The 445,551-nt window shown below is 66.8% G+C and carries 441 protein-coding genes, 11 tRNA genes, 14 pseudogenes and 1 riboswitch (2 of these 467 running past the window's edge); of the genes and pseudogenes, 271 read left to right on the top strand and 195 right to left on the bottom strand.

The annotated features are described in order from the left end of the window. Positions 1-153, top strand: the 3' portion of a protein-coding gene (locus FGL25_RS17520; protein WP_252970121.1) for a hypothetical protein. Its footprint begins 228 nt before the window's first position; only the last 153 of its 381 coding nucleotides appear in the window; the start codon falls outside the window, past its left edge; the stop codon is at positions 151-153. Beyond that, positions 153-485, top strand: a complete 333-nt coding sequence (locus tag FGL25_RS17515) for a 2OG-Fe(II) oxygenase family protein (RefSeq protein ID WP_252970120.1) — start codon at positions 153-155, stop codon at positions 483-485. Before FGL25_RS17520 ends, FGL25_RS17515 begins: the two co-directional genes overlap by 1 nt. A gap of 52 nt (positions 486-537) precedes the next feature. On the opposite strand, the gene FGL25_RS10255 is transcribed toward FGL25_RS17515, so the two are convergent. Further along, the gene (locus FGL25_RS10255) at positions 538-1,392 is read right to left on the bottom strand and encodes a TerC family protein (protein ID WP_112999353.1); all 855 of its coding nucleotides are present in this window, start codon (positions 1,390-1,392) and stop codon (positions 538-540) included. A 72-nt stretch (positions 1,393-1,464) separates the two neighbouring features. After that, positions 1,465-2,343, bottom strand: a complete 879-nt coding sequence (rlmB, locus tag FGL25_RS10250; RefSeq protein ID WP_076224801.1) for a 23S rRNA (guanosine(2251)-2'-O)-methyltransferase RlmB — start codon at positions 2,341-2,343, stop codon at positions 1,465-1,467. 149 nt (positions 2,344-2,492) lie between these two features. Here rlmB and FGL25_RS10245 point away from each other — a divergent pair. The 3 genes from FGL25_RS10245 to tuf all read left to right on the top strand — a co-directional run bounded on the left by FGL25_RS10245 (position 2,493) and on the right by tuf (position 3,998). Next, positions 2,493-2,576, top strand: a tRNA-Tyr gene (locus FGL25_RS10245). Positions 2,577-2,672: 96 nt separating this feature from the next. Continuing rightward, positions 2,673-2,746, top strand: a tRNA-Gly gene (locus FGL25_RS10240). Between the two features lie 61 nt (positions 2,747-2,807). Continuing rightward, complete coding sequence (gene tuf, locus FGL25_RS10235) at positions 2,808-3,998, top strand: elongation factor Tu (protein ID WP_046654641.1); 1,191 nt, start codon at positions 2,808-2,810, stop codon at positions 3,996-3,998. A 152-nt stretch (positions 3,999-4,150) separates the two neighbouring features. Here tuf and FGL25_RS16870 read toward each other — a convergent pair whose 3' ends face one another. After that, complete coding sequence (locus FGL25_RS16870) at positions 4,151-4,315, bottom strand: hypothetical protein (RefSeq protein WP_003164362.1); 165 nt, start codon at positions 4,313-4,315, stop codon at positions 4,151-4,153. Positions 4,316-4,464: 149 nt separating this feature from the next. Between FGL25_RS16870 and FGL25_RS10230 the strand changes: the two genes are divergently transcribed. The 3 genes from FGL25_RS10230 to FGL25_RS10220 all read left to right on the top strand — a co-directional run bounded on the left by FGL25_RS10230 (position 4,465) and on the right by FGL25_RS10220 (position 7,563). Next, positions 4,465-5,622, top strand: coding sequence for a GNAT family N-acetyltransferase (locus FGL25_RS10230; protein ID WP_138141624.1), 1,158 nt, complete (start codon positions 4,465-4,467; stop codon positions 5,620-5,622). 13 nt (positions 5,623-5,635) lie between these two features. After that, the gene (locus tag FGL25_RS10225; protein ID WP_138141623.1) at positions 5,636-6,565 is read left to right on the top strand and encodes a transcriptional regulator; all 930 of its coding nucleotides are present in this window, start codon (positions 5,636-5,638) and stop codon (positions 6,563-6,565) included. Between the two features lie 101 nt (positions 6,566-6,666). Beyond that, the gene (locus FGL25_RS10220) at positions 6,667-7,563 is read left to right on the top strand and encodes a GIN domain-containing protein (RefSeq protein WP_003164364.1); all 897 of its coding nucleotides are present in this window, start codon (positions 6,667-6,669) and stop codon (positions 7,561-7,563) included. A 155-nt stretch (positions 7,564-7,718) separates the two neighbouring features. On the opposite strand, the gene FGL25_RS10215 is transcribed toward FGL25_RS10220, so the two are convergent. Then, positions 7,719-8,477, bottom strand: coding sequence for an outer membrane protein (locus tag FGL25_RS10215; RefSeq protein ID WP_003164365.1), 759 nt, complete (start codon positions 8,475-8,477; stop codon positions 7,719-7,721). A 585-nt stretch (positions 8,478-9,062) separates the two neighbouring features. Here FGL25_RS10215 and rpsJ point away from each other — a divergent pair. The 29 genes and pseudogenes from rpsJ (at position 9,063) to FGL25_RS10070 (ending at position 24,707) form a co-directional block, all read left to right on the top strand. Further along, positions 9,063-9,368 (top strand): 30S ribosomal protein S10, encoded by a 306-nt coding sequence (rpsJ, locus tag FGL25_RS10210; RefSeq protein ID WP_003164367.1) that lies wholly within the window; start codon positions 9,063-9,065, stop codon positions 9,366-9,368. A 23-nt stretch (positions 9,369-9,391) separates the two neighbouring features. Beyond that, entirely contained in the window at positions 9,392-10,135 is a 744-nt protein-coding gene (gene rplC / locus FGL25_RS10205) for a 50S ribosomal protein L3 (RefSeq protein WP_003164368.1), read from the top strand. Continuing rightward, a complete protein-coding gene (rplD, locus tag FGL25_RS10200) occupies positions 10,135-10,773 on the top strand; it encodes a 50S ribosomal protein L4 (RefSeq protein WP_003164369.1) in 639 nt (212 codons plus the stop codon). The genes rplC and rplD overlap by 1 nt, the downstream gene beginning before the upstream one ends. Next, on the top strand, positions 10,773-11,078 hold the full coding sequence (locus FGL25_RS10195; protein WP_003164370.1) for a 50S ribosomal protein L23: 306 nt from the start codon (positions 10,773-10,775) through the stop codon (positions 11,076-11,078). The genes rplD and FGL25_RS10195 overlap by 1 nt, the downstream gene beginning before the upstream one ends. A 4-nt stretch (positions 11,079-11,082) precedes the next feature. Beyond that, on the top strand, positions 11,083-11,919 hold the full coding sequence (gene rplB / locus FGL25_RS10190) for a 50S ribosomal protein L2 (protein ID WP_003164371.1): 837 nt from the start codon (positions 11,083-11,085) through the stop codon (positions 11,917-11,919). Between the two features lie 2 nt (positions 11,920-11,921). Next, a complete protein-coding gene (rpsS, locus tag FGL25_RS10185) occupies positions 11,922-12,200 on the top strand; it encodes a 30S ribosomal protein S19 (RefSeq protein WP_003164372.1) in 279 nt (92 codons plus the stop codon). A 3-nt stretch (positions 12,201-12,203) separates the two neighbouring features. Beyond that, positions 12,204-12,584: a 50S ribosomal protein L22 gene (rplV, locus tag FGL25_RS10180; RefSeq protein ID WP_003164373.1), complete on the top strand. Its 381-nt coding sequence runs from the start codon at positions 12,204-12,206 to the stop codon at positions 12,582-12,584. Next, entirely contained in the window at positions 12,584-13,330 is a 747-nt protein-coding gene (gene rpsC / locus FGL25_RS10175; RefSeq protein ID WP_003164374.1) for a 30S ribosomal protein S3, read from the top strand. Before rplV ends, rpsC begins: the two co-directional genes overlap by 1 nt. A gap of 6 nt (positions 13,331-13,336) precedes the next feature. Then, positions 13,337-13,774, top strand: coding sequence for a 50S ribosomal protein L16 (rplP, locus tag FGL25_RS10170; protein WP_003164375.1), 438 nt, complete (start codon positions 13,337-13,339; stop codon positions 13,772-13,774). Then, a complete protein-coding gene (gene rpmC, locus FGL25_RS10165) occupies positions 13,774-13,971 on the top strand; it encodes a 50S ribosomal protein L29 (RefSeq protein WP_003164376.1) in 198 nt (65 codons plus the stop codon). Before rplP ends, rpmC begins: the two co-directional genes overlap by 1 nt. 10 nt (positions 13,972-13,981) lie before the next feature. Then, on the top strand, positions 13,982-14,224 hold the full coding sequence (gene rpsQ / locus FGL25_RS10160) for a 30S ribosomal protein S17 (RefSeq protein ID WP_003164377.1): 243 nt from the start codon (positions 13,982-13,984) through the stop codon (positions 14,222-14,224). An 18-nt stretch (positions 14,225-14,242) separates the two neighbouring features. Continuing rightward, positions 14,243-14,612: pseudogene (gene rplN / locus FGL25_RS10155) on the top strand (50S ribosomal protein L14). 2 nt (positions 14,613-14,614) lie between these two features. Continuing rightward, positions 14,615-14,923, top strand: coding sequence for a 50S ribosomal protein L24 (rplX, locus tag FGL25_RS10150; protein ID WP_003164379.1), 309 nt, complete (start codon positions 14,615-14,617; stop codon positions 14,921-14,923). Continuing rightward, positions 14,923-15,481, top strand: a pseudogene (rplE, locus tag FGL25_RS10145) (50S ribosomal protein L5). Before rplX ends, rplE begins: the two are co-directional and overlap by 1 nt. A gap of 19 nt (positions 15,482-15,500) precedes the next feature. After that, complete coding sequence (gene rpsN, locus FGL25_RS10140; protein WP_003164381.1) at positions 15,501-15,806, top strand: 30S ribosomal protein S14; 306 nt, start codon at positions 15,501-15,503, stop codon at positions 15,804-15,806. 15 nt (positions 15,807-15,821) lie between these two features. Beyond that, positions 15,822-16,220 carry a 30S ribosomal protein S8 gene (rpsH, locus tag FGL25_RS10135; protein WP_003170021.1) on the top strand — a complete coding sequence of 133 codons (399 nt, stop codon included), beginning with the start codon at positions 15,822-15,824 and terminating at the stop codon, positions 16,218-16,220. Position 16,221: 1 nt separating this feature from the next. Next, positions 16,222-16,755 carry a 50S ribosomal protein L6 gene (gene rplF / locus FGL25_RS10130; protein WP_040345018.1) on the top strand — a complete coding sequence of 178 codons (534 nt, stop codon included), beginning with the start codon at positions 16,222-16,224 and terminating at the stop codon, positions 16,753-16,755. 3 nt (positions 16,756-16,758) lie between these two features. Then, complete coding sequence (gene rplR, locus FGL25_RS10125) at positions 16,759-17,115, top strand: 50S ribosomal protein L18 (RefSeq protein WP_003164382.1); 357 nt, start codon at positions 16,759-16,761, stop codon at positions 17,113-17,115. Between the two features lie 13 nt (positions 17,116-17,128). Further along, complete coding sequence (rpsE, locus tag FGL25_RS10120) at positions 17,129-17,728, top strand: 30S ribosomal protein S5 (RefSeq protein ID WP_003164383.1); 600 nt, start codon at positions 17,129-17,131, stop codon at positions 17,726-17,728. Positions 17,729-17,731: 3 nt separating this feature from the next. Further along, the gene (gene rpmD, locus FGL25_RS10115; protein WP_003164384.1) at positions 17,732-17,926 is read left to right on the top strand and encodes a 50S ribosomal protein L30; all 195 of its coding nucleotides are present in this window, start codon (positions 17,732-17,734) and stop codon (positions 17,924-17,926) included. Between the two features lie 163 nt (positions 17,927-18,089). Continuing rightward, positions 18,090-18,683, top strand: coding sequence for a 50S ribosomal protein L15 (gene rplO / locus FGL25_RS10110; RefSeq protein ID WP_076224065.1), 594 nt, complete (start codon positions 18,090-18,092; stop codon positions 18,681-18,683). Positions 18,684-18,830: 147 nt separating this feature from the next. Beyond that, positions 18,831-20,207: a preprotein translocase subunit SecY gene (secY, locus tag FGL25_RS10105; protein WP_003164387.1), complete on the top strand. Its 1,377-nt coding sequence runs from the start codon at positions 18,831-18,833 to the stop codon at positions 20,205-20,207. 26 nt (positions 20,208-20,233) lie between these two features. Continuing rightward, complete coding sequence (locus FGL25_RS10100) at positions 20,234-20,797, top strand: adenylate kinase (protein ID WP_003164388.1); 564 nt, start codon at positions 20,234-20,236, stop codon at positions 20,795-20,797. A gap of 387 nt (positions 20,798-21,184) precedes the next feature. After that, complete coding sequence (locus FGL25_RS16955; RefSeq protein ID WP_197733821.1) at positions 21,185-21,577, top strand: TonB family protein; 393 nt, start codon at positions 21,185-21,187, stop codon at positions 21,575-21,577. Positions 21,578-21,718: 141 nt separating this feature from the next. Further along, entirely contained in the window at positions 21,719-22,087 is a 369-nt protein-coding gene (gene rpsM / locus FGL25_RS10090; protein WP_003164389.1) for a 30S ribosomal protein S13, read from the top strand. Between the two features lie 16 nt (positions 22,088-22,103). Continuing rightward, a complete protein-coding gene (gene rpsK / locus FGL25_RS10085) occupies positions 22,104-22,493 on the top strand; it encodes a 30S ribosomal protein S11 (RefSeq protein WP_003164390.1) in 390 nt (129 codons plus the stop codon). Between the two features lie 88 nt (positions 22,494-22,581). Continuing rightward, positions 22,582-23,601 (top strand): DNA-directed RNA polymerase subunit alpha, encoded by a 1,020-nt coding sequence (locus tag FGL25_RS10080; protein ID WP_003164391.1) that lies wholly within the window; start codon positions 22,582-22,584, stop codon positions 23,599-23,601. A gap of 114 nt (positions 23,602-23,715) precedes the next feature. Next, positions 23,716-24,135, top strand: coding sequence for a 50S ribosomal protein L17 (rplQ, locus tag FGL25_RS10075; RefSeq protein ID WP_003164392.1), 420 nt, complete (start codon positions 23,716-23,718; stop codon positions 24,133-24,135). A 98-nt stretch (positions 24,136-24,233) separates the two neighbouring features. After that, positions 24,234-24,707: a GNAT family N-acetyltransferase gene (locus FGL25_RS10070; protein WP_128719792.1), complete on the top strand. Its 474-nt coding sequence runs from the start codon at positions 24,234-24,236 to the stop codon at positions 24,705-24,707. A gap of 7 nt (positions 24,708-24,714) precedes the next feature. Here FGL25_RS10070 and FGL25_RS10065 read toward each other — a convergent pair whose 3' ends face one another. Next, positions 24,715-25,578, bottom strand: coding sequence for a hypothetical protein (locus FGL25_RS10065; RefSeq protein WP_112999346.1), 864 nt, complete (start codon positions 25,576-25,578; stop codon positions 24,715-24,717). Then, positions 25,575-26,474, bottom strand: a complete 900-nt coding sequence (locus FGL25_RS10060; RefSeq protein ID WP_138141622.1) for an ABC transporter ATP-binding protein — start codon at positions 26,472-26,474, stop codon at positions 25,575-25,577. The genes FGL25_RS10065 and FGL25_RS10060 overlap by 4 nt, the downstream gene beginning before the upstream one ends. Positions 26,475-26,577: 103 nt before the next feature. Between FGL25_RS10060 and FGL25_RS10055 the strand changes: the two genes are divergently transcribed. From FGL25_RS10055 to FGL25_RS10045, 3 genes are all read left to right on the top strand, one after another. Then, positions 26,578-27,750, top strand: coding sequence for an alkaline phosphatase family protein (locus FGL25_RS10055; RefSeq protein WP_252970119.1), 1,173 nt, complete (start codon positions 26,578-26,580; stop codon positions 27,748-27,750). A gap of 257 nt (positions 27,751-28,007) precedes the next feature. After that, on the top strand, positions 28,008-29,180 hold the full coding sequence (locus FGL25_RS10050) for an MFS transporter (protein ID WP_252970118.1): 1,173 nt from the start codon (positions 28,008-28,010) through the stop codon (positions 29,178-29,180). A gap of 147 nt (positions 29,181-29,327) precedes the next feature. Next, positions 29,328-30,716 (top strand): Do family serine endopeptidase, encoded by a 1,389-nt coding sequence (locus tag FGL25_RS10045; protein ID WP_003164399.1) that lies wholly within the window; start codon positions 29,328-29,330, stop codon positions 30,714-30,716. 27 nt (positions 30,717-30,743) lie between these two features. On the opposite strand, the gene FGL25_RS10040 is transcribed toward FGL25_RS10045, so the two are convergent. Next, positions 30,744-31,163, bottom strand: coding sequence for a VOC family protein (locus FGL25_RS10040; protein WP_003164400.1), 420 nt, complete (start codon positions 31,161-31,163; stop codon positions 30,744-30,746). Between the two features lie 69 nt (positions 31,164-31,232). Here FGL25_RS10040 and FGL25_RS10035 point away from each other — a divergent pair, with 69 nt between their 5' ends. The 5 genes from FGL25_RS10035 to FGL25_RS10015 all read left to right on the top strand — a co-directional run bounded on the left by FGL25_RS10035 (position 31,233) and on the right by FGL25_RS10015 (position 35,050). Further along, the gene (locus tag FGL25_RS10035) at positions 31,233-32,537 is read left to right on the top strand and encodes a replication-associated recombination protein A (RefSeq protein ID WP_138141621.1); all 1,305 of its coding nucleotides are present in this window, start codon (positions 31,233-31,235) and stop codon (positions 32,535-32,537) included. A 201-nt stretch (positions 32,538-32,738) separates the two neighbouring features. Then, positions 32,739-33,179, top strand: a complete 441-nt coding sequence (locus FGL25_RS10030) for a hypothetical protein (RefSeq protein WP_138141620.1) — start codon at positions 32,739-32,741, stop codon at positions 33,177-33,179. Positions 33,180-33,255: 76 nt separating this feature from the next. Further along, positions 33,256-33,696: a hypothetical protein gene (locus FGL25_RS10025; RefSeq protein ID WP_252970117.1), complete on the top strand. Its 441-nt coding sequence runs from the start codon at positions 33,256-33,258 to the stop codon at positions 33,694-33,696. Positions 33,697-33,751: 55 nt separating this feature from the next. After that, on the top strand, positions 33,752-34,477 hold the full coding sequence (locus FGL25_RS10020; RefSeq protein ID WP_003164404.1) for an RluA family pseudouridine synthase: 726 nt from the start codon (positions 33,752-33,754) through the stop codon (positions 34,475-34,477). Between the two features lie 78 nt (positions 34,478-34,555). Further along, entirely contained in the window at positions 34,556-35,050 is a 495-nt protein-coding gene (locus tag FGL25_RS10015) for a CC0125/CC1285 family lipoprotein (RefSeq protein WP_138141618.1), read from the top strand. Between the two features lie 3 nt (positions 35,051-35,053). On the opposite strand, the gene FGL25_RS10010 is transcribed toward FGL25_RS10015, so the two are convergent. Further along, the gene (locus FGL25_RS10010; RefSeq protein ID WP_252970116.1) at positions 35,054-35,491 is read right to left on the bottom strand and encodes a DUF2214 family protein; all 438 of its coding nucleotides are present in this window, start codon (positions 35,489-35,491) and stop codon (positions 35,054-35,056) included. A 43-nt stretch (positions 35,492-35,534) separates the two neighbouring features. Between FGL25_RS10010 and crcB the strand changes: the two genes are divergently transcribed. The 5 genes from crcB to FGL25_RS09985 are packed head-to-tail and all read left to right on the top strand — an operon-like array spanning position 35,535 to position 39,886. Beyond that, complete coding sequence (crcB, locus tag FGL25_RS10005) at positions 35,535-35,933, top strand: fluoride efflux transporter CrcB (protein WP_003164407.1); 399 nt, start codon at positions 35,535-35,537, stop codon at positions 35,931-35,933. Next, positions 35,930-36,925, top strand: a complete 996-nt coding sequence (locus FGL25_RS10000; protein WP_088411408.1) for an RluA family pseudouridine synthase — start codon at positions 35,930-35,932, stop codon at positions 36,923-36,925. Before crcB ends, FGL25_RS10000 begins: the two co-directional genes overlap by 4 nt. Then, positions 36,922-38,427, top strand: coding sequence for a putative 2OG-Fe(II) oxygenase (locus FGL25_RS09995; RefSeq protein WP_138141616.1), 1,506 nt, complete (start codon positions 36,922-36,924; stop codon positions 38,425-38,427). Before FGL25_RS10000 ends, FGL25_RS09995 begins: the two co-directional genes overlap by 4 nt. 1 nt (position 38,428) lies before the next feature. Then, positions 38,429-39,115: an HAD-IA family hydrolase gene (locus tag FGL25_RS09990; protein ID WP_138141615.1), complete on the top strand. Its 687-nt coding sequence runs from the start codon at positions 38,429-38,431 to the stop codon at positions 39,113-39,115. Positions 39,116-39,124: 9 nt separating this feature from the next. Continuing rightward, complete coding sequence (locus FGL25_RS09985; RefSeq protein ID WP_128116516.1) at positions 39,125-39,886, top strand: ATP12 family chaperone protein; 762 nt, start codon at positions 39,125-39,127, stop codon at positions 39,884-39,886. A gap of 6 nt (positions 39,887-39,892) precedes the next feature. Here FGL25_RS09985 and FGL25_RS09980 read toward each other — a convergent pair. Beyond that, a pseudogene (locus FGL25_RS09980) lies at positions 39,893-40,650 on the bottom strand (pseudouridine synthase). 309 nt (positions 40,651-40,959) lie between these two features. On the opposite strand from FGL25_RS09980, the gene FGL25_RS09975 reads away from it, so the two are divergent. Continuing rightward, positions 40,960-41,451 (top strand): hypothetical protein, encoded by a 492-nt coding sequence (locus tag FGL25_RS09975; protein ID WP_252970115.1) that lies wholly within the window; start codon positions 40,960-40,962, stop codon positions 41,449-41,451. Here FGL25_RS09975 and FGL25_RS09970 read toward each other — a convergent pair. Then, positions 41,448-42,083: a DUF938 domain-containing protein gene (locus tag FGL25_RS09970; RefSeq protein ID WP_138141614.1), complete on the bottom strand. Its 636-nt coding sequence runs from the start codon at positions 42,081-42,083 to the stop codon at positions 41,448-41,450. The two genes, FGL25_RS09975 and FGL25_RS09970, sit on opposite strands and share 4 nt — an antisense overlap. 210 nt (positions 42,084-42,293) lie before the next feature. Between FGL25_RS09970 and FGL25_RS09965 the strand changes: the two genes are divergently transcribed. Together FGL25_RS09965 and FGL25_RS09960 are read left to right on the top strand one after the other, a co-directional pair. Continuing rightward, on the top strand, positions 42,294-44,138 hold the full coding sequence (locus FGL25_RS09965; RefSeq protein WP_138141613.1) for a phosphoenolpyruvate carboxykinase (GTP): 1,845 nt from the start codon (positions 42,294-42,296) through the stop codon (positions 44,136-44,138). Between the two features lie 52 nt (positions 44,139-44,190). Beyond that, positions 44,191-45,213 (top strand): NAD(P)/FAD-dependent oxidoreductase, encoded by a 1,023-nt coding sequence (locus FGL25_RS09960; protein ID WP_252970114.1) that lies wholly within the window; start codon positions 44,191-44,193, stop codon positions 45,211-45,213. Here the strand turns inward: FGL25_RS09960 and FGL25_RS17510 are convergent. Next, complete coding sequence (locus tag FGL25_RS17510; protein WP_252970113.1) at positions 45,210-45,461, bottom strand: TonB family protein; 252 nt, start codon at positions 45,459-45,461, stop codon at positions 45,210-45,212. The genes FGL25_RS09960 and FGL25_RS17510 overlap by 4 nt on opposite strands. A gap of 113 nt (positions 45,462-45,574) precedes the next feature. Further along, positions 45,575-45,940: a hypothetical protein gene (locus FGL25_RS17505; RefSeq protein WP_252970112.1), complete on the bottom strand. Its 366-nt coding sequence runs from the start codon at positions 45,938-45,940 to the stop codon at positions 45,575-45,577. Between the two features lie 149 nt (positions 45,941-46,089). Here FGL25_RS17505 and FGL25_RS09950 point away from each other — a divergent pair, with 149 nt between their 5' ends. Continuing rightward, positions 46,090-46,896: a transglycosylase SLT domain-containing protein gene (locus FGL25_RS09950; protein WP_040345036.1), complete on the top strand. Its 807-nt coding sequence runs from the start codon at positions 46,090-46,092 to the stop codon at positions 46,894-46,896. 89 nt (positions 46,897-46,985) lie between these two features. Further along, positions 46,986-48,128, top strand: coding sequence for a DUF2336 domain-containing protein (locus FGL25_RS09945; protein WP_138141612.1), 1,143 nt, complete (start codon positions 46,986-46,988; stop codon positions 48,126-48,128). A gap of 25 nt (positions 48,129-48,153) precedes the next feature. On the opposite strand, the gene FGL25_RS09940 is transcribed toward FGL25_RS09945, so the two are convergent. Genes FGL25_RS09940 through FGL25_RS09930 form a run of 3 tightly spaced genes read right to left on the bottom strand, consistent with a single transcriptional unit; the run spans position 48,154 to position 50,424 of the window. Further along, entirely contained in the window at positions 48,154-48,651 is a 498-nt protein-coding gene (locus FGL25_RS09940) for a hypothetical protein (RefSeq protein WP_003164422.1), read from the bottom strand. A 53-nt stretch (positions 48,652-48,704) separates the two neighbouring features. Continuing rightward, positions 48,705-49,484, bottom strand: a complete 780-nt coding sequence (locus FGL25_RS09935) for an NAD kinase (RefSeq protein WP_003164423.1) — start codon at positions 49,482-49,484, stop codon at positions 48,705-48,707. 31 nt (positions 49,485-49,515) lie between these two features. Beyond that, positions 49,516-50,424, bottom strand: coding sequence for a DUF2336 domain-containing protein (locus tag FGL25_RS09930; protein ID WP_252970111.1), 909 nt, complete (start codon positions 50,422-50,424; stop codon positions 49,516-49,518). Between FGL25_RS09930 and FGL25_RS17500 the strand changes: the two genes are divergently transcribed. The 5 genes from FGL25_RS17500 (at position 50,423) to FGL25_RS09910 (ending at position 56,829) form a co-directional block, all read left to right on the top strand. Further along, positions 50,423-50,617: a hypothetical protein gene (locus FGL25_RS17500; protein ID WP_252970110.1), complete on the top strand. Its 195-nt coding sequence runs from the start codon at positions 50,423-50,425 to the stop codon at positions 50,615-50,617. The two genes, FGL25_RS09930 and FGL25_RS17500, sit on opposite strands and share 2 nt — an antisense overlap. Before the next feature lie 177 nt (positions 50,618-50,794). Then, positions 50,795-51,556, top strand: coding sequence for a class II aldolase/adducin family protein (locus tag FGL25_RS09925; RefSeq protein ID WP_138141611.1), 762 nt, complete (start codon positions 50,795-50,797; stop codon positions 51,554-51,556). Between the two features lie 16 nt (positions 51,557-51,572). Beyond that, complete coding sequence (locus FGL25_RS09920) at positions 51,573-52,334, top strand: hypothetical protein (RefSeq protein ID WP_252970109.1); 762 nt, start codon at positions 51,573-51,575, stop codon at positions 52,332-52,334. Between the two features lie 110 nt (positions 52,335-52,444). Then, positions 52,445-53,593: an efflux RND transporter periplasmic adaptor subunit gene (locus FGL25_RS09915; RefSeq protein ID WP_138141610.1), complete on the top strand. Its 1,149-nt coding sequence runs from the start codon at positions 52,445-52,447 to the stop codon at positions 53,591-53,593. After that, positions 53,593-56,829, top strand: a complete 3,237-nt coding sequence (locus tag FGL25_RS09910; protein WP_076224078.1) for an efflux RND transporter permease subunit — start codon at positions 53,593-53,595, stop codon at positions 56,827-56,829. The genes FGL25_RS09915 and FGL25_RS09910 overlap by 1 nt, the downstream gene beginning before the upstream one ends. Before the next feature lie 162 nt (positions 56,830-56,991). On the opposite strand, the gene FGL25_RS09905 is transcribed toward FGL25_RS09910, so the two are convergent. From FGL25_RS09905 to FGL25_RS09885, 5 genes are all read right to left on the bottom strand, one after another. After that, entirely contained in the window at positions 56,992-57,531 is a 540-nt protein-coding gene (locus tag FGL25_RS09905) for a c-type cytochrome (RefSeq protein ID WP_050796619.1), read from the bottom strand. A 78-nt stretch (positions 57,532-57,609) separates the two neighbouring features. After that, positions 57,610-58,236: a TetR family transcriptional regulator gene (locus FGL25_RS09900; protein ID WP_003164430.1), complete on the bottom strand. Its 627-nt coding sequence runs from the start codon at positions 58,234-58,236 to the stop codon at positions 57,610-57,612. Positions 58,237-58,343: 107 nt separating this feature from the next. Beyond that, positions 58,344-58,748, bottom strand: a complete 405-nt coding sequence (locus tag FGL25_RS09895) for a GNAT family N-acetyltransferase (protein ID WP_197733819.1) — start codon at positions 58,746-58,748, stop codon at positions 58,344-58,346. Positions 58,749-58,963: 215 nt separating this feature from the next. Then, positions 58,964-59,281, bottom strand: coding sequence for a hypothetical protein (locus FGL25_RS09890; protein ID WP_138141608.1), 318 nt, complete (start codon positions 59,279-59,281; stop codon positions 58,964-58,966). A gap of 166 nt (positions 59,282-59,447) precedes the next feature. Beyond that, positions 59,448-59,523, bottom strand: a tRNA-Thr gene (locus FGL25_RS09885). Positions 59,524-59,574: 51 nt separating this feature from the next. On the opposite strand from FGL25_RS09885, the gene FGL25_RS09880 reads away from it, so the two are divergent. Next, positions 59,575-59,925, top strand: coding sequence for a DMT family protein (locus FGL25_RS09880; RefSeq protein WP_046653721.1), 351 nt, complete (start codon positions 59,575-59,577; stop codon positions 59,923-59,925). A 4-nt stretch (positions 59,926-59,929) separates the two neighbouring features. Here the strand turns inward: FGL25_RS09880 and FGL25_RS09875 are convergent, their stop codons facing one another. Continuing rightward, positions 59,930-60,367: an HIT family protein gene (locus FGL25_RS09875; protein WP_138141607.1), complete on the bottom strand. Its 438-nt coding sequence runs from the start codon at positions 60,365-60,367 to the stop codon at positions 59,930-59,932. Between the two features lie 113 nt (positions 60,368-60,480). On the opposite strand from FGL25_RS09875, the gene FGL25_RS09870 reads away from it, so the two are divergent. Then, positions 60,481-60,837 (top strand): phage holin family protein, encoded by a 357-nt coding sequence (locus FGL25_RS09870; protein ID WP_003164436.1) that lies wholly within the window; start codon positions 60,481-60,483, stop codon positions 60,835-60,837. 73 nt (positions 60,838-60,910) lie between these two features. Next, complete coding sequence (locus FGL25_RS09865) at positions 60,911-61,483, top strand: DUF2239 family protein (protein WP_138141606.1); 573 nt, start codon at positions 60,911-60,913, stop codon at positions 61,481-61,483. Positions 61,484-61,502: 19 nt separating this feature from the next. Here FGL25_RS09865 and FGL25_RS09860 read toward each other — a convergent pair whose 3' ends face one another. Beyond that, positions 61,503-62,906 carry a D-alanyl-D-alanine carboxypeptidase gene (locus FGL25_RS09860; RefSeq protein WP_138141605.1) on the bottom strand — a complete coding sequence of 468 codons (1,404 nt, stop codon included), beginning with the start codon at positions 62,904-62,906 and terminating at the stop codon, positions 61,503-61,505. A gap of 268 nt (positions 62,907-63,174) precedes the next feature. Between FGL25_RS09860 and FGL25_RS09855 the strand changes: the two genes are divergently transcribed. Beyond that, positions 63,175-63,645: a phasin family protein gene (locus tag FGL25_RS09855; RefSeq protein ID WP_003164441.1), complete on the top strand. Its 471-nt coding sequence runs from the start codon at positions 63,175-63,177 to the stop codon at positions 63,643-63,645. A 56-nt stretch (positions 63,646-63,701) separates the two neighbouring features. Here the strand turns inward: FGL25_RS09855 and FGL25_RS09850 are convergent, their stop codons facing one another. Further along, positions 63,702-64,241 (bottom strand): nuclear transport factor 2 family protein, encoded by a 540-nt coding sequence (locus FGL25_RS09850; protein ID WP_138141604.1) that lies wholly within the window; start codon positions 64,239-64,241, stop codon positions 63,702-63,704. A gap of 140 nt (positions 64,242-64,381) precedes the next feature. Between FGL25_RS09850 and clpS the strand changes: the two genes are divergently transcribed. Together clpS and clpA are read left to right on the top strand one after the other, a co-directional pair. Further along, a complete protein-coding gene (clpS, locus tag FGL25_RS09845; RefSeq protein ID WP_003164443.1) occupies positions 64,382-64,711 on the top strand; it encodes an ATP-dependent Clp protease adapter ClpS in 330 nt (109 codons plus the stop codon). Positions 64,712-64,723: 12 nt separating this feature from the next. After that, a complete protein-coding gene (gene clpA / locus FGL25_RS09840) occupies positions 64,724-67,027 on the top strand; it encodes an ATP-dependent Clp protease ATP-binding subunit ClpA (protein ID WP_138141603.1) in 2,304 nt (767 codons plus the stop codon). Positions 67,028-67,182: 155 nt separating this feature from the next. Here the strand turns inward: clpA and FGL25_RS09835 are convergent, their stop codons facing one another. The 4 genes from FGL25_RS09835 to FGL25_RS09820 all read right to left on the bottom strand — a co-directional run bounded on the left by FGL25_RS09835 (position 67,183) and on the right by FGL25_RS09820 (position 70,518). After that, on the bottom strand, positions 67,183-67,488 hold the full coding sequence (locus FGL25_RS09835) for a CsbD family protein (RefSeq protein WP_040346555.1): 306 nt from the start codon (positions 67,486-67,488) through the stop codon (positions 67,183-67,185). A gap of 100 nt (positions 67,489-67,588) precedes the next feature. Beyond that, complete coding sequence (locus FGL25_RS09830) at positions 67,589-68,734, bottom strand: GNAT family N-acetyltransferase (protein ID WP_138141602.1); 1,146 nt, start codon at positions 68,732-68,734, stop codon at positions 67,589-67,591. Next, a complete protein-coding gene (locus FGL25_RS09825; RefSeq protein ID WP_003164447.1) occupies positions 68,731-69,189 on the bottom strand; it encodes a RidA family protein in 459 nt (152 codons plus the stop codon). Before FGL25_RS09825 ends, FGL25_RS09830 begins: the two co-directional genes overlap by 4 nt. A 54-nt stretch (positions 69,190-69,243) precedes the next feature. Then, positions 69,244-70,518 (bottom strand): DNA polymerase IV, encoded by a 1,275-nt coding sequence (locus FGL25_RS09820; RefSeq protein WP_138141601.1) that lies wholly within the window; start codon positions 70,516-70,518, stop codon positions 69,244-69,246. Between the two features lie 124 nt (positions 70,519-70,642). Here FGL25_RS09820 and FGL25_RS09815 point away from each other — a divergent pair, with 124 nt between their 5' ends. Next, a complete protein-coding gene (locus FGL25_RS09815; protein WP_138141600.1) occupies positions 70,643-71,020 on the top strand; it encodes a response regulator in 378 nt (125 codons plus the stop codon). Beyond that, positions 71,017-72,378, top strand: coding sequence for a PleD family two-component system response regulator (locus tag FGL25_RS09810; RefSeq protein ID WP_046653709.1), 1,362 nt, complete (start codon positions 71,017-71,019; stop codon positions 72,376-72,378). Before FGL25_RS09815 ends, FGL25_RS09810 begins: the two co-directional genes overlap by 4 nt. Positions 72,379-72,470: 92 nt before the next feature. Here the strand turns inward: FGL25_RS09810 and rpmG are convergent, their stop codons facing one another. Continuing rightward, a complete protein-coding gene (gene rpmG, locus FGL25_RS09805) occupies positions 72,471-72,638 on the bottom strand; it encodes a 50S ribosomal protein L33 (RefSeq protein WP_003164451.1) in 168 nt (55 codons plus the stop codon). A 126-nt stretch (positions 72,639-72,764) separates the two neighbouring features. On the opposite strand from rpmG, the gene FGL25_RS09800 reads away from it, so the two are divergent. Next, positions 72,765-73,379, top strand: a complete 615-nt coding sequence (locus FGL25_RS09800) for a hypothetical protein (protein WP_138141599.1) — start codon at positions 72,765-72,767, stop codon at positions 73,377-73,379. A 17-nt stretch (positions 73,380-73,396) separates the two neighbouring features. Here FGL25_RS09800 and FGL25_RS09795 read toward each other — a convergent pair whose 3' ends face one another. Together FGL25_RS09795 and rnr are read right to left on the bottom strand one after the other, a co-directional pair. After that, positions 73,397-74,104, bottom strand: a complete 708-nt coding sequence (locus FGL25_RS09795; protein ID WP_088411433.1) for an NUDIX hydrolase — start codon at positions 74,102-74,104, stop codon at positions 73,397-73,399. After that, complete coding sequence (gene rnr / locus FGL25_RS09790) at positions 74,101-76,416, bottom strand: ribonuclease R (RefSeq protein WP_138141598.1); 2,316 nt, start codon at positions 76,414-76,416, stop codon at positions 74,101-74,103. The genes FGL25_RS09795 and rnr overlap by 4 nt, the downstream gene beginning before the upstream one ends. Positions 76,417-76,528: 112 nt before the next feature. On the opposite strand from rnr, the gene FGL25_RS09785 reads away from it, so the two are divergent. From FGL25_RS09785 to FGL25_RS09775, 3 genes are read left to right on the top strand one after another with little or no spacing between them, the layout of a single operon-like run. Continuing rightward, the gene (locus FGL25_RS09785) at positions 76,529-77,932 is read left to right on the top strand and encodes a pyridoxal-phosphate dependent enzyme (RefSeq protein WP_138141597.1); all 1,404 of its coding nucleotides are present in this window, start codon (positions 76,529-76,531) and stop codon (positions 77,930-77,932) included. 4 nt (positions 77,933-77,936) lie between these two features. Next, the gene (locus tag FGL25_RS09780) at positions 77,937-79,100 is read left to right on the top strand and encodes a cystathionine gamma-synthase (RefSeq protein WP_003164455.1); all 1,164 of its coding nucleotides are present in this window, start codon (positions 77,937-77,939) and stop codon (positions 79,098-79,100) included. A gap of 55 nt (positions 79,101-79,155) precedes the next feature. Next, positions 79,156-80,394, top strand: coding sequence for a mechanosensitive ion channel family protein (locus FGL25_RS09775; protein WP_138141596.1), 1,239 nt, complete (start codon positions 79,156-79,158; stop codon positions 80,392-80,394). Between the two features lie 98 nt (positions 80,395-80,492). Here FGL25_RS09775 and FGL25_RS09770 read toward each other — a convergent pair whose 3' ends face one another. The 5 genes from FGL25_RS09770 to FGL25_RS09750 all read right to left on the bottom strand — a co-directional run bounded on the left by FGL25_RS09770 (position 80,493) and on the right by FGL25_RS09750 (position 83,427). Then, positions 80,493-80,705: a cold-shock protein gene (locus tag FGL25_RS09770; RefSeq protein ID WP_003164457.1), complete on the bottom strand. Its 213-nt coding sequence runs from the start codon at positions 80,703-80,705 to the stop codon at positions 80,493-80,495. A 169-nt stretch (positions 80,706-80,874) separates the two neighbouring features. Beyond that, the gene (locus tag FGL25_RS09765; RefSeq protein ID WP_003164458.1) at positions 80,875-81,081 is read right to left on the bottom strand and encodes a hypothetical protein; all 207 of its coding nucleotides are present in this window, start codon (positions 81,079-81,081) and stop codon (positions 80,875-80,877) included. Between the two features lie 65 nt (positions 81,082-81,146). Further along, positions 81,147-81,851, bottom strand: a complete 705-nt coding sequence (locus FGL25_RS09760; RefSeq protein WP_138141595.1) for a TorF family putative porin — start codon at positions 81,849-81,851, stop codon at positions 81,147-81,149. Positions 81,852-81,886: 35 nt separating this feature from the next. Next, entirely contained in the window at positions 81,887-82,813 is a 927-nt protein-coding gene (locus FGL25_RS09755; protein ID WP_138141594.1) for an NAD(P)H-dependent flavin oxidoreductase, read from the bottom strand. A gap of 86 nt (positions 82,814-82,899) precedes the next feature. Next, positions 82,900-83,427, bottom strand: a complete 528-nt coding sequence (locus FGL25_RS09750) for a ClbS/DfsB family four-helix bundle protein (protein WP_138141593.1) — start codon at positions 83,425-83,427, stop codon at positions 82,900-82,902. A gap of 264 nt (positions 83,428-83,691) precedes the next feature. Between FGL25_RS09750 and queF the strand changes: the two genes are divergently transcribed. Together queF and FGL25_RS09740 are read left to right on the top strand one after the other, a co-directional pair. Further along, positions 83,692-84,153: a preQ(1) synthase gene (gene queF / locus FGL25_RS09745; protein WP_138141592.1), complete on the top strand. Its 462-nt coding sequence runs from the start codon at positions 83,692-83,694 to the stop codon at positions 84,151-84,153. Positions 84,154-84,312: 159 nt separating this feature from the next. Beyond that, positions 84,313-85,070 (top strand): IS5 family transposase gene (locus FGL25_RS09740; protein ID WP_099547418.1). Its coding sequence is split into 2 segments (ribosomal slippage): positions 84,313-84,634 and positions 84,634-85,070, totalling 759 coding nucleotides; the frame shifts between segments, so codons are not numbered across the junction. 9 nt (positions 85,071-85,079) lie between these two features. Here the strand turns inward: FGL25_RS09740 and FGL25_RS09735 are convergent. After that, positions 85,080-86,138, bottom strand: coding sequence for a hypothetical protein (locus FGL25_RS09735; RefSeq protein WP_138141591.1), 1,059 nt, complete (start codon positions 86,136-86,138; stop codon positions 85,080-85,082). Positions 86,139-86,402: 264 nt separating this feature from the next. Here FGL25_RS09735 and FGL25_RS09730 point away from each other — a divergent pair. The 3 genes from FGL25_RS09730 (at position 86,403) to FGL25_RS09720 (ending at position 89,049) form a co-directional block, all read left to right on the top strand. Further along, positions 86,403-87,160, top strand: a protein-coding gene (locus tag FGL25_RS09730) for an IS5 family transposase (RefSeq protein ID WP_099547418.1) whose coding sequence is annotated in 2 segments (ribosomal slippage) — positions 86,403-86,724 and positions 86,724-87,160 — 759 coding nt in all. Because the reading frame shifts where the segments join, the coding sequence is not laid out codon by codon here. 630 nt (positions 87,161-87,790) lie between these two features. Then, a complete protein-coding gene (locus FGL25_RS09725; protein ID WP_138141590.1) occupies positions 87,791-88,603 on the top strand; it encodes a DUF817 domain-containing protein in 813 nt (270 codons plus the stop codon). Between the two features lie 56 nt (positions 88,604-88,659). Then, entirely contained in the window at positions 88,660-89,049 is a 390-nt protein-coding gene (locus FGL25_RS09720; RefSeq protein ID WP_138141589.1) for a DUF302 domain-containing protein, read from the top strand. Between the two features lie 6 nt (positions 89,050-89,055). Here FGL25_RS09720 and FGL25_RS09715 read toward each other — a convergent pair whose 3' ends face one another. Next, positions 89,056-89,658 carry a nitroreductase family protein gene (locus FGL25_RS09715; protein WP_138141588.1) on the bottom strand — a complete coding sequence of 201 codons (603 nt, stop codon included), beginning with the start codon at positions 89,656-89,658 and terminating at the stop codon, positions 89,056-89,058. Between the two features lie 45 nt (positions 89,659-89,703). Here FGL25_RS09715 and FGL25_RS09710 point away from each other — a divergent pair, with 45 nt between their 5' ends. The 3 genes from FGL25_RS09710 (at position 89,704) to FGL25_RS09700 (ending at position 91,507) form a co-directional block, all read left to right on the top strand. Beyond that, positions 89,704-90,333: an NUDIX domain-containing protein gene (locus FGL25_RS09710; RefSeq protein ID WP_138141587.1), complete on the top strand. Its 630-nt coding sequence runs from the start codon at positions 89,704-89,706 to the stop codon at positions 90,331-90,333. Between the two features lie 29 nt (positions 90,334-90,362). Further along, positions 90,363-91,184 (top strand): serine O-acetyltransferase, encoded by an 822-nt coding sequence (gene cysE / locus FGL25_RS09705; protein WP_138141586.1) that lies wholly within the window; start codon positions 90,363-90,365, stop codon positions 91,182-91,184. Between the two features lie 116 nt (positions 91,185-91,300). After that, the gene (locus FGL25_RS09700) at positions 91,301-91,507 is read left to right on the top strand and encodes a DUF3126 family protein (protein ID WP_003164469.1); all 207 of its coding nucleotides are present in this window, start codon (positions 91,301-91,303) and stop codon (positions 91,505-91,507) included. 80 nt (positions 91,508-91,587) lie between these two features. Here the strand turns inward: FGL25_RS09700 and FGL25_RS16865 are convergent, their stop codons facing one another. Continuing rightward, entirely contained in the window at positions 91,588-92,043 is a 456-nt protein-coding gene (locus tag FGL25_RS16865) for a hypothetical protein (RefSeq protein ID WP_167493325.1), read from the bottom strand. An 80-nt stretch (positions 92,044-92,123) separates the two neighbouring features. Between FGL25_RS16865 and FGL25_RS09690 the strand changes: the two genes are divergently transcribed. Beyond that, complete coding sequence (locus FGL25_RS09690; RefSeq protein ID WP_046653689.1) at positions 92,124-92,990, top strand: 50S ribosomal protein L11 methyltransferase; 867 nt, start codon at positions 92,124-92,126, stop codon at positions 92,988-92,990. 77 nt (positions 92,991-93,067) lie between these two features. Here FGL25_RS09690 and FGL25_RS09685 read toward each other — a convergent pair whose 3' ends face one another. The 3 genes from FGL25_RS09685 to FGL25_RS09675 are packed head-to-tail and all read right to left on the bottom strand — an operon-like array spanning position 93,068 to position 94,291. Continuing rightward, entirely contained in the window at positions 93,068-93,286 is a 219-nt protein-coding gene (locus tag FGL25_RS09685; RefSeq protein ID WP_003164472.1) for a tautomerase family protein, read from the bottom strand. 13 nt (positions 93,287-93,299) lie between these two features. After that, positions 93,300-93,677: a nuclear transport factor 2 family protein gene (locus FGL25_RS09680; protein ID WP_128115416.1), complete on the bottom strand. Its 378-nt coding sequence runs from the start codon at positions 93,675-93,677 to the stop codon at positions 93,300-93,302. Then, positions 93,674-94,291, bottom strand: coding sequence for a glutathione binding-like protein (locus FGL25_RS09675; protein ID WP_138141585.1), 618 nt, complete (start codon positions 94,289-94,291; stop codon positions 93,674-93,676). The genes FGL25_RS09680 and FGL25_RS09675 overlap by 4 nt, the downstream gene beginning before the upstream one ends. A 117-nt stretch (positions 94,292-94,408) precedes the next feature. On the opposite strand from FGL25_RS09675, the gene FGL25_RS09670 reads away from it, so the two are divergent. From FGL25_RS09670 to FGL25_RS09650, 5 genes are all read left to right on the top strand, one after another. Further along, the gene (locus tag FGL25_RS09670) at positions 94,409-94,777 is read left to right on the top strand and encodes a winged helix-turn-helix transcriptional regulator (protein ID WP_046653684.1); all 369 of its coding nucleotides are present in this window, start codon (positions 94,409-94,411) and stop codon (positions 94,775-94,777) included. A 110-nt stretch (positions 94,778-94,887) separates the two neighbouring features. Beyond that, positions 94,888-96,711, top strand: coding sequence for an aminopeptidase P family protein (locus FGL25_RS09665; protein ID WP_138141584.1), 1,824 nt, complete (start codon positions 94,888-94,890; stop codon positions 96,709-96,711). A 4-nt stretch (positions 96,712-96,715) separates the two neighbouring features. Then, complete coding sequence (locus FGL25_RS09660) at positions 96,716-97,087, top strand: CidA/LrgA family protein (RefSeq protein WP_046653680.1); 372 nt, start codon at positions 96,716-96,718, stop codon at positions 97,085-97,087. Beyond that, the gene (locus FGL25_RS09655) at positions 97,084-97,776 is read left to right on the top strand and encodes an LrgB family protein (RefSeq protein WP_138141583.1); all 693 of its coding nucleotides are present in this window, start codon (positions 97,084-97,086) and stop codon (positions 97,774-97,776) included. Before FGL25_RS09660 ends, FGL25_RS09655 begins: the two co-directional genes overlap by 4 nt. Before the next feature lie 92 nt (positions 97,777-97,868). Next, complete coding sequence (locus FGL25_RS09650) at positions 97,869-98,852, top strand: aldo/keto reductase (RefSeq protein WP_138141582.1); 984 nt, start codon at positions 97,869-97,871, stop codon at positions 98,850-98,852. 63 nt (positions 98,853-98,915) lie between these two features. Here FGL25_RS09650 and FGL25_RS09645 read toward each other — a convergent pair whose 3' ends face one another. The 3 genes from FGL25_RS09645 to ligA form a co-directional block, all read right to left on the bottom strand. Then, positions 98,916-99,338 carry a DUF2147 domain-containing protein gene (locus tag FGL25_RS09645; protein ID WP_003164483.1) on the bottom strand — a complete coding sequence of 141 codons (423 nt, stop codon included), beginning with the start codon at positions 99,336-99,338 and terminating at the stop codon, positions 98,916-98,918. Positions 99,339-99,520: 182 nt separating this feature from the next. Further along, positions 99,521-100,156 (bottom strand): 3'-5' exonuclease, encoded by a 636-nt coding sequence (locus FGL25_RS09640; protein ID WP_138141581.1) that lies wholly within the window; start codon positions 100,154-100,156, stop codon positions 99,521-99,523. Beyond that, positions 100,135-102,459, bottom strand: a complete 2,325-nt coding sequence (gene ligA, locus FGL25_RS09635) for an NAD-dependent DNA ligase LigA (RefSeq protein ID WP_138141580.1) — start codon at positions 102,457-102,459, stop codon at positions 100,135-100,137. The genes FGL25_RS09640 and ligA overlap by 22 nt, the downstream gene beginning before the upstream one ends. 146 nt (positions 102,460-102,605) lie before the next feature. On the opposite strand from ligA, the gene FGL25_RS09630 reads away from it, so the two are divergent. From FGL25_RS09630 to FGL25_RS09620, 3 genes are all read left to right on the top strand, one after another. Next, on the top strand, positions 102,606-103,571 hold the full coding sequence (locus FGL25_RS09630; RefSeq protein ID WP_138141579.1) for a M20/M25/M40 family metallo-hydrolase: 966 nt from the start codon (positions 102,606-102,608) through the stop codon (positions 103,569-103,571). 92 nt (positions 103,572-103,663) lie between these two features. Next, on the top strand, positions 103,664-104,287 hold the full coding sequence (locus FGL25_RS09625; protein ID WP_138141578.1) for a methyltransferase family protein: 624 nt from the start codon (positions 103,664-103,666) through the stop codon (positions 104,285-104,287). Then, entirely contained in the window at positions 104,284-104,799 is a 516-nt protein-coding gene (locus tag FGL25_RS09620) for a hypothetical protein (protein ID WP_167493324.1), read from the top strand. Before FGL25_RS09625 ends, FGL25_RS09620 begins: the two co-directional genes overlap by 4 nt. A gap of 24 nt (positions 104,800-104,823) precedes the next feature. Here the strand turns inward: FGL25_RS09620 and FGL25_RS09615 are convergent, their stop codons facing one another. After that, the gene (locus FGL25_RS09615) at positions 104,824-105,288 is read right to left on the bottom strand and encodes a peptidylprolyl isomerase (RefSeq protein ID WP_138141577.1); all 465 of its coding nucleotides are present in this window, start codon (positions 105,286-105,288) and stop codon (positions 104,824-104,826) included. A gap of 80 nt (positions 105,289-105,368) precedes the next feature. On the opposite strand from FGL25_RS09615, the gene FGL25_RS09610 reads away from it, so the two are divergent. Continuing rightward, entirely contained in the window at positions 105,369-106,091 is a 723-nt protein-coding gene (locus FGL25_RS09610) for an RlmE family RNA methyltransferase (RefSeq protein WP_003164490.1), read from the top strand. A 176-nt stretch (positions 106,092-106,267) separates the two neighbouring features. On the opposite strand, the gene FGL25_RS09605 is transcribed toward FGL25_RS09610, so the two are convergent. Further along, positions 106,268-106,840: a DUF2061 domain-containing protein gene (locus FGL25_RS09605; protein WP_138141576.1), complete on the bottom strand. Its 573-nt coding sequence runs from the start codon at positions 106,838-106,840 to the stop codon at positions 106,268-106,270. 128 nt (positions 106,841-106,968) lie between these two features. On the opposite strand from FGL25_RS09605, the gene guaB reads away from it, so the two are divergent. The 6 genes from guaB to FGL25_RS09575 all read left to right on the top strand — a co-directional run bounded on the left by guaB (position 106,969) and on the right by FGL25_RS09575 (position 113,057). Next, the gene (guaB, locus tag FGL25_RS09600) at positions 106,969-108,429 is read left to right on the top strand and encodes an IMP dehydrogenase (RefSeq protein WP_003164492.1); all 1,461 of its coding nucleotides are present in this window, start codon (positions 106,969-106,971) and stop codon (positions 108,427-108,429) included. Between the two features lie 65 nt (positions 108,430-108,494). Next, positions 108,495-108,893, top strand: a complete 399-nt coding sequence (locus FGL25_RS09595) for an MAPEG family protein (protein WP_138141575.1) — start codon at positions 108,495-108,497, stop codon at positions 108,891-108,893. Between the two features lies 1 nt (position 108,894). Beyond that, positions 108,895-110,190: an RsmB/NOP family class I SAM-dependent RNA methyltransferase gene (locus FGL25_RS09590; protein ID WP_138141574.1), complete on the top strand. Its 1,296-nt coding sequence runs from the start codon at positions 108,895-108,897 to the stop codon at positions 110,188-110,190. After that, positions 110,187-110,879 carry a 5'-methylthioadenosine/S-adenosylhomocysteine nucleosidase gene (locus FGL25_RS09585; protein ID WP_138141573.1) on the top strand — a complete coding sequence of 231 codons (693 nt, stop codon included), beginning with the start codon at positions 110,187-110,189 and terminating at the stop codon, positions 110,877-110,879. Before FGL25_RS09590 ends, FGL25_RS09585 begins: the two co-directional genes overlap by 4 nt. Further along, positions 110,879-112,441 (top strand): glutamine-hydrolyzing GMP synthase, encoded by a 1,563-nt coding sequence (guaA, locus tag FGL25_RS09580; RefSeq protein WP_138141572.1) that lies wholly within the window; start codon positions 110,879-110,881, stop codon positions 112,439-112,441. The genes FGL25_RS09585 and guaA overlap by 1 nt, the downstream gene beginning before the upstream one ends. Before the next feature lie 208 nt (positions 112,442-112,649). Next, positions 112,650-113,057, top strand: coding sequence for a DUF2177 family protein (locus FGL25_RS09575; protein ID WP_138141571.1), 408 nt, complete (start codon positions 112,650-112,652; stop codon positions 113,055-113,057). Here the strand turns inward: FGL25_RS09575 and FGL25_RS09570 are convergent. The 3 genes from FGL25_RS09570 to FGL25_RS09560 are packed head-to-tail and all read right to left on the bottom strand — an operon-like array spanning position 113,054 to position 115,067. Next, positions 113,054-113,860 (bottom strand): DUF1295 domain-containing protein, encoded by an 807-nt coding sequence (locus FGL25_RS09570; protein ID WP_197733818.1) that lies wholly within the window; start codon positions 113,858-113,860, stop codon positions 113,054-113,056. The two genes, FGL25_RS09575 and FGL25_RS09570, sit on opposite strands and share 4 nt — an antisense overlap. Next, positions 113,857-114,498 carry a cadmium/peroxide/UV radiation responsive anti-sigma factor ChrR gene (chrR, locus tag FGL25_RS09565; protein ID WP_003163825.1) on the bottom strand — a complete coding sequence of 214 codons (642 nt, stop codon included), beginning with the start codon at positions 114,496-114,498 and terminating at the stop codon, positions 113,857-113,859. Before chrR ends, FGL25_RS09570 begins: the two co-directional genes overlap by 4 nt. After that, positions 114,495-115,067 carry a sigma-70 family RNA polymerase sigma factor gene (locus FGL25_RS09560; RefSeq protein ID WP_252970108.1) on the bottom strand — a complete coding sequence of 191 codons (573 nt, stop codon included), beginning with the start codon at positions 115,065-115,067 and terminating at the stop codon, positions 114,495-114,497. Before FGL25_RS09560 ends, chrR begins: the two co-directional genes overlap by 4 nt. A 164-nt stretch (positions 115,068-115,231) precedes the next feature. On the opposite strand from FGL25_RS09560, the gene FGL25_RS09555 reads away from it, so the two are divergent. The 6 genes from FGL25_RS09555 to FGL25_RS09530 all read left to right on the top strand — a co-directional run bounded on the left by FGL25_RS09555 (position 115,232) and on the right by FGL25_RS09530 (position 122,555). After that, on the top strand, positions 115,232-116,566 hold the full coding sequence (locus tag FGL25_RS09555; RefSeq protein ID WP_003163823.1) for an NAD(P)/FAD-dependent oxidoreductase: 1,335 nt from the start codon (positions 115,232-115,234) through the stop codon (positions 116,564-116,566). Next, a complete protein-coding gene (locus tag FGL25_RS09550) occupies positions 116,563-117,366 on the top strand; it encodes a DUF1365 domain-containing protein (protein ID WP_138141570.1) in 804 nt (267 codons plus the stop codon). Before FGL25_RS09555 ends, FGL25_RS09550 begins: the two co-directional genes overlap by 4 nt. After that, on the top strand, positions 117,356-118,819 hold the full coding sequence (locus FGL25_RS09545) for a cryptochrome/photolyase family protein (RefSeq protein WP_138141569.1): 1,464 nt from the start codon (positions 117,356-117,358) through the stop codon (positions 118,817-118,819). Before FGL25_RS09550 ends, FGL25_RS09545 begins: the two co-directional genes overlap by 11 nt. 28 nt (positions 118,820-118,847) lie before the next feature. Then, positions 118,848-120,071 (top strand): SAM-dependent methyltransferase, encoded by a 1,224-nt coding sequence (locus FGL25_RS09540; protein WP_138141568.1) that lies wholly within the window; start codon positions 118,848-118,850, stop codon positions 120,069-120,071. A gap of 114 nt (positions 120,072-120,185) precedes the next feature. Beyond that, a riboswitch (cobalamin riboswitch) is annotated at positions 120,186-120,401 on the top strand. A gap of 110 nt (positions 120,402-120,511) precedes the next feature. Next, the gene (locus FGL25_RS09535) at positions 120,512-121,498 is read left to right on the top strand and encodes a DUF1852 domain-containing protein (protein ID WP_138141567.1); all 987 of its coding nucleotides are present in this window, start codon (positions 120,512-120,514) and stop codon (positions 121,496-121,498) included. Positions 121,499-121,526: 28 nt separating this feature from the next. Then, positions 121,527-122,555: a methionine synthase gene (locus FGL25_RS09530; RefSeq protein ID WP_138141566.1), complete on the top strand. Its 1,029-nt coding sequence runs from the start codon at positions 121,527-121,529 to the stop codon at positions 122,553-122,555. A gap of 73 nt (positions 122,556-122,628) precedes the next feature. Here the strand turns inward: FGL25_RS09530 and FGL25_RS09525 are convergent, their stop codons facing one another. Together FGL25_RS09525 and FGL25_RS09520 are read right to left on the bottom strand one after the other, a co-directional pair. Further along, complete coding sequence (locus tag FGL25_RS09525) at positions 122,629-123,006, bottom strand: MerC domain-containing protein (protein ID WP_138141565.1); 378 nt, start codon at positions 123,004-123,006, stop codon at positions 122,629-122,631. Positions 123,007-123,088: 82 nt separating this feature from the next. Continuing rightward, positions 123,089-125,143, bottom strand: coding sequence for a TonB-dependent receptor domain-containing protein (locus FGL25_RS09520; protein ID WP_252970107.1), 2,055 nt, complete (start codon positions 125,141-125,143; stop codon positions 123,089-123,091). A gap of 582 nt (positions 125,144-125,725) precedes the next feature. Here FGL25_RS09520 and FGL25_RS09515 point away from each other — a divergent pair. Both FGL25_RS09515 and FGL25_RS09510 read left to right on the top strand, forming a co-directional pair. Further along, the gene (locus FGL25_RS09515; protein ID WP_167493323.1) at positions 125,726-128,662 is read left to right on the top strand and encodes a TonB-dependent receptor domain-containing protein; all 2,937 of its coding nucleotides are present in this window, start codon (positions 125,726-125,728) and stop codon (positions 128,660-128,662) included. A gap of 190 nt (positions 128,663-128,852) precedes the next feature. After that, on the top strand, positions 128,853-130,097 hold the full coding sequence (locus tag FGL25_RS09510) for a metal-dependent hydrolase family protein (RefSeq protein WP_003164536.1): 1,245 nt from the start codon (positions 128,853-128,855) through the stop codon (positions 130,095-130,097). A 74-nt stretch (positions 130,098-130,171) separates the two neighbouring features. Here the strand turns inward: FGL25_RS09510 and FGL25_RS09505 are convergent, their stop codons facing one another. The 7 genes from FGL25_RS09505 to FGL25_RS09475 form a co-directional block, all read right to left on the bottom strand. After that, the gene (locus tag FGL25_RS09505; protein WP_138141562.1) at positions 130,172-131,503 is read right to left on the bottom strand and encodes an ammonium transporter; all 1,332 of its coding nucleotides are present in this window, start codon (positions 131,501-131,503) and stop codon (positions 130,172-130,174) included. 38 nt (positions 131,504-131,541) lie between these two features. Then, on the bottom strand, positions 131,542-136,068 hold the full coding sequence (gene gltB, locus FGL25_RS09500) for a glutamate synthase large subunit (RefSeq protein WP_138141561.1): 4,527 nt from the start codon (positions 136,066-136,068) through the stop codon (positions 131,542-131,544). Further along, positions 136,065-137,498, bottom strand: a complete 1,434-nt coding sequence (locus tag FGL25_RS09495; protein ID WP_138141560.1) for an NAD(P)-dependent oxidoreductase — start codon at positions 137,496-137,498, stop codon at positions 136,065-136,067. The genes gltB and FGL25_RS09495 overlap by 4 nt, the downstream gene beginning before the upstream one ends. Positions 137,499-137,825: 327 nt before the next feature. Beyond that, complete coding sequence (locus tag FGL25_RS09490; protein ID WP_157678050.1) at positions 137,826-138,650, bottom strand: ankyrin repeat domain-containing protein; 825 nt, start codon at positions 138,648-138,650, stop codon at positions 137,826-137,828. An 87-nt stretch (positions 138,651-138,737) separates the two neighbouring features. Further along, entirely contained in the window at positions 138,738-139,643 is a 906-nt protein-coding gene (locus FGL25_RS09485; protein WP_112999265.1) for a DUF2974 domain-containing protein, read from the bottom strand. 79 nt (positions 139,644-139,722) lie between these two features. Then, complete coding sequence (locus tag FGL25_RS09480; protein WP_138141559.1) at positions 139,723-140,301, bottom strand: hypothetical protein; 579 nt, start codon at positions 140,299-140,301, stop codon at positions 139,723-139,725. Positions 140,302-140,342: 41 nt separating this feature from the next. After that, on the bottom strand, positions 140,343-141,794 hold the full coding sequence (locus FGL25_RS09475) for a hypothetical protein (protein ID WP_138141558.1): 1,452 nt from the start codon (positions 141,792-141,794) through the stop codon (positions 140,343-140,345). A 206-nt stretch (positions 141,795-142,000) separates the two neighbouring features. Between FGL25_RS09475 and FGL25_RS09470 the strand changes: the two genes are divergently transcribed. Beyond that, entirely contained in the window at positions 142,001-143,113 is a 1,113-nt protein-coding gene (locus tag FGL25_RS09470; protein WP_167493322.1) for a LysM peptidoglycan-binding domain-containing protein, read from the top strand. 4 nt (positions 143,114-143,117) lie between these two features. Then, positions 143,118-143,636 (top strand): hypothetical protein, encoded by a 519-nt coding sequence (locus tag FGL25_RS09465; protein ID WP_138141556.1) that lies wholly within the window; start codon positions 143,118-143,120, stop codon positions 143,634-143,636. Positions 143,637-143,711: 75 nt separating this feature from the next. Here the strand turns inward: FGL25_RS09465 and FGL25_RS09460 are convergent, their stop codons facing one another. From FGL25_RS09460 to FGL25_RS09430, 7 genes are all read right to left on the bottom strand, one after another. Continuing rightward, a complete protein-coding gene (locus tag FGL25_RS09460; protein ID WP_138141555.1) occupies positions 143,712-144,530 on the bottom strand; it encodes a DUF1521 domain-containing protein in 819 nt (272 codons plus the stop codon). Between the two features lie 98 nt (positions 144,531-144,628). Further along, complete coding sequence (gene sctT / locus FGL25_RS09455; protein WP_138141554.1) at positions 144,629-145,426, bottom strand: type III secretion system export apparatus subunit SctT; 798 nt, start codon at positions 145,424-145,426, stop codon at positions 144,629-144,631. Further along, complete coding sequence (gene sctS / locus FGL25_RS09450) at positions 145,427-145,699, bottom strand: type III secretion system export apparatus subunit SctS (protein WP_003164547.1); 273 nt, start codon at positions 145,697-145,699, stop codon at positions 145,427-145,429. Positions 145,700-145,710: 11 nt separating this feature from the next. Further along, a complete protein-coding gene (gene sctR / locus FGL25_RS09445; protein ID WP_128719882.1) occupies positions 145,711-146,370 on the bottom strand; it encodes a type III secretion system export apparatus subunit SctR in 660 nt (219 codons plus the stop codon). 1 nt (position 146,371) lies between these two features. After that, positions 146,372-147,349, bottom strand: coding sequence for a FliM/FliN family flagellar motor switch protein (locus tag FGL25_RS09440; RefSeq protein ID WP_167493321.1), 978 nt, complete (start codon positions 147,347-147,349; stop codon positions 146,372-146,374). Then, complete coding sequence (locus FGL25_RS09435) at positions 147,346-148,005, bottom strand: response regulator transcription factor (RefSeq protein ID WP_138141552.1); 660 nt, start codon at positions 148,003-148,005, stop codon at positions 147,346-147,348. Before FGL25_RS09435 ends, FGL25_RS09440 begins: the two co-directional genes overlap by 4 nt. Continuing rightward, complete coding sequence (locus FGL25_RS09430; protein WP_138141551.1) at positions 148,002-149,102, bottom strand: sensor histidine kinase; 1,101 nt, start codon at positions 149,100-149,102, stop codon at positions 148,002-148,004. The genes FGL25_RS09435 and FGL25_RS09430 overlap by 4 nt, the downstream gene beginning before the upstream one ends. A gap of 110 nt (positions 149,103-149,212) precedes the next feature. Between FGL25_RS09430 and FGL25_RS09425 the strand changes: the two genes are divergently transcribed. Both FGL25_RS09425 and FGL25_RS09420 read left to right on the top strand, forming a co-directional pair. Then, the gene (locus FGL25_RS09425; protein ID WP_088491728.1) at positions 149,213-149,455 is read left to right on the top strand and encodes a hypothetical protein; all 243 of its coding nucleotides are present in this window, start codon (positions 149,213-149,215) and stop codon (positions 149,453-149,455) included. 18 nt (positions 149,456-149,473) lie between these two features. After that, positions 149,474-150,136, top strand: coding sequence for a hypothetical protein (locus FGL25_RS09420; protein ID WP_138141550.1), 663 nt, complete (start codon positions 149,474-149,476; stop codon positions 150,134-150,136). Between the two features lie 9 nt (positions 150,137-150,145). Here FGL25_RS09420 and FGL25_RS09415 read toward each other — a convergent pair whose 3' ends face one another. The 12 genes from FGL25_RS09415 to FGL25_RS09360 are packed head-to-tail and all read right to left on the bottom strand — an operon-like array spanning position 150,146 to position 161,014. Further along, positions 150,146-150,790: a hypothetical protein gene (locus FGL25_RS09415; RefSeq protein WP_138141549.1), complete on the bottom strand. Its 645-nt coding sequence runs from the start codon at positions 150,788-150,790 to the stop codon at positions 150,146-150,148. Then, the gene (locus FGL25_RS09410) at positions 150,790-151,287 is read right to left on the bottom strand and encodes a hypothetical protein (protein WP_138141548.1); all 498 of its coding nucleotides are present in this window, start codon (positions 151,285-151,287) and stop codon (positions 150,790-150,792) included. Before FGL25_RS09410 ends, FGL25_RS09415 begins: the two co-directional genes overlap by 1 nt. Next, positions 151,284-152,603: a FliI/YscN family ATPase gene (locus FGL25_RS09405; protein WP_128719888.1), complete on the bottom strand. Its 1,320-nt coding sequence runs from the start codon at positions 152,601-152,603 to the stop codon at positions 151,284-151,286. The genes FGL25_RS09410 and FGL25_RS09405 overlap by 4 nt, the downstream gene beginning before the upstream one ends. Then, positions 152,600-153,211, bottom strand: coding sequence for a FliH/SctL family protein (locus tag FGL25_RS09400; protein WP_138141547.1), 612 nt, complete (start codon positions 153,209-153,211; stop codon positions 152,600-152,602). The genes FGL25_RS09405 and FGL25_RS09400 overlap by 4 nt, the downstream gene beginning before the upstream one ends. Further along, entirely contained in the window at positions 153,208-153,744 is a 537-nt protein-coding gene (locus FGL25_RS09395; protein ID WP_138141546.1) for a hypothetical protein, read from the bottom strand. The genes FGL25_RS09400 and FGL25_RS09395 overlap by 4 nt, the downstream gene beginning before the upstream one ends. Next, entirely contained in the window at positions 153,741-154,463 is a 723-nt protein-coding gene (gene sctJ, locus FGL25_RS09390) for a type III secretion system inner membrane ring lipoprotein SctJ (RefSeq protein ID WP_003164555.1), read from the bottom strand. Before sctJ ends, FGL25_RS09395 begins: the two co-directional genes overlap by 4 nt. Before the next feature lie 11 nt (positions 154,464-154,474). Then, positions 154,475-154,873: a hypothetical protein gene (locus FGL25_RS09385; RefSeq protein WP_003164556.1), complete on the bottom strand. Its 399-nt coding sequence runs from the start codon at positions 154,871-154,873 to the stop codon at positions 154,475-154,477. 26 nt (positions 154,874-154,899) lie between these two features. Beyond that, positions 154,900-155,208: a hypothetical protein gene (locus FGL25_RS09380; protein ID WP_112999251.1), complete on the bottom strand. Its 309-nt coding sequence runs from the start codon at positions 155,206-155,208 to the stop codon at positions 154,900-154,902. Between the two features lie 24 nt (positions 155,209-155,232). Further along, positions 155,233-156,390, bottom strand: a complete 1,158-nt coding sequence (locus FGL25_RS09375; RefSeq protein ID WP_138141545.1) for a SctD/MshK family protein — start codon at positions 156,388-156,390, stop codon at positions 155,233-155,235. Between the two features lie 6 nt (positions 156,391-156,396). Next, the gene (sctC, locus tag FGL25_RS09370) at positions 156,397-158,316 is read right to left on the bottom strand and encodes a type III secretion system outer membrane ring subunit SctC (RefSeq protein WP_138141544.1); all 1,920 of its coding nucleotides are present in this window, start codon (positions 158,314-158,316) and stop codon (positions 156,397-156,399) included. 15 nt (positions 158,317-158,331) lie between these two features. Continuing rightward, positions 158,332-160,356 carry a flagellar biosynthesis protein FlhA gene (locus FGL25_RS09365; RefSeq protein WP_138141543.1) on the bottom strand — a complete coding sequence of 675 codons (2,025 nt, stop codon included), beginning with the start codon at positions 160,354-160,356 and terminating at the stop codon, positions 158,332-158,334. A 52-nt stretch (positions 160,357-160,408) separates the two neighbouring features. After that, the gene (locus FGL25_RS09360) at positions 160,409-161,014 is read right to left on the bottom strand and encodes a lytic transglycosylase domain-containing protein (protein ID WP_138141542.1); all 606 of its coding nucleotides are present in this window, start codon (positions 161,012-161,014) and stop codon (positions 160,409-160,411) included. A 380-nt stretch (positions 161,015-161,394) separates the two neighbouring features. On the opposite strand from FGL25_RS09360, the gene FGL25_RS09355 reads away from it, so the two are divergent. The 9 genes from FGL25_RS09355 (at position 161,395) to FGL25_RS09315 (ending at position 170,145) form a co-directional block, all read left to right on the top strand. Further along, positions 161,395-162,603 carry an EscU/YscU/HrcU family type III secretion system export apparatus switch protein gene (locus tag FGL25_RS09355; protein ID WP_138141541.1) on the top strand — a complete coding sequence of 403 codons (1,209 nt, stop codon included), beginning with the start codon at positions 161,395-161,397 and terminating at the stop codon, positions 162,601-162,603. Beyond that, positions 162,600-162,998, top strand: a complete 399-nt coding sequence (locus tag FGL25_RS09350; protein WP_052748058.1) for a flagellar biosynthetic protein FliO — start codon at positions 162,600-162,602, stop codon at positions 162,996-162,998. The genes FGL25_RS09355 and FGL25_RS09350 overlap by 4 nt, the downstream gene beginning before the upstream one ends. A gap of 88 nt (positions 162,999-163,086) precedes the next feature. Beyond that, positions 163,087-163,758: a hypothetical protein gene (locus tag FGL25_RS09345; protein ID WP_003164562.1), complete on the top strand. Its 672-nt coding sequence runs from the start codon at positions 163,087-163,089 to the stop codon at positions 163,756-163,758. Positions 163,759-163,852: 94 nt separating this feature from the next. Beyond that, positions 163,853-164,587, top strand: a complete 735-nt coding sequence (locus tag FGL25_RS09340; protein ID WP_138141540.1) for a DUF6683 family protein — start codon at positions 163,853-163,855, stop codon at positions 164,585-164,587. Positions 164,588-164,844: 257 nt separating this feature from the next. Next, entirely contained in the window at positions 164,845-165,873 is a 1,029-nt protein-coding gene (locus FGL25_RS09335; protein WP_138141539.1) for an Ldh family oxidoreductase, read from the top strand. A 48-nt stretch (positions 165,874-165,921) separates the two neighbouring features. Next, on the top strand, positions 165,922-167,361 hold the full coding sequence (locus FGL25_RS09330) for an aldehyde dehydrogenase family protein (protein ID WP_138141538.1): 1,440 nt from the start codon (positions 165,922-165,924) through the stop codon (positions 167,359-167,361). 73 nt (positions 167,362-167,434) lie between these two features. Then, entirely contained in the window at positions 167,435-168,364 is a 930-nt protein-coding gene (locus FGL25_RS09325; RefSeq protein ID WP_138141537.1) for a dihydrodipicolinate synthase family protein, read from the top strand. Between the two features lie 12 nt (positions 168,365-168,376). Continuing rightward, positions 168,377-169,375, top strand: coding sequence for a 4-hydroxyproline epimerase (locus FGL25_RS09320; protein ID WP_088411509.1), 999 nt, complete (start codon positions 168,377-168,379; stop codon positions 169,373-169,375). An 83-nt stretch (positions 169,376-169,458) separates the two neighbouring features. Further along, the gene (locus tag FGL25_RS09315; protein WP_088411510.1) at positions 169,459-170,145 is read left to right on the top strand and encodes a GntR family transcriptional regulator; all 687 of its coding nucleotides are present in this window, start codon (positions 169,459-169,461) and stop codon (positions 170,143-170,145) included. A 10-nt stretch (positions 170,146-170,155) separates the two neighbouring features. On the opposite strand, the gene FGL25_RS09310 is transcribed toward FGL25_RS09315, so the two are convergent. Both FGL25_RS09310 and FGL25_RS09305 read right to left on the bottom strand, forming a co-directional pair. After that, positions 170,156-171,043, bottom strand: a complete 888-nt coding sequence (locus tag FGL25_RS09310; protein WP_138141536.1) for a sulfite exporter TauE/SafE family protein — start codon at positions 171,041-171,043, stop codon at positions 170,156-170,158. Positions 171,044-171,238: 195 nt separating this feature from the next. Beyond that, on the bottom strand, positions 171,239-171,886 hold the full coding sequence (locus FGL25_RS09305) for an HAD-IB family hydrolase (RefSeq protein WP_088411512.1): 648 nt from the start codon (positions 171,884-171,886) through the stop codon (positions 171,239-171,241). Between the two features lie 196 nt (positions 171,887-172,082). Between FGL25_RS09305 and clpX the strand changes: the two genes are divergently transcribed. The 4 genes from clpX to FGL25_RS09285 all read left to right on the top strand — a co-directional run bounded on the left by clpX (position 172,083) and on the right by FGL25_RS09285 (position 176,544). Then, on the top strand, positions 172,083-173,351 hold the full coding sequence (clpX, locus tag FGL25_RS09300) for an ATP-dependent Clp protease ATP-binding subunit ClpX (protein ID WP_003164573.1): 1,269 nt from the start codon (positions 172,083-172,085) through the stop codon (positions 173,349-173,351). A 274-nt stretch (positions 173,352-173,625) separates the two neighbouring features. Continuing rightward, positions 173,626-176,025, top strand: a complete 2,400-nt coding sequence (lon, locus tag FGL25_RS09295; RefSeq protein WP_138141535.1) for an endopeptidase La — start codon at positions 173,626-173,628, stop codon at positions 176,023-176,025. 120 nt (positions 176,026-176,145) lie between these two features. Further along, positions 176,146-176,421: an HU family DNA-binding protein gene (locus FGL25_RS09290; protein ID WP_003164575.1), complete on the top strand. Its 276-nt coding sequence runs from the start codon at positions 176,146-176,148 to the stop codon at positions 176,419-176,421. Positions 176,422-176,467: 46 nt separating this feature from the next. Then, a tRNA-Val gene (locus tag FGL25_RS09285) sits at positions 176,468-176,544 on the top strand. Between the two features lie 19 nt (positions 176,545-176,563). Here FGL25_RS09285 and FGL25_RS09280 read toward each other — a convergent pair. The 3 genes from FGL25_RS09280 to gltX form a co-directional block, all read right to left on the bottom strand. Further along, positions 176,564-176,953, bottom strand: a complete 390-nt coding sequence (locus FGL25_RS09280) for a cupin domain-containing protein (RefSeq protein WP_003164576.1) — start codon at positions 176,951-176,953, stop codon at positions 176,564-176,566. A gap of 138 nt (positions 176,954-177,091) precedes the next feature. Then, entirely contained in the window at positions 177,092-178,393 is a 1,302-nt protein-coding gene (gltA, locus tag FGL25_RS09275; RefSeq protein WP_003164577.1) for a citrate synthase, read from the bottom strand. A gap of 67 nt (positions 178,394-178,460) precedes the next feature. Then, a complete protein-coding gene (gltX, locus tag FGL25_RS09270; RefSeq protein ID WP_138141534.1) occupies positions 178,461-179,876 on the bottom strand; it encodes a glutamate--tRNA ligase in 1,416 nt (471 codons plus the stop codon). Positions 179,877-179,994: 118 nt separating this feature from the next. Here gltX and FGL25_RS09265 point away from each other — a divergent pair, with 118 nt between their 5' ends. Next, positions 179,995-182,025, top strand: a complete 2,031-nt coding sequence (locus tag FGL25_RS09265; RefSeq protein ID WP_252970106.1) for a ComEC/Rec2 family competence protein — start codon at positions 179,995-179,997, stop codon at positions 182,023-182,025. 152 nt (positions 182,026-182,177) lie between these two features. On the opposite strand, the gene lexA is transcribed toward FGL25_RS09265, so the two are convergent. The 3 genes from lexA to FGL25_RS09250 all read right to left on the bottom strand — a co-directional run bounded on the left by lexA (position 182,178) and on the right by FGL25_RS09250 (position 188,495). Continuing rightward, positions 182,178-182,882 carry a transcriptional repressor LexA gene (gene lexA, locus FGL25_RS09260; RefSeq protein ID WP_138141532.1) on the bottom strand — a complete coding sequence of 235 codons (705 nt, stop codon included), beginning with the start codon at positions 182,880-182,882 and terminating at the stop codon, positions 182,178-182,180. A gap of 121 nt (positions 182,883-183,003) precedes the next feature. Beyond that, entirely contained in the window at positions 183,004-185,100 is a 2,097-nt protein-coding gene (locus tag FGL25_RS09255; RefSeq protein ID WP_138141531.1) for a S9 family peptidase, read from the bottom strand. Between the two features lie 116 nt (positions 185,101-185,216). After that, positions 185,217-188,495 (bottom strand): autotransporter outer membrane beta-barrel domain-containing protein, encoded by a 3,279-nt coding sequence (locus tag FGL25_RS09250; RefSeq protein ID WP_138141530.1) that lies wholly within the window; start codon positions 188,493-188,495, stop codon positions 185,217-185,219. A 299-nt stretch (positions 188,496-188,794) separates the two neighbouring features. Between FGL25_RS09250 and FGL25_RS09245 the strand changes: the two genes are divergently transcribed. After that, a complete protein-coding gene (locus FGL25_RS09245; protein ID WP_128116331.1) occupies positions 188,795-190,045 on the top strand; it encodes a glycosyltransferase in 1,251 nt (416 codons plus the stop codon). A gap of 153 nt (positions 190,046-190,198) precedes the next feature. Here FGL25_RS09245 and FGL25_RS09240 read toward each other — a convergent pair. Both FGL25_RS09240 and FGL25_RS09235 read right to left on the bottom strand, forming a co-directional pair. Then, positions 190,199-190,275: transfer RNA gene (locus FGL25_RS09240), tRNA-Asp, on the bottom strand. A gap of 93 nt (positions 190,276-190,368) precedes the next feature. Further along, a complete protein-coding gene (locus tag FGL25_RS09235) occupies positions 190,369-191,985 on the bottom strand; it encodes an AbgT family transporter (RefSeq protein WP_138141529.1) in 1,617 nt (538 codons plus the stop codon). Between the two features lie 209 nt (positions 191,986-192,194). Here FGL25_RS09235 and FGL25_RS09230 point away from each other — a divergent pair, with 209 nt between their 5' ends. The 21 genes from FGL25_RS09230 (at position 192,195) to FGL25_RS09130 (ending at position 211,002) form a co-directional block, all read left to right on the top strand. Next, on the top strand, positions 192,195-192,572 hold the full coding sequence (locus FGL25_RS09230) for an NADH-quinone oxidoreductase subunit A (protein ID WP_003164585.1): 378 nt from the start codon (positions 192,195-192,197) through the stop codon (positions 192,570-192,572). Continuing rightward, positions 192,542-193,141, top strand: a complete 600-nt coding sequence (locus tag FGL25_RS09225) for a NuoB/complex I 20 kDa subunit family protein (protein ID WP_087141646.1) — start codon at positions 192,542-192,544, stop codon at positions 193,139-193,141. Before FGL25_RS09230 ends, FGL25_RS09225 begins: the two co-directional genes overlap by 31 nt. Next, positions 193,138-193,761: an NADH-quinone oxidoreductase subunit C gene (locus tag FGL25_RS09220; protein WP_138141528.1), complete on the top strand. Its 624-nt coding sequence runs from the start codon at positions 193,138-193,140 to the stop codon at positions 193,759-193,761. The genes FGL25_RS09225 and FGL25_RS09220 overlap by 4 nt, the downstream gene beginning before the upstream one ends. Positions 193,762-193,778: 17 nt before the next feature. After that, positions 193,779-195,032 (top strand): NADH-quinone oxidoreductase subunit D, encoded by a 1,254-nt coding sequence (locus FGL25_RS09215; RefSeq protein ID WP_040346605.1) that lies wholly within the window; start codon positions 193,779-193,781, stop codon positions 195,030-195,032. Further along, on the top strand, positions 195,029-195,703 hold the full coding sequence (gene nuoE / locus FGL25_RS09210) for an NADH-quinone oxidoreductase subunit NuoE (protein ID WP_040345150.1): 675 nt from the start codon (positions 195,029-195,031) through the stop codon (positions 195,701-195,703). The genes FGL25_RS09215 and nuoE overlap by 4 nt, the downstream gene beginning before the upstream one ends. Further along, positions 195,703-195,972, top strand: a complete 270-nt coding sequence (locus FGL25_RS09205) for a hypothetical protein (protein ID WP_040345153.1) — start codon at positions 195,703-195,705, stop codon at positions 195,970-195,972. Before nuoE ends, FGL25_RS09205 begins: the two co-directional genes overlap by 1 nt. 6 nt (positions 195,973-195,978) lie before the next feature. Next, on the top strand, positions 195,979-197,292 hold the full coding sequence (gene nuoF / locus FGL25_RS09200; protein ID WP_138141527.1) for an NADH-quinone oxidoreductase subunit NuoF: 1,314 nt from the start codon (positions 195,979-195,981) through the stop codon (positions 197,290-197,292). A gap of 5 nt (positions 197,293-197,297) precedes the next feature. Next, complete coding sequence (gene nuoG, locus FGL25_RS09195) at positions 197,298-199,343, top strand: NADH-quinone oxidoreductase subunit NuoG (RefSeq protein ID WP_088411529.1); 2,046 nt, start codon at positions 197,298-197,300, stop codon at positions 199,341-199,343. Between the two features lie 3 nt (positions 199,344-199,346). Continuing rightward, positions 199,347-200,423: an NADH-quinone oxidoreductase subunit NuoH gene (gene nuoH, locus FGL25_RS09190; protein WP_138141526.1), complete on the top strand. Its 1,077-nt coding sequence runs from the start codon at positions 199,347-199,349 to the stop codon at positions 200,421-200,423. Further along, positions 200,423-200,650, top strand: coding sequence for a hypothetical protein (locus FGL25_RS09185; RefSeq protein WP_046653601.1), 228 nt, complete (start codon positions 200,423-200,425; stop codon positions 200,648-200,650). Before nuoH ends, FGL25_RS09185 begins: the two co-directional genes overlap by 1 nt. Beyond that, complete coding sequence (locus FGL25_RS09180) at positions 200,647-200,862, top strand: hypothetical protein (RefSeq protein WP_040345160.1); 216 nt, start codon at positions 200,647-200,649, stop codon at positions 200,860-200,862. The genes FGL25_RS09185 and FGL25_RS09180 overlap by 4 nt, the downstream gene beginning before the upstream one ends. Further along, positions 200,862-201,353: an NADH-quinone oxidoreductase subunit NuoI gene (gene nuoI, locus FGL25_RS09175; protein WP_040345161.1), complete on the top strand. Its 492-nt coding sequence runs from the start codon at positions 200,862-200,864 to the stop codon at positions 201,351-201,353. Before FGL25_RS09180 ends, nuoI begins: the two co-directional genes overlap by 1 nt. 113 nt (positions 201,354-201,466) lie before the next feature. Continuing rightward, complete coding sequence (locus FGL25_RS09170; protein WP_138141525.1) at positions 201,467-202,093, top strand: NADH-quinone oxidoreductase subunit J; 627 nt, start codon at positions 201,467-201,469, stop codon at positions 202,091-202,093. Then, positions 202,093-202,401 (top strand): NADH-quinone oxidoreductase subunit NuoK, encoded by a 309-nt coding sequence (gene nuoK, locus FGL25_RS09165; RefSeq protein ID WP_003164596.1) that lies wholly within the window; start codon positions 202,093-202,095, stop codon positions 202,399-202,401. The genes FGL25_RS09170 and nuoK overlap by 1 nt, the downstream gene beginning before the upstream one ends. 14 nt (positions 202,402-202,415) lie before the next feature. Beyond that, on the top strand, positions 202,416-204,494 hold the full coding sequence (gene nuoL, locus FGL25_RS09160) for an NADH-quinone oxidoreductase subunit L (RefSeq protein WP_197733874.1): 2,079 nt from the start codon (positions 202,416-202,418) through the stop codon (positions 204,492-204,494). 5 nt (positions 204,495-204,499) lie between these two features. After that, positions 204,500-205,987: an NADH-quinone oxidoreductase subunit M gene (locus tag FGL25_RS09155; protein ID WP_088412126.1), complete on the top strand. Its 1,488-nt coding sequence runs from the start codon at positions 204,500-204,502 to the stop codon at positions 205,985-205,987. A gap of 7 nt (positions 205,988-205,994) precedes the next feature. After that, positions 205,995-207,437, top strand: a complete 1,443-nt coding sequence (gene nuoN / locus FGL25_RS09150; RefSeq protein ID WP_046653599.1) for an NADH-quinone oxidoreductase subunit NuoN — start codon at positions 205,995-205,997, stop codon at positions 207,435-207,437. A gap of 6 nt (positions 207,438-207,443) precedes the next feature. Next, complete coding sequence (locus FGL25_RS09145) at positions 207,444-208,190, top strand: biotin--[acetyl-CoA-carboxylase] ligase (protein WP_138141523.1); 747 nt, start codon at positions 207,444-207,446, stop codon at positions 208,188-208,190. Continuing rightward, complete coding sequence (locus FGL25_RS09140; protein ID WP_138141522.1) at positions 208,187-208,981, top strand: type III pantothenate kinase; 795 nt, start codon at positions 208,187-208,189, stop codon at positions 208,979-208,981. The genes FGL25_RS09145 and FGL25_RS09140 overlap by 4 nt, the downstream gene beginning before the upstream one ends. Before the next feature lie 6 nt (positions 208,982-208,987). Further along, entirely contained in the window at positions 208,988-210,664 is a 1,677-nt protein-coding gene (locus tag FGL25_RS09135; RefSeq protein ID WP_128719918.1) for a ribonuclease J, read from the top strand. Further along, positions 210,664-211,002 (top strand): DUF3088 family protein, encoded by a 339-nt coding sequence (locus FGL25_RS09130; RefSeq protein WP_046653594.1) that lies wholly within the window; start codon positions 210,664-210,666, stop codon positions 211,000-211,002. The genes FGL25_RS09135 and FGL25_RS09130 overlap by 1 nt, the downstream gene beginning before the upstream one ends. 45 nt (positions 211,003-211,047) lie before the next feature. On the opposite strand, the gene FGL25_RS09125 is transcribed toward FGL25_RS09130, so the two are convergent. Continuing rightward, positions 211,048-211,407 carry a 5-carboxymethyl-2-hydroxymuconate Delta-isomerase gene (locus tag FGL25_RS09125; protein WP_088411536.1) on the bottom strand — a complete coding sequence of 120 codons (360 nt, stop codon included), beginning with the start codon at positions 211,405-211,407 and terminating at the stop codon, positions 211,048-211,050. Between the two features lie 75 nt (positions 211,408-211,482). On the opposite strand from FGL25_RS09125, the gene FGL25_RS09120 reads away from it, so the two are divergent. From FGL25_RS09120 to FGL25_RS09105, 4 genes and pseudogenes are all read left to right on the top strand, one after another. Next, the gene (locus tag FGL25_RS09120; protein ID WP_087141628.1) at positions 211,483-211,749 is read left to right on the top strand and encodes a DUF1467 family protein; all 267 of its coding nucleotides are present in this window, start codon (positions 211,483-211,485) and stop codon (positions 211,747-211,749) included. Positions 211,750-211,809: 60 nt separating this feature from the next. Continuing rightward, a pseudogene (proS, locus tag FGL25_RS09115) lies at positions 211,810-213,127 on the top strand (proline--tRNA ligase). Continuing rightward, positions 213,124-214,438: pseudogene (locus FGL25_RS09110) on the top strand (lipoprotein-releasing ABC transporter permease subunit). Before proS ends, FGL25_RS09110 begins: the two co-directional pseudogenes overlap by 4 nt. After that, positions 214,431-215,174: an ABC transporter ATP-binding protein gene (locus tag FGL25_RS09105; RefSeq protein ID WP_003164606.1), complete on the top strand. Its 744-nt coding sequence runs from the start codon at positions 214,431-214,433 to the stop codon at positions 215,172-215,174. Before FGL25_RS09110 ends, FGL25_RS09105 begins: the two are co-directional and overlap by 8 nt. Here the strand turns inward: FGL25_RS09105 and FGL25_RS09100 are convergent. Then, entirely contained in the window at positions 215,171-215,620 is a 450-nt protein-coding gene (locus FGL25_RS09100; RefSeq protein WP_252970105.1) for a hypothetical protein, read from the bottom strand. The genes FGL25_RS09105 and FGL25_RS09100 overlap by 4 nt on opposite strands. A gap of 102 nt (positions 215,621-215,722) precedes the next feature. On the opposite strand from FGL25_RS09100, the gene FGL25_RS09095 reads away from it, so the two are divergent. From FGL25_RS09095 to FGL25_RS16860, 3 genes are all read left to right on the top strand, one after another. Next, positions 215,723-216,382, top strand: a complete 660-nt coding sequence (locus FGL25_RS09095; RefSeq protein ID WP_095046100.1) for a response regulator transcription factor — start codon at positions 215,723-215,725, stop codon at positions 216,380-216,382. Between the two features lie 232 nt (positions 216,383-216,614). Beyond that, positions 216,615-220,070 carry a DNA polymerase III subunit alpha gene (gene dnaE / locus FGL25_RS09090; protein WP_138142423.1) on the top strand — a complete coding sequence of 1,152 codons (3,456 nt, stop codon included), beginning with the start codon at positions 216,615-216,617 and terminating at the stop codon, positions 220,068-220,070. Next, positions 220,070-220,261, top strand: coding sequence for a hypothetical protein (locus FGL25_RS16860; RefSeq protein WP_167493255.1), 192 nt, complete (start codon positions 220,070-220,072; stop codon positions 220,259-220,261). Before dnaE ends, FGL25_RS16860 begins: the two co-directional genes overlap by 1 nt. Here FGL25_RS16860 and FGL25_RS09085 read toward each other — a convergent pair. Then, entirely contained in the window at positions 220,242-221,435 is a 1,194-nt protein-coding gene (locus FGL25_RS09085) for a S41 family peptidase (RefSeq protein ID WP_138141521.1), read from the bottom strand. The two genes, FGL25_RS16860 and FGL25_RS09085, sit on opposite strands and share 20 nt — an antisense overlap. Before the next feature lie 217 nt (positions 221,436-221,652). Between FGL25_RS09085 and rpsB the strand changes: the two are divergent. From rpsB to lpxB, 15 genes and pseudogenes are all read left to right on the top strand, one after another. After that, a pseudogene (rpsB, locus tag FGL25_RS09080) lies at positions 221,653-222,496 on the top strand (30S ribosomal protein S2). A gap of 100 nt (positions 222,497-222,596) precedes the next feature. Further along, a pseudogene (gene tsf, locus FGL25_RS09075) lies at positions 222,597-223,534 on the top strand (translation elongation factor Ts). Positions 223,535-223,672: 138 nt separating this feature from the next. After that, the gene (gene pyrH / locus FGL25_RS09070) at positions 223,673-224,410 is read left to right on the top strand and encodes a UMP kinase (RefSeq protein WP_003164613.1); all 738 of its coding nucleotides are present in this window, start codon (positions 223,673-223,675) and stop codon (positions 224,408-224,410) included. 40 nt (positions 224,411-224,450) lie between these two features. Next, positions 224,451-225,008 carry a ribosome recycling factor gene (gene frr / locus FGL25_RS09065; protein ID WP_003164614.1) on the top strand — a complete coding sequence of 186 codons (558 nt, stop codon included), beginning with the start codon at positions 224,451-224,453 and terminating at the stop codon, positions 225,006-225,008. 35 nt (positions 225,009-225,043) lie between these two features. Continuing rightward, complete coding sequence (uppS, locus tag FGL25_RS09060; RefSeq protein ID WP_138141520.1) at positions 225,044-225,802, top strand: polyprenyl diphosphate synthase; 759 nt, start codon at positions 225,044-225,046, stop codon at positions 225,800-225,802. Between the two features lies 1 nt (position 225,803). Further along, positions 225,804-226,622: a phosphatidate cytidylyltransferase gene (locus FGL25_RS09055; RefSeq protein ID WP_138141519.1), complete on the top strand. Its 819-nt coding sequence runs from the start codon at positions 225,804-225,806 to the stop codon at positions 226,620-226,622. After that, positions 226,619-227,815: a 1-deoxy-D-xylulose-5-phosphate reductoisomerase gene (gene dxr, locus FGL25_RS09050; RefSeq protein ID WP_138141518.1), complete on the top strand. Its 1,197-nt coding sequence runs from the start codon at positions 226,619-226,621 to the stop codon at positions 227,813-227,815. Before FGL25_RS09055 ends, dxr begins: the two co-directional genes overlap by 4 nt. Before the next feature lie 23 nt (positions 227,816-227,838). Beyond that, positions 227,839-229,056, top strand: a complete 1,218-nt coding sequence (locus FGL25_RS09045) for a M50 family metallopeptidase (RefSeq protein WP_138141517.1) — start codon at positions 227,839-227,841, stop codon at positions 229,054-229,056. Between the two features lie 53 nt (positions 229,057-229,109). Beyond that, entirely contained in the window at positions 229,110-231,524 is a 2,415-nt protein-coding gene (bamA, locus tag FGL25_RS09040; protein WP_436835251.1) for an outer membrane protein assembly factor BamA, read from the top strand. A 194-nt stretch (positions 231,525-231,718) separates the two neighbouring features. Further along, a pseudogene (locus FGL25_RS17495) lies at positions 231,719-232,021 on the top strand (OmpH family outer membrane protein); the annotation flags it as partial. A 130-nt stretch (positions 232,022-232,151) separates the two neighbouring features. Then, a pseudogene (gene lpxD, locus FGL25_RS09030) lies at positions 232,152-233,170 on the top strand (UDP-3-O-(3-hydroxymyristoyl)glucosamine N-acyltransferase). Further along, positions 233,167-233,607 (top strand): annotated as a pseudogene (fabZ, locus tag FGL25_RS09025) (3-hydroxyacyl-ACP dehydratase FabZ); the annotation flags it as partial. The pseudogenes lpxD and fabZ, both read left to right, overlap by 4 nt. Before the next feature lie 19 nt (positions 233,608-233,626). Continuing rightward, positions 233,627-234,413: pseudogene (lpxA, locus tag FGL25_RS09020) on the top strand (acyl-ACP--UDP-N-acetylglucosamine O-acyltransferase). Further along, the gene (gene lpxI, locus FGL25_RS09015; protein WP_138141515.1) at positions 234,410-235,249 is read left to right on the top strand and encodes a UDP-2,3-diacylglucosamine diphosphatase; all 840 of its coding nucleotides are present in this window, start codon (positions 234,410-234,412) and stop codon (positions 235,247-235,249) included. The pseudogene lpxA and the gene lpxI overlap by 4 nt, the downstream one beginning before the upstream one ends. Then, a complete protein-coding gene (gene lpxB, locus FGL25_RS09010; RefSeq protein WP_138141514.1) occupies positions 235,246-236,412 on the top strand; it encodes a lipid-A-disaccharide synthase in 1,167 nt (388 codons plus the stop codon). Before lpxI ends, lpxB begins: the two co-directional genes overlap by 4 nt. A 39-nt stretch (positions 236,413-236,451) precedes the next feature. On the opposite strand, the gene trpC is transcribed toward lpxB, so the two are convergent. The 3 genes from trpC to FGL25_RS08995 are packed head-to-tail and all read right to left on the bottom strand — an operon-like array spanning position 236,452 to position 238,879. Then, positions 236,452-237,255: an indole-3-glycerol phosphate synthase TrpC gene (gene trpC, locus FGL25_RS09005; protein WP_003164626.1), complete on the bottom strand. Its 804-nt coding sequence runs from the start codon at positions 237,253-237,255 to the stop codon at positions 236,452-236,454. Beyond that, a complete protein-coding gene (gene trpD / locus FGL25_RS09000) occupies positions 237,255-238,292 on the bottom strand; it encodes an anthranilate phosphoribosyltransferase (RefSeq protein ID WP_233126746.1) in 1,038 nt (345 codons plus the stop codon). Before trpD ends, trpC begins: the two co-directional genes overlap by 1 nt. Further along, positions 238,289-238,879 (bottom strand): anthranilate synthase component II, encoded by a 591-nt coding sequence (locus FGL25_RS08995; RefSeq protein ID WP_138141513.1) that lies wholly within the window; start codon positions 238,877-238,879, stop codon positions 238,289-238,291. The genes trpD and FGL25_RS08995 overlap by 4 nt, the downstream gene beginning before the upstream one ends. A 126-nt stretch (positions 238,880-239,005) precedes the next feature. Here FGL25_RS08995 and FGL25_RS08990 point away from each other — a divergent pair, with 126 nt between their 5' ends. Continuing rightward, the gene (locus FGL25_RS08990) at positions 239,006-239,194 is read left to right on the top strand and encodes a hypothetical protein (protein WP_088411552.1); all 189 of its coding nucleotides are present in this window, start codon (positions 239,006-239,008) and stop codon (positions 239,192-239,194) included. Here FGL25_RS08990 and trpE read toward each other — a convergent pair. After that, complete coding sequence (trpE, locus tag FGL25_RS08985) at positions 239,191-240,714, bottom strand: anthranilate synthase component I (protein WP_138141512.1); 1,524 nt, start codon at positions 240,712-240,714, stop codon at positions 239,191-239,193. The genes FGL25_RS08990 and trpE overlap by 4 nt on opposite strands. After that, positions 240,714-242,645 (bottom strand): peptidylprolyl isomerase, encoded by a 1,932-nt coding sequence (locus FGL25_RS08980; RefSeq protein ID WP_138141511.1) that lies wholly within the window; start codon positions 242,643-242,645, stop codon positions 240,714-240,716. Before FGL25_RS08980 ends, trpE begins: the two co-directional genes overlap by 1 nt. Positions 242,646-242,775: 130 nt before the next feature. Here FGL25_RS08980 and tpiA point away from each other — a divergent pair, with 130 nt between their 5' ends. The 5 genes from tpiA (at position 242,776) to FGL25_RS08960 (ending at position 248,165) form a co-directional block, all read left to right on the top strand. Beyond that, the gene (gene tpiA / locus FGL25_RS08975; protein ID WP_003164633.1) at positions 242,776-243,525 is read left to right on the top strand and encodes a triose-phosphate isomerase; all 750 of its coding nucleotides are present in this window, start codon (positions 242,776-242,778) and stop codon (positions 243,523-243,525) included. 89 nt (positions 243,526-243,614) lie between these two features. Next, positions 243,615-244,019 carry a preprotein translocase subunit SecG gene (secG, locus tag FGL25_RS08970; RefSeq protein ID WP_223850708.1) on the top strand — a complete coding sequence of 135 codons (405 nt, stop codon included), beginning with the start codon at positions 243,615-243,617 and terminating at the stop codon, positions 244,017-244,019. Between the two features lie 124 nt (positions 244,020-244,143). After that, positions 244,144-245,796, top strand: coding sequence for a CTP synthase (locus FGL25_RS08965; protein WP_138141510.1), 1,653 nt, complete (start codon positions 244,144-244,146; stop codon positions 245,794-245,796). Between the two features lie 70 nt (positions 245,797-245,866). Continuing rightward, a complete protein-coding gene (locus FGL25_RS16855) occupies positions 245,867-246,016 on the top strand; it encodes a hypothetical protein (protein WP_164918017.1) in 150 nt (49 codons plus the stop codon). A gap of 133 nt (positions 246,017-246,149) precedes the next feature. Next, the gene (locus tag FGL25_RS08960) at positions 246,150-248,165 is read left to right on the top strand and encodes a TonB-dependent receptor (protein ID WP_138141509.1); all 2,016 of its coding nucleotides are present in this window, start codon (positions 246,150-246,152) and stop codon (positions 248,163-248,165) included. 8 nt (positions 248,166-248,173) lie between these two features. On the opposite strand, the gene FGL25_RS08955 is transcribed toward FGL25_RS08960, so the two are convergent. Together FGL25_RS08955 and FGL25_RS08950 are read right to left on the bottom strand one after the other, a co-directional pair. Beyond that, a complete protein-coding gene (locus FGL25_RS08955; protein ID WP_046653560.1) occupies positions 248,174-249,232 on the bottom strand; it encodes a GGDEF domain-containing protein in 1,059 nt (352 codons plus the stop codon). 82 nt (positions 249,233-249,314) lie between these two features. Next, complete coding sequence (locus FGL25_RS08950) at positions 249,315-250,787, bottom strand: DEAD/DEAH box helicase (RefSeq protein WP_138141508.1); 1,473 nt, start codon at positions 250,785-250,787, stop codon at positions 249,315-249,317. A 232-nt stretch (positions 250,788-251,019) separates the two neighbouring features. Here FGL25_RS08950 and FGL25_RS08945 point away from each other — a divergent pair, with 232 nt between their 5' ends. Then, positions 251,020-251,391 (top strand): hypothetical protein, encoded by a 372-nt coding sequence (locus FGL25_RS08945; RefSeq protein ID WP_003164640.1) that lies wholly within the window; start codon positions 251,020-251,022, stop codon positions 251,389-251,391. A 39-nt stretch (positions 251,392-251,430) separates the two neighbouring features. Here FGL25_RS08945 and topA read toward each other — a convergent pair whose 3' ends face one another. Then, positions 251,431-254,067, bottom strand: a complete 2,637-nt coding sequence (topA, locus tag FGL25_RS08940; RefSeq protein WP_138141507.1) for a type I DNA topoisomerase — start codon at positions 254,065-254,067, stop codon at positions 251,431-251,433. Between the two features lie 152 nt (positions 254,068-254,219). Between topA and FGL25_RS08935 the strand changes: the two genes are divergently transcribed. After that, positions 254,220-254,405 (top strand): hypothetical protein, encoded by a 186-nt coding sequence (locus FGL25_RS08935; RefSeq protein ID WP_040345201.1) that lies wholly within the window; start codon positions 254,220-254,222, stop codon positions 254,403-254,405. On the opposite strand, the gene dprA is transcribed toward FGL25_RS08935, so the two are convergent. From dprA to FGL25_RS08900, 7 genes are all read right to left on the bottom strand, one after another. After that, complete coding sequence (gene dprA / locus FGL25_RS08930) at positions 254,402-255,490, bottom strand: DNA-processing protein DprA (protein ID WP_138141506.1); 1,089 nt, start codon at positions 255,488-255,490, stop codon at positions 254,402-254,404. The two genes, FGL25_RS08935 and dprA, sit on opposite strands and share 4 nt — an antisense overlap. After that, positions 255,487-256,125 (bottom strand): glycerol-3-phosphate 1-O-acyltransferase PlsY, encoded by a 639-nt coding sequence (plsY, locus tag FGL25_RS08925; RefSeq protein WP_128719937.1) that lies wholly within the window; start codon positions 256,123-256,125, stop codon positions 255,487-255,489. The genes dprA and plsY overlap by 4 nt, the downstream gene beginning before the upstream one ends. A gap of 14 nt (positions 256,126-256,139) precedes the next feature. Next, complete coding sequence (gene pyrC, locus FGL25_RS08920) at positions 256,140-257,438, bottom strand: dihydroorotase (protein WP_138141505.1); 1,299 nt, start codon at positions 257,436-257,438, stop codon at positions 256,140-256,142. Further along, positions 257,435-258,418 carry an aspartate carbamoyltransferase catalytic subunit gene (locus tag FGL25_RS08915; RefSeq protein ID WP_138141504.1) on the bottom strand — a complete coding sequence of 328 codons (984 nt, stop codon included), beginning with the start codon at positions 258,416-258,418 and terminating at the stop codon, positions 257,435-257,437. Before FGL25_RS08915 ends, pyrC begins: the two co-directional genes overlap by 4 nt. Positions 258,419-258,441: 23 nt before the next feature. Further along, positions 258,442-259,365: an AEC family transporter gene (locus tag FGL25_RS08910; RefSeq protein ID WP_138141503.1), complete on the bottom strand. Its 924-nt coding sequence runs from the start codon at positions 259,363-259,365 to the stop codon at positions 258,442-258,444. 1 nt (position 259,366) lies between these two features. Then, positions 259,367-259,831 carry a Holliday junction resolvase RuvX gene (ruvX, locus tag FGL25_RS08905; protein ID WP_138141502.1) on the bottom strand — a complete coding sequence of 155 codons (465 nt, stop codon included), beginning with the start codon at positions 259,829-259,831 and terminating at the stop codon, positions 259,367-259,369. 84 nt (positions 259,832-259,915) lie between these two features. After that, a complete protein-coding gene (locus tag FGL25_RS08900; RefSeq protein WP_087141170.1) occupies positions 259,916-260,215 on the bottom strand; it encodes a DNA-binding protein in 300 nt (99 codons plus the stop codon). Between the two features lie 171 nt (positions 260,216-260,386). Here FGL25_RS08900 and gatC point away from each other — a divergent pair, with 171 nt between their 5' ends. Genes gatC through gatB form a run of 3 tightly spaced genes read left to right on the top strand, consistent with a single transcriptional unit; the run spans position 260,387 to position 263,652 of the window. Then, positions 260,387-260,674 (top strand): Asp-tRNA(Asn)/Glu-tRNA(Gln) amidotransferase subunit GatC, encoded by a 288-nt coding sequence (gene gatC / locus FGL25_RS08895; RefSeq protein ID WP_076223212.1) that lies wholly within the window; start codon positions 260,387-260,389, stop codon positions 260,672-260,674. A 3-nt stretch (positions 260,675-260,677) separates the two neighbouring features. Further along, the gene (gene gatA / locus FGL25_RS08890) at positions 260,678-262,156 is read left to right on the top strand and encodes an Asp-tRNA(Asn)/Glu-tRNA(Gln) amidotransferase subunit GatA (RefSeq protein WP_138141501.1); all 1,479 of its coding nucleotides are present in this window, start codon (positions 260,678-260,680) and stop codon (positions 262,154-262,156) included. 2 nt (positions 262,157-262,158) lie between these two features. Then, complete coding sequence (gatB, locus tag FGL25_RS08885) at positions 262,159-263,652, top strand: Asp-tRNA(Asn)/Glu-tRNA(Gln) amidotransferase subunit GatB (protein ID WP_088411567.1); 1,494 nt, start codon at positions 262,159-262,161, stop codon at positions 263,650-263,652. Between the two features lie 164 nt (positions 263,653-263,816). Here the strand turns inward: gatB and FGL25_RS17490 are convergent, their stop codons facing one another. Both FGL25_RS17490 and FGL25_RS08875 read right to left on the bottom strand, forming a co-directional pair. Further along, positions 263,817-264,710, bottom strand: coding sequence for an RcnB family protein (locus FGL25_RS17490; protein ID WP_252970104.1), 894 nt, complete (start codon positions 264,708-264,710; stop codon positions 263,817-263,819). A 157-nt stretch (positions 264,711-264,867) separates the two neighbouring features. Beyond that, positions 264,868-265,461: an RcnB family protein gene (locus tag FGL25_RS08875; protein WP_003164658.1), complete on the bottom strand. Its 594-nt coding sequence runs from the start codon at positions 265,459-265,461 to the stop codon at positions 264,868-264,870. A gap of 217 nt (positions 265,462-265,678) precedes the next feature. Between FGL25_RS08875 and FGL25_RS08870 the strand changes: the two genes are divergently transcribed. The 3 genes from FGL25_RS08870 (at position 265,679) to FGL25_RS08860 (ending at position 266,476) form a co-directional block, all read left to right on the top strand. Continuing rightward, positions 265,679-265,981, top strand: a complete 303-nt coding sequence (locus FGL25_RS08870; protein WP_138141500.1) for a sel1 repeat family protein — start codon at positions 265,679-265,681, stop codon at positions 265,979-265,981. A gap of 93 nt (positions 265,982-266,074) precedes the next feature. Next, complete coding sequence (locus FGL25_RS08865) at positions 266,075-266,380, top strand: ETC complex I subunit (RefSeq protein WP_003164660.1); 306 nt, start codon at positions 266,075-266,077, stop codon at positions 266,378-266,380. A 19-nt stretch (positions 266,381-266,399) separates the two neighbouring features. Next, positions 266,400-266,476 (top strand) — tRNA-Arg (locus FGL25_RS08860). On the opposite strand, the gene metC is transcribed toward FGL25_RS08860, so the two are convergent. Further along, on the bottom strand, positions 266,435-267,628 hold the full coding sequence (gene metC, locus FGL25_RS08855; protein ID WP_138142422.1) for a cystathionine beta-lyase: 1,194 nt from the start codon (positions 267,626-267,628) through the stop codon (positions 266,435-266,437). The two genes, FGL25_RS08860 and metC, sit on opposite strands and share 42 nt — an antisense overlap. Before the next feature lie 78 nt (positions 267,629-267,706). On the opposite strand from metC, the gene FGL25_RS08850 reads away from it, so the two are divergent. Beyond that, entirely contained in the window at positions 267,707-268,810 is a 1,104-nt protein-coding gene (locus FGL25_RS08850; RefSeq protein WP_040345212.1) for an amino acid ABC transporter substrate-binding protein, read from the top strand. A gap of 34 nt (positions 268,811-268,844) precedes the next feature. Beyond that, positions 268,845-270,161 carry a dicarboxylate/amino acid:cation symporter gene (locus FGL25_RS08845; RefSeq protein WP_088411570.1) on the top strand — a complete coding sequence of 439 codons (1,317 nt, stop codon included), beginning with the start codon at positions 268,845-268,847 and terminating at the stop codon, positions 270,159-270,161. Positions 270,162-270,217: 56 nt separating this feature from the next. Here the strand turns inward: FGL25_RS08845 and FGL25_RS08840 are convergent, their stop codons facing one another. The 4 genes from FGL25_RS08840 to FGL25_RS08825 all read right to left on the bottom strand — a co-directional run bounded on the left by FGL25_RS08840 (position 270,218) and on the right by FGL25_RS08825 (position 273,600). Continuing rightward, entirely contained in the window at positions 270,218-271,111 is an 894-nt protein-coding gene (locus FGL25_RS08840; RefSeq protein WP_003164669.1) for a pirin family protein, read from the bottom strand. A gap of 80 nt (positions 271,112-271,191) precedes the next feature. Beyond that, entirely contained in the window at positions 271,192-271,833 is a 642-nt protein-coding gene (locus tag FGL25_RS08835) for a hydrolase (protein WP_138141499.1), read from the bottom strand. 101 nt (positions 271,834-271,934) lie between these two features. Further along, positions 271,935-272,624: a hydrolase gene (locus FGL25_RS08830; protein ID WP_197733816.1), complete on the bottom strand. Its 690-nt coding sequence runs from the start codon at positions 272,622-272,624 to the stop codon at positions 271,935-271,937. A 106-nt stretch (positions 272,625-272,730) separates the two neighbouring features. After that, complete coding sequence (locus tag FGL25_RS08825) at positions 272,731-273,600, bottom strand: pirin family protein (RefSeq protein WP_088411573.1); 870 nt, start codon at positions 273,598-273,600, stop codon at positions 272,731-272,733. Positions 273,601-273,727: 127 nt separating this feature from the next. Here FGL25_RS08825 and FGL25_RS08820 point away from each other — a divergent pair, with 127 nt between their 5' ends. Further along, positions 273,728-274,636, top strand: a complete 909-nt coding sequence (locus tag FGL25_RS08820; protein WP_088411574.1) for a LysR substrate-binding domain-containing protein — start codon at positions 273,728-273,730, stop codon at positions 274,634-274,636. Between the two features lie 11 nt (positions 274,637-274,647). Here FGL25_RS08820 and metH read toward each other — a convergent pair. From metH to FGL25_RS08775, 9 genes and pseudogenes are all read right to left on the bottom strand, one after another. After that, a pseudogene (gene metH, locus FGL25_RS08815) lies at positions 274,648-277,315 on the bottom strand (methionine synthase). Beyond that, positions 277,315-278,391, bottom strand: a complete 1,077-nt coding sequence (locus FGL25_RS08810; protein ID WP_138141498.1) for a homocysteine S-methyltransferase family protein — start codon at positions 278,389-278,391, stop codon at positions 277,315-277,317. Before FGL25_RS08810 ends, metH begins: the two are co-directional and overlap by 1 nt. Further along, on the bottom strand, positions 278,392-279,339 hold the full coding sequence (gene metF / locus FGL25_RS08805; protein ID WP_003164676.1) for a methylenetetrahydrofolate reductase [NAD(P)H]: 948 nt from the start codon (positions 279,337-279,339) through the stop codon (positions 278,392-278,394). Then, positions 279,339-280,301, bottom strand: coding sequence for an ArsR/SmtB family transcription factor (locus FGL25_RS08800; RefSeq protein ID WP_088411578.1), 963 nt, complete (start codon positions 280,299-280,301; stop codon positions 279,339-279,341). Before FGL25_RS08800 ends, metF begins: the two co-directional genes overlap by 1 nt. A gap of 136 nt (positions 280,302-280,437) precedes the next feature. Beyond that, positions 280,438-281,367, bottom strand: a complete 930-nt coding sequence (locus FGL25_RS08795; protein ID WP_138141497.1) for a 2-hydroxyacid dehydrogenase — start codon at positions 281,365-281,367, stop codon at positions 280,438-280,440. 94 nt (positions 281,368-281,461) lie between these two features. Beyond that, positions 281,462-283,129, bottom strand: coding sequence for an energy-dependent translational throttle protein EttA (gene ettA, locus FGL25_RS08790; protein WP_076223197.1), 1,668 nt, complete (start codon positions 283,127-283,129; stop codon positions 281,462-281,464). 113 nt (positions 283,130-283,242) lie between these two features. Next, the gene (locus tag FGL25_RS08785) at positions 283,243-284,172 is read right to left on the bottom strand and encodes an alpha/beta hydrolase (protein ID WP_138141496.1); all 930 of its coding nucleotides are present in this window, start codon (positions 284,170-284,172) and stop codon (positions 283,243-283,245) included. A 69-nt stretch (positions 284,173-284,241) separates the two neighbouring features. Continuing rightward, positions 284,242-284,853 carry a TIGR02466 family protein gene (locus FGL25_RS08780; protein ID WP_138141495.1) on the bottom strand — a complete coding sequence of 204 codons (612 nt, stop codon included), beginning with the start codon at positions 284,851-284,853 and terminating at the stop codon, positions 284,242-284,244. A gap of 175 nt (positions 284,854-285,028) precedes the next feature. Further along, the gene (locus FGL25_RS08775) at positions 285,029-285,799 is read right to left on the bottom strand and encodes a tRNA1(Val) (adenine(37)-N6)-methyltransferase (protein WP_138141494.1); all 771 of its coding nucleotides are present in this window, start codon (positions 285,797-285,799) and stop codon (positions 285,029-285,031) included. 142 nt (positions 285,800-285,941) lie between these two features. Between FGL25_RS08775 and FGL25_RS08770 the strand changes: the two genes are divergently transcribed. Further along, positions 285,942-286,916, top strand: coding sequence for a polyprenyl synthetase family protein (locus FGL25_RS08770; protein ID WP_197733873.1), 975 nt, complete (start codon positions 285,942-285,944; stop codon positions 286,914-286,916). Beyond that, entirely contained in the window at positions 286,916-287,329 is a 414-nt protein-coding gene (locus tag FGL25_RS08765; protein WP_128719948.1) for a hypothetical protein, read from the top strand. Before FGL25_RS08770 ends, FGL25_RS08765 begins: the two co-directional genes overlap by 1 nt. Positions 287,330-287,333: 4 nt before the next feature. Here FGL25_RS08765 and FGL25_RS08760 read toward each other — a convergent pair whose 3' ends face one another. Then, positions 287,334-288,539: a pyridoxal phosphate-dependent aminotransferase gene (locus tag FGL25_RS08760; protein ID WP_138141493.1), complete on the bottom strand. Its 1,206-nt coding sequence runs from the start codon at positions 288,537-288,539 to the stop codon at positions 287,334-287,336. A gap of 121 nt (positions 288,540-288,660) precedes the next feature. Here FGL25_RS08760 and FGL25_RS08755 point away from each other — a divergent pair, with 121 nt between their 5' ends. The 8 genes from FGL25_RS08755 to FGL25_RS08720 all read left to right on the top strand — a co-directional run bounded on the left by FGL25_RS08755 (position 288,661) and on the right by FGL25_RS08720 (position 296,743). Further along, positions 288,661-289,383 (top strand): TVP38/TMEM64 family protein, encoded by a 723-nt coding sequence (locus tag FGL25_RS08755; protein WP_040345220.1) that lies wholly within the window; start codon positions 288,661-288,663, stop codon positions 289,381-289,383. Between the two features lie 13 nt (positions 289,384-289,396). Continuing rightward, a complete protein-coding gene (locus FGL25_RS08750; protein ID WP_112999283.1) occupies positions 289,397-290,014 on the top strand; it encodes a glutathione S-transferase family protein in 618 nt (205 codons plus the stop codon). A gap of 252 nt (positions 290,015-290,266) precedes the next feature. Beyond that, the gene (locus FGL25_RS08745) at positions 290,267-291,307 is read left to right on the top strand and encodes a rod shape-determining protein (protein ID WP_003164688.1); all 1,041 of its coding nucleotides are present in this window, start codon (positions 290,267-290,269) and stop codon (positions 291,305-291,307) included. Between the two features lie 119 nt (positions 291,308-291,426). Continuing rightward, positions 291,427-292,578, top strand: a complete 1,152-nt coding sequence (mreC, locus tag FGL25_RS08740) for a rod shape-determining protein MreC (RefSeq protein ID WP_138141492.1) — start codon at positions 291,427-291,429, stop codon at positions 292,576-292,578. Then, positions 292,575-293,093 (top strand): hypothetical protein, encoded by a 519-nt coding sequence (locus FGL25_RS08735; RefSeq protein WP_232463961.1) that lies wholly within the window; start codon positions 292,575-292,577, stop codon positions 293,091-293,093. Before mreC ends, FGL25_RS08735 begins: the two co-directional genes overlap by 4 nt. Further along, complete coding sequence (gene mrdA, locus FGL25_RS08730) at positions 293,090-295,084, top strand: penicillin-binding protein 2 (RefSeq protein WP_128719951.1); 1,995 nt, start codon at positions 293,090-293,092, stop codon at positions 295,082-295,084. The genes FGL25_RS08735 and mrdA overlap by 4 nt, the downstream gene beginning before the upstream one ends. Next, positions 295,081-296,238: a rod shape-determining protein RodA gene (gene rodA, locus FGL25_RS08725; RefSeq protein ID WP_046653517.1), complete on the top strand. Its 1,158-nt coding sequence runs from the start codon at positions 295,081-295,083 to the stop codon at positions 296,236-296,238. Before mrdA ends, rodA begins: the two co-directional genes overlap by 4 nt. A gap of 28 nt (positions 296,239-296,266) precedes the next feature. After that, a complete protein-coding gene (locus FGL25_RS08720; RefSeq protein WP_003164693.1) occupies positions 296,267-296,743 on the top strand; it encodes a DUF6173 family protein in 477 nt (158 codons plus the stop codon). 22 nt (positions 296,744-296,765) lie between these two features. Here FGL25_RS08720 and pip read toward each other — a convergent pair whose 3' ends face one another. Both pip and FGL25_RS08710 read right to left on the bottom strand, forming a co-directional pair. Next, the gene (pip, locus tag FGL25_RS08715) at positions 296,766-297,728 is read right to left on the bottom strand and encodes a prolyl aminopeptidase (protein ID WP_003164694.1); all 963 of its coding nucleotides are present in this window, start codon (positions 297,726-297,728) and stop codon (positions 296,766-296,768) included. Between the two features lie 44 nt (positions 297,729-297,772). Then, positions 297,773-298,141, bottom strand: coding sequence for a DUF423 domain-containing protein (locus FGL25_RS08710; protein ID WP_088411590.1), 369 nt, complete (start codon positions 298,139-298,141; stop codon positions 297,773-297,775). A gap of 48 nt (positions 298,142-298,189) precedes the next feature. Between FGL25_RS08710 and FGL25_RS08705 the strand changes: the two genes are divergently transcribed. Then, positions 298,190-299,359: an MFS transporter gene (locus tag FGL25_RS08705; protein WP_138141491.1), complete on the top strand. Its 1,170-nt coding sequence runs from the start codon at positions 298,190-298,192 to the stop codon at positions 299,357-299,359. Here FGL25_RS08705 and FGL25_RS08700 read toward each other — a convergent pair. The 3 genes from FGL25_RS08700 to FGL25_RS08690 form a co-directional block, all read right to left on the bottom strand. After that, positions 299,345-299,944, bottom strand: coding sequence for a hypothetical protein (locus tag FGL25_RS08700; RefSeq protein WP_138141490.1), 600 nt, complete (start codon positions 299,942-299,944; stop codon positions 299,345-299,347). The genes FGL25_RS08705 and FGL25_RS08700 overlap by 15 nt on opposite strands. Positions 299,945-300,065: 121 nt before the next feature. Beyond that, on the bottom strand, positions 300,066-302,684 hold the full coding sequence (locus tag FGL25_RS08695) for a tipN (RefSeq protein ID WP_138141489.1): 2,619 nt from the start codon (positions 302,682-302,684) through the stop codon (positions 300,066-300,068). A 142-nt stretch (positions 302,685-302,826) separates the two neighbouring features. Beyond that, positions 302,827-303,015, bottom strand: coding sequence for a hypothetical protein (locus tag FGL25_RS08690; protein WP_083673889.1), 189 nt, complete (start codon positions 303,013-303,015; stop codon positions 302,827-302,829). Between the two features lie 158 nt (positions 303,016-303,173). Here FGL25_RS08690 and FGL25_RS08685 point away from each other — a divergent pair, with 158 nt between their 5' ends. Continuing rightward, positions 303,174-304,652: a phospholipase D-like domain-containing protein gene (locus FGL25_RS08685; RefSeq protein WP_003164700.1), complete on the top strand. Its 1,479-nt coding sequence runs from the start codon at positions 303,174-303,176 to the stop codon at positions 304,650-304,652. Here the strand turns inward: FGL25_RS08685 and FGL25_RS08680 are convergent. The 5 genes from FGL25_RS08680 to FGL25_RS08660 all read right to left on the bottom strand — a co-directional run bounded on the left by FGL25_RS08680 (position 304,637) and on the right by FGL25_RS08660 (position 308,756). Beyond that, entirely contained in the window at positions 304,637-305,392 is a 756-nt protein-coding gene (locus FGL25_RS08680; RefSeq protein ID WP_003164701.1) for an endonuclease/exonuclease/phosphatase family protein, read from the bottom strand. The two genes, FGL25_RS08685 and FGL25_RS08680, sit on opposite strands and share 16 nt — an antisense overlap. A gap of 82 nt (positions 305,393-305,474) precedes the next feature. After that, positions 305,475-306,158, bottom strand: coding sequence for a TPM domain-containing protein (locus FGL25_RS08675; RefSeq protein WP_307723783.1), 684 nt, complete (start codon positions 306,156-306,158; stop codon positions 305,475-305,477). Then, complete coding sequence (locus FGL25_RS08670) at positions 306,158-307,030, bottom strand: TPM domain-containing protein (RefSeq protein ID WP_138141488.1); 873 nt, start codon at positions 307,028-307,030, stop codon at positions 306,158-306,160. The genes FGL25_RS08675 and FGL25_RS08670 overlap by 1 nt, the downstream gene beginning before the upstream one ends. Before the next feature lie 7 nt (positions 307,031-307,037). Further along, a complete protein-coding gene (locus tag FGL25_RS08665) occupies positions 307,038-307,736 on the bottom strand; it encodes a LemA family protein (RefSeq protein ID WP_138141487.1) in 699 nt (232 codons plus the stop codon). 96 nt (positions 307,737-307,832) lie between these two features. Further along, on the bottom strand, positions 307,833-308,756 hold the full coding sequence (locus tag FGL25_RS08660) for a bifunctional methylenetetrahydrofolate dehydrogenase/methenyltetrahydrofolate cyclohydrolase (RefSeq protein WP_138141486.1): 924 nt from the start codon (positions 308,754-308,756) through the stop codon (positions 307,833-307,835). Positions 308,757-308,849: 93 nt separating this feature from the next. Between FGL25_RS08660 and FGL25_RS08655 the strand changes: the two genes are divergently transcribed. From FGL25_RS08655 to FGL25_RS08645, 3 genes are read left to right on the top strand one after another with little or no spacing between them, the layout of a single operon-like run. After that, positions 308,850-310,664: a PPC domain-containing protein gene (locus FGL25_RS08655; RefSeq protein WP_138141485.1), complete on the top strand. Its 1,815-nt coding sequence runs from the start codon at positions 308,850-308,852 to the stop codon at positions 310,662-310,664. Then, positions 310,661-311,713, top strand: coding sequence for a type 2 isopentenyl-diphosphate Delta-isomerase (gene fni, locus FGL25_RS08650; RefSeq protein WP_354702822.1), 1,053 nt, complete (start codon positions 310,661-310,663; stop codon positions 311,711-311,713). The genes FGL25_RS08655 and fni overlap by 4 nt, the downstream gene beginning before the upstream one ends. Before the next feature lie 51 nt (positions 311,714-311,764). Further along, positions 311,765-312,526 (top strand): peptidase, encoded by a 762-nt coding sequence (locus FGL25_RS08645; RefSeq protein WP_138141483.1) that lies wholly within the window; start codon positions 311,765-311,767, stop codon positions 312,524-312,526. 34 nt (positions 312,527-312,560) lie between these two features. On the opposite strand, the gene FGL25_RS08640 is transcribed toward FGL25_RS08645, so the two are convergent. From FGL25_RS08640 to hutU, 3 genes are read right to left on the bottom strand one after another with little or no spacing between them, the layout of a single operon-like run. Next, on the bottom strand, positions 312,561-313,058 hold the full coding sequence (locus FGL25_RS08640; protein WP_252970102.1) for a hypothetical protein: 498 nt from the start codon (positions 313,056-313,058) through the stop codon (positions 312,561-312,563). 56 nt (positions 313,059-313,114) lie between these two features. After that, positions 313,115-314,647 carry a histidine ammonia-lyase gene (gene hutH / locus FGL25_RS08635; protein WP_138141481.1) on the bottom strand — a complete coding sequence of 511 codons (1,533 nt, stop codon included), beginning with the start codon at positions 314,645-314,647 and terminating at the stop codon, positions 313,115-313,117. A gap of 4 nt (positions 314,648-314,651) precedes the next feature. Beyond that, on the bottom strand, positions 314,652-316,316 hold the full coding sequence (gene hutU, locus FGL25_RS08630; RefSeq protein ID WP_138141480.1) for a urocanate hydratase: 1,665 nt from the start codon (positions 316,314-316,316) through the stop codon (positions 314,652-314,654). A gap of 89 nt (positions 316,317-316,405) precedes the next feature. Between hutU and FGL25_RS08625 the strand changes: the two genes are divergently transcribed. From FGL25_RS08625 to FGL25_RS08595, 7 genes are all read left to right on the top strand, one after another. After that, complete coding sequence (locus FGL25_RS08625) at positions 316,406-317,107, top strand: UTRA domain-containing protein (protein WP_164918018.1); 702 nt, start codon at positions 316,406-316,408, stop codon at positions 317,105-317,107. Positions 317,108-317,112: 5 nt separating this feature from the next. Next, positions 317,113-318,003, top strand: coding sequence for an agmatinase family protein (locus tag FGL25_RS08620; RefSeq protein WP_252970101.1), 891 nt, complete (start codon positions 317,113-317,115; stop codon positions 318,001-318,003). Beyond that, the gene (gene hutI / locus FGL25_RS08615; RefSeq protein ID WP_436835261.1) at positions 318,003-319,214 is read left to right on the top strand and encodes an imidazolonepropionase; all 1,212 of its coding nucleotides are present in this window, start codon (positions 318,003-318,005) and stop codon (positions 319,212-319,214) included. The genes FGL25_RS08620 and hutI overlap by 1 nt, the downstream gene beginning before the upstream one ends. Positions 319,215-319,250: 36 nt before the next feature. Beyond that, positions 319,251-320,837 carry a phytoene desaturase family protein gene (locus FGL25_RS08610; RefSeq protein ID WP_138141477.1) on the top strand — a complete coding sequence of 529 codons (1,587 nt, stop codon included), beginning with the start codon at positions 319,251-319,253 and terminating at the stop codon, positions 320,835-320,837. A 95-nt stretch (positions 320,838-320,932) separates the two neighbouring features. After that, positions 320,933-324,400 carry a DNA methyltransferase gene (locus tag FGL25_RS08605; RefSeq protein ID WP_138141476.1) on the top strand — a complete coding sequence of 1,156 codons (3,468 nt, stop codon included), beginning with the start codon at positions 320,933-320,935 and terminating at the stop codon, positions 324,398-324,400. A gap of 138 nt (positions 324,401-324,538) precedes the next feature. Then, a complete protein-coding gene (locus FGL25_RS08600; protein WP_138141475.1) occupies positions 324,539-327,283 on the top strand; it encodes a valine--tRNA ligase in 2,745 nt (914 codons plus the stop codon). Beyond that, the gene (locus FGL25_RS08595; protein WP_138141474.1) at positions 327,280-328,014 is read left to right on the top strand and encodes a TlyA family RNA methyltransferase; all 735 of its coding nucleotides are present in this window, start codon (positions 327,280-327,282) and stop codon (positions 328,012-328,014) included. Before FGL25_RS08600 ends, FGL25_RS08595 begins: the two co-directional genes overlap by 4 nt. Before the next feature lie 73 nt (positions 328,015-328,087). Here the strand turns inward: FGL25_RS08595 and FGL25_RS08590 are convergent, their stop codons facing one another. Next, on the bottom strand, positions 328,088-328,744 hold the full coding sequence (locus FGL25_RS08590; RefSeq protein WP_138141473.1) for a glycine zipper 2TM domain-containing protein: 657 nt from the start codon (positions 328,742-328,744) through the stop codon (positions 328,088-328,090). A 154-nt stretch (positions 328,745-328,898) separates the two neighbouring features. On the opposite strand from FGL25_RS08590, the gene FGL25_RS08585 reads away from it, so the two are divergent. Next, a complete protein-coding gene (locus tag FGL25_RS08585) occupies positions 328,899-330,143 on the top strand; it encodes a class I SAM-dependent RNA methyltransferase (protein ID WP_138141472.1) in 1,245 nt (414 codons plus the stop codon). Between the two features lie 20 nt (positions 330,144-330,163). On the opposite strand, the gene FGL25_RS08580 is transcribed toward FGL25_RS08585, so the two are convergent. After that, positions 330,164-330,994 carry an alpha/beta hydrolase gene (locus tag FGL25_RS08580; protein ID WP_252970100.1) on the bottom strand — a complete coding sequence of 277 codons (831 nt, stop codon included), beginning with the start codon at positions 330,992-330,994 and terminating at the stop codon, positions 330,164-330,166. A 109-nt stretch (positions 330,995-331,103) separates the two neighbouring features. On the opposite strand from FGL25_RS08580, the gene FGL25_RS08575 reads away from it, so the two are divergent. Then, positions 331,104-331,861, top strand: a protein-coding gene (locus tag FGL25_RS08575; RefSeq protein ID WP_099547418.1) for an IS5 family transposase whose coding sequence is annotated in 2 segments (ribosomal slippage) — positions 331,104-331,425 and positions 331,425-331,861 — 759 coding nt in all. Because the reading frame shifts where the segments join, the coding sequence is not laid out codon by codon here. A 19-nt stretch (positions 331,862-331,880) separates the two neighbouring features. Here the strand turns inward: FGL25_RS08575 and FGL25_RS08570 are convergent. The 4 genes from FGL25_RS08570 to FGL25_RS08555 all read right to left on the bottom strand — a co-directional run bounded on the left by FGL25_RS08570 (position 331,881) and on the right by FGL25_RS08555 (position 339,381). After that, positions 331,881-332,957 (bottom strand): PA0069 family radical SAM protein, encoded by a 1,077-nt coding sequence (locus FGL25_RS08570; protein ID WP_138141470.1) that lies wholly within the window; start codon positions 332,955-332,957, stop codon positions 331,881-331,883. Between the two features lie 86 nt (positions 332,958-333,043). After that, positions 333,044-337,282, bottom strand: coding sequence for a translocation/assembly module TamB domain-containing protein (locus FGL25_RS08565; protein WP_138141469.1), 4,239 nt, complete (start codon positions 337,280-337,282; stop codon positions 333,044-333,046). Next, positions 337,279-339,066: an autotransporter assembly complex protein TamA gene (locus FGL25_RS08560; RefSeq protein WP_088411613.1), complete on the bottom strand. Its 1,788-nt coding sequence runs from the start codon at positions 339,064-339,066 to the stop codon at positions 337,279-337,281. Before FGL25_RS08560 ends, FGL25_RS08565 begins: the two co-directional genes overlap by 4 nt. Before the next feature lie 57 nt (positions 339,067-339,123). Further along, on the bottom strand, positions 339,124-339,381 hold the full coding sequence (locus FGL25_RS08555) for a hypothetical protein (protein ID WP_232463964.1): 258 nt from the start codon (positions 339,379-339,381) through the stop codon (positions 339,124-339,126). Between the two features lie 245 nt (positions 339,382-339,626). On the opposite strand from FGL25_RS08555, the gene FGL25_RS08550 reads away from it, so the two are divergent. Next, positions 339,627-339,703 (top strand) — tRNA-Lys (locus FGL25_RS08550). A 188-nt stretch (positions 339,704-339,891) separates the two neighbouring features. Here the strand turns inward: FGL25_RS08550 and FGL25_RS08545 are convergent. Both FGL25_RS08545 and FGL25_RS08540 read right to left on the bottom strand, forming a co-directional pair. After that, positions 339,892-340,932 (bottom strand): sensor histidine kinase, encoded by a 1,041-nt coding sequence (locus FGL25_RS08545; protein WP_046653475.1) that lies wholly within the window; start codon positions 340,930-340,932, stop codon positions 339,892-339,894. Next, positions 340,932-341,609 carry a response regulator transcription factor gene (locus FGL25_RS08540; RefSeq protein ID WP_076223171.1) on the bottom strand — a complete coding sequence of 226 codons (678 nt, stop codon included), beginning with the start codon at positions 341,607-341,609 and terminating at the stop codon, positions 340,932-340,934. Before FGL25_RS08540 ends, FGL25_RS08545 begins: the two co-directional genes overlap by 1 nt. Before the next feature lie 234 nt (positions 341,610-341,843). Between FGL25_RS08540 and FGL25_RS08535 the strand changes: the two genes are divergently transcribed. Next, positions 341,844-342,689, top strand: coding sequence for a DUF3313 family protein (locus tag FGL25_RS08535; RefSeq protein ID WP_138141468.1), 846 nt, complete (start codon positions 341,844-341,846; stop codon positions 342,687-342,689). Continuing rightward, positions 342,686-343,054, top strand: coding sequence for a hypothetical protein (locus tag FGL25_RS08530; RefSeq protein ID WP_128719974.1), 369 nt, complete (start codon positions 342,686-342,688; stop codon positions 343,052-343,054). Before FGL25_RS08535 ends, FGL25_RS08530 begins: the two co-directional genes overlap by 4 nt. Positions 343,055-343,056: 2 nt before the next feature. Here FGL25_RS08530 and FGL25_RS08525 read toward each other — a convergent pair whose 3' ends face one another. Then, a complete protein-coding gene (locus FGL25_RS08525; protein WP_197733815.1) occupies positions 343,057-343,395 on the bottom strand; it encodes a winged helix-turn-helix transcriptional regulator in 339 nt (112 codons plus the stop codon). A gap of 153 nt (positions 343,396-343,548) precedes the next feature. On the opposite strand from FGL25_RS08525, the gene FGL25_RS08520 reads away from it, so the two are divergent. Continuing rightward, positions 343,549-344,427, top strand: a complete 879-nt coding sequence (locus FGL25_RS08520) for a quinone oxidoreductase family protein (protein ID WP_128719975.1) — start codon at positions 343,549-343,551, stop codon at positions 344,425-344,427. Positions 344,428-344,599: 172 nt separating this feature from the next. Here the strand turns inward: FGL25_RS08520 and FGL25_RS08515 are convergent. The 7 genes and pseudogenes from FGL25_RS08515 to FGL25_RS08490 form a co-directional block, all read right to left on the bottom strand. Next, positions 344,600-344,674 (bottom strand) — tRNA-Val (locus tag FGL25_RS08515). An 86-nt stretch (positions 344,675-344,760) separates the two neighbouring features. Next, positions 344,761-345,834, bottom strand: coding sequence for a GSCFA domain-containing protein (locus FGL25_RS08510; protein WP_138141467.1), 1,074 nt, complete (start codon positions 345,832-345,834; stop codon positions 344,761-344,763). Further along, complete coding sequence (locus FGL25_RS08505; RefSeq protein ID WP_138141466.1) at positions 345,831-346,205, bottom strand: hypothetical protein; 375 nt, start codon at positions 346,203-346,205, stop codon at positions 345,831-345,833. The genes FGL25_RS08510 and FGL25_RS08505 overlap by 4 nt, the downstream gene beginning before the upstream one ends. Further along, the gene (locus FGL25_RS08500) at positions 346,202-346,759 is read right to left on the bottom strand and encodes a WcbI family polysaccharide biosynthesis putative acetyltransferase (protein WP_167493320.1); all 558 of its coding nucleotides are present in this window, start codon (positions 346,757-346,759) and stop codon (positions 346,202-346,204) included. The genes FGL25_RS08505 and FGL25_RS08500 overlap by 4 nt, the downstream gene beginning before the upstream one ends. A 39-nt stretch (positions 346,760-346,798) precedes the next feature. Then, positions 346,799-347,044: a cation:dicarboxylate symporter family transporter gene (locus FGL25_RS17485; protein ID WP_252970099.1), complete on the bottom strand. Its 246-nt coding sequence runs from the start codon at positions 347,042-347,044 to the stop codon at positions 346,799-346,801. A 100-nt stretch (positions 347,045-347,144) separates the two neighbouring features. Continuing rightward, a pseudogene (locus FGL25_RS08495) lies at positions 347,145-348,089 on the bottom strand (dicarboxylate/amino acid:cation symporter); the annotation flags it as partial. A 256-nt stretch (positions 348,090-348,345) separates the two neighbouring features. Continuing rightward, positions 348,346-349,032, bottom strand: a complete 687-nt coding sequence (locus tag FGL25_RS08490) for an HAD-IA family hydrolase (RefSeq protein WP_138141464.1) — start codon at positions 349,030-349,032, stop codon at positions 348,346-348,348. Positions 349,033-349,107: 75 nt separating this feature from the next. Here FGL25_RS08490 and glmU point away from each other — a divergent pair, with 75 nt between their 5' ends. The 18 genes from glmU to FGL25_RS08400 all read left to right on the top strand — a co-directional run bounded on the left by glmU (position 349,108) and on the right by FGL25_RS08400 (position 365,623). Then, positions 349,108-350,475 carry a bifunctional UDP-N-acetylglucosamine diphosphorylase/glucosamine-1-phosphate N-acetyltransferase GlmU gene (glmU, locus tag FGL25_RS08485; RefSeq protein ID WP_138141463.1) on the top strand — a complete coding sequence of 456 codons (1,368 nt, stop codon included), beginning with the start codon at positions 349,108-349,110 and terminating at the stop codon, positions 350,473-350,475. Continuing rightward, positions 350,472-351,155: a ribose-5-phosphate isomerase RpiA gene (rpiA, locus tag FGL25_RS08480; RefSeq protein WP_138141462.1), complete on the top strand. Its 684-nt coding sequence runs from the start codon at positions 350,472-350,474 to the stop codon at positions 351,153-351,155. The genes glmU and rpiA overlap by 4 nt, the downstream gene beginning before the upstream one ends. A gap of 171 nt (positions 351,156-351,326) precedes the next feature. After that, positions 351,327-352,712 (top strand): glutathione-disulfide reductase, encoded by a 1,386-nt coding sequence (gene gor / locus FGL25_RS08475; protein ID WP_046653465.1) that lies wholly within the window; start codon positions 351,327-351,329, stop codon positions 352,710-352,712. A gap of 94 nt (positions 352,713-352,806) precedes the next feature. Further along, positions 352,807-353,550 (top strand): class I SAM-dependent methyltransferase, encoded by a 744-nt coding sequence (locus tag FGL25_RS08470; protein WP_197733814.1) that lies wholly within the window; start codon positions 352,807-352,809, stop codon positions 353,548-353,550. Between the two features lie 83 nt (positions 353,551-353,633). Continuing rightward, entirely contained in the window at positions 353,634-354,530 is an 897-nt protein-coding gene (gene mmsB / locus FGL25_RS08465; protein ID WP_138141461.1) for a 3-hydroxyisobutyrate dehydrogenase, read from the top strand. Between the two features lie 134 nt (positions 354,531-354,664). Continuing rightward, positions 354,665-355,891 (top strand): 5-aminolevulinate synthase, encoded by a 1,227-nt coding sequence (gene hemA / locus FGL25_RS08460; RefSeq protein WP_128719981.1) that lies wholly within the window; start codon positions 354,665-354,667, stop codon positions 355,889-355,891. Then, entirely contained in the window at positions 355,888-356,073 is a 186-nt protein-coding gene (locus FGL25_RS08455) for a DUF6898 family protein (protein WP_088411627.1), read from the top strand. Before hemA ends, FGL25_RS08455 begins: the two co-directional genes overlap by 4 nt. 63 nt (positions 356,074-356,136) lie before the next feature. Further along, the gene (locus tag FGL25_RS08450) at positions 356,137-356,538 is read left to right on the top strand and encodes a GFA family protein (protein ID WP_138141460.1); all 402 of its coding nucleotides are present in this window, start codon (positions 356,137-356,139) and stop codon (positions 356,536-356,538) included. A 126-nt stretch (positions 356,539-356,664) separates the two neighbouring features. Beyond that, the gene (gene glyA / locus FGL25_RS08445; RefSeq protein WP_128719983.1) at positions 356,665-357,948 is read left to right on the top strand and encodes a serine hydroxymethyltransferase; all 1,284 of its coding nucleotides are present in this window, start codon (positions 356,665-356,667) and stop codon (positions 357,946-357,948) included. A gap of 12 nt (positions 357,949-357,960) precedes the next feature. Beyond that, complete coding sequence (gene nrdR, locus FGL25_RS08440) at positions 357,961-358,434, top strand: transcriptional regulator NrdR (protein WP_003164743.1); 474 nt, start codon at positions 357,961-357,963, stop codon at positions 358,432-358,434. After that, positions 358,434-359,060, top strand: coding sequence for a RibD family protein (locus FGL25_RS08435; protein ID WP_138141459.1), 627 nt, complete (start codon positions 358,434-358,436; stop codon positions 359,058-359,060). Before nrdR ends, FGL25_RS08435 begins: the two co-directional genes overlap by 1 nt. Before the next feature lie 77 nt (positions 359,061-359,137). After that, positions 359,138-359,728, top strand: a complete 591-nt coding sequence (locus FGL25_RS08430; RefSeq protein WP_046653458.1) for a riboflavin synthase — start codon at positions 359,138-359,140, stop codon at positions 359,726-359,728. Then, positions 359,725-360,861 (top strand): 3,4-dihydroxy-2-butanone-4-phosphate synthase, encoded by a 1,137-nt coding sequence (ribB, locus tag FGL25_RS08425; protein ID WP_138141458.1) that lies wholly within the window; start codon positions 359,725-359,727, stop codon positions 360,859-360,861. The genes FGL25_RS08430 and ribB overlap by 4 nt, the downstream gene beginning before the upstream one ends. Continuing rightward, positions 360,858-361,319, top strand: a complete 462-nt coding sequence (ribH, locus tag FGL25_RS08420) for a 6,7-dimethyl-8-ribityllumazine synthase (protein WP_040345280.1) — start codon at positions 360,858-360,860, stop codon at positions 361,317-361,319. Before ribB ends, ribH begins: the two co-directional genes overlap by 4 nt. Positions 361,320-361,360: 41 nt before the next feature. After that, on the top strand, positions 361,361-361,855 hold the full coding sequence (gene nusB / locus FGL25_RS08415; protein WP_083673904.1) for a transcription antitermination factor NusB: 495 nt from the start codon (positions 361,361-361,363) through the stop codon (positions 361,853-361,855). Further along, on the top strand, positions 361,842-362,831 hold the full coding sequence (thiL, locus tag FGL25_RS08410) for a thiamine-phosphate kinase (protein WP_138141457.1): 990 nt from the start codon (positions 361,842-361,844) through the stop codon (positions 362,829-362,831). Before nusB ends, thiL begins: the two co-directional genes overlap by 14 nt. A 40-nt stretch (positions 362,832-362,871) precedes the next feature. Beyond that, the gene (locus FGL25_RS08405; protein ID WP_138141455.1) at positions 362,872-363,297 is read left to right on the top strand and encodes a hypothetical protein; all 426 of its coding nucleotides are present in this window, start codon (positions 362,872-362,874) and stop codon (positions 363,295-363,297) included. Positions 363,298-363,472: 175 nt separating this feature from the next. Continuing rightward, positions 363,473-365,623 (top strand): sodium-translocating pyrophosphatase, encoded by a 2,151-nt coding sequence (locus FGL25_RS08400; RefSeq protein WP_138141453.1) that lies wholly within the window; start codon positions 363,473-363,475, stop codon positions 365,621-365,623. Positions 365,624-365,736: 113 nt separating this feature from the next. Here FGL25_RS08400 and FGL25_RS08395 read toward each other — a convergent pair whose 3' ends face one another. After that, positions 365,737-366,216 (bottom strand): outer membrane protein assembly factor BamE, encoded by a 480-nt coding sequence (locus tag FGL25_RS08395; RefSeq protein ID WP_003164749.1) that lies wholly within the window; start codon positions 366,214-366,216, stop codon positions 365,737-365,739. 89 nt (positions 366,217-366,305) lie between these two features. Between FGL25_RS08395 and FGL25_RS08390 the strand changes: the two genes are divergently transcribed. The 7 genes from FGL25_RS08390 (at position 366,306) to FGL25_RS08360 (ending at position 370,456) form a co-directional block, all read left to right on the top strand. Next, positions 366,306-366,833, top strand: coding sequence for a ubiquinol-cytochrome C chaperone family protein (locus tag FGL25_RS08390; protein WP_040345284.1), 528 nt, complete (start codon positions 366,306-366,308; stop codon positions 366,831-366,833). Beyond that, the gene (locus FGL25_RS08385; RefSeq protein WP_003164750.1) at positions 366,830-367,357 is read left to right on the top strand and encodes a YceD family protein; all 528 of its coding nucleotides are present in this window, start codon (positions 366,830-366,832) and stop codon (positions 367,355-367,357) included. Before FGL25_RS08390 ends, FGL25_RS08385 begins: the two co-directional genes overlap by 4 nt. 115 nt (positions 367,358-367,472) lie before the next feature. Beyond that, complete coding sequence (gene plsX / locus FGL25_RS08380; RefSeq protein WP_003164751.1) at positions 367,473-368,528, top strand: phosphate acyltransferase PlsX; 1,056 nt, start codon at positions 367,473-367,475, stop codon at positions 368,526-368,528. Then, a complete protein-coding gene (locus FGL25_RS08375; RefSeq protein WP_003164752.1) occupies positions 368,525-369,502 on the top strand; it encodes a beta-ketoacyl-ACP synthase III in 978 nt (325 codons plus the stop codon). Before plsX ends, FGL25_RS08375 begins: the two co-directional genes overlap by 4 nt. 74 nt (positions 369,503-369,576) lie before the next feature. Next, positions 369,577-369,885 (top strand): integration host factor subunit alpha, encoded by a 309-nt coding sequence (locus FGL25_RS08370; RefSeq protein WP_369822381.1) that lies wholly within the window; start codon positions 369,577-369,579, stop codon positions 369,883-369,885. Between the two features lie 5 nt (positions 369,886-369,890). Further along, positions 369,891-370,307 carry a MerR family transcriptional regulator gene (locus FGL25_RS08365; RefSeq protein ID WP_138141451.1) on the top strand — a complete coding sequence of 139 codons (417 nt, stop codon included), beginning with the start codon at positions 369,891-369,893 and terminating at the stop codon, positions 370,305-370,307. Between the two features lie 72 nt (positions 370,308-370,379). After that, positions 370,380-370,456 (top strand) — tRNA-Pro (locus tag FGL25_RS08360). Positions 370,457-370,578: 122 nt separating this feature from the next. On the opposite strand, the gene FGL25_RS08355 is transcribed toward FGL25_RS08360, so the two are convergent. From FGL25_RS08355 to FGL25_RS08340, 4 genes are all read right to left on the bottom strand, one after another. Then, the gene (locus FGL25_RS08355) at positions 370,579-371,883 is read right to left on the bottom strand and encodes a serine/threonine protein phosphatase (RefSeq protein WP_138141449.1); all 1,305 of its coding nucleotides are present in this window, start codon (positions 371,881-371,883) and stop codon (positions 370,579-370,581) included. A gap of 69 nt (positions 371,884-371,952) precedes the next feature. After that, a complete protein-coding gene (locus tag FGL25_RS08350) occupies positions 371,953-374,181 on the bottom strand; it encodes a TonB-dependent receptor (protein ID WP_197733813.1) in 2,229 nt (742 codons plus the stop codon). Between the two features lie 228 nt (positions 374,182-374,409). Next, entirely contained in the window at positions 374,410-375,657 is a 1,248-nt protein-coding gene (locus FGL25_RS08345) for a TetR/AcrR family transcriptional regulator (protein WP_252970098.1), read from the bottom strand. A 95-nt stretch (positions 375,658-375,752) separates the two neighbouring features. Further along, positions 375,753-376,892, bottom strand: coding sequence for a metallophosphoesterase (locus FGL25_RS08340; RefSeq protein WP_252970097.1), 1,140 nt, complete (start codon positions 376,890-376,892; stop codon positions 375,753-375,755). Between the two features lie 185 nt (positions 376,893-377,077). Between FGL25_RS08340 and FGL25_RS08335 the strand changes: the two genes are divergently transcribed. From FGL25_RS08335 to FGL25_RS08320, 4 genes are all read left to right on the top strand, one after another. Then, positions 377,078-377,608, top strand: coding sequence for an RNA polymerase sigma factor (locus tag FGL25_RS08335; protein ID WP_252970096.1), 531 nt, complete (start codon positions 377,078-377,080; stop codon positions 377,606-377,608). Further along, positions 377,608-378,615 (top strand): FecR family protein, encoded by a 1,008-nt coding sequence (locus tag FGL25_RS08330; protein ID WP_138141445.1) that lies wholly within the window; start codon positions 377,608-377,610, stop codon positions 378,613-378,615. Before FGL25_RS08335 ends, FGL25_RS08330 begins: the two co-directional genes overlap by 1 nt. 94 nt (positions 378,616-378,709) lie before the next feature. Then, the gene (locus tag FGL25_RS08325) at positions 378,710-381,223 is read left to right on the top strand and encodes a TonB-dependent receptor domain-containing protein (protein ID WP_138141444.1); all 2,514 of its coding nucleotides are present in this window, start codon (positions 378,710-378,712) and stop codon (positions 381,221-381,223) included. Between the two features lie 228 nt (positions 381,224-381,451). Next, positions 381,452-382,000 (top strand): hypothetical protein, encoded by a 549-nt coding sequence (locus FGL25_RS08320; protein WP_046653441.1) that lies wholly within the window; start codon positions 381,452-381,454, stop codon positions 381,998-382,000. Here the strand turns inward: FGL25_RS08320 and tgt are convergent. Genes tgt through queA form a run of 3 tightly spaced genes read right to left on the bottom strand, consistent with a single transcriptional unit; the run spans position 381,997 to position 384,730 of the window. Continuing rightward, the gene (gene tgt, locus FGL25_RS08315) at positions 381,997-383,109 is read right to left on the bottom strand and encodes a tRNA guanosine(34) transglycosylase Tgt (protein WP_138141443.1); all 1,113 of its coding nucleotides are present in this window, start codon (positions 383,107-383,109) and stop codon (positions 381,997-381,999) included. The two genes, FGL25_RS08320 and tgt, sit on opposite strands and share 4 nt — an antisense overlap. Before the next feature lie 53 nt (positions 383,110-383,162). Continuing rightward, positions 383,163-383,639 (bottom strand): hypothetical protein, encoded by a 477-nt coding sequence (locus FGL25_RS08310; protein WP_088411644.1) that lies wholly within the window; start codon positions 383,637-383,639, stop codon positions 383,163-383,165. Next, entirely contained in the window at positions 383,636-384,730 is a 1,095-nt protein-coding gene (gene queA, locus FGL25_RS08305) for a tRNA preQ1(34) S-adenosylmethionine ribosyltransferase-isomerase QueA (protein WP_138142419.1), read from the bottom strand. Before queA ends, FGL25_RS08310 begins: the two co-directional genes overlap by 4 nt. Positions 384,731-384,845: 115 nt before the next feature. Between queA and FGL25_RS08300 the strand changes: the two genes are divergently transcribed. From FGL25_RS08300 to FGL25_RS08290, 3 genes are all read left to right on the top strand, one after another. After that, entirely contained in the window at positions 384,846-385,304 is a 459-nt protein-coding gene (locus tag FGL25_RS08300; RefSeq protein ID WP_138141442.1) for a MaoC family dehydratase, read from the top strand. 49 nt (positions 385,305-385,353) lie between these two features. Continuing rightward, positions 385,354-387,033 (top strand): lysine--tRNA ligase, encoded by a 1,680-nt coding sequence (locus FGL25_RS08295; RefSeq protein ID WP_138141441.1) that lies wholly within the window; start codon positions 385,354-385,356, stop codon positions 387,031-387,033. A 516-nt stretch (positions 387,034-387,549) separates the two neighbouring features. Beyond that, positions 387,550-388,029: an SH3 domain-containing protein gene (locus tag FGL25_RS08290; RefSeq protein ID WP_076223153.1), complete on the top strand. Its 480-nt coding sequence runs from the start codon at positions 387,550-387,552 to the stop codon at positions 388,027-388,029. Positions 388,030-388,095: 66 nt separating this feature from the next. Here the strand turns inward: FGL25_RS08290 and FGL25_RS08285 are convergent, their stop codons facing one another. From FGL25_RS08285 to FGL25_RS08265, 5 genes are all read right to left on the bottom strand, one after another. Further along, positions 388,096-388,554, bottom strand: a complete 459-nt coding sequence (locus tag FGL25_RS08285) for a S24 family peptidase (RefSeq protein ID WP_354702802.1) — start codon at positions 388,552-388,554, stop codon at positions 388,096-388,098. A 237-nt stretch (positions 388,555-388,791) separates the two neighbouring features. Continuing rightward, entirely contained in the window at positions 388,792-389,226 is a 435-nt protein-coding gene (locus FGL25_RS08280; protein WP_040345301.1) for a hypothetical protein, read from the bottom strand. A gap of 92 nt (positions 389,227-389,318) precedes the next feature. After that, positions 389,319-389,666 (bottom strand): hypothetical protein, encoded by a 348-nt coding sequence (locus tag FGL25_RS08275; RefSeq protein WP_003164776.1) that lies wholly within the window; start codon positions 389,664-389,666, stop codon positions 389,319-389,321. Between the two features lie 111 nt (positions 389,667-389,777). Next, entirely contained in the window at positions 389,778-390,185 is a 408-nt protein-coding gene (locus FGL25_RS08270; protein ID WP_003164777.1) for a PaaI family thioesterase, read from the bottom strand. Then, complete coding sequence (locus FGL25_RS08265; protein WP_003164778.1) at positions 390,182-390,652, bottom strand: PaaI family thioesterase; 471 nt, start codon at positions 390,650-390,652, stop codon at positions 390,182-390,184. Before FGL25_RS08265 ends, FGL25_RS08270 begins: the two co-directional genes overlap by 4 nt. 72 nt (positions 390,653-390,724) lie before the next feature. On the opposite strand from FGL25_RS08265, the gene FGL25_RS08260 reads away from it, so the two are divergent. Further along, positions 390,725-391,759 (top strand): ligase-associated DNA damage response exonuclease, encoded by a 1,035-nt coding sequence (locus FGL25_RS08260; RefSeq protein ID WP_138141439.1) that lies wholly within the window; start codon positions 390,725-390,727, stop codon positions 391,757-391,759. Positions 391,760-391,765: 6 nt separating this feature from the next. Here the strand turns inward: FGL25_RS08260 and FGL25_RS08255 are convergent, their stop codons facing one another. Continuing rightward, complete coding sequence (locus tag FGL25_RS08255; RefSeq protein ID WP_138141438.1) at positions 391,766-393,358, bottom strand: response regulator; 1,593 nt, start codon at positions 393,356-393,358, stop codon at positions 391,766-391,768. Positions 393,359-393,563: 205 nt separating this feature from the next. Here FGL25_RS08255 and queC point away from each other — a divergent pair, with 205 nt between their 5' ends. Both queC and queE read left to right on the top strand, forming a co-directional pair. Continuing rightward, on the top strand, positions 393,564-394,271 hold the full coding sequence (gene queC, locus FGL25_RS08250; RefSeq protein ID WP_436835260.1) for a 7-cyano-7-deazaguanine synthase QueC: 708 nt from the start codon (positions 393,564-393,566) through the stop codon (positions 394,269-394,271). Further along, positions 394,268-394,903 carry a 7-carboxy-7-deazaguanine synthase gene (gene queE / locus FGL25_RS08245; protein ID WP_138142418.1) on the top strand — a complete coding sequence of 212 codons (636 nt, stop codon included), beginning with the start codon at positions 394,268-394,270 and terminating at the stop codon, positions 394,901-394,903. The genes queC and queE overlap by 4 nt, the downstream gene beginning before the upstream one ends. Before the next feature lie 37 nt (positions 394,904-394,940). On the opposite strand, the gene FGL25_RS08240 is transcribed toward queE, so the two are convergent. The 5 genes from FGL25_RS08240 to FGL25_RS08220 all read right to left on the bottom strand — a co-directional run bounded on the left by FGL25_RS08240 (position 394,941) and on the right by FGL25_RS08220 (position 398,539). Then, entirely contained in the window at positions 394,941-395,384 is a 444-nt protein-coding gene (locus tag FGL25_RS08240) for a GNAT family N-acetyltransferase (RefSeq protein WP_138141436.1), read from the bottom strand. A 191-nt stretch (positions 395,385-395,575) separates the two neighbouring features. After that, positions 395,576-395,839 carry a hypothetical protein gene (locus tag FGL25_RS08235; protein WP_167493318.1) on the bottom strand — a complete coding sequence of 88 codons (264 nt, stop codon included), beginning with the start codon at positions 395,837-395,839 and terminating at the stop codon, positions 395,576-395,578. A gap of 96 nt (positions 395,840-395,935) precedes the next feature. Beyond that, positions 395,936-396,631 carry a pirin family protein gene (locus tag FGL25_RS08230; RefSeq protein WP_138141435.1) on the bottom strand — a complete coding sequence of 232 codons (696 nt, stop codon included), beginning with the start codon at positions 396,629-396,631 and terminating at the stop codon, positions 395,936-395,938. A gap of 79 nt (positions 396,632-396,710) precedes the next feature. After that, the gene (aroC, locus tag FGL25_RS08225; RefSeq protein WP_138141434.1) at positions 396,711-397,796 is read right to left on the bottom strand and encodes a chorismate synthase; all 1,086 of its coding nucleotides are present in this window, start codon (positions 397,794-397,796) and stop codon (positions 396,711-396,713) included. An 11-nt stretch (positions 397,797-397,807) separates the two neighbouring features. Then, entirely contained in the window at positions 397,808-398,539 is a 732-nt protein-coding gene (locus FGL25_RS08220; protein ID WP_167493317.1) for a J domain-containing protein, read from the bottom strand. Positions 398,540-398,654: 115 nt separating this feature from the next. Between FGL25_RS08220 and pdxH the strand changes: the two genes are divergently transcribed. Continuing rightward, positions 398,655-399,323 carry a pyridoxamine 5'-phosphate oxidase gene (gene pdxH / locus FGL25_RS08215; RefSeq protein WP_138141432.1) on the top strand — a complete coding sequence of 223 codons (669 nt, stop codon included), beginning with the start codon at positions 398,655-398,657 and terminating at the stop codon, positions 399,321-399,323. A 16-nt stretch (positions 399,324-399,339) separates the two neighbouring features. Here pdxH and FGL25_RS08210 read toward each other — a convergent pair whose 3' ends face one another. Next, positions 399,340-399,954, bottom strand: a complete 615-nt coding sequence (locus FGL25_RS08210; RefSeq protein ID WP_138141431.1) for a TetR/AcrR family transcriptional regulator — start codon at positions 399,952-399,954, stop codon at positions 399,340-399,342. An 87-nt stretch (positions 399,955-400,041) separates the two neighbouring features. Continuing rightward, positions 400,042-400,686, bottom strand: coding sequence for a uridine kinase (gene udk / locus FGL25_RS08205; protein ID WP_040345313.1), 645 nt, complete (start codon positions 400,684-400,686; stop codon positions 400,042-400,044). A 173-nt stretch (positions 400,687-400,859) separates the two neighbouring features. Here udk and FGL25_RS08200 point away from each other — a divergent pair, with 173 nt between their 5' ends. Both FGL25_RS08200 and FGL25_RS08195 read left to right on the top strand, forming a co-directional pair. Continuing rightward, positions 400,860-402,491 carry a long-chain-fatty-acid--CoA ligase gene (locus tag FGL25_RS08200; RefSeq protein ID WP_138141430.1) on the top strand — a complete coding sequence of 544 codons (1,632 nt, stop codon included), beginning with the start codon at positions 400,860-400,862 and terminating at the stop codon, positions 402,489-402,491. A gap of 17 nt (positions 402,492-402,508) precedes the next feature. Next, positions 402,509-403,189, top strand: a complete 681-nt coding sequence (locus FGL25_RS08195) for a DUF1499 domain-containing protein (RefSeq protein ID WP_138141429.1) — start codon at positions 402,509-402,511, stop codon at positions 403,187-403,189. On the opposite strand, the gene FGL25_RS08190 is transcribed toward FGL25_RS08195, so the two are convergent. Together FGL25_RS08190 and FGL25_RS08185 are read right to left on the bottom strand one after the other, a co-directional pair. Further along, positions 403,186-404,103, bottom strand: a complete 918-nt coding sequence (locus FGL25_RS08190) for an MBL fold metallo-hydrolase (protein ID WP_138141428.1) — start codon at positions 404,101-404,103, stop codon at positions 403,186-403,188. The two genes, FGL25_RS08195 and FGL25_RS08190, sit on opposite strands and share 4 nt — an antisense overlap. Positions 404,104-404,211: 108 nt before the next feature. Then, a complete protein-coding gene (locus FGL25_RS08185) occupies positions 404,212-404,745 on the bottom strand; it encodes a hypothetical protein (RefSeq protein WP_138141427.1) in 534 nt (177 codons plus the stop codon). 287 nt (positions 404,746-405,032) lie between these two features. Between FGL25_RS08185 and FGL25_RS08180 the strand changes: the two genes are divergently transcribed. Continuing rightward, positions 405,033-408,218: a TonB-dependent receptor domain-containing protein gene (locus tag FGL25_RS08180; protein ID WP_197733812.1), complete on the top strand. Its 3,186-nt coding sequence runs from the start codon at positions 405,033-405,035 to the stop codon at positions 408,216-408,218. 108 nt (positions 408,219-408,326) lie between these two features. Here the strand turns inward: FGL25_RS08180 and FGL25_RS08175 are convergent, their stop codons facing one another. Next, complete coding sequence (locus tag FGL25_RS08175; RefSeq protein WP_138141426.1) at positions 408,327-408,827, bottom strand: hypothetical protein; 501 nt, start codon at positions 408,825-408,827, stop codon at positions 408,327-408,329. Positions 408,828-409,148: 321 nt separating this feature from the next. Between FGL25_RS08175 and FGL25_RS17480 the strand changes: the two genes are divergently transcribed. From FGL25_RS17480 to FGL25_RS17460, 5 genes are read left to right on the top strand one after another with little or no spacing between them, the layout of a single operon-like run. After that, complete coding sequence (locus tag FGL25_RS17480; RefSeq protein ID WP_252970095.1) at positions 409,149-410,318, top strand: TonB-dependent receptor plug domain-containing protein; 1,170 nt, start codon at positions 409,149-409,151, stop codon at positions 410,316-410,318. A gap of 40 nt (positions 410,319-410,358) precedes the next feature. Beyond that, positions 410,359-410,565 (top strand): hypothetical protein, encoded by a 207-nt coding sequence (locus tag FGL25_RS17475; RefSeq protein WP_252970094.1) that lies wholly within the window; start codon positions 410,359-410,361, stop codon positions 410,563-410,565. 55 nt (positions 410,566-410,620) lie between these two features. After that, complete coding sequence (locus FGL25_RS17470; protein WP_252970093.1) at positions 410,621-410,776, top strand: hypothetical protein; 156 nt, start codon at positions 410,621-410,623, stop codon at positions 410,774-410,776. Then, positions 410,757-411,638, top strand: coding sequence for a TonB-dependent receptor domain-containing protein (locus tag FGL25_RS17465; protein WP_252970092.1), 882 nt, complete (start codon positions 410,757-410,759; stop codon positions 411,636-411,638). Before FGL25_RS17470 ends, FGL25_RS17465 begins: the two co-directional genes overlap by 20 nt. Further along, the gene (locus tag FGL25_RS17460) at positions 411,520-412,065 is read left to right on the top strand and encodes a TonB-dependent receptor domain-containing protein (protein WP_252970256.1); all 546 of its coding nucleotides are present in this window, start codon (positions 411,520-411,522) and stop codon (positions 412,063-412,065) included. Before FGL25_RS17465 ends, FGL25_RS17460 begins: the two co-directional genes overlap by 119 nt. Positions 412,066-412,384: 319 nt before the next feature. Here FGL25_RS17460 and FGL25_RS08165 read toward each other — a convergent pair. The 3 genes from FGL25_RS08165 to FGL25_RS08155 form a co-directional block, all read right to left on the bottom strand. Beyond that, positions 412,385-412,461, bottom strand: a tRNA-Asp gene (locus FGL25_RS08165). 103 nt (positions 412,462-412,564) lie between these two features. Continuing rightward, positions 412,565-413,107, bottom strand: coding sequence for a GNAT family N-acetyltransferase (locus FGL25_RS08160; protein ID WP_138141425.1), 543 nt, complete (start codon positions 413,105-413,107; stop codon positions 412,565-412,567). Next, positions 413,104-415,281: a S9 family peptidase gene (locus tag FGL25_RS08155; RefSeq protein WP_138141424.1), complete on the bottom strand. Its 2,178-nt coding sequence runs from the start codon at positions 415,279-415,281 to the stop codon at positions 413,104-413,106. Before FGL25_RS08155 ends, FGL25_RS08160 begins: the two co-directional genes overlap by 4 nt. 175 nt (positions 415,282-415,456) lie before the next feature. Between FGL25_RS08155 and FGL25_RS08150 the strand changes: the two genes are divergently transcribed. Beyond that, a complete protein-coding gene (locus FGL25_RS08150) occupies positions 415,457-416,191 on the top strand; it encodes a trypsin-like serine peptidase (protein ID WP_252970091.1) in 735 nt (244 codons plus the stop codon). Here FGL25_RS08150 and FGL25_RS08145 read toward each other — a convergent pair. From FGL25_RS08145 to FGL25_RS08130, 4 genes are read right to left on the bottom strand one after another with little or no spacing between them, the layout of a single operon-like run. After that, positions 416,146-416,862, bottom strand: coding sequence for an energy transducer TonB (locus FGL25_RS08145; protein WP_138141423.1), 717 nt, complete (start codon positions 416,860-416,862; stop codon positions 416,146-416,148). The two genes, FGL25_RS08150 and FGL25_RS08145, sit on opposite strands and share 46 nt — an antisense overlap. Then, on the bottom strand, positions 416,859-417,647 hold the full coding sequence (locus FGL25_RS08140; RefSeq protein ID WP_138141422.1) for an energy transducer TonB: 789 nt from the start codon (positions 417,645-417,647) through the stop codon (positions 416,859-416,861). The genes FGL25_RS08145 and FGL25_RS08140 overlap by 4 nt, the downstream gene beginning before the upstream one ends. After that, positions 417,644-418,468: an energy transducer TonB gene (locus FGL25_RS08135; RefSeq protein ID WP_138141421.1), complete on the bottom strand. Its 825-nt coding sequence runs from the start codon at positions 418,466-418,468 to the stop codon at positions 417,644-417,646. The genes FGL25_RS08140 and FGL25_RS08135 overlap by 4 nt, the downstream gene beginning before the upstream one ends. A 35-nt stretch (positions 418,469-418,503) precedes the next feature. Beyond that, a complete protein-coding gene (locus FGL25_RS08130; RefSeq protein WP_138141420.1) occupies positions 418,504-420,288 on the bottom strand; it encodes an acyl-CoA dehydrogenase in 1,785 nt (594 codons plus the stop codon). Between the two features lie 137 nt (positions 420,289-420,425). Here FGL25_RS08130 and FGL25_RS08125 point away from each other — a divergent pair, with 137 nt between their 5' ends. Beyond that, positions 420,426-421,364, top strand: coding sequence for an L-threonylcarbamoyladenylate synthase (locus FGL25_RS08125; RefSeq protein WP_138141419.1), 939 nt, complete (start codon positions 420,426-420,428; stop codon positions 421,362-421,364). On the opposite strand, the gene FGL25_RS08120 is transcribed toward FGL25_RS08125, so the two are convergent. The 4 genes from FGL25_RS08120 to FGL25_RS08105 form a co-directional block, all read right to left on the bottom strand. After that, positions 421,361-422,383 carry a patatin-like phospholipase family protein gene (locus FGL25_RS08120; RefSeq protein WP_138141418.1) on the bottom strand — a complete coding sequence of 341 codons (1,023 nt, stop codon included), beginning with the start codon at positions 422,381-422,383 and terminating at the stop codon, positions 421,361-421,363. The genes FGL25_RS08125 and FGL25_RS08120 overlap by 4 nt on opposite strands. Before the next feature lie 40 nt (positions 422,384-422,423). Continuing rightward, a complete protein-coding gene (locus FGL25_RS08115) occupies positions 422,424-423,221 on the bottom strand; it encodes a 3-hydroxybutyrate dehydrogenase (protein ID WP_138141417.1) in 798 nt (265 codons plus the stop codon). A gap of 65 nt (positions 423,222-423,286) precedes the next feature. Next, a complete protein-coding gene (yaaA, locus tag FGL25_RS08110; protein WP_138142416.1) occupies positions 423,287-424,060 on the bottom strand; it encodes a peroxide stress protein YaaA in 774 nt (257 codons plus the stop codon). A 95-nt stretch (positions 424,061-424,155) separates the two neighbouring features. After that, positions 424,156-425,559: an FAD-binding oxidoreductase gene (locus FGL25_RS08105; protein WP_138141416.1), complete on the bottom strand. Its 1,404-nt coding sequence runs from the start codon at positions 425,557-425,559 to the stop codon at positions 424,156-424,158. Between the two features lie 77 nt (positions 425,560-425,636). Here FGL25_RS08105 and FGL25_RS08100 point away from each other — a divergent pair, with 77 nt between their 5' ends. The 3 genes from FGL25_RS08100 (at position 425,637) to FGL25_RS08090 (ending at position 427,572) form a co-directional block, all read left to right on the top strand. Then, complete coding sequence (locus FGL25_RS08100) at positions 425,637-426,071, top strand: NUDIX hydrolase (protein WP_138141415.1); 435 nt, start codon at positions 425,637-425,639, stop codon at positions 426,069-426,071. A 70-nt stretch (positions 426,072-426,141) separates the two neighbouring features. Continuing rightward, the gene (locus FGL25_RS08095; protein ID WP_374558818.1) at positions 426,142-427,110 is read left to right on the top strand and encodes an SPFH domain-containing protein; all 969 of its coding nucleotides are present in this window, start codon (positions 426,142-426,144) and stop codon (positions 427,108-427,110) included. Between the two features lie 3 nt (positions 427,111-427,113). After that, positions 427,114-427,572 carry an NfeD family protein gene (locus FGL25_RS08090; protein WP_003164811.1) on the top strand — a complete coding sequence of 153 codons (459 nt, stop codon included), beginning with the start codon at positions 427,114-427,116 and terminating at the stop codon, positions 427,570-427,572. Here the strand turns inward: FGL25_RS08090 and rnhA are convergent. Further along, positions 427,569-428,020: pseudogene (gene rnhA, locus FGL25_RS08085) on the bottom strand (ribonuclease HI). The gene FGL25_RS08090 and the pseudogene rnhA sit on opposite strands and share 4 nt — an antisense overlap. Before the next feature lie 113 nt (positions 428,021-428,133). On the opposite strand from rnhA, the gene FGL25_RS08080 reads away from it, so the two are divergent. From FGL25_RS08080 to tatC, 3 genes are read left to right on the top strand one after another with little or no spacing between them, the layout of a single operon-like run. Beyond that, positions 428,134-428,349 carry a twin-arginine translocase TatA/TatE family subunit gene (locus FGL25_RS08080; protein ID WP_003164813.1) on the top strand — a complete coding sequence of 72 codons (216 nt, stop codon included), beginning with the start codon at positions 428,134-428,136 and terminating at the stop codon, positions 428,347-428,349. Positions 428,350-428,372: 23 nt separating this feature from the next. Further along, entirely contained in the window at positions 428,373-428,948 is a 576-nt protein-coding gene (tatB, locus tag FGL25_RS08075; RefSeq protein WP_138141414.1) for a Sec-independent protein translocase protein TatB, read from the top strand. Beyond that, positions 428,945-429,832, top strand: a complete 888-nt coding sequence (tatC, locus tag FGL25_RS08070; protein WP_003164815.1) for a twin-arginine translocase subunit TatC — start codon at positions 428,945-428,947, stop codon at positions 429,830-429,832. Before tatB ends, tatC begins: the two co-directional genes overlap by 4 nt. Positions 429,833-429,941: 109 nt before the next feature. Here the strand turns inward: tatC and glnA are convergent, their stop codons facing one another. Further along, positions 429,942-431,351 (bottom strand): type I glutamate--ammonia ligase, encoded by a 1,410-nt coding sequence (gene glnA / locus FGL25_RS08065; RefSeq protein WP_003164816.1) that lies wholly within the window; start codon positions 431,349-431,351, stop codon positions 429,942-429,944. Between the two features lie 59 nt (positions 431,352-431,410). Further along, a complete protein-coding gene (locus FGL25_RS08060) occupies positions 431,411-431,749 on the bottom strand; it encodes a P-II family nitrogen regulator (RefSeq protein ID WP_046653933.1) in 339 nt (112 codons plus the stop codon). Positions 431,750-431,867: 118 nt separating this feature from the next. Here FGL25_RS08060 and FGL25_RS08055 point away from each other — a divergent pair, with 118 nt between their 5' ends. Together FGL25_RS08055 and FGL25_RS08050 are read left to right on the top strand one after the other, a co-directional pair. Then, positions 431,868-432,695 (top strand): NAD(P)H-hydrate dehydratase, encoded by an 828-nt coding sequence (locus tag FGL25_RS08055; RefSeq protein ID WP_138141413.1) that lies wholly within the window; start codon positions 431,868-431,870, stop codon positions 432,693-432,695. Positions 432,696-432,758: 63 nt separating this feature from the next. Continuing rightward, positions 432,759-432,980, top strand: coding sequence for a hypothetical protein (locus tag FGL25_RS08050; protein ID WP_138141412.1), 222 nt, complete (start codon positions 432,759-432,761; stop codon positions 432,978-432,980). A gap of 22 nt (positions 432,981-433,002) precedes the next feature. Here the strand turns inward: FGL25_RS08050 and FGL25_RS08045 are convergent. Both FGL25_RS08045 and FGL25_RS08040 read right to left on the bottom strand, forming a co-directional pair. Beyond that, positions 433,003-433,087 (bottom strand) — tRNA-Leu (locus FGL25_RS08045). A 144-nt stretch (positions 433,088-433,231) separates the two neighbouring features. Beyond that, complete coding sequence (locus FGL25_RS08040) at positions 433,232-434,890, bottom strand: amino acid permease (protein WP_003164820.1); 1,659 nt, start codon at positions 434,888-434,890, stop codon at positions 433,232-433,234. 155 nt (positions 434,891-435,045) lie between these two features. Between FGL25_RS08040 and hrpB the strand changes: the two genes are divergently transcribed. Both hrpB and FGL25_RS08030 read left to right on the top strand, forming a co-directional pair. After that, on the top strand, positions 435,046-437,481 hold the full coding sequence (gene hrpB / locus FGL25_RS08035; protein WP_138141411.1) for an ATP-dependent helicase HrpB: 2,436 nt from the start codon (positions 435,046-435,048) through the stop codon (positions 437,479-437,481). A 67-nt stretch (positions 437,482-437,548) separates the two neighbouring features. Continuing rightward, positions 437,549-438,838: an MFS transporter gene (locus tag FGL25_RS08030; RefSeq protein WP_138141410.1), complete on the top strand. Its 1,290-nt coding sequence runs from the start codon at positions 437,549-437,551 to the stop codon at positions 438,836-438,838. Here the strand turns inward: FGL25_RS08030 and FGL25_RS08025 are convergent. Genes FGL25_RS08025 through FGL25_RS08015 form a run of 3 tightly spaced genes read right to left on the bottom strand, consistent with a single transcriptional unit; the run spans position 438,835 to position 441,879 of the window. Further along, entirely contained in the window at positions 438,835-439,647 is an 813-nt protein-coding gene (locus FGL25_RS08025) for a TrmH family RNA methyltransferase (protein ID WP_138141409.1), read from the bottom strand. The genes FGL25_RS08030 and FGL25_RS08025 overlap by 4 nt on opposite strands. Then, positions 439,644-440,558 (bottom strand): class I SAM-dependent methyltransferase, encoded by a 915-nt coding sequence (locus tag FGL25_RS08020; RefSeq protein ID WP_138141407.1) that lies wholly within the window; start codon positions 440,556-440,558, stop codon positions 439,644-439,646. The genes FGL25_RS08025 and FGL25_RS08020 overlap by 4 nt, the downstream gene beginning before the upstream one ends. Before the next feature lie 16 nt (positions 440,559-440,574). Further along, the gene (locus FGL25_RS08015; RefSeq protein ID WP_252970090.1) at positions 440,575-441,879 is read right to left on the bottom strand and encodes a glycosyltransferase family 2 protein; all 1,305 of its coding nucleotides are present in this window, start codon (positions 441,877-441,879) and stop codon (positions 440,575-440,577) included. Between the two features lie 250 nt (positions 441,880-442,129). Here FGL25_RS08015 and FGL25_RS08010 point away from each other — a divergent pair, with 250 nt between their 5' ends. The 4 genes from FGL25_RS08010 to FGL25_RS07995 are packed head-to-tail and all read left to right on the top strand — an operon-like array spanning position 442,130 to position 445,300. Next, entirely contained in the window at positions 442,130-442,762 is a 633-nt protein-coding gene (locus FGL25_RS08010) for a TetR/AcrR family transcriptional regulator (RefSeq protein ID WP_088411678.1), read from the top strand. Continuing rightward, a complete protein-coding gene (locus FGL25_RS08005) occupies positions 442,759-443,553 on the top strand; it encodes an ABC transporter substrate-binding protein (protein ID WP_138141405.1) in 795 nt (264 codons plus the stop codon). Before FGL25_RS08010 ends, FGL25_RS08005 begins: the two co-directional genes overlap by 4 nt. Continuing rightward, positions 443,550-444,539, top strand: coding sequence for a FecCD family ABC transporter permease (locus tag FGL25_RS08000; RefSeq protein ID WP_138141403.1), 990 nt, complete (start codon positions 443,550-443,552; stop codon positions 444,537-444,539). Before FGL25_RS08005 ends, FGL25_RS08000 begins: the two co-directional genes overlap by 4 nt. After that, positions 444,536-445,300, top strand: coding sequence for an ABC transporter ATP-binding protein (locus tag FGL25_RS07995; protein ID WP_252970089.1), 765 nt, complete (start codon positions 444,536-444,538; stop codon positions 445,298-445,300). Before FGL25_RS08000 ends, FGL25_RS07995 begins: the two co-directional genes overlap by 4 nt. A gap of 4 nt (positions 445,301-445,304) precedes the next feature. Here FGL25_RS07995 and FGL25_RS07990 read toward each other — a convergent pair whose 3' ends face one another. Further along, positions 445,305-445,551: the 3' portion of a lytic transglycosylase domain-containing protein gene (locus FGL25_RS07990; RefSeq protein ID WP_252970088.1), read on the bottom strand. 1,784 nt of this gene lie beyond the right edge of the window; 247 of the gene's 2,031 nt are visible here — the last part of the coding sequence; its start codon lies beyond the right edge, outside the window — the gene reads right to left on this strand; it ends in the stop codon at positions 445,305-445,307.

The raw sequence follows: 445,551 nt of genomic DNA, 5'->3' as shown, positions 1-445,551 counted from the left end.
GGACTGGGAGAGGCGATCCAGAAGTCGGCGGCGGCGGATTTCCAGTATCTGTACGACAACTATCCGGTGTTCGACCGGGTGCAGGACGGTCTTGCCGAGGCGCCTTGGCGAGCCCTGGCGGCCTTCCTGAATGGCGATGACTTTCTGGGCTGATGCGAGAGCTGACGGGAGAAGAGCGCATCGCCATGGCCGACATGCAGGTGACGCGTTATCGCGCGGGGCACTTCCTGACCGAGCATGACGATCACGCCGAAGGGAAGAACCGTTACTTCGCCTATGTGCTGAACCTGACGCCTGGTTGGCGGATCGACTGGGGCGGGCTGCTGGCCTTCCATGGCGAGGACGGCAATGTGGCCGAGGCCTTCACGCCGCGCTTCAACACGCTGAACCTGTTGCGGGTGCCGACGCCGCATTCGGTGACGCAGGTGGCGCTGTCCGCCGGCGGCGATCGGATTTCGATCACGGGTTGGTTGCGTGGTCGCTGAGGCGATGGCCTGAACATGAGAAAGGCCCGGATCGCTCCGGGCCTTTCGTATTTCAGGAGGCGGGTTGAGCAGGCTCGACCGTCTGCGGCGGCGGATCGCGTCGTTCGCGACCGCCGGGTAGGGCGTGAGGCGTGTGCGAATCCGCGCCCTTGCCCGTGTGCTTCATATGCTTGGCCTGCTCCTCTGCGCCGATGGCGAGGAAGGCCGGCGCCGAGGCGTTGAACTGATCGGCATGGCCGGTGCGGACGATCACCGAACGCCCGCCGTCCCAGATCATGTGCAAGGCGACGTAGAGAACGATGGCCAGGCCGACATAGGCGATCCAGCGATAGCGGTTCAGCAGCTTGGCGATGAAGGTGGCCGCCAGACCCATCAGAGCGATCGACAGGATCAGGCCGAACACCATGATCCAGGGATGTTCGTGACTGGCGCCGGCCACGGCCAGGACGTTGTCCAGGCTCATGGTCAGGTCGGCGATCATGATCTGGATCAGGGCGGCGCCGAAGGTCTTGCGCTTCAGGCCCAACTCTTCGGGCGAGGGGCCGCCGCCGTGTTCGATGGCCATGGCGCGCTCGATCTCGGCCTCGGCCTCGGCCTGGTCGTGGGTGGCCTGCTCGCGCAGCTCCCGCCACATCTTCCAGCACACCCACAGCAGCAGGAAGCCCCCGGCCAGCAGCAGGCCGACGATGGCCAGCAGCTGGACGGTGATGAGCGCAAGCCCGATGCGCATGACGACGGCGGCGGCCAGGCCGATCAGGATGGCCTTGCGGCGCTGTTCCTGGGGCAGGGCGGCGGCGGCGAGGCCCACGGCGACGGCGTTGTCGCCGGCCAGGACCAGATCGATCATCAGCACCTTGCCGAGGGCGGAGGCCTGACTGATCAGTTCGGGGTTCGAGAGGAAGTCCATGTCGGACTCTTAGAACTCGACAGCCCCCGCGCCAAGACGCCGCAGGGGCGAGTTGACGCGGGGGATCAGTTCCTAGCTCGCTCTGCCCTGGGCGCGGGCGGCTTCATACAGGGCGATGGCGGCGGCGTTGGAGACGTTCAGACTCTCGAAACCGCCGGGCATGGGGATGCGGGCCATGGCTTCGCAGTGTTCAGCCACCAGGCGGCGCACGCCGTCGCCTTCCGAGCCCATGACGATGACGGTCGGTCGGGCGTCCAGCGCCTGTTCCAGCGTCAGATCCGATTCGCCGTCCATGCCGATGGCGCGCCAGCCGTAGTCGGCCAGCTTCTCCAGCGCGCGGCTGAGATTCGTCACGCGGGCGCACGGCAGGCGTTCGGTCGCGCCGGCCGAGGCCTTGGCCAGGGCGCCGGCCAGGGCGGGGGAGTGGCGGTCCTGCACCACGATGCCGCGCGCGCCGAAGGCCAGGGCCGAGCGGAAGATGGCGCCGACGTTCTGGGGGTCGGTCAGCTGATCCAGCATGACGATGACGCCTTCAGCGGGTTCGGCCAGATCTTCCAGGGCGACGCCTTCCAGCGGCTGGACCTTAAAGGCCATGCCCTGGTGCACCGCCCCGGCGGGCAGCATCCGGCCCAGGGCGACAGAATCAACCACTTCGATTCGGTGGCCGTTCGCCAGATTCTCGCGCTGAATCTCTTCGGCGCGGTCTTCCGTGACCATCAGGCGGCCGCTTCCGCGGCGCGCGGGATTCGCCAAAGCGGCCAAAACCGGATGGCGTCCCCAAAGAAAATTATCGGCGTCCGGGCGCGAACGAGCCGGTTTTCGCTCTGTCTCACCGCCGCCGCGTCCTTGCGTGGCGGGCGTTTGAGGCCGATCCAGACGGCCTTCCCCCCTCTTTTGGAAAGATTGTTTTTTACCGGTTTTCCGGTCGTTGCGTTCTCGAAATGACGACACTATAAGACGGCCTCCGATTTGGGCCCCAGGGCTTTCGGTTCAGGCGCTTCCTCTACTGCAGGCGTCGCCCGACAGCGAAGGCTTTCGTCGCGGAATGATCGAAAGATTGTTTCCGGCGTTTCCAGACCGGCATTGACATAAGGCGCGCTGGGGGAATGTCCCGAGCGGCAAAGGGGGCGGACTGTAAATCCGCTGCGTAAGCTTCGCAGGTTCGAGTCCTGCTTCCCCCACCACGCGCCTTCAATGCCTGACGGGCCGGGAGTCCAGATAGGAATCGGGTGCGGAACCGTCGCTCTTCAATCGAAGGGCGGTGCAACCGCATTCTTCGTGCGGGTATAGCACAATGGTAGTGCAGCAGCCTTCCAAGCTGAGGATGTCGGTTCGATCCCGTCTACCCGCTCCAGGTTTATTGAACTGAGCACAAGCGCCCCTCCGCTCCGGACCCGGGCCACAGGAGTTTGGCCATGGCCAAGGAAAAGTTCGAACGCACGAAGCCGCACGTGAACATCGGCACGATCGGTCACGTTGACCACGGCAAGACGACGCTGACGGCGGCGATCTCGATGACGCTGGCGAAGGCCGGCGGCGGCAAGGCGATGAACTACGCCGACATCGACAACGCGCCGGAAGAAAAAGCGCGCGGCATCACGATCAACACGTCGCACGTCGAGTATGAGACGGCCAACCGTCACTATGCGCACGTCGACTGCCCGGGCCACGCCGACTACGTGAAGAACATGATCACGGGCGCGGCTCAGATGGACGGCGCGATCCTGGTGTGCTCGGCCGCTGACGGCCCGATGCCGCAGACCCGCGAGCACATCCTGCTGTCGCGTCAGGTCGGCGTTCCGGCGCTGGTGGTGTTCCTGAACAAGGTCGACATGGTCGACGACGAGGAGCTGCTGGAGCTGGTCGAGATGGAAGTGCGCGAGCTGCTGAGCTCGTACCAGTTCCCGGGCGACGACATCCCGGTGGTCAAGGGCTCGGCCCTGGCCGCGGTGGAAGATCGCGACCCGCACATCGGCGCCGAGCGCGTTCTGGAGCTGATGGCGGCGGTCGACAGCTACATCCCGCAGCCGGAACGTCCGATCGACATGCCGTTCCTGATGCCGGTGGAAGACGTGTTCTCGATCTCGGGCCGCGGCACCGTGGTGACGGGTCGCGTCGAGCGCGGCGTCGTCAAGGTCGGTGAAGAAGTCGAAATCGTCGGCATCCGTCCGGTTCAGAAGACGACCTGCACGGGCGTCGAAATGTTCCGCAAGCTGCTGGACCAGGGCCAGGCCGGCGACAACGTGGGCGTGCTGCTGCGCGGCACCAAGCGTGAAGACGTCGAGCGCGGCCAGGTGCTGTGCAAGCCGGGTTCGATCACCCCGCACACCAAGTTCGTGGCTGAAGCCTACATCCTGAACAAGGAAGAAGGCGGCCGTCACACGCCGTTCTTCACGAACTACCGCCCGCAGTTCTACTTCCGCACGACGGACGTGACCGGCATCGTGCGCCTGAAGGAAGGCGTCGAGATGATCATGCCGGGCGACAACGCCGAGCTGGACGTCGAGCTGATCACGCCGATCGCGATGGAAGAGAAGCTGCGCTTCGCCATCCGTGAAGGCGGCCGCACCGTCGGCGCCGGCGTCGTGGCCAAGATCGTCGAGTAATCGACGTCAGAATGGGCGAGGGCCTCGGTCCTCGCCAGTTCGACAGTAAGAGTAAGCGTAAGCGTACCGGCCTCAAGCAGCGCGAAAGCGCGGTAGGCCGCAGTAAAGCGTAACAGAGCGGCCCCCGGAGCGATCCGGGGGCCGTTTTGCTTTCAGTCGTTCGGCGCGCCGGTCGCGGGATCGGTTTCCGTGCGGCCGGAGTTGCTGCTGCCCTCGGCGCCCTTGGGCTCCGTAGCTGGGCGAGGCGGACTGCCCTCCTTGTCGGGACGCTGGTTCTCGTTCTCGGTTTCGCGGCTCTTGGGGCGTGGTTTCGTCATATGGACCTCCTGAAGGAGTTCAATGCGGCATGGGCGGCGAAGCTCCGATCTTTTGTGCAAGGCGCCGAACGCTAACCCGGCCTCAAGGGCTTGGCCGTATGAGCGGGCGTTGGAACGGGACTTGCTGGGAACGTTCCGAAGGGAGCGTCATGTCGGGACCACTATCAGTAGAAATCCGCAACCTCGCCGAGCTGTCGGCCGAGGAGGGCGTCCAATGGAACAGGTGGGCGCGTGCGGACCCGGATCTGAGCAGCCCGTATTTCCGTTGGGAGTTCGCACGGACGGCCGGGCCGATCTGTCCCGGTTCGGCTGTCGCCGTCTTCAAACGGGACGGGCGCGTCGTCGGCTATTATCCGCATCAGCGCCGGGGCGGGACGGTTCAGCCTCTGGCCGCGCCCATGAACGACTATCATGGCGTCATTGGTCCGCGTGACGACAAGCCTTCGATGCAGGAGGCGGCGGCCCTGATCGGCGCGCCCCGCTTCGCCGCCGCCGCCTGGATCGGCGAGGCGCCGCAGACGATGCGGCGCAATCACAGCGTGGTCTCCGTGGTGCCTGAGGAGGGCGGATTCGACGCCTGGTACGCCCGGCGTCGGAAGGCCTTCCCGAAATATTTTAAGGACAAGGAGCGCTCTCGTCGTGGTCTGGACGGTGCGTTCAGAGCGGTCGAGATCGAGATCGGGCTGCATGACCACGCCTTGCTCAAACGCCTGATCATCGAGAAGAGCGAACAGTACCGGCGCACGGGACATCATGACATCTTCGCCTGCGGGTGGACGGAACAGGTGCTTCACGCCCTAATGGACTGCCAGGGCGAGGACGGCTTCGGCGCCTCCATGGCTGTGCTGCGCGTGGACGGGCGGGTTGTCGCCATGGAGTATTCCATGCACGCCGGGCGTCATTTCCACCTGTGGTTCCCGGTCTATGAGCAGGAGGTCGCGCGCTGGTCGCCCGGCATCGTGCTGACGCAGGAGACGATCCGGCTGGGCTCGGAACGCGGCTATCGCATCTTCGATTATGGCGTCGGCGTCGGCGGCAACTACAAGAAATACTACGACGACGGGGGCCTTGTGACCGCCGAAGGCGTTGTGGCTCGACCAGGCGTCGGCAACGCGGTGTGCGCGACGGCCAGCGTGGCCCTGGGCGTGCTCGGTCACGCGCGGGCGGGCCGGCTGCGTCTCAGCACGCGGCGGCGTTGGTCCGTGATCGAGGCGTGTGAGACAAGTCTGGCCGGTCAGGCAGCGGGCGCGCTGCGCGCCGCCGCCGACATGGTCCGGAAACAAAAAGCGGCCGGCTCGGCCGATTGATGAGGAGAGCGGTATGACGGCTTCCATGACGCGCTACGCGGGCCCGATCACCCAGGCCGAGGTCCACCCTCATGCCCTGGTCGCCGACGGATTCGCCGAGGATCAGGCCCTGGCCGAGGTGCTGGACCGCTATCCGGCCGACCTGTTCGACATCAACCTGTATGACTACGACGACGAGGGGCAGGTCAGCCTGCGGACCGGCGCGCGCGGACGCCTGAACGGCGCCGAACTGCTGGAGGCGATCCAGCAGGGCCGTCTGTGGGTCAATATGCGCAAGGTCGAACAGGGCTGGCCCGAGTTGTGGCGCGCGGCCATGGTCGACTTCGAGCGCATCCTCGGCGGTTATGGTCTGAAGGCGGCCAGCGCCAGCGGGCAACTGATCCTGTCGTCGCCCAAGGCGCGCGTGCCCTATCATTTCGACGCCGGCGGGGTGGTGCTGTTCCACATGCGCGGGCGCAAACGCCTGTTCGTCTATCCAGGCGACGAAGCCCATCTGCCGGAACGCAGCATGGAGCAGGTCGTCACCCGTCAAACGACCGAAGAGATTCCCTATCGCCGCGCCTTCGAGGACGACGCCCGCATCGTCGACCTTGAGCCGGGACAGGCGCTGACCTGGCCCTTCTATGCGCCGCATCGGGTCGAGAACCTGGATCAGTTCTGCGTCTCCCTGTCGGTGGAGTTACAGAGCTGGCCGTCGCGCATTCGCAACGGCGCCCTCTACACCAACGCCTTCCTGCGTAGCCGGGGAGGGGAGCCGCGCGCCACGGACCGCATGAGCAAGCCCGAGCTGGCCGCACGGTGGGCCGCGTCGGTGGCGCTGAAGCGCACAGGCCTGATGAAGAGCCGCATCGCCACGTTCGAGCGGGATTTCGAACCCGCTGTCGGCGCGACGGATGGCGCTGCGGCCTTGGCTCCCGATCGTGCAGACGGTTCCGCCGCCTGAGGGGGCCTTAGGTTAAAAGGGGTTCATGACCTCGATTTAAACTGACTTTGCGGGGCGCGGCCCTCAGTTTCTCCTGGACACAAAGACAGGGAGACCCGCTGATGAAACCCGCTGCAATCGCCGCCGCCATGGGAAGCGCGTTGGCTGCATCCGCCGTTCTGGCGGCGCCGGCCATGGCTGAGGACGTGACGATCCGCAACGCCGTGGCGCGCGTCATCGTCATCCCGGAAGACCGTTCCGACGTCGGCGTCGAGATCACGCAAGGCTCGGCCGGCCTGCCGGCGCTTCGCATCGAACGCCGAGGCGCGCAGGTCCGCATCGACGGTGGTCTGGGGCGCGGGCGCGGCATGAGCTTCAACGGCGGTCAGATCGGCTCCTGCAACAACGGTCCCGCAGGCGCGCGCCAGCCGGGCGAAGGCGCGACGGTCGAGGTGCGGGGCAAGGGCCGAATCCGCATGGAGGACGCTCCTCTGATCGTCCTGCGCACGCCGCGCGACGTCGAGGTCAGCGGCGGCGGCGCCATCTTCGGTTCGGTCGGCCGCGGCGCCCGGTCCGTCGAGCTGGGCAATGGAGGCTGCGGTTCCTGGACGGTGGCCAATGTCGACGGCGACGTGGATCTGTCGGTCGGCGGTTCGGGCTCGATCAGGGCCGGCACGTCGCGCAATCTGGAGGCCGCCGTGGGCGGGTCCGGCTCGGTCTTCGCCGGCGCCACGGGCAAGCTGGACGCCAGCGTAGGCGGTTCAGGCAGCATTGATGTGGCGCGTGTGGACGGCGAGACCCGCATCGCCATCGGCGGATCCGGCGACGTGCGGGTGCGCGGCGGCCGCGCCTCGACCCTGGAGGTCTCGATCGGCGGCTCCGGCGACGTAAACTTCGGCGGAACGGCGGGCGACGTCTCGGCGGCCATCGCCGGATCGGGCGACGTGCGTGTGGCCCAGGCCACGGGCGCGGTTTCGCGCTCGATCGTGGGATCAGGGGATCTGCGCATCGGCCGCTGACGCCGACAAGCCCCTGAAGGAGAAGGCCCGGGAGCGTGGAACCCCTCGGGCCTTTTTCGTGCCTGGAACCATGAGGGTCCGGCAAACAAAAACCCCGGCGGATCGCTCCGCCGGGGTTTCGTTGATCCGTGCGGTCCGAAGACCGCGAAGATCGATTAGTTGCCGAACAGGGCGGCCACGCCGTTGTGCGTGCGGCCCAGGTTGGCGCCGGCTTGGTCGCGGGCTTGCAGACCGCCGCCGAAGCTGTAGCGCATGCCGATCTTGAAGACGTTGGCGTCGACGTCCAGGTCCGAGGACTTGACGTAGTCGTAGCCGCCGAAGACCGAGTACGGGGTGTCGGCGAACTGGTACTCAGCAGCCACGCCGGCCGACCAGGCGTCCACGTCGCCGGCGCCGATGAAGATGTTGTCGGCGTCGACGTTGGTGTAGGCGGCGCCGCCGCTCAGGCGCAGTTGCGGCGTGGCGTAGAAGGCGGCGTCGCCGGCCACGGTCCAGATGTCGGCGTCAGCCGCGGTGCCGTACGAGACGACGCCCGTCAGGGTGGCGCGGTCCAGGTACTTCTGGCCTTCCAGACCGAAGGTGTTCAGCGTGGTGTTGCCGAATTCCGAAGCGCCGTAGAAGCCGCCGAAGCGCATGTCGTCGATCTTCTTCGACAGGTGCACGGCGCCGGCCAGGGTGGTTTCGTCGCCGGCGTGCTTGACGTCGGTGTAGGCGGCTTCAGCGTTGAAGGTGACGGTCCAGTCGCCGAACACCGACGAAGCGACCGTGCCGTCGATGACGCCGCGGTTGACGTCCGTGCCTTCGACGTCGGCGTAGTTGTAGGCGATGCCGACCGAGCCGATGGCGTCTTGAGCGAAGGCGGGAGCGGCGATCAGGGTCGCGGCGGCGACCGAAGCGAGAAAGACGGTTTTCATTTTTTTGTCCTTATATACTGCCGCCGGGACAGCTTGGCCGCTCCGGCGATGGGCAACACATAGGTCGCCCTTTTGCCTTTTGCCGTTACAAACGTGTCATGAACTCGTCGTCATTGGCTGATGTTGCCCAAAAGAGACGCATTAAGGCATAACTGCGTCAGTATACGGAGCGCATTGCGGCGGCGCCTTTCTGCGGCGTTCATCTGGCCGTTTTCCCGCCTCAGACCCTAACGGTCGGCCCGTGTTATGTTGCATTGCAGCGGGCGAAGAGGCGCGCGGGCGACGTGAGTCGCAAACCCTGACGGGGCGGGGATTTCCGCGCTTGACGGAAACGGAATCGGAAGGCATAAGCACCCCTCTTGTTGGACCGGCTGTGCACTTTCGGGTGCAGACGCGGTCCGCAGGGACGACCTAAGTTACTGTTCTTTGCAGCTTCTTGGGAACTTACGGCCTTCGCGGGGGACTGCGTGGGCCGCTCGTTTTTGCGGATTTGCGTTTCCTGGGGGCGAGTTATCGCTCTGAGGCTTCGGTCTTTGAAATGGTTCACAGGGACGCGGCTCCGGCCGCATGGGAATAACAACCGATATGGATCAAAGCATCCGCATCAGGCTCAAGGCCTTCGATCATCGCGTCCTCGACTTTTCGACGCGCGAAATCGTCAACACCGCCAAGCGCACGGGCGCGACCGTTCGCGGTCCGATCCCGTTGCCGACCCTGATCGAAAAGTTCACCGTGAACCGCTCGCCGCACGTCGACAAGAAGTCGCGCGAGCAGTTTGAAATCCGCACGCACAAGCGCGTGCTCGACATCGTCGACCCCACCCCGCAGACCGTGGACGCGCTCATGAAGCTCGACCTGTCCGCCGGCGTGGACGTCGAGATCAAGATCTAAGAAAGAAAGAGGCGGGATCCGACATGCGCACGGGCGTGATCGCCAAGAAGCTGGGGATGACCCGCGTGTTCGCCGATGACGGCGCACACGTTCCGGTCACTGTGCTCCAGCTCGACGGCTGCCAAGTCGTCGGCCAACGTACCAAGGAGCGCGACGGCTACGTCGCCCTTCAGCTGGGCGCTGGCGTTAAGAAGGCCAAGAACACGGCCAAGGCTCAACGCGAAGTCTTCGCGAAGGCCGAGGTCGAGCCTAAGGCCTATGTAACCGAGTTCCGCGTGGGTGAAGACGCCCTGCTGGACGTGGGCGCCGAGCTGTCGGCCGACCACTTCCTCGCGGGCCAGAAGGTCGACATCCAGGGCCATACCATTGGTAAGGGCTTTGCCGGCGCCATGAAGCGCTGGAACTTCGGTGGTCTGCGCGCCTCGCACGGCGTGTCGATTTCGCACCGTTCGCATGGTTCGACCGGCCAGCGTCAGGATCCGGGCAAGGTCTTCAAGGGCAAGAAGATGGCTGGCCATCTCGGCCAGGAAGTCGTCACGACCCAGAACCTGACCGTCGTCCGCGTCGATGCTGAACGTGGCCTGATCCTGATCAAGGGCGCTGTCCCGGGTCACGACGGCGCCTACGTCAAGATCAGCGACGCCATCAAGAAGGCCCGTCCTGCGGACGCCCCGTTCCCGGGCGCCGTGAAGTCGGCCGCTGCTCAACCCGCTTCGACCCCGGCTGAAGCGCCGGCCGTGGAAGCGACCGAAGGCGGTGAAGCGTAATGAAACTCTCGGTCATCAAACTCGACGGCAAGGCTGCTGGCGACGTTGAGCTGTCGGACGCCGTCTTCGGCATCTCCGACATCCGCGGCGACCTGCTGGCCCGTTACGTCAACTGGCAGCTGGCCAAGCGCCGCGCCGGTACGCACAAGGTTCAAACCCGCAACGAGAACTCTCGTACGGGCAAGAAGATGTACAAGCAGAAGGGCACCGGCGGCGCTCGTCACGGTTCGCGCCGTGCGCCGCAGTTCGTCGGCGGTTCGCGCGCCTTCGGTCCGGTTGTCCGCGACCACGGCTACTCGCTGCCGAAGAAGGTCCGCGCCCTGGCTCTGCGTCACGCCCTGTCGTCCAAGGCCAAGGCCGGCGACCTGGTCGTCGTCGACAGCGTCTCGGTCAAGGAAGCCAAGACGGCCTCGCTGCGCGAGACTTTCGGCAAGCTGGGCTGGACCAAGGCTCTGATCATCGCGGGTCCGGAAGTTGAAACCAACTTCGGCCTGGCCGCGCGCAACATCCCGCACATCGACGTGCTGCCGAACGCCGGCCTGAACGTCTATGACATCCTGCGGGCCGACAAACTGGTGCTGACCAAGGCGGCTGTTGAAGCCATCGAGGCGCGCTTCGCTGAGAAGGAAGCCGCATAATGGCCGCCGCTCAACCCACCGCCAAGCACTACGACACCATCCTGGCTCCGGTGATCACCGAGAAGGCCACGATCCTGTCGGAGCAGAACAAGGTCGTCTTCCGCGTCGCCGGCACGGCGACCAAGGACGAGATCGCTGCTGCGGTCGAAAGCCTGTTCAAAGTCAACGTCCTCAAGGTCAACACCCTGGTTCAAAAGGGCAAGACCAAGCGCTTCCGGGGCATCCTGGGCCGTCGCGTGGACATCAAGAAAGCGATCGTGACGCTGGCCGAAGGCCAGTCGATCGACGTCACGACGGGGCTCTAAGAAGATGGCTCTGAAGCATTACAATCCGACGTCGCCGGGCCGCCGCGCCCTGGTGCTGGTCGACCGTTCCGAGCTGCACAAAGGCCGCCCGGAGAAGTCGCTGACCGAAGGCCTGACCAAGTCGGGCGGTCGTGGTCAGGGCGGTCGCATCGCTGTCCGCTTCCGCGGCGGCGGCGCCAAGAAGCTGTACCGCAAGATCGACTTCAAGCGTCGCAAGTTCGACGTGGTCGGCACGGTCGAGCGTCTGGAATACGACCCCAACCGCACCGCCTTCATCGCCCTGGTGGTCTACCCGGACGGCGAGAAGACCTACATCATCGCGCCTCAGCGCCTTCACGCTGGCGACACCATCGTCGCGGGTGAGAAGGTCGACGTGAAGCCGGGCAACGCCATGCCGCTGCGCTCGATCCCCGTCGGCACCATCATCCACAACGTGGAGATGAAGCCGGGCAAGGGCGCTCAGCTGGCCCGTTCGGCCGGCGCCTACGCTCAACTGGTCGGTCGCGACCAGGGCTACGCTCAGATCCGTCTGGGCTCGGGCGAGCTTCGCATGGTTCTGGACGGCTGCATGGCCGTTGTCGGCGCCGTGTCGAACCCCGAGCACATGAACCAGAACCTGGGCAAGGCGGGCCGCAAGCGTCACATGGGCTGGCGTCCGCACGTCCGCGGCGTCGCCATGAACCCGATCGACCACCCGCATGGTGGTGGTGAAGGCCGGACCTCTGGTGGTCGCACCCCGGTTACGCCGTGGGGCAAGGACACCAAGGGCACCCGTACCCGCAAGAACAAGGCCACGGATAAGTTCATCATCCGTAGCCGTCACGTGAAGAAGGCTCGCTAAGAATGGCCCGCTCCTCCTGGAAAGGCCCGTTTGTCGACGGGTATCTGCTCAAGAAGGCCGACGCCGCTCAATCGTCGGGCCGCAAGGACGTGATCAAGACGTGGTCGCGCCGCTCCACCATCCTGCCGCAGTTCGTCGGTCTGACGTTCGGCGTCCACAACGGCCAGAAGCATGTGCCGGTGTCGGTCTCCGAAGAAATGGTCGGCATGAAGTTCGGCGAGTTCGCCCCGACCCGGAACTTCCCGGGCCACGCGGCGGACAAGAAGGCCAAGAGGAAGTAATCCATGGCCCAGACCAAGAACCCCCGTCGCGTTGAAGCGACCGAGGCCCGCGCCAAGCTGGTCAACGTCCGCATCAGCCCGCAGAAGCTGAACCTGGTGGCCGCGTCGATCCGCGGTCTGCCGGTCCAGAAGGCGCTGAACGAGCTGGAATTCAGCCACAAGCGCATCGCTGGCGATGTCCGCAAGGTTCTGTACTCGGCGATCTCGAACGCCGAGAACAACCACAACCTCGACATCGACAACCTGGTTGTCGCCGAGGCCTTCGTGGGCAAGAACCTGGTGATGAAGCGTTTCGCGAGCCGCGCTCGCGGTCGCTCCTCGCGCATCCTGAAACCCTTTAGCGAGATCACGATCGTGGTCCGTGAAGCCGGCGAGGCTGCCTGATGGGACAGAAAATCAATCCGATCGGTCTGCGCCTCGGCGTGAACCGCACGTGGGACAGCCGCTGGTTCGCCGGCGGCGCTGACTACGCCAAACTGCTCCACCAGGATCTGAAGCTGCGCACGTGGCTGAAGGAACGCCTGTCGGCCGCCGGCGTGTCGCGCATCATCATCGAGCGCCCCCACAAGAAGTGCCGCGTGACGATCTACGCCGCCCGCCCGGGCGTCGTGATCGGCAAGAAGGGCGCTGACATCGAGAAGCTCCGCAAGGACATCTCGGCCCGCACCGAAGGCGAAGTTCACCTGAACATCGTCGAAGTCCGCAAGCCGGAGACCGACGCTCAGCTGATCGCCGAGAACATCGCTCAGCAGCTGGAACGCCGTATCGCGTTCCGCCGCGCCATGAAGCGTTCGATGCAGTCGGCCATGCGCCTGGGCGCCAAGGGCGTCCGCATCAACGTCTCGGGCCGTCTGGGCGGCGCCGAAATCGCTCGTATGGAATGGTACCGCGAAGGTCGCGTGCCGCTTCACACGCTGCGCGCCGACATCGACTACGGCTTCTATGAAGCCAAGACGACCTACGGCATCATCGGCGTGAAGGTCTGGGTGTTTAAGGGTGAAGTGCTCGAGCACGACCCGATGGCCCAGGACAAGCGTTGGGCCCAGGAAGCCTCGGGTCCGTCGTCCAACGAAGGCCGTGAGCGCGGCCCCCGCGGTGATCGCGGTCCGCGCCGTGGTCGTGAGGGCTGATAGGCCATGTTGCAACCGAAAAAGACCAAGTACCGCAAGGCCTTCAAGGGCCGCATCCACGGCTCGTCCAAGGGTGGTTTCTCGCTGAACTTCGGCTCCTACGGTCTGAAGGCCGTCGAGCCGGAGCGCATCACGGCGCGTCAGATCGAAGCGGCTCGCCGCGCGATCACCCGTCAGATGAAGCGTCAGGGCCGCGTCTGGATCCGCATCTTCCCGGACGTGCCGGTCTCCGGCAAGCCGGCTGAAGTGCGGATGGGTAAGGGCAAGGGCGCGGTGGACCACTGGGCCGCTCGCGTGGCCCCGGGCCGCATCATGTTCGAAATCGACGGCGTGCCGGACGACGTGGCTCGTGAAGCGCTGCGCCTCGGCGCCGCCAAGCTGCCGATCCGCACCAAGGTGGTCACTCGCCTGGACGCCGGCATCGTTACGGAGCAAGCCGCCTAATGACCAAGATCGCCGATCTCCGGTCGCAAACCGTCGACCAACTGTCCGACGAGCTGCTGAAGCTCAAGAAGGAACAGTTCAACCTGCGCTTCCAGGCCGCCACCGGCCAGATGGAAAAGACCCACCGGGTCTCGGAAGTGCGCAAGGACATCGCTCGCATCTCGACGCTTCTGCGCGAGAAGCGTGCGGCCTCGTAAGGAAACACCGATGCCCAAACGCATTCTTGAAGGCGTGGTCGTCTCCGACAAGGGCGACAAGACCGTCGTCGTGAAGGTCGAGCGCACCCTGCTGCACCCGCTGCTCCGCAAGACGGTCCGCAAGTCCAAGAACTACCACGCCCACGATGAAGCTAACGCTCTCAAAGTCGGCGATATCGCGCGCATCATCGAATGCGCCCCCAAGTCCAAGCTGAAGCGCTGGGAAATCATTTCCCCGTCTTCGGCTTCGTAAGAAGAAGGATCGGATCCCATGATCCAGATGCAAACTAACCTGGAGGTCGCCGATAACTCGGGCGCCCGCCGGGTCATGTGCATCAAGGTGTTGGGCGGCTCCAAGCGCCGCTACGCCTCGATCGGCGACACCATCGTCGCCTCGGTGAAGGAAGCGATTCCGCGCGGGCCGCGTGAAGAAGGGCGACGTCGTTCGCGCCATCGTCGTGCGCACCGCCAAGGACATCCAGCGCAAAGACGGCTCTGTCATCCGTTTCGACAAGTCTGCCGCCGTCATCGTCAACAAGCAGAACGAGCCTGTCGGCACCCGTATCTTCGGCCCGGTTCCGCGCGAGCTGCGCGCCAAGAACCACATGAAGATCATCTCGCTGGCTCCGGAGGTTCTGTAACCATGGCCGCCAAGATCAAGAAGGGCGACAACGTCGTCGTCCTGACCGGCAAGGACAAGGGCCGCACCGGCAAGGTGATGCAGGTTCTGCCGACGGAAAACCGCGTCGTCGTGCAAGGCGTCAACATGGTTCAGCGCCACACGCGCCCGACCCAGGCTGACCCGCAAGGCGGCATCAAGCACAAGGAAGCCTCGCTTCACCTGTCGAACGTCGCGATCGTCGACGCCAACGGCAAGGCGACCCGCGTGGGCTTCAAGGTCGAAGGGGACAAGAAGGTCCGCTTCGCCAAGTCGACGGGAGACGTCATCTGATGGCCGACACCAAGTACACGCCGCGTCTCAAGACCGACTATCAGGACCGCATCCGCGGCGTCCTGAAGGAAAAGTTCGGCTACACCAATGAGATGCAGATCCCCAAGCTGGACAAGATCGTCCTGAACATGGGTATCGGTGAAGCTGTCGCCGACTCCAAGAAGGCCAACGCGGCCCTCAAGGATCTGACCGCCATCGCCGGTCAGAAGGCTGTGCCGACCAAGGGCTCGTAACTCCATCGCCGGCTTCAAGCTGCGCGAAGGCATGGTCATCGGCGGCAAGGTCACGCTGCGCGGCGCCCAGATGTACGAGTTCCTGGACCGCTTCATCACGATCGCCCTGCCGCGCGTGAAGGACTTCCGGGGCCTGAAGGGCACTTCGTTCGACGGTCGCGGCAACTACGCCACGGGTCTGAAGGAGCACATCGTGTTCCCGGAGATCAACTACGACCAGATCGACCAGATGTGGGGCATGGACATCATTGTCTGCACCACGGCCAAGACCGATGAGGAAGCCAAGGCTCTCCTCACCGAGTTCAAGTTCCCGTTCGTGAACTGATCGGGAAGGGAAGAGAACAATGGCTAAGAAAAGCGCCGTAAACCGCAACGAAGCCGTCAAGGCCCTGGTTGCGAAGTATGCCGCGAAGCGGGAAGCCCTGAAGGCCACCGCCAACGACGAGAGCCTGCCGCTGGAGGAGCGCTTCGACGCGCGCCTGAAGCTGGCGGCCCTGCCGCGTAACTCCGCGCCGACCCGCATTCGCAACCGTTGCGAAGTCACGGGCCGTCCGCGGGCTTACTACCGCAAGCTCAAGATGAGCCGTGTCGCCCTGCGTGAGCTGGGCAACATGGGTCAGATCCCCGGCCTGACGAAGTCGAGCTGGTAAGGGGAGCGAACAGACATGATGATCAACGATCCCCTGAGCGACATGATCGCTCGCATCAAGAACGCGGCCACCCGCAAGCGTTCGTCGGTGCTCACCCCGGCTTCCCGTCTACGTCAGCGCGTCCTCGACGTGCTGCAGGACGAAGGCTACATCCGCGGCTACTCGCTGGTTCAAAACCCCGGTGAGTTTCCGCAGTTCGAGATCGAGCTGAAGTATTTCGACGGCCAGCCGGTGATCGCCGAGATCGCCCGCGTGTCGAAGCCCGGCCGTCGCGTCTATTCGGCCATCGGCGATCTTAAGCCGGTCAAGAACGGCCTCGGCATCTCGATCCTTTCGACTTCGAAGGGCGTCATGTCCGACGCCGCCGCTCGCGACGCCAACGTCGGCGGCGAAGTCCTCTGCAGGGTCTACTGATATGTCTCGTATCGGCAAGAAAACCATCGCTGTGCCGAAGGGCGTGACCGTCACGCTCAACGGTCAGGACATCACCGTGAAGGGTCCGAAGGGCGAACGCTCCTGGACCGTCGCCGAAGAGATCGAAGTCAAGCAGGAAGGCGACGAACTGTCGCTGACCCCGCGTTCGGACACCCAGCGCGCTCGCGCCATGTGGGGTCTGTCGCGCACCCTGGTCGCCAACATGGTGACCGGCGTGACCGACGGCTTCGAGAAGACCCTGGAACTGGTCGGCGTCGGTTACCGCGCCGCCCTGAAGGGCAAGGATCTCTCGCTGCAGCTCGGCTTCTCGCACGACGTGGACATCGTTCCGCCGGAAGGCATCACCTTCGCCGTGCCGAAGCAGACCGAGATCAAGATCTCGGGCAACGACAAGCAGGCTGTGGGCGAAATCGCCGCCGTCATCCGCAAGATGCGTCCGCCGGAACCCTATAAGGGCAAGGGCGTGCGCTACCAGGGCGAGTTCGTCCGGCGCAAGGAAGGCAAGAAGAAGTAAGTCATGGCTCTTTCTCTTCAACAACAAGCCAAGCGCCGCGCCGAGCGCACCCGTCGTCGCCTCAAGGCGGTGGCCAATGGTCGTCTGCGTCTGTCGGTCTTCCGTTCGGACAAGAACATCTCGGCTCAGATCATCGACGATGCCCAGGGCATCACGGTGGCTTCCGCCTCGTCGCTGGAAGGCGGCAAGGGTTCCAAGGGTTCGGACGTCGCAGCCGCCGCCAAGATTGGCAAGCTGATCGCCGAGCGCGCCATCGAGAAGGGCGTCACGGACGTCGTCTTCGACCGTGGCGGCTACATCTATCACGGCCGGGTCAAGGCGCTGGCGGAAGCCGCGCGCGAAGCCGGTCTGAACTTCTAAGGGAACGGCAAGCATGGCTCGTGAACCCCAACGCGGCGGCGGCGATCGCAACCGTCGCGACAACCGCAACGCTCCCGTTGAAGGTCCGGATTCGGACATCATCGAGAAGCTGGTGCACATCAACCGCGTCGCCGCCACCGTCAAAGGCGGCCGCCGGTTCTCGTTCGCGGCCCTGATGGTCGTCGGCGACGGCAAAGGCCGCGTCGGCTTCGGTCACGGCAAGGCGCGCGAAGTGCCGGAAGCCATCCGTAAGGCGACCGAAGAAGCCAAGAAGACCATGATCAAGGTTCCACTGCGCGAGAACCGCACCCTGCACCACGACGGCTCGGGCCGTTGGGGCGCCGGCAAGATCATGATGCGCGCTGCCCCTCCGGGCACGGGCGTCATCGCGGGCGGTCCGATGCGTGCGGTCCTCGAAACCCTCGGCGTCCAGGACGTCGTGGGCAAGTCGACCGGCTCGTCGAACCCCTACAACATGATCCGCGCCACCTTCGAAGCTCTGAAGGTTCAGTCGTCGCCGCGCCAGATCGCCTCCAAGCGGGGCAAGAAGGTGTCCGACCTGATGGGCCGCCGCAATGACGGCGCCTCGGCGCCGGAAGCCGTGGAGGGCTGATAGATGGCCAAGACCGAAAACAAGACTGTGACCGTCCGTCAGACGGCGAGCCCGATCCGCCGCAAGTCGGATCAGCGCGCCACTCTGGTGGGCCTGGGTCTCAACCAGATCGGCCGTGAGTCGACCCTGGAAGACACCCCCTCCGTCCGTGGGATGATCGCCAAGGTCGCCCACATGGTGGAAGTGGTCGAGAAGTAAGACGGTTCGCCCTCTCCCGTTCGCGGGGGAGGGCGTTTCGCTTTATGAAGGAAGCATCTTGCGATGCTGACGCGGGTCGCTTAATCAGCGGCCCTTCAATTTATCCAACGCCGAGTCAGGACCGCCTGGCGGACCTGGCGCTAGAACCCGAAAGGATCAGGCAATGAAGCTGAACGAAATCCGTGACAACGAAGGCGCCGCCAAGAAGCGTATGCGCGTCGGCCGCGGCCCGGGCTCGGGCAAGGGCAAGACCGCCGGTCGCGGCGTCAAGGGTCAGAAGTCGCGTTCGGGCGTCGCCATCGGCGGCTTCGAAGGCGGCCAGATGCCGCTGTACATGCGTATGCCGAAGCGCGGCTTCAACGTGCCGAACGCGCCGAAGCTGGCTGAAGTCAACCTGTGGCGCCTGCAAGAGGCCGTCGACGCCGGCAAGCTGGACGCCAAGGCCGAGATCAACGGCGCGGCCCTGGTCGCCGCCGGCGTGATCCGTCGCGTCAAGGACGGCGTGCGCGTCCTGGGCGAAGGCGAACTGAAGGCCAAGCTGAACCTGGTCGTGTGGTCGGCCTCGTCGGGCGCCGTCAAGGCGATCGAAGCCGCCGGCGGCTCGGTCACCCAGCAGCGCATCGAAGCCGAAGCCAAGGCTGCGGCTCGCCTCGAAAAGCGGAACGCCGCTCGCGGCAAGGCGCCGGAACCCAAGGCTCCGAAGGGCGACGCCAACAAGATCTCGGCTCGCGCCAAGCGCACCGCCGCCAAGGCCTAAAATCCGATATCGTCATCCCGTCGGAGCGCGGCTTTCGCGCCTCCGCCGGGATCGTCCGGACCGGGATGACGATTTTCCGAAAGCGGCCCTCGCAAGAGCGCCGCTTTCCGCCTATCTGACGACGGGCATAGTCGTGGGGACCGCCTGATGGCTTCGGCCGCTGAACAACTTGCTGCCAATATGAACATGGGCTCGTTCGCGAAAGCGACCGAGCTGCACAAGCGCCTGCTGTTCACGCTGGGCGCGCTGCTGGTTTACCGGATCGGCACCTATGTTCCGATCCCTGGGATCAACGGCGAGGCCTTCCTGGCCTTCTTCCAGAACCCGGATGGCCAACGCGGCATCCTGGACATGTTCAACATGTTCTCGGGCGGCGCCGTCGAGCGCATGGCCGTGTTCGCGCTGAACGTCATGCCCTACATCTCGGCGTCGATCATCGTCCAGCTGATGGGCGCGGTGTATCCGCCGTGGGAGAAGCTGAAGAAGGAAGGCGGCGAGTCGGGCCGCAAGCAGCTGAACCAGTACACCCGCTATCTGACGGTGTTCCTGGCCCTGGCCCAGTCCTTCGGCATTGCGGTGGGCCTGAACGCCCAGCCGGGCCTGATCGACCAGCCGGGTCTGTTCTTCATTATTTCGACGGTCACCGTCCTGACCGGCGGCACCATGTTCCTGATGTGGCTGGGCGAGCAGGTGACGGCGCGCGGCGTCGGCAACGGCATCTCCCTGATCATCTTCGCGGGCATCGTGGCGGTTCTGCCGTCGACGGTGGCGCGGATGCTGGGCCTGGCCCAGCAGGGTCAGATGTCGGCCTTCACCCTGCTGTTCATCGCCATCATGGCGGTGGCGGTCATCGTCTTCATCGTCTTCATGGAACGCGCCCAGCGCCGCCTTCTGATCCAGTATCCGAAGCGCCAGGAAGGCAACCGCATGACGGGCGGCGAGCGCAGCTTCCTGCCGCTGAAGGTCAACACCGCGGGCGTGATCCCGGCCATCTTCGCCTCGTCGCTGCTGATGCTGCCGACGACGGTGGCCCAGTTCACGGCCAATGCGAACCTGCCGGACTGGATGAGCTGGCTGCCCCTGGTGACGGCCCAGCTGACGCACGGCCAGCCGGTGTTCATGATCCTGTACGCCGTCCTGATCGTCTTCTTCTGCTTCTTCTACACCTCGATCACCTTCAACCCCGAGGACACGGCCGAGAACCTGCGCAAGTACGGCGGCTTCCTGCCGGGCATCCGTCCGGGCAAGCGCACGGCCGAGTATCTGGACTATGTCCTGACGCGCCTGACGGTGATCGGCGCCGCCTACATCACCGCCGTCTGTCTGCTGCCGGAGTTCCTGGTCAGCAGCCTGGGCAACAGCCTGTACTTTGGCGGAACGTCTATCTTGATCGTGGTCTCGGTGACGATGGACACTGTCGCCCAGATCCAGTCGCACCTGCTGGCGCACCAGTACGAAGGGCTGATCAAGAAGGCCAAGTTGCGCGGCCGTGGCCGGGGCGGTTCCGCTCCTGTCCGTCGCTGAACGGGTAGGGGAGCCCGGAATATAAAATGAACCTGATCCTGTTCGGGCCGCCTGCGGCCGGCAAGGGCACCCAGGCCAAGCGGCTGGTCGAAGAGCGGGGCATGGTCCAGCTTTCGACCGGCGACATGCTGCGCGCGGCGATCGCTTCCGGCTCGGAGCTGGGGTTGAAGGTCAAGGACGTGCTGGCGCGCGGCGACCTCGTCACCGACGAGATCGTCATCGCCCTGATCGAAGCCCGCCTGCCGGAGGCCGAGGCCGCCGGCGGCGCCATCTTCGACGGCTTCCCCCGCACGGTGGCTCAGGCTGAAGCCCTGGACGCCATGCTGGCCAAGCGCGGCGCCCAGATCGACAGCGTCATCCGCCTGAAGGTTGACGACGCCGCCCTGACCGACCGTATCGGCAAGCGTTTCGCCGAGCAGGGCCGGGCGGACGACAACCCCGAGACCTTCAAGGACCGCCTGGCCGTGTACAACCGCCAGACCGCGCCGTTGCTTCCCTACTATACAGACCAGGGCAAGCTGACCGAGGTCGACGGCATGGGCGACATCGCCTCCGTGGCCGCCGCTATCGACGCGGCGCTGGACGCCTGAGCGGACACGCGGTCTGATCCCCTCGACTTCTGAAGCGTTAGCGTTCGGAAGCCTGTGCGGGAGAGACGGTTGCGGCTGAAACGAATGAAGCAATGGCGCTGGGGCGCAGCGGGGCTTGTGGCCCTTCTGCACCTCGGCGCCTTTGTGCTTTTGGGCGTAGGGCGGCCCGAGGCTCCTTTCATTGCGCTGCCGCCGCCCATTATTGTCGACTTGGTTCGGCCGGAGCCGATCTCACCTCCGCCGCCCCCGCCGCCTCCAGAACCTGCATCGTCTCAAGGGGGCGGCGCTCCAGCCGCGCCGTCGGTCGTGCGTCCGGCGCGTCCTCGTCCTGAACCGCCCAAGCCGGAAGTCACGCCGCCGCCACGTCCTGCCCCGGAGCAGCCGCTGGTGATCGGCGTTGCGCCTGAACCTGGCCCGACGCCTGGTCAGGGGCAGGGCGGGCAGGGGACCGGCAGCGGGGGCGGCAGCGGCTCGGGCGTCGGCTCTGGCGTGGGAGACGGCCCGCCGCGCATCATTCGCGGCCCCACGGTGGGCGAGCTGCGGACGCTGCATCCGCGCGAGGCCTTCCGTCAGCGGCGCGGCGGTCAGGCGACGCTGGCCTGCCGGGTTCGCCTCGACACCACGCTCAGTGATTGCCGCCTGGTCGACGAATCGCCGCCGGGGATGGGATTCGGTCAGGCGGCCCTTGCGGCCTCGCGTTATTTCCGCTTTCGTCCTCCGACGCAGAACGGAGCGCCGATTGATGGTCGAGAGGTCCGGGTGGGGGTCGAATGGCCCTGAGCCAGCCTGCTCACGGCGCTTGCCCGTTGACGCATCGGGAATCCCCTGTATAAGGGCGGCCTTCCGCGAAGGGCGTACACGCTCCTGGTCTGTTGACCGGAGCGGTTTCTGCGTCTGATTAACGCGTACTTGGAGAATTTCGTGGCCCGTATCGCAGGCGTCAACATTCCGACCAACAAGCGCGTTGAAATCGCGCTTCAGTACATCCACGGCATTGGCGCGCACAACGCCAAGGAAATCACGGCCAAGATCGGCATCGAGCCGGCTCGCCGCGTGAACCAGCTGACCGACGCGGAGATCCTGCAGATCCGCGAAACCATCGACCGCGACTACACCGTCGAAGGCGACCTGCGCCGCGAGACGTCGATGAACATCAAGCGCCTGATGGACCTGGCCTGCTACCGCGGCCTGCGCCACCGTAAGGGCCTGCCGGTCCGCGGCCAGCGCACCCACACCAACGCTCGCACCCGCAAGGGTCCGGCCAAGCCGATCGCCGGCAAGAAGAAGTAAGAGAGAGGCCTGACCGATGGCTAAGGAACCGGGTCGCGTTAAGCGCCGCGAACGCAAGAACATCACCTCGGGCGTGGCCCACGTGAACGCTTCGTTCAACAACACCATGGTGACCATCACCGACGCTCAAGGGAACGCGATTTCCTGGTCGTCGGCCGGCCACATGGGCTTCAAGGGCTCGCGCAAGTCGACGCCGTACGCCGCTCAGATGGCTGCGGAAGACGCTGGCAAGAAGGCCGCCGAGCACGGCGTCAAGACGCTGGAAGTGAACGTCTCGGGTCCGGGGTCGGGCCGCGAGTCGGCTCTGCGCGCCCTGCAGGCCGTCGGCATGACGATCACGACCATCCGCGACGTGACGCCGATGCCGCACAACGGCTGCCGTCCGCCGAAGCGCCGTCGCGTCTAAGGTTCACGCCGCCTACCCCTTCTCCCGGCGGCTCCTGTTGTTCTGAACGTGAGAACACGGAGCCGTCGAAACCCGTTCGAGGGACTTTATGATCGAAAGAAACTGGCAAGAGCTGATCCGTCCCGAGAAACCGCAAGTCGAGGGCGGGTCTGACCCGCAGCATAAGGCGCGTCTGATCGCCGAGCCTCTCGAGCGCGGTTTCGGTGTGACGCTCGGCAACGCGCTTCGTCGCGTTCTGCTGTCTTCGCTTCAAGGCGCGGCGGTCACGGCCATTCAGATCGACGGCGTTGTTCACGAGTTCTCGTCGCTGGAAGGCGTTCGCGAGGACGTGGTCGACATCGTTCTGAACATCAAGCAACTGGCCCTGCGCATGCACGCGGAAGGCCCGAAGCGGATGACGCTGCGCGCCACGGGTCCCGGCCCGGTGACCGCGGCTCAGATCGACCTGCCGGCCGACATCGAGGTGCTGAACCCGGATCACGTGATCTGCACCCTGGACGATGGCGCTTCGGTCCGCATGGAACTGACGGTCCAGAACGGCAAGGGCTACGTCGCCGCCGAACTGAACCGCCCGGAAGACGCCCCGATCGGCCTGATCGCCGTCGACGCCCTGTATTCGCCGGTGAAGCGCGTCGCCTATCGCGTCGAGCCGACCCGTCAGGGCCAGTCGCTGGACTACGACAAGCTGATCCTGGAAGTCGAAACCAACGGCGCCGTCTCGCCGGTTGACGCTGTGGCTTACGCTGCGCGCATCCTGCAAGACCAGCTGCAGATCTTCATCACCTTCGATGAGCCGACCAAGGCTGTCGAGCAGTCGGACGGCAAGCCCGAACTGCCCTTCAACCCGTCGCTGCTGAAGAAGGTGGACGAGCTGGAGCTGTCGGTCCGTTCGGCCAACTGCCTGAAGAACGACAACATCGTCTACATCGGCGACCTGATCCAGAAGACCGAGGGCGAAATGCTTCGCACCCCGAACTTCGGCCGCAAGTCGCTGAACGAAATCAAGGAAGTTCTGGCGTCCATGGGCCTGAGCCTCGGCATGGACGTGCCGAACTGGCCGCCGGAAAACATCGAAGATCTGGCCAAGAAGTTCGACGACCAGATCTGATCATCAACCCTCCGCCCAGGTCCGTTGGATCGGTTGGGGCGGTTAGAATGAGAGGCCCCAGGTCTCGTCCGGCAAGTAGGGACGGGAAACCAGGGTTGAGTAGGAGAGACCCCGATGCGCCACGGCGCCGCCTATCGTAAGCTCGGCCGCACGGTCAGCCACCGCCAGGCCATGTTCGCCAACATGGCCGCCTCGCTGATCAAGCACGAGCAGATCACGACCACCCTGCCGAAGGCGAAGGAACTGCGTCCCTTCGTCGAGAAGCTGGTCACCCTCGCCAAGAAGGGCGACCTGCACGCTCGTCGTCAGGCCATCAGCGCCGTTCGCGACGTGCCGCAAGTCGGCAAGCTGTTCGACACGCTGGCTCCGCGTTACGCCGAGCGTAACGGCGGCTACATCCGCATCATGAAGGCGGGCTTCCGTCACGGCGACAACGCCGCGATGGCCGTGATCGAGTTCGTCGATCGCGACGTGGCCGCCAAGGGCCAGGACTCCGGTCCGGTCTTCGCCATCGAGGGCGACGACGAGGCCTGATCGGACCTTTCGGTCTGACCAAGATTGAAGGGCGGCTGGAGCGATCCAGCCGCCCTTTGTCTTGCGCGACGTTCGGCAGCGGCGCCATACAACGGCGCATGAGTGAGCTAGCGTTCCGTATCGTTGAGTTTTCGCCCGCCTATGCCGAGGCCTGGCGCACCCTGAACGAGGCCTGGCTGGCCGAGGGCGGCTTCGCCGTGGAGGCCAAGGACCGCAAGGTGCTGGACGACCCGCAGGGGCAGATCCTGACGCAGGGCGGCCGCATCTACTTCATCGAGCGGGCGGGCGAGGCTGTGGGCTGCTGCGCCCTGATGGCCATGGACGACGGCGGCTTCGAGGTCGTCAAAATGACGATTGCGCCTGCCGCGCGCGGGCAGGGTCTGTCGCGGCGCCTGCTGGAAGCGTGCGAGGCGGCGGCGCGCGAGGTGAACGCGCCGCGCCTTTATCTGGAGACCAGCTCGACGCTGGGTCCGGCGCTAGCCCTCTATGACAGCTTCGGCTTTGTGCGCCTGCCGCCGCGCGAGACGCCCTATGTCCGCGCCGATGTCTTCATGGAGAAGACGCTGGGCTGATCTGACCCTATTCCTTCGACAGATCCTGCCGCTGGAACCACCACAGGGCCAGGAAGAAGGGCGCGAAGCTCCACAGCGCCAGTCCTGTGAGGGCGCGCCAGGCGGCGCCTGCTGGGACCAGCGCGGCCTCCATCCCGCCCTGGACTAGAACCTTCAGCAGCTCATAGCCCTCGCCGGGAAACAGCAGCATGGTCGCCCAGTCGCCCATCTGCCAGCCGAACAGAGGGCTCATCTTGGCCAGGAAGAACTGACCGACGCCGATGACCAGGGGGACGAACAGCGCCGCCAGCAGGGAGCGCGTCACCGTGGCCGCCAGCAGGCTGAGCAGCAGGAACTGCACCGCCCGCACATAGGACAGCAGGGCCAGCAGGCCGAAGCTCCGCGCCTCGTCTCCCCCGAAACCGAAGGCGAAGCTGCGCCCGAAGATCAGCCCCTTGGCGACATCGGCGCCCATGCTGGCGACCAGCAGGAGCGCCAGCCCGGCGAGGGTCAGCAGTTTGACGGCGCCCGCCTTGCCCATGATCAGGTTGGGGCGGCTGTTGCGCGCGGTGATCAGGCGCCAGGTCTCCCAGCGATAGTCGCCGGCGAAAACGGTGGCGGCGCCGATCAGCAGAAAGGCCAGCACGGCTGGATGGGCCAAGGCGCCGGCCGCATCGACCAGCGACTGACCCAGGTCGACGGCGCGGGCGTTCAGCTTCAACTCGGGCGGCAGGGTTTGAATCGCTCCGTCCATCTTGGACTGGAGGAACAGAAAGCCCCCGATCGCCAGCACGAGCGAGATCACGGGCACGAAGACGATGCTCCAGAACATGGCCGTGCGGTTCTGCAACAGGCGCCAGGTTTCGGAACGGATGGCGTCGGCCAGCATCATGCGCGGCCTCCTGCAGGCGAAGAGGTTTCGGTCATGAAGACGCTTTCCAGATCGGCGCCGACCCAGCGGGCCTCGTCGATGTCGACGCCCTGTTCGATCAGGGCGCGCAACAGGGCAGGGGCCTCGGCGCGCGGCACGGCGGCCATGACGGCGTCGTCCTGAACGCTGCCGCGCTCGCCCAGAACGGCCATGACCTTGGCCAGGGGCGTGGCCGACAGACGCAGGCGCTCGCCCGAGGCGGTCAGGTCGCTGACCTTGCCCTCGGCCGCCAGCTTGCCTCGATTGAGGATGGCGACGCGGTCGCAGACGCGCTGGACCTCAAGCAACTGGTGGCTGGCCAGGATGATAGTGACGCCGTCGTCGTCGGCCAGGCTGCGGATCAGGGCGCGCATCTCCTGGATGCCGGGCGGGTCCATGCCGCTGGTCGGTTCATCCAGGATGACCAGATCGGGCCTGGTCATCAGGGCGGCGGCGACGCCCAGCCTTTGCATCATGCCGACCGAGAAGCCGCGCACCTTGCGGTCCGCCGCCTCGGTCAGGCCGACGCGCGCCAGCCATCGGTCGGTCTCGGCCTCGGCGCCCATCCCATGCGCCAGCGCCAGCCAGCGCAACGCCTGACGCGCGGTCAGATAGGGCGGATAGCGCGGCGTCTCGATCATCGAGCCCATGCGTCGGGTGACGGCCGGATCGCCGGTGTGCTGGCCCATGACCCGCACCTCGCCCGCCGTGGGCCGGATCAGGCCCAGCAGGATGCGGAACAGGGTCGACTTGCCTGCGCCGTTCGGCCCCAGCACGCCATAGACCCCGCCGCGCGGTATGCTGAGACTGAGGCCGTCCAGGGCGCGCGCCGCGCCATAGGTCTTGGTCAGGCCGTTCGTTTCGATAACGCTGGTCATGAATCACAGCGTGGCCCGACAGTGGAAAACCGGCAAGCCGTCTTCTGTCTGTCGCGGATTAAGCTTAGGCAACATTCCCGAAAGTCGATTTCGGGAGCCTCTCATGTTTGATCGTCTGTTCGGGCTGGCGCGCGTCGCCGTCCTGACGCTGGCCGTCGCCGCCTGCGCTACCACGCCGCCCGCGCCGCCGGTCGAAACGGTCCAGGCGCCGAACGTCATCCTGATCTCCATTGACGGTTTCCGCGCCGACTATCTGGAGCGCGGGGCGACGCCGGTGCTGGCGCAACTGGCGGCCGAGGGCGCATCGGGGCCGATGAAGCCGTCCTTCCCCAGCGTGACCTTCCCCAATCACTACACCCTGGTCACGGGCCTGCATCCCGATCACCACGGCATCGTCGGCAACAACATGGTCGACGCCGAACTGGGCCGCTTCTCCCTGGGCAACAAGCAGGCCGTCGCCGATCGCCGCTGGTGGGACCAGGGCGAGCCGATCTGGGTGTCGGCCGAGCGGCAGGGCGTGAAGACCGCCACCATGTTCTGGCCGGGGTCGGAGGCCGACATCCGCGGCGTGCGGCCCAGCTACTGGACGCCTTTCGACCAGTCGATGCCCGGCGACGCGCGCGTGGATCAGGTGCTGACGTGGCTGGACCTGCCCGCCGCCCAGCGCCCGGCGTTGACCACCCTCTATTTCGACATTGTGGACACCATGGGCCACCACCACGGCCCGGACGGCGCCGAGACGCTGCAGGCCATGCGCTCTGTCGACGCCTCCATCGGCCGCCTGGTCGATGGGCTGAAGGCGCGGGGCCTGTATGAGAACACCGTGCTGGTCGTGGTGTCGGATCACGGCATGGCGGCGACCTCGCCCGACCGCGTGACGGTGCTGGACGACATCGTCGATCCGGAGGCGGTGCAGATCATCTATTCGGGCGCCGTCACCTTCCTGAACCCTGTCGCCGGCCGCGAGGCCGAGGTGGAGCAGGCCCTGCTGGGCTCGCGCCCGCACCTGGACTGCTGGCGCAAGAGCGAGATCCCGGCGCGCCTTGTCCTGGGCTCTAACCCGCGCGTCTCGGCCATCGTCTGCGCCTCCGAGCCCGGCTGGCTGCTGGCGACCCGTGCGCGTCCGGTGACCAAGCCGGGGGCGCCCACGGCTATGACAACGCTGCGCCCGAAATGCAGGCGATCTTCATCGCCCACGGCCCCGGCGTCATCGCCGGGCGGCGGCTGCAGAACCTGGACAGCGTCGACGTCCAGCCCTTCCTGGCCCGCCTGCTAGGCGTGACGGCACCGCGCGGCGACGGTGACCCGAACGACACGCTGCCGGTGACGCAGCGCTGAACCGGTCACTAGCGCTGGTCACTCTCGGGCTGCTCCCGAGGGTGACGCGTTGAGGAAAATGATCGCGCGGCCACTCGGCGCCGTCTAGAACGTCGCTCCACCTTCGCGAGCCTTCATGTCCCTGCATCAGCCCAAGGTCCGCCGCGCGGCGATCGCCTTCATCCTCGTGACTGGCAGTGCTGGACATCGTGCGCCATGGGGATCGTCATTCCGGTCCTGCCGCACCTGATCGAGGAGTTCGTCGGGTCGAACGCGCGCGCGGGCCTGCTGAACGGGGTGTTCGTGGCCCTGTGGGCGGGGATGCAGTTCCTGGCCTCGCCGGTGATCGGCTCGCTGTCGGACCAGTATGGGCGACGCCCGGTCATCCTGCTGAGCTGCGCCGGGCTGGCGGCGGACTATGTGCTGATGGCGCTGGCGCCGAACCTGTGGTGGCTGGCGGTCGGGCGGTTGGTGGCGGGCGTCACCTCGTCCAGCTTCACCACCATCTACGCCTATATGGCCGACATCACCGAGCCCGAGAAACGCGCACGCGCCTATGGCCTGATCGGCGCGGCCTTCTCGGGAGGATTCGTGCTGGGGCCGGTTCTGGGCGGTTTCCTGGGCGAGTTCGGACCGCGCGTGCCCTTCTGGGTGGCGGGCGCCCTGTCGGGCGTGGCCTTCCTGTACGGCCTGTTCATCCTGCCGGAGAGCTTGCCGCTCGAAAAGCGCATGCCCTTCAGCTGGCGCCGCGCCAACCCGGTCGGGGCCATGATCCTGCTGAAACGTCACGCCGAGCTGGCGGGCCTCGCGGTCGTGAACTTCCTGCTCTACTTCGCCCACCACGTGTTTTCGGCGGTCTTCGTTCTCTACGCCGGGCTGCGTTACGGCTGGGGGCCGTGGCAGGTCGGGGCCTTGCTGGCCATGGTCGGGGTGCTGGACATGATCGTTCAGGGCGTTCTGGTCGGACCGGCGTCCAAGCGGTTCGGCGACCGGGCGACCATGATCTTCGGCCTGTGCGGCGGGGCGGTCGGCATCGCCTTGATGGGATGGGCGCCGACGGGCGTCGCCTTTATCGTCGCCATGTTCCCCAACGCCCTGTGGGGCCTGGCCATTGCCGACGCTTCAGTCCCTGATGACCCGCCGCGTCGGCGAGAGCGAGCAGGGCCAGCTTCAGGGCGCGAACATGAGCGTCGCCTCCATCGCCGGCGTGGCTCGCCCCTGTTCTTCGGCTGGATCTATTCGGTTTCGGTGGGCGAGGGCGGGGCTCAGGCCGCCGCCTGGCTGTCCGAGCGGGGGCTGCCCGCGTGTCCGCTGCGGCGGACGCCCTCCTGTCGGAGCCGGGGCTGGCCTTCTACCTGGCCTCCGCCGTGCTGGCGCTGGGCGCCCTGATCGGCTTCTTGACCGCGCGTCGGGCGGAACGGGACGAGGTCACGTCCGTTTGATCGCCGCCGCGCCCGGACTGAAAGACGGCCTTGATCCTGTCGAAAAGCCGAGGCGGAATGGATGCAACGCCCAAGCTTGTAGAACCGGGACGAGATGAAGACTTCCAGACTGGCCATCGCCGCCGCCCTGATCCTATCCGCCTGCGGCCAGCCGCAGCCCTCCAAGGCGCAGGAAGGCGTCTTCGCCGAACAGCCCCGCGTCGCCCCGCGCGACGCCGGTTCGCTGAAGACCAGCTTCGCCCCCGTGGTGCGCGAGGCCGCGCCCGCCGTGGTGAACATCTCGGCGCGGGGCGTTCAGCGCGTACGCGATCCCTTTTTCGAGCTGTTCGGCGGCGGGCCGCAGTCGCGCGTGACCGGCTCCATCGGTTCGGGCGTCATCGTGCGCCCGGACGGCATCGTGGTGACGAACAACCACGTCATCCAGAACATGCAGGAAATCCGCGTCACCCTGAACGACCGGCGTGAATACCCGGCCAAGGTGCTTCTGGCCGATGAGCGGTCCGACATCGCCGTGCTGCAGCTCGAAAACCTGGACGGCGACCTGCCGGTCCTGCGCATCGATGATCAGGAGCAGCAACAGGTCGGCGATCTGGTGCTGGCCATCGGCAATCCGTTCGGCGTCGGCCAGACCGTGACCAACGGCATCATCTCGGCCCTGAACCGGACCGAGACGGGCATCAGCGATTCCGGCTCCTTCATCCAGACCGACGCGCCCATCAATCCCGGCAACTCGGGCGGCGCCCTGGTCGACATGGACGGCGATCTGATCGGCATCAACACGGCCATCTTCTCGCGCACCGGCTCTTCGACGGGCGTGGGGTTCGCCGTGCCGGCCACCATGGTCAAGCGGGTGGTGGATTCCGCCGTCGGCGGCGCCAAGTCGGTCGAGCGCGCCTGGCTGGGCGTCAAGGGCGACACGGTCAGCTCCGACATGGCCCGCAGCCTGGGTCTGGATCGGCCGCAGGGCCTGATGGTCACCGACGTCTACGCCGGGGGCCCCGCCGCCCGCGCAGGCATCGAACAGGGCGACGTCATCACCGCCATCGACGGCGCCGAGGTCAACGATCAGGGCGGCCTGAACTTCCGCGTCGGCACGCGCTCGCCGAACGACACCGTGGCCGTGACTGTCCTGCGCGACGGACGGACGCGGACGCTGAACGCGCGCGTCTCGACCCTGCCGGGCGACGCCGATCCGGGGCAGGGCTCGGTTGTGGGGCAGGGCGCTCTGGCCGGGCTTCAAGGCGTGGCGCTGAACCCGGCGCTGGCCGATCGCCTGGGCGGAGATCCCTTCACCAGCGGCGTGGTGGTCACAGGCCTGCAACGCAACAGCATCCCGGCCCGCATCGGCCTGCGTCCCAACGATCTGGTGGTGCAGATCGACGGCCGCGCCGTCACCACGGTCGCCGCCCTGGGCCGCGCACAACGCGGCTCGGAACTGACCATCGTCCGCAACGGCCGCCGCCTGACGGGGCGCCTGCCCTAAGGCGCGGCGCTCGCTGCAGAGGGGCGATCAGCCCTTCTGCGGTCCGCCGATGCTCCACAGGTGGCCGAACGGGTCGCGGAGCTGGCCGTAGCGGTCGCCCCAGAACTGATTCTCCAGCGGCATGACCGGGATGGCGCCGTTGACCAGGGCGCGGCCCCACCATTCGTCGGCGTCGTCGACCTGAAGATGCAGGCTGACTCCCACTGGCTTGATGTCGGCCTCGCCGGTCCATTCGGGGAATTCGTCGGCCAGCATGACGCTGCCGCCGTTGATGCGCAGATGGGCGTGCAACAGGCGCTCGCCGTCCTCGGCCGGCATCCGCATGACTTCCTCGGCCCCGAAGGCGCGGGCGTAGAATTCGATCGCTGCGGCGGCCCCGCGCGAGGGAATGGTCAGGTGGGGCGTCACCCCGCCGCGCGGTCCCTGGTCAGGCTTGGCTTCAGTCATGCGATTCCTCCTCAACGAGGCGTTGTAGCGGGTGCAGTCGCCCGAACGAACGCCTATCTAGAGCGTTCCATGACTGATTTGTTCGAAGCCTCCGGCATCCATCCTCCCGACGCGCCCCTGGCCGACCGTCTGCGCCCGCAGGCGCTGGATCAGGTGGTGGGCCAGGACCATCTGCTGGGCGAAGGCGGGCCGATCCGCCGGATGATCGAGGCCGGGCGTTTGGGCTCCATGATCCTGTGGGGGCCGCCGGGCACGGGCAAGACGACGATCGCCCGCCTGCTGGCCAAGGCGGCGGGCTATGAATACCAGTCGATCAGCGCCGTCTTCTCGGGCGTCGCCGACCTGAAGAAGGCGTTCGAGGCCGCACGGATGCGCCGGGCGGCGGGTCAGCAGACCCTGCTGTTCGTCGACGAGATCCACCGCTTCAACCGCGCCCAGCAGGACGGCTTCCTGCCCTTCGTGGAGGAGGGGATCGTCACCCTGGTCGGCGCCACGACGGAAAACCCCAGCTTCGAGCTGAACGGCGCCCTGCTGTCGCGGAGCCAAGTCTATGTGCTGAAGCGGCTGGACGACGCCTCGCTGGACCTGTTGCTGGACCGGGCCGAGGCGCTGATGGGCAAGCCTCTGCCGCTGACGCCCGAGGCGCGTCAGGCCATGCTGGCGCTGGCGGATGGCGACGGCCGCTATCTGCTGACCATGTCCGAGGTGCTGTTCGACCTGACGGAGGTCGCGCCGCTGGACGTGCAGGCGCTGGCGGGCGTGCTTCAGAAGCGCGCCCCCGCCTACGACAAGTCGCGGGAAGAGCACTACAACCTCATCTCGGCCCTGCATAAGTCGGTGCGCGGGTCTGACCCGGATGCGGCGCTCTACTGGCTGGCGCGGATGCTGAACGGGGGCGAAGACCCGCTCTATCTGGCGCGCCGCATCGTGCGCATGGCGGTCGAGGACATCGGTCAGGCCGACCCCCTGTCCATTCTGATCGCCAATGCGGCCAAGGACGCCTACGACTTCCTCGGCTCGCCGGAGGGCGAGTTGGCGCTGGCTCAGGCCGTGGTCCATCTGGCCACCGCGCCCAAGTCGGTCGGCGTCTATGAAGCCTTCAAGGCGGCGAAGAAGGCGGCGCACGAGACCGGCTCCCTGATGCCGCCCGCCCATATCCGCAACGCCCCGACCAAGCTGATGAAGCAGCTCGGCTACGGCAAGGGCTATCAATACGACCCCGACACGCCCGAGGGTTTCTCCGGCGCGAACTTCTTCCCCGACGAGATGGAGCGCCGCACCTTCTACAAGCCCAAGGGCGAGGGGCATGAGGAGAAGGTCAAGGCGCGTCTGGAGCGCTGGGCGGCGATGCGGGCGCGGGTGAGCAAGGAATAAAGCGCCTACCGCCGTCATCCTCGGGCTTGACCCGAGGATCCAGCCGTCCGCCTGCGCGACGGTAGAGCGGCCGAGCGCACCCTGCACTCGATCCTCGGGTCAAGCCCGAGGGTGACGGAGAGGTTGGAGGTCGGTGAACGATGTTCATTGTCGTAGCGGCCCGTCGGGCGTAGGCTCAGCCTGCAAACTGCGGAGGCGGCGATGGTCGATGTTCTGCGGCGTATGCCGACGCCCTGGCACCTGTGGCTGGTCGGCGTGTTGTCCTTTCTGTGGAACGCCATTTTCGTCTGGCAGTGGACGCTGCAGGTGACGGGCGATCCGGCCTATTGGAACAGTCTGAGCCCCGCCGAGGCGGCCTATCTGCGCGCCGTGCCCTTATGGACCGATGTCGCGGTCGGCGTCGCCTTCTGGGGCGGGCTGCTGGCGGCGGTGCTGCTGCTGTTTCGGCGGCGTCAGGCGACGATGGCGTTCGCCGGCGCCCTGATCGCCATGTTGGCGGACACGGCCTACATCCACTTCATGAGCAATGGGCGCGAGATCATGGGGCCGGTCGGCGTGGCGTTCGGCCTTGTCATCATCGCCGTCCTGGTCGTTCAGACCGCCTATTGCGCTTGGATGAGCCGACGCGGCGTGATTGTCTGAGGGGCAGGCGGAAGCCCTTGTTGCATCGGTCTATTTCGGCGTAGTTTTCGACGCTCAAGGCCCTGGGGAAAGAATGATGGTCGATATTTCGAAGCGTCCGGCGGCGCCGTGGCACCTGTGGGCCATCGCTGCGGCCTCGGTGGTCTGGAACGGCGTCGGCGTCTGGCAGTGGTATCAGAAGGTGACGGGAGCCGCCGCCTATTGGAGCGCCCTGACGATGGAGCAGGTGGCCTATCTACGCGGCGCGCCGATGTGGACCGATGTGGCCTTCGGCGTAGCGGTGTGGTGCGGCCTGCTGGGCGCGCTGATGCTGCTGCTTCGGCGGAAGTTGGCGTTCAACGCTTTCGTCGCGGGTCTGATCGCCATGCTGGCGCACGCCGTCTATGTGCTGGCGCTCAGCAACGGGCGTGAAGTCATCGGCGCAGGCGGCGTGGCGTTCACCCTGATCGTCACCCTGATCTTCGTCATCCAGATCGCCTATGCCCACTGGGCGCGCCGCAAGGGCCTGATCCGCTAACCGCGAGCCTGATGGGCATGGCGAAGCGGGGCGCGCTCGGTTAAAGGCTCGGCGGGTGAAAACCCGCCAGCCCGTATCCCTGACCGAAGATGAAATCGCCGCCGTCCGTTCGTGGGTGGTGCATGAAGACGCGCATCTGATCGCCTTCAACAAGCCGTCGGGCCTGTCCAGCCAGGGCGGCCGCATCCAGGCCAACACCCTGGACGACCTGCTGTGGGCCTTCGCCCGGTCGAACGGCAAGCGGCCGGAACTGGTGCATCGGCTGGACCGCGACACCTCGGGCGTCATCCTGGCCGCCAAGACCAAGCCCGCCGCCGGTTTCTTCGGCAAGGCGATGCAGATGCGCAAGTTCCAGAAGACCTATCTGGCGCTGGTCGCGGCCGCGCCGGAGCCCAAGTCCGGCCGGATCACCTCGGCCCTGCGGCGCGAAGAGATCGGCCGCGAAAGCTATATGCGCGTCGTGGATTTCGATGCGCCGGGCGCGCAAGGCGCAGCCAGCGGCTATCGCACCCTGGCTTCTAGTGAAGACGGGGCGGTGGTCGAGCTGTCGCCCGAGACGGGACGGATGCACCAGCTTCGGGTCCATATGGCCTCCATCGGTCGCCCGCTGGTCGGCGATGTCCGCTATGGCGGCGCCCTGACCTTCGCCGGGCGCGCCGCGCCGCGACTGATGCTGCACGCGGCTAAGCTGAGCTTTCCTCATCCCGACGGCGGCCGTGTGACGGTCGAGGCGCCGGAACCGGAGGATTTCGCGGCCCTGCGCGCGGCGGCGGGGCTGTAGGGCCTTCATCCCCTGTTCAGCTTCACCGCGGAACAATCCGGCTCGCCCGTGCGCTGTTCGGGCGTGGGAGACACGCGCATGAAACGCCTCGCCATCGTCACGATCGCCGTCTCGGCCCTGGCCCTTACGGCCTGCGCCAGCCTGGCGCCCTACGGCCGTCAGATGGGCCCGAACGGGCAGGGCTACTCCGAACAGCAGATCGAGCGCGACCGTTTCCGCGTCAGCTACAACGGCGTCGGCGCGCCCGGTCCAGTGGCGGATATGGCGCTGTTCCGTGCGGCTCAGCTGACGACCGAGCAGGGCTATGATTGGTTCGAGGTGACGCAGCGCTGGCTCGACGGACGCCCCGACAGCGCGGGCGGCGTGCGTCCCAGCGTCTCCATCGGCGCGGGCACGGGCCGTTACGGCGGCTGGTCGTCATCGGGCGTCGGCGTCGGGTTGGGCTTCGACCTCAGCGGGCCGCAGCCGACCTCGACCACGCTGGAGATCGTCATGGGGCGCGGCCAGCGCCCGGATCGCCCTGGGGCCTATGACGCGCGCGGGGTTCAGGACGCCATCCGCCCGCGCCTGTAGGGTCTAGAACGGCCAACGCGCCATCGCCGCCGCGAAGGCCAGCAGCGGAACCAGCAGCAGAATCTCAAGCCCGACCGCGCGACGCGCCGCGGTCAGCTCGGCCTGAGGCGGAACATAGCCGGGCGCGGCCCGCTCCGCCTTGCGCCACTTCAGGATCGCCAGCGTCGGCCGGATCGAGATCAGGCCGATCAGGGCGAAGGTCGCGATCTTGGCCCAGAAGAAGGGGGTGGCTTCATAGAAGGCACAGCCCTTGCCGCCCACCACCCGTCCGACCCCGACCAGAATGATCAGCAGGGCCGTGACCCCATAGCCCGCGTCCAGCCCGGCCAGTCGCTTCACCGGCGGTTCCGGCGTCCGCAGCAGCGCCAGTTCCGACGCCAGCATGACGATCAGGCCCAGGAACAGCAGGTGATGCAGGATGGCGAGGACAAGGTCGTGCATGGCGGCCTTCGCAAATGAGGTCGGAACAGTATATGCCGCCAGCATGACACGTTTCTTGCTGGTTGCGATCGGCGGCGGCCTGGGGGCGATGGCGCGCTATGGGCTAGGGCTGGCCGTGGGCCGCCTGGCGCCGGGCGCGGCCTGGCCGTGGGCGACCCTGACCGCCAATGTCGCGGGCGGCCTTCTGATGGGGCTGCTGGTCGGCTGGCTGGCGTTGAGGGCGGGCGCGGGGCAGGAGAGCATCCGCCTGTTCGCCGCCGTCGGCGTCCTGGGCGGCTTCACGACCTTTTCGGCCTTTTCACTGGAAGCGGCCCTGATGATCGAACGCCGTGAAATCGTCTCGGCTTTCGTTTATGCGGCGGGTTCGGTGGTTCTCGCCATCGCCGCTCTGTTCGTCGGCCTGATGATCGCGCGCAAACTGTTTACCGGAGTGGGCGCATGAGCCGCGAAGTCCAGACCCTCTATGTCGCCGAGGATGAAGACGACATCCGCCTGGATCGCTGGTTCAAGCGCCGTTGGCCGCACCTGACCCATATCCAAGTCGAGAAGATGGCCCGCAGCGGCCAGATCCGCGTCGACGGCTCGCGCGTCAAGCCGCAGGACCGCCTGACCGCGGGCGCCGCCGTGCGCGTGCCGCCGCTGCCGGACGCCAATCCGCGCAAGCCCGGCGACCTGCACGAACTGAGCGAGCGCGACATCGCCTACGCCAAGTCGCTGGTGCTGTACGAAGACCACATGGTCATCGCCCTGAACAAGCCGCACGGCCTGGCCGTGCAGGGCGGGACTAAGACGACCAAGCACGTCGACCGTCTGCTGTCGGCCTGGGGCGAGGGGATGGACCGGCCGCGTCTGGTTCACCGTCTGGACCGCGACACCTCGGGCGTGCTGCTGCTGGGCAAGGGGCCGGAGGCGGCCAAGCGTCTGGCCGGCGCCTTCGCCCGCCGTCAGGCCAAGAAGACCTATTGGGCCATCGTCATCGGCAACCCCAAGCCTTCGGCCGGTCAGATCGACATGGCGCTGAAGAAGACCGGCATCAACGACTTCGAGATGATGCGCCCGGCCGAGCCCAAGGATCCCAAGGGTGAACCGGCCGAAACCGCCTTCGCCACCATCAGCCGCGCCGCCCACCGCGCTGCCTGGATGGCGCTGCGCCCCTTCACCGGCCGCACGCACCAGCTGCGCGCCCACATGGCCGCCATCGGCCATCCGATCCTGGGCGATCCCAAATACGGCGACGACAAGTCGCGTGAACTGTCCGGCCCGCTGAAGCTGCAGCTTCACGCCCGCCGCATCGAGCTGGACCACCCGGGCGGCGGCAAGCTGATCGTCGAGGCTCCGCTCAGCCCTGAGATGAAGGCCGGTTTCAACCATTTCGGCTTCTCCGAGGACGAGGCCGACGAAGATCCCTTCGAGGGCGTGCGGCGGATGCGATGAACACAGGCGCGGCGGTCCAGATGCGGCTTCAGCGCGCCCAGGCGCTGGCCCAGCAGGGCGACCTGCCGGGCGCCCTGGCCGTGCTGGAGCAGGCGACGCCGGGCGAGCGGGCCGGGGTTCAGTCGTTTCAGGTCGATCTTCTGAAGGCGTTGGACCGCAAGGAGGAGGCCCTGGTCATCCGCCGCGCCCAGGCGGCCGCCACGCCCGGCAGCGTCGTCGCGCAGCATAATCTGGCCAGTTCTCTGGGCGACACAGGCCGCAACCTCGAGGCTGTCGAGGCGGCGCGGCGGGCCTTCGCCAATGGCGGAGATGCGCCTGAGACCTGGTTGGTGCTGGCCCGCGCCCTGTCTGGTTGCGGCCGTCATGACGAGGCGGACGACGCCTATCGCCAGGCCTTGAAGCGTCGGCCCGTTTATGGCGACGCCGTGCGGGAGCTGGCGCAACTGATCTGGATGCGCGGCGGAGGTCGTGAGGCTGCGGCGGCGCCGGTGCTCGACGCGCTGAAGGCCGCGCCTGGCGACGCCGAACTGCTGACCTGTCTGGCGGTGGTCCTGATGTATGGGGGCGCTGATCCGCGCGAGGCCTGGGGCGAGTTGACCCGCCGCGTGCGCGACGGCGGCGTACGGGCCGCCATGGTCGAGATGGCGGCGGGCCAGTTGGCGTTGAAGTTCGATCCGGCGCTGGCTGTGGATCATGCGCGCGCGGCGACGCAGGCGGCGCCGAACACGCTCGAACCGTGGACCAGTCTGGCCGAGGCCATGATCGCCTCTGGCGACCCCGATGGAGCGCTGGAGATCCTGCGCCAATTATTGGCTGCGCCCACCCCGGATCAGAAGGTTCTGGCCCTGCACGCCACGGCCAGCCGCCTGAAGGGGCAGGCCGACGCCCTGGGGTTGGATGACCTGGAGGGTCTGGTCGGCGCCCTGACCATCGATACGCCGCCCGGCTGGAGCGACTTGGCGGCCTATCTGGCCGACCTCAAGGCGGCGCTGCTGGCGCAACACGCCTATCAGAACCACCCGCTGGGCCAGAGCCTGCGGCACGGGACGCAGACGCCGGTGGACCTGACCCTGGTCGACGATCCGGCCATTCGCGCCTTCTTCACCGCCATCGACGGGCCGATCCGCCGTCATCTGGCGCGGCTGGGGCAGGGTGAGGATTCTGTTCGCGTCCGAAACTCTGGAAGCTATCGGCTGAAGGGCTGCTGGTCGGTGCGGCTGGCGCCGGGCGGTTTCCACGAACACCATATTCATCCGAAGGGCTGGTATTCTTCGGCCTGCTACATCGAGGTGCCGCCGGTGGTCGAGGCGGGCGGGCGCGAAGGCTGGCTGGCCCTGGCCCAGCCGCCGTTCCCGACCTCGCCGCCGCTGGAGCCGCTGCGGTACGAGAAGCCGGAGCCGGGCAAGCTGGTGCTTTTCCCGTCCTGCCTGTGGCACGGCACCGTGCCTTTCAGCGGCGACCAGCCGCGCCTGTCCGTCGCCTTTGACATCGTGCCAGCCTGACATGACCGCTTCCGACGCTCCTCTCGCCGTCTTCGACATCGACGGCACCCTGGTCGACAGCCGGGCCTCCATCCATCGTGCGGCCTGCGAGGCGGCGCAGGCGCTGGGCCTGCCCGAGCCGGAATATGATCGGGTGCGTCAGATCGTAGGCCTGAGCCTGCATCACGCCCTGCACGTGCTGGAGCCGTCGCTGACCGACGCCGAACTGGCCGACTTCGTCGCCGCGTTTCAGGCCAGTTTCCGCGCCATGTATGAGGCGGGCCATGAGGAGCCGCTCTATCCCGGCGTGATGCAGACCCTGCGGCGGCTGAAGCGCGACGGCTGGCGGCTGTCGCTGGCGACCGGCCAGAACCGGCGCGGCGTGGCCCGCAATCTGGCGCGGCCCGAATGGAGCGATCTGTTCCTGTCCAGCCACTGCGCTGAGGACGGGCCGGGCAAGCCGGACCCAGCCATGCTGCGCGCCGCCATGACGGCCTGCGGGGCCGACATCGCCTCGACCGTCATGATCGGCGACACCAGCCACGACATCACGATGGCTGTGGCGGCGGGCGTGCATCCTCTGGGCGTCGGCTGGGGCTTCCACACGGTGGAGGAGCAGGCGGCGGCGGGCGCGCTACACATCGCCGATGATTTTCCTGACCTTGAGGCGGCGCTCGATCGTTTCGCCTCGACCAAGCTTTTCGCCTAGAAGTCCGCCATGTCCCATATTCCTTCGCTTGATCCCAACGTCGCCGCCCAGAAGGGCTTTCGCGAGTCCGAGGAACGCATCAAGCGTTTCTGGAAGGCCGCCGAGGTCGAGGCCCGTGACGGCGGCTGGGTCGTCCTGCTGGACGGCCGCGCGCCCAAGACGCCCGCCGGAAACGCCATCGTCCTGCCGACCGAGGCGGCGGCTCGCCTCGTGGCCGACGAGTGGAACGCCCAGGGCGAGCACCTGACGCCCGCGACCATGCCCGCCACCCGTCTGGCCTCGACCGCCATCGACCGGGTCAGCCAGACGCGCGGGCCTGTAGCCGAAGAGATCGCCCGCTACGCCGGATCGGACGTGCTTTGCTATCTGGCCGAGACGCCGTCGGGCCTGATCGAACGACAGCAGGCGGAATGGGGGCCGTGGCGCGACTGGGCCGCGCGCGAGCTGGGCGTCGAACTGCATACCGTTGAGGGCATCATCCATCGGCCGCAGGCGCCGGAAGCTCTGGCGCGGGTCGAGGTGCTGGCGCTGGAGATGGACGACTTCGCCCTGACCGGGCTGGCGACGGCGGTGCCGCTGTTCGGCTCGGCGGTGCTGGGGCTGGCGGTGCAGCGCGGAGCGCTGGCGGGCGAGGCGGCGCTGGACCTGTCGCGTCTGGACGAAGCCTTCACCGAAGAGCGTTGGGGCGTGGACGAGGAGGCGGCTGTCCGCACGGCCGCTCACCGCGCTGAAGCGTTCCTGCTGCAACGGTGGTTTGAGGCGTTGCGCTGAGGCGGCTCAGCCCTTGATCAGCGCAGCGCGCTCGTCCGCCGTCAGCATCCGCCAACGGCCTTCCGGCAGGTCGCCCAATTTCACGGGGCCGATGCGGATGCGATAGAGGTCGACGACCTCCAGCCCGACCAGCTCGCACATGCGGCGAATCTGGCGGTTGCGGCCTTCGCGCAGGATGAAACGCAGGCGCTGCGGCTCCATCTGGGTGACGCGGGCAGGCTTCAACTGGCGACCGTCCAGCTCCAGGCCGTGGCGCAGTTTGGTCAGCTTGGCCTCGGTCACGACGCCAGCGACGCGGACCAGATATTCCTTGTCCAGATCGGACTGTGGGCCGATCACCGCCTTGGCCACCACGCCGTCTGACGACAGCATCAGCAGACCGCGCGAATCCTCGTCCAGTCGCCCGACGGGGGCAGGGAGGCGTCGCGCGCGGGCGTCTCGCCGTCGCCGACCCGGTTGGCCGTGGTCAGCAGGCGCACGGCCGGAATCTTGCCCGGCTCAGGCTGGCCCGAGACATAGCCGACCGGCTTGTGCAGCAGGATGGCGACGCCCGCCGCCAGCGCCGCCTCGCCCGTGTCGTTCAGCGTCAGGGTCTGGCCCGGTTCGATCTTGCGGCCTGCGTCGCGCACGACCTCGCCGTCGATGCTGACCAGCCCCTCGGCGATCAGGCCCTCGGCCTCGCGGCGCGAGCAGACGCCGCTCTGACCCAGCCACTTGTTGATGCGGACGGGGTCTGGGCCGTCATAGGTGCGGGTGAAGGCCATGGCCTGACTTGAGATCTCCAGCGGTGCGACCGGCTGTGTAGGGCCCGCTCGCGCATGGAGGCAAGGGCGCTGCTGTGGCTGGGCGGTTCAGGTGTTCTTAGGTCGGGTTGAGTTCACTTTTGCGTCGTCAAGTTGACCTTGAGCATCATAAGCCTATATCAGCAGTCACCCTGATGTTTTTGCCGCATTCGCTTCCGATTGATTCGGATTGCGACGTTTGCCGTGTTTGATCCGGTTGCGGCGTACAGGGCGGGACGGTTTCTTGTAATCGTCCACGAATATTGATCGATAACCTTCGAAGGAGACGTTTTGTACGCTCAACGCAAGACCACGACCGCCCCTCGTTCCCGCCAATACGGCAATCGCCCCGCGCCCGCCCGCCTGCGCTTCGGCCTGATCATGCGCAAAGGCATGGATTTCGGCGAACTGGGCGACATGGAGACCGCCCTGCGCTTTGAGGGCGTGTCGCTGGCCCCGATCTCGACCGGCGAGGGCAGTCTGGTTTCGGGCGGGCTGACCGTTCTGGCCACGGCGACGGCCGACGACATCAGCGGCGGCCGTGTTCAGGGCGTGGTGGTTCCGGGCGGCGTGTCGGATGAAGCCGGTCTGGTTCAGGTCAAGGCGCTGGTGAACCTGGCCAAGGCGCAGGGCCTGCCGGTTCTGGCCTTCGCTGACGGCGTGGCTGTGGCGGCTGAAAGCTTTGGCGAAGCGGCCGATGCGCCGGGCGCGGCCTTCCGCGACGGCAAGGTGGCCATGCTGAACGACCGCGCCGAACTGACGGCTGTGGTCGCCGCCATCTAAACCCGGCGGAAGATCAGGCTCAGATTGTTGGCGGGCATGGCCCGTCGCAGCGTCAGGGCCAGGCCATGCGACCGGGCGAGCGTTTCGACCTCGCCCCGGTCGCGCAGGCCCCATGCGGGATCGCGCGCCTTCAGGCTGTCGTCGAAGGCGGCGTTGGACGGGGCCAGCGGAACCTCGGCCTCGCGATAGGGGCCATAGAGGTACAGCAGACCGCCGGGGCGGATCAGAGACCGTTCCGCCAGCCGCATCAGGCCCTGGGCCGCCGACCACGGGCTGATGTGGATCATGTTGATACAGATGATGGCGTCCAGCGGCTCCGACGGCCAGCGGGCGTCATCCAGCATGTCGACCGCCTGGGCGGGGCGCAGGTTCGCCGCGCCCGCCTTCATTCGCCACGCCTCGATGCTGGCCCGCGCCTCCGCGCTGGGGTCGCTGGGCGTCCAGTCCAGGCCGGGCAGGGCGGTTGCGAAGAGGGCGGCGTGCTGGCCCGATCCGGCGGCGATCTCAAGCACCCGGCCCTGAACGGGCAGATGGGCGCGCAGCACCTCCAGTATGGCCGCGCTGTTGCGCTCGGCGGCGGGCGAGATCAGGGCGCTCGATAAGGCGTCCCGCGTCGACTTTACAGAATCCATCGTCTTCACGCCGAAGGAGATAGCCCTTGAGACGCGCTCTGACGATTTAAATATGCGTGTGGATGGAGTGAGCCGGATAACGGGGGAATGAAACGTGCAGCGGTTGACCTAACGTCCCTCGGGGTTCATTGGCCCCCGTTACACAGCGTGATCAGCTTATTGCGTGACGGCGACGACAGATCGCTGCGCGCAGCTTCAGGAGAGCAAGACGTGACGCAATCGATTCCCGGACTCCATCCGGCGCCGACTGAACACAAGGGCCTCGTCGCCTGGGTGGAGCAGATCGCCGCCCTGACCAAGCCTGACCGTGTTCACTGGTGCGACGGCTCGGCCGCCGAGAAGTCCGCCATCGTCGCCGATCTGATCGGCAAGGGCACGCTGAAGGAGCTGGATCAAGCCAAGCGCCCCGGCTGCTACTACGCCGCCTCGGACCCCAAGGACGTGGCCCGCGTCGAGAGCCGCACCTTCATCTGCTCGGAAGATGAAGCCGACGCCGGTCCGACCAACAACTGGTCCGACCCGGTTGAAATGCGGGCCCGTCTGGACGGCCTGTTCGACGGCTGCATGAAGGGCCGGACGATGTACGTCGTTCCGTTCTGCATGGGCCCGCTGGGCTCCAAGATCTCCGCCCTGGGCGTTGAGATCACCGACAGCGGCTATGTCGCCGTGTCGATGGGCGTCATGACCCGCATGGGCAAGGGCGCGCTGGACATGCTGGGCGCCGACGGCGTCTTTGTCCCCGCCGTTCACACCCTGGGCGCGCCGCTGGCCGAAGGTCAGGCCGATGTGGCCTGGCCCTGCAACGACGACAAGTGGATCGTCCACTTCCCCGAGACGCGGGAAATCTGGTCCTACGGCTCGGGCTACGGCGGCAACGCCCTGCTGGGCAAGAAGTGCTACGCCCTGCGCATCGCCTCGATCATGGCCCGCGACGAGGGGTGGCTGGCCGAGCACATGCTTATCCTCAAGCTGACCAGCCCCGAAGGCGTGTCGAAGTACGTCGCCGCCGCCTTCCCGTCGGCCTGCGGCAAGACCAACCTGGCCATGCTGCAACCGGCGCTGGACGGCTGGAAGGCCGAGACGGTCGGCGACGACATCGCCTGGATGCGTTTCGGCGACGACGGCCGCCTGTACGCCGTGAACCCGGAAGCGGGCTTCTTCGGCGTGGCGCCGGGCACCAGCCGCAACACCAACAAGAACGCGCTCGAAACCCTGACGCGCGACACCATCTTCACCAACGTGGCCCTGACCGCTGACGGCGACGTCTGGTGGGAAGGCCTGTCGAAGGAAGCGCCGGAAGGCCTGACCAACTGGAAGGGCCAGCCGCACGATCCGGCCTCGGGCGAGCCTGCGGCGCACCCGAACTCGCGCTTCGCCGTCTGGGCTGGTCAGTGCCCGTCCATCGCGCCGGAGTGGGAAGACCCCGCAGGCGTGCCGATCGACGCCATCCTGTTCGGCGGTCGCCGCGCCTCGGCCGTGCCGCTGGTGACGGAAGCCTATGACTGGGAGCACGGCGTCTTCATGGGCTCGACCGTGGCCTCCGAAGGCACCGCCGCCGCCGAGAACAAGGTCGGCGAGCTGCGCCGCGACCCCTTCGCCATGCTGCCGTTCTGCGGCTACAACATGGGCGACTACTTCGGCCACTGGCTGAAGATGGGCGAAAAGGCCGATGCGTCGAAGCTGCCGCGCCTGTTCTTCGTCAACTGGTTCCGCAAGAACGAGGACGGCCAGTTCGTCTGGCCGGGCTTCGGCGACAACGCCCGCGTGCTGAAGTGGATCGTCGAGCGTCTGGAAGGTCAGGCCGAGGCCGTGGACACCCCGGTCGGCCGCGTGCCGTCCAAGGCCGCGCTGGACCTGTCGGGTCTGACGCTGACGGACGCCGATCTGCAGATCCTGCTGGACGTCGACGCCGACGTCTGGACCGAGGAAGCCGCCCTGATCCCCGCCTTCTACGAGAAGTTCGGCGATCGCCTGCCCAAGGCCCTGTGGGACCAGCACGCCGCCCTGACCAAGCGTCTGGAAGAGGCGCGCGCGGCCAAGCTGGCGGCTGAATAAAAGACCGTCCTCAACGGTTGAAATCAGGGCGCGGGAGGTCGAAGGACATCCCGTGCCCCTTTTTAATTCTCCCGAACCTTCCTTCGACGTCGTGGTCATCGGCGCGGGCGCGCTGGGCCTGTGCGCGGCGGCGGAGTTGAGACGACGCGGACGCCGCGTTGCGGTGGTAGACCCCGGCGGCGTCAACGCTTCGGCGGTAGCGGCAGGCATGATCGCGCCGGCCATGGAATGCGCCATCGACGATCTGTCGCCCGAGGCGGCGCAAGTGTTGCGTCGCGCGCGCGACCTGTGGCCCGCCTTCGCAGAGGCGACGGGCGTGCGGCTGTATGGCGATCTGGCGGAATGGCGCGGCGGCGACGTCGCCGAACTGGCGGCGCGGATGAAGGCGCTGGGCTTTCAGCATCAGTATGACGCCGACTCGGCGCGCCTGACGACTCATGAGGATGCGAAGGTCGATCCGCCTCAGGCGCTGAAGGCGCTGGCGCAGGGACTGACGGTGATCAAGGCGCGGGCGCTGCGCATGGCTCCGGACGCGCTCGGCTGGCAGGTCGAGACGACGACGGGCGCCGTGCGCGCGGAGCATCTGATCCTGGCCACGGGCGCCGACCCGTCGCTGGAGGGCTTGCCGCCCGAAGCGCGCACGGCGGTCGCCCGCATCACCCCCATTCGCGGCCAGATCGGTCTGGTGAAGGAGAGGTTGGTCGACCATGTCGTGCGCGGGCCGGGCGCCTATGTCGCGCCGATGGGCGAGGGCAGCGTGATCGGGGCGACGATGGAGCCGGGCGAGCGCTCGGTGACGCCCGACGCCATGCGTTGCGACGCCCTGCTGGCCGCCGCATGGAAGGTGCTGGGCCAGGCGCCGCGTCCCTTGACCATCGACTGGCGTGCGGGGGTGCGCGGCACGACGCCGGACGGCCTGCCGATGGCCGGGCAGGTCGCCTCAGGCCTGTATGTCGCGCTGGGGCCGCGTCGCAACGGCTGGCTGCTGGGGCCGCTGATCGGCGCCGTCGTTGCTGATGCGACAGAGGGCCGGCCCGTCGCCGAGCTGACCCTCCATCCCTCGCGGTTCCTTTAGTCCTTGGGCAGATCGAAGCGGATCGCCATGGTGACGCGCGCGCCGTCGACGGCCTGTCCGTCCACCGTGCGCGGGCTGAGGCGGAAGTAGCGGCTCAGGCTCACCGCCGCCCGGCCGAAGCCCTGATTGCCCGGTGTTTCCGAGGTGACCGAACAGCCGGTCAGGCTGCCGTCCACCCGCACCAGACAGGACAGTTCGGCCACCCCGCCGATCCCGCGCGCCTCGGCAGCGGACGGATAGGCCCGCATCAGCTGATCCGCCGTCGGCTTCCGCACCCAGTCGGGCTGGGTGATGACGGGAACCGGCTTGGGCGGTTCTGGCGTGATCGTCGTTCCGGCTGCGGGCTCGGTCGCGGGTTCGGTCAGGTTGATGACCGGCCCGGCGTCATGGCTGACGACGGGGCGACCGGAACCTCCAACGGGACGACGTCGCTGGGCATGACCTGCGTCGGCCGGTGGATCGGCGGCGTCGGCGCGGGCGAGGCCGTCTTCGGCTCGGGCGGTTTGACCCTGGGCGTCAGCTCCACGATCGTCGTGGGCAGGTCTTCCAAGGACGCGGGGGCGTCGGCCAGTTCGAAGCGTTGCTGATACAGCCAGACGCCGGCGCCGACATGCACCAGAGCCGAGGCGGTGATCATCGCCCATACCCATCGGGGCAGGGGTTTCTTGCGTTGCTGAAAGTCGAGGGGGCTGACCACGCCGTGGCCCCCGGCGATACGCATCATCATGACTTACGCGCCTCCTGTCGCAGGCCCTCCCCAGCACCCACGGAACAGAGTTCGCGCTTCGCTTGCGGCCTTATTGTGGCGCTTGGAATTGTTAACGGCAGGGGCGCTGCGTTAAGCTTTCGTTTACCGAGGTTAGCGACCGTTCACATATGACCGTGAAAGCGATTCCATCATCCGGCGGCGTGGAGGCGGCGATCCGGCGCGCCTCGACCTCGACCGGCGTGGACTTCGATTTCCTGATGAAGACCGCGCGTCGCGAAAGCGCGATGAATCCCAATGCGCGGGCGCCCACGTCCTCGGCCTCGGGCCTGTTCCAGTTCATCGAGCAGACCTGGCTGGGCACGGTGAAGCGGCACGGCGCCAAGCACGGCTACGGCCAGTACGCTGACCTGATCTATCAGGGCGGCGACGGGCGCTGGCAGGTGCGCGGCTCGGCTCGCAACGTCGTGTTGGACCTTCGCTTCGATCCTCAGGCCGCCTCGACCATGGCGGGGGAGCTGACGGCCTCCAACGCGGCCTATCTGCGCGGCCGCACGGGGCGCGAGCCAGGGGCGGGCGACCTGTACGCCGCGCACTTCCTGGGTCCGGCGGGCGCGGCCAAGCTGCTGGAGGCGGTGCAGTCGCGGCCGCAGACCAGCGCGGTGGCCCTGTTCCCCGAAGCGGCTTCGGCCAACCGTTCGATCTTCTATCGCAATGGCCGAGCGGCGACGGCGGCCGAGGTGCACGCCAATCTGCAGCGCACGGCGGGCGAGGCCTTCCCGGCGGTCGGCGTCGGCAGCGGCGGGGCGGCCAAGGCGGCGCCGGAGCTGAGCGAAAAGGACCGAATGCTGGCCGCGCGCATGGACCGCTTGAAGCAGGATCAGAGCCTTCTGGCGCTGTTGCTGGGCCAGGACGGGCAGGGATCAGGCGGCGGATTCGGAGGCGCATTCGCTCCGCCGCCGGATAAGGTGGCGTGACCACGCTTCCGCCTTATTCCTAAGAGGGTGTTAACTATGTAACGCTAGGGGTGACGATTGATTCCTCGCCAACCCTGAGCCTTCGAGCCATGACCGCCTACCGCGCCAGACTGACGGAAAGCGACATACGGCGCCTGATCAAGTCTGATCTGGAGGACGAGCGCGCGGCCGCCGCTCATAAATTGTGCCGCAGCATCGACCGCATGGCGCTGGATGACGTGGAGCGCGAGGCGGCGCAAAAGATTCTGAGCGTGCTGGCGGCCGATGCGGCGGAACTGGTGCGACGGGCCGTGGCGGTGACGCTGAAGGCTTCGGACATCATGCCGCGCGAGGCGGCGCGCAGGCTGGCCGGCGATGTGGACAGCGTGGCCCTGCCTATCATCAACAGCTGCCCGGCCTTCACTGACGACGACCTGATCGAGATCGTGCGCGCCGGGACGGCGCTGCGCCAGGTGGCGGTGGCGTCCCGCCCGCGCGTGCCGCGCGATGTGGCGTCGGTTTTGGTCGCCGAAGGCAGGCAGGAGGCGGTGGCCGCCCTGGCCGCAAACGACAACGCCGATCTGTCCGAGGCTGCGCTTGGCGTCGCCCTGGATCGATTCAGCGATGCGCCGGAGGTGATTTCGGCCCTGGCCTATCGTCAGGTTCTGCCGCTGTCCGTGACCGAGCGGCTGGTGGTTCTGGCCAGCGAGGCTGTGCGCGAACACCTGATCACCCGCCACGCTCTGACGCCTGAGACCGCTATCCAGTTCGCCGACTTCGCGCGGGAGCGGGCCACGATCGACCTGGTGGACCAGGCTCGTGTGACGGATGATCTGCCGACCTTTGTGGCCGGGCTGAACCGCCGCCGGGTGCTGACGCCGTCTCTGTTGCTGCGGTCCTTGGCGCGGGGGCAGATCGGCCTGTTCGAGCACGCCCTGGCCGAGTTGGCGGGTACGCCGCATCATCGCGCCTGGCTGATGGTGCATGACGCCGGGCCTCTGGGACTCAAGGCCATCTACGACCGTGCGGGCATGCCGCCACGTCTGTTCCAAGCCTTCCGCGCCGGGGTCGACACCTGGCGGGCGCTCCAGGCCGAAGGCGGGGACACCGGAAGCGCCGTCTTCCGTCAACGGATGCTGGAGCGGTTCCTGAGTCAGCGTCCCGACGCCGCGCGTGAGGATTTGGCCTATCTGCTGGAGCGGCTGGACCGCCCGGCTGACGACGGCTGGCGCGGCGCCGTCAGCGCGGCCTGAGCCGCGCTCAATCCATCAGTCGGCTTTAGCCCAGGTGCTCCGCCGCACGGGCTTCCAGGGTTTCAACCAGATCGCGTCCGACAGGATGGTCGTCGGTCTGGATCTTGTCGCGGACCACGGCCTTGATGGCGTCGATGTGGGCGTCGACCACGGCCAGGGGGGCCTGCATCCGCTTGTCGGCGTCGTCCAGCATCCGGCAGAGCGAGGCGGCGATGCGCGTGACCAGCGGGTATTCGTATGTGGTCCCCAGCCCCTTGAGGTCGTGGGCGCGGAAATAGAGGGCCTCAGCCGTTTCGGGCGTGTAGCCCTGGCTGCGGATGTCGGACTGAGCCTTGTCCAGCCTGACCACCTCGTCGTTCAACCACTGGCCGAACTGAGCCGACATGGCCTTCAGCGCCTCCTCGGCCCTGGCGATGGCGTTGGCGTCAATGCCGCCGAAGCCGCCGCCGACCTTGGCGCGCAGGGGATTGGGCGGGCGGATGACTTGGTTGGTCACGGGCGGCTCCTCAACAACAGCGGCCATTTTGTCGCGCAGAGGCTTAAAATCCGGTGACGGCGCCTCGATTATTTTACAGTTCAGGCGGCGAATTGTTCGGCCATGACGCGCTCTTCATATGAGCGGCCTGAATCGAACAGCATGGTCAGGGTGATGTCGCGACGCTCCCGCACCTCGACGCGCGAGACGCGGCGCACCTCGAAATTGTCGGCGGTGGCGCTGACCGGCCGCTTGTCCGGCTCTAGTACGTCGAAGCGCACCCGCGCCGTGTGCGACAGCAGGGCGCCGCGCCAGCGCCGGGGGCGGAAGGCGCTGATCGGCGTCAGCGCCAGGCTGGGCGCGTCCAGGGGAATGATCGGCCCGTGCGCCGACAGATTATAGGCGGTCGACCCGGCTGGCGTCGCCACCAGGCAGCCGTCGCAGGTCAGCTCCTCCAGCCGCACCTTGTCGTTGATGCTGATGCGCAGCTTGGCGCTCTGGCGCGTCTGGCGGAGCAGGGAGACTTCATTGATGGCCAGGCCGCTGTGGACCTGGCCGCTTTCGACCCAGGCGTCCATCTGCAACGGATGCAGCACCGTGCGGTCAGCCTGGGCCAGACGATCCAGCAGGTCGTCTTCCTCATAGTCGTTCATCAGGAATCCGACGGAGCCGCGGTTCATCCCATAGACGGGCGTGCGCAGCTGCAGATTGTTGTGCAGGGTCTCCAGCATGAAGCCGTCGCCGCCCAGGGCGACGATGACCTCAGCTTCGGCGGCGGGAACCGAGCCATAGCGTTCGCTCAACCGCTGGCGGGCGGCTTCGGCTTCGGGCCGGTCGCTGGCGACGAAGGTGATGGCGGTGGGATGGAACGACTGAGTCACGGCGCTACGCAAGCGGAGCGGAGGCGCGCTGTCAAACGGTCGACCCGCCTTCAGGCGCCATCAGCAGACGAAATTCATAGGCCGCCTGCGTGGTCGACCGCTGCGCCGGGCGCCAGGCCTCGCCGTCAGGATCATGCGGCAGGCCGTGGTTCAACCGACGAACCTCGCGCAGCAGGGCGGGGAAGGCGGCGCGATCCAGCCCCGCAGCGGTGCAGGCCAGAAACAGCGGTCGGGCGGTGTCGCCGCGCAGGGCGCGCCGTAAAGCTTCGGTCTCCAGACCGCTCAGCATGGTCAGGGCGTGGACGAAGAGGTCGAGTTTCTCTTCCCGCAGCGCCCGCATCAGGGTGGCGGGGCGCAGTTGTCCCGCCGCATGCAGCTTGGCGGCCAACTGGGCGGCGGCGTGATCGGGCGTGGTCTCGGCCGCTTGCTGGGCCGCTGCGGCGACCGCCGTCGCCAGGGCGGCGGCGTCCAGGCTGAAGCGCTGGGAGATGGCCTGCTTCAGGGCCTCGCCGACCCACTGATAGAGACGCAGGGCCAGATCCTCGTTCAACCGGGGGTGTCGCGTCAGCGGCGCGCGCAGGGCGGCGATGGACCGCGCCTGCTCCACCAATCGAGCCATGTCGGCGGCTTCCAGCCGCGCCGTCCCGTTGACGGCCAGGGCGGTCAGGACGGCCGGCTCGCCGCGATCGAGGATGGCGCGGGCGGGCAGGGGGTCGAGGTCAGGGCGAAGGGCCACCTGGACCTGATGGTCCAGCGAGGCTTCTTCCAGCAGGGTCAGTAGGTCGGCGTCGAGCAGCAGGGGGCTGGCGGCGATCACCGGGCGGGCGATCTCTATGGCGTCGGCGGCCAGCAGGCGCACCAGGTCCGCCGGCGCCCAGGCGGCGTCCGCCAGACGTTCGGCCAGGGCGCGGCGGATATCCTGCTCGGCGGCGCGGACCATGGCGACGAAGACCTCGGTCAGGGGCAGGCGGCGCGCCAGCCTGGCCGCCGACCGAGCAGTAGAGGTCCGCCACGCCCAGCAACAGGCGCTGTTGTTCTTCCGGCGGACGTCCGGCGGCCAAATCGATCAGTTGGTGAAGGCTGGCCAGCGGCAGGGGCTCGCTACGCGGGGAGGGCGCGAACGCCTCGATTGAGTCCACGAAACATCCCCCTGACGATGCGGCCGCGCCGCCGGCGGACAGTGTTCGCTCGTGTCGATGAAAACAGGGTTAATGAAGTCTTCCGTTTCGGTTCTTCGGCGGCGGTCGGCGACTTGACGCCGGGCCGGAGCGGAGAGAGGCTCATCTGAACGCTGATAAGGGGGAAGGCCAATGACGGACGCGGCGCGGTCGCTCAAATCCCAGGTTTCCGAGGCGGAGTGGAAGGTGCGGGTCGAACTGGCCGCGCTGTACCGCCTGGTGGCGCTGAACGGGTGGGACGACATGATCTTCACCCATATCTCGGCCCGCGTGCCGGGACCGGAGCATCACTTCCTCATCAATCCATACGGCTGGTATTTCGATGAAATTACAGCCTCTTCCCTGGTGAAGGTCGATCTGGACGGCAATGTCGTTCAGGACACGACCAGCTTCATCAACCCGGCGGGCTTCACCATCCATTCGGCGGTCCATGCGGCGCGCGAAGAGGCGCATTTCGTCATTCATCTGCACACCGTGAACGGCGTGGGCGTCGCGGCGCAGAAGGACGGCCTGCTGCCGATCAGCCAGAACGCCTGCCTGCTGCAGCATCAGGTCGCCTATCACGGCTATGAAGGCCTGGCCCTGAACCACGACGAGCGCGAGCGGCTGGTGGCGGACCTGGGCGACAAGCCGCTGATGCTGCTGCGCAATCACGGCACCCTGGCGGTCGGGAACACGGCGGCGGAGGCCTGGGTTGGGATATTCTTCCTGGAACGCACCTGCGCCCAGCAGGTCGCGGCTCTGTCGGCGGGACGCGACAACGTTCTGATCGCGCCTGACGCCGCCCAGGCCGAAACCAAGGAGCAGGGCCGGGGGATCGGCTTTATCTCCTCCCTGGCCTGGCCCGGCGCCCTGCGCCAGCTGCAGCGAAAATCGCCCGGTTACGACATCTAGAAAAAGGCGGGGGGCCGTGCGGGGGAAGGGAAGCATCGGCCTCTGGGCCGGACTGGGGTTGCTGTCTGGCGCGGGGGCGGCTCACGCCGGCGCCTGGAACCTGCCGAAGGGGCAGGGCGAGATCATCGTCAAATATGAGACTATCCGCGCCGAGGACTATTTCGCCTCCGACGGCGGGCGCGCCGACTTGCCGGGCGGGCGGCGCGACATCGCGGCCAGCGTGTTCGTCGAATATGGCTTGAGCGACCGCTTCACTCTTCAAGCCAAGGGCGAATGGCAGGACGGGCGCGACGAGTTCCTCGACTATCAGGGGCTGGGGCCGATCGAGATGGGCGTGCGCTGGCAGGCCTATCGCGACGATCGCAACGTCGCGGCCGTCTATGTCGGCTACGCCGAGGGCGGGGCGGGACGCAACGCCGGCTACGCTCCGCCGGGCGCGGGAGACAGCGACGTCGAGGTGCGGCTTCTGGCGGGCCGGTCCTTTGATCGCGGGTTTATTGATCTCCAAGCGGCGCGGCGCTGGAGGTCGGGTTTGCCCGACGAGACGCGCGCGGATGTGACGGCCGGGGCGCACCTCAACCAGGACTGGATGGTGATGGCGCAGGCCTTCGGCGGGACGGCGGATGGCGACGGCGCGGCGCGCTGGCTGTCGCTGGAGGCCTCGGCGGTGCGTCGGTTCGGAGACTGGCGGCTGCAGGCTGGCTGGCGACAGGCCGTTTCGGGTCGTGAAATTCCTGCGGGCAGAGGGCCTGTCATCGGAATCTGGCGTCGATTTTAGTCCCGATTTCCGCGACGGAATCCGAGGTTCGCCACGTTACAGATACGTTATTTGCGTAACGGCGGTGACCCGTTAAGCGGGGGCGCTTGTTGTCGGGGAGACTGCGTCGCGTGTTCAAACGCCATTTTTTCATTATCGGCGCAGCCTGCGTATTGGGGCTGATGGTCGTGGCGGCGATCATCAAGATCGCGGCCGGCGGCGGTGACGCAGGCCAGCAGCGCGGTCCGGGGGGACCGGGCGCCGGCCGTGGCCAGATCGTCGCCGAGGTCGTGGCGGGGCGTCGCGAATTCGCTGACCAGATCCGCGTGCTGGGCGTGGCCCGCAGCCGCCGCTCGGTCAACATCACCTCGAACACGACCGAACTGGTGACCCGGGTTATGTTCACCGACGGCCAGGCCGTGGCGGCGGGGGCGCCCCTGGTCGAGTTGCAGGCGCGCGAGGAAGACGCGGATCTGATCCGCGCGCGCGCCCAGCTGGAGAACGCTCAGCGCGAATATGACCGCTATCGCATCCTGGCTGAGCGCGGCGTGGCGCCGCGCGTCATGGCCGAAACGGCCGAGACGGCGCTGAAAACGGCCCAGGCGGCCATGGCGGCGTCGGAAGCGCGTCGCGGAGACCGTATCCTGCGCGCGCCCTTCGCCGGCGTGCTGGGCCTGACGTCGGTCACGCCGGGCACCCTGATCTCGCCGGGCGCGGTCATCACCACCCTGGACGACACCAGCGGCGTTCGCGTCGACTTCCCCATGCCGGAACGCTATCTGGGCGTCCTGCCCGTGGGCGCGCCGATCACGGCGACCACGGACGCCTTCCCCGGCGAAGAGTTCAACGGCCGCATCGCCCTGCTGGATACTCGGGTCAATGAACAGACCCGCGCCGTCATCGCCCGCGCCGAATTCCCCAACCCCGGAAACCGCATCCGCCCGGGCATGATGATGCGCGTCGCCGTCCACCAGGGGCGCCGCCAGAGCCTGGCCGTGCCTGAGGCGGCTGTTCAGTATGAGGGCCAGGGCGCCTTCGTTTATCGCATCGCGCGCGGCGAAACGGGCACGACCGCCCAGCGCGTCGAGGTCCAGACCGGCGCCGTCGAGAGCGGCTTTGTCGAGATCGTTTCGGGTCTGGGCAACAACGACAGCATCGTCGCGTCCGGCTTGAACCGCATCCAACCGGGCGCCCCCGTCACCGTCGAAGGCGCCGAAGGTCAGCAGCGCGGCGCTCCAGCCAAGGGCGGCGCACGCGCGTCGCAGGCGGCCCGCCCATGATGCTGTCCGATGTTTCGGTCCGGCGCCCCGTCTTTGCGGCGGTGGCGGCCATCGTCCTGTGCGTCATCGGCGCCGCGGCCTTCTTCTTCCTGCCCGTGCGCGAGCTGCCGGACGTGGACCCGCCGGTCGTGTCGGTCAGCACCAACTACGCCGGCGCCTCGGCCGAGGTGATCGAGAGCCGGATCACCGAGCCGATCGAGCAGCAGATCGCCGGCATCCAGGGCGTCGAGCGCATCAACTCGACCAGCCGCGACGGCCGCTCCAACGTGAACATCGAGTTCTCGCTGGACCGCAATATCGACGATGCGGCCAATGACGTGCGCGATCGCATCTCGCGCGTGCTGGGCCGCTTGCCGGATCAGGCCGACCCGCCGGAAGTGGCCAAGGCCGATTCCGACAGCCAGCCGATCATGATCATGTTCCTGCGCTCCACGACAATGGACCGAATGGAGCTGACCGACTACGCCCGCCGCTATCTGGTGGATCGCTTCGCCACCGTGCCGGGTGTGGCTCAGGTCAACATCTTCGGCGAGCAACGCTACGCCATGCGCATCTGGCTGGACGCCGGGGCCATGGCGGCGCGGGGGCTGACCGTCACCGACGTCGAGAATGCGCTGAACAGCCAGAACGTCGAACTGCCCGCAGGCGCATTGGAGTCGGCGCAGAAGGACTACACCGTCCGCGTGGCGCGCAACTACGCCGACCCGGCCGATTTCGCCCAACTGCCCATCGGCACGCGCGGCTCGGCCTCGACCGCCACGGGCGCGCAGGCGTCGGGCACCCTGGGCGCGGCCTCGGCGGCCATGACCAACGGCGTCACCGGCGCCCTGATCGGCAACGCCGCCTACGTCACCCGTCTGGGCGACATCGCCCGGATCGAGGAGGCGCCCGCCGAGGCGCGCCGCCTGTTCCGCGGCAACGGCGTCGATCAGATCGGCCTGGCCGTCACCCGTCAGGCCCAGTCCAACGACCTGCAGATCTCCGAAGGCGCGCGCAAGCTGATGGAAGAGATCGCCCCCAGCCTGCCGCCCGGCACGACGCTGGAGGTCGGCTCCGACAACTCGGTCTTCACCTCGCACGCCATTGACGAGGTGTGGATCACCATCGGCATCTCCATGGCCCTGGTGGCCCTGGTCAACTTCATCTTCCTGGGCAGCCTGCGGGCGGCGATCATCCCGTCGGTGGTGGCGCCTATCTGCCTTCTGGCGACCTTCATCGTCCTGGCGCCGCTGGGGTTCTCACTGAACCTGCTGACCCTGCTGGCCCTGGTGCTGGCCATCGGCCTGGTCGTCGACGACGCCATCGTCGTGGTCGAGAACATCCAGCGCCGTCTGGATCACGGCGAGCCGCCGCTGGTGGCCGCCGAGCGCGGCGCGCGTCAGGTCTTCTTCGCCGTCGTGGCGACGACGATCGTGCTGCTGTCCGTGTTCGCGCCTCTGCTGTTCCTGCCGGGTTACGTCGGGCGCCTGTTCGTGGAGCTGGCGGCGGCCATCGCCGCGGCCGTGGCCTTCTCGGCCTTCCTGGCGCTCAGCCTGTCGCCCATGCTGGCGTCCAAGATCCTGAAGCCGGCGCACACCGGCGGCTGGGTTGCGCGGCGCGTGGATGCGGGCATGGACGCCCTGAAGCGGTCCTATGCGGCTTCGCTTGACGCCCTGCTGGGCCGACGCATCGCTGTCGGCGGGGTGGCGGCCGTCATCGTGCTGGTCGCGGCGGGGGCTACAGGCATTTTCCTGCACCTGCCGAACGAGCTGGTGCCGAACGAGGATCGCGGGCGCGTGACCCTTCGGATCGCCGGGCCTGAGGGCACGGGCTTCGACTACACGCGCGAGATCATGCTGGGGTTGGAGCCGATCCTGGCCGAGTATCGTGAGAACGGCGAGGCGGCCAACTTCCTGGTGTCCTCGCCTGGTTTCGGCGGTTCCGGCTTCAGCTCGGGCAGCGCCATCCTGAACCTGTCCGACTGGTCCGAGCGCGACCGCTCGGCCGACCAGATCGCCCAGGAGCTGAACGGCAAGCTGCGCAACCAGACCGGCGCCCAGGTCAACGCCTCGACGCCCGGCGCCTTCCAGCGCGGCGGCGGCAACTCCAACTCGGTCGAGATGGTCGTCACGGGTTCGGAATACGCCGCTATCTACAACTGGCTGCAGCCCATCCTGGCGGCGGCGCAGGAGAACCCCGGCTTCTCGCGGCCGCGCCTGAACTATGAGCCGAACGCGCCGCGTCTGCTGGTCGATGTCGATCCGCAGAAGGCGGCCGCCCTGGGCGTCTCCTCGCAACAGATCGGCCGCACGCTGGAAACCATGTTCGGTTCGCGCCGCGCCACGACCTACATCAAGGGCGGTCAGGAATACGACGTCATCCTGCAGACCGAGCGTGACAATCGCCGCGAAGTGACGGACCTGGAGTCGCTCTATGTCTCGACCGGCACGGCCCAACTGGTGCCGTTGTCCGCCGTGGTCTCGACCAAGACTTCGGGCGATACGCCGGACCGTCGTCGTTTGGATCGTCAGCGGGCGATCACCCTGGCGGCCGACCTTAATCCCGGCATGACCATTGACGACGCGGTGCAGTTCCTGAACGCCGAGGTCGCCAAGCAGCCGCAGGGCGTGACCAATATCCGCTGGGGCGGCGCCGCCCGCGACCAGCAGGAGGCGGGCAGCGCCGTCGGCTGGGCCTTCGCCCTGGCCCTGCTGCTGGTCTTCCTGGTTCTGGCGGCCCAGTTCGAGAGCTGGATCACCCCGGCGGTCATCATGCTGACGGTGCCGCTGGCGGCGGCGGGCGGGCTGTTCGGTCTGTTGATGGCGGGTTCCAGCCTGAACATCTACAGCCAGATCGGCCTGATCATCCTGATCGGCGTGGCCGCCAAGAACGGCATCCTGATCGTCGAGTTCGCCAACCAGCTGCGCGATCAGGGGCGGAGCATCCGCGAGGCGATCATCGAGTCCTCGTCGCTGCGCCTGCGTCCGATCATCATGACCTCGATCGCCACCGCCTTCGGCGCCCTGCCGCTGGTGCTGTGGCAAGGGGCAGGGGCGGGCAGCCGTCAGACCATCGGCGTGGTGATCTTCACCGGCGCCATGTTCGCGACGGTGCTGACCCTGTTCGTGGTGCCGGTGATCTACGGCGTGTTGGCACGCTTCACCAAGTCGCCGGAATACACCGCCCGCAAGATCGAGGAATGGGAAGCGCAGGAGAAGCGCGACGGCCTCGAGCCGGACATGAGCCCGGCGGAGTAGTTTCCTTCTCCCCTTGTGGGAGAAGGTGGCTGCCGAAGGCAGACGGATGAGGGGTTTTGCGACATCAGATGAAGGGACGCGCGTCAGGCGTCCCGCAACCCCTCATCCGACCTCGCTCCGCTCGGCCACCTTCTCCCGCAAGGGGAGAAGGCTAGGCGTTGCTCACTCGCCGGTCGGCTTGAACCCCGTCTCGACCTTCAGGAAGGCGATCACGTCGCGACGGTCCGTGGCGTCGGGCAGGCCGGCGAAGCTCATCTTGTTGCCGGGCAGGAAGGTGCGTGGGTTCTGCAGCCAATGGTCCAGGGTCTCGGCGTCCCAGGTGAAGTCCGCTGTCCGCAGGGCGTGGGAATAGCTGTACTTGTCCCGAGCGCCCGCCTCGCTGCCGAAGACGCCATAGAGGTTGGGGCCCGTCATGTTCGGCCCGCCCGGCGTGATGGTGTGGCACGAACGACAGCGGGCGAAGGCGCGGCGGCCGTTCTCCAGATCCGCCTTGTCATAAGGGGCGGGCAGGGAGGTCAGCAGGGCGGCTTTCTCTGTCTCGGTCAGCGCGGGGGGCTTGGGAGCTTCGGCCGCGCCCGTTCCCGAACCTTCGGCGCCTTGGCCGCAGGCCGTGAGGCCCAGAGAGACTGCTAGCGCGGCGGCCAGCACGACGGCCGGGCCGGACGCGCGGCGGATCGTGGGGAAGGACGAAAGACGGAACATGACGCACTCCTTGGCCGAGGGTCATGCTTTAGCCCATGAGGGCGCCGTCGCAATGGACAGCTTGTCCAAGCGAGGGCGTCAGCGCCCGGTGGTCAGCTTCACCACGATGTGGGCGGTGGTGTCGATGATGGCTTCCGGCGTATCGGCGCGGCGCATCAGTTCGAAGCCCGCCGCAACGGATTCCACCAGGTTCGCCGTCTCATAGGAGGTCAGGCGGGGATTGAGCCCCTCGGGATGCAGGCCGCTGGCGTGGGCCTGGGCGATGCGGCGCTCCAGAGCCAGGTGCAGGCGACGCAGGCGGCGGATGCGGCTCTCGGCGAAGGCGGGCTCGCCCATGTCGGCCAGCATGTGCTCGACCCGCAGCACCGGCCCGTGGTCGCTCCACAGGCCCAGAACCTCCAGCACATAGGCGCGCGCCGCCTCGAAGGCGCGTTCGCCGGACCAGTCGGCGTGGATGTGCGCAGCCAGCCGCTGGAAGTCCTCGCCTGCTTCTTCGCACAGCAGCAGCAGGCCTTCCTCGACCGAAGCGAAGTAGGTGTAGAAGGTCGGCGCCGACACCCCCGCCGCCGCCGCCACGTCGGCGGGACGGATTTCGCCCAGATGCTTGCTGTTCAGCAGTCTGCGCAGAGCGTCCAGCAGGGCGCGCCGGGTGCGGGCGCCCCGTGTGCGGATCCTGTGACCCAGCTTGTTGGTCGTCTCGGACATGTGGGAGGCGGCCGAAGTTGCGATGGAAACGGGCCGAAAAGGGGAGAAGGCGAAGGCCTAGCGGCTTCCGCCCTCTGCGACAAGCGCGACTCGGGCCGCGACGGGCCCTACAGGGTGGCGCAGACCTCGACCTCGTCGCCGAAGAAACCGCCCGTGGGCACGAAGCCCAGACGGCGATAGAAGCCCTCGGGGCTGCCTTCGCCCAGGCCGTAGCTGGTGAAGAGCGTGGCGTAGCCGCGACGACGCAGGCGCTGCTTCACCATCTCGACGACCCGGCGGCCGACGCCCGCGCCCTGGTGCGGGCCTGCGATCATCAGGCGCCACAGATAGGGGCCGTCGCAGTCGATGCCGTCGTCCCACTCGTCGCCGTCGTTGACCATGACCAGGCCGACGAGTGTTTCGTCCAGGTAGATCGCTCGAAGCCATGTCGCTTCGGAACAGAAACCCTCGGCGATGGACACGCCGTTATCGGCGACGACAGCGCGTTGCGCCGGCGACAGAGTTTCGCTCAACTCGCAGACTTCGCTGACATTTTCAGAGGTGATGCGGCGGAAAGAGATTTCATTTTCAGGAGACATGGACGGCATATTGCAAAGCCTCTCCATGCTTCGCCCTGCGACGTATGGACGCCGAACGCCTGAGGCGCGGGAGAGGAGGCGAGGGCCCTCGTCTCGCGGACGCCGTGACGGGCTGTTCGCCGTCCTGCCGGTTTGAAATCGGCGTTCTGCTAGTTCAGAGCGCGGCATTTAGAGGTGGAGTTGTTCATGACCGGGTCGTCGATCATACAGAGGACGTATCGGTCGCCGTTCGTGAGAATGAAGGAGAACGACTCTGTATTGGGGTTGTACATCTCGGTCCGATAGTTGGTATGCGAGATGATCTTCCAGCCTGTATTCAGCAATTCGGTCATTGATTGAGAAAGCGGAACCCAATCCGTAGCGCGGTGCTGGGGATCGGGGTCCGGAACCCTCTGCCGCCGTGCTTGGGCCTCGACAGCCGTCGGAATCATCACGAGCAGAGCGAGCAGCAGGGTGAATTTTCGCATTTTCATCCTTTAGGGCGGCCAAACGACGGGCGGGCGAGCGAAGGCCCTGGGCGTCGAACGTCGTCGGCGGATGGTAGCGTGAGGAATCGCGATCCGTCGATACGGATAACCGCGTCGCATCTCGCGACGTGCGGGCCTGATCATTCCCGGTCTGATCGGGAGAGGGTGGTGCCGGTTGCAGGGATCGAACCCGCGACCTTCGGTTTACAAAACCGCTGCTCTACCAGCTGAGCTAAACCGGCGTGGCCCGCCTTATGCTGGCGGAATCTCTTTGACGCAAGCACACTGATCGAATGCCTTCGCTGCCCTATCTCGCGCCCATCGTCATGCTGGCGCTGTCCAACGTCTTCATGACCTTCGCCTGGTACGGCCACCTGAAATTCGGGGCCAAGCCGCTGTGGATCGTGGTCCTGATCAGCTGGGGGATCGCCTTCTTCGAATACTGGCTGGCCGTGCCCGCCAATCGCATCGGCCATCAGGTCTATTCGGCGGCCGAGTTGAAGACCATGCAGGAGGTGATCACCCTGCTGGTCTTCGCGATCTTCTCGGTGATGTATCTGGGGGAGAAGCTGACGGTGAACCACCTGATCGGCTTCGCCCTGATCGCCGGCGGCGCCTTCTTCATCTTCAAGGGACCGCTGTAGGCGGTCAGTCCAGGGCGGCCGCGATCTTCTGGGCCAGGGCTTTCAGCTGTTCGGCGTCGGCCATGGGGGCGTGGCCATGGCCCTTCATCGGGCGATCGGTCCAGCGCGGCACGATGTGGAAATGCAGGTGGAAGACCGTCTGGCCGCCTGCGTCGCCGTTGAACTGCATCAGGCTGAGGCCTTCGGGCTTCAGCGCCTTTTCGACCGCGCGGGCCGTGCGCTGGACGGCGGAGGTCAGCTTGGCCAGGGGCTCGGGCTCGATCTCCAGGATGTTGCGGGCGGTCGACGTCTTGGACACGACCAGGACGTGCCCTTCAGACTGGGGAAACACGTCCATGAAGGCCAGGACGTCGTCGTCCTCCCACACCTTCACGCTGGGCATGTCGCCGCGCAGGATCTTGGCGAAGATGTTGTCCGGGTCGTAGGCGCCGTGAAGGCTCATGGGGGTCTCCTTCGGGGTAGGGCGCTCAGCCTAGCAGGCGATCTCGTGCGGCGCACGGAGCGGAACGCCGCGATATGCGCTTATACGGTCAAGGTTCTTCAGTTGGAGGCGTCATGCTGGGTTTCATCGTTCAGGCCGTGGTCACGGCGATCGGCCTGTGGGCCTCGGCCAAGCTAGTGCCGGGGGTGGAGTTCACCTCGACCGGCTCGCTGATCGCGGCGGCGGTCATCCTGGGCGTGGTCAACGCCTTCGTGCGGCCGCTGATGGTGATCCTGACGCTGCCTTTGACCATCGTCACCTTCGGCCTGTTTCTACTGGTGGTGAACGCCGCCATGATCGGGCTGACGGCCATGTTCCTGGGCGGCTTCGTCGTCGATGGCCTGTGGGCCGGGATCGGCGCGGCCATCGTCACCGGCGTGGTCAGCTGGATCGCCGGCGCCCTGTTCGGGGGCGTGGACGAGCGGAGATAATAAATTACCCGGGCAATATTGACGCGATAATATCATCCGGGTAATTCCGTCCTCAACAAAGCGAGGACGGATTATGACTCTGTGCACGGCCTTCGACGGCCATACGATGATCGCGACCGGGCCGTTGGCTCAGGTCGCGGGTGCGGTGAAGGCCGCGCACGACTCCGGACGGGCGGTTCTGGTCTTTCGGGATGAGGATGCGCAGCCGGTGGACCTGGATTTGCGCGGCGATCTTGCGGCGGTGCTGGCGAGACTACCGCCCGAGCCGTCGCAGCCTGAACCTGAGAAGCGCGGGCCGGGGCGGCCGAAGCTGGGCGTGACCGCGCGCGAAGTCACCTTGCTGCCCCGCCATTGGGACTGGCTGGCGTCCCAGCCGGGCGGGGCGTCGGTCGCCTTGCGCAAACTGGTCGAAACCGCCCTTCGCGAGGCGGAGGCGCCGGATCGGATGCGTCGCAGCCGTGAGGCGGCCTATCGCTTCATGACCGCCGTGGCGGGCGATCTGCCGGACTATGAAGAGGCCGTGCGGATGCTGTTCGCGGGCGACTGGACGGCGTTCGACGCCTGGACGGAGGCCTGGCCCGTGGACGTGCGTGATTACACGCGGCGTCTGGCGGAGCCGGGCTGGCGCAACGGCCAGGGCCGCTAATAAGCCCGGGACGCTGAGGTCAGCTGGGGCGGATCACCATGCAGGTGACGCGACGCTCGGACAGGGCCTCGCACGCCGCCTCGGCCGACTGCTGGGTCATGCCGGTGAAGCGCGACCGATACCAGCCGTTCGCCGTCTGCACGTCGCGCTGAGCGCTCGAGAATTGGGTGCGGAAGCGGCGGCTGACGTCGTTCAGCCAGTCGCGCGCGACGGCTTCCTCGCGGAAGGCGCCGACCTGGACGGTCCAGCGGCCGGCCGGAGCCGGGGCGGCGGCGCGCGCAGAGGTGTTGCGGGTCGCGCGGGCCGGCGCCGCCGGCGCGGCGGCCGAACCACCGTTCAGCGCGGCGGTCAGGCTTTCGGGCGGGCGGTTCTCGGCGCGGCGCGCCGACGGCGGCGGCGTCACCTCCGTCGGCAGGTTGCGCGGCGGCGGACCGGCGACATAGGCCACCTCGGTCGAGGAGCCGACGCCTTCGCCGTCCTCATCCGACAGGGAGGCGTAGGCGATGGGCGGCGAGGGATCAGCGCTGATCCCAAAGCCGCGCTGTTCGAAGAAGGCCTGGGCCAGTTGGATGCGCTCGCCCTGGCCGCGGCGACGCTGAACCTCGAAGCCGGTGTCCATCAGTTCGGCGACGTGGTCGTTGCGGCTCTTGGTCGAGCGGCCGCCCATGACGATGGTGATGATCCGCTTGCCGTCGCGCACCGAGGACGCCGCGAGATTGTAGCCCGAGGCGTTGGTGAAGCCGGTCTTGATGCCGTCATAGCCGCGCCCGGTGGCCAGCAGGCCGTTGGTGTTGCGGTAGTCGCGGCCCTTGTAGAACCAGTCGTGCAGGCCAAGGTAGCGATAGTATTGCGGATAGTCGCGCATGACCGCGCGGCTCAGGATCGACAGGTCGCGCGCCGTGGTCGCCTGTCGCGTGTCGGGCAGGCCGTTGGCGGTGGTGAAGCGGGTATGCTCCATCCCCAGCTCGCGCGCCTTTTCCGTCATCATCTGGGTGAAGCGGCCTTCGGAGCCGCCGATGTGTTCGGCGATGACCACGGCCATGTCGTTGGCGCTGCGGACGGCCGTGGCGCGCATGGCGTCGTCCAGGCTGATCGTCTGACCGGCGGCCAGGCCCAGCTTGGACGGCGGCTGCGACGCCGCGCGCGGCGAGACGGTCAGGTTGTCGTTCAGGTTGACCTTGCCCGACTCCAGCGCCTCGAACGCCAGGTACAGGGTCATGACCTTGGTGATGGAGGCCGGATAGCGTCGCGCGTCGGCGAAACGCGAGAACAGGACTTCACCCGAGGCGGCGTCGACCACGATGGCCGCATACCGGCTGTCGGACGACTGGGCTTCCGGCGGCGCGACGCCGATCGTCGGCGTCAGGACGATTCCGCCCAGGACCAGGGCGGCCAGGAAACGTCGGCGGAATAGGGCGTTCATGGGCAAGCTACTAGCCTCGTCACTGTGGCGCGAAGACGGCTGCGATCACGCACGTTACAAAGGCTAACATCCGCTTCCCCGGTTTCGAGAGGGTTAACGGCGCGTCAACAGACTTGTGATCGCTCTCCGCATCCAGAGGGCAGGTTATCAGCGATCATATTGTGCGTCGCACAAATTTCACTTGAAGTTTCTTCGCAGGTGCACCATATCGCCGTTGTCGCGATGGGCCCGCCTGTCGCCAGAACTCTTTTGCTTCAGGAGACTCCCCATGGCTGACGCCGCTGAGACCGTGAAGAAGACCGTCGAACAAACCACCGCCAAGGCCAAGGCCCAGGCTGAATCCATTCAGGCCGCCGGCGCCAAGGCGTTCCGTGAAGGCGTCGACAAGTCCGTCGCCTCGCTGAGCGAACTGAACGCGCACGGCAAGAAGAACCTGGAAGCCGTGGTCGAATCCGCCGCCGCCGCCCAGAAGGGCGCCGAGGCCCTGTCGCAACAGGCCGTGGCCTACAGCAAGAAGTCCTGGGAAGACGGCGTCGCCGCCGCCCAGTCCTTCTCGCAGGCCCGCTCGGTGCAGGAACTGTTCGAGCTGCAGACCAACTGGGCCAAGTCGGCCGCCGAGGCCTATCTGGCCGAGTTCGGCAAGGCGACCGAGACCATGACCGCCTCGGTCAAGGACAGCTTCAAGCCGATCAACGAGCGCGTTTCGGCCGCCGTCGAGCAGTTCCAGGCCGCCCGCTAAGGCGCGACTGCACGCTTAATGCGAACGAGGCCCCGGCGGAGACGCCGGGGCCTTTTTCATGGCTTCGCTTCGGCGCTCATGGGCGCGTGGTCGATGCTGAAGGCGCGGGCCAGCCGCCAGCGCCCGTCCGGCTCCAGCCGCCACAGGACGGAGAAGCGGGCGCGCCCGACCAGGGTTTCCGGCCCGTCGCCCTGCCGTTCGTAGAACAGGTGGCTGCCTTCTTGGACGGCGCCGACGCCGGGGATGGCGTAGACCCGCATCGTGCCGGGCACGAGTTCGCGCCGTGAGCGCCAGGCGTCAGGGGCGGTCCGCGCCGCGCAGCCCTGGCGATAGTCGTCGATGAAGCGCGCCCGCGTCGCCGTCAGTCCGCCCCGATCGTGATAGAATTCCAGGTCGTCTGTCACCAGATCGGCCAGGGCCTCGGGATCGCATCGGTCGAACATGACCGAAAACAGGGCCGCGTCCTGTTCAGCGATGATGGGGGCGAGGGCGGCGTCATCGGTAGGGGCGGCGGGCGTTTGGGCCAGCGTCAGGGCGACGAACAGTCCGGCGATCAGGGGCATGGCGGCGGTCCGGGGCAGGGAACGGAAGCGCATTGGTGCGGTTCCTGAGCCGAGATGTCCCGTGAATCTTTGGTCAGGCGGCCGGGGTCACGCAGGCTGTGACTGGACGCATCTACAAATCAGGCCATCATTCCCTATCTGATCTTTTGACACTCCCCGATTACGGACCACGAATGCCTAACAGACGGCCAGGTGAGCAGGGCGGAGGCGCAGGCGCTGCCGTCGTCACCGAGACAAAGCCGAAACTTCAGCGGCCCTCGCTCTATCGGGTGCTGATCCTGAATGACGACTACACCCCCATGGAGTTCGTCATCTACGTGCTGGAGCGGTTCTTCCAGAAGAGCCGCGAGGACGCGACCCGCATCATGCTGCACGTGCACCAGCATGGCGTCGGGGTCTGCGGCGTCTTTACCTACGAAGTGGCCGAAACCAAGGTCGCCCAGGTGGTCGAGACGGCGCGACGCCACCAGCACCCCCTGCAATGCACGATGGAAAAGGACTGAGAGGAACCTGCCATGCCTTCGTTTTCCCGTCCTCTCGAAGAGACCCTGCACCGCGCGGTCCACTACGCCAACGAGCGCCGGCATGAATACGCCACGCTCGAACACCTGCTGCTGGCCCTGATCGACGATCCGGACGCCTCGGCCGTGATGACGGCCTGCAACGTCGATCTGGGCGCGCTGAAGGCGGCGCTCGGCTCCTATGTCGACACCGACCTGGCTGCCCTGGCCACGGCGGACGGCGACGACGCCAAGCCCACCGCCGGTTTCCAGCGCGTGATCCAGCGCGCGGTCATCCATGTCCAGTCGTCCGGCCGCGAGGAAGTGACCGGCGCCAACGTCCTGGTCGCCATCTTCTCCGAACGCGAAAGCCACGCCGCCTATTTCCTGCAGGAGCAGGACATGACGCGCTACGACGCGGTCAACTTCATCGCCCACGGCATCGCCAAGAAGGCCGGGGCGGCCGAAGCCCGCTCGGTGCGCGGCGCCAGCCCCGAAGAGGCCGAGGACGGCTCGGTCGTCAAACAGGGCGGCGAGGCGCTGGAAGCCTATTGCATCGACCTGAACGAGAAGGCCCGCAACGGCAAGATCGACCCCCTGATCGGGCGTCAGGCCGAGGTGGAGCGCTCGATCCAGATCCTGTGCCGCCGCACCAAGAACAACCCCCTGCTGGTCGGCGATCCCGGCGTCGGCAAGACCGCCATCGCCGAAGGTCTGGCCCGCAAGATCGTCAACGGCGAGGTGCCGGAAGTCCTGAAGGACGCGACGATCTACAGCCTCGATATGGGTTCGCTGCTGGCGGGCACCCGCTATCGCGGCGACTTCGAGGAGCGGCTGAAGCAGGTCGTCAAGGAGCTGGAGAGCCACGAGAACGCGGTCCTCTTCATCGACGAGATCCACACCGTGATCGGCGCGGGCGCGACCAGCGGCGGTGCGATGGACGCCTCCAACCTGCTGAAGCCGGCTCTGGCGTCCGGCAGCCTGCGCTGCATGGGCTCGACCACCTACAAGGAGTATCGCCAGCACTTCGAGAAGGATCGCGCCTTGGTGCGTCGCTTCCAGAAGATCGACGTCAACGAGCCGACGATCGAGGACACGGTGAAGATCCTCAAGGGTCTGAAGACGACCTATGAGACGCACCACAAGCTGCGCTACACGGACTCGGCCATCCGCACGGCGGTCGATCTGTCGGCGCGCTACATCACCGACCGCAAGCTGCCGGACAAGGCCATCGACGTGATCGACGAGGCGGGGGCGTCGCAGATGCTTTTGCCGGAATCCAAGCGCAAGAAGGTCATCGGTCAGAAGGAGGTCGAGGCCGTCATCGCCAAGATGGCCCGCATCCCGCCCAAGTCGGTGTCGAAGTCGGATACGGAATCCCTGCGCGAGCTGGAGACCGATCTGAAGCGCGTCGTCTTCGGTCAGGAACAGGCCATCGACCAGGTCTCGGCGGCGATGAAGCTGGCGCGGGCGGGTCTGCGCGATCCGAACAAGCCGATCGGCGCCTTCCTGTTCAGCGGCCCCACCGGCGTCGGCAAGACCGAGGTGGCCAAGCAGCTCGCCGCCACCCTGGGCATCGAGATGCAGCGCTTCGACATGTCCGAATACATGGAGCGCCACACGGTCAGCCGCCTGATCGGCGCGCCTCCGGGCTATGTCGGCCATGATCAGGGCGGCCTGCTGACCGACGCCGTCGACCAGCATCCGCACTCCGTCGTGCTGCTGGACGAGATCGAGAAGGCGCACCCCGACGTCTACAACATCCTGCTACAGGTGATGGACAACGGGACGCTGACCGACGCGGTGGGCAAGAAGGTCGATTTCAGGAACGTCATCCTGATCATGACCACCAACGCCGGCGCCGCCGACAATGCGCGCGCGGCCATCGGCTTCGGCCGGGGCAAGGTCGAGGGCGAGGACGACAAGGCCATCCAGCGCCTGTTCGCGCCGGAGTTCCGCAACCGTCTGGACGCCATCGTGGCCTTCAAGCCGCTGGGCGCCGAGACGATCCGCTCGGTCGTGACCAAGTTCGTGCTGCAGCTGGAAGCCCAGTTGGCGGACCGCAACATCACTATCGAGCTTACCGACGAGGCGACCGACTGGCTGGCCAAGAACGGCTTTGACGAACTGTATGGCGCACGGCCCCTGGCCCGCGTCATCCAGGAGCATATCAAGAAGCCGCTGGCCGACGACATCCTGTTCGGCCGCCTGACCCGTGGCGGCCACGTCAAGGTCGAGTTGAAGGACGGCAAGATCGCCTTCGACATCACCCCGACCAAGGGCGCGGCGGTGAAGGAAGAGGAAGAAGAGACGGCCTGATCTTATCCTTCTCCCCTTGTGGGAGAAGGTGGCCCGTCAGGGCCGGATGAGGGATCTTGCGACGTGAAAAAGGGGTTGCGGGATTTGTCGTCCCGCAACCCCTCGTCCGTCTCGCTTCACGAGCCACCTTCTCCCACAAGGGGAGAAGGCCTTGATCAGCGTTTGCGGCCCAAGGCGCCGAGCAGCACCGCCGCGCCGGCGATGATGCCGGTGGTCAGCAAGGGCTTGCGGCGGGCGAAATCCAGACCCTTGCGGGCGGGATCGCGCAGGTCGGCGGGGGCCTTGTCCACCATGCCGTCCAGGCCGTCGATGACGCGGCCATAGGCGTTCTGCGCCTTGCCCTTGAATTCATTCAGCTTGCCTTCGACCTGAAGCTTGCTGTCGCCGGTCAGGCGGCCGAGGCCGTTCTGCAGCTTGCCGCCCGCTTCGGTCACGGCGCCTTCGATGCGTTGGTCAGTCATGATCAGTTCCTGATGCGAGTGAGGAGGAGACTCCGGGAAAAAGCGCATCTGGACGGCGACGGTTCCTGATGTTCTGCCGCTCGCGACGAAATGTCAGGGGTCAGTCCTGACGGTAGGGCGAAAGCTCCGCCGTCATGGCGTGCATCTCCGCCTCCACCGCCGGGCGTTCCTGCTCCAGATAGCGGGCGACCGGATCGCGCAGAGCGGGATCGGCGATGAAATGGGCCGAATAGACGGGGGAGGGCAGGTAGCCGCGCGCGATCTTGTGATCCCCTTGCGCGCCCGCCTCGACTCGCGACAGGCCGCGCGCGATGGCGAAGTCGATGGCCTGATAATAGCACAGCTCGAAATGCAGGAAGGGCCGGTCGACCAGCGTCCCCCACTGGCGACCGTAAAGGGCGTCACGTCCGATGAAATTCAGCGCGCCCGCCACCGGCGTCTCGCCGTCGAACGCCATGACCAGGGCGATGCGGTCGGCCATGCCGGCTCCGACGCGGGCGAAGAAGTCGCGCGTCAGATAGGGCCGCCCCCATTTGCGGTCGCCGGTGTCCATGTAGAAGGCGAAGAAGGCGTCCCAGTGCGCCTGGGTGATCTCCGCCCCGGTCAGGATGCGGATGTCGAGACCGGCCTGCGCCTCGCGCCGCTCGCGTCGGATGGTCTTGCGCCGGTTGGACGACAGGGCGGCCAGGAAGTCGTCGAAGCTCCGATAATCGTCGTTGCGCCAGATGAACTGGATGTCCCGGCGCGGCAGCAGACCCGCCTCGGTCATGGCGCGCCATTCGACCTCAAGCGGGAAGTTGACGTGCAGGGACGAGATGCCCAGTCGCTGGGTCAGCGTCAGCGCGCCTTGCAGCAGGGCCTCGCGCACCGCGGCGGCGTCGCTTCCCGGCGCGTTCAGAAAGCGCGGGCCGGTCGCTGGCGTGAAGGGCACAGCGCCCAGAAGCTTGGGGTAGTAGCGGCCGTCGGCGCGTTGATAGGCGTCGGCCCAACTGTGATCGAAGACGTATTCGCCCTGACTGTGGCCCTTCAGATAGAGGGGCATGACGCCGATCACGGCGCCGTCTTCATCATGCAGGGACAGGTGGCGCGCCGCCCAGCCCTCGGACGGGACGGCGCTGCCGGACGCCTCGCAGGCGTCAAGGAAGTCGTAGGAGACGAAGGGATCGCCGCTCGGGGTCGCACAGGCGTCCCATGCGTCCCGGCCTATGGCGGAGATCCGGTCGTTGACCTGGAGGGTGAAGCTCACTTCACCTCGATGACGGCGTCCACTTCGACGGCGAAGCCGAGCGGCAGCTTGTAGACGCCGACGGCCGAGCGCGAGTGCTTGCCCGCGTCGCCGAAGACCTGGACCATCAGGTCCGAGCAGCCGTTGATCACGCCGGGGATGGCCTCGAAGTCCGGCCCGGCCTGGACGAAGCCGCCCAGCTTGACGATGCGGACCACGCGATCCAGGTCGCCGTCGACGGCGGCGTTGATCTGGGCCAGCAGGTTGATGCCGCACAGGCGGGCGGCCTCGGCGGCCTGCTCCGGGGTCACGTCCACGCCGACGGTGCCCTTGATGCCGCCGTTGGCGTCGTTCGACAGCTGGCCCGAGATGAAGATCTGCTCGCCCGAGCGGACGTAGGAGACATAGCTGGCGACCGGCTTGGCGGGCTCGGGCAGGGTGATGCCGAGTTCAGCGATGCGGGCGTGAATGCTCATGGGGCGACTCCGTATGAAAGTGTGGAGGGGGTTTAGCGCGGCGCGGCGGCCGCGTCATCCGGGGCGTTCATTTGGTCGCTTCAACGCGCGTCCGGCCACCACGGCGGCGGCCCCGAACTTGTCGCGCAGAGCGTCGATGGCGGTCTCGGTCTTCAGGGCGCGGGTCTCGGCCGTGGCGAACAGGCCGGCGGGCGCGTCCTGAGCATCGGCGATGTCGGCCATGCCGATGCCGATCAGTCGATAGGGCACGCCCAGTTCCGGTTTCAGCAGGTCGCGCCCAGCGGCGAACAGGGCGCGCGCCGTCTGCACCGGCTCGGCCAGGGTGATGCGGCGGGTGACGATCTTGAAGTCGGTCTTGCGCAGCTTCAGCACCACCACGCGGCTGGCCACGCCGTCGCGGCGGGCCTTGGAGGCCAGCTTCTCGCACAGGGGCCACAGCTCGGCCTCCAGCGCCTCGGCCGTGGTCAGGTCGTCGTTGAAGGTGGTCTCGGCGCTCATGCCGCGACGGTCGTGGTCGGGGTTCACCGGGCGGCTGTCGCGCGCGTGGCTGAGGTCGTGCAGGCGCAGGCCCGTCTCGCCATAGCGCCGGACCAGGTCCTTCACATCGGCGGCGGCCAGATCGCCGATCGTTGCGAAACCGTCCGAGCGCAGGGTGCGGCCGAACACCGGCCCGACGCCGGGCAGGGTGGTCACGGGGCGCGGCGCCAACAGCCCTTGCGCCTCGGCCGCGCCGATGACGGAGAAGCCGCGCGGCTTGTCCAGCTCTGACGCGATCTTGGCCAGGAAGCGGTTGGGCGCCAGGCCGATGGAGACGCTGAGGCCCGTCTCGTCCTCGATCCATTTCTGCAGCCGCGCCAACTGAAAGGCGGGCGGGCCGCCGTTCAACCGCTCCGTGCCCTTCAGATCGATCCACGCCTCGTCCAGCGACAGGGTCTGGACCAGCGGCGTCAGGCGGTGGACGGCGCCGAAGATGCGCTCGCTCTCGGCCACATATTTGCGGAAGTCCGGCTTGATCACCACGGCGTCGGGACAGGCCTTGAGCGCCTTGAACATCGGCATGGCGGAGCCGACGCCATACAGCCGCGCCACATAGCAGGCGGTGGAGACCACCCCGCGCTTGCCGCCGCCGACGATGACCGGCCTGTCGCGCAGTTCGGGTCGGTCCCGCTTCTCGACCGAGGCGTAGAAGGCGTCGCAGTCCAGGTGGGCGATGTGCAGATCGCTCAGCTCGTCATGGGCGATGATCCGGCGCGAGGCGCACGACGGACACCGCCCGACCTTGCGGTCGCCGGTCCACAGGCAGTCGCGACAGAGGGCCGTGATGGCCAAGCAAGAACTCCGTTTGTCTCGGCTTCACGTCAACTTAAGACTGCTGCGGTCACAGTGCATCCAAGAAGGCGCAACAGCCCACCGCAAAAGCGGATGAACAAGAGGCGCAACAGCCGGGTGGCGGATGTCCAAGAAAATCCTCATCGTCGAGGATAATGAGCTGAACATGAAGCTTTTTCATGATCTGCTCGATTCTCAGGGGTATGAAGTGCTGCAGACCCGCGAAGGGCTGCAGGCGCTGGCCATTGCGCGCGAGCACCGCCCCGATCTGATCCTGATGGATATCCAGTTGCCGGAAATCTCGGGCCTTGAAGTCACCAAATGGCTCAAGGACGACGAAGAGCTGAACCATATCCCCGTCATCGCCGTTACAGCCTTCGCCATGAAGGGTGATGAAGAACGGATTCGCCAGGGGGGCTGTGAAGCCTACATCTCCAAGCCGATCTCGGTCATTTCCTTCCTGGAGACGGTGCGCAGGCACCTGGGTCAGGGGGCGGCATGAGTGCGCGAATCCTGGTGGTCGACGACGTCGAGGCGAACGTCCGGCTGCTCGAAGCCAAGCTGACCCTCGAATACTACGACGTGCTCACCTGCCATGACGGCGCGACCGCCATCGCCCTGGCCGGCGCCGAGCAGCCGGACCTGATCCTGCTGGACGTGATGATGCCGGGCATGGACGGCTTCGAGACCTGTCGCCGGATCAAGGCGGCGGCGGACACGCGCCATATCCCGGTGGTGCTGGTGACGGCGCTGGACGGACGGCATGATCGGATCAAGGGCCTGGAGGCCGGGGCCGACGACTTCCTGTCCAAGCCGCTGGACGATGTGATCCTGATGGCGCGTGTCCGCAGCCTGACCCGGCTGAAGATGGTCATGGACGAACTGCGCGAGCGCGAGGAGAGCGGGCGCCGGGTCGGCGTCGACACCGGCGGCGTGGCGCGTCTCAAGGGGTCTGGCGGGCGCGTGCTGATCGTCGACGACAACACGCTTCAGGCCCAGGTGATGGCGCAGGAGCTGTCGCGAGAACACCGCCCCCTGATCGAGCCCTCGGCTGAGGCGGGGCTGGAGACGGCCCGCGGTCCGGTCGATCTGGTGATCGTTAACATCACGTCCGAACGGTTCGACGGCCTGCGGCTGATCGCCCAGCTTCGCTCCAAGGAGCCGACGCGGCGTCTGCCTATCCTAGCGGTGGTGGACACCCAGGACCGGCCGCGCCTGCTCAAGGCGCTGGAGCTGGGCGCGCACGACCTCCTGATCCGTCCCATCGATCCCGAGGAACTGGCGGCGCGGGTGCGGACCCAGGTGCGCCGCAAGCGTTACGGCGACTTCCTGCGCGAGAAGCTGGACCACAATCTGGAGATGGCGGTCACAGACCCCCTGACCGGCCTGCACAACCGGCGCTACATGAACGGCCAGTTGGACGCCCTGGTGGCGCGCGCCAATCGCGGCGGCGACCCGGTGGCGGTGCTGGTGCTGGACATCGACCACTTCAAGGCGGTCAACGACAGCCTGGGCCACGACGCGGGCGATGAGGTGCTGCGCGAGTTCTCGGTGCGGCTGGCGACCAATGTGCGGGCCGTGGACCTGCCGTGCCGGTTCGGCGGCGAAGAGTTCGTGGTGGTCATGCCCGGCACGACGCTGGAGGACGCCCATCGCATCGCCGAGCGAATCCGCCGCGACGTCGGCGCTTCGGCCTTCCGCATCCTGGGCGGCGAGCCGTTGAGCATCACCGTCTCGGTCGGCGTGGCGGCGACTATGGGGGCGGACGACACGCCGGCCTCCCTGCTGAAGCGCGCCGACGAAGGCGTCTATGAGGCCAAGAAAGCCGGCCGTAATCGGGTGGTGGCCCGCGCCGCCTGACGCGCCTGTGGTCGCATGACGGACAACGAAAAACGCCCGGTCCTGCGACCGGGCGTTTCGATTCTTGCAGATTCAAGCGGAGGGCTAAGCCCTTACTTGATCTTGCCTTCCTTGAACTCGACGTGCTTGCGGACGACCGGGTCGTACTTCTTGACGACCATTTTCTCGGTCATCGTACGGGCGTTCTTCTTGGTGACGTAGAAGAAGCCGGTGTCAGCGGTGGAGTTCAGACGGATCTTGATGGAAGCCGGTTTGGCCATCGGAATTACCTCTGCGACGGCGAAAGCCGCTTGAAATAAGAGGCGCGGAACATACTCAGGACGGGCTCAAAGTCAACGGTTTCGATGTCGCGTTGAGCGGCGCCGCAGAAGCGTTAGTGTTTCGACATGAAAACGCCCTACTTCAAGCCCGCCCACGCCCTGTCCGTCGCCGTCATTGCGGCCGCATTGACGTTGTCCGCCTGCTCGTCCGAACCGGCGACGCCCGCCGCAAAGCCCGATGCGGCCTCGGCCACGGCGCAGGACGCCTTCTTCGCCAATCTGACCGCCCTTTGCGGCCAGCGCTTCGAGGGCAAGGTCGTCACGACCGAAGCCGCCGACTCGGATTTCGTCGGCAAGCGTCTGCTGATGCATGTGCGCGACTGCTCGAAGGATGAGATTCGCATTCCCTTCTGGGTCGGCGAAGACCGCTCGCGCACCTGGGTCGTGACCCGCACCGAATCGGGCCTGCGGCTGAAGCACGATCACCGCCAGCCGGACGGCAAGACGGATCCGCTGCACTGGTACGGCGGCGATACGAAGAACGAAGGCACGGCCGAGCGTCAGGAATTCCCGGTGGATCAGGAATCCATCGATCTGTTCAACGCTCAGGACGCCTCGGTCTCGACGACCAACGTCTGGGCAATGGAGGTCCATCCCGGCAAGACGTTTACCTATGAACTGCGCCGGCCGAACCGCCATTTCCAGGTTGATTTCGACTTGACCAAGCCGGTCGCCGAATAAGACGCGAGGCCGCTGCGTCAGTCCTGATGGTCGATGACGTGGCGACCGCGCACCATGTGCACGAAGGGCAGGGGGCGTTGCGGCGTCTCCAGCCGCTCGGCGACCTCGCCCAGCACGAAGCGGGTGATGGCGGGCAGGTCCAGGCTTCGCGCTTCGTCCAGCGGAATCCAGGCGATCTCGTCCAGTTCGCCTGAGCCTTCGATCCGATCGGGATCGCGCAGGGCCTCGACCGGGGCCATGAAGAAGCGGGCGTCGAAACGTCGGGTGCGGCCCGGCGGCGTGATGGCGCGCGCCACATAGGACAGGACCGACAGATCGGGCAGGGCGCCGGCTTGGCGATAGTCCCGCCACGGTCCGGCGACCGAGGCGGCCGGCGCGGCGCGGCCCAGGATCAGCCCGGTTTCCTCAAAGGTCTCGCGCACGGCGGCCAGGGCCAGGGCGCGGGCGCGGCGGGCGGGCATCTCCGCCTGCAATCGTCGCGCGGCGTCATGCGACAGGGCGCCGTCGTCGGCGGCGTTGAAGTCCGCCCGCTCGATACGTCCGCCCGGAAACACCCACTTCGACGCCATGAAGACGTGGCCCGGCGCCCGGCGGCCCATCAGCACCTCAGGACGCCTGGCGTCGCGGGTCAGGATCAGGGTCGCCGCGTCCTTGGGACGTTGAGCGCCGCCGACACGCGGCGCGTCGGCCAGGTCTTGGGCTGCGTCGAAGGGGAGGGGCTTCACCGCCGCTTGCCCTTTCGGACGCCTTTCAGGCCGCCAGAGGGCTTGGCGCCGTTGCGGGGCTTGGGACCGCCGGGGCGGCCTTTGCCGCGCTTGGGCGGGCCGTCTCCCCCGCGTCCGCGCATGCCGTAGCGCGGGGCCGGAGCGTTGGGATCGCGCGGATCGGGTTCCGACAGCATTTCCAGCACCAGACCGCCGGTGACGGGCGTGGCCTCCATCAGCCGCACCTCGACGCGGCGGCCCAGCGGGAACCGCTTGCCGGTGCGCTCGCCGACCAGGGCGTGGGCGCGGTCGTCGTGGGTGAAATATTCGTCGCCCAGCGTTGAAACCGGCACCAGGCCGTCAGCGCCCGTCTCGTCCAGTCGGATGAACAGGCCGAAGCGGGTGACGCCGGTGATGCGGCCGGTGAAGGTCGCGCCGACGTGCTCCTCAAGGAAGGCGGCGATGTAGCGATCCATTGCATCGCGCTCGGCGGCCATGGAGCGGCGCTCGGTCTCGGTGACGTGTTCGGCGATGCCGCCCAGTTCGGCGATCTCGCGGTCGGTCAGGCCGTCCGATCCCAGCTTCAGCCCCCGGATCAGCCCGCGATGGACGATCAGGTCGGAATAGCGCCGGATGGGCGAGGTGAAGTGGGCGTAGCGGTCCAGATGCAGACCGAAGTGGCCGACGTTCTCGGGGCTGTAGATGGCCTGCATCTGGGTGCGCAGGACGACTTCGTTGACGACCTCGGCGTGCGGAGTGTCGCGGGTCTCTTCCAGCAGCTTGTTGAAGCGCTTGGTGTTCGGCGCCTCGCCCTTGTTCCAGGGCTTGCCGATGGTGTGCAGGAAGTCGGCCAGGTTGAAGATCTTCTCCTGGCTGGGCGTATCGTGGACGCGATAGATCAGCGGCGTGTGCGTCTTCTCCAGCGTCTCGGCGGCGCAGACGTTGGCCTGGATCATCATCTCTTCGATCAGGCGGTGGGCCTCCAGCGACTTGCGCGGCTCGATGCCGGCGATGCCGCCGTCGGGCGACATGATGATGCGGCGCTCAGGGCTTTCGATGGCCAGGGGGCTGCGGCGTTCGCGGCCCTTCAGCATCGTGCGATAGGCGTTCCACAGCGGATAGAGGATCGCCTCCATGATCGGCCCGGTGGCGTCGTCCAGCAGGCCGTCGATGGCCGACTGCGCCTGCTCGTAGGACAGCTTGGCGTGGCTGCGCATCAGCCCGCGCGTGAACTTGTGCCCGGTCTTGCGGCCGTCCTTGTCGAAGACCATGCGCACGGCCATGCAGGCGCGGTTCTCGCCCTGCTTCAGGCTGCACAGGCCGTTGGACAGGACTTCCGGCAACATGGGCTCGACCCGGTCGGGGAAGTAGGTCGAGTTGCCCTTGGCCCGCGCCTCGCGGTCCAGCGCCGTATTGGGGCGCACATAGGCGGCGACGTCGGCGATGGCGACCCAGACGATCCAGCCGCCGTCGTTCTTGGGGTCTTCATCACGCTCGGCGTAGACGGCGTCGTCGTGGTCGCGCGCATCGGCGGGGTCGATGGTGATGAAGGGGACGTGGCGCAGGTCTTCGCGCCCCTTCAGCGTCGGGACGGCCTGATCCTCGGCCTCGCGCTCGACGGCCTCGGAGAAGCCGGTCGGCACCCCGTGGGCGTGGATGGCGATGATGGAGGCGGCGCGCGGGTCGTCCTCGCGCCCGATGTTCTCGAGAATCTTGCCGCGCTTGGGACCGTAGCGATGCTCGCCCTTCTCGACGGCGGCCAGCACCAAGTCGCCGTCGCGCAGGTCCGTCGCCTGGGCGGCGGGCACCAGCAGCACGTCCTTGGAGCGCTTGTCGACCGGCTCGACCCGCGTCTCGCGCCCGCCCTTGCGGATGACGCCCAACACGCGGTTGGTTCCGGCGTCCAGCCGCTTGACCAGGCGCGCCTCCCAGCCTTCGACGCCCCGGCTGAACTTGACCAGCAGGCGGTCGCCCATGCCGGGCGCCGGGCCGCGACCCTCGCGGTCGGGCATCAGGACGGCGCGCGGCGCGTCCTCGCTGCTCTTGACCAGTTCGACGTATAGTTCGCCGTCGGCGTCGCGATCCACGACATCGACCACCCCGACGGGGGGCAGGGCGCCGGCTTCGGAAAAGCCCTTGCGGCCGCGCTTGCCCAGGCGGCCCTCGGCCTCAAGCTCCTTCAGCATGTCGCGCAGGGCGCGGCGCTCGGCGCCCTTCAGGCCGAAGGCGCGCGCGATGTCGGCCTTTTCGGCTTCTCCGGCCTCGCGCAGGAAGGCGACGAGGGATTCTTTGTCGGGCAGGCCCGCGACGGGGCGTTTCGGTGTCTTGACCATTGCGCCCTTTCTAACGCGCTTCGCGGCGAAAGGGTGAAAACTTGCATGAGTTGACCGCGAGGGGCGCGACGCCCAGCTTCCCCCTGAAACCCGTGCAACGGAGCCTGCCTTCATGTCGATGACCGACACCCCTGTTCTCAGCCGTCCGGCGAAGACCCTGCTGGACCTGATCGGCAAGACGCCGATGGTCGAGGTGACGCGGATCGACACCGGCCCCTGCCGTCTGTTCCTGAAGCTAGAGAGCCAGAACCCCGGCGGCTCCATCAAGGACCGCATCGCCCTGTCGATGATCGAGGCGGCGGAAAAGCAGGGCTGGCTGAAGCCGGGCGGCACCATCGTGGAAGCCACAGCGGGCAACACCGGCCTGGCCCTGACCCTGGTCGGCAAGCAGAAGGGCTACAACGTCCTGCTGGTCATCCCCGACAAGATGTCGAAGGAGAAGATCCAGCACCTGCGCGCCATGGGCGCCGATGTGCGCCTGACCCGCTCGGACGTGCCGCACGGCCACCCGGAATACTACACCGACATGGCCGAGCGCCTGGCCCAGCAGATTCCGGGCGGCTATTTCGTCAACCAGTTCGCCAACGACGCCAACTCCGAGGCCCACTTCAAGACGACCGGCCCGGAAATCTTCGAACAGATGGACGGCGACATCGACGCCTTCGTCGCCGGGATCGGCTCGGGCGGGACGATCACGGGCAACGCCCGCTATTTCAAATCGCAAGGCTCCAAGGCCCAGATCATTCTGGCCGACCCGGTCGGCTCGGCGCTGGCGGGCCTGATCAACGAGGGCGTGGCCGGGCCGGACGGCAGCTATACCGTCGAAGGCATCGGCCAGAACTTCATGCCCGAGACGACCGATCCCGACCTGATCGACGTCGCCTATTCCATCCCCGACGCTGAGGCGATCGCCACTGTGCGCGAACTGCTGCTGAAGGAAGGCATTCTGGCGGGGTCGTCGTCTGGCACCCTGATCGCCACGGCCCTGCGCTGGTGCCGCGAGCAGACGGAGCCGAAGCGGGTCGTGACCTTCGTCTGCGACACCGGCGCCAAATACCTGTCCAAGGTCTACAACGACGCCTGGCTGGCCGATCAGGGCCTGGCCGAGCGCGAACTGCACGGCGACCTGTCGGACCTGATCAACCGCAAATACGCCGCCGGCGACGTGGTGGTGATCGGGCCGGAGGACACCCTGGACACCGCGTTCAAGCGGATGCGCGGCGACGGCCTGTCGCAACTGCCGGTCATCCAGGACGGCCGCCTGGTCGGCATTCTGGATGAAAGCGACATCGTCCACATCATGAACACCGACGAGATCACCCGTAAGGAGCGTTTCGCCAAGCCGGTCGCCTCGGCCATGACGCGCGATCTGGACACGCTTCAGGTGACGGAGTCGCTGGACGCCCTGATCCCGGTCTTCGATCGCGACCGCGTCGCCATCGTGCTGGACGGCGAGACCTTCGTCGGCCTGATCACCCGCACCGACCTGATCAACCACCTCAGCCTGAACCGGTAAGCCTATGTCTGAACTGAAGAACCGCCAGGGCTTTTCGACGCGCGCCATCCATGCGGGCCAGCAGCCGGACCCGACGACGGGCGCGGTGATGACGCCGATCTACGCCACCTCGACCTACGCCCAGGAAAGCCCCGGCGTGAACAAGGGCTATGAATACGCCCGCGGCAAGAACCCGACGCGCGAGGCGTTCGAGGCCTGCATCGCCGATCTGGAGGGTGGGGTTCAGGCCTTTGGCTTCGGCTCGGGCATGGCGGCGACCTCGACGGCGCTGGAACTGCTGGACGCCGGCTCGCACATCATCACCGGCGACGACCTGTACGGCGGTTCGTGGCGGCTGTTCGAGCGGGTGCGCCGTCGCTCGATGGGGCTGGACTTCAGCTACATCGACCTGACCGACCTGGCGGCGGTCGAGGCGGCGATCACCGACAAGACGCGGATGCTGTGGGTCGAGACCCCGACCAATCCGCTGATGAAGCTGGCCGACATCGAGGCCCTGTCGAAGATCGCCAAGGCGCACAAGCTGATCCTGGTCGTCGACAACACCTTCGCCACGCCCTGGAGCCAGCAGCCGCTGGCCTTGGGCGCCGATGTGGTCATGCACTCGGCGACCAAATATCTGAACGGCCACTCCGACATCGTCGGCGGGGTTCTGGTCGCCAAGGACGCCGAGATGGCGGCCCAGCTGAAGTTCCTGCAGAACTCGATCGGCGGCGTCATGGGGCCGTTCGACGCCTTCCTGGCCAACCGGGGGCTGAAGACCCTGGGCCTGCGCATGAAGGCGCACAATGAGAACGCCCTGGCGGTGGCCCGTTGGCTGGAAGACCGGGCAGGGGTCGCCAAGGTCATCTATCCGGGTCTGGTCAGCCACCCGCAGCACGAGCTGGCCGCGCGCCAGATGAACGGCCGCTTCGGCGGTATGGTCACGGTGCTGATCGACGGCGATCTGGAGCGCACCAAGCGTGTGCTGGAGCGGGTGCAGGTCTTCACCCTGGCGGAGTCGCTGGGCGGCGTCGAAAGCCTGGTGAACCACCCGGCTATCATGACCCACGCATCCGTGCCCAAAGAGGTGCGTGAGGCGGGCGGCGTCACCGACAACCTGATCCGCCTGTCGGTCGGGGTCGAGGACATCGACGACCTGATCGCCGATCTGGATCAGGCCATCGGCTGAGGCTGATTGAGGCGCCGGGGTTCAAATCCCCGGCAGCCCTGCCTAGGCTGGGCCCATGTTTGATTTCATCGCCATGCGTGATCGCCTGGCGGAGTTCCCGACAGCGGAGATGCTGATCGGGCTCTGTCTTCTCGTCATAGTCGCCTTTATCGCGGACTTTGTGGTCCGCCGCATCCTGACCCGGTTGATCCTGCGGATCGTCGGGCGGGCGGTGCATGATCTCGACGTGCTGCTGCGCCCTGTGGTGCGCAGCTTCACCCGCGTCGTTCCGGCTGTCATCATCCATCAGGGCATAGGCGGCGTGCCGCATTTGGCGCCCGGCTTCGTCACCCTGGTCCAGAACGTGGCCGGGGCCTTCATGATCGTGGCCGTGGCCATCGGCATCGGCGCGGGTCTGGACATGGCTAACGCCCTCTACGCCCGCTCGCCGCGCGCGCATCGCCGCAGCATCAAGGGCTATCTGCAGGTTCTGAAGATCGTCATCTACGCCATCGCCACCATTCTGGTGATCGCGGCCCTGATCGACCGATCGCCCTTGCTGTTGCTGTCAGGCCTGGGCGCGCTGGCGGCGGTGCTGATGCTGGTGTTCAAGGACACCATCCTGTCGCTGGTGGCGTCGGTTCAGCTGAACTCCAACGACATGCTGCGCGTGGGCGACTGGATCGAGATGCCCCAGGTCAACGCCGACGGCGACGTCATCGACATCGCCCTGCACACGGTGAAGGTCCAGAACTGGGACAAGACTATCACCACCATCCCAACCTGGCGCCTGATCAGCGAATCCTACCGCAACTGGCGCGGGATGCAGGACAGCGGCGGGCGCCGCATCAAGCGGTCCCTGCTGATCGACCAGACCAGCGCGCGCTTCCTGACCGACGCCGAGCGTGAAAGGATGCGGCGCTTCCTGCTGATCGACGACTACCTGGCCGACAAGAGCGCCGAGATGGCCGACTGGAACGCCAAGCTGGTCGAGGCCGGACGCGACCCGGTCAATATGCGGCGCTCGACCAACATCGGCGCCTTCCGCGCCTATGTTCAGAACTATCTGGAGAACCATCCGCGCATCCGTCAGGACATGACGCTGCTGGTGCGCCAGATGCAGCCGACGGACACAGGGCTGCCGCTGGAGATCTACGCCTTCACCGCCACTGTGGCCTGGGCCGAGTATGAGGCGATCCAGGCGGACATCTTCGATCACCTGCTGGCGATCCTGCCGGAGTTCGATCTGCGCCTGTTCCAGTCGCCCAGCGGGGCGGACTTCGTCCAGCTGCGGCGGCCCTCGCTGGCGGCCTAGGGCGCAAAAAGAAAAGCGCGCAGAGGGCGACCCCTGCGCGCTTTAAATCCTGTCATCGTCGGCCCGTCATTGCTGACGTAGCCGGCGATGGAGCCGGATCAGCCTTCGGTCTTCAGTTGACCAGCCGATTCCTTGCCCGAGCGACGGTCGCGCTCGATTTCGTAGGAAACCTTTTGGTTTTCGTCCAGGCCGCGCAGGCCGGCTTGCTCGACAGCCGAGATGTGGACGAAGACGTCCTTGCCGCCGTCATCCGGCTGGATGAAGCCGTAGCCCTTGGTGGAGTTGAACCATTTAACAGTGCCGGTAGCCATTTTCAGGACCTCCGCTAGAAGTTGGCCTCAGAGAACGTCCCTGAAGACCTGTCGGGTCTGTATGGATCGGCTTAGACCTCGGTGCGCGGGGCAGAAGGCAGAGCGTGACGCAGAGAGATCGACCCCTCTAAGGTGGACGCTCCGGTGTCCTAATGCAAGAGCCGGGGCGTCAGGGCTCGGCCGTTTCCGGCGGGGAGACCCAGTTCTCCTGACACAGCTTGCGCAGGGCCGAGGTGATGGTCGAGCCGTAGAGCGCATCCTGAATCCGCTCATAGCCCTCCATCTTCAGGGCCTGTTTGACGTCGCCCACCGTCCGGCAGCCGCCGCTTTCGGCCAGTTGATACGCACGTTCCAAAGTCGTCGGTCGAAAAGTCATGACCGTAGCCTAGGCCCTTTCGGGCCAAAGGTGAAACCGGGCGCCCGAAACGCGCCGCGCCCGGATCAGAAGGAAACGCTGATCCCGGCGACCAGGGCGTCGGCGTACTGTTCGCCAGGAACCTTGGCGTTGGTGCCGTGCCAGCGCAGATCGGCCTCCAGATTGCGGGTCAGGGCGTAGGATGCGCCGATGTTGTAGCCGGTGTAGTCGACGCTGTTGTCCTGCTCGCGGCGGCCGATCTCGGCCGAGACGTTCAGCTTGTCGGTGAAGTCCCAGCCGCCGCGCACCGCGACCCAGGTCCAGGCTTTCACCGAACCGGCGCCGTCGGGCGAGTGCTGCAGCCGCAGGCGCGCGCTGGCCGGGCCGATCGACCGCTTCATGTCGGCGGTGAACTCCCAGGCGTTGGCGTCATAGCCGGGGTTGGCGTCCACCCGCCACTTGTGCGCGACGTTCAGGTCGAAGTCGAAGCCGGCCCATTGGGGACGCACGCCGCCGGCCAGTTCGACCTCCAGCTCCGAGCCGCCGCTCTTGATCGTTTCGGCGGCGGGGCTGACGTAGAAGAGGCCGCTGTCGCTTTCCCATTCCGCCGCGCCCCAGACGAAGGGATCGCCGTCCGACTTGGAGGCGTCCTTGGAGCGGTTGTCGCTGGCGGCGCCGGCGCTGAAGCTCCAGCGGCCGGGCATGTCCTGCGCCTGAGCGGCCGAGGCCATGATCAGGAGCGGGGCGGTCGCCAGGACGGTCGTCTTCAGGGCGGTCGTCAGGATGCGCATGGTCGGCCTCGATAGGGGAGTGTCGAGGTCGCTTCCTAGAGGCGCTTCTTGTCGAATTTATCACAAGCTTGCGAAAACTCGTCCGTCAGCCGAGCGACAAGCTGAGCCGTTGTCGGCACGTCGTGGACGGCGCCTGACCCCTGGCCCGCCGACCAGATGGTCTTCCAGGCCTTGGCCTCCTCGCCCATGTCCAGCTTGTGCTCGGGCAGGGATTTGGGGTCGATCTTGTTCTCGACCAGGGAGGGGGTCAGGAAGTTGGCCGGAATGCCCGACACGGCGGGCGTATAGGTGATGTCGGCCGAACCCGACTGGACGATCAGCTCCTTGTAGTGGGGCTGGGCCGCGCTCTCGGTCGTGGCGATGAAGCGGGTGCCCATATAGGCGAAGTCCGCGCCCATCATCAGCGCCGCCGCCACGTCCTGGCCGGTCGAGATGCAGCCCGCCAGGATGATGGTCCCGTCAAAGAAGCCGCGCACCTCATTGATCAGGGCGAAGGGGTTCACCACGCCCGCGTGCCCGCCCGCGCCGTTGGCGACCAGGATCAGCCCATCGACGCCCGCCTCGGCCGCCTTGCGCGCATGACGCACATTGGCGATGTCGTGGAAGACCACGCCGCCATAGCCGTGCACCGCATCCACCACGTCGCGCACGGCGCCGAGCGAGGTGATGATCAGCGGCACCTTCTCCTCGACCGAAACCATTATGTCGGCCATCAGGCGCGAGTTGGTCGGGTGGATGATGTGGTTGACGCCGAAGGGGGCGGCGTCGGGCTTCAGCCGCGACTTGATCTCGTGCAGCCACTCCCGATAGCCCTCGGTCGTGCGCTGGTTCAGCGAGGGGAAGGTGCCGATCACGCCCGCATTGCAGGCCTCGACTACCAGATCCGGCCCGGACACCAGGAACATGGGCGAGGCGATCACCGGCAGCTTCAGGCCGGACTGCAGGGAAGCGGGAATGGCCACGGGTCGTCTCTCCTGAAGGGATAGGTTGTTTTAGGCCACGCTAACCGGGTGTCGTCGGGGAAGGCAATGCGGTTCGGCTCCCCCCGTCAGGCGCAGGCCGCCGAGGCCTGTATCGCCCTGAGCCGCTTTCTGAGCCGGGCGCGCGCATTAGCGTAGGGAGAGGACGTGTTGAACTGGATCATCCGCCCCATGGTCCATTTCCCGTCGACCCAGCAGCGCCCGTACAAGGTGTCGTCCGAACGGCTTTCGATCTCTGATACGATGCGGCTCTTGGCGGCCTCCAGCCGCTGGAGGAGGGCCGGATAGGGCAGGGCCTCATAGTCGCGATAGAATTTCTGGGCGAGGCGACCCAGTTCGCTCCACTTGAACCCGGTTTCCGGGAAGTCGACGGGCAGACCGGCCTTGTCGCGGTCCAGCCATTTGAGAACCAGCTCGTTCCATCCGATCAGATAGGAGACGAGGTTGGCGATGCTCATGCGCGTTCCGGCAGCGTGACCGTCCAGGCCGCAGTCGTCCGCCAGGTCGAGCGGAACCGCACGCAGGTCAGTCATCAGCTTGTCGAAGCTGACCTCGATCGCGCTCAACAACTCGGTCTTGCTCTGTGGGACGGCCATGATCCCGATCCTTTCCGCTTGACGTCGAGCGATCGACCGATCCGGCGACGCGCGCATTGATCTTCAGCAATCGAGGTCCGCGACGGCGCGCCGGTCTCGAGAAAAAACAGAGTCCAATTCGTCTGAATCGTCTGAAATCCCCCGGCGCCGGACGGCCGCTCTCCCCTCGGCCGCAGGGCAGTCTAGCACAGGTGCGACAGGCGGATGGCCGATTGCGGCGGGGGCGGCGTTTTCTTTGGCGGGCCGAACGCCTAAATGGCGGGCATGACGCATTATACCGACAGCCTCAGCCAACTCGGCGTCCAGACCGCCGCCCCGACCAACCCGGAAGAGGCGGTGCTGGAGCGCGTGTCCAATCCGCACGCCGACACCCTCTATGTGGCGCGCTTCACCGCGCCGGAGTTCACCAGCCTGTGCCCGGTGACGGGCCAGCCCGACTTCGCCCACATCGTCATCGACTATGTGCCCGGCGACTGGCTGGTCGAGAGCAAGAGCCTGAAGCTGTACCTGACCAGTTTCCGCAACCACGGCGCCTTCCACGAGGACTGCACCGTCGCCATCGGCAAGCGCCTGGCCGAGCTGCTGCAACCGAAATGGCTGCGCATCGGCGGCTATTGGTATCCGCGCGGCGGCATCCCCATCGACGTCTTCTGGCAGACAGGCGCGCCGCTGGAGGGCGTGTGGCTGCCGGATCAGGGCGTGGCGACGTATCGCGGGCGGGGGTGAGGGGGCTTGTCTCCCATGTTTTTATAATGTCGCTGCAGCGCCCTGACTAAAGGCGCTCAGACCGCTTGATCGGGCTCGAGCCAAGTTCTCTGGTCGTAGGCTCAGGACCCATTGAATTGCGGCGTGCGATCTGATTCAGGCTCCTGAGGAGTCTGGATTATGAGCGATCTTTATTGGCTGACGGACGAGCAGATGGCTCGGCTGGAGCCCTATTTCCCTAAGAGCCACGGCAAACCTCGGGTGGATGATAGACGGGTGTTGAGCGGGATCATCTTCGTCAACCGCAACGGCCTGCGCTGGCGCGATGCGCCGCCAGCCTACGGGCCTCACAAGACGCTCTACAATCGCTGGAAGCGGTGGAGCGAGGCTGGCGTCTTCGTTCGGATGATGGAGGGCCTGTCTGGCGCACAGGCCGAGCGCCGGACCGTCATGATCGATGCCACCTATCTAAAGGCGCACCGTACGGCTTCGAGCCTGCGGGTAAAAAAGGGGGCCTCGGGCGACTGATCGGACGGACCAAAGGCGGGATGAATACCAAGCTGCACGCCGTCACCGATGCGAATGGACGCCCCATTAGCCTGTTTGTGACGGCTGGTCAGGTCAGCGACTACACCGGCGCGGCGGCTCTTCTGGATAGTCTACCCCGAGCCCAGTGGCTGCTGGGCGATAGGGGCTATGACGCGGATTGGTTCAGGGACGCCTTGGAAGCCAAGGGGATCACACCTTGCATCCCCGGACGTAAAACCCGCACCGAGCCCATCCGGTATGACAAGCGCAGATACAAACGACGCAACCGCATCGAAATCATGTTCGGTCGTCTGAAAGACTGGCGACGCGTTGCCACGCGTTATGATCGGTGCCCGAACGTCTTCCTCTCCGCCATAGCCCTCGCCGCTACAGTGCTCTTTTGGCTATGAGTCCTGAGCCTAGAGATCGACCAATCCAATCTGCAGGGCGTTCAGGTCAGTTTGGCGCTGATTTCCTCGGATATAGGTCCGAGTCAAAGTGTTGCTTGCCAAATCGTACGTGACTGAAGGCGGCAGATAGTCGCTCAGCTTGTCGGGCATATCCTTCGCAAGCTTGGGTAAGCCGGTGCGGAGTTGGTCGTAGAATAGATCGCCGAGAATCACGTAGGCGCTGCGTCGCTCGATAATCGGCGGTCCGCCGTGCGGTCCCTGAACAGCCAGAATCAAGCGGGTTATGGCCGGGTACCAGCCCTGCATGTTGTCCGTCACTTTGGCTTTGAGGTGCAGTGCGAGCCTTTGTTGGAAGGGGTCGAGCCCTGCGGCCTCGTTCTGATGGAAGGGGAACGTGTCGTGCCAAAGGCCGATGGCGAAGGACCAGAATCTGTCGTCGATACCTTGGAAATCGTTGGCAATGGACTCGAGAAGATCATTCACCATGTTTGCGTAAACTTCGATGATGTTGTCTCTCCATCGATGCTGATCATTTTCCTTGTACAGCTTTCGACGATATTTTGATGGCAATCTTTCCAATGTGGTTCGAATTTGTTGGGCGCGTTCATTTGCTCCACTCGTAAGTGCAATGAGAACGTCGATTTGTATGCCGTCGACAGGAGTCGATCGTAGACTTGTGAACATGCGCTTGTATATGTCAGCTACATCATAGTGGACTGACGGCTGCCAGAAGTTTCGCTGGTTCAGACTGGTATTAAGCAGCATTTTTGCTGCCATATTGAAGCGCTTGACAAGCGGCTGCGTAATCGGCTCGTCGAAACCTATGGAGAGCCAATGAAGTGGGCGATAATTTTCTGCTAGGAAGGCGCTGCTGAAGAGCGCTTCGGCCAATACTGGAGCAGTACTGAATCCGCCAAAGCCGGCTTCCCGTGCTAACATGCTGTCGTTGGATACAATGGCTTGGAGTGCAATTTCCTGGATCAGCCGTTCTGCGGCTGGACACTGGATTTTTTCTTGGTCGATCAATCGTATCAGATGGGCCGCAAGCCACGGAGTGCGTTCGACCATGGTCCGGCATAAGCGATGATCGGACGTAATCATCAACAGGGATTGAGCATATTCGCCATCCTCAACCTGACTCCGGTGAGTGAAGTCGAAGAAGGCAGAAGGCTCCTCGAACCTATCGACGAAGTTGGCGAACTTCGTTAGCCGCACGAAGTTGGCGGCGAGTTCATGCTCCGCGAATTCTACGTGATCGGCTGGCTGGGCTAGGCTCAGGACCCATTGAATTGCGGCGTGCGATCTGATTCAGGCTCCTGAGGAGTCTGGATTATGAGCGATCTTTATTGGCTGACGGACGAGCAGATGGCTCGGCTGGAGCCCTATTTCCCTAAGAGCCACGGCAAACCTCGGGTGGATGATAGACGGGTGTTGAGCGGGATCATCTTCGTCAACCGCAACGGCCTGCGCTGGCGCGATGCGCCGCCAGCCTACGGGCCTCACAAGACGCTCTACAATCGCTGGAAGCGGTGGAGCGAGGCTGGCGTCTTCGTTCGGATGATGGAGGGCCTGTCTGGCGCACAGGCCGAGCGCCGGACCGTCATGATCGATGCCACCTATCTAAAGGCGCACCGTACGGCTTCGAGCCTGCGGGTAAAAAAGGGGGCCTCGGGCGACTGATCGGACGGACCAAAGGCGGGATGAATACCAAGCTGCACGCCGTCACCGATGCGAATGGACGCCCCATTAGCCTGTTTGTGACGGCTGGTCAGGTCAGCGACTACACCGGCGCGGCGGCTCTTCTGGATAGTCTACCCCGAGCCCAGTGGCTGCTGGGCGATAGGGGCTATGACGCGGATTGGTTCAGGGACGCCTTGGAAGCCAAGGGGATCACACCTTGCATCCCCGGACGTAAAACCCGCACCGAGCCCATCCGGTATGACAAGCGCAGATACAAACGACGCAACCGCATCGAAATCATGTTCGGTCGTCTGAAAGACTGGCGACGCGTTGCCACGCGTTATGATCGGTGCCCGAACGTCTTCCTCTCCGCCATAGCCCTCGCCGCTACAGTGCTCTTTTGGCTATGAGTCCTGAGCCTAGGGTAAGGAAATGCGCCACGGCTTGGGCGAAGTTGCGTACCCGACCCGGCCGAGCCCTCAGCGGTAAAACTGAGCCGAAGGCCAGTAACCCATAGGCGACTGCAAACAGGGCTCCGCCCAGCAATTCCCACACGACAGGATAGGCCAGCAGGAAGTCGCGCTGTATCGGTAAGTGCGGCAGTAGGGCTCCTATGAGTACAAATCCCGCACCAACAAATGCCAACGTGAAAATGTACAGGATGCGGATTCGTCGCGCGACAAGGCGCATCCGATAGATGGGTTTGATGAACTGCGGGACTGCGAGCGTAAAGGCGAGCGCAGCCGCTGCTTCACCGATCCCGAAATAGCTGAAAGCTGGATTTGCGGGATCATACGCGCAGAGGCCTAGAGCGGCCATTCCAAGGCAAGCACTACTCACCGATTTTCTCCCGATTTGAGCATGGCTTGCCACACGTTGTAGGGGCCGCTTAGCGTCGTCGTGCTCGTTTCCGACAACCGGCGAAGGCGACGAACATATCTGCAAGCTTAACCACACGTTGCCCAAATTTTTCTGCTTAGTTTTTCCTCATGATCTCATCGTCCTCTCGCCTCCCGCTCGAATCCTGGGGCCGTCGCCTGATGACCCGCGCGGAGGCGTGGGCCGACCGCTCGCGGCTTCGTCGCTACGCCTATGAGTTCCTGTGGTTCGGGCTGAAGCAGGGGTGGGCGTGTCTGTTCGGCGGGGCGATGCTGGCGCTGATCCTGGGGACGTTTCTGTTCTGGCCCGAGGAAGCGCCGCTGGCGCGCTATGACTTTCTGGTGCTGGGGGCGCTGGGGATACAGGCGGCGATGCTGGCCCTGAAGCTGGAGAGCTGGGAGGAGGCGCGGGTCATCTTCCTGTTCCATGTCGCCGGGACGATCATGGAGCTGTTCAAGACCTATCATGGGTCGTGGATCTATCCGGAAGAGTCGGTGCTGAGGATCGGCGCCGTGCCGCTGTTCTCGGGCTTCATGTATGCGGCGGTGGGCAGCTACATCGCGCGGGTGCAGCGCATCTTCCATATCCGGGTGCGGAACTATCCGCCGCTGTGGACGACGTGGGTGCTGGCGGCGGCGATCTACGTCAACTTCTTCGCCCATCACTGGCTGCCGGACGTGCGGCTGGCGCTGTTCGCGGCGACGGGGCTGCTGTTCATGCGGGGGTGGTTCTACTTCACCGCCGACCGGACGCGGCGGTCGATGCCGCTGCTGCTGGGCTATGGGCTGGTGGCGCTGTTCATCTGGTTCGCGGAGAACCTGGGGACGTTCGCGCGGGCCTGGGTCTATCCGGGGCAGGAGGGCGGATGGGAGATGGTCAGCCTGAACAAGCTGGGGGCGTGGTTCCTGCTGATGATCATCTCGGTGGTGCTGGTGACGATCGTGCACCGGCCGGAGGAGGAGCCGCAGGACTGAGGCAACGCCTGCGCTGTCCGGGCGTTTGCTGGGCCTTGGCGACGAAGGAGAGGACCATGGCGACCTATCATTTCAGCAAGACGCTGGACCTGCCGTTCGAGGCGGCGGTGGACGCGACGCGCGAGGCCCTGGGCCAGGAGGGGTTCGGCGTCATCACCGAGATCGACCTGCGCGCCACCTTCAAGGCCAAGCTGGGCGAGGATTTCCGTGCCTATACGATACTGGGGGCCTGCAATCCCAAGCTGGCCTTCGAGGCGCTGGGGCTGGAGGACAAGGTCGGCGCCATGCTGCCGTGCAATGTGGTGGTGCAGGACGCGGGCGGCGGCCGCACCGAGGTCTCGGCCATCGATCCCGTGGCCTCGATGCAGGCGATCGACAATTCCGCGCTCAAGGACAAGGCCGCCGTGGTCGCCGGGAAGCTGAAAGCCGCCGTCGATCGACTTTGACCCGCCTCAGGGCCGCGCCGTCACCTTGTGCTCCAGGTTCGGGCGGGGGCGTTCCAGCGGGGGCTCGGACAGGGAGCCGACGTGGATGAAGCCGGCGATGCTCTCGCCGTCCTCGACGCCGAACAGGGCGACGGCGGCGGGGTCGTAGGAATACCAGTCGGTGATCCAGCTGGCCGAATAGCCCAGGGCGTTGGCCGCGTGCTCCAGGTTCATGCAGACGGCGCCGGCGGACAGCTGCTGCTCCCAGACCGGCACCTTGTGGCCCTGGATCGGGGTCGAGACGACCATGACGGTCAGCGGCGGGTTGGCCAGCTTGGCCAGGGCGGCGATCTCCTTGCCGGTGCGGTTCTGGGTTTCGCCCAGGGCGGCGAGGGCTTCCGACAGGTCGGCGCGGCTGCGCGGGCCCAGGATGACGAAGCGCCAGGGAAACAGCTTGCCGTGGTCCGGCGTGCGGGCGCCCAGCAGCAGCATCTGCTCGATCTCGGCGTCCGAGGGGCCGGGCAGGGCCAGCGACTGGGCCGGGGCCGAGCGGCGCACGGCCAGGCGCGACAGCAGCTCGTCCGAACGGACGGGCAGGGGCAGGGCGGAAGCGAGGTCTGACTGGCTCATGGCCGATAGCTAGGCTTTCGGGGCGCGCTGCGCCATAGCAGGGGCATGAGTCAGATCCGCGACACCAAGCCTCGCTGGGCCGAGGGCCTGCCGGACACGCCGCCGTGGCGCAGTCTGGGGACCAGCGTCCTGGTCGACACGCCGTGGATGCGGGTGACGCGCCACCCGGCGATCGCGCCGACGGGGGCTGACGCCGACTATGTGGTCATGCGGCCGAAGAATGTGGGGACGGGCGTGCTGCCGCTGCATGACGACGGGACGGTCAGCCTGGTCGGGCAGCACCGCTTCGCCCTGATGCGCTATTCGTGGGAGATGCCCGAGGGCGGGGCGCCGGAAGGGGAAGACCCGTTCGAGGCCGTGAAGCGCGAACTGGCAGAGGAGGCGGGACTGACGGCGCAGCACTGGCGCGCGGCGCTGGACGTGGACCTGTCCAACTCCATCACCGACGAGCGGGCGATGACCTGGGTGGCCTGGGGGCTGGAGGCGACCGAGACGGCGCCGGACGAGACCGAGGTCTTTCTGACGGCGCGCGTGCCGTTCCGCGATCTGATGGCCGAGATCGCGCGCGGGGCGGTGCGCGACGGGCTGACGGTGGCGACGGCCTACCGCGCCTACCATATGGCGCGGGAGGGCGAACTGCCGGCCGCGCTGGCGCGCGCCATGTTGGGCGCGTAGGATCGCCGCCTGAAGTCGAAGGAAGCCTGATGGCCAAGCTGGAAGTCGTGCCGAAGCAGCCGGACCTGTGGACGCAACTGCGCGCCGCCGCCGAAGACGCTGCGCGCGAGGAGCCGCGCCTGGCGTCGCAGCTGAACGCCGTCGTCCTGGCGCATGAGGATTTCGCCGGGGCGCTGAGCTTCCAGATCGCGCGCAAGCTGGGCGATGCGGAGCTGGGCGCCATGACGGTGCGTGAGGTGGCGCTGTCGGCCTTCGCCGCCGATCCGGGCATCGTGGCCGCCGCCGAGGCGGACCTGAAGGCGGTGCAGGAGCGCGATCCGGCGATCCGGTCGCTATTGCAGCCCTTCATGTACTTCAAGGGGTTCCAAGCGCTGCAGGCCTGGCGCGTGGCCCACTGGCTGTGGGAACAGGACCGCGACACCCTGGCCTTCCATTTCCAGAGCCGGATTTCGGAGCTGTTCCAGCTGGACATCCACCCGGCGGCGCGGATCGGCTCGGGCGTCTTCCTGGATCACGGCACGGGCATCGTCATCGGCGAGACGGCGGTGATCGGGGACGAGGTGTCCATGCTGCACGCCGTGACCCTGGGCGGGACCGGGGCCGAGCGCGGCGACCGCCATCCGAAGATCGGGCGCGGCGTCCTGCTGGGCGCGGGGGCCAAGGTTCTGGGCAACATCACGGTCGGCGACTACGCCAAGGTGGCGTCCGGCTCGGTGGTGCTGAAGCCGGTGCCGGCGGGCTGCACCGTGGCGGGGGTGCCGGCAAGGCTGGTCAACTGCCCGACCGACGCCACGCCTGCGCGGACCATGGACCATACGCTGTCCGACATCGTCTATGACTTCGTGATCTGAGGGCGGTCGCTGCGCCTGTGGACGCCTGACGCGCGGGCTTCCCAAGGCGGGGCGGCTTCTCTAGGGTCCGCGGCCAACGACATGCGCCTCACCGGCGCCAAAACGAGGCTGACCCCGTGACCGAGAACGACCTGAAGCGCGTCGAGACGCACCTGAAGCGCACCTTCAACCACGGCGGCATCAAGGTGAAGGCCCGCAAGGTCGCCGACTCCGCCGAAGTCTATGTCGATGACGAGTTCATCGGCGTGGTGTTCGAAGATGAGGACGAAGCCGGCTCCTTCATGTTCGAAATGGCCATCCTGGCGGAAGACCTGCCGGAATAAGCCGTCTCAGCCATGAGAATTGAAGAAGGCCGGAGAGGGCGTCCTCTCCGGCCTTCTTTGCGTTTGCGATCAGCCTCTGATCACCAGCCGAACAGACGGGCGAAGAAGCCCTTCTTCTGCGGGGCGGGGGCCTCGACCGGCTTGACCGGCTCGGCGGCGGGCTTGGGCGTCGTCGCCTGAACGGGCGGCTCGACCGGAGCGGGGGCCGCAGCGACGACCGGCTCGGGCTTCGGCGCAGGCTTGGTCTCGGCGATGGGCGCGGGGGCGAGGGAGGCGGCGACCGGCGTCTCGACCGGGGCCGGAGCGGCGGCCTTGGGCGCGGCGGGCTTCTTGGGAGCCGCAGCCTTCTTCGGCGCGGCGGCCTTGGCCGTCTTGGGAGCAGCCGCCTTGGCCGGAGCCTTGGCGGCGGCCTTTCCGGCCTTGGGCTTGGCGTCAGCTTTTGTCGCTGTCGCGCTCGACTTTGCCGCCGGTTTCGGCTTGGAAGCGGCGGAAGCCGCTTTCGCGGCAGGTTTCGTTTCAGACGGTGCTTTGGCCATAAACTCCCCGACCCCTCGTTGGACACGGGCGTAAGGACAAGCCCGCACTGGCGATTCGTCATTATAACGGTGTTTGAGAAATGTCCGAATCCGCAGTTCAGGTGATCGCGCGCGGCGATCGCGCCCCGGCCGAAGCCGCCGCCGCCGCCATCGACGCCAACCCCCTGTTGGAGAACGCGACCTATTCCATCCTGGAAGAGGATGAGGACAAGGAAATCTGGCGCATCGACGCCTTCCCCACGACCGATGAAGAGGCCGAGGGCATCGCCGAAATCCTGCGCGCCACGCCGGGGCTGGAGGTCGTGGTCGAGAAGCTGGCTGACGCCGACTGGCTGGCCATGAGCCTGTCGGGTCTGCCGCCGGTCGAGGCCGGGCGCTTCTTCGTCTACGGCGCGCACGATCAGGGCAAGGTGCCTGAGGGACGGGTCACGCTGAAGATCGACGCGGGCGCCGCCTTCGGCACCGGCCACCACGGCACGACGGTCGGTTGCCTGGAGGCGTTCGACAATCTGCTGAAGACTGAAAGCTTCGAGAAGGTGCTGGACGTGGGCTGCGGCACGGGCGTTCTGGCCATCGCGGCGGCCAGGACAGGGTCGCCTATCGCCGTCGGCACCGACATCGACGAGCCCTCGGCCCGCATCGCCAATGAGAACGCCCAGATCAACGACGCCAAGTGCGAGTTCTATTTCGCCGACGGCCTGAGCGATGCGCGCATCGCCCAACACGCGCCCTACGATCTGGTGTTCGCCAACATCCTGGCCGCGCCGCTGGTGTTCCTGGCGCCCGAGATCGGGGCGGCGCTGAAGTCGGGCGGGGTCGCCATCCTGTCGGGCCTGCTGCGCACCCAGGAGGAGCGGATTCTGGAGGCCTATCTGCCGCTGGGCTTCGTGGTCGAGCAGACGATCCATCATGATGCGTGGAGCGCCCTGCAGCTGCGTAAGAAGTAGGGCGCAACGGCGGTTGTTCGCAAACAAGCGCAGCCCGGCAAAAAAGCCGGGCTGCTTTGTCGCGCGGGCCGGGCGTTCTAGCTCTTCGGCGCGGCGGCGAGGGACTGGCGGTATTCATCGACGGGCAGGCCGCCGACGCCCCAATCCTCCAGCGGCACCTCGTCTATGACCACGAAAGTCACGGCGGGCGGCTTGTCGAGCACCTCGTAAAGAAGGTCGGTGACGCCGGCGATCAACTGCGCCTTCTGTTCTCGTGTGGCGCCTTCGCGGGTGATCCGGATGTTGACGTAAGGCATTGCTGCGGCCCTCCTAGGCTTTGCGTTCGATGATCTGGAAGACCTTGGCGATGATCCGCCACTGGCCGTCGGTGCGCACGAGAGACAGGAAGTCTACGAAGTCCCGGTCGCCGATCGAGCAGCGAACCCGCGCAAGGGCCGTATTGTCGCCGGCCAGCTGAATCTCGTCGATATGATCCCGCCTCGGCTCCTGGCGCGAGGCGGGCGATTGCCGGGCTGCGACGATGGGGAGGTATTCCTCCATGGTGCGGAACAGCAGGGGCGTCTCGTCGGCGGTGGCGTAGATAGCCTGCGGGTGGAAGACCGACGTCAGCTTTTCGACATCGCAGTCGTAGAGGCCGTCGAAGTAGTCCGTGAGCAGGCGCGTGATCTGGGGGAAGGGGGCGGTCATGCGGCGTCCTTCAGCAGGCCTTCCTGCAGCAGGGCGGCCCTTATGGACGCATGGGCGCCCATGCGCGACATGAAGTCGTACAGGCGCGGCCAGCCCTGAAGGCTGAAGCCGATGAAGCCCGTCCAGTTCAGCACGACGAACAGATAGATGTCCGCCACGCTCATTCGATCCCCGAGCAGGTAGGGGCTTTCCTGTCCAAGCATCTGTTCGACCTCGCCGAGGCGTCGTTTGAGCAGGGCCTCGGCCGGCGCCCGGCGTTCGCCCTGCGCCTCGCCATGGAAGAAGGGCGAGAAGGCCTTGTGCAGCTCGGAAGAGATGAAGCTCAGGGCCTCTTGCAGGCGCACGCGATCCCAGCTTCCGGCTGCGGGCGCCAGACGATCGGGCTGCAGGTCGGCCAGATACTGAAGCACAGCCGGGTTCTCGGTGACGACCCGGCCGTCCTTGAGCTCCAGAGCCGGCACATAGCCGCGGGGATTGACGGCGCGATAGTCGCGACCGTCCTCGGTCAGGCCCGCGTCGGTATCGACCCTGATCGCCTCGAACGCCTGGCCGAGTTCGATGAGGACGATCCGGGAGGCGAGCGAACACGCTCCCGGCTTGAAGTAGAGGCGCATGGAAAAGCTCCTGTCTGAAGAGAGGGCAGACCTAGGCGTCGAGGTTTCCATTGCCAATGAAGTTTCCAATGGTTATCGCATTATGGAGTTTCTTCCCGGTAACCGGCGGCTTTCGACATGACCCTCAAGATGCGCAAGAACCGCAGCGCGCCGCCGCCGGAACGATGCGACCTGACCGAATGCATGGCGGTGATCTCGGGAGCCTGGGCGGCGAATGTGATCTGGCATCTGCGCGAAGGCCCGCGGCGGTTCAGCGAGCTTCGCGCCGACATTCCGCCCGTATCCGCCAAGGTGCTGTCCCAGCGTCTGCGCGAGTTGCAGGCGCGGGGCGTTCTGGATCGACGGGTCGTGCCGACCTCGCCGCCTTCGGTCGAATACGCCTTGACGGCGCTGGGCGGCGAACTGATCCCGGCGCTGACGGCCATCGTCGAGGTGGGCCATCGCCTGAAGGCGGCGGCGAAGGATGCGCGGAAAGACGCCGACTGAAGCGCGGACGCCCTGCTTGTTCTGAAGGTCGGGGCGAAAAATCGCGAACGCGGCGGATGGGCCGGAAAGCCGCCTTCTCGCGCCGGACGAGAAGGGTATAAGAGCGACCCATGCGCCAGACATTCGACGAAACCACCGATCCGTCCTTCGGGGCCAAGCACCTGCCTCTGCTCCGCGCCGAAATGGCCAAGCAGGGCCTCGACGGCCTGCTGGTCCCGCACGAGGACGAGCACCAGAACGAATACCTGCCCGACGCCAATGAGCGGCTGGCGTGGGTCAGCGGCTTCACCGGCTCGGCCGGGGCGGGCGTGGTGCTGAAGGACCGGGCGGCGGTCTTCGTCGACGGCCGCTATACGGTGCAGGCCAAGGCCCAGACGGACGAGGCACTGTTCGAGCGTCAGCCGCTGAACAAACTGGCCGACTGGCTGGCGGCCGTGCCGTCGGGCTGGGTGATCGGCTATGATCCGCGCCTGCACAGCCCGGATGCGCTGGCGAGCCTGAAACAGGCCGTCGAGAAGGCCGGGGCGACGCTGAAGGCGGTCGAGGCCAATCCGATTGATCTGGCCTGGGGCGACGCCCGTCCGGCCCAGCCGCAGGCGCCGGTGGTCCCGCATGAGGACCGCTATTCCGGCGAGGACGCCGCGTCCAAGCGCGCCCGCATCGGCAAGGCTATCGCCGACGCCGGGGCCGAAGCCGCCGTGCTGACGGCGCCGTCGTCGCTGGCCTGGCTGTTCAACATTCGCGGCGGCGATGTGATCCGCACGCCGCTGCCGCTGGGGCAGGCGGTGGTGAAGGCCGACGGGACGGCGCGCGTCTTCCTCGACCCGGCTAAGGTGACGAACGAACTGCCCGGCTGGCTGGGCGACGCCGTGACGCTGGAGGCGCCCGAGGCGCTGCCGGGCGCGCTGGACGCCCTGTCGGGGCGCAAGGTTATGATCGACCCGGCCGTGTCCTCGGCCTGGTATTTCGACCGGCTGGAAGCGGCGGACGCCGACATCGTGCGCGGCATGGACCCCTGCGCCCTGCCACGCGCCCAGAAGAACGCCGTCGAGATCGAAGGCAGCCGTCAGGCGCATATCCGCGACGGCGCGGCCCTGACGCGGTTCCTGCACTGGGTGGATACGGTCGCGCAGGAGGATCTGCCGGACGAGCGGGCGGTGGTCGAGGCGCTGGAAGGCTTCCGCGAGGCGACCGGGATGCTGAAGGACCTGTCCTTCGACACCATCGCCGGGGTCGGGCCGAACGGCGCCCTGCCGCACTACAAGCCGGTCGGGGCCAAGATCCGGCCGATGGAGGCGGGCTCGCTGCTGCTGGTGGACGGCGGCGGCCAGTATCTGGACGGGACCACGGACGTGACCCGCACCATGGCGATCGGTCAGGGCACGGCCGATCAGCGCCGGATGTTCACCCTGGTCCTGAAGGGCCACATCGCCATGGCGGTGATCCGCTTTCCCGCCGGGACCAGCGGGCGCCAGCTGGACGCCATTGCGCGCCAGCCGTTGTGGAACGCGGGCTTCGACTTCGACCACGGCACGGGCCACGGCGTCGGGTCGTATCTGGGCGTGCACGAGGGGCCGCAGCGCATCGCGGGCTGGGGCACGGACCAGCCGCTGCTGACCGGCATGATCCTGTCGAACGAGCCGGGCTATTACCGCGAAGGCGAGTGGGGCATCCGCATCGAGACGCTGCAGGTCGTTACGGCGCCGGCCCAGGTTCCGGGCGGCGAGCGGCCGATGCACGGGTTCGAGCAACTGACGCTGGCGCCGCTGGATCGCCGCCTGATCGATACGGCGCTGCTGACGGCGGACGAGCGGGCTTACGTGGACGCCTATCATGCCGAGGTTCTGACCAAGGTCGGGCCTCTGTTGGCGGACGGCGTGCAGAAGGACGAGGCGGCGCTGGAATGGCTGAAGGCGCAGACGGCGCCGCTCTGATCCGATGATCGGCGCCATCGCCCTGCTGCTCGTCTGCCAACTGGCGGGCGAGGTCATCCACCGGCTGACGGGCCTGCCCCTGCCGGGGTCGGTGATCGGCATGGTGCTGCTGCTGGCGTGGCTGGCCCTTGTTCCGCGGGAGCGGCTGACCCTGACCCAGGTGACGGGCTGGCTGACGGCGCACCTGTCAATCATGTTCGTGCCCGCCGCCGTCGGGGTGATGGAGGAAGGGGCGATCCTGTCGCGCTATGGCGTCGGCATCGTCGTGGCAGTTGTGGTCTCGACCCTGCTGACGCTGGCGGTGACGGCGCTGGCGTTCCGCGCCGTGGCCGGACGTGAGCCCGAACCTGATGATAGCGGGGAGGGCGCGTCGTGAGCGGTCCGATCGCGACGCCCCTTTTGTGGCTGGCGGTGACGCTGGCGGTGTTTGAGGCGGCCGACATCCTGTCGCGGCGCAGCGGGCGTCATCCGCTGTGCCATCCGGTGCTGCTGGCGACGCCGGTGCTGATCGGGGTGCTGCTGGCGACCAAGACGCCCTATGCGACATACGCCGAGGCGACGCAGGTGCTGGGCTTTCTGCTGGGACCGGCGGTGGTGGGGCTGGCCGTGCCGATCTGGGCGCAGCGGGCGACGATCCGGCGGTTGGCCAAACCGCTGACCTGCGCCCTGCTGGCGGGGGCCGCGACGGCCATCGTCAGCGCCGTGGGCATCGTCTGGCTGTTCGGCGCGCCCGCAGAGATCATCGCCTCCATCGCCCCGCGCGCCACGACGACGCCGGTGGGGATGGCTGTGGCCTCTCAGTTGGGGGGCATACCGGCTCTGGCGGCGGTGATCGTGCTGATGTCCGGAGTGATCGGGGCGATGACGGCGACGCCGCTGTTGAACCTGCTGAAGATCAGGGACTATCGGGCGCGGGGCTTTGCGGTCGGGGTGTCGGCGCACGGATTCGGCGCGGCGCGGGCGTTTCAGGTGGATCAGACGGCGGGCGCCTTCGCCAGTCTGGGCATGGCGCTGAACGCCGTGGCGACGGCGACCATCCTGTCCATCTTGGCCAGCCTGATCTGAGGCCGCTCCCTTGAAATAAGGCTTTACGGCGCCCATCTGAAGCGCGTCGGCGGATGCGCCGCCGACCCCCTCACATCAGAAGGAATGCGCGGATGAAGATGCGCAAGCTGGGCCGTAACGGCCCTGAGGTCTCGGCCGTCGGTCTGGGCTGTATGGGCATAAGCGCTTTTTACGGCGCAGCGGACGAGGCCCAATCCATCTCGGTGATCCACCGCGCGCTCGACCTGGGCGTCACCCTGTTCGACACGGCCGAGATGTACGGCCCCCACACCAATGAAGTCCTGCTGGGCAAGGCGCTGAAGGGGCGCAGGGACGAGGCCTTCATCGCCACCAAGTTCGGCATCAACCGCCAGTCGGACGGTTCGGCCGTGACCGACGGCTCGCCCGCCAATGTACGCCGTGCGGTCGAGGGCAGCCTGAGCCGCCTGGGCGTCGACCATATCGACCTCTATTACCAGCACCGCATCGACCCCAATACGCCGATCGAGGAGACGGTCGGGGCGATGGCCGAACTGGTGAAGGAGGGGAAGGTCCGCTTCATCGGCCTGTCCGAGGCGGCGCCCGCCACCCTGCGCCGCGCCCACGCCGAGCATCCGATCACGGCTTTGCAGACCGAATATTCGCTGTGGAGCCGCGACCCGGAGGATGAACTGCTGGGCGTGGTGCGCGAATTGGGCATCGGCTTCGTGCCTTACAGCCCGCTGGGCCGGGGCTTCCTGTCGGGGGACATCAAGTCGATCGACGACCTGGCGCCCGACGATTTCCGTCGGACCAACCCGCGCTTCGCGGGCGACAACTTCCAGAAGAACCTCGATCTGGTCGATGCGGTCGGCGCCATCGCGGCGGACAAGGGCGTGACGGCGGCGCAACTGGCCCTGGCCTGGGTGCTGTCGCAGGGAGAGGACTTGGTCCCCATCCCCGGCACGCGCCGGATCACGACGCTGGAGCAGAACGCGGCGGCGGCGGACATCGTGCTGACGCCGGATGATCTGGCGCGGATCGAGGCCGTCTTCCCGCGCGGGGCGGCGGCGGGCGAGCGCTATGCGCCCGGCGGCATGAGCTCGCTGAACCGCTGATGTGAAAACGCCTCCCTCGCGATCGCGGGGGAGGCGTCTTTCATTGAGGCTTGTGCGAGAGGCTTACTGGACGCGGGTCCAGGTCTGGGTCTTGCACAGGGGGGCGACGATGCAGCCGCGCAGGCGCAGGGTGTTGTCGTTGGTCAGGGTGATGGTGCCGCGATAGGTGCCGCCGTCCTCGGGATTATAGACGGAACCGCCGCGCCATTCGGTCGGGCCGCCGGTGAAGCCCGACAGCATCCGCAGGCCGCGCAGGGGGCGGGTCCGCAAGGACTCGTCCTTGTTGCGGGCGTCGCGCACGTTCGGGTCGGCGCGGATATGGCTGGAGGTGACGAGGACGCCGCACAGGGCCTGGCCGCAACGCTCAATGCGGACCTGGCCGCCGTTGGTCGGCGTCTGCCACAGGCCGGTCGGGTCGCTGGCGAGGGCCGGAGAAGCGAGGGCGGCGGCTGCGACGGCGAGCGCCGTCAGGACGGAGGTCTTCATCGGCGTTTTCCTTCTGACGGATCGTTGAGGCGATCCCTTGGACGAAGGATGATCCGGGGTTCGGTCCGAAACAAGGCCGAAATTGTGAACTTCACTCAATGATTACATGACCTTAGGTCAAGTTGACCGCGCTGCGGGCGCCTAAGGCGATGGATTCGGGCGTCTTTTGCGGGAGGAGTCGATCAGCCGCCGCGCGGACGGCGGGGGCGGGTTACGGCATTGGAGCAGGCCGAATAGCCGTCGCGCCAGACGCGGCCCATGGTCAGGCGGCTGGCGTCGGCCAGGGCGCGGCAGTCGGCCGTCTGATGCACCTGCGCCGCCGCCAGGGCCACGGAGGCGCAGGCGAAGGCGTCTTCGGCCGCGTCGTGGTGGCGGAAGGCGACGCCCAGTTCAGCGCAGACGTTGTTCAGCTTGTGCGAGGGAAACTCGGGCCAGCTGATCTGGGCCAGCTTGACGGTGCAGAGGTAGTCGAACTCGGGATAGGTCAGGCCGTAGTGGTCGCAGGTGTTGCGGATGACGCTGACGTCGAAGGCGGCGTTGTGAGCCAGCACGGTGCGGCCTTCGAGACGCGGGGCGATGGCGGCCAGGACGGCGGGGAACTCCTCGGCGTCTTCGACCTGTTCGGGGCCGATGCCGTGGAAGGCGATGTTGAAACTGGCGAAGCGCATCCCCGGCGGGCGGATATAGTGGTGCTCAACGGATTCGATGACGCCGTCGCTGATCCAGGCCAGGCCGATGGAGCAGGGGCTGGCCCGCTGCTCATTGGCGGTTTCGAAGTCGATGGCGACGGCGTGCATCAGGAAATAAGCGCCAGCCACTCGTCCTCGGTCAGGACGGTCACGCCGTGCTTTTCGGCGTCTTTCAGCTTGGAGCCGGCGCCGGGACCGGCGACGACGTAGTCGGTCTTCTTCGACACCGAGCCCGAGACCTTGGCGCCGAGGCTTTCGGCGCGGGCCTTGGCTTCGTCGCGGGTGAAGCGTTCCAGCGAGCCGGTGAAGACGACGGTTTTGCCCGCCACCGGGCTGTCGGTCACGGGGGCGGCCACGTCCTCGACGCGCTCGAGTTCGGCCAGCAGGGCGTCGACGACCTGAAGGTTGTGCGGCTCGTGGAAGAAGTGGGCCAGGGCCTCGGCGGCGACCGGGCCGACGCCGGAGACGCCCGCGATTTGGTTCAGCATGTCGGACGGGCCTTCATCGCGCGCGACGGCGGCCCAGCGGGTCAGGTCGGACCAGCCTTCGGAGATTTCCGCCAGCGAGCGGCGGGCGGGCGCGGCCATGCCGGGGAAGGCGAGGGCGATCTTCTGATCCATCGGCGCTTCCGGCCACGGATCGTCGGCGGGAGGCTGCGCCTCGGCCATCAGGCCCAAGACGCGGGTCGAGATGGCGTGGGTCGCGGCCAGGGTCTTCCAGTCGTCGCTGGCGAGGCCGCTGGCGGCGGCCATGCAGGCGTCGCGGAAGGCGGTCCAGCTGCCGAAGGCGCGCGACAGCACCAGCGAGGTCTGTTCGCCGATCTCGCGCACGCCCAGGCCGAAGATCAGGCGGTCGAGGCTGATGACGCGGCGCGCGTCGATGCCGGCGATCAGGTTGCCGACGCTGGTCTCGCCATAGCCGTCCTCGGCGCGCAGCAGGGCCAGCTTCTCCTCGTCGCGGGCCAGGCGGAAGATATCGGCGGGCTCCTTGATCCAGCCGCGGGCGTGGAAGGCGATCAGCTGCTTTTCGCCGAGGCCCTCGATGTCGAAGGCGCGGCGGCTGACGAAATGCTTGAGGCGCTCGACGATCTGAGCGTCGCAGATCAGGCCGCCGGTGCAGCGGCGCTTGACCTCGTCCCCCTCGCGCACGGCTTCGGAGCCGCAGACGGGGCAGACGGTGGGGAAGACGTAAGGGGCGGCGCCGTCGGGGCGCAGGGTTTCGACCACGCCGACGATCTGGGGGATGACGTCGCCGGCGCGTTGCAGGACGACAGTGTCGCCGATGCGGACGTCCTTGCGGGCGATCTCGTCCTCGTTGTGCAGGGTGGCGTTGCGGACCACGACGCCGCCGACGGTGACGGGATGCAGGCGCGCGACAGGGGTCAGGGAGCCGGTGCGGCCGACCTGAATGTCGATGCCTTCCAGCACGGTCGTGGCTTGTTGCGCCGGGAACTTGTGGGCGATGGCCCATCTAGGGCTGCGGGCGATGAAGCCGAGGCGCTGCTGCCAGTCCAGACGGTCGACCTTATAGACCACGCCGTCGATGTCGTAGCCGAGGCGGCTGCGGTCGGCCTCCAGCGTCTGGTAGACGCCGATCAGGCCCTCGGCGCCCTCTACGCGGGCCGAACGGTCGTTGACCTGAAAGCCCCAGTTGCGGAAGGCCTCCAGCGCGCCTGCCTGCGTCTCGGCGAAGGGGGCGGAGGTCTCGCCCCAGGCGTAGGCGAAGAAGGTCAGGGGGCGCTGGGCCGTGATCTTCGGGTCTTTCTGGCGCAGCGACCCGGCGGCGAAGTTGCGCGGGTTGGCGTAGGTGCGCTTGCCTTCGGCTTCGGCCGCTGCGTTGAAGGCGTCGAAGGCGGCGTTGGGGGCGTAGACCTCGCCCCGGATCTCGATGACGTCGGGCCAGCCGGAGCCCGCCAACGTCTCGGGGATGCTGTCCAGCGTGCGCAGATTGGCGGTCACGTCCTCGCCCGTCTTGCCGTCGCCGCGCGTGGCGCCCTGGACCAGGACGCCCTTTTCGTAGCGCAGGCTGGCCGAGAGGCCGTCGATCTTGGGCTCGGCGACGAAGGCGATCGGTTCGTCGCCCGGCAGCTTGAGGAAGCGGGCGATGCGGGCGACGAAGTCGCGCACCTCGCCGTCGTCGAAGGCGTTGTCCAGCGACAGCATGGGCACGCCGTGGCGGACCTCGGCGAACTGGGTCGAGGCCGGGGCGCCGACGCGCTGGGACGGCGAGATTGGGCCGGACAGGGTCGGGAAGGCGGCTTCCAGGGCCAGGGCGCGGCGTTTCAGCTCGTCATAGTCGGCGTCGGAAATCTCGGGCGCGGCGTCGGCGTAATAGAGGGCGTCGTGACGCGCCAGTTCGGCCGACAGGCGATCCAGCTCTTCGCGCGCCTGGGCTTCGGTCAGGGTTTCGACGGGCGTGAAGAGGTCGGACATGAGAATCGCAGGAAGTCGGCAAAGGCGGAACGGTTCCTTATCATCCCCCGACCTTGATGGCAGACGCGCCATGACAGAAACGTAATCTGACGCGGCGGCCGGGGGCCGCTAGCGTCGCGCCTCAAAGTGTCCTGCCGGAGTCCTCCATGCGTCCTGTCCTTGTCAGCTTGTCCGTGATCGCCGCCGCCCTGACGCTGGCCGCCTGTGAGACGACGACCGTCCCGGCCGCGCCGGAAACGCCCGCCGTCGCCGCCGCCTCGGCCGATTACGCTCAGTTGATGGAGGATCTGCGCATCCTGTCGGCCGACGACATGCAGGGCCGAGACACCGGCTCTGAAGGCGGAGCCAAGGCGCGCGAATACATCGTCGGGCGGTTGGAGGCGCTGGGCGTCCAGCCCTCGCCGATGGGGCGTCTGCAGCCGTGGGAGATGCAGGGCCGCACGCGCGAGGGGACAAAGACCTACAGCGGGACCAACATCATCGGCGTGATCCCTGGCACGCGCGTGGCCGACAAATACATCGTGGTGACGGCCCACTATGACCATGTCGGCGTCAACGACGGCCAGATCTACAACGGCGCGGACGACAACGCCTCGGGCGTGGCGACCATGCTGGAGCTGGCCAGGCGGCTGAAGGCCAACCCGCCCGAGCACAGCGTGCTGATCGTAGCGTTGGACGGCGAGGAGCGGGGCCTGCTGGGCGCCAAGCATTTCGTCGAGGCGCCGCCGGTGCCGCTGCACGCGATCGCGATGAACCTGAACTTCGACATGACGGCGCGGGCCGACAGCGACGGCAAGCTGTGGGTGACGGGGACCTATCAGCACCCCTATTTCCGTCCGGTGCTGGATCAGGTTCCGGCGCGTCGGGCCGTGGCCCTGGCCTTCGGCAAGGACACGCCCGAGGACAAGGGCGCCGACAACTGGGTCGAGGCGTCGGACCACGCCGCCTTCCACCGCGCGGGCCTGCCATTCCTGTATTTCGGCGTGAACTATCACACGGACTATCACCGCCCGAGCGACGATTTCGAGAAGGTCAATCCGGCCGTGTTCCAGGACGCGACCGAACTGGCTATCGACGGGTTCCGCGCCCTGGATCAGTGGCTGGACCAGTGATTTTTGCGACCGCGAAACGCTCGCAAAGATAAGCCTTGAAAGCGCCGTAAGAGCGGCGTTCTGTCGCAGTCACATCAGTCAAGGAAACACAGATGTCGGCGACGCAGGACTTTGATCTTCAGCGGGTGCAGAAGCTGCGGAAGGCGGCGCTGCTGGTCGGACTGATCGGCGTGGTCGGGCTGGCCTTCGTCAGCCGGTCCATCGGCGGCGAGACCATGCTGCATGAGGGACTGGAGGCGTTCGGCCTGGGTCTGATCGTCGTCTGCATCGTCGGGCGGGCCTGGTGCTCCCTCTATATCGGCGGGCGCAAGAAGGCCGAGATCGTGGATCGCGGACCCTATTCGATCAGCCGCAACCCGCTGTATGTCTTCAGCTTCATGGGAGCGTTCGGCGTGGGGGCGCAGACGGGCAGCGTGACGCTGGCGACCGTCTTCCTGCTGCTGACGATCGCCGTCTTCTACGCCACGGTGAAGCGCGAAGAGGCGTGGCTGGCGGGCGCGTTCGGTCAGACCTATGCGGACTATTGCGCACGGACGCCGCGTTTCGGGCCGGACTTCTCCAAATGGCGCGACGCCGACAGTCTGGAGGTGCGGCCGCAGTTCTTCCTGACGACGCTGCGCGACGGGCTGGTCTTCCTGCTGGCCGTGCCGCTGTTCGAGTCGGTTGAGCATCTGCAGGACATGGGCTGGCTGTCCGCCCTGATCCAACTGCCGTGAGGGCGGTTCCGGTTGTGCTGGCGGCGACGCTGGCGCTGATGCTGGCCGCCTGCGAGCGCGGCGCTGCGCCCGATAAAGCGGCGCAGGCGTCAGCCTTCACCCATGATCTGCCGGAGGATGTGTCCGGCTACTACATCCCCACGACGGCGGTGCAGGTCGGCGAATGGCGGCTGCATCACCTGTTCATGGGGCAGGTGCCCGACTTCATGAGCTGGCGCGACGGGACGCGGACGGCGGGCTTTGCGCCGATCATGCTGGAGTTCGCGGCGGGTGATGAGGCCCGGCGAACGCGGTTGATTCCGACGGCCTATGACGTGACCGAGGACCATGTGCGCTTTGAGGCGCGGTCGCGCGATCTGGGCGCGGTGTCGTTCGAGGGAAGACTCGACCAGGATGCGTTGGCGAAGGCGCGGCGCAATCTGGGAGATCAGGGCGTCGTCCTGAAAGGGACGCTGAAGGTCGGGGACCGGACCTTCGACGGGGTGTCGATGCGCTGGTGGGCGGGGGACTGATCCCCCGCCGCTGAACCTTCGTCCTTAGGCGACGGTCGCCTTGACGATCTTGCCCGGCGCGCGCGGGGGCTCGCCCTTCGGCAGGGCGTCGACGTGTTCCATGCCTTCGATCACCTCGCCCCAGACGGTGTACTGGCCGTCCAGGAAGCGGGCGTCGTCGAAGCAGATGAAGAACTGCGAGTTGGCGCTGTCCGGATTGGCGGTGCGGGCCATGGAGCAGACGCCGCGGACGTGCGGCTCCTTCGAGAATTCCTGCTTCAGGTTCGGCTTCTTCGAGCCCGAGGTGCCGGTGCCCGTCGGGTCGCCGCCCTGGGCCATGAAGCCTGGAATCACGCGGTGGAAGACCACGCCGTCATAGAAGCCTTCCTTGGCCAGATCGGTGATCTGCTTGACGTGGTTGGGGGCCAGGTCGTCGCGCAGCTTGATGACGACGTTGCGTTCGGCACCGTCGCCGGTGTCCAGGGTGAAGGTCAGGGTTTGGTCGGCCATCGGGCGCTCCTTGAGGTTATGCGAGCCGGAATTGTGCGCGGGTCATAGCGGCTGAACGCCGTCAGGGCTATGTGGGAAGCATGAGTGAAGACGAAAAGCCCGCCGACAAGCCGCAGGAACGCCGCCGCATGGTGCGCCTGCCCACGGGCGGCACCGCAGCCGGGCGCAAGGTCGGCCAGAAAATCAAGACGGCCGACAAGAAGACCCTGTCCAGCCAGGCGTGGATCAAGCGCCAGCTGTCGGACGAATGGTCCGATCGCGCGCGCGCCGAGGGCTGGCGCAGCCGCGCGGCCTTCAAGCTGATGGAGATCGACGACAAGTTTCGCCTGATCAAGCGCGGCTCGCGGGTCATCGACCTGGGCGCGGCGCCGGGCGGCTGGGTGCAGGTGGCGCTGGATCGCGGCGCGGCGGCGGTGGCGGGCGTGGACCTGCTGATGATCGAGCCGATTCCGGGCGCTACGTTGATTCAGGCCGACTTCACCGATCCGGGCGTGGATCAGCAGATGCTGGACGCCATCGGCGGGCCGCCGGACCTGGTGCTGTCGGACATGGCGCACAATACGGTCGGTCATCGCCAGACGGACCACCTGAAGATCATCGCCTTGATCGAGATCGCGGCCGATTTCGCCATCCGCACCCTGCGGCCGGGCGGGAATTTCGTGTCGAAGAACTTCCAGGGCGGCGACGCGGGCGGGGTGCTGACGCGCCTGCGCGAAGAGTTCGAGACGGTGAAATACGTGAAGCCCGAATCGAGCCGCAAGGGCAGCGCCGAGGTCTTCCTCGTGGCGCTGAACAAGCGGTAGGGCGCCGGCTCGCTGTCTTCCCACCCATAGGCAACCGCCGTCAGCTCTCCCACACGCCGTCATCCTCGGGCTTGACCCGAGGATCCAGCGCGGCGACGCGCTCATCCTTGCCGACTTCACGCAGACGGACGACGGCGTCTGTGAGGGCGCGGCGCGGGCGTGGCGGAGGGCGTCGGCTAGGCCGACGCGCCCTCGGCCGCCGCGGCGGCACGGCGGGCGGCCTTCTTGGCCTCGACCTGCGTCCAGATGCGGTCGTGCAGGGTGAAGAAGACCGTCTGCACCAGAGGCTCGATTGTGCCGATGGCCAGGGCGATGCGGATGTCGCGCGTCAGGGCGAAGGCCACCAGCACCGCCACGGTGAAGTGCATGACGCCGTAGGTGACGGTCTTCAGCGCGATCTGCTTCAGGTTGCGGGGCAGGGCGTGGCTGTGTCCGTGGCCCTGGCCATGATGGTTGTGCGCGCGATTCTGCTCGTGCGCGTTCATGACCTCCAGACGGGCGGTGAAGGCCTCGGCCGTCTCCTCGACGCCAGACAGCATCTTGCGGCGTTCGACCCGGTGCCAGACGCGGTCGTGGATGGAATAGGCGATGGTCTGGAAGATCGGCTCGACCACGCCGACCGCCAGCGCCAGCCGCCAGTCGCGCGTCAGGGCGAAGGCCACCAGGATCGCGACGATCAGGTGCATGGCGCCGTAGCTCGCAATCTTGAGAGCGAGCTGTCGCGCCGTGTTGATCAAGATGCGAACCATTATCGGGAAATGCGGCCTCTCGCCGTCCGTTTCAAGGCAATTCCTCTTATATGCACGATAGCGCGGGCTTGGGGTTGCGGTTCCCCGCAAACGGGGGCTATACGCGGCCCGCAAAATGGAGGCTCCAAATGGAGATACGCGAAGGCCTAACCTTCGATGACGTTTTGCTCGAACCCGGTCCGTCCGAGGTCATGCCCGCTGATGTCGACGTCTCGACCCAGCTGACACGCGAAATCAAACTGAACATCCCGCTGCTGTCGTCCGCCATGGACACGGTGACGGAAAGCCGCCTGGCCATCGCCATGGCGCAGGCGGGCGGCATGGGCGTGCTGCACCGGAACATGACCATCGACGAGCAGGCCGAAGAGGTCCGCGCCGTCAAACGCTATGAAAGCGGCATGGTGGTGAACCCGGTCACGGTCGCCCCCGACACGACGCTGGGCGAAGTCCTTCAGATCGTCGAGCGCAAGAAGATCACCGGCTTCCCCGTGGTCGATCCCAAGAGCGGCAAGCTGGTCGGCATGCTGACCAATCGCGACATGCGCTTCGAGACGGACCTGAACCTCAAGGCCGCCGATCTGATGACGACCGGCGAGCTGATCACCCTGCGCGAAGGCTCGGCCGGACGCGAGGCGGCGCGCGAGCTGCTGCGCACGCGCAAGATCGAGCGGGTCATCGTGGTGGACGACGCCTATCGCGCCGTCGGCCTGATCACCATGAAGGACATCCAGAAGGCCCAGGCCTTCCCCAACGCCTGCAAGGACGAGCAGGGCCGCCTGCGCGTCGGCGCCGCCTCGACCGTCGGCGACGCCGGGTTCGAGCGCGCCATGGCGCTGGCCGATGCGGGCGCGGATGTGGTGGTGATCGATACCGCCCACGGCCACTCGGCCTCGGTCGCCCAGGTGGTCGAGCGCATTAAGCGCGAGAACAACCGCGTCCAGATCATCGCCGGCAACGTCGCCACCTATGACGCGACCCGCGCCCTGATCGACGCGGGCGCCGATGCGGTGAAGGTCGGCATCGGGCCGGGCTCCATCTGCACCACCCGCATCGTCGCGGGCGTGGGCGTGCCGCAGCTGACGGCCATCGTCGACGCCGCCCGCGCGGCGGAAGGCACGGGCGCCTCGGTCATCGCCGACGGCGGCATCAAGTTCTCGGGCGATCTGGCCAAGGCCATCGCGGCGGGCGCCAATGTCGCCATGATGGGCTCGATGTTCGCAGGCACGGATGAAAGCCCCGGCGAGGTCTTCCTGTACCAGGGCCGGTCCTACAAGTCGTATCGCGGCATGGGCTCGGTGGGCGCCATGGCGCGCGGCTCGGCCGACCGCTACTTCCAGAAGGAAGTCTCGTCCGAGAAGCTGGTCCCCGAAGGCATCGAGGGCCAGACCGCCTATAAGGGGCCGATCGCCCCGGTGGTGCACCAACTGGTCGGGGGCCTGCGCGCCTCCATGGGCTATGTCGGCGGCGCCACCATTCCGGACTTCCAGGAGCGCGCGCGCTTCGTCCGCATCACCAATGCGGGCCTTCGTGAGAGCCACGTCCACGACGTGATGATCACGCGCGAGGCGCCCAACTATCGTCAGGGCTGACCTGATCCGCTCCCGGCCCCGGTCGGGAGCGGTTTTGTTTTGGGCGAGTAGAACAGGAGACGGGCGTGACGACTGAACTGACCTATCTGGCGGCGACGCTGGTGCTGGCCCTGATCCAGATCATGCTGCCGGCGGCCGCGCGCGACCTGAAGTTCGGTCTGAAGTGGGGGTTCGGATCGCGGGACCATACGCCCGGAACGACCGGCCCCATCGTTGCTCGCCTGGACCGCGCTCAGGCCAATCTGTTCGAGACCCTGCCGCTGTTCATCGGCGCCGTGCTGATCGCCCAGGTCGCTGACCGGACCGGCGCGCTGACGGCGTGGGGCGCGGCCCTCTACTTCTGGGCGCGCGTCGCCTATATCCCGCTTTACGCCCTGGGCGTTCCCTATATCCGGTCGCTGGTGTGGCTGGTCTCGTTCGCGGGACTGGCGCTGTGCCTTCTGGCCCTTTTCATCCGAGTCTGATTTGACCCCAGCCGCCCGTCTGGCCGCCGCCGCTGCCATCATCGACAGCATTTCCCAAGGCCGCCAGCCCGCCGACGCCGTGCTCAAGGCCTGGAGCCAGCAGAACCGCTATGCCGGTTCGGGCGACCGCCGCGCCATCGCCGAACGCGTCTATCAGGTGCTGCGCGCGCGCGGCCGCCTGTCGGCCTTCATGGGCGGGCGTCAGGACGGACGCGCCCTGATCGTCGGCGCCCTGTCGGTGCTGGACGGCGCGACGCTGGAGGAGATCGAAGGCCTCTACAACGGCGAAGGCTACGGCCCGCGTCCCCTGTCCAAGCACGAGCGCGGCCGCGTCATGGCGGGCGAGGACGCGGTCGATCTGGCCGAGGTCGCCCTGCCGGACTTCGTGACGGCGGACCTGAAGGCGGTCCACGGCGACCGCTGGCGCGAAGAGGTCGAGGCCCTGAGCGGTCGCGCGCCCGTGGACCTGCGCGTCAACTCGCTTCGCGCCACGATGGAGGAGGTCGAGGTCGAACTGCGCGACGCAGGCCTGTCGCCCCAGCGCACGGAACTGTCGGGCTGGGGCCTGCGTCTGGACGCCGAGCCTGCGCCGAACGTGCAGCCGCTGGACGGCTTCCAGAACGGCCATTTCGAGATTCAGGACGAGGCCAGCCAGGTGGTCGGCTGGCTGTCCGGCGCCTTCCCCGGCGCGACGGTGGTGGATTACTGCGCGGGCGGCGGCGGCAAGACGCTGGGCCTGGTGCAGGCCATGCAGGGGCAGGGCGCGCTGATCGCCTGCGACGTCTCGGCCAAGCGTCTGGACAATGTGAAGCCGCGCCTGGCCCGCGCGGGCGTCGAGGCCGACCTGCGCCTGCTGGGTACGAACGGCGGCGGGGTCGAGGATCTGAACGGTCAGGCCGATGTGGTGCTGGTCGACGCGCCGTGCTCGGGCTCGGGCGCCTGGCGGCGTCGGCCGGAGGACAGCTGGCGCCTGACGGCTGAGGAAGTGACCCGTCTGCACGCGCTGCAACTGCGCATTCTGGGGCAGGCGGCCAAGCTGGTGCGGCCGGGCGGGCGTCTGGCCTATGTCACCTGCTCGGTGCTGGGCGCCGAGAACGAGGCCACGGCCGCCGCCTTCGAAGCCGCGCACCCGGACTTCAAGCCCGTTCCGATCGCCGATGCGGCGCACAGCGCGGACCTGACCGAGGCGGGGCGCGAACGCCTGACCGCCCTGGCGCAAGGAAACCAGCTGCGCCTGTCGCCCGCCGCGACCGGCACGGACGGCTTCTTCATCGCCCTGTTCGAGCGCGCTTCATGAGGCTGGAGCGCTACGGCGTCGTCACGGTCCTGCCGGTGATGGCGGCGCCCGCTGAATACGGCGAGCATCTGCGCGCCCGCATCGACCCGTTGATGACCGGCATCGGGCCGGTCGAGGGAGCGGTGGCGCTGACGGCGGCTCTGGCGCGTCTGGAGGCGAGGGGCGAGGCGCCGGACCTGATCCTGTCGCTGGGCTCGTGCGGGTCGCGCGTGCTGGATCACGCGGCGGTCTATCAGGCGTCGTCCGTGGCCTATCGCGACATGGACGCCAGCGCCCTGGGGTTCGAGAAGGGGGTGACGCCGCTGCTGGACATGCCCGCCGTTCTGCCGCTGCCGTGCCCCATCCCCGGCGTGCCGAGCGCGCGCCTGTCGACCGGCGGGAACGTCGTCTCGGGCGCCGCCTATGACGCTATCGACGCCGAGATGGTGGACATGGAGACCTGGGCCCTGGTCCGCGCGGCCCAGACCTTCGGCCTGCCGCTGTTGGCGCTGCGCGGCGTGTCGGACGGCAAGGCCGAACTGACGGGCCTGCATGACTGGACCTCGACCCTGCATCTGGTGGACGAGAACCTGGCCCAGGCCGTGGACGGCTTGATCGCGGTGCTGACGAACTCAGGCCTCTCCGCCCTTGAAATTCCGGCCCTTCAGGGCCAAACCCTCGCCCAATCGCTCGCCCCGGATTCGACCTAATGACCCAGCCGACCCAACACCAGAAGGTGCTCATCATCGATTTCGGCAGCCAGGTGACGCAACTGATCGCGCGCCGCCTGCGCGAGGCCGGCGTCTATTGCGAAATCCACCCCTACAACAAGGCGGGTGAAGCTCTGAAGGCGATGCAGCCCCAGGCCATCATCCTGTCGGGCGGCCCCAACTCGACGACCGACGCCGACAGCCCGCGCGTCGATCACGCCGTCTTCGACTACGGCGCGCCGATCCTGGGCATCTGCTACGGCGAGCAACTGATCTGCGCCGAGCTGGGCGGCAAGGTGGAGAGCGGCCACCACGCCGAGTTCGGCCGCGCCGAGATCGTCATCACCAAGGACAGCCCCCTGTTCGCCGGCATCGGCGCCCTTGATCACCGCGAGCCGGTGTGGATGAGCCACGGCGACCGCGTGACGGCCCTGCCGGAAGGCTTCCACGTCATCGCCACCTCGGAAGGCGCGCCCTTCGCCGCCATCGCCGACGAGACGCGCAAGATCTACGGCGTGCAGTTCCACCCCGAGGTGGTGCACACGCCGCGCGGCGCCCAACTGCTGAAGAACTTCACCCACGGCGTGGCGGGCCTGACCGGCGACTGGACCATGGCCGCCTATCGCGACGAGCAGATCGCCAAGATTCGCGAACAGGTCGGCGACGCCAAGGTCATCTGCGGCCTGTCGGGCGGGGTCGACAGCTCGGTCGCCGCCGTGCTGATCCACGAGGCCATCGGCGACCAGCTGACCTGCGTCTTCGTCGACACCGGCCTGCTGCGCAAGGACGAGGCCAAACAGGTCACGGAACTGTTCCGCGAGCACTACAACATCCCGCTGGTGCACGTTGACGCCTCGAAGGAATTCCTCAGCGAGCTGGCCGGGATTTCGGACCCGGAGACCAAGCGCAAGACCATCGGCCGCGTCTTCATCGAGGTGTTCGACCGTGAGGCCGCCAAGATCGAAGGCGCCGCCTTCCTGGCCCAGGGCACCCTCTATCCCGATGTGATCGAGAGCGTGTCCCCGACCGGCGGCCCCTCGCACGTCATCAAGAGCCACCACAACGTCGGCGGCCTGCCGGACTTCATGAAGCTGAAGCTGGTCGAGCCCCTGCGCGAACTGTTCAAGGACGAGGTGCGGGCGCTTGGTCGCGAACTGGGTCTGACCGACGCCTTCGTCGGCCGCCACCCGTTCCCCGGACCGGGCCTGGCCATTCGCATCCCCGGCGAGATCACGCCTGAGGCCGTCGCCACCCTGCAGGACGCGGACGCCATCTATCTGGACGAGATCCGCAAGGCGGGCCTCTACGACGACATCTGGCAGGCTTTCGCCGTGCTGCTGCCGGTCAAGACGGTCGGCGTCCAGGGCGACGCCCGCACCTATGAGAAGGTGCTGGCCCTGCGCGCCGTCACCTCGACCGACGGCATGACGGCCGACTTCTACCAGTTCCCCTGGGACGTCCTGGCCAAGACCGCCACGCGCATCATCAACGAAGTCCGCGGCGTCAACCGCGTCGTCTACGACGTGACGTCGAAGCCGCCGGGCACCATCGAGTGGGAATGATTCAGGCTCTGTGAAAGTCTCTTGGCGCTGCTTCCAGCGGCGTCGATAGATTGCCGACATAAAGTGATGTTGCGAGACCCTTCGAAGTTTTCGGGGGGTCTCTTTTTTGGTGGCGTCTTTTCTGACGGTCTCCAGAAAGGTCTATTTTCAGAAACTGATCCACGCCATGTCGGCGAGCGTATGGACATCGACGCTTCGGGAGAGCCAGATGAATATCGCCATCGCCTATATTCTCACCCTCGCCACCTTCGCGGTGATCGACACGGCCTGGTTGGGTAGCATGGGGGATCGGCTCTATCGACCTTTCATCGGCTCTATGCTGGCTGATAATTTCAGGCTCGCGCCCGCAATCGCCTTCTACGCCCTGTACGCGGCCGGTCTGACGATCTTCGCCGTCTTGCCGGGGCTGGCCGAGGGCGGGTGGAAAAAGGCCTTGTTGTGGGGCGGGTTGTTCGGCCTGTTCGCCTACGGAACCTACGACCTGACCAATCTGGCCACGCTGAAGACCTGGAGCCTGAAGCTCTCGCTCATCGACATGACGTGGGGCGTGATCGTCAGCGGCGGTTCGTCTGCGATCGCCTGCGCCCTGGCCGCCAAGGCGTTGCGTCTTCTCTAGTCGCGCGGCGGACGAGGGAAGAAGACGCTGGTGCGGGCGGCGTAGGCGGCGAAGGCCTGGGGCCGTGAGCGACGCATATGAGCCTCCAGCAGGGGCACGCCCGATACGCGGGTGAGCAGCCAGTAGATGTAGGCGGGCCCGCTCAGCGCCAGCCAGCCCCAGGGCCAGCCGCCGCTCAGGTCGACGGCGAAGATCGGCCAGGCGCACCAGCCCAGCCATTCGAAGAAGTAGTTGGGATGGCGCGACCAGGCCCAGAGGCCCGCGTCGCAGACCTTGCCCCGGTTGGCGGGGTCGGCCTTGAAGCGTTTCAGCTGATGATCGGCCAGTCCTTCGCCGATCAAGGCGACCCCGAACACCAGAGTCGCAAGGGCGTCCTGAACCGTCAGGCCCGGCGCCGGATTGCGGGCGGCGACGAGTATGCTGAGCGCCAAGAAGGCGGCGGCGCCCGCCTGCAGCATCAGAAAGCCGAACATCCGCGACTGGAAACGCGGCCCCCACTCCTGTCGCAGGCGGGCGTAGCGCGGATCTTCTTCTGATGAGCGGGCGCGCGCGGCGATGTGCAGCCCAAGGCGCAGCCCCCAGGCGCCGATCAGGCAGGCCGCCAGCGTCTGGCGGGCCGACGGCGCGCCGTCGTCAAGCGGAAAGAGGGCGACGAAGACGCCCGCGGCGCCCAGGCCCAGCGACCAGAAGGCGTCCGCCCAACCGCCCTGTCCCGTGCGACGCTGCGCCAGCCAGGCGGCGGTCATGACGAGGACGAGGAACAGCGCCGCCCCGGCCCACAGCGCCAGGACGGGGCCGATCACAGCCGCACGAAAGGCTGCATCAGCCGGCCCAGCCAGCCGTCGAGCTGAATCTGGCCGTCCAGGGCGACGACGCACAGGCACGGCTCGTCGGAGACGACGCGCGGTCGGTGCAGCACATCCTCGTCGGCTTCTTCCAGATCGCCGACCCCGAACCGCTCGGTCTCGGTGGCGTAGGCGCCGGACAGGACGCAGGTCAGTTCCACGCCGCCGTGGGTGTGGCGAGGCGTCTCCCGGCCGGGTTCGATCTTCAACAGGATGACCCGGCAGTCGCCGTCGCGCGGGGCGTGCACGTCGCGCACCCGCATCCCCGGCCCGATCCAGCGCCAGGGGCCGAGGGCGTAGCGGCGCAAGGGCTCGGGCAGTTCCGCCATGTCGTTCAGCGGCGGCGGAACGCGCGCCTCGCCGGCGTCGGTCTCGATCCGCGCCATGGCTCGGGCCAGGGCGCCGTCTGACAGGTCTGCGGGACGGGTGGTCTCCAGAAACTCGCCGCCGACGGACTGCAACCGACGGACCCAGGCGTCGTTGGCGGGCCGCAGCGCCAGGTGGGCGGCGACGACCACGGCTTCGGGCGGGCTCAGCGTCCCTGCGGCGTAGGCGAGCAGGCGTTCTTCGGAAGGATTGCGGGCGGCGACGGTCATCGCGACGCCTCCTCTGACGGTTCAAGGATCGTGCGCAGCTTGATCATGGCGTTGCGGATACGGGATTTGACCGTGCCCAGCGGCAGGTCGAGCCGCTGGGCGATTTCGGAATGGGGGCTGTCCATGAAGAAGGCCAGGCGCAGGACTTCGACCTGGTCGGGCTTCAGCCGGGACAGGGCTTCGCGCACGCGCCGGGCGTCGTCCGCCATGGCCAGGATGGCGTCGGGCCGCATCGCCTCGTCCTCGGTCGGTTCGATCTCGGGCGTGGGCAGGGCGCGGGCGTCGCGTCGCAGCATGTCCAGGCGGCGGTTGCGAGCGATGGTGAATATCCAGGTCGCAGCCCGCGCCTTGCGGGCGTCGAACAGGTCCGCCTTGCGCCAGACGGTCAGCATGGCGTCCTGGGCGAAGTCTTCGGCTGCGGCGGCCGTCGCGCCCGACTTCATCAGCCAGGCCTTCAGGCGCGGGGCGAAATGTTCGAACAAGCGGGCGAACGCTTCGCGATCGCGGCGAAGGGCCACCGCCTCGATCAGCCGATCATGCTCAAGCGCGTCTTCAGCCTCGTCGCTCATTACGCCGACGCGCTGTTCAGGGGATGCGAAAGACGGAGCCTCGACATGCATGGAGCCTAATACGCTTCGCGCAAAAGTCTGGATCAATCGTCATCCGTTCGACCGCTCCGGTCGTATCAGCCGGACCTGCATCGCCTTTGATCGCGGGTTTCGCCGGAGCTCCCATGTCGTCATCCTTCGCCGCCCCGTCCAAAGCGCCCCTGAAGGTCGCCGTCGTGGGGTCGGGCGTGGCCGCCCTGTCCTCGGCCTGGCTGCTGTCCCAGAGGCACAGGGTCACGCTCTATGAAAAGGCCGAACGGCTGGGCGGCCATTCCAATACGGTGACGGCCGGAACGCCGCAGGGCGAGGTTCCTGTCGATACGGGCTTCATCTGTTTCAACGACGCCACCTATCCCAATCTGATCGCCCTGTTCGAGCATCTCGGGATTGCGACACGGGCGACCGACATGTCCTTCGCCGTGTCCTTGGATCAGGGGCGGTTCGAATACGCCGCGCCGGGCCTGTTCGCTCAACGGCGCAATCTGCTGCGGCCGCGCTTCTGGTCCATGCTGAGCGAGATCCTGCGGTTCTATCGGCAGGCGCCGGAGGATCTGTCCGAGCTGACCGATCCCCAACTGACGCTGGGCGACTATCTGAAGCGACAGGGGTTCAGCGAAGCCTTCCGCGACGATCACCTGCTGCCGATGGCGGCGGCCATCTGGTCCTCGCCCGCGCACGCCTTGATGGACTATCCGGCCGAGGCCTTCATCCGCTTCTGCGGCAACCACGGTCTGCTGAAGCTGGTCGGTCGCCCCCTTTGGCGTACGGTGGAGGGCGGCAGCCGGGTCTATGTCGAGAGGCTGGCGCGGGCGATCCCTGACATTCGTCTGGATCGCGGCGTGACGGCGGTGCGGCGCTCCGGCGAGGGCGTCGTCGTCCATGACAGCCAGGGCGGCGTCGAACGGTTCGACCATGTGGTCATCGGCGCCCATGCGGACCAGGCCCTGGCCATGCTGGCCGAGCCGACGCCGCGCGAACGAGAGGTGCTGGGGGTTTTCCGCTACAGCCGCAACTTGACCGTGCTGCATACGGACCAGAGCCTGATGCCGCGTCGTCGTCGCGCCTGGGCCAGTTGGAACTACATCGGCGCCGACGACGGCCTGTGCGTCACCTATTGGATGAACCGTCTCCAGGGGCTTGGAGGCCAAGACCTGTTCGTCACCCTGAATCCGCCGCGTCCGCCGCGTCCGGACACCCTGCTGCGCAGCGAACTGTACGAGCACCCCATCTTCAACCCCGCCGCCATTCAGGCCCAGAAGCAGCTGTGGAGCCTGCAGGGGCAGGGCGGGGTCTGGTTCTGCGGCGCTCATTTCGGCGCGGGCTTTCACGAGGACGGCCTGCAGTCCGGGCTCGCCGTGGCCGAACAGTTGGGCGGGGTGCGGCGGCCCTGGACGGTCCGGAACGAGAGCGGGCGCATCCATCTGCCGCCCGTGCCCAACCTATTGGAGGCGGCGGCGTGACCCAGGCCTCGGCCCTGTATCGCGGCGGCGTCACGCACAGGCGGCTGCGGCCGCGCGATCACCGCCTGAGCTATCGCGTCTTCTGGCTGCTGCTGGACCTGGCTGAGATCGACGGCCTGGATCGGCGGCTGCGCCTGTTCTCGCGCAATCGCTTCAACCTGGTGTCCTTTCACGATCGGGACCACGGCGACGGTTCGGGCGCGGCCCTGCGGCCTCAGATCGAGGCCTGGCTGGAGCGGGCTGGCGTCGCGCTGGAGGGCGGGCCGATACGCCTGCTGACCATGCCGCGCGTGCTGGGCTATGTCTTCAATCCCATCAGCCTCTATTATTGCCATCGGGCCGACGGCCGTCTGGCGGCGGTGGTCTATGAAGTGACCAGCACCTTCGGCGTGCGCCACGCCTATGTCATCCCTGTTCCGGTCGAGGACCAGGCGGCGGGCTTGATCCGGCAGGGCGCGGCCAAGGCCCTGTATGTCTCGCCCTTCATGGGGATGGAGATGGACTATGAGTTTCGCGGCCATGCGCCGGGCGAGCGTCTGGACCTGACCATCGACGGCGTCGACTCGGGCGGCGTGCTGATCACGGCCGCCATGTCGGGCGAGCGTCATGACCTGACCGACGCCGATCTGCTGTCGGCGGCGGTCGCCCTGCCGTTCCTGACGCTCAAGGTCGTGGCTGCGATTCATTGGGAGGCGCTGAAACTCTGGCTGAAGCGGGTTCCTCTGACCCGTCAGCCGTCGCCCGCCTGGGAGCCTGTGACGATTCAAAAACAAGCGCGGGAGAGCCGTCTTGGCCGGTGAGTTCTCGCGTCCCGTCATCCTGTGGTTTCGGCGCGATCTCCGGCTGACGGACAATCCGGCGTTGACGGCCGCGATCGCGACCGGACGGCCGATCCTGCCGGTCTACATCCTGGACGAGAGCGGAGAGGGGCGTCGTCTCGGCGCCGCCTCCCTGTGGTGGCTGGACAAGTCGCTGCGGGCGCTCGATGCGGCGCTGAGCGGACGCGGGGGGCGGCTCATCCTGCGGCGCGGCGACAGCGAGGCCGAACTGCGCCGTCTGATCGACGAGACGGGCGTGGACCGGGTGTTCATGAACCGGCGCTTCGAACCGGACGCCTTCGCCCGGGACGCCGACATCGCCCATGCCCTGAAGGCCGAAGGCGTCGACAGCCACGGCTTCAACGGCGGTCTGCTGGTGCGTCCCGGCGCCGTGCTGACGGGTGAAGGGAAGCCCTATCGGGTTTTCACCCCCTTCCTGAAGGCGCTGTTGCAAGTCGTGCCTGAAAAGCCGGCGACGCCCGCGCCCGAGAGTTTGACCACGCCCGAGGGACCGGCCGGCGACGATCTCGACGCATGGGGGCTGCACCCCTCGGCGCCCGACTGGTCAGGCGGCTTCGACTGGACGCCAGGCGAGGCGGGGGCCGCGGCAGCCCTGTCCGCCTTCATCGACGGCGGCCTGGCGGACTATGCCGCGGGGCGGGACGTGCCGGGGCGTCACGGAACGTCGCGCCTGTCGCCGCACCTGCACTGGGGCGAGATCAGTCCGCGCGGCGTGGTTCGGGCCGTTCGCGCCGCCGCCGTCGAAGGGCGTGTCGCCTCCGTCCAGGCTGACAAGTTCGTCGCCGAGATAGGCTGGCGAGAGTTCTCGGCCCATTTGCTGCATCACTTCCCCTACGTGACCGAGCGGGCCTTCCGGTCCGAGTTCGACGCCATGCCCTGGCGCACCGATCCCGAGCGGCTGCAGGCGTGGAAGAGAGGGCGGACCGGCTATCCCCTGGTCGATGCGGGGATGCGGGAGCTGTGGGCGACTGGCTGGATGCACAACCGCGTGCGGATGGTGGTCGCCTCCTTCCTGATCAAGCATCTGCTGATCGACTGGCGCGAGGGCGAGGCCTGGTTCTGGGACACGCTGGTGGACGCGGACCTGGCCAGCAATGTGCAGAATTGGCAGTGGGTCGCCGGTTCCGGCGCCGACGCCGCTCCCTATTTCCGCATCTTCAACCCTGTGGCCCAGGGCGAGAAGTTCGATCCTGTCGGCCGTTATGTCCGTCGCTGGGTTCCTGAACTTCGCGCCTTGCCGGACCGCTGGCTGCACGCGCCATGGACGGCGCCGGGCGCAGTTCTGGCCGAGGCCAGCATCAGTCTTGGGCGCGACTATCCACGTCCGATCGTGGATCATGGCGACGCGCGGACGCGGGCCCTGGAGGCGCTGAAGGCGGTCTCGGGACGACGCGTGGATGACGAGGCGCTATGACGCCGTTACGCAAGAGGCTTGTGACGCCATGACCACGACCTTCTACGGCGACCGGCGGGAAAAGACATCGGCCCCTGTGCTCGACCTGCTGCTGCGGCTGTTGTCCTCGAACTGGACCTGGGGGAGGCTGACCCTGGTGCTGCCCGACGGCGCGAGCCGACAGCTGACCGGCCGATCGCCGGGGCATTCGGCCGTTCTGGTCATCCGCGATCCGCGCTTCGCCGCCCGGGTGCTGAAGAGCGGCGACATCGGTTTCGCCGAGGGCTATATGGCGGGGGAGTGGGATACGCCGGACCTGGCGGTTCTGCTGGAGACCCTGGTCAACAACTATGACCACATCAGGCGCCTGTTCGACGGCAATCCCCTGATGAACGCGGTCAACTGGCTGGGCCATAGGCTGAACCGCAACAGTCGTCGCGGATCGCGCCGCAACATCCACGCCCACTATGATCTGGGCAACGCCTTCTATTCGGCGTGGCTGGACCCTTCCATGACCTATTCCGCGGCGCGGTTTGAGCGGCCGGGTCAGTCGCTGCAGGAGGCCCAGCGGGCGAAATACGCCGCCCTGGCGCGCCTCATGGATCTGCAGCCGGGTCACAGCGTGCTGGAGATCGGCTGCGGCTGGGGCGGTTTCGCCGAGTTCGCGGCGCGCGAGGTCGGCGCCGTCGTCACCGGCGTGACCATCTCGCGCGAGCAGCACGACTACGCCCGCCGTCGGATGTTCGAGGCGGGTCTGGCCGAGCGCGCGGACATTCGCCTGATCGACTATCGCGACGTTCAGGGGCGCTTCGATCGCGTCGCCTCCATCGAGATGTTCGAGGCCGTGGGGCGTGAATACTGGCCGACCTACTTCCAGAAAGTTCATGACGTCCTGAAGCCCGGCGGACGCGCCGGACTGCAGATCATCACCATTCAGGACGATCTGTTCGACGAGTATGACGCCCGCACCGACTTCATCCAGAAGTACGTGTTCCCCGGCGGTTCGCTGCCCTCGGAGGCCAGGATGGCGCCCGTGGTCGAGAGCGCCGGACTGAACCGGACGGCCGTGGAACGCTTCGGCGGGGACTACGCCGACACCCTGGCCGAATGGATGCGCCGGTTCGACGCCGCATGGAAGGAGATCCGCCAGGACGGCCAAGCGTTCGACGACCGGTTTCGCCGTCTCTGGCGCTTCTACCTGGCCTATTGCGAGGCGGGTTTTCGTTCAGGGCGCACGGACGTGATTCAGATCGCCCTGGATCGGACTTTCTGATCCGCCATGGGTCATGGGAGCTTACGAGAGCCTCGAATGACCTTTCCTGCCTTTTTGGTTTCATAATGATATAAACATATCTTTATATTGATATTGACTCTGGCCTAGGGCGTGTCATCTTCACCGCGTCGTGGTTCTGCGCGTCGCCTGCGGGCGAGGCGGAGCTAAGAGGGAAGCCGGTGAGACCCTGGTCGAGGCCGGCGCTGCCCCCGCAACTGTGAGCGGCGAGCCGATAGTCAATTTCGTGTCACTGAGGGTTCGCTCTCGGGAAGGCCGGACCGGAGGCGATGACCCGTGAGCCAGGAGACCTGCCCCGACAGATAACGTCCTCCGGCGGGGTGTCCGGTCAGGCCGCATGAGCGCCGCGACGGGACGATTCCGAGCGCAGGCGGTCGCGCGTCCCTGTCCGCTGTCTCGCCACAGCATCAACGGCAGAGACCATGGCGAGCAGCGAATTCACCTTCAGCATCAAGCGCACCGCGCTCGACGAAAATTACGTTCCCGCTGAAAACACGCGGATCACGACCAACTTCGCCAACCTGGCCAGGGGCGAGAGCCGCCAGGAGAACCTGCGCAACACCTTGAGGATGATCGACAACCGGTTCAACTCCCTGGCGCACTGGGGCAACCCCAGGGGGGATCGCTACGCCGTCGAACTCACGATCATCTCCGTCGAAATGAGCGTCTCGCCAAGCGAGGGCGCCGACGCCTTCCCGCTGATTGAAATCCTTCAGACGACGGTCATCGACAGAAACACCGGTGAGCGGATCGACGGGATCATCGGCAACAACTTTTCCTCCTACGTCCGCGACTACGACTTCAGCGTGGTTCTGCCGGAGCACATGAAGAACCACCCCGGCGCCGGCGCGCCGGACGGGTTCGGCGACCTGCATGGAAAGCTGTTCAAGCATTTCCTGAATTCGGGCGCCTATCGGGATAATTTCGGCAAACCGCCTGTCATTTGTCTGAGCGTGTCGAGCAACAAGACCTACCATCGGGCCGGCGATGAGCACGTCGTGCTGGGTCTTGAGTACGAGAATGACGCGTTCTCGCCGACCGATCAGTATTTCGCGAAAATGGGGATGAAGGTGCGCTACTTCATGCCCAAGGGCAGCGTGGCGCCCTTCGCCTTCTACCACGTGGGCGATCTGACGGCGGACTACACCGACCTGGAGCTAGTCAGCACGATCAGCACCATGGAGACCTTCCAGAAGATCTATCGTCCCGAGATCTACAACGCCAATTCGCCGGCGACCGAGCAGTACCAGCCCAGCCTGAAGTGTCAGGACTATTCGCTGACCCGCATCGTCTACGATCGCGAGGAGCGCAGCCGCCTGGCCGTCGAGCAGGGCAGGTTCGTCGAAGAGCGTTTCATCAAGCCGTACCGCGACGTCCTCGACCAGTGGTCCGCCAGCTTCGTCGCCTGATCAGCCTCTCCATACAAAGTCATCCGTCATGAAAACCCTGTTGCCCACCTCGACCGCCGGCAGCCTGCCCAAACCCGTCTGGCTTGCCCAGCCCGAGACCCTATGGTCGCCCTGGAAGCTGGAGGGCGAGGAACTGGTCGAGGCCAAGCGGGACGCCCTGCGTCTGTCGCTGGACGATCAGCGCCGGGCCGGCATCGACATCGTCAGCGACGGCGAACAGACCCGCCAGCATTTCGTCACCACCTTCATCGAACATCTGGACGGCGTGGACTTCGAGACGCGCAAGACCATGCGCATCCGTAACCGCTATGACGCCAGCGTGCCGGTGATCGTGGGCGCCGTCAGCCGTCAGAAGCCGGTCTTCGTCGAAGACGCCGAATACCTGCGCCAGCAGACAGATCAGCCGATCAAATGGGCCCTGCCGGGGCCGATGACGATGATCGACACCCTCTATGACGACCACTACGGCAGCCGCGAGAAACTGGCCTGGGAATTCGCGAAAATCCTCAATGAAGAGGCGCGGGAGCTGGAAGCCGCAGGCGTCGACATCATCCAGTTCGACGAGCCCGCCTTCAACGTCTTCTTCGATGAGGTGAACGACTGGGGCGTGGCGATGCTGGAGAAGGCGGTCGAAGGGCTGAAGTGCGAGACGGCCGTCCACATCTGTTACGGCTACGGCATCAAGGCCAACACCGACTGGAAGAAGACCCTGGGGTCGGAATGGCGGCAGTATGAGGAGGCCTTCCCCAAGCTGCAGACATCCAGCATCGACATCATTTCACTGGAGGCCCAGAATTCGCGCGTGCCGATGGACCTGATCGAGCTGATCCGGGGCAAGAAGGTGATGGTCGGCACCATCGACGTGGCGACCGACATGATCGAGACGCCGGATGAGGTCGCAGACACCCTGCGCAAGGCGCTTCAGTTCGTGGACGCCGACAAGCTTTATCCCGCCACCAACTGCGGCATGGCCCCTCTGTCTCGCCGGGTCGCCAACGGCAAGCTGAAGGCCCTTGGCGCCGGCGCCGAGATCATCCGGAAAGAGCTTTCGGCCTGAACGACATCAGCGAAGCGGCCGAGGTGCGTCAGCTCTTCGGTCGCGCGACGGCGGTTAATGGTCTTGCCGGGTATCAGTGGGCGTGGGGCCTGCGTCGCCAGTTCATCAGGTGGGTGGCGCTCAGCAGCAGGCCGCCGGCGACGGTGATCGGCGTCTCGGCCTCGTGTGTCGGCCATTCGGCGGCGGCCAGGAACAGCAGGGCGACGCCGACGGCGCCAAGGCCGATCAGGGGCCAGGCGCGACGGCCGTCCGGCGCAGGGCGAGTCAGCGTCCAGGCGGCGATGGGCGCGGCGGTCAGGGCGAAGGCCCAGTGCACCCAGGGGGCCTCGGCGAACAACCCCAGAACCGGCAACAGGCCCGCGATCAGGGGAAGGGCCAGGCAATGGATCATGCAGAGGCCGGACAGGCCGATAGCGGCGGCGTCTCCCCAGGTCTGGGCGCGGGTGGTCATGGGCGGTCCTTTCGGGGGAGGGGCGGCCGCGGCGTCGCGATGACGCCGCGGCCAGGCGGGGGAGGAGGAGAGGGAAGGGCGGTCAGAAGCGGGCGCGGAATCCCAGAACGAGATTGCGGCCGCGCAAGGGGGCCAGATTGCTGATGAAGGAGGCGTGGTTCAGCGCCTTATCGTCCAGCAGATTGGTCCCGCGCAGGAAGACCTGGCCGTTGATGTCGGCGATCGTCGGGACATCATAGGCCAAGGTGGCGTTGACCATGTGGTAGCCGGGCGTCTTGCGCTCGAAGGCGGCGATGCGGTCCTGCGTGAAGACGTGGACGTATTCCAGGTTGCCGGACCAGGCCCCCTGATAGAAGTCGCCGCGCGCGCCCAGTCGGCCAGCGGGAATGCGCGGCAGGTCGCCCCCGTCGCCCTTCAGCTCGGCGCGGACGTAGTCGCCGAACACCGTGGCTGACAGGCCGGGCCGGAAGTCGTGGGTGATCTGGCCCTCGATCCCGGCGAAGCGGGCGTCGGCCTGGGTGTAGCGGATCAGGCGGAAGTCCTCGAACTGATCCAGCGTCCGCGCATAGACGTAGCCGTCGTAATCATAGCGATACAGGCTCGCGGCGAAGGTCGTGGCCCCCTCGATCTTCTTCAGGCCCAGTTCGATCGAGACGGCCGTTTCGACGTCCAGATCGGGATCGCCGATCTCATAGGTGTTGGTGGCCAGGTGGACGCCGCGCGCATACAGCTCCTGCGCCGTCGGCGCACGCTGCGACCGGGCCAGGCTTACGCTGGCGACATAGCCGGGCGTGAAGGTCCAACTGGCCGCGCCGGAGATGGAGAAGGGCTTGTGCTCGGCGTCGGGTCGTCCGCGCGCACGGGCGTCCTGCCATTCCTGGCGCAGGGCGCCTTCGAAGCGCCAGTCGCCGGCGACGTATTCCTCGACCAGGAACAGGGCGTGGTTCTCGGTCCGGCTTTCAGGGATGAAGGACTCGGCGCCGACGGCGGCGAAGTCGCTGCGCGATGTCTGGGCGCCGATCACGCCGCGCACTCCGCCGATGGCGGCGTGCTGCACCTCGATGCGGGCGTCATAGCCTTCGTTGGTGAAGGTGGTGGCGATCTCGCCGTCGTCGATCTCGTCGTGGCGATAATCGGTGAAGCCGCCGCGGAAGCGGATGCGCTCGATCCCGGCGAACGGATCCTGAATCTCGCCGCGCACGTCCACACGCTTGCTGATCAGGTCGACGATCGGGACATGGTCGTGATCGTGGTCATGGTCATGATCGTGGCCATGGTCGCCGTCGCCGTGGTCTTGGCCGCCGCAATGCAGCTTGGAGCCGTGCGGGTGGCAGGACTCGTACTCGTGGCTGTGGCCGGGCAGGCCGTATTCGCTGCGCTGCTCCGTATAGGCGGCGCCCAGATGGCCGCGCGAACCGATCCATGACAGGCCCAGAGTCGCGGTCGAACTGCGGTTGAACGATCCGTCCAGCGTGGCCTCGTCGAAGTTCGGAACCTCGTAGTCGTCGGTGCGGCGACCGGCGGCCTCGACGCGGATGGCGAAGGAGCCGGCCCCGGCGGTCAGGCCGATCACGCCCGCCTCTTCATTGTCCGCCGTGCCCAGGCGGAACTCGGCGACGCCTTCGCCGCCGTTTTCGGGTACGCGCGTAGGGATCTTCCTGTCGATTAGATTGACCGCCCCGCCGATGGCGCCGCCGCCGTAGAGCAGGGCGGATGGGCCGCGCAGGATCTCGACGCCCTCCAACAGCAGAGGCTCGCCGCCGACCGCGTGGTCGGGCGAGACTTCCGAGGCGTCCATCAGGGCCGAGCCGTCGCTGAGAACCTTGATGCGGGGCGCGGTCTGGCCGCGGATCACCGGACGGCTGGCCCCGCCGCCGAAGGTGTCGGAGTTGACGCCCGGCAGGCCGTTCAGCGTTTCGCCCAGCGTCGATTGTCGGCGCTGGATCAGTTCGTCGCCGCGCAGCACCGCCACATTGGACACCACATCCTTGCCGGATCGACCCAGTGCGTCGGCCGTCACCACCACATCCTCGACGCGCGTCGAGGCCGGGCCCGATTGCGGCAGGGCGTTCGCCCAGGCCGCCGTCGATACGGCTGAAAAACTCGCGGCCGCGAGCAGGATCGATCGTGTGTGCATGACATCCCCGTTCATGAAGAAGGTTGCTATTATGTTATATCATAACACTACACAAGTGAGTGCGGGCGGAGATCGAAACGAGGGCGGCGGCCCCCTCGCAGAGGCGGGCGGCCGTCTGCGTCGGGATGCACGCTCGGCGAAGCGCGCGCCCCTCGGCCGTGCCGGGCGATCATGACCCTGTCTCTTGGGCTGGCGTTCGCTTGGGCGCCGTCGACAAGGAATCGACGACTGGAACGAAACGTGATGAGCCGCGCCGATCCTCGCGTCTCAATCGCCCCCTGGAATTGAGTTCTCCCTCAAAGCGTCATCACATCCGCCTTGAAATGGGCAGAGATTTTGCAATCAGCCCCCAAATTCGAAAATGATTTCGAATTTCAAATATCAATGCGGGCCGTGTGGAGAAATTTTTCGCTTAAAATAAAGTGGCGAAAAGGGGGCCTTTTGGGGGATCAGCCCGCGCTGAGGGGCGCTGGTGAGAACGTCAGCAATAGAGGGGATTTCATGTTTTCTAGTGGTTCTCGGGGCCGTGGCCCCGCGATGTATCGCGTCCTGTTGGCCGGAGGGTGCGCGTCAGTCGCCCTGATGAGCGCGGCGAACGCCGCCGTCGCTCAGGAAGCGTCCGAAGATCCGGGCGCAGCCGTCGAAGTCAGTGAAATCGTCGTCACGGGGTCGCGCATCGCCCGCCGCGACTACGCTTCCAACAGCCCGCTGGTCTCCGTCACCACCGAGGCCATCGAGAACACCGGACAGGTCACGGTTGAAAAGGCCCTGACCCAGATGCCTCAGTTCTCGGGCGCCATGGGGCAGAGCACGGCCGGGTCTTCCTCCACCTCTCTGAACGGCGGCCAGGCCTACGCCAGCCTGCGCGGCCTGGGGGCCAAGCGCACCTTGCTGCTGCTGGACGGCAAACGTCTGCAGCCGTCCAACCCGGACGGCTCGGTCGACCTGAACATCATCCCCGAAGCCCTGATCGGCAATGTCGAGGTCATCACCGGCGGCGCTTCGACCGCCTATGGTTCGGACGCCACTGCGGGCGTGGTCAACTTCATCCTGAAGCGCAACTTCAGCGGGGTTACGGTCGCGTCCCAGTACGGCGTCAGCGACTACGGCGACGGCGAGACCTTCCGCACGTCGATCACGGCCGGCGACGCCTTCGCCGAGGGGCGCGGCCGGGCGGTGATCTCGCTCGACTACTCCATGCGCGACGTGGCCTATCAGTCCAAGCGCGACTACTATTTCGTGCGCAACCGCCAGTCGAACACGGCCATCATCTCCCAGGGGGCGGCCTGGTTCGGCAGCAACCGTCCGACGCTGAGCGCCGTGAACGACGTCTTCGTGGGGCAGTACGGCGTCAATCCCGTGCTGGGCGCGGGCGACTTCTATAACGGCCAGATCGGCTTCAACACCGGCGACCAGAGCCTGTTCAACCTGGGCGGCGCCTCGCCCGTGATGAACCTGAAGGATCCCGAGACCGACAACCACTTCCTGAACGCCGCCGGCACCAACATGCTGTGGGGCTGGAACCGCGGGCGCATCCAGAATGAGAACGAACGCTATTCGCTGTTCAGCCGCGTCGATTATCAGATCACGCCCGAGATCGACTTCTTCCTGCAAGGTTCGCTGACCAGTTATGAATCTGAGGGCACCTTCAACCCGACGCTGGCGGGCCTGGCCTATGCCCTGTCGGCGCCGGTGACCAACCCCTACATCGGGGCCGACTTCGCCCACATCCTGGCCTCGCGGCCGAACCCCACGGCGGATTTCGCCCTATGGAAGGATCTGGATTTCGCGGGCGAGCGCCTGCAATCCTACGCCTACAACGTCTATCAGTTCATCGGCGGGCTGTCGGGCCAGGTGGGCTACAAGGACTGGACCTGGGAAGCCTACGCCAGCGCGTCCAAAGCTGATTTCGAGAATGTGCAGACCGGCGGCGTCAGCCGCTCGGCCATCACGCGCCTGCTCTACAGCCCCACCGGCGGGTCGGAATTCTGCGCCGGGGGCTTCAACCCCTTCGGCAACCATGATCCGTCGGCCGAGTGCGTGGACTATGTGCGCCGCAACACCACCAACACCAATGAGCTGACCCAGCGCATGGCCGAGGCCTCGATGCAGGGCGGCCTGTTCAATCTGCCCGCAGGCGAGGTGCGCTTCGCAGCCGGCCTGGGCTATCGCTACAACCACTTCGACTTCCGCCCCGACAGCGCCCTGGACCAGCCGGACGGCACCAGCGACATCCTGGGCTACAGCGAGTTGCGGGCCTCTTCCGGCGATGTGGATACGACCGAGGTCTTCGCCGAGTTCCTGGTGCCGTTGCTGCGCGACCTGCCGTTCGTCAAGTCGCTGGAGATGGATCTAGGCTATCGCTTTTCCGACTACAGCTCGGTCGGCGGCGTCCACGCCTATAAGGCGGACCTGAACTGGCAGGTGAACGACGTGCTGCGCCTGCGCGGCGGCTACAACCGCGCCGTGCGCGCGCCCAGCGTGGGCGAGCTGTATTCCCCCGTCTCTTCGGCGACGGTCGACATCGGCACCCCCTCCGCCAGCAACACCAACGGCGACCCCTGCGACTACCGCAGCTCGTTCCGCAACGGCCCCGACGCCGAAAAGGTCAAGGCGCTGTGCGTGTCCCTGGGCGTGCCTTCGGCCCTGATCAACGACTTCCAGTTCGGCGCCGCCCAGGTGTTCGCCCTGACCGGCGGCAACCCCGACCTGCAGGAGGAAACGGCCGACACCTATTCGTTCGGCACGGTGCTGCAGCCGGCCTTCCAGTCGCCCTGGCTGAGCAACATCAGCGCCTCGATCGACTGGTATCAGATCAAGGTGGCCGATGCGGTCGGCGTCCTGGGCGTCGGCAACGGCATCCGCTACTGCTTCAACGACGGGGGCAACAACCCGACGTTCGATCCCAACAACTACTACTGCACCTTGCAGGATCGCGGGACCAACGACGGCTATATGATCAACCCGCGTCAGCCTCTGCTGAACCTGGGCCAGTTCAACGTCACCGGCATCGACCTGCAGCTGGACTGGCGACTGCACCTGGGCGATGTCGGCCTGCCGGACGAGGGGCAGCTCAGCGTCAGTTCGGCGATCAGCTATCTGAACAGCTTCGAGATCCAGGCCCTGCCGGGCGCGCCGACGTACGACTACGCCGGCACCTGGGGGACGGCGATCGAGGCCAACGCCGGTCAGGCGCACCCCGAGTGGAAGGCGTCGACCAGCGTCACCTATTCGCGTGATAGCTGGAACGTCGGCCTGCGCTGGCGCCACATGTCGGAGATGATCAACAGCGCCCGCGTTACCTCGCCGACCAGCACGGCGCGCGGGGTGGACGCCTATGACGTGTTCGACCTCAACGCCCGGGTGACGCTGCCTTACGACACGTCCTTGCGCTTCACCGTGACCAACCTGTTCAATGAAGCGCCGCCGCAGGTGGGGGACGTTCGCGGCACCTACGATCCGCAGAACTACGACACCATCGGCCGCTATTACACGGTCGCGGTCACCAAGACCTTCTAGAGCTCCGCAAGGAGATCTGAAGTCATAGCGGCGGGGCGACCGTCCCGCCGCACCTGATCCCGGCCTCGCGCCGGTAGTATTTCAAATGGGGCGGCGACCTATCGCCGCGTGGAGGAGGACAGTGCAGTTGTCATCTAAGAAATCATGGGTCGTCGGCCTTGCGGCCGCTCTTCTCGCTTCAACCCCGGCCGTGGCGCAACAGGCCGCCGCCGCTCCGACCGTCTCCTATATTCACGCCGGGCGCCTGCTGGCTGATCCGGCCACCGGCCGCGTGACCCAGAACCAGACCCTGGTGATCGAGAACGGTCGCGTGCGCGAGATCGTCAACGGCTTCGTCGGCCAGGGCGACGTGGTCGATCTGTCGGATAAGTTCGTGCTGCCGGGCCTGATCGACAGCCACGTCCACATCACCAACCAGCAGGGCGAGGGCAACCGCGTCGCCCGCTTCACCAACACCGCCGCCGACTCCGCCGTTCAGGGCGCGGCCTACGCCCTGGTGACGCTGCGCGCCGGCTTCACCACCGTCGCCGATCTGGGCGGCGCGAGCGACGCCGTCGTGGCCCTGCGCAACGGCATTGCGGCGGGCAAGATTCCCGGCCCGCGTCTGCTGGTCTCGGCCGGTACGGTGACGCCGCACGGCGGCCACGGCGACGCCAACGGCGTGAACAGCGCCCTGGTGCCCGTGTTGCGTCAGAACGGCGTCTGCTCGGGCGCTGACGACTGCCGCCGCTCGGTGCGCGAACGCGTGCGCGCGGGCGCCGACATCATCAAGATCACGGCCACGGGCGGCGTGCTGTCCGACACCGGCGCGGGCCTGAACCAGCAGTTCTCCAATGAGGAGCTGCAGGCCATCGTCGAGACCGCGCACTTCATGGGCCGTACGGTGACCGCCCACGCCCACGGCACGGACGGCATCAACAGCTTCCTGCGCGCCGGCGGCGACTCGATCGAGCACGGCACCTTCCTGGACGACGAATCCATCCGCATCTTCAAGGCCAACAACGGCTGGCTGGTGCCGACCTTGCTGGCCGGGGACTTTGTCGCTCGCGAAGCCGCCCGTCCCGAAACCTTCTTCACGCCGAACCAGCGCAAGAAGTCGCTGGAAGCCGGTCCGCAGATGCTGGACATGGCGCGCCGAGCGCACCGCGCCGGCATCCAGATCGCCTTCGGCACCGACACCGGCGTGTCGCCGCATGGTGAAAACGCCAAGGAGTTCGCCCTGCTGGTCCAGGCTGGCCTGACGCCGCTGGAAGCCGTCCGCGCCGCCACCGTCGGCGCTGCGACCCACTTCCGCCTGCAAAACGAGATCGGTCGCCTGGCGCCCGGCTACGCCGCCGACGTGATCGCCGTCTCGGGCGATCCGCTGACCGACGTGACGACGCTGGAGCACGTCAAATACGTCATGAAGGGCGGCGTGACCTATCGGAACGACTGAGGTCGGCAAACGACGTCAATCGAGGGGGGCGGCGAGAGCCGCCCCCTTTTTTTGGCGTGTCTTCAGGCCGCCGGCTAATGCAGGGCCTCGCCGTGCTGACTGAAGTCGAGGCCCTCGATCTCGGCCTCGGTCTGGACGCGCAAGCCGACCATGTATTTGCAGATCATCAGCACGACGAAGGTGCCGACGGCGCTCCAGACCATGGCGCCCCCTAGGCCGACGGCCTGTTTCCACAGCGTGGCGCCTTCGGCCAGAGGATTGACGGCGGCGTTGGCGAAGACCCCGGTCAGCAGGGCGCCCGCGATGCCGGCGACGCCGTGCACGCCGAAGGCGTCGAGGCTGTCGTCGTACTTGAGTCTGTGTTTCAGCCAGACCGCGCCGACATAAGCGATCGGGCCCGAGATGAGGCCGATCAGGAAGGCGCCCGTGGGATCCACGAAACCGGCGGCCGGGGTGATGGCGACTAGGCCCGCGACCACGCCGGTCAGCAGGCCCAGCAGGGTCGGCTTCTTCTTCAGCGTCCACTCCACCGCGATCCAGCCGACGGCGGCGGCCGCGGGGGCCAGCAGGGTGTTGAAGACGGCGACGGCGGCGATCTCATTGGCGCCCGCGGCCGAGCCGCCGTTGAAGCCCATCCAGCCGACGAACAGCAGGCCTGTGCCGATGGCGGTGAAGGCCAGGTTGTGCGGGGCCATGTTGTCGCGACCCCAGCCGTGACGCGGGCCTAGAACGATGGCGCAGACCAGACCGGCCACGCCCGCATTGACGTGGACTACGGCGCCGCCGGCGAAGTCGAGCACGCCCAGCTCGCCCATCCAGCCGCCGCCCCAGACCTGATGGCAGATCGGCGCATAGACGATCAGGTGCCACAGGGTGAAGAAGAGGACGCTGGCCGAGAACTTGATCCGCTCGGCGAAGGCGCCGGCGATCAGGGCCGGGGTGATGATGGCGAAGGTCAGCTGATAGCCGATCCACAGGAACTCGGGCAGGCCGGGGGTCAGGGCGTGGGCCGTCTTCACCCCGACGCCGTTCAGGAACAGGGCTTGCAGACTGCCGATGAAGCCGTTGGCCGGTCCATCGCTGGTCCCAAAGGACAGGGTGTAGCCGGCGATGAACCACAGGACGGTGACGATGGCCATGGCCGCTGTCGAATGGGCGATGGTGGCGATCAGGTTCTTCTTGCGCACCATGCCGCCGTAGAAGAGCGCCAGACCCGGCAGGGTCATCATCAGGACCAGGGCCGTCGAGGTCAGAATCCATGCCGTGCCGGGACCGTCCAGCGCCAGCGGAACCTGATGCGCCAGAAGGGCAGGTGTGGGCGCTGCGGCTAGGGCGGGCGCGGCAAGCGCAACGGCGAAAAGGCCGCAACAGAATGCTGCGGCCTTGGAAATCGTCGGTGATGTCATGAGGGTCTCGGGGAGAAGACGCTGCGGAAGGGATGACGTCAGGCGGGTTGGGCCAGCATGACGTCGGTGTTTGCGGCCTCGGCGGCGAGGACGGTCTTGGGCGCGATGCGGACGAAGCGCGGCGCGAACGCCGACCAGTCGGCCAGGACGCGTTTGGCCAGAGGCGAGGCGGTGGCGGAGGCGTGGGCCTCGATCAGGGCCTTCAGTCGGGTTTCCGCTTCGGCGTTGATGCGACCGACCCCGGCCATGTCGCCGTTAAGGGCCTGAACCGCGCGACCGTCGGCGTCGAGGACGAACAGCTCGCCGCCGCTCATGCCCGCCGCCAGGTTCCAGCCGACCGAGCCCAGCACGACCACACGACCGCCGGTCATGTATTCGCAGCCGTGCGCGCCCAGCCCCTCGACCACGGCCTCGGCGCCCGAGTTGCGGACGGCGAAGCGTTCGCCCGCCGCGCCCGCCACGAACAGACGGCCGGAGGTGGCGCCATAGAGGGTGGTGTTGCCGCAGATCTGCTGGTCGGCGCGCCACTCATGGGGACGGACGTGGATGTCGGCGCCCGACAGACCCTTGCCGACGTAGTCGTTGACCTCGCCGGTGACGTCGAGGATCAGGCCGCGCGCGCCAAAGGCGCCAAAGCTCTGACCGGCGATGCCTTCCAGCTTCAGCTTCAGACGGCCTTGCGGGCCCTGCGGGCCGAACTTGCGGACGATGGCCGAGGACACCCCGGCGCCGGCGGTGCGCTGGGTGTTGTTCAGCGGATAGGACAGCTCCAGCGTCTGGCCGCGCTCGAGGAAGGCGCTCGCGTCCTTCAAGACCTGGGCGTCCAGGCTTTCGGGGACGGGCTGGCGCGCCTTGTCGGCCCAGCGGCCGGGCCGGTCGACGTCGACCTTCATCAGCAGGGGGTTGAGGTCCAGATCGTCCAGATGCGATCCGCCGCGCCGCGTCTGACGCAACAGATCGGTGCGGCCGACGATCTCGTCGATCGTGCGCGCGCCGATGGAGGCCAGGATCTCGCGGACCTCCTCGGCGATGAAGGTGAAGAGGTTGACCACCTTCTCCGGCGTGCCGGTGAACTTGGCGCGCAGGCGCTCGTCCTGCGAGCAGACGCCGACCGGGCAGGTGTTGGAGTGGCACTGGCGTACCATTAGGCAGCCCATGGCGATCAGGCCCGAGGTGCCGATGCCGTATTCCTCGGCGCCCAGCAGGGCGGCCAGGACCACGTCGCGACCGGTGCGGATGCCGCCGTCGGCGCGCAGGCTGACGGAGGAGCGCAGATGGTTCAGGCTTAGCACCTGATGCGCTTCGGCCAGACCGATCTCCCACGGCATGCCCGCATGCTTGACCGAGGTCTGGGGCGAGGCGCCCGTGCCGCCGTTGTGGCCGGCGATCAGGATGGCGTCGGCCTTGGCCTTGGCCACGCCGGACGCAATGGCGCCGATGCCGGTGGCCGAGACCAGCTTGACCGTGACCTTGGCGTCGGGGTTGATCGCCTTCAGGTCGTAGATCAGCTGGGCCAGATCCTCGATCGAATAGATGTCGTGGTGCGGCGGCGGGCTGATCAGGGTCGTGCCCGGCACGGCGTGACGCATACGGCCGATAAATTCAGTGACCTTGAAGCCGGGCAGCTGGCCGCCCTCGCCGGGCTTGGCGCCCTGGGCGACCTTGATCTCGATCTCGCGGCACTGGTTCAGATATTCGGCGGTGACGCCGAAGCGGCCCGAGGCCACCTGCTTGACCGCCGAGTTGGCGTTGTCGCCGTTGGGGCGCGGGACGTAGCGCGCCGGATCCTCGCCGCCCTCGCCGGAGACGGCGCGCGCCCCCATCCGGTTCATGGCGATGTTCAGGGTCTCGTGCGCCTCGGGCGACAGGGCGCCCAGGGACATGGCCTGAGACAGGAAGCGGCGGCGGATGTCCGAGACGCTCTCGACCTCGTGCAGCTGGACCGGGGTCAGGCCGTCCTTGAAGTCCAGCAGGTCGCGCAGGGCCAGATCCGGCTGCTCGCGAACGGCGGCGGAGTATTGCTTGAAGCGCTTGTAGTCGCCGCGGTTCACCGCGTCCTGCAACAGGTGGATGGTCTTCGCGTCATGGGCGTGGGCCTCGCCGCCCGCACGGATGCGGAAGAAGCCGCCCATCGACGGAGAGGGGATCGCCGCGCCGAAGGCCACGGCATGACGCTTGAGCGCCGCCTGCTCCAGACCGGCCAGACCGATGCCGGAGATGCGCGACGGGGCGCCGGGGAAGAACTCGGCGGCCAGAGCCCGCGACAGTCCCAGAACCTCGAACTCACAGCCGCCGCGATAGGCGGAGATGATGCTGATGCCCTTGCGCGCCAGCACCTTGAGCAGGCCGGCCTCTATGCCGTGCTTATAGTTGAGGCAGGCGTCGTGGAGCGTCAGGCCCGGATAGGCGCCGCGGTCCAGACGCTCCTGGAACAACTCCTGCGCCAGCCACGGGTTGACGGCGGTGGCCCCCACCCCGACCAGAACGGCGAAGGCGTGGGGGTCCAGGGTCTCGGCGGAGCGCACGACCAGCGAGCAATAGGTGCGCAGACCCGCCGCGATCAGGCGGCCGTGCGTTCCGGCGGTGGCCAGGATCATGGGCGCGGCCAGACGCTCGGCCGAGGCGTGCTCGTCGGTCAGGACGATCAGGGTGGCGCCCTCGCGCGCGGCGGCCTCGGCCTCGTCGCGGATGCGGTCCAGCGCCTGACGCAGGCCCGCGCCGGAACGGTCGCCTTCAGCCGGGACCGGATAGGTGCAGTCGATTACCGTGGTCGAGCCGTCGGCGACGACGCCCAGCAGGCGCTGGTACATGCCGGTGGTCAGGACCGGGCTGTCCAGCACGAAGACTTCGGTCTGGGCCTCGTCCTGGGCCAGGATGTTTCCCAGGTTCTTGAAGCGGGTCTTCAGGCTCATGGCCCCGGCTTCACGCAGGGGATCGATGGGCGGGTTGGTGACCTGGGAGAAGTTCTGGCGGAAGTAGTGAGCCAGGGGGCGCGGCAGGCTGGACAGGACGGCGGGCGGGGCGTCGTCGCCCATGGAGCCCACGGCCTCCTTGCCGTCGCGAACCAGGGCGTCCAGCAGCAGGTCCAGATCTTCGCGGCTGAAGCCGGCGGCGATCTGGCGACGGATCAGGGCCTCGCCGACAGCGGCGCGCGGTTCTGGTCCGGGGCCGATGATGGGCTCCAGATCGACCATGTTCTCCAGCCACTGTTCGTAGGGCTGGGCGGCGGCCAGGGCGTCGACGGCCTCATGCTCGTCATAGATGCGGCCGTGCTTCAGATCGACGGCGATCAGCTTGCCGGGGCCGATGTGCAGGCGGCGCTTGATGCGGCCCTCGGGCAGGGGGACCAGACCGGCTTCGGAGCCGGCCAGCAGCAGGCCGTCCACGGTCTCGACCGCGCGCAGAGGGCGCAGGCCGTTGCGGTCCTTGCCGGCCACGACCCAGCGACCGTCGACGGCGCATAGGGCGGCGGGGCCGTCCCACGGCTCCATGACCGCATTGCAATAGGCATAGAGGGCGCGGTGTTCGGGCTTCATCACCACGTCGTCCGAAGACCAGGCCTCGGGGACCAACAGGGCCTTGGCCAGGGGGGCGGGGCGACCGGCGCGGACCAGAACCTCGAAGACATTGTCCAGGGCCGCCGAGTCCGAGCCGCCCGGCTGGACCACCGGCTTGACCTCCTGGTCGCGGTCGCCGAAGGCCGAGGCCGCCATGCGGATCTCGTGGGCGCGCATCCAGTTCAGGTTGCCCTGAAGCGTGTTGATCTCGCCGTTGTGGGCCAGCATGCGGAAGGGCTGGGCCAGCTTCCACTCGGGGAAGGTGTTGGTTGAGTAGCGCTGGTGGAAGACGGCGTAGCCGGCGACGACCGTGGAGTCGTTCAGGTCGTGATACAGCTGACCCAGCAGCTCGGCGCGGACCATGCCCTTGTAGACGATGGAGCGGGCCGATAGCGAACACAGGTAGAAGCCGTTCAGGCCCGACGCCTGCACCGCCTTTTCGATGCGGCGGCGACACAGGAAGAGCTCGCGCTCCAGTTCCTCGATCTCCATGCCTTCCGGTGCGGCCAGCATGATCTGCTCGATCTCGGGCCGGGTGGCGTCGGCGCGCACGCCGACGACCGACAGATCCAGCGGCGTCTGGCGCCAGCCGTAGATGTAGAAGCCCGAGCGGATGGCCTCGGCCTCGACGATGGCGCGGGCGTGGTCCTGGGCACCCAGGTCGGTGCGCGGCAGGAAGACCTGGCCCACGGCGATGGGGCCGGGGCGCAGGGTCTGGCCGACGGCGCGCACCTGGGCCGCGAAGAAGGCCTGGGGCAGTTCGATCATGACGCCCGCGCCGTCGCCGGACAGGCCGTCGGCGTCTACCGCGCCGCGGTGGGCCACTGCCTTCAGCGACTTGATGGCCATCTCGACGATTTCACGACGCGGCTTGCCGTCGATGGCGCAGACCAGACCCACGCCGCAGGCGTCACGCTCCGACGACGGGTCATAGGCGCCGCCTTCGATCAGACGGGCGCGGTTCTCTTCGTACTGGGCCAACCAGTTCTGTTGAATTGCGTCGGTCATGCTGCGGCTTCCTCGGTACGCGCGCGCAGGTAACGGTCGATTTCGGCCGCGGCGTCCTGGCCGTCGCGCACGGCCCAGACGACGAGGGAGGCGCCGCGCACGGCGTCTCCTGCGGCGAACACGCCGGGCAGGGTGGTGGCGAAACCGCCGCGCGCCACCTGCAGGGTGTTCCATTTGGTCAGGCCGAGGCCGGCGTCGAGCTGTTCGGCAAAGGCTTCAGGCTCGAAGCCCAGGGCCTCGATCACCAGATCGGCGGGCAGGTCGAAGTCGGAGCCGGCCACGGGGGCGATGTCGCGGCGACCGCCGGCCGAGGCCTCGGTCAGGGCCATGCGCTGGGCGCGGACGGCCGTCACTGTATCACCCTTGGACATCAGGGCCTTGGGGGCGCCCAGCCATTCGAAGCGGACGCCTTCCTCCTCGGCGTTCTGCACCTCGCGGGCCGAGCCAGGCATGTTGTCGCGGTCGCGGCGATACAGGCAGACGACGCTGTTCGCGCCCTGGCGGATAGCCGTGCGGACGCAGTCCATGGCCGTGTCGCCGCCGCCGACGACGACGACATCGCGACCGGCGGCGTGGGGCGCGGAGGCGTCGGCGGCGTCGCCGCAGTCGACGCGGTTCTGGGCGATCAGGAAGTCGAGCGCGGCGACGGTGTCGTTCGGACCGCGACCGGGAACGCCCAGGGTGCGGGCCTGATAGACGCCCATGGCCAAAAGCACCGCGTCATGGCGCGACCGCAGCTCATCCATCGTCACATCGACGCCGACATTGGTGTTGAGCACGAACTCGACCCCGCCCTCGACCAGGCGGTCGATGCGGCGCTGGACGATGCGCTTCTCCAGCTTGAAGCCGGGGATGCCGTAGGTCAGCAGGCCGCCGGCGCGGTCGTGGCGGTCATAGACGGTGACGGCGTAGCCTTCGCTGCGCAGGCGATCGGCGGCGGCCAGACCGGCGGGGCCGGAGCCGACGATGGCGACGCTCTGGCCGCGCTCGGCCAGGGGGCGGATGGGCTCGACCCAGCCGTTGTCGAAGGCGGTGTCGGCGATCCAGGCCTCGACCGAGCCGATGGTGACGCCGTCCCAGCCGGACTGCTGCAGGGTGCAGGCGCCTTCGCACAGGCGGTCCTGCGGACAGATGCGGCCGCAGATTTCCGGCATGGTCGAGGTGGCCGAGGCGACGCGCCAGGCCTCGCGCAGGTCGCCGTCCGCCGACAGGGCCAGCCAGTCGGGGATGTTGTTCTGCAGCGGGCAGGCGTTCTGGCAGAAGGGCACGCCGCAGTCGGTGCAACGCGACGCCTGGGCCGTCCCGCCAGCGGCGGTCGGTTTGAGCGTGATCTCCGTGAAGGCGCCTACGCGCAGATCAGCGGGCTGTTTCTCCAGCCGACGCTGCTCGATCAGAAAACCGCCAGGGTTGGAACGACCGCTTTTTTGCATTTGCGTATTAAGCGGGCTGCCGGCTCGCGGTGCAAAATATTTTTTCTTATTAGCTCTCGAAAAATATGAATTTGAAATATTATTGTCGAATATTTTGCATTATATCGCAAAAATGACCTGTTTTTTTAGTGTGCGCCGCAACCTTCGTCAGGCGCGTGTCGCGTCGGGCGGCGTGGGCGGCGGGCGAAGGGGCCTGATTGTGAGCGCCGCCTGATCAGTGCGCGTCGTCCTCGGGCCAATGCGCCAGAAGCTGGAGGCGGATTCGGCTCAGCACGATTGACCTGGGGGTATTGATTTTCGGGCTGAGCGGACCGCGAGGGCGGCGTACTACTGCGGCCACAACTCTCGCATCCGCCGCACCAGTTCGGGCGAGGGCGGGCGGCCGCCCTGGGCGTCGGCGGGAGGCCAGCGGCCGGCCAGGACTTCGGCGCGCACGACCTGGGCCGAGGGCGGGGGGAAGCGCCAGCCGGCGGCGGTCATGCGGGCTTTGACGCGCGTTTCCGCCTGAGCCTCGGCGGGCTCGGCAGGGCGGACGGGGGCGTCCAGGGCGGCGGCGATGGTGTCGCCGTTGACGCCGACCGCCCAGGCATCGGCGCCGCGTTCCAGCAGAAGTTCGGCGATGCGGTAGTTGCGCATGGCGACGGCGGCTTCCAACGGCGTGCCCCCGGTGCGGTCGGCCCGGTTCACGTCGGCCCCGTGATCCAGCAGCAGACGCACGGCGCCGAGCGAGTTCAAGGCGATGGCCTCGTCCAGCGGCCAGAAGGCGTCAGGCGCGACCGGGTCAGGCGAGGCGCCTGCCTGAAGCAGGGCCTGGGCGTGCCAGGGCTCGCGGGCGCGCAGGGCCAAGCTGAGCGAAGTCTCGCCGTTCGGGCCGTCGGGCGGGGCGCCCTTTTCTAGCAGCAGGCTGACCATAGCCCGGTCGTCGCGCGCGACGGCCAGGGTCAGAAGATCCAGATTCCGGCCGTCGCCGATGCGGGCCAGGGCGGGATCGGCGTCCAGCAGGCGGCGAGCCTTCGCCAGGTCGCCGTCGCGGACCGCCTCGACCATGTCGCGGGTGGAATGTCCGTCCCGGCCCAACGCGGCCACGCTGGCCGGGGAGGGCAGGACGGTGCCGACGACAAAACCGTCGGCGCGGGCGTCGCAACCGCTCATCAGAACTCCGGCGAGAAGGATTGGCGTAAAGAGGCGTCCGGGCATCTTGGCGCTGAACGGTCGGCGGGTCGAGGCCGTTCCGCCTCCTTATCGCATGGCGTCCAGGCTGGACTGGAACCATTCGACGCCGTGCAGGGCGCCGGGCGTCCAATTCCACCAGGACTGGTCCTCGGGCGGGGTGGGGGACACGGGGATGCGGTCGCCGACAGCCCCGGGCGCGTCGCCCGCCCATCCGGCGGCCACGCCGCCGAGCGGGCCGAGCAGAACCGCTCCCAGGCCGCCGAGGATGATGCGGTCGCCGCCGTCCTGCAGCAGGCTGAGCGGGTCGCCCTTGAGGTAGAAGGCGTCGATGTCGGGCGTCGGGCGCCCGCCCGCCTGGGCGGCCTCGATCGTCGAGGCGTGCAGGCCGGAGGCGTTGAAGGTGTCCGCGTCGTGGCCCGACGCCAGGGACGCGGCCGAGGCCATGCCGCCGCCCAGCGAATGGCCGGTCAGGGTGACGTCCGCCTCGACGGCGGCCAGTCGCTGGCCGATGCGCAGGGCCTTGTCATAGTGCTCTGAGGACAGGCCCAGCGCCTGCTGACCGTTGTTGAGCCAGTCCTCGCCCGCCTGGGAGCCGCGGAAGGCGACGACGTGGCGGGTCTGGCCGCCCTCGTCGCTGACATAGACGCGGGCGCGGAACTCGGAATCGGCGCGCTCCAGCAGGTCGGGAGTCAGGCGCAGCCGGTCCAGGTCGTCCGGTCCGGCCACGCGCCAGCCGTCGGGCGGCGAAGGGGTGTCGTTGTAGACATCGGCCGACAGCGCCAGATGCGTGCGCGCTGTGTCCAGGTCGACGACATTGTCCGAACGGGCCGGGGCGGCCGCAGCCTGAGCCGAAACCGGCGCGGCGGGCGGCGGCGCCCAGTCCAGGGCGACGCGCGGATCGTCGTCGAAGCGCGCCGTCGCGGGCGTCGTCTGAGGTTGGAACGATGTCGCGCCGATCCGGTCGATCTGCATGGTCGCCTCCCGATCCTATGCAGTCACCCTATCGCTGCTCGCCGAACCGCGCTGCTAGGGTCTTCCCTAGACTGGAGGCCTAGCGCACCGCGCCTGCGCGCAGAGCCTGGTCGAAGGCGTCGCGGGCGGGGCGAGGCAGGGCGCGGACGCGTTGTGACAGCCATTCGGCGACGTCCTGGCCGGGAGCGGGCGGGGCGACGCCTGCGCCTTGAGCGAAGTCGGGCAGGGCCTTGGGGTTTTGCGACAGCGCGGCGGCGACCCCGCCAGTGAAGAAGCCGGCGTCCTCGGCGCGAGGGCGCCAGACGCCTCCGTCCTTCTGTTCGGAGGCGGACAGGGCAGGGACATCGGCCGTCAGCGTCGCCCATTGCCGTCCCAGGCGCGCCGCCTCGCCGTTCTCCAGCATGGCGGCGGCGTAGGCCTGCAAGGCGCGGCGGCCGCCCAGACCGCTCTGAAGCTGGTTCGCCACGCCTGCAGGGTCGGCGTCCACGGCGGCGGCCAGGGCGGACAGGGACTCTGCATCGATCCGGGCGGCTGCCGCGATGAAGCTTTCGCTCGTGACGGCGGCCGAGGGCGTGGTTTTTGGCGTCTCGGGGGAGGAGTCGCACGCGGTCAGCATGGTCAGGGTCGCCAGGATTGGAAGCCAACGGGGGGCAGGCAAGGCCGCGTCCTTTCCGTCCGGGCGCGGCCAGACTCTGAGGATCAGTTCAGCGGGATCCGCGTCACGGACTCCCAGCCCTCGTTGTAGCTGACTTCGGCCGGGCCGTCATAGGGGCGGCGGCCGTCCGCGCCGGTCGGGGTGGTCAGGGCCACGATGCTCTCGAACAGGTCCGCCTGGCCGCTCTGATACTGGCTCAGGGCCGTGTCGAAGACCTTGTCGCTCAGCCAGCCGGTCGCATCGCCGACGCTCGGTCCGGGCAGTTTGCCGGTGGCGAAGCCGAAGATGGTCTTCAGCGTCTCGACGTTCTCGGCCGCGCCCTTGTTCACGCCTTCGAAGGCCTGGTGCAGGGCGCCGGAGAAGTAACCCATGCGCTCGGCGGCCGGATAGAAGACGCCGCCGTCCTGTTGCGTCGGGGCGGTGAAGCGTTGCAGCATGTCGCCCTTCAGATCATTGCCGCGCGCCAGCTGGTCGACCAGGCCGCGGATGGTGTCGGCGCCGCCGTCCTGACCCAGGGTCTCCTGCAGGAAGGCGGTCATGCCCTTGCCGGCCTGATAATCCTGCTCCAGCGCCTCGACGACGCCGTTGACGTCGGATTTCAGCAGGCCCTCCATGCCGGCGCGGATTTCGTCGGCGGCGTCGCCGGTCCCGACCGAAGGCGTCAGCACGCCGTTGGCGCTCGAGACGCTGGCCATCTGGCGCCCCGCCAGTTCGAACACCCGCGCCTTCAGCTCGGCGTCGGGGCTGGTGGCGGCGGCGTCGACGGCTGCGGCCAGCGGTCCGGCGTCATAGCTGTAGGTCGGCGCGCCCCCTTGCATGTTCGCGTACATGGTCTGCTGGGTTCCGGCCTCGAAAACGGCCGACAGCTGGGTGTCGTTCAACGATGCATAGGCTGTGCTGAGCGCCGAGGCGTTGCCGCCCAGGCTGCCCAGCACATGGGCCACGGCCAGGCCCTCGGCGTCGCCCATGTCGGAGATCATCACGCCGCCTATGCTGTCGGCCTCGGTCGTCTGGGGCGCCAGGGCGGCGATGAAGCCGGTCTTCACGTCGGACGTCGCGTGGGCGGCGACGCCCTGCGCCAGCTCGATCTTCTGCTCGCGGTTGTCATAGGCGTTGTAGACGCGCTCCAACTGGGCGGCGTCCAGCGAGCCGCCCAGCGTCGCGTGCAGGTCGCGGCGCTCGTCCACGTTCAGCCCGCCGCCCATGCCGAGGAAGCCGGAGTTGTCGAGCTCGTCCGTCCACTTGTTCAGCTCGGCGTCGGACAGTTCGGAGACGACGGCGTTGCGCTCCTGCGCCGTCAGGCCGTTCAGCGTGGTGCTGATGTCCCGAAGGTCGCCTTGGGAGACGTCGTTGAAGAAGCCTTCGTTCAGACGGTCGCGGATCGTGTCCAGCGCCTGATCGACCCGGCTGGTCGAAGGCGATCCGGCGACGGGGCCGCTGACGGGCGAGGCCAGGACGCGGGTGTCGACGGACGGCGAAAGAGGCGTGACGGTCATGACCGGCTCCTGCACGATGCGAGCGAATACTGGGGCGAGGCTATGGCCGGGATGGCGGCGGCATAAGCTGGGGGCGTCCTTAGCTAGGGACATCCCCTATGCCGGGCCGCCTGCGAACGACGTCGCTAGGGAAAGCCCCAGATTTCAGACGCGCGAAGAGACGCCAAACTGGCCTGACGGATCACCGCGTCTCTTGGAGCCGACCCATGTCTCTCGCCGCTTCCTCCGCCACCAGCCTGTCCGCCGCCGCCGCCGGGGCGCGCGACGCCGCGCCCGCCCACACGGTCCGGGCGGGCGAGACCCTGTCCGGGATCGCCGAACGCTATGGCGTCAGCGTAGGCGACCTGTTGGCGGCGAACCGCCAGATCACCAATCCGAACGTGATCCATCCCGGCCAGACCGTGACGCTGCCGGTCGGCGCGGGGGAGGGGCGAGACGCGACGCCGGCCGAGGCGACGGTCTTTCATACGGTGCGCGGCGGCGACACCCTGTCGGGCATCGCCCAGCAATACGGGATGAGCTGGCGCGAGCTGGCGGCCGACAACGGCATCGCCAATCCATCGCTGATTCAGGTCGGCCAGCAGATCCGTCTGAATGGCGCGGCGCCCGAGACGGCGACGCCGGTCCAGTCGACGCCCGTTTCCGAACCCGCCGCTGAAGCGACGCCCGCGACGGAGCAGGAAGGCGTCAGTCCGGACCTGGGCGCCCTGTCGGCGCGCTATGAAACGGGCGGGCGCGGTCCCGGCACGGTGTCGTCCGGTTCGGGCGATCCGGGCGGCGTATCCTACGGCTCCTATCAGCTGGCGGTGAACCGCAACCGACCGCAGGAGTTCCTGGCCGCCGACGGGGCGCGCTGGGCCGATGAGTTCGGCGGGGCGGCGGCGGGCACGCGCGCCTTCTCCGACACCTGGCGCGCCATCGCCGCGCGCGAGCCGGAAGCCTTCCAGGCCGCGCAGCACGCCTTCATCGAACGCACCCACTATGACGTGCAGTCCGCCCGGATCGAGAATGCGGGCCTGGACATCTCCAACCGCTCGCACGCGCTTCAGGACGTGGTGTGGTCGACCTCGGTCCATCACGGCCCGAACACGGCGGTCGTCACCCGCGCCATGGCGGCGGTCGAGCGCCAGGGGATCGACGCCTCCAGCGCCGACTATGATCGCGCGCTGATCAACGCCGTCTATGACGAGCGCGGCCGCCGCGACGGCAACGGCGAACTGGCCTATTTCTCCAGCTCGCGCGCCGATGTTCAGGCGGGGGTCGCCCAGCGGTTCGAGGACGAGCGCCGCGACGCCCTGAACATGCTGGACGGCCGCTGAGCGCATGACTGAATCCAGCGCCATCTCCGGCGCGAACGGCGCCTCGGCGGTCTCCGCCGGGGCGTCGTTTGTCGAGAGCCGCGCATTGGCCGTCGGCGCCGCCGTTCAGGCGATGGCCGAGCTGGCTGGCGCGGTCCTGCCCGATCCGGCGGACAGTCTGGACCGAGGCGTGGCGCTTTCCCAGGTCTGGGCCGAGCTGGGCCAGCAGGGCGGGGCGGTGGTCGGCGGCGACATGCGCGTGCTGGCCGCCCAGACCGGCCAGGCGGTCGCGGCGCGGCTGAGCGCCGTCTCTCCGATCGAGACGGGCCGCATCGACCGCGCCCTGACCGACTTCGTGCGCGCGGTTCAGGATCACGCCCGCGCGACGCCGCACCTGACCGCGCCCGCCGTGGTCGAGCCCATGCTGCGCGCCCTGGCGGCGGGCCTGGCGCGCGAGGACGGCCCCGTCGCCGCCCGCGACAGCGCCGTCGAACAGTTCGCCCGCATGGTGGACGCCGCGACCGACGCCCTGAACCGACGCTGAGCTCAAAGCTGTTCTGACGAAGAAAAACCCCGCGGACCGAAGTCCGCGGGGTTCCGCGCTGAACCGCAGGTAAGTTCAGCGCGTCGGCGTTGGGCCGAGGGCGACGCGCGGGCTGCCGGGCTCGCTGGTTTCAGAGGCGCCGCCCAGGGCTTCGGCCAATCCGCTCAACACGCCGGTCAGCAGCCAGGCGCCCAGCACGCCGCGCAAGGCGTCGCTGAAAGCCTGAAGCGCCTCGGGCAGGCCGGCGTTGCCGATCTTGGTCAGGTTGAAGTCTTCCTGGCTGACGGCGTCGCCGGTGATGCCGCTGGTCCAGCCCGATCCGGCGGCGTCGTTCTCGCGGATGGTCAGGCCGTCGCGATAGGCGGCGTCGATGGCGTAGCCGTTGTTGCTCATGCTGATGTTCAGGTCGCCCAGCCGGTTCTGGCTGACGCCGTCGATGATCATGGCCTGGTCGCCGCGCGTGATGACCAACTGGCTGGTGACGGTGGCGTTGGGATTGTTGCCGAAGGGCTCGGTGTTGACGGTGATCTTGGTGCCGTTCTCGAGCTCCAGGGTCATGGTGTCCCAGAAGTCGCCGACGTGCTGGCCGTTGTAGTTGAAGTGCGGGTCGCCCCAGATCTGGGTGACGTTGCCGTCGGCGTCGCGCACCACGAACTCGGAGTTGGCCTCGTTGATCTCCAGCGTATAGCCGTCGCCCAGGTCCACCGTGGCCTTGCCGTCCTGGGGCATGGAGGCCGAAAAGGCGGGGGCGGCGGGCTGGAAGGCGCCGTTGAGCATCACGCCCAGCTGGAAGCCCATCTGGGCGAAGTTGGCCGCCGTGGCCATGCGGTCGGCGACCGCGCCGAGCACGAGAGTCCCGACGGCGTTGGAGAAGGCGGTGTTGATGCTGGTCATCGTGTAGCCCCGAGGTTGATCTTGCTGACCGGCATCGGACCATGCGCGGGCGGGGCTTCACAGTCGGGACGGTCCCCATCAGGGACGACCCTAGCTTCCTAGCTTGAGCGCCGTCCCATCGCCTTCAACACCTCCAGAACCGTGTCGTGGCGGCCCATGATCTCGTTCAGCAGGGTCTGCACCAGGCCAGTCATCATGATCAGGATGATCAGGGTCGCCAGCCACGCCTTGATCGACAGCGACAGGGAGAAGACGTTTAGCTGCGGCGCATAGCGGTTGACCAGGCCCAGGGCGCCGTCGGTGACGAACAGCACCACCAGAACCGGCGAGGCGAACAGCACGGCCAGGGTCATCAGCCGTGTGAACTCGCCCTCGAACAGGCTGAGGCTGCTCATGGTCAGCACCGGCGTCAGGCTGCCGATGGGCCAGATGACGAAACTGTCCAGTATGGTGCCGACCAACAGCAGCAGGCCGCCCGAGAACATGAAGACGAAGTTGGCCAGCCGTCCCAGAAACTCGCCGTTCAGCGAGGTCTGATGGCCGCTGAGCGGGTCCACCACCTGAGCCATGGTGGCGCCGACCTTGGTGTCGATGATCTGGCCGGCGGCCTCGAACGCCCACAGCATGGTGGCGAAGAAGAAGCCGATGACCACTCCGACCAGGGCCTCCTTGCCGAACAGCAGAATCCACTGGACCGTCGGCATGGTCATCTGGGCCACCTGCGGCTGCATGGTCAGCACCGCCAAGCCGAACACCAGGAAGATGGAGTTACGGACCATCGCCGGAACCGTCTGCGGCGACAGCAGCGGCATCAGCAGGAAGGTCGTCGCCACCCGCGTGGTCGACACCGCCACCAGGATGGCGTTGTCGAACAGACTGTCCAGACCTTCGAACACCTAGCGGCGCACCAGGGCCGGAAACTCGGTGAAGATGCGGTCGCTGAACTGATACAGCGAGCCGCCGATCAGCGCCGCCGTGGCGAACAGGGTCAGCACGATGGCGAAGAATTTGGCCGTGTACTGCAGGGTTTGTTCCTGAAGCTGCGTCGCCGACTGGATCACCGCCACGATCAGGCCGACGATGGAGGCGGCGATGATCGGCGGGGCCGACAGGAACAGGACGAGCCAGAGCGCCTGATTGACGAGCTCGATAGCCTGGGCGTTCATCATGGGGCGCTCTCCTAGACGTAACTGAGCACAAGGCCGTGGGACAACTTCACCCACCCGTCGATCAGCACGAACAACAGCAGCTTGAACGGCAGGGAGACGGTGGTCGGCGACAGCATCATCATCCCCATCGCCAGCAATATGTTGGACACCACAAGGTCTATGATCAGGAAGGGCAGGAAGATCAGGAAGCCGATCTGGAACGCCGTCGCCAGCTCCGACACGGTGAAGGCGGGCACGACGACCAGGAAGTCCCGCGCGGTGATCTCGGCGCGTTTTTCAGGGGTGGAGATGCGCTGGGCGGTGCGCAGGAAGAAGGCGCGCTCGCGTTCCGACGAGTGCTTGATCAGGAAGTCGCGCAGCGGCTCCTTGGCGTTGTCGGCATAGGCGAACAATTGCTGGGTGTCGCTGAGGGCGGCGGTGGGCGGCATGTGGTTGGTGGCCTCGGCCATGCGCTGGCCGACCGGGAACATGACGTAGAGCGTCAGGATCAGCGCCATGCCGTTCAGCACGATGTTCGGCGGCACCTGCTGCAGGCCCAGGGCGTTGCGCAGCAGGGACAGCACCACCACGATCTTGGTGAAGGACGTCACCATCACCGCCACGAAGGGCGCGAGCGCCAGCAGGATGACGGTGACGAGCGCCGATCCCGGCGAGAACTGGGACAGGTCCATGTCAGACGGCCTCCTTCGGGTCGGCGACGGCGTCGATCAGCACGGCGTAGGCCTCGCCCAGGGACACCAGGCGGCCGCGCGCGAAGGCCTGGCCAGCGCTGCGCAGGGTGACGCGCATTTCGGCGTCCAGTCCGGTCAGGGGCAGGACGGCGCCGGGGCGCAGCTCGGTCAGGGTCTTCAACGGCGCGGCGGTCTCGCCCAGGTCGACCGTCACGGCGATCGGCGTGTCGGCCCCTGGCGTCAGTCCGTGCTCGTCTTCGGCAGGCGGGGCGGCGGCCTCGGTCATGCGGCTTTCCTTGCGTTGATGGGTGAAGTTTCGGGATGCGGGGGCGAACAGGCCGACGGCTGTCCCGCCGGGAATCGACAGGCGCGCGGTCCAGGCCCCGGCCAGAGCGGGGATCAGCAGCAGGTCGCCCGTGTGCAGGCTCGACAGATCGTCGGGCGACAGGCGCGGCCCCTCGATGAGCAGGCGGATCGGCAGGGGCAGGTTCAACCCCGACGCCTGATCGCCGACACGGCGCAGGCGCAGGGCCAATGCGGGCGGCAGGGACAGGCGCGCCTCATGCAAAGTGCGCTCGCCGTCGCTGAGGCGGACCTCGACGTGCGCCGCATCGAACGTGTCGGAACGCACGCCGACGGGCGTCAGCGCCTCGGCGCCTGCGTCTTCCAGCGCCGCCAGCAGCGGCTCCAGCGTCGAGACGGCGGCCAGCAGGGCGGCGTGGTCGCCATTCTCGAAGGCCGCGCCGTCGATCGTCAGGGGCGCGACGCGGACGGGGCCGTGCGGCGTGGCGAAGGCGACCTGCTCTCCGACGAAGGTCTCGTCGTGATCGGGGATCAGAACGCTGACGCGCAGCCCGTCCAGCGTCAGGCCGTCCAGGGCGGCGACGACGGCGGCGCGGGCGCGCACGGTCGGCTCGTCCAGCCGGGGCGGTCGCGCGGGCGCGAGCGAGGAGGGCAGGGCGTCCAGGGCCACGCTCACGCCTCCTCGACCTGGCCGGACACCGCCATGCGTACCAGATGGGTCAGGGTCGGCGCCTCCATCTTGGTCATGATGCGGGCGCGGTGCAGTTCGACCGTCTTGGGGCTGATGCCCAGGTCATAGGCGATGACCTTGTTGTAGGAACCGGCCACGACCAGATTCATGACCTCGCGCTCGCGCGCGGTCAGGCGAGACAATCTTTCCTGATAGGCGAGAGACAGCGGAGAAGCGTTTGTTTCGTCTTCTGTTTCCGGTTGTGTAGTGCGGAAGGCCAGGGCGATGGCCTCTTCCAGCGCCTTCTCCTGAAAGGGCTTCTCCAGGAAGGTGACGGCGCCGCGCCGCATGGCCTCGACCGCCAGGGGCACGTCGCCGTGCCCGGTCATGAAGATCACCGGCTGATCCAGCCCGCGCTCGCGCGCCGCCTCCATCAGCTCCAGCCCCGACATCCCCGGCATTCGCACGTCCAGCAGGAAGCAGGCGGGTTCGGCCGGGCGCTCAGTCATGGCCTCTAAGAAGGCGGCGGGCTCTTCCCAGCACTCGACCTCATAGCCCAGGCTTTCCAGCCACCAGGCGGCGGACTGGCGGAACTCGGCGTGGTCGTCGACCAGGCAGATGCGGCCGGACGGCCCGTCAGCCGGTGTTGCGACGGCGCTCATGGGCGGGCCTCCTCGGTCGGGGTTTCGGCCGCGGCCAGCGGCAGGGCGATGTGAAAGACGCTGCCGCCCGTCTCGCCGGGCGTGAACCACAGGCGGCCGCGGTGCAGTTCGATGATCGAGCGGCAGATGCCCAGGCCGACGCCCATGCCGCCGCTGCGGGTGCTGAAGAAGGGCGAGAAGACGCGGGCGCTCGCCTCTTCCGGCACGCCCGGCCCGGTGTCGGTCAGGGTCAGTTCGATCTGGCGCGCGTCCAGGCTGTGGCGCGCCTCTATGGTCAGTTCGCGCCGGGGCAGGTCGACGCCGCGCATGGCGTCCAGGGCGTTGCGCGCCAGGTTGACCAGCACCTGCTGGATCATGACCGGATCGCCCAGAACGGCGGGCAGGTCCGGCGGCGTGGCGGCGCGCGCCGTCACCCGGTCGCGGGTGATCTCCCAGTCCAGCAGGTCCAGGGTGTTACGGGCCAGCCGCGCCAGATCCAGCCGCTGCACCTGGGGCTGGCGCTGATCGACGAAGGTGCGGACGCGCTGGATCACGCCCGAGGCGTAGAGGGCCTGCTCGGTCGCGCGGTCCAGGGCTTCGGCGCCGGTCTCGAGCGTCAGGGCACCGCGTTGCAGCCGCGCCTTCAGCCCGCGCAGGATGTTGGCGATGGAGCCGATCGGCTGGTTCAGCTCATGGGCGATCATGGTGGCCATCTCGCCGACCGACAGCACGCGCGAGGTGGTCAGCAGCTCCTCGCGGTCGGCCAGGTGACGCTGCTGGGCCTCCTGACGCTCGGCGGCGTCGGACAGCTCCAGGAAAACCAGGCCGTCGGACAGGGCCAGACGGACGTCATGCACCCGGCGGCCGCCCGGCTGGACGATCAGGGCGTCCGAGGCGCCCTCGCGCCGCGCCGCCGCGATCGCCTCGGACAGGCCGGGCAGGCGGGCTTCGACGGCCGACAGGGCCTCGCCCTCGCGCCATTCGGGAAAGGCGGCGAGGAAGGCGGGGGAGCGCCACGTCAGGCCGCGCGCGTCAAAGGCGGCAGCGCAGATGTTCAGCGCCGACAGGGCGGCGTCGGTCCATTGCGGCGCGTCGAGCGGGCGAAGGGCGGCGGTCATTGGCGCGCCTCCGGGCCGCAGGCGGCTAGGGAAGTCCCGAATGGCGGGGGCGCGCCGATGCGCCTAGATTGACGGTCTAGCGTGGAGCGTTCCACGTCGAGGAGACCGCCATGACCACGATCCGCACCGACAACGCGCCCCTGTCCGGCGTCTGGTCGCGCGATCTGTCGGCCTCGACGCCGCTGGGCGCCGAGGCGCGGGCTCACGATCGCGGCGGCCAGGCTTTCGGCGATTTCACCGCCTTCGCGGGCGACGATGTGCGCGTGCGGGTGTCGGATCGACTGGACATGGACGCGGCCGCTCGCGCCATCGCCGATCATCTGACCGAAACCCGCGACAACGGCTTCGGCTGAGGCTATGCCTCGGTCATCGTGACCGATCTCGTTCTCAAGGCTGAACCCGACTGGGCCGGCGCGGCCCAGGCTCTGATCGACGGCCTGCATGGCCAGTCGACGCCCGATGCGCGCGTCACCGTACTGCAGCGCGTCTGCGACGGTCTGGGCGAGGCCCTCTATCCCGGCTTCGTCAAGCTGCTGGCCGCCGTAGCACGCTTCGGCGACGAGGAGGCGCGGAGGCTGGCCGCCGACGCCCTGGCACGGGCCCTGACGACTGATCGTCTGCCCGCCACGCGCCTGCCGGCCTGGGGCGCGGCGGCCTTTTCGAGCCTGTCCGGTCCCGGCGGGGGGTTGATGACCAACGCCCGCAGCGTGGGGCCGCTGGAATTCCTGTGCGTCTGGCTGACCCGCGACGTGGTGGGCCAGCCGCTGGAGGATGAGGCGTTCGAGCGCGCGGCCGCCCTGGTCCTGACCCTGATCCAGACCTCGCCCGAGGCGGCGCGCCTCTATGCCGGAAAGCTGGCGGCCGACGCCGACAACCCGACCGAGGGGCTGCACAATCGCCAGAGCCGCCGCCTGGTGCGGCTGACCGCCGAGGGGCTGGCGGCGGGTCGTGCTCCCGCTGAGACGGCGCGCGCCGTGCTGGACGCCGCCCGCGCCGATCGCGACCAGGGCCGCTGGGATTTCACGCCGCGCTGAGATCATGGCTCACCGCACCCCGTCCGGCGGGCGATGCTCGCTGTCGGGATCGGCGGGGGCGACGCGCACCTCGGACACGGCCACGCCGCGCGCCTCCAGCCGACGGCGCATCAGCTCCAGCGCGCGCTCCAGCTCGGGCGTCGGCCGCTGGTGGGCGGCCAGTTGCAGCGTCAGGCCGCCGTCGGCCAGCCGCATGACCCCGAACCCGGCCAGGGCCAGGGTCCGGTCGGTGAACTGCACCTGCATGCCCTTGGCGGCGTCGGCCTGGGCCGCCAGCCACGCCTTCTCCATCATCGACGCCATGGCTTCGACGTCGCCGGTGAAGCCCGCCGCTGCGGCGGGACCGCCCTGGACGGCGTTCAGGCCGGTCGCCCCCGCAATGTTCAACTGACCCTCGGCCTTGTCCGCCTTGTCGTCGGCCTTGGCCTCTTCGCGCCGCGCGTCGTCGGGGCGGTCGCGGACGGGTTCGGCGTCTTCGTCGCGGCGGGCGAAGCGGGGCTGGCGCTCGCCGGCTTCGAGCGCATGGCGGCGCGCAGCGGCCTGGTCCAGGGCCGCCTCGAAGGCGCCGCCGCTCCAGGCCGAGGGGGCGGGGCTGGCCGACCGCGCGGAAGGCGCGGGCCGGGCGGGGGCGGAGTTGTTCACGGCGTCGGCCATCAGGCGCGGCCTCCCATAAGCAGTTGCAGGCGCGGGCGGCCCCGTTCCTCGAAATCGAGCTGTTCCTGATCCTCGCGACGCCCGGCTCGCTGGGCCACGGCGCGGCGCAGTTGGCCGTCGACGGCGTCGTGGCGGGCCGTGGCGCGCATCAGGGCGCGAAGAGCCTGGTCCCGTTCAGCCTGGGCGGTCTCGACCGCCCGCTGGTCCTCGGCGCGGGCCTCTGTCTCGGCTTCACGACGGTCGACGATCAGGCCGCGTCGCGACAGGGCGCCTTCGATCAGGCGCGCGTCGCCGCCCGCGCCCGAGGCGAACCATTCATCCAGAGTCTCGATGTGGCGGCCCAGGGCGGCGATGGACTCCTCGCGCGCCTGCAACGCCGCCTGCGTCCGCGCCAGGGCGTCCTGGGCGACGGCGACCAGGCGGCGCGCGGCCTCGACCCTCTGCGCCCGCAGTGGGGCCAGGCGCCGCAGCAGGGTGATGCGGTCGCGCCCGCTCATGACGCCGCCTCGGTCAGCTGAGCCAGGGCCGCTTCGGCCGCGACGCCTTCATGCGCGCCCTGCTGCAATAGGGCGCGAAGGGCGGGCATCCGCTGCACGGCTTCGTCGGCCAGGGGATCGCCGCCGGGCTTGTACTCGCCGATCTGCAGCAGGAACTCGATCTCGGCGTATTTGGCCAGCCAGGCGCGGACCTTGCCTGCCGCCGCCTGATGCTCGGGCGAGGTCACGCGGGGGAAGACGCGGCTCAGGCTCGTCAGCGGGTCGATGGCCGGATAGTGGTTCGCCTGCGCCAGCTTGCGCGACAGATAGACGTGGCCGTCCAGGATGGAGCGGACCTCCTCGCCGATCGGGTCGCCGCCTTCCTCGTCCTCGATCAGCACGGTGTAGAAGGCGGTGATGGAGCCGCCCTCGATCGCGCCCGCCCGCTCGAACAGCCGGGGCAGTTCGGCGAAGACCGACGGCGGAAAGCCGCGCCGCACGGCCGGTTCGCCGACCGACAGGCCGATCTCGCGCAGCGCGCGCGCGAAGCGGGTGACGGAGTCCATCTGCAGCATGACGCGCAGGCCCTGGGCGCGGAACCCCTCGGCGATGGCGGTGGCGGCGTGGGCGGCGCGGACGCGCTCCATCGCCGGGCGGTCGGAAGTGGCGACCACCACGACCGAGCGGGCCAGGCCTTCCGGCCCCAGGCTGTCGTCGAGAAACTCGCGCACCTCGCGTCCCCGCTCGCCGATCAGGGCGATGACGTTGACGTCGGCGGCGCAGTGGCGGGCGAACATTCCCATCAGCGTCGACTTGCCGCCGCCCGCCATGGCGAAGACGCCGACCCTCTGTCCCACGCCGACGCTCAGCAGCGTATCGACCGCGCGCACGCCGGTCGGGAACAGGGCGCTGATCGGCGGTCGGGCCAGCGGATTGGGCGCGTCGGCATAGACGTCGCGCCGGGCAATCGGCCCGGCGATGGGGCCCAGGCCGTCCAGCGGGCGGCCGAAGGCGTCGATGACCCGGCCCAGCAGGCCGGGGCCGCTGGGGACTTCGGTCCGGTCGTCGGCGGCGATGACTTCGGCTTCGGGACCGAGGCCGTTCAGGCTGGTCAGGGGTGTCAATATGGCTGCGCCGTCGCTCAGGCCCACGACCTCGGCCTTGACCACGGGGCCGCCGGCGGGGTCGCGGATCTCGACCTGCTGGCCGATGCGGGCGTTCAGTCCCGTGGCGCGCACCGTGGTGCCGAAGGCCTGAACGACCCGCCCGCGCCGGTCCAGGGTGCGGGCGCGGCGCAGGGCGTCGTGCAGGCGCAGTTCGACGGCGTCGTGGCTCATGCGGCGCGCCCCCTCTCAAAGGCGCGCTCCAGGGCGGCGAGCTGGACTTCAAGTCCGGCGTGGCTGCGTCCGGCGGCGGTTTCGATGACGCAGTCGCCGGGGGCCAGGGCGTCGTCAGGGCGCACCTCGATCGCCGCGCCGATGGGCCACAGCCGGGTCGAGACGGCGCCGACGCCGTCGGGCGCGACGTGAACCACGACCGGCGCCTCGGGCAGGACGTCCTTCACCGCCCGCTCGGCCAGGGCCGCCAGCACGGCCTCGGGCGCCAGTTCGGCGGCGATGCGGCGCACCACGTCCAGCGCGAGGCGGCCGGCGGTTTCACGCAGGCGCTCGCGTTCGGCCTCCATCTCGCGGTGCAGGCGGGCGGCGCGTTCGGCCACGTCGCGCGCGGCGGCGGTCAGCCCGGCGTCATAGCCGGCGGCGTAGCCGTCGGCGCGACCCGCCTCGCCCTCGGCGGCGCGATGGGCTTCGACCTCGGCCAGCCGCGCCTGGGCCTGGGCCAGAAGGTCGATGGCCGTTTCGACGACGACGCGTTCCTTGCGGCGAATGACGGGGCGGTCGGTCAGCAGGGCCGCGTCGGGTGCGGCGGCGATCAAGTGAAAACTCATGCGGCGATCCCGCGGATTGTCAGGGCCAGACGGCGCGCGGCCTGGGCCTGGTCGGCGTCGAGGCGCAGCAGGGGCGGGGCCAGGCCGTCGGCCAGCCGCCGGGCCGTCTCGCCTGACAGACCGGCCAGCAGGGCGGCGGCGCCCAGACCTTCCAGCGCCTCGGCGTCCAGCGAGCCGACCGGCGGCGTCTCGGGCCGCTGGGCGGGCGGCAGGGCCAGGACGGCGTCCAGCGCGCTCTCGCCGATGCTGCGTCCGACGACGCCGAGCATCCGTCCGTCGATGCTGGCCGCCAGCCGCTCGGCCAGCAGCACGGCGCCGCAGGTCGCGGCCAGGCGGCGGCGCTCGTTCAGGGGCAGGGCCGACCAGGCGGGCGCCTTCAGGATGGCGGCGTAGTCCATCGGCCCGCGCGGCGGCGTCAGGCGGCGTGCCAAGGCGCGAGCGCGCGGCGAGCGCGCGGCGTCATCCGCGCCGTCGAGGGCGCGGGCTCGGCGCCACAGGGCGGCGCGTTCGGTCCTGGCGGCGTCCGGCGTCAAGCCTCGCCTCGCTTGGCGTCTGCCTTGGCGCGCGGCTTGGGTCGCCGATAGAGGCCGTAGATGCCCAGTCCCGCCGCGCCCAGGATCAGCACGCCCAGCGGCAGGCTGAGCTGGGTGACGGCCGGCGCCTGCGGCTGGGTCAGGACTTCGGACGCTGGGAAGGCGACGACCGTGACCTTGTCGTAGGGCAGGCCCTCGATCGAGTTGACCACCAGGGCCTTGATCGAGCCGGTCTGGGCCGAGATGTCGTAGTCGGGACGATGCTTGATGAAGACCGAGGCGGAGGAGGGCGGCTTCTCCTGCGCCAGGGGATCGCTTTCCGGCACGGCGATGTGGACGCGCGCCTGCACCACGCCGTCGATGGAGGAGATGGTCTGACCCAGCTCCTGCTGCAGCGCGTACATCATGCGCATGCGCTGCTCCATCGGCGAGGAGACGAAGCCCTCCTTCTGGAAGACCTCGCCCATGCTGGCGAAGTTCTGGCGCGGATAGCCCCGGTCGTGCAGCAGGGCGACCGCGCGGGAGAAGTCGCCGCGATCCGCCTTCAGCACCCAGTTGTCGCCGTCGCGGGTCTTGGAAGCGTCCAGCCCCTGAGCCTTGAGCACGGCGACCATCTCATTGGCGTCGCGTTCCGTCAGGCCGCCGTAAAGCTCCTGCTGGCCGCAGGCGGCGAGCAGGAGGGCCGCGCCCGCGAGGGCGGCGAGCGATCGGATTCGCATGACCGCCTCCCTCAGGACTGTTGCCGGAACAGCTGCTGCAGGCCGTCCGAGGTGCGGTTGGCCATGTTGGAGGTGAGCTGGCAGTTGAACATGAACTCGTGCGCGCGGACGGTCATCATGACCATTTCGCCCGGCGTCATGCCGCCGGCCTTGCCCTCGGCGGCCTGGGCCAGGGCGGCGAGGTCCGAGGCCTGACCGTTCACCTGCTCCAGGGCGCCCATCATGGTCTTCATGACGCCGTTGGGCTCGGTCGGGGCGGCCGGAGCCGACAGGGGCGTGACGTGCAGCAGGTTCTGGAACTGCACCGCCTGGCTGAGGGTGGCGTTGTAGGCGACGTCGATCTGCTGTGTCTGGGGTTGCAGCATTTCGGGCGGTATGGCCGCTGCGGCGGCCGAGGCTTCGAAGGACATGGGCCCCTCCTGTTGAAATGAAGGGCTCAGTTCTTGCGAGCCATGGTCTCCAGCGCCTTGCCGACGGAGTCGGTCGAGGTGGAGGAGGAGTTGGCCATGAAGTTCATGCGCATCGACTCGGCGGTCAGCATGGCCATGGTCGAGGGCTTGTCCTCGCCGCCCGGTCCGATCTGCTCGGACAGTTCGACGATGCGGCCGGCCTGGGCGTCCAGGGTTTGACCCCACGAATGGGCCATGGCCTCGAACCAGGAGCCGGGGCGGGCCTTGTCGCGCTCGCTGTTCAGGCCGGGCGAGACGGCCAGCATGCCGAGGCCGTTCAGACTTTGGGATGACATGGGTATTCTCCTTTTGGGCTGGGGTCAGAAGTTGAGTTCGGAACGGGAGCCGTTGCGTTCGACCAGGACGCGGGTGTCCTCGATCGAGACGATGCGGTGGCCGGTCGGCAGGACGGCGCCGGGGAAGTAGCGGGCGCCGTCGGCGGTGGTGACGTGGCCGCGCTCGCCGCCGATCACCGACACCACCCGCTTGCCGCCGCCCTGCTGAATGTCTTCGAAGCGACCGCCCTCGTCGGCGCCGGGCAGCATGCTGACGTCGATGCGGCGCAGGCCCTTGATCTCGCCCATGGCTAGACGCTCCAGGCGGGCGGCTTCGTCCGGGTCGCTGCCGGTGACGTCCAGCCGCACCATGCCTGCGCCGACCGAGCGCGCGGCTGCCTTCACGCCGTTGGCGAGATAGAGCTCCTCGACCTGACGGGCGATGCCGTCGTGGGTCTGAAGCTCCAGGCGCGGGCGCCATTCGCGGACGGCCAGGATGCGTTGCAGGCGCACGCGCTCGGCGTCCGAGGCCAGCATTCCCTCGATGCGCAGATCGCCCGCCTCGGTCTTGGTGACGACCAGCTTGTCGAAGCCTTCCTCCGACAGGACGGCCTGGACCTTGGCGGGCTTGGGCTGCGACTTGGGCCAGGCCGGGACGCCCGTGCTGATGGCGAACAGGGCTGAGACGGTGATGACGGCGATCAGCAGAACCGGAACGAACTTGGCCGAGCGCGACACCAGGGCGTTGGTGTTGTTCAGCAGATATTGCCAGTTGCGGCCGTCGTCGGCCGGGGCGTCGTCCTCATCGCTGTCGTCGTCCGGCAAGGGGCGGGCGGCGGCTAGGATGCGCTCAGCCTCGTTCCAGCGCGGGCTCTCGGCCTCGCCGATGGCGACGGCGTTGTCGCCGATCAGCAGCGGCAGATAGAGGGGCAGGATGGCCTGGGCTGGGGCGGCCAGCTCATGCCCCAACAAAGTCACGGAACCGGACGTCAGGTCCAGGTCGGCGGCGTCCGCTCGCGCCTTCAACGTCAGCCGCACCCCCTCGGCGCTGGCGTCGCGCAGGACGATGTCGGCGTCGAGGTCATGGCCGACGGCGATGACGCGGCCGCGCTCCAACGGCGCCGAGGCGCCGCGCACGCGCCCGGCCAGGACGCGAAGGACCAGGCTTTCGGTCTCGGGTGCGGCGACGGCGTCGGCAGGCATGGCGGATCAGTCCTTGGCCGGTTCATAGGGGGTGAAGCCGGGCGGCGGCGCTTCGCGCACGGCGACGACCGGCGTGGCGGCCGGGGCGGGCAGAGGGTCGTTCGGCGCCGACCCCTGATTGAAGCCCATGCGCGATCCGCCCTTGGGCAGGGCCGGGGCGGCGGGCAGGGGCTGGGTCTCGGGCGAGCCGGGAATGGCGCCGAAGTCCAGACGCGGCGCGGGCGCTTCCTCGCCGATGGACGCCAGGCGGGGCGTGATCAGGAACAGGCGCTCGATCCGGCCCGTCGAACGCTCCGAACGACGGAACAGCAGGCCCACCGCCGGGATGTCGCCCAGCACCGGCACCTTGGTCACGGCGTTGACGTCCTGCTGCACCACCATGCCGCCCAGCAGCAGGCTCTGCCCTTCCAGGATCATGGCCTGGGTGTTCAGGGCCGCGCGCTGGACGACCGGGATGTCGTCGACGTCGGCGTCGGTCAGGGAGCCGTCCTCGATCTGGATCTGCATCCGGATACGGGTCTGGTTCTGGTCGCGCAGGACGTGCGGCGTGACCTTCAGCGTGGTCCCGGCGGTGACGTTGTAGAGGTCGACGTCCCGCTCGCCTTCCAGGCCGACGTAGAAGCTGCGGGTGTTCTCGAACAGGGCCTGGACGTTCGACAGGGTGACGATCTGCGGCCGCGAGACGATGCGGGCGACGCCTTCATCCTCCATCGCCGTGATGCGCGAGACGAAGTAGTCGCCGTTGCCGATGATGGTGGAGATGGCCAGGCCGTTGTTGCGCGGGGTTATGTCCTGGCCCCGGCGCAGGCGTTCGTCGTTGCGCGTGCCGTCGCCGAACAGGATGCCGCCGCGACCGTCGTCGAAGCGCCAGCTGATGCCCAGCTGACGCGCGCGGGTCGTGTCGATGTCGATGATGGTGGCCTGGATTTCGAGAAGCTGCGGCTCCTTGTCCAGGGCGGCGATCAGCGCCTCATAGGCCCCCATGCGCTCGGCCGTATCGCGCACGATGACGGCGTTCAGGCGCGTGTCGGCCTGGATGCGCGCATGCTGGACCGGCGCGCCGCCCGCCATCTGTTCGTCTGCCAGCGCCAGACCCAGCGTGTCCGGCGTCGGGGTGAAGCCGCCGTCGACATAGCTGGCGTCCATCAGGCCGTTCTGCGCCGCGCCTTGCGAGGCCAGACCCTGACCGCGCAGGCCCCCGACGCGCGGCGAGCGGCGGGTCTCGATGCGCCGGGCGACGGCGCCTTTCGGGTCGTTGCTGACCATGGCGCGCAGGATGGAGGCGACGCCCGGAATGGTGACTTCGCTCTGGGCCGTCTCGAAGGTCACGTCATCGGCCCAGGCGTAGCGCAGGGTGAAGACGCGGTATTCGTAGGTCGGCTGGGCGGCTTCGGCCCGAGCGCCGGGGCCGGCCCGGGCGATCTCGTCGATCTGCTGGATGAAGCGGCGGGTGCCGTTGGCGACCAACATCTGCCCGGCGGGCTGCAGGGTGTTGCGGCTGTCCAGCAGGCCCATTTCCTGCGCCGTGGCGCGCACGCGGCGCAGCATCTGCGGCGAGGCGGGGATCGACTGGCTGGTCAGTTCGGAGGTCTGATAGATGTAGACCGCCCCGCCGTCATAATAGGCCACCAGGTCGAAGGCGTCCGCCACCTGGCTGAAGATGGTCGAAGCCGGGCCGCTGAAGGCGCCGTTCACCGTGCCGCGCAGGTTGGGGCTGATGATGACCGGCACGCCCAACTGGCCGAAGAAGCTCTGCAGGAACTGACCCACCGGCTGCTCGCGCGGGGCGATCTGCAGCGTCTGGTTGCCGATCGGCGGATCGCCCGCCGCAGCGGGCGCGGACAGGCCGAGCAGCGTGGCCGCGGAGGCCATGGCCAGGAGGGCGGTCTTGAAGCCTTTGCGGGCGGTCGGCGTCTTGATCGTCATGCAGGGTCCGTCGTTTCAGGCCGCAGCGGCCGTGGAGGCGGGAGGATTGGAGGGGGCGGGAACAGCCGCCGGCGTCGCCGCGTCGAGGTCGGGCAGGGCGACCCGGCCGACGATCTCGAGCTTCAGGCTGGGCAGCAGCTCGTGGAACGACAGGGCGGGCGTGTCGAACAGCTCGGGCTCGACCAGCTTGCGGATGTGACGGCGCAGGTCGATGGCGGCCAGCACGGCGTCGGCCTCCGTGTCGCGCACCGTCTTCTGAACGGCCTCGATGATCTGGCGGGCCATGTCCGGTTCCAGCGCCAACTGCTGACCGGCGCCGCCGACGCGGATGGATTCGCGCAGGTGCTTCTCCAGCGCGGGCTCCAGCACGGCGGCCTTCAGTACGCCGTCGGGGGCGTAGCGGTGGCTGATCTGACGACGCAGGGCCACGCGGGCGAACTCGGTCAGGGCCAGCGGATCCTTCTCGCGCTGACCGGCGTCGGCCAGGGATTCCAGGATGTCGCGCAGGTTGCGCAGCGGCACCTCTTCCTCGGCCAGGCGACGCATGATCTCGGCGATACGGGCCAGGGGCAGGGCGCGCGCGACCTCCTTGACCACCTCGGGATAGCTCTCGCCGGCGCGGTTCAGCAGGGTCGAGGCCTCCTGGATGCCGATGAACATTCCCGCATTGCGCCGCAGCAGGCCGCGCACGCCGGCCAGGGTCGCATCCAGCGCGTCCTCGGCCGGGCCAGGATCGCCCGCGCCCAGGGGCGCCTCGAACGCCATCAGCCGCCAACGGTCCGCCGCCTCGGCCGGGCCGTAGCGCACCGTCACGCGCGGCAGGGCCACGCCCAGCGAGGCCTCGAACTCGTCCAGCAGGGTCTCCAGGGCGGCGGTCAGACGCTCGGGATCGGTCGCGCGCAAGGCGCGGCCGTCGATCTCGAGCAACAGGGGCGTCATGGCGGCGCCTTCGGTCGGGCGCGTCTGGGTCGAGGCGATGGGGCCGTCGGCTTCGGCGGCGGCGCGGCCGGTCAGGGCCTTGACCTTGCGCCCGGCGGATTTGCGCCAGCGCGGCTCGATCATGATGGAGGCGGTCATGGCCGCCGCGCCCAGCAGCAAGAAGACCACGGTCGGAAAGCCTGGCACCAGGGCCAGAAGCCAGCACATCCCGCCCGCGACCAGGAAGACCTTGGGCTGGGCCGACAACTGGCGGTGCATCGAGGCGCCCAGGTGGGCGTCGGTCTCGGAATCGCCGCCGCGCGTCACCAGCAGGCCCGCCGACATAGCCGCCAGCAGGGCCGGGATCTGCATCACCATGCCGTCGCCGATGGTCAGGATGGAGTATTTCTGGACCGCCGCGCCGAAATCCATGCCGTTCTGCAACATGCCCACGGCCAGGCCGCCCAGCAGGTTAATCACGACGATGATGATCCCGGCGATGGCGTCGCCCTTCACGAACTTCATCGCGCCGTCGAGATTGCCGTTCAGCTTGCTCTCCATCTCGAGCAGGCGGCGGCGGCGCTTGGCCTCGTCCTTGTCGATCAGGCCCGAGCGCAGGTCGGAATCGATCGACAGCTGCTTGCCCGGCATGGCGTCCAGGCTGAAGCGGGCGGCGACCTCGGCCACCCGTTCGGCGCCCTTGGCGATGACGATGAACTGCACGACGGTGATGATCAGGAAGACCACCAGGCCGACGACCAGATTGCCGCCCGCCACCATGTTGCCGAAGGTGTTGATGATCGCCCCGGCATGGCCTTCCAGCAGGATCATCCGCGTCGTCGCGATCGACAGCGCTAGCCGGAACAGGGTCGTGATCAGCAGCAGGCTGGGGAAGACCGAGATGTCGACGATCGAGGCGATGTAGATCGACACCAGCAGCATCACCACGCCCGCGCTGATGTTGATGGCCACCAGGGCGTCGATCGCCAGCGACGGCAGGGGCATGATCATCATGGCGATGATGGCCGCCACACCCGCCACCAGGAACAGGTCCGAATAGCGGCCTACGCCTCCGCCGTTGTGGCGCAGGCCCAGCAGTTTCAGCGGGCTGGCGAAGGACATGGACGCGCCTTGTGGCTGCCGGCGGATCAGGCCGAACGGAGATCGTTGAGAGCTATCGGAAGGAGGAACGGCGGGCGGTGAGGAGCTGGTCGTAGCGAGCCATGACCTTGCGGACGTAGTCCTGGGTCTCGCGGTAGGGCGGGATGTTGCGGCCGTAACGCTGCACGGCGCCTTCGCCCGCGTTGTAGGCGGCCAGCACCAGGCGCAGGTCATTGCCGAACAGGCCCTGAAGCGTCTTCAGGTAGCGCGACGCGGCGCGGATATTGGTTTCGGGTTCGTGCAGCCGCATCTCGTCGGCGACGCCGAAGCGGCGGCCGGTGGCGGGCATCACCTGCATCAGACCGCGCGCGCCTACGGGTGAGCGGGCGTTGGGATTGTCGGCGGATTCGACGCTGATGATCGCCTGCAGCAGGGCCGGATCGATGTCGTGCTCGCGCGCCGCCGCGACGATCAGATCGCCGTGCGGCGTCCGGCTGCGATGCGCGCCCGTGCTGATCGTCGGGGAGCGGCGCGTGTAAAAAACAACGGTTTCTGAGGAACCGATCACCTCGGTCGGCGACTGATTGTCATAGATCAGCAGTTGCTGGGCCGCCTGCGCCTCCCGCGGCGCGTGTGTCGAGCAAGGCTCTGATCTGAACGCTCCGCTTCCCAGCGCCATTGAAAACTGGCTGACGGAAGCGGCTGAAGCGACCAGCTGCGATGAGGTAGCGCTGCAGTCTTCCGCAATTGCGGAATGATTCCATACAGTAATTATAAGTATTACTGTGCCTGTTACCGAGCAAAATTGTCTCACTTCGTATTTCGCCCGAAGCTATGTGAATTTCGATCTTGTGTGACAGCGATATTATTGCTCATGAATGTTGTCAACGAAATCGGTAATGAAAATTTTTGCCAGTAGGGTTAACCCTAGCTTGCTTTTTATCTGAAGCGATCAGAGTTCGGATAAAGAATAAGCTTGACCATAAGCTGTGCTGTTTCTGTATTCAGCAAGGCTTGTTTCTCGTGTTTTTTCTAGTTGTTCGATGAGGCGGATCGCAGGTGGCGGAGAAGAACGACGGCGGCGACAAGACAGAGCGGCCGACGCCGAAACGGCTTCAGGACGCGCGCAAGAAGGGCGACGTCGCCAAGAGCAAGGACGTCGGCTCTACCGCCGTGCTGCTGGCCTGGCTGCTGGTCGGCTTGATGCTGGCGGGGGCGGTGTTCGAGAATTTCGCCGCCCTGTTCGACGACGTGTTCCGCGTGATGGATCAGCCGTTCGGCGACGCTTTCGAGCAGGTCGCCTGGTCGGCGGCGCGACGGTTCGTCTATCTGACGGCTCTGTTGCTGCTTCCGGTGGCCCTGTTCGCGTCGCTGATGGAGTTCCTGCAGACCGGGCCGGTCTTCACGCTCGAAAAGATGACGCCCAAGCTGGATCACCTGAACCCCGGCGAGGGGTTGAAGCGGATGTTCAACACCGACAACCTGTTCGAGGTGGCGAAATCGCTGGTGAAGACGGCTCTGCTGCTGGGGCTGGCGGGGCTGATCCTGTTCGGCCAGTTCGATCGCATCCTGCGCCTGTCGGCGGCCCAGCCGGGCGAGGTGCTGGGCGCGTTCGGCGCGGCGGGGTTTCACCTGCTGGGCTGGACCCTGGTGGTCTTCGTCTTCGTCGCCATCCTGGATTCGGCCTATCAGCGCTTCAGCTTCATGAAGCGGCTGCGGATGAGCCGCCGCGACATCCGTCAGGAAGCCAAGGACATGGAGGGCGATCCCACGGTCAAGGCGCGGCGCCGCGAACTGGCCCAGGAATGGGCCCAGTCCAGCGCCGTCGGGTCCGTGCGCGGGGCCGCTGCACTGGTGGTCAATCCGACCCACATCGCCGTGTCCCTGGCCTATGATCCCGGCGAGCACGTGGTGCCGGTGGTGGCGGGCAAGGGCGACGGCCTGATCGCGCGCGCCATGCGCGGCATGGCCGAGCGCGAAGGGGTGCCGATCATCCGCAACGTCCCCCTGGCCCGCGCCCTGCACGAACAGGTGCCGGTCGAGGCCGTGGTGCCCGAGGACATGTTCGCCGCCGTCGCCGAAGTGATCCTGACCGCGCGCCGCCTGCGCGATGAAGCGGCGCGCGGCGAGACGCTCGACCCGGTCGACCTGTCGGACGAAGGCGAAGGACTGGGCGACGCCGCCGGGTCCGAGGACGCTTTCCGCCGCGCGCCCCTCTTTCCCGCCATGCCGGACGACGGCGTGGCTTCCGCCTCGGAGACCCGATGACGCCGCTCGCCTTGCTGATGGACTTCCTGACCGTTCTGGTCGCCCTGGCCCTGGTGCTGGGGCTGGCCTTCTTCTCGATCCGCATGTTGAAGAAGGTTCAGAGCGGCGCTCCCAGCGGCGATGAGATCCGCTTCATTCGCTCGCTGCCGCTGGGAACGCGCGAGCGGGCGACGGTGGTGGTCTGGCGCGACGAGGTGCTGCTGCTGGGCGTCACGGCGGGCGGGATCACCGTTCTGGACCGCCGCGCCCGCACGCCCGAAGAAATCGCTGAGGACGCCGCTCGCGCTGAGGCTGCGCGGGCCCAGACGGCGGCCGTCGCCGCCCGCGTTCCGCCGCGCCTGCGCCGCTGGCTAGGGAAGTCCCTAGCTGGGGAACGGCCTGACTACCGAGGATAGGGGACGGGTGGTTTCGTGAGGTCGTCGGGTTTCCGGGCGAGGCGCCTGGCCGGCGAACCGGAAACGCACACTTATTCGGAGAAAGATCATGTTCGGCATCGGCGGCGGCGGTTTTAACATCGGCAGCCTGGTCAGCACGGCGGCCCTGGCGGTCGCCACGGGCGGCACTTCTGTCGCGCTTCAGGCGGCTCTTTCGACTGTTATGCAAACGGTGGGCAGCCAGATCCTGCAGCAGGTCGGCCAGCAACTGGGGTTGCCGCAGTCGGTTATTGATCTTGCTCAGGCTGCTTTCGCGGGCGCTACGGGTAATCCAGCTGGCGTTGCTTCAAATCTTCAGGAAGCGACTCAGGGCGTATCTGATCTGTTTGGCGCCACACCGTATCAGGCTGGCGAATTCCATCGTGCGAGCGAAGACTTCGTCCAGAAGATGTCGAACATGATCATCGACGGCATGAAGAATGAGAATGAAAAGGCGGCTTCGGCAGGCGGTGTAGGCAACGCCAACGGCCAGTCATTCCTGGTCCGCCTCGGCATCGCTCTAGGTTCGGTGCTTGATCAGAAGATGGATCGAATGATGGCGATCTCGCGCGAAATCGCCGGTCTCGGTAAGATTGATCAGAACAATCAATCCAAGCTGGCTGGGTTGACGGGTGAAATGCAAGGTATTGGTCAAGAGTATGGCTTGGTTTCCAACGCCCTGAACAATACGCAGAAGGCGATTGGTGAAGGAAATAAAACCCTGGCTAGCAAGAACGGTTAAGACCGATCGCGCTGATTGGGACAGATTGTCGGCTAAATTCGCAGCCACTCTCAGGAGTGGCTGCGTTGGCGATTTAGAGCAGAGGCTGTGTAGGATGAAGTTTGAACGTTTCTGTAAGTCATTGATTCCGATGATCGGTGTCATGAGTTTGGGGCTGACTTATCCTGTGATCGCTCAATCCTATATGCCGATGGGCAGCTTTGAAGCGGTCGCCTATCCGGTCGCTATAACGCCTCTTCCGCTGAACACCTCCGGGGCTCGTTCGGGCGCAACTGGCGCTGCTGCCGCGCCGCGCCGCGCTGAGCCTGTCGTGCAGACGACGTATCGTGCTCAGTCCGCAGTTACTCAGCGAGTGAAACGCCAATTTACTGAATTCGTTGGACGCAATGGCGGGGACGCGGCCGGACTGGCGGTGGCCATGGAGCGTGAGGACTTTTTTGCACGTTGGGGGCGTCACGTATCGTCATATGGCTTACGTCGCGGGGATGCCGCCGACGCCATGACCGCTTACTGGATGATCAACTGGCAGATAGCCAATGATGTGACCGATGTGAGCCGCAGTCAGGTGCTGGCGGTCAAGCGTCAGGTTCTTGCAGGCATGGAGGCGGACGCTGGATTCAGCCGTTTGAACGATGCTGAAAAGCAGGAAATGGCAGAGGCTCTGATCCTCAATTTCATCATTCAGAGCGTTGCCTATGAAGACGCTATGAAGGCGAATGACGCGGCGATGAAGGGTCGACTTCAAAGCGCTGCCGTCGCGCGATTCAGAAATGAGACGGGGGTCGATTTGCGACGTATCCGACTGACGGAGACGGGCTTTTCCTCTTGAAAGGGGCAGGGCGACAGCCCGAAGGCCAATCCTTCAACTGAACCGCCAGCGACGTCTATGGGCGCGCGAGTTTTCGGCGTCGCAGGTTTGGCGGGCGCCGGTCTGATCGCTTTGGCGCTGTGGGCCATGGGACGGCGGCGAGGCCGGCAATAACATGAGCGAACTCTCCTAGGCGTCGGTCGACGTGAACTGATCGGCCTTGATGTTTTCCGCGTATCCCGGCAACTTCGTATACGATTTTGCGTCGGGAGAGTGATGTGAGCGTGTTTGAGGCTCAGGAGACGGTGGCCCTGTCGATTGACGAGGTGTTCGCCCTGTCGCGGCGGGTGCTGACGGGGGCGGGGCTGTCGGTTCCGCACGCCGAGGCGGTGGCCCGCGCCATCACGGCGGGCGAGCGGGACGAGTGCGCCTCGCACGGGCTTTATCGGCTGCCGGGATGCGTCATGACGATCCGCTCGGGCAAGCTGTCGCTGGATGCGGAGCCTGTGGTCGAGGATGCGTCGCCGGCTCTGGTGCGGGCCGATGCGCGTCATGGCTATTCCCTGTTGGCGTTCGAGCGGGCGGCGCCGTTGTTGGCGCAGAAGGCCAAGGCCGTCGGGGTGGCGGCGCTGGTCATCAACAACTGCTTCCATTTTTCCGCCCTGTGGCCCGAGATCGAGCAACTGACGGAAATGGGCGTGGCGGCGCTGGCCATGACGCCCAGCCATTCATGGGTGGCGCCGGCGGGCGGCAGGAAAGGGCTGCTGGGCACCAATCCGATCGCCTTCGGCTGGCCGCGTCCGGGGCCGTATCCTTACGTCTTCGACTTCGCCACCAGCGCCATCGCGCGCGGGGATATGGCGCTGCACGATATCGCCGGAAAGCCGATCCCCGAGGGCTGGGGCGTGGACGCCGAAGGGCGGCCGACGACGAATGCGCGTGCGGCGCTGGACGGGGCCATGCTGACCTTCGGCGGGCACAAGGGCTCGGCTCTATCGACCATGATCGAGCTGATGGCGGGGCCGCTGATCGGCGATCTGACCAGCCGCGAGTCGATGGCCTTTGACGACGGCGCCAAGGCGGCGCCCATGCATGGCGAGCTGATCCTGGCCTTTGATCCTGCCATCATGGGGGGCGGCGACGCCGAGGCGAACGCTGCGCGGGCCGAGGCCCTGTTCGCCGCCTTCGCCGATCAGGGCGCGCGGTTGCCGTCGCAGCGTCGCTATGAAGCGCGGGCGCGCAGCCTCAAGCATGGGGTGCGCACGCCCAAGGTGCTCTATGATCAGATTCAGGCCTTGGGCTTCTGAACTCTTCCTTCCTTCTGACGACACCGACGCACGGACGAAAGACACGCCATGACTGCGACCATCGAACTGAGCCACTGGATCAACGGCGAGCGCCGGGGGGCGGGAACGGTCGAGAGCCTGAACCCGTCCGACACGCGTGAGGTCGTGGCCCTGGCGCCCGAAGGCAGGGCGGCCGAGGTCGATGAGGCGGTGGCGGCGGCCTCGGCCGCGTTTGACGGCTGGGCGGGCGCCTCGCCCGAGGCGCGGTCGGACGTGCTGGACCGGGCCGGGACGCTGCTGATGGAGCGGCGCGAGGCGGTCGGCCGTCTGCTGTCTCGCGAAGAGGGCAAGACCCTGGCCGAGGGCATCGGCGAGGCGGCGCGCGCCGCCCGTATCCTGAAATACTTCGCCGGCGAGGCCCTGCGCCTGCACGGCCAGAACCTGGCCTCGACCCGGCCGGGGGTGGAGGTGCAGACCTATCGCCAGCCGGTCGGGGTGTTCGGCCTGATCACGCCGTGGAACTTCCCCATCGCCATTCCGGCGTGGAAGGCGGCGCCGGCGCTGGCCTTCGGCAATACGGTGGTGATCAAGCCCGCCAGCCATACGCCTGCGACGGCTGAAGCCCTGGTCGCCATCCTGCATGAGGCGGGTCTGCCCAAGGGCGTGCTGAATCTGGTCATCGGCGGCGGCCCGGTGGGGCAGGCCATCGTCGACCACAAGGATGTGGCGGGCGTCAGCTTCACCGGCTCGCAAGGGGTCGGGGCGGGCGTCGCCGCCGGGGCGGCAGCGCGTCAGGCGCGGGTGCAGTTGGAGATGGGCGGCAAGAACCCGCTGATCGTGCTGGACGACGCCGACCTGGACCGGGCGGTGAACATCGCGCTGGACGGCAGCTTCTTCGCGACGGGGCAGCGCTGCACGGCCTCCAGCCGTCTGATCGTACAGGACGGAATCCACGACCGCTTCGTGTCGGCGCTGGCCGAGAAGGTCGCCGCATTGCGCGTCGGCAACGCCCTTGATCCCGACACCCAGGTCGGTCCGGCGGTCAGCGAGGCCCAGCGCGAGACCTCCTATCGCTATATCGACATCGCCGCGTCGGAGGGCGGGCGCGTCGTCGCGGGCGGCGGCCGCCTGAACCGCCAGGCGCCCGGCTGGTACGTCGAACCGACCCTGATCGCCGACACCGACCCTGCCATGCGCATCAACAATGAAGAGGTGTTCGGCCCGGTCGCCTCGACCATCCGCGTCAAGGATTACGAAGAGGCGCTGGCCGTCGCCAACGGCGTCGAATTCGGCCTGTCGGCGGGCATCGTCACCCAGTCGCTGAAGCACGCGCGCGATTTCCAGCGCCGCGCCAAGGCCGGCATGACCATGGTCAATCTGGCCACGGCGGGCGTCGACTATCACGTGCCGTTCGGCGGCACGAAGGCCTCGTCCTACGGCCCGCGCGAGCAGGGCTTTGCGGCGGCCGATTTCTTCACCCTGACCAAGACCAGTTACAGCGCCGGATAGGCGAACTTCGCTTGACTTCGTTCCAGATCAGATATCGTATACGAAACTAAATCTGTTTGAGGAGGCGTATCTTATGGCTGGGGCGAAGTTGGACTGGACCGGGGTGATCCCGGCGGCGACCACGCAATTCGATGAGGGGCTGGCGGTCGATCTGGACGCCACCCAGACGGTGCTGGACGGCCTGATCAAGGACGGCGTCGACGCCATCATCGTCATGGGCACGGTCGGCGAGAACAACTCGCTTGAGCCCGAGGAAAAGCGCGCCGTGCTGAAGGCGGCGGTCGAGGTCGCCGACGGCCGCGTGCCGATCATCACCGGGGTCAGCGAACTGACCACGGCGCGGGCCGAACGCTACGCCAGGGACGCCGAGGGTATCGGCGTGGACGCCCTGATGGTGCTGCCCGCCATGGTCTATGTGCCGACGCAGGCGGAGCTTGAGGCCCACTTCCGCGCCGTGGCGGCGGCCAGCGGCCTGCCCAACATGCTCTACAACAACCCGCTGATGTATCGTCAGACGCTGAACAACGACGACCTGCGTCGTCTGTCGGACGTGCCGAACATCGTGGCCCTGAAGGAAAGCGCCCCGGACTCGCGGCGCATCACCGACATCTTCAACGAACTGGGCGACCGTTACGCGGTCATGGTCGGTCTGGACGATGTGGCGCTGGAGGGCATGATCCTGGGCGCCAAGGGCTGGGTCTCGGGCCTGACCAACGCCTTCCCTGAAGAGTCGGTAGCCCTGGTCCGGGCGGTCAAGGACGGCGACATCGCCCGCGCTCTGGAGATCTATCGCTGGTTCATGCCGTTGCTACATCTGGATTCGGTTTCGGATCTGGTGCAGTCGATCAAGCTGTCCGAAATGATCATGGGCCGGGGCAGCGAGCGGGTCCGCATGCCGCGCATGCCGCTGGCGGGCGCGCGCCGGGCCGAGGTCATCGCCATGGTCGAGAAGGCGGCGGAAACGCGCCCGATCGGCTCGGGCAAGGCCGTGAAGATCGTCTGATCGGGATACTGAATGCGCGACGTCTTCTTCTGCATTGACGGTCATACCGCCGGCAACCCGGTTCGCCTGGTCGCTGGCGGCGCGCCCCTGTTGTCAGGGGGCAGCATGGCCGAGCGGCGGCTCGACTTCCTGAGTCGCTACGACTGGATCCGCACCTCCCTGTGTTTCGAGCCTCGCGGGCACGACATGATGAGCGGCGGCTTCCTGTATCCGCCCACCCTGCCGGACGCGGACGCGGGCATACTGTTCATCGAGACCAGCGGCTGCCTGCCCATGTGCGGCCACGGGACGATCGGCATGATCACCTTCGGCATCGAGCACGGCCTGATCCGGCCGCGCACGCCGGGGCGGCTGAAGGTCGAGGTTCCGGCGGGCGTTCTGGACATCGCCTATGAGACCGAGGGCGACCGCGTGACCTCGGTGCGCATCCGCAATGTCCCGGCCTATCTGGCGGCGGAAGGGATCGAGATCGAGGTTCCGGGCCTTGGTCCGCTGAGCGTCGATGTCTCCTACGGCGGCAACTATTACGCCATCGTCGAGCCGCAGGGCGCTTACGCCGGGCTGGATGATCTGGGCGCCAGCCGCATCATCGAACTGAGCGGCCTGGTGCGCGAACGGGTGCGGGCGGCCTTCCATCCGGTCCACCCGGACGAGCCGTCGATCAACGGCGTCAGCCACGTCCTGTGGGCCGACAGGCCGAAAGGGCAGGGCGCCGACGGCCGCAACGCCGTCTTCTATGGCGACAAGGCCATCGACCGCAGTCCGTGCGGCACCGGCACCTCGGCGCGGCTGGCCCATCTGCACGCCAAGGGGCGGCTGAAGGTCGGCGACGCCTTCGTCCACGAAAGCTATATCGGCAGCCGCTTCATCGGCCGGGTCGAGGCGGAGACGACGGTGGGCGAGCACAAGGCGATCGTGCCTTCCATCGAGGGATCGGCGATCGCCACAGGCTTCAACACCATCTGGGTGGATCGCCGCGATCCCTTCTGGGCCGGCTTCCAGGTGGTGTGACGTATTCCACATCGTAATTGCGGACTTTGCGGGTTATGGCTGGGCTGGGCGACCGGCCCAGCCTTTTCCATTTGATGAACCGCATGGCCGCAGCTCCGCTTGAAGTCCGCACCCTGTCCGACCGCCTGACGGAGGTGGTGCGCGACATGATCCTGTCCGGCGCGATCGCGCCGGAGGTGCCGATCCGACAGGATTCGCTGGCGGCTGAACTGAACGTATCCAAGATTCCCCTGCGCGAAGCCCTGGTGCGGCTGGAGCAGGACGGTCTGGTGGTGTCGCACGCCAACCGGGGCTTCTTTGTGCGCGGCATGAGCGCGGCTGAGGCCGAGGAAATCTATGAACTGCGCCTACAACTGGAGCCGGACGCGGCGGCCCAGGCCTGTCTCGTCGCCGACGACGCCCAGCGCGCGACGGCCCAGCGCGTGCTGGCCGAACTGGATGCGGCGGCGGCCGCTCATCTGCCTAGCGTCGGGCCGTTGAACCGCGCCTTCCACATGGCGCTGGTGCAGCCGGGCCAGCGAGTGTTGACGGCCGAGATCACGGCGCGCCTGCACGTCATGGCGGACCGCTACGTCCGCAAGCACCTGGAGCACAAGGGCCGCCACCTGACGGCCGAGGTCGAACACCGCGAGATTCTGCAGGCGTGGCTGGATCGGGACGCCGACGCCGTGCGTCGCCTGGCGAACGCGCACCTTGCGCACACCTTGCGTGACCTGCGCGAGGAGTTCGAGCTGGACGCGGCCGAAGCCGTCGAACGCAAGGCTTCCTGACCGAGGGGGCTCAGCTCTCCTTGATATCTGCGGGGGCGGCGACGGGTTGCGCTGATTTCAGGGCGGTCGTCAGCAGGCTGGCGGCGGCGTAGAGGACCACCACCACCACGCCCCAGCGCAGCACCGTCAGCGGCAGGGAGGTGATGACGAAGGCGGCCAGCAGCACGGCTGGTATGCCGCCGATCGCCATGCCCAGCACCAGGCGCAGGTCGATGCGCTCGCTCTTGATGAAGCGCAGGCTCGACACAGGCATCAGGAAGGCGCAGGCGCCCATCATGATCGGGAAGGCCGCCGTCGGGTTCATCCCCATCAGGCTGAGCATGATCAGGGACGGCGCATAGAGGCCGATGCCGAAGCTCATCAACGCGCCCATGACCAGGTGGGCGAGGATGGCGACGATGAACAGGTTTCCCTCCAGCGACACCGCCTCGCCGCCCGCCGGCATCAGGTTCAGATTGGTCATGGCGTAGAGGGCGGCGGCGATCAGCAGGGCCGCGCCGACCACCATCTGCACCGCGCGCGCCGGCAGACGCAGCACGATGGGCGCGCCGATCACGGCGCCCAGGATCGAGGCGCCGATACAGGCGATCAGCAGCACCGGATCGACCTGGATCAGCTTCATGAAGACCAGACCCTGCATCACCGTGGGCAGGCAGTGGCCCGCGTTCAGCACGGCGGGCAGGAAGCTGTCAGGCACCAGCTTGCGGAACCGCAGCCAGGCCGTCGTCGGCGCGAAAGAGCCGATGCCCAGGGCGTCGAAGAAGTTGGCGACGGCGCCGATGGCCACGCCTTCGGCCTTGGGCCTGAGCTCGCCGCGCGCCCTAGCCGTGCGGACTAGTTGAACGGCGTAATAGCCGGCCAGCAGCGCCAGCGCCGTCAGCAGAACGGCTACGATCATGTTTTCCCTCCCCCGAGGTTTCGCCGTCCTTGCCGGACGGTCTGAACCGAAGAAAAACACGGCTAAAAATCAGATACAATATACGTAAATATTTTTGGCGCTGCTTGGCCCGGCCCCCGGCGCGCCGAGCATTCTGACGGTCGGGCTGGGGCCGAGGTTGGGCGCTGCGCGCGCGCTAGCTTCGTTAAGCTGTGGTCAGGGGCGGGCGTTGAAGACGCGGTAGCCCTTCTCCTCGGCCGCCGCGATCATCTGGGCGTCGCCCGAGGTGTCGCCATAGGCGGCGGCCAGCTCCATGTCCGACCCGTAGACGGCGCGCAGGCGGTGCATCTTCTCTTCGCCCCGGCAATTGCCGCCGACGAAGGTTCCCAGCACGCGATTCTGCTCGTCAAAGGCCAGGCGGGTGCCGATCAGGTTCTCGGCGCCCAGCCTGCGGGCGAAGGGAGCGACGGTGGTTTCGGGCGAGGCGGTGACGATGACGCGGTGAGCGCCGCGACGGCCCCAGTCTTCCCATGTCGCCAGGGCGTCGGGGCGCATGAAGCGCGGCCAGATCTCGGCGGCGAAGCGTTCGGCCTCGGCCTCCAGGGCCTTGCGGTCTGCGTCCATCAGGAACTCGCGCACCGAGGCTACCTTGATCCGGCCCCGGTCGCGGTCGCCCAGATAGGCGAAGACGGCGGGGATCAGGCGCGTCAGGCCCTGGACCCAGCGCAGGGGCCCGGCGCGCCATTTCAGGAAGCTGGTGAAACTGTCGCGAATCGTCAGGGTGCCGTCGAAGTCGAAGGCGACGATGGCCTGGCCGGGGGCGGGGGACTGGTGAAAGGCTTTTTCGCTTCCCATGTCAGACATTAGCCGTGATCCCCATATTATCTGTCCTGTCCGTTCCCCGAAGCGCGCTGCGGCGCCGCAACGGGGTTGTGGCGGAACGTGTGATGGGTGATTGTCATTTTTTGAAGACCTTCGATGATAGATTCCCTGGATCGATCGTGAAGGAAGCGCTTTTCGTCCCAATGTCGGGGCGGATTGCGGATAGTGAGAAGGGTCTATGACCAAAGCCGCCGGCACAGACGCCAAAAGCACGCTCTACTGCTCGTTCTGCGGCAAGAGCCAGCACGAAGTCCGCAAACTGATCGCCGGACCGACCGTCTTCATCTGCGATGAATGCGTCGAACTGTGCATGGACATCATCCGCGAAGAGCACAAGATCGCCTTCAAGACCTCCAAGGACGGCGTGCCCACGCCCAAGGAGATCCGTGACGTCCTCGACGATTATGTGATCGGCCAGAGCCACGCCAAGAAGGTGCTGAGCGTCGCCGTCCACAACCACTACAAGCGCCTGAACCACGCGACGAAGAACAACGACGTCGAGCTGGCCAAGTCGAACATCATGCTGATCGGGCCGACCGGCTCGGGCAAGACGCTGCTGGCCCAGACGCTGGCGCGCATCATCGACGTGCCGTTCACCATGGCTGACGCCACGACCCTGACCGAGGCCGGTTATGTGGGCGAGGACGTCGAGAACATCATCCTGAAGCTGCTTCAGGCCTCGGACTACAACGTCGAGCGGGCCCAGCGCGGCATCGTCTACATCGACGAAATCGACAAGATCTCGCGCAAGTCGGACAACCCGTCGATCACCCGCGACGTGTCGGGCGAGGGCGTGCAGCAGGCCCTGCTGAAGATCATGGAAGGCACCGTCGCCTCCGTGCCTCCGCAAGGCGGCCGCAAGCATCCGCAGCAGGAGTTCCTGCAGGTCGACACCGCCAACATCCTGTTCATCGTCGGCGGCGCCTTCGCCGGCCTGGAGAAGGTGATCTCGGCGCGCGGCGAGGGGGCCTCGATCGGCTTCGGCGCCAAGGTCAAGGAGATCGACGAGCGTCGCACCGGCGAAATCCTCAAGCAGGTCGAACCTGACGACCTGATGCGCTTCGGCCTGATCCCTGAGTTTATCGGTCGTCTGCCTGTCCTGGCGACGCTGGAGGATCTGGACGAGGTCGCTCTGATCAAGATCCTGACCGAGCCGAAGAACGCCCTGGTCAAGCAGTACAAGCGCCTGTTCGAGATGGAGAACGTGACGCTGACCTTCACTGACGACGCCCTGTCGGCGGTGGCCAAGAAGGCGATCACCCGCAAGACCGGCGCCCGCGGCCTGCGCTCCATTCTGGAAGGCGTGCTGCTGGAGACCATGTTCGAACTGCCCACCTATGAGGGCGTCGAGGAAGTCGTGGTCAACGCCGAGGTGATCGATGGCAAGGCCCAGCCGCTGCTGATCTATTCGGAAACCAAGAAGAAGACGGCCGACGGCGCCGCCTGACGCTGAGGTCCGATCCAAACGAAAAGGGGCGGCTCGCCACGGGCCGCCCCTTCATCGTTTCAGAGACGCCCTAGGCGTCGGCTGAAATCACACGCTTTTTCACGCTTCTGTGGGCCGCCGCCCCGTTACGCTTGAACCGCGTCCAGACAGAACCACATACTCACACGAAAGCCGCTCAAAAATAGCGGGTCGAGTCGAGACGAGGCGGCAGTCACGCCAAGTCGGATCGGTTCGGCGGGTCTGAGATTCACGAAGGCCCCGGAAAGTACGCATCATGACCGAGAGCAAAATCCTCCCTGTCCTGCCGCTGAGAGACATCGTCGTCTTTCCGCACATGGTCGTGCCCCTGTTCGTCGGGCGCGAGAAGTCCGTGCGCGCCCTCGACGAGATCATGAAGGGCGAGAAGCAGATCCTGCTCGCCACCCAGAAGAACTCTGTCGACGACGACCCGGCGACGGACGCCATCTATTCGACGGGCGTGCTGGCGACGGTGCTGCAACTGCTGAAGCTGCCGGACGGCACCGTGAAGGTGCTGGTCGAAGGCAAGTCGCGCGCGCGCCTGACCCGCTTCACCGACCGTGAGGACTATTACGAAGCCGAAGCCGTCGAGATCGACGACGAGGCTGGCGATCCGTCGCAGAGCGAAGCCCTGCTGCGCGCTGTGATCGAGCAATTCGAAAACTATGTGAAGCTGAACAAGAAGGTTCCGCCCGAAGCCCTCAGCGCCATCCCCCAGATCACCGATCCGTCCAAGCTGGCGGACTCCGTCGCCGCCCATCTGTCGGTCAAGATCGCCGACAAGCAGGCCCTGCTCGAAACCGTGGTCATCCCGACTCGGCTGGAGAAGGTCTATGGCCTGATGGAAGGCGAGATCAGCGTCCTGCAGGTCGAGAAGAAGATCCGCAGCCGCGTGAAGCGGCAGATGGAGAAGACCCAGCGCGAATATTATCTGAACGAGCAGATGAAGGCGATCCAGCGCGAGCTGGGCGAGACCGACGACGCGCGCGACGAACTGCTGGAGCTGGAAAAGCGCATCAAGAAGACGCGCCTGTCCAAGGAGGCCCGCATCAAGGCCGAGGCGGAGCTGAAGAAGCTGCGCAACATGTCGCCGATGTCGGCGGAATCGACCGTGGTGCGCAACTATCTCGACTGGCTGCTGTCGATCCCGTGGTCCAAGACCAAGCCCAAGCCCATCGACCTGCAGAAGGCCGAGGACATCCTCGAAGAGGATCACTACGGCCTGGAGAAGGTCAAGGAACGGATCATCGAGTATCTGGCCGTGCAGGCGCGCACCGGCAGCCTGAAGGGGCCGATCCTGTGCCTGGTCGGCCCTCCGGGCGTCGGCAAGACCTCGCTGGCTCAGTCCATCGCCAAGGCGACGGGGCGTGAATACGTCCGCATGTCGCTGGGCGGCGTGCGCGATGAGGCTGAGATCCGCGGCCACCGCCGGACCTATATCGGCTCCATGCCCGGCAAGATCATCCAGTCGATGAAGAAGGCGAAGACGACCAACGCCTTCGTCCTGCTGGACGAGATCGACAAGTTGGGCGCCGACTGGCGCGGCGACCCGTCTTCGGCCCTGCTGGAGGTGCTGGACCCGGCCCAGAACTCGACCTTCGGCGACCACTATCTGGAGGTCGACTACGACCTGTCGCCGGTGATGTTCGTCACCACGGCCAACAGCCTGAACATGCCCCAGCCCCTGCTGGACCGCATGGAGATCATCCGCGTCTCTGGCTACACCGAGGACGAGAAGGTCGAGATCGCCAAGCGCCACGTCCTGCCCAAGCAGCTCAAGGACCACGGCCTGAAGGAAGATGAGCTGATCGTCCCCGATGAGACGATCCGCGACCTGATCCGCTACTACACGCGTGAAGCGGGCGTGCGTTCGCTGGAGCGCGCCCTGGGCGGTCTGGCACGTAAGGCGGTGCGCGAGATGGCCAAGACCAAGGCGGCCTCGATCACCGTGGATGCGGCCAAGCTGGCCGAATACGCGGGCGTGAAGAAGTTCCGCTATGGCGAAACGGACGCGGAAGATCAGGTCGGCATCGTCACCGGCCTGGCCTGGACCGAGTTCGGCGGCGACATCCTGACCATCGAGGCCCTGAAGATGCCGGGCCGCGGCCGCATGACCGTGACCGGCAACCTGAAGGAGGTCATGAAGGAGTCGATCTCGGCGGCGGCGTCCTACGTCCGCAGCCGCGCGCTCAGCATCGGCGTCAAGCCGCCGGTGTTCGAGAAGACCGACATCCACGTCCACGTTCCCGACGGCGCCACGCCCAAGGACGGCCCCTCGGCCGGCGTGGCCATGACGGTGGCCATGGTGTCGGTCCTGACCGGCATCCCGATCCGCAAGGACATCGCCATGACCGGCGAGATCACCCTGCGCGGCCGGGTGACGGCTATCGGCGGCCTGAAGGAGAAGCTGCTGGCGGCCCTGCGCGCGGGCGTGAAGACCGTGCTGATCCCGCAGGAGAACGAGAAGGATCTGGAGGACGTGCCCGAAAACGTGAAGGCCGCCCTTGAGATCGTGCCGATCTCCACCGCCGACGAGGCGCTGAAGTGGGCCCTGACGGGCACGCCGACCCCTGTCGAGTGGGACGAGGCGGCCGAGCCGATGACGCCGACTCCGCCCGCCCCGACGGCGGGCGAGGGGGCCAGCGTCAGCCACTGACGCCGGGTCTCTGATCTCATGAAGGAAGGCGGTTCGGGGCGACCCGGACCGCCTTCTTTTTGACCCGCCCGCCGACAGAGGCTTAAGTGCGCGCTTCGTTTCGCGAGGGGAGCCGCAGACATGACCAAGACGGAACTGATCGGCCGCATGGCCGAGGCGGCGGGCATCAGCCGCGACCAGGCCAAGCTGGCGCTGGAAGCCTTCACCGACCAGGTGACAGGCTCGCTGGTTCAGGGGCGCGACGTGCGCCTGGTCGGCTTCGGCAGCTTCGTCGCCGTGGACCGCAAGGCGGGGGTGGCCCGCAATCCTCAGACCGGCGAAGAGATCGCTCGTCCGGCCTCGCGCACCGCGCGCTTTCGCCCCGGCGAAGGCTTGAAAAGCGCCTTGAACGGCTGACCGTCACAGGGCATGAAGCCTGTCCCGATGATGAGTCGGATGATGTGGGCGGCTAGCTCAGCTGGTCAGAGCATCTCGTTTACACCGAGAGGGTCGGCGGTTCGAACCCGTCGCCGCCTACCACTCCCTTTATCTTGAAATCCTATTCCGACGTCGTGCCGTCGAAATGCTCTTCGGCTTCGTCGGCCTTGGTCGGGTGGATCACGTCGTGGCGGTGCTCGGGCGGGCCGTACAGGGTGTAGAGCTTCAGCGGCTCGGTCCCGGTGTTGATCAGGTTGTGACGGGCGCCGGCGGGCACGATGATGCCGGACTCGGCTTCTGCCGGGCGTGACAGGCCGTCGATCACGATCTGGCCCTGGCCCTGTTCGATGCGGAAGAACTGGTCGTGGCCCTCATGGACCTCTTCGCCGATCTCCTCGCCGGGCTGGAGCGTCATCAACACCAGCTGCAGGTGACGGCCGGTGTAGAGCACCCGGCGATAGTCCTCATTGTCGAGCGTCGCGCGTTCGATGTCGTCCAGATAGCCTTGCATGTCGCCTTCCTTGTCTATGGGGCAGGGGGATACCTTAGCCAGGGTTCATGGCTGCCGCGCGTTGATCTTGCGCAAGAGCCAAGAAAAAACGCCGGAGCTTTCGCCCCGGCGTTTCTGCATTCTGCGCTGGGCGACGTCTTAGCCGCGCTGGGCCAGCGGCACGTAATCGCGCTCGGTCGGGCCGGTGTACAGCTGACGCGGGCGACCGATCTTCTGCGACGGATCGGCCATCATTTCCTGCCACTGGGCGATCCAGCCCACGGTGCGCGCTAGGGCGAACAGCACGGTGAACATGGTGGTCGGGAAGCCCATGGCCGACAGGGTGATGCCCGAATAGAAGTCGACGTTCGGGAACAGCTTGCGCGAGGTGAAGTACTCGTCCTGCAGGGCGACGCGTTCCAGTTCCTTGGCGACCTGGAACAGCGGGTCGTTTTCACGGCCCGTGGCGGCCAGCACTTCATAGGCCGACTGCTGCATGACCTTCGCGCGCGGATCGTAGTTCTTGTACACGCGGTGGCCGAAGCCCATCAGCTTGTACTTACGGTCCTTCACGCCCTGAATGAATTCGGGGATGCGGTCCGGGGTGCCGATTTCCTTCAGCATGTTCAGCGCCTCTTCGTTGGCGCCGCCGTGCGACGGGCCCCACAGGCAGGCGATGCCCGCGGCGATACAGGCGAAGGGGTTGGCGCCCGACGAACCGGCCAGGCGGACGGTCGAGGTCGAGGCGTTCTGCTCGTGGTCGGCGTGCAGGATGAAGATGCGGTCCATGGCGCGCACCAGGGCCGGGTCGACGTGATAGTCCTCGGCCGGCACGGCGAAGCACATGCGCAGGAAGTTCTCGGCGTACGACAGGTCGTTGCGCGGCGAGATGAAGGGCTGGCCGATGTGGTACTTGTACGCACGGGCCGCGATCGTCGGCATCTTGGCGATCAGGCGGATGGCCGAGATGTTGCGCTGGACCGGATCATGGATGTCCAGGCTGTCGTGATAGAAGGCCGACAGGGCGCCGACCGTGCCGACCATGATCGCCATAGGGTGGGCGTCGCGGCGGAAGCCTTCGAAGAAGCGGTCGAACTGGGCGTGCAGCATGGTGTGGCGCGTGACGCTCTGCTCGAACTCTTCGAACTCGGCGGCGTTCGGCAGTTCGCCGTGCAGCAGCAGGTGGCAGACTTCCAGGAAGTTGGACTTGGAGGCCAGCTGGTCGATGGGATAGCCGCGGTGCAGCAGGACGCCTTCATCGCCGTCGATATAGGTCAGGCCCGATTCGCAGGCCGCCGTGGAGGTGAAGCCGGGATCGAAGGTGAAGGCGCCGGTGCCGCCGTACAGCTTGCGGATGTCGATGACGTCCGGGCCGGTCGAGCCGGAGAGGACGGGAAGCTCAATGGACTTGTCCTGGTAGGACAGGGTCGCCGAGCCGGCGGGTTTCGCTTGTTCAGTCATCTAGGCCCCTTGTTCTTCTTTCGACCGGCGCGCGGGGAGGCGGACGGCCTGAGTTGGTTATGGGTGATCACTTAGTCTGTTGCAGCGCATCATCCAAGCGTCCGAGACTTTCGTCGCGCCCGAGCGCGCAAAGAGTGCGTGCGATATCTGGCGACGCGGAGCCGCCCGTCAAGGCGGCGCGCATGGAAGGCCCGATTTTTCCGAAGCCTACGCCCTCTTCTTCGGCAAAAACCTTAAGTTCGGCTTCCAGGGCGAAGACGTCCCAGCTCTGGAAAAGACCTAGCCGTTCACGCAGTCGTGAAATTCGCTGACCGCTTTCGCCCTGCAGCAAACCGGCTGATTTCTCGTTCAACGCGAGCGGACGCGCCTGCAACACGAATGCCGTTTGATCGGCCAGTTCGGGGATGGTCTTGGCGCGATCCTTGACGAAAGGCATGGCCCGCAGAAGCCGTTCCTCGTCGTCCGGCTGCAACGCGCGGCCGCGCCCCAGATGGGCGTCCAGGGTCAGTTTGGCCAGGCGATCGTCGTCGGCCAGGCGCAGCCAGTGGGCGTTGACGTGGGCCAGCTTGTCGAAGTCCAGGCGGGCAGGGGCCTTGTTGACGCCGGTCAGGTCGAACCAGGCCAGCGCCTGCTCGTCGCTGAACAGTTCGTCATCGCCGTGCGCCCAACCCAGGCGGGCCAGATAGTTGCGCATGGCCTCGGGCAGATAGCCCATGTCTGCGTATTCGTGCACCGCCTGGGCGCCGTGGCGCTTGGACAGCTTGGCGCCGTCCGGGCCGTGGATCAGCGGGATGTGGGCGAAGGTCGGTCGCGTCCAGCCAAGCGCGTCGTAGATCAGGCTCTGGCGGGCGGCGTTGTTCAGGTGATCGTCGCCGCGGATGACGTGGGTCACGCCCATGTCGTGGTCGTCCACCACCACGGCCAGATTGTAGGTCGGCGCCCCGTCCGAGCGCAGGATGACCAGGTCGTCCAGCGACGCCGATTCCCAGCGCACGGTTCCCTGCACGGCGTCATCGACCGCGACGGCCTGATCCAGCGGACGGCGGAAGCGCACCGTGTGCGGCTTGGTCAGATCGTCGACGCTCGGCTCCCGGTCGCGCCAGGGCGAGACGAAGTCGCGGCCTTCAGCCTTGGCCTGGTCGCGCAGGGCCGTGGTCTCGTCGGCAGTCAGGAAGTCGCGATAGGCGTGGCCGGTCGCCAGCAGTTCATTGACCACGTCGCGGTGGCGGTCGGCGCGGGCGAACTGGAAGACCGGCTCTTCGTCGCCGAACAGTTCGAGCCAGGACAGGCCGTCGAAGATGGCCTTCACCGCCTCGTCGGTCGAACGCTCGCGGTCGGTGTCCTCGATGCGGATCAGGAATTTGCCGCCGCGTCCCTTGGCGTACAGCCAGTTGAATAACGCGGTTCTCGCCCCGCCGATATGCAGGTAGCCTGTGGGCGAGGGGGCGAAGCGGGTGACGACGGTCGAGGAAGGGGAGGTCATAGAGGCAGGGTCCATAGGGCAGGGTCTTATACGCCCGCCCGTGGGGAAGCGAACCCTTGCGGCCCGGTTAATTGACAGTCTTTGCGATGACGTGCGGGCGCAGGCGGATCGCTGGCCCTTGTGGTCGTCCGTCTGTTTCGGCGCAGGGTGCGCCGCCTATTTCATGCTGAAGGATGAGCCGGCGACGTGGCCGCTGGCGGCGGCGGCCTTCGTGCTGCTCTGCATATGGATCGTCGGGCGGGCGCGGGGCTTGCCGCGTTGGGGGACTTTGCTTCTGTTGATGCTGGCCTGCTTCGGCGGCGGGCTGGCGGTCGCCAAGCTAAGGGCCGAGGCCGTGGCGGCGCCGATCGCGCCTGCGGACATGAAGCCTACGCAGCTTGAAGGCTGGGTCATGGATGTGGACTCGCCGGGCCAGAACGGCGCCCGCGTCGTCGTGGCGCCGGTGAAGGTGCGCGGACTGGCGCCTGAGGCGACGCCCGAGCGATTGCGGGTCACGGTGAAGGGGACGCCGCCGCCGCCCGGCGCGGCCATCCGCGTCTTCGGCATCCTGAATCCGCCGCCGCCCCCCGCTAGCCCCGGCGCCTATGACTTCGGCCGCAACGCCTATTTTCAGGGCATGGGCGGGACGCTGTTCGCCTTGGGGCCGACGCGCGCCGCCGATTTGGCGCCGCCGCCCTGGCGGGTGCGGATGGCGATGAAGATCAACGCCGTGCGCTACGCCCTGGCCGAGCGGATCGTGGCGCGGCTGGGCGAGCGGACCGGCGGGGTGGCGGCGGCCATGACCACGGGGCACGAGACCTGGATCCAGAGCCCGGACCTGGACGCCATGCGGGATTCGGGACTGGCGCATATCCTGTCGATCTCGGGCCTGCACATGGCGGTCGTGGGGGGCTTCGTCTTCTTCGCGGCGCGCCTGCTGGTCGCGGCCTGGCCGTGGCTGGCGTTGCGCGTTTCAGGCAAGAAGGTTGCGGCGATCGCGGGCCTGATCGCCGTTGGGACGTATCTGGTGATCTCAGGCGCGCCGCCCCCGGCCGAGCGGGCGGCGGTCACGGCCTCCATCGCCTTTCTGGCCGTCTTGACGGACCGGCAGGCGGTGACGATGCGGGCGCTGGCGGCGGCGGCCTTCGTCGTGCTGTTGCTGCGGCCCGAGGCCGTGGTGACGCCGGGGTTCCAGATGTCCTTCGCAGCGACGGCGGCCCTGGTGGCGCTGGTCGAGGTCTGGCCGCGCCGCATCCGAGAGTTCGCCGCGCCCTGGCCCATCGTCGCGGTGCAGCGGTTCGGCAGTTGGCTGCTGGCCGCCTGCGCCGCCAGCCTGGTGGCGGGTATGGCGACGGGGCCGTTCGCCATGCAGCATTTCAACCGCACGGCCGTCTATGGGCTGATCGCCAATCTGGCGACGGCGCCGCTGGCGGACTTCATCATGATGCCCGCGCTTGCGCTGGGCGCGGCGCTGGAGCCGTTGGGCCTGGGCGCGCCCTTCCTGTGGCTGGCGGGCAAGTCGGTGGATGTCATGCTGGCGATCGGCCATTGGGCGGCGGGGCTGCCCGGCGCGGTTCAGGCGATCCCCAGCGCCCCGGCGGCGGCCCTGCCGGTCGCCTTCCTGGGCATACTGTTCATGTGCCTGTGGCGCGGACGGTGGCGCTGGCTGGGCCTGCCGTTCGCGGCGGCGGTGCTGATCTGGCCGCGCCCGGCGCCGCCGGACGTCTGGATCGGCGACGGCGGAGCGAATGCGGCGTATCGGCAGGGGGAGCAGGCGGTCGTGATGCGGCCCGCGGTGCGCCAGTTCGCCAGCGACCTGTGGTCCCGGCGGCGGGGGCTGGAGGCGGTGGGGCGGCCGGGCGAAGGCTGGACCTGCAAACGCTCCTTCTGCGCGCCGGAGGGCGAGGAAGGCGTGCTGGCCCTGTGGTGGGGCAAGGCGTCGCCTAGCGAGGCGCAGATGGATCAGATGTGCCGCAGCGCCGGGGTGGTCAGCGTACGGGCCGTGGTCGCGGTCCTGCCGTCGTCATGCGAGGGGCGGCTGGTGCTGGACGGCGCGGATCATGCGCGCGGCGGCTCGGTGGAGTTGTGGCGCGATGAGGCCGGCGGCTGGCGCGCTCTGTGGGCGGCGGAAGTGCGGGGACGGCGGCCGTGGAGCGGGGCTCATCCCTAGCCGATCATCCCGGCGGACGCCGGGATCCAGTCAGAGCCGCACGTGCTGTCGTTGGCCAGATGAGGCTAGATTACAGGCAAACTTCCAGACGACCCGCTTGAAGCCAAAGCACTGGATCCCGGCGTCCGGCGGGACGAGCGGGGATGGGGGCCTCAGTGATAGCGGCGCAGCAGGCCGACCAACTTGCCCTGAACCTCGACCTGATCAGGGCCGAAGATGCGGGTCTCATAGGCGCTGTTGGCGGGCTCCAGCGCGATGGACTGGCCCTTCTTGCGCAGGCGTTTCAGCGTGGCTTCCTCGCCCTCGACCAGGGCGACGACGATCTCGCCGGAAGAGGCGTTCTCCATCCGCTTGATGATGACCGTGTCGCCGTCGAGGATGCCGGCCTCGATCATGGAGTCGCCCTCGATTTCGAGCAGGTAGTGCTCGCCTGCGCCCAGCATGGCTTCGGGGACGGGCAGGCGCTCGCGTTCGTGCTGGATGGCGGCGATGGGGGTGCCGGCGGCGATCTTGCCCAGCAGGGGCAGGTCACGCACGTCGTTGGCGGCCTCGGCGAAGGCGGGGCGAGGGTTCAGGCCGCCGCCCTGGATCACGTCAGGCTTGAAGGGCGCGCGTCCCTTGGCCGGGGCGGCGGTCGTCGCCTGTTCGGGCAGTTTGACCACTTCCAGCGCGCGGGCGCGGTGGGCGAGGCGACGGATGAAGCCGCGTTCCTCCAGCGCCGTGATCAGGCGGTGGATGCCGGACTTGGACGCCAGGTCCAGCGCCTCCTTCATCTCGTCGAAGGACGGCGAAACGCCCGTCTCCCGGATGCGCTCGTGAATGAACATCAGGAGTTCGTGCTGTTTCTTCGTGAGCATGGCGCAGAATCCAGAACAAGGCGTGAACCGTTGATGATGTTCTGTAAGTGTTCTGGTTAAAAGTCAACTAACGCCACGCTGAACCCCCGCGCCCGCCGCATGACGGGCGCGGGGCCGGGTCTTATTGCGCCGGAGCGGCCGGTGCGCCGTCCTTGTAGCGCGCGAACCATTCGATCATGGCGTTCATGCGGGCGGCGTTCTGGGACGGGCGGACGGCCAGGCTGTGGCCGACGCCGGGGATCTTCACCAGGGCCGTTGGCACGCCGCGCAGCTGCAGGGCGGTGTAGTACTGCTCCGACTCGCTGACGGGTGTGCGATAGTCCTCGTCGCCGACGACGACCATGGTCGGAGTCTTGACGTTGCCGACCAGCGATAGGGGGGACCGGCGCCAGTAGGCCTCCGGGTTCTCCCAAGGATATTCGCCGAACCAGTAGCGGGCGAAGAAGGCCGGGTTGTCGGCCGTCAGCACGAAGCTGGCCCAGTCGATGACCGGCTTCTGGACGACGGCCGCCTTGAAGCGGTCGGTCTTGCCGACGATCCAACTGGTCAGCACGCCGCCGCCCGAACCGCCGGTGACGAACAGCCTGTTCGGGTCGGCGATCCCCTGAGCGATGACGGCGTCGACGCTGCTGATCAGGTCGTCATAGTCGTTCGACGGATAGTTGTGGTGGATCAGGTTGGCGAACTCGTCCCCATAGGAGGTCGAGCCGCGCGGGTTGACCGACAGCACCGCATAGCCCGCAGCGGCGAACAACTGGTTGTCGGTGGCGAAGTGGGGGCCGTAGGCGGCGAACGGGCCGCCGTGGATTTCCAGCACCAGCGGATAGCGCTGGCCCTCGACATAGTCGGCCGGCAGGGTCAGCCAGCTTTCGACCGCGCGTTGATCGTGGGAGGAGGCGACCTGGATGCGGCGCACCTCGCCCAGCCGGCGGGCGCTGAGGAAGTCGGCGTTCAGGCGGGTCAGCTGGGTGCTGCGGCCGCCCTTCAGGACGTGGACGTCGGCCGGACGCGCAGGCGTGCCGCGCGTATAGGCGATGGCGCCGTCGTCGGCCACGGTGAAGCCGCCGCCGGTGTAGGGGCGGCCGAAGTCGTCGCCGGTCAGATCCTCGATCAGGGTGGTGACGGCGCCGTCCATCGACACGCGGGCGACCTTGGTGCGGCCCTGATCGTCATAGGCGACGTAGACTGAGCGGCCGTCGCGGCTCCACACCGGAGACTGGACCGAGCGGTCGAGGCTCTCGGTCAGGGCGCGGCTGTTCGAGCCGTCGGCGTCCATCACATAGAGGCGGGTGTTGTGATAGCCCATCCGCTTGTCGTCATAGCCCAGGTAGGCGATGCGGCGGCCGTCGGGCGAGGCGACGGGCGCATTGTCAGGCCCGGCGCGGCTGGTCAGGGCGGTCAGGCCGCCGGTCTGGACATCCAGGGCGAAGACTTCGCTGTCGGCGGCTTCGCGCTGCCAGTCGGGGCGACGGTTGGCGCTGAGGTAGAGGGTGCGGGAATCGGCCGACCAGGACAGGCCGCCGCCGTGGTGGAAGTCGCCGTGCGTCAGCTGGCGCGCGCCGCCGCCCTGAGACCCGACGACGAAGACGTGGCGGAAGCCGGGCTTCAGATAGCCCTGGCCGTCGGAGCGGTAGGAGACGCTGTCGATGATCTCCAGCGGCGGCGCCCACTGGGCGCCCTCGGGCTTGGCCAGGGGCGAGCCGATCTTGGGTTTCTCGCCGGGGACCAGGACGGAATAGGCCAACTGCTCGCCGTTGGGCGACCAGCTGACGCTGGACGGGGTGTTGGGCAGGTTGGTGACGCGGACCGATTCACCCGACGCCATCCAGCGCACGAACAACTGGGGCGCGCCGCCCTCGGCGCTGGAGATGTAGGACAGGCGCGTACCATCCGGCGACCAGCGCGGCTGGCGATGTGAACCGACCGAGGCGACCAGGGGCGAATGACGGCCGGTCTTCACGTCGATCAGCCAGATGGTCGGGCGCATCCGGTCGGTCATGATGTCGGCCGTCTGGCGGACATAGGCGATCTGCCCGCCGTCTGGACTGATCTGGGCGTCGGAGGCGACCTCCATGCCGAACAGGTCTTGCGCGGTGAACAGGCCGCGGTCGGCGGTCGGCAGGCTGGGCGCGGCGGCTGGCTGGACGGCGGTTTGCGCCATCGCGGGCGCGTGGGCGCTGAGGATCAGGGCGCAGGCCGCCCAGGCGAACTTGTTCATATGAAACCCCCTCTGGTTTGGAGGGATCATAGAAAGGCGCGAGGGGGCGGCAAGATAGGGAAAGGGCCGCCGGAACGAATCCGGCGGCCCTTTTTCATTCGTGTTCCGAAGAAAAGTCAGAACTTGAAGCTGGCCCGCAGCAGCAGGGTGTAGCGGACGTAGTCTTCCAGCAGTTCGGCGTCGCCCGTGACGGCCAGCATGCCCAGATCGTTGCCGACGTTCAGACGGAAGCCCAGGATCGGACCGCCGCCCTCGATGCTGGCGGGCGTCAGGGTGAAGGCGTCGCCGCCCGAAGCCAGGCGGGCGATGGTGGTCCCGGCGTCGACCGAGAAGTTCTGACGCCAGCCCAGACGGACCTCGGGGCGGATCCAGCCGTCCTTGCCGAAGCCGTAGCCGATGTTCACCGCAGCCACGCCCGAGAAGATGTGGCCGTCGCGTTCGTCGATCTTCAGATCGAAGCCGTCGCCGCCGCCCTTTTCGGTACGAGCGTCCTCGCTCAGCGAGAAGTATTCGACATAGGCCTCGGGGCGGATGTTCAGGCGGCCGAAGTGACGCTCGTACGACGCGCCCCCGGCGGCGGCCAAGGTCAGGCCGTGCCAGTCGGACTCGTTCTTCAGATTGATGCCGTCGGCGACCAGTTTGCGCGTGGCGCTGAAGGAGGCGTAGCCGCCGGCCGCGCGCGCCCAGGTCGTCCAGTACTGGCCTTGAGCGCGCCAGTAGAGGCCCAGCTCCAGCAGGTTGGCCGACAGGACTTCTTCAGCTGCCGCTTCGGGGTCTTCCAGATCTGACGAGGTGAAGGCCGCCGTCAGGCCGAAGGCGCCCATGTCGGTGCCGCGCTCGACACCGCCCGCCAGGCCGAAGCCTTCCGAACGGAAGCCGTATGTGTCGGTCTTGTCCTTGTCGGCGTAGAAGTTGATCTCCTGCACCCAGGCGCTGGTTTCGCCCGGCGTCGCGGCGGCGTTGCGGCCGGTCAGGGCGCGGGTCACGGCGTCGACGCCGCTGGCCAGCGACAGCAGCGGACCGCCCGAGTGGTCGGGCAGCAGTTGCTGATAGATGTTGAAGAAGCCGTCGCGGTCGGTCTGGTTCAGCATGGCCGCGCGGATCAGCTCATTGTCGGCCAGGCCGGCGTAGAGCACGTCATAGGCGGCGGCCTCGGCCTTGATCATGCCGGCTTCTTCCGCCGTGCGGCGACGGGCGTCGACCGTCAGCTTGCCGGCGGCGTCATCGACGTTGGCCTTGACCACGAAGGCGTAGGGCGAGTTGGACTGAAGCAGGTCCTGGTCGATGGCGCCGACGTTCAGGTCGCCCGCCTCGATGATGGTGAAGGACGTCGGATCCTGGATCAGGGAGTTGAAGCGAACGCCCAGGCCCGCGCCGTCGGCCAGGTCGGCGCTGCCGCTGACTTTGAAGCCGCCGTTGGCGTTGTTGGCGGGGTCCAGGGTGACGATCAGATTACCGTCGGCGCCGACGTTCAGGTCGCTGACCTGAAGCTGACCCGTATGACGCGCATCCAGCGTGCCCTTAGAGACGTCGATGTCCAGTTGGCCGTCGCCGTTGGACAGCTTGCCGGTCACCACGGCGCCGCCGCTGATGGACAGGCGGTCGGCGCCGGTTCCGAAGGAGATGTCGCCGGTCACCGTGCCGTTGCGGATGTCCAGCACATCGGCGCCCGAACCCAGGCGGATGTCGCCGCGGATGGCGGGTTCATTGGCGTCGGGCACGCCGTCCTTGTCGGCGTCCGGCAGCTTGTGGTCGGGAATGACCACGCCATCCTGCACCAGGGTGACGCCCGTGCTGTTGGCGCTGACGTCCACGGCGATGGCCGAGCCGGTCTGGGCCACGTCCTTTTCAGGGTTGGCGACCGCCAGAATCCTGCCGGTGTTGTTGATCGAAGTCAGCGTGCCGGATTGATCGCGCACGGCGACGGCGTCGCTCTTGGAGCCGTTCACGCCCGCCGACAGGGTGCCGGAGTTGCTGAGCGAAGAGACGTTGGCGCCTTGAGTGATCAGCACGCCCGCGGCCACATTGGCCTCGGAACCCGCCGAGACGCTCTGAATCGTGCCGGAGTTGACGATGCTGGGAACCGTCGCGCCCGCGCCGACCAGCACGCCGGTGCTGTCGCCCGTGTTCGCCGTGGCGGTGATCGTGCCCTGGTTCTTCAGGCCGCCGGCCACGCTGACCGTCTGGCCCGTGCCGCCGATCTGAACGGCGGCGGCGTCGACGTTCTTGTAAACGCCGGCGGCCTCGATGGCGCCGCGGTTGATCAGCCCATAGGCGTTGTCGCCGGTTCCGACCGCGCCCAGTGTGATGGCCTTGTCGGCCGAGCCGACCAACAACGCCGGCGCGCCGCCGAAGGAGCGGATGGAGGCCGTCGTTTCCTGAGCGTCGGGAATGCCGTCGCCGTCGCGGTCGTCGTCCTCGCGGTTCTTCTTGCCGTCGCCGTCGTCGTCCTCGTCGCCGTTCTTGACGCCGTCGCCGTCGTCGTCTCCCTCGATTCCGCCGGCCCCATAGGACGGCGCAGTGTCGAACAGAACGCCCTTGGCGACGTCGCCCGCGATGCGGACAGCCGGGCCGCCTTGCAGCAGGTCGTCGGCGTCCAGGTTCTCGAGATAGGTCGCGCCTTCACGGGGTTGGCCCGTGGTCGGCTTAGATGGGGGCGCCGTGGTGTAGCGATAGCCGGTGCTGGTGACGGCCCCTTGAATCTTGACCGCGCCGTCGACGGCTCCGTCAATGGCGACGCCGACCGCGTTTTCGCCGACGGCGGCGACGCTGCCCAGGAGGGTGACGTCGCCCGTGATGTCGCCGGTCGTATGGATGCCGTAGGTGTCATTGCCGACGACGCTGATCTGGCCCTGGCTGAAGAGGTTGCCGGTCAGCGGGGCCTCGACGGTCAGGCCCGACGAATTGTTGCCCTCGACCTTGATCGAGCCGGACGATTCGATGCGGATGTTTCCGACCAGCGGGGCCGAGCCCGTGACGCGGACGCCGTGACGGTTCGTGCCGTCGGCGAACGGGCCGTCCAGGTCGCCGTCCTTGTCGTCGTCCTTATACTCCTCGATGGAGTCGGTGATGTTGATGGCGCCGCCGATGGTGACGTCGCCGGTATTGCCGCCGTTGACCAGGACGCCCGTGGCGCCGTCGGCGGACTTGAGCATGTCGATCTTGGAGCCGGCGTCCAGCTTCACGTCATTGCTGGAATTCAGCGTCACGGCGGCGCCCGAGGTCACGGTGATCGAACCGCCGTTGGCGAGCCGAACGTCGTCGGGAGCGCCGTTGTTGGCGGTCGCGGTGCTGATGGGCGTCGTCCGCCCGTTGGAGATGACCTGTTCAGCCTGAACGCCGGAAGCGACCAGCAGGGGAGCGATCGCAACAGCGCTCGCGAGCAAGATACGCATTCGTAAGAAACCCCTCGTGGTCGCACGCGCAAGGATTGAAGGCGACCCTCCTATCAGGGTCCACGCCCGCACGCCCCAAGTTTCTCGAATTTGAGGCGAATGCAAGACCGGCCGTAGGGAGATCAACCTGAACGGCAGATGAAAAGCGGCGGCGGGCGAGTGGAAAGCAGCGGCCTCTTGAGCGTGACGGTTGCAAGCGGTAGGGGCCGAAAAGCACGGTGAAGATTAACCGGGCCCGTCGCATCCAAAGCCGGAGCTTTAGCGTTAACGTGAAGAACGACAGGCAGAAGGTCCACCGCATGAGCGCGAGCCATATCGACGTCCAGGAAAGCGAGCTGAGGCTGTTTCCCGGCCTGGATGAAGAGGTGGCCGACACCTTGCGAGCGATGAAGGCGGCGGCTGCTGATTCCCGCCCGCGCATGGTCGACACCACCATGCTGTTCGCGCCGCGCTCCGGCGGGGTGAAGCGCTATCTGCTGTCGAAGAAGGCCTGGCTGGAGGCCAATCGGCCGGGCGTGGCGCACAACCTGGTGGTTCCCGGCGCAGGATACCGGGCGGAGCCGGACGGCGTCGTCCGTCTGCATGCGCCCAAGCTGCCGTTCGGCGACGGCTATCGTTGGCCCAGTTCCGTGCGCCGCTGGGGCGCCTGGGTGTCGTCGCTCAACCCTACGCTGATTGAGGCGGGCGATCCCTATACGCCGGGCCAGGGCGCGCTGGAGGCGGGCCAGAGAGTCGGCTGTCCGGTCGTCGGCTTCTGCCACTCGGATCCGGCGGCGCTGGCGGCGCTGCATTTCGGCGAATGGGCCAAGAAGCCGGTTGAGAAGCGCTGGGCCAAGCTGTTCTCGCAATTCGATCGGGTCGTCTCGCCCAGCCGATTCATCGCTCAGCGTCTGGAAGAAGCGGGCGTGGGCGGCATTGCGATTCGTCCGCTGGGCGTCGAGGTCGACACCTTCCACCCGGATCGCCGGGATCGCGATTGGCTGTTGAAGCGGCTGGGACTGGGCGCCGACGCCCGACTGCTGTGCTTCGCCGGGCGTCCGGCCAAGGAAAAGAACGTCGGCGTCCTGATCGACGCGGTGCAGCGCCTGGGCGCGCCCTATCATCTGGTGCTGGTCGGCGCGGGGGCGGGGATGCCGCCTGAGGAACGGGTCATCTCCCTGCCGTATGAGAAGGATCCGCGCGCCGTGGCCCGCATCATCGCCAGCTGCGACGCCTTCGTGCACGCCAACGACAAGGAGCCGTTCGGCCTGATCGTGCTGGAGGCGATGGCCTGCGGCCGGGCCGTGGTCGGCGTTAATGCGGGCGGCGTCGCCGAGACGGTGGATGAGAGCGTGGGACAACTGGCCGCCTCGGCTGATCCGGTCGATTACGCCGAGGCCATCGAGGCCCTGTTCGCGCGCGACGTGGAGGCTCTGGGCCAGGCGGCGAGGGTCAAGGCGGTCGAGCAGTTCGCCTGGAACCGCGTGTTCGAGGATCTGACCATGCTTTACGGCGAACTGACCGGGAAGGCCGAGTTCGTCACGCCGCAAGAGGCGCTGCCGATCAACTAGCCGTCTGCTGTGGTCGCCCTCGGGCTCGTCCCGAGGGCTTGAGGCCGGACATGGCGGAACAGACGCGCGAAAGCTGCGTCTGCGATCAATCTCGATTTTCTGAGAGGGGAGAGGGAAGGGCGGTGCGCCACTCCCTCAGATCCCTGAGAGGAGTGGCGCGAGTGACGGGGCTCGAACCCGCGACCTCCGGCGTGACAGGCCGGCACTCTAACCAACTGAGCTACACCCGCGTTCCCATCCGAAGCGCTGTGCGCCGCGGCGAGGCGCGTCGTTTAGGCGGGGCCGCGCCGCACGTCAAGCGACGCGGCTGTGGATAAATCAAATCATCTCGCCGAGGGGGCTGCGGCGGCCTGCGGCGGGGCTACGGGACCGGCGATTCCGCCGTCTGCGGGCAGTTGCGAGGCCGTGGCGGGCGGCGGCGGTTCGTAGTGGACGCCCACGCCCGGCCCCAGCGGCAGATCCAGCGCCACCCAGGACGCCACCATGATCAGGCCTGCGATCAGGAAGGCCCCGGCGTAGGGCAGCATGGTCGCCATCAGCGAGCCCAGGCCGAACTTCGGATCCCAGCGCTGGGCGAAGGTCAGGATCAGCGGGAAGTAGCTCATCAGCGGCGTGGCGATGTTGGTGACGGAATCGCCCATGCGATAGGCGGCGGTCGTCATCTCGGGGCTGATGCCCAGCAGCATGAACATGGGCACCACGATGGGCGCCAGGGCCGACCACTTGGCCGAAGCCGAACCGATGAACAGGTCGAAGACGCAGGACACCAGCACCACCACGATCAGCAGCAGCGGCGTGGGCAGGGCCAGTTCGCGCAGGGAGGCCGCCGCGTTGACCGCCAGGATCGGCCCCAGGCCCGACCAGTTGAACATGGCGACGAAGTGAGCGGCGAAGAAGGCCAGGACGATGTAGGGGGCCAGTTGGCTGATCCCCTCGCGCATCATGCGAACCAGATCGTGGTGGGTCTTGATCGAGCCTGAGCCTGCGCCGAAGGCCGCGCCCGCCATGAAGAAGGTCAGGGCGAAGAAGGCGACCAGAGAGCGGTACAGGGGATTGAAGCGCTGTTCCGGCTCGGCGTCGGCGTCGACGAAGGGCGAGCCGGGCAGGAAGGTCACGACCGTCCAGACGGCGATCATGGCCAGGATGGTCAGGCCCGCCCAGGCCAGGCCGCGTTTTTCGGCAGCGGTGAGGGGCGTCTTCTCCTCGGCGGCGACCGGGGCGGCGCTATGCGGAAGCCAGGGGCCCAGGCGCGGCTCGATCACCCGGTCGGTCAGGAACCAGACGATGGGGGTGAAGACGATCACCACCCCGACGATGAAGAACCAGTTGCCGGCGATGCTGACGGCGTAGGACGGATCGATCAGGTGGGCGGCTGGCTCGGTGATGCCCAGGATCAGGGCGTCGCTGGCGCCGGGGAACAGATTGCCTGCATAGCCGCCCGAGACGGCGGCGAAGCCGGCGGCCAGACCGGCCAGCGGGTGACGGCCCGCTGCGGCGAAGATGACGGCGGCCAGCGGAATCACCACGACATAGGAGGCGTCCGAGGCGTGGTGCGACACCATGCCGGTGATCACCACGATCGGCGTCAGGATGAAGCGCGGCGCGTTCAGCAGCGCGCCTCGGATCGCCGTGGAGAACAGGCCCGTCCGTTCGGCCACCGAGGCGCCGTAGATGATGGTGATGACGATCCCCAGCGGCGGAAAATCGGCCAGGGTGCGCGGCATGCCGATGAACAGCCGCTCCAGATTGGCGGGCGACAGCAGGCTTTGCGCCTGAAGCACCTCGCCCGTCACCGGATTGACCGCGGACCAGCCCAGGCCCGCGCCGACCAGGCTCAAGGCCACCAGGCCCAGGATCAGCCATAGGAATAGGAAAACAGGATCTGGCAGCCGATTGCCGATGCGTTCGATTGAGTTCAGCAGGCGGGCGGCCAGGTTCATGCGCAAGCTCTCGGCTGTGTTGAAGGCGATGACGCATTTCGCGGATCAACGGCATAAGAGGCAATCACGCGGCCTGCGGCAAATCGCCCAAAAAACTGCGAACTGTTCGCAACAAAAAACCTTTGCCGACATGGGTTTGAACCCTGGCGAGGTTGGGTCTAAGAAGCCCCGAATCCGCCCCCTACCTCCCGGCGGGCGAGGCAGCTCGAATGAACGAATTTCTTCTAGAATATCTTCCGATCGTCGTTTTCCTGGGCATCGCCATCGTGCTCGGCGCCGGCTTCATGCTGGCGGCCTGGGTGCTGGCCCCCAAGAACCCCGACACCGAGAAGCTCTCGGCTTATGAGTGCGGCTTCAACGCCTTTGACGACGCGCGCATGAAGTTCGACGTGCGGTTCTATCTGGTGTCGATCCTCTTCATCATCTTCGACCTGGAAATCGCCTTCCTGTTCCCGTGGGCTGTGTCGATGTTCGACCTGTCGCACGGCGGCATGGTCTTCGCCTTCTGGTCGATGATGGTCTTCCTGGGCGTCCTGACGGTCGGCTTCATCTACGAATGGAAGAAGGGAGCCCTGGAATGGCAGTGATCGCCCCCTCCAGTCCTCTGGTCCCCGCCGGCTCGGCTGCGCGTTCGACCGTCGAGGGCTATGATCCCAAGATCCACGACAAGTTCTTTGAGTCCGTCAATACGGAGCTGGGCGAGCGCGGCTTCCTGACGACCTCGCTGGACGATGTCATCACCTGGGCGCGCACGGGCTCGCTGATGTGGATGTCGTTCGGTTTGGCCTGCTGCGCCGTCGAGATGATTCACCTGTCGATGCCGCGCTTCGACCTGGAGCGTTTCGGCACCGCGCCGCGCGGTTCGCCGCGCCAGTCGGACCTGATGATCGTCGCCGGGACGCTGACCAACAAGATGGCTCCGGCCCTGCGCAAGGTCTACGACCAGATGCCGGACCCGCGCTACGTCATCTCGATGGGCAGCTGCGCCAACGGCGGCGGCTACTATCATTATAGCTACAGCGTCGTGCGCGGCTGCGATCGCGTGGTGCCGGTGGACGTTTACGTTCCGGGCTGCCCGCCGACCGCCGAAGCCCTGCTGTACGGCATCCTGCAGCTGCAGAAGAAGATCCGCCGCACGGGGACCATCGAGCGATGAGCGAACTGGTGCGCGTTGCGGAGCGCGAATCCGCCCTGACGCCCCTGGGCACGGAAATGGTCGCGGCGCTCGGCGTCGAGGCTGTGGTGGCCTATGGCGAACTGACCCTGATCGCCCAGCGCGAGAAGATCGTCGAGGTCATGACGGCCCTGCGCGATCAGTTCGGCTTCCAGCAGTGCATGGATGTCTGCGGCGCCGACTACCCCGACCGCGCCGAGCGGTTCGAGGTCGTCTATCACCTGCTGTCGCTGACGCGCGCCGCGCGCGTTCGCGTCAAGGTGTCGACCGATGACGTCAAGCCGGTCCCCAGCGTATCGTCGGTCTATCCGTCGGCCGGCTGGTTCGAGCGTGAAGCCTTCGACATGTACGGCATGATCTTCTCGGATCACCCGGACATGCGCCGCATCCTGACCGACTACGGCTTCCAGGGGCACCCGCTGCGCAAGGACTTCCCGATGACGGGCTATGTCGAGGTCCGCTACGACGAAGAGCAGAAGCGCATCGTCTATGAGCCGGTGAAGCTGACGCAGGAATTCCGCAACTTCGACTTCCTGTCTCCGTGGGAAGGCGCCGACTATCCGACCGTCCTGCCGGGCGATGAAAAGGCGGGAGCGCAGTAATGGCCGACGTCAAGAACATGCCCGCGCCGCTGGGCGCCGCCATCGACCCGTTCGAGGACTATGAAGACGGCCTGACCCCGCACGCGCGGGCGATGGACGACCGCAAGTTCACCATCAACTTCGGCCCGCAGCACCCGGCCGCGCACGGCGTGCTGCGCCTGGTGCTGGAGCTGGACGGCGAGCTGGTCACGCGCGTCGATCCGCATATCGGTCTGCTGCACCGCGGCACCGAGAAGCTGATGGAGGCGCGCACCTACCTCCAGAACATCCCCTACCTGGACCGGCTGGACTACGTCTCGCCGATGAACCAGGAGCACGCCTTCTGCCTGGCCATCGAGCGGTTGCTGGGTCTGGACGTGCCGTATCGCGGCCAGCTGATCCGGGTTCTGTATTCGGAGATGGGCCGCATCTTGAACCACCTTCTGAACGCGACCATGCAGGCCATGGACGTGGGCGCCCTGACCCCGCCGCTGTGGGGCCACGAAGAGCGCGAGAAGCTGATGGTCTTCTACGAGCGGGCCTGCGGCGCCCGTCTGCACGCCAACTACTTCCGCCCGGGCGGCGTCCACCAGGATCTGACGCCTGAGCTGATCGACGACATCGGCCGCTGGTGCGCCGAGTTCCCGGCCAAGCTGGCGGACATCGAAAGCCTGGTCACCGAAAACCGCATCTTCAAGCAGCGCAACGTCGACATCGGCGTGGTGTCCAAGGAGAACGCCCTGGCGTGGGGCTTCTCGGGCGTCATGCTGCGCGGCTCGGACATCGCCTGGGATCTGCGCAAGGCCCAGCCGTACGACTGCTACGCCGACATGGAATTCGACATCGCCGTCGGCAAGAACGGCGACTGCTGGGACCGCTACCTTGTCCGCGTCGAAGAGATGCGCCAGTCGGTGCGCATCATGGAGCAGTGCATCCACAAGCTGCGCAACTGCCCCGGCGAGCCGGTCTTGTCGGAAGACCACAAGGTCACGCCGCCGCGTCGCGGTGAGATGAAGCGTTCGATGGAAGCGCTGATCCACCACTTCAAGCTCTACACCGAGGGCTTCAAGACGCCGGAAGGCGAGGTCTATGCGGCCGTCGAAGCGCCCAAGGGCGAGTTCGGCGTCTATCTGGTGTCGGACGGCACCAACAAACCCTACCGCGTCAAGCTGTCGGCCCCCGGCTTCCGTCACCTGCAGGCGATGGACTGGATGAACCGCGGCCACATGCTGGCGGACGTGTCCGCCATCCTCGGCTCGCTCGACATGGTGTTCGGAGAAGTGGACCGATGAGCGTTCGTCGTCTGGCCAAGGAGCAACCAGCCTCTTTCGAGTTTTCGAAGGAGACGATGGACAAGGCTCAGTGGTGGATCAAGAAATACCCGGAATCGCGTCGCCAGTCGGCCGTGATCCCGATCCTGTGGCTGGTCCAGAAGCAGGAAGGCTGGGTGTCCGAGCCGTCGCTGCGCGCTGTCGGCGAGCTGCTGGGCATGGCCTATATCCGGGTGCTGGAGGTCGCGACCTTCTACACCATGTTCCAGCTGACGCCGGTCGGCACGGCCGCGCTGATCCAGGTGTGCGGCACCACGCAGTGCATGCTGCGCGGCTCCAACGATCTGATGCGCGTCTGTCGCGAGAAGATCGGCCCCAAGGACGAGCTGTCCGCCGACGGCCGCTTCACCTGGCAGGAGATCGAGTGCATCGGCGCCTGCTCGAACGCGCCGGTGGCCCAGATCAACGACCTCTATTACGAAGACCTGACGCCTGAAAACATGGCTCAGATCATCGACGACTTCGCCGCGGGCAAGACGCCCAAGCCGGGCAGCTATGTCGGCCGTCACACGTCCGAGCCGCAGGGCGGCGCGCGGACGCTGACCGACCCGGCATTGTACGACGGTTCGGCCGCCAAGAAGATCAAGAAGCTGCCGAACTCGGAGCCCGTCGCTGAAAAGGCGCCGGTCTGATGGGGCGGCCGAATCTCGAGACAGAAGCGGGCAGGGCGGCCTATCGGGCCGAGCTGCGTCGCGTCGGCTGGCGCCCGCGGTGGGCGGGGCTGGCCTGTATCGTGGTTGCGGCCGCATTGGTTTTGTTCGCACGTGAAGGCCGTTTCGGCCTGACAGACAACGCGGTGATGGCGGCCTATGGCCTGTTGGCCGTCGGATGGGTGCTGGTGATCTACGCCGTCTTCCAGCGCACCCGCCATCATAAACGCCGCATGGCGGAAGGACTTTAAGGGATCATGGTCGGCATCCTCCAAGACAGGGATCGGATCTTCACCAACCTCTATGGCTTCCACGACTGGGGCCTTGAGGGTGCGAAGAAGCGCGGCGCGTGGAACGCCACCAAGGACATGCTGGACCTTGGCCGCGATTGGATCATCACCAACGTCAAGAACTCGGGGCTGCGCGGACGCGGCGGCGCCGGTTTCTCGACCGGCCTGAAGTGGTCCTTCATGCCCAAGGAAGTGAAGGATCGCCCTCACTACCTGGTCATCAACGCCGACGAGTCCGAGCCCGCGACGTGTAAAGACCGCGAGATCATGCGTCATGATCCGCAACTGCTGATCGAAGGCGCCCTGATCGCCTCCTTCGCCATGCAGGCCCACGCCTGCTACATCTACCTGCGCGGCGAATACATCCTCGAGCGCGAGCGCATGGAAGCCGCCGTCAAGCAGGCCTATGAGGCCAAGCTGATCGGTGACGACAACGTCCACGGCTGGGACTTCCACGTCTATATCCACCACGGCGCCGGGGCCTATATCTGCGGCGAAGAGACGGCCCTGCTGGAAAGCCTGGAAGGCAAGAAGGGCCAGCCGCGTCTGAAGCCGCCGTTCCCGGCGGGCGCAGGTCTGTACGGCTGCCCGACGACCGTGAACAACGTGGAATCGATCGCCGTGGTCGGCACCATCCTGCGTCGCGGCGCGGACTGGTTCGCCGGCTTCGGTCGCCCGAACAACACCGGCACCAAGCTGATGTCGCTGTCGGGCCACGTGAACACGCCCTGCGTGGTCGAAGAGGCCATGTCGATCCCGCTGCGCCAGTTGATCGAGGATCACGGCGGCGGCGTGCGCGGCGGCTGGGAAAACCTGAAAGCCATCATTCCGGGCGGCGCGTCCTGCCCGGTCATCACGCGCGAACAGGCTGAAGTCGCGCTGATGGACTTCGATTCCATGCGCGAAATGCGCTCGTCGCTGGGCACCGCCGGCGTCACGGTCATGGATCAGTCCACCGACATCGTGAAGGCGATCGCCCGCATCAGCTACTTCTTCAAGCACGAGAGCTGCGGCCAGTGCACGCCGTGCCGTGAAGGCACCGGCTGGATGTGGCGCGTGCTGGAGCGTATGGCGATCGGCGACGCCGATCCGTCGGAGATCGACCTGCTGCTCGACGTGGCCGGTCAGGTCGAAGGTCACACCATCTGCGCCCTCGGCGACGCCGCCGCCTGGCCCGTTCAGGGCCTGATCCGGCACTTCCGTCACGAGATTGAAGAGCGCATCCACACCTACCGCAGCCGCCGCGCGAACTTCGCCGGCCACGCGATCGCGGCGGAGTAATCGTAATGCCTATCGCCAAGGTCAACGGCGTTGAAGTCGAGTTCGAACCGGGCATGACCGTGCTGCAGGTCGCCGAGCGCGCCGGGCAGGAAATCCCGCGGTTCTGCTACCACGAGCGCCTGTCCATCGCCGGCAACTGCCGCATGTGCCTGGTCGAGGTGAAGCCTGGACCGCCGAAGCCGCAGGCTTCGTGCGCGCTGCCGGCCGCTGACGGTCAGGAGATCTTCACCGACACGCCGATGGTGAAGAAGGCCCGCGAAGGGGTGATGGAGTTCCTGCTCATCAACCACCCGCTGGACTGCCCGATCTGCGACCAAGGCGGCGAGTGCGACCTGCAGGATCAGGCCGTCGGCTACGGCCGTGACGGTTCGCGCTACGGCGAGAACAAGCGCGCGGTCGAAGAAAAGAACATGGGCCCGACGGTCAAGACGTTCATGACGCGCTGCATCCAGTGCACGCGTTGCGTCCGCTTCATCACCGAAGTGGCGGGCGTGCCGGACATCGGCATGATCTCGCGCGGCGAAAGCGCCGAGATCACGACCTATCTGGAAAAGAACATCGACAGCGAACTGTCGGGCAACGTCAACGACCTGTGCCCGGTGGGCGCCCTGACGCACCGCCCGTGGCAGTATCACTACCGCCCGTGGGAGTTGAAGAAGACCGAGACCATCGACGTGATGGACGCGCTCGGCTCGAACATCCGCGCCGACTCGCGCGGCGCCGAGGTCATGCGCGTCCTGCCGCGCGTGAACGAGGGCATCAACGAGGAGTGGCTGTCGGACAAGAGCCGCTACGCCGTCGACGGCCTGCAGGCGCGTCGTCTGGACCGTCCGTGGGTGCGTGAGAACGGCAAGCTGCGTCCGGCGTCTTGGGACGAGGCCCTGTCGGTCGTGGCGGACAAGCTGAAGGCGGCCCCGGCCGACCGCATCGGCGCCATCGCAGGCGACCTTCAGGACGCCGAGTCGATGAAGGCGACGCTGGACCTGTTCCGCGCACTGGGCTCCGCCAACACGGACTGCCGTCAGGACGGCGCCGCGCTGGGCGGCGAGGCTCGCGAGGGCTGGTTGTTCAACTCCGGCCTGCAAGGCATTGAAAACGCTGACGCCATTCTGATCGTCGGCGCCAATCCGCGCACGGAAGCACCGCTGCTGAACGCGCGCATCCGCAAGACCTGGCTGAAGGGCGGCGTCGAAGTCGGCGTCATCGGCCCGCAAGCTGACCTGACCTATGACTACGCCTGGCTGGGCGCCGGTTCGAAGACCCTGGGCAAGCTGCCCAAGGCTGCGACCGACTTCCTGACCAAGGCTGAACGTCCGGCGATCATCGTCGGCGCGGGCGCCCTGACGGGCGAAACCGGTCCGGCCGTGCTGAACGCCCTGGGCGCGCTGGCCAAGAAGGTCGGCGTGGTCAAGGACGGCTGGAACGGCTTCAACGTCCTGCACAGCGCCGCCGCGCGCGTCGGCGGTCTGGACATGGGCTTCTTGCCGGGCGAGGGCGGTCTGGATGTCGCCGGCATGCTGAAGCCGGGCGCGCTGGACGTTCTGTTCCTGCTGGGCGCCGATGAGGTGAATGCCGATGCGTCGGGCGCCTTCCGCGTCTATCTGGGTTCGCACGGCGACCGCGGCGCGCACGGCGCGGACGTGATCCTGCCGGGCGCGGCCTACACCGAGAAGTCGGGCCTGTACGTCAACACCGAGGGCCGGGTGCAGATGGCCGAGCGCGTGGTCTTCCCGAAGGGCGAGGCCAAGGACGACTGGGCCATCATCCGCGCCCTGTCGGAGCGTGTCGGCTGCAAGCTGCCGTTCGACACCCTGGAGCAACTGCGTACGAAGCTGATGGGCGACCATCCGACCTTCGGCCGCATCGACTATCTGGCCCCCGCCGCGACGTTCGACGTCGCCAAGCTGGGCGCCAAGGGAGACCTGGGCGACGTCGCCTTCGTCTCCGTCATCGCCGATCCCTACCTGACCAACCCGATCGCGCGCGCCAGTGAAACCATGGCCCAACTGTCCGCTGAGCGGACGGCGCCGGTCGCCCTGGCGGCGGAGTAAGACATGGACGCTGCGACTTCCTTCTGGGCCACCCCCGTCGGCTGGACCCTCGCCACTCTGGGCGGGATCCTGCTGGTCGTGGTCGGCATTCTGATCTCCCTGGCCTTCCTGCTGCTGGCCGACCGCAAGATCTGGGCGGGCGTTCAGCTGCGCAAGGGTCCGAACGTGGTCGGCCCCTTCGGCCTGCTGCAGTCCTTCGCCGACTTCTTCAAGTTCGTGCTGAAGGAGATCGTCATCCCGGCCGGGTCGGACAAGGTGGTCTTCATCCTGGCCCCGCTGATCAGCTTCGTCCTGGCCTTCATCGCCTGGGCGGTGATCCCGTTCGCGCCGGGCTGGGTGGTGTCGGACCTGAACGTCGGCATCCTGTACATCCTCGCGATCAGCTCGCTGGGCGTCTACGGCATCATCATGGGCGGCTGGGCTTCGAACTCGAAGTATCCGTTCCTGGGCTCGCTGCGTTCGGCGGCGCAGATGGTGTCCTATGAGGTCTCGATGGGCCTCATCATCATCAACGTCATCCTGCTGGCCGGGACGATGAACCTGACCGAGATCGTGACCCAGCAACAGGGTTGGATCTGGAACTGGAACGCCTTCGGCGGCGGCCTCGAGACCCTGCCGACGATCATCGTCATGCTGCCGATGACCATCGTCTTCTTCATCTCGGCCCTGGCCGAGACCAACCGCCCGCCGTTCGACCTGCCCGAAGCGGAATCGGAACTGGTGGCCGGTTATCAGGTCGAATATTCCTCGACCCCCTACCTGCTGTTCATGATCGGCGAATACGCCAACATCGTCTTCATGTGCGCCATGATCACCCTGCTGTTCTGCGGCGGGTGGAATCCGGGCTTCCCGACCGACTTCCTGAACAGCGTCCCGGCCTTCGTCGCCAACCTGTTTTACCTGGCGGTCTTTGCCATGAAGGTGGTCTTCTGGTTCTTCATGATCGCCCTGGTGAAGGCTTTCGTGCCCCGCTACCGCTATGACCAGCTGATGCGCCTGGGCTGGAAGATCTTCCTGCCGGCCTCGTTGGTCGCCGTGGTCTTCGTGGCGGCGTGGCGCGTGTTCGCGGTGGGCGGCTGATGGGCGGTTACGCCACATTCCTGATCGCGCTGGCGCTCGCCGCCGGCCTGTCGGCCTGCACCTTCAAGCCGATGGATCCGGCTGCGCCCGAGACCGCGTCCGCGCGTCTCGAGCGGCTGGACCGCGAGCGGGGAGAGGAGGCGGACAAGCGCGCCTATTGCCAACGTCTGTCGCGGGACGATCCGCGCTTCAGCAGGGACGGCTGCGAACGCCGGATCGGCGGATGAAGACGAAAGCAGCAGCCCTGATGTTCGCCCTGGCCGCACCCATGCTGGCGTCGGCCTGCGCGCCCTATGAGGCCGACCCGGTGTCGGTCTATCAGTGGGAGCGCAAGGTGCAGGAAATCGAACGGCGCGAGGCGGAACGCCAGCGCCTTTGCCAGACCCTCGACAAGGAAAGCGCCCGCTATGAACGCGAGTGCGCCGGAGTGAAATCGTAATGCTGACCCGTATCGTTCAGGCGGCCAAGGGCGCGATGCTGACCGACGTGTTCGGCGCCGTCGGCCTGTCGATGAAGTACATGATGAAGCCGAAGGCGACGGTGAACTATCCGTTCGAGCGCAACCCGCAGTCGCCGCGCTTCCGTGGCGAACATGCGCTGCGCCGCTATCCGAACGGCGAAGAGCGCTGCATCGCCTGCAAGCTGTGCGAGGCCATCTGCCCCGCCCAGGCCATCACCATCGAGGCCGAACCGCGCGCCGACGGCAGCCGCCGCACGACGCGCTACGACATCGACATGGTCAAATGCATCTACTGCGGCCTGTGCCAGGAGGCCTGCCCGGTGGACGCCATCGTCGAGGGGCCGAACAGCGAGTTCGCCACCGAGACCCGAGAAGAACTGCTCTATGACAAGGCGCGCCTGCTGGACAACGGCGACCGCTGGGAGCGTCTGATCGCGAAGAATCTGGAACTCGACGCTCCGTATCGCTAAACGGAGCGGCGATTCCGCCACGCTGACCCTGACCTTCGGGCCGGGGCCGATTTTGGAAGGGTCCGGGGTTTCCCCTCGGGCCATTGGTTTTGAAGAGGGGCGTCGTCCCGCACATGTTGCAAGGCCTGGCCTTCTATCTTCTGGCGACGGTCGCCGTGGTTTCCGCCCTTCTGGTGGTGACCGCGCGCAATCCCGTGCACTCCGTTCTCTGGCTGATCCTGACCTTCTTCTCGGCGGCCGGTCTGTTCGTTCTGTTGAGCGCCGAGTTCCTGGCGATGCTGCTGGTCGTCGTCTACGTCGGCGCCGTGGCGGTGCTGTTCCTGTTCGTCGTCATGATGCTGGACGTCGACTTCGTGAAGCTGCGCGAAGGATATGCGCGCTACCTGCCGCTGGCGGGCATCGTGGCGGGCGTGCTGCTGGCCGAGATGATCATGGTGTCGATCACCGTCGTTCAGGGCGGCGCCGCCAGGGACGCGACCTCGCCGGTTCCGGCCGGGCCTGACGTCACCAATATCGAGACGATCGGCCGCGTGCTCTACACGGACTACGTCTACTTCTTCCAGGCGGCGGGCGTGGTCCTGCTGATCGCCATGATCGGCGCCATCGTCCTGACCCTGCGTCACCGTCCGGGCGTGCATCGCCAGGATTTGGCGGCCCAGGCCAACCGCGAGCGCGCCAAGGCCGTCGAGGTCAAGTCCGTGACCACGGGCCAGGGCGTCACCCCCGAGGAGCTTCTGTAATGGATATCTCGCTCCAGCATTATCTGGCGGTCGCCGCCATGCTGTTCACCATCGGCGTCTTCGGCATCTTCGTGAACCGCAAGAACGTCATCATCATCCTGATGTCGGTCGAGATGATCCTGCTCGCGGTGAACATCAACTTCGTGGCCTTCTCGACCCACCTGAACGACGTGTCGGGTCAGCTGATGGCCATGTTCGTCCTGACCGTCGCCGCGGCCGAGGCCGCCGTCGGCCTGGCCATTCTCGTGACCTTCTTCCGTAACCGCGGCGACATCGCGGTCGACGACGCCTCCGTGATGAAGGGCTGATCGGAACCGTGACTATCCAGACTCTCGTCACTCTCGGCGTCTTCGCCCCCCTGCTGGGGGCCATGATCGCCGGCTTCTTCGGTCGCCGGATCGGCGACGTCGCCTCGCAGGCCGTCACCACGGGCCTGCTGTTCTTCTCGTGCGCGGTCTCCTGGATCGTGTTCAGCCAGTGGACCTGGGGCGGGCTGGAAGCCTTCACCGTGCACCTGGCGCCGTTCATCCATGTCGGCGAGTTCCAGTCGAACTGGTCGATCCGCGTTGACGCCATGTCGGCGGTCATGCTGATCGTGGTGACGTCGGTGTCGTCGCTGGTTCACCTCTATTCCTGGGGCTACATGAAGGAGGACGACAGCCGTCCTCGCTTCTTCGCTTATCTGTCGCTGTTCACCTTCATGATGCTGGCGCTGGTGACGGCGGCCGACTTCCTGCAGATGTTCTTCGGCTGGGAAGGCGTGGGCCTGGCGTCCTATCTGCTGATCGGTTTCTGGTACAAGAAGCCCTCGGCCACCGCCGCCTCGATCAAGGCCTTCGTGGTCAACCGCGTCGGCGACTTCGGCTTCCTGCTCGGCATGATGACCGTGTTCTGGATGTTCGGCACGATCGAGTTCGCCAAGCTGTTCCCGCTGATCGCCGGCAAGGCCGGGACGGGCTGGGAATTCCTGGGCCACACCTGGTCGGCGCTGGATCTGGCCGGTCTGCTGCTGTTCATCGGCGCCATGGGCAAGTCGGCGCAGTTCTTCCTGCACACCTGGCTGCCGGACGCGATGGAAGGTCCGACGCCCGTGTCGGCCCTGATCCACGCGGCCACCATGGTTACGGCCGGCGTCTACATGGTCTGCCTGCTGTCGCCCCTGTATGAGCACGCGCCCGTCGCGTCGCAGTTCATCGCCATCATCGGCGGCGTCACGGCCATCTTCGCCGCGACCGTCGGCATGATGCAGAACGACATCAAGCGGGTGATCGCCTATTCGACCTGTTCGCAGCTGGGCTACATGTTCTTTGCGGCGGGCGTCGGCGCCTATCAGCCCGCCATGTTCCACCTTTTCACGCACGCCTTCTTCAAGGCCCTGCTGTTCCTGGGCGCCGGTTCGGTGATCCACGGCATGCACCATGAGCAGGACATGCGGAAGATGGGCGGCCTGGTGAAGCTTCTGCCTTGGACCTACGGGACCATGATGATCGGCACCATCGCCATCACGGGTCTCGGTATTCCGGGCATTGGCGGCTTCGCGGGCTTCTACTCCAAGGACTCCATCCTCGAGAGCGCCTATGCGGCGGCGACGACAGGCCATTCGGCTGCGGGCATGTTCGCTTTTGTCATCGGCATCTCGGCGGCTCTGCTGACGGCCTATTATTCGTGGCGTCTGGTGTTCATGACCTTCCACAACAAGCCGGTCTGGAAGGAAGAGGAGGGCGCGCACGCCCATCACGGGGACGATCACGCCTCGCACGCTCAGATCGAAACCCATTCGGAGCCGCTGGACGGCGACGATCACGCGCACGACGACCATCACCACGGTCCGCTGAAGCCGCACGAGAGCCCGTTGGTCATGGTGCTGCCGCTGCTGCTGCTTTCGGTCGGCGCGGTGGCCGCGGGCATGATCTTCGCCCCGCACTTCATCGGCCATCATGAGGCCGAGTTCTGGCGCGGCGCCATCTTCGTCGGCGGCGACAACCACGTCCTGCACGAGAGCCACAACGTCCCGACGTGGGTGAAGTGGGCGCCGCTGATCGTGACGCTGCTGGGCACGGCCATCGCCTACTGGCTGTATGTCGTGAAGGAAGGCGCGGCCAAGGAAATGGCCGACCGCAAGGGCCCGCTGTGGACCTTCCTCTACAACAAGTGGTTCTTCGATGAGCTGTATGACGCTGTCTTCGTGAAGGGAGCCAAGGCGATCGGCGACTTCTTCTGGAAGATCGGCGACGTGAAGATCATCGACGGCCTCGGTCCGAACGGCGCGGCCTGGGCTTCGCTGAAGTCGGGCGGCTGGTTGTCCCGGTTCCAGTCCGGTTTCGTCTACTTCTATGCATTCGTGATGCTGATCGGCGTGGCTGCGTTCCTTGCCTTCGCCATCTTCACGTGGGGAGCCTGAGCCTCGTGCCTCACATTCTGAGCATCGTCACCTTCCTGCCGCTTCTCGGCGCGGCCGCGATCCTGGTCGCGCGCCTGCTGAACAAGGGCGGTCAGGACGCCGCGGCCCCGGCCGCCCGCTGGATCGCCCTGATCACCACCATGGTGGTGCTGGCCGTGTCCGTCCTGCTGGTCGCACAGTTCGATCCGTCGAACCCGGCCTATCAGTTCGTCGAGAACTACGCCTGGTTCGCGGGCGCCGGCTATCACCTGGGCGTGGACGGGATTTCGATCCTGTTCGTCCTGCTGACGGCCTTCCTGCTGCCGATCTGCATCGTGGCCAGCTGGAAGTCGATCGAGACGCGCGTCGTCGAATACATGATCGCCTTCCTGATCCTGGAGACCATGGTCATCGGGGTGTTCACCTCGCTGGACCTGTTCCTCTTCTACATCTTCTTCGAAGGCACCCTGGTGCCGATGTATCTGATCATCGGCATCTGGGGCGGCGCCAACCGCATCTACGCAGCGTACAAGTTCTTCCTGTACACTCTGCTGGGATCGGTCCTGATGCTGCTGGCCATGCTGTGGATGGCCCACACGACGGGCACCACCAGCATTCCGGAACTGAAGCAGTACGCCTTCGACCCGGCGGTGCAGCCGCTGTTGTGGCTGGCCTTCTTCGCCTCCTTCGCGGTGAAGATGCCGATGTGGCCGGTGCACACCTGGCTGCCCGACGCCCACGTTCAGGCGCCGACGGCCGGTTCGGTCATCCTGGCCGGCATCCTGCTGAAGCTCGGCGGCTACGGCTTCATCTTGTTCAATATCCCGATGTTCCCGCTGGCGTCGCAGATGTTCACGCCGCTGGTGCTGACGCTGTCGGTCATCGCCGTGGTCTACACCTCGCTGGTCGCCTTCCGTCAGACGGACATCAAGAAGCTGATCGCCTATTCGTCGGTGGCCCACATGGGCTTCGTGACCATGGGCATCTTCGCGGGCAACGACACCGGCGTTCAAGGCGCCGTCTTCCAGATGCTGAGCCACGGCCTGATCTCGGGCGCGCTCTTCCTCTGCGTCGGCGTGGTCTATGACCGGATGCACACCCGTGAGATCGCCTTCTACGGCGGCCTGACGGCGCGGATGCCCTGGTATGCGGCCATCTTCCTGATGTTCACCATGGCCAACGTCGGCCTGCCGGGCACCTCGGGCTTCATCGGCGAAGTGCTGACGATGACGGGCGCCTATCAGGTCTCGACCTGGGCGGCCCTGATCGCGGCCTCGGGCGTGATCTTCTCGGCGGTCTATGCGCTGACGCTGTTCCGCAACGTCATGTATGGCCCGATCACCAATCCGGCGCTGGAAAACATCACCGACATCGACAAGCGCGAACTGCTGATCTTCGTGCCCCTGATCGTCGGCACCATCTGGCTGGGCCTCTATCCCAACGCCGTTCTCGACTACACCGGGCCGACTGTTGAAGCCCTGACCAGCGCCTATCGCGCCGCGATCGGCGGGTGAGACCATAATGCCTGATCTGTCCTCCGCTCTCCAACTCGCCGCCCCGGAGCTGACCCTTGCGGTCGGCGGGCTGGTGCTGCTCATGCTCGGCGCCTTCGCCGGCGAGAAGTCGACGCGCCTGGTCTCGGGCCTGTCGGTGCTGCTGCTGCTGGCGGCGACGGCTCTGGCCGTCGTCGGCCCGCTGGGGTCCGCCTTCAACGGGGCCTATGTGGCCGATCCGCTGGCCGTCTTCGGCAAGGCGGTGATCTTCCTGTCCGCCGCCGTGGCCGTGGTGCTGGGCGACGGCTGGATGCATCGCAACAACATCGCCAAGTTCGAATATCCGATCCTGATCGTGCTGGCTTCGGTCGGCATGGGCATGATGGCGTCGTCGGGCGACCTGATCTCGCTCTACATCGGTATCGAGATGCACTCGCTGGCCCTCTACGTCCTGGCCGCCTATCGCCGCGACGACCTGAAGGCCTCGGAAGCAGGCCTGAAGTATTTCGTCCTGGGCGCCCTGTCGTCGGGTCTGCTGCTGTACGGCGCCAGCCTGATCTACGGTTTCGCCGGTTCGATGCGGTTCGAGGACATCGCCGCCTTCGCCACCGCCAACCCCGGTCCGGGCTTGATCTTCGGCCTGGTCTTCCTGATCTGCGGTCTGGCGTTCAAGGTTTCGGCCGCGCCGTTCCACATGTGGACGCCCGACGTCTACGAAGGCGCCCCGACCCCGGTCGTGGCCCTGTTCTCGACGGCGCCCAAGGTGGCGGCCATGGTGCTGATCATCCGCGTGCTGGTCGAAGGCTTCGGCCTGGCCCATGCGCAGTGGGCGCAGGTGCTGATCCTGATCTCGTTGATCAGCTTCGCTGTCGGCGCCTTCGGCGGTCTGATGCAGAAGGACATCCAGCGCCTGCTGGCCTATTCGTCCATCATCAACATCGGCTACGCCCTGCTGGGCGTGGCGGCGGGCACCCAGGTCGGCGTTCAGGCGACCCTGATGTTCATGACCCTGTATGTCGTGGATCAGATCGGCTTCTTCGCCATCCTGCTGTCGCTGAGCCGCAACGGCCGTCCGATCCGCAAGATCGCCGATCTGGCCGGTCTGAAGAAGGACCGTCCGGTGACGGCCGTCGCCCTGACGATCCTGTCGCTGTCGGCTGTCGGCATTCCGCCGATGTCGGGCTTCTGGGGCAAGTTCTACGTCTTCGGCGCCGCCGCCGATGCGGGCTACTGGATGGCGGGCGCTGCGGGTCTGGTGGCCTCGGTCGTCGCGGCCTTCTACTATCTGCGCATCATCAAGGTGATCTGGTTCGACACGCCTGAGTTCGACGTGACGACGGACAAGGCGCCGGCCGGCGCGCAATGGATCGGCTGGGCGGCTGCGGCCTTCAGCTTCCCCGTGCTGCTGATCGCCCTGACCTGGCTGGAGCCGCTGACGCGCGCGGCTGCTGCGGGCGTCGGGATCGGATAAGGGGCCTTGGCGGCTCCGGTCCTGATCCTCGAAGAGACCGACTCCACCAACGCCGAGGCGCGTCGTCGCGCCGAGGCGGGCGAGGCCGGGCCGCTGTGGATCGCGGCCCGGCGTCAAACCGCCGGGCGGGGCCGTCGCGGCCGCGCCTGGGACAGCCGGGACGGCAATCTGGCCACGACCCTGTTGCTGACGCTGAACCGCACCCCGGCCGAGGCGGCGCAACTGACTTTCGCCGCCGCACTGGCGGTGGCCGACCTGCTGGACCGCTATGTTCCGCCCGCGCTGGTCAGCATCAAATGGCCCAATGACGTCCTGCTGGACGGGCGCAAGTCGTCCGGCATCCTGATCGAATCCGGTCCTGCGCCCTCTGGCGGTCTGTGGCTGGCCGTGGGCGTCGGCGTGAACCTGTCCCACGCGCCCGAAGGGACCGAACGCCCGACCACCTGCATCGCCGAGCATCTGCATCATGACGTGGCCGCCGCGCCGTCGATGGAAGAGGGGGCGAGGGCGCTGGCCGAAACCTTCGACGCCTGGCTGGAACGCTGGACGCGTCTGGGCTTTCAGCCCGTGCTGGACGCCTGGGTTGCGCGCACGCCCGGCCTGTTCGGCCCATGCACGGCGCGGCTAAGTCATGAAACCCTGAGCGGGATCGCCGACGGCGTCGAGGCCGACGGCGCCCTGCGCCTGAAACTGCCGGACGGAAGCCTGCGGGTCATCTCCGCCGGCGACGTCTTCTTCGGAGAGGCCGCCTGATGCTGCTGGCGATCGAGCAAGGCAACACCAACACCCTGTTCGCCGTTCACGATGGCGAAGAGTGGATATTCCAGTGGCGCACCGCCACCGATCCCATGCGCACGGCCGACGAATACGCCGTCTGGCTGCACCAGCTGTTCGAGATGCGCGGGCATGGTCTGACCATGGCCGACATGGACGGCTGCATCATCTCCAGCGTGGTGCCGCAGTCGATCTTCAACCTGCGCAATCTGGCGCGGCGCTATCTGAACGTCGAACCCCTGGTGATCGGCGAGAACGTCGAACTGGGCATCGAGGTGCGCATCCATAAGCCCAGCGAGGCCGGGGCCGACCGTCTGGTCAACGCCATCGGCGCGCTTCAGGTCTATGAGGGCGACCTGTTGCTGATCGACAGCGGCACGGCCACGACCTTCGACGTCGTGTCCGGCGCGAACGGGCAGGGGGCGGGGGCCTTTGAAGGCGGGCTGATCGCGCCCGGCATCAACCTGTCGCTTCAGGCCCTGCACGAGGCGGCGGCCAAGCTGCCGCGCATCGCTATCCAGCGCCCCGACACCGTGATCGGGCGCGACACCGTCACCTCCATGCAATCGGGCGTCTTCTGGGGCTATATCGCCCTGATCGAAGGGCTGGTGGACCGTATCAAGGCGGAGTGGGGGAAGCCCATGACGGTCATCGGCACCGGCGGCGTCGCCTCCCTGTTCGAGGGCGCAACCGACTCTATCGACCGGTTTGATCCGGACCTGACCATCCGCGGCCTACTCGAAATCTGGCGGCGGAACTCCCATCTGTAAGGCCGCATGACTAAGAAAACTCAAAACGACGAACTCGTCTTCCTGCCGCTGGGCGGCTCGAACGAGGTCGGCATGAACCTGAACGCCTATGGTTTCGGCCCGGCGCATGACCGCAAATGGATCATCGTCGATGTCGGCGTGACCTTCGGCGACCAGTCCACGCCCGGCGTGGACGTCATCGTGCCCGATCCGACCTTCCTGGAAGGCGAGAACATCCTGGGCATCGTGCTGACGCACGCGCACGAGGATCACATCGGCGCCCTGGGCTGGCTGTGGCCGCGCATCCAGGCGCCGCTGTACGCCACCCCTTTCACCGCCTTCCTGATCCGCGAGAAGCTGCGCGACGCCGGCATCTATGAAGATGTCGAGCTGCACGAGGCGCCGCTGGGCTCGACGGTGAACCTGGGCCCGTTCGAGGTGACCTACGTCACCATCACCCACTCGATCGCCGAACCGAACGGCCTGGCCATCAAGACGCCGCTGGGCACGGTGCTGCATACCGGCGACTGGAAGATCGACAATGATCCGGTCGTGGGCGAGCGCACCGACGTCGACTTCATCCAGAAGCTGGGCGACGAGGGCGTCCTGGCCATGGTGTGCGACTCCACCAACGTCTTCGTGGACGGCGTCGCCGGGTCCGAGGGCGATGTGAAGGTCAAGCTGGCCGAGCTGATTCAGGGCCTGAAGGGCCGAGTCGCCGTTGGCTGCTTCGCCTCCAACGTCGCGCGGATGCATAGCGTCATCAGCGCCGCCGAGGCGGCCGGGCGTCGCGTGGCCCTGGCCGGGCGCTCGATGCACCGCATCACCGCCGCCGCCAAGTCGGTCGGCATGTTGAACGACATCAAGCCCTTCCTGTCCGAACAGGAGGCCAAGGTCTGGCCGGCGGACGAGATCCTGTACCTGTGCACCGGCAGCCAGGGCGAGGCGCGCGCCGCCCTGTCTCGCGTGGCCGAAGGGACGCATCCCTTCATCAAGCTGGGCGAGGGCGACCACTGCATCTTCTCGTCGCGCGTCATCCCCGGCAACGAACTGTCCATCGGCCGTCTGCAGGATAAGATGGCCGAGCGCGGAATCCGCATCTACACCGAGAAGGATCACCCCGGCATCCACGTCTCGGGCCACCCGTGCCGTGACGAACTGCGCCAGATGTATCAGTGGGCGCGACCGCAGATCGCCGTGCCGACCCACGGCATGCGCCGCCACCTGATCGAGCACGGCAATCTGGCCAAGGACATGCAGGTGCCCGAGACGGTGACGCCGCGCAACGGCGACATGGTGCGCCTAGCGCCCGGACCCGCCGCCATCATCGACGAAGTGCCTTCGGGCCGTCTGTTCGTCGACGGAGGCATGCTGGTGGAAGAGGCCGGCGAGGCCCTGCGCGAGCGTAAGCACGCCGCCAGCAACGGCATCCTGATCGTCAGCTTCGCCCTGGATCGTCGCGGCCGCATCGCCAGCGACATCGACGTGCGCGGCATCGGCCTGCCGGGCGACGCCGACCGTCCGCTGGGCGATGTGCTGGACGACATGGCCGAGCGCGTCGAAAACACGGTGCGCGGCCTGAAGGGCGAGGCGCTGGAGGACGAAGCCGTCATCGAACAGGCTGTCAGCCGGACCCTGAAGAAGGCCAGCCAGCAGATCTGGGATCGTCGTCCGATCGTGGAAACCGTGGTGCTGAGACTCTGATGGCGGATCGTCTTTATCTTCTGAACGCCGACTGGTTCGACGATCAGGGCGGGCCGTGGTTCTGCCCGCCCGGCGCGCGGATCGAGGGGGTGCTGGGCCTGTATCCGCGCCTGCGCGAGCATCTGACGGTGACCCGTCTGGATCACCCGCGCCCGCGCTCGGCCGTGATCGCCGAGGTAGGAGAGGCGAACCAGAGCTGCCCCCTGTTGGTGCTGGACGGCGAGTTCGACTGGCCCGACGCCCAGGTCAGCGCAGAGACCGGCGCGCGCTTCCTGCAGGATGACGACATCCTGCCGTACTGGGCTGCGCGCTACGGGATTGGGCGACCGCACCCGTAAGCGCGCGTGGCTTCTCCCTCCCCACGAAAAGGGGAGGGATAGTCATCAGCTTTCGAGCGTCGCCTTCCGATAGTCGTCGCGCTCCACCTGTCCGACCTCGACCGAGATCTGGCGCGGGCCGTCATAGGGGGCGACGCCGGCCAGCAGGGCCGCCAGCACCGCTTCGCCCAGAGCGGTTCTCTGCTCCTGGGTGCGGCCGCTGAGAATGCGCAGGTCGCAATGGACCATGGCCTGGTCCGGGTCGCCGTCGGCGATGATCAGGCGGTCGCAGCGTACGATGCGCGTCTTGCACGCGGGAAGGCCGGCGCCGATCATCTCGACACAGAGGCGATGAATCTCCAGCGCCAGGGCGCGCCAGTCGGTCGCGTCGAAATGGGTGGAGTGTTCCAGCGTAATCTGTGGCATTCAGGGCGTCCTTGTTGCGGAGCCTCTCCTTATCGCGCCGCGACGATGATTGCGATGAACGGACTTTTAGAGACGATGCCCCTTGGCCCCTTCACCTTGGTCGCCACCTTTCTGACGGTGTGGTGGATCGTGTTGTTCGCGATTCTGCCGCTGGGCATGTCGGACCAGATCAAGGATCCGCCGACGGACGGGACCCAGTGGGGCGCGCCGAAGAACCCGAACCTCAAGAAGAAGTTCATCACCACGACCTGGGTGTCGATCATCGTCTGGCTCATCATCGTCGCCATCGTCTGGATCGGCTGGACCCCCGTGCCCGATATCACCCACGCGAACGCGCTCTAGCTTTCGCCCCCTTCGCCCGGTTAAACCTCGGGCCTGACTGAATTTGCCGAGAATCCTCCCATGCGCCTGTCGCGCTACTTCCTGCCGATCCTGAAAGAAGCCCCCTCCGACGCCCAAATCGTGTCGCATCAGCTGATGCTGCGCGCGGGCATGATCAAGCAGGAGGCCGCCGGCATCTACGCCTGGCTGCCATTGGGTCTGCGGGTGTTGCGCAAGATCGAAGGCATCGTTCGCGACGAGCAGGTCAAGGCCGGCGCCGTCGAACTGCTGATGCCGACGCTGCAGCTGGCCGATCTGTGGCGCGAGAGCGGCCGCTACGACGCCTATGGCCCGGAGATGCTGCGCATCACCGACCGTCATGAGCGTGAACTGCTGTACGGGCCGACCAATGAGGAAATGGTCACGGATATCTTCCGGGCCTATGTGAAGAGCTACAAGGCCCTGCCGCTGAACCTCTTCCACATCCAGTGGAAGTTCCGCGATGAGCGCCGTCCGCGCTTCGGCGTCATGCGCGGCCGCGAGTTCCTGATGAAGGACGCCTATTCCTTCGACCTGGACGAGGCCTCGGCCCGCATCGCCTACAAGCGGATGTTCGCCGCCTATCTGAACACCTTCGCTCGCCTGGGCCTGAAGGCCGTGCCGATGCGCGCCGACACCGGCCCGATCGGCGGCGACCTGAGCCACGAGTTCATCGTCCTGGCCGAGACTGGCGAGAGCGAGGTCTTCTGCGACCGCAAGCTGGTCGAGATGGCCGCGCCCGGCCACAACCTCAGCGTCGAGCAACTGGAGAGCGTGTTCAACGAGCGCACGGCCCTCTACGCCGCGACCGAGGAAATGCACGACGCCGCCCAGTTCGAGACCCAGACCGCCGAGGGCGACCGCCTGTCGGCGCGCGGCATCGAGGTCGGCCACATCTTCTACTTCGGCACCAAATACTCGGCCGCCATGAAGGCCAAGGTCGCCGGGGCCGAACGGTCAGGACACCGAGGTCCACATGGGCAGCTACGGCGTCGGCGTGTCGCGCCTGCTGGGCGCCATCATCGAGGCCAGCCATGACGAGGGCGGCATCATCTGGCCGGACTCGGTCGCGCCGTTCGACGTGGTGGTGATCAACCTGCGCGCCAGCGACGAGGCCGTCTCGGTCGCCTGTGAAGACGCCGTGGCCAAGCTGGAAGCCCTGGGCAAGGACGTCCTCTACGACGACACCGACGAGCGGCCGGGCGGCAAGTTCGCTACCGCCGATCTGATCGGCGTGCCGTGGCAGCTGACCATCGGGCCCAAGGGCCTGGCTGACGGCGTGGTCGAACTGAAGCGCCGCGCCACCGGCGAGAAGCAGAGCCTGTCGCTGGACGCCGCCCTGGAGCTGCTGACGAAATGACCGACGCCGCGACGGCTTCCGCTCCGCCGCCCGCACCCAAAGGGTCAGGCCCGTTCTCCAGCTGGGAGATCGGGCTGGCGCTCCGCTATCTGCGCGCCAAGCGCAAGCAGGGCGGGGTGGCGCTGATCGCCATGATCAGCTTCATCGGCATCATGCTGGCCGTCGCAGTGCTGATCAGCGTGATGAGCATCATGGCGGGCTTCCGCGGCACGCTGATGGACCGGATCCTGTCGTTCAACGGTCATATGTATGTGCAGGGGCCGGTGCTCTATGCGCCCGATCGCGACGCCGCGCTGAAGCGGATCGCCGACGTGCCGGGCGTGGTGGCGGTGACGCCCCTGATCGAAAGCCCGGCCATGTTCCGCGCGGGCGGGGCGGCCACGGGCGGTGTCGTGCGCGGCGTGCGGCCGCAGGATCTGACCTCGACCAAGTTCGTCTATGACAGCCTGACCCCCGAGGCGCGCGAGCGTTTCGGCAAGGGTCAGTACGGCGGCGATCACGTCCTGATCGGCAAGAGCCTCGCCGAGCAGATGGGCCTGCGTGAAGGCGATCCCATTTCCCTCTATTCTCCGACTGGAGCCGACAGCGCATTCGGCAATCTGGGCGGGCTGGAGAAGACTTATATCGTCGGCGGAATCTATACGTCGGGCGCGGCGGACTATGATCGCGCCTTCATCTTCATGCCGCTGGAGCAGGCGCAACTGTTCTTCGGCAAGGACGGCGGTCTGGGACGTGATCGAGATGAAGGTGTCGGAACCGGATCTGGTCGAGAATCTGCTGACGCCGGTTCAGCGCGCGGCCGGACCGGGCAGCGTCGTCACCGACTGGCGCAACCGCCAAGCCGCCATCTGGGGCGCGCTGAAGGTCGAGCGCGTGGCCATGAGCATTATCCTGGGCATGGTGGTCGCCATCGCCGCCATGAACATCATCAGCGGCATCGTCATGCTGGTGAAGAACAAGACGCGCGACATCGCCATCCTGCGCACCGTCGGCGCCAGCCAGTCGTCCATCCTGCGCATCTTCTTCATGTCGGGCGCGGCCATCGGCATCGGCGGCACCATCGCGGGCCTAGTTCTGGGCCTGCTGTTCTGCTGGAACATCGGCGCGATCCAGCATTTCCTCGAGGGCCTGCTGGGCGTCCAGCTGTTCAACGCCGAGGTCTATATGCTGGATTCTGTTCCGGCCAAGGTGGACCCGTGGGACGTGACCTGGGTCGCGGTCTTCTCCTTCTTCATGAGCTGCCTGGCCAGCCTGCCGCCGTCGTGGAACGCGTCGCGCATCGATCCGGTGGAGGCCCTGCGCTTTGAATAAGCTGCTGAAGAAGAAGCCCGCCGTCGCGACGGAAGCGAACGGCGCCATCCTGTCGCTGCGCGGTGTGACGCGCACCTATCCGACGGCCCAGGGCGGGCTGACGGTGCTGAAGGGCGTCGACCTGGAGGTCATGCCAGGCGAGGTCGTCGGCCTGATCGGTCCGTCCGGCTCGGGAAAGTCCAGCCTGCTGCACGCGGCGGGCCTGCTGGAGCGGCCGACCAGCGGCCAGGTGCTGATCGACGGCGAGGACGTCGGCGGTCTGGACGAACGCGCGCGCACGCGCCTGCGTCTGCACCGCATCGGCTTCGTCTATCAGTTCCATCACCTGCTGCCGGAGTTCGACGCTCTGGACAATGTAGCCCTGCCCATGCGGATCGCAGGCGTGCGGGAAGGAGAGGCGCGTCGTCGCGCGACCGAAACCCTGACCTCGCTGGGTCTTGGACAGCGGGTCACGCACCAACCCGCGCAACTATCTGGGGGCGAGCAACAGCGTGTCGCCATCGCGCGCGCCCTGGCCAACAGCCCGCGTCTGCTGTTGGCCGACGAACCGACCGGCAACCTGGACCCCGTCACCAGCCAGGCGGTGTTCGAGGCCCTGCGCGAACTGGCCAAGACCACGGGCGTCGCCGCCCTGATCGCCACGCACAACATGGAGCTGGCCGGTCACATGGACCGCGTCTTCGCCTTGAAGGACGGCCACCTGGAGCAGCGCGCGGCCGAAAGCCACGCCTACTAGGAGACGATGAGCCGCGTCGTCGCCTGCAGCGGCGTGCGATAGGGCATCATGGCCCAGTGCAGCGCAGCCGCGCCTAGCAGCGGCGGGATGTCGGCATATCGGGGATGACCCGGGTCGATCGCGCGTTGCAGGACCGCTGTCTCATCCGGTCTGAGCAGGGGGTGAGACAGCGCCAGGACGCGGTGGATGCGAAATTGCACCGTCTGTCGCCAGGCCTGCATCGGCGCTGTTTCACAGGGACTGGCGCCGAGCAGCTGAAGGAAGCCGTCAAGAGCGCCGGGCGATCCTTCCATGGCGTAGATGATGACATCGTCTACGCTTGCCGCCACGCCGGCGAGGCCCAACGACCGGGCTTGGTCGCGCCGCATGTCGATCAGGGCCGGCCACCGTGCGCTTTGCGCGAATCCTGACGGAGACCGGGTCAGGAATACGGCGCTTTGCAACACAGCGAGCCTCCATGTTCGCCTCAGCGTAACCGAAATATCGTTCTGCGTATGCCCGCACGGGATCAACTGCGTGGGACTACGAGGTTTTTCCCGCGTCAGGCCTTGCGTAGTTTCAACGACATGATGCGTGATGGCGTGGACGGCGGTCGACATGGACAGGATGCAGATAGGATTGGGCGCGCCATCGGTGAAATCGCCATCATTGACGATGATCGGGCGCTGCTGGAGCTGACCCTTCTGGCGGTGCGCGACGCGGGGTTCTCCGCCGTCGGTTTCCACGACCCGCTCGACGCGCTGATGTGGGCGTCAGACGCGGATTCGACCTGCCTCGTCGCTGATCTGAAGATGCCGGGCGTCGAGGGGCTGGATCTCGTGGCCGCCTTCTGCGCCCTGAACCGCCACGCCGTCATCGTCGTCAGCGCCTTCGTCGACGTGCGGACGACGGTCGACGCCATGCGCCTGGGCGTGGATGATGTTCTGCCCAAACCCGTCACAATCGATGAACTGGTGCGCGCCCTGCGTCGGGGCGCAGAGGCCCTCGCGTCCGCCCCGGCCCGTGAAGAGCTGACCTTCACCCGCCGCGAGCGACAGGTGGCCGAAATGCTGGTCGAGGGTCTGACCACCAAACAGATCGCCCAGAACCTGGAACTGAGCCCGCGCACGGTGGAGTTCTTCCGTGCAAGCCTGCTGCGCAAGACTCAGTCCCCGAACTCGGCGGCTCTAGCCTCGGCGCTGACCCGGCTCGGCTTCCTCGCGAATTGAGGTTGACGAGAACAAAGAGGCAACCTAGAACAAATGAGCAACATTTGATCTGGGGATAAATCCGATGACGCGTTGGGTGAGGGATCTGCTGTCGCTTGCGTCCTGCGGCGGCTTCGTCTGGATGGTCTGGCAGGCGGCCTTTCTGGTGACATGACCGCGCCCACTGAGGCGCGACTCCCTGCATGATGACGATGCGCCCGTATGATCGGGCGCTGCGATGCGGAGTTTTCGATTGGCGGATGCGGTGAACAGTCAGGGCTTTGTCCACCTGCGGGTCCGCAGCGCCTATTCGCTGCTGGAAGGCGCCATCAAGGCCGGCAAGATCGGCAAGATGGCCGCCGATGCCGGAATGCCGGCCGTGGCCGTGGCTGACCGCGCCAACCTGTTCGGGGCCCTTGAGTTCAGCCAGACGACCAAGGATGCGGGCGTCCAGCCTATCGTCGCCTGCGCCTTGCCGGTGCTCGATATCGGCGGGCAGGTCGCCCAACGCTGGGCCAAGACGCCGACGGTCGTGCTGATCGCCCAGAACGAGCAGGGGTGGCTCAACCTGTGCGCCCTGTCGTCCGCCGCCTATCTGGACGCGGGCGAAATGGCCGAGCCGGGCGTGCCCTGGGGGCAGGTTGTGGATAAGTCCGAGGGGCTGATCCTGCTGTCCGGCGGGCCGGACGGCCCTATTGATCCTCTGTTCGTGCAGAAGAAGCCGGCCGAGGCCGCCGAAGCCCTGGCGGAGATGAAGCGGGTGTTCGGCGACCGCTTCTATGTCGAACTGCAACGCCACGGACTGTCCAGCGAGACGTTGGCCGAGGGCGGGCTGGTTGAATGGGCCTACGCCAATGACACGCCGCTGGTCGCGACCAATGACGTCTATTACGCCAAGGCGGCCCAGGCGAAGTCGCATGACGCCTTGCTGTGCATTTCCGACGGCGCCTTCACGGGTCAGGAGGATCGCCGTCGCGTCACCGGCGAGCACTGGTTCAAGTCGGCCGAGGCGATGCGCGAACTGTTCGCCGATCTGCCGGAGGCCTGCGACAACACCATTCAGATCGCGCGCCGCTGCGCCTTCCTGGTCAAGACGCACAAGCCGATCTTGCCGCGCTTCGACACCGGCGCAGGTCGTTCGGAAGACGACGAACTGGCGCACCAGGCGCGCGAAGGCCTGAAGGCGCGGCTGGAGAAGAACCAGGCCTATGCGCCCGAGGAAGACTACTGGTCCCGCCTGGAATGGGAGGTCGGGATCATCCAGCAGATGGGGTTCCCCGGCTACTTCCTGATCGTGGCGGACTTCATCAAATGGGCCAAGCTGCATGACATCCCGGTGGGGCCGGGGCGGGGCTCTGGGGCCGGGTCGTTGGTCGCCTGGTCGCTGACCATCACCGACCTGGACCCTCTGCGGTTCGGCCTGCTGTTCGAGCGCTTCCTCAACCCCGAACGGGTCTCCATGCCCGACTTCGACATCGACTTCTGTCAGGAGCGGCGCGAAGAGGTCATCGACTACGTTCAGGACCACTACGGCAAGGACCGGGTGGCTCAGATCATCACTTTCGGCACCCTGCAGGCGCGCGCCGTGCTGCGCGACGTGGGGCGCGTGCTGCAGATGCCGCTGGGCCAGGTGGACCGCCTAGCCAAGATGGTTCCGGCCAACCCCGCGAACCCCGTGACCCTGGCCCAGGCCATCGACCTGGAGCCGCGCCTGCGCGAGGCGCGTGACGCCGAGCCTGCCGTCAAGGCGCTGCTGGAGACGGCGCTGGAGCTTGAAGGCCTCTACCGCAACGCCTCGACCCACGCGGCGGGCATCGTCATCGGCGATCGGCCGCTGACGGAACTGGTGCCGCTGTATCAGGATCCGCGCTCCACCATTCCGGCCAGCCAGTTCAACATGAAGTGGGTCGAGCCGGCGGGCCTGGTGAAGTTCGACTTCCTGGGCCTGAAGACGCTGACGGTGCTGGACCGCGCCAAGAGCTATCTGGAACGGCGCGGCGCGGCTCAGGATTGGGGTCTGCTGCCGCTGGATGATCCCAAGACCTATGAGCTCATGGCCTCGGGTCAGACGGTCGGGGTGTTCCAGCTGGAATCCCAGGGCATGCGCGACACCCTGCGCAAGATGCGCTGCGGCTCGATCGAGGAGATCACCGCCCTGATCTCCCTCTACCGGCCGGGGCCGATGGAGATGATCGACACCTACATCGACCGGAAGTTCGGCCGGGCCGAGGTCGACTATCTGCACCCCAGCCTGAAGGAGGTGCTGACCGAGACTTACGGCGTCATCATCTACCAGGAACAGGTGATGAAGATCGCTCAGATCCTGGCGGGCTACAGCCTGGGCGAGGCCGACCTGCTGCGTCGCGCCATGGGCAAGAAGAAGAAGGAGGAGATGGACTTCCAGCGGGCCCGCTTCGTCAAGGGCGCGTCCGAGAAGTCCGTGCCGGAGAGCCAGTCCGGCTCCATCTTCGACCTGGTGGCCAAGTTCGCGGGCTACGGCTTCAACAAGTCGCACGCGGCGGCCTATGCGCTGATCTCCTTCCAGACGGGCTGGCTGAAGGCCAATCATCCGGTCGAGTTCTTCGCCGCCTCGATGAGCCTCGATCTGTCGAACACGGACAAGCTGGCGGTCTTCTATCAGGATTGCCGCCGATTCGAGGTTCCGGTGCTGGCGCCGGACATCAACCGCTCGTCCGCCGACTTCGACGTGTCGTGGAAGGACGGGCAGGGCAGCGTGCTCTATGCGCTCGGCGCCATCCGCAACGTGGGCCTGGAGGCGATGAAACACGTCATCGAGGTGCGCGAGACGGGCGGGCCGTTCGCCGACATCTTCGACTTCCTGGAACGGGTCGACCCCAAGGCGGTGAACAAGCGCGCGCTGGAAGGCCTGGCGCGGGCCGGAGCCTTCGACAGCATCCACCCGAACCGCCGTCAGCTGTTCGAACAGGCCGATGTGCTGATGGCCTATTGTCAGAGCGTGGCGGCCGAGCGCGCTTCGTCCCAGGTCAGCCTGTTCGGCGCCGATCAGGCCGCCGCCGCGCGACCGCGTCTGAAGAGCATGGAGCCGTGGGCCGGGCCGGACAAGCTGGATCAGGAACTCTACGCCGTCGGCTTCTATCTGTCGGGTCACCCGCTGGAAGAGCTGACGCCCGCCCTGAAACGCAAGCGCGTGACCTTCGTGGCCGAGGCGCAAGGGCTGGCCGAGGCGGGGCATGAAGCCTTCCAGATGGCAGGGGTGGTGCGTCGCCGTCAGGAACGGGCCAGCGCCCGCACCGGCGAGAAATTCGCTTTCGTCACCTTCTCGGACCCGACCGGCGAGTTCGAATGCCTGTTCCCGCCCGAACAACTTCGGCGGTGCCGCGAGGTTCTGGAGGTCGGGACGTCGGTTCTGGTCAAGGTTCGGGCCAAGGCGGCGGATGGCGAGGTGCGCTTCTTCGGCGATGACGCCAGCCGCATGGACGTGCTGCTGGACGACGCCCAGATCGGGTTGCGCGTCATCCTGTCGGCTCAGTCAGCGGACGCCGAGGCGCTGAAGGCGCGGCTGGACCGGGCGCGAGCGCAGGGCAAGGGCGGCGAGGTCTGGCTGCAGGCGACGCTGGGCGGCCGCACCGAGGTCGAGATCAAGCTGCCGGGACGATACCGACTGGACGCGGCGCTGCGCGGCGCGCTGAAGTCGGCGCCGGGGGTGGTGATGCTGGAGGACGCCTGATGAGCGAGACGAGTGCGAAGACCCATGCCGGGTCGTGCCACTGCGGAGCGGTGGCCTATGAGGTGGATGTCGGGCTGGACGGCCTGATGGAATGCAACCAACATCCGCACCCTGACCGACGTGGAGCCGTGGGACTGGACCGCACAGCGCGTGGACGGACGCAGTTTCTGATCAATCCGGCTGAGGCTTGAACTGTTCGCGCGGAGTTCCGTCGACGGCGTAGAGGCGTTCGACGGGGATTTTGATGACCAATCCGCTGTTCGGAAGGCGCAGGTCGTAGACGGCGCCGAGCAGGCCCGCCATCGGCCGGCCGACGACGAGCGCGCCCTGGGCGTGGAGGCCGATGGCCAGGCCTTCGCCCATGCTGCCGGTCCAGCGCCCGACGCGGACGACGACAGGGCCGCTATGGCGTTTGCCTGGGCGCGGCAGGACTTGTTCGATCCAGCGCCGCTCGATCCCGGTTTCGCGCGCTTCGGCGGGCAGGCTGTGGATCTGATAGGCGGACGGCGCATCGACGAACCATCCCATGATGGCGCGGGCGACGACGGTGTTGCCGCCGCTGGGCGTCTCCGTCAGGTCGAGGACGAGGGTTTGACCGGGCGGCGCCGTTGTCATCTCCTGGTCGAAGGCGGCGATGGTCGCGCGGTCGCCGAGCGCGTCATTGATGCGGATGACCAGGGCGCCGTCGACCTGTCGGCTCTCCACCGGGGGGCGGTCGCGCCGCGTCGTGTAGAGGTTGGGCAGGGTCAGGCGACGCCGAGACCCGTCGGGGGTCTCGATCATCAGGTCGCGAGGGCGGTCGCGTCGCCCGGCGACCAGGACGCGGGCGGCATAGGCGGCGCGCTCGCCTTCGGACGTCAGTCCGATCTCGCTCCAGAAGGCGGCGACGGCGTCGTCGATGGGCTGATCGCCGACGGCCAGCAGGCGGCTGCCGGGGCGAATGCCGGCTTCGGCTGCAGGCGATCCGTCGCGGACGTCGGTGATGATCCAGTACAGTGCGACTCGCTCGATCCAGAGATCCGCATAGCTGGGAACCACGGCCCAGCTGTCGGCGAAGGACGAGCCGGTGATGGCGTGATGGTCGGCCAGCGCCGTGAGGGCGTTCTCGGCGTACTTCAGCAGGGAGGCGGCGTCACGCACCGCCTCGCCCTGGGCCGTCAGCTGCGGTGACGAAGGAAACCGGCCGCCTGGCAGGCGCTCCGGATAGGCGTACTGGGCTTCGATCAGCCCAGGCAGGGTCAGGGCGTCCTTTCTATAGGCCTCTGCGGAAACCGGCGCAGGCGTCTGGGCACTGGCGAACGGAGCCGGAGCGGCGGCGAGCGGCGCGAAAGCCAGGGCGGACAGCAGGCGAAGGGAAGGAGGCATGGCGTCATCTGGCCGTGGCCGCCTGAAGGCGACAAGTTAAAAGCCCATCATCTTCACAGCCTTGCGTTTTGCGGCCGTTTCGCCTACATGCGCGGCGCACTTCGCACGTGGGCGTGGCGCGGTCCGGGGAGACATCCCGGCCTGCACCGTTCCGAGGGATCAGCCGATCCTTTTAACCGCCCGCGCTAGGTTTGATCGGAAAAAGGAAAAGACGATCATGGCTCTGCCTGAATTCTCGATGCGTACGCTGCTGGAAGCCGGCGCTCACTTCGGCCACCAGACGCACCGCTGGAACCCGAAGATGGACCGCTACATCTTCGGCTCGCGCTCGAACATCCACATCATCGACCTGTCGCAGACGATGCCGCTGCTGCACCAGGCCCTGGTCGCCGTGCGCGACGTGGCCGCCAAGGGCGGTCGAGTGCTGTTCGTCGGCACCAAGCGTCAAGCCGCCGACCCGGTCGCACAGGCCGCCACGCGCTGCGCCCAGTACTACATGAACAACCGCTGGCTGGGCGGCACCCTGACCAACTGGCGCACCGTCTCCAACTCGATCCAGCGCCTGCGCGAACTGGAAGGCATCGTTGAAGGCGGCGGCGAAGGCCGCAACAAGAAAGAGCTGCTGACCCTGCAGCGCGAAAAGGACCGTCTGGAGCTGTCGCTGGGCGGCATCAAGGACATGGGTTCGGTGCCGGACATCATGTTCGTGATCGACACCAACAAGGAAGCCGATCGCGATCCAGGAAGCCCGCAAGCTGAACATCCCGATCATCGCCATCCTGGACACCAACTCGGACCCGGACGGCATCACCTATCCGGTGCCGGGCAACGATGACGCCGCGCGCGCCATCCAGACCTACTGCGACCTGATCGCCGACGCCGTCCTGGACGGCCTGGCCGCTGGCGCCGCCGCTCAGGGCATCGACCTGGGCGCTTCGGAAGCTCCGGTCGAGCCGGCCCTGCGCGAAGCCGTCGTGGTTGAGGCCGAGGCCGCTCCGGCGGGCGCTGAAGGCGCGGCTGAAGAGCTGGTCGCCGCCGAGGCCGAGAAGGTCGAAGGCTGAGACTGACGTTCCGGCGCCGCCGCGCGCCGGACCGACGTCAACTTGACATGCGGCCGGGCTAAACAGTCCGGCCGCCCATTTTGAATTTCAGGAGAAAGACATGGCCGAGATCACTGCCGCCCTCGTGAAGGAGCTTCGCGAGCGTTCGGGCGTCGGCATGATGGACTGCAAGAAGGCGCTGGTTGAGACCAACGGCGACATCGAAGCGGCCATCGACTGGCTGCGCGCCAAGGGTCTGTCCAAGGCCGCCAAGAAGGCCGACCGCGTCGCCGCCGAGGGCCTGGTGGCCGTCGCCGTGCGCGAAGACGGCAAGGGCGAAGTCGCCTCGGCCATCGAGTTCAACGCCGAAACCGACTTCGTGGCCCGCAACGACCTGTTCCAGTCGGCGGCGAAGGAATTCGCTCAGCTGGGTCTGCACCACGACGGCGTGGAAGCCATCCACGGCGCGACCCTGGAGAACGGCAAGACGGTTCAGGACGAAGTCACCAACCTGATCGCCACCATCGGCGAGAACATGCAACTGCGTCGCGCGGCTCGCCTGTCGGTCGGTGAAGGCGTGGTTTCGAGCTACGTCCACAACGCCGTCTCGCCGGGCGTCGGCCGCATCGGCGTGCTGGTCGCCCTGGAAGGCGCCGGCGACAAGGAAGCCCTGCGTGAAGTGGGCCGCAAGATCGCCATGCACGTGGCGGCCACGGCTCCGCTGGCGCTGGACACCTCGGACCTGGACCCGGCCGCGATCGAAAAAGAACGCGCCGTCCTGATCGAGAAGGCCAAGGAAGAAGGCCGTCCGGAAAACATGATCGAAAAGATCGTGGTAGGTCAGATCAACAAGTTCCAGAAGGACGTGGTGCTGACCAAGCAGCCGTTCGTCATGGACCCGGACGTGACCATCGAAAACTGGTCGCCAACACCGGCAAGGAGCTGGGCTCCGAGCTGAAACTGGCCGGCTTCGTCCGCATGGCGCTGGGTGAAGGCGTTGAGAAGGTCGAAACCCCCGACTTCGCGTCGGAAGTCGCCTCGATGACGGGCGGCAACTAACTCGAAACGTCTTCCCGAAAGGGAAGAATTTTCAAAAGGGCGCGTTCGGCTTTGAAGGCTGACGCGCCCTTCGTCTATGATGAGCCGCCGATTCACTTCGCGCGGATGCTAACCCCCTGTATCCACGGACCCCTGATCATGCCCGACGCCCCCTCTGAGTTTCGTTACAAGCGCGTCCTGCTGAAGGTCTCGGGCGAGGTGCTGATGGGCGACCAGCCCTATGGCATCGACATGCCGACCGTGGATGTGGTCGCCGCCGCCGTCGCCGCGGTGGCGCGTCAGGGCGTCGAGATCTGCCTGGTCATCGGCGGGGGCAACATCTTCCGGGGCCTGTCCAAGGCGGCGGCGGGCATGGATCGCGCCAACGCCGACTACATGGGCATGCTGGCGACCATCATGAACGCTCTGGCCATGCAGGGCGCGCTCGAGAAGATCGGCGTCGATACGCGGGTCCAGAGCGCCATCCCCATGGCCGCCATCGCCGAGCCCTATATTCGCCGCCGCGCCCTGCGCCATCTCGAGAAGGGCCGCGTGGTGATCTTCGCCGCGGGCGTCGGCGCTCCCTTCTTCACCACGGACTCGGGCGCGGCCCTGCGTGCAGCCGAAATGGGCTGCGACGCCCTGCTGAAAGGCACCAGCGTGGACGGCGTCTACACCGCCGACCCGAAGAAGGACGCCACGGCCACCCGCTATGAGACGCTGACCTATCAGGAAGTGCTGGCCAAGGACTTGCGCGTCATGGACGCCTCGGCCATCGCCTTGATGCGCGACAGCGGCATTCCGATCGTGGTCTTCTCGATCCGCGAGGAAGGATCGATTCAGAAGGCGCTGACGGGAGAAGGCACCTTCACCGTCATCACCAACAAGGCCGCCTGAGCGGCTTCGCCATCAAACGACAGGACCAAGGACACACGTCATGGCCAAACCCGATCTCAAGACGTTCCGCGACCGGATGGACAAGTCCGTCGCCGCCCTGAAGGACGATTACGCCGGCCTTCGTACCGGCCGGGCCAACGCCGGTCTGCTGGAGCCGGTCGTGGTTGAAGCCTATGGCGCAACCTCGCCGCTGACCGCTGTGGCCGCGATCAGCGTGCCGGAGCCGCGTATGATCTCGGTCAACGTCTGGGACAAGGGGATGGTGGTTTCGGTCGAGAAGGCCATCCGCTCCGCTGGCCTGGGCCTGAACCCGGTCGTCGACGGCCAGACGCTGCGCATCCCGATCCCGCCGCTGACCGAAGAGCGCCGCAAGGATCTGGCCAAGCTGGCCGGCAAATACGCCGAGGACAAGAAGATCGCCGTGCGCAACGTGCGCCGGGACGCCAACGACGAGCTGAAGAAGGCTGAAAAGGCCGGCGAGATCAGCCAGGATGAACAGAAGAAGATGGAGGCCGAGGTCCAGAAGGACACCGATGCGGCCATCAAGCGCATCGACGAGACCTTGAAGGCCAAGGAAGTCGAGATCATGCAGGTCTGACGCGGTCAGGCCTGTTCAGGAAGGACGCCCCCATCATGTCGGCCGAGCCCGTCGCCACGGCGCCTGCAAAGGGGCCACGTCACGTCGCCCTGATCATGGACGGCAACGGCCGCTGGGCGCAGCGCCGGGGTCTTCCACGCGCCGTGGGCCACCGCGAGGGGGTCCAGGCCCTGCGCCGGACGATCAAGGCGGCGCCGGAGCTGGGCGTGCGATGCCTGACGGTGTTCGGCTTCTCGACCGAGAACTGGAGCCGTCCGGCCGACGAGGTGTCCGATCTGATGGGCCTGGTGCGCGCCTTCGTCGGCAGCGACCTGAAACGGCTGGCGGCGGCGGGCGTGCGGGTGAAGGTGCTGGGCCGTCGCAAGGGGCTGCCGGACGACATCGCCGCCATCGTCGCACGGGCCGAGGCCGAGACGGCGGACAATGAAAAATTCCTGCTGCAGGTGGCCTTCAACTATGGCGGCCGGGCGGATCTGGTCGACGCCGCCCAGCGGCTGGTCGATCGCGCCCGTGCGGGCGAAGACGTGGTTGTCGATGAAGAGGCGCTGGGCGCCGGTCTGTCGACGGCGGGCGCGCCGCCGGTCGATCTGATCGTGCGAACCTCGGGCGAGCAGCGCCTGTCCAACTTCCTGCTGTGGGAGGCGGCCTACGCCGAGATGGTGTTCCAGGAGATCCTATGGCCCGACTACGGCGCCGAAGCCCTGGCCGAGGCCATCGCCCAGTTCGGCTGTCGTGAGCGCCGCTACGGCGGGCGTGAGGTCATGGTTGAAGCCTATGGCGAGGTCGCGGGCTGACATGGCGTTGAAGCCTCGAGATATCGCCTTGCGCGCCGCTTCGGCGGTCGTGCTGGCGCCGGCGGCGGTCCTGGCGACGTGGGCGGGCGGCGATTGGTTCTGCGCCCTGGTGGTCGCGGGGGCGGTGCTGCTGGCTTTCGAGTGGGCGCGGATGTGCGCGCCGAACCTGTGGCGTTCGGTCGGGATCAGCGTGGCCCTGGCGCTGGTCGTGGCGGTGATCGCGGCCCATGTCGGGCAGATTTCCCTGGCCCTGGTGCTGATGGTGTTCGGCGCCCTGGCGGCGGGCCTGTTCGCCCGCACGCGCGGCGAGTCCGTGCTGGATACGGCCTATGGGGTGCTCTATCTCGGCTGGCCCTGCATCCTGCTGATCTGGCTGCGCGACCTGCATGAGGTGCAGGGGCTGTACTGGACCGTGCTGGTCTTCGCCGTGGCTTGGTCGGCGGACATCCTGGCCTATCTGGTCGGCAGCTTCGTCGGCGGGCCCAAGCTGTGGCCGCGCTTTTCGCCCAATAAGACCTGGTCGGGCTTCATCGGCGGCTTGACCGCCGGGATGATCGCCGGCGCCGCCATGGCGGGCTGGCTGGACATGGGCCTGCTGAACGCCTTCTGGGGCGGGGTTCTGGGTCTGGCGGCGGCCTTGGCCACCATGGGCGGCGACCTGTGGGAATCGGCGCTGAAGCGGCGTTTCGGGGTCAAGGACGCGGGCAATCTGATCCCGGGCCACGGCGGTCTGCTGGACCGCGTCGACGGGCTGATGTTCGCCGTCGTCGTGGTGTCGGCCGGGCGTCTGATCGTCCTGATGCTGGAGCGGGCGGCATGATCGCGCGGCGCGTCTCTGTCCTGGGCTCGACCGGATCGGTCGGCTCCTCGACCCTGGACCTGATGGAGCAGGCGCAAGCGGCTGGCTCGGCCGCGTTCGAGGTCGAGGCCCTGACCGGCGGCGCCAACATTGCTCGCCTGGCCGAACAGGCGCGCCGCTGGCGGCCGCGCATCGCCGTGACAGCCGATCCGGCGCGCTTGAACGAACTGCGCGACGCCCTGGCGGGAACCGGGGTCGAGGCGGCGGCGGGGCCGGACGCCATCGTCGAGGCGGCCGTGCGGCCCGCCGACTGGATCATGGCCTCCATCGTCGGGGCGGCGGGCCTGCGCTCGGCCTGGGCGGCGGCGGGGACGGGGGCGACCCTGGCTCTGGCCAACAAGGAAAGCCTGGTCTGCTGCGGTCCGGCGCTGATCGAGCGGGTCAAGCGCAGCGGCGGGCGACTGATCCCCGTCGATTCCGAACATTCCGCCATTTTCCAGGTCTTTCCGGCCGGGGCGCCCGAGCGCGTATCCAAACTGGTGCTGACCGCTTCTGGCGGGCCGTTCCGCACCTTGCCGCGCGCGGCCATGACGCGGATCACGCCGGAACAGGCCGTGGCCCATCCGAACTGGAGCATGGGCGCCAAGATTTCGGTCGACAGCGCCACCATGGCCAACAAGGGGCTGGAGCTGATCGAAGCCGCCTATCTGTTCGATATGCCGGGCGAGCGGGTCGATGTAGTGGTGCACCCGGAATCGATCATCCACAGCCTTGTGGAATATGTGGATGGTTCGACCCTGGCCCAAATGGGCGCGCCGGACATGCGGACGCCCATCGCCTGCGCCCTGTCCTGGCCCGATCGTCTGGCCTGGCCGGCGCCCAAGCTGGACCTGGCGGCCCTGGGGCGGTTGACGTTTGAGGCCCCGAACGAGGATCGGTTCCCGGCCTTGCGTCTGGCGCGCGAAGCTCTGGCGGCGGGCGGAATCGCCCCCATCGTCTTCAATGCGGCCAATGAGGTGGCGGCTCTGGCTTTCCTTGACCGGCGGCTGGGCTTTCTCAATATTGCCGCAGTCGTCGCCGACACCCTTGAGAAGGCGACGGGCGCGGGCGCGTCTTGCGGTTCCGACGATGCCTGCGAGGCGGCCCTGGCCGTTGATGCGCAGGCGCGGCGGATCGCGGGCGACGTCATCGCCTCGCTGAACATCGCGGCCTGAGGGGAACGGGAGATACGAACGGCATGATAGGCGTGATCAGCCAGGCTCTGACCTATGTCGTGCCGTTCCTGCTCGTGCTGACGCTTGTCGTGACGGTGCATGAGCTGGGCCACTTCCTGACGGCGCGCGCCTTCGGCGTGAAGATGGACCGCTTTTCCATCGGTTTCGGGCGCGCGATCTTCCGCCGGACCGACAAGCACGGCGTCGAGTGGCGGATCGGCTGGCTGCCGCTGGGCGGCTATGTGAAATTCTCCGGCGATCTGGATGCGACCGGCGTGCCGGATCGTGCGGGTCTTGAGGCCCTGCGTCAGGCCGTGACGGCCAAGCATGGGCCGGGCGCCGAGCGCGACTACCTCTATTTCAAGCCTCTGTGGCAGCGCGCCCTGGTCGTGGCGGGCGGGCCGATCGCCAACTTCATCCTGGCCATTTTCATCTTCACCCTGCTGTTCAGCCTGGTGGGCGTCGAGCTGCGTCCCGCGCGGGTGATGGAGGTCCAGCCCCAGTCGCCGGCGGCGCAGGCGGGCTTCCTGCCGGGCGATCTGATCACCCATGTGAACGGCAAGCTGATCTCCGACGGGGGCGAGGTGACGCGCGTCGTGGCCCTGAGCAGCGGCGATCCGGTGCGCTTCACCGTCGAGCGCGGCGATCAGGCGGTGCAGCTTACGGCCACGCCCGAACGTCGGACCGAGACGGATCGCATCGCCGGTCGTGTCAGCGTCGGCCGCATCGGCCTGGCCCTGGGCTCCAACCGCGATGAAATTCGCCACGTCCGCTATGGTCCCATCGCCGCCGTGGGGCAGGGGGTGCGCGAAACCGGCGCCATCCTGAACACCACCCTGACCTATATCGGCCGCATCTTCACCGGCCGAGAGTCGGGCGATCAGTTCAGCGGGCCGCTGGGAATCGCCAAGGCGTCCGGCGCCCTGACCAACGCCGCGGTCGCGGCCAATCCCGAGCCCTGGGCCATCGTTCGCAATCTGTTGCTGACGCTGACCAGCTTCGCGGCCATACTTTCGGTCGGAATCGGCTTTTTAAATCTGATGCCTATTCCCGTTCTGGATGGGGGGCACCTGCTGTTCTACGCTTATGAAGCCGTGGCGCGCCGCCCGATGGCCGCCCGTGTTCAGGAAGCGGGATATCGGGTCGGTCTTGCTTTGCTGGCGGGTTTGATGTTGTTCGCGACCTGGAACGATCTGCAGAAGCTCAATCTCTTCAAATTCCTCGGCGGGCTCGTCTCGTGAGCCGACGCCAGCCCCCGATGGTATTCCGCATGAACCAAAACGACAGTCGCCTCATGATCCAGACCCCTGGCCGCATTCTCGGGGTCAGCGCCCTGGCCCTGACCTTCGCCGCCGGACTGGCGCAACCGGCCCGGGCCCAGCAGGCGGCGCCCGCGCCAGCCCCAGCGCCCGCTGCAGCGGCCCAGACGCCTCAGGTGCAGATGGCGCAGCCGCAGGCCGAGCGCGCCGTGGTCAACCGCATCGTGGTGCGCGGCAACCAGCGTATCGATCAGACGACGGTGCTGTCCTACCTGCCGATCCAGCCCGGCGACACCATCGACGCCGTGACCATCGACGTTGCGGTGCGCACTCTGTCGCGCACAGGTCTCTTCGCGGACGTGCAGATCGGCCTTCAGGCCAACGGCGACCTGATCGTCGAGATCGCCGAGAACCCGATCATCAACCAGGTGACCTTCGAGGGTAACAAGGCCCTGGCCGAGAAGAAGCTGCGCGATGAAGTGACCATTCGTCCGCGCGGCATCTACACTCGCGCGCGGGTTCAGGAAGACGTCGGCAAGATCGTTGAACTGTACCGTCTGTCGGGCCGCATCTCGGCGACCGTCACGCCCAAGCTGGTTCAGCTGGAGCAGAACCGCGTCGACGTCGTGTTCGAGATCGACGAAGGCCCTGAAACCGGCATCGCCGCCGTCACCTTCCTGGGCAACACTGCGTTTTCGGACAGCGACCTGCGTCAGGTCATGGTCACAAAGCAGTCGGCCTGGTGGCGTCTGTTCAGCTCGAACGACAACTACGATCCGAACCGGATCGACTACGATCGCGAGCAGCTGCGGAAATTCTACACGAACCGCGGCTATTACGACTTCCGCATCCTGTCGTCCGTGGCCGAGCTGAAGCCGGACAACAGCGCCTTCGGCGTGACGGTCACGGTGGACGAGGGCGACCGCTACAACTTCGGCGAGATCAAGGTCGTCACCGAGAACGACCGCCTGAACGCCGACTTCCTGCAGATGCTGCTGCCGATCCGTTCGGGCGATCTGTATGAGAGCGATCGCATCCAGGCGGCGGTCGACACCCTGACCTTCGCCGCCGGTTCGGCCGGTTACGCCTTCGTCGAGATCAATCCGACCTATCGCGCGGATCCTGAGACGGACACGGTCAACGTGACCTTCAACGTGCGCGAGGGCCAGCGCGTCTACATCGACCGCATCAATGTGGTCGGCAACACCCGTACTCTGGACAGCGTCATCCGCCGTGAACTGATGGTGGGCGAGGGCGACGCCTTCAACCGTTCGCTGGTCGAGCGTTCGCGCAACAATCTGCGCGCCCTGGGCTTCTTTAAGGACGTCAAGATCGAGGAGACGCGCGGCAGCGCGCCGGACCGTTCGGTCGTCAACGTCACCGTGGAAGAACAGCCCACCGGCGAACTGTCGGTCGGCGCGGGCTTCAGCTCGGTCGACTCCTTCGTGCTGAACCTGGGCATCACCGAACGCAACTTCCGCGGTCGAGGCCAGAACGTCGTGGCGCGCGCCGAATGGGGCTCGCTGCGTCAGCAGATCGACTTCCGCTTCACCGAGCCCAAATTCCTGGGGCGCGACGTGCGGGCGGGCTTCGACCTGTTCCACATGCGCTATGACCTGAGCAAATACTCGTCCTACGACTATCGCTCGACCGGGGGCGGGGTGCGCGTCACCTATCCGCTGAACGGCTACGCTTCGTTCAGCGCGCGCTACTTCCTGAAGGACGACGAGGTCGTCATTCCGTTCGGCTATTGCGGCGGCGTAGGCGCTGGTTCGTCGGCCCTGTGCGACCAGGCGGGCTCCTACATCAACTCCTCGGCGGGCTACACCCTTGTGGTGAACCGCCTGAACGACCCGGTCCGACCGACGCGCGGCTGGTCCGCCTCGCTGCGCCAGGACTTCGCCGGCATCGGCGGCGACGTGAACTACATCAAGACCGAGGCCGACGCGTCCTGGTACTACGGCATCCGCCCGAACTGGGTGGTCAGCGTCCAGGGCCAGACGGGCTATGTCAGCGGCTGGAACGGCGATCCCATCCGCATCAACGACCGCTTCTTCAAGGGCGGCAACACCTTCCGCGGCTTCGAGACGGCGGGTATGGGCGCACGCGACCTGACCACGACCGACGCCTTGGGCGGCAACTTCTACGCCATCGGCACGGTTGAACTGACGGTGCCGAACTATCTGCCCGACGAATACGGCATCAAGACCTCGCTGTTCGCCGACTTCGGCACCATCGGCAAGCTGGACGACCGCTATCTGGTCGATCCGGCGACGGGACTGCGCAACCCGAACATCGTCGATGAGCTGTCGCTGCGTGCGGCGGCCGGCGTCAGCATTCACTGGCGTTCGCCGATGGGGCCGATCCGTTTCGACCTGTCGAAGGTTCTGTCCAAGGAAGACTACGACAAGACCGAGACCTTCCGCTTCTCGACCTCTACCCAGTTCTAACCGCGGTCTGACCGCCGCCACCAAGGCTTAGATTATGAAACTCATCGCTATCGGCGCCTTCGCCCTCGCTTCGCTGACCGCTTCGGCCGCCCCTGGCCCAGACGCAAGGCCCGGCCAACCCCGGTCCGGCCATCCCCGGCGTCTGCGTCTATTTCAACCAGCGTGTTCTGGCCCAGTCGACGGTCGGTCAGGCCGTGCAGACCCGCATGGAGCAGCTGGCGCAGGAAGTTCAGGGCGAGCTCCAGCCCTACGCCACCGCCATCCAGACCGAAGCTCAGGCTCTGCAACAGGGCGCGGCGACGATTCCGGCTGACCAGATGAACCAGCGTCGCCAGCAACTGCAGACCCGCATCCAGGAAGCTCAGCAACTGGAAGGCACCCGCGACAACGAGCTGCGCTACACCCTGGCTCAGCAGCGCCAGAAGATCTCGGAAGCCATCGAGCCCCTGCTGGTCGCCGTCTATCAGGAGAAGGGCTGCGGCATCATGATCGACCGCGAGAGCGTCTTCATCATGAACCCTGCCATGGACGTGACGGACACCGTCATCCAGCGCCTGAACGCCCAACTGCCGACCCTGAGCTTCAACCGCATGCCGGTTCCGGCCAGCCGCAATCCTAAGGCGGGCCATGCCCGATCCGAGGTTCTTCCAGACCCTGTCGTCCCTGACGGTCGCCGCCCTCGCCGAGCACATCGGCGGGGAGGTGGTCCGGGGCGGCGAGGTCATCGTCTCGGCCGTCGCGCCCCTGTCCAGTGCGGACCGGGGCGCGATTGCGTTTCTGGGCGACCGCAAGTTCGCCGCTGCTCTGGCAGAGACGAAGGCCGGGTGCGTGATCGTGCCGCCGTCGGCCGTGGATGCGGCGCCGGCTGAGGCCGCCGTCATCGTCTCGGGCGAGGCGCAGGCCGCCTGGGCGCGGGCTTCGGCCCTGCTGCACCGACCGATCCGCCTGGATCGCGCCATCAGCGCCGCCGAGGCTGCCGAGGACGACACGGTCGTGGTCGAGCCGGGCGTCATCCTGGCGAGGGCGTCCGCATCGGGCGCGGCAGCCGCATCGGCGCCAACACCGTCCTCGGGCCAGGCGTCCAGATCGGCCGTGACTGCCTGATCAGCCCCGGCGTCACCGTCGGCTTCGCCCTGCTGGGTGATCGGGTGAAGCTGCTGGCGGGCGCGCGGATCGGCGAGGCGGGCTTCGGCGCCGCCGGATCGAAGGCCGGGCCTGTGGATATTCCGCAACTGGGCCGCGTCATCCTGCAGGACGGGGTGACGGTCGGCGCCAACTCCTGCATCGACCGGGGCGCCTATGACGACACCGTCATCGGCGAGAACACCAAGATCGATAATCTGGTAATGATCGGCCACAACTGCGTCATCGGCCGGAACAATCTGATGGCGGCCCACACCGGCATCTCGGGCTCGGTCACCAGCGGCGACAACTGCATCTTCGGCGGTCGGGCGGGCGTGGGCGACCACATCACCATCGGCGAGGGCGCGCGCGTCGCGGCTGGCGGCGGCGTCCTGGCCGACATTCCGCCGGGCGAGATCTGGTCCGGCTATCCCGCCAAACCCCTGCGCCAATTCTTGCGCGAGACGGTGTGGCTGTCCAAACAGGCGTCCCAGAAGAAGGGCGCAAAGGAATCGAAAGAATGAGCGAAGACAACAACATCGACTATGCCGAGGTGATGCGTCGCCTGCCGCACCGCTATCCCTTCCTGCTGGTCGACAAGGCGCAGGACTTCGTGGCGGCGACCTCGATAGTCGGCATCAAGAACGTCACGCACAACGAGCCCTTCTTCCCCGGCCACTTCCCGATCGATCCGGTCATGCCGGGCGTGCTGATCGTCGAGGCCATGGCCCAGACGGGCGCCCTGCTGATGTCCAAGTCGCTGGACGTGGCGGTGGCCGACAAGGTCATCATGTTCATGTCGATCGACGGCGTGCGCTTCCGCAAGCCCGCGCGTCCGGGCGACCAGCTGCGCATGGAGGTCAAGGTGATCAAGGCGCGCGGCGACGCCTACAAGTTCCGCGGCGAGACCTTCATCGACGGCAAGCTGGCGGCTGAGGCCGAGTTCATGGCCATGGTCGTGACTGTGCGGAGCCTGCCCAGTGACCATCCACCCGACCGCCGTCGTCGACGCCTCGGCGACCCTGGCGGACGGGGTCGAGATCGGCCCGTTCTGCACCGTCGGCCAGGCGTGGCGCTGGCCTCCGGCGTGCGTCTGGTCAGCCATGTGGTGATCCAGCAGGACACCAGCATCGGCGCCAACACGACGATCCACCCCTTCGCCGTCATCGGCGGCGATCCGCAGCACGGCGGCTACAAGGGCGAGCCGGTGCGGCTGGAGATCGGGGAGAACAACCTATCCGCGAGCACTGCACCTTCAACCGGGGCACGCCTCAGGGAACGGGCGTCACCCGCGTCGGCTCGAACAACCTGTTCATGACCGGCGCTCACGTCGGCCATGACTGCGTGGTCGGCGACAGCGTCACCATGGCCAACAACGCCACCCTGGGCGGTCACGTCCATGTCGGCGACAGGGTGTTCCTCGGCGGCCTGTGCGCCGTGCACCAGAACGGCCGGGTGGGGCAGGGCGCCATCGTCGGCGGTCTGGCCGCCGTGACGCGCGACGTCATTCCCTACGGCTCGGTCTGGGGCAATCACGCCAGCCTGCACGGCCTCAACCTGATCGGGCTGAAGCGTAAGGGCTACGGCAAGGATGCGGTGCGCCGCCTGCTGGCCGCCTATCGCGACCTGTTCGAGGGCGAAGGCGTCTTTGCTGAGCGTCTGGATCGGGTCGAACAGGCCTATGCCGACCTGCCTGAGATCATGGAGATCACCGCCTTCATCCGTGACGGCGGCAAGCGCCCGCTGTGCCTGCCGGGCGCGGAATGACAACCGCGCCCAAGCTGGCCCTGATCGCGGGTTCCGGCGACCTGCCCATCCGCGTCGCCCAGCGCTGCGAGGCCGAGGGGCGCGAGGTCTTCATCATCCGCCTGAAGGGCTTCGCCGACGCTCACCTGCACCGTTGGCCGGGGCAGGACTTCGGCATGGCTGAGATCGGCAAGATCGTGAAGGCCATGCGCGCCGAGGGCTGTCGCGCGGTCTGTCTGGCGGGCTACGTCAACCGACCGGATTTCAAGACGTTGAAGCCCGATCTGAAGGGCGCGTCCCTGCTGCCCGGCATTATCGCGGCGGCTTCCAAGGGCGACGACGCCCTGCTGCGCAAGATCCTGTCGGTGTTCGAGGATGAAGGCTTCGCCGTCGAAGGCGCGGACGACATCTTGGGCGGCGAGATGCTGGCGGCGGGCGCCCTGGGCCGGGTGACGCCGACGGCCGAGCAGTTGGCGGACCTGAAGAAGGCGCTGCACGTCGCTGAAAAATCAGGCGAACTGGATATCGGTCAGGGCGCGGTCGTCTGCGACGGGCTGGTGCTGGCGGTTGAGGCGCAGGAAGGCACGGACGAAATGCTGCGCCGTGTGGCGAGCCTGCCTGTCGACCTGCGCGGCTCGCCGGGCTTTGTGCGCGGCGCTCTGGGTAAGGCGCCCAAGCCGATCCAGGATCTGCGCGTCGACATGCCCGTTATCGGACCGACGACGGTCGAACTGGCCGCCGCTGCGGGCCTGGCCGGGATCGGCGGGTTCGAGGGGCGGCTGATCGTCATCGACCACGAAGGTCTGGTCGAGGCGGCCGACCGTCTGGGCCTGTTCGTCTGGGGAGAGCCGCGATGAGCCGTCCGTTGAAGGTCATGCTGGTGGCGGCCGAGGCCTCGGGCGATGCGCTGGGCGCCGGGCTGGCGCGGGCGTTGAAGGCGCGGCTGGGCAAGGACGTGGTCTTCGTCGGCGTGGGCGGCCCCAAGATGGCGGCCGAGGGCGTCGCCAGCCCCTTCGACATCGCCGAGCTGTCGATCCTCGGCTGGATCGAGGGGCTGAAGGCCTATGGCAAGGTCAAGAAGCGGGTGGCCGAGACGGCGGCCCTGGCGGCGGCGGAAAAGCCGGACGCCGTGGTTCTGATCGACAGCTGGGGCTTTACCATCCGCGTGGCTCAGGCGATCCGCGCGGCCTCGCCGAAGACGCCGCTGATCAAATACGTCGGACCGCAGGTCTGGGCCTCGCGGCCGGGGCGGGCGAAGACGCTGGCGGGGGCGGTCGATCACCTGCTGGCCCTCTATGCGTTGGACGCGCCCTGGTTCGAGAAGGCGGGTCTGCCGACGACGGTCGTCGGTTCGCAGGCGCTGCACGTCGACATGGCGGGGGCCGACGGCCCCCGCTTTCGCGCTGCGCGGGGCATAGCGGCGGATGCGCCGCTGCTGCTGGTCCTGCCAGGCAGCCGACCCAGCGAGATCACGCGCATGACGCCCGTCTATGAGCAGGCGGTGAAGCAGTTGAAGACCCAGATTCCGGGGCTCGAGGTGGCCGTCGTCGCAGCGGGCACGGTGGCGGTCGATGTGGCGGGCCGGGTCGCCGCTTGGCCGTTCCGCGCCCATGTGGTGCAGGAAGCCGACAAGTACGACGCCATGAAGGCCGCCAACGCCGCCCTGGCGACCAGCGGCACGGTTTCGACCGAACTCGCACTGGCGGGCGCGCCGATGGTCATCGCCTATAAGATCGATGGGTTGAGCTACGTCCTGATGAAGCGGCTGGTGACGGCCAAGCACATCACCCTGTTCAATATCGCCGCCGATGAAGCCATCGCGCCGGAGTTCATCCAGAATGAGGCGACGCCGCAGGCCCTGGCCAAGGCGGTCGGGCTGCTGCTGACCGATCCTGAGGCGGCGGCCGATCAGGCGCGTCGCCAGACCGAGGCGCTGGACCTGATGGGACGCGGCGGGCCGGACCCGTCGGAACTGGCGGCGGATGCCGTGTTGCGGGTGATTGCGGCGAAGGCGGGCTGATTCTCCACACCCCGCGGGGATGAGCGGTAAGTGGGAAGCTTAGGCCAGCAAGGCTCGCGTGGCCGCTTCGACATCCGCCTGACGCATCAGGCTTTCGCCGACCAGCAGGGCGCGGGCGCCGGCGTCGGCCACGCGCGCTACATCCTGCGGCGTAAACAGGCCGCTTTCGGCGACCAGCAGCGCGCCGTCAGGGCTCAACGCCGCCAATTGCTCGGTCGTCGCCAGATCGACCTCGAAGGTGCGCAGCGAGCGGTTGTTGACGCCGATCAGGGCGTCGTCGCGGCCTTGAACCAGCTTGGCGGCGCGGGCCATTTCATCGGCGTCGTGCGTCTCGATCAGGGCGTCCATGCCCCAGCGAGTCGCCTCGGCCAGCAGGTCTGCGGCCAGGGCGTCGTCCACCATGTCCATGATGATCAGGATGCAGTCGGCGCCCAGAGCCCGGCTCTCGGCCACCTGCCACGGATCGACCAGGAAGTCCTTGCGCAGGCAGGGCAGGGCGACTGCCGCGCGCGCGGCCGTCAGATAGGCGTCGTCGCCCTGAAAACTGGGGCCGTCGGTCAGGACGGAGAGGCAGGAGGCCCCGCCGCGCTCATAGGCTTGAGCGAGGGCGGGCGGGTCGAAGTCGGCGCGGATCAGGCCCTTGGACGGGCTGGCCTTCTTGATCTCGGCGATCAGGGCCGGGCGGCCGGTTTCGGAGAAACGGTCAGCCAGGGCGGCGCGGAAACCGCGCGGAGGCGAGGCCTCGCGGGCGCGGGCCTCGATGGCGTCCTGTGATACGGCGGCCTTGCGGGCGGCGACATCCTCGCGCTTGTAGGCGGCGATGCGGTCCAGAACGTCGCTCATCAGGCGTCCTCGTCTTCGATCGGCGCGTGGGAGACGCGCACCAGTTCAGCCAGGGCGGCGGCGGCGCGGCCGTCGTCGATGACGGCGGCGGCCAGTTCGGCGCCCGATTTCAGGTCTTCGGCCCGCCCGGCCACCACCAGGGCGGCGGCGGCGTTCAGCAGGACGATGTCGCGATAGGGGCCGCGTTCGCCCGCCAGCAGGGCGGTCAGGGCGGCGGCGTTATGCTCGGCGTCGCCGCCACGCAGATCATCCATCGTCGCCAGCGGCAGTCCGGCGTCGGCGGGCGTGACGGTGAAGCGACGCACGGCGCCGTCCTTCCATTCGGCCACCTCGGTCGGGCCTGTGGTGGTCAGTTCGTCCAGGCCCTGGCCGTTGACGGTCCAGGCTCGCTTGGCGCCGAGTCGGCCCAGCACCTCGGCCAATGGCTCCAGCAGGGCGGGATCATAGACGCCCATCACCTGATGCGTGGCGCCCGCCGGATTGCACAGCGGACCCAGTAGATTGAACACGGTGCGGAAGCCGATCTCGCCGCGCACCGGCCCGACGTGGCGCATGGCCCCGTGGTAGGTCGGCGCGAACAGGAAGGCGATGCCCGCCTGGTCCAGCGCCCGCGCCTGCTGGGCGGGCGTGGCGTCCAGGTTGACGCCCAGGGCGGCCAGAACGTCGGACGAGCCGGACTTGGAGCTGATGGCGCGGTTGCCGTGCTTGGCGACCTTCAGCCCCGCGCCCGCCAGTACGAAGGCGGCCGCCGTCGAGACGTTGTAGGTGTGCTGGCCGTCGCCGCCGGTGCCGCAGGTGTCGATCACCTGATCGAACGGGTGCTCCAGCGACAGGGCGGCCTCGCGCATGGCGCTGGCGAAGGCGACGATCTCGTCCACCGTCTCGCCGCGGATGCGCAGGGCGGTGACGGCGGCGGCGACCTGTGACGGGGTGGGTTCGCCGCGCAGGCAGGCGGCGAAGAAGCTCTTGGCCTCATCCAGGTTCAGCACCTGTCCGTCGACCAGCTTGGCCAGCAGAGGCTTGATGCTGTCCATCAGACGTTCGCCGATCGTTTGACGCCCGCCAGATCGAGGAAGTTGGCGATCATCGCATGGCCGTGCTGGGTGGCGATGGATTCCGGGTGGAACTGGACGCCGTGAATCGGCCGCGAGCGGTGCGACAGGCCCATGATCTCGCCGTCCTCTGTCCAGGCGGTGACCTCCAGCGCGTCGGGCAGGGTCTCGCGGCGCACGGCCAGCGAATGATAGCGCGTCGCCGTGAAGGGCGAGGGCAGGCCGCCGAAGACGCCGCGTCCCTCATGCAGGATGGGCGAGGTCTTGCCGTGCATCAGGGTCTTGGCGCGCACCACCTCGCCGCCGAAGGCCTGGCCGATCGACTGGTGGCCCAGGCAGACGCCGAGGATGGGCATGGTCTCTGCGGCCGTTTCGATCAGCGACAGGCAGATGCCCGCCTGATCGGGGGCGCAGGGGCCGGGCGACAGCAGGACGGCCTCGGGCTTCAGCGCCCAGGCTTCTTCGACGGTCAGTTCGTCGTTGCGGATGACGTGCGTCTGGGCGCCCAACTCCGCGAGGTAGTGGACGAGGTTGTAGGTGAAGCTGTCGTAGTTATCGACGACGAGGATCATGGCGAAGGCTTCTTGAAGACGGGGGAGGCAAGGCGGCCCCAAACATGGAAGACAGTCGGGCCGATTGAAAGCGGACGTTAAGCTGTCCGGGCGATACAGGAGCATCGCCATCGGAAGAAATCCGTCTTGACCCCTGTAGAATGCATCCGTGACGCCCGCGCCCTGTTGAACGAGGCTCCGGCGGAACAACCGAAACCCCTGCGCCTGCTTGCTGCAGCCGCCTTCGCCGCCACAGCGGCGGTCCTTCTGGCCGGAACCATGGTCGTGGGCCCCGGCGTGTCGTTTGACCAGGGTTCCACGGTTTCCAATCCTTAGACTGATCCGCCGGCGCCCTGGCCGCGAGTGGTCGCGGTGAATCGCCACGCTTCGGCGGCGGCCTTCATCGGCGCGCGGGCCTTGGCCAGTGTCTCGGCGTATTCGGCCGCCGGGTCGCTGTCGGCGACGACGCCGGCGCCGGCCTGGACGAAGATCTGGCCCTTCGCGAACATGGCGGTGCGCAGGACGATGCAGATGTCCGCTTCGCCATTGGCCGAGATGTAGCCGACGCCGCCGCCGTAGCCGACGCCGCGCTTTTCGGACTCCAGTTCGTCGATGACCTCCATCGCCCGCACCTTGGGCGCGCCCGAGAGCGTGCCTGCGGGCAGGGCGGCCAGCAGGGTGTCCACCGCGTCCAGCTTGGGATCAGCCGCGCCGTTCACGTTGGAGACGATGTGCATGACCTGGCTGTAGCGCTCGACCACGAAGCTTTCCGTGACCTCGACCGAGCCGGGCTTGGAGACGCGGCCCACGTCGTTGCGGCCCAGGTCCAGCAGCATCAGATGCTCGGCCCGTTCCTTGGGATCGGCCAGCAGTTCGACCTCCAGCGCCTTGTCCTGTTCGGCCGTGGCGCCGCGCGGGCGGGTGCCCGCCAGCGGGCGGATGGTGACGCGGCCATTCTTCAGCCGGACCAGGATTTCCGGGCTGGACCCCGCCAGTTGGAAATCGACGTAGTCGAGGAAGAACAGATAGGGCGACGGGTTGCCGCGACGCAGCGACCGGTAGAAGGCGAACGGGTCCTGGCTCCACGGGGCCGAGAAACGGTGCGCCAGCACGACCTGGAAGATGTCGCCGGCGGCGATGTAGTCCTTGGCCCGCGCTACCATGCGGCCGAAGGCGGCCTCATCGACGTCGGAGTGGAAGTCAGGCGCCGGGACCGGCTCGACTTCGCGCTGGATCGGCAGGGGGCCGCGCAGACGGTCCTCGAAGTCCTCAAGACGGGCCTCGGCGGCGGCGTAGGCCTGGACTGGATCGCTTGCGGTGTCCGGATAGGCGGCGGCGATCAGGACGATCTCGTGCTTCACCGAATCGAAGATGGCGACCAGCGCCGGGCGCGCCATGACGGCGTCGGACAGGTCCAGCGGGTCCGGGTTGGCCGGGCCCAGCGGCTCCAGCAGGCGCACCATGTCGTAGCCGAACACGCCGAACAGTCCGGCGGCCATCGGGGGCAGGTCGGCGGGCAACTCGAACTTGGTCGCCGCGATCAAGGCGCGCAGGGATTCCAGCGCGGGCCGGTCTTCGGGTGTGAAGACGTCGGACAGAACGTCGGCGCCGCGCGCGATCTCGGCCTTGCCGTCCCGGCAGCGCCAGACCACGTCCGGCGACAGGGTGACGAAGGAGTAGCGGCCGTTGACGGCGCCGCCCTCGACCGACTCGAACAGGCTGGCGTAACGCCGCCCGTGCCCGACCTTCAGAAAGGCCGAGACGGGGGTCTCCAGATCATCGACCAGGCGGCGGACCAGAACCTGAGGGCGGCCCGCCGTCAGACCGGCGATGAAGGCGTCGCGTTCTTCAAGCATTACTTCTTGGCGGATGCGGGAGCAGCCGGAGCCGCAGGCGCAGCGGCCGGAGCCTCCACGCCCAGGGCTTGCAGGGCCAGGGCCGGGTCGTTGCGCGACTTGGTGCGTGCAGCGGCGGCGGCGATGGTGCGGTCGGCCAGGGTGTTGGCCAGCTCTTCGGTCAGACGCGGGCGGGCCTGTTCGGCCAGCGGCGCGGCCAGGGCCGGGTTGGCGGCGTGGATGGCGTCCACGCGGCCGACGACGAAGGCGGTCTGCGACTGGGCGTCGGAGAAGACCTGACCCTTGCTCTGACCGAACAGGCCGCGCAGCACGCCGTCGCCGACCTGGGCCTGCGACTCGCGGCTCTGTTGCACGCCGGTGCGGACCGTCAGCGTGGCGCCGGCTTCGGCGGCCACCTTGGCGATGTCCTCGCCGGCGCGGACGCGACCGGCCAGCTGCTCAGCCTTGGCCGACAGCAGGCGCGCGTTTTCACGCAGGGTCCATTGCTGGCCCAGCGGGGCGCGCACTTCGTCCAGCGTCGGCAGGGCCGACGGGCGGATGTCGTCCAGGCGGACAGCGAAATACTGGCCGTCGCCGGCGTCGATCACATCGCTCTCGCCGCCCTTGGTCAGGGTGTAGGCGCTTTCCAGAACCTGACGCGGGGCGTTCATCGGCTGGCCGTCCGGCAGTTGGCCCTGCTGGGTGAAGGGCGGCAGCTGGATGACGCGGGCCTTGGCGGCCGTGGCGGCGTCGGCCAGGTTCTTGCCTTCCTGACGGGCCTTCTCGAACTGCTCGACCTTGGCGTAGGTCGCGGCCTTGACGGCCTCGGCCTGCAGTTCCTGGGTCAAGGCGGGACGGGCGCTTTCCAGCGTCACGGCCTGACCGGCCTGAATGGCGGCCAGCTTGGCGACGGTGAAACCCAGGCGACCCTGGATCGGGGCCGAAACCTGGTCGACGGCCAGACCGAACACGGCGGCGCCGACGGCGGGGTCGCCCACGGCGGCCTGCGGCGTGGCCTTGTAGTCGCCCAGCTGGATGTTGTTGGCCTTGGCCACCTCGGCCGGAGCCTTGCCGGCGCGCAGGTCGGCGGCGATCTTGTCGGCGGCTTGCTTGGTCGGAACGGTAAGGGTGACGAAGGTGCGCTTTTCCGGGTCAGCCAGGGCGGCCTTGCGGAACTCATAGCGCTCTTGAATCTGTTCTTCGGTGACGGTCGGGCGCGGGTCGTTCGGACCCGGCGTGAACAGCACCAGGGAGATCATGCGGAACTCGGGGCTGCGCAGACGCGCCTCGTTTTCCTTCATGAAGGCGGTCAGTTGGGCGTCGGTCGGGGCGCCCGCGCGGCCGGCCATGTCCTGAGTGACCGAGAACCAGCGGCCGTCGCGCGTTTCCAGCGCCTGACCCGCCAGCAGGGCGGCGTAGACGCGCGGCGCCTGAAGACCGGCGAACACGGCCGAACCGACGTGCGAGGTGACATACTGGTCGCGCAGATCCTGCTCGAGCATTTCCGAGGTCAGGTTCTGCTGGGCCAGGGCCTGGGCGTAGAGGTCTTTGTCGAACTGGCCGGTGATCTGGTTGAAGAAGGCCGGAATCTTGCGGATTTCCGCCAGCACCAGCTCCTTGCCCGGACGGATGCCCGCCTTATAGGCCCAGTCCAGGAAGCCCAGGCGCTGAGTCTGGCTGTCCAGATACTGCTGGTGCAGGTTTTCCTTGACCATGTCGTCATAGCTGACTGGACGACCGGCCTGTTCCTGCAGATTGGCGCGCACGCGTTCGAAGTTGCCGCGGAACTGGTTGGAATCGACGCTGCGGTCCCCGGCGCTGATGATATGGCGCGGCCCCAGATTGGCGAAGATGTCGGATTGCGCCCCGACGATCAGGAAGCTGAGGATGATCAGGGCGAACAGGCCGGCGGCCCATTTCGACTTGGCGAAGTTTCGGAAGTACGTGATCATCGAAAAGAACCTGACGAGGGCCGGCGTCGAAAGGGCGCCAAGGGTCGCGTATAGGGGGTGCGGGGCCGCCGCCGCAAGTGAGGCTTGACGACATCTTGGCTTCCGCCGCCGTCGCCACTAGACAGGCCGCATGAAACAATCTGTGAAGCTGGTCGCCGGCAACTGGAAAATGAACGGCCTGGGCGCGAGCCTGGCCGAGGCTGAAACCCTCGAGAAGGCGCTGAAGGAACAGGCTGCGGCCTGTCGCGTGGCCCTGTGCCCGCCCGCCACCTTGATCGACCGCATGGCCCAGGCGTTGAAGGGCGGCGCCGTCGAGATCGGCGGGCAGGACTGCCACGCTGAAACCTCGGGCGCCTACACCGGATCGGTCTCGGCCGAGATGGTCCGTGATGCGGGCGCCCGCCTGGTGATTCTCGGCCACTCGGAGCGCCGCGCCGGATTCGGCGAGACCGACGCCGACGTCGCCGCCAAGGTCGAGGCCGCCCTGGCCGCCGATCTGGAGCCGATCATCTGCATCGGCGAGACGCTGCAGGAACGCGAAGCCGGGCAGGCGGTCGAGGTCGTCAGCCGTCAAGTCGCCGGCTCGCTGCCGGCCTCGCTGGCGGGCAAGGCGTTCGCCGTCGCCTATGAGCCGGTCTGGGCCATCGGCACCGGCCTGACGCCGACGCTGGAGCAGATCGAGGAAGTCCACGCCGCCGTGCGCGCCGCCATGGTCGCCAAGCTGGGCGACGGCGGCCGCGTCGCCCCGATCCTGTACGGCGGCTCGGTCAAGCCGTCGAACGCCAGGGAGATCCTGGCGGTGGCCGAGGTCGGCGGCGCCCTGGTCGGCGGCGCTTCTCTGAAGGCCGAAGATTTCCTGGGCATCATCCGCGCGGTTTGAACGCGCGCCTGAGCGTTTGCCCGAAACCTCCATCAATGTTAGAGGCGGCCGCTTGATCGGCGCGCTTCTGCGCCCACATGAATGACGCCATGCTCCAGACCATTCTGCTCGTCGCCATGATCCTGATCTCGGTCGCCCTGTCGGCCGTGATCCTGCTGCAACGTTCCGAGGGCGGCGCCCTGGGCATGGGCGGCGGTCCTTCGGGCTTCATGACGGCGCGCGGGGCGGGCAATCTGCTGACCCGCACCACGTCGATCCTGGCGATCGCCTTCTTTGTCTGCGCCATCGGCCTGACGATCGCGGGCAACTATGCGCGCGGCTCGCGCTCGGTGATCGACGCCGACGCCGTCGGCTCCATCGCTGTGGACCAGCCGCAACAGACGGCTCCGGCTACGCCTGAAGCCGCACCGGCGACCCCGGCCGCTCCGGCCGCTCCGTCGCTGGACGATCTGGAAGCCAGCTTGCCGGCCGGCCAGGGCGCGCCCGCCCAATAAGGGCGTCGCCGCCATCGAGTTTTGGGGAAGCGCGCCGCAAGGCGCGCTTTCTTCTTTTGATCAACAGTTGGATTTTTCCTGAGCCCCTGCGCGCAGGACGAATCATGGAGTAAGGTGTCCGCCCATGGCTCGCTATGTGTTCATCACCGGCGGCGTGGTTTCCTCTCTTGGAAAAGGCCTCGCCTCCGCCGCTCTCGGCGCTCTTCTGCAAGCGCGGGGCTACAAGGTCCGCCTGCGCAAGCTGGACCCCTATCTCAACGTCGATCCGGGCACGATGAGCCCCTATCAGCACGGCGAGGTCTTCGTGACCGACGACGGCGCCGAGACGGATCTCGACCTGGGCCACTATGAGCGCTTCACCGGCGTCTCGGCGGCCAAGTCGGACAACATCACGACCGGTCGCATTTATCAGACGATCATCGAGAAGGAGCGTCGCGGCGACTATCTGGGCGCGACCGTCCAGGTGATTCCGCACGTCACCGACCAGATCAAGCAGTTCTGCCTGAACCCGGCGAAGACGGACGGCGGCGAGGATGTGGACTTCGTCCTGGTCGAGATCGGCGGCACGGTCGGCGACATCGAAGGGCTGCCCTTCTTCGAGGCGATCCGTCAGCTGGAGCAGGATCTGCCGCGCGGCCAGTCGTGCTTCGTCCACCTGACCCTGCTGCCCTTCATCAAGACCGCCGGCGAGATGAAGACAAAGCCGACGCAGCACTCGGTCAAGGAGCTGCGCTCCATCGGCATCCAGCCCGACATCCTGCTGTGCCGTTGCGAGGCGCCGATCCCGGCCGACGAGAAGCGCAAGATCGCCCAGTTCTGCAACGTCCGTCCCGACAGCGTCATCCAGGCGATGGACTCGGCCGACATCTACGCCGTGCCGCTGGACTATCACCGCGAGGGTCTGGACACCCAGGTGCTGGCCCATTTCGGCATGACCGAAGCGCCCGAGCCGGAGCTGTCCGGCTGGAACGAGATCGTGCGCCGCCGCCTGCACCCGGACGGCGAAGTCACCATCGCCGTGGTCGGCAAATACACCGTCCTGAAGGACGCCTATAAGTCGCTGATCGAGGCCTTGCAGCACGGCGGCGTGGCCAACAACGCCAAGGTCAACATCGACTGGGTCGAGGCCGACACCTTCGCCGGCGACCCGCAGGCCTGCGCCGAGCGGCTGGAAGGCGCCCACGCCATCCTGGTGCCCGGCGGCTTCGGCGAACGCGGGGCCGAGGGCAAGATCGAGGCGGCGCGCTACGCCCGCGAGCGCAAGATTCCGTACTTCGGCATCTGCTTCGGCATGCAGATGGCGGTGATCGAGGCGGCGCGTAACCTGGCGGGCTATCCCAAGGCGACCTCGACCGAGTTCGGCCCGGCGGAAGAGCCCGTCGTCGGCCTGATGACCGAATGGGTCCAGGGCAATGAGCGCGTGAAGCGCGAGCAGGGCGGCGATCTGGGCGGCACCATGCGTCTGGGCGCCTATGCCTCCACCCTGGCGCCTGGCTCGAAGATCGCCGAGATCTACGGCCAGACCGACATCAACGAGCGCCATCGTCACCGCTATGAGGTGAACATCAACTACCGGCAGGCGGTGGAGGAGAAGGGCGGCCTGTTCTTCGCCGGTCTGTCGCCGGACGGCGTGCTGCCCGAGACGGTGGAGCGCAAGGATCACCCTTGGTTCATCGGCGTGCAGTATCACCCTGAATACCGCAGCCGCCCCTTCGCTCCGCACCCGCTGTTCGCTAGCTTCATCGAAGCCGCGCTGGTGCAGAGCCGCTTGGTCTGATCACGAACGGTTGTTGCGGTTTTCGCCGAACCGTGTGTCATCATGCTGTTAACCTTTAGGGTCGACGCAGATGGCAGGCGACATTCTCTACTTCCTGCACCGGCATTTTCGCGCGGTGTTTCTGATCGGCGCCACGGTCGGCGTGATGACGCTCGGTCTGATGGTTCGCGGCGTTCTGGGGTTGCTGTTCAGCGTGTCGACCGGCGGCGGCGCCGGTTGAGGGCGTTCCCGAGCTGAGGTTGTCTCAAGCGGCGGTCATTTGACGCGCAGACTCTGTGGCTCGGCCGACGACAAGCCTGACCGCATCGACTATCCCTGACCTGATCGCCGAGGGATTGGCAGGGAGTTCAGTGTTGATCGAGTTTCAGGCGCACGTCGTTGACGAGGTCGTGGTGACGGCGGCGCGGTTGCCGCCTGCGGCGGGCGAGGCGGCCTTTTCGGTCATTCGGCTGGACGAAGCGGCGCTGGCGCGCGCTGATCGGCTGGACGAGGCCCTGAGCGCTGTTCCGGCTGTGTCCCTGTTCCGGCGCACCTCCAGCCTGGCGGCCAACCCCACGACACAGGGCATTTCCTTGCGCGCCATCGCCCCGTCAGGCGCGGGGCGGACCCTGGTGACGTTGGACGGCGTGCCCATGAACGATCCCTTCGGCGGCTGGGTGATCTGGTCGCAGACGCTGACGGAGAGCCTGGAGAGCCTCGACATCGTGCGGGGAGCCGGGGCTGGCCCCTATGGCGCGGGTGCTCTGACGGGCGTGATCCAACTGCGCGAGCGGGAGCGCGGCGGCGTGCTGTCCGTCTCGGTCGCTGAACGGGGAGGGGCGCGGCTGGCCGGGGCGGGCGGATTCGATCTCGGGCCGGCGCGGCTGACGGCGTCCACCCTGTATGAGACCAGCGACGGCTATACGCCTGTGCGCGGCGCGGCGGCGGGGGCGGCGGATACGCCGCTGGATCTGGAAGCGCGCGCGGCGGCCCTGCGGCTGGACGCGCCGCTGGGACAGATCAGCGTGTCGCTGCGGGCTTCGGCCTATGACGAAGAGCGCGGTTCAGGCCTCGCGGGGGCGCGATCCAGCGCCAGCGGGCGCCTGCTGTCCGCCACGGCGGCGCGACGACCGGACGAGGGCCGCTACGGCTGGCGCTTGCAGGCGTGGCGGCGCGAAAGCGACTTCGCCAACACCTCCGTCGCCGTGGCGGCGGATCGCAACGCGACCACGCCCGCCAACGACCAATATGAGACGCCGGCGACCGGCTGGGGCGTCAACGCCGCCTTGCGTCGCGCGACGCGCGACGTCGCCGGAGGGCGGCTGGAATGGGAGCTGGGCGCCGACGCCCGCTTCAACGAGGGCGAAACGCGCGAGCGTTTCCGCTTCATGCAGGGGGCCTTCACCCGCGACCGCGTGGCGGGCGGCGAGACCTCGGTGGCGGGTATCTATGGCGAAGGGTCGTGGAGCGACGACCTGTGGCTGGTGGCTGGCGGGCTGCGGCTGGACGGCTGGCGCAATGAGAATGGTCGGCGGCGAGAGTGGGACCGCGCCACGGGCTCGCCGACCTTGGATGAGAGCGATCCGGATCGTTCGGGCGAGGTGGTCAGCGCCCGCCTGGCGGCGCGCCGTTTCATCGGCGGCGGTTGGGCGGCGCGGGCGGCGGCCTATTCCGGCTTCCGCCCGGCGAGTCTGAATGAGCTGCACCGGCCGTTCCGCGTCGGCAACGACCTGACCGAGGCCAATGCGGCTCTGGTTCCCGAGACGCTGCAAGGGATCGAGGCGGGAATGGCGTTCGAGGGGCCGATTTCGGCTTTCGGCGTCAATCTGTTCTGGAACCGGATCGAGGACGCCATCGTCAACGTCACCATCGCCGAGGGGCCGGGAACGTTTCCGCGGGCGGGTTTCGTTCCGGCGGGCGGCGTTCTGCGCCAGCGTCAGAACGCCGGGACCATTGAGGCCAAGGGCGTGGAGCTGACGGCGCGTCAGGCGCTGCGAGGCGGGTTGACCCTGAACGGTGCCCTGTCGATCACCGACGCGCGGATGGACGGCGGATCAGCCGCGCCTCAGCTGACGGGGCTGCGTCCCGCGCAGGCGCCGATCTGGAGCGCGACGGGCGGGCTGGACTGGCAGGCGTCTGACCGGCTCGGCCTGTCGCTGCAGGCCCGCTACGAAAGCAAGCGGTTCGAGGACGATCTCAACAGCCGCGTTCTGGAGGCCGCCGTCACTGTCGACGCGCGTGCGGAATGGCGCGCCGGACCGCGAACCCTGCTGTGGCTGGCGGCGGACAACCTGTTCGACGCCGAAGTCGAGGTCTCGGAAACGGCGGGCGGCGTTGCCGGCTACGCTCCGCCGCGCACCCTGTCGCTGGGTCTGCGCCTGTCCTACTGAGGCGTGGCTCAGGCGGCGGCTGAGGCCGCCAGCTCGGCGTTGGTGACGCGGTTCCTGCCCGTCCGTTTGGAGGCGTAGAGCGCTTCGTCGGCGCGTTCCAAGAACTGCGAAGCCGCCTCGCCGGAATGGCGAAGGGCGAAGCCGATGGAAATGGTCACGGCCCCCAGGTCGTCATTGGTCGAACGACGACGCAGGCTGCGCGAGGCGATCTCTTCCCTGGCGGCGTTGAGGGCGGCTTCGATCGCGCCCCCCGTCTCGCGCGGGAAGATGACCGCGAACTCTTCACCGCCATAGCGGGCGGCGATGCGCGGCGTGCGCGCGATGCGAGCCAAGACGCTGGCGACATAGCGCAGCACCTGGTCGCCCGTCTGATGGCCCCAGGTGTCGTTGAAGCGTTTGAAGTGGTCGATATCGATCAGCGCCAGTCCGATGGGCGTGCCGTCGCTCTCGGCTTCGTCGCACATACGCTGCAGCTGTTCGTCGAACGCCTTGCGGTTGGCCAGATTGGTCAGGGCGTCGGTCATGGCGTCGCGACGGACCTGCTCCAGGTGGTCGCGCAGCTTGACGACTTCGCGGTTGGAGGATTCCAGACGACGCTCCAGCGCCGAGGTGTGGCGTCGGATCCGCCGCGTGGCGTCGCTGAGGGAGGAAACGATGACGCCCAGGCTGTCGGTGTCAGGCGCCGAGGCCATGCGGTCGACCGCCTGTGACAGGGTGTCGCCGTAGTCGGCCTGGCTTTCGCGCGCCTTGTCGATGGCGGCGGCGACGGCGGCCAGTTCGCGGTTCAGCACGGCGCCCGCGTCGCGAATCTCTTCGGACAGCCGGCTGCGGGGCAGGAATTCGGCGGCCAGCATCTCGGCTGTGGTGTCAGTGAAGGGCGCGCCGCTGGCCAGCAGCCGCGCCATCTCCTGGCTCAACGGGCTGTCCGGCGCGCTGAGATAGTGCAGCCAGAGCTCGAAGTTCAGCGGAGTCGGCCAGACGCTCGCCTCTTGCATCGCATCAACTGCGCGGTGCGCCAAGGCATAGGCTTCCGGACTACGAACCGTGGTTTCGACCTGAGTGGTCATGCCTTGAAGCGCCCCTGGAAAGTTCAGGCCAGGAGGTTAGCCCGGCCTTCCGTAACGCAGGGTTAAATCAAGAATCGCGACGTCAATCAGCAAAAATAACCGGGCGACGCAGGAAAGCCGGCACATCATCACCGAAAGCGCTGCCCCGGATATCGCCGGACGATTTGGCGACGGCAGGAGCGGCGGCGGGAGCCGCAGTCGAGGCGCGATCCTCGGACTTCTTGCGGCTGCGCGAACGACGCGGCGCTTCATCAGCCTTGTGGGGCGCGACGACTTCAGCGGCGACGGGCGCGTCGGACTCGATGTCGACCGGGGCGGCTTCAACCGTCTTGCGTGAACGGCTGCGTTCGCTGCGCTCGCCGCGTCCACGGCCGCGCGAAGAGCGGCTGTCGTCGCGCGGGCGATCCTTGATCGAGGCGAAGTCGATGTCGTCCAGCGGCAGTTCGACCGGCACCTTCTTGATCAGCTTCAGCACCTTGTCTAACGACTTGTCGTCGGCGGGCGTCACGATCATGAAGGCCTCGCCCAGACGCCCGGCGCGGCCGGTGCGGCCGATGCGGTGGACGTAGTCGTCGGCGTGGTGCGGAACGTCATAGTTGAAGACGTGGCTGACCGCCGGGATGTCCAGACCGCGCGCGGCGACGTCGGACGCCACCAGCAGTTTCAGCTCGCCGCTGCGGAAGTCGGCCAGGGTCTTCATCCGCAGGGACTGGTCCAGATCGCCGTGGATCGGCGCGGCGTTGAAGCCGTGGACCTGAAGCGACTTGGCGACGATGTCGACTTCCGACTTGCGGTTGCAGAAGACGATGCCGTTCTGAACCTCGCCGCGCTCGACCAGGGCGCGCAGGGCGGTGCGTTTGGCCTTGGGGTCCGAAGTCGGCAGGCGGGTGATATGCTGGGTGATGGTGTCGGCGGTCGTGGCCGGACGCGCCACCTCGATCCGGGTCGGATCCTTGAGGAACTGCTGCGTCAGGCGCGTGATCTCCGGCGGCATGGTGGCCGAGAAGAACAGGGTCTGGCGACGCGGCGGCGTCAGCTTGAAGATGCGCTCGATGTCCGGGATGAAGCCCATGTCCAGCATCCGGTCGGCCTCGTCGACCACCATCAGCTCGACGCCGGTCAGCAGCATCTTGCCGCGATCGAACAGGTCCAGCAGGCGCCCCGGCGTGGCGATCAGCACGTCCACGCCCTTGTTCAGGGCGGCGACCTGGTCGCCCATGGAGACGCCGCCGATCAGCAGCACCCAGTTCAGGCGGGTGCCCTTGGCGTATTTGGCGAAGCTTTCGGCGACCTGATCGGCCAGTTCGCGGGTAGGGGCCAGCACCACGGCGCGCGGCATCCGGGCGCGGGCGCGGCCCGAGGCCAGGCGGTCGACCATGGGCAGGGTGAAGGCGGCCGTCTTGCCTGTGCCGGTCTGGGCGATGCCGAGCACGTCGCGTCCGGCGAGGGCCACCGGGATGGCCTGTTCCTGAATGGGGGTGGCGGTCGTGTAGCCGGTATCGGCGACCGCTTGCAGGGTCGTGGGCGAAAGGCCCAGCTTGGAAAACTCAGTCATGCAGTCCTGAAGGGACGGAGGATAGCGTTCGCAAACGCCTTCAGCTGACGGAACCGCCCCTCTTGGGCGAGCGGGCGGCGCGCATCGCCAGTCCTGTTCCGAGCCTGCGGCCGTATAGAGAAAGCCCTACGCCTCAGTCAAGTATTTCCGTTCGGAACGGGCCGCTTGGCAACGGCGTTTCGGCCTGTATGGTCCGCCTGGGGACTGGAAAGACGATTGGGAGAGGGACCGGATGCGCGCAGCCGTGCTGATCACGCTGATGTTGGCCGCGCCTGCGAGCGCGTCAGCCTCAGGCAGCGGCGGAAACGTCGACGCCATGCAGGCGGCCTTCGGCAATACGGTCGTTTCCCATTATCCGGACGGCGATTGGGTCAAGCACTGGTTCGACCGTGACGGCCGTTACCGCGCCCTGTTCTCGGATGGACGGCGCCTGACCGCGCGCTGGGCGCGTGAGGGGGATCGCGTCTGTCTGAACGAAATCCGTCCGCGCATGATCATCTCGCGCTTCTGCACGCCCTATGTCGAGGCTTCCGTGGGGGAGAGCTGGCCGGGCCGCGATCCCCTGGGCCGTCGCGTCCGCAATGAGTTGGTCGCCGGACGGTAGAAAAAACGCCCCCGTTCGTGAGACCGAGGGCGCTTTGTCTTATTCGGCTTCCGCAGCCTTGGCCGCCTTCTTGGCGGGGGCCTTTTTCGCGGCCGGTTTCTTGGCGGCAGACTCCTTCTTCGCCGCAGGCTTTTTCGCAGCCGCCTTCTTGGCGGGCGCCTTCTTCTTGGGCGCGGCGCCGGCTTTGGCGGCCAGCAGGGGCAGGGCGGCCTCCATCGTCATGTCCTCAGGCGCCGTGCCCTTGGGCAAGGTGGCGTTGATCTTGCCCGACTTGACGTAGGGGCCGTAGCGGCCGGCCATGACCTGAACGGCCTCGCCCGTTTCCGGGTGGGCGCCCAGTTCCTTCAGCGGCGCGGCGGCCGAGGCGCGGCCCGCACGACCTGCGCGCTTCTCAGCCAGCAGGGCCACGGCGCGATTCAGGCCGACGTCGAACACTTCCTCGATGTCCGCCACGTTGGCGTAGGTGCCCGCGTGCGCCACGAACGGACCGTAGCGGCCCAGGCTGGCGGTGATCATCTTGCCGTCTTCGGGGTGCGGACCCACGTCGCGCGGCAGGCTGAGCAGGCGCAGCGCCTTCTCCAGATCGATCGATGCCGGGGACCAGCCCTTGGGCAGGGACGAGCGCTTGGGCTTGTCCGCATCCGGGGGCGTGGTTTCGACATATGGGCCGAAGCGACCGATCTTCAGATGCACCGGCTGGCCGGTCGCCGGATCGACGCCCAGTTCGCGATCGCCGCTCTCGGCGCCGCCGTCGGCCGCGTCGGGAGAGGCCACCGGGCGGGTGTATTTGCACTCCGGATAGCGCGAACAGCCGATGAAGGCGCCGAAACGGCTGGTCTTCAGGCTCAGCTGGCCTTCATGGCAGACCGGGCATTCGCGGGGATTGGATCCGTCGCCCTTGTCCGGGAAGATGTGCGGACCCAGCGCCTCGTTCAGGTGATCGAGGATCGCCGTGGTGCGCAGTTCGCCTGCGGCCTGCGTGGCGGCGTGGAAGTCCTGCCAGAAGCGGCGCAGCAGGGTCTTCCAGTCCAGATCGCCCGCCGACACCTCGTCCAGCTGGGTCTCCAGCGCCGCGGTGAAGTCGTATTCGACCCATTTGGCGAAGAACTGCTCGAGGAAGGCCGTGACCAGCCGTCCCTTGTCCTCGGGATAGAAGCGGTTCTTGTCCATGCGGACGTATTCGCGGTCGCGCAGGGTCGTCAGGATGGAGGCGTAGGTCGACGGGCGACCGATGCCCAGCTCTTCCAGCTTCTTGACCAGGGTGGCTTCCGAGAAACGCGGCGGCGGCTCGGTGAAGTGCTGGTCGGTGCGGATCGCCTCGACCTTGGCCTTGGCGCCTTCCTTCAGCGCGGGCAGGCGGCCGCCTTCGTCTTCCTCGTCTTCAGCGCCCTTCTGCTTCTCGTCGCGGCCTTCTTCATAGGCGGCGATGAAACCGTCGAAGACCACGACCTGGCCGGTGGCGCGCAGGCCGGTCTGGCCGTCGGGCGTCTCGATCTCGACCGTGGTGCGGTCCAGGCGCGCCGACTCCATCTGCGAGGCGATCATTCGCTTCCAGATCAGCTCGTACAGGCGCTGCAGGTCGTTCTCGAGCCGCAGGGTGTCGGGGCTGCGCAGGATGTTGGTCGGACGAATGGCTTCGTGCGCTTCCTGGGCGTTCTTGGCCTTGGTCTTGTAGTAGCGCGGCTCGGCCGGGACATAGGCGGGGCCGAAACGCTGGCCGATGGCCTCGCGCGCCTGGGCGATGCCCTCGGGCGTCACATAGACGCCGTCGGTACGCATGTAGGTGATCAGGCCGCCGGTGTCGTCGACGCCCTCATACAGCTTCTGCGCCGCCTGCATGGTGCGCTGGGCGGTGAAGCCCAGCTTGCGTGCGGCTTCCTGTTGCAGGGTCGAGGTGGTGAAGGGCGGGGCGGGAGACCGCTTGGCCGGCTTCTTCTCGACCGACTTGATGGTGAAGTCGCCGCTGTGAACGGCCTCGCGCGCCGCCATGGCCATGGCCTCGGACACGATGTCCAGGCGCTGGACGCGCTTGCCGTCATGCTTGACCAGACGGGCGGTGAAGGGCGGGCTGTCGGCGATCAGGTCGGCCTCGACCGACCAGTATTCCTGCGCCTTGAACTTCTCGATCTCCATCTCGCGATCGACGACGATGCGCAGGGCGACCGACTGGACGCGACCGGCCGAACGGGCGCCCGGCAGCTTGCGCCACAGCACCGGCGACAGGTTGAAGCCCACCAGATAGTCCAGCGCCCGGCGCGCCAGATAGGCGTCCACCAGCTCCATATCCAGCTGGCGCGGATTGGCCATCGCTTCCAGCACGGCGGACTTGGTGATGGCGTTGAAGGTGACGCGCTGGACGTCCGTGTCCTTCAGCGCCTTCTTCTTGTTCAGGATCTCCAGAACGTGCCAGCTGATCGCCTCACCCTCGCGGTCGGGGTCGGTCGCCAGGATGACGCGGTCGGCGGCCTTGGCGGCCTCGGCGATCTCGGACAGGCGCTTGGACGCCTTGGCGTCGACCTCCCAGTGCATGGCGAAGTCGTCGTCAGGCAGCACCGAGCCGTCCTTCGACGGCAGGTCGCGGACGTGGCCGTAGGAAGCCAGAACCTTATAGTCCGAGCCCAGGTATTTATTGATGGTCTTGGCCTTGGCGGGGCTCTCGACGATAACGAGATTCATGGCGCTCTATCGGGGAAAACGGGGCGCGAACGTGGTTGCGGCGGACGCGGAAGTCAATCGGCCCGTTTTATATGAGCAACCTTTCCGGGTAACGTGAGTTTACAAACCTCCTTGAGTTGTGTTCCTCTCAGGCGTTCTCGGGAGGGTTGACGATGAACAAGCCAGTGCAACGACGTCGCAAGGCGACAGGCCCTGACCTGACGGACTATCCGGTCCGTGAATATGTGGCCGCCATGGCCACGGAACTGGCCGGAATGGCCCGCTGGGACGGGGACGAGCGGTTGGCCGGACTTCTGGAAAGCGCGGCGGATATGGCCCGCCGCACCGCGCCCGCCTAGGTCGAGGCCAGTCCGCCGGGCAGCAAGGTCGCTCGCCCTGCGAGGTGAAGCTCCAGCAGGGCGGCGGCCGTTTCCGCAATTGACAATCCGGCGGCGCGCGCCAGTTCGTCGCGACCGATGGGCGTCGGCGACAGCAGGGCTTCGATACGATCCAGCACCGCATCGTCGATCTGATCCGGCGAACCGGCGGCGAACGGCGAATCAGCGGGCGGTTCGCGCAGCGTCTTCAGAGCGGCGTAGGCCCGCTCGATGTCCTCGATCCCTTCGCACAGGATGGCGCCCTGACGCAGCAGCTCGTTCGGCCCTTTGGAGCGCGGGTCCAGCGGCGAGCCCGGCACGGCGAAGACGTCGCGGCCCTGTTCGCCCGCCAGCCGCGCGGTGATCAGGGAGCCGGAACGGATTTCCGCCTCGACCACCACCACGCCGCGCGACAGGCCCGAGATGATGCGGTTGCGACGCGGGAAGTCGCGCGCCTGCGCCCGCGCGCCGACGGGGCTTTCCGATACGATGCAGCCGCGCTCGGCGATCTGGCGATACAGGTCGGCGTTGTCAGAGGGGTAGACGTCATCCACGCCGCCGCCCAGCACGGCGACCGTGCCGGTCTCCAGCGCGCCCAGATGCGCCGCCGCATCGACGCCGCGCGCTAGACCCGAGACGACGACCTGGCCGCCTTCGCCCAACTGCTGGGCCAGGCCGCGCGCGATGCGCTGGCCGCCCGCCGAGGCGATGCGCGCCCCGACGATGGCCATGCAGGGCCGCTGCATCAGGGCCGGATCGCCCAGCGTCCACAATAGGGGCGGCGGCGGATCGACGGCGGCCAGGGCCTCAGGATAGGCGGTCTCGCCCCACAGGATCAGCCGCGCGCCGATACGGGCGCCGGCCTCCAGTTCGGCCTCGACGGTTTCGGGCGCCGGGATGGAATAGCCGTTGCGTCCCCGGCTGCGGATCAGGTCGGGCAGGGCGTTCAGCGCGCGCTCGGCCGAACCGAACCGCTGCAACAGCTGGGAAAAGGCCACGGGGCCGACGCGGTCGGTCCGGGCGAGCCGGAGGCGGGCGAAGCGCTCGGCCTCCGACAGGAGCGTCACGCCTTCTTCGCCCCGATCTTGGGCTCGGCGCCTTTCAGCAGGCGGCCGATGTTCTCATGGTGGCGGATGAAGATCAGGACGGCGGTGAAGACCGCCATGATGAAGATAGGCTGCGGCGCAGGCAGACCCAGCGCAGGCAGGGGCAGCAGGGCGTATAACGGCGTCAGCGCCGCCGCCACCAGGGCCGACAGGGAGGAATAGCGCAAGGCGAAGGCCATGATCAGCCAGGTCGCCGCCGCCAGCAGGCCCAGCGGCCAGCACGCGGCCAGGATCAGGCCGAAAAAGGTCGCCACCCCCTTGCCGCCCTTGAACCCCAGCCAGATGGGGAACAGGTGGCCCAGGAAGGCCGCGCCGCCGGCGATGGCGCCCGCGACGTCGGTCCCCAGAAGATGCCGCGCGATCAGCAGGGCGACCGCGCCCTTGCCCGCGTCCAGGATCAGGGTGGCGATGGCCAGATCCTTGCGCCCGGTGCGCAGGACGTTGGTCGCGCCGATATTGCCCGAGCCGATGTTGCGCACGTCGCCCGCGCCCGCCGCGCGGGTCAGGACCACGCCGAACGGGATGGAGCCCAGCAGGTATCCGCCAATAGCCACAAGCCCGAGCGTAAGGAGCGCCGGCCCCGCCAGATCCTGCAAGTGATTCGCTCCCCTTAACGTGCGTCGTGGACGATGCGGCCCGAAACGACGGTGAGCAAGACCTTCCCTTGCAGTCGCCGCCCGTCAAAGGGCGAATTCTTCGACTTGGAGCGCAGGGTCGCGGCGTCGATCACCACCGGCGCCCCGGCGTCGAACAGCACCAGATCGGCGGGCGCGCCTTGCGACAGCTCTCCGGCCTCCAGGCCCAGCAGGGCGGCCGGGCCCTGCGTCAGCGGCCGCAGCACGTCCAGCAGGTCGACGCCGTACTCGTGGTGCAGCGTCAGGGCGGCGGGCAGCAGGGTCTCCAGACCCACGGCGCCCGGCTCGGCCTCGGCGAAGGGGCGGCGCTTGTTCTCGGCCGGTTCGGGACAGTGGGCCGAGGTGATGACGTCAATCAGGCCGTCGCGCACCGCCTCGACCAGGGCCTGCCGGTCGCTCTCGGCGCGCAGGGGCGGGTCCAGTCGATAGAAGGTCCGGTAGTCGCCGATGTCGATCTCGTTGAAGCACAGGTGGTTGATCGAGGCCGAGGCCGCGACCTCCAGCCCTCGCGCACGGGCGCGGGCCAGCGTCTCCAGCGCGCCCTCGGTCGAGATCTGGTCGATCAGGAAGCGCGCGCCGGTCTGCTCGACCAGGGCCAGATCGCGCTCCAGCTGGATGCGCTCGGCGATGGCGGGGGCGCCCGACAGGCCCAGCCGCGTCGCCAGTTCGCCCGAGGTCGCGACCGCGCCCTCCGACAGCCACGGCTCGGTCGGACGACAGGCGATCAGGGCGTTGAAGGAGGCGGCGTAGCTCATGACCCGTTGCAGGGTGCGGGTGTTGCGGATCACCCGGTCGCCGTCGGTGAAATACAGGGCGCCCGCCTCGTGCATCAGACCGATCTCGGCCATACGCTCGCCGTCGCGCGCCTGCGTCGCCGCGCCCGCCGCGCGGACGTGGACCAGACCGAGCGCTGCGCCGCGCCGCTGAATGTGGTCGATCAGGGCCGGGTCGTCGATGGCCGGGTCGGTGTCGGGCTGGACGACGATGGTGGTGACGCCGCCCGCCGCCGCCGACAGGCTGGCCGACTTCAGCGTCTCCTTGGGTTCGTTGCCCGGCTCGCCGGTCTTGACCCGGATATCGATCAGACCGGGCGCCAGGCAGCGGCCCTCGGCGTCGATGATCTGCAAGCCCTCGGGGCGTTGGGTTGCTTGCCCGTGGATGACCTCGACGATGCGGCCGTTCTCGATCAAGACGGCGCCGGGGCCGTCATAGTCGCTGGCTGGATCCAGCAGGCGGGCGTTGATGATGGCGATCGGCTGTTGAGCGGCGGTCATGCGGCGCCTCCCGCGCGGCGGTGGGCGAGGGCGGCCAGGACGGCCATGCGGGCGGCGACGCCCATCTCGACCTGATCCTGGATCAGGGAGACGCTCAGGTCGTCGGCCACGTCGGAATCGATCTCCACGCCCCGGTTCATCGGGCCGGGGTGCATGACCTTGGCGTTGGGGGCGGCCCAGGCCAGCTTTTCGCGGTCCAGACCCCAGAAGCGGAAATACTCGCGCGTCGAGGGGATCAGGGCGCCCGCCATCCGCTCGAGCTGAAGGCGCAGCATCATCACCACGTCACAACCGGCCAGACCCTCCTTCATGTCGTGGAAGACCTCGCAGCCCCAGCGGTCGGCGTCGCCGGGCACCAGCGTCGGCGGCCCGATCAGCCGTACCCGCGCGCCCATCATCTGCAGCAGGGCGACGTTCGAGCGCGCCACGCGGCTGTGGGCGATGTCGCCGCAGATGGCGACGCTCAGCCCGCCTACGTCGCCGAAGGCGCGCCGCATGGACAGCAGGTCCAGCAGGGCCTGCGTCGGGTGCTCATGGCGCCCATCGCCCGCGTTGACGACGGCGCATCCGACCTTCTGCGACAGCAGGTCCACCGCGCCCGAGGAGGCGTGGCGCACCACCAGAATCTCCGGCTTCATGGCGTTCAGCGTCACGGCGGTGTCGATCAGCGTCTCGCCCTTCTTCACCGAGGAAGAGGCGACAGGCATGGTCACCACGTCGGCGCCCAGACGCTTGGCCGCAATCTCGAAGGAAGAGCTGGTCCGCGTCGAGTTCTCGAAGAACAGGTTCACGACCGTCTGACCGCGCAGCAGGTCCACGCCCTTGGCGGATTGCCGGTTGAAGTCGACGAAGGCGTCGGCCAGGTCCAGCAAGGCCAGGGCGGCGGGCGGGTTCAGATCGCCTGCGGCCAGGAAGTGATCGCGGGGGAACGGGGTCAGCCGTTCCTGAATGAGTTCGGTGACGGGAGCGGCTTGGGTCATCGAGACGCCGCTATAGGCGGGACTCAGGCCAGATGGAATAGCAGCAGCGCCATTGGAATGCCGATCACGGAGAATACTGTCGTCGCCGCGATGATCCCGGCCATCAGCGGCGCGTCTCCGCCCATCTGACGCGCCAGCACATAGGCCGAGGCGGCGCCGGGCGCCGCGCCGCACAGCAGGGCGATTCCCTGCGCCAGCTCATCGCCGCCATAGAGGCGCGCCAGTTGCCACATGGCCAGCGGCGTCACGATCATCTTGACCACGACCACGGCGCCGACCGTCACCCGCGTGCGCGCCAGTTCGCGGAAGCTCAGCCCTGCGCCCGCCACGATCAGGCCCAGCGGCAGGGCGGCTGAGCCCAGCAGCTGCAGCGTCTCGGCCACGCCGGGCGGCTGCGGCGCGCCCGAGAAGTTCAGCGCCAGCCCCAGCAGACAGGCCAGCAGGATCGGGTTGGACATCATCGCCCGGAACAGGGCTCTGGGCGAGGCGCCGTGCTGGCCCGCGCCCCATTTGGCCAGGACGACGACGCTCAGGATGTTGCTGACCGGGATCATGGCGGCGATGACCACGGCGGCCAGACCCACGCCCGCCGGCCCGAAGGTCGCCTGCACGACCGGCAGGAAGACGAAGCTGTTCCAGCGGATCATGCCCTGAAAGACGCTGGTGTAGGCCGGGCCGCTGAGGGGCAGCAGCGGCTTGGACAGCAGAGTCAGGGCCGAGATGATGATGGACACGGTCACGGCGGCGGCGCCCGCCGCGCCTGCGGCAGAGCCCGACAGGACCGCGTTCCAGATCGCCGGGATCAGGAAGCCGGGATAGAGGACATTGATGGCCAGCTTCTCGATCGGCCGCCAGGCGGCGTCGGGCAGGTAGTCCGACTTCTTCAGGCCATAGCCGAGCGCCAGCAGCAGGAAGACCGGCAGGACGCCCGCGAGAATGGCCGCCATCTCAGCCGCGCAGCCGGTCCAGCGCGCCTTGCAGGATCCATGCGGCGGCGGTGCGGTCCACCACATCGGCGCGGCGCTTGCGGGTCAGGTCCAGTTCGTCGATCAGGAAGCGCTCGACGGCGGTGGTCGACAGCCGTTCGTCCTGAAAGGCGACGTTGACCGGCCGGAACCGCTCCAGATTGCGGGCGAAGGCGCGGCACGACTGGGCGCGCGGCCCCTCGGTCCCGTCCATGTTCAGCGGCAGGCCGATGACCAGGGCCGAGACCTTGCGGCCGTCCATGATCTTGAACAGCTGTTCGGCGTCCTGGCTGAACTTGGTCTTGCGGATCAGCTCCAGCGGGCTGGCGATGATGCGGCCGGTGTCAGAGACGCTGACGCCGATGGTGTTCTCGCCCAGGTCCAGGCCCAGCCACGGGGTGTTGGGCGGGCAGGCGGCGGGCAGTTCGGAGAGATCAAGGACAGGCACGAGGGCGCGTTAGGCTCAGACGGGGCGCGTGTCAAAGCGTGGGGCCCTTTCCCTCCGCCGGGATGAGCGGTGAGGGGGAGGGACTCACACGTCGTCGTCCCCGACCGGCCCGCCTTCGTTCTCTAGGTTGCGGATCGAGCGCACTTCCTTGCGCGTGAATTTCAGCCGTACGCCCAGGCCGCCGTCTTCTTCATGCAGGAAGACGGCGCCGCCTTCCTCCAGCGCGGCCTGAAGGCGGCTGCGGGCCTCGTCGCCGGGATCGACGTTTTCGCGCTCGAAGTCGGCCAGGGCGTCCACCGTCAGGCCAGACAGGCGGGCCACATGGTCGCGCGGCCATTGCACCAGGGCGCGCGCGGCGCGGACTTGGGGGCCGGTGATCTTCATGGTCGCGTCTCCTGTGATCTGCGCCTCATACTTAGGCGCCGCTCGGGCCTTCGATAGGGGGCGTTTGGCCGCAACGGCCAAGCTCATTTCGCGCCTGCACCCAAATCCTTGTCGAAGCGGCGTCGAGACGCTAATCCCGACCCCTTAGACTCTCATGCTTTGGAGGGCCGCATGGCCATCGACGCCGCGACGGTGCGCAAGGTTGCGCATCTCGCCCGCATCAAGACCCCCGAGGACCGCCTGGAGCCCCTGGCCCAGGAGCTGAACGGCATCCTGAAGTGGATCGAACAGCTGGACGAGGTGGACGTGCAGGGCGTCGAACCGATGACCTCCAACGTGTCCCAGCCGCTGCGCATGCGCGACGACGTGGTTACGGACGGCGACAAGGTCGCTGATGTCCTGTCCAACGCGCCCAAGTCCGCCGACGGCTTCTTCGTCGTGCCCAAGGTCGTGGAGTAAGTCATGACCGATCTGACCAAGCTGACGCTGGCCGACGCCGTCGACGGCCTGAAGGCTAAGACCTTCTCGTCCGAAGAACTGACCAAGGCCTTCCTGACCAACATCGAGGCCTCGAACCCGACGCTGAACGCCTATGTCGAGGTGACGGCGGACAAGGCGATGGAACAGGCGCGCGCGTCCGACGCCCGTCTGGCCAAGGGCGAGGGCGGGGCGCTGGAAGGCGCGCCGCTGGGCATCAAGGATCTGTTCTGCACGCAGGGCGTGCAGACGACCGCCGGCTCCAACATGCTGCGCGGCTTCGTGCCGCCGTATGAATCGACCGTCACCGCCAATCTGTGGCGCGACGGGGCGGTCATGCTGGGCAAGCTGAACATGGACGAATTCGCCATGGGCTCGTCCAACGAGACCTCGGCCTTCGGCCCGGTGAAGAACCCGTGGAAGTCCAAGGGCTCGAACGCCGACCTGACGCCGGGCGGCTCGTCCGGCGGTTCGGCTTCGGCCGTGGCGGCGGACCTGTGCCTGGCTGCGACCGCTTCGGACACCGGCGGCTCGATCCGCCAGCCCGCCGCCTTCACCGGCACCGTGGGCATCAAGCCGACCTACGGCCGCGCCAGCCGCTACGGCATGGTCGCCTTCGCCAGCTCGCTGGATCAGGCCGGGCCGATCGCCAAGACGGTCAAGGATTCGGCCCTGCTGCTGAATTCCATGTGCTCGTTCGACGCCAAGGATTCGACCAGCCTCGACATCCCGACCCCCGACTGGACCCAGTCGGTCGGCCAGTCGGTCAAGGGCCTGCGCATCGGCGTGCCCAAGGAATATGTCCTCGACGGCATGCCCGCCGAGATCCAGAAGCTGTGGGAGCAGGGCGTCGCGTGGCTGAAGGCCGCCGGTTGCGAGATCGTCGAGATCAGCCTGCCGCACACCAAATACGCCCTGCCGACCTATTACATCGTGGCCCCGGCCGAGGCGTCGTCGAACCTGGCGCGCTATGACGGCATGCGCTTCGGCCACCGCGCCGAGCAGTTCACCTCTCTGGACGACCTCTATGCGACCTCGCGCGCCGAGGGCTTCGGCAAGGAGGTCCAGCGCCGCCTGACCATCGGCGCCTATGTGCTGTCGGCGGGCTTCTATGACGCCTATTACGTCAAGGCGCTGAAGGTGCGTCGCCGCATCGCCCAGGACTTCGACAACGTCTGGGGCCAGGTGGACGCCATCCTGACGCCGTCCACCCCGTCGGCCGCCTTCGCCATCGGCGACAAGCAGATCGACCCCCTGACCATGTATCTGAACGACGTCTTCACGGTGACGACCAACCTGGCCGGTCTGCCGGGCATCTCGGTCCCCGCCGGCCTCAGCGCCGACGGCCTGCCGCTGGGCCTGCAGGTCATCGGCAAGGCCCTGGATGAAGCGACCGTCTTCCAGGTCGCGGGCGCCCTCGAAGACGCGGCGGGCTTCGTCGCCAAGCCGGACCGTTGGTGGTGAGCATGACTGAGAACTCCAAACTGATCCAAGGCCGCACGGGCGCTTGGGAAATCGTCATGGGTCTGGAGATCCACGCCCAGGTCGCCTCGAACGCCAAGCTGTTCTCGGGCGCGGCGGTCGGCTTCGGCGCCGGGCCGAACGAGCAGGTGTCGCTGGTCGACGCGGGCTTCCCCGGCATGCTGCCGACCCTGAACAAATACTGCGTCGAGCAGGCGGTGAAGTCGGGCCTGGGCCTGCGCGCCCAGATCAATCTGAAGAGCCAGTTCGACCGCAAGAACTACTTCTATCCCGACCTGCCGACCGGCTATCAGATCAGCCAGCTGTATCACCCCATCGTGGGCGAGGGCGTGGTCGAGGTGGAGGCCGAGGACGGCAGCTTCTTCAACGTCGGCATCGAACGCCTGCACCTGGAACAGGACGCGGGCAAGCTGATCCACGACCTGTCGCCGACCGAATCCTACGTCGACCTGAACCGTGCGGGCACGGCGCTGATGGAGATCGTCTCGCGCCCCGACATCCGCACGCCGGAAGAGGCGGTCGCCTACGTCAAGAAGATCCGCACCATCCTGATCTACCTCGGCACCTGCGACGGCGACATGGAGAAGGGCAATCTGCGCGCCGACGTGAACGTGTCAGTCTGCCGCGCCGGGAACTACGACAAGTTCAAGGAAACGGGCGACTTCAGCTTCCTGGGGACGCGCTGCGAGATCAAGAACGTCAACAGCTTCCGCTTCATTTCCCAAGCGATTCAATATGAAGCGCGTCGCCAGATCGAGATTCTCGAAGACGGCGGTTCGATCACGCAGGAGACGCGCCTGTATGATCCGACAGCGGGCGAGACGCGCTCCATGCGCTCCAAGGAAGAGGCGCAGGACTATCGCTACTTCCCCGATCCCGACCTGTTGCCGCTGGTGCTGGAGCAGGCCTGGATCGACGCCATCAAGGCCGACCTGCCGGAGCTGCCGGACGACAAGCGCCGCCGCTTCATGAGCGAATACGGCCTGTCGCAATACGACGCAGGCGTGCTGATCTCGGAGCAGGCCAAGGCCCTGTATTTCGAGGCCGCCGCGAAGGGCCGCGACGCCAAGCTGGTGTCCAACTGGGTGACGAACGAGGTCTCGGCCCGTCTGGCTGCCGACGGCAAGGACTTCAGCGACAACCCGTTGCCGGCCGCCCACGTGGCCCAGCTGGTCGAGCTGATCGAGACCAACGTCATCTCGTCCAAGATCGCCAAGGAAGTCTTCGACTATGTGTGGAACGGCGAAGGCTCGCCCGCCGAGGTGGTCGAGAAGCACGGCCTGAAGCAGGTCACCGACACCGGCGCCATCGAGAAGGCGGTGGACGAGATCATCGCCGCCAACCCCGACAAGGCCGCCGCCGTCGCCGAGAAGCCCCAGGCCATCGGCTGGTTCGTCGGTCAGGTCATGAAGGCCACCGGCGGCAAGGCCAATCCGGCCGCCGTGAACGACATCCTGAAGGCTAAGCTAGGGCTTTGATGCTTGGGGGCTGCGGCCCCCAAACCCCCCAGCTGGTCGCTAACGCTCGCGACGCGGTCGCTCGCTGCTTGAGCGACAGGGCGCGTTAAGGGTTAGGCTAGAGCCTTCTTGCAGACCACAAAAAGGCCCCGGAGAGCTCTCTCCGGGGCCTTTCTGTTGCAGTGCTACCAGCGCCAGGCGTCGCGGACGACTTCGATGATGTAGCCGTCGTAGTCGTCGATCAGATAGATCGCATTGTCGACATAGACCCATCGCGTGCCTGGAGGCGGATAGCCCAGGCCGTAGGTGCGCCAGTCGTTCACCTGATAGCGCCAGAAGACGTCCGGCAGATACTGGCCGACATAGTACTGCCGGTTCCAATAGGTGCGCGGCACGCTGTAGTAGCCGTAGCCGGGCGCGAAATAGAAGCCGATGCGCACGCCGTTCCAACTGCGGAAGCGCTGGTCATGGCGCCACCAGTCGCTGCGATGACGGCGATCCCAGTCGCGGCGCCATTGGTCGCGATTCCAGCGGTTGTGGAATTCGCGATAGTCGCGGTCACGGTTCCATTGGCTGGGACGATCCGGCCTGTTCGGACGCTGGGCGTCCGGGCGGCCAGGGCGGTTCCAATCTGGGCGTTCGGGACGGTCTGGGCGAGGGGAATCCGGTCGATTTGGGCGCTGGGGACGGTCCGGTCGATTCCAATCGGGACGGTCCGGACGATTGGGTCTGTCAGGCCGCGGTTGATCGGGTCTCTGGGGACGGTCCGGCCGATCCGGGCGTTGTGGCCGGTCCGGTCGGCTAGGGCGATCGGGGCGATCGGGGCGGTTCCAGTCGGGTCGCTGTTCCGGCCTTTGTTCCGGCCGCTGTTCTGGTCTGCGCTCCGGTCGTTGAGGGCGCGGGCCTTCCTGACGCGGGCGGTCGGCGTCGCGGTGATGGCGCTGAGGTTGGCCGCGATCAGGACGACGCGGACCGTCCTCGCGCGCCTGCGGCCGATCCTGGGCCAGAACAGCCATGGGGGCTGCGGCGGGCACGAGGAAGCTGGCGGCCGCCGCGAACATGAGAAGCGAGCGTTTCATGGTCGAAGTCCTCGCACGTCCGAACTGGACGGCTTGCGGACAGAATGGGCCCGGGGCCATGAACTGCTGCTGAACGTCGATCGCAGAGCGGCGTCATGAAAAAAGCCCCGCAAGACAGAGCCTTGCGGGGCGAAGCGATGCCTTGATCCAGCGTGCTTTAATAGACGTCGCTCAACACGCTGGCGATCAGGCCTGTGGCGACGGCGATCAGCAGGATGTCGTTGCCGGCATGGACGTAGCGATAGCCGCGCGGAGCGGGTCTCAGATTATAGAAATAGGGGTCGTTGACGTAGTAGGAGCGATAGGCGGGCGGCAGGTAGGCGCCCGTGCGCCAGCGATAGCCGTAGTAGCGAGGTTCGACCCGATAATAGCCGTGTCCCGGCGCATACCAGTAGCCGTTGCGGGCGCCGCGATAATCGCGGAACTCGGGCCGCCCGCGCCACCAGTTGTGGTTGTCACGGCTCCAGCGGTCGTATCGGCGCTGGTCCTGACGCCATTCTCGACGATCGTCGCGACGGTCTTGACGCCACTCACGACGGTCCTGGCGCCACTCACGGCGGTCCTCGCGTCGGTCCTGGCGCCATTCACGACGGTCGTCGCGTCGATCCTGACGCCGCTCACGGTGGTCGTCTCGGCGATCATGGCTCCATTCGCGGCGGTCCCCGCGATGATCCTGCGCCTGGGCCATCATGGGGGCGGCTGTGGTCGCCAGAGCGAGCGCGACGACGGCGGCCTTGGTCAGGCGGTTCATTTGGCAACTCCATTCAAGAAGCGAAATCCCTGTCTGGCGTCGACTTTCACGCTGGTCGAATGAACCGTCGCTGAACCGGCCTGTCAGCTTGCGTCCGCATGCGGACAAGGGCCGCGCTGCGTGGGGTTTGAGCGCGTTAACGCTAATTTCAAACCAACGATACTTGAATGCGTATCCGATAGCGGGGTCAGAACGACGCCGCGGGGGAGGATTGCTGATGAATCCGCTGCATGACGATCAAGCGCCCCAGGCGCGCGACACCTTGCCCTTGCCCACGCTCGACATGGACGGCGACGCCTTGTTCCGTCTGGGCCTGGCCTATTCGGCGGGACTGGACGGATGCCCGATCGACCGGGTGTCGGCTCATATGATCTTTAACCTGGCCTCCATGAAGGGCTCGATTGAGGCGCGGGAATACCGACGCGACATCAGCCAGGAGATGGAGCACGACGAGATCGCCGAAGCCCAGCGCGCCGCACGCCGCTGGATTGACGCCGGTTCTTCTACGCTCGCCGCCTGATCCAGGCGGTCTGATGAAGTCTTGCGGCGTCTGGACCGGGCGGCGGCGGCGGGGTATGCACCCCGCGAGTTCCCCGTCCGAAGGATTCCGTCCATGCTCGCTCGCATCTATCGCCCGGCCAAGACCGCGATGCAGTCCGGCAAGGCCAAGACGCGCGACTGGCGTCTGGAGTTCGAGCCGGCCTCGGCCCGCACCATCGATCCGCTGATGGGCTGGACCAGCTCGACCGACATGAACGGCCAGGTCCGCCTGTCCTTCGACACCAAGGAAGAGGCGGTCGAGTACGCCGAACGCCACGGCATCGCCTTCCGTCTGCACGAGCCGAACGAGGCACCGGTCATCATCAAGGCCTACGCCGACAACTTCGCCACCAACCGCAAGCAGTCCTGGACGCACTAAGTCCGAACTGCGGCCTTCCGCGCCCTTAGCTCAACCGGATAGAGCACCCGCCTTCTAAGCGGACGGTTGCAGGTTCGAGTCCTGCAGGGCGCGCCATGCCTTCAATCCCTTCTCAAGATCGCCGATCAGGTCGGCGGGATCTTCCAGCCCGATATGCAGACGCAGCAACTGACCGGACAGGTCGGGCGCATGCTGCCGATGGGCCAGTTGCGGCGTTTCGTGGGTGATCAAGCTCTCGAAGCCGCCCCAGGAATACCCCATGCCGAACAGGCTGAGCGCGCGCATGAAGGCGTGGGCCGCCGCTGTGTCGCCGCCCTTCATGACCACGCCCATCAGGGAGGCCGCGCCGTCGAAGTCGCGCCGCCACAGGTCGTGTCCGACTGAACCGGGCAGGGGCGGATAAAGGACGTCGGCGACTTCCGGCTGAGCTTTCAGCCACTGCGCCACCGTCAGGGCCGAGCGGGCCTGGGCCTCGTAGCGCAGGGGCAGGGTGCGGACGCCGCGCAGCGCCAGCCAGGCGTCGTCGGGCGAGACGTGCCAGCCCATGTCCTCGATGGTGTTTGCGATGGCGCGTAGGACGGACGGCTCGCCGGCGGCGATCCCGCCCATTAGCAGATCAGAATGGCCGCCGACGTATTTGGTCAGGGCCTGGACGCTGACGTCGACGCCATGCGCCAGGGGACGGAAGGCCAGCCCCGCCGCCCAGGTGTTGTCCATGACCGTCAGAACGCCGCGTTCGCGACAGGCGGCGGCCAGAGCGGGGGCGTCTGCGATCTCGAAGGTCAGAGAGGCGGGCGCTTCGATCAGCAGAAGTCGGGTGCGCGGGGTGATGGCGGTCAGAACGGCCTCGGTCGAGGCGTCGGCGGGGTGGAAGCGGGCGGTGATCCCGCGCGCGGCGAGGTGGCGGGTTAGGAAGCGGCGCGTGGGTCCATAGACGGCGTCGGTGGTCAGCACCTCGTCGCCGGGACGCAGCAGGGCGGTCAGGGGCACGGTCACGGCCGCCAGGCCCGAGGGGACCAGGAAGGCGTCGGTCCCGCCTTCCATCTGGGCCAGCAGGGCGCGCAGCTCGCGCGCCGCGCTCGTGCCGTCGAGGCCATAGACGGGGCCGTCCGACGCATCCTGCATCCGGGCCGGATCGTCGCTGAGCATGGTGGAGGCGCGCTCCACAGGAGGATTGACCGGGCGACGCCCGTGGCCGCGCCGGGTGGCGCCGGCGATCAGCCGGGTTCGGTCGGAAATGGGCGGCATGAAGGCTCCGGCGGGTTGCGGTTCGGGGCCTAGAGGGCTCTAAACTGTTCCGGGGCGCAAGACGGAGCGGTGGATCGGATGCGGAGATGGCGAGCGACAGCAGGCGTGGCGGCGATGCTGACCCTGGCGACAGGCGCCTGTCAGAGATCGGCTGAACCGCAGGCGCCGGAGCCGCGCGAACCTTCACGCCAGGCGCCGACCGCCGCGACCGAGGCGAAGTCCAGCCCGACCCTGGCGGCGGTGCGCCAGCGCGGTCGGCTGAATTGCGGCGTGCACGAGGGGCTGGTCGGTTTCGCCTATACCGACAATCGCGGCGCCTGGCGGGGCTTTGACGTCGACTTCTGCCGCGCTACGGCGGCCGCCATCTTCGGCGATCCTGACGCCGTGCGCTTCGTGCCGTTGACGACGGAACAGCGGTTCGAGGCCCTGCGCGACGGGCGCGTGGACGTGCTGTGGCGCAACACCTCCTGGACCATGAGCCGGGATACGGGCGCGCAGCTCAGTTTCGCCGGGATCAACTACTACGACGGCCAGGGCTTCATGGTGCGCCGCGCGCTCAATCTGAGCAGCGCGGCCGAACTGAACGGCGCTCGCATCTGCGTTCAGTCCGGCTCGACCACTGAGCTGAATGTCGAGGACTATTTCCGCCGCAGGGGCATCGAGTATCGCCCCGTCGTGGTCGCCACCGAAGGCGAGGCGCGCCAGGCCTATGCGCGCGAGGAATGCGACGCCTTCACCGCCGACATCTCGGCCCTGGCGGCGGCGCGCACGACCCTGCCGAACCCGCAGCAGCACGTCATTCTGCCGGACGTTATCTCCAAGGAGCCGCTGGGGCCCGTGGTGCGCAGCGGCGACGACCGCTGGACGGCGGTTATTCGCTGGACGCTCAACGCTCTGATTTTGGCCGAGGAATTGGGCGTGACGCGTGCAAATGCCGCAGACATGGATAAGAATTCCGCGGACCCTAGAGTCCGTCGTCTGCTCGGCGACGAAGGTGACTTCGGCCCGAGCCTCGATTTGTCGAGAACATGGGCGAAAGACGCTGTTTCTGCTGGCGGAAATTACGGCGAGATATTCAATCGGAACCTGGGCTCACAGTCGTCTCTGGATCTGGAGCGCGGATTGAATGCTCAATGGTCGTCACGGCCCAGTGGGTTGATCTATGGCCTTCCTGTCCGTTAGTCCAAGGGGGTGAGGGAATAGGGGAACGGATCGGATGGAGATCAAAGCCAAGCGCGGACTGCCGCTCCATATGTTGATGCTGATCGGGTTTCTGGTCGGTCTCACGGGCGGACTCATCGTCAATCTGACCGTCGGAGGGGACGTCGGTTGGGTGCAGTGGCTGACCTCCAACATCACAGGACCGGCCGGGCAGATCTTCCTGCGTCTGCTGTTCATGCTGGTTCTGCCGCTGCTGTTCTCGGCCCTGGTCATCGGGGTGGCCGAGATGGGCGACCTGAAGGCTCTGGGTCGGGCGGGCTCCAAGAGCCTGGGCTTCACCGTCTTCATTTCCGCCGTGGCCGTGCTGATCGGCATGGTCATGGTCAACGTCTTCCGGCCCGGCGACGGGGTTGATCCGGCCCTGGCGCAACAACTGCTGGATCAGGGGCGCGCGGGCGCGGCCTCCATCGTCGGCAATGCGCCCAAGTCGGTGCAGGCGGGCGACTTCTTTCTGGAGCTGATCCCGTCCAACGTCTTCACGGCGGCGGCCGAGAACCAGATTTTGCCGGTGATGGTCTTCGCCCTGTTCTTCGGCGTCGGCCTGGTCATGACCAAGAGCCCTGCCACGGACCGGCTGCAACAGACCATCGAGGGGCTGTTCGAGGTGATGATGAAGCTCATCAACCTCGTCATCCGCATCGCCCCGATCGCCATCGCCTGCCTGATGTTCAACCTGGCGGCCCTGTTCGGCTGGGAGCTGCTGATCCGTCTGGGCGCCTTCGTCGCCGTGGCCGTGGGGGCCATGGCGATCCATATGTTCGTGGTCTATCCGCTGGTGATCTGGCTGATGGGGGGCATGTCGCCGCTGAAGTTCTTTCGCGACATCCGCGAGGCCATGGTGGTGTCCTTCTCCACCGCCTCGTCCAACGCCAGCCTGCCCGTGTCGCTGCGCGTGGCCGAGCAGAATCTGGGTCTGCCGCGCAAGATCGCCCGTTTCGTCCTGACCGTCGGCGCCACCGCCAACCAGAACGGCACGGCCCTGTTCGAGGGGGTGACGGTGCTGTTCCTGGCCCAGTTCTTCGGCGTCGACCTGACGTTGGGCCAGCAGGTGATCGTCATGCTGGTCTGTATCCTGGGCGGGGTCGGCACGGCGGGCGTGCCCGCCGGCTCCTTGCCGGTCATCGCCATGATCCTGGCCATGGTGGGGGTGCCGCCGGAAGGGATCGGCCTGATCCTGGGCGTCGACCGCTTCCTGGACATGTGCCGGACCTCGCTGAACGTCACCGGCGACCTGGTCGTCGCCGCCGTGGTGTCGCGCGGAGAAGAGGATGCGGACGCCGACGAGCCGCCTGCTGCGCCGGCCGTCACATAGGAAAAAGCCGACGCAGGGGATCCTGCGTCGGCCTTGTCCCTAGCGCCCAGTTCCGGTCAGGACATGGGCGGGGGCGGCGTCCGATCGGGGGGCAGGGGGATGAACTCCTGATCGTCCATGTCGGGCAGTTTCATGCGACCGGCGCGCCAGTCGGCCTTGGCCTGCTCGATTCGCTCCTTCGAAGACGAGACGAAGTTCCATTCGATGAAGCGCTCGCCCACCGGCTCGCCGCCCAGCACCATCAGGGTGGTCGGCTGCTGCGCCACGATGATCGAGGGCAGGCCCTTTTCAAGCACGGCCATCTGACCGGGGCCGACAGGGCGGCCGTCGTCGATCTCGACCATGCCCTGGACCACATAGACGGCGCTTTCGGCGTGATCCGTCGGCGTCTGGAACCGGGCGCCCGGCTCCATCTCAAGGTGCATGTAGTGCAGGGGCGAGAAGGTGCTGACTCCGGCCTTCATGCCCATGGTCTCGCCCGCCACCAGACGGCCCTTCACGCCGCTTTCGATCCAGGTCGGCAGGTCGCTGGAGCCGACGTGCTGGAAGGACGGGTCGACCTCTTCCTGACCGTCAGGCAGGGCCAGCCAGGCCTGAATGCCCTCCAGACGCAGCCCCTCCATGCGGGCGCGCTCGAACCGCTCGGAGTGGGTGACGCCGCTGCCCGCGGTCATCCAGTTGACCTCGGCTGGGCGGATGTCCTGCTGGACGCCCAGGCTGTCGCGGTGGGTGATCTCGCCGTCGAACAGATAGGTCAGGGTCGAGATGCCGATGTGCGGGTGCGGGCGCACGTCGACCGTCTTGGGGATGCCGGCGGGCATGTCCACCGGGCCCATGTGGTCGAAGAAGACGAAGGGACCGACCGCGCGACGCTTGGCGAAGGGCAGGACGCGGCCGACCTCAAAGCCGCCGAGATCCTTGCGGCGCTGGTCGATGATGAGTTCGATCATGGTTGGGGTTTCCTGAAGGCTGAACGCTGCGACGACGAAAGGGGCGATCCCCGCACTATGACGCGGATCGCCCTCAAGGGTCACTCTTCCCTGTCGTAGGAGAACTGGATTCCGGCCGTGCCGCCGGTTTCGATGAACAGGTTCATGAAGGCGGGGACAGTTTCCGACCGTTTCCAGTCACGCTGCAGTTCACAGAACAGCTGAGGCGCGGAAATCAGCTTTCCGCCCGCCTGTTCGATGCGGCGTAGGCCCATTTCGTGCGCCGTGACCGAGGTGCCGCCGACGGCGTCGGCCACGACATAGACCTCATAGCCGTCACGCAGGGCGTCCAGAGCCGGGAAGGTCAGGCAGGCTTCGGTCCACAGGGCCGTCATGATCAGTTTCTTGCGGCCGGTCGCCTCGACCGCCTTGCGGAATTCCACGTCTTCCCAGGAGTTGATCGTGGTGCGGTCATAGGTCGGATAGTCTTTCAGCACCTTGCGCAGTTGCGGGATCGGCGGCCGGTTCAGCCCCGTCTCGACGTTGACGGTCGAGTGGACGATCGGCAGGCCATAGGCGACGGCCGCCTTGGCCGTGCCGACGATGTTGTTCACCAGCAGCTGGCGGTCCATCGAGGCGATGGAGTTCACCTGAACCGGCTGATAGTCGATGATGACGAAGGCCGAGTTCTCGGGGGTTAGAAGATGATCCGACTTCGGATCGCGGATCGGTTCGCTGGCCATTGAGTGGTTCCTTTCCGGGGAAGTTGCGCCTTGGCGAGGCGCGCGCATGACGCCGGTTTCGCTTCATCGATGAGGGGCGAGGCGGAACCGGCGCGTCTTCGTCAGTCGCGTTGCGAGTCGAGGGTCTCGTGGTCCGTCGCGACCTGCTGAGCCTTGCCGTAGCTTTCGATCAGCAGTTGGTACGGCGGGAAGATCTGGGTGTAGATCTCGGCCCACTGCTGGGCGTCGTCGCGATGCCAGGTCTTCTGAAGTTCCGAGGCGACAGCGGCCATATCCATCGGCACCACGCCAGCCTGGACCACGCGGGCCAGGGTGATCTCCTGGGCCATCTTGGAATAGGTGCCCGAGGCGTCGACCACCACGAAGACCTTGTAGCCTTCATAGGCGGCGCTGATGGCGGGGAAGGCCATGCAGACGCTGGTGATGGTGCCGGCGATGATCAGGGTCTTGCGGCCCGTGGCCTTCACGGCGGCGACGAAGTCGGGATTGTCCCAGGCGTTGATCTCGCCCTTGCGCGCCACATACTGGGCGTGGGGGGCGTTGGCGTGGATTTCCGGGATCAGCGGGCCGTTCGGGCCCTGGGGCACCGAGGCGGTGGTGATGACCGGCAGCTTGGCCAGGGTCGCCATCGAAGCCAGGGCGGCGGCGTGGCGGCGCAGGGTGGTCATCGGCATGTCGGCCACGGTCTGGAATAGGCCGCTCTGGTGATCGATCAGCAGCATGACGGCGTCGTTCGGGTCGATGACCGGACGCTGGCCGTTGAAGTTTGCGGGCAGGGCGGAAGCGGACACGGGCGTCTTTCCTTTCAGGCAGGGGGCCGCGCTCGGACGAATGTCCGGTCAAGGCGGGGGTTGCGGCCCGGTCCGAAGACCGGGCCTTACGTTTTCGTGAGGGCGTTCAGGCGGCGGGGATGTCGCCGAAGCGGCCGCTGTTGAAGTCCGTGACGGCGGTGCGGATCTCGTCCTCGCTGTTCATCACGAAGGGGCCGTAGCCGACGATGGGCTCGTCGATCGGCTCTCCGGTCAGGATCAGCAGGGTCGTGTCCGCATCGGCGCTCAGGGTGACGCTGTCGCCCTTACGATCCAGCAACAGGGCCTCGGCGGCGCCGGCCGGCTGGTCGCCGTTGACGGTGACGTGACCCGACAGAACCACCACCATGGCCGTGTGGCCTTCGGGTAGATCCAGCGTCGTCTCGGCGTCCCGGTTCAACCGCACGTCCCACACATTGATTGGGGTGAAGGTCGTGGCCGGGCCTTTCGCGCCGTCTATCGCGCCGGCGATGATCCGGGCCGTGCCTGCGTCGTCTGGCAGGGAAACGGTCGGAATGTCGGCGTTCAGGATCGACTGGTAGCCGGGACGGGTCATCTTGTCCTTGGCGGGCAGGTTGACCCACAGCTGAACCATGCGGAACGGGCCGCCGGTGCGCGAGAAGGCCGGGGAGTGGAACTCCTCGTGCAGGATGCCGCCGCCCGCCGTCATCCACTGGACGTCGCCGGGGCCGATGATGCCGCCCTGGCCGGTCGAGTCGCGATGCTCGACCTCGCCGTCGTAGACGATGGTCACGGTCTCGAAGCCGCGGTGCGGATGCTGGCCCACGCCGCGCCGCTCGGTCGTCGGCTCGAAGTTGTACGGACCGGCGTAGTCGAGCAGCAGGAAGGGGCTGACCTGTTTGCCTGCGGCGTTGTAGGAAAACAGCGAACGGACGGGGAAACCGTCGCCGACCCAATGGCCGCGGTCGTTGCCGTAACGGCCCAGAACCTTCTTCATGGTCTTGTCTCCATTCGATGGACCGGCCGTCAGAAGAAGAGGCCGATCGCGTTGAAGACCTTATGCCTGCGAAACGATGAGGCGGGCAGATTGCGAAATCGCTTCGCTGCGTTCTATCAATAGAACGATGAGAGACCTCAACGACCTCTATTATTTCGTGCAGGTGGTGGATCACCACGGCTTCGCCCCGGCGGCGCGGGCGCTGGGTATGCAGAAGTCCAAGCTCAGCCGCCGCATCGCCGCGCTGGAAGACCAGTTGGGCACGCGGCTGATCCAGCGCTCATCACGCAAATTCTCGGTCACAGAGATCGGGCTGGCCTATTATCAACACTGTCTCGCCATGCTGATCGAGGCCGAGGCGGCGCAGGCCTTGATCGACGGCGCCCGGTCCGAGCCGTGCGGCACGATCCGCGTCGCCTGCGCGCCGGGCCTGCTGACCTATCAGATGAGCAGTCTGATCGTCCGCTTCATGGCCCTGTATCCCGATCTGGACGTGCAGTTGCACAGCACCAGTCGCCGGGTGGACGTCATCGGCGAGGGCTTCGACCTGGCGATCCGCGTCCGCGAGCCGCCGCTGGAACAAACCGATCTGGTCATGCGCAAGCTGGACGAGAGCGTGCATCGTCTGGTCGCCAGTCCGGACCTGATCGCCCGCATGGGACGGCCGACCGGCCCGGCCGATCTGGCGAACTGGCCCAGCCTCGACTTCGGCCCGGCGCATCGCGACCACGTCTGGGCGCTGCATCACACGGAAGGCATGACGGCCTCGGTGCGACACGCGCCGCGTCTTGTGACCGACGATCTGCACATGCTGCACGAAGGCGCAGTTCATGGTCTGGGCGTCGCCCTGCTGCCGACGGTGGCCGTCGCCCGCGATCTGGACGCCGGGAAACTGGTCGACCTGCTGCCGGACTGGCGACCGAAGAAGTGGATCGTCCACGCCGTCTTCCCGTCGCGACGCGGCCTTCTGCCGTCCGTGCGCATGCTGCTGGACTTCCTCGTCGCAGGCTGCGCCGAACAGCAGGCGCACGGCTAAAGGCCTGCCGCCTAGGCCGCGTCGTTCCGCGCGACAGCGTCGGGGTCGTAGTTCAGGATCGGCGCCAGCCAGCGCTCGGCCGTCTCCACGTCCCAGCCCTTTCGGGCGGCGTAGTCCTCGACCTGATCGCGGTCGATCTTGCCGACGCCGAAATAGTGGCTGCCCGGATGGCCGAAGTAGAGGCCGCTGACTGAGGCGGGCGGCGACATGGCGAAGGATTCCGTCAACTCCATCCCGGCGTTGGCGCCTGCGTCCAGCAGACGGAACAGGGTGGCCTTCTCTGTGTGGTCGGGCTGGGCCGGATAGCCGGGTGCGGGGCGGATGCCCTGATATTTCTCCTCGATCAGATCCTGCACTGAGGTCTGTTCGTCGGGGACGTAGCCCCACAGCTGGGTGCGGACTTCCTTGTGCAGCCGCTCGGCGAAGGCTTCAGCCAGACGGTCGGCCAGGGCCGTGGCCATGATGGCGGAGTAGTCGTCGCCCGCCGCCTTGAACTCAGCCGCCTTTTCCAGCTCGCCATGACCGGCGGTGACGGCGAAGGCGCCCAGATAGTCGGCGCCGTCCTCGGCCACGAAGTCGGACAGGCACAGGTTCGGCTTGCCGTTGGATTTCTTGATCTGCTGGCGCAGGCCGTGGAAGCGGGCGGCTTCGGTCGCCCGGGTTTCGTCGGTCCAGACGATCACGTCGTCGCCGCGCGCATTGGCGGGCCAGAAGCCGATGACGCCCTTGGCGGTGAACCACTTCTCTTCGACGATGCGTTTCAGCATGGCCTGTGCGTCGCGGAACAGGTCGCGGGCGGCCTCGCCGACGATTTCGTCTTCGAGGATCAGCGGATAACGCCCGATCAGCTCCCAGCTGGCGAAGAAGGGCGTCCAGTCGATGTGGTCGGCCAGATCCTGAAGATCCCAGGCCTCATAGGCGCGCACGCCGAGGAAGGACGGCGCCGGGGCAGGGGTCTGCGCCTCATCGGGTCGCCAACGGTTGTCGCGCGCCTGCTGCAGCGAGGCGCGGGCCTTCACCTCCTGGCCGCGGGCGTATTGCTCGCGGATGCGGATGTATTCGTCGCGGGTGGCCGCCTCGTTCTTGGCCTTGTCGGTCGGGGACAGCAGGCCAGACACCACGCCGACGGCGCGGCTGGCGTCGATGACATAGGTGGTCGAGCCCTTGCGATAGGCCGGTTCGATCTTCACGGCCGTATGGGTGCGGCTGGTCGTGGCGCCCCCGATCAGCAGGGGAATGTCGAAGCCGCGCCGCTCCATCTCGGCGGCGACGAAGGTCATTTCGTCCAGCGACGGCGTGATCAGGCCCGACAGGCCGACGATATCGACCTTATGCTCGATCGCCGCGTCCAGGATGCGGTCGGCTGGGACCATGACGCCCAGATCGACGACCTCGTAGTTGTTGCACTGGAGCACGACGCCGACGATGTTCTTGCCGATGTCGTGGACGTCGCCCTTGACCGTGGCCATCAGGATCTTGCCTGCGGCCTGACGCTCCTGACCGGCCTTTTCGGCCTCCATGAAGGGTTCTAGGTGGGCCACGGCCTGCTTCATCACCCGCGCCGACTTCACCACCTGCGGCAGGAACATCCGGCCCGAGCCGAACAGGTCGCCGACCACGTTCATGCCGTCCATCAGGGGGCCTTCGATGACATGCAGCGGGCGCTCGGACGCCTGACGGGCTTCCTCCGTGTCCTCGACGATGTAGTCGGTGATGCCGTGAACTAGGGCGTGTTCGATGCGCTTGGCGACCGTGGCGTCGCGCCATTTCAGGTCCACGACCTTGGCCGCGCCCTTCTCGCCCTTGTAGCGAGGCGCCATGTCCACCAGCCGCTCGGTGTTGGACACGTTCGTCCGCTGCGGCCGGTTCAGGATCACGTCCTCGACGGCTTCGCGCAGTTCGGCGTCGATGTCGTCATAGACGGGCAGGTCGCCCGCATTGACCGATGCCCATGTCCAGACCGGCGTTAATGGCGTGGTACAGGAAGACGCTGTGGATCGCCCGGCGCACCGGCTCATTGCCGCGGAAGCTGAACGAGACGTTTGACACCCCGCCCGAGACGCGGGCGTGGGGCAGGGTCTGTTTGATGGCCCGGACCGCCTCGATGAAGTCGACGGCGTAGTTGTCGTGCTCCTCGATCCCTGTCGCCACGGCGAAGATGTTGGGGTCGAAGATAATGTCCTCGGGCGGGAAGCCGACCTCGTTGACCAGGATATTATAGGCGCGGGTGCAGATCTCGATCTTGCGCGCGGCGGTGTCGGCCTGACCCACTTCGTCAAAGGCCATGACCACCACGGCGGCGCCGTAGCGCAGGCACTGGACGGCGTGGTGGCGGAAGGCGTCCTCGCCCTCCTTCATCGAGATCGAGTTGACGATCGGCTTGCCCTGAACGCATTTCAGGCCTGCCTCGATCACCTCCCATTTGGAGCTGTCGATCATGACCGGCACGCGGGCGATGTCGGGCTCGGCCGCGATCAGGTTCAGGAAGGTCCGCATGGCGACGGGTCCGTCCAGCAGGCCCTCGTCCATGTTGACGTCGATGACCTGGGCGCCCGCCTCGACCTGCTGGCGCGCGACCGACAGGGCGGCGGTGTAGTCGCCGTCGACGATCAGCTTCCTGAACTTGGCCGAACCCGTGACGTTGGTCCGCTCGCCGACGTTGATGAAGACAGGACGCATCACGACACCAGTTCGAAGGGTTCCAAGCCCGACAGACGCAGGGCTGTGGGGCGCTCCGGCACGGCGCGCGGGGTCACGTCCGCGACTTCCTCAGCGACGTGGCGGATGTGGTCGGGGGTGGTGCCGCAGCAGCCGCCGACGATGTTGACCAGACCCGACTGCGCCCATTCCTCGAGGAAGTGGGCCGTCTCGTGCGGCTGTTCGTCATACTGGCCCATGGCGTTGGGCAGACCCGCGTTGGGATAGGCGCTGACCAGGGTGTCGGCGACGCGGCTCAGCTCAGCGATGTGCGGCCGCATCAGCTCGGCGCCCAGGGCGCAGTTGAAGCCGACGGCGAAGGGCCGGGCGTGGCGGATCGAGTTCCAGAAGGCTTCGGCCGTCTGGCCGCTCAGCGTGCGGCCCGAGCGGTCGGTGATGGTCCCCGAGATCCACAGGGGCAGGGGCTCCAGCCCTTCGTCCTCCAGATCCTTGATCGCCTTGATCGCGGCCTTGCAGTTCAGGGTGTCGAACACCGTCTCGATCAGGAAGATGTCGACGCCGCCGTGGTGCAGGGCGCGCGCCTGCTGCTTATAGGCCTCATAGACCTCGTCATAGGTGACGGCGCGATAGCCGGGATCGTTGACATCGGGGCTCAGCGACAGGGTGCGGTTGGTCGGGCCGATGGCGCCGGCGACGAAGCGGGGTTTGTGCGGCTCCTTCTCCGTCCAGCGGTCGGCGACCTCGCGCGCGATGCGGGCGCCTTCATAGTTCAGGTCATAGACCGCGTCTTCCAGACCGTAATCCGCCTGCGCGATGGTGGTCGAGGAGAAGGTGTTGGTCTCCGAAATATCGGCCCCGGCCGCGTAATAGACATCGTGCAGATCGGCCACGATGTCGGGCCGGGTCAGGATCAACAGGTCGTTGTTGCCCTTCTGCGGGTGGTTGTGGTCGCGAAAGCGCTCGCCGCGGAAGTCTTCTTCCGTCAGATCGCGGCGCTGGATCATCACGCCCCAACTGCCGTCCAGCACCAGAATGCGCTCTTTCGCCGCCGCGTGCAGGGCGGCGATCCGTTCAGCGCGGGTCAGGGGGGAAGTCATCTACGCAACAGCCTTGGTTTCACGCACGCCCAGCACCCGGCAGATCGCATAGACCAGCTCGGCGCGGTTCAGGGTGTAGAAGTGGAAGTCCGAAAAGCCCTCTTCCTGGAGACGGGCGCAGGTCTCGGCGGCGATGGAGGCGGCCAGCAGCTTGCGCGTCTCCGGGTCGTCGTCCAGCCCGTCGAAGTGTCCCGCCAGCCAGTCGGGCAGGGCTGCGCCGCACGCCGCCGTCATCCGCTTCAGCCCTGCGAAGTTGGACACCGGCATGACGCCGGGGATCAGGGGAATGGTCACGCCCGCCGCCCGCACGCGATCACGAAAGCGCAGGAAGGCTTCGATATCGAAGAAGAACTGCGTCACGGCGCGCGTGGCGCCTGCGTCCACCTTGGCTTTCAACACCTCGATATCGTGGTCGATGGACGGGCTTTCCGGGTGCTTTTCCGGATAGGCGCCGACCGTGACCTCGAACCCGCCGATGCTGGCGATGGCGGCGGTCAATTCGGTGGCGTTGGCGTAGCCGTCGGCGCGCGGCGTATAGGCGCCGCCGATTCCGGCAGAACCAGGCGGGTCGCCGCGCAAAGCGACGATGTGATCGACGCCGATGGCCTTATAGCCCTCGATGACCTCGTCGACCTCGGCGCGGCTGGCCTCGACGCAGGTCAGGTGGGCGGCGGGGCGCAGGGTCGTCTCGCTGATGATGCGCTGGACGGTGCGGTGGGTCCGCTCGCGCGTCGAGCCGCCCGCGCCATAGGTGACGGAGACGAAGGCCGGGTTCAGCGGCTCCAGCCGCCGAATCGCCTTCCACAGATTGGCCTCTGCCTCGTCAGACTTGGGCGGGAAGAATTCGAAGGAGACGTTGACGGCGCTGCGGTTCGAACCGGCGCGGGCCACCGGGCCCAGCGGCGACAGCAGCAGGGCGCGGGCTTCGGCGAGAGAGGAGGGGGCCATCAGGCGGTCTTTCGGGCAGGGTTCGCGGCGCGTTCGCCGGTCCAGATGTGAACGGTCAGGCCTTCCGTGTCCGGCGGCAGGGCGATGGGCGCCGAGGGCGTCAGGCCCGCCTTGGTCAGCCATTCGCGGATCTCGGAGTCGGCGAAGCCCAGGCGGCGGTGCTGGTGCGCCTCGCGCAGATGTTCGAACTTGTGGGGCGCGAAGTCGACGATCAGCAGCTTGCCGCCCGGCATGACCAGACGCGCGGCCTCGGCCACGGCGGCGGCGGGATCGGCCAGGTAGTGCAGCACCTGATGCACGATCACCAGGTCGGCGCTTTCGTGCGGCAGGCGGGTCGAGAAGATGTCGCCATGACGCAGTTCGACCTTGTCCAGCCCGGCCTTGGAGACATTGGCGCGGGCGATGTTTAGCATGTTCTGCGACAGGTCGAGGCCGACCGACATCTTCGCCTGCTTGCCGAACAGAGTCAGCATCCGGCCCGAGCCGGTGCCCAGATCGACCACGCGCTCGAACGGGCCGGATCCGGCCGCGCGTGCGACCGCCGCCTCGACCGCGCTTTCGCAGACATAGAGGCTGCGCATCTGATCCCACTGGGGCGCGATCTGTTCGAAATAGCGGGCGGCGTCGATGGCGCGCTCCTTGCGCACTTCGTCCAGACGGCGATGGTCGGCCTCGCCCTCGCCGTCGTCCAGCAGGTCCAGAACGGTGTCGATCAACCGCCGCGACAGGGCGTCGTGCGACAGGCGGTAGAAGACGCGCGCGCCGTCGGGGAATCGCTCGATCAGACCGGCGTCCGCCATCAGCTTCAGATGGCGCGAGACGCGCGGCTGGCTCTGGTCCAGAACCCGCGACAGCTCCATCACCGACAGCTCTTCCGCAGCCAGCAGGGACAGGACGCGCAGGCGGGTCGGTTCGCCGGCGGCGCGCAGGGCTTCTACAGTCTGGTCAGCGGTCAGTGTCATGTGTCGTATAAAGATATCCTTATACGCTTATGCAAGCAAAATCTGGTCGCACGCGTCTTCTATCCGCGTAATGCAGGCACGGATCGTTCTTTGCTTGTCTGGAATGGGGGGCGAGACGGCCCCGAGGGGCGGAATTTCAGTCTGCGACAGGCGTCTTCAATGGCTCATCGGCAAAGTGGGCCGAGAGATTCTGTAGAAGCAGCATCAGCATCCCCTGCACCGCTTCGGTCGTGGCGCCGCCGGTATGGGGCGTCAGGACGGTGTTGGGCACGCCCACCCAACGCGCAGCTTCGGTCGGCTCCTGGGCGAAGACGTCCAGCGCGGCGCCGCCCAGTCGGCCGTCCTTCAGCGCGGCGATGACGGCGTCCTCATCGACCAATTGCCCGCGCGCGACGTTGACCAGCAGGCCCGACGGGCCAAGCGCCTCGATCACTTCGGCCGAGATGAGCCCCCGATTGTTCTCATCCGCCCGACAGGCGACGACGAGAATGTCGGAACCTTGGGCGAGGTCGATCAAGGTGTCGGTGCGAGGCCAGCTTGCGTCCTTCTCGCGCGGGCCCCACCAGCGGACGTTCATCCGCATGACGTCGGCGCGTCTCGCCACGGCCTCGCCGATATGGCCCAGACCGACGATCCCCAGTCTCTGACCGCTCAAGGAGGTGGTGATGCTGCGTGTGGAGAGGCTCCACCCGCCCGCGCGGAGCGTGCGGTCGCCCTCGGCGATCTGGCGGCGCGCGGCCAGGATCAGGCCGATGGCGTGGTCGGCCACGTCTTCGTGGTTCACGCCGGGGGCATGGGTGACGGGCAGACCGCGCGCGCGGCACCATTCGACGTCGATGCCGTCATAACCCGCCGTGAAGCAGGCGATCAGCGACAGATTGGGCAGGCGTTCGATCAGGCTCTTGTCCAGTTCGAACTCGCCCGCGACGATCAGAGCGCGGATATCATGGGCGGCCTCGATCGGCGGGCCTTCCCAGAAGCGATAGACGTCGTAGGCGCCTTCCAGGAAGGCGCTCAGCGGGGCCAGATGCCGCTGCATGATCAGGACGGCGGGACGCTGGGTCATGGGGACAGACTATCCCGCTTTCGCTGGAGCGCCAGTCCAAAGCAGAACGGCCCCCCGATCGCTCGGAGGGCCGCTTGTCATCTGGTCAGTTCGATCAGCGACCGAACTTCTGGTGCTGGATGCGCTTGGGAATGATGCTGTCCGCGCCCAGGCGGCGCATCTTGTCCTGTTCATAGGCTTCGAAGTTGCCCTCGAACCATTCCACGTGGCCGTCGCCTTCGAAGGCCAGGATGTGGGTGGCCAGACGGTCCAGGAACCAGCGGTCGTGGCTGATGACCACGGCGCAGCCGGCGAACTCTTCCAGAGCCTCTTCGAGGTTCTGCAGGGTTTCGATGTCCAGGTCGTTGGTCGGTTCGTCGAGCAGGATCAGGTTGCCGCCGGTGGCCAGGGTCTTGGCCAGGTGGACGCGGTTACGCTCACCGCCCGACAGTTGGCCGACCTTCTTCTGCTGGTCGCCGCCCTTGAAGTTGAACGAGCCGACATAGGCGCGGGTGTTAATCTCGCGCTTGCCGACCATCATGATGTCGGTGCCGCCCGAGATAGCCTGCCAGATGGTGTCGTCCGGCTTCAGGTCGTCGCGCGACTGATCGACGTAGGCTAGCTTGACCGTTTCGCCGACCTTGATGGTGCCGCCGTCCGGGGTTTCCTGGCCGGTGATCAGCTTGAACATGGTCGACTTGCCGGCGCCGTTGGGGCCGATGACGCCGACGATCCCGTTGGGCGGCAGCTTGAAGGTCAGGTTGTCGAATAGAACCTTGTCGCCATAGGACTTCTTCAGGCCGTCGACTTCCAGCACGACGTTGCCCAGGCGCGGGCCGGGCGGGATCTGGATGACGGCGAAGGATTGGGCCTGACGCGAATTTTCCTGCTCGGCGACCATCTTCTCATAGGCGGCCAGACGGGCCTTAGACTTGGCCTGACGGGCCTTGGCGCCCGAACGGACCCATTCCAGTTCGCGGGTGAGGGCGCGCTGACGGGCTTCGGATTCCGACTGCTCCTGCACGACGCGCTTCTGCTTGGCTTCCAGCCACGAGGAGTAGTTGCCCTCGTGCGGGTGGCCCTTGCCGCGGTCCAGCTCCAGCGTCCACTTCGTGACCTGATCCAGGAAGTAGCGGTCGTGGGTCACCAGGATGACGCAGCCGGGGAAGTTCTCCAGGTGGTGCTGCAGCCAGGCGACGGATTCGGCGTCCAGGTGGTTGGTCGGTTCGTCCATCAGCAGCATGTCGGGTTTCGACAGCAGCAGGCGGGCTAGCGCCACGCGGCGCTTTTCACCACCGGACAGGTTGGTGACTTCCCAGTCGTCGGGCGGGCAGCGCAGGGCGCCCATGGCCTGATCGATGCGGCTATCGATGTCCCAGACGTCGCCGGCGTCGATCTTCTCCTGGAGGGCGGTCATCTCCTCCATCAGTTCGTCGGTGTAGTTCTCGCCCAGTTCGGCGGCGACTTCGTTGAAGCGGTTGACCCACTGCTTCTCTTCGCACCAGGCCTCGACGTTCTGGCGCACGTTCAGCGCCGGATCGAGGTGGGGTTCCTGTTCCAGGTAGCCGCGCTTGACGCCGTCGGCGGCGCGGGCCTCGCCCTGAAACTCGCTGTCCAGGCCGGCCATGATCTTCAGCAGGGTGGATTTACCCGAGCCGTTGACCCCGACAACGCCGATCTTGGCGTCGTTGTAGAAGCTCAGCCAGATGTTCTCGAAGATCTTTTTGCCGCCGGGGAAGGTCTTGGTCAGACCCTGCATCTGGAAGATATATTGCTGCGCCATGCGTCGCGTCGCGCCCTTGATTCAGTGCGGATGGGGAAGTTGACGGGGGATGTAGCGATCCCGACGCCTTTGGGCAAATCTTCGGATAGGCGCGCGGCTTTTCGGAGGCGCTCTCAGCGGGCGGGAAGCACGGCCTCAAGAGCGCGCGTGAAGCCGACGGGGGCGACGGTCAGGTGATCCTCGTCCTCCAGCACCACGGAGCTGACTTTCAGGCCGGGATAGCCGCGCGATTCCAGGTTGCGGTGCAGAGCCTGCATGTCGCCGACCATGTCGGCCTCGCTGTTGCGGCGCGTCGGGCCGGGTTTCTCGTGACCGCCCACATACATGAAGACCTGGGCGTTCAGATCGCGATGGCTGCGGGCGTAGTCGGCCTCGACCCCCATCATGTAGCCCTTGTCGTACCAGAGCGACGGACTGCCCAGGACGTAGGACTGGAACATCGCCGGGTCGCTGAACAGGATCTGGGCGCCCAGCAAGCCGCCGTAGGAATGGCCCAGCAGGACGCGGTGGGCCGGGTCGGCGCGGAACGTCTTCTCGATGAAGGGCAGGGCCTGGGTCTTCAGATAGGTCTGATAGGCCGCGCCGCCGCCATGCACGGCGGCGCCTGAGCTGCGCGGGCCGTTGGGCGTCGGCGTGTAGTCGCGGCGGCGGCTGTCGGCGCCCTTGTCGCCGTCGGCGTAGGACAGGCCGACCAGGATGAACTCCTGCACGACCGGTCCCTCCAGATTCACCCGCCTGGCGATCTGGCGGATGATGGGGAAGGCGTAGTCCGCGTCGGTGACATAGAGCGTGGGGTAGCGGCGGCCGGGGTTGGCTTCATAGCCGGCGGGCAGGCTGACGAAGACCTGATAGTTCCGCCCGGACACGGGATCGGGCACGCTCCAGACCTGGGTGCCGGTCAGCACATAGGGCGCGCCTTCGGTCGCGACGGCGGGATCAGGGGCAGGGGCCGTTCGCGCATCCGCCTTTTCGCCGCATGCGCCCAGAAGCAGGGCGCCTGTCGTGAACATGGCGATCGTCGCCGCCGCGCTGAAAACCCGCATCCATTCCCTCCAAAGCTTCGCCGTTGACGCAAGGTTCGGGGCAAATGCGGCGAGGGAAGGGCGAGGACGTCAGGCGTAGTTGAAACTGATTGAGATGCGTTGTTCTTCGGCGCGATTGGCGGGCACCTCGTGGCGCAGCCAGCTTTCCCACATCAGCACCGTGCCCGGCGCGGGCTTCAGATAGACGAAGGGCTGCTCGGCCTCGCCGGCGGCGGCGGTCAGGCCGGGGCGGGCCATCATCATGACCAGGCGCGGGTCTTCGATCTTCAGCGAAGAGGCGCCGTCGGGCACGTGGATGTAGAGGGTGCCGGACAGAACGGCGTGCGGGTGGATGTGGCCGGTGTGCCCGCCGCCGGGCATCAGGACGTTGACCCACAGATTGTCGAGCTTCAGCTTCTTGGCCAGATCGAAATGCAGGCTCTCGGCGAAGCTCGCCGCGTGCTTGTCCAGCAGCTTCTTCAGCTCGGCGAACTCGGGGAACCGCTGCGGCAGATCGTTGATCGAGCCGTAGGATGTGTAGCCCGGATAGTGGTTGGCCCGGCACCACTCGATCCCAGCCTCGTCCTCCTCGGCCATGACCAGGCAAAGGTCGAGCAGTTCCTCATGCAGTTCCGCCCAGCCGCGCGACGAGGCGAGGTTGGCGTCATAGACCTGGGTGGCGAAGAGGGATCGCAAGGACATGAGAGGTGCAATAGCCCTTCTCCCCTTGTGGGAGAAGGTGGCCGAGCGGAGCGAGGTCGGATGAGGGGTTTCGCCGCCCCCATGCAGGCATCGATTTAAGGTCGCGCAACCCCTCATCCGTCATGCTTCGCATGCCACCTTCTCCCACAAGGGGAGAAGGGTGAGAAAGCCGGTTCTAGAAGCCCAGACCCGCCTCGCCGCGCAGGATCGCTTCGGCCTGCGGGCTGTGCTTGGCGCCGTCGCGGTCATGCAGGATCAGGGGCGGCAGCAACCGCAAGGGCGCCTTGCCGGTCTTGATGGCCTGGACCAGCACGCGCTTGGCGGGTTGGTCGGCGTAGGGGTGAATCGGGCGGATGGCGAAGGAGCCCGCCTTGGGCGCCAGCAGGCTCAGGATGTCGGCGAGACGGTCGGCGCGGTGGATGATGACGATGCGTCCACCCTCGCGCACCGCCTTCAGCAGGAAGCCCGCCCAGGCGGTCAGGCCGTCGTCGGCCATCCAGGCGCCGAGCTTGCCCTCGGCGGGCGCGCGCAGGGCGCCGGGGTCGTCGAAGAAGGGCGGATTGCTGACCGCCCAGTCGAACGGCGGCAGGTCCAGGGCGCGAAACCCCCGCGCCACATCGCCCTCCACGATGGCGGTGCGCGCTTCGGCGTTGTTCAGTTCGGCATTCTGGCGCGCGAGGGCGGCGGCGGCTGTGTCGCGCTCCAGCCCGGTCAGCAGGACGCCGGGGCGTCGGGCGGCGATCTGCATCAGGACGGCGCCCGCGCCGCAGCCCGCCTCGATCAGTCGTTCGCCAGGGCGCGCCTCGACGGCGGCGGCCAGTAGGGCGGCGTCCATGCCCGCGCGATAACCCTTCGTCGGTTGGCGCAAGCGGATGCGTCCGCCCAGAAAGGCGGATTCGGCCACATCTGCGGCGGCAGTAAGGGATGACTCGGCTTGACCCATCATAACGCCGCCACCATTGTGCGCCGCATCGCGTCCGGGCAAGCGGATGCGTGTGAATTTCGGGCGAATCTCCCCCTTCGCCCCTGTGCTGAAAGAGATTTCCGTGGACGCAGCTCTCGCCGTCGCTCCCCGTCCCAAGGGCGATGTGGACGCCCTGGTTCATCTGGCCAAGGACGACATGGCGGCGGTCGACGCCCTGATCATCGCGCGGATGCAGTCCGACGTGCCGGTGATCCCCCTGCTGGCCGAGCATCTGGTGTCGGCGGGCGGCAAGCGTCTGCGCCCGCTGCTGACCGTGGCCGCCGCGCGCGCGATCGGTCAGACGGGCGCCATCGAAGGCCCGAAGAAGCTGGCCGCTTCGGTCGAGTTCATCCACACCGCCACCCTGCTGCACGACGACATCGTCGACGGCTCGGAAATGCGCCGGGGCAAGGTCGCGGCGCACCTGATCTGGGGCTCGGCCTCTTCGGTGCTGGTCGGCGACTTCCTGTTCGCGCGCGCGTTCGAGTTGATGGTCGAGACCGATTCCCTGCGTGCTCTGGGCATTCTGGCGCGAGCCTCGGCCGTGATCGCCGAGGGCGAGGTGCTGCAACTGACGCGCGCTCACGATCTGAACCTGGACCTCGACACCTATCTGCAGATCATCCGCGCCAAGACGGCCGAGCTGTTCGCCGCCGCCGCCGAATCCGGCGCGGTCGGGGCGGGTGCGACGGACGAGCAGGTCGCGGCTCTGCGCGACTACGGCATGGCGCTGGGCATCGCCTTCCAGCTGGCGGACGACGCCCTGGATTACGGCGGCGCGACCGAGACCCTGGGCAAGAACGCGGGCGACGACTTCAACGAGGGCAAGGCCACCCTGCCGCTGCTGCTGGCCGTTCAGCGCACCAAGGGGACCGAAGACCTGTTCTGGGATCGGGTCATCACCAAGGGCGACCGCAAGCCCGAGGATTTCGACCGCGCGCGGCAGTTGATCGTCGCCAGCGGCGCGGTCGAGGCCACGCTCGATACGGCGTCGGAATACGCCGACCGGGCCAAGACGGCCTTGCAGGTTCTGCCCGCCGGGCCGTGGCGCTCGGCGCTGGAAGCCCTGGCCGACTTCGCCGTCAGCCGGGCGATGTGATGCTGGCGGCGCTGCTCGTCGCGGGGCAACTGGCCGCGCAGGAGCCGCCGCGCTTCCTCATGCCGCAAAGGCCGGGGGACGGGTTGAAAGCCGAGCTGTTTCGTCTGGAGCCGGGCGATCCCGGCGGTCAGGCGCGCGCCCTGCTGGGCGAGGCGATGACGCGGGACGACGCCGAACTGGTGGTGCGCCCCGTGCCGCCGATCATCATGCTGTATCGCGAGGGCAGTCTGCCGGACGGCCCGATCGTGCTCTACGCCGGGCCTGAGGTGGAGGGCGAGCCGGACGCCGCCTGCCGTCTGTCACGCCTTCCCGACGGAGAGATGGACAACTCGGAGCGCGCGCTGGCGTGGTGCGCGGGGTTCATCCTGAAAACGGCGCCGACGTTGAACATTCCGCCGGCGCCGGTTCACTGAAGGCTTATTTCAGGCTGGCGCAGAAGCGCTGGATGCGGGTGCAGCCTTCTTCCAGCACGGCTTCCGAGGTGGCGTAGCTGATGCGGAAGTAGGGGCTGAGGCCGAAGGCCGCGCCCTGGACCACGGCCACGCCCTCGGCGTTCAGCAGTTCGGCGGTGAAGGTTTCATCGTCGGTGATGACCACGCCCGACGGCGCCGTCTTGCCGATCAGGCCCTCGATCGACGGATAGACGTAGAAGGCGCCTTCCGGCTTCGGGCAACGGATGCCGTCGGCTTGGTTCAGCATGGAGACGACCAGGTCGCGGCGCTTCTCGAAGGCGGCGGCGCGCGGGGCCAGGAAGTCCTGCGGGCCGTTCAGCGCCTCGACCGCGGCCCACTGGCTGATGGACGAGGGGTTGGAGGTCGTCTGGCTGGCCACCTTGCGCATCAGGTCGATCAGCGGCTTGGGGCCGCCCGCATAGCCGATGCGCCAGCCGGTCATGGCGTAGGCCTTGGACACCCCGTTGCACGTCAGGGTGCGGTCGTACAGGTCCGGCGCGACCTGCGCCATGGTGACATAGTCGAAGTCGCCATAGACGAGGTGCTCATACATGTCGTCGGTCAGGATCCAGACGTGAGGGTGCTTGCGCAGCACCGCGGCCAGGGCTTCCAGCTCGGCGCGGGTATAGGCGGCGCCGGTCGGGTTCGACGGCGAGTTCAGGATGATCCACTTGGTCTTGGGCGTGATGGCGGCGTCCAGCACCTCGGGACGCAGTTTGAAGCCGTCGGCTTCCTCACCGACCACGGTGACGGGCTCGCCGCCCGCCAGCAGCACCATGTCGGGATAGGAGACCCAGTAGGGCGCCGGCACGATCACTTCGTCGCCGGGGTTCAGCGTGGCGACCAGGGCGTTGTAGATCACCGGCTTGCCGCCCGAGGCGACGTGGATCTGGTTGGTTTCGTAGGTCAGGCCGTTTTCGCGGGCGAACTTGGCGACGATGGCCGCCTTCAGCTCAGGCATGCCGTCGGCTTCGGTGTATTTCGTTTCACCGCGATTGATGGCTTCGATGGCGGCGGCCTTGATGTTGTCAGGCGTATCGAAGTCCGGCTCGCCGGCGCCCAGACCGATGACGTCGCGGCCCTGGCGTTTCAGTTCGCGCGCTTGGGCGGTCACGGCCAGGGTGGCCGACGGCTTGACGCGAGCGAGGGAGGCGGACTGAAGGCTGGACATGTCTATCCCGTCTGGTGGAAGTGATGGGGCCGGGGAGGCTGAGGCTTGATACGCAACCCCGCAGGGGCGCACAACGTTTGTGCGCGTCCTGGACGATCAAAAGGCGATTTGGGCGAAATTTATGCGGCGGGTCGTCGATTTTCTGCTGAATATGGAGGCCAAGCGGTGGCGCACCCTGGCCGTGACCCTGCTGCTGCTGGCGGGAATCATCGCCCTGTTCGCCTTGGGCAAGACGCAACTGGCGTTGGGGGCGGAGGACCGGCTGGAGCATTGGCTGGCCGGATACCGCATTGGGCCGTGGGGGCTGGCGGCGGCGGTGCTGGTGTTCACCCTGTCCGCCTTCATCGGCGTGCCGCAGTTCCTGTTGATCGCCGCCTGCGTCGTGGCCTTCGGGCCGTGGTTCGGTTTTCTCTATAGCTGGATCGCCACCATCGCCTCGGCGGCCGTCACCTATTGGCTGGGGCGCGGGCCGACCGCGCGGACACTGGAGCGCTACGGCGGCGGGACGGTCGAGCGCATCCGCAAATTCGTGGGCCGCAACGCCTTTTCGGCCAGCTTCATCATCCGCAACGTGCCCTCGGCGCCCTTCATCGTCGTGAACATGGCGTTCGGCGCGGTGCGGGCGTCGTTTCCGGCCTATCTGGCGGGGTGCGCCCTGGGGGTGCTGCCCAAGACGGCGCTGGTCGCCTTTTTCGGCGGGTCGTTCATGGCGGCGGTCAGCGGAGACGGCATCTGGACCTCGGTGATCCTGGCGGCCGTCGCGGGCGTTTGGCTTGTATTGATGCTGGCGGTGCGCGAGTGGGTGAAGCGCCGTGAGGCTGCGCGCAGCCTGCAAGTGGATTGATCGGAGAACGACGATGCTGAAGCTCTATTATTCGCCGGGCGCCTGCGCCGTCGCTTCGCACATCGGCCTGGAAGAGGCGGGCGCAGACTATGTGATCGAGAAGATCGACCTGCGCGCCGGCCAGCAGCGCACGCCGGAATATCTGGCCATCAACCCGGCGGGCGTGACCCCGGCCCTGCAGACGCCCAAGGGGGTGCTGACCCAGAACACGGCGATCCTGGCCTATGTCGCCCAGACCCATCCGCACGCCCAGTTGGCCGATCTGAACGATCCGTTCGAGTTTGCGCGGATGCAGGCCTTCAACGGCTGGCTGGCGTCGTCGCTGCACCCGGCGATCGGCAAGGCGCTGTTCTCCAAGCCGCCGCTGGAAGGCGAGGCGAAGGACGAGGCCGTGCGGATCGCGCTGGAAAAATACGACCTGGCCGAGAATCATCTGCTGACCGGTCCGTGGGTCATGGGCGAAGATCATTCGCTGGCGGACGGCTATCTGCTGGTCTTCACGCGCTGGGCGCGTCAGGCGGGCCTGCTGGACAAGGCGCGCTTTCCGAAGCTGAACGCCCATCTGGACCTGGTGCAATCGCGCCCGGCCGTGCAGCGCGTGCTCCATGCCGAGGGCATCACGGCGGTCTGAGCCGCGAACCCGCAAGCGGGGCTGGAAAGCTTGAGCGGAAAGGCTTTCAAGCCTTGCCGTGACAAGCCTGTGATCGAGGAGTCATAGGCGCTTGCAATCCCTGCGGCATGAGGGCAAACGGGCCTGTAGTCGGCTCGGCGAAGACGGTCAGGACAGCTTTGCGATCAACGTGAAGCGGGGGTAGGGCGTCGCCACAGCGGACGAATGAAATTCACGCCCTTGCAGGCCCGAACTAAAGCGGTACCGACGCCCATGCTTTCACCCCTCTTCGGCATGATTTCCAATGACATCGCTATGGATCTGGGGACGGCCAACACCCTGATCTACATGCGCGGCAAGGGGATCGTCCTGAACGAGCCGTCGGTCGTCGCCCTGCGTAACGTCGGCGGCCGCAAGATCGTCCACGCCGTCGGCCTGGAAGCCAAGCAGATGCTGGGCCGCACCCCCGGTCACATGGAAGCCATCCGTCCGATGCGCGACGGGGTCATCGCCGACTTCGAAGTCGCCGAGGAGATGATCAAGCACTTCATCCGCAAGGTTCACAACCGCAAGGGCTTCGTGAACCCCAAGATGATCGTCTGCGTCCCGTCGGGCGCCACGGCCGTCGAACGCCGCGCCATCAATGATTCCTGCCTGAACGCCTCGGCTCGCCGCGTCGGCCTGATCGACGAGCCGATGGCCGCCGCGATCGGCGCCGGCCTGCCGATCCACGAGCCGACCGGCTCGATGGTCGTCGACATCGGCGGCGGCACGACCGAAGTGGCCGTGCTGTCGCTGTCGGGCATCGTCTATTCGCGTTCGGTCCGCGTCGGCGGCGACATGATGGACGACGCTCTGATCGCCTACATGCGCCGCAACCATAACCTGCTGATCGGCGAAACGACCGCCGAGCGCATCAAGAAGGACATCGGCACGGCCCGCATCCCGGCCGACGGCGAAGGCCTGTCGATCGAGGTCAAGGGCCGCGACCTGATGCAGGGCGTGCCGCGCGAAGTGAAGATGAGCGAGCGTCAGGCGGCCGAAGCCCTGGCCGAGCCGGTCTCGCAGATCGTGGAAGCCGTGAAAGTCGCGCTGGAAGCGACGCCGCCGGAACTGGCCGCCGACATCGCCGACAAGGGCATCATGCTGACGGGCGGCGGCGCTCTGCTGCGCGGCCTGGACGCCGAGATCCGCGACCACACGGGCCTGCCGGTGCAGGTGGCGGACGATCCGCTGTCGTGCGTCGCCATCGGCTGCGGCAAGGTGCTGGAGCACCCGTCGTGGATGAAGGGCGTCCTCGAGTCGTCGCTCTGAGACTGATCGGCCTGCCGCAGGCGCCGCATTCCTGAAAAGGGGCGGATTTCTGTGACAGGCTCACGCTTTCGGCGGGCTTTGAGCCCGCCGATTCCTAAGCTCTAGCAGGAAGGCTGGCCGTGGCGTTTCGCGACGGACCGTTCGAGAATCTGAAGGTGCCGCTGGCCTGGACGGCCGCGGTCATGGTCGTCGGCGGAATCGTCGCTGCGGTCATGCTTCTGCTCGCCGATCGGCCGCAACCGGCGGCTGACGACCTGGAGCCCGCGCGCGCCGCATTCGACAGCGCCGCCGGAACCACGGGCGGGGTTCTCGCCGCGCCGGTCCGCTGGGGCGGCGACGCCGTGGATTACGTCAAAGGCTATTTCTTCGCCGTGTCGGAGAACCGCCGCCTGCGCCGCGAACTGGCGGAGATGAGCGCCTGGCGCGACGACGCCCTGGCGCTGAAGAACCTCAACGCCCGCTACGAACAACTGCTGGGCCTGCAGACCGAGCCGCCCATCGCCATGACGGCCGGACGCGCCATCACCGACGCGCGTGGCCCGTTCGCCCGGTCGCGCCTGCTGAACGTCGGCGCCGGCAAGGGCGTGCGCGTGGGCAATCCGGTGCTGAGCGAGCACGGCCTGGTCGGCCGCATCTCGGGCGTTTCTGGCGCACACAGCCGCATGGTGCTGCTGACCGACGTGGCATCGCGAATTCCGGTCATGGTGGAGCGCACAGACGCTCGCGCCATGCTGACCGGCGACGGCAGCCGCAGTCCGCGCCTCGACTATGTGCGCGGGCAGGGCTCTGTGCAGGAAGGCGACCGCATCCTGACCTCGGGCGACGGGGGCGGTTTCCCGCGCGGCCTGCCGGTCGGCGTGGTGGCCAAGGGCGTGGACGGCTCCTGGCGGGTCAAGCTGTACAGCGACCGCACGGCCATCGACTATGTGCGCGTCCTGCTGTTCCAGGATTTTAGCCAGCTGGCGGACCAGAACGCCCTGAACGCAGCCCCGTTGGCCAGTCTGAACACCGCGCCGCCGCCGAACGCCGCCCAGGCCGCCGCCATTCAGGACGTGGCCACGCGCCGCGCCGCCGCTGCACAGGCCGCCGCAGAGCGCGTCCGCGCCGCCAACGCCGCTCCGCCTCCGGCGCCGGTGGCGCCCGCGACTGCGACGCCGCCTCAGGCCCAGCCGACGCCGCGTCCCGCCGCGCCCCGGCCGACCGCCGCCACGCCGCCGCAACCTTCGGCGCAGGCCCAGACGCCGACCGCGCCTGACGGAGGCCGCGAGTGAGACGGACGATCACCGTGCGGATGGTCGGTCCGATGCAGTGGATCGGCTACCCGGCGCTGATCGCCGCGGCCGCCACCATCCTGTTCGCCATTCCGCTGCGCCTGTTCGGCCTGACCCTGCCCGAACCGGTCTGGCCCATGGTTCTGGCCTTCGCCTGGCCGCTGATCCGTCCATCCATGTTGGCGCCGGCGGTGCTATTTGGTCTGGGCGTATTCCTCGACTTCTTCTGGGGCGGCCAGACGGGCATGTGGGCGCTCAGCCTGTTGCTGATCTATGGCGCTATGCTGTTGGCGTCGAAGTATCTGGCGGGACAGGCGACCATCGTCCTGTTCGCTCTCTATGTCGCCTCGACGGGCTTGGCCTTCGCGGTCGCCTATTTCGTGACGCGCGGCAGCCTTGGGAATGCTCCCAATCTGTTGGCTGTTATGGGGCAGATGATCCCGACGCTTCTGCTCTTCCCCCTGGCTGATTGGTTGATCGAGCGCTTCGACGACGCGGACGTGCGATTCCGATGAGCAGCGAACCGCATATCTTCTTCTCCGACGTGAACGAGCGGCAGGGCTCCTTCCTGCGGCGCACCATGCTGCTGGGCGGGGCGACGGTCGTGGGCGGGCTGGCCCTGGTCGGACGCCTGGCGCATCTGCAGCTCTTCAAGTCGGAAGAGTTCGCCACCCTGGCGACGCGCAACCAGTTCAATTTCCGCCAGGTGCCGCCGCCGCGCGGCCTGATCAAGGACCGCAACGGCGTGGTCATCGCCGGGAACCGACCCAGCTTCCGCGTCCTGGTCGTTCGCGACGAGACCAAGGATCTGGACCAGACGCTGGACCTGCTGGGTCAACTGTTGCCGGACACCCTGGAGCGCCGTCGCACCATCATCCGCGAGGTCAACGCCGCGCCGCGTTTCTCGCCGGTCCCGGTCAAGAGCGACCTGACCTGGGAGGAGTTCTCCAAGGTCAATCTGCACGCGGCAGAGCTGCCCGGCGTCATGGCTGACATGAACGAGGCCCGCTATTACCCGCACGGCGGCGCCTACGCCCATGTGGTCGGCTATGTGGCCAAGGTGTCGGACCGCGACGTGCAAGCGATCCGCGACAAGGGCGAACAGCCGCCGTCCATCCTGTTCAACCCCGGTTTCCGCATCGGCCGACAAGGCATTGAACAATCGCTGGATCAGGATTTGCGCGGCGTCGAAGGCGGCAAGCGGGTCGAGGTCAATGCGCGCGGCCGCGTCGTGGCCGAGGACATCGCCGGATCGCGTCCAGCGGTTCAGGGGGCCGAGGTGGTGCTTACGCTGGACAACGACGTCCAGCAGCGCGCGCTGGAGGTGTTCGGCGAGGAGGCGGGCAGCATCGTCGTCATGGACGTCCGCAACGGCGACATCCTGGCCATGGTGTCGTCGCCCTCGTTCGATCCCAACCTGTTCGTGTCGGGCGTTCCGACCAAGATCTATCGCGCCCTGGCCGACTATGAGCGCCGACCGCTGACCGACAAGGCGTTGAGCGGCACCTTCGCGCCGGGGTCGACGTTCAAGCCGATCGTCGGGCTGGCGGCGATGAAGCGGGGGCTGGACCCCAGCCGCCGCATCTTCTGCAACGGCAGCTTCTATCTGGGGCGCCGGTTCGCCTGCCTGGGGCGGCATGGGGCGTTGGATCTGCGCGGAGCCATCAAGGCGTCCTGCAACGTCTACTTCATGACCCTGGCGACGGAGATGGGGCCGGACGCCATCGCCGAGACCGCGCGGGATATGGGCTTCGGCCAAACCTTCGACATCGGCATTCCCGGTCAGAAGGCGGGCCTGGTGCCGGACCGCGAATGGCGTCGCAAGAACCCGGTGCGCGGCGATGCGAAATGGTATCCGGGCGAGAATCCCAGCTACGGCATCGGTCAGGGCGCCCTGACGGTGAACGCCTTGCAACTGGCGGTCTATACGGCGCGTGTCGCTAACGGCCGCAAGGCGGTCTCGCCGCGCCTGATCAAGTCGATCGGCGGGGTGGAGCAGGGCGGCAGCGCCTTCGCCGACCTGCCCTATGACCCTCAGATGCTGCAGGTTCTGCGCGACGGGATGGAGGCGGTGACGGCCGCCGGGGGCACGGGCTTCCGCAACAGCCAGCTAGGTCTTGGTACGGTCAAGATGGCGGGCAAGACCGGCACGGCCCAGGCTCGCAACTACGGCTCCGGCTCACGCAAGGGCGCAGGGCGGCCCTGGAATCAGAAGGACCACAACCTGTTCGTGGCCTATGCGCCGACGGATAATCCGCGCTACGCCGTCTCGGTCATCGTTCAGCACGGCGGCCTGGGCGGCGGCACGGCCGGGGCGCCGCGCGCGCGCGAGGTGATGAAGGTCGCCTTGCTGAAGGATCCCGAAATCCGCGCTCGCATCGAATCGGCAGGCTTTGAGGCGCAGGAGGACGCCGGCGCGCGCGAGGCCGAGGCGCGAGGCGAGCCGGTCGACGGCGCCGGCGTCGACGGCGTCGCGCCGCCGCCCCTGACGGAGCCCGGACAATGACCGCATCCGCCCTGACGCGTCCCGGCGAACGCGACCGCCTGTCCAGCAAGTTCGCTGAGCTGGATTGGCGCGTCATCGGCCTGTTGTGCATCCTGGCCGGGATCGGCACGGCCATGCTGTATTCCATCGCGGGCGGCCACTGGCAGCCCTGGGCGGCCAAGCATCTGATCCGTTTCGGCGTCTTGCTGGTCGCCATGATCGGCATGGCCATGGTTCACCCCAAGTGGTGGTTCCATGCGGCCTATCCGCTGTACGGCGTGCTGCTGGTGCTGGTGCTGATGATCGAGTTCACGCCGCTGGGCTATACGGCGGGCGGGGCCAAGAACTGGCTGAACCTGGGATTCACCCGCATCCAACCGGCCGAGTTCGTCAAGATCGGCTTGGTGCTGGCCCTGGCGCGTTGGTATCACGGCCATTCGGCGCAGGAGGCGCGCTGGTCGTGGAAGCTGCTGATCCCCGTGGGGATGATCGGCGTGCCCTTCCTCCTGGTCGCCAAGCAGCCAGACCTCGGCTCGGCCATGATCATCGGCCTGACCGGGGCCGCCGTCATGTTCATGGCGGGACTGAGCTGGCGCGTCATCGCCGCCGCCGTGGCCGCCGCCGTGGCCGTCATTCCGCCCTTCGTCATGTTCGTGATGCATGACTATCAGCGCAACCGCGTGCTGACCTTCCTGAACCCGGAGGCCGATCCCTCCGGCACCGGCTACAACATCATCCAGTCGAAGATCGCCCTGGGCTCCGGCGGGCTGATGGGCAAGGGCTACGGCCTGGGCAGTCAGAGCCAGCTGGAGTTCCTGCCGGAACGCCATACGGACTTCATCTTCTCGACCGTGTCCGAAGAGTTCGGCTTCCTGGGCTCCTTCACCGTACTGGCCTGTTATGTCGCGCTGATCCTGATTTCGTTGCGGATCGCGGCCTTGTCGCACAGCCATTTCGGCCGGATCAGCGCGGCGGGCATGACGGCCTTCCTGGCGTTGTTCGTGCTGATCAACGGGGCGATGGTGATGGGGCTGGCGCCGGTCGTGGGCGTGCCCATGCCGCTGCTGTCCTATGGCGGATCGACCATGATGACGGTGATGATCGGCTTCGGCCTGATCCTGTCGATGCGGGTGCATCGCTATGTCGAACTGCCGAAGGGGCAGGGGCTGTTCTAATCGCCTGTACGAGCGTTAGGCTGTCGTCATGACTGTTCAGACGCCCGACACCGAAGCCGCCGACATCCCAAAGGCCGATCCGGCCATGTTCTCCGACTGCGGCGACACGCCTTGTCCGCAACCCGTTCTGGCTGATCCGAAGAATGAGGCGGCGGTCCAGGCCGAGGGGTTGCGGATGCGCGACAACCCGGCCGAGTGGGCCTTCGTGCGCCTGTCCAAGCTGATCGAGGAGTTCGAGGCCAACCTAGACAAGGACGAGGAGATCGGCGCGCGGGTCGTCGGTCTGCCGGGCGATGGGGCCATGCAGGTCATGGACGTGGGCTTCTGGGGCCCGGACCTGATCATGTTCTTCGGCCGGAACGCCGACGGCAAGCCGGTGCGCCTGATCCAGCACTACAGCCAGATCAATGTGGTGCTCAGCGCCATGAAGAAGCCGGAGGAGCGCGAGGCGCGCCGCATCGGCTTCCAGCTCAGCGAAATGGTTGAAAAGACCAATCCGAAATAGCCCCTGAACGCCCCTGTGACGCTTAGAGCGTCGCCGCCCAATCGGTGGCGCGGATCAGGCTGTCGATGATGCCGGGCTCGCTGGAGGCGTGGCCGGCGTCGCCGATGATGTCCAGCTTGGCCTCGGGCCAGGCGCGGTGCAGGGACCAGGCGCCCGAGATCGGCGTCACCACGTCGAAGCGCCCTTGCGCGATCCAGCAGGGGATGTGGCGGATGGTCTCGATGTTCTCGAGGATCCAGTGCTCGCTGTCGAAGAAGCCGCCGTTGGTGAAGTACCAGTTCTCGATGCGGGCGAAGGCCACGGCGAAGTCGGGATCGGCGAACTTGTCCGGCTTGCCTGACGGGCCCTGGATGCTGACGGTCTCGCCTTCCCAAGTCGCCCAGGCCACGGCGCAGCGGTTGCGCTCCTCGACGTCGTCGCCGGTCAGGCGCTTGTAGTAGGCGGCCATAAGGTCGCCGCGCTCGGCCTCGGGGATGGGGGCCAGGAAACGCTCCCAGGCGTCGGGGAAGATCATCGAGGCGCCGTCCTGATAGAACCAGTGCAACTCCTTCTTCGTCAGCAGGAAGATGCCGCGCAGCAGCAGGGCCAGGCACCGTTCCGGGTGCTTGATGGCGTAGGTCAGCGATAGAGTCGAACCCCAGGAGCCGCCGAAGACCACCCATTTGTCGATGCCCAGCATCTCGCGCAGGCGCTCGATATCGGCGACCAGATCCCAGGTGGTGTTGTTCTCAAGCGAGGCGTTCGGCCGCGACAGACCGCAACCGCGCTGGTCGAACATGACGATGCGGTATTTGGCCGGATCGAAATAGCGCCGCATCCCCGGATTGACCGCCCCGCCGGGCCCGCCGTGCAGGACGATGACCGGCACGCCGTGGGGATTGCCGCTTTCCTCGTAGTAGATCTCGTGGACGCTGTCGGTCGCCATCCAGCCCGAGGCGTAGGCTTCGATTTCCGGGTAGAGGTCGCGGCGCGCAGTGTTGGTCACGAGAGATGCCCTTCTGAGAAAAGGATCGGTCAGGTCTGAAGCGGTCAGGCCTTGGGGGGATTGGACTGGAAGGCGGCGAAGATCAGCAGGGCCCATCCGGCGATCATCAGCGCGCCGCCGACCGGCGCCACCGCGCCCATGACCGGCAGGCTCAACAGCCCAATCATGGCCAGGGCCAGGCAGAAGATCAGTCCGCCCGTGCTAGCCAGCCATCCGGCCAGGCTCAACAAGCGGTTCGTACCGAACAACGCCAGGGCGGCGGCCAGGACGGCGTGCACCATCTGATAGTGACCGCCCGTGGTCAGCAGGGTTTTGACGGCGGGTGCGGCGCCGTGAGCGGCGAAGGCGCCCAAAGCGACAGCCATGGCGCCGTTGAAACCGGCGAAAGCGAGCAGTTTGCGGTCAGGGCTCATGTCTAATGTCTAGACCACAAAAACCCCGAAGTCTGCTATCGCCCGCCGATGAAAGCCGCATCGCGCATGGCGCTGCAATATGTCCTGCTGTTCAGCGCCAGCGGCGTGACCCTGCCGTTCGCCGGCCTATGGTTCCGTGATCAGGGGCTGAGCGGCGCCCAGATCGGCGCCCTGCTGGCCATCCCCATGCTGGCGCGGGCGGTGACAGGGCCGCTGCTGGCGGTCTGGGCCGACGGTTTCGTGCTGCGGCGAACGCCCATCGCCCTTCTGGGGCTGGTCATGGCGGTCGGCTACGGAGGGGCGAGTCTGGTCGAGGGCTTTGTCCTCTGGGCGCTGTTCTGGCTGCTGGGCGCGACGGCGGCGGCGGCCCTGATTCCGCTCAGCGACGTGATGACCCTGCGCGTCGCGGGGCGGGAAGGATTCGCCTTCTCGCTGCCGCGCGGGTGCGGCTCGGCGGCCTTCGTCGTCGCCAATCTGGTCATGGGGGCGCTGCTGACGCGCGTGTCTTCAGACGCCGTCATTTTCTGGGCGGTCGCCGCCTCCTTGCTGATCGCGGTCACGGCCTGGCGCGTCCTGCCGGCCGAGCCTGTGTCTGAAGGCGGTCCTGTATCGAAGCTGGAGCGATTTCAGGGGCTGGGGCGGCTGTTGCGCCGCCCGGTCTTCATGGCGGCGATCTTCTCGATCGGCGCTGTGCAGGCGACGCACGCCTTCTACTACGGCTTCTCGGCCATCAGCTGGCGGGCGCAGGGCTTGGCCGAGAGCGTGACGGGGATGCTGTGGGCCTTTTCCGTCGTGGTCGAGATCGGCTTCATGTGGTGGATCGAGCCGTGGCGTCGCCGCATCGGCATCGGCCCGTGGACCATGCTGTTCATCGGCGCTGGGGCGGCGGTCTTGCGCTGGAGCTTGATGGCCTTCGCCCCGCCGCTGTGGATGCTGATCCCGTTGCAGATGCTGCACGCCCTGACCTTCGCCGCCACCTATCTGGCCGGGGTGCAGATCGTCGAACGCCTGTGCCCGCCGGACAGCCACACCGCCGCCCAGACCTTGAGCTCGGCTCTGTCGGCCGGGGTGTTGATCGGTCTGGCGACCCTGGCCAGCGGGCCGCTGTATGACGCCGTCGGGCTGAAGGCTTACCTGGCCATGGCGGCGCTGGCGTTGACCGGGGGGCTGGTCGGCCTGTGGGTGCGGTCGAAGGAAGCGGCCTCAGGCCACGTTTGAACGGGGCAGGGGCGCCAGTCGACGCGCCATCGCCGAAGCGGCCGTCTTGACCGCCGTCCGGACCGTGTTTTCGCTCTCGCCGTCAGGAATGCGCAGCAGGCCGATGGACGGAGACTCCAGGCTGTCGGGCAGGTCCGCCAGAATGCGATACAGAATATAGCTTCCCGCATCCTCTTCGGCGTCAGAGTCGGCGATGGCCGAGATCCCGGCCTCCGTTAGCTCGCGCAGGATGTCGGCGACCGGCGCTGTCACGCGCGCGATGCTGGGGGCGGTGCTGTCCAGCCGTCCCGGCTCGCCCAGACGGCGGTTTTCGGCGCGCATCTGCACCCGGATCGGACCGGCGTGAACGGTGCGTCCGACCAGCAGCAAGGCGGAACACTCGCCTCGCGACAGCAAGCCCGTCAGGGTTTCAGCCAGGGCTTCGGCCGAGGCGTCGCCGGGAGTCGCCAGAGTACGCGCGCCGGGCGGGTTCCAGGGCTCGCCGGACAGATCCTCGACGGGATCCCAGGCCCGATACGACGGCGACCAGGCGCAGATGGAGATGACAGGGCGTCGATCAGGACGGCCGTTGGAATCCAGACCCATCAAAGGAAATAGACCCCCTCTAGCGCCGTCGTGGCGCGCCGCAGCGTGAACGGTGCTTTGAAATGCGGCGTCAGGTCAAGCCTGACCGGCGCCGCGATGGCGTGATGAAAGGGCGAGGCGGTCAGCTCAGGTCGCCTACGGCTGCGTCCAGCAACATGAAGGCGCGGCCTTCGTCGGTCGCCAGCCGCATCTGCACATCCTCGGCGTCGCCGCGTTCCGCCTGGAGCTTCAGCCCATGGGCGAAGGCGCGGACATAGGCCTCGGCGTCGACGCGCAGGGCGTCGTCGCTCAGCACCCGGCGAGAGACGCTGCGGACGGCGGCCGGCGCCACGCGGCGGACGATCTGACGCGCCCGCGCCGGGTCGTGACCGGCGAAGGCCTGCGCGGCCTCCTCTACGCGGGGGCGGGGCAGCAGGGCGTTGGGGTCGACGCCCATACGCCGGATGGCCGAGGTGACGCGTCCAGCCAGGGCGTCGATCTCTTCAGGCGTGCCGATGGCGGCGTTCAGCTCCAATGGAGCGGCCGGCGCGGCGGGCGCCGGTTCCGGTTGAACCAGATCGCGCCAGCTGAGCGCGTCTCCGATGCGGGTCGGCTCGGCGTGGGGCGTCTCAGGCGTGTGCGGCGGCGTCGGGGCCGTGGGGATCGGCTCGATCTCGGATTCGACCGGGTGTTCCGGGCGCATGCGGCCCCGCAGGCCAAGACCTGAAGCCAGGCCGGACGCGAGACCCGGCGACGTTGTCGGCCGGGGCTCAGGCGCGGGCACGACCTCGCGCGGGGCGGGGATGGTCGTCGGGCGGCGGCGCGGCTGGCCGCCCTCGGCGGAGACGGCGCCCATCAGGCGCACAGCCTCGGTCAACATTTCATAGTTGCGACGCACGCGATCCTGGAACCCGGCGTCCAGGGCCTCGGTGTCCTGGGCCGCCTTGCGCGAGGCGGCGGTCAGGGCGTTCAGGCCCTCTTCGACGCTAAGGCGCACGGATTCGACGCGGGCGCGGGCCTCGTCGGGCAGGCGGGCGGCGCGTTGATCCATTTCGGCGACGGCCTGTTCGACCGAAGCCAGGGCGTCCGTGACCTGGGCCAGGGTCGCCTGAAGGCTGTCGACCAGCTTCTGTCCGGTCAGATCGACCATGTCGGCGGTCTGGGCGACGATGCGGCGGGCGCCGTCGATCCGCGCCTCGGCCGCCTCATCGGCCTTCTGGGCGGCGTCGAACAGGGATTCGCCCAGGCGATCGGCGCGGATCTGAGCCTGTTCGATCGCGGCCTGAGCGGCGGCGCGCTGTTCGTCGGCCGTGGCTTGAAGCGCCTCCAGCGAACGGCGGGTCTCCTCGACCAGCAGGTCGCGGGACTCAGCGGCCAGGCTTTCAAAGCGATCCAGCGACAGCTTGGTGGCGTGGTCGAAGCCGTCGGCCTCGCGCTGGGACATCTCCACCAGGGCCTTGAACTGGTCGACCACGGCCTCGACCTGGGCCTTGATGGCGGCGGCGGCCTCATCGCCGCGCTGGTTCAGGTCGTCGGCGGCGGTGCGGGTCTGGGACAGGTGGTCCAGAAGCTGGGCGCGCTGGCTCTCGATCTGGGCCGAGAAGTCTTCCTGATCGGTACGCAGGGCGTAGGCGGCCGTGACCAGGGCGGCGCGTTGCTGGCCCAGGCCTTCCTCGACGGATTGAATCTGTTCGGCGACGCCGGAGCCGGCCGTCTCCAGCCGCAGGGTCTGGCGGGCCAGATCGTCAGAGGCGGCGCGAGCGGCTTCCTGGGCTTCGTTGGCGGCGGCGGCCAGGTCGGCGGCGCGAGCGGCCAGGGCGGCCTCGGCCTCACGCAGCTGGGTCTGGGCCAGGTCGGAGGCGTCGGCCACCATGCGCGACTGACGTTCAACCGTTTCGACAACCGCTGAAGCCTGGCCTTCCAGCTTGCCGCCCAGAACGCCCATCTGCTCGCGTTCGTGCGACAGTTGTTCGGCAAGGCGCCGCGCCGTGCCTCCGGCCAGTTCGGCGGCCTCGTTCAGCAGGTTGGATTCCTTGACCAGGGCCTCGCGCAGGGAGGCCAGGTCGCCGCGAGCGCGCTCGGCCGATTGCGCGGCGCGGTCGATGTCTTCGCGCAGGGTGTTCAGCACATGCCCGGCCTGATTGGCGGCCAGGGCGGTCGGTCCCACCAGGGCGTCAGCCATTTCCCGCGCGCGCTTCGTCTCCTGGGCGAGACCTGCACCCTGGCGCACGGCATGGGCCAGAAGGACGGACAGACCCACCGGCGCCAGCAGGATCAGGGCGTAGACCGCCAGGCGCAGTGGATCGATCTCCATCATCCCCGAGCCCAGTTCATAGGCGAACCAGGAGGCCAAGCCGCCGACCCATAGGGCGGAGGCCAAGCCCGCGATCAGATAGGCGTTGGCGGCGCCGTTTGAACTCGCGCTCTTGCCCTTGCGCTTGGCCGAGGTCTTGGCCGGCGGCGAGATGGGCGCGACCGTAGCGGGCGGGGCGTCGGCGGACTCAGCGAACGGCGACAGGGCGCGCGCGGCCTTTTCGGCTTCGGCGGCGCGTTCTTCGGCCAGCGCCTGCTGTTCCGCCAGGCGTCGACGCTGGCGCTCGGACATGGGGCGCTGGGGTGCGTCAGGCAGCGGCTCCAAGCCGGCCTCTGGCGTCGCTTCGTCAGGGGTCTCGGCCGCTTCGGGCATGAGCGAGGCCTCCGTCTCAGTGGAGACAGGCTCGGGGTCGGTCAGATTGAGCGGCGGCCGATGGCGGGATTTCATGGGCGTCGGTCTCGATCACTGATCGCCAGGATAGGCGGCGAAGGGCGCAAGGCATGGACCCTAACGGCTGGATCGTAAGGCGAAAAGGCTCGAGCGCGGATTAGATCGCCGTTTGCCGACGCGGATCAAGGTGATCTGTGGATCAGCAGGACGAGGGAGCGGTCAGGTGGACGGTGGTTGCGGGCTTTGTATCGCCGCAATCCTGCACCCGTTGAATCTCGCGGTCCGACTTTTGCGGCGCTTTCATATCGACGCCGAATTGCGACAACGCCGCTGCGGCGAGCAGGGCGATCAAACCAGCCAGCATCTCGATCAAAGCTTGCATATTCATAGTATGCCAGAAACATCTTCGGGCGACAATGCGGCGAACAGATGAAGCGGCGCCATTGACCCGATTGATGCGAAAATGGAACGATCCGACCTCATCGGCGTCTGAGTGAGATCAGGAGGCCCGTCCGGCCGTCACGCGAATCAGCCATTGCGGGGGGTATGCGAGCAGACCAGTTCTATGAGGGCAGCCTGCTGGAGACGGCCACCGCAGTGTGGCGGTCCGCAAAGGCGCATCGGTTCGCCCCCTTGATGGAAAACAAGGCCTATTTCGACGCCCTGGCGTCGGCGCTGCACAAGGCCGAACGCTCCATCCTGATTCTCGGCTGGCAGTTCGATCCGCGCACGCGCCTGGACCCCGAGGGGCCATTGACCGATCGGCGCGCCGAGATCGGCCATCAGTTGAAGGCTCTGGTGCGCCAGAAGCCCGATTTGGACGTACGCCTGCTGATCTGGCGTTCGCCGTTGCTGATCGCCGCATCGCAGGGCTTCTATCCGCACAAGGCCCAGAGGTGGTTTCGGCGACGGATCGTGGAGTTTCGACTGGACGGGCCGGGCATACTGGGCGCTTGCCACCATCAGAAGGTGGTGGTGATCGACAACCAGATCGCCTTCTGCGGCGGCGGCGACATCTCGACCGACCGCTGGGACACTGAAGAGCATTTCTCGGGCGACCCGCGCCGGTGCGAGCCGACGGGCGTCATTCCGGCGCCGAGGCACGAAGTCATGTGCGTGATGGACGGCCCGGCGGCGCAGGCTCTGGGCGAACTGGCGCGTGAGCGGTGGAGGCGGGCCACCGGCGAGGTGATCGCGCCGATCACGGCTGAATGCGCGGATTCGTGGCCGGAGCGCGTGGCGCCCGCGCTGACGCAGGTGTCGGTCGGAATCTCCCGCACAGAACCTCAGGTGCGCGGCCGGCCCGAGGTTCGCGAAAACGAGGCTCTGCATCTGGAGGCCATCCGGCGGGCGCGCTCGCTCATCTATATGGAGAACCAGTACTTCACCTCGCCCCTGCTGGCGGCGGCGCTGGCCGAGCGCCTGGCCGAGCCGGACGGGCCGGAGGTGGTGTTGGTCTCGACCGGGCGCAGCCCCAGCTGGTTCGACGGCATGACCATGGATACGGCGCGGGCCGAGGTTCTGTATCGGCTGGAGCAGGCGGACCGGCATGATCGCTTCACCGCCTTCTACCCAGTGACGGACGAGGGCGAGCGGATCATCGTTCACGCCAAGATGACTATCATCGACGACAAGCTGCTGCGGATCGGGTCCAGCAATCTGAACAACCGCTCGATGGGGCTGGATACGGAGTGCGACGTTTCGGTCGAGGCTGAGACGGAAGAGCAGAGCGAGGTGATCCAGCGTTTCCGCCGTCACTCTCTCGGCCATTTCATCGGCGTGTCCGGCGACGCCTTTGCTGAGGCTGAGACGCTGCTGGGTTCAGTCGGTCAGGCGATTCAGACCTTCGGTCATGAGCGCATGAAGCCGCTGGGCGCGACCGAGCCGACGCGGGTGGAGCGGATGTTCGCCGAGTGGCAGTTCGGCGATCCGATGTCTTCCACCGACGCCTGGCGGCCGTGGAAACGGCTGAACCGCTCGCACCGCACTCGGCCTAAGTCAGAGGGCGGTCAGGCGCCGGGTTGACCCTTGGGCTGATCGATCTCGAAGTCGATGATCAGCGGCAGGTGGTCCGAAGCGGCTCGCGCCAGAGGCGATGACGGCGTGCGGGCACCGGTCACGCGGATTTCGCGGCTGACGAAGCAGTGGTCGATGCGGATGGCTGGGAAGCTGGACGGGAAGGTCTTGATCGAGGGCTTCAGCCCCAGCCGCCGCTGGGCGTCGTCCAGCCGCCGGGTCAGGGCCTGATAGGGGCGGGTGATAGAGGTGGCGTTGAAGTCGCCGGTCAGGATGGTCGGTCCGTCGCACATCGGATCACCTAGCCAGTCCCGGCCGACCAGAGCCGCGACCTGAAGCCGCTGTTCACGAGGGACCAAACCCAGGTGGGTGTTCAGGATATTGACGACCACGCCGTCGAAATCGACCGCCGACCACAGGGCGCCGCGCGGCTCCAGCCCCTTGAGGCCGGGCAGGGTGGGCAGGGCGGCGGCGCGCACCAGGCGCTCGGGGCGATGGGTCAGGATGGCGTCGCCGTAAAGTTCGGCCTCGACCTTCATGGCGGGATGGAACTGCACGCTCATGGCCAGGCGCTGGGCGATGGCGTCGGCCTGGTCGACCCAGCCGGTGCGGGCGCGGCCGACATCCAGCTCCTGCAGGCAGACGACGTCCGGCTCGTGTTCGGCGATGACGTCGGCGATGCGATGCACGTCCAGCTTGCGGTCGACGCCGACGCAGCGATGGACGTTGTAGGTCAGAAGTCTCGGCATGAATTCCTTGCCTGCGATCGCAGCGACTGTCGCGCCTCAATGCGGCGGTCGCGAGGCCCCGATAGCGATCCTGATAGCCGGACTAGATGACAACCAGCTTGTCGGGGATCTCGTTTTTGTCAGCGGGCTTGGGCGGAAAGCGTTCCGCCAGAACCTGACCGCACAGGGTGATGGCTTGTTCAAAGCCTTCGACTGGCCGGTCACGCCGCAGGGCGCCGGTCAGGGCGGCCACTGCGTCGGCCCAGACTTCGGGACTGACGCAGGAGTGGATGCCCTCGTCGGCCACGACCTCGACCTGATGATCGGCCAGAGCGGCGAAGATCAGGACGCCGGTGCGCGCCTCGGTGACGTGCAGGCCGTGCGCCAGGAACTGCTGCATGGCGGCGCGACGTACGCGCGTGCGGCGCAGGGCGGCGGGCGTCAGCAGCCTGCGCACGACCGGGATCAGCGACAACAGGAAGACGGCCAGGAAGACGCCGGCCTGCACCAGGCCATAGGCCGTCAGGGCGCGCCCGATCTCGGCCGAGGCGGCGGGGGCGTGGGCGGCCTCCCAACCTCCGCCGAAGGTCAGCCAGTCGCCGTTGAAGCCGAGCGGGATCAGGCCCAGCGGCAGCAGCAAGGCCGCCGCCGCCGCCCAACCCAGGCTGACGTCGCGATAGGACGACACCTGCCGCGCCACGACGCAGAAAATCTCGCCGGAGGTGTCCGCCTCGGCCTGGGCGATGGCTTGGGCCACCCGTGCGTGGTCGTCGTTCGTGAACTGCATCACCATCCCCCCGAGGCGCCGCCGCCGCCGAAGCCGCCGCCTCCGCCGAAACCACCGCCGCCGAAGCCGCCTCCGCCGCCGCCGCCCCAGCCTCCGCCGCCGCCCCAGCCGCCGCGATCATCGTCGTCGCGGTTGCGCAGAGCCTCGCTGGCGGCCCAGATCAGGATGGGCGACAGGCCGTCGCCGCGCCCGCGCCGCTTGCGGCCGCCCGCCGCCGCGCCGACCATGCTGAAGAAGATGAAGGCGAACACCAACAGGATGACGATGGCGGGCAGGACCGGCTTGGTCGTCGCGGTCGCCGCGCTCTTGGCCTCTTCGGCGCGCGCCTGGGCCTCGGCCGGATCGGCGGTCAGCTGGGCGATGATGGCGTCAGTCCCGGTGATGATGCCGGCGGCGTAGTCGCCCTGACGAAACGCCGGCAGGATGTCGTTGCGGATGATGAGCGAGGAATAGGCGTCGGTCAGCACGCCCTCCAGCCCATAGCCGACCTCGATCCGCACCTTGCGCTCGTTCGGCGCGACGATCAGCAGGGCGCCGCCGTCGTTTTCCTTCTGCCCGATGCCCCAGTGACGACCCAACTGATAGCCGAAGTCCTCGATCTCCTGATCCTGAAGCGAGGGCAGGGTGACGACGACCAACTGGTCGCCGGTCTGCTGCTCCAGCGTCGCCAGCTTGCCGGTCAGGGCCTGTTCCTGTTCGGGCGTCAACAGTTGTGCGTCGTCGACCACGCGGCCGGTGAGCGCCGGAAACTTGATTTCGGCGGCCAGGCCGGCGCCGGGCAGGGCGGCCAGCCATAGGACGAGGCCCAGCAACAGCGCGGGGAGCAGGCCCCGCGCCGCGCCTTCCCTCGGGGAGAGGGCGGAAGGGTTCATTTCAGGCTTACTGCGCCGCCGGGGCCGGCGCAGCCGCAGGCGGCGTCGATCCGGGCGCGGCGCCGGGCGTGGTCGCAGGCGCGCCGCCGCCGGGCTGGGCGCCCAGGTCGAAGTTCACGCTGGGCGCGGACTGACCCTCGGCCGTGGCGGTGAACAACTGCATGGGTTTGGAGCCGCCGTGCAGGGTCTTGGCCCAGATCACGTTCGGGAAGGTGCGCAGGGTGGTGTTGTAGTCGCGCACGGCCTCATTGTAGTCGCGGCGCGCCACGGCGATGCGGTTTTCGGTGCCTTCCAGCTGCGACTGCAGGGTCAGGAAGTTCTGGTTGGCCTGAAGCTGGGGATAGGCCTCGACCGTCACCAGCAGCCGCGACAGGGCGCTGGAAAGCTCGCCCTGCGCCTGCTGATACTGCTGGAAGGCGGCGGCGTCATCGAGGTTGGAGGCGTCGATGTTGACGCTGGTGGCCTTGGCGCGGGCCTCGATCACCTGGGTCAGGGTGGTGCGTTCCTGAATGGCCGCGCCCTGGACGGTGGCGACCAGGTTCGGCACCAGGTCGGCGCGGCGCTGATATTGGCTCTGAACGTCGGCCCAGGCGGCCTCGGCGCGTTCCTGCTTGGTCGGAATGGTGTTGTAGCCGCAGGCGCCCACGGCGGGGGCCAGGACGACGACAGCGGCGACGGCCGCGATGCGAGGCGAAAATCCAGCCATGAAGAAGCTCCTGCGGGCGGTCGTCAGGACCGCTGATCGCTAAAGACTATCGGGCCCGAAAGGCTCCGCTTCAAGGCTGGATTTTTGACGCAGTTCTCAGCCGTTCAGGTCTTCCGGCGCCACACCCGCCGCGCGGCAGGCGGCGGTGTAGGTGTTGGCCAGCAGACAGGCGATGGTCATGGGGCCGACGCCGCCGGGAACGGGGGTGATGCGGCCGGCGACCTCGACCGCCTCGTTGAAGTCCACGTCGCCGACCACGCGGGTCTTGCCCTCGGCCGCCTTGACCGGATCGCGCGATGGGACGCGGTTGATGCCGACGTCGATGACGGTCGCGCCGGGCTTGATCCAGTCGCCCTTGATCATTTCCGGGCGGCCGACGGCGGCCACCAGAATGTCGGCCGTGCGGCACAGGGCGGGCAGGTCGCGGGTGCGCGAGTGGGCGATGGTGACGGTGCAGCTCTCGCCCAGCAGCAGCTGCGCCATCGGTTTGCCGACGATGTTGGAGCGGCCCACGATGACAGCGTTCAGGCCCGACAGGTCGCCCAACTGATCCTTCAGCAGCATCAGGCTGCCCAGCGGAGTGCAGGGGATCATGCCCGGCAGGCCGACCGCCAGGCGTCCGGCGTTGACGACGTGGAAGCCGTCAACGTCCTTGTCCGGCGAGATGGCGTCCAGCACGGCGGCCGAATCGATGTGCTTGGGCAGGGGCAGCTGCACCAGAATGCCGTGGATGCCTGCATCGGCGTTCAGCGACGCGATCAGGGCCAGCAGTTCGTGTTGAGTCGTCTCGGCGGGCAGGCGGTGGGTGTCGGACCGCATCCCGGCCTTCAGCGTCGTCTCGCCCTTGTTGCGGACATAGAGCTGGCTGGCGGGGTCTTCGCCGACGATGACGACGGCCAGGCCCGGCTTGACGCGGTGGGCGGATTCCAGCCGTGCGGCGGCCGCTGCGACGCGCTCCACCAGGGTCTGCGAGAAGGCCTTGCCGTCGATCAGCGAGGCGCGGGCGGGTTCGACAGCCATAATTGGCTCCATCTGCCGGGAACTGGAAAGCGTTGCCGCGATTTACAGGCGCTGCGGTTCGGCGTCTATGATGACGCCAGCAAAGAGGTTTTTATGCGTTATTCCCTGCTCGCGGCGGTCAGTGCTGTCGCTCTTCTGTCCACCGGCGCCGCCTGGGCCCAATCGGCGGCTGACGCCCGGCTGGGGGATGACATCCGCGGTCGGCTGGAACACGGCGACGCCCGCACGCGCGGAAGCGACGGCTATCGCTATGACGACTACCGCGTGAACCTGCGCGCCGGTCAGCGGCTGGAGGCCCAGATGACGTCGGACGATTTCGACGCCTATCTGGAGGTCTATGCTGAAGACTCCCTGCGGCAGTCGCTGGCCAGCGACGACGACAGCGCGGGCGACCTGAACGCGCGCCTTCGGTTCACCGCGCCCGAGGCCGGGGTCTATATCGTGCGAGCCCGCACCTTCTCCGGCATCGAGACCGGCGATTATCAGCTGTCGCTGAAGGAGCGCGCCGCGCCGCGGATGCCGCGGCCGGGCCGCATCGCCGTCGGTCGCGACGAGACGGGCAGCCTGGGGGGCAACAGCGCCGAGGATGACGACGGCAAGCGTTACGACGCCTACGCCTTCCGCGCCTCGGCGGGCGAACGGGTGAAGATCGACCTGGAGTCCGACGACTTCGACAGCTTCCTGCGCGTCGGCCGCATCGTGAACGGCGCCTTCGTCCAGATGGCCGAGAACGACGACGGCGGCTCCAGCCTCAATGCGCGCCTGGTGTTCACGGCGCCGCAGGCGGGCGAGTATCTGATCCGCGTCACCTCCTATAACGGCTCGGCCGAGGGCGATTACCGCCTGTCGATGGAGCAGGGGCCGCCCGCGCCCACCGCCGCGCCGGTGACGATCGGCGAAGAGACGCGGGGCCGCTTGAATTCAGACAGCGCGACCAGCGATTCCGGCGCTCCGGCCGACCTGTACCGCTTCAGCGGTCGCGCCGGTCAGCGCGTGGCCATCACCATGAAAGCCGACGGATTCGACACCTACCTCGAACTGTTCGACGCCAACCACAACAGCCTGGCGACTGACGACGACAGCGCCGGCGACCTGAACGCCCGGCTGACCCACACCCTGGCCGAGGACGGCGATTACCTGATCGAGGCGCGCGCCTTCTCCAGCGGCGAGGGCCCCTATACGCTGAACATCGAAGAGATCGCGCCGCCGCCGCCGCCTTCGGCCATCGCATTCGGCCAGACGGTCGAGGGCGAACTGACCAACAGCGACGCCACCGATGATGACGGACGCCTGTATGACGCCTTCGTCTTCAGCGGAACCGAGGGGCAGCGCATCCAGGCCGTGATGCGGTCCGGCGATTTCGACGCCTATCTGCAGCTGAGCGAAAACGGCGAGGAGTTCAGCGAAATCGCCAGCGACGACGACGGTCTGGGTCAGGGAACGGACGCGCGTCTGATCTTCACCCTGCCGGAAACCGGCGAGTATGTGCTGCGTGCACGGTCATGGTCGCGCGACGCCAAGGGCCTTTATGCGCTGGAGCTGCAGGATCTGGGCGACGAACCTTCGCCGGGCAGCCTGCTGATCGGCTCGACGGTGCGCGGGCGGTTGAGCGAGCGGGCCAGCCTCACCGACGACGGCGTCTACTACGACGCCTATCACTTCAAGGCCAAGGCGGACGAGAAGCTGCGCTTCACCCTGATCGCCAGCAGCTTCGACGCCGTGGTCGAGGTCGGGGAGGACAAGGACGGCGACTACTTCAAGCTGGAGGAGGACGACGACAGCCTGTCGGACACCCACGCCCGCCTGAACTGGACGGCCCCGCGCGACGGTTCCTATGTGCTGCGCGCCCGTAGCTTCGGCTCCAACTCGACCGGCGACTATGTGCTGATCACGGAGCGGCAGCCCTGAGCGAACCTGACGACGCCGCCGCCTCGGCCCTGATCCTGGGCCGGAAAGACCAGCACCTGGACGTGGTGCTGGCCGGCGGCGGGCGTCACGCCCTGTCGGCGGGGTTCGACGACTGGCGTTTCGTGCACGAGGCGCTGCCGGACCTGGACCATGCACGCATTGATCTGGGCGTCGACTTCCTGGGGCGGCGGCTGAAGGCGCCTTTTCTGATCAGCGCCATGACCGGAGGCCCGGCGCGCGCCGAGGCGATCAATGCCCGCCTGGCCGAGGCGGCCCAGCACCTGGGCATCGCCCTGGCCGTCGGCTCGCAGCGCGCGGCGCTGGAAGGCGGCGCGGCGGGCGGGCTGGACTTCTCGTTGCGGCTGAAGGCGCCGGATACGCCCATCCTGGCCAATATCGGCGCGGCCCAGCTGACGCGCGGCTTCGGCCGGGACGAGGCGCGCCGGGCGCTGGATATGATCGGCGCGGACGCCCTGGTCGTTCACCTGAACCCGCTTCAAGAGGCCTGCCAGCCTGAGGGAGATCGCGACTGGTGGGGCGTGGGCGCGGCGCTTCAGGCGCTGATCCGCGACCTGGACGCGCCGGTCATCGTCAAGGAGACGGGGGCCGGGATTTCCGCTGTCACCGCTCAGCGCCTGATCGCCATGGGCGCGGCGGGGGTCGATGTCGCGGGGGCGGGCGGCGCCAACTGGGGCCTGATCGAGGGCGAGCGCGCGACCGAACCGGCGGACAAGGCGCACGCCCTGGCCTTCGCCGACTGGGGCATACCGACTGCGCGCGCCCTGGCCGAAACGCGCAACGCCTTGCCGGACGCCCTGCTGATCGGATCGGGCGGCGTGCGCGACGGAGTGGATGCGGCCAAGGCGATCCGTCTGGGCGCCGACGTCGTCGGCATGGCTTCGGGCGTCATCCAGGCGGCGACCGTCTCGACCGAGGCGGTCATCGATCAGTTCCAGCTCGCCATTCGGCAACTGCGAACTGTCTGTTTTTGCGTAAACGCTTCAAATTTAGCGGCGTTGAAACGAGTTCCATTGCTTCCTGTCAAATAAGCTGGGCATTTTCGCCCCCTGCGTTTTTGCGTCGCACCCAAGGAGATTCCCATGCGCGCCCTGTTGATGACGTCGGTCCTCGCGTCCTCCCTGATTTTGGCCGGCGCCGCCGCGGCCCAGAGCTCCATCCGGCCTGGGCAGACCGTGACCGGCAATTTCAGCAGCAAGGACGCCCGTATGGACGACGGGTCGCACTACCGCTGCTATGTGGTGCAGACCCAGGCGGGGCAGGCCTATACGGTGACCATGCAGTCTGAGGACTTTGACACCTTCCTGATGGCGGGCGCCGGCACGGATTGCGACGAGACCTCGGTGACGAACGACGACGGCCCGGACATGGGCACGGACTCGCAACTGCGTTTTGTCTCCAACGGCGGAAACTGGATCATCCGGGCCAACACTCTGAGCGAGGGGCAGACCGGCGCCTTCCGTCTCAGCGTCTCGGAAGGTCAGCGCCTGCGCCCGACCACTCAGATCGTGCCGATCTCTGTCGGTGAAAGCCGCCAGGGCCGTCTGGAGTTCAGCGACCGTCAGGCCGACGACGGCTCCTTCTACGACTGCTACGTGCTGAACGTCAGCCGCGGGGGCAATGTCTCGGTTCGCATGGATTCGGCGCAGTTCGACGCCTACCTCTCGCTGCATGAGGGGCCGCAGTGCGACGGCGACAGCCTGGCCTCCGACGATGACAGCGGCGGCGGCACCAGCGCCATGGTCACTCAGAATCTGCGTCCCGGCTCCTATTCCTTCCGCGCCAACAGCCTCAGCTCGGCGCAAGAAGGCGACTACACCGTCTCCGTCACGACGATGCGCTGACAAGGAAAAGGCCCCGGTTTCGCCGGGGCCTTTTTCAATAGAAGACGCTGTCTGATGTAGCGCGCGTTTCCGATGGCGGGTCATTGAGCGCCGACTGACGCGCCTCGCGTTCGGCGGCGTAGTCGGGCTGAGGCGCATCGAACCCGAAGCCGTAGTCGTCTCGTTCCAGCTGTGGCGCAGCCTGAGGCGGCGAGGGGCGGACGATGGTCGGCGGCGCTTCCTGTTCGGGCAAAGGCGGCAGGTCGGGCGTCAGCTCCAGCCAGGCGCTTTCGACATAGGGTTCGTCCTCGCCGGGCAGGGCGGCGAGCCGTTCGGGATCGTGCTCGTATCCGTCCCGCAACTCCCCAACAGCCATGATGGAGCCGGCCGGCAGGTCCGGTTCGACGGGCGGCACGACGTCGATGGCGACGGCCGGGCCGGACGCTCGCCCGCCATGCGCCGCCGAAGTCGAGTTCCAGGCGGCCCAGCCCGCCGCGCCCAGTCCGGTCAGGACCAGGGCGGCGGAGGCCAGAATGACGGCGCTTTTATTCATGGTCGGCGGCGTCCTGCGTTCGCTCTGGATACGAAAGCGCTCAACCGCCGTCCGGTTCAAGCCGAAGGCAGAAGATCGCCGGCGAAGGCGCGGTAGCGACCCGCGCGTACGCCTTCCGTCGCACGGGCGATGTCCGGCGCGAAATAGCGGTCTTCCGTATAGGCGCCGCAGGCCTCGCGCACGATGGCGTAGGTCTGCTCCAGTTCCGGCGACGAGGTCAGCGGACGACGGAACTCGATGCCCTGGGCGGCGGCCAGCAGTTCAATGCCGACCACGGTCGCCGTGTTGGCGGCCATGTCCAACAGGCGGCGGGCGCCGTGGGTAGCCATGGAGACGTGGTCTTCCTGGTTGGCGCTGGTCGGCACGGTGTCGATGACGCAGGGGTGGGCCACCATGCGGTTCTCGGCCACCAGGGCCGCCGCCGTCACCTGGGCGATCATGAAGCCTGAGTTCACGCCGCTGTCCTTGACCAGGAAGGCGGGCAGGTCGGTCATCTTGGGGTCGACCAGGATCGAGGTGCGACGCTCACTGATATTGCCGATTTCGCACAGGACCATGGCGATCTGATCGGCTGCATAAGCAACGGGTTCTGCGTGGAAGTTGCCGCCCGAGATGACGTCGCCGTCTTCGATGAAGACCAGCGGATTGTCGGTCACGGCGTTGGCTTCACGCTCCAGCATGGCGGCGGCGTTGCGCAGAACGTCCAGCGTCGCGCCCATGACCTGCGGCTGACAGCGCAGGGAGTAGGGATCCTGCACCTTGGCGCAGTCGTGACGATGGCTCTCGCGGATGGCGCTGCCGCTCAGCAGTTCGCGCAGGCGGCGGGCCACGTCGATCTGGCCGGGTTGGCCGCGCAGAGCGTGGATGCGCGGGTCGAACGGCGCGTCCGAGCCCAGCAGGGCGTCGATCGACAGGCCGCCCGCGGCGATGGCGGCGGCGAAGACGTCTTCGGCCGCGAACAGGCCGGTCAAGGCCAGGGCCGTCGAGCACTGGGTGCCGTTCAGCAGGGCCAGGCCTTCCTTGGGGCCCAGGACGACCGGCTTCAGCCCGGCCTTGGCCAGGGCCGACACGGCGTCCAGCGTCTGACCCTGATAGCGGGCTTCGCTGACGCCGATCAGAACGCACGACATATGGGCCAGCGGCGCCAGGTCGCCCGAGGCGCCGACCGACCCCTTGGACGGGATCAGCGGCAGGATCTCGGCGTTGACCATGCCGATCAGCGTCTCCAGCGTGTGACGACGCACGCCCGAAGCGCCCTTCGACAGGCTGGCGATCTTCAGCACCATCAGCATGCGGGTGGTGTCCGCGCTCAGCGGCTCGCCGACGCCGCAGGCATGGCTGAGCACCAGGTTCTTCTGAAGAGTTTCAAGGTCTTCCGCCGCGATGCTGGTGTTGGCCAGCAGGCCGAAGCCGGTGTTGATGCCATAGACCGTGCGGCCTTCGTCCAGGATGGCGGCGACGGTCGCCGCGCCCTTTTCGACATTGGCCCAGGCGGCGTCGGTCAGGCTGACCGTGACCGGGCCGTTCAGGGCGGCGCGAAGCTGGGCGAGGGTGAGCGGCGCGGCGCCGATTTCAATGGTGGTGGTCATAAACTTACAGGTCCAGCGAGGGCAGGTTCAGGCCATGTTCGCGCGCGGCGTCCTTGGCGATGTCGTATCCGGCGTCGGCGTGGCGCATGACGCCGGTGGCCGGGTCGTTCCACAGCACGCGCTCCAGCCGCTTGGCGGCTTCATCCGTTCCGTCGGCGACGATGACGACGCCCGAGTGCTGGCTATAGCCCATGCCGACCCCGCCGCCGTGGTGCAGCGACACCCACGACGCGCCCGACGCGGTGTTCAGCAGGGCGTTCAGCAGGGGCCAGTCGGACACGGCGTCCGAGCCGTCCATCATGGCTTCGGTCTCGCGGTTTGGGCTGGCGACGGAGCCGCTGTCCAGATGGTCGCGGCCGATGACGATGGGGGCGCTCAGTTCGCCCGAAGCCACCATCTCGTTAAACATCAGGCCGGCGCGGTGGCGGTCACCCAGACCGATCCAGCAGATGCGCGCCGGCAGGCCTTGGAAGGCGATGCGCTCGCCCGCCATGTCCAGCCAGCGGTGCAGGCCGGCGTTGTCCGGGAACAGCTTCTTCATCGCCTCATCCGTCTTGCGGATGTCCTCGGGATCGCCCGACAGGGCGGCCCAGCGGAACGGGCCGATGCCGCGGCAGAACAGCGGGCGGATATAGGCGGGCACGAAGCCGGGGAAGTCGAAGGCGTTCTCGACGCCCTCGTCAAAGGCGACCTGGCGGATGTTGTTGCCGTAGTCGGTCGTGGGGACGCCCATCTTCTGGAAGTCCAGCATGGCCCTGACGTGTGTGGCCATCGACGCGCGGGCGGCGGTCTCGACGGCCGCCGGGTCGCTGACGCGCTTTTCTTCCCACTCGGCGACGGTCCAGCCCGAGGGCAGGTAGCCGTTGACCGGGTCGTGGGCGCTGGTCTGATCCGTCACCAGATCGGGGCGGACGCCGCGCTTGACCATTTCAGGCAGAAGATCAGCCGCATTGCCCAACAGGCCGATCGACAAGGGTTTCTTGTCCTTGAACGATTGCTCCAGCAGGGCCAGCGCCTCGTCCAGCGTCTCGGCCATGACGTCGACGTAACGGGTGCGCAGGCGGAACTCGATGCGGCTGCGCTGGCACTCGATGGTGATGCACGACGCGCCGGCCATGGTCGCGGCCAGGGGTTGGGCGCCGCCCATGCCGCCCAGGCCCGCGGTCAGGATCCACTTGCCCGCCCAGTCGCCGCCGTAGTGCTGGCGACCCGCCTCCATGAAGGTCTCATAGGTGCCCTGAACGATGCCTTGGGTGCCGATGTAGATCCACGAGCCGGCGGTCATCTGGCCGTACATGGCCAGGCCCTTCTTATCGAGCTCGTTGAAGTGGTCCCAGGTCGCCCATTTGGGCACCAGGTTGGAGTTGGCGATCAGCACGCGCGGAGCGTCGACATGGGTGCGGAACACGCCGACCGGCTTGCCCGACTGGACCATCAGGGTCTCGTCGGCTTCCAGCTTCTGCAACTGATCCACGATGGTGTCGAAGGCCTGCCAGTTGCGCGCGGCCTTGCCGATGCCGCCATAGACGACCAGGTCTTCGGGACGTTCGGCCACCTCGGGGTCGAGGTTGTTCATCAGCATGCGCATGGCGGCTTCGGCCGCCCAGGTCTTTGCGGTCTTTTCCGGCCCACGCGGGCTACGAATGATACGGGTATTGGGCGTGGCCATCGAATCCTCCATGCGGCGTCAGCCGCCGTCGTGTGTTGGTCGTACTGTTATGTCTAGACAATATCGCGTGCAAGAGGCATTTTCGTTTCATGGATCAGGAGCCGCTTCATCGTCGCATCGCGGGCGACATCGAACGCCGCATCGCCTCGGGCGAGTGGCGGCCGGGGTTCCGCATCCCGACCGAGGCGGAACTGACGGCGGAATACGGCTGCGCGCGCATGACGGTGTCGCGCGCCATGTCCGACCTGGCGGCGCGCGGGCTGGTGGTGCGACGTCGCCGCGCGGGGACAGTGGTGGCCCACCCGCCGCTGCATTCCTCGGCCCTGGTGTCCATCCCTGACATTCAAGGCGAGATCGAGAGCCGGGGCCTGGCCTATTCTCATCGCCTGCTGGGCCGAATCGTCCGCCCGGCGAGCGGGGAGGAGGACGGGCTGGGCGAGCGGGTGATCGAACTGCAGACCCTGCACCTGGCCGATGGCCTGCCGTTTGTCTTTGAGCGCCGCCTGATCTCCCTGTCCGCCGCGCCCGAGGCGGAAGCCGCCGACTTCACGACGCAGCCGCCGGGCGGCTGGCTGCTGGCCCACATGCCCTGGACCGAGGCCGAGCATCGCATCTCGGCCGTCGGCGCCGATCGCGAGACGGCGGCGGGCCTGGGTCTGGCCGACGGCGCGCCCTGCCTGCGGTTGGAGCGCCGCACCTGGCGCGACGGCCAGGGCGTGACATGGGCCTCACAGATTTTCCCCGGCGCGGCCTATGATCTGGTCGCGCGCTTTTCTCCGACCAAAGGATGACGCCTATGAGCCAACCGTCTGAAGCCCTGGGGTGGCGTTCTGTCGGCGATCTGGTGGGGCGTCATCCCGACGCCCGCGTCGCCCTGATCGGCGCGCCATTGAACGAGCGGTCGTTGACGCCGGGCCGCTGTGACCTGGGGCCGAAGGTGCTGCGTGGGGTTCTGCCGCGTCTGTCGACCTATGACGTCGAGACGGGTCTGGAGCTAGATATCAAGGTCCACGACGCCGGGGACGTGGCGTTGAAGGCCGTCTCGCCTTTCGACGCCTTTGAGCCGGTGCGTGACGCGGTGGCGGCGCAGGCCCATCGCGACCTGACCATCTTGGTCGGCGGCAACAACGCCATCACCCGGCCGGGCGTTCATGCCCTGGGGCTGGACCGCGTCGGCGTCTTGACGCTGGACGCGCATTTCGACCTGCGCGACACGGACCAGGGCCTGACCAACGGCAATCCGATCCAGGCGCTGCTGGATGACGGCATGGACGGGCGTCGGATCAGCCAGGTCGGCCTCGCACCCTTCGCCAACACCCGTCGCGCTCATGAAAAGGCCGAAGCCGCAGGGATCAGCGTTCGCACCGCCCGCGAGTGCCGCCAGCGCGGTCTGGTCAATGTCGTGGTCGAGGAGCTGGAGCGCCTGTCGTCCCTGTGCGAGGTCGTCTACGTCGATTTCGACATCGACGTGATCGACCGCAGCCAGTGGCCCGCCAGCCCCGGCGCGCGGCCGGGCGGGGTGTCGGTACATGACTTCTTCGACGCCGCCCGCGCCATCGGCGCCCATGCCAAGGTGCGCGCCGTCGACCTGACAGAATACGACCCGTCGCTGGAAATCGGCGACCTCGGCTCCCTGACGGCGGGGCGCTGGTTCTGTGAAATTCTGGCTGGAGTCGCCGCGCGATGATCGACGCCGATCTGCTGATCACCGACTGCCACGTCGCCGCCATGACCGAAGGCGGCGAGCCCTATGGCGCGATTGAGGACGCCGCCATCCTGATCAAGGATGGGCGCATCGCCTGGGTCGGGCCGCGCGCCGACCTGCCTGTGCACAAGGCTGTGGAAACCGACAGTCTGGGCGGGCGCTGGGTCACGCCGGGACTGGTGGACTGCCACACTCATCTGGTCTTCGGCGGCGATCGCTCTGGCGAGTTCGAGCGGCGGCTGGAGGGCGCGACCTATGAAGAGATCGCCCGCGCCGGCGGCGGCATCGTCTCGTCCGTGCGCGCCACGCGCGAGGAGAGCGAGGATCAGCTCTACGCCTCGGCTCTGGCGCGGCTGGAGGGGCTGAAGGCCACCGGCGTCACCACGGTCGAGATCAAGTCTGGATACGGCCTGGATCACGACAGCGAACTGAAGATGCTGCGCGTCGCCCGTCGCATTGGGCGCGAGGCCGGGGTGCGGGTGCGCACCTCCTATCTGGGCCTGCACGCCGTCCCGCCGGAGCATAAGGCCGATCGCGCCGTCTATGTGGACAAGGCTGTGGACGAAATCCTGCCCGCAGCCCACGCCGAAGGTCTGGTCGACGCGGTCGACGCCTATTGCGAACCCATCGCCTTCTCGGTGGAGGAGGTCAGCCGCCTGTTCGACAAGGCCGAGGAATTGGGTTTGCCGGTCAAGCTGCACGCGGACCAACTGTCGGATGGCGGCGGCGCGGCGCTGGCCGCCCGCTATCAGGCGCTGTCGGCCGACCATATCGAGCACACGACCGAGGCGGGCGTGAAGGCGATGGCCGAGGCGGGCGTGGTGGCGGTGCTGCTGCCGGGCGCCTTCTTGATGCTGCGCGAGACGCAGGCGCCGCCGATCGCCCTGTTGCGCCAGCACGGCGCGCGCATGGCGGTGGCGACGGACTGCAACCCCGGCACCTCGCCGGTCGCCTCCATGACGGCGGCGATCAACCTGGCCTGCGTCCAGTTCCGCCTGACGCCGGAAGAGGCTCTGGTGGGCGCCACGCGGAACGCGGCCCGCGCGCTGGGGCTGCAGGACGAGATCGGCACGCTTGAGGCGGGCAAGACCGCCGATCTGGCCGTCTGGGACATCAGCCGCCCGGCGGAGCTGGCCTATTGGCTGGGCAAGCCGCTGCTGCATCGCCGCTATCTGGCGGGACGCGCGGCCTAGGATTAGCGTCGCTCCCTCAAGCGGGAGGGAGCGCGCATGGCGCAGACGGAAACGGACGTCGTCATCCTGGGCGGCGGGCACAACGGATTGGTCTGCGCCTTCTATCTGGCGCGGGCCGGTCTGAAGGTGACGGTGCTGGAACGGCGCGGCGTCGTCGGCGGTGCGGCGGTGACGGAGGAATTCCATCCCGGTTTTCGCAACTCGACCGCCAGCTACACTGTCAGCTTGCTGAACCCGCGCGTCATCGCCGACCTGGAGTTGCCCCGCCATGGCTTGCGGGTGGTGGAGCGTCGCGCGGCGAACTTCCTGCCTTTTGACGACGGACGCTATCTGCTGACCGGCGAGGGACGGACTCAGGCCGAGGTCGCCAAGTTCTCGGTGCGCGATTCTGAGCGTCTGCCCGATTATGAGGCGCGGCTGGAGACGGTCGCCGCCATCCTACGCGACCTGATCCTGACCACCCCGCCGAACGTTGTCGAGGGTGGTTGGCTGGCCGCCCTGCCGGAGATGCTGAAGGCGGCGTCTCTGGGGCGGCGAATCTCGGGCCTGGGTCTGGCGGCGCAACGCGACCTGCTGGACCTGTTCGCCAAGTCGGCGGGCGACTGGCTGGACGGCTGGTTCGAGAGCGATCCGATCAAGGCCCTGTTCGGTTTCGACAGCGTCGTCGGCAACTACGCCAGTCCCTATACGCCCGGTTCGGCCTATGTCCTGCTGCACCACGTCTTTGGCGAGGTGAACGGCAAGAAGGGCGCCTGGGGCCATGCCATCGGCGGCATGGGCGCCATCACGCAGGCCATGGCCGCCGCCTGCGCCGAGCAGGGCGTCGACATCCGGTTGGACGCGCCGGTCGCCGAGGTGCTGACGGAAAAGGGCAGGGCGGTCGGCGCCGTGACCGAGGCAGGCGACGCAGTCCGCGCCCGGGCCGTGGTCTCCAACCTGCACCCGCGTCTGCTGTTCGACCGGCTGGTCGATCCGGCCGTGGTTCCGGCGGACTTCACCGAGCGGATGAGCCGCTACTCCTCCGGCTCGGGCACCTTCCGCATGAATGTGGCCCTGTCCGAACTGCCGCGCTTCACCGCTTTGCCGGGGGCGGGCGATCACCTGACGGCGGGCATCATCATCGCCCCGACGCTGGCCTATATGGACCGCGCCCACGCCGAGGCGCGGCTGAACGGCTGGTCGTCCAAGCCGATCGTTGAGATGCTGATCCCCTCGACCCTGGACGACAGTCTGGCGCCGGGGGGACAACACGTCGCCAGCCTGTTCTGCCAGCACGTTTCACCGGATCTGGCGGACGCGCATCGCGATACGGTGGCTGACCTGATGATCGAGACGGTCGAGGCTCATGCGCCGGGATTCAAGGCCTCCGTTGTCGGGCGGCTGGCGCTGGGACCGCGCGATCTGGAGCGGCGCTTCGGCCTGATCGGGGGCGATATCTTCCATGGGCGACTGACGCTGGATCAGTTGTTCAGCGCGCGGCCGGTGCTGGGCCACGCCGATCATCGGATGCCCGTGCCTGGGCTCTATCTGTGCGGATCGGGCGCTCATCCGGGGGGCGGAGTGACGGGGGCTCCGGGACATAATGCGGCGCGGGCAGTGTTGAAGGATTTCGGCAGGCGTTGAGGCTTGTCGCGTCCAGGTTGTTTGCGATAATGTAAGGTTGTGCTTCTTCTGAAATTCAACCTAATATTGTTCTCTCAGGGGTGGGAGAACAATCCATGGATGTCGAAGCGTTCATCACGCGCTGGAGCGGCGCGACGATCAGCGAGCGTTCGCACTACCAGACATTCATCAGCCAGTTGTGCGCCCTGATCGGAGCGCCGGCCCCGGATCAGGAGATCGCTGGAGATCGCGGCTACTGCTTCGAGCGGCGGGTGGAGTTCCGCTTTCACGACGGCGGCGCGCACCGGGGATTCATCGACTGCTATCGGCGCGGCGCCTTCGTGCTGGAGGCCAAGCAGTCGCAGAAGCGGGCGCCCGGCGGCGAATTGGACCCGCAGCGGCATCTGGCCCTGTTCAACGGGCGCGGGCGCAAACCGCCGAAGGGCGACGCGGGCGCGATCGAGCGGCTGATGCTGGACGCCAAGCGTCAGGCCGAGACCTACGCAAAGGCGCTGGACGAATGGCCGCCCTTCATCGTCGTCGTGGACGTTGGGCGCTCCATCCACCTGTGGGCGGACTTTGACCGACAGGGGAAGGGCTATGTGCCGTTTCCCGATCTGGCGCGCTGCCGCATCTCCATGGACGACTTGCGTGATCCGACGGTGCGGGAGCGTCTGCGCCGGGTGTGGGAAGAGCCGATGAGTCTGGACCCGGCGAACCATGTGGCGGCCGTGACCAGCGACATCGCCGAGCGGCTGGCCTGGTTGGTGCGCTCGATCCGCAAGCGGGCGCCGACCGATTCCAGCGGTTGCGTCGATGTCGTGACGCGGGCGGCATGGGACAAGCGCACTTCGCTGTTCGTCATGCAGTGCATTTTCGCCATGTTCGCCGACAGCGTGGGACTGATCGACGACCGGGGATTTCTGCGCCTGCTGGAAAGCTATCGCGGAATGGCGGATCGCTTTCATGTCAGCGCGGCGGACTTCTTTCGCCGCATGGACAGCGGCGGACATTGCTCAGCGGTTCGCCAGGATCTGCGCCGTTTTAACGGGGGCCTGTTCAAGGAAGAGGCGGCCGTGCCGGTGACGGAGGCGGAGCTGGAGGCTCTGATCGCCGCCGCCCAGCGCGACTGGGCTTCGGTCGAGCCGGCGATTTTCGGCGCCTTGCTGGAACAGGCGCTGGACCCGACGGAGCGCGGCGAGCTGGGCGCTCACTATACGCCAAAGGCCTATGTGCGGCGACTGGTCGAGGCGACGATCATGGAGCCGCTGCGCGCCGAGTGGGAGGCGGTCGCGGGGCTGGCGGTCGGCCATTACGCCAGCGGCGACGTCGTGCGGGCGCGCCGCGCCATGCGCGAATTCCACCATGCGCTGTGCACGACACGGGTGCTGGATCCCGCCTGCGGCACCGGCAACTTCCTCTATGTGGCCATGGACATGATGAAGGATCTCGAGAGCGAGGTTCTGACCGCCCTGACCGATCTGGGGGACGCCCAAACGGCGCTCGGCCTGGAGGGGCATACCGTCAGCCCTGAACAGTTCTGGGGGTTGGAGAAGAATGTCCACGCTGTCTGGATCGCCGAGATGGTGATGTGGATCGGCTATCTGCAATGGCACTTCAGAAACGCCGGCGACGCCAAGCCGACCGAACCGATCCTGCGAAACTTCAACTGCATCAAGCATATGGACGCGCTGCTGACGTGGACGCGCGAAGAACTGGTGCGCGACGAACAGGGGCGGCCGCTTACCCACGCGCGGGTATTGAGCCGAGGCGGCGGTCTCTCGGCGGTTGTGGCGCACGAGGAGAGAGAAGTTACGCGATATATTGATCCGCGCCCTACGGTCTGGCCGACGGCGCACTTCATCATCGGCAATCCGCCCTTCATCGGGGGCAAGGACGTGCGCGGCGAACTGGGCGACGGCTATGTCGACGCCCTGTGGCGGGTGCGGCAGGGGCGGTTCCGCTCGGCGGACCTGGTCACAGCCTGGTGGGACCGTGCGGCGGAGATCCTGACGGCTAAGAACAGCACGCTGAGACGGTTCGGCTTCATCACCACTAACTCGATCACCCAGACCTTTTCCCGGCGCGTGCTGGAGCATCATCTGAACGGCGCGCCGTCGATGCGTCTGACCTTCGCCATCCCAGACCATCCGTGGATCAAGGGCTCCGACCGCGCCGACGTGCGCATCGCCATGACCGTGGCTGAGCGCGGCGAGCCGAATGGTCAGGGCCGCCTGCTGACGGTGGTCGATGAGTCGATGGGCGAAGGCGAGACGCCGGAGATCCTCTTTTGCGAACAGCGCGGCGATATCGGGCCGGGCCTGAGCATCGGTCTTCCCATCACCGAGGCGCAGCCGCTCAAGGCCAATGCCCTGCTGTGCTCGCCGGGGGTGAAGCTGCATGGTGCGGGCTTCATGGTGTCGCCGGAACGGGCGGAGCAGTTGCTGGCGGCGTCCAATGACGAGGCGGAAAATCCGATCCGCGCGTACCGCAACGGACGCGATCTGGCGTCACGACCGCGCGGCGTGAAGGTGATCGACCTGTTCGGCTGGAGCGAGGAAGAGGCGCGTCGCAGTCACCCCGCCGTCTTCCAGCATCTGTTGGAGGCGGTGAAGCCCGAGCGTGACCGCAACAATCGCGCCGCCTATCGCGACAACTGGTGGATGTTCGGCGAGCCGCGCAGCGAGTTCCGCCCGGCGTTGGAGGGGCTGTCCCGCTATATCGCCACGGTGGAGACGGCCAAGCACCGGTGGTTCCGTTTTCTGGACGCGGACATCCTGCCGGACAACGCCCTGATCGCCGTCGCCTCGGACAATCCGCGCATCCTGGGCGTGCTGTCGTCGCATGTGCATGGGGTTTGGGCCCTGGCGCGCGGCGGGCGGCTGGAGGATCGGCCCGTCTATAACAAGAAGGCCTGCTTCGACGCCTTTCCCTTTCCGGATCTGAACAGCGCCGCAGGAGAGGAGATCGGCGTTCTGGCCGAAGAGATCGATGACCGTCGCCGTCAGGTTCTTAGCCAGCACGAGGATCTGACGATGACCGGGCTCTACAATGTCCGGCGTCGCCTTCAGGAAGGCGGCGAACTGACCGGGAACGAACGCGATCTCTATGATCGTGGTCAGATCGGCTTGCTGCATCATCTGCACGAGCGGCTGGATCAGCAGGTCGCGTCGGCTTACGGCTGGCGCGACGGCATGACGGATCAAGCGACGCTCAGCGCCCTGCTGGAACTGAACCGTGCGCGGCGAGTGCAGGAGGAGAAGGGCGAGATCCGTTTCCTGCGACCGAGCTATCAAGCGGGACGGATCAAGTCGTCCGCACGCGCCGTGCAGATCGAGGCGCCGTTGGACAGGATGAGAACACGAGCGCCATTGCCTGATGCGCCTGCGGTCCTGGCGGGCGTGTTGCTGGAAGAGCTGCGTCGCGAAGGGCGGCCGCTGCAGCCGCTGGAGCTGGCGCGTCGCTTCGACGGGCGGATCGGTCGCCGCAAGACGGACCGGATCGAACAGACCTTGGCGGTTCTGGCGGTGGCGGGGTCGGTCCAGCACACGGACGAGGGCTGGTTCTCGCCGCGACGACACTGATTTGGCCTAGCCGTGGGACGCGGCGATCATTAAGTCGTCTAAGGGCGGTTCCGGCGGGACCGCCCTTTGCTTTACCGAAGAATTCCAGCCTCGATCGGCGGCGCTTTCGCGCGACGCCCTCGGGGAAACGAGATGACCATGCTTGAGAAGACGTTCGAACCCAAGGCCGCCGAGCCGCGCATCTACGCCCAGTGGGAGGACAGCGGCCTGTTCGCCCCGCGCGCGGCCAAGCCGACTGACGGCGCCGCCGACGCCTATTCGATCGTCATTCCGCCGCCGAACGTAACGGGCAGCCTGCACATCGGCCACGCCCTGAACAACACGCTTCAGGACATCCTGGCCCGCTATCACCGCATGAAGGGCAAGGCCGTCCTGTGGCTGCCGGGCACCGACCACGCGGGCATCGCCACCCAGATGGTCGTCGAGCGCAAGCTGGCCGCCGAGGGCAACATCGGCCGCCGCGACATGGGCCGCGACGCCTTCATCGAGAAGGTGTGGGAGTGGAAGGCCGAGTCCGGCGGGACCATCGTGCGCCAACTGCGCCGTCTGGGTTCGTCCTGCGACTGGTCGCGCGAGCGCTTCACCCTGGACGAGGGGCTGAACGCCGCCGTCCGCAAGGTCTTCGTGCAACTGCACAAGGACGGCCTGATCTATCGCGACAAGCGGCTGGTGAACTGGGATCCGCATTTCCAGACCGCCATCAGCGACCTTGAGGTCGAGCAGAAGGAGGTCGACGGCGCCTATTGGCACTTCGCCTATCCGCTGGCCGACGGCGTGACCTATCAGCATCCGATCGCCTTTGATGATGCCGGCAAGGCGACCGAGTTCGAGACGCGCGACTTCATCGTTGTCGCCACGACGCGGCCCGAGACCATGCTGGGCGACACCGGCGTGGCGGTTCACCCGGAGGATGAGCGCTATACGGGTCTGGTCGGCAAGTTCGTGACCCTGCCGATCACCGGCCGCCGCGTGCCGATCGTCGCTGACGACTATGCCGATCCGACCAAGGGTTCGGGCGCGGTCAAAATCACGCCTGCCCATGATTTCAACGATTTCGGCGTCGGAAAGCGTGCAGGACTTGAAGCGCTGAACGTCATGGACGCCTTCGGCCGCATCACCGCCGCCGACACGCCCGACGTGCCCGCGGAATACGAGGGCATGGACCGCTTCGCCGCGCGCAAGGCCATCGTCGCCCGCGCCGAGGAAGAGGGCTGGCTGCGCGAGATCGAGAAGACCAAGCACATGGTCCCGCACGGCGACCGTTCGGGCGTCGTCATCGAGCCGTGGATGACGGATCAGTGGTACGTCGACGCCAAGGTCATGGCCCAGCCCGCCCTGAAGGCGGTCGAGGACGGCGCCACCGTCTTCGAGCCGAAGTCCTACGAGAAGATCTACTTCGAATGGCTGCGCAACATCGAACCCTGGTGCATTTCGCGCCAACTGTGGTGGGGCCATCGCATCCCGGCCTGGTACGGCCCGAACGGCGAGATCTACGTCGCCGAGACGGAAGAGGACGCTCGCGAACAGGCGATGTCGGACTATGATTCCGAGGTCGTGCTGACCCAGGACGAGGACGTTCTGGACACCTGGTTCAGCTCGGCCCTGTGGCCCTTCTCGACCATGGGCTGGCCGGAAAAGACCGAGGATCTGGAGCGCTTCTATCCGACCAGCGATCTGGTCACAGCGGCGGACATCATCTTCTTCTGGGTCGCCCGGATGATGATGATGGGCATCCACTTCATGGACGGCGAAGTCCCCTTCAAGCGGGTCATCATCAACGGTCTGGTCCGCGACGAGAAGGGCCAGAAGATGTCGAAATCCAAGGGCAACGTCATCGACCCCCTGGGCATCATCGACGAACTGGGCGCGGATCCCTTGCGCTTCACCATGGCGATCCTGTCGGGCACGCGCGACATCAAGCTGTCGAAACAGCGCATTGAAGGTTATCGCAATTTCGGCACCAAGCTGTGGAACGCCGCACGCTTCAGCCAGATGAACGAGGCGCGCCGCGTCGAGGGCTTCGACCCCGCTGGCGTGCAGCAGACGATCAACCGTTGGATCCGCGGCGAACTGACCAAGGCCGAGCGCCAGGTGTCGGACGCCATCGAGGGCGGCCGTTTCGACGATGCGGCGGGCGCCCTGTACCGCTTCATCTGGAACGTCTTCTGCGACTGGTATCTGGAACTGGCCAAGCCGGTGTTCAACGGCGCCGACGAAGCCGCCAAGGCCGAGACCCGCGCCATGACGGCCTGGACGATCGACCAGACGCTGAAGCTGCTGCACCCGGTCATGCCCTACATCACCGAGGAGCTGTGGGCCGAACTGGGCAGGGAAGGCCCTGCTCGCGACGGCCTGCTGATGGGCGAGGCCTGGCCGGTGCTGCCGGACGCCTTTGTCGATGTCGGCGCTGAGGCCGAGATCGGCTGGCTGGTCGATCTGATTGGTGAAATCCGCGCCTTGCGGGCCGAGATGAACGTGCCGCCGTCGGCCAAGCCGCCGCTGGCCTTCGTTGCGCCGGACGCAGCCACGGCTGAGCGCATCGCGCGCCACCGCGATTTGATCCTGACGCTGGGCCGCGTGTCCGAGGTCGCCGTGGCCGAGGCCGCGCCGGCCGGGGCTGTGACCTTCGTCTCAGGCGGGGCGACGGTCGCCCTGTCGCTGGCCGGAATCATCGACCTGGCCGCCGAGCGCGCGCGTCTGGAGAAGGAGATCGCCGTTTTCGACAGCGACATCGGCCATGTGAACAAGAAGCTGGGCAACCCCAACTTCGTCGCCCGCGCGGCCGCCGAGGTGGTCGAGGAACAGCGCGCCAAGCTGGCCGAGGCCGAAGAGGGCAAGGCCAGGCTGCAGGCTGCTCTCGCCCGTCTGGACGCCATGGTTTGAGCCGGCTCCGGCTGGATCAGCTCCTGGTCGCGCGCGGCCTGGCCGAAAGCCGGGCCAAGGCCAAGGCGGCGATCGAGGCGGGCGGCGTCACCGTGGACGGCGCGCCTGCCAGGGCGGCGTCTCAGACCGTTAATGAAGACGCGGTCGTCACCTATGTCGACGCCTTTCGCTGGGTGGGACGCGGCGCCTTGAAGCTGGAACGGGCGCTGGATCTGTGGCCTGTGGCGGTCGATGGACGCGTCGTGCTGGATGTCGGCGCCTCGACGGGCGGATTCACCGAGGTCTGCCTGGATCGCGGCGCGGCGCAGGTGTTCGCTGTGGATGTGGGCACGGGGCAACTTCACCCGAAGGTTGCGGCCGATCCGCGCGTGGCGAACCTGGAGAAGACCGATGCTCGCGATCTGACGCCTGACGTCATCACCGAGGCGCCGTCCCTGATTGTTTGCGACGTCAGCTTCATCAGCCTGTCGAAGGTGCTGCCGACGGCGCTCGATCTGGCGACGCCGGGGGCGGACCTGATCACCCTGGTCAAGCCGCAGTTCGAGGCGGACGGCCCCAAGGCGGTCGGCAAGAAGGGCGTGGTCAAGGATCCGGCGGCGCACGCCGCCGCTGTGGCCAAGGTGCGCGACTGGCTGGACGAGAGCGGCTGGGCCGTGCGCGAGGTCGCCGACAGCCCGATCACGGGCGGCGACGGCAACGTCGAGTTTTTGCTCTGGGCGCAGAAAGCCTGAGCTCAAACGATTTGAGGGCCGCCGGATATCCGGCGGCCCTCTTCACATCGTCGATTGACAGGGGGGCTGAAACTTAATCGACGACGCGATAGCGGCCCGATTGGTCACGGCAGGAGCGGACATAGCGCGTCTCCATGCGACCGTCGGGAAGACGGATGTTGCTTTCGGCCAGGCGGCATTCGTCGCCGTAGCCCTGATAGCCGCTGGGCTGGGGGCTGAAGCCCGGATCGATGGCTTGCGGATAGTCGCGGTAGTAGTCGTAGCCGTCGCGGCGATCGTCATAGCGGCGATCGTAGCTGCGGTTGTCGTAGCCGTAGGCGGGCGGGACGTAGGTTCCGGAATAGCCGGAGTTCGAATAGCGCGTGTCGCGGCGATAGTTGCTGTCGCAGGCGGCCGAGCTGTTGCCCACGCCCGCGCCGATCGCGGCGCCCAGGACGCCGCCCAGGGCGCTGCCTTCGGTGCGGCGGCCGCGTGCGGCCAGTTGAGAGCCTGCGACGGCGCCGATGGCCGCGCCCAGCAGGCCGCCGGTCGTGGCGCGTTGGCGTTGATCACGCGCGCAGGGATCGTAGTAGGTGCCCTGGCTGTAGCCGCCGTTCCCGTAGCCATAGGCGGGCGGATAGTCGTAGCCGTAGCTCTGGGCCGAAGCGACGCCGGGCAGGGCGACAGCGGAGGCGCAGGCCAGGACGGCGATGGCGGCGGCCGAGGCTTTTTTCGAGATGAGAGCGATCATCGTTTTTGTTCCTTCGACGGATGCCGCACCTGAACGGATCAGGCCGCCGTCTGTTGCAGCCATTGATAGGGTCGCGAAGCTGAACGGCTTTTGATCGCGTCGTTCATCTTCGTTCATGTTTCGATTTTTGCGCGGAAACCGCTAGAAGCCGCGCATGACGCAGACGCTGACCATCGCCCGCATGGGCCATCAGGGCGACGGGATCGCCGACACCGCCAACGGCTCGGTCTTCGTGCCGGGCGCCCTGCCGGGCGAGGTGATCGCCGCTGAGGTCAAGGACGGACGGGCCGAGCGGTTCGATCTGATCGAGGCGAGCCCCGACCGCCGGCCGATCCATTCGCGGACCTATGCCGAATGCGGGGTCGCGCCGTTGCAGCACTGGGCCGATGAGCCCTATCTGGCCTGGAAGCGCGAGGTGGTGATCCAGACCCTGGCGCGTGAGGGGCTGGAGACCGAGGTCGAGGCGACCGTGGCGACGCCGCTGGCCAGTCGTCGCCGCCTGGCGCTGCATGCGCGGGAGGGCGCGGACGGCCGCGTCATGCTGGGTTTCAAGGCGCGCAAGTCGTGGCGGGTGGTCGAACTGACGGACTGCCCGCTGTCGGACCCGCATCTGACGGCGGCTCTGCCCGCCCTGGCCAAGGTGGCGGCGCCCTTCTTGGGGCATCCGAAATCGGCGCCGACCCTGCACGTCACCCTGACCGACACCGGTCTGGACGTCGATGTGACCGGGGTCGAGAAGCGTTCGGGCGGCCTGAATGGAGACCAGTTGGCGCTGGCCATTGCGGCGGCCGCCGAGGCCGATCTGGCGCGTCTCAGCCTGGATGGCGATACGCTGGTCATGGCGCGTCAGCCGCGCGTGCGGTTCGGGCGCGCGTCCGTGCCCTTGGCGGCGGGCGGTTTCCTGCAGGCGTCGCCCGCCGCTGAGGCCGCCATGGTCGAACGCGCGGTCGAGGCGGTGAGGGGGGCCAAGAAGGTGGCGGACCTGTTCTGCGGGGCGGGGACGTTCACCTTCCCTCTGGCCGAGATCGCCAGCGTGACAGCCGCCGATTCCGCCGCCGCCTCCATCGCCGCCCTGAAGGCGGGTCTGAGTACCGCTCAGGGCCTGAAGGGGATCGAAGCCCAGGCGCGAGATTTGTTCCGCCGTCCGCTGTCGCCCTATGACCTGAAGGGCTGCGACGCCGTCGTCCTGGACCCGCCGCGTGCGGGCGCTCTGGAACAGACGCAGCAACTGCCGGGGACCAAGGCGTCGGTCGTCGTCGGGGTGTCCTGCAATCCCCAGACCTTCGCCCGCGACGCGCGGGTGCTGGTCGACGCCGGTTTCCGACTGGAGAAGGTCACGCCGATCGACCAGTTCATCTGGTCGACGCACATTGAACTGGTTGGCGTCTTCCGGCGCTAGGCGAGATCAGGTCGAACCGATCACGGACGGGCGAGAGCTTCGGCCATTCGGGACGTGAAGTCGGGTTGGCTGTGCACGTCGTTGTGGCCCGCCTCGGCGAAGACCAGGTGGTCGACAGATCGTCCCTTTGCCGTCAGCGCCTGGGCCAGGCGGCGGCTCAGGACGGGAGGCAGCACCGTGTCGCGCCCGGCCTCAAGCACGATGATCCGGCCGGGATAGTCGGCGAGGGTCGAAGGAATATCGACTTCGGCCAGGGGCGGGGCCAGGCGCACGCGGATCAGAAACCGCTTCCAGCCCAGGGCCTCCTGCATGACGGCGTTGGCTGACGGCGTCGTCGTTTCCAGCACCAGAACGTCGGCCTTGGCGTTCACCGCCCCCTCTGCGCAGACGGTTCCGCCGAGGGAGTGCCCCCACAGGATGAGCCGCCGTTCCTCCTGATCGGCTATCGCACGTGCACGAGCGGCCATGGCGGCGACAGCCGCCTTCATGCTGGCGATGTCGGACGCGCCGGTCGATGCGCCGTAGCCGGGATAGTCGAACAGCAGGACGTCGCCGAAAGCCGCGAGTTGTCCGCCCACCAGTCCGCCATAGGCCGATTGCCGGAACATGTTGCCGCCGCAGAACAGGATCAGCGGCGCCTGATCGTCCTTCGTGGAGGACAGTCGGGTCGTGGCCAACTGGCCGCCGGCATAGGGCAGTGTCAGGGTCTGCGCCGACCGCGGCATAGCGGGGCCGGGGGTGAGCTCGATCTTCTCGGCTGCGATACGCGCATCGGGGTAGAGGAAGGCGTTCTCCGGCACGTTGACGGAACAGCCGCCGACGCTGATGGCCGCGGCTGCGACGATGATCATCCGGGTTCCGTGCATGGTTCTCACCTTGCCTGCTGAACGGTCATCCTAGGCTCAGGACCCATTGAATTGCGGCGTGCGATCTGATTCAGGCTCCTGAGGAGTCTGGATTATGAGCGATCTTTATTGGCTGACGGACGAGCAGATGGCTCGGCTGGAGCCCTATTTCCCTAAGAGCCACGGCAAACCTCGGGTGGATGATAGACGGGTGTTGAGCGGGATCATCTTCGTCAACCGCAACGGCCTGCGCTGGCGCGATGCGCCGCCAGCCTACGGGCCTCACAAGACGCTCTACAATCGCTGGAAGCGGTGGAGCGAGGCTGGCGTCTTCGTTCGGATGATGGAGGGCCTGTCTGGCGCACAGGCCGAGCGCCGGACCGTCATGATCGATGCCACCTATCTAAAGGCGCACCGTACGGCTTCGAGCCTGCGGGTAAAAAAGGGGGCCTCGGGCGACTGATCGGACGGACCAAAGGCGGGATGAATACCAAGCTGCACGCCGTCACCGATGCGAATGGACGCCCCATTAGCCTGTTTGTGACGGCTGGTCAGGTCAGCGACTACACCGGCGCGGCGGCTCTTCTGGATAGTCTACCCCGAGCCCAGTGGCTGCTGGGCGATAGGGGCTATGACGCGGATTGGTTCAGGGACGCCTTGGAAGCCAAGGGGATCACACCTTGCATCCCCGGACGTAAAACCCGCACCGAGCCCATCCGGTATGACAAGCGCAGATACAAACGACGCAACCGCATCGAAATCATGTTCGGTCGTCTGAAAGACTGGCGACGCGTTGCCACGCGTTATGATCGGTGCCCGAACGTCTTCCTCTCCGCCATAGCCCTCGCCGCTACAGTGCTCTTTTGGCTATGAGTCCTGAGCCTAGGCGGCGTCAGGCGGGAATGTCGAACAGATCAAGCTGCGGTCGGGCGTCGGCGGGAACGCGGAACTGGGTGAGGTCCAACGCCTGACGCGGCGCGTCCAGACCATAGCGCCTGGCCGCCGTTCTGAAGCGCGTGGCGATCAGTTCGGCGACCGGGCCGGTTCCCTTCATGCGCTGGGACCAGTCGGGGTCGTAATCCTTGCCGCCGCGCGTCTGGCGGATCAGGGACATGACGCGCGCGGCGCGGTCGGGACGGGCGTCGGCCAGCCATTCTCGGAACAGATCCTTGATCTCCATCGGCAGGCGCAGGGTCACATACATGGCCGAGGTCGCGCACGCCTTCTGCGCCGCTTCCAGCACGGCTTCCAGTTCATGGTCGTTGAGGCCGGGAATGACGGGGGCGAAGCCGACGCCGACCGGGCATCCTGCGTCAGCCAGGCGGCTGATCGCCTCCAGCCGCTTGGCGGGCGTGGAGGCGCGAGGCTCCATCGCCTGCGCCAGCTTACGGTCCAGCGTGGTGATGGAGACGAAGGCCGAGGCCAGACCGCGCCGCCCCATGTCGCCCAGGATGTCGGCGTCGCGCGCGATCAGCACCGACTTGGTGATGATGCTGAACGGGTGGTTGAAGCGCTGCATGACCTCCAGGATCGAACGAGTCGAATTCGTTTCGCGCTCGACCGGCTGATAGGGGTCGGTGTTGCCGCCTATGTGGATGCGCCGGCAGACGTATCGGGGCTTTGAGAGTTCCTGTTCCAGCAGACGCGCGGCGTCCGGCTTGAAGAAGATCCGGCTCTCGAAATCCAGGCCCGGGGATAGGCCCATCCAGGCATGGGACGGACGGGCGTAGCAGTAGATGCAGCCATGTTCGCAGCCCTTGTAGGGGTTGATGGAGCGATCGAAGCCGACGTCGGGACTCGTGTTCTTGGCGATGATGGTGCGCGCGTGTTCCGGGGACAGGGTGGTGCGAAGCGGGGTCGCCGCCTCGTCCTGATCCGTCCAGCCGTCGTCGTAGGCCTCGCGCCGATCGGCTTCATACCGACCCGAGGCGTTGGAGCGTGCGCCGCGTCCGTTGATCGCCTTACTCATGCCCGCAGGATGGGGAACGAATAAGAACAAATCAAGAACAAAATGGACGATAGAACGAGACTGGCTTCTAGCCGGCCTCGCTCGGGTTAGCGTCGGGCGGCGGCGTTGGGACGGCGGTCGCGACGATCGCCGCCGGGGCGGGGGCCTTCGCGGCGCCAGCGGACCGACAGGGCGGTGTCGCCTTCGCCGCCGAACTTGGAGGTGATGGCCAGGTTGCGTCGCACCTGCCACTCCACATTGACGGCTGCGCCGCGCTCAGCCCCGCCGATGACCTCCAGATAGATGTCGTCGGTGATGTAGCGTCCGCCCGCGACGGTCAGGCTGGAAGCCTCGCCGCTGAAGGACAGGCGATCCAGACCCGCCAGCTCGCGCAGGTTGCCGACCACGTCGAAGCCGCCGCCGCCCGCCAGGGACGCCACGGCCGAGGCCAGCTGCGCCGCCTCGAACGGCGACAGCTGGGCCGCCGAACGTCCGAACAGCACCTGCGACAGGATCTCGTCCTGGGGCAGGTCCGGGGTGGAGGTCAGCTCGATCTTGGGCGAGACGGCGGTGCCCGTGACCTTGATGACGGCGGTCAGGGCCGGGTCTTCGCGCACGGCTTCCAGGTTCAATCGGATGCGCGCCGGATCGGTGGACAGGATGACCGAGCCGCGATCGTCGAAGACGAAGCGCTTGCCTGCGAACTCATAGTCGCCGCGCACGACGTTGGCCGTGCCGCTCAACTCGGGCTGGGTGATGGTGCCGCGCACGCGGGCGTTGGCGCGCAGCTCGACGTTCAGGCCCCGGCCGCGAAGGTAGATTTCGCGCCCGGTCAGCGTCAGGTCCAGACCGATCTGCGGACCGGCGGCGGCCTTCTTCTCGGTCTCGACGGTGTCGCCGCCGGGGCGGTTGATCTCGACCACGTCCATTTTGACGATGCCGGTGGAGCCGGGCAGGTCGGGCGAAATCTCGGCCTCGTCGATGTTCACATTGCCGGTCAGGCGGATATTGCCGTCGGCGCCGCGCACGGCGGTCAGGCGACCGTTGGCCCGCGCCTTGGCGATGTCGTTGTCGATGATCTGGAAGCGGGCCAACTCCAGACGCAGGGTCGAGGGCGAGCCCTGACGCAGGCCCAGGTCGCCGCTGCCGGACACCTCGCCCTTCACGCCGTCGGTGGCCTGGAAGCGTTCGATTACGGCCTGGCTGTCGTTGAAGCGGCTGGCCAGGGTCATGTTCTCGAGACGCAGGCCCGTCGTTCCGTCACGGAAGGCGCCTTCGTTCAGGTCCAGCCGTCCATTCAGGCGCGGCGCATTCAGGGTGCCAGCCAGGGTCGCCTGGCCGTTCACCTGACCCGACAGCGACTGGGCGCCGCCCAGGAACAAATCCCAGATGGGCTGGATCTGGCCGCGGATGGCGACCTGACCCGACAGGTTCTCGGTCCGGGCGATGGCCAGGCGCAGAGGCGCGGCCGAGGTCTCGACCGGCAGGGTGACGTCGGCGGTGGCCTGAACGGTCGTGCCGTTGTGGGCCTCGGCGCGCAGGCGCAGGGCGTCGCCGGTCAGGTCGGCGTTCAGCGTGCCGTCGACGGCCAGGCCGCGCGGCGCATCCAGGCTGCGCAGCTGCCTGAGGTCGACATTGGCGGAGCCGCGAAGGCTATCGCCTTGCCCCTGCATCGAGACGCGACCCGTCACCTGACCGCGCAGGTCGGGGACCAGCGAGCCCATTTCGACATTGGTCATGTCGGCCTGGATGACGCTGCCCTGGCTGTCCTGTTTCAACTCGCCGGTCAGGACGCCGCCGCCGACGCCCAGGTCCAGGCGGGCGACGCGGCCGTCGCCGTTGAGGGCGAAGACGGCGGGGGCGCGTGTGGTGAAGGCGATATCGCGCACGCGGCCGCCGCCGCGCAGGGTCAGGCTGTGCGCCTGATCCTGGCGGGCGTACTCGCCCGAGCCGTTGAACTGCACCGGATTGGCGCCGCCCACGTCGGCCGCCAGGGTGAAGGGCAGGCGATCCAGCGTGCCCTGACCCTTCAGCGACAGGTTGCGCAGGGTCCAGTCCTGGCCGGTCAGGCGCACATTGCGCCCGGTGACGTCCAGCACGGCGGTCTGGTCGCCGGCGCCCTCGGTCAGGCGGATGCGGCCGTTGGCCTCGCCCGAGGCCAGGAAGGCGCCCTGACGCGCGGTGAAGGTCAGGTCGGCGCTGGAGGGGAAGTTGTTCGACAGGGCGATGTCGCCCTGGGCCGCCACGCCGCCGGCGTTCACATCGACGTCCGACAGCCGCAGGCGCGGCCCGCCCAGGTAGAAGTTGCCCGAGGCGTGGGCGGGTCCGTAGTTGGAGCCGGAGTTCAGCACCACGCGACCGTCCGAGGCGTCGGCGCCCTTGCGGAAACTGAGGATCAGGTCGGCGTTGGTCAGCGTCAGGCCGCCCGCGGCCACCTTGTCGAAGGCGGCGCGCAGATCGGCGCGCGGCTGGGCCAGGGTGCCGGTCAGGGCGCCGTCGCCCGACATGGCGCCGTCGATGGCGATCGGGCCGACGCCGAAGGGGCCATGGGCGTTCCAGTCCAGCGCCAGCCGCAGCTTGGCGCCCTCGATCAGGCCCTTGGCGCCTGCGCGCCCGGCGGCGCCGGTCAGTTCGCCGCGATCAATGGAGACGACGCCGCCGTTCAGCGAACCGGCCAGTTGCAGGCGCGGCGCGGCGCCCAGCAGGCGATCCAGTTCTTCCATGCCGACAGCCATGCGCGAGCCGCGTCCGTCGAAGCTCAATGTCCAGGGCGCGCCCGTCTTGGCCGAGGCCGCCCGGATCGGGCCGCCGAACGCGCCGCGCGCGCCGGGTTGAATGCGCGACAGATCGGTCAGGTCGGCGCGGCCGCTGAAGTTCAGGCCGCCGTTCAGGCTGCGCCCGCCCGAGCCGGTCAGGGTCAGCCCCTGGCCGCGCGCGTCGATCTTCTTCAGCAGCATGGCGCCGTCGGCCATGCGCGCGCCTTCCATCTGGATGCGCGGCGCAGAGCCCAGCAGGCCGCCGATGATGCCCGCCGAGGAGCCGCCGACGGCGCGCACGTCGGTCGTCACGTCGATACGGCCCTTGTTGGCGGCGATGTTGACCGGGCCCGAGATGCGCGTGGCGCGATAGGAGGCGATGTCGGCGTTCAGCAGACTGGCCGAGCCTTGCAGACTCCACACCTGGGCGTCGCCCTTGAACACGCCCGTATAGGCGGCGGGACCGGCGATCGGACTGCCGACCAGGCGGCTGAGCGAGGGGGTGTTCACCTCCAGGCTGATGCCGTCGGGCGAGGTGTTGTCCGTGGTGCGGATCAGGCCGCGCGCGCTGGATTCGATGTTGTCGGCGTACAGGCGCCAGGCCACGCCCTGATAGCCTTCGCGCTTGGCGTCCGGCGTCATGGCGAAGCCGAAGCGGGCGGTGCGGCCGATGCGTTCGACGAAGGGCTCCAGCAGGTCGGAGCCGGAGAAGTCGGCGTAACCCGACACCTTGGCGCCGTTGTTGCCATAGGTTCCCTTGACCAACAGGGGCCGGAACTGGCCCGTCTGGACGGCCACATCGATGACCTCGCCGTTGACCACGGCCACGGCCGAGAAGGGCTGATCGGGCGAATAGCCCAGCGAGCCGGCGATCGGGCCGCCCTGGGCTTCATTGGCGCGCAGATTGACGCGCAGGTCTTCGGGCTTGTCGCCGAAGGCGGCGGCCAGACGCAGATAGTCGCCCTTGCGGTTCAGGCTGTAGGCGTTGACGTTGGCGGTCTTGACGCCCTTGCGCGGAATGGCGGCGTCGCCGCTGAGGGTCCAGCGGCCGTACTCCTTGGAGAAGCCTTCCAGCAGTTCGACATTGGCGCTGAAGCGGTCGATGTCGATGGAGATGGCCTGCGGCCCGCCCGGCTCGCTCGGCGGCTCAAGCTCGGGACGGCGCAACAGGCGGATCTGGCCCGCGCTGATTTCCGTCGCATGGAAGCGCCGCGCCAGCAGAGGCCAGTAGGACCAGTCGACGCGGACGTCGGTCGCTTCCAGCCAGACGCCCTTTTCGTCGGTCACGGTGACGCGCTTCAGACGGAAGTCGTCGAACAGATCGCCTTGAAGTCCCTCGACGTTGATCCGGCCGTAGCGGCTGATCTTCTTACCCGCGACGAAGCTGGTGATCAGTTCGCGCCCCGCGTCGGACACCAGATACATCCGTCCGCCCACCAGGGCGACGACGATAAGCGCCAGCAGACCGGCGAAGGTCATGCCCGCGACGAAGGCCGCCAGTTGCAGACGCGTGCGCTTGCGCTTGGCCTTCTCGGCCGGCGTATCGGCGACGTCTGCGCCCGTTTCGTGAGGCGGAGGTGTGTCGGTCAAAACGCCTGGCCGATGCTGAGATAGAGCTGGAATCCGGAGTCGCCCTCTCGCTTGTTCAGCGGGAAGGCGATGTCGGCGCGAACAGGACCGAAGGGCAGCTTGTAGCGTACGCCGACGCCCGCGCCGTAACGCATATTGGTCAGGTTGGGCGTTTCCTGAAAGCCGACAGCGCCGCCGTCGACGAAGGCCACGGCCTGGAATTTCTCGCCGATGTCGCGTCGCACCTCGATCGAGGTCTCGAACAGCGACAGGCCGCCGCGCGGTCGGTTGTTGGGCAGGCGAGGGTTGATGCTCTGATAGGAATAGCCGCGCACAGAACCGCCGCCGCCGGAATAGAACAGTCGGTCCGACGGCACGGTCAGTTCCTGGCCGCCGATGATGGACCCGATGCGGACGCGACCGGCCAGCACGGTCTTGGCGTCATCCTGGATCGGCAGATAGGCGCTCGCCTGACCTTCGGTGCGCAGGAACAGCACCGTATCCTCGCCGGTCACGGCCGTGGGCTGGGTCGACAGCGACAGGCGATAGCCCGAGGTCGGGTTCAGCGGATCGTTCGAGCGATCCATGAAGGCGCCGCCGCGCAGGGTGACGATCGCCAGGTCGCGATCGAAGGTGATCGGCGCCTGGGTCACCGGATCGAAACGATATTCCGTGTAGCGGCCCGCATCGACGCCCACGCCGTAGCTGAACCACGACGTCTTGCCGAGGCGCTGCGACAGGTCCGCAGCCAGGGTGATGGCGCTACGGTCGTAGGCGTCGGTCTGTTCGTTGACGATATAGGACGACAGTTTCAGCGTTCGCCCCGCTTTGCGCCAGTGCGGTTGCGACCACTCGCCGCCGATGCGGCTGTCGATGCTGGCGATACGCGCGCCGTAGCGCAGGGTGTCGGCCCGGCCGAAGCGATTGTAGCGGGTCCGGAAAACGTCGGCGCCCACGCCTTCATAAGTCGAATAGCTGGCGCCGGCTTCCAGCAGGCTGACCGGCCGATCGGCCAGGGTGACGACGACAGGTCGTAAGCCGTCCGGTCGAATGTCGTCGAGCGGCGACAGGGCCACGCCCACGCCGTCATAGACGCCGGTGTCCAGCAGGCGTCGTTCCAGTTCGGCCACGTCCTCGGGATCGTAGCGGTCGCCTTCCTCCCAGGGGACCAGGCTCTGAAGCCAGCTTTCCTTGGTCGGCCCCTGGGTCCGCAGTTGAATCCCGTTCAGCCGCACCAGCTCGCCGGAGTTGATGTTGAAGCCCGGCTGAACCAGGAAGGTGGCGTGATCCACGACTACGCGACGGGGCAGGGCGGCGGCGTCTGCATAGCCCCGCCGGGTCAGGTCGGCGACGACGCGGCCTTCGGCTTCCAGGATGCCGGCGGCCCGGCCCGGCTCGCCCGGCTTGAGACGGATGTCTTCGATGACCGCGGCGCTGGTCTCTGCGTCCGGCGCGGGAGCGGTCCAGTTTATCGTGGTTTCGCCCAGGACGAAGCGACGACCCGGCGCAATCTGGACTATCGCGACGGGCTTGTCGTCGCCCTCGACCTGATCCTCGACCGTGGCTTGATAATAGCCTTCCGAACGCAACAAGGCCTGAGCCGAGGTCACGGCCGCACGGGCGCGACGACGGGCCTCGAACCGGCTGGACGGCGCGCCGTCGACATCGCCGATCGCCTGTTCCAGCTGGCGTTTGAGGTCGCCGTCTATTTCACCGCGAATCTGGGCGCGAGGTTCGGCGACGGCTTGGCTTGCGAGCGCGCATACAGCTGCGCCGGCAAGAAGGAGGGGGAGCCTCGACGTCAAATCCGAACCCTGGTTACGAGACGATCAAAGGGCGCTTAGCCCCGTTCGCCGGAGGAATCAGTAAAACAGCGTATCGCTTTCGGGTTGAACTGTCTCTTCAGACGAACGCTGGTCCGGCGGAAGGGCTTCCACAGGCGTAGCCGTTTCGGGCGTGGCGGGAGCCTCGGCGACCGCGGGCGCAGCGGCTTCTTCTGCGGCGGGCGCCTCGACAGGCGCCGGCGCTTCGACGGGGGGCGGTTCGCTGTAAGGTTGTTCACAAGCGGCCAGCAAGCCGGTGGCGGCCAGCGCCGCGCCGATCATCAGACGATTCAACATGGATCGATTCATTCTTGATCCCCCTCTAGGGGCTGAAAACGTGGAGGGGCGGAGCCGGTTCCTCTGGTCGCGCCATTAAAGGGTCCAAGTGAACCTGGAATGAATCGCGTGCTGCGAAGCGTCTTGATTTCGCGATGGATGCGGTCCTCAGAGCCTTGTTTGTGCAGTGAAAAATTTCCTGAAATTTCCACTTGCCCGTCGCGAAGCTCATCCGTATGTTCCGCGCCTCTTCGCAAACGCGATGTGCGCCCCTAGCTCAGTTGGTTAGAGCATCTGACTTTTAATCAGAGGGTCCTCGGTTCGAGCCCGAGGGGGCGTACCATTTTCCCTAAAAACACGGCCTTATAGGCCAGCTGATTCACCTTCCAGATCGCAACTGGTGTTTTGGCGGCGAATGGGGCGGATAGCTATCGCCTTTGAGGCTGCTTCTTCGAGCAAGAATTCGATCGACCGTGTCCACCGGGAGAAGCTTGAGCTTCAGGCCAGATAAGACCATGGGCTAGCAGGGCTTCAGACGGATCGGGACCGTTCCGTATCATGGGCGAGAGGAAGCTGTAGACAGAAGCAGGCGCCGCTGGATCGATCAGCCAGCCAAGCTCGTCCGCCGTGGGCCAGAGCGATGCGGGATACGATCGATAGGCCCAAGCCTGCACCTTCGCCGTGGGGGTCGCCTCGCGAGAAGGGTTCGAACGCGCGAGCGGCGAATTCGGGCGCCACGCCATCGCCGTCGTCCAACACGTGTAAAACGTCTTGATCGTCGAACATGACGGTCGTCGTGGATCCGACGGGGGTATGCCGCAAGGTGTTTTCCAGCAGGTTGCGGATCGCAAGACCCACCAGGACATGGTCGCCCAAACAGGGAATGACTCGTTCGGGACGGATCATTTCGATTCGCCGTCCGCTTTGGACAAACTCCGCTGCCGTCTGGCTCGCCGTGGCCAGCGCGAGAGCCGCCAGATCGAATGGGTCGCTGCGCCGCTGCGGGTTGTGCTCGCCATCGGCCAGGATCAATAGCTGATTGATCGTCCGTGACAGCCGGTCGAACTCCGCAACCGCCTGTTTGCGCTCTTCCGGTCCCAATAGACTTTCGACCTGCGCTCTCAGCGCGGCGAGGGGAGTGCGGAGTTCATGAGCGGCGTTGGCGGAAAAGGAACGTTGGGATTTCCAAGCCTCTTCGAGCCGGTCCAGGGAGGCGTTGAAGGCGTGCACGAGGGGGGCGAGTTCGACAGGCGCCCGGGCCAAAGGCAGCCGTTCATTGAGATTGGCGGGGCCGATCCGCCTCGCCTGAAGAGACAGTTCTTTGATTGGAGCCAAAACTTTGCGGAGGACCAACCAGATGCCGGCCATCGAAATTAGAACAAAGACAGCTAAGGGGCGCCAAGCATCGTTGAGGCGAGCGAGCAAATAATCGGAGGCTAGCCGGTCCCGCAGGCTGAGCCCGTAGGCGGCGTTCTCGGGTATCAGAAGGCGTGTCACCAAATAGGCGAGCAGGGCGGCTCCAGCGATCGAGACCAGCAAGGTCTGCAGGATCGACCGTCTTTTCCAGAGCATCAGGGACGTTCCACCGTTGCGATGTAGCCGATGCCGCGCAACGAATCGATCGTCACGCCGCCCCCTATGGCGACGAGCCGCCGGCGAACACGGTGGATCAAGATGTGAAGCGAGTTTTCGCTGTAATGGCCCTCAAGCGGATGAAGCGCGTCGCCGAGTTGCTCCTTGGAAAACACACGCTCGGGCCGCCGGAAGAACCGCTCAACCACTATGCTTTCAGCCCGAGACAGCTTTAGCTGGCCCGTGCGGCCGGAAAGCGTCTGGGCTCCGGGGACGTAAGTCACAGGTCCGAGTGTCAGGATGGGGTCGAGCAGGGTTTCCGGACGTCGGCCAAGCGCGCGAAGTCGTGCGATCAACTCATTGATCGCGAAAGGTTTGACGAGGTAATCGTCAGCTCCACGGTCCAGTCCGCGTACACGCTCGTCTATTTCGCCCAGGGCCGTCAGCACGAGAACTGCAGTCGTCAGCCCGCTTTGGCGCGCACGCGACAAGAGATCCAGTCCATTGTCCTGGCCGAGCATCAGATCAAGGACGACGACATCATGTTCGGTTGAGCGCCACGCGATCCATCCATCGTCCGCATTGTGGAAGACATCGACCGTGAAGCCGGAAGCAGTCAGTGACCGCGCCGTGCTGCGAGCAAGAAGCACGTTGTCTTCAATAAGGAGAATACGCATTGAACGCCTGTGTGTCTGGCGCGAAACGCCGACTTCGCGTCGTGTCGCCGCGGGCCAAGTCGAGCCTATCCGGCTTTTCCTTGCTGGTCTCCATTCTCACGACCAAGGCTTTCACCAGTCTTTCATGGCGATGGCCTCGTTGCGATTTGCGAGTCCGCCGTGCCCATCATCCTGAAAGCTTGGCGGAAGAAACGCTCAGCAGGGTGGCGATCTCGCTAGACGGAGACGCCAGCCATGTTTTCCCCGATCCCCGCACGTACCGCCCGTCGGGCAGGTTCAATAACGGCCAAATTGCTGACTGCGGTCCTTCCACTTGCCGCCGCCGCCTGCCAGTCGTCTCCCATAGGTCACTCAGGGTTCCTATCCAGCTACGAGGGACTGGCGGATAGGACGGCGGGCATAGACGGCCCCCAGTCAATTCGAGACGACGTTCTTTCTGATGAAATTTCAATCGTCTATATACTTCCTAGCGTTCTTGATCTGGAGGAAGAGAGTGGGATTGCGCTCGAAGACTTGACGCGGGTGCGCAATGAGGTGGATCGCCAGATCTGCTATGAAGTCAGCGAGCGGTTTGACCTGGCGCCTGAACCTGTAGCCGGCGTCGGCCTGATCCGCAGCGTAATTACCAGGGTGGAACCGACGAGCCGGGTGGGATCGGCAGTCAGCGCCGTAGCCGGCTTCTTTATCCCAGTGCCTGTCGTGCAATTTCGAGTGCCGTCGGCGACCGGTGGGCTTGCCGTCGAAGCGGAATTAATGACGTCGGACGGTCAGCAGGCCGCCGCGATAATCTGGTCGCGTTCGGTCGAAGTCGTCAGCAGAACGGATCCCTCGCTTTCACCTGTAGGTGATGCGCTTCAACTCGCGGAGCCTTTGGGCGACGCTGTGGGGGACGCCTTTGCATCAGATGCGAGGAAGGTGAGGTCGATCCCGGAGCCGGATCCCTGCGCCCGTTTCGGCCCCCGCCGCGATGTCCAGCGGTTCATCGGCAGCCGTCTGGTCGGGGCGGCCACCGGTCTCTACGTTCCATCGGTGGCGGGGAGCGGAAGGCCGGTGAAGGGCGATGAGCAGTCGCCGCGATGAAGCGGACCGATCAGGCTGGTGACTTGGCCGTCTTCGTGAATCCGCCTTGGAAGACTTCATTGATTCTCAATGTCAGGCGGACGGCGGATTTCTCCGTTATCCGCCTGTTGGTCGAAGCCGGGGTAGGGGTGGCTGCTCATTTCAGATGCTGCCCGGCGCAAATGAATGGGTTGGTTGAAGAGCTTTGGGACAGCGGAGGACGTATCGTAGCGCTTCGGCAGGACGCCGAGGGGCGAGGCGCACACGCGTGGTTGTTGCATAGCGCCGAACAGATGCTTGGTCCTATCGATATTGTGCTCGATCTATGTGCTCATCCAGATGAAGGGCGCGACGGCCTTTCTTCTCTGGGCGGCGATGATGCCTGAAATCACTGTCGATGAAATTCGCGTTGGCTTGCAGTGCAGGCGTCGTACCGCGCCTGCGCTCGCTCGATTTCCTCGAAATTGGTCGAGGCCCATTGCGCCAATGCCCTAATGGCTGGCGCAAGCGCGAAACCTAGGTCTGTGCCGCGATATTCGACTCCGGGCGGCGAGCCGGGGATAATTTGCCGTGAGACAAGTCCGCTTCGTTCCAGCCGGCGCAGGGTCTGGGCCAGAGCCTTGGGCGTTACTGAGCCGACGCATCGTCGTAAAGCGTTGAACCGCAGAGGGCCATGGCAAAGCTGCACGAGGATCAGCAGGGTCCATTTTTCCGACAGATGCGCCATCAGGCTCCTTGCACCTTCCGATAGTTCCGGCGGAGGGCCCTCGTAGGGCGGCGGTATCGTCATGGCTACTATATGATCCATGGGTGCGTTCTTGTACGCTTAGTATACTGAATATAGCTGGTATCTCGTGTGTCGCTCAAAGGAAAAGCAAACATGAGAGCCATCGTTTCCAAAGGGGCGCAGGCCGAACTCATAGCCATGGACATCGCGCCGCCGACTGCCGGTTCCGGCGAGGTAGTCGTCGATGTGCGCGCGATTGGCGTTGGGCGCGTCGACCTGATCATGCGGCAGCTCATGCCTGCAGATTTTATCCCTGGGATCGAGGTTGCGGGTATCGTCACGTCTGTAGGGGCGGATGTGGATCCGCGATGGGGCGATCGACGCGTGTTCGCCCGGATGCAAGCGGGCGGCTATACTGAGCAGGTAGTCGTCAGCGAAGATGACATAGTCGCTTTGCCGGACGGCGTGGCCTTTGAATCCGCTGTGGCTTCGGGCGTTAATGCGCTGGTCGCTCGCTTTTGCATTGCGAAGGCGCAGTTGATTGCAGGCGAGACTGTTCTTGTGCGTGGAGCGCAGGGCGGCATCGGGCATCTGGTCGTTCAGATGGCGAGAATCCTTGGAGCTCAGGTAATTGAGGGCCGCAAAAATAGCCCGCCAGTTCCCGCTGATGTGGTGATAGATCTCGTCGCGGGTTCAGGCGCTCGCGCCTGCATTGAACAACTGAATGCAAATGGCCGCTATGTCATTGCCGGAATTTCCGCCGGCATGCCGCCTGCGGATTTCGCGGGTCCGCTCCTTACGGACTTCAGGCGCTCTCGGTCGCTCATGACCCTCAGCCTGGATAGCTATCCTCCTAGCGTTGTGAGCTACGCCGCAAAGGAGGTTTTCACCGATGTTGCGGCAGGAAAAATCATCCCGATCGTTGCTGAGACCATGTCGCTTAGCCAAGCCAATGCGGCGCATCGCTTGCTCGAAGCGGGCGGGATCGTCGGCAAGGTTGTCTTGTTGCCGGATCCACGCATGGTTCGATAATCTGTGAGTATCTGATGAGCGCTTGATGACGAGCTTTTCAGATCGACTGACTACCGACGTGGGCGTCGCCTTGACGTTGATTTCGGCCTGTTCGGCGACACTGGCGCCCCGCTAGCACCCCCTAAACGGGAACTAATGATCGCCATGACGCTTCGAATTTTAGTTGGAAAAATGGTGGACGCGACAGGGATTGAACCTGTGACCCCCTCGGTGTGAACGAGGTGCTCTCCCGCTGAGCTACGCGTCCGCCTGGAACGGGGCGGTCAGTGACTGCGCCGTCGGGAGGCGGGGACATAGCCCGGCGTTTGGGGCCATGCAAGCCCAAATGGACGATCAGGAAGAGAAACCGCCCGCGCGCAGGGCGCGCTCGATAACCTCTTCATCGCAAACGACATCGGCGTCGGTCGGCGGCGGCGCTGGGGTGGTCGGCGCTGCGTTGGCCGGTTCGTCGCCGCTCTCCAGGAAATGCTGCGAGAAGACGCGCATGACGTGGGCGACGCCGACCTCTCGGACGGATCGCAGGTCGGGTTCGAAATAGCTCCCGCGACTATGGGCGGACGTGATGATTTCGAAGGAGGGGAAATAGCTGACCGAAGGATTGCCCTGGGCGACCTCGCCGGCCGCGACGCGCAGCACCGCCTTGGAATAGGTGGTGGCGCTCAAGACGTGCTGGTCATCCTGGTGTGTGGCGATCAGGGGGACGGGTGAGACCGTCAGCACGATCCGGGCGTTTGGATTCACTCTGGTGATGCGGTCGCAGAAGGCCTGGAGATCCTCGCTGACGTCTCGGCATGTGAAGTTCACCTTCTCGTGCCGCCCAGGGTCAAAGCCGCCGCCGGCGGCGCCGGGCGCGGCGGCGAAGACGGCGCCGTCCTCAAGGCTGCGCCATGCTTCGGTGAGCCCCAAGGTGAAGACAATGACGTCCGCCTCGCTGAACATCCGGCGGACATGAGCGAGGTGGGCCTGCGCCGCATCCCGCACGGCTTGTGGCGAGACGAAGCCTGCGGGCTCGATCAGGGGGCGGAAGGGGTCCACGAAGGCCTCATCGCGCGTCCAGACGTCTTCGCTGGGTTGAAAGGCGTCGAAGGCCCGGTCGAACAACTGGACCGCCTGTCGGACCGTGTAGATGTTGCCGTATCTGGCGGAGAACACTCCATAGTGCCTGGCGGCGGCCTCTTCGGCCGACAGTTCGCGCGGCGCCGTTTCCGAGACGAAGTAGTGCAGGCCTGAGCGTTGCAGATGGCGGGCGATATGTTGAGCGAAGCAACTGCCCAGCGTCGCGACCTTCATGTCAGGCGTGATGCTGAACGGGCTTTCGACCATGGGATCGAGTTGCCCCGGTGGGGCCCAGGACACGGCGCGTGACCAGAAGCAGTGATCGGGCAGGCTGCGATAAGGATTGGTCATTGGAGGCTGACTCGTTCAGGCAGAACGCGATCGAACAACGCCCTGTCCATCCGAGAAACCTCCCACTCGGCGCTGTCGGCGCCCTTATAGGCCGCGTAGCTGGCGTCAACGAAGTCTGCGGGCGTGCGGAAAAACAGTCCGGCGCCGATTTTCCATAGATAGGCGCCACGCAAGCCGTAATGATCAGCAACGCCGGGATAGATCGGCCAGATGGTGTCCAGCGCCAGCGTGTCCTGGATGCTTCGCTCAATCGGCAGAGACAGTAGGCCCCTGTCGCCGGTGATCTTGCACGCGACCAGCTTGGCGAGGCGGGTCACGGCCGGGGCGGTCGGGTGATTGAACGCGTGCATGAAGGGCGACAGCTCCATCATGGCTGGAAAGAAGTCGTCAAACGCCAGGTCGCCGACGTCGAAAAGGGCCCTGAGGTTCGTGACGGCCTGCGCCAGCGGTCGACATAGCCGATCCGCGCAAAGGTTTCGGGCGTGAACAACTGGGTGCATTGCTGAGGGTTGACGCCGTTCTGATAGCACCAAAGAACGATGGCGGAGTGGTATTCAGAATCTCCGACGCCCTTGATGAGCGTTCCGGCGGCGTCTCGCGCATAGGCGATATCCGGGTGATAGGCGTCGAAGATGAGTCTCGGGATGCGGATCGTCTGGATATGGGCGCCCAAGTCGACGACGCTCTGATCGGTCACGCCCGTCACCCATATGTCGACATGGGCCAGGCGCTGACCGACCTCATGCGATGACATGTCGAGGAACGAGCGCATATGCGCGGTCTCGATCTCATAGTCGGGCAGAAGCGCCTTGAGAGAAAGAGCGATCCCCGCCGTCATACAGTTGCTGGAGACGAGGATGACGCCCGAATTCTTCATTACGACCAGTCTGCTAGAGGCAAGCGACGAACGCTGAGACGGCCGCAACCTAGCGACCGTCGCGTCGTCCGTCTAACTCCGGTCTGATCAGATTCCCGCCGCCCGCGCGCCTTCCGGAGTTTCATCCTCCGGATCGCCGGGCAGCCAGGCGACGTGGCCGTTGTAGATGTCCTCGTTCAAGAGGCCTTCCTCTTTGGCGACCAGGACGGGCACGACCATCTGGCCGGTGACGTTGGTGGCGGTGCGCATCATGTCGATGATGCGGTCGATGGCGATGATGTAGCCCACGCCTTCCAGCGGCAGGCCCGCCGTCGACAGCGTCAGGGTCAGCATGACGATGCTGGTCCCCGGCACGCCCGCCGTGCCCAGCGACCCCCAGCACGGCCGTCAGGCCGATCAGGATGTACTGCGTCAGCGTCAGGTCGATCTGGAAATACTGGGCGATGAAGATCGAGGCGATGGCCGGATAGATGGCGCCGCACCCGTCCATCTTCACATTGGCGCCCAGCGGCACGGCGAAGGCGGCGTAGGCCTGGGGCACGCCCAGCCGCTCGACTGTCTGGCGCAGGGTGACGGGCAGGGCGCCCAGCGACGACGAGGTGGCGAAGGCCGTCTGCATGGCTGCAGCTCCGCCTCGGAAGAAGCTGACGACCTTCAGCCCGTGCAGCTTCAGCAGGCCCGAATAGACGACGAAGATGTGGAACAGGCAGGCCGCATAAATGGCGAAGATGAACTTGCCCAACGGCAGCAGCGCCTCCCAGCCATAGCCCCCGACGACCGAGCCGATCAGGCCGAACACCCCGAAAGGCGTCAGTTGGATCACCCAGCGGGTGATGCGGAACACCAGGGCCGCGCCTTCATCCACCAGCCTGCGCGCATTTTGCGCCCGGTCGCCCAGCGCCACCAGGGCCGCTCCCAGCAAGGCCGAGAAGAAGATAATCTGCAGCACCTTGCCTTCGGCCAGGGAGGCGAAGGGGTTGGTCGGCACGACGCCTAGCAGAACCTGCAGGGGCGAAGGAATCTCGCGCGCCTTCACCTCGCCCAGCGGCAGGTCGGACAGGCCGACGCCCGGATTGATGATGTGGCCGAACGCGAAACCCACCAGCACGGCCAGCAGGGAGGTGATGGCGAACCAGACGATCGTTCGCACCCCCAGCCGCACCGCGCCGACCCCTTCGCCCAGCTTGGCGATAGAACTGGCGATGGTGAACAGCACCAGCGGCGCCACCACCATGCGGATCAGGTTCAGATAGACGTCGCCGATCGGCTGCAGCCAGACCGGCGCCTGCTCGCGCAGGATCAGACCGGCGATGATGCCCAGGACGAACCCGGCGGCGGTGCGCTGCCACAAGGGAATGGCGAAGAAGCGACGAAGCATGACGACCCTGGGAGGAGGAACGGGTCGATCTATGTGTTTCGCAGGCGCAAAGACCGCAACAGCCGCAGGGGCGGTTGAGGGGTAGAAGTTCTAATGCCGCCTTTAGTTTTCCTTCTCCCCTTGTGGGGGAAGGCGGCCCGTCAGGGCCGGATGAGGGGCCTCTCGGCATAGACTGACGAGCGATGATTTGCGGGTCGGCGCAACCCCTCATCCGTCAGGCTCCGCCTGCCACCTTTTCCCACAAGGGGAGAAGGATTCAGCGCATCACCTCGGCCAGCGCCTCTTCAAACCCGTCGTAGTGGTTGATCATCACGTCGCCGCCCAGTTCCGCGTGCGGCACGTCGTTGTAGCCGAAGCTGACGGCGATGCAGGGCACGCCCGCATCCTTGGCCGCCTTGGTGTCCGTGGTGCTGTCGCCGACCATGACGCAGCGCGCCGGGTCGCCGCCCGCCTTCTGCACCGCTTCGATGATGTGGGCGCCGCTGGGCTTGCGGGCCGAGACCGCATCCGGTCCGGCGATGAAGGCGAAATGGCGCGTCAGCTCCAGCGCCTCGATCAGCGCCACCGACAGGTCGGTGCGCTTGTTGGTCGCCACGCACAGGGTCGCGCCTCGCGCGCTCAGCCGGTCCAGCGCGGCGACGCAGCCGTCGAACGGGCGGCTCTCATCGGCGATGTGGGCCAGGTAGTGTTCGATGAAGCGCTCGAACAGGCCGGGGGCGTGGGCCTCGTCCCAGGCGGCGCCCGCTTCCATGAAACCGTGGCGCAGCATGGCCATGGCGCCGTGCCCCACGAGATGCCGGGTCGAGGACATGGGCACGGGCGGCAGCTCATACTCCGCCAGCATCCGGTTCAGCGTGCCGATCAGATCCGGCGCCGAATCCACCAGGGTGCCGTCCAGGTCGAAGGCGATGGTCCAGCCTTCCAGGTCGCGCTCAATGCTCACTCATCTGTCTCCCGGCTCGCGAAGACCCCGGCAATGGGCTAGATCGCAGGCAACGACAAGCCGCCGGATCGATTCATGACCGCACCTCATCCCCAGACTCATCCGAGGGCCGCCATCATCCTCGCCGCCGGCCAGGGCACGCGCATGAAGTCGCCCCTGCCCAAGGTGCTGCACCCGGTCGGCGCGCGCGCCATGCTGGACCACGCCATCGATGCGGCCGAGGCTCTGGGCTGCGAACGCATCGTCGTCGTGGTCGGCGCCCACTCGCCGGAAGTCCGCGCTCACGTTGAAAAGCGCCTCGGCGCCGACAGCATCGCCGTTCAGGATCCGCCGCTGGGCACCGGCCACGCCGTGCGCGCCGCCGAGGCCGTGCTGGGCGACTTCGTCGGCCATGTGGTCGTCACCTATGGCGACGTGCCGTTGCTGAAGGCCGCCGACATCGAGCCGGTCTTCGCTGACGCCCATGAAGGCGTCACCGTCATCGGCTTCGAGGCCCGCGATCCCGGCGCCTACGGCCGCCTGATCCTTGACGGCGACAGTCTGCTGGCCATCACCGAGGCCAAGGAGGCGTCAGCGGACGTGCTGGCGATCACCGCCTGCAACTCGGGCGTCATGGCGGCCCCGGTCGGCCTGCTGTTCGAGCTGTTGTCCGAGGTGACGAACGACAACGCCAAGGGCGAATACTATCTGACCGACGTGGTCGAGCTGGCGCGCAAGCGCGGCGCCCCGACCCGCGCCGTCTTCGCCGCCGAAGACTCTGTCATGGGCGTCAACGCGCAAGGCGAATTGGCCCAGGCCGAGGCCCTGTTCCAGAAGACCCAGCGCGAGCATTTCCTGGCGCAGGGCGTGACCATGAGCGCCCCCGACACCGTCCACTTCGCTTGGGACACCGACATCGGCGCGGGCACGACCATCGAACCCTTCGTCGTCTTCGGCCCCGGCGCCAAGGTGGCTGAGGGCGCGCGCATCCGCAGCTTCAGCCATATCGAGGGCGCCAAGGTCGCGACGGGCGCCGAGGTCGGCCCCTACGCCCGCCTGCGCCCCGGCGCGGACCTGGGCGAAGGCGTCAAGATCGGCAACTTCGTCGAGGTCAAGAACGTCCGCATGGACGCCGGCGCCAAGGCCAACCATCTGGCCTATCTCGGCGACGGCGAGGTGGGGGCGAAGGCCAACATCGGCGCGGGCACGATCTTCTGCAACTACGACGGCTTCTTCAAACACCGCACCACGGTGGGCGAGGGGGCCTTCGTCGGCTCGAACTCCTCGCTGGTCGCTCCCGTGACCATCGGCGCGGGCGCCATGGTCGGCTCCGGCTCGGTGGTGACGAAGGATGTCGCGCCCGGCGATCTGGCGCTCGGCCGCGCGGAACAGACAATGAAATCCGGTTGGGCGGCCCGGTTTATGGCTGCCATGCGCGCAAAGAAGGCGGCGAAATCCCAATGAGCGACCTGCAGAAAAAGAACGCCGGCGAAGCCGCCGCCGCCTACGTCGAGGCCGGGATGGTCGTCGGCCTGGGCACCGGCTCCACCGCCGCCTGGTTCGTCAAGGCGCTGGCCGCCCGCAACCTGCCGGACCTGCGCTGCGTCCCGACGTCCGAGCGCACCGCCGATCTGGCGCGCGAACTGGGCCTGACCCTGTCGACGCTGGAAGACACGCCGCGCATCGACCTGACCGTCGACGGCGCTGACGAGATCGGCCCTGGCCTCGCCCTCATCAAGGGCGGCGGCGCGGCCCTGCTGCGCGAAAAGCTGGTGTGGGAGGCGTCCGCCCGCTGCATCTGCATCGCCGACGCGGCCAAGGTGGTTCCGGCGCTGGGAACCTTCCCCCTGCCGATCGAGGTCGTCGCCTTCGGCCACAAGACGACCGCCAACCGCATCGCCGACGTCCTGGCCGATCATGACATCGGCTCGCCCGCCCGCGTGCGCGAGGCCGAGCGCGGCCTGATCCGCACCGACGGCGGCAACCTGATCTACGACGCGGCCTGCAAGCTGATCGCGGACCCGGCCCGCCTCGCCGCCGATTTGAAAAGCCTGACCGGCGTGGTCGAGCATGGCCTGTTCCTCGACCTGACCGACCTGGCCGTCATCGGCACGGACGAAGGGTTCGAGACGATCAATCCCTGATCCAGCCCCCTTCATCCCGGCGAAGGCCGGGGTGAGCGAAGAGTGGGGCGTCGCCTTGCCCCCTCGCGCCCCGGCGCCTAAGTCGGGTCAGCGCTGCGGTTCGGCCGCGCGGATTTCAGACGATTCAGACGAATTGGACTCATCTTTTCGGGTCCATTCCCGGAGAGCCCGATGGCCCAATACGACTACGACCTCTTTGTCATCGGCGCCGGTTCGGGCGGGGTGCGGGCGGCGCGGCTGACGGCGCTGGGCGGCAAGAAGGTCGCCATCGCGGAAGAGTATCGCGTCGGCGGCACCTGCGTCGTGCGCGGCTGCGTGCCCAAGAAGTTCATGGTCATGGCCTCCGAGGTCAGCCACGCGCTGGAGATCGCCGAGGGCTACGGCTGGTCCTTCGACAATGCGAAGTTCGACTGGCCGACCTTCCTGCAGGCCAAGGACGTCGAGATCGCCCGCCTGTCGGGCATCTACGCCGCCAACCTGGCCAAGGCGGGCGTCGATCTGGTCCATGGCCGCGCCATCCTGAAGGACGCCCATACCGTCGAGATCGTCGGAAAAGGCCAGACCATCACCGCCGAGAAAATCCTGATCGCCACCGGCGGCCGCCCGTGGAAGCCGGAAGGCCTGACGGGCGTCGAACACGCCATCACCTCGGAAGAGGCCTTCCACCTGCCGGAACTGCCTAAGCGCATCCTGATCGCAGGCGGCGGCTATATCGCGGTGGAGTTCGCGGGCATCTTTGCAGGCCTCGGCGTCGAAACGACCCTGATCTATCGCGGCCCTAACATCCTGCGCGGCTTCGACGACGACGTGCGCGCCCATCTGGCGGGCGAGATCCAGAAGCGCGGCGTCAAGGTCATCCTGGGCTGCCAGCATTCCTCCATCGAGAAGACCGAGACCGGCCTGGTCAACCACCTCGAAAACGGCATGAAGATCGAAACCGATGTGGTCATGTTCGCCACCGGCCGCGTTCCTCACGTCAAGGATCTGGGCCTCGAGACCGCCGGGGTCGAACTGAACGACGACGGCGCCGTCAAGGTCGACCAGTATTCCCAGACCACGGCCGCCAACATCTGGGCCATCGGCGACGTCACCGACCGGATGAACCTGACCCCCGTCGCCATCCGCGAGGGCGTGGCCTTCCACGAGACGGTCTACCGGAACAATCCGCAGAGCTTCGACTATGAAGCCGTCGCCACCGCCGTCTTCAGCCAGCCGCCGGTCGGCACCGTCGGCCTGACCGAGGCCGAGGCCCGCCACGCCTGTCCGGGTGAGGTGGACGTCTACGTCACCCGCTTCCGGCCGATGAAATACGCCTTCACCGGCTCGGACGAACGGGTGCTGATGAAGCTGGTGGTGGATGGGGAGACCCAGCGCGTCGTTGGCTGCCACATCGTCGGCCCCGACAGCCCCGAGATGATCCAGTTGGCCGCCATCGCCGTGAAGGCGGGCCTGACCAAGGCCCAGTGGGACGCGACCTGCGCCGTCCACCCGACCATGGCCGAGGAGCTTGTCACCCTGAAAGAGAAGCAGACCCCGGCCTCCATGTCCGCCGGTTGATCGCACGCCGGGGCGGCTTGCCAGCCGTCCCGTCTGCGCGCCTTATGCCGCCCGAAGGCCCCGACCGGGGCAGCAAGAGATCAAGGAGTTCATCATGAAGCCGCATCTGCTCGCCGCCGCCGTCGTCGCCGCCATCCTCAGCGCCGCGCCCGCCCTGGCCCAGAACGCCGCCGCGCCCGCCTATCGGGCCGCCGTCGCCGACACCTTGCGCCCGGCCGATGAAGTGGCCCGCGACCCCTTGCGTCATCCGGCCGAGATGCTGGCCTTCGCCCAGGTCAAGCCGGGCTGGCGCATCGCCGACATCCGTCCCGGCGCGGGCTATTTCAGCCGCCTGTTTTCGCGGGTCGTAGGCGAGGGCGGCCATGTCTACGCCTTCGTGCCCAACCGCACGGCCGAGCGCGAGAACCCGCGCGCCGACGCCCTGGTCGCCGCCTATCCCAACATCAGCCGCGTCAACGGCGACCTGGACGCCATGAGCTTCGATGCGCCGCTGGACCTGGTCTTCATGAGCCAGGAATATCACGACTTCCACATTCCCCGTTTCGGCGTGGACGTGGCCAAGATGAACGCGGACATCTTCAAGGCGCTGAAGCCCGGCGGCCTCTATGTCGTCATCGACCACCAGGCCGCGCCCGGCGCCGCCAACACCGTGGTCGAAAGCCTGCACCGCATCGAGGGCGCCCAGCTCCGCAAGGAGGTCGAGGCCGCCGGTTTCGTCTTCGACGGAGAGAGCACAGCCGTCGCCAACCCGGCCGACGACCACAGCCTGAACGTCTTCGACGAGGCGATCCGGGGCAAGACGGATCAGTTCGTCTACCGCTTCCGCAAACCGAACTGAGGCGTCTCGTCTCAAATTGGTGACTGGCGAAGCGGGACGGGCGGCGCTAACCCTCGGCCAAAATCCATAAGGGAAACGCACAGATGACTCGCATCGCCTTCATCGGCCTGGGCAACATGGGCGGCGGCATGGCCGCCAATCAGGCCAAGGCCGGGCATGACGTGGCCGCCTTCGACCTGTCGCCTGCCGCGCTGGAGCGCGCCGCCGAGGCCGGGTGCCGCACCGTCGCCTCGGTCGCCGAGGCCGTGAAGGACGCCGAGGTGGTCATCACCATGCTGCCCGCCGGCCCGCATGTCCTCGGCGTCTATTCGGAGCAGATCATCGGCGTGGCCCCGGCCAGCGCCCTGCTGCTGGACTGCTCGACCATCGACGTGGAGACGGCGCGCAAGGTCGCGGGCCTGGCCAAGGAGGCGGGCTACGCCTTCGCCGACGCTCCCGTTTCGGGCGGCACCGCCGCCGCTGACGCCGGCACCCTGGCCTTCATGGTCGGCTGCGACGAGGCCGACTTCGCCCGCGTCGAACCGGCGCTGGACCCCATGAGCCGCATCACCATCCGCGCGGGCGACCACGGCGCGGGTCAGGCGGCCAAGATCTGCAACAACATGCTGCTGGGCATTTCGATGATCGGCACGTGCGAGGCCATCGCCCTGGCCGAGAAGCTGGGTCTGGAGCCGGAACGCTTCTTCGAGATCGCCTCCAAGTCCTCGGGCCAGTGCTGGAGCGTTAGCAACTACTACCCCTGGCCGGGGCCAGTGCCGACCGCCCCGTCGAACCGCGAGTATGAAGGCGGTTTCGCGAGCGCCATGATGCTGAAGGATCTGAAACTGGCCCAGGACGCCGCCGCCAAGGCGGGCGCCACGACGCCGCTGGGCGCCCAGGCCGAGGCCCTCTACGCCCTGTTCAACGGCCTCGGCTACGGCGGCAAGGACTTCTCCGCCATGGTGCAGATGCTGCGCGGCCGCATCGACACCCTGGCTTGATGCAGGCGTTGATGAAGCTGAGAACCGTTATCAATTAAGGGGTTGGGACGTTTTGTCCGGCTCCTGACATGGACAAGACAGGGCGGCGCGCGCAATTAGGCCGCGAAAGCTGCATAAGCGAAAGAAGCGCCGCCTTGTTCGACTATAAGTCCGCCTTTCAGAACTCTGTGGATCAGGTCCGCAGTGAAGGTCGCTATCGCGTCTTCGCCGATCTGAAGCGGGTGCGCGGCCAGTTTCCTCGTGCGGTTCGTCGTCGCGAGGACGGCGCCCAGCAGGACGTCGTCGTCTGGTGCTCCAACGACTACCTGGGCATGGGCCAGCACCCGGTGGTGATCGACGCCATGCAGGCCGAGATCGAAAAGACCGGCGCCGGGGCAGGGGGAACGCGCAACATCTCGGGCACCACGCGTTCGGCCGTGGATCTGGAAGCCGAGCTGGCCAGCTGGCACCAGAAGGAAGCGGCCCTGCTGTTCACCTCGGGCTATGTGGCCAATGAGGCGACGCTGTCGACCCTGCAGAAGATCCTGCCGGGTCTGATCATCTTCTCCGACGCCCTGAACCACGCCTCCATGATCGCGGGCATCCGCAACGGCGGCGGCGAGCGTCATATCTTCCGCCACAACGATCTCGAACACCTCGAGGAACTGCTGGCGGCGGCGCCTGCCGCTGCGCCCAAGCTGGTCGCTTTTGAGAGCGTCTATTCGATGGACGGCGACATCGCCGACATCGCCGGCACCATCGCCCTGGCCAAGAAATACGGCGCCCTGACCTATCTGGACGAGGTTCACGCCGTGGGCCTGTACGGCGAAACCGGCGCGGGCGTGGCCGAGCGTGACGGCGTGCTGGACGGCATCGACATCGTTGAATGCACCTTGGGCAAGGCCATCGGCGTCATGGGCGGCTACATCGCCGCCGATGCGGTGATCGTGGACGCCGTGCGCAGCTGGGCCTCGGGCTTCATCTTCACCACCAGCCTGCCGCCCGCTCTGACCGCCGGGGCTCTGGCCTCGGTGCGCCATCTGAAAGCGCACCCTGAACTGCGCGACGCCCATCAGGAGCGCGCCGCCACCCTGAAGCGCCGTCTGTCTGAGGCGGGCATTCCCGTCCTGCCCAGCGTCAGCCATATCGTGCCGGTTCACGTCGGCAACCCGGTGCACTGCAAGCTGATCTCGGACATGCTGCTGGAAGAGCACGGGATCTACGTCCAGCCGATCAACTATCCGACCGTGCCCAAGGGGACCGAGCGTCTGCGCTTCACCCCTTCGCCCGACCATGACGACGCCATGATCGACAAGCTGGTCGAGGCGATGGACAAGCTCTGGTCTCACTGCAACGTGGCGCGTCAACCGGCCGCCGCATGACGCACGACGCTGAACTCGGCGAAGTCATCGTCGAGTTCGTCCGCAACGGCCCCTATGTGAAATGCTCGGCGATCCACGTGGCCACTGGCCGCGAGGTCAGCGCCATGGGGCCGGTCAACGAGCCGAAGTCCGTCGAACGGGTCGCCCTGGCCAAGTTGAAGCGCGCCTTGACCCGGATGTGAGCGTTGCTGCCGTTTTCTGACAGCAGGAAGCGGTATCCTCTTGATATGAAGGAGGAGCCCCACATGACCCTGACCGCCGTCTGCCACTGCGGAGCCGTGAAGATCGAGGCGCCGGACCTGCCCAAGCAGGCCGCATCCTGCAACTGCACGTGGTGCCATCGGACCGGTGCGGTCTGGGGCTACTACAGTCCGGATGAACTGACGATCACCGCGACAGGGCCGGTGGGCGACTATGCTCCCAACGGCATGAACCACCATCACTTCTGTGCGACCTGCGGCGGCAACACCCACGGCTTCTCGCCGGACTGGGGTTCTGTCTACAACGCCGACGGGACGCCGAAAGAGGGGCATCAGCCCGGCTCCATGCCCTCGACGCGCATCGCGGCGGTCAATCTGCGCATGGCGCCCGACCTGGACTTGTCCTCGATCAAGATCGAGCAGATGGACGGCCGCAACAACTGGTAGGCGATTTTCGCCGCCGTCCGCGATGACGTGGGCGGCGGCCTCGCATCCCCCTAGATGTTGTGGTGTTCGGCGGCGCGGCCTAGAAGGGAGCGCCGTTTCCGCCTTCAGCCTTCGGGATGCCTGCCTGTGACCGCCTTCACCCACGACTCCTACTTCTCCAAGAGCCTCGCCGACGCCGATCCGGCGATCTTCAAGGGCATCCAGGGCGAGCTTGGCCGCCAGAAGGAGCAGATCGAGCTGATCGCTTCCGAGAACATCGTCTCCCAGGCGGTGCTGGACGCGCAGGGCTCGGTCCTGACCAACAAATACGCCGAGGGCTATCCGGGTCGTCGCTACTACGGCGGCTGCGAGTTCGTCGACATCACCGAAGACCTGGCCCGTGAGCGCGCCAAGGAGCTGTTCGGCGCCGCCTTCGTCAACGTCCAGCCCCACTCGGGCGCCCAGGCCAACCAGGCGGTCTTCTTCTCCCTGCTGCAGCCGGGCGACACCTTCCTGGGCATGGATCTGGCCTGCGGCGGACACCTGACCCACGGCTCGCCCGCCAACCAGTCGGGCAAGTGGTTCCGTCCCGTCACCTACAAGGTGAACGAAGACGACCATCTGATTGATTACGATCACGTCGCTGAGATGGCCCAGAAGGAGAAGCCCAAGCTGATCCTGGCCGGCGCCTCGGCCTACAGCCGCCACATCGACTTCAAGCGCTTCCGCGAGATCGCTGACAGCGTCGGCGCCTATCTGATGGTCGACATGGCCCACTACGCCGGTCTGATCGCCGGCGGCGTTTATCCCGACCCGATCCCGCACGCTCACGTCGTCACCACCACGACGCACAAGACCCTGCGCGGTCCGCGCGGCGGCATGATCCTGTCCAACGACCTGGATCTGGGCAAGAAGATCAACTCGGCGGTCTTCCCCGGCCTGCAGGGCGGCCCGCTGGAGCACGTTATCGCCGCCAAGGCTGTGGCCTTCGGCGAGGCGCTGAAGCCCGAGTTCAAGCTCTACGCCCAGCAGGTCGTCAAGAACGCCCAGGCCCTGGCCGCCGTTCTGGTCGATCGCGGCCTGGCCATCGTCTCGGGCGGCACCGACAGCCACCTGATGCTGGTCGATCTGCGTCCCAAGGGCGTGACCGGCAAGGCGACCGAGCATGAGCTCGAGAAGGCCCTGATGACCTGCAACAAGAACGGCGTGCCGTTCGACACCGCGCCCTTCACCGTCACCTCGGGCGTTCGCCTGGGCACGCCGGCGGGCACCACGCGCGGCTTCGGCGAGGAAGAGTTCAAGCAGATCGGTCACTGGATCGCCGATGTCGTCTCGTCGATGAACGGCGGCGATGAAGCCGATCCGGCCGTCGTCGCGGGCGTGGCGGCTCAGGTGCGCGAACTGACCGCGCGCTTCCCGATCTATCGCTAAGAGGCCCCTCGGATGAAGTGCCCCTTCTGCGGAAACGCCGACACCCAGGTGAAGGACAGCCGCCCGTCTGACGACGGCGCGGCCATCCGGCGCCGTCGGTCCTGCCCGCAGTGCAACGGGCGCTTCACCACCTTCGAGCGGGTGCAGCTGCGCGAACTGGTCATCCTGAAACGGAACGGCCGCCGCACCCCCTTCGACCGCGACAAGCTGGAACGCTCGCTGGGCATCGCGCTTCGCAAGCGCCCGGTCCAGCCCGATCAGGTCGAGCTGCTGGTCAGCCGCATCGTGCGCCAGCTGGAAAGCCTGGGCGAGACCGAGATTCCGTCGCACATCGTCGGCGACTTCATCATGAAGGCGCTGAAGTCGGTCGATGAAGTGGCCTATGTCCGCTACGCCTCGGTCTACAAGGACTTCCGCCACACCAGCGACTTCGCCAAATTCCTCGGCGACGAGGGCTTCGACGAGACCAAGTCCGGCCAGGACTGATGCGCCCGCGCGTCACCCTGAAGCTGGCCACGTCGCTGGACGCCCGCATCGCCACGGCCACGGGCGAAAGCCAGTGGATCACCGGGCCGGAGGCGCGCCTTCAGGGCCACCGCCTGCGCGCGACGCATGACGCCATCCTGGTCGGCGTCGAGACGGTGCTGGCCGACGATCCCGAACTGACCGTCCGTCTTCCTGACTTCGCCGGGACGCATCCGCTGCGCGTGGTTCTCGACAGCCGCCTGCGGACCCCCGCGACGGCCAAGGTCGCATCCGGCAACACCCTGATCTTCACAACAGCCCAACCCCATCCCATCGGCCAGGCCGAGGTCGTCGCCGTCGCCCCCAATGACGGCCGTCCCGCTATTTCCGCCGTCCTCGACGCGCTCGCCACCCGCAATATCGGCTCCATCCTGATCGAAGGCGGGGGCCGCGTCGCCGCCTCCTTCATCCAGGCGGGGGCGGTCGACGCTATCGAGTGGTTCCGCGCCCCAATCCTGCTGGGCGGGGAAGGGCGGCCCTGCATCGCCTCCCTGGCGCTTGCAAAGCTGGCCCACGCCCCCAAGTTCCGTCGTCTGGGCGTCGAGCCTGTCGGAGACGATCAGTGGGAGCGCTACGCCCGCGCCTGACGCCTCCTCAGGCGCGATTTCAGACGAATTAGACTAATTAGACTCTGTTTTTTGGGTCCGAAGGGACCGGAGCTTTCATGTTCACCGGCATCGTCACCGACATCGGCCGCGTCCGCAGCGTCCGTGAAACCAACCGCGACCGTCGCTATGAGGTCGAGACCGTGTGGGACACGGCGACCATCGACCTGGGCGCCTCCATCAGCCACGCGGGCTGCTGCCTGACCGTTACGGAGAAGGGGGAGGGCTGGTTCGCCGTCGAGGTCTCGGGCGAGACCCTGTCCAAGACCAAGCTGGGCGACTGGACCGAGAACACCCGCGTCAACCTGGAGCGCGCGGCGAAACTCGGCGACGAACTGGGCGGTCACATCGTCTCGGGTCACGTCGACGGTCTGGGCGAGGTCGTGTCCATCACCCCCGAGGGCGGATCGCACCGCATCGTTATCGAGGCGCCGGCGCCCCTGCACAGATTCATCGCCCCAAAGGGCTCAATCACGGTCGATGGGGTTTCCCTGACGGTGAATGGGGTGCATGAGCGCCGCTTCGACGTGAACATCATCCCGCACACGTGGGATGCGACCACCCTCGGCGGCCTGAAGGTCGGCGAAAAGGTCAATCTGGAGATCGACATGCTGGCGCGTTACCTCGCGCGGTGGCAGGAGACCGCATGATGAAACTGGCCGTCCACAACACCGACAGCCCGATCAGCTCGATCGAGGACATTATCGAGGACGCCCGCAACGGCCGCCCCTACATCCTGGTGGACGCCGAGGACCGCGAGAACGAGGGCGACATCGTCATTCCGGCCCAGTTCGCCACGCCGGACCAGATCAACTTCATGATCCGCTATGCGCGCGGCCTGGTCTGCCTGGCCATGACGGCCGAGCGCGCCAAGCAACTGCGCCTGCCGCCGATGGCCGCCGAGAACCGCGAGAGCATGGGTACGGCCTTCACCATCTCGATTGAGGCCAAGGAAGGCGTCACGACCGGCATCTCGGCCGCCGATCGCGCCCATACGGTCCAGGTGGCGGCCGATCCGTCGCGCACCGCCGACGACATTGTTTCGCCGGGCCACATCTTCCCCCTGGTCGCGCGCGACGGCGGCGTCCTGGTTCGCACCGGCCACACCGAGGCGGCCGTCGACATCAGCCGCATGGCCGGCCTGATCCCGGCCGGGGTGATCTGCGAGATCATCAAGGACGACGGCGAGATGGCGCGGATGCCCGACCTGATCGCCTTCGCTCAGCTTCACGGGCTGAAGATCGGCACCATCGCCGACCTGATCGCCTATCGCCGCCGCACCGAGCGCTTTGTCGAGCGCGTGATGGAGACGCCGTTCGAAAGCGTCCACGGCGGCGCGTTCAAGCTGATCCTGTACCGCAACACCATCGAGGGCGCGGAGCATGTCGCCCTGGTGCGCGGCGACATCGATCCGACCAAGCCGACCGTCGTGCGGATGCACCAGGTCGACTTCGCCGCCGATCTGCTGGGCCATGTCGAGGCCCGCCAGGACTATATTCCGAAGGCGATGCAGGCGCTGGCGGCCCAGGACGGGCCGGGCGTCGTCGTCTTCCTGCGCGATCCCGACCTGCATGGTCTGGCCGAGCGGCTGGGCGGCGTCGCCAAGCCCGCCGCCGTGGATCGTTCGCTGAAAGCCTATGGCGTCGGGGCGCAGATTCTGCTCGACCTCGGCATCAAAGACATGATCGTGATGAGTTCGACGCGACCCAATCCGACGGCGCTGGAAGGCTACGGCCTGCGCATCGTCGGCTGGCGCGACATGGACGGAGAAGACCAATCTTGAACGACCCCACTCGCGTCCTCATCGTCGAGGCGCGCTTCTACGACGAACTGGCCGACGCCCTTCTGGAAGGGGCGAAGGACGCCCTGCGCGCGCAAGGCGTTCAGTATGACGTCGTGACCGTGCCCGGCGCCCTGGAAGTGCCGACCGTGATCGCCATGGCCGAAGAGGCCGGACGCTATCCGACCGCGCCGCGCTATGACGGCTATGTCGCCCTGGGCTGCATCATCCGCGGCGAGACCTATCATTTCGAGATCGTCTCGGATCAGTCGGCGGCGGGCATCACCCAACTGGGCCTCAAGGGCCTGGCCATCGGCAACGGCATCCTGACGACCGAGGACGAGGACCAGGCCTGGGCCCGAGCCCGTCTCAGCGAAGGCGACAAGGGCGGCTTTGCGGCCCGCGCCTGCCTGGACCTGATTGCCATCCGCAAGCGTCTGCGCGGAGGACTGGCTTCGTGAGCGAACCGACCAACACCACCCCGGCCACCGTCGCCGAAGTCATGGCTCAACTGGCCGAGGCTGACAAAGCCCGCGCTGAGCCCCAGCTGACCAGCCGCCAGCGCCGCGCCCGCACGGTCGCCCGCCTGGCCGCCGTTCAGGCCCTGTACCAGATGGAGCTGGCGGGCGAGGGCGTCGACAGCGTCGTGCGCGAGTTCCGCAATCACCGTTTTGACGCCGATATCGACGGCGCCCCCCTGGCCGAGGCGGACGAGGACTGGTTCGCCGCCGTCGTGCACGGCGTGGTCGAGGACCAGCGCGCGGTGGACGAGGCGGTCAAGGCGCGTCTGGCCTCCAACTGGCGGTTGGAGCGTCTGGACGCGACCCTGCGCGCCCTGCTGCGCAGCGGCGCCTGGGAGCTGAAGCACAAGCCCGACGTGCCGCGTGAAATCGTGATCGACGAATATGTCGAGCTGGCCAAGGCCTTCTTCGACGATGCGGAGGCGAAGTTCGTGAACGCGGCGCTCGACGGCGTGGCGCGTGATGCCCGCGATTGACGTCGCAGGCGAATTCGAGACCATCCAGCGGCTGCTGAAGCCGCTGGCGCACCCGGAATGGGCGCGGGGGCTGGCCGACGACGTGGCCGCGCTGCCCTCGCGTCCGGGACACGACCTCATCCTTACCAAGGATGCGATCGTCGAGGGCGTCCACTTCCTGCCCGACGACCCGCTGGACACGGTGGCGCAGAAGCTGTTGCGCGTGAACCTGTCCGACCTGGCCGCCAAGGGGGCCGAGCCGTTCGGCTATCTGCTGGCCTGCCACTGGTCCCCACGCTGCGGCTGGCCCGAGCGCGAGGCCTTCGTCGCCGGGCTGCGGCGCGATCAGGCCATCTTCGACATTTCCCTGCTGGGCGGCGACACGGTGAAGACGCCGGGGCCGGCCAGCTTCTCGGCCACCCTGCTGGGCTGGGCGCCGTCGGGCGCGGCGGTCAGCCGAGCCGGGGCGCAACCGGGCGATCTGGTCTTCGTCACCGGCACCATCGGCGACGGCTGGCTGGGCCTTCAGGCCGCCCAGGCGACCCTGAGCCTGGAGCCCGAACGCATGGACGCGCTGGAGGCCGCCTATCGCACCCCCATGCCGCGCGTGGAGTTCGCACCCGTCGTTCTGGGCCTGGCGACCGCCAGCGCCGACGTGTCCGACGGTCTTCTGGCCGACGCCGCCCATATCGCCGAGGCCAGCGGCGTCAGCCTTGAGATCGACCTGGAGCGGCTGCCGCTGTCCGCCGCTGCTCAAGCCTGGTTCGAGGGGCGCGTCGATCCGCAGGCGGCGCTGGAGCTGCTGGCCGGCGGCGGCGACGACTATGAGATCCTGCTGACCGTCCCGGCGGGCGCCGAAAACGCCCTGCGCCGTGAGGCCGAGCGGCGACATCTGCGTTTGACCTGCGTCGGGCGGGTGGTCGAGGGCAGGGGGCTGTCGCCACGCTATCTGGGCCAGGTCATCACCCCGACGCGCACGGGCTGGACCCACGGCTGAGGGCAACGGAATCCTAACGGGACTGGCCCACACTGCCGCCATGAACCGCCGCGCCCTTATCCTCGCCGTCGCCGGCTCCGCCTTGTCGGGGGCGGCCGCAGCAGCCTCGCCATCGGCGGAGACGCCCGCTCAGCCGGCGAGCATCAACCTGACCGGGGTGGGCCTGCCGATCATCGTGGGCGGCCGGGTTCGGAATTACATCTTCGTAGTGCTGAAACTGCATCTGGGTGAAGGCCATGCCCTGGACGCGGTGAAGGCCAAGGAGCCCTATCTGCGCGACGCCCTGGTCCGCGCCGGGCATCGCACGCCCTTCGTCCTGGCCGACGACTGGAACCAGTTGGACGCCCAGGCCCTGAGCGCCAGCCTGATCCGCTCGGCTGATGTGCTGATCGGCAAGGGCGCGATCGCCCGCGTCGAGGTCGTCAGCCAGGCCGCGCGCCGCCGCACGACCGTTCGCGCCGTCTAAAAAGAGCGCTGTTGCGCCACGGCTCTGCTTTTGGCACGATTTAGCCGCAATTCCCGAGGGGCGTGAATTTGCGTCCGTAAGCGCACGGGGGGACCGGAAGGCGGCCGAGAGGCGAAAACGCCCGTAGCGCAGCCCATGGATCCGCGCGTCTAGTTGCATAGGGCTTGGAAACGCCATGACGTCATATCTTTGGCTGGTCATCGCGGCCGGCGCCTTGGGGGTGCTTTACGGCGCCGTCCAGACCGCCGCCCTGATGAAGGCCGACAGTGGTAATGAACGGATGCGTGAGATCGCCGCGGCGATCCAGGAAGGGGCATCCGCCTATCTGAAGCGTCAGTACACAACGATTGGCATTGTAGGGGTCGTGATCTTGGTCGCGGCCTTTTTTCTTATCGGGATCTGGGCCGCGCTTGGCTTCCTGATCGGCGCGGTCCTGTCGGGCGCGGCGGGCTATGCGGGGATGCTGATCTCCGTGCGCGCCAACGTCCGTACGGCCCAGGCCGCGTCGCAGAGCCTGTCCAGGGGTCTGGACCTGGCCTTCCGCTCGGGCGCCATCACCGGCATGTTCGTGGCGGGCGGCGCGCTTCTGGGCGTGTCCGGCTACTACGCCTTCATGACCCAGGGACTGGGCCATGCCTCGACCAGCCGCGAGGTCATCGACGGCTTGGTGGCCCTGGGCTTCGGCGCCTCTCTGATCTCCATCTTCGCGCGACTGGGCGGCGGCATCTTCACCAAGGGGGCCGACGTCGGCGGCGACATGGTGGGCAAGGTCGAGGCGGGGATCCCCGAGGACGACCCCCGCAACGCCGCCACCATCGCGGACAATGTGGGCGACAACGTCGGCGACTGCGCCGGCATGGCCGCCGACCTGTTCGAGACCTATGCGGTGACGACGGTGGCGACCATGGTGCTGGCGGCCATCTTCTTCCGCAACCAGCCCTATGTCGACGTGCTGATGCTGCTGCCGCTGGCGATCTGCGGCGTCTGCATCGTGACCTCCATCATCGGGACGTTCTTCGTCCGTCTGGGCAAGAGCGGCAACATCATGGGCGCCCTGTACCAGGGGCTGATCGTCACCGGCGTCCTGTCGTTGGGCGCGGTCTGGTGGGTGATCAACCAGCTTCTGCCGGGGGCGGTCGAAACCTCGGGCGGGCTGCTGATCCAGCCGATGAACCTGTTCTGGGCGGGCGTCGTCGGCCTGCTGGTCACGGCGGCCATCGTGGTCATCACCGAATACTACACCGGCACGGGCTTCCGCCCGGTGAAGTCGGTGGCCAACGCCTCCGTCTCAGGGCACGGCACCAACGTGATCCAGGGGTTGGCCATGTCGTTGGAGGCCACGGCGCTGCCGGCTCTGACCATCATCGTCGGCATCGTCGCGGCCTATCAACTGGCGGGCCTGTTCGGCATCGCCATCGCCACCACCACCATGCTGGGCGTGGCGGGGATGATCGTGGCGCTGGACGCCTTCGGTCCGGTCACGGACAACGCGGGCGGCATCGCCGAGATGGCTGGCCTGCCGCCGGAAGTCCGCGTCTCGACCGACGCTCTGGACGCTGTGGGCAACACCACCAAGGCCGTGACCAAGGGCTACGCCATCGGTTCGGCGGGCCTGGGGGCGCTGGTCCTGTTCGCCGCCTATGTGGAGGACTTGAAGTTCTTCGCGGCCGAGGCGGCGCCGGGCAGCTTCTTCCACGGCCTGGGCACGGTCGCCTTTGACCTGTCCAACCCCTATGTCGTGGTCGGCCTGTTGTTCGGGGGGCTGCTGCCCTTCCTGTTCGGCGGCTTGTCGATGACGGCCGTGGGGCGCGCTGCTGAGGCGGTCGTGGCCGAGGTGCGGCGTCAGTTCCGCGAGAACCCGGGCATCATGACCTTCCAGACCAAGCCGGAATACGGCCGAGCCGTCGATATCCTGACCAGCGCGGCCATCCGCGAGATGATCGTGCCGTCGTTGCTGCCGGTGCTGTCGCCGATCATCCTGTTCGTCGTCATCCTGTTCATCCAGCCGGACAAGGCCAACGCCTTCGCCGCCCTGGGGGCCATGCTGATGGGGGTGATCGTGACGGGTCTGTTCGTCGCCATCTCGATGACCTCGGGCGGCGGCGCCTGGGACAACGCCAAGAAGGTGATCGAGGAAGGCTTCACCGACAAGAACGGCGTGGTTCACGGCAAGGGGTCGGAAGCTCACAAGGCCGCCGTCACCGGCGACACCGTGGGCGATCCCTACAAGGACACCTCCGGCCCGGCGGTGAACCCGATGATCAAGATCACCAACATCGTGGCGCTGTTGCTGCTGGCGGTGCTGGCGGGCGGTAAGATCGTCTGACAGCGCTTCGCTGAACCTAAAAACGCCCCGGAGAGCGATCTCCGGGGCGTTGTCTTTTTTTTGCGCCCTACGTTCGCGACGCAGGCGGCTTGAGGGCGCCTATCTTCTGGAGCTTAGTCTGGGCGGCGCTGGCCGGGCACGTCGTCCTCGGTGCGGGGCAGTTGGCCGCGGCCGACGTTGCCGAGCAGTTGTTCGAGAATGGTCAGCTGACGGCCGCGAGTCGGGGTCTCGCGGCGCTCCATGGCGATCTGGCGGCCGTCTTCCAGGCCCAGGGTGCGGACGTTGGCGACCTTTTCACCGCCGTCGGCGAAGGTGATTTCGGTGACCGTGCGCTGCGACACTTCAGGCTTGTTGTAGGTGTAGCGCTGGGTCGTCTGGGTCAGGTAGTACCAGACGTTGTCGGTCTCGAAGGTCGAGGTGGTCGAGGGCGTGCCCAGCTTGGCCAGGACGGTCTCGCGGGTGTCGACGCCCGCCTCGATGTCCTGGGGCTTGGCGTCCACGGCCTGGAAGCCCTGGGTGGCGACGACCGGGGCGCAGGCGCCTGCAGCGGCGGCGAGCGAGGCGGCGATGATGAGCGACGTAAAACGGGGCATCGGCGATGGGCCTCTAGAAACAAGGTCTTTGACCTAACCGTCGCTGCGTCCTAGTGCAACGGCGCGGCGGAAAAGGGGCCGTAAAACCTATGTTCAAGACACTCTTCAGACGACAGACGCAAGAGCGCCAGGCGCAGGGCCTATACGCCCTGGCGGTGGAACAGGCGCGTCAGCCCGATTTTTACGCCCGCCTCGGCGTGGCGGATCGAATCGATGCGCGGTTCGAGCTCTACACCCTGCACGTCCTTCTGCTGTTCGTGCGGACCAAGGCTGAGGGCGAGCGCGGGGCCGATCTGGCCCAGAAGATGTTCGACACCTATGTCTCGGCTCTGGACAACGTTCTGCGTGAACTGGGCGTCGGCGACGTGTCTGTCGGCAAGAAGATGCGCAAGTTGGGCGAGGCCCTTTATGGCCGTATGAGCGCCTATGAGAAGGCGCTGCGCGAAGGCGACCGCGACGGCTTTCAGGCTTCGATCGCGCGCAATGTGTTCGAGAGCGACGATCCCGCTGCTGGCGCTGAACTGACCCGTTATGCGCTGGAATCGCACGAACGTCTGGCGCGTCAGCCTATTTCCGCCGTGGAAAAGGCGCCTGACTGGGCCATGATCGTCGCATGACGATTCCCGCCCTGCCTTACAGCGACCCCGTCCGCCTGCATCAGATCGGGGCGAGCCTGTCCCGGCGCCTGGAGCCGGACGCCGAGGCGCGTCAGCGCATTGCGCGCGCGCTGAACCTGAAGTCGCTGGACCGTTTCGAGGCGGATCTGGAGGTGACGGCGACGGTTTCGGGCTGGCGTCTGACCGGACGTGTCGTAGCCGATGCGGTCCAGTCCTGTGTGCTGACGCTGGAGCCTCTGCCCGTTCATGTCGACGATCGATTCGAGATCAATCTGGTCGAGGCCGTGGATACGGCGCCTTCGGACGAAGGGGAGATCGACCTGGAGCTGGACGACGATTCGCCCGACGTGGTGGAAAACGGTCAGATCGACCTGGGCCAGTATGCGGTCGAGCAACTAGCGCTGCATCTTGACCCCTATCCCCGCAAAGACGGCGCGGTGTTCGAGCAACCGCCTGAGCCGGGCGAGATCTCGCCTTTCGGCGTGTTGCGGGCCTTGAAGCCGAACGACGGCGACAAGAGTTGACCTAAGGGCGCCTCGGTTGCATCCACAGGGTGCGACATTTGCGTCTGCACGCCCTAACATTGAAGCGCCGCGACAAGACGGCGACGGAGTCGATTTCCACTTGGCATCATCCACATTGATCTCGCTCGACGCCATGGGGGGCGACCACGGTCCTGCCGTCGTGGTCGGCGGCGTGAAGGCTTATTATTCGCTGTATGGCGGCGACGGCGTGCGCTTCCTGCTGCACGGAGACGAGGCGGCGATCCGCGCCGAGATGGCGCGCCTGCACGTATCGGACGACCTTTGCCAGGTCCGGCACACCGACAAGGTCGTCGCCATGGACGAAAAGCCTGCCCAGGCCATGCGTCGAGGCAAGGGCTCCAGCCTCTGGAACGCGATCGAGGCGGTCAAGACGGGAGAGGCCCAGGCCGCCGTCTCGGCGGGCAACACCGGCGCCTTGATGGCGATCTCCAAGCTGGTTCTGCGGATGGCGGTCGACGGGCTGGAGCGCCCGGCCATCGTCGCCAGCTGGCCGACCAAGCGCGGTTTCACCGCCGTGCTGGACGTCGGCGCCAACATCGGCAGCGATGCGCGCCAGTTGGTCGAGTTCGCCATCATGGGCGAGGCCTTCCAGTCCGCCGTGCATGGCGTGGCGCGGCCGACGGTCGGCCTGCTGAACGTCGGCTCCGAAGAGATGAAGGGCCACGAAGAGGTGCGCGAGGCCCACGCTGTGCTGCGCACCGACGCCGTGCCTGTGAACTACACCGGCTTCGTCGAGGGACATGACATCGCCGCCGGAACCGTGGACGTGGTGGTGACGGACGGATTCACCGGCAATATCGCGCTGAAGACGGCCGAAGGCACGGCCCGCTTCATCTCGGGCCTGCTGAAGGAAGCGCTGACCTCCGGGCCGCTGGCCAAGCTGGGCGCTCTGATCGCCATGCCTGCCCTGAAGAAGATGGCGCGCCGCATCGACCCCAGCAGCGTCAACGGCGGCCCCTTGCTGGGTCTGAACGGCATCGTCGTAAAAAGCCACGGCGGCGCCACGGCCGAGGGTTACGCCAACGCCATCCGCGTGGCTGTCGAACTGGCCCGCAGTGACTATCTGACCAAGGTCAGCGCCAATTTCGCGCGTTTGGCGGCCGCGATGGACGAACCCGCGCCCGTCGTCATGGGAGAGACCGAACAGTGAGCGTCATCCGCAGCGTCGTTACCGGGGTCGGCTCCTTCCTGCCCGAGCAGGTCGTCACCAACGCCGACCTGACCAAGATCGTCGACACCTCCGACGAATGGATCATCGAGCGCACCGGCATCCGCCAACGCCACAAGGCCCGCGACGACGAGCCGACCAGCGATCTGGCGCTCAAGGCGGCCGAGCGCGCCCTGGCCGACGCGGGCAAGACGGCGGCGGACGTCGATCTGATCATCGTCGCCACGACCACGCCGGACCAGACCTTCCCGGCGACGGCGGCCATCGTGCAGCGCAAGCTGGGCGCGCCGGTGGGCATCGCCTTCGATGTTCAGGCGGTCTGTTCGGGCTTCGTCTACGCCATGAGCGTGGCTGACGGCTTTGTCGCGCGCGGTCAGGCCAAATGCGCCCTGGTCATCGGCGCCGAGGAAATGACCAAGCTGATGGACTGGACGGATCGCACCACCTGCGTCCTGTTCGGCGACGGCGCCGGAGCCTTCGTGCTGGAGCCGGGCGAGGGGCAGGGGACCAAGGATGATCGCGGCGTGCTGGGCTTCGCCCTGCGCTGCGAGGGCGCCAAGGCTGACATGCTCTATGTCGACGGGGGCCCGGCCACGACGGGTACGGTCGGCCATCTGCGGATGCTGGGCAATCAGGTCTTCCGCCACGCCGTCGTGAACATCGCCGAGGCCATCACGGCCGCCGCCGAGGTTGCGGGCGTCGACATTCCCGAGATCGACTGGTTCGTGCCTCACCAGGCCAACCAGCGCATCATCAAGGGCGTGGGCGATCGCCTGGGCCTGGACGAGGACAAGGTCATCTCGACCGTGGCCATGCACGCCAACACCTCGGCCGCCTCCATCCCGCTGGCGATGGACGTCGCCATCAAGGATGGGCGAATCAAGAAGGGCGATCTGGTCCTGGTCGAAGCCATGGGCGGCGGCCTGACATGGGGCGCGTGCGCCTTCCGATTCTAGATTTGCATTGAGGACTTTGATTTCCGGCCGTTTTGCCCTTCAATGCCCCGCCAATTGATTGCGGGGAGATGCAAGTGGCCGGACATCAGACGCTTACCCGTGCGGATTTGTGCGAAGCGGTCCACGAAGAGGTCGGGTTGTCCCGGCAGGAATGCTCCGGACTGGTCGAGCGCACGCTGGACCTGATTGTCGACTCTCTTGAGCAGGGCGAGACGGTCAAGCTGTCGGGCTTCGGCGTCTTCCAGGTCCGTGAGAAACGCGCCCGCATGGGCCGCAACCCCAAGACCGGCGAACCGGCCGCCATCAACCCCCGCCGCGTCATCAGCTTCCGCGCCTCACAGATCATGAAGAGCCGGGTGCACGACGCCGTCGTCGAGACCTGAGACCCTTGGCCAAAAGCCCCAAAGCCTTCCGCACCATTTCTGAAGCGGCCGATGAAGTCGGCGCCCCCCAGCATGTGCTGAGGTTCTGGGAGACGAAGTTCGAGTTCGTCGCCCCGGTGAAGCGTGCGGGCGGCCGCCGTTTCTATCGCCCCGACGACGTCATGGTGCTGAAGGCTGTGCGGCGGCTGCTGCACGACGAGGGGCTGACGATTCGCGGGGTGCAACGCCTGGTGCAGGATCAGGGTCTTGCGCGCCTGACGGCCTATGCCGACCCGGCCGCGACGCTGGAGATCGATTCGGGTGATCGGGCTGAAACGGTATCGCAGACGGCGGCGATTCCGGCGGCTCCGGCGCGCCTTGAGACTCTGTTGAGCGAACTGGAAGCGGCCAAGGCCCGGTTGGAGGGCGTTCTGCGCCGCTAAGACGGAAGTTGTTGTCGATAGAGCGTTTTAGGGTTTGCGGAGCACCGAACCGCCGTCTATACGGAGCGCCTTCGGAGCGTGGCGCAGCCTGGTAGCGCACTTGACTGGGGGTCAAGGGGTCGCAGGTTCGAATCCTGTCGCTCCGACCATCTAAATCTTTGATTTGGAATGGTTTTGAAGGGGGCGCCGTAAGGCGACCCCTTTGCAATTGGGCGCTAGCGCGCTTCGCGTAAAAGACGAGACTTTCAGTCAGAACTGTGAACAGGGCAGCCTACTGCTGAACGGCGCTGCGGCCGGGACCGAAGCGGGCGCGGAAGTCCTCCAGGCGGATGGTGAACTCGTCCTGCGCCAGAAATTCCTCGTCGGTCATCTGAGGCTGCTCGTTCGGCTTGTACCAGAGTGCGTAGTTCGGCTCGTCCAAGGCGTAGCGTTTGAAGTGAGTTGAATAGGTGCGGACGCGCAGGGTCGGAACCTCGCCCGTCATGTCGAAGGCCATCAAACGCAGCCAGCCGTCGCCCAGGCCCGGCGCCTTGGCCGCATCCAGCCCGGCGTCGACGGCGGCGCGGTTGCGGTCCTGATAGTCGGACAGCAGCTGATAGACGGCGCCGCCCTGGCGGTTCGGGTCGGTGCGGAAGGCCTGGCCGTTGTGATGCCCGCTCAGGACCATGAAGATCTGCGGGTTGCGGCTGATCAGCTTGTCCCACACGCCCTGGGCGCTGTTGTCGAAGGGGTCGAGGGCGTTGATGTCCACGACCGGATGGGCGTGGCGCTGTCCGGTCTTGTCCAGGAAGTCGTGGGTGCTGATCAGGGTCGGCAGGCCCGGGTGGGCGTGGATGATGGTCTCGGCCCATTTCAGACTTGCGTCGGAAGGGGCGAACTGCAGGCCGATGTGCAGGAAGCGGTAGCCGCCGGCCTCGAACACCTGGGCGCTGTCCGCGCCGCCGTCGTGCGATCCGACGTACCAGGGGCGGTCCTTGAAGAAGGGCGAGGCGGCGCCGAAGACGCGGACCCATTCGGTCAGTCCGCCGACATGGATCATGCCCAGGCGACGCAGGTCGCCCTCGGGCGCGGTCAGGTCGCGCGGCCAGGACTCTTCCCACCACTGGGCGTCATAGTCGTGATTGCCGGGCACGGCCGAGAAGGGCAGGGCGCCGTCCAGAAGGCGATAGGCGGCGATGGAGGCGGGGATCTCCACCTCGCGCACGCCCGGCGCCCATTTCGCCGGTCCGACGTCGGAGGGCAGGGCGCGGGGACTGAAGCCGCGCGCGGCGTGATCCGGGTCGATGTCGATGATGGGGTGCTGCCATACGTCGCCCACGCCGGTGGCGAAAACGATGTCGCCACCGCGCGAGGCGGCGTTGTCGGCGATGAAGCGGAACTGCTCGGTCATCATGTCCCGCGCGTCGAACGGAAAGCCGGCCGCGCGCTGACGCGTGTGATCGACATAGTTCTGGGTGTCGGGGATCACGGCGATGGTGAAACGGGCGTCAGTCGCCTGTTGGGCCAGGCTGGGGGCGGCCGCCAGAAGGCCGAGGGCCAGGACGGCTGAACGGAACAGCTTACGCATCATCGACATGGGCGCATCTTTCTTCGCGAGGAAAAGCGCGAGGCTTCGGAGCCAAGTCCGAAGCCTCGCAGGCAGAGATCAGTAGCGATAGCTAACTCGGGCGCCCCAGGTGCGCGGGGCGTTGGGCGAGCCGGTGGACGCCGAGATGAAGCGGTTGCGCGACTCTTCCGAATAGGCGTTCGTCAGGTTGTTGACGAAGAAGCCGAAGGCATAGCTGCCGTTCATCGGACGGAACGTCAGGTTGGCGTTCATCAGCCAGTAGTCGCCGATGACCGAGTTGGACGAGGTGCTGAATTTCTCGCTGCGGTAGGCGTAGTTGGTTTCCGCCTCGACGCCCCAGTCGCCGATCTGGTGCTCATAGGCGATCGAGCCCTTGTAGTCGAAGCGCGGGAAGGGCAGGCGCTCGCCTGCGCGATCGCTGTAGATGATGGTGTTGTATTCGCCCGTCACCGGATCCTTGGCGGCTTCGGTGGCCGAGGCGTTGACGAAGAAGAACTCGTCATATTCCCCGTATTTGTAGCCGACCGCCTGGGTGATGGTCAGGTTGTCCAGGGGCTGCCAGCGCAGCTCCAGCTCGGCGCCCTGGATGTGGGACTTCGGCACGTTGATCATGCGGCCGACGCGCCCCGTCTGGGTGTAGAGCACGCCCTGAAGCTGCTGGTCGCGGTAGTCGTAATAGTAGATTGCCGCGTTCGTCTGGAGGCGGTTGTCGAACAGGCTGGCCTTCACGCCGGTCTCATAGGCGATCAGCTCCTCGAACTTGAAGGGCTCCAGCTGATCGGGCAGGCCGCTGTTGTAGGTGGTGAAGCCGCCAGATTTCACCCCGCGCGAGATGTTGGCGTAGGCCAGAACGCTGTCGCTGAAGGCGTATTCAGCGCCGATCTTGCCAGTCCATTCGCCCATGCTCTGAGACTTGGAGGCGGTGGCGTTGACGCGCGGGACCGGGGCCAGAACCTCGGTCTTGAAGTCGTTCAGCTCGCGGGTCTCATCCTCGTAGCGTAAGCCGCCGATCAGGGTCAGGCGATCCGTCAGGCGGTAGTCGACATTGGCGAAGGCGCCCGTCGTCTGGACCTTCTGGCCGTAGGTGGTGCTCATCCAGAAGCGGAGGCTCTTCGCTTCCGAGAAGTCGGAGTAGAAGCCGCCGTCGATGTCCTCGGTCGCGTGGTAGAGACCGGCCAGCCATTGCAGACGACCGTCGCCGTTCGAGGCTAGGCGCACTTCCTGCGAGATCGTCTCGATGTCGTTGAAGAAGTAGGTGCCGGCTTCGTTTGAGGCCGTGGCGTCCCAGTCGTTGAACTCCTTGCGGTCGAAGGACTCATAGGCGGCGACGGCGGTCAGGGTGGCCCAGCCGAGGTCGTGGTTCAGGCGCAGGCTGACGCCCTTGCCCTCGTTGTCGCGGAACGGCTTGGCGTTGGGCGAGACGCCGATCAGCTGGGCGAAATAGGGGGAGATGCCCCAGCCGGTGATCCGGTGGGCCGTGTCGATCGGATAGACCTTGCCGCCGCCCGAGGTGAAGGGGGTGGTGATCAGGCGCAGGCCCCGACCGTCCGACTTGTCCTGGCTGTAGTGGACGTTCAGGTCGAGGTCGGTCAGGTCGCTGGGGCGCCAGTTCAGGCGCAGGCGCAGGGCCTTGGTGTCCTTGTCGCCCAGGGTTTTGCCCGTGTCGCGGTGGTATTGCCAGCCGCCGCCCGTCTCGGCCGCGACGGCCAGGCGGGCGCTCAGGGTTCCGGCGACCGGACCCGAAACAAAGCCCTCGAACTTGGCGGCGTCATAGCTGCCGTAGCTGGCGTTGAAGCCGGCCGCGACATAGTCCGTCGGCGCTCCGGTGACGACGCTGACCGCGCCGCCGGTGGTGTTGCGGCCGTACAGCGTGCCCTGCGGCCCGCGCAGAACCTCGATGCGGGCGATGTCGAACAACTGGCCCTGGGTCATCACGCCATAGGGATAGGCGACTTCATCGATATAGACGCCGACGGTCGAGGTGTTGTTGGCGGCGTAGTCCGTCAGGCCGACGCCGCGGATGCGGAACTGGGGCTGGCCGCCGCCCAGCTGGCTGTCGACCTCCATGCTGGGGACGGCGTTTTCCAGGTCGTTGACCGTCTGGATGTTGCGCTTGTCCAGGTCTTCGCCCGATACGACCGTCAGTGCCAGGCCGACCTTCTGCGCGGATTCCTCGCGGCGCTGCGCGGTGACGATGATGTCCTGAACGGAGGTGGCCTGAGGCTCGGTCGCGACCTCGGCCGCCGCGGGCGCGGCCGCCGCAAGGAGCAGGGCGGCGCTCGAGGCGCCGAAAAGAAGACGGTTCATGTGTCGATCCATCGGGCAGCGCGGGCGATCCAGTCGCTCAGGCTGGAAAGTTGGGGAATGTCGCGAGCAGCCGTAGTTCTCACGCCGTGTGACCGGCTTTAAAAAAACAACTGTTCGACAACATTTCCGCTGTAGGAGATGGTCGTGATGCTTTGGTGAAGCTTATTTGAAGTGTTGCTGTCGCGCTGCCTGTCGATGACTGTTCCGAATAAGGAACGATTGTTCGATTCAGTCGCGCTGGGTAACCAAGGTCTTGGCGACGGCTTGCAGGCGCGCGGCATCGGGCGCATCGCCCGTCGCCGCCGCCATGATGGCCGCGCCCTTGATCCATAAGGCGAAACGGGTGGCGGCGCGGCGCGTCAGGTCGAACTGAGGCGGCCAGAGTTCGCCGCGGTTGGTGTAGTTGCCGCCGCCTTCGGGCCCGCGCAGAATCATCGCCAGTTCCTGGAAGGACGGATCGCGACGCGCCTGCAGGCAGACCTGGGCGATCAGACGGGCGTACTTGACGTAGAAGCCGCGCTCGCCGCCCGCAGGCGTCTCCAGGGTAAGGGCCATCATCTCGCCCCACCGCTGCATATCCGGAGGACCGGCGCCTTGCGGATGTCGGTAGTCGAGGTAGCGGGGCATCTCGCGGAAGACCGCGTGCCAGACGGCGTCGATCACGAACCGCCGCATATCCGCCCAATGGTAGGCGATGGTGGAGGTCGAAGTGCCGACCTCCGTGCTGACCGAGCGGTTGGTGACGATCCCGACGCCTCCGCTCAGGATCTGGTCTGCGGCGACGTCGAGCAGACGCCGCTTGATGGAATCCGGTTCCAGTCCGTCGCTCGGCGCCTTGGGGATCACCATCCGATCGATATAGCTTTCGGTCGCTGAGGCCGGATCGTCGGGGCGGCCGAAGGCCCGATCGATCAGGCCGCCCAATCCCTCGGCCGCAATCGCCTCATAGTCCGAGCGACCGCCCAGGGCGCCGACGTAAAACTGCTCGATGATCAGGTAGGTGGAGATCGCCTCGCCGAACGCTTCCAGGCCGGGGCGACGCGACAGGAAGGCCGTCCAGGCGTCGCGCCGCATGAGATCCCAGCGTCGCAGCAGGGGAGGCAGGAAGGCCGCCGGGTCGGGGCTGACCAGCAGTTCTTCCCACACTCGGGCGAAGTCGGCAGAGGACGCGGCGCGTTCTCGTAAATAGCGGGCTGTCAGGGCCAGCAGGCTGTCGCGGCTGAGGGCCAGGTCGTCGACGGCGGCGAAGAAGGCCTCGTGGTAGGCCTCGTCCTGCTCGAACGCCCTGAAGGCGATGGCTTCGATCAGCCCCGCCTTGGCGCCGAACAGATTGACGATGACGGTGGTGCTCTTGCCGACGGCCTGGGCCAGGTCGCGTATGGTCAGGCCGCCCAGGCCGACGTCCGTGACCAGGGTCATGGCCGCGGCGACGACGCGGTCGGCCTCGAGCGAGCGTGATGAAGCGATCGTCGTCATCGCAGCGTGCATGGCCGGCTGAAGCGGTCGTGTCGAGACCTGATCGCTTTCTTGGGCAAGGCCTGCGACGAAAGACGGCGGACCCCGTCGCGGACTCAATCCTGAAGTTGGGGCGGGAAGGGCAGCACGAACTCGGACCGTTCGGGCGAGACGCCGAAGGTCGCTTCGCCGTCGCGACCGGCATACCGGCCCAGCAGGCTCGAATAGGTATAGAAGCGGATGGTGCGGGCCTCGGTGTCGAAGGCCATGAAACGCAGCCAGCCTGCGCCGCCGTTGGCCGAACCGGCCTGTCCGTCCGGGCCGACGGTGTTGCCCTGATAGTCTTGGATCAGTTGATAGACGGGACGCCCGGCGTCATTGTGGTCGATGCGCAGGTTCTCGCCGTTGGATACGCCCTCGATCGGGCGGGTGTAGTTGTGGCCGCTCAGGACCATAAAGATCATCGCGTTCTTGCGGATGAAACGGTCCCAGACCTGATCGGGCGGCAGGTTGTCTGCGCCCGCGAAATAGCTGTCATAGCCGTTGGAGCGTTCCTGCACGTCAGGTTTCAGCCATTCATGGGTGGTGACGATGACGGGCGTGTCGGGATGGGCGTCGATCACGCCCTGGGCCCAGTCCAGCGCGGTCTGGGGCGGCTGCATCTCCAGCGACAGGTGCAGGAAGGACAGGCCGCCGGCCGTGAAGGTCTGGAAGCTGTTCAGACCGTTCGCCGAGGCGCCGCCGTACCAGGCCTTATCCGTGAAGTGGCGCGACTGGGGGCCGAAATAGAAGTTCCAGGCGCGGCCGCCCGACAGGGGTTCGGAGACGCCGTCGTAGCCGCGCCATGCATAGTTGTCGTAGTCGTGGTTGCCGGGAACCATGCCGAACGGCAGGCCGCTGTCGGTCAGGATCGAGAGGGCGCGGTTGGCGATGTCCCATTCCTCGCGCGTGTCGAAGAGCTGGTATTCGCCCTCTGCGTCCGGAATGGCGCGTCGGAACTGGCCGTCGCCATGCTGGACGATGTCGCCGACGAAGGTGACGAAGGCCAGGTTCTTGTCCTGGCGGGTCTCGACCAGATAGCGCATCTGCTGGTCGAAGGTGTCGGCGCCGTGCGGCTGGGGCAGGGTTATGTCGGCGTAGTTCTGGGTGTCGGAGACGACGGCGATGGTGAAGACCTCGGCCCAGGCCGGAACCGCTGCGCTCAGCAGCGCCGCGCTGAAGGCGACCGCCGCGCCCAGGTGTTTGAACATCGTCATATGCGTCATCCTGAAACCGATATGCAGCCGCCCTTAGCGACGCTGTGTGACGCTTTGGCTGCGATGACGCGCCTGAACGCATCGGGGATGCGCTGATACGGAAATGTCGTGCGACCGACATGAGGCGGTGACGATGCGGCGTCATTGGGCGCGCGGTGAACCGACAGCCAAGCCAGCCTTTCGACATGGACGACGCGACGTCCGCCCTGACGCGCGACGAGGGATTCGCGGCGTTGACGCGGCGGTTGCGGGCGCCGTTGACGCATTTCTTCCTGCGGCGGTCGAAATCGTCGGCGGATGCGGAGGAGATGGTTCAGGATTTGTTCCTGCGCCTAATGCGCCGCGCGGACTTGATGAGCCTGCAGAACATCGACGGTTATGTCTTTGAGGCGGCGGCCAACATTGCGCGGGATCGGGGGCGCTATGAGCAGGCGCGGGGTCGAGGCCTGCATGTCGAGATCAACGACGCCGTGGCCGAGTATGACGCGCCTGACGCCGAACAGATCATCGCGGGGAGGCAGCGTTTGAAACGGATGCTGGCGGCGCTGGACGCCCTGCCGCCGCGTGCGCGGGCCGTGGTGATCCTGCGTCGGTTCGAGAACCTGACCTATCCGCAGATCGCTCAGCGTCTGGGCATTTCGGTCAGCGCGGTCGAGAAGCACATGGGGCGAGCGATGTCCGCGTTGAGGGTCGATCTGGTCGAGGGGGATCGCTGATGTTTCCGGTTCACCCCCGATCAAACGACGAGGAAGCGATCGATCCAGCCGCCTTCTGGTTCGCGCGAATGAACGGCGGCGATACGCCCTGCCCTCAAGACGAGATCGCCTTCCGGCGGTGGTTGGATGAAGATCCTGGCCATATCCGCGACTATCGAGCCTGTCAGCAGGCGTGGAGAATGCTGGATCTTGAGGCGGGGCAGCCCGAGGTGTTGGCCCTGAGGGCGGCGGCGCTGGGGCGTGCCGATTCAGGCGCGACGCGACGGCGGGCTCTGCTCGGCCTGACCGGCGGGGCCATTGCGGCGTCCTGCGGCGGGCTGTGGGTGATGACGGCGTCGTCACCGGCGCGGGCGCTGATCGCGACCGAGGCGGGGCAGCGACTGACCGCGCCCCTGCCGGACGGGTCGGAGGTGACGTTGGCGCCGTCTTCTCGACTGCGCCTCGATTACGGCGCCGAACGTCGCGCGGCGGTGCTGGAAGCCGGTCAGGCCTATTTCCACATTCAGCCCGACGCCGAGCCCTTCGTCCTGCGCGTCGGCGATCGCTTGATGGCGACCGCGCAGGGGCGCTTCCAGGCGACCCACGCAGACCGAGGGCCGGAGGCGCTGGTCGAACAGGGACGGCTGAGGATGGTTCAAAGAGGCGGCGCTGGCGCGCCTCTGATCCTGACGGCGGGGCAGGGCGGGCTGGCGCGCGGCGATGAACTGCGGGCCGCGCCGGCAGACGTCGAGGCCGAGACGGCCTGGCGGATGGGGCGTCTGGTCGTGCGCGACCGTCCGCTGAGCGAGGTGGTCGAACGCTTCAATCGCTATTCGGCGGAGCGGTTGACGCTGACGGATGCGGCGGCGGGGGAGGTCCGCATCTCAGGCTCGTTCCGCTATGACGGCGGGCAGGAGTTCGCCCTGGCTCTGGCGCGCGGGTTCGGCCTGTCGGTGCGGCGCACGACGGACGGGGACTGGCGCATCGGATCGCCCGAAAAAACGTCTGACGAAACGGCTGCGCTTTGATGAAATTTCCACGACGGGGTGGGGGTCTGCGCAGGCGCTTCCGTTTCTGAGGGGGAGCCGCCGACGAGCGGCGGACCAGATCTCAGGGGCTACCATGTTCATTTCCAAGCCGCGCGCCGGCGCCTTCAAGCGCATGCTGCTGGCCTGCTCAGCCGTCGCTGCGGTCGCAGCGGCGACGCCGGCTCTGGCCCAGTCGCCGAGCGGCGGCGCGGCCGTCTCCTTCGCCATTGAAAGCCAGTCGATGGAAGAGGCGCTGACGACGCTGGCGCGCACCGCCGACGTGCAGGTGCTGTTCGCGCCGGAAGCCGTGCGCGGTCGCCGCGCCAATCGCGTGGTCGGCGTTCTGGCGCCCGCCGAGGCGCTGCGCCGCATGGTGGAGGGCACGGGCCTGACCGTGACGCCGGTCGGCGCGCGCACCTTTTCTGTTGCAGTCGCTCATGCCGATCTCGGATCCGACGGCGTCACCGCGATCGAGGACGTGATCGTCACGGCCCAGAAGCGCGCACAGCGCATCCAGGACGTGCCGCTGGCCGTCACCATGCTGAACGGCGAAGACGCCCTTCGTCGCGGCATCGACAGCGTGACCGACCTGGTGGACGAAGTTCCAGGCGTGTCGGTCAACTACGCCTTCGGCGGCACCAACTACGGCCTGATTAGCATCCGCGGCATCGGCGGCGCCGATGACTACAAGCCTAACGGCAATCCCTCGGTCGCCCTGCACGTCGACGGCGTCTATCAGACCTCGAACGCCTATCTGGGCATGCCTCTGTTCGACCTGGACCGGGTCGAGATCCTGAAAGGACCGCAAGGCACCCTGTACGGCCGCAACACCACGGCGGGCGTCATCAACGCCATCACCAAGGGGCCGGGCGAGGCGGTCGAAGGTTCGGGCCGTCTCGAGTTCGGCAGCTATGACTATCTGGCGATGGAGGCGGCCGTCGGCGGTCCCCTGAGCGACACGGTCGGCGTGCGGCTGGCCGTGCTGGCCGAGCAGGGCGGCGGCTTCATGACCGGGGCGGGCGCGGGCGACCTGGCGGGCTTCCAGCCGGTCATCGCCGGCGTGACCCAGACCCAGGTTCCGCCCATCGTCGATCCGGGCCGCCGTGAAGGTTTCGGCGACAAGGATCTGTTCGCCGGCCGGGCCACGGTCGCCTTTGACTTTACGCCGGACACCAACCTGACCGTGAAGCTGTTCGGCAGCCGCGACCGGGGCGACACGCGCCAGTACGACCGTATCTCGGCGACGCTGGACAGCAATATCGCCAATGCGGGCGAGAACGACGACCCGTACGAGTTCTATTCGTCGGAGTATCCGACCCACAGCATCGACATCTATGGCGTGTCGGCGGCGTTGCAGCATCGTCTGGGCGATGACCTGAATCTGGCGGTGATCGGCAACGTCCAGGGCACGACCCGCTCGGTGCAGGGCAACGGCGACGGCTCGCCCTATCCGGCCTCGCGCTTCGATGCCGATGAGACGCTGAACCAGACCTCGCTGGAAATGCGCTTGAGCGACGACAACGACGGTCGTCTGGACTGGATCGTGGGGGCCTTCTACGTCTCGGACGACATCGACTTCGACACGCACTGGACCAGCTATACGGCCCGGACCCAGTATGACAACCTGCACAAGCAGACACGCAACAGCTTCGCCGTGTTCGGCCAGGTCGACTACGATCTGACCGACAAGCTGACCCTGTCGGGCGGTCTGCGTTACACCCGCGATGAGGCGACCTTCAGCGGGCGCAACGACGACCTGGACCCGTGGGGCATCTCGACCTTCACCAAGACCTTCGCCACGACCGATCCCTTCATCTGGGACCGTGCCTTCGAGGATGACAACGTGTCGGGTCGGGTCACGGCCAAATACGCCTTTACCCCGAACCTGAACGTCTTCGTTTCGGCGGGCACCGGCTATCGCGGCGGCGGCTTCGACGGCACCTCGATCTTCACCCAGGCCGAGACCCTGCCGTTCGATTCCGAAACCGTCACCGCCTATGAGGCCGGCCTGCGTTGGACGACGAACCGTCTTCGCCTGTCGGTGGACGTCTTCTCCTATGAGTTCAAGGAGTTGCAGGCGACGACCCGTTTGGCCAATGACACCAACGGCCGCGCCAACGTCGGCGAAGCCGAGAGCAAGGGGATCGAGTTCGCGCTCAACGCCGTCCTGTTCGAAAGCGCGAACCAGAGCCTGGATCTCGACGTCGCCGCCGCCTTCCTGGACACGGAGATCATCTCGTTCAGCTCGGCGCGCGTGGCCGAGGTGCTGTCGACCGTCGGCGACCCCCTGCCGGGCGCGCCGGACGTGACGGCGACGGTTTCGCTGAACCACGGCCTGGTGCTGGCCAACGGCTGGCGTCTGGACAGCCGCCTGTCGGTCTCCCACCACGGCGAGGAGAGCAACCGCCTGAACGCGGCTCCGGGCAATACGGCGGACGCCTATACCCTGCTGAACGCCCGCGTGGAGCTGCAGACGGCGGCCGACTGGGCGGTCTACGCCTATGGCCGCAACATCACCGACGAGGTGTATTTCCCTGAAAAGAACGGCGCTTCGCGTCTGGTCGGGGCGCCTGCGACCTATGGCGTGGGCCTTCGCTACAGGTTCTGACGACACTGAGGTCGCGCCGTCTCTCGCGTGTTGGAGCGGCGGCGCAACCTCACCAGCGCGTGCCGGCTAGCGGGCAGCGGGGTTTGCCTACGACAGCGAGCAGGAAGGTTTGTAGGTTGGCAGCCGGACGTGGCTATGGAAGGCCGCAAGCCTAGGTCAGCTTCGGCCCTGATGTCCGTCGAGGGAGGTTGATTGGCTTTGACGCGCGAGGCGTGATTAAACCAACTCATGCGCCAGATTTCATTGACCGTCATCGCCGTGTCCTTGTTGCTCGCCGGTTGCAACGCCGGCGCTTCCGCTCGAGACGGCGTGGATCAGGTGGGCACAGGATTAGGCGACGCCGTTACCGCGCCGCTTGAGGATCTGAATCTCAAGCGTCAGGAAATCCCGACCATTCTGCTGCAAGCGGAATCCAATCCGTATGACCTACGCAACATGACGCGATGTTCGGTGATCGCTGCCGAAATCGGGCGATTGGATGAGGCTCTGGGGCCGGATACGGACGCTGCGCCCACCGACGATGGAACCTTCATGAGCGAGCGCGCTGCCGACGCTGCGGCAGGCGCGACGCTGGACGCCGTGCGCGGCACGGTGACGGACTTCATTCCGGCTCGCAGCTGGGTGCGCCGTCTGACCGGCGCCGACGCGCACAGCAAGCACGTTCAGTCAGCCATTCAGGCGGGCCTGCGCCGCCGCTCCTTCCTGAAGGGCGTGGGAATGCAGCGGAACTGTGCGCCTCCGGCGGCTCCGGCGGGCTTCGTTCCGCGTAGAGGCTAGGCCTTCAGGTGCCGCGCGCGGAAGTCGCGGCGGAACTGCTCGAACCGCCCCTCGGCGATGGCCGCGCGCATGGCGGCCGTCAGGGCCTGGAAGAAGGCGATATTGTGCCAGCTCAGCAGGATCTTGCCGAGAATCTCATCAGCGCGGATCAGGTGGTGCAGGTAAGCCTTTGAATAATCTTGCGAGGCCGGGCAGGGAACTTCGGGGTCCAGAAGATCCTGATCCTCGGCGAAGCGGGCGTTCTTGAGATTCAGCGGGCCGTCCCATGTCCAGGCCTGACCATGGCGCCCCGCGCGCGTCGGCAGGACGCAGTCGAACATGTCGACGCCGCGATAGACCGCCTCGACCAGGTCGATCGGCTTGCCGACGCCCATCAGATAGCGGGGGCGGTCCTTGGGCAGGAACTCCGGCGCGAAGTCCAACACCTCGCACATGGCCTCATGGCCCTCGCCGACGGCCAGGCCGCCGATAGCGTAGCCGTCGAAACCGATCTCCTGCAGGCGTTCTGAGGATTCACGGCGCAGGTTCTCATAGGTCGAACCCTGCTGAATGCCGAACAGGGCCTGCGCATCGCGCGTGCCGAAGGCGTTCTTGGAGCGCTGGGCCCAACGCGCCGACAACTCCATGCCTTCGCGCGCGCGCTTTTCCTCGGCGGGCCAGGCGACGCATTCGTCCAGCTGCATGACGATGTCGGAGCCGAGGCGGTCGGCCTGGATCTGAATCGAGCGCTCCGGCGTCAGGACGTGTTTGGAGCCGTCGATGTGGCTGGAGAAGGTCACGGCCTCCTCGGACAGCTTGGAGATGCCCGACAGGCTCATGACCTGGAAGCCGCCTGAGTCCGTCAGGATCGGCTTGTCCCAGCGCATGAAGTTATGGAGGCCGCCCAGGCGCTCCATCCGCTCGGGACCGGGCCGCAGCATCAAATGATAGGTGTTGCCCAGAATGATGTCCGCGCCGGTCTGCTTGACCTGATCCACCGTTATCGCCTTGACCGTTGCGGCGGTGCCGACGGGCATGAAGGCGGGGGTGCGGATATCGCCGCGCGTGGTTTTCAGCACGCCGGTGCGGGCGCGGCCTTCGACAGCGGAGATCTCAAATGGAAAAGGCATGGGCGTTCCTTGCAGGGAGGCGCGTCTTAGGCCGTCTGCTCCGTAACCGCCAGTCAGCGCAGTAGCGTCTCGAGGCGCTCCGCGCGCTGCAGATCCTTCGGGCGACCGAACAGACGGCATTTCTCGATCTGTTCGGAGACGGTGGGGATGTAAATCGTCCCCCCGTCCAGTTCGATCGCCTGGCGCGTGGTGAAGATGACCGGAGTCCAGTCCGCGCCTGCGCGGACGTCCATCATCGCCATGACCTCGATTGGAACCGGCGTGGTCAGGATTTCGCCGAACACCTGCGACCGGAACAGGCCTTCGCCGGGGTCTTCGATGGCTTCGCCGTGCAAGGCCTCGATCAGGCGCCGCGCGTCGCGCGGACTGGTCATGACGTCGACGTCAGGCACGTGCCACTCCGACAGGCCCGACAGGGCCATGCCGGCGCCGCCGAACACCCACCAGGGATCCTGAAGCTCACTCGCCGCCGAGGCCAGGATGTCGAAGGTCGCGGCCAGATTTTCGGGCAGGTCGTCGATGTGGCTCATTGGGCGTCTTCCCGGAACAGCAGGCTTCCGTCGCCATAAGAATAGAAGCGATAGCCGCTGTCGATGGCGTGGGCGTAGGCGGCGCGCATCGTCTCCAGCCCCGCGAAGGCGCTGACCAGCATGAACAGCGTCGATTTCGGCAGGTGGAAGTTGGTCATCAGCACGTCGCAGGCGCGGAAGCGATAGCCCGGCGTGATGAAGATGGCGGTGTCGCCGTGGAAGGGCTGAACCACGCCATCCTCGCCGGTGGCGCTTTCCAGTAGGCGCAGGCTCGTGGTGCCGACGCAGACGATGCGCCCGCCCGCCGCGCGCACGGCGTTCAGGGCGGCGGCGGTCTCGGCCGAGACCTCGCCCCACTCGGAATGCATCTTGTGATCGGCCGTGTCGTCGGCCTTGACCGGCAGGAAGGTGCCCGCCCCGACGTGCAGGGTCACGGCGTGGGTCGTCACGCCGCGCGCCCGGATGGCGTCCAGCAAGGCCGGGGTGAAGTGCAGACCCGCCGTCGGCGCCGCGACCGAGCCGTCATGCTCGGCGAAGACGGTTTGGTAATCCTTCAGATCCTGATCGTCCTCGGCCCGCTTGGCTGCGATATAGGGGGGCAGGGGCATGACCCCGACCTCGCGGATGGCGTCGTCCAGCGCCGGGCCCGCTAGATCGAAGCGCAGGGTGACGAGGCCATCCTCGCCCTTGGCGGTGATCTCGGCGTCGACCTGGCCCAGGAAGCAGGCGTTGTCCTCCTCGCGCCCGAAACGAACGCGGTCGCCGACCTTCAGCCGCTTGCCGGGCTTCATGAAGGCGCTCCAGACATCCGGCGCGTCGCGGTGGTGCAGGGTGGCCTCGACCGGGACTGACAGCAGCTCGCCTTCCGGCCCGGTGCGGTGGCGGACGCCCGATAGGCGGGCGGGGATCACGCGGGTGTCGTTGAACACCAAGGCGTCGCCCGGTTGCAGAAAACCCGGCAGGTCGCGGATGATCTGGTGCTGAAGATCGCGGCCCTTCACGACCAGAAGGCGGGCCGAGTCGCGCGGGTCGGCGGGGCGCAGGGCGATGCACGCCTCGGGCAGGTCGAAGTCGAAATCGGATGTCCGCATGGAGCGGGGAATGCTCACGCCCCGCCTTTGCGGTCAAGCGAGACCCGGCGGAAAGTCGACTGGCGAAAACCGCTCCAGCCGCTATGTCAGACGCAGCCCATGGGAGTTTGAGTGCATGACCGACCGCTATCTGGACGACCTGACCGTCGGCGAAAGCTGGGACAGCGAACCCTTCACCATGACCGAAGCCGAGATCATCGCCTTCGCGACCGAGTTCGACCCCCAGCCCATGCATATCGACAAGGCGGCCGCCGAGGCGGGGCGGTTCGGCGGCCTGATCGCCAGCGGCTGGCACGTCTGTTCGCGCGTGATGCGCCAGTTCGTGGATGAAGCCTATTTCGGCCAGACGCCTCTGCTGGGCATGAACGTCGACGCACTGTGGTGGGTGCGGCCCGTGCGCCCCGGCGACACCCTGACCGTGCGCCGCGAGATCATCGACATCCGCCCGTCGCGGAGCCAGCCCGATCGCGGCGTCGTCCGCACCAAGACGACCGTCACCAATCAGGACGGCGATCTGGCCATGAGCTTCGAGAACCAGATGCAACTGCCAAGAAACGCCGAAGCGCGGCTGTAGAACGCGGCCGCTGTTGACCCCGGGCCTTCAAGGCGTCAAAGCCCGGTACATGCTACAGAACCTCGAAACCCTGTCCCGTGAGGCCCGTTCGTGGCCGTTTGAGCAAGCGCGCAACCTGCTGGCCCACGTGCTCAAAAAACGGCTGTCGGATGTGGAACGCGATGCGGCGAAACTGCTGATCGACGCGGGCAAGGCGGATGAGGCTCTGGCGACCTTCGAGGCGCTGAACCGGCCGGTGATCCTGGAGACGGGTTACGGCCCGTCGGGCCTGCCGCACATGGGCACCTTTGGCGAAGTGGCGCGCACCACCATGGTGCGCAACGCGTTTCGCGCCCTGACCGGCGACCACTGGCGCACACGCCTGATCGCCTTCAGCGACGACATGGACGGCCTGCGCAAGGTGCCGGAGGGCGTGCCGAACCCCGAGATGCTGCGCGAAGACTTGCACCTGCCGCTGACCAAGGTGCGCGATCCGTTCGGCACGCATGACAGCTTCGGCGCGCACAACAACGCCCGCTTGCGCGCCTTCCTCGACAGCTTCGGCTTCGACTACGAGTTCATGTCCTCGACCGAGACCTATCGGTCGGGCCGGTTCGACGCGACCCTGCTGACCCTGCTGGAACGCTTCGACAAGGTCATGGGCATCATGCTGCCGACACTGGGCGAGGAGCGCCGCGCCACCTATTCGCCCTTCCTGCCGATCAGCCCGATCACCGGCCATGTGCTGCAGGTGCCGACGCTGGAGCGCAACGTCGAGCGTGGGACCATCGTTTTCGACGATCCGGCCGGCGGCCGCACCGAGGTTCCCGTCACCGGCGGCCATGTGAAGCTGCAATGGAAGCCCGACTGGGCCATGCGCTGGACCGCGCTGGACGTCGACTACGAGATGTCGGGCAAGGATCTGATCGAGAGCGTGCGCGAGAGCGGCAAGATCTGTCGCGCCCTGGGCGGCACGCCGCCGGAAGGCTTCAACTACGAGCTCTTCCTCGACGTCGAGGGCAAGAAGATCTCCAAGTCCAAGGGCAACGGCCTGACTATGGACGAGTGGCTGCGCTACGGCACGCCCGAGAGCCTGAGCTGGTACATGTTCCAGTCGCCGAAGTCGGCCAAGAGCCTGCACTTCAACGTCATTCCGCGCGCGACGGACGACTATCTGTCCTTCATCGAGCAGTACAAGACGCAGGAACCGGCCAAGCAGATCGACAACGCCGTCTGGCATATCCACTCAGGGACTCCGCCCGAGAGCGTCTCGCCGGTGTCCTTCGCCCTGCTGCTGAACCTGGTGGGCGTGGCCAACGCCTCGACCAAGGAACAGTTGTGGGCTTATTTCGCCAAATACCTGCCGGACGCCACGCCCGAGAATGAGCCGGTTCTGGACCGGTTGATGGGCTATGCGCTGAACTACTACGAGGACTTCGTGAAGCCCTCGAAGACCTATCGTCTGCCCGACGACAAGGAGAAGGCGGCGCTGCTGGATCTGGCGGAACGTCTGAAGGCTCTTCCGGCCGACACGACCGACGGAGAGATCATCCAGGGCGAGGTTTACGCCGTGGGCAAGGCGCATGAGTTCGAGCCGCTACGGGCTTGGTTCCAGGCGCTGTATGAAGTGCTTTTGGGCGCCTCGCAGGGGCCGCGTTTCGGATCGTTCGCGGCCATCTACGGCCTGTCCCAGACAATCGAACTGCTCGAGAAGGGCGCTGCAGGCGGCTTGGTCGAGGGTAGGGATTGAAAGTTTCGGGCCGCTGATCTCATCAGCGGCCCGTCTTCGTTCTGGATCTGATCAGGAGACGAAGACGGCGCCGGCCAGGGAGGCTAGAGCCAGCATCAAGAGCAGACTCTCAAACGGGGACGGCAACCAGATTGATCGGCGATGGCGTCGGCGGGTGCTGGGGACCATGATTTTCGCTCACATTCCATAATGACCTGCAGGGCGAGCTCAGCAGAGCCGGAGATCGGCAGCGGCTGGCCGTAAAGGCTGCGCCACAGCACATCCAGAGCCACGTCTGCTTTTCCAAGTGCGCCCATGGATGCCATAGCGCACGACAATGCGGCCTCTGCCCATCCCCCGTATGGGGAGGAAATGAACAATATCTGTTTTTTCATACGAACTTGGGCGGGGCCGGAGCGTCAGGCGACTCTGCGTTCGACAAGAAAGATGAACGGCACATAACGACAAGGCTGGGGGAGCCTTCAGCTTGGGCGAGGCATTCTCACTCCATCGACAACTCGATGACAGGAGAGCCATATGTCGAAGACCTTCAAGGCGGGTTTGGCCGCCACCGCTATGTTCACCGCGCTGGCCGCCGCCGCTGCGCCCATGACCGCCAGCGCCATGCCTCAGGCCAACGGCATCACCAACTGTGACGCGCCGGGCGGCCGTCAGCAGGCGGGCGCCGCAATCGGCGCCGTGCTGGGCGGTCTGGCTGGCAGCCAGGTGTCGAAGAATGAGCGCGCCCTGGGCGCCGTGGTCGGCGCGGGCGCTGGCGCTGCGGCCGGCTCCTATATCGGCTGCAACCAGCAGCGCACGCGCGCTGCGGCCCAGTCTAACGCCAACATGTACCGCGCCACGTCCAACCTGCGCATCCGTTCGGGCCCCGGCACGCAATATCGCCAAGCCGGCAGTCTGTCGGCCGGTCAGCCCTTCACGGCCACGGGCTCGCAGGGCGAGTGGGTGCAGATCGCCGGCGGCGGCTGGGTCAACGCTCGCTACGTGGCGCCGAACTGATCGGCGGATTTCTCCCCCGCGTCGATCACATGCGAGGGCCGTCCCGAAAGGGGCGGCCTTCTGCTGTTATTGGCTGACCCACAGGATGCGGGCCATCCACCGGATCTGGCCGCGCGGCAGGATGCGCGGCTCATAGTGCGGATTGACCGAAGCTAGAACGACTTCGCGACCATTCAGGGCGGCGATTTCCTTGGCCAGGGTCTCGCCCTCCGCCGTGCGAACCACCACCCGGTCGCCGCGCCGGACCTCTGTAGCGTCCCGGTCGACGATGACCCGGTCGCCTGGCCGATATACCGGCTCCATGGAGTCGCCGTCGATAGTCAGACTGAAAAGACTGTCTTTGTGGGCAGGCAGTTCGGTCTGATCCCAGCCTTCCGCCATAGGCAGGCCGGCGTCGTCGAAGAAGCCTTCGTCACCCGCGCGAGCGAGGCCCAGAAGCGGTATGGCGCGAGGGTGCGGCGCGGCGTCATCCGCAAGGGCGGCGAACTCGCCCAAACTTAAACCGCTCGCCTGAAGCACGCGCATCAGGCTTTCTGTCGAAGGCCAGCGAGGGCGAGGAGGCTGGCCGGGCCCTAGCCGCTTGGAGGGATTGAAGCTGGTGGCGTCCAAGCCAGCGCGTCGCGCCAGACCCGAGGCCGAAACGCCCTCTCGTCGCGCCAGAGCGTCGATGGCCTTCCAAATTTGGGCGTGGGACAAAGGCAATGGCGCACGTTCCAAGAAACTCGAGGCGTCAGTCTACTTGGATGAAATAGGAATATCTACCTATGAAATTTCTACGCCCGCCGCACGACGCTCTTGCCAGGCGAAAAAGGTTCCAACGCCCAAGGCGATGATGATGCCGTATCCCGCCATGTTGACGACTGTGTAGAAGGCGGAAATCTCAGGCCGTAATTTCATGAGAACCATGACATGGCTGGCGACGGATAGGAGTTGGAAAGCGCTGGCCCACACGGGCCAAGTTCGGGGAGCTTTCCAAGCTAGAGCCACAAAAGCCGCCAAGGCGATCAGGTCGATCAGCAGTACCGGCCATTGGGTGGCGACATAACCCAAATAGCGTTGAGCCAATATCGAAAGGAACCACCCGCATAGAACGACGATCGCGCCTATCCGCTCTGGATGGCCTCCCTTTGTCAGCGCAAAGAAGCACACGAGCAGGACGCTCGCGGCGCCTATGTAGCCTGCGATGAAATCAAACAACGAAAGGCCCCCATCGCCTCTAAAACGATGGGGGCCAAGCTACACCAAGCTAGTTTGAAGCCGGATAGCTGATACGTAATATTACGCCGAATTCACGCCACGCGCAGGTGACGCTCCTGGCTGCCCATGGGGCGGCTATCCCATTCATTGGGCTTGTCGAGCGGACCCAGGGCGTAGGTGCCGTAGCCGAGACGACGATGGTCCTTCTCGAGTTCGGCGTGGCACGCGATCAGGGCTTCACGAGCGGTGCTGAGAGCGGCGATGGCTTCCATGGCCTTGGTCTGGGAGCCTGCTGCGGCGACGGCTGAGAGCGACAGAGCCGAGCGTGCGCCGATCATGGTCTGAACCAGGGTCGCGGCGTGGGCGATGGCGTCATCCAGCGCTTTTTCGGTGGCGTGCAGTTCGCCGGCGACACCGGCGATGACTTCGTTGCGATCCATGACTTAACCCCTCGTTGAAAAGAACAACGAGAAAAGGTTAACGCGTATTAACTAATTTGAACAGGGCTTTCTTTACAAAATTTACAATTGACGTTGTGGCTCCATCGCTCGTCAGGAGCCTTCACTTTCGGGGTCCAGCAGGAAGTGGGCGGTAAGAGAGGCTATCGGGTCTTGCCGGGCGTCCTGCCACGCTTCGGCGACCACATGGGCGACGCGGCGTCCGGCCTTGTTGATTCTGGCGCGTGCGTAGACGTCGATCGGGCGACCCGAACGAAGATAGGCCACGGTGACGTTGATCGGGCGCGGCAATCGCAACCTTGGATAGGTCAGAGAGACCTGGGCCATGGCCGTCATCTCCAGCAGGGCCGCGGTTGAGCCGCCGTGCAGAGCCGGCAGCATCGGGTTGCCGATCAATTTGTCGGCGAACGGCATGACGACGGTGATCTCGTCGCCGTTCATCTGAGTTTGAAGGCCCAGGAAGCGGGCGTAGGGCAGGCTGTCGAGCAGGGAGGCGGTCATGCGACGGTCCTGGATTTCAGGTTTGCGCCGGGGCGGTGATCGCCTTCCGCGCTGACCATATAGGCGGATTGGGCGGCGGCGACGGGATCGGTCGGATCATCTTCGAAGGCCCAGGCGCGCACGAAGGCGAGATTGCGCGTCAGGCGATAGCACCGCGCCTCGGCCAGCAGATCGCGACCGGGCGCTGCGGCGCGCATATAGTCGACGCGAAGATCGAGCGTCGCCACGGGCCGAAACGTTCCCAGCCCCACCCAGACGGCCAGACCGCCGACGTGGTCCAGCAGGGTGGTGACGAGGCCGCCGGCCAGGACGCCGGTCTCGGGATCGCCGATCAGATCATCCCGATAGGGAACGCGAATGCGGACGCGATCTCCGTCCAGGCCTTCGAAAGCGAAGCCCAGGGCGTGGGTGTGCGCCGCGCCGGATGCGAGTTGCGGCAATAGAGTCTCTAGGAACGAATCCGTCATCGAGGCGTCCTGTGTTGCGTCTCGTCTTGGTCGCCCGTCAGGGGCGTCCTTGTCCAGCGAGCGGATAGATTGATGATCCGACCTCAAGATCTTCTGAGGCCCGCGCCAGCCGGTCTCTACTGCCCGATTGGCGATTTCTATGTGGATCCCGTGCGTCCGGTGGATCGGGCGGTGATCACGCACGGCCATTCTGATCACGCGCGGCCGGGGCACGGCGCCGTATTGGCGACGCCCGAGACCCTGGCCATCATGGCTGAACGATACGGACCCGACTTCGCCGGACGGGCTCAGCCCGCCGCTTGCGGAGAGACGACGACGATCAACGGCGTGGCGGTGCGCTTTGCCCCCGCCGGGCATGTGCTGGGCTCGGCCCAGGCCGTCATCGAGCGAGACGGCCTGATCATGGTGGTGTCCGGCGACTACAAACGGCGACGCGATCCGACCTGCCTGCCGTTCGAGCCGGTTCGCTGTCATGTGTTCATTTCTGAGGCGACGTTCGGTCTGCCGGTCTTTGTTCACCCGTCGGACGAGGAGGAGATTGCGCGCCTGGTTCATTCTCTGACTCAGTTTCCTGAGCGCGCCCACCTAGTCGGCGCCTACGCCTTGGGCAAGGCGCAGCGGGTGATCCGCCTGCTACGCGAGGCGGGCTGGGATCGGACCATCCATGTTCACGGCGCGCTTGAGCGTCTGAACCGCCTTTATCAGAACGAAGGGATCGACCTGGGATCGCTGGCTCCCGCCACAGGGCTGAAGGCGGGTGCCTTGGGCGGCGAGGTGGTGATTGCGCCGCCTTCGGCCATTCAGGACCGCTGGGCGCGCCGGTTCGCTGATCCGGTGACCGCCTTCGCCTCCGGGTGGATGGGCGTGAGGGCGCGAGCGCGTCAAAGGGGCGTGGAGCTGCCCCTGGTCATTTCGGATCATGCGGACTGGCCCGAACTGATCCAGACCTTTGAAGAGCTGGCGCCGGAAGAAATCTGGATCACGCACGGGCGCGAGGAAGGCCTGCTGCGCTGGGCGGAGCTGAAGGGGGTGAAGGCGCGCGCCTTGCGTCTTGTCGGCTATGATGAGGACGATGAAGAAACGCTGGGCGAGCCGGCGACGGCTTGACCGCCTTCAGGCGACGTCTCGCGCCCGCGGAGGGGCGGCGTTCGCCGGTTCTAGCGCTGTGTTCATGGCCAGGCGCAGGCGTTCCGGCTTGATGGGCTTCTCCACCACGGCGGCCATGCCGGCGGCCAGGTAGGCCTTGGCGTCGTCCGGGTCGGCATTGGCGGTCAGGGCGATGATCGGAATGTCGCGCTGAGGGCCGTCCAGGGCGCGAATGGCGCGTGTCGCGCCGACGCCGTCGAGACGCGGCATCTTGATGTCCATCAGGATCAGGTCGAAGGGGCGCGACTGGACGGCTTCGACCGCTTCCTGACCATCTTCGACGGTCTCGGAGGTGCAGCCGAACATCTCGCACAGGGCCTGGGCCACCACGCGGTTGGTGGCGTTGTCGTCTGCGATCAGCACATGCGGACGCGCCTGAAGATGAAGGCTGTCCAGATCGGCGACGTTGGTCGGTTCGTCACGCTCGATGAAGGCGATCGGCGCGGACAGGTCGAAGGCGAAGGTAGCGCCGCGCCCCGTATTGTTCTCGGCCCAGATGCGACCGTCCATGCATTCGATCAGGCGTCGGCTGATCGCCAGGCCCAGTCCGGCGTCTGGCGCCGAAAGATTTAGCAGGCCGCTGGTGCGGCTTTCGTCAGCGGGACCGTCATCGCGGATGCGAGCCTCGATCTGCACGCGGTCGCCATAGGCGTGGGCCTTGAGGCTGGCCTCGACCATGCCGTGGCGGGCAAAGCTCAGGGCGTTGCCGATCAGGTTGTTGAACACCTGGCGCAGGCGGTCTGCGTCGACCATGGCCGCCAGTTCCGTGTCGCCTTCATAGCCGACCATCAGGGTGACGCCGTCCTGAGCCGCGCGCGGCGACCAATGGCTCTGCAACTCATCCATCAGGGTGCGCAGAGGGGTGGCGGTTGCGCTGATCTGCAGTTCGCCCGCCTCGGCGCGCGCCAGGTCGAGGGCGTCGCGCAGGCTGTCCAGCATGTCCTCGGCGGAATCCATGATGGTCCGGGCATGGGCCTTGGCGGCCTCGTTCAGCGGCTGACGGTGCAGCAGCTCGGCCACGGCCAGCACCCCGTTCATCGAGGTGCTGAGTTCGCGGTTCAGCAGGCTCATGAAGCGGCTTTTGTCCCGCGCCGCGGTCTGGAGCGCGCGCTCGGCCGCGTCGGAGGAGCGGAGCTGCTCGACCAGGCGCTGGTTCTCGTGACGCTGGTCTTCATTGATGGCGCGCAGCAGGGCCACGGCCGTGCCGACGCCGCGATAGGCTCCGCCATGCGTGACGATGAAGCCGCGCATCAAGGCGCCGGGACCGCTCTTCAGGATGATGGAGGAAAAGGCGTCCACCCGAACGCCGGATTCGATCACGGCCGGTTCCGGGTCCATCACATGGACGACCTCGCGGGCGCCGTACAGGCTCTGGCCCAGCGGGCCGGCCAGCTTCAGCAGGAAGTCTCCGCGCTCAATCAGGCCGATAGGGCGATCGCCGTCGACGACCGGTATCACCAAGGTGTCCGGTTCGCGCTGGAACCGCGCGAGAATGTCGCCGGTCATGGCGGTTTTCGCCACCGGCTCCACGCGGTCAGTCAGCACTTCAATCGTCGGCATTCGGCCGGCTCCTACTGAGGTTCTTTTACAATCTCAGAGAATCTTTTGCAGAAGGGTTAAGCCGCCTTGTTTATTGTCAATCTCGCGTCCTTTGCCGAGCCCGTCGCTCTGGCGTATAGGGGGCGACGTCCCATCTATCCGACCCTGGTTCCTTTTTTCGAATGCGCGCGGCCTGCGGGCCGACCGCAGGCTTGTCATGAGCGCAATCGTGCAACACTCTGAAAAAACAGCTCTTGTTCTCTTTTCCGGCGGGCAGGACAGCGCTACCTGCCTGGCCTGGGCGCTGGAGCGTTTCGATCGGGTGGAGACCGTTGGCTTCGACTACGGCCAGCGTCATGCGGTCGAGATGCAGGCGCGCCAGTCCGTTCGCGAGGAACTGGTTAAGGCCTTGCCGCAGTGGGCCGACCGCCTGGGCGACGATCACGTGGTCGATCTGACAGGCTTCGGCGCCATCGGCGAGACGGCGATGACGACCGAGCGCGCCATCGAGGCGGACGCGCGCGGCCTGCCGAACACCTTCGTGCCGGGGCGCAATCTGATCTTCCTGGTCGCGGCGGCGGCCCTGGCCGACAGGCGCGGGCTGGAAGTCCTGATCGGCGGCATGTGCGAGACCGACTACTCCGGCTATCCCGACTGTCGCAACGACACGATCCAGGCCACGGCCCGCGCCCTGTCCCTGGGTCTGGACAAGTCCGTGCCGGTCGAGACGCCGCTGATGTTCCTGACCAAGGCCCAGACCTGGGAGTTGGCGGACCAGATCGGCGGCCGGGTTCTGGTCGAGGCCATCATCGAGTTCAGCCACACCTGCTATCTGGGCGACCGGACGCATCGCCATGTCTGGGGTTATGGCTGCGGGGCCTGTCCGGCCTGCGAACTGCGCGCGGCGGGCTATGCGCAATGGGCGGCCGCATGACCTATTCGGCCAAGGAAGTCTTCCTGACGGTGCAGGGCGAGGGCGGACAGGCGGGCCGTCCCGCCGTTTTCCTGCGCTTCGCCGGATGCAATCTGTGGAGCGGGCTGGAGCGGGACCGTGCAACGGCGATCTGCACCTTCTGCGACACGGATTTCGTCGGGGTGAACGGCGACGGCGGCGGCAAGTTCAAGACGGCCGACCTGATGGCTGACCATGTCGCGGGGATGTGGCGCGGTCGCGAAGGCGATCCGAAGCTGGTGGTCTGCACGGGCGGCGAGCCGCTGATGCAACTGGATACGTCGCTGATCGACGCCCTGCATGCGCGCGGGTTCGAGATCGCGATCGAATCCAACGGCACCTTGGTCGCGCCCGAGGGAATCGACTGGATCTGCATCAGCCCCAAGGCCGACGCCCCCGTGGTTCAGACCTCAGGACAGGAGCTGAAGCTGGTCTATCCGCAGCCCCTGGCTATGCCGGAGCGGTTCGAGAGCCTCGACTTCCAGCATTTCTGGCTGCAGCCGATGGACGGCCCCGACCAGGCCGCCAACACCGCCGCCGCCATTGAATATTGTCTGACCCGCCCGCAATGGCGGCTCAGCGTTCAGACGCACAAGTACATCGGGGTGCGGTAGGGCGAGGGCAGGGCGGCGAACCGCCCTGCCGGATGCCTTAGGCCGCCAGAAGCATCTGGGCGTTCTCAAAAGGCAGACCTGAATCGTCCGTCGCTCGCCGCGATTGCTCGCGGAAGCCGAGGGCTTCGTAGAAGCGCATCGCCTGATCGTTGTCCGTATAGACTTCCAGCATCAGCGTCCCTTTCAGTGAAAGGGCGTGCGCGACCAGGGCGCGTCCGATTCCGTGGCCCTGCTGGTCGGGGGCGACGAACAGGCCGCCGATGAAGCTGTCGATCAGGCTGATGAAGCCGACGGGACGGCCTCCACGGCAAGCGACCCAGGTTTCTGCGCTGGGCAGGTATTGGCTCTCGATCAGGCTCTGCTGTTCGAGAAGGCGGTCCTCGCCGATGAAGGCGTGCGCGAGGATCGAGGCTTGCAGCCAGATGTCCGACAGCGAGGCCGTGTCGGTCGAAGGGCTATAGGCACGAATGATCGTGTCCATGTGTGGCATGAGTTTTCCGCAGATAGATATGCAAACAGAGACTGCGCCCGATCAGGCGCAGGAAAATCCCGCGTGGGCGGGCCTAGTTGAGGGCTCTGCGCATAAATCTCCTTCTGCGAGCCGAGGCGGTTAGCAGGCGGCGGAGAGAGATTCAATGGAGTGTCGGCGAAACGCCTTGAAGCGAAGGGGACTTAGCAGGCCTTGCCCTGCCGCTGCCTTTGTTCGCAGCGGCGCTGTTCGCGTTCATACTCGCGTTGTTCGCGCTCGCGCTTGGCCTTGGTTTCCTCGTCCGAGGTGGTGACCGCGTCGAACCCTGCACCGACGGCGGCGCCCGTCACCTTGGCCGCGCCGCCGACGACGGCGGCTCCTGCGCCGACGACGGCGCCTGCGACACAGCCCTGAAGCATCAAGGCGCCGGACAGACAGAAGGCGAGGGCGGTAAGGCGCTGGATCATGACGACAGTCTGCCGCGCCGCCTGCCTTCTGTCAGCGCGCAAAAGAAAGGGGGCGCTCTTTCGAACGCCCCCTGTGATCTTTCGATCAGCGTAGGCTTACAGGCTGTCGACCATGACCAGTTCGGCGTCCTGCTTGGCCACGATGGTGATGGTCAACTCGTCGACGATGCCGGCGCCGTCGCGAGCGTTCAGCGTGGTCCCGTTGACCTCGACTTGCCCCACGGCGGGAACCAGATAGGCGCGGCGACCGGCGGCCAGGTCATAGGAAAGGCTTTCGCCCGCCTTCAGCGTGGCGGCCAGGATCTTGGCGTCGGCGTTGATCGACAAGGCTTCGTCCGCCGGATCGCCCGAGGCGACGACGGTGAAGCGGCCCGAGCGATCGTTCTTGGGAAACTCACGCTGGCCCCAGGACGGTTGAGCGCCCGGTTTGTCGGTCTCGATCCAGATCTGGAAAAGGGTGGTCGTTTCATTTTCGAGATTGAACTCGGAATGACGCACGCCTGTACCCGCGCTCATCACCTGAACGTCGCCCGCGCCCGTACGGCCCTTGTTGCCCATGGAGTCCTCGTGGGTGATGGCCCCGGTGCGGACGTAGGTGATGATCTCCATGTCGGCGTGGGGGTGAGGCGGAAAGCCCGACCGGGCGCCGATTTCATCATCGTTCCAGACGCGCAGGCGGCCCCAGCCCATCCGCTTGGGATCATAGTAGTTGGCGAACGAGAAGTGGTGTTTGGCGTTCAGCCAGCCGTGGTTGGCGCCGCCGAGGGTGTTGAAAGGTCTGACGTCGATCATGGTTCGGTCTCCGAGAAATGCTTGAAACCTAGATAGGATCGCGCGCCCTTATTCGCAACTGTTATTGTTCCTGATGGCCTCAGCCCATCTGAGCTCGGTGGCGCAGCATGGCGTCGGCCAAGACGATGGCGGCCATGGCCTCGACCACCGGGACGCCGCGCAGGGCGACGCAGGGGTCATGACGTCCCTTGGTGCGCAGGTCGACCTCATCGCCGTCGCGGTTGATCGTCTGGCGCAGAGTCAGGATCGAGGAGGTCGGCTTGAACGCCACGCGCGCCGTCAGCGGCTGGCCGGTGGAGATGCCCCCAAGGACGCCGCCCGCCTTGTTCGACAGGAAGACGGGCTGGCCGTCGTCGCCCAGCCGCATTTCGTCAGCGTTGTCCTCGCCCGACAGTTCGGCGGCGCCGAAGCCCGCGCCGATCTCGACGCCCTTCACGGCGTTGATGGACATCAGGCCCGCGGCGAGTTCCGCATCCAGCTTGGCGTAGAGGGGCGCGCCCCATCCGGCCGGGACGCCCGTGACTTCCAGCGCGACGACGGCTCCGATGGACGAGCCCGCCTTGCGCACGCCGTCCAGATACCGCTCCCACTCAGGCACGACCTCGGTCGAGGCGGCGAACAGGGCGTTGTCGTAGACGGCGTCGAAGTCGACCGCCTCATCTGGGATTCTGTGCGGGCCTAGTTGGACCACGCCTGCGCGAATCCGCACAGCCGGGCCAAGGACTTTGCGGGCCACCGCGCCCGCCGCCACGCGACTGGCCGTCTCGCGCGCCGATGACCGGCCGCCGCCGCGAGGGTCGCGCACGCCGTATTTGGCCTGATAGGCGTAATCGGCGTGGCCTGGACGGAAGGCGCGGGCGATCTCGCCGTAGTCCTTGGATCGCTGGTCGGTGTTCTCGATCATCAGGCTGATCGGGGTTCCGGTCGTGACCGGGCCTTCGCCGTCATCATACACGCCTGACAGGATACGGACCTGATCGGCCTCCTGTCGCTGAGTGACGAAGCGGCTGCCGCCGGGCTTGCGCAAATCCAGCCAGGGCTGGATATCGGCTTCAGTCAGCGGGATCAGCGGCGGACAGCCATCGACGACGCAGCCGATGGCGGGGCCGTGGCTTTCGCCCCAGGTGGTGACGCGGAACAGGTGGCCGAAGGTGTTGTGCGACATGATGGCGAGGCTTAAGCCGCCATCCGCTCCGGCGTCCAGACCCGAGTGAAGCGAAGCAACATATCCTCGGCGGCCGAAGGCAGGTCGTCAGAAGGAACCAGCTTGACGAACAGGTCGCCGGCGACCCGCTTGCCCCAGGCGGGCAGGCCGAGGCCGGGAAGGCGCAGTCGCACCGGTTCGACCATGTCCGGCACCAGCCAGGCGGCTTGTGGTCCGGCGTGCGTGTCGATCTCGATCCGTCCGCCGTCCCGCATCAGACGCGGCGCGATGGGCCAATCCATGAAGAGATCCGCTCCCAGAACGGACAAGCCGTCGGCCGGTCGGATCAAGACGCGCAGCAGGGCAGGGCAGCCTTTCAGGCGGATGCGGTCGGCGGTCCTCACGCCTGGAGGAACGTGGATCAGCAGGCGCCGCCCCCAGGCATTGACGATCACGCTGCCTCCGGTGAGCGCCTGCATCGGCGTCAGCACGATCAGAGGCGGCGGAGGAGAGGCGGTGCGCGCAGTGTGGACGCCTGGAGCCTCGGAATCTCTGCGTGGTGCGGGCAGGGCGCGCGTTTCGGTTTGCAACAGGCGATAGGCGGCGATCACGCGCCGGAACCGTTCGGCGTCGCCGCCGGGCTGATCCGGGCGAGAGGCCTTGATCGCGATGCGGAAGGCGGCCGCCAGAGCCTGCGGCCCTGCGGGGCCGTTCAGGCCGAGCAGGCGCCGAGCGTCCATGAAGGAGAGGCTGTCTGCGCGCATGGCGGCCACTGTGCGGGCCGTATGGTCAAGACAGGGTTAACCTTATTTGCAAAGCTGACGCAGGATTGAACGAACGCCATGTGACGCGAACCGCGAGCGGGACTATAGGTCCAACATGACTCAGTCAGTGATCCCCCCCAGCCCGTCTCGCGAAGACTATGCCGCCCAGCTCGAGGCGAACGCGGATGAAAGCCTGTTCGACCGGGACGAGCCTATCGCCCTATTCGTGGAGTGGCTGGAGGATGCGCGAGCATCAGAACCCAACGACCCCAACGCGATGGCCCTGGCTACGGTCGATGTCGACGGTCATCCTGACGTGCGGATGGTGTTGCTGAAGGATGTCGATACGCGGGGATTCACCTTCTTCTCCAATCAGGAAAGCGCCAAGGGCGGTCAATTGTGGTCCAGCCCCAGCGCCGCCCTGCTGTTCCACTGGAAGAGCCTGCGCCGCCAGGTGCGTGTTCGCGGTTCGGTAGAGCCGGTCAGCGTGGAAGAAGCCGACGCCTATTTCGCCAGCCGGGCGCGCGAAAGCCGAATCGGCGCCTGGGCGTCGGATCAGTCGCGCCCTCTGGCGGACCGGGCGACGCTGGAACGGCGGGTGACGGAACAGACCGCGCGCTTTGACGGTCAGGAGGTGCCTCGTCCCGATCGCTGGACCGGCTGGCGGGTCAAGCCCGTACAGATCGAGTTCTGGCGCGATCGTCCTTTCCGTCTGCACGACCGCCTGCGCTTTGATCGGGCGACGGAAGGTCAGCCCTGGCGCCGCAGTCGTCTGTGGCCCTAGGCGTTTTTGAAGCGGCTCAGGCGGCGTAGCGGGCCAGAAAGGTCTTCACGGCGTCCTCGGCGATGGCGGCGGGAGATCGGGTAGGCAGAACCTGGTCCCCGGTCACTGTCGGCACAAAGAACAGTGGGTGCTCCACCATGCCCATCAACTGGCTGGCGGCCCACGAAGGCTTGTGGAGATTCAACTCGCCCTTGGCGGCCATTTCGGCCAGGGCCGAGACCAGCACTGTGCCGAAGTCGTGCTTCGCTTGCTCATAGAAGGTGGTCGCCAAGCTCTCGAAGCGGCGTCGCTCGGTCATGACCAGGCGAAAGATGGCCCTGACGAACGGGTCGCTGATGAAGTCGGCGTAAGCGGTCAGGAAGCTGTTCAATCTCGGCTGCGCCGGGCCGCTGCAGGTTTTCACCTTGGCCATGCGTTCAGCGAAATCTGCGGATGCTTCATCGATCACCGCCGCGAACAGCGCCGCCTTGTTTTCGAACATGGCGTAGAGGGTCGCCGTCGATACGCCCGCTTCGCGAGCGATCGGCTCCATCTTGGTGCCGGCGTAGCCTTCTTCGACAAAGTGCAAACGAGCCTGGCGCACAAGGGCGTCGCGTCGAGGGTCGTCGAGGACATGGACCGAGACGGTCATCGGATTGTCACCAGCCGTTAGACGGTGATATTGCCTTTAATTTGCCACGATTGCAACGATCACGGTTAATACGCTCAACGAGGTCCGTTACTTCAGCCAGGGCTCGAGCAGAGGGTGGGCCAGCACGGGCGCGGCCAGACGCACGACGGCCTGAGGGTCTTCCAGGCGTACGGCGGCGGTGGCGTCTGCGACAATGAAATCGGCATGAACCCGCGAGGGTTCCGTCAGGCGTTCGTGACCGGGGCGGACGGTGGCGAGGTACTGATGGATGACCGATTCCGCCGTTCGTCCACGCTCCGTCTGGTCGCGCAGCAGCCGGCGAATGAAGCGGATATCCGCCGGGGTGTCGACGAAAACGCGAATGTCGAACAGGGCGGTCAGAGCCGGCGTGCACAGCAGGTGCGTGCCTTCGACGACGACGACCTGGGCGGCCGGCACCGGTTCGCCGCCCGGTTCGCGTCCATGATGGATGAAGGAGTAGAGGGGGGCGGTCACGCTGCGCCCGGCCTTGAGGTCGGTCAGATCGGAAATCAGCAGATCGTGATCGCGAGCGGCGACATCGTCAAAGTCATGCGTCGCGGCGTCGAAGCCCGGCACGGACGCCGCGTCCAGATAGTAGGAATCCTCGCGCAACAGCGCGGCGACGCCCTCCGGCAGCGAGGAAATCAGGGCTTCGGCCAGGGTGCTCTTGCCGGAGCCCGAGCCGCCGGTAATGGCGATCAGTATGGTCATGGGCGGCTCATTCACCCGGATGCAGCCGGATGCAAGCCTTGATCGCGCGCTGAAACGGCGATCTGTCGCGGCCTGCCTTCCCTTGCGTCACGTTGCTTGTCGCTGTTCACCTGTCTTAGCGTGGGCGCAAGCGCCGCTTTCAACCAAGGCGCATAGACGAGGGAAGACGCCGAATGCTGGGTATGATGCAGGACTGGCCGTTGACGGTCGACAAGATCCTCGATCACGCGAAGAACTGGCACGGGGAGCGTGAGGTCGTCACGCGTTCGGTCGAGGGGCCGATCGTCCGCACCACCTACGCCGCCATCCATGAACGGGCGCGTCGCGTGTCGAACGCCCTTCTGGCCTGGGGAATCAAGCCAGGCGACCGCGTCGCGACACTGGCCTGGAACACCGGCAACCATATCGAGACCTGGTACGGAATCATGGGGATCGGGGCCGTATGCCACACCCTGAACCCGCGCCTGTTCCCGGAACAGTTGGCCTACATCATCAACCACGCCGAAGACCGGATCATCTTCACCGATCTGACCTTCGTGCCGTTGCTGGAAGCCATTCTGCCGCATTGCCCGTCGGTCGAGCGCGTCATTGTCATGACCGACGCCGCTCACATGCCTCAGGCCAAGCTGCCGAAGGCCGAAGCCTATGAGACGGTGCTGGAGCAGTCTTCGAGCGACGTGACCTGGGGCGGGTTCGACGAGCAGACGGCTTGCGGCCTCTGCTACACCTCGGGCACGACGGGCAACCCGAAGGGCGTGCTGTATTCGCACCGTTCCAACTTCATCCATACGCTGCTGGGGATGCAGGCGACGGTCGTCGGGGGCACGCCCAGCGAAGTCATTCTGCCCGTGGTGCCGATGTTCCACGCCAACGCCTGGGGAATCGCCTTCGTCGGCCCGGCTGCGGGCTCCAAGCTGGTCATGCCGGGCGCCAAGATGGACGGCGCTTCCATTTATGAGTTGATCGAGACCGAGGGCGTCACCTTCTCGGCCGCCGTGCCCACGGTCTGGCAGGGGCTGTTCGGTCACATGGTGGAGAACAATCTGAAGTTCTCGACTCTGCGAAAGGTGCTGATCGGCGGTTCGGCTTGCCCCGAGGCTCTGATCCGCGGGTTCCAGGACAAGTTCGGCGTCGAGGTAGTTCACGCCTGGGGCATGACCGAGACCTCGCCCATCGGCACCATCGCCAATCTGACGCCGGAGCTGAAGGCGCTGCCTTATGATCAGCAGATGGCCTGGCGCATGAAGCAGGGCACGCCCCCGCTGGGCGTCGAGCTGAAGATCAAGAACTACGGCGGCCAGGACATGCCGCATGACGGCAAGACCTATGGTCGGGTCATGGTCAAGGGACCGACCATCGCCGGCGCCTATTTCAAGGGCGAGGGCGGCGATATCCTGGATCACGAAGGCTTCTTCGACACGGGCGATATCGCCAGCGTCGATTCCCACGGCTTCATGCAGATCACCGACCGCGCCAAGGACGTCATCAAGTCGGGCGGGGAGTGGATCAGCTCGATCGACATCGAGAACATCGCCGTCGGCCATCCCAAGGTCGCGCTGGCCGCCGTCATCGGCGCGGCCCATCCCAAGTGGGACGAACGGCCGGTGCTGCTGGTCAAGCTCAAGGAGGGCGAGGCCGAGGACAAGCAAGAGCACCTCGACTTCCTGCAGGGCAAGATCGCCAAATGGTGGATGCCGGACGATGTGGTCTTCGTCGATGACATTCCTCTGGGCGCCACCGGCAAGATCGATAAGAAGACGCTGCGCGAGCGGATGAAGGATTACCAACTGCCCGCCGCCGGCTGACAGCGACGGAGGACGCCATGTCGACCACACGCCCCAAGGGCCAGTCTCTGGCCGTGATGTTGCTGCTCGTTGCGCTTTTGGCGCCGACGTTGTTGCTGGTCGCGGTCTGCGGCGCGCGGGTGGGCGTGTGGAGCGCTGATTTCAGTTTGGGCGTGCTGGCCCTGAAAGCGGGGCGGGTGCTGGCCTATCTGGGCGTGGCGGCCGCCCTGATCGCTTGCCTGATGGCGTTTCGCGAGCGTCGACTGTTGGGGATTGGGGGAGCGGCCCTGGCGATTGCAGGCGTGACCCTGGGCGGCTATCTGGTTCAGGAGCGCCGTTTCACCGATGCTCCGCGCGACGTGGCGACCGATCCATCGGAGCCGCCGGCCTTCGCGCGTATTCTGGCGGCGGAACGGCGCCTTGCGGGCGTGCCCGAAACTCGGCCTCAGGCGTGTGAAGGATTGAGTCCCGCGCCGACCCAGGTCGCGCCGGAGACCGCCGCCTGGGCGCTCGAAAAGGCGGGGTTTACGGTTCTGGGCACGGCGCCTTTCCGTGTGGACGGGCGCAAGGAAGGCGCGTGGTTCGGCCTGACCCATGATGTCACTGTCCGGATTCGTCCTGGCCGCACCGACGTTCGCGTCGCCGGGCGCGACAGCCTTCAGGTCGGGGATGAGGCGTGTCGTCTCGCCAAGGCCGTCGTCGCAGAGCTGACGCCTTAGAGGGCTGGATCGGTCAGTCGCCAGTTCGCGGCCATCTCTGGCTGAGGGGATGCCTGGACGCGTCCCTCTTTCGCCAGCTTGATCAGATGGGCGAGCGCAGAAAGGCTGGCGGCGGGCCACAGTCGCGGATCGACGGCGGCGTATAGCGTGGGCACCATGTCCGCGATCATCTGGTCGCCTGACGCGAGCCGAGCCATGATCTGGGCCTCACGCTCCAGCCTGTGGTCGCGATAGGCCTTCAGGAAGGGGGCGACCTGGGTGATCGCCGGGCCGTGCGTCGGCCATATCGTCGAAAAACCACGCGCTAGGACGGCGTCCAGGCTGTTCATGTAGTCGGCCATATCGCCGTCCGGCGGAGCCACCACTGTGGTCGACCAACCCATCACATGATCGCCGCTGAACAGGGCGTTCTCCTGTCGCAGCACGAAGGCCATATGGTTGGAGGCGTGCCCAGGCGTGGCCATGGCTTCCAGCGTCCACCCGTCGCCCTCGATCCATTCGCCTCCGGCTAGGAGCACGTCAGGGTGGAAGTCGGCGTCATCATCCTCATCCAGTGCGGCTGAGACGTGCAGGGGCCGCTCAGGCGGTCGAGCCGCCAGGATCGGTGCGCCGCCGACGGCCTCGGCCAGCGAGCGGGCGAGGGGGGCGTGGTCGCGATGGGTGTGCGTCACAAGGATGTGGCTGACCACGCGGCCTTCAATTGCGCGCAGTAGGGCCGACAGATGAGCGTCATCGTCCGGTCCGGGATCAATCACTGCCACTTCGGCGCCCGGCAGGCTGCGTCCGACGATATAGGTTCCTGTACCTGTGAAGGTGAATGGCCCCGGATTGTCGGCGATCACGCGTTGAATCAACGGGGAGACCTGATCGCGCCGCCCGTAGGCGAAGTCGAACTGACGGAGATAGGGGATCATGGCCAGCCTCCCTGCGTGTGCGAATCCAGCAGTCGCTTCTCCACAAAGGAGAGCGGCTCGCACCATAGCTGGACTTGAGAGTGAGTGCGTGCCGTTTGCTTTTTTAGACTACTGCCGCTTGACGCGAACTGCCCGGCTTTTGCCGGCGGTTAGCAGGTAACTGCCCAGAGCTGCACGGCGCACCCTGACTTCCATGCCGCTCCGATTCTGGAAACGGACAGGCGCCGAATCGATCTGCCGCCATTCGCCGCCGTCAGCCAGACGGAAGGTCCATTTGCCCTCATGATCCTGACCGGCGCTCACCAAGGTCGTTTCAAGGGAGTCGACCTCCGGCTCAGCATCCGTCCCGCCGCCGCCTCGGCTGAAGAGCGCAGGAAGGGCTGGAGCGCTGAAGCCGAAGAGCTGGCGTCGTGCTTCGCGAATCTGTTGGCGCTCCATCACCACCAGCTCGCCTTGGCGTTCCGCCGTATCCAAGGCGTCTGCCGTTCGGTCGAAGCAGGCCAGGCGAACGGCGGCGTCCGGCATGGCGCGGCATTCGGAAAGATCGCTCAGGAGCGTCGAACGTTCAGAGGATTGAACTTGCGCCAATGTGTCGCAGCTGAGGCCAAATGTGCCGATCGCGGCGACGCAGAAGGTCAACATCGTTCGCATTTTTGGCGGATTCCGAAATCATGGTTTTGAATGTCTCGGGCCATATTATGAGATTTTGCGGCTGGTCGCCAGAGTCATTCCGTGGCGAAATTGCGACATACTGGAGGCTCAATCATGAAGTTCATGTAATTTGCGTGGTCTGTAGTCACGTGTCGTGCCTACCCTTTCGATCGGGTAATCGGGCGCGCCTTCGAAACGGGCGACGGTCGAGACTATCCCGTGGTCGACGGATGAAGGCGGACTTCGTCAGAGTCGTCCACAACTTAGGAGGATAAGCATTGAATTTTCAGATCAAACGTGAGCGTCTTCTGGCGTCGACGATGATCGCGGGCCTTGCGCTGGTCGGCTTCGCCGCGCCGGCTGCAGCCCAGACCACGCCGAGTCCCGAGGCCGATCAACCGAGTCAGGTGAGCGACATCGTCGTTACCGGCTCGCGCCTACGTCAGCCGAACCTGACCACCACCAGCCCTGTGACCCAAGTCACGGGCGAAGACATCGACGTTCAGGGCGTGACCCGCGTTGAAGATCTGGTCACCCAACTGCCTCAAGCCTTCGCTGCCCAGAACTCAACAGTCTCCAACGGCGCCTCGGGTACTGCGACTGTGTCGCTGCGGAACCTCGGAGCGTCGCGCACCCTGGTGCTGATCGACGGCAAGCGGATGGGCTACGGCTCGCCGCAGGACGACGCGGCTGATCTGAACCAGATTCCTGGCCAAATGGTCGAGCGCGTCGAAGTGCTGACCGGCGGCGCCTCGGCCGTCTATGGTTCGGACGCTATCGCAGGCGTTGTGAACTTCATTATGCGTCGTAATTTTGAAGGCATCGAGATCGACGCCCAGTACGGATTCAATCAGCACAACAACGACTACGACGGTCCGGGCAATGTCCGTAGCGTTATAGAGCGGCGCGCCGCCACCAACCCGTCCAACTTCAAGATGCCGGACGATAACGTCTACACAGGCTTCAGCCGTGAAGTGAACATCCTGATGGGTGTGAACGCGCCGGACGATCGCGGCAATATCACCCTGTATGCCGGCTACCGTAAGAATAACAAAGTTCTCGGCCGTGACTACGACTATTCCGCCTGCTCTTTCGGCGCACCCGCAGCGGCAACGCCGAACGAATTCACCTGTGGCGGGTCGGGAACGTCCTATCCGGGCCTGTTCTCTGATTTTGGCGGCAATGAGTTCAAAGTCGGCGGTGTTGACATCAATCCGATGCCTGGATTCGATCTCACGGTTGGAGGTAATGGGTTCCGTAATTACAGCGGAGCTACGGATGCATATAATTTTGGGCCTCTGAATTATTATCAACGTCCGGATGAGCGTTATACGTTAGGAGCCTTCGGTCACTATCAGGTCCATGATAAGGTCGAGCTTTATACGCAACTGATGTTCAGCGACTATTCGACAGTCGCTCAGATTGCGCCGTCTGGAAACTTCTTCGGTGAGTTCAGGGGCGGATTCCGCACGACGGACGGTTCATCGTTCGTGAATTGTAATAATCCTCTTCTGAATGCTCAGCAGTCTGCTGCGATCGGTTGTGGAGCGCCGGCCCTGGCGGCTTACAATACCTTTGTGTGGATGAATCCGGCCACCGAGGAGTTTGAACTGTCAGACGCCTCCAATCCGGATGCTGTACGTCTTCTTGATGATCCGAACTATGTTCCGATGTTCATTGGTCGACGGAACATCGAAGGCGGCGGACGTCAGTCGGACATGCGCTTTGAATCGTACCGCGGCGTGATTGGCGCTCGAGGCGATCTGAACGACGCGTGGAGCTATGATCTGGCGATCCAGTATTCGCGCGCCCAGTACAACGAAATCTATCGCAACGAATTTTCAAACACCCGTTTGGCTCGAGCCTTGGATGTCGTGACGGACCCGAATACAGGGCAGCCTGTGTGCTCGTCTGTTTTGGCGGGCATTGATGCGGACTGCATTCCCTACAACATCTTTGCTCTGGGCGGTGTGACGCCGGAAGCGCTCAACTATCTGCAGGTTCCGCTTGTTTCGACGGGTTGGACGACGCAACAGGTCGTGACGGGCTCCATGACTGTCGATCTCGGCTCTTATGGGGTTCAGAGCCCCTGGGCTTCGCGCGGCGTGCAGGCGGCCTTCGGCGCCGAGTATCGTCGGGATGCTCTGGATCTGACGCCAGACGTGTCGTTCACCTCGGGCGACGGCGCCGGTCAAGGCGGTCCGACGCTGGGCCTCAACGGCGCCAACCAAGTCTACGACGTCTTCGTGGAAGCGCAGGTGCCAATCGCTGAAGGCATGGCCTTTGCCGATCAGTTGTCGGTTGATCTGGCCTACCGTCATTCGGAGTATGACCTGGGCGGCGGTACGGACTCCTGGAAGTTCGGCGCCGACTGGGCTCCGGTGCCCTCAGTTCGTTTCCGGGCGAGCATGCAGCGCGCGGTCCGCGCGCCGAACGTGATTGAACTGTTCACTGCCCAGGGCTTCAGCCTGTTCGACATGGACAACGACCCCTGCGACGATCTGAACGACGATGGCGTTGTGAACGGCAGCATCCCTGCGGCCTGTATCGGCAACAACGCCTGGCAGGTGTCGCAAGCCCAGTCTGAAAGCGGCGCGCTCAATAGCCCGGCAGGCCAATACAACTTCCTGCGCGGCGGTTCTGCCGATCTTCAGCCGGAAGAATCGGACACCTTGACTCTGGGGGTCGTGTTCACGCCGGAGTTCCTGTCTGGCTTCAACCTGACGCTGGATTATTTCAAGATCGAGGTAGACAACCTCGTGTCCTCGATTGGCGCGCAGAATTCGCTTGACGCTTGCTACACGGCTGGTTTCCAGACTGCGTGTAATAACATCGAACGGAACGCAAATGGTCAACTTTGGATCGGGTCGGGCAATGTGCGTGACTTGAATACCAACATCGGCGGTTTGAAGACGTCAGGCGTTGATATTGCGGCGAACTACAACGTCGACCTGGCTGATTTCGGTTGGGGTGAGGCTGGGCGGTTGGGCTTCGCCATGGTCGGCACCTGGATCGACAAACTCGAAACGGACACCGGTCTTGGTTTTGCAAACTCGGTGTATGACTGCGCCGGCTTCTACGCCAATCAATGCGGCGTTCCGAACCCGGAATGGCGTCACCGCCTGCGCGTTGATTGGGGCACCCCGATCGAAGGCCTGAACCTCAACGGCACCTGGCGCTACTATGGCGCGTCTGAGGTAGCTGTCCTGGGGGCTGATGGCAGCTTGAACAACGCTGCGGCCAGCCGCTTGGATCGTGAGCTGGATTCGATCAACTACTTCGATCTGGCCGGCACCTGGCAGGTTCGTGACAATGTGTCGGTGCGCGCGGGCGTGAACAACGTCTTCGACACGGATCCGCCGCTGTCCTACAGCGTCGGCACGACGGGCAACAACAATACCTACCCTCAGCTGTATAACGCCATGGGCCGCTACTTCTTCTTTGGCGTCACTGCAAACTTCTGATCATAAGGTATGCAAAACGGGGCGGCGGGTTTCACACCTGCCGCCTTTTTTGCTGGAAGGACTTTGAGTGAAAGGCGTCGCCCGTGATTGCGGGCAGGAGGCGTTTCATTATTGGCGGCGCGCTCTCACTGCGGGGCTGTCGCCGACCTTAAGCATATAGCTGCCGACGGCGGCGCGACGAATGCGGACAGGCATGCCTTCTCGAGGGCGGAAATTGAGCGCTGTCGTGTCCACCTGTCGCCAGACGGAGCCGTCAGCAAGGCGAAAGACCCAACCGTCGTTCTGGCTGGCGCTGACCAGGGTGGTCTCGACAGCTTCGAGCGCCGCGCCCCCGGACACCATGTCGGGGATGTTGGGAACGGCAAATCCAAACAGGGCCCTTCGAGTCTCTTCGACGCGAGCGCGGGGCATGATGATGACGGCGCCGCTTTGTTCGGCGCTCCTGAGGCGAGCGGTTTCGCGGTCGAAGCAGGCGAGGCGATCCGTGTCAGGCGTCACCGCCGAGCAAGCTATGAGATTCTGGTACTCGGCAGAAACCTGAGTTTCTTGTGGCGGGGGCGCGGTTGCTGCGCCGATCGTCAGCCAGGAGGCGAAAATTTCTACAACCAACGACGGTTTCCTGAATTATTTTTTGTCACAACGCGGCAACGGTGGGTTTAATTTCTGACACTGGAGAGGCTGCGACGTGGCTTTTCTGCGACAATCCGGTTCAGAGGGGCTCTCGGGCGGCAAAAATATGAGGCTTTTGTGGCGGCTCAGTCTATCAGCGCAATCGTGGTTGCCCACTCCGGACGACCATGAGTGATGGGGGAGGCAGGATCCGACAGGAGTCGTGTTCGGTTCTTCTTCTTATTTGGAGGTGTAAAAGTGCGATTTTCAGTAAATCGTAAGCGTCTGCTTTCTACGACTATGATTGCCGGTGCAGCCGCTATGGGCCTGGCCATGCCGGCTGTGGCCCAGGAAAACGATCAGGTCAGCCAAGTTAGCGACATCGTTGTCACCGGGTCGCGTATCGCCCGCCAAGATTACAAGTCGAGCAGCCCCATCGTGACCGTCAGCGCGGAAGATTTCCAAGCGACGGGCGCTGTCACGATTGACTCGCTGATGAACGACATGCCGCAGTTCACGCCGTCGGTTTCGTCGACCTCGAACAACCCTTCGAACGGTGGCCAGGCCAACCTCGACCTGCGCAGCCTGGGTTCCAAGCGCACCCTGGTGCTGATGAACGGTCGCCGCCTGGTGCCGTCGAACTCGGACGGTTCGGTTGACGTCAACCTGATCCCGACGGCCCTGATCAAGTCGGTCGAAACCATCTCGGGCGGCGCTTCGGCGGCCTATGGTTCGGACGCCGTCGCCGGCGTGGCCAACTTCATCATCAACGACAGCTTTGAAGGCGTGCAGATCGACGCCCAGTACGGTCAGACGGACCGTAATGATGGCGAGACCGAAAGCTACTCCCTGACGATCGGCGGCAATTTTGCTGACGACAAGGGCAACGCGGTCATCTCGATCAACCGTTCGACGCGTGCGATGATCTATAATGCTGCGCGCGAGTTCTCGGCGATTTCGGGCGCTTCAGGCACCACCCCGCTGGGGTCGACGACGTTCGACGCTAACAACCTGCCGAGCGACGCACTGTTCAAGCAATACTTCAACAGTCAAAGCGCTGTGAATACGGGCGCCATCGGCTACAACACTGATGGAACTCTGTTTGCGCACCAGGGCGCCTTGGGCTTCAAGAGTCCCGGTGGTATTGAGTACGACGGGTTCCATAATCCCGGCTCGAACTATCTGTTCAATACGGGTGCGCTGAACTACCTGCAGCTCCCGCTGGAACGTTGGAACGTTTATTCGAGCGCGCGGTACAAGGTGAATGACAATGCCGAGTTCTACGGCAATGCGCTTTTCAACCAGTACGTTGCGGATCAGGAATTGGCTGCTACGCCGGCCTCCAGCGCCACCGGTTTCCGCGTGCCGTCTACCAACCCGTTCATCGGCGCCGACTTGCGTGCTCTGTTAGATTCGCGCCGCCAATCCCAACTCCTCGTTCCAGCTGAGCAAGCGCTTTACGGATCTGGGCGGCCGCCACGCCAGCTATGATTACAACGTCTACCAGGTCACGGGCGGTATTCGTGGTCAGGTGCCGCAAAGCTCCTGGACCTATGACGTCTATGCATCGTTCGGTCGCGTCAGCGCCAACGAAACGCAGACGGGCAACGTGTCGCGTTCGTCCGTGCAGACGCTGCTGGATGATCCGTGGGGCGGCGCCGGCGATGGCGTAGATGAAGGGACGATGCTGTGCGAAGGCGGGTTCAACCCCTTCGGCCTGGCGCCGATCTCGGGCTGACTGCCTCAGCTATATTGGTCGTACGTCACGCACGGCGACTACGGTCGAGCAGAACGTGATCGAGGGCACCCTGCAGGGCAAGGCCTTCGACCTGCCGGCTGGCGAAGTCCGCGTCGCCATGGGTGTCCAGTACCGCGAGAACAGCTACCGCTTCGACCTCGGATCCTTCGCTCGAGAAGATAAATCCGAAGTTGCCGCACCTGGGGGCTGATGGCCTGCCGGACGGCGGTGAAATCGGCGGCGTTGAAATCGCGGGCTTCAACCCGTCGCCGTCGGTGAACGGCAGCGTCAACTCGATCGACCTCTTCGGCGAAGCTCTGGTTCCGCTGCTTTCGAACCTGCCGTTTATCCAGCAGCTGGATATGACGCTGGGCTATCGTTACTCGGACTATAGCTCCATCGGCGGCACCCAAGCCTACCGTGCGGATCTGGACTGGACGATCATTGACGGTCTGCGTCTGCGCGGCGGCTACAACCGCGCCGTTCGTGCGCCTTCGGTCGGCGAGCTCTATTCGCCGCTGGGCGTGAACTACATGGCCATCGGTCAAGCCAACGCCTCGGCGGCCGGCGGCGACCCGTGCGATCGTCGTGGCTTCTATATGAACGGCCCGAACGCCGCTCAGGTGAAGCAACTGTGTATCGCTCAGGGCGTCGCTAACCCCGACAACTTCATCTACACCGACAACCAAGTTGCCGGATGGGATGGCGGTAATCCGAACCTGTCGGAAGAAACGGCTGACACTTGGTCGTTCGGCGTGGTCTATCAGCCGCGTTTCGAGTCGGCGCTGTTCTCGAACATGTCGTTCGCGATCGATTATTATAACATCGAAATCGAAGACGTGATCTCCAGCATCTCGGCTGCTGACATGCTGAAGGGCTGCTTCAACGGTGCGGGTGAGAACCCGACCTATGACCCGAACAACACCTACTGCCAGCTGTTCAAGCGTAAACCCGCTGAGCGGCGCCATCTTCGACGCCACCTCCAACCTGGAGAACCTGGGCGTTCTGAAGACGGCCGGTGTCGACGCTCAGTTCGACTGGCGCTTCGACCTGGTGGACCTGGGCGCTCCTGACTGGGGCACGCTAAACTTCAACGCTGTGGTCAGCTGGCTGGCCGAGCGTGAAGACAGCGTCGTCGCCGGCGGCGCGTTCACGGACCGCAAGGGCACCATCTCGGACGACTTCGGCAACACCTTCCCTGAGTGGAAGTCGCTGGCGTCGGTTGACTGGGCCAAGGGGCCGTTCTCGGCCACGGCGCGCTGGCGCCGTGTGGGCGAGATGACCATCTACGGTTCGGATGAGAAGCTTGATGCGACTCACTATTTCGACCTGATGGGCAGCTGGGCCATCAACGACACGGTCTCGCTGCGTGCTGGCGTGAACAACGTCGGTGATCAGCAGCCGCGCGTTTGGGATCCGGGCGTGCAGGCGAACACCGATCCGTCGACCTACGACGTGCTCGGCCGCCGCTACTTTGTCGGCCTGACCGCTCGCTTCTAAGCCACGCGGTTTGAATAAGGATGGGCGGCGGGTCATGGATCCGCCGCCCATTTCTTTGGACGCTATTCAAGTTGCGACCAGAAAGGGGGCTGTAGCCTCTGGGTGTGAGCAGGCCCTGGCGGCTTGTTGGGATGTGATCTGATCGCGCCAGTGCTTGGCCGAAAATTTGCTGCGCATCACGACGCCATGCGGCGCGGCGCGTGTGAATCAGCTTGTTGAGCGCAGTGGATGGCGCGCACCATGACGGCGCCTGCGTTCAATCTAAATTGTTGGAGTATGGAGAGCGGTGGCGCGCCACTCCCTCATTTCTGAGAAGGAGTGGCGCGAGTGACGGGGCTCGAACCCGCGACCTCCGGCGTGACAGGCCGGCACTCTAACCAACTGAGCTACACCCGCGTTTCTCTCCCCGCGAGGAGGAGAGGAGGGGCGAATACGGTTCGTCGCGCTTTCGGTCAAGCGCATTGTGGCGCTTTTGCTAAAAAATCTGCGAATTCAGACTCTAGCGACCGCAATCCAAGCCGTCGGCGTCGGGTGGAACCGCGCCGCCGCGGCCGAGCGCCTTCTGCATGAAGACGACGTCGCGCCAGCCGTCGAACTTCCACCCGGCGTCGCGGAAGGCGCCGACGTGGGCGAAGCCCGCCGCTTCATGCAGGGCGATAGAGCCGGTGTTGGCGCTGTCGCCGATCACCGCCACCATCTGACGCATTCCCAGGGCCTCGCAGGCCCTAAGCAGGGCGTCCAGCAGCGTCTTGCCGACGCCCCGTCCGCGAAACGCTTCGGCGACGTAGATCGAGTCCTCGACCATGAAGCGATAGGCCGCGCGCAGGCGATAAGGCGCAGCATAGGCGTAGCCCGCGACCGCTCCGTCGATTTCGGCGACCAGAACCGGCAGACCTAGGGCTGCGGGTGCGGCTAAGCGCGCTCGCATTTCATCAGCACTGGGGACGTCCAGTTCGAACGTCCCCGTGCCGTTCAGCACGCTGTCGGCGTAGATGTCCGTTACGGCCGCCAGGTCGGCTTCCGCGTACGGCCGGACGATCACGCCTTTTCCCAGCCTTTCTCGACCGCCCAGACGGCGAAGGCGTAGTCGTGGGCGATGTCCTTCAGATAGTCGAAGCGGCCCGACGAGGCGAAGTGACCCGCCTCCATGTTGATCTTCAAGAGCACCGGCTTGCCCGAGGTCGAGGCCGGACGCAGCTTGGCCACCCACTTCTCCGGCTCCCAATAGGTGACGCGCGGATCGGACAGGCCGCCGGTCGCCAGCAGGGCCGGGTAGGGCTTGACCTCGATCTGATCGTAGGGGCTGTAGCTCAGCATGTAGTCGTAGGCGGCTGCATCCTCGAGCGGATTGCCCCATTCAGGCCATTCCGGCGGGGTCAGGGGCAGGCTGGTGTCGCTCATGGTGTTGATGACGTCGACGAAGGGCACGCCGCCGATCACGCCCGCCCACAGGTCCGGCCGCATGTTGGTGACGGCGCCCATCAGGAGCCCGCCTGCGGATCGGCCTTCGGCGACGATGTTTCCGGCCTTGGTGTAGCTTTGCGCGATCAGGTGTTCAGCGGCCGCGATGAAATCGGTGAAGGTGTTCTTCTTGGTGAAGCGCCGGGCGGTCAGGAACCAGTTCCAGCCCTTGTCCGAGCCGCCGCGGATGTGGGCGATGGCGTAGATGAAGCCGCGATCGACCAGCGACAGCCGGTTCGTCGCGAAACTGGCCGCCATCGGTATGCCGTAGGAGCCGTAGCCGTAGAGCAGCAGCGGCGCCGAGCCGTCGACCGGCGTGTCCTTGCGGCGCAGGACCGTCACTGGCACCAGTTCGCCGTCAGAGGCCGGCGCGTTCAGCCGTTCGACCACATAGTCCGCCGGATTGTGGCCCGAGGGGATTTCCTGAACCTTGCGCAGGGTGCGTTCCCGCGTTTTCAGATCGTAGTCATAGGTGGACGTCGGCGTGGACGGCGAGTTGTAGCCATAGCGCATGACTGTGGTGTCGAACTCCGACGCGCCGCCCAGCGACAGAGCGTAGGCGGGCTCGTCCACGGCGATCTCATGCTCGGCGCCGGCGCGATCACGGATGACGATCTTGGTGTTAGCGTCGGCGCGTTCCTGGCGGCCCAGATAGTCCTTCACCAAGGCTACGCCCTCGATGAAGCGACCGGGCGTGTGCGGGATCAGATCCTTCCAGTTGGCCTTGCCCGGCGAGGCGGTCGGCGCCTCCATGACCTTGAAGTCGACAGCGTCGTCGGCGTTGGTGCGGATCACCCAGCGGTCGCCCCAGTGGTCCAGGTCATACAGGCGACCGACGTGGCGCGGCTCGGCTACTACGGGCGCGGCCGTGGGGGTGGCGGCCGGGATGATGCGGCTTTCCGACGTTTCCTGGTTGCCGATGGAGATGACGATGAAGGCGTCGTCGGCGGTGCGGCCGACGCCCTGGAACATGCCTTCGTCAGTTTCTTCATTGACCAGCGTGGTTTCGCCGCCGCGCGCCGGGCGACGGAAGATCTTGTCCGGACGACCGTTGTCGTCGCGGTTGGTCCAGAAGATCCACTGGCTGTCGGGCGAGAAGGTGAAGTTGGCGCTGGCCGATTCGATCGGGTTGGGCAGCACCTCGCCGGTGGCCAGATCCTTCACATAGATCTTGTAGACTTCGGAGCCCTGAGCGTCCTCGGCATAGCCGAACAGGGCGTGGTCGGGGCTGTGCTCGGTCGCCGAGACTTCCGAATAGGCCTTGCCCTCGGCCAGCTTGTTGCAGTCCAGCAGGATGATCTCGCCATCCTTTTTCCCGCGTGGGCGGCGGCAATAGAGCGGATGCTGGTCGCCGGTGTTGTAGCGGACGTAGTATTCCCACGGCCCGTCGGCGGCGGGGACGGAGCTGTCGTCCTCCTTGATGCGGCCCTTCATCTCCTCGAACATCTGCGCCTGCAGGGGCAGAGTGGAGGCCATCATGGCCTCGCGATAGGCGTTCTCGGCGGTCAGATGCTCCTTGACGTCGGCCTTGATCAGCGACGGATCGCGCAGCACGGCCTGCCAGTTGTCGTCCTTCATCCACTGATAGTCGTCGACGCGGACGCGGCCCAACTGTTCAATGCGGACAGGAACCTTCTTGGCGACGGGCGGCGTGGGTTTTGACATCGAGGCTCCGATACTCTGGCGGGCAAGGGCGGGGGAGGCGGCGACCACGCCGACGGCGGCGGTCGAGGCGATCAGTTCACGGCGGTTCATGGCGTGGGCTTCCCCCTGGAATATGATTTGAGCTGGACCTTGTGCCCGGCGACGCTCGGCGTCAAATGGCGGTAATGATCATTCAGGATCTTCCGCCCGAACAACCCGCTGTCGTTGCCGGCTCCGCCGCCCGAATGGGATCTGACGGTCGGCGTGATCAACGGCCACTGTGCAATTGGATCAAGCCATCAGCGACGGCCAGAGGAAGGTCGGCACAGGTTTCCTCATCGCCGCGCCTCGGCCCGACGGCGCGCCGCGGGTGGTGCTGGTGACGGCGCGGCACGTGCTGGACGTCATGCCGGGCAATGAGGCGCGGATCGGCTGGCGCACGGCCGAGGCGGACGGCGCCTGGAAGTTCACGCCGGAAAACCTGACGATCCGCGACGCGGACGGCGCGCCGTTGTGGACCGCGCATCCAGAGCGTGACGTGGCGGTGATGGAGATCACGGCGCCGCCCGCCTTCGCCCAGGCGGCGATTCCCGCCGGATGGCTGGCTGACGCCGAGGCCTTCGATCGCTGGCGTATGGGGCCGGGGGATGAACTTTTGGCGCTGGGCTATCCGCATGGGCTGTCGGCCAACCGGGCGGGCTTTCCCATCCTGCGGCTGGGGCGGATCAGCTCCTGGCCGCTGACGCCGATTCGGCACTTCCCGATCTTCCTGCTGGATTTCGTGGTGGCTCAGGGGAACTCCGGAGGGCCGGTCTTCTGGACTCCGGCGGCGCGCCGCGTGCCGGGAGCGCCGGTTCCCGACCATCCCTTTATCGCCGGTGTGCTGGTGCAGGAGGTTCAGAGCGGCGGACAGGGTATTGACCTGGGCGTCGTGGCCCACGCCGACTATGTACGCGAGACCATCGCCTTGCTGGATCAGTCGACCGCTACGCCCGAAACGCAGTCGAACGCCGCGCAGTAGCGGCGGCGCATTTCGTTTCTGATCGGGGCCGGGTCTTCCGGGCTGGCCCGGGTGACCTGAGCGTACCAAGCGTCCCAGCCGATCGGTTTCCGCGTCGGCAGATAGTCAACGCCGTGCAGCGCAAGGACGCGAGCGACCCCTGCGGCGTGCCAGGCTTTCTCAGCTTCAAGGTCGGGATATAGTTCGTCCATCCAGCCGCGCAGAAGCGCCGCCTTTTCGGGCGGCATCTCGTTGACCTTCCAATCCCGGATCGAGCGTTCGGCCGCAGAGCGGCTGCCGCCATAGAAGCTGTCGGTAAAGGCCTGGGCGGCCTGGATATGTTCTGGGCCTGGTTCGGGGCCCTCCCACGGTTGGCGCAGCGGTTCGTCGTCTTCGTCCAGGATGTCGAAGGGCAGTTCGATGCTGAAAGGGACGCCCGCAGGTTGGGCGACGCGCCCTCGGAACACGATCGCCAGGGCGGCCTGCTGAAAGCCCGCATCGGCCGGCTTTGCCGACATGGCCGCGCACCGGGACAGGGCGCCGTCTTCATTATTGACGCACTCGAGCGTGACGGTTCCGTTGATCCGCAAGTCCCTGGCCAGGGCTGGGTAGTCGGAACGTTTCACATCCGGCGGAGTCTCCCAATGTGCAGGTTCGACCAGCAGAGCCAAGGTCGCCAGAAGCGTAATCATGCGGGGAACTCCGGACTATTCAGGGGTGGCGACGGTTTTCGGCCGTTGGCCCGCAATCGTAACGGGCGCAAAAACGGCGACGCAGTTCGATCATCGGTTCGCGAGGATGGAGATCGCGACTGGCCTCGTTCAACTGTGGAAACCCAGGATTCAGTCCAGTCATCCGGCTGTTTGGGCGGCATGGCGTCCAGCCCGCGCACGGCCAAGACGCGCGCCGCGGCCAGAGCCCGTCGCTGACGTTCCGTCTCCAGGTTTCCGAACAGCTCGGCGATCCAGCCTTCGGTCGTCCGGCGCATCTCGGGCGGCATCTGATCCAGCCGCCAGTGGCGTCGCAGGCGGGCGACCGGTTCGACGCTGCGTCGGGCGTAGCGACGGCCGCTTTCCAACTGTGCGGCGTTGGGCGTCGGGCCGGACCAGGGTGACGGCGGTGCGTCGCTGAATGGCGAGCTATTGAACGGCACGCGCGCCTTGAACACGCGCTCTTCGGGCGAAATGTCGGGCGCGGCCGGCGTCAATCGCGCCCGCTGGATCACGCGAACGGCCGCCTCGGCGAATCCCAGCCCATCGGGCCTTGCGCGCATGGCGGTGCAGGCGCTGGGCAGGCCTTCGGCCGTCGCCAGACAGTTCACTTCGGCCCAGCCGCTGATGTTCATGGCGGCGGCGAACGGCGGAAAGTCGTCTGGCGTCGGCGTAGGGCGTGTGAGCCAGGCGACAGGGGGATCGTGCGGTTGTTCGGCTTGGGAGGAAGCCCCGAGGATGGTCGCCAGAGTGAGCGCCAGGATCATTTCCTTGCGTCTCCGCAGTCATAGGCTGCACAGTAGCGGCGCTTCATTTCGGCGTCGATGGCCGTGAAGTCCGGCTCTCCGTAAGCCGCGCGGGCCTCTGCTTCGGTGATCTGAGGCGCTTCTGTTCCCAGGACGAAACGATCCATGGCTTCCTTGGCCCATAGTCGAGCCATGCCGAGGGCCAAGGCCTCAGCCAGTTCCGCATCGGGCGGAAACAACTCTGTGGCCCATGCCTGGACGGCCGTTCGACGGCTTTCCGGCAATTCATCCAGCCCCAGACGCTCGGCGACAGACGGGATGCCGACGGCTTCGATGACTTCTCGGGCGTTGGCGAGTTGGGGAGCCGAAGGCTCCGGTCCGGTCCAGGGCGTTGTGGGAGGCGGGGCCGCGTCTTCTGGTTCTTCGAAATCGGCGGTGAAAGGCAGGCGAACCACGAACTTGGCTGGTGTCGCCACGCCGTTTACGCGGCGCGGCGTCAGACGATGGCGAAGAATGATGCGTTTGGCGGCGTCGCCGAAACCCAGTCCAGTCGGCCGCTCGTCCTTGACCAGGCAGTTTTCGGGGCTGCCTTGGGGCGTGACCATGCACTCTAGGCTGACAGAGCCGTTCACGCCCAGATAGGCGGCGAAGATGGGGTAGTCGTCGCCATCGACTTGGGGTGGAACAACCCAGGCCGGATTTTCGACGACGACGGGGAGCCGCTTAGGTCGGGCTTTGTCTTCGGCAAAGGCGGTCGCGCCTGACCCGACAATGATCGTGCCCAGGACTGCCGCGCCGACTGTTCGATTCATACGAAAACGCCTCCCGCGCCTAGGTGGCACAGGAGGCGCTTTACGCTCAAGTCATAGAACGGCGATCAACCCGCCAGGGCTTCGGCGCTCATGCGTTGCAGCAGGTCGCCGCCCTGTCCGACAGCGGCCAAGCGGCTGGAGACGTGGCCCAGAACGTTGGCGGCGTAGACTTCATAGAGATCCAGCTTGCCCTGCAGCCACACGGCGTCGCCGTCATTGGCGTCCAGCTTCGCCTTGGCGGCAAGAGCGCCCTTGGCCAGCATCCAGCCGCCGACCACGTCGCCCATCAGTTTCAGATAGGCATCGGCGCCCGCCAGAACGTCGGCGGCGCGGGCCGGGTCCGACTTGGCGTCCAGCAGCCACAGGGTGGCGTCCTCGACCGCCTCGATAGCTGTGGCGAAACGCTCGACTGGCTTGCCGGTATAGAGGCGGTCGATCTGGGCCAGCGTCGCCTTCATCTCGGCGATCAGGGCCTTGGCCGACTCGCCGCCGTCCATCGACAGCTTGCGGCCCACCAGATCCATCGCCTGAATGCCGTTTGTGCCTTCATAGATCGGGGTGATGCGGGCGTCGCGATAGTATTGGGCCGCGCCGGTTTCCTCGATGAAGCCCATGCCGCCGTGGACCTGAACGCCCAGGGAGGCGACCTCGCAGCCGACGTCCGTGGACCAGGCCTTGGCGATCGGGGTGAACAGGTCTTCGCGACCTTTCCACGCCTTGCGCTCTTCTTCGCTGGAGGCGTGACGGGCCAGGTCGGCGGCGACGCCGGTCGACAGGCAGATGGCGCGGGCGGCGGCGACCTTGGCCTTCATCACCGACAGCATCCGGCGCACGTCAGGGTGGTCGAAGATCGGGGCGTCCTTTTCGCCGGTCCACACGCTGCGGCCCTGACGGCGTTCCAGCGCATAGGCCAGGGCGTGCTGATAAGCGCGTTCGGCGATGCCGACGCCTTCGACGCCGACGGCCAGACGGGCGGCGTTCATCATGACGAACATATGGGCCAGGCCCTGGTTCGGCTGTCCGACCAGTTCGGCGCGGGCGCCCTCATAGCTCATGACGCAGGTGGGCGAGGCGTGGATGCCCAGCTTGTGTTCGACGCCGACCGGGCGGAAGGCGTTGCGTTCGCCCAACGAACCGTCGGCGTTGACGGCGAACTTGGGCGTCAGGAACAGGCTGATGCCCTTAGGCCCCGCAGGCGCGTCGGGCAGGCGGGCCAGCACCAGATGGACGATATTGTCCGTGGCGTCGTGGTCGCCCCAGGTGATGAAGATCTTCTGGCCGGTCAGGGCGTAGGTTCCGTCGCCGTTGGGAACCGCTGTCGCCGTCAGGGCGCCCAGGTCAGACCCGGCGTGCGGTTCGGTCAGCACCATGGCGCCGGTCCATTCGCCGCTGACCAGCTTGGGCAGATAGGTGGCCTTCTGGTGTTCGTTACCGACCTGCTCCAGCGCCTCGATGGAGGCCAGCGACAGCATGGGGCACAGGCCGAAGGCCATGTTGGCGGCGTGGACGGTCTCATAGGCCGCCAGTTCCAGCGCCTTGGGCAGGGCCTGTCCGCCGGCCTCGACCGAGGCGGTCAGGCTGGTCCAGCCGCCCGCCGCGAACTGTTGATAGGCGTCGGCGAATCCGGGCGCGGCCGTCACGGCGCCGTTGGCGTATTTGGCGCCCGCCAGATCGCCGGGGCGGTTCAGCGGCGCCAGCACCTCTTCGGAAAACTGACCGGCGGCGTCCAGCACGGCCGAGGCGACGTCGGCGTCATAATCGGGAAAGGCGCCGGTCGCCGCCACCTGGCCGATCCCGGCCACGGCGTCGAGGGCGAAGGCGATGTCACGGACGGGGGCGCGGTAGCTCATCGGTTATCCTCAGAAAGACGTTGCGCTTCTGTCGGCCGCCGCGTCGCCGGGCGCAAGCCTGCTTGGACTTTGGTCGAGATTCCGCGCACTGTGGCCCTCTGTTTGAACGGCTGACGCCGCGTAAGGAAAGGCCGACCGTGCCCGCCGACCGACCCGCCAGGGGCGACAGCCCCGAAATCGCCGCCGAGGCGCTGAAGACGGGCCGTCTGGTCATCCTGCCGACCGAGACGGTCTATGGGCTGGCGGCCGACGCCTCCAACCCTCAGGCGGTGGCGCGCATCTTCGAGGCCAAGGGGCGGCCGCGCTTCAATCCCCTGATCGCCCATGTCGCCAACGCCGTGGACGCCGAGGCTATCGCGGTGTTCGACGCCAAGGCGCGGGCTCTGGCCGAGGCCTTCTGGCCGGGACCGCTGACCATTGTGGCCCCGGTGCGCGATCGCGAGCGGGTGTGTGATCTGGCGCGGGCGGGGCTGGACAGCGTGGCCGTGCGCGTGCCTGGCCATCCGCGCGCGCGGGCGGTCATCGGCGCCTTCGGCGGGCCGGTCGTCGCGCCCTCGGCCAACCGTTCGGGACGGCCCAGCCCGACGACTTTCGGCGACGCTCTGGAAGAGACGGGCCAGGCCGTCGGTGCGGCGGTAGACGGCGGCCCCTGCGCGGTGGGCGTGGAGAGCACCGTCGTCTCGGTGCTGGACGGTCAGGTCGCCCTGCTGCGTCCCGGCTCCGTCACGCGCGAAGAGATCGAGGCGGTCGCCGGGCCGCTGGCCGAAGGCGGGCAGGGGCGCCGTTCGCCCGGCCGTCTGGCCCTGCATTATGCGCCCGACGCTCCGGTCCGGATCGAGGCGGACGGGGCGAGGGACGGCGAAATCCTGCTGGGCTTCGGCGCGGGCGTCGGCGATCCGCGCTGGAGCCTCAGCCCGAGCGGCGACCTGCGCGAGGCTGCGGCCAATCTGTTCCGCTTGCTGCGTGAGGCGGATCGCTCAAAGCCTTCCGGGATCGCGGTGTCGCCCATTCCGACCAAGGGATTGGGCGAGGCGATCAACGACCGTCTACGGCGTGCGGCGGGCTTCGTCGGCTAGAGGAACCGCGCCTTTACATCCACGCTTGAGGCCTTGCCGACCTTGGGCAGGCAGGTCTCAAGCCAGGTGTCGGCCGCTGTCCGGCCGTGCTGTTTCAACTCGTTCAGATAGCTCCACTCCGTGTCGAATTTGGAGTGAAGCGACTGGCCTCCCAGCCATTCGTCGGCCTCGATGACGTGGATGCGGATGCCGCGTCGACGGTCTTCGCCGGGCTTCAGCTTGCCCTCGGCGATCAGGTCCTGAACGAATGCGACGGCTCTTAGTTCGGCGACCAGCGGGGCGTTGAAGACGATCTCGTTCAGACGGTCGTTGATGTCGCCCGCCTCGCGCGGCGTCTCGTTACGCTGGAACGGATTGAGCGGCAGCAGCAGGATATCGTCCGGCGTGTCGGTATAGAACAGCGGCCACAACGCCGGATTGGCCAGGTATCCGCCGTCCCAATAAGGCTCGCCCTCGATCTCTACCGCCTGAAACAACTGGGGCAGGCAAGCCGAGGCCAGCAACACCTCGGGCGCCATTTCCTCGGATCTGAAGATGCGCGAACGGCCCGCACGCACCGCCGTCGTCGAGACGAACATCTGGATGGATGAGGCGCGCAGGGCCTCGAAATCCACCGCCGTCTCCAGCACCCGTCGCAGCGGGTTCAGGTTGAACGGATTGAAGGAATAGGGGCTCATCGACAGGGCCAGGGTCTGCCCCGCCTGCCACATCGGCGTGCCCTTCAACCAGTCAGGCGTCAGGGCCTTTGACCAGACGGCGCTGTCGCCGAAAACGTTGCGTCCGCCGGACTGGTTCACCTCGCGCCACAGCAGGTCCAGCGCCTCGCGTCCGCCCTCGACGCCGCCACGCTCCAGCCCGGTGATCAGGGCGGCCGCGTTCATCGCCCCGGCTGAAGCGGCCGTGACGGCGCGCACGTCTAGAACATCGGCTTCCAGCAGCCGGTCCAGCACGCCCCATTGGAAGGCGCCGTGGGCTCCGCCGCCCTGCAGGGCCAGACAGACGGGTTTGCGTTTCGCCATCAGCCTCTCCGTCTTTCGGCCCATGCTGGCGCCATCGAAGCTATTGCGCGGTCCAGCCGCCGTCGACGGAGAAGTGGGCGCCGTTGGCCGAGGCGCCGAGATCCGACGCCAGATAGAGGAAGATGCCTGCCAGTTCGTCGGTCGTGACGAAGCGCTTGGTCGGTTGCGAGCCGAGAATGACGTTCTTCATCACGTCTTCCTCACTCATGTTGCGGGTGCGGGCCTGATCCTGAATCTGCTTGGCGACGATCGGCGTCTCGACGAAGCCGGGGCAGATGGCGTTGCAGGTGATGTTGTCCTGGGCCAGCTCCAGCGCCACCGTCTTGGTGAAGCCGATCACGCCGTGCTTGGCGGCGACATAGGCGGACTTGAACGGGCTGGCGACCAGGCCGTGCGCCGAGGCGACGTTGATGATCCGGCCGCGACCCTGGGCCTTCATGATCGGGATAGCCGCCTTGGTGGCGTAGAAAGTCGAGGACAGGTTGATGGCGATGATCTTTTCCCACGCATCGGCGGGGAAGTTCTCGACCGCTTCGACGTGCTGGATGCCCGCGTTGTTGACCAGGATGTCGAGGCGGCCCAACTCGCGCTGCGCCGTGGCGATCATGTCCTCGATCTGATCCGGTTGGGTCATGTCCGCGGGGTGATAAAGGACGCGCACGCCGGTTTCGGCAGCCAGGTCCGCGCGTGTCTTCTCGATGGCCTCGGCGTCGCCCAGGCCGTTCAGCATCACGTCGCCGCCGCATAGGGCCACGGCCCGCGCAAACGCCAGACCGATACCCGAGGTCGAGCCGGTGACGACCGCGACGCGGCCTTTGAGATCGTTCATCGCGAACATGACAGAAGGAACCCGTGGAAGATGTTGCTGCAACGCAACCTAACCGCAGTCGTTCAATCTGGCGATCAGGAATTTCCTTCCCTGATGAATATCCAGTCTGTGTCCGTCGAAAGATTCTTGTCGAAGCGATAGCCGTCACGATCGAAGGCTTTCAGATCCTCGACCTTCTCCAGCCTATTCTCGATGGCGAAGCGGGCCATGCCGCCGCGGGCCTTCTTGGCGTAGAAGGAGATGATGCGGGCCTCGCCGTCCTTCTTTTCCTTGAAGTGGGGGGTCACGACCGGCAGCTTCAGCGCCCGCGCATCGACCGCGCCGAAATATTCGTGGCTGGCCAGGTTCACCAACGTCTGCTCGGCCAGTTTTCCAGCGTCTTCGTTCAGGCGCAGCGAAATCCGCTCGCCCCAGAAGTCGTACAGGGTGGAGCCACGCTTGGTCTTCAGACGGATGCCCATTTCTAGCCGATAGGGCTGAATCGCATCCAGCGGCCGCAGCAGACCATAGAAGCCCGACAGGATGCGCAGGTGATCCTGCGCCCAGTTCAGGTCGTCGACCGACAGTGTGCGCGCCGACAGCCCGTCATAGACATCGCCGGCGAAGGCGAAGACGGCCTGGAGCGCGCCTTCCGATGCATCGTTGTCGAAGGCCTGGAAGCGCTGATAGTTCAACTCGGCCAGGGCGTCGGAAATGGACATCAAGCGACGCAGGTCCGCACGGCTGAGTTCGCGCGTCACCTTGGCCAGTTCGGCGGTCTCATCGGCGCATCGCCTCGGCGTCACGGGGGCGTCGATGGCGGGCGGATTGAAGTCCAGCTTTTTGGCCGGGGACAGGACGATCAACAAGACGATCGACTCCGTATGCGTCTCAAGAGCGGGCCTCATAGGCCGCTTCCACGAGGTTTTGAACCGCGAGAAACGTCACATACGGTCGCAAGCCCTCAAAAAAGAACCGCTGGATTCATGATCCGCTGCGGATCGATGGCCCGACGGATCGCCTGCATCATGGCGACCTCAAGCGGCGATTTATAGCGACGGGCCTCGTCGGTTTTCAGCCGCCCCAGCCCGTGTTCAGCCGAAATCGAGCCGTCATAGCGAGCGACCACATCGTGGATGACCTCGGACCCTTCCATCCAGCGCGCGATGAAGGCGGCCACGTCCTCGCCCACGCCGGGGATCACATCATAGTGAAGATTGCCGTCGCCGACGTGGCCGAAGACCGACACCCGGCAGCCGGGATGGAATTTTTCAACCGCCGCCGTCGCCTCGTCGATGAAGTCCGCGATTCGCGAGACGGGAACCGAGACGTCGTGTTTCCATCCGCCGCCTTCGGGCTTGAGGGCGGCCGAATGCTCTTCGCGCAGACGCCAGAATTCAGCCTTCTGGGCGTCGTTCTGGGCGATGGCGGCGTCGACGATCAGGCCTTCCTCGAAGGCGGCGGTCAGCAGGCGCTCCATCGCCGCCTCGGCGCCGTCCGGCTCGCCCGAAGTCAGTTCGATCAGCACATACCAGGGCGGCGTGGTTTCCAGCGGTTCGCGCGTGTCGGGGATGTTCTTCAGCACCAGACTCATGCCCAGCCGCTTCATCAACTCGAAGGCCTCGACCCCGCCGCCGGTCTCGGCCTTGGCGCGGGCCAGCAACACGACCGCGTCGTGGTGGCTCTCCAGTCCGACGATGGCCGTGGCGCGGCTGCGCATGATGGGAAACAGCTTCAGCGTCGCGGCCGTAATGACGCCCAGGGTGCCTTCGGCGCCGATGAACATCTGCTTCAGATCATAGCCGGTGTTGTCCTTGCGCAGTCGCTTCAGGCCGTTGAACACCTGACCATCGGGCATGACCGCCTCGATGCCCAGCACCAGGTCGCGCATCATGCCGTAGCGCAGGACGGCGGTGCCCCCCGCATTGGTCGAGATGACGCCGCCGATGGTGGCCGACCCCTCGGCCGCGAGGCTGAGGGGGAAGAAGCGGCCCTTCTCCTTGGCCAGTTCCTGCGCCTCCAGCAGGGTCACGCCCGCCTCGACCGTCATGGCGTCGTCCAGCGGCGTCACTTCGCGCACGGTCCGCAGCTTGCGCGTGGACAGCAGCACCTCGCCGTAAGGGATCTGGCCGCCGACCAAGCCCGTGCCGCCGCCTTGCGTCACTATGGCTGTGCCGTGACGGGCGCAGATCTCGACGGCGCGGGCGACTTCCTCGGTCGTGCGCGGTTGCAGCAGTAGCGGCGTTTCGCCGGTCCAGCGGCCGCGCCACTCAGTCAGCCACGGCGACATCTCGGCGGCGTCTTGCGTCCAGGCCCCGGGCAGGGCGGCCTTGAGTTCAGCGAGGGATTCTGGCGTCGGGAGGGTCATATCGGCCTTGTGGCAAAAGGCGGCCCGTGGTGGAAGCGCAAAACCATGCCTTCTGGCGGTCAATTTGGGGGCAAAACATGATTCCGACACCGGCCGTGGGCGTGGTGTGCCTGAAAGGCGACGAAGTGCTGCTGATCCGTCGCGGAGCGCCGCCGCGCGTGGGCGAATGGAGCCTTCCCGGCGGCCGCTTGGAGCCCGGCGAGCGCCTGGCCGCCGCCGCTCTTCGCGAACTGCGAGAGGAAACCGGCGTCGAGGCGGATCTGATCGGCCTGATCGATGTTGTGGATGGGCTGTTTCCAGAGGCGGGGCGACATTATGTTCTGATCGACTACGCCGCGCGCTGGACGTCGGGCGTGGTCGTCGCGGGCGATGACGCCGCCGATGCAGGCTTTTTCCTGCTCGAGACGGCCCTGACCATGGTCGACTGGGAAGAGACGCGACGCATCATTCGTATGGCGCGGCGAATGGCTGACGCGGATGTCATGCTGACGGAACCGGATTCTGTGGCGTGACGCACCCTGGGCGGCTAAGCTCTTTCTCCAACCGGAGGGCCTAATGAATTTTTCGCTGATTTTCTTTGTGATGTTCGCAGTCTTTGCGATCATCTTCCTGTTCAGCGTGATCAAGATCGTGCCGCAAGGCCGTGAATTCACGGTGGAACGGTTCGGTAAATACACCAAGACCCTGACGCCAGGCATCCATATCCTGACCCCGTTCGTCGAGCGCATCGGCCGCCGCATGAACATGATGGAGCAGGTGCTGGACGTGCCGACCCAGGAGGTCATCACCCGCGACAACGCCATGGTGAAGGTCGACGGCATCGTCTTCATTCAGGTGATGGACGCGGCCAAGGCGGCCTATCGCGTCGACGACTTGACCTACGCCATCGCCCAACTGTGCATGACCAATCTGCGGACCGTGGTCGGCTCAATGGAGCTGGACGAGGTGCTGAGCCAGCGCGACAGTATCAACACCCGCCTGCTGCACGTTATCGACGCCGCGACCGAGCCGTGGGGCATCAAGGCCAACCGCATCGAGATCAAGGATCTGACGCCGCCGGTGGACATCACCAACGCCATGGCCCGTCAGATGAAGGCTGAACGCGAGCGCCGCGCCGTCATCACCGAGGCTGACGGCGAGAAGCAGGCCGCCATCGCCCGCGCCGAGGGCGCCAAGCAGGCGGCGATCCTGGAAGCTGAAGGTCGTCGCGAGGCCGCCTTCCGCGACGCCGAGGCCCGCGAGCGTGAAGCCGAGGCTGAAGCCAAGGCCACCGCCATGGTGTCGGAGGCGATCGCCCGCGGCGACGTCAACGCCATCAACTACTTCGTGGCCCAGAAGTATGTGGAGGCCTTCGCCGAGCTGGCCCGCAGCCCGCAGCAGAAGACGGTCATCGTGCCGTCGGAAATGGGCGCCCTGGTCGGCACCATTGCGGGCGTCGGCGAACTGGTCGGCTTGGCCAAGGAACAGCAGCAGGTCCGCACGGACGCGCGTCAGGCTGCGCCGCGCGCCGCGCCGCGTCGTTCGAGCGGCGCCGTGCCGACGACGGAGTAGGGCATGGACTGGTTCGTCTCCCTCTACGCCTCGCAGCCGTTCTGGCTGTGGCTGGCGATCGGCGTCGTCCTGCTGGGCATAGAGGCGGCGGCTTCGACCGAGTGGCTGCTGTGGCCGGCGGTGTCGGCAGGGCTGACGGCCCTGTTGTCCGCCCTGGCGCCGCAGCTGGGTCTGCCGGTCGAGATCGGCGTCTTCGCGGCGCTGACGGTGGCCTCAACCGTCCTGTCGCGTCGTCTGATCAAGCGGGTGAACCCCAAGGATCAGCCCGACATCAATGATCGCGACATCCGTCTGGTCGGCGAGCGCGCTCGGGTGGTCGAGGCTTTTGTCGGCGGGCGCGGCCGGGTCTTCGTATCGGGATCGGAATGGCCGGCCGAGATCGAAGGCGCTTCGCCCCTGGCGGGCGAGAGCGTCATCATCGAATCGGTGTCGGGGCCTCTGCTGAAGGTGCGGGCGCTCTAGCGTCCGCGCATTTCCGCCACGCCGCGATTGGCCAGGCCGTCGGCCCGCTCGTTCAGGGCGTGGCCGGCGTGGCCTTTCACCCAGTGCCATTTGACCTCGTGGCGGTTGCGGGCCTCGTCCAGGCGCCGCCACAGGTCTTCATTCTTGACCGGCTTCTTGTCTGCGGTCTTCCAACCGCGCGCTTTCCAGCCGCGAATCCATTCGGTCACGCCTTGCATGACGTATTTGCTGTCGGTGTGCAGATCGACGCGGCAGGGACGCTTCAACGCCTCCAACGCCATGATCGCGGCCATCAGCTCCATGCGGTTGTTGGTCGTCAGGGACTCGCCGCCCCAGAGTTCCTTCTCGTGACCTCCTCCGGTTTGCAGGATCGCCCCCAGCCGCCGGGGCCGGGATTGCCCTTGCAGGCGCCGTCGGTGTGGATGATGACGTGATCGTTGAGACTCATGGCCGCGATGCGTACAGCGTCCCTTGGCGCGTCGCCATCACTCAGCCTATATGACGCACAACAATCAGTCGGTGGGGCCGCGTCTCGGTGAGTCCCCTTGAGGAGGTATCGCCATGGGCTCCATGAGCATCTGGCATTGGGCCATCGTCGTCGTCGTCGTGCTGGTCCTGTTCGGCGGCCGCGGCAAGCTGTCGGGCATCATGGGCGATGCGGCCAAGGGCATTCGCGCCTTCAAGGACGGCCTGAAGGACGACACGGGCGCCAAGGACAAGGAAGCTCCGGGCGCCTTGCCGCGCACGGACGCCGAAAAAGAAGAACTGAACCGCTGATCCTCGCCGGAAGACGCTGAATCATGGGTGGTCTTGGCCCCGGAATCGGCGGGTTCGAAATCCTTGTCATCGGTCTGGTGGCCCTGCTTGTCGTGGGGCCTAAGGACTTGCCCATGCTCATGCGCCGGGTCGGCCAGTTCGTCGGCAAGGCGCGCGGCATGGCCAATGAGTTTCGCGCCAGCTTCGACGAAATGGCGCGCCAGTCCGAGCTGGACGACCTTCGCAAGGAGGTCGAGGCGTTGCGGTCGGGGCAGGGGATGTACGCCCTGGGCGCCGAGGCGGACGAAGCCTTTAAGGACATTCGCAAGGAGCTGGAGGCGCCGATCGAAGCGCCGGCCGTCCCTGCGCCTGCCGTGCCGGTCGCGGACGAAGCCGCTCAGCCAGTGGCCTCGGGTGTCGATGAATGGCCGGATACCGCTTCGGACGCCGTTGCGCCTGAATCTGCGCCCAAACCCGTCGCCAAGCCGCGCGCCAAGAAGGCGGCCGCCGCCCCTGCCGACGGCGCCAAGACCAAGGCGCGCAAGCCGGCCGCCAAGCCTGGGCTGAAAGCTGACGCCGCTCGTCCCAAGGTCACGCGCACCAAGAAGGTTGATCTATGAGTCGCGCTGAACACGATGAAGCCGAGATCGAGGCTTCCCGCGCGCCCCTGATGGATCACCTGATCGAGTTGCGTTCGCGGCTGATGATCTGCGTGGTCGCTTTTGTCATCGCTTTCATCGGCTGTTTCGCCTTTTCTGAGACCCTCTATCTGTTCCTGGTGAAGCCCTATGTGGTCTCGGCCGCCTTCCACCAGACGGTAGGGGCTCACGGCCATGTGTCGCCGTTCAGCCTGATCCTGGGCACGGCCGGGCTGATCCCCGTGCCGGACGTGGATCACAACAGCGTAAAGCTGATCTACACCGCGCCGCTGGAGATCCTGTTCACCAAGATGAAGCTGGCGGGGCTGGGCGCTGTCATTGTGGCCTTCCCGGTCTTGGCTTGGCAGCTGTACCGCTTCGTCGCGCCGGGCCTGTATCGCAACGAGAAGGGCGCCTTCCTGCCCTTCCTGATCGCCGCGCCGGTGCTGTTCCTGCTGGGCGCGGCCCTCGTCTATTACGTCATGCTGCCGTTCGTGATGTGGTTCTCGCTGAGCCAGCAGATCATCGGCGAGGGCGTGGCGGCCGAACTTCTGCCTAAGGTGTCGGACTATCTGAACCTGGTGACGGCGTTGATCTTGGCCTTCGGCCTGTGCTTCCAGCTGCCGGTCGTGATGACCCTGCTGGGGCTGGCGGGCCTGATCAACAGTCAGATGATGGCCAAGGGGCGCCGCTACGCCATCGTCGCCGTGGTCGTGGTCGCCGCCGTGGTCACGCCGCCCGATCCGATCAGCCAGCTGATGTTGGCTGTGCCGATGGTCCTGCTCTACGAGGTCTCCATCTGGTGCGTCCGCATCATCGAACTGCGCCGCAAGAAGGCCGATGCCGCTGACGGGCTGGCGGCCTGACGGTCTCGGAGCAGCGCTCCTGGGCGGCTCTTCCTGATGGATAAGACAACACGAAAAAGCCCCGGACGCCGAACCGTCCGGGGCTTCTTGTTTCGGACTGATCCGGAGATCAGCAGCTGTAGTACATGTCGAATTCGACCGGGTGCGGGTGCAGTTGCAGCCGGGCGACCTCTTCCTGCTTCAGCGTGATGTAGGCGTCGATGAAGTCGTCATCCATGACGCCGCCCTTCTTGAGGAAGGCGCGGTCGGCGTCGAGCGCCTCAAGGGCTTCCTTCAGCGAACCGGCGACTTCCGGGATCGAGTGACGCTCTTCCGGCGGCAGGTCGTACAGGTTCTTGTCGGCGGCCGCGCCCGGATCGATGCGGTTCTCGATGCCGTCCAGGCCCGCCATCAACAGGGCCACGAACGTCAGATAGGGGTTGCCCATCGGATCGGGGAAGCGGGCTTCCAGGCGCTTGGCCTTGGGCGAGGTGACGTGCGGGATGCGGATCGAGGCCGAGCGGTTGCTGGCCGAATAGGCCAGCTTCACCGGCGCCTCATAGCCCGGCACCAGACGCTTGTAGGAGTTGGTGGTCGAGTTGGCGAAGGCGTTGATGGCCTTGGCGTGCTTGATGACGCCGCCGATGTACCACAGGCATTCCTGCGACAGGCCGGCGTACTGGTCGCCGGCGAACTGGGGCTTGCCGTCCTTCCAGATCGACATGTGGACGTGCATGCCCGAGCCGTTGTCGCCGAACATCGGCTTGGCCATGAAGGTCGCCGACTTGCCATAGGCGTGGGCGACGTTGTGGATCACGTACTTATACAGCTGCATCCGGTCGGCCATGGTCAGCAGGTCGCTGAACTTCAGGCCCAGTTCGTGTTGCGCCGGGGCGACTTCGTGGTGGTGCTTCTCAGGGTCAAGGCCGAGATCCCGCATGACCGCCAGCATCTCGCCGCGCAGATCCTGGCCGGAATCGACCGGGTTGACCGGGAAGTAGCCGCCCTTGGTCGACGGGCGGTGGCCCAGATTGCCCTCGGCGTATTCGGCGCCCGTGTTGGCCGGCAGCTCGCTGGAGTCGAAGCTGTAGCGGGTGTCGTGCGGCGCGGTGTTCCAGCGCACATCGTCAAAGACGAAGAACTCGGCTTCCGGGCCGAAGAAGACGGTGTCGCCCACACCCGACGACTGGACATAGGCCAGGGCCTTCTTGGCCATCGACCGGCTGTCGCGGTTGTAAGGCTCGGCCGTGTCCGGGTTCAGGACGTCGCAGAACAGGAACAGGGTCGTCTGCTGATAGAACGGGTCGATATAGGCGCTCGACAGGTCCGGCTTCAGCAGCATGTCGGACTCATTGATGGCTTTCCAGCCCGCGATCGACGAGCCGTCGAACATGGTGCCTTCTTCCAGAAAGTCCTCGTCCACCATGCCGATGTCGAAGGTCACGTGGTGGACGCGGCCGCGCGTGTCGGTGAAGCGAAGGTCGACGTACTGGACGTCCTTGTCCTTGATCTCTTGCAGGATCTTGTTGGCGGCGCTCATGGGGGGAGGTCCTGTAGCTGGGGAATTGAAATCGGCCGCCCCGAGAGGCGGCCGTCAGACTAGATGGCTTGGGCGCCGGTTTCGCCCGTGCGGATGCGGATGACGTCTTCGAGGGTGGTGATGAAGATCTTGCCGTCCCCGATCTTGCCGGTGCGGGCGGCGTTCTGAATCGTCTCGACCACGGCAGGGGCCAGGTCATCCGCCACCACGACCTCGATCTTGATCTTGGGCAGGAAGTCGATGACGTACTCGGCGCCGCGATAGAGTTCCGAATGGCCCTTCTGGCGGCCATATCCCTTGGCCTCCAGCACGGTCATGCCCTGCACTCCGATGTCCTGGAGAGCGTCTTTCACTTCATCCAGCTTGAACGGCTTGATGACGGCTTCAATCTTCTTCATGGCGGATCCCGAGCCGGCTCCTTTGTTGGTCCGACGCTCGGGTGGTAAAGGGACATTGCATTGCACAATATGGCAAGCGATTTTCGTCCGTTGAGGCCTTCCGTGAACGGAAATCCACATGAAGTCGCATAACGACCCCGGCGAATGGCGCGATCGCCTGCCTTGGCCTGCCACTGAGACCCACAAGCACATGCGCGGTCGTCTGGGCGTGGTGTCGGGCGGCGCGCTGTCGACCGGCGCGGCGCGGCTGGCGGCGCGGGCCGGGCTGCGAGGCGGCGCTGGGCTGGTGAAGGTCTTCTGCCCGCCGGACGCCGCCGTGGTTCTGGCGCCCAGCCTGGAGGCCGTGATGCTGGCCGCCTTCACCGGGGCGGAGCAGCTTCAGGCCCTGGCGGAGCCGATGGATGCCGTCGTCATCGGTCCTGCGGCGGGATTGACCGACGCCACGGCGCACAACCTGATGGCCCTGGCGCGAACGGGGGCGGCCCTGATCGTGGATGCGGACGCCTTGACCCTGTTTCAGGATCGACCTCAGGAGCTGTTCGCCCTGCTGGATCGCGACGACGTCCTGACCCCGCATGAGGGAGAGTTTGAACGCCTGTTCCCGGGGCTTTTGGCCGCGGCGGGGCGTGAGGCGGCGGCGATGGAGGCCGCGCGTCGCGCAGGGGCCGTCGTGGTGCTGAAAGGGGCCGCAACCGTCATTGCGGCCCATGATGGGCGCTGCACGGTCAGCACGCATGGCTCCCCCTGGTTGGCGACGGCGGGCAGCGGTGATGTTTTGGCAGGCCTGATCGGCGCCCTTGTCGCACAGCATATGGACAGCTTCGACGCCGCCTGCGCGGCGGCGTGGATGCATGGCGATGCGGCCCGACGTTTCGGGCCGGGGCTGATCTCGGAAGACTTGCCCGACTTGATCCCGGTCGTTCTCCGAGGATTGGCTGAAATCTGAGCGACAGGGTCGGAACGGGCGTTCCAGCTGGACAATAGCCAGCATCACCTGCATGACATCGGCATGCAAAAACAACGGTTTTCAAAGCTAAAGGCGCTGGGGCTGATCGCCCTGGTCATCGTGTCGCCGTTGGCTGGGGCCGGGGCGGCCTTTGCGCTTTCGAATTGGAATGCGGGCGTTTTCGGCGGCGCCTTCGCCGTCGCCGGGCTGACGTCAGGATTTCTGATGCGCCTGCCGCGCGTCCAGGCGGCGCTGCGTCTTCTTCTGCCTCAGCCGGTTGAGTGAGACGTCGTTTTCAGAAAGACCTTGGTGCGGATGAGAGGACTCGAACCTCCACGCCTCGCGGCGCCAGAACCTAAATCTGGTGCGTCTACCAGTTCCGCCACATCCGCATAGGTTCGCTTGAGGCTGTAGGCGAGGGCGGTGATTTGGGCAATCCCGTCTGGATATGAAAAAGGCTCCGGATCGCTCCGGAGCCTTCTCATTATCGGGTCTGCCGCGCTTCGCGCTGCTTTAGGCCGAAGGACTGACCGTGATCAGTCCTTCTTGTTGTCGACGCCGTGGCCGAGAGCCTCGACCGCCGATTCCAGGGTCGTGTCCTCGGTGATGTCGATGCCCTTGGCCAGCTTCGAATGGGCGAAGCCGTACAGGCCGTAGATCAGGGCGCCGACCAGGGCGTAGACGCCCAGGATGGTCAGCGGCAGCGGATTGTCGTTCAGAGCGTGCGTCACCATCGGGATGAAGTTGAACGACGCCAGGGTCAGACAGGCCAGGATGCCCAGAACGGCCGTGACCATGCCGCCCGGCACCTTGAACGGACGCTCCATCTCCGGGTGCTTGATACGCAGGACGATGACCGACAGGCAGACGATGGCGAAGGCCGTCGCCGTGCCCAGCGACACCAGGTCGCCCAGGATCGAGATGGGCAGGAAGGACGCCGCAATGGCGATGACGATGCCCAGCAGGATGGTCCCGATCCACGGGGTGCGGAACTTCGGGTGCACCAGGGCGAACGCCTTGGGCAGCAAGCCGTCGCGCGCCATGGTGTAGAAGATGCGCGTCTGGCCGTAGCACAGCACCAGCATGACCGAGGATAGGCCGGTGATGGCGCCGATCTTGATCAGGAAGGCGATCAGGTTCAGTTGCCCGCTCGGCGCGCCGGCCAGCGGCACATTGGCCCATTCCAGGCCCATGCGGTCGATGGCGACGGCGATCGGCGCCGGCGAGGCCAGCTCCAGGTAGGGGACGACGCCGGTCATGACGGCGGCCACGACCATGTAGATCAGGGTGCAGACGAACAGGGCGCCCAGGATGCCGATCGGCACGTCCTTCGACGGGTTCTTGGCCTCGGCGGCGGCGGTCGAAACCGCTTCAAAGCCGACGTAGGCGAAGAAGATGATCGAGGCGCCGCGGAAAATGCCGCCCACGCCGAACTGGTCCCAGCTTTCGCCTTGCGGCGGGATGAAGGGATCCCAGTTGGCCGGGTTGATGTACTGCAGGCCTACGGCGATGAAGGTCAGCAGGACGATGATCTTGATGACGACGATGGCGTTGTTGATGTTCGCCGATTCCGACACGCCCAGCACCAGCAGGCCGCAGACGGCGGCGATGCCGACGGCCGCGACCAGATTGAAGGTGCCCGTCAGCGGGAAGCCTGCATTGTCGCCCGAGGCGACGTACTGGATCAGAGGGGTGGCCCACTGAGGCCCTTCGCCGCCGGGATAGGTTATTGTCGGGAACAGACTGGCGCTTAGGCCGAAGTCATTCAGGATCGACACGACGTAGCCGGACCAGCCGACCGCCACGGTCGAGGCCGCGACGCCGTATTCCAGGACCAGAAGCCAACCCATGACCCAGGCGAAAACCTCGCCCAGGGTGCCGTAGGCGTAGGTGTAGGCCGAACCCGACACCGGCATGGTCGACGCCAGTTCAGCGTAGCACAGGCCCGCCAGGGCGCAGGCGATGCCGGCGATGACGAAGGAGAACATGATGGCCGGACCGGCGTGGGCCGAGGCCACCTGACCCGTCAGAACGAAGATGCCGGCGCCGATGATGGCCCCGATGCCCAGGCTCATCAGATTCAGCGGGCCGAGAGTCCGTTTCAGCTCGCTTTTGGCGGCTTCCTTCTGAATCTGGGCGATGGATTTTTTAAGAAATAGCCGGTTTCCGGCAGGCTTTACGCCATCTGCAGACATGCAGGTGCGCCCCCAACTTATGCGACGACCCCTCCCGGGTCGCCTTCTTGGGCGGGGACGCTAGCCATCTGAACGCTCAGGCGCAACGCGGTTTACGAAGGATGACGCGTCGACGACGCTTTCGTGAACCCCGTCGAAGGCGCTACAGGCCGGTGATGTTGCCGATTCACGCCGTTCTTGAGCCGCTGAAGGCGGCCCTGGCCCAGACCCACGCCGTCGTCCTGGCCGCGCCGCCGGGCGCGGGCAAGACCACGGTCGTGCCCTTGGCCTTGCTGGATCAGCCGTGGCTAGGCGAAGGCAAGGTCTTGGTGCTGGAGCCGCGACGACTGGCCGCGCGCGCCGCAGCCGACCGCATGGCCGCCTCTCTGGGTCAGAAGGCTGGCGGAACCGTCGGATATCGCACCCGCCTGCAGAGTCGGATCGGCTCGGAAACCCGAATCGAGGTGGTCACCGAGGGCGTCTTCACGCGGATGATTCTCGACGACCCTGCGCTGGAAGGCGTGGGCGCCGTTCTGTTCGACGAATTCCACGAACGCAGCCTGGATGCCGACCTGGGCCTAGCCTTGGCGCGCGAGAGCCAGTCGGTGTTGCGCGACGATCTGCGCCTGCTGGTCATGTCGGCCACGCTGGACATCGTGGGAGTGTCGCGCCTGCTGGACGACGCGCCCGTCGTCGAGGCCGAAGGGCGGATGTTCCCGGTCGAGACCCGCTACCTGGGCCGAAACCCGGTCGAGCGGTTCGAGGACGCCATGGCCAAGGCCGTGATCCAAGCCTTGCACGATGAGACCGGCTCCATCCTGGCGTTCCTGCCGGGGCAGGGCGAAATCCACCGGGTCGTTCAACGGCTGAATGATCGTCTGCGCGATCCGACCGTCGATGTCGTCGCCCTATATGGCGCACTGGACAAGGGCGAGCAGGACCGCGCCATCGAGCCTGCGGCGCCCGGCCGCCGCAAGGTGGTGCTGGCGACCTCGGTGGCCGAGACGAGTCTGACCATTGAAGGCGTGCGCGTGGTCATCGACGGGGGTCTGTCGCGCGTGCCGCGATTCGATCCGTCCAGCGGCCTGACGCGGCTGGCTACGGTCAAGGTCAGCAAGTCGTCGGCTGAGCAGCGCCGGGGCCGCGCGGGCCGGGTCGAACCCGGCGTTTGCTATCGCCTGTGGGACCAGGAGCAGACGCGCGGCCTGGTCGCCCACCAGCGGCCCGAGATTCAGGAGGCGGACCTCACCGCCTTCGCCCTCGATCTGGCGCGGTGGGGTGCGAAGTCGGTTGAAGGGCTGGCCCTGCTGGACCCGCCGCCTGCCGGGGCCATGGCCGAGGCGCGCAGGGTGCTGGCCCGTCTCGGTGCGTTGGACGCCAAGGGCGATCTGACGCCGCACGGACGGCGGTTGACGCGCATTCCGCTGGCGCCGCGGCTGGCGCATATGGTCGCGGTCGCCTCGGATCAGGGCGACGCTCTAGGCGGGGGGAAGATCGCGGCCGTGCTCAGCGAACCGGGGCTGGGCGGGAACGGCGTCGATCTGCACGATCGCCTGAAGGGGTTTGAGCGAGATCGCTCGCCGCGCGGCCGCGATGCGATGAAGCTGGTCGAACGCTGGGCGCGGGCGGCAGGCGGCGGTCGAGACGGAGAGGCGGATGCAGGTCTGCTGCTGGCCGAAGCCTTTCCTGAACGCATTGCGCGCGCCAGGGGCAAGCCGGGCGAGGTGCTGCTGGCCTCGGGGCGCGGCGCCTTCATCGAGCCGACGGACCATCTGGCCCGCGAACCTTGGCTGGCTGTGGCTGAGCTGGGAGGCGGCGACGCCCGCGACCGCATCCGTCTGGCGGCGGGGCTGGACGCCTCGACGCTTGAAAGCGATCTGGCGCATCTGATCGAGGTCGAGGACAGGCTGGCGCGCGAGCCTTCGGGCAAGCCGGTGATCCGCCGTATCCGTCGCATCGGCGCCCTTGTGCTGGATGAAAAGGTCGTCGGCGCGCCGGACCGAGCGGCCATGACGGCGGCGCTGAAATCGGAGATCGAGGCCGGGGGCCTGGGCGCGCTGAAATGGGGCGAGCAGGCAGGAGCGCTTCGGGCGCGCCTGGCCTTCCTGCGTGGGCTGGACGAGGCTTGGCCCGACGTGTCGGATGAAGGCTTGCTGGCGGCGCGAGAGGACTGGCTGTGGCCGTTGCTGGATGGGGCGCGGTCGCTGGCCGACATCGGCGACGGCAGGCTGGCCGAGGCCTTGCGCGGCCTGATCCCTTGGGACTTGCAGCGCAGGTTGGACGAGCTGGCGCCGACGCGCCTGACCACGCCGCTCGGCAGCGCGGGCGTCGACTATGCCGCCGAGGGCGGACCACGCGTCGAAATCCGCGTGCAGGAACTGTTCGGGGTGAAGACCCATCCGACGGTGGGCGGCGGCCGCATCCCTCTGACGCTTAGCCTGCTGTCGCCCGCACGAAGGCCGGTGCAGGTGACGAAGGACTTGCCGGGATTCTGGTCTGGTTCATGGGCTGCGGTCCGCAGCGAGATGCGGGGCCGCTATCCGCGCCACCCCTGGCCGGAAGACCCGGCCAATGCGACGGCGACCAACCGGGCCAAGCCGCGCGGAACCTGATCCTTGTCCGCTTGACGCCTGACAGCGGCGCGCCGCAAAGATCGTGCGTCAACCGTAAGGATTTCGCGTGACCGACGCCGCCGTTTCACCGCCTTCCGCCTCCAAGCGGCGCGTTCTGTTTGCCAGCCTGATCGGTACGACGATCGAGTTCTACGACTTCTACATCTACGCCACGGCGGCGGTGCTGGTTTTTCCAGACCTGTTCTTCCCCGGCGGCGATCGGATGACGGCCATGCTGGCATCCTTCGCCACCTTCTCCATCGCCTTTTTCGCGCGGCCGATCGGAGCGGTCGTTTTCGGCCACTTCGGCGACCGAGTGGGTCGTAAGGCGACCCTGGTGGCGGCGCTGATGACCATGGGCCTGTCGACCATCGCCATCGGCTTGCTGCCGACCTGGCATTCGGTCGGAGTAATCGCGCCCCTGCTGCTGGCCCTTTGCCGGTTCGGCCAGGGACTGGGGCTGGGCGGCGAGTGGGGCGGGGCGGTGCTGTTGGCGACCGAGAACGCCCCGCCCGGCAAGAAGGCCTGGTTCGGCATGTTCCCGCAGCTGGGCGCGCCGATCGGCTTCATCCTGTCGACCCTGTCCTTCATCATCCTCAGCCAGGTGATGAGCGAGAGCCAGTTTATGGCCTGGGGGTGGCGCGTTCCCTTCATCGCCAGCGCCCTGCTGGTCGTCGTCGGGCTGTGGATGCGGCTGAAGATCACCGAAACGCCCGAGTTCAAACGCGCCATCGACCGCGCCGAACGGGTCCAGGCGCCCGCACTGACGCTTGTGACGCACCACAAGTTCGCCCTGCTGACCGGAACCCTGGCGGGGCTGGCGACCTTCGTCCTGTTCTATCTGATGACGGTCTTCGCCCTGGGCTGGGGTACGACCAGCATGGGCTATACGCGCGAGCAGTTCCTGCCGATCCAGTTGCTGGGCGTCTGCTTCTTCGGCCTGTTCATTCCGTTGGCGGCCTTGGCGGCGGACAAATGGGGGCAGGGGCGGACCCTGCTTGTAACCACCGTCGCCATCGCCCTGTTCGGTCTGATCCTGGCGCCCTTGTTCGGCGGCGGAGGCAAGGCGGGCGTGGTCGCCTTCTTCATCATCGGCTTCAGCTTGATGGGCTGCACCTACGGACCGCTGGGCGCTGCGTTGGCGAGACCGTTTCCGACGAGCGTGCGATACACCGGCGCGTCCATGACCTTCAATCTGGCGGGCATCCTCGGCGCCTCGCTGGCGCCCTATGCCGCGACCTGGTTGGCGGGTCACTACGGCCTTCACGCCGTCGGCGCCTATCTGACCCTGGCGGCCGTGCTGACGGTTCTGGCCCTGATCGGCATGGGTCGCATCAAGACTGAAGGCGAGGCCTAGAGGCTGGAGCCGTAGGCCGCGTCCGTCACGGCATAGACCATGACACCCGTCGCGACGGCCAGGTTCAGGCTGTCCGCCCGGCCGCGCATCGGAATCTTGACGTTCAGATCGCAGGCGGCGGCCAGTACGTCGGTCAGGCCCGCCTGTTCATTGCCCATCATGATGATGGCGGGATGGCGCACAGGGCTGTCGCGATAGCCGTGCGTCGCGTCCAGGCGGGTGCCGATCACGCTGCCCGGCCATGAGGCGCGCCAGGCCAGGAACTCTTCGCGCGAGGCCTTGCTGATGGTCACGGCGAAGACCGAGCCCATGGTCGCGCGCACCGCCTCGACCGAGAAGGGATCGACGCAATCGCCGATCAGGATGACCCCGCCGCACCCGGCCGAGTCCGCGGTGCGGATGATGGTGCCCAGATTGCCCGGATCGCGCACCTGCTCCAGCGCCACCCAGCAGGGCTTGGCGTCAGGCTGGATGGCGTCCAGCGGGGTATAGACCTGTTCGAACACGCCCAGCACCGTCTGCGGATTGTCGCGACGGCTGATCTTTTCGAGGATGGCGTGGGTGACGACGATGATCTGGCCGCCGGCCTTCAGCGTTTCGGCCTTGGCGCGGTCCAGCAACGGATGCGGGCGGGCGTCCTGACCGACCAGCAGCATGACCGGCGCGCGGCCCTGATCCAGCGCTTCACCGATGAACTTCAGCCCTTCGGCCAGGAAGCGGCCGGTCGCCTCGCGCTCCTTGCGCATGTGCAGGGCGCGCACAGCCTTGATCGTGTCATTGGTCAGAGAGGTGATGAGGCGTTCGGTCATCGGGCGCGACCCCCGTCGTTGCTCCATCGGGCGAAGAAGCTGAGGCCGATGGCGCGGGCGTCCTTGCCGTCTTCGGACAGGGCCAACTCGCCCCAGTCGATACGGCCGCCGCGATCATGGGTCGCCTCGGCCATCATGTGCGCCAGCGACAGGCCGGAAATCCGCGCGGCATAGGCGTTCAGCAACAGGAAGGAGGCGTCGTCTGACAGCAGGGCGGCGCAGTCTTTCAGCAGCCCCGGCATGTCCTCGAACAGGCGCCAGACCTCGCCGTTGGCGCCGCGACCGTATTTCGGCGGGTCCAGGATGATGCCGTCATACTTGCTGCCGCGACGGACTTCACGCGCGACGAATTTGCGGGCGTCCTCGACGATCCAGCGGATCGGGCGGTCGGCCAGGCCTGACAGTTCGGCGTTCTCGCGGGCGTAGGCGACCGACTTCTTGGAGGCGTCGACGTGGGTGACGTGGGCGCCTGCCGCCGAACAGGCCAGGCTGGCCACGCCGGTGTAGCCGAACAGGTTCAGGATCTTGGGTTGCTGCAGGGTGCGGACGCGCGCGTCCAGCCATTCCCAGTTGGCCGCCTGCTCGGGGAAGAAGGCCAGATGGCGGAACGGGGTGAACCGTCCCATGAAACGCACGTCGCGCCATTGCAGAGGGAAGGCGTCGATCGGGCCGTGGGCGTCGAAGCGCCAGCGGCCGGAATCCTCTTCCTCCTGTTGCGGGTCGAACATGGCGTTGGCGCGCTCGAAGGCGTTCTCGTCATGCGCCTTCCAGAAGCACTGCGGCTCGGGCCGTACGACGGTGTAGCGGCCGTAACGCTCCAGCTTGCGGCCGTCGCCGCTGTCCAGAAGGGCGTAGTCCGACCACCCGCGCGTGACGAGGGTTTCGGGCGAGGATGAGAGAACCGGAGCCATGCGCGCTGATAGGCGCTCAGGCGGCCGCTCGTCCAGCGTCAGCACCGTCGATCATGGCGATATCAGGTTCGGGTTCGGGTTCAGCCTGATGCGGGGTCTTGTCCCAGTGATGCGGTTCAAAGATCAGTCGGATCACAGCATGGGCGAACGCCAGGCTGAGCAGGCACCAGTAGGCGAGGGACGCCAGCATGTCGCCCAGGCCATAGGAACCGCCTGCCTGTCGGACGCCCCGGTGCTTCAGCAGCCAGGCGGCGATGACGCCGGAGACCAGAACGATACTGCCCAGCGGCGAAAAGTGAGGAAGGCGCCCGGCGACGATAGAGGTTAGGGCCAGACTGAACACCCAGGCGGCGCAGGCGGCGTGAATAGCAGCTGACGCCACTCCGGCGCCGACGGTGGCGGCCAGCGCCGCCCAGCCTCGCCAGCCCATTCCCTCTCGATAGCGCGTATGGACCGCCAGGGTTTGCAGGTACCCTTTCAGCCAGCGTGTGCGTTGCGGCAGCCACAGCGGCAAGGGGCCGGGCGGCGGTTCGTAGGTCGGCCTCTGGATGACCCCGAGTCGATAGCCGGCGCGCCAGATGCGAAAGCCCAGATCGGCGTCCTCGGTGACGTTCCAGGCGTCCCAGCCTCCCAGCGCGCGCAAGACGGGCACGCGGAAGTGGTTGCTGGTTCCGCCGAGAGGAAAGGGCAGGGCCAGACGACTCATGGCCGGTAGGGTGACCTCAAACAGGGCGGCGTATTCGGCCGCGAACTGTCGGTCGAGAAAGGGGCTGGCGCTGGCCTTGTTCCTGCAGCGGATGCGTAGCGGCGCCTGAAGGCAGGCCAGGCTGTCGCCTTCATGGATGAAGCGTGTCGCCGCCTCGCGCAACTGCAGCGGGTCGGGATCGTCTTCTGCATCATAGATGGTGATCAGGTCGCCGCTACAGCGCGCCAGGGCGTAGTTCAGGGCGCGGGGCTTGGTCTTGGGCGCGCCGGGCGGCACGATCAACACCTGAAGCCAGTCAGGCCTGGGCAGGTCCAACGCAGCCTTGATCGTCGCGACGTCATCCGCCTCAAGCGCGAGAAAGCCTTCGAGACGATCGCTCGGATAGTCGATATCGGTCAGCCGCTCGATCAGTTGCGGCAGGACGGCCGTCTCCTGATACAAGGCCGCCACAACGGTGTAGCGAGGCCATGAACATGACGGGGCCGTGCAAATTTTCGGCGTGTCAGACAAGGGCTGGACACGGCTGTTCCAGAGCAGGAACACCCTCCATGCGGCCAAGCTCATGAAGCCGATCTGCAAGCTCAGAAGTACGACCGACCCCGACAGCGGGGCCATGGCCGTGGCGCCCAAAACGCCGGTGAGAATGAGGGTGAGACCCAGCGTCTGACGGGTTGTCAGCGTGGTCCGCGCAGACTTCAGAGCATCGTCGTCCGCCCGGGCGGCCGTTCCCCTTCGCATCGTCGCCCTCCCGTCCAGAGACCGACGTTATACTGACATTTCTGTAAAGCAATATATTTGGCCGGAGCCGACTTTTGCGGTTATCACTGGCCACACACACGGGGAGTTCAGCTTGGGGAGCATTCGAGTGTCGCTCGCATCTGCCGCATCGTCGCGTTCGACACGAAAACCCAAGGGTGAAGGGCACGAGCGCCGTGCAGAAATCCTGGCGGCGGCGGAAGGTATCTTCGTCGAGCGGGGCTATGAAGGGGCCACCATTCGCAAGATCGCGGATGAGGTGGGCCTGTCGTCGACCGCCCTCTATATGCACTTCGCGGACAAGGGCGAGATTCTCAACGAAATCTGTCGCAACGCCTTCGACACCCTGGCCGAGCAACACCGACGGACCTTGGCGGAGGATTCGCCTCCCTTGGCGCGGCTGCGGCGGATCGTCGAGAACTATATGGCGTTCGGATTCGCCAATCCCAACGCCTATCGCCTGGCTTATCTGACTCCGCAGGTCCATACGCGCCACGGCGCCGAGACCGTGGCGCAACAGAGCGGGGCCGACCTGTTCCGCGCCTTTGTCAGCGTGGTCGAGGAGGCTGTCGATCAGGGCGCGCTGCGAGGCGATCCGCGCACGCTGGCGCAAGTTATCTGGGCCAGCGCCCATGGGCTGGTCTCGATCATGACGACCAAGCCTTATTTCGATTGGGCGGATCGTGAGACCTTGGTCCGGACCCAGATGGACGCCTTGTTCGCGGGATTGACCGCCTCGTGAAGGTCGCGATCGCGGCCGTCGTTTCGGTGATGGCGTGTTGGAGCAGCGTCGCGGCGGCCGAGCCCTTGCGGGTCATGGCGCTGGACCAGTGCGCCGATCAGTTTGTCCTCGCCCTTGCCCCTGACGCTGAGCTGGGTCTGTCTCCGAGAGCGGATGATCTCGATTCCTGGCTGCGCGCTGACGCCCAGGGCCATCGGCGAGTGCGGCCGACGTTGGAGGCCGCTGTCGGCTTTCGACCCGATGTGGCGGTGCGCTACTGGGGCGGCGACGCCCGCCTTCTGGCCGCCTTGGAGCGCGATGGCGTCCGCACGGTTACGATATCCGACGCCACGGACATGGATGGGGTTCGCGCCAACATTCATGCCGTAGCTCAAGCTCTGGGCCGCCCTGAGCGAGGCGAGGCTTTGGTGCAGCGCATGGAGGCGCAGTTGGCCAAGGCCGAAGGCGCAGGCCGAGAGCGCAAGGCCGTTTATGTCACAGTTAGCGGCTTCACTTCCGGGCCTGGCTCATTGATGGACGCTGTCCTACGCGCGGCTGGGTTTCGCAATGCAGTCGAACGGCCGGGTTATCAACCTCTGGGTCTGGAAAGGGTGCTGCTGACGCCGCCCGCCCTGTACGTGAAGGGCTTCTTCGACCTGGTGCGTTCGGATTGGCGAGGGGCGGGACGGCATCCGGTGATGCAACGCGCCATGCGAGGGCGGACGGCGGCTGAACTGCCCGGTGCGACGCTGACGTGCCCGGCCTGGTTCGCAGCTGACGCCGCCGCGCAGCTGGCCGAGCAGGCGTCATGAGCAAGACTTCGACGCTGAATATCGGCTTGGCGACGGCGATCACGTTGGCGATCGCACTGGCGGTGACTCTGGGCGAGACCCGTTTCAACACCACCGATTATATGATGGCCTTGGGCGCTCCGGGCTCCGGACCTAGCGAGGTGCTGTGGCTCGTGCGCGCGCCCCGAGCGGTCTGCGCCCTGTTCGTCGGCGCGGCTCTGGGGCTGGCGGGGGCGGTGATGCAGGGGCTGTTGCGCAACCCGTTGGCGGAGCCAGGCGTGCTGGGCGTGTCCGCGACTGCGGCCCTGGCCGCCGCGACGGCCATCGTGCTGGGTCTAGCGGCGATCCCCGGCGCGGTGGAAGTTTCGGCTCTGTTCGGCGCGACGGTCGGCGGCGGGCTGTTGATCGCCCTGGCCGCACGGGTGCGGACGCCCGAGGCGCTGATCCTGTTCGGCGTGGCTCTGTCCAGTTTCGCGGGCGCGTTGACCGCCTTGATCTTCAACCTGTCGCCGTCGCCGATCGCCTCGGCGGAGGTGATGAACTGGCTGCTGGGCTCGGTCGAGAACCGTAGCTGGATTGATGTCGCCTGGGTGGCGCACGCCGTGCTGATCGCCGGCCTGCTGGCGCGAGGTGCGTCGCCAGGCCTGCGGATGCTGACCCTGGGCGAGGAGGCGGCGCGGGCGTCTGGCCTGTCGATGGGACGGATGCGGGTGCTGGCGCTGGCGGCTGCCGCCGTGGCGGCGGGCGCGGCGGTGGCTGTGGCTGGCGTCATCGGCTTCGTCGGTCTGGCGGCGCCGCATCTGGTGCGGGCGGCGGTGCGCGGCGATCCGGGGCGACTGCTTCTGCCGTCAGCCCTCGCTGGCGGTTTGATGTTGGTCGCCGCTGATCTGGCGGCGCGTATGCTGCCGACGGATCAGGAGTTGAAGCTGGGCGTCTTCACCGCCCTGGTCGGCGCGCCTTTGTTCGCCCTGATCGCCTGGCGCGCGGCGCGGGAGTGGCGACTGTGAGCTTTCTGTTGGAGCTAGAGAAGGCCCACGTCCGCGTCGGCGGGGTTGATGTGCTGAAAGGCGCGTCCCTGTCGGTGCGGCCGGGCGAGGTGGTCGCCCTGTGCGGGCCGAACGGGGCGGGCAAGTCGACGGCGGTGCGCGCCGCCATGGGGCTGACGTCGCTGACGCAAGGCGCTGCGCGCTTGGGCGGCGATGAGGCGCGGCGTCTGTCCGATCGTCAGCGCGGCGAGCGCGCAGCCTATCTGCCGCAGGACCGCTCCATCGCCTGGAACCTACCGGCGGTCGAGTTGGCGGCGCTGGGCGCGCCCTTCCTGGCGGGCGCCGCCGCGCTGGACCGGGCGCGCGCCGCGCTGAACGAGGTGGGCGTCGGTCATCTGGCGGATCGCGGCGTGGCCGAGATGTCGGGCGGCGAGCGGGCGCGCGTTCTGCTGGCCCGCGCCCTGACGGTTTCCGCTCCCTTGCTGGTCGCGGACGAGCCGATCGCCGGTCTAGACCCTGACGCTCAGCTTCTGGTGCTTGAACGGCTGCGGGCGCGCGCAGGCGCCGGGCATGGCGTCCTGGTCAGCTTGCATGACCTGACGCTGGCCGCGCGCTTCGCCGATCGGGTCGTGGTGCTGGATCAAGGGCGGACGGCGGCCGACGGCGCGCCGACCGAGGCCCTGTCGCCGCGCGTGCTGAAGACCGTCTTCAACCTCGACGCCGTCTGGCTGGAGGCCTTGGACGGGCCGCTGCTGGCGGCTCGCCGTCTGTCGTCCCAGTAGCGGATCAGGGTTGATAGGGACGCGGGCCGGTGTTGGGCGGCGTGCCGCGCGCCAGGTCCGCCGAGGGCGTCAGAGGCGCCGAGCCGCCGTTCAGGCGGGCGCGATAGACCTGCATGTTCTCCATCACCCGCATCATGTAGTTGCGCGTCTCGGTGAAGGGGGCGCATTCGATGAAGTCGATGGGATCAACCTGCGCCTGACGCGGGTCGCCGCAGCGAGCGGTCCATTGCGGCGGGCGCGCCGGGCCGGCG

This window comes from Brevundimonas vancanneytii, from assembly GCF_901421975.1.
In the GTDB taxonomy this organism is placed as follows: Bacteria; Pseudomonadota; Alphaproteobacteria; order Caulobacterales; family Caulobacteraceae; genus Brevundimonas; species Brevundimonas diminuta.
This window is presented reverse-complemented; position numbering and strand designations above follow the sequence as displayed.

Coding starts and splice junctions, on each gene's coding strand:
- FGL25_RS17515 (WP_252970120.1), top strand. CDS start 153: ATGCGAGAGCTGACGGGAGAAGAGCGCATCGCCATGGCCGACATGCAG.
- FGL25_RS10255 (WP_112999353.1), bottom strand. CDS start 1,392: ATGGACTTCCTCTCGAACCCCGAACTGATCAGTCAGGCCTCCGCCCTC.
- tuf (WP_046654641.1), top strand. CDS start 2,808: ATGGCCAAGGAAAAGTTCGAACGCACGAAGCCGCACGTGAACATCGGC.
- FGL25_RS16870 (WP_003164362.1), bottom strand. CDS start 4,315: ATGACGAAACCACGCCCCAAGAGCCGCGAAACCGAGAACGAGAACCAG.
- FGL25_RS10230 (WP_138141624.1), top strand. CDS start 4,465: ATGTCGGGACCACTATCAGTAGAAATCCGCAACCTCGCCGAGCTGTCG.
- FGL25_RS10225 (WP_138141623.1), top strand. CDS start 5,636: ATGACGGCTTCCATGACGCGCTACGCGGGCCCGATCACCCAGGCCGAG.
- FGL25_RS10220 (WP_003164364.1), top strand. CDS start 6,667: ATGAAACCCGCTGCAATCGCCGCCGCCATGGGAAGCGCGTTGGCTGCA.
- FGL25_RS10215 (WP_003164365.1), bottom strand. CDS start 8,477: ATGAAAACCGTCTTTCTCGCTTCGGTCGCCGCCGCGACCCTGATCGCC.
- rpsJ (WP_003164367.1), top strand. CDS start 9,063: ATGGATCAAAGCATCCGCATCAGGCTCAAGGCCTTCGATCATCGCGTC.
- rplC (WP_003164368.1), top strand. CDS start 9,392: ATGCGCACGGGCGTGATCGCCAAGAAGCTGGGGATGACCCGCGTGTTC.
- rplD (WP_003164369.1), top strand. CDS start 10,135: ATGAAACTCTCGGTCATCAAACTCGACGGCAAGGCTGCTGGCGACGTT.
- FGL25_RS10195 (WP_003164370.1), top strand. CDS start 10,773: ATGGCCGCCGCTCAACCCACCGCCAAGCACTACGACACCATCCTGGCT.
- rplB (WP_003164371.1), top strand. CDS start 11,083: ATGGCTCTGAAGCATTACAATCCGACGTCGCCGGGCCGCCGCGCCCTG.
- rpsS (WP_003164372.1), top strand. CDS start 11,922: ATGGCCCGCTCCTCCTGGAAAGGCCCGTTTGTCGACGGGTATCTGCTC.
- rplV (WP_003164373.1), top strand. CDS start 12,204: ATGGCCCAGACCAAGAACCCCCGTCGCGTTGAAGCGACCGAGGCCCGC.
- rpsC (WP_003164374.1), top strand. CDS start 12,584: ATGGGACAGAAAATCAATCCGATCGGTCTGCGCCTCGGCGTGAACCGC.
- rplP (WP_003164375.1), top strand. CDS start 13,337: ATGTTGCAACCGAAAAAGACCAAGTACCGCAAGGCCTTCAAGGGCCGC.
- rpmC (WP_003164376.1), top strand. CDS start 13,774: ATGACCAAGATCGCCGATCTCCGGTCGCAAACCGTCGACCAACTGTCC.
- rpsQ (WP_003164377.1), top strand. CDS start 13,982: ATGCCCAAACGCATTCTTGAAGGCGTGGTCGTCTCCGACAAGGGCGAC.
- rplX (WP_003164379.1), top strand. CDS start 14,615: ATGGCCGCCAAGATCAAGAAGGGCGACAACGTCGTCGTCCTGACCGGC.
- rpsN (WP_003164381.1), top strand. CDS start 15,501: ATGGCTAAGAAAAGCGCCGTAAACCGCAACGAAGCCGTCAAGGCCCTG.
- rpsH (WP_003170021.1), top strand. CDS start 15,822: ATGATGATCAACGATCCCCTGAGCGACATGATCGCTCGCATCAAGAAC.
- rplF (WP_040345018.1), top strand. CDS start 16,222: ATGTCTCGTATCGGCAAGAAAACCATCGCTGTGCCGAAGGGCGTGACC.
- rplR (WP_003164382.1), top strand. CDS start 16,759: ATGGCTCTTTCTCTTCAACAACAAGCCAAGCGCCGCGCCGAGCGCACC.
- rpsE (WP_003164383.1), top strand. CDS start 17,129: ATGGCTCGTGAACCCCAACGCGGCGGCGGCGATCGCAACCGTCGCGAC.
- rpmD (WP_003164384.1), top strand. CDS start 17,732: ATGGCCAAGACCGAAAACAAGACTGTGACCGTCCGTCAGACGGCGAGC.
- rplO (WP_076224065.1), top strand. CDS start 18,090: ATGAAGCTGAACGAAATCCGTGACAACGAAGGCGCCGCCAAGAAGCGT.
- secY (WP_003164387.1), top strand. CDS start 18,831: ATGGCTTCGGCCGCTGAACAACTTGCTGCCAATATGAACATGGGCTCG.
- FGL25_RS10100 (WP_003164388.1), top strand. CDS start 20,234: ATGAACCTGATCCTGTTCGGGCCGCCTGCGGCCGGCAAGGGCACCCAG.
- rpsK (WP_003164390.1), top strand. CDS start 22,104: ATGGCTAAGGAACCGGGTCGCGTTAAGCGCCGCGAACGCAAGAACATC.
- FGL25_RS10080 (WP_003164391.1), top strand. CDS start 22,582: ATGATCGAAAGAAACTGGCAAGAGCTGATCCGTCCCGAGAAACCGCAA.
- rplQ (WP_003164392.1), top strand. CDS start 23,716: ATGCGCCACGGCGCCGCCTATCGTAAGCTCGGCCGCACGGTCAGCCAC.
- FGL25_RS10070 (WP_128719792.1), top strand. CDS start 24,234: ATGAGTGAGCTAGCGTTCCGTATCGTTGAGTTTTCGCCCGCCTATGCC.
- FGL25_RS10065 (WP_112999346.1), bottom strand. CDS start 25,578: ATGATGCTGGCCGACGCCATCCGTTCCGAAACCTGGCGCCTGTTGCAG.
- FGL25_RS10060 (WP_138141622.1), bottom strand. CDS start 26,474: ATGACCAGCGTTATCGAAACGAACGGCCTGACCAAGACCTATGGCGCG.
- FGL25_RS10055 (WP_252970119.1), top strand. CDS start 26,578: ATGTTTGATCGTCTGTTCGGGCTGGCGCGCGTCGCCGTCCTGACGCTG.
- FGL25_RS10050 (WP_252970118.1), top strand. CDS start 28,008: ATGGGGATCGTCATTCCGGTCCTGCCGCACCTGATCGAGGAGTTCGTC.
- FGL25_RS10045 (WP_003164399.1), top strand. CDS start 29,328: ATGAAGACTTCCAGACTGGCCATCGCCGCCGCCCTGATCCTATCCGCC.
- FGL25_RS10040 (WP_003164400.1), bottom strand. CDS start 31,163: ATGACTGAAGCCAAGCCTGACCAGGGACCGCGCGGCGGGGTGACGCCC.
- FGL25_RS10035 (WP_138141621.1), top strand. CDS start 31,233: ATGACTGATTTGTTCGAAGCCTCCGGCATCCATCCTCCCGACGCGCCC.
- FGL25_RS10030 (WP_138141620.1), top strand. CDS start 32,739: ATGGTCGATGTTCTGCGGCGTATGCCGACGCCCTGGCACCTGTGGCTG.
- FGL25_RS10025 (WP_252970117.1), top strand. CDS start 33,256: ATGGTCGATATTTCGAAGCGTCCGGCGGCGCCGTGGCACCTGTGGGCC.
- FGL25_RS10015 (WP_138141618.1), top strand. CDS start 34,556: ATGAAACGCCTCGCCATCGTCACGATCGCCGTCTCGGCCCTGGCCCTT.
- FGL25_RS10010 (WP_252970116.1), bottom strand. CDS start 35,491: ATGCACGACCTTGTCCTCGCCATCCTGCATCACCTGCTGTTCCTGGGC.
- crcB (WP_003164407.1), top strand. CDS start 35,535: ATGACACGTTTCTTGCTGGTTGCGATCGGCGGCGGCCTGGGGGCGATG.
- FGL25_RS10000 (WP_088411408.1), top strand. CDS start 35,930: ATGAGCCGCGAAGTCCAGACCCTCTATGTCGCCGAGGATGAAGACGAC.
- FGL25_RS09995 (WP_138141616.1), top strand. CDS start 36,922: ATGAACACAGGCGCGGCGGTCCAGATGCGGCTTCAGCGCGCCCAGGCG.
- FGL25_RS09990 (WP_138141615.1), top strand. CDS start 38,429: ATGACCGCTTCCGACGCTCCTCTCGCCGTCTTCGACATCGACGGCACC.
- FGL25_RS09985 (WP_128116516.1), top strand. CDS start 39,125: ATGTCCCATATTCCTTCGCTTGATCCCAACGTCGCCGCCCAGAAGGGC.
- FGL25_RS09970 (WP_138141614.1), bottom strand. CDS start 42,083: ATGGATTCTGTAAAGTCGACGCGGGACGCCTTATCGAGCGCCCTGATC.
- FGL25_RS17510 (WP_252970113.1), bottom strand. CDS start 45,461: ATGCGGGCCTATCCGTCCGCTGCCGAGGCGCGCGGGATCGGCGGGGTG.
- FGL25_RS17505 (WP_252970112.1), bottom strand. CDS start 45,940: ATGATGATGCGTATCGCCGGGGGCCACGGCGTGGTCAGCCCCCTCGAC.
- FGL25_RS09950 (WP_040345036.1), top strand. CDS start 46,090: ATGACCGTGAAAGCGATTCCATCATCCGGCGGCGTGGAGGCGGCGATC.
- FGL25_RS09945 (WP_138141612.1), top strand. CDS start 46,986: ATGACCGCCTACCGCGCCAGACTGACGGAAAGCGACATACGGCGCCTG.
- FGL25_RS09940 (WP_003164422.1), bottom strand. CDS start 48,651: ATGGCCGCTGTTGTTGAGGAGCCGCCCGTGACCAACCAAGTCATCCGC.
- FGL25_RS17500 (WP_252970110.1), top strand. CDS start 50,423: ATGGCGACGAAGACCTCGGTCAGGGGCAGGCGGCGCGCCAGCCTGGCC.
- FGL25_RS09930 (WP_252970111.1), bottom strand. CDS start 50,424: ATGGTCCGCGCCGCCGAGCAGGATATCCGCCGCGCCCTGGCCGAACGT.
- FGL25_RS09925 (WP_138141611.1), top strand. CDS start 50,795: ATGACGGACGCGGCGCGGTCGCTCAAATCCCAGGTTTCCGAGGCGGAG.
- FGL25_RS09910 (WP_076224078.1), top strand. CDS start 53,593: ATGCTGTCCGATGTTTCGGTCCGGCGCCCCGTCTTTGCGGCGGTGGCG.
- FGL25_RS09905 (WP_050796619.1), bottom strand. CDS start 57,531: ATGTTCCGTCTTTCGTCCTTCCCCACGATCCGCCGCGCGTCCGGCCCG.
- FGL25_RS09900 (WP_003164430.1), bottom strand. CDS start 58,236: ATGTCCGAGACGACCAACAAGCTGGGTCACAGGATCCGCACACGGGGC.
- FGL25_RS09890 (WP_138141608.1), bottom strand. CDS start 59,281: ATGCGAAAATTCACCCTGCTGCTCGCTCTGCTCGTGATGATTCCGACG.
- FGL25_RS09880 (WP_046653721.1), top strand. CDS start 59,575: ATGCCTTCGCTGCCCTATCTCGCGCCCATCGTCATGCTGGCGCTGTCC.
- FGL25_RS09875 (WP_138141607.1), bottom strand. CDS start 60,367: ATGAGCCTTCACGGCGCCTACGACCCGGACAACATCTTCGCCAAGATC.
- FGL25_RS09870 (WP_003164436.1), top strand. CDS start 60,481: ATGCTGGGTTTCATCGTTCAGGCCGTGGTCACGGCGATCGGCCTGTGG.
- FGL25_RS09865 (WP_138141606.1), top strand. CDS start 60,911: ATGACTCTGTGCACGGCCTTCGACGGCCATACGATGATCGCGACCGGG.
- FGL25_RS09860 (WP_138141605.1), bottom strand. CDS start 62,906: ATGAACGCCCTATTCCGCCGACGTTTCCTGGCCGCCCTGGTCCTGGGC.
- FGL25_RS09855 (WP_003164441.1), top strand. CDS start 63,175: ATGGCTGACGCCGCTGAGACCGTGAAGAAGACCGTCGAACAAACCACC.
- FGL25_RS09850 (WP_138141604.1), bottom strand. CDS start 64,241: ATGCGCTTCCGTTCCCTGCCCCGGACCGCCGCCATGCCCCTGATCGCC.
- clpS (WP_003164443.1), top strand. CDS start 64,382: ATGCCTAACAGACGGCCAGGTGAGCAGGGCGGAGGCGCAGGCGCTGCC.
- clpA (WP_138141603.1), top strand. CDS start 64,724: ATGCCTTCGTTTTCCCGTCCTCTCGAAGAGACCCTGCACCGCGCGGTC.
- FGL25_RS09835 (WP_040346555.1), bottom strand. CDS start 67,488: ATGACTGACCAACGCATCGAAGGCGCCGTGACCGAAGCGGGCGGCAAG.
- FGL25_RS09825 (WP_003164447.1), bottom strand. CDS start 69,189: ATGAGCATTCACGCCCGCATCGCTGAACTCGGCATCACCCTGCCCGAG.
- FGL25_RS09815 (WP_138141600.1), top strand. CDS start 70,643: ATGTCCAAGAAAATCCTCATCGTCGAGGATAATGAGCTGAACATGAAG.
- FGL25_RS09810 (WP_046653709.1), top strand. CDS start 71,017: ATGAGTGCGCGAATCCTGGTGGTCGACGACGTCGAGGCGAACGTCCGG.
- rpmG (WP_003164451.1), bottom strand. CDS start 72,638: ATGGCCAAACCGGCTTCCATCAAGATCCGTCTGAACTCCACCGCTGAC.
- FGL25_RS09800 (WP_138141599.1), top strand. CDS start 72,765: ATGAAAACGCCCTACTTCAAGCCCGCCCACGCCCTGTCCGTCGCCGTC.
- rnr (WP_138141598.1), bottom strand. CDS start 76,416: ATGGTCAAGACACCGAAACGCCCCGTCGCGGGCCTGCCCGACAAAGAA.
- FGL25_RS09785 (WP_138141597.1), top strand. CDS start 76,529: ATGTCGATGACCGACACCCCTGTTCTCAGCCGTCCGGCGAAGACCCTG.
- FGL25_RS09780 (WP_003164455.1), top strand. CDS start 77,937: ATGTCTGAACTGAAGAACCGCCAGGGCTTTTCGACGCGCGCCATCCAT.
- FGL25_RS09775 (WP_138141596.1), top strand. CDS start 79,156: ATGTTTGATTTCATCGCCATGCGTGATCGCCTGGCGGAGTTCCCGACA.
- FGL25_RS09770 (WP_003164457.1), bottom strand. CDS start 80,705: ATGGCTACCGGCACTGTTAAATGGTTCAACTCCACCAAGGGCTACGGC.
- FGL25_RS09765 (WP_003164458.1), bottom strand. CDS start 81,081: ATGACTTTTCGACCGACGACTTTGGAACGTGCGTATCAACTGGCCGAA.
- FGL25_RS09760 (WP_138141595.1), bottom strand. CDS start 81,851: ATGCGCATCCTGACGACCGCCCTGAAGACGACCGTCCTGGCGACCGCC.
- FGL25_RS09750 (WP_138141593.1), bottom strand. CDS start 83,427: ATGGCCGTCCCACAGAGCAAGACCGAGTTGTTGAGCGCGATCGAGGTC.
- queF (WP_138141592.1), top strand. CDS start 83,692: ATGACGCATTATACCGACAGCCTCAGCCAACTCGGCGTCCAGACCGCC.
- FGL25_RS09735 (WP_138141591.1), bottom strand. CDS start 86,138: ATGGTCGAACGCACTCCGTGGCTTGCGGCCCATCTGATACGATTGATC.
- FGL25_RS09725 (WP_138141590.1), top strand. CDS start 87,791: ATGACCCGCGCGGAGGCGTGGGCCGACCGCTCGCGGCTTCGTCGCTAC.
- FGL25_RS09720 (WP_138141589.1), top strand. CDS start 88,660: ATGGCGACCTATCATTTCAGCAAGACGCTGGACCTGCCGTTCGAGGCG.
- FGL25_RS09715 (WP_138141588.1), bottom strand. CDS start 89,658: ATGAGCCAGTCAGACCTCGCTTCCGCCCTGCCCCTGCCCGTCCGTTCG.
- FGL25_RS09710 (WP_138141587.1), top strand. CDS start 89,704: ATGAGTCAGATCCGCGACACCAAGCCTCGCTGGGCCGAGGGCCTGCCG.
- cysE (WP_138141586.1), top strand. CDS start 90,363: ATGGCCAAGCTGGAAGTCGTGCCGAAGCAGCCGGACCTGTGGACGCAA.
- FGL25_RS16865 (WP_167493325.1), bottom strand. CDS start 92,043: ATGGCCAAAGCACCGTCTGAAACGAAACCTGCCGCGAAAGCGGCTTCC.
- FGL25_RS09690 (WP_046653689.1), top strand. CDS start 92,124: ATGTCCGAATCCGCAGTTCAGGTGATCGCGCGCGGCGATCGCGCCCCG.
- FGL25_RS09685 (WP_003164472.1), bottom strand. CDS start 93,286: ATGCCTTACGTCAACATCCGGATCACCCGCGAAGGCGCCACACGAGAA.
- FGL25_RS09680 (WP_128115416.1), bottom strand. CDS start 93,677: ATGACCGCCCCCTTCCCCCAGATCACGCGCCTGCTCACGGACTACTTC.
- FGL25_RS09675 (WP_138141585.1), bottom strand. CDS start 94,291: ATGCGCCTCTACTTCAAGCCGGGAGCGTGTTCGCTCGCCTCCCGGATC.
- FGL25_RS09670 (WP_046653684.1), top strand. CDS start 94,409: ATGACCCTCAAGATGCGCAAGAACCGCAGCGCGCCGCCGCCGGAACGA.
- FGL25_RS09665 (WP_138141584.1), top strand. CDS start 94,888: ATGCGCCAGACATTCGACGAAACCACCGATCCGTCCTTCGGGGCCAAG.
- FGL25_RS09660 (WP_046653680.1), top strand. CDS start 96,716: ATGATCGGCGCCATCGCCCTGCTGCTCGTCTGCCAACTGGCGGGCGAG.
- FGL25_RS09650 (WP_138141582.1), top strand. CDS start 97,869: ATGAAGATGCGCAAGCTGGGCCGTAACGGCCCTGAGGTCTCGGCCGTC.
- FGL25_RS09645 (WP_003164483.1), bottom strand. CDS start 99,338: ATGAAGACCTCCGTCCTGACGGCGCTCGCCGTCGCAGCCGCCGCCCTC.
- ligA (WP_138141580.1), bottom strand. CDS start 102,459: ATGTCCGACCTCTTCACGCCCGTCGAAACCCTGACCGAAGCCCAGGCG.
- FGL25_RS09630 (WP_138141579.1), top strand. CDS start 102,606: ATGCGTCCTGTCCTTGTCAGCTTGTCCGTGATCGCCGCCGCCCTGACG.
- FGL25_RS09625 (WP_138141578.1), top strand. CDS start 103,664: ATGTCGGCGACGCAGGACTTTGATCTTCAGCGGGTGCAGAAGCTGCGG.
- FGL25_RS09615 (WP_138141577.1), bottom strand. CDS start 105,288: ATGGCCGACCAAACCCTGACCTTCACCCTGGACACCGGCGACGGTGCC.
- FGL25_RS09610 (WP_003164490.1), top strand. CDS start 105,369: ATGAGTGAAGACGAAAAGCCCGCCGACAAGCCGCAGGAACGCCGCCGC.
- FGL25_RS09605 (WP_138141576.1), bottom strand. CDS start 106,840: ATGGTTCGCATCTTGATCAACACGGCGCGACAGCTCGCTCTCAAGATT.
- guaB (WP_003164492.1), top strand. CDS start 106,969: ATGGAGATACGCGAAGGCCTAACCTTCGATGACGTTTTGCTCGAACCC.
- FGL25_RS09585 (WP_138141573.1), top strand. CDS start 110,187: ATGAGGCTGGAGCGCTACGGCGTCGTCACGGTCCTGCCGGTGATGGCG.
- guaA (WP_138141572.1), top strand. CDS start 110,879: ATGACCCAGCCGACCCAACACCAGAAGGTGCTCATCATCGATTTCGGC.
- FGL25_RS09575 (WP_138141571.1), top strand. CDS start 112,650: ATGAATATCGCCATCGCCTATATTCTCACCCTCGCCACCTTCGCGGTG.
- chrR (WP_003163825.1), bottom strand. CDS start 114,498: ATGACCGTCGCCGCCCGCAATCCTTCCGAAGAACGCCTGCTCGCCTAC.
- FGL25_RS09560 (WP_252970108.1), bottom strand. CDS start 115,067: ATGAGCGACGAGGCTGAAGACGCGCTTGAGCATGATCGGCTGATCGAG.
- FGL25_RS09555 (WP_003163823.1), top strand. CDS start 115,232: ATGTCGTCATCCTTCGCCGCCCCGTCCAAAGCGCCCCTGAAGGTCGCC.
- FGL25_RS09540 (WP_138141568.1), top strand. CDS start 118,848: ATGACCACGACCTTCTACGGCGACCGGCGGGAAAAGACATCGGCCCCT.
- FGL25_RS09535 (WP_138141567.1), top strand. CDS start 120,512: ATGGCGAGCAGCGAATTCACCTTCAGCATCAAGCGCACCGCGCTCGAC.
- FGL25_RS09530 (WP_138141566.1), top strand. CDS start 121,527: ATGAAAACCCTGTTGCCCACCTCGACCGCCGGCAGCCTGCCCAAACCC.
- FGL25_RS09525 (WP_138141565.1), bottom strand. CDS start 123,006: ATGACCACCCGCGCCCAGACCTGGGGAGACGCCGCCGCTATCGGCCTG.
- FGL25_RS09520 (WP_252970107.1), bottom strand. CDS start 125,143: ATGCACACACGATCGATCCTGCTCGCGGCCGCGAGTTTTTCAGCCGTA.
- FGL25_RS09515 (WP_167493323.1), top strand. CDS start 125,726: ATGAGCGCGGCGAACGCCGCCGTCGCTCAGGAAGCGTCCGAAGATCCG.
- FGL25_RS09505 (WP_138141562.1), bottom strand. CDS start 131,503: ATGACATCACCGACGATTTCCAAGGCCGCAGCATTCTGTTGCGGCCTT.
- gltB (WP_138141561.1), bottom strand. CDS start 136,068: ATGACCGACGCAATTCAACAGAACTGGTTGGCCCAGTACGAAGAGAAC.
- FGL25_RS09495 (WP_138141560.1), bottom strand. CDS start 137,498: ATGCAAAAAAGCGGTCGTTCCAACCCTGGCGGTTTTCTGATCGAGCAG.
- FGL25_RS09490 (WP_157678050.1), bottom strand. CDS start 138,650: ATGAGCGGTTGCGACGCCCGCGCCGACGGTTTTGTCGTCGGCACCGTC.
- FGL25_RS09485 (WP_112999265.1), bottom strand. CDS start 139,643: ATGCAGATCGACCGGATCGGCGCGACATCGTTCCAACCTCAGACGACG.
- FGL25_RS09475 (WP_138141558.1), bottom strand. CDS start 141,794: ATGACCGTCACGCCTCTTTCGCCGTCCGTCGACACCCGCGTCCTGGCC.
- FGL25_RS09470 (WP_167493322.1), top strand. CDS start 142,001: ATGTCTCTCGCCGCTTCCTCCGCCACCAGCCTGTCCGCCGCCGCCGCC.
- FGL25_RS09465 (WP_138141556.1), top strand. CDS start 143,118: ATGACTGAATCCAGCGCCATCTCCGGCGCGAACGGCGCCTCGGCGGTC.
- FGL25_RS09460 (WP_138141555.1), bottom strand. CDS start 144,530: ATGACCAGCATCAACACCGCCTTCTCCAACGCCGTCGGGACTCTCGTG.
- sctS (WP_003164547.1), bottom strand. CDS start 145,699: ATGATGAACGCCCAGGCTATCGAGCTCGTCAATCAGGCGCTCTGGCTC.
- sctR (WP_128719882.1), bottom strand. CDS start 146,370: ATGGACCTGTCCCAGTTCTCGCCGGGATCGGCGCTCGTCACCGTCATC.
- FGL25_RS09435 (WP_138141552.1), bottom strand. CDS start 148,005: ATGAGCGCCGTCGCAACACCGGCTGACGGGCCGTCCGGCCGCATCTGC.
- FGL25_RS09430 (WP_138141551.1), bottom strand. CDS start 149,102: ATGACCGCCGCCCTTCGCCCGCTCGACGCGCCGCAATGGACCGACGCC.
- FGL25_RS09425 (WP_088491728.1), top strand. CDS start 149,213: ATGACCACGATCCGCACCGACAACGCGCCCCTGTCCGGCGTCTGGTCG.
- FGL25_RS09415 (WP_138141549.1), bottom strand. CDS start 150,790: ATGGCCGACGCCGTGAACAACTCCGCCCCCGCCCGGCCCGCGCCTTCC.
- FGL25_RS09410 (WP_138141548.1), bottom strand. CDS start 151,287: ATGAGCGGGCGCGACCGCATCACCCTGCTGCGGCGCCTGGCCCCACTG.
- FGL25_RS09405 (WP_128719888.1), bottom strand. CDS start 152,603: ATGAGCCACGACGCCGTCGAACTGCGCCTGCACGACGCCCTGCGCCGC.
- FGL25_RS09400 (WP_138141547.1), bottom strand. CDS start 153,211: ATGAGTTTTCACTTGATCGCCGCCGCACCCGACGCGGCCCTGCTGACC.
- sctJ (WP_003164555.1), bottom strand. CDS start 154,463: ATGCGAATCCGATCGCTCGCCGCCCTCGCGGGCGCGGCCCTCCTGCTC.
- FGL25_RS09385 (WP_003164556.1), bottom strand. CDS start 154,873: ATGTCCTTCGAAGCCTCGGCCGCCGCAGCGGCCATACCGCCCGAAATG.
- FGL25_RS09380 (WP_112999251.1), bottom strand. CDS start 155,208: ATGTCATCCCAAAGTCTGAACGGCCTCGGCATGCTGGCCGTCTCGCCC.
- FGL25_RS09375 (WP_138141545.1), bottom strand. CDS start 156,390: ATGCCTGCCGACGCCGTCGCCGCACCCGAGACCGAAAGCCTGGTCCTT.
- sctC (WP_138141544.1), bottom strand. CDS start 158,316: ATGACGATCAAGACGCCGACCGCCCGCAAAGGCTTCAAGACCGCCCTC.
- FGL25_RS09365 (WP_138141543.1), bottom strand. CDS start 160,356: ATGTCCTTCGCCAGCCCGCTGAAACTGCTGGGCCTGCGCCACAACGGC.
- FGL25_RS09360 (WP_138141542.1), bottom strand. CDS start 161,014: ATGGCGCTGGGAAGCGGAGCGTTCAGATCAGAGCCTTGCTCGACACAC.
- FGL25_RS09350 (WP_052748058.1), top strand. CDS start 162,600: ATGACGCCGCTCGCCTTGCTGATGGACTTCCTGACCGTTCTGGTCGCC.
- FGL25_RS09345 (WP_003164562.1), top strand. CDS start 163,087: ATGTTCGGCATCGGCGGCGGCGGTTTTAACATCGGCAGCCTGGTCAGC.
- FGL25_RS09340 (WP_138141540.1), top strand. CDS start 163,853: ATGAAGTTTGAACGTTTCTGTAAGTCATTGATTCCGATGATCGGTGTC.
- FGL25_RS09330 (WP_138141538.1), top strand. CDS start 165,922: ATGACTGCGACCATCGAACTGAGCCACTGGATCAACGGCGAGCGCCGG.
- FGL25_RS09325 (WP_138141537.1), top strand. CDS start 167,435: ATGGCTGGGGCGAAGTTGGACTGGACCGGGGTGATCCCGGCGGCGACC.
- FGL25_RS09320 (WP_088411509.1), top strand. CDS start 168,377: ATGCGCGACGTCTTCTTCTGCATTGACGGTCATACCGCCGGCAACCCG.
- FGL25_RS09315 (WP_088411510.1), top strand. CDS start 169,459: ATGGCCGCAGCTCCGCTTGAAGTCCGCACCCTGTCCGACCGCCTGACG.
- FGL25_RS09310 (WP_138141536.1), bottom strand. CDS start 171,043: ATGATCGTAGCCGTTCTGCTGACGGCGCTGGCGCTGCTGGCCGGCTAT.
- FGL25_RS09305 (WP_088411512.1), bottom strand. CDS start 171,886: ATGTCTGACATGGGAAGCGAAAAAGCCTTTCACCAGTCCCCCGCCCCC.
- clpX (WP_003164573.1), top strand. CDS start 172,083: ATGACCAAAGCCGCCGGCACAGACGCCAAAAGCACGCTCTACTGCTCG.
- lon (WP_138141535.1), top strand. CDS start 173,626: ATGACCGAGAGCAAAATCCTCCCTGTCCTGCCGCTGAGAGACATCGTC.
- FGL25_RS09290 (WP_003164575.1), top strand. CDS start 176,146: ATGACCAAGACGGAACTGATCGGCCGCATGGCCGAGGCGGCGGGCATC.
- FGL25_RS09280 (WP_003164576.1), bottom strand. CDS start 176,953: ATGCAAGGCTATCTGGACGACATCGAACGCGCGACGCTCGACAATGAG.
- gltA (WP_003164577.1), bottom strand. CDS start 178,393: ATGACTGAACAAGCGAAACCCGCCGGCTCGGCGACCCTGTCCTACCAG.
- gltX (WP_138141534.1), bottom strand. CDS start 179,876: ATGACCTCCCCTTCCTCGACCGTCGTCACCCGCTTCGCCCCCTCGCCC.
- lexA (WP_138141532.1), bottom strand. CDS start 182,882: ATGCTCACGAAGAAACAGCACGAACTCCTGATGTTCATTCACGAGCGC.
- FGL25_RS09255 (WP_138141531.1), bottom strand. CDS start 185,100: ATGAACAAGTTCGCCTGGGCGGCCTGCGCCCTGATCCTCAGCGCCCAC.
- FGL25_RS09250 (WP_138141530.1), bottom strand. CDS start 188,495: ATGCGTATCTTGCTCGCGAGCGCTGTTGCGATCGCTCCCCTGCTGGTC.
- FGL25_RS09245 (WP_128116331.1), top strand. CDS start 188,795: ATGAGCGCGAGCCATATCGACGTCCAGGAAAGCGAGCTGAGGCTGTTT.
- FGL25_RS09235 (WP_138141529.1), bottom strand. CDS start 191,985: ATGAACCTGGCCGCCCGCCTGCTGAACTCAATCGAACGCATCGGCAAT.
- FGL25_RS09230 (WP_003164585.1), top strand. CDS start 192,195: ATGAACGAATTTCTTCTAGAATATCTTCCGATCGTCGTTTTCCTGGGC.
- FGL25_RS09225 (WP_087141646.1), top strand. CDS start 192,542: ATGGAAGAAGGGAGCCCTGGAATGGCAGTGATCGCCCCCTCCAGTCCT.
- FGL25_RS09220 (WP_138141528.1), top strand. CDS start 193,138: ATGAGCGAACTGGTGCGCGTTGCGGAGCGCGAATCCGCCCTGACGCCC.
- FGL25_RS09215 (WP_040346605.1), top strand. CDS start 193,779: ATGCCCGCGCCGCTGGGCGCCGCCATCGACCCGTTCGAGGACTATGAA.
- nuoE (WP_040345150.1), top strand. CDS start 195,029: ATGAGCGTTCGTCGTCTGGCCAAGGAGCAACCAGCCTCTTTCGAGTTT.
- FGL25_RS09205 (WP_040345153.1), top strand. CDS start 195,703: ATGGGGCGGCCGAATCTCGAGACAGAAGCGGGCAGGGCGGCCTATCGG.
- nuoF (WP_138141527.1), top strand. CDS start 195,979: ATGGTCGGCATCCTCCAAGACAGGGATCGGATCTTCACCAACCTCTAT.
- nuoG (WP_088411529.1), top strand. CDS start 197,298: ATGCCTATCGCCAAGGTCAACGGCGTTGAAGTCGAGTTCGAACCGGGC.
- nuoH (WP_138141526.1), top strand. CDS start 199,347: ATGGACGCTGCGACTTCCTTCTGGGCCACCCCCGTCGGCTGGACCCTC.
- FGL25_RS09185 (WP_046653601.1), top strand. CDS start 200,423: ATGGGCGGTTACGCCACATTCCTGATCGCGCTGGCGCTCGCCGCCGGC.
- FGL25_RS09180 (WP_040345160.1), top strand. CDS start 200,647: ATGAAGACGAAAGCAGCAGCCCTGATGTTCGCCCTGGCCGCACCCATG.
- nuoI (WP_040345161.1), top strand. CDS start 200,862: ATGCTGACCCGTATCGTTCAGGCGGCCAAGGGCGCGATGCTGACCGAC.
- FGL25_RS09170 (WP_138141525.1), top strand. CDS start 201,467: ATGTTGCAAGGCCTGGCCTTCTATCTTCTGGCGACGGTCGCCGTGGTT.
- nuoK (WP_003164596.1), top strand. CDS start 202,093: ATGGATATCTCGCTCCAGCATTATCTGGCGGTCGCCGCCATGCTGTTC.
- nuoN (WP_046653599.1), top strand. CDS start 205,995: ATGCCTGATCTGTCCTCCGCTCTCCAACTCGCCGCCCCGGAGCTGACC.
- FGL25_RS09135 (WP_128719918.1), top strand. CDS start 208,988: ATGACTAAGAAAACTCAAAACGACGAACTCGTCTTCCTGCCGCTGGGC.
- FGL25_RS09130 (WP_046653594.1), top strand. CDS start 210,664: ATGGCGGATCGTCTTTATCTTCTGAACGCCGACTGGTTCGACGATCAG.
- FGL25_RS09125 (WP_088411536.1), bottom strand. CDS start 211,407: ATGCCACAGATTACGCTGGAACACTCCACCCATTTCGACGCGACCGAC.
- FGL25_RS09120 (WP_087141628.1), top strand. CDS start 211,483: ATGCCCCTTGGCCCCTTCACCTTGGTCGCCACCTTTCTGACGGTGTGG.
- FGL25_RS16860 (WP_167493255.1), top strand. CDS start 220,070: ATGAGCGAGACGAGTGCGAAGACCCATGCCGGGTCGTGCCACTGCGGA.
- FGL25_RS09085 (WP_138141521.1), bottom strand. CDS start 221,435: ATGCCTCCTTCCCTTCGCCTGCTGTCCGCCCTGGCTTTCGCGCCGCTC.
- pyrH (WP_003164613.1), top strand. CDS start 223,673: ATGCCCGACGCCCCCTCTGAGTTTCGTTACAAGCGCGTCCTGCTGAAG.
- frr (WP_003164614.1), top strand. CDS start 224,451: ATGGCCAAACCCGATCTCAAGACGTTCCGCGACCGGATGGACAAGTCC.
- uppS (WP_138141520.1), top strand. CDS start 225,044: ATGTCGGCCGAGCCCGTCGCCACGGCGCCTGCAAAGGGGCCACGTCAC.
- FGL25_RS09055 (WP_138141519.1), top strand. CDS start 225,804: ATGGCGTTGAAGCCTCGAGATATCGCCTTGCGCGCCGCTTCGGCGGTC.
- dxr (WP_138141518.1), top strand. CDS start 226,619: ATGATCGCGCGGCGCGTCTCTGTCCTGGGCTCGACCGGATCGGTCGGC.
- FGL25_RS09045 (WP_138141517.1), top strand. CDS start 227,839: ATGATAGGCGTGATCAGCCAGGCTCTGACCTATGTCGTGCCGTTCCTG.
- bamA (WP_436835251.1), top strand. CDS start 229,110: ATGATCCAGACCCCTGGCCGCATTCTCGGGGTCAGCGCCCTGGCCCTG.
- lpxI (WP_138141515.1), top strand. CDS start 234,410: ATGACAACCGCGCCCAAGCTGGCCCTGATCGCGGGTTCCGGCGACCTG.
- lpxB (WP_138141514.1), top strand. CDS start 235,246: ATGAGCCGTCCGTTGAAGGTCATGCTGGTGGCGGCCGAGGCCTCGGGC.
- trpC (WP_003164626.1), bottom strand. CDS start 237,255: ATGAGCGACGTTCTGGACCGCATCGCCGCCTACAAGCGCGAGGATGTC.
- FGL25_RS08995 (WP_138141513.1), bottom strand. CDS start 238,879: ATGATCCTCGTCGTCGATAACTACGACAGCTTCACCTACAACCTCGTC.
- trpE (WP_138141512.1), bottom strand. CDS start 240,714: ATGCTTGAAGAACGCGACGCCTTCATCGCCGGTCTGACGGCGGGCCGC.
- FGL25_RS08980 (WP_138141511.1), bottom strand. CDS start 242,645: ATGATCACGTACTTCCGAAACTTCGCCAAGTCGAAATGGGCCGCCGGC.
- tpiA (WP_003164633.1), top strand. CDS start 242,776: ATGAAACAATCTGTGAAGCTGGTCGCCGGCAACTGGAAAATGAACGGC.
- secG (WP_223850708.1), top strand. CDS start 243,615: ATGCTCCAGACCATTCTGCTCGTCGCCATGATCCTGATCTCGGTCGCC.
- FGL25_RS08965 (WP_138141510.1), top strand. CDS start 244,144: ATGGCTCGCTATGTGTTCATCACCGGCGGCGTGGTTTCCTCTCTTGGA.
- FGL25_RS16855 (WP_164918017.1), top strand. CDS start 245,867: ATGGCAGGCGACATTCTCTACTTCCTGCACCGGCATTTTCGCGCGGTG.
- FGL25_RS08955 (WP_046653560.1), bottom strand. CDS start 249,232: ATGACCACTCAGGTCGAAACCACGGTTCGTAGTCCGGAAGCCTATGCC.
- FGL25_RS08950 (WP_138141508.1), bottom strand. CDS start 250,787: ATGACTGAGTTTTCCAAGCTGGGCCTTTCGCCCACGACCCTGCAAGCG.
- FGL25_RS08945 (WP_003164640.1), top strand. CDS start 251,020: ATGCGCGCAGCCGTGCTGATCACGCTGATGTTGGCCGCGCCTGCGAGC.
- topA (WP_138141507.1), bottom strand. CDS start 254,067: ATGAATCTCGTTATCGTCGAGAGCCCCGCCAAGGCCAAGACCATCAAT.
- FGL25_RS08935 (WP_040345201.1), top strand. CDS start 254,220: ATGAACAAGCCAGTGCAACGACGTCGCAAGGCGACAGGCCCTGACCTG.
- pyrC (WP_138141505.1), bottom strand. CDS start 257,438: ATGACCGCCGCTCAACAGCCGATCGCCATCATCAACGCCCGCCTGCTG.
- FGL25_RS08915 (WP_138141504.1), bottom strand. CDS start 258,418: ATGACCCAAGCCGCTCCCGTCACCGAACTCATTCAGGAACGGCTGACC.
- FGL25_RS08910 (WP_138141503.1), bottom strand. CDS start 259,365: ATGGCGGCCATTCTCGCGGGCGTCCTGCCGGTCTTCCTGCTGCTGGCG.
- FGL25_RS08900 (WP_087141170.1), bottom strand. CDS start 260,215: ATGAAGATCACCGGCCCCCAAGTCCGCGCCGCGCGCGCCCTGGTGCAA.
- gatC (WP_076223212.1), top strand. CDS start 260,387: ATGGCCATCGACGCCGCGACGGTGCGCAAGGTTGCGCATCTCGCCCGC.
- gatA (WP_138141501.1), top strand. CDS start 260,678: ATGACCGATCTGACCAAGCTGACGCTGGCCGACGCCGTCGACGGCCTG.
- gatB (WP_088411567.1), top strand. CDS start 262,159: ATGACTGAGAACTCCAAACTGATCCAAGGCCGCACGGGCGCTTGGGAA.
- FGL25_RS17490 (WP_252970104.1), bottom strand. CDS start 264,710: ATGAAACGCTCGCTTCTCATGTTCGCGGCGGCCGCCAGCTTCCTCGTG.
- FGL25_RS08875 (WP_003164658.1), bottom strand. CDS start 265,461: ATGAACCGCCTGACCAAGGCCGCCGTCGTCGCGCTCGCTCTGGCGACC.
- FGL25_RS08870 (WP_138141500.1), top strand. CDS start 265,679: ATGAATCCGCTGCATGACGATCAAGCGCCCCAGGCGCGCGACACCTTG.
- FGL25_RS08865 (WP_003164660.1), top strand. CDS start 266,075: ATGCTCGCTCGCATCTATCGCCCGGCCAAGACCGCGATGCAGTCCGGC.
- metC (WP_138142422.1), bottom strand. CDS start 267,628: ATGCCGCCCATTTCCGACCGAACCCGGCTGATCGCCGGCGCCACCCGG.
- FGL25_RS08850 (WP_040345212.1), top strand. CDS start 267,707: ATGCGGAGATGGCGAGCGACAGCAGGCGTGGCGGCGATGCTGACCCTG.
- FGL25_RS08845 (WP_088411570.1), top strand. CDS start 268,845: ATGGAGATCAAAGCCAAGCGCGGACTGCCGCTCCATATGTTGATGCTG.
- FGL25_RS08840 (WP_003164669.1), bottom strand. CDS start 271,111: ATGATCGAACTCATCATCGACCAGCGCCGCAAGGATCTCGGCGGCTTT.
- FGL25_RS08835 (WP_138141499.1), bottom strand. CDS start 271,833: ATGGCCAGCGAACCGATCCGCGATCCGAAGTCGGATCATCTTCTAACC.
- FGL25_RS08825 (WP_088411573.1), bottom strand. CDS start 273,600: ATGAAGAAGGTTCTGGGCCGTTACGGCAACGACCGCGGCCATTGGGTC.
- FGL25_RS08820 (WP_088411574.1), top strand. CDS start 273,728: ATGAGAGACCTCAACGACCTCTATTATTTCGTGCAGGTGGTGGATCAC.
- FGL25_RS08810 (WP_138141498.1), bottom strand. CDS start 278,391: ATGACTTCCCCCCTGACCCGCGCTGAACGGATCGCCGCCCTGCACGCG.
- metF (WP_003164676.1), bottom strand. CDS start 279,339: ATGGCCCCCTCCTCTCTCGCCGAAGCCCGCGCCCTGCTGCTGTCGCCG.
- FGL25_RS08800 (WP_088411578.1), bottom strand. CDS start 280,301: ATGACACTGACCGCTGACCAGACTGTAGAAGCCCTGCGCGCCGCCGGC.
- FGL25_RS08795 (WP_138141497.1), bottom strand. CDS start 281,367: ATGACCCAGCGTCCCGCCGTCCTGATCATGCAGCGGCATCTGGCCCCG.
- ettA (WP_076223197.1), bottom strand. CDS start 283,129: ATGGCGCAGCAATATATCTTCCAGATGCAGGGTCTGACCAAGACCTTC.
- FGL25_RS08785 (WP_138141496.1), bottom strand. CDS start 284,172: ATGCGGGTTTTCAGCGCGGCGGCGACGATCGCCATGTTCACGACAGGC.
- FGL25_RS08780 (WP_138141495.1), bottom strand. CDS start 284,853: ATGTCCTTGCGATCCCTCTTCGCCACCCAGGTCTATGACGCCAACCTC.
- FGL25_RS08775 (WP_138141494.1), bottom strand. CDS start 285,799: ATGATGGGTCAAGCCGAGTCATCCCTTACTGCCGCCGCAGATGTGGCC.
- FGL25_RS08765 (WP_128719948.1), top strand. CDS start 286,916: ATGCTGGCGGCGCTGCTCGTCGCGGGGCAACTGGCCGCGCAGGAGCCG.
- FGL25_RS08760 (WP_138141493.1), bottom strand. CDS start 288,539: ATGTCCAGCCTTCAGTCCGCCTCCCTCGCTCGCGTCAAGCCGTCGGCC.
- FGL25_RS08755 (WP_040345220.1), top strand. CDS start 288,661: ATGCGGCGGGTCGTCGATTTTCTGCTGAATATGGAGGCCAAGCGGTGG.
- FGL25_RS08750 (WP_112999283.1), top strand. CDS start 289,397: ATGCTGAAGCTCTATTATTCGCCGGGCGCCTGCGCCGTCGCTTCGCAC.
- FGL25_RS08745 (WP_003164688.1), top strand. CDS start 290,267: ATGCTTTCACCCCTCTTCGGCATGATTTCCAATGACATCGCTATGGAT.
- mrdA (WP_128719951.1), top strand. CDS start 293,090: ATGAGCAGCGAACCGCATATCTTCTTCTCCGACGTGAACGAGCGGCAG.
- rodA (WP_046653517.1), top strand. CDS start 295,081: ATGACCGCATCCGCCCTGACGCGTCCCGGCGAACGCGACCGCCTGTCC.
- FGL25_RS08720 (WP_003164693.1), top strand. CDS start 296,267: ATGACTGTTCAGACGCCCGACACCGAAGCCGCCGACATCCCAAAGGCC.
- FGL25_RS08710 (WP_088411590.1), bottom strand. CDS start 298,141: ATGAGCCCTGACCGCAAACTGCTCGCTTTCGCCGGTTTCAACGGCGCC.
- FGL25_RS08705 (WP_138141491.1), top strand. CDS start 298,190: ATGAAAGCCGCATCGCGCATGGCGCTGCAATATGTCCTGCTGTTCAGC.
- FGL25_RS08700 (WP_138141490.1), bottom strand. CDS start 299,944: ATGGGTCTGGATTCCAACGGCCGTCCTGATCGACGCCCTGTCATCTCC.
- FGL25_RS08695 (WP_138141489.1), bottom strand. CDS start 302,684: ATGAAATCCCGCCATCGGCCGCCGCTCAATCTGACCGACCCCGAGCCT.
- FGL25_RS08690 (WP_083673889.1), bottom strand. CDS start 303,015: ATGAATATGCAAGCTTTGATCGAGATGCTGGCTGGTTTGATCGCCCTG.
- FGL25_RS08685 (WP_003164700.1), top strand. CDS start 303,174: ATGCGAGCAGACCAGTTCTATGAGGGCAGCCTGCTGGAGACGGCCACC.
- FGL25_RS08680 (WP_003164701.1), bottom strand. CDS start 305,392: ATGCCGAGACTTCTGACCTACAACGTCCATCGCTGCGTCGGCGTCGAC.
- FGL25_RS08675 (WP_307723783.1), bottom strand. CDS start 306,158: ATGCAGTTCACGAACGACGACCACGCACGGGTGGCCCAAGCCATCGCC.
- FGL25_RS08670 (WP_138141488.1), bottom strand. CDS start 307,030: ATGAACCCTTCCGCCCTCTCCCCGAGGGAAGGCGCGGCGCGGGGCCTG.
- FGL25_RS08665 (WP_138141487.1), bottom strand. CDS start 307,736: ATGGCTGGATTTTCGCCTCGCATCGCGGCCGTCGCCGCTGTCGTCGTC.
- FGL25_RS08660 (WP_138141486.1), bottom strand. CDS start 308,756: ATGGCTGTCGAACCCGCCCGCGCCTCGCTGATCGACGGCAAGGCCTTC.
- FGL25_RS08655 (WP_138141485.1), top strand. CDS start 308,850: ATGCGTTATTCCCTGCTCGCGGCGGTCAGTGCTGTCGCTCTTCTGTCC.
- FGL25_RS08645 (WP_138141483.1), top strand. CDS start 311,765: ATGCGCGCCCTGTTGATGACGTCGGTCCTCGCGTCCTCCCTGATTTTG.
- FGL25_RS08640 (WP_252970102.1), bottom strand. CDS start 313,058: ATGAATAAAAGCGCCGTCATTCTGGCCTCCGCCGCCCTGGTCCTGACC.
- hutH (WP_138141481.1), bottom strand. CDS start 314,647: ATGACCACCACCATTGAAATCGGCGCCGCGCCGCTCACCCTCGCCCAG.
- hutU (WP_138141480.1), bottom strand. CDS start 316,316: ATGGCCACGCCCAATACCCGTATCATTCGTAGCCCGCGTGGGCCGGAA.
- FGL25_RS08625 (WP_164918018.1), top strand. CDS start 316,406: ATGGATCAGGAGCCGCTTCATCGTCGCATCGCGGGCGACATCGAACGC.
- FGL25_RS08620 (WP_252970101.1), top strand. CDS start 317,113: ATGAGCCAACCGTCTGAAGCCCTGGGGTGGCGTTCTGTCGGCGATCTG.
- FGL25_RS08610 (WP_138141477.1), top strand. CDS start 319,251: ATGGCGCAGACGGAAACGGACGTCGTCATCCTGGGCGGCGGGCACAAC.
- FGL25_RS08605 (WP_138141476.1), top strand. CDS start 320,933: ATGGATGTCGAAGCGTTCATCACGCGCTGGAGCGGCGCGACGATCAGC.
- FGL25_RS08600 (WP_138141475.1), top strand. CDS start 324,539: ATGCTTGAGAAGACGTTCGAACCCAAGGCCGCCGAGCCGCGCATCTAC.
- FGL25_RS08590 (WP_138141473.1), bottom strand. CDS start 328,744: ATGATCGCTCTCATCTCGAAAAAAGCCTCGGCCGCCGCCATCGCCGTC.
- FGL25_RS08585 (WP_138141472.1), top strand. CDS start 328,899: ATGACGCAGACGCTGACCATCGCCCGCATGGGCCATCAGGGCGACGGG.
- FGL25_RS08580 (WP_252970100.1), bottom strand. CDS start 330,994: ATGATCATCGTCGCAGCCGCGGCCATCAGCGTCGGCGGCTGTTCCGTC.
- FGL25_RS08570 (WP_138141470.1), bottom strand. CDS start 332,957: ATGAGTAAGGCGATCAACGGACGCGGCGCACGCTCCAACGCCTCGGGT.
- FGL25_RS08555 (WP_232463964.1), bottom strand. CDS start 339,381: ATGTTGAATCGTCTGATGATCGGCGCGGCGCTGGCCGCCACCGGCTTG.
- FGL25_RS08545 (WP_046653475.1), bottom strand. CDS start 340,932: ATGCTCTGGAAAAGACGGTCGATCCTGCAGACCTTGCTGGTCTCGATC.
- FGL25_RS08540 (WP_076223171.1), bottom strand. CDS start 341,609: ATGCGTATTCTCCTTATTGAAGACAACGTGCTTCTTGCTCGCAGCACG.
- FGL25_RS08535 (WP_138141468.1), top strand. CDS start 341,844: ATGTTTTCCCCGATCCCCGCACGTACCGCCCGTCGGGCAGGTTCAATA.
- FGL25_RS08530 (WP_128719974.1), top strand. CDS start 342,686: ATGAAGCGGACCGATCAGGCTGGTGACTTGGCCGTCTTCGTGAATCCG.
- FGL25_RS08525 (WP_197733815.1), bottom strand. CDS start 343,395: ATGGCGCATCTGTCGGAAAAATGGACCCTGCTGATCCTCGTGCAGCTT.
- FGL25_RS08520 (WP_128719975.1), top strand. CDS start 343,549: ATGAGAGCCATCGTTTCCAAAGGGGCGCAGGCCGAACTCATAGCCATG.
- FGL25_RS08510 (WP_138141467.1), bottom strand. CDS start 345,834: ATGACCAATCCTTATCGCAGCCTGCCCGATCACTGCTTCTGGTCACGC.
- FGL25_RS08505 (WP_138141466.1), bottom strand. CDS start 346,205: ATGATGGAGCTGTCGCCCTTCATGCACGCGTTCAATCACCCGACCGCC.
- FGL25_RS17485 (WP_252970099.1), bottom strand. CDS start 347,044: ATGCTGACCCTGACGCTGTCGACGGCGGGCCTGCCGCTGGAAGGCGTG.
- glmU (WP_138141463.1), top strand. CDS start 349,108: ATGACCGCACCTCATCCCCAGACTCATCCGAGGGCCGCCATCATCCTC.
- rpiA (WP_138141462.1), top strand. CDS start 350,472: ATGAGCGACCTGCAGAAAAAGAACGCCGGCGAAGCCGCCGCCGCCTAC.
- gor (WP_046653465.1), top strand. CDS start 351,327: ATGGCCCAATACGACTACGACCTCTTTGTCATCGGCGCCGGTTCGGGC.
- FGL25_RS08470 (WP_197733814.1), top strand. CDS start 352,807: ATGAAGCCGCATCTGCTCGCCGCCGCCGTCGTCGCCGCCATCCTCAGC.
- mmsB (WP_138141461.1), top strand. CDS start 353,634: ATGACTCGCATCGCCTTCATCGGCCTGGGCAACATGGGCGGCGGCATG.
- FGL25_RS08455 (WP_088411627.1), top strand. CDS start 355,888: ATGACGCACGACGCTGAACTCGGCGAAGTCATCGTCGAGTTCGTCCGC.
- FGL25_RS08450 (WP_138141460.1), top strand. CDS start 356,137: ATGACCCTGACCGCCGTCTGCCACTGCGGAGCCGTGAAGATCGAGGCG.
- nrdR (WP_003164743.1), top strand. CDS start 357,961: ATGAAGTGCCCCTTCTGCGGAAACGCCGACACCCAGGTGAAGGACAGC.
- FGL25_RS08435 (WP_138141459.1), top strand. CDS start 358,434: ATGCGCCCGCGCGTCACCCTGAAGCTGGCCACGTCGCTGGACGCCCGC.
- FGL25_RS08430 (WP_046653458.1), top strand. CDS start 359,138: ATGTTCACCGGCATCGTCACCGACATCGGCCGCGTCCGCAGCGTCCGT.
- ribB (WP_138141458.1), top strand. CDS start 359,725: ATGATGAAACTGGCCGTCCACAACACCGACAGCCCGATCAGCTCGATC.
- nusB (WP_083673904.1), top strand. CDS start 361,361: ATGGCTCAACTGGCCGAGGCTGACAAAGCCCGCGCTGAGCCCCAGCTG.
- thiL (WP_138141457.1), top strand. CDS start 361,842: ATGCCCGCGATTGACGTCGCAGGCGAATTCGAGACCATCCAGCGGCTG.
- FGL25_RS08405 (WP_138141455.1), top strand. CDS start 362,872: ATGAACCGCCGCGCCCTTATCCTCGCCGTCGCCGGCTCCGCCTTGTCG.
- FGL25_RS08400 (WP_138141453.1), top strand. CDS start 363,473: ATGACGTCATATCTTTGGCTGGTCATCGCGGCCGGCGCCTTGGGGGTG.
- FGL25_RS08395 (WP_003164749.1), bottom strand. CDS start 366,216: ATGCCCCGTTTTACGTCGCTCATCATCGCCGCCTCGCTCGCCGCCGCT.
- FGL25_RS08390 (WP_040345284.1), top strand. CDS start 366,306: ATGTTCAAGACACTCTTCAGACGACAGACGCAAGAGCGCCAGGCGCAG.
- FGL25_RS08385 (WP_003164750.1), top strand. CDS start 366,830: ATGACGATTCCCGCCCTGCCTTACAGCGACCCCGTCCGCCTGCATCAG.
- FGL25_RS08355 (WP_138141449.1), bottom strand. CDS start 371,883: ATGTCGATGATGCGTAAGCTGTTCCGTTCAGCCGTCCTGGCCCTCGGC.
- FGL25_RS08350 (WP_197733813.1), bottom strand. CDS start 374,181: ATGAACCGTCTTCTTTTCGGCGCCTCGAGCGCCGCCCTGCTCCTTGCG.
- FGL25_RS08345 (WP_252970098.1), bottom strand. CDS start 375,657: ATGACGACGATCGCTTCATCACGCTCGCTCGAGGCCGACCGCGTCGTC.
- FGL25_RS08340 (WP_252970097.1), bottom strand. CDS start 376,892: ATGACGATGTTCAAACACCTGGGCGCGGCGGTCGCCTTCAGCGCGGCG.
- FGL25_RS08335 (WP_252970096.1), top strand. CDS start 377,078: ATGGACGACGCGACGTCCGCCCTGACGCGCGACGAGGGATTCGCGGCG.
- FGL25_RS08330 (WP_138141445.1), top strand. CDS start 377,608: ATGTTTCCGGTTCACCCCCGATCAAACGACGAGGAAGCGATCGATCCA.
- FGL25_RS08325 (WP_138141444.1), top strand. CDS start 378,710: ATGTTCATTTCCAAGCCGCGCGCCGGCGCCTTCAAGCGCATGCTGCTG.
- FGL25_RS08320 (WP_046653441.1), top strand. CDS start 381,452: ATGCGCCAGATTTCATTGACCGTCATCGCCGTGTCCTTGTTGCTCGCC.
- tgt (WP_138141443.1), bottom strand. CDS start 383,109: ATGCCTTTTCCATTTGAGATCTCCGCTGTCGAAGGCCGCGCCCGCACC.
- FGL25_RS08310 (WP_088411644.1), bottom strand. CDS start 383,639: ATGAGCCACATCGACGACCTGCCCGAAAATCTGGCCGCGACCTTCGAC.
- queA (WP_138142419.1), bottom strand. CDS start 384,730: ATGCGGACATCCGATTTCGACTTCGACCTGCCCGAGGCGTGCATCGCC.
- FGL25_RS08300 (WP_138141442.1), top strand. CDS start 384,846: ATGACCGACCGCTATCTGGACGACCTGACCGTCGGCGAAAGCTGGGAC.
- FGL25_RS08295 (WP_138141441.1), top strand. CDS start 385,354: ATGCTACAGAACCTCGAAACCCTGTCCCGTGAGGCCCGTTCGTGGCCG.
- FGL25_RS08290 (WP_076223153.1), top strand. CDS start 387,550: ATGTCGAAGACCTTCAAGGCGGGTTTGGCCGCCACCGCTATGTTCACC.
- FGL25_RS08285 (WP_354702802.1), bottom strand. CDS start 388,554: ATGCGCGTGCTTCAGGCGAGCGGTTTAAGTTTGGGCGAGTTCGCCGCC.
- FGL25_RS08275 (WP_003164776.1), bottom strand. CDS start 389,666: ATGGATCGCAACGAAGTCATCGCCGGTGTCGCCGGCGAACTGCACGCC.
- FGL25_RS08270 (WP_003164777.1), bottom strand. CDS start 390,185: ATGACCGCCTCCCTGCTCGACAGCCTGCCCTACGCCCGCTTCCTGGGC.
- FGL25_RS08265 (WP_003164778.1), bottom strand. CDS start 390,652: ATGACGGATTCGTTCCTAGAGACTCTATTGCCGCAACTCGCATCCGGC.
- FGL25_RS08260 (WP_138141439.1), top strand. CDS start 390,725: ATGATCCGACCTCAAGATCTTCTGAGGCCCGCGCCAGCCGGTCTCTAC.
- FGL25_RS08255 (WP_138141438.1), bottom strand. CDS start 393,358: ATGCCGACGATTGAAGTGCTGACTGACCGCGTGGAGCCGGTGGCGAAA.
- queE (WP_138142418.1), top strand. CDS start 394,268: ATGACCTATTCGGCCAAGGAAGTCTTCCTGACGGTGCAGGGCGAGGGC.
- FGL25_RS08240 (WP_138141436.1), bottom strand. CDS start 395,384: ATGGACACGATCATTCGTGCCTATAGCCCTTCGACCGACACGGCCTCG.
- FGL25_RS08235 (WP_167493318.1), bottom strand. CDS start 395,839: ATGATCCAGCGCCTTACCGCCCTCGCCTTCTGTCTGTCCGGCGCCTTG.
- FGL25_RS08230 (WP_138141435.1), bottom strand. CDS start 396,631: ATGATCGACGTCAGACCTTTCAACACCCTCGGCGGCGCCAACCACGGC.
- aroC (WP_138141434.1), bottom strand. CDS start 397,796: ATGTCGCACAACACCTTCGGCCACCTGTTCCGCGTCACCACCTGGGGC.
- FGL25_RS08220 (WP_167493317.1), bottom strand. CDS start 398,539: ATGCGCGCAGACAGCCTCTCCTTCATGGACGCTCGGCGCCTGCTCGGC.
- pdxH (WP_138141432.1), top strand. CDS start 398,655: ATGACTCAGTCAGTGATCCCCCCCAGCCCGTCTCGCGAAGACTATGCC.
- FGL25_RS08210 (WP_138141431.1), bottom strand. CDS start 399,954: ATGACCGTCTCGGTCCATGTCCTCGACGACCCTCGACGCGACGCCCTT.
- udk (WP_040345313.1), bottom strand. CDS start 400,686: ATGACCATACTGATCGCCATTACCGGCGGCTCGGGCTCCGGCAAGAGC.
- FGL25_RS08200 (WP_138141430.1), top strand. CDS start 400,860: ATGCTGGGTATGATGCAGGACTGGCCGTTGACGGTCGACAAGATCCTC.
- FGL25_RS08195 (WP_138141429.1), top strand. CDS start 402,509: ATGTCGACCACACGCCCCAAGGGCCAGTCTCTGGCCGTGATGTTGCTG.
- FGL25_RS08190 (WP_138141428.1), bottom strand. CDS start 404,103: ATGATCCCCTATCTCCGTCAGTTCGACTTCGCCTACGGGCGGCGCGAT.
- FGL25_RS08185 (WP_138141427.1), bottom strand. CDS start 404,745: ATGTTGACCTTCTGCGTCGCCGCGATCGGCACATTTGGCCTCAGCTGC.
- FGL25_RS17480 (WP_252970095.1), top strand. CDS start 409,149: ATGGGCCTGGCCATGCCGGCTGTGGCCCAGGAAAACGATCAGGTCAGC.
- FGL25_RS08155 (WP_138141424.1), bottom strand. CDS start 415,281: ATGAACCGCCGTGAACTGATCGCCTCGACCGCCGCCGTCGGCGTGGTC.
- FGL25_RS08145 (WP_138141423.1), bottom strand. CDS start 416,862: ATGATTACGCTTCTGGCGACCTTGGCTCTGCTGGTCGAACCTGCACAT.
- FGL25_RS08140 (WP_138141422.1), bottom strand. CDS start 417,647: ATGATCCTGGCGCTCACTCTGGCGACCATCCTCGGGGCTTCCTCCCAA.
- FGL25_RS08130 (WP_138141420.1), bottom strand. CDS start 420,288: ATGAGCTACCGCGCCCCCGTCCGTGACATCGCCTTCGCCCTCGACGCC.
- FGL25_RS08120 (WP_138141418.1), bottom strand. CDS start 422,383: ATGGCGAAACGCAAACCCGTCTGTCTGGCCCTGCAGGGCGGCGGAGCC.
- FGL25_RS08115 (WP_138141417.1), bottom strand. CDS start 423,221: ATGTTCGCGATGAACGATCTCAAAGGCCGCGTCGCGGTCGTCACCGGC.
- FGL25_RS08105 (WP_138141416.1), bottom strand. CDS start 425,559: ATGACCCTCCCGACGCCAGAATCCCTCGCTGAACTCAAGGCCGCCCTG.
- FGL25_RS08100 (WP_138141415.1), top strand. CDS start 425,637: ATGATTCCGACACCGGCCGTGGGCGTGGTGTGCCTGAAAGGCGACGAA.
- FGL25_RS08095 (WP_374558818.1), top strand. CDS start 426,142: ATGTTCGCAGTCTTTGCGATCATCTTCCTGTTCAGCGTGATCAAGATC.
- FGL25_RS08090 (WP_003164811.1), top strand. CDS start 427,114: ATGGACTGGTTCGTCTCCCTCTACGCCTCGCAGCCGTTCTGGCTGTGG.
- FGL25_RS08080 (WP_003164813.1), top strand. CDS start 428,134: ATGGGCTCCATGAGCATCTGGCATTGGGCCATCGTCGTCGTCGTCGTG.
- tatB (WP_138141414.1), top strand. CDS start 428,373: ATGGGTGGTCTTGGCCCCGGAATCGGCGGGTTCGAAATCCTTGTCATC.
- tatC (WP_003164815.1), top strand. CDS start 428,945: ATGAGTCGCGCTGAACACGATGAAGCCGAGATCGAGGCTTCCCGCGCG.
- glnA (WP_003164816.1), bottom strand. CDS start 431,351: ATGAGCGCCGCCAACAAGATCCTGCAAGAGATCAAGGACAAGGACGTC.
- FGL25_RS08060 (WP_046653933.1), bottom strand. CDS start 431,749: ATGAAGAAGATTGAAGCCGTCATCAAGCCGTTCAAGCTGGATGAAGTG.
- FGL25_RS08055 (WP_138141413.1), top strand. CDS start 431,868: ATGAAGTCGCATAACGACCCCGGCGAATGGCGCGATCGCCTGCCTTGG.
- FGL25_RS08050 (WP_138141412.1), top strand. CDS start 432,759: ATGCAAAAACAACGGTTTTCAAAGCTAAAGGCGCTGGGGCTGATCGCC.
- FGL25_RS08040 (WP_003164820.1), bottom strand. CDS start 434,890: ATGTCTGCAGATGGCGTAAAGCCTGCCGGAAACCGGCTATTTCTTAAA.
- hrpB (WP_138141411.1), top strand. CDS start 435,046: ATGTTGCCGATTCACGCCGTTCTTGAGCCGCTGAAGGCGGCCCTGGCC.
- FGL25_RS08025 (WP_138141409.1), bottom strand. CDS start 439,647: ATGACCGAACGCCTCATCACCTCTCTGACCAATGACACGATCAAGGCT.
- FGL25_RS08020 (WP_138141407.1), bottom strand. CDS start 440,558: ATGGCTCCGGTTCTCTCATCCTCGCCCGAAACCCTCGTCACGCGCGGG.
- FGL25_RS08015 (WP_252970090.1), bottom strand. CDS start 441,879: ATGGCCCCGCTGTCGGGGTCGGTCGTACTTCTGAGCTTGCAGATCGGC.
- FGL25_RS08000 (WP_138141403.1), top strand. CDS start 443,550: ATGAGCAAGACTTCGACGCTGAATATCGGCTTGGCGACGGCGATCACG.